The sequence below is a fragment of the Rufibacter roseolus genome, assembly GCF_017916365.1.
Classification (GTDB): domain Bacteria; phylum Bacteroidota; class Bacteroidia; order Cytophagales; family Hymenobacteraceae; genus Nibribacter; species Nibribacter roseolus.
On record NZ_JAFMSU010000001.1, the window covers coordinates 692059 to 1153431 of the forward strand.

At 52.0% G+C, this 461373-nt stretch carries 373 protein-coding genes, 2 tRNA genes and 1 pseudogene (1 of these 376 only partly in view); 183 read left to right on the top strand and 193 right to left on the bottom strand.

Annotation, left to right across the window (positions count from 1 at the left end; all coding sequences use genetic code 11):
• Positions 1–68: 68 nt before the first annotated feature.
• Entirely contained in the window at positions 69–1067 is a 999-nt protein-coding gene (gene dusB / locus J3P35_RS02925) for a tRNA dihydrouridine synthase DusB (protein WP_210462873.1), read from the bottom strand.
• Positions 1068–1123: 56 nt separating this feature from the next.
• Here dusB and J3P35_RS02930 point away from each other — a divergent pair, with 56 nt between their 5' ends.
• The 4 genes from J3P35_RS02930 (at position 1124) to J3P35_RS02945 (ending at position 5173) form a co-directional block, all read left to right on the top strand.
• Positions 1124–2068, top strand: a complete 945-nt coding sequence (locus tag J3P35_RS02930) for a CPBP family intramembrane glutamic endopeptidase (protein ID WP_210462875.1) — start codon at positions 1124–1126, stop codon at positions 2066–2068.
• A 79-nt stretch (positions 2069–2147) separates the two neighbouring features.
• Positions 2148–2978 carry a phosphatidate cytidylyltransferase gene (locus J3P35_RS02935; RefSeq protein WP_210462877.1) on the top strand — a complete coding sequence of 277 codons (831 nt, stop codon included), beginning with the start codon at positions 2148–2150 and terminating at the stop codon, positions 2976–2978.
• 120 nt (positions 2979–3098) lie between these two features.
• On the top strand, positions 3099–4373 hold the full coding sequence (locus J3P35_RS02940; protein WP_210464048.1) for a Glu/Leu/Phe/Val family dehydrogenase: 1275 nt from the start codon (positions 3099–3101) through the stop codon (positions 4371–4373).
• 113 nt (positions 4374–4486) lie between these two features.
• Positions 4487–5173: a phosphatidylserine decarboxylase family protein gene (locus J3P35_RS02945; protein ID WP_210462879.1), complete on the top strand. Its 687-nt coding sequence runs from the start codon at positions 4487–4489 to the stop codon at positions 5171–5173.
• A 160-nt stretch (positions 5174–5333) separates the two neighbouring features.
• On the opposite strand, the gene J3P35_RS02950 is transcribed toward J3P35_RS02945, so the two are convergent.
• Both J3P35_RS02950 and ribD read right to left on the bottom strand, forming a co-directional pair.
• On the bottom strand, positions 5334–5816 hold the full coding sequence (locus J3P35_RS02950) for a GAF domain-containing protein (RefSeq protein WP_210462881.1): 483 nt from the start codon (positions 5814–5816) through the stop codon (positions 5334–5336).
• 191 nt (positions 5817–6007) lie between these two features.
• Complete coding sequence (gene ribD, locus J3P35_RS02955; protein WP_210462883.1) at positions 6008–7045, bottom strand: bifunctional diaminohydroxyphosphoribosylaminopyrimidine deaminase/5-amino-6-(5-phosphoribosylamino)uracil reductase RibD; 1038 nt, start codon at positions 7043–7045, stop codon at positions 6008–6010.
• A gap of 79 nt (positions 7046–7124) precedes the next feature.
• Between ribD and prmC the strand changes: the two genes are divergently transcribed.
• The 7 genes from prmC (at position 7125) to rfbA (ending at position 14220) form a co-directional block, all read left to right on the top strand.
• Positions 7125–7982, top strand: a complete 858-nt coding sequence (gene prmC, locus J3P35_RS02960) for a peptide chain release factor N(5)-glutamine methyltransferase (protein WP_210462885.1) — start codon at positions 7125–7127, stop codon at positions 7980–7982.
• Positions 7983–8124: 142 nt separating this feature from the next.
• A complete protein-coding gene (locus J3P35_RS02965; RefSeq protein WP_210462887.1) occupies positions 8125–8724 on the top strand; it encodes an acyltransferase in 600 nt (199 codons plus the stop codon).
• Between the two features lie 2 nt (positions 8725–8726).
• Positions 8727–10016, top strand: coding sequence for a nucleotide sugar dehydrogenase (locus J3P35_RS02970; RefSeq protein ID WP_210462888.1), 1290 nt, complete (start codon positions 8727–8729; stop codon positions 10014–10016).
• 9 nt (positions 10017–10025) lie between these two features.
• Complete coding sequence (gene galE / locus J3P35_RS02975) at positions 10026–11057, top strand: UDP-glucose 4-epimerase GalE (protein ID WP_210462889.1); 1032 nt, start codon at positions 10026–10028, stop codon at positions 11055–11057.
• A 1-nt stretch (position 11058) separates the two neighbouring features.
• Positions 11059–12105, top strand: coding sequence for a dTDP-glucose 4,6-dehydratase (rfbB, locus tag J3P35_RS02980; protein WP_210462890.1), 1047 nt, complete (start codon positions 11059–11061; stop codon positions 12103–12105).
• A gap of 227 nt (positions 12106–12332) precedes the next feature.
• Entirely contained in the window at positions 12333–13340 is a 1008-nt protein-coding gene (locus J3P35_RS02985) for an SDR family oxidoreductase (protein WP_210462891.1), read from the top strand.
• A gap of 4 nt (positions 13341–13344) precedes the next feature.
• Positions 13345–14220, top strand: coding sequence for a glucose-1-phosphate thymidylyltransferase RfbA (gene rfbA / locus J3P35_RS02990; RefSeq protein WP_210462892.1), 876 nt, complete (start codon positions 13345–13347; stop codon positions 14218–14220).
• A gap of 96 nt (positions 14221–14316) precedes the next feature.
• Here rfbA and chrA read toward each other — a convergent pair whose 3' ends face one another.
• The gene (gene chrA / locus J3P35_RS02995) at positions 14317–15492 is read right to left on the bottom strand and encodes a chromate efflux transporter (RefSeq protein ID WP_210462893.1); all 1176 of its coding nucleotides are present in this window, start codon (positions 15490–15492) and stop codon (positions 14317–14319) included.
• A 101-nt stretch (positions 15493–15593) separates the two neighbouring features.
• Positions 15594–16565 (bottom strand): isopenicillin N synthase family dioxygenase, encoded by a 972-nt coding sequence (locus J3P35_RS03000; protein WP_210462894.1) that lies wholly within the window; start codon positions 16563–16565, stop codon positions 15594–15596.
• Positions 16566–16668: 103 nt separating this feature from the next.
• On the opposite strand from J3P35_RS03000, the gene J3P35_RS03005 reads away from it, so the two are divergent.
• The 8 genes from J3P35_RS03005 (at position 16669) to J3P35_RS03040 (ending at position 25550) form a co-directional block, all read left to right on the top strand.
• Complete coding sequence (locus tag J3P35_RS03005) at positions 16669–17544, top strand: hypothetical protein (RefSeq protein WP_210462895.1); 876 nt, start codon at positions 16669–16671, stop codon at positions 17542–17544.
• A gap of 558 nt (positions 17545–18102) precedes the next feature.
• Complete coding sequence (locus tag J3P35_RS03010) at positions 18103–18822, top strand: ABC transporter ATP-binding protein (RefSeq protein ID WP_210462896.1); 720 nt, start codon at positions 18103–18105, stop codon at positions 18820–18822.
• An 11-nt stretch (positions 18823–18833) separates the two neighbouring features.
• Positions 18834–20078 carry an ABC transporter permease gene (locus J3P35_RS03015; protein ID WP_210462897.1) on the top strand — a complete coding sequence of 415 codons (1245 nt, stop codon included), beginning with the start codon at positions 18834–18836 and terminating at the stop codon, positions 20076–20078.
• Between the two features lie 159 nt (positions 20079–20237).
• Entirely contained in the window at positions 20238–21488 is a 1251-nt protein-coding gene (locus J3P35_RS03020; protein WP_210462898.1) for an ABC transporter permease, read from the top strand.
• 115 nt (positions 21489–21603) lie between these two features.
• Positions 21604–22719: an efflux RND transporter periplasmic adaptor subunit gene (locus J3P35_RS03025; protein WP_210462899.1), complete on the top strand. Its 1116-nt coding sequence runs from the start codon at positions 21604–21606 to the stop codon at positions 22717–22719.
• A 70-nt stretch (positions 22720–22789) separates the two neighbouring features.
• Positions 22790–23275 (top strand): hypothetical protein, encoded by a 486-nt coding sequence (locus J3P35_RS03030; RefSeq protein ID WP_210462900.1) that lies wholly within the window; start codon positions 22790–22792, stop codon positions 23273–23275.
• A gap of 134 nt (positions 23276–23409) precedes the next feature.
• On the top strand, positions 23410–24516 hold the full coding sequence (locus tag J3P35_RS03035) for a DUF3616 domain-containing protein (RefSeq protein ID WP_210462901.1): 1107 nt from the start codon (positions 23410–23412) through the stop codon (positions 24514–24516).
• 143 nt (positions 24517–24659) lie between these two features.
• Positions 24660–25550 (top strand): carboxypeptidase-like regulatory domain-containing protein, encoded by an 891-nt coding sequence (locus J3P35_RS03040; protein WP_210462902.1) that lies wholly within the window; start codon positions 24660–24662, stop codon positions 25548–25550.
• Positions 25551–25851: 301 nt separating this feature from the next.
• Here the strand turns inward: J3P35_RS03040 and J3P35_RS03045 are convergent, their stop codons facing one another.
• Positions 25852–28752, bottom strand: coding sequence for a glycoside hydrolase family 3 N-terminal domain-containing protein (locus J3P35_RS03045; protein WP_210464050.1), 2901 nt, complete (start codon positions 28750–28752; stop codon positions 25852–25854).
• A 337-nt stretch (positions 28753–29089) separates the two neighbouring features.
• Complete coding sequence (locus J3P35_RS03050) at positions 29090–30145, bottom strand: S66 peptidase family protein (protein ID WP_210462903.1); 1056 nt, start codon at positions 30143–30145, stop codon at positions 29090–29092.
• Between the two features lie 406 nt (positions 30146–30551).
• On the opposite strand from J3P35_RS03050, the gene J3P35_RS03055 reads away from it, so the two are divergent.
• On the top strand, positions 30552–31925 hold the full coding sequence (locus J3P35_RS03055) for a D-alanyl-D-alanine carboxypeptidase/D-alanyl-D-alanine-endopeptidase (RefSeq protein ID WP_210462904.1): 1374 nt from the start codon (positions 30552–30554) through the stop codon (positions 31923–31925).
• Between the two features lie 616 nt (positions 31926–32541).
• Here the strand turns inward: J3P35_RS03055 and J3P35_RS03060 are convergent.
• Positions 32542–33738, bottom strand: a complete 1197-nt coding sequence (locus J3P35_RS03060) for a C40 family peptidase (protein ID WP_210462905.1) — start codon at positions 33736–33738, stop codon at positions 32542–32544.
• 391 nt (positions 33739–34129) lie between these two features.
• Between J3P35_RS03060 and J3P35_RS03065 the strand changes: the two genes are divergently transcribed.
• The 3 genes from J3P35_RS03065 (at position 34130) to J3P35_RS03075 (ending at position 37725) form a co-directional block, all read left to right on the top strand.
• Entirely contained in the window at positions 34130–34723 is a 594-nt protein-coding gene (locus tag J3P35_RS03065; protein ID WP_210462906.1) for a hypothetical protein, read from the top strand.
• An 89-nt stretch (positions 34724–34812) separates the two neighbouring features.
• Positions 34813–35292 (top strand): GNAT family N-acetyltransferase, encoded by a 480-nt coding sequence (locus J3P35_RS03070; RefSeq protein WP_210462907.1) that lies wholly within the window; start codon positions 34813–34815, stop codon positions 35290–35292.
• A gap of 30 nt (positions 35293–35322) precedes the next feature.
• Positions 35323–37725, top strand: a complete 2403-nt coding sequence (locus tag J3P35_RS03075) for a TonB-dependent receptor plug domain-containing protein (protein ID WP_210462908.1) — start codon at positions 35323–35325, stop codon at positions 37723–37725.
• An 830-nt stretch (positions 37726–38555) separates the two neighbouring features.
• On the opposite strand, the gene J3P35_RS03080 is transcribed toward J3P35_RS03075, so the two are convergent.
• Complete coding sequence (locus tag J3P35_RS03080; RefSeq protein ID WP_210462909.1) at positions 38556–39863, bottom strand: M20/M25/M40 family metallo-hydrolase; 1308 nt, start codon at positions 39861–39863, stop codon at positions 38556–38558.
• 708 nt (positions 39864–40571) lie between these two features.
• Between J3P35_RS03080 and J3P35_RS03085 the strand changes: the two genes are divergently transcribed.
• Positions 40572–40952 (top strand): hypothetical protein, encoded by a 381-nt coding sequence (locus tag J3P35_RS03085; protein WP_210462910.1) that lies wholly within the window; start codon positions 40572–40574, stop codon positions 40950–40952.
• Between the two features lie 94 nt (positions 40953–41046).
• On the opposite strand, the gene J3P35_RS03090 is transcribed toward J3P35_RS03085, so the two are convergent.
• The gene (locus J3P35_RS03090; RefSeq protein ID WP_210462911.1) at positions 41047–42414 is read right to left on the bottom strand and encodes a DEAD/DEAH box helicase; all 1368 of its coding nucleotides are present in this window, start codon (positions 42412–42414) and stop codon (positions 41047–41049) included.
• Between the two features lie 260 nt (positions 42415–42674).
• Here J3P35_RS03090 and J3P35_RS03095 point away from each other — a divergent pair, with 260 nt between their 5' ends.
• Positions 42675–43199, top strand: coding sequence for a hypothetical protein (locus tag J3P35_RS03095; RefSeq protein WP_246849921.1), 525 nt, complete (start codon positions 42675–42677; stop codon positions 43197–43199).
• Between the two features lie 95 nt (positions 43200–43294).
• Here the strand turns inward: J3P35_RS03095 and J3P35_RS03100 are convergent, their stop codons facing one another.
• The 3 genes from J3P35_RS03100 to J3P35_RS03110 form a co-directional block, all read right to left on the bottom strand.
• Positions 43295–43471 (bottom strand): hypothetical protein, encoded by a 177-nt coding sequence (locus J3P35_RS03100; protein WP_210462912.1) that lies wholly within the window; start codon positions 43469–43471, stop codon positions 43295–43297.
• 120 nt (positions 43472–43591) lie between these two features.
• Positions 43592–45034, bottom strand: coding sequence for an HTTM domain-containing protein (locus J3P35_RS03105; RefSeq protein WP_246849923.1), 1443 nt, complete (start codon positions 45032–45034; stop codon positions 43592–43594).
• Positions 45035–45198: 164 nt separating this feature from the next.
• Positions 45199–45597: a hypothetical protein gene (locus J3P35_RS03110; RefSeq protein ID WP_210462914.1), complete on the bottom strand. Its 399-nt coding sequence runs from the start codon at positions 45595–45597 to the stop codon at positions 45199–45201.
• 140 nt (positions 45598–45737) lie between these two features.
• Here J3P35_RS03110 and J3P35_RS03115 point away from each other — a divergent pair, with 140 nt between their 5' ends.
• Positions 45738–46181: a thiol-disulfide oxidoreductase DCC family protein gene (locus tag J3P35_RS03115; protein WP_317195347.1), complete on the top strand. Its 444-nt coding sequence runs from the start codon at positions 45738–45740 to the stop codon at positions 46179–46181.
• A gap of 731 nt (positions 46182–46912) precedes the next feature.
• Here J3P35_RS03115 and carB read toward each other — a convergent pair.
• The 7 genes from carB to J3P35_RS03150 all read right to left on the bottom strand — a co-directional run bounded on the left by carB (position 46913) and on the right by J3P35_RS03150 (position 59541).
• Entirely contained in the window at positions 46913–49726 is a 2814-nt protein-coding gene (gene carB, locus J3P35_RS03120) for a carbamoyl-phosphate synthase large subunit (RefSeq protein WP_210462915.1), read from the bottom strand.
• Between the two features lie 423 nt (positions 49727–50149).
• The gene (locus J3P35_RS03125) at positions 50150–53089 is read right to left on the bottom strand and encodes an ATP-dependent DNA helicase (RefSeq protein ID WP_210462916.1); all 2940 of its coding nucleotides are present in this window, start codon (positions 53087–53089) and stop codon (positions 50150–50152) included.
• A 197-nt stretch (positions 53090–53286) separates the two neighbouring features.
• The gene (locus tag J3P35_RS03130; RefSeq protein WP_210462917.1) at positions 53287–54405 is read right to left on the bottom strand and encodes an alkene reductase; all 1119 of its coding nucleotides are present in this window, start codon (positions 54403–54405) and stop codon (positions 53287–53289) included.
• A 54-nt stretch (positions 54406–54459) separates the two neighbouring features.
• Positions 54460–54918, bottom strand: coding sequence for a MarR family winged helix-turn-helix transcriptional regulator (locus tag J3P35_RS03135; RefSeq protein WP_210462918.1), 459 nt, complete (start codon positions 54916–54918; stop codon positions 54460–54462).
• A 393-nt stretch (positions 54919–55311) separates the two neighbouring features.
• Entirely contained in the window at positions 55312–55545 is a 234-nt protein-coding gene (locus tag J3P35_RS03140; RefSeq protein ID WP_210462919.1) for a hypothetical protein, read from the bottom strand.
• 274 nt (positions 55546–55819) lie between these two features.
• The gene (locus J3P35_RS03145; protein ID WP_210462920.1) at positions 55820–57763 is read right to left on the bottom strand and encodes an LTA synthase family protein; all 1944 of its coding nucleotides are present in this window, start codon (positions 57761–57763) and stop codon (positions 55820–55822) included.
• Positions 57764–58356: 593 nt separating this feature from the next.
• Complete coding sequence (locus J3P35_RS03150; RefSeq protein ID WP_210462921.1) at positions 58357–59541, bottom strand: alpha/beta hydrolase; 1185 nt, start codon at positions 59539–59541, stop codon at positions 58357–58359.
• A 162-nt stretch (positions 59542–59703) separates the two neighbouring features.
• Between J3P35_RS03150 and J3P35_RS03155 the strand changes: the two genes are divergently transcribed.
• Positions 59704–59776, top strand: a tRNA-Gly gene (locus J3P35_RS03155).
• A 133-nt stretch (positions 59777–59909) separates the two neighbouring features.
• Positions 59910–60749: a hypothetical protein gene (locus tag J3P35_RS03160; RefSeq protein WP_210462922.1), complete on the top strand. Its 840-nt coding sequence runs from the start codon at positions 59910–59912 to the stop codon at positions 60747–60749.
• A 140-nt stretch (positions 60750–60889) separates the two neighbouring features.
• On the opposite strand, the gene J3P35_RS03165 is transcribed toward J3P35_RS03160, so the two are convergent.
• Positions 60890–61486, bottom strand: a complete 597-nt coding sequence (locus tag J3P35_RS03165; protein ID WP_210462923.1) for an RNA polymerase sigma-70 factor — start codon at positions 61484–61486, stop codon at positions 60890–60892.
• Between the two features lie 232 nt (positions 61487–61718).
• Here J3P35_RS03165 and J3P35_RS03170 point away from each other — a divergent pair, with 232 nt between their 5' ends.
• The 8 genes from J3P35_RS03170 to bglX all read left to right on the top strand — a co-directional run bounded on the left by J3P35_RS03170 (position 61719) and on the right by bglX (position 77286).
• Entirely contained in the window at positions 61719–62756 is a 1038-nt protein-coding gene (locus tag J3P35_RS03170) for a FecR family protein (protein ID WP_210462924.1), read from the top strand.
• 138 nt (positions 62757–62894) lie between these two features.
• Positions 62895–66176 (top strand): TonB-dependent receptor, encoded by a 3282-nt coding sequence (locus J3P35_RS03175; RefSeq protein WP_246849925.1) that lies wholly within the window; start codon positions 62895–62897, stop codon positions 66174–66176.
• Positions 66177–66186: 10 nt separating this feature from the next.
• A complete protein-coding gene (locus J3P35_RS03180; protein ID WP_210462925.1) occupies positions 66187–67671 on the top strand; it encodes a RagB/SusD family nutrient uptake outer membrane protein in 1485 nt (494 codons plus the stop codon).
• Positions 67672–67851: 180 nt separating this feature from the next.
• The gene (locus J3P35_RS03185) at positions 67852–69579 is read left to right on the top strand and encodes a SusE domain-containing protein (protein ID WP_210462926.1); all 1728 of its coding nucleotides are present in this window, start codon (positions 67852–67854) and stop codon (positions 69577–69579) included.
• 250 nt (positions 69580–69829) lie between these two features.
• Entirely contained in the window at positions 69830–71296 is a 1467-nt protein-coding gene (locus tag J3P35_RS03190; protein ID WP_210462927.1) for a glycoside hydrolase family 30 protein, read from the top strand.
• 304 nt (positions 71297–71600) lie between these two features.
• On the top strand, positions 71601–73031 hold the full coding sequence (locus J3P35_RS03195) for a glycoside hydrolase family 30 protein (protein ID WP_210462928.1): 1431 nt from the start codon (positions 71601–71603) through the stop codon (positions 73029–73031).
• A 144-nt stretch (positions 73032–73175) separates the two neighbouring features.
• The gene (locus J3P35_RS03200; protein WP_210462929.1) at positions 73176–74654 is read left to right on the top strand and encodes a glycoside hydrolase family 30 protein; all 1479 of its coding nucleotides are present in this window, start codon (positions 73176–73178) and stop codon (positions 74652–74654) included.
• A gap of 391 nt (positions 74655–75045) precedes the next feature.
• Positions 75046–77286, top strand: a complete 2241-nt coding sequence (bglX, locus tag J3P35_RS03205) for a beta-glucosidase BglX (protein WP_210462930.1) — start codon at positions 75046–75048, stop codon at positions 77284–77286.
• Positions 77287–77368: 82 nt separating this feature from the next.
• Here the strand turns inward: bglX and J3P35_RS03210 are convergent, their stop codons facing one another.
• The 4 genes from J3P35_RS03210 to J3P35_RS03225 form a co-directional block, all read right to left on the bottom strand.
• On the bottom strand, positions 77369–78184 hold the full coding sequence (locus tag J3P35_RS03210; RefSeq protein ID WP_210462931.1) for a hypothetical protein: 816 nt from the start codon (positions 78182–78184) through the stop codon (positions 77369–77371).
• Positions 78185–78713: 529 nt separating this feature from the next.
• The gene (locus J3P35_RS03215) at positions 78714–79523 is read right to left on the bottom strand and encodes a helix-turn-helix domain-containing protein (protein ID WP_210462932.1); all 810 of its coding nucleotides are present in this window, start codon (positions 79521–79523) and stop codon (positions 78714–78716) included.
• A 284-nt stretch (positions 79524–79807) separates the two neighbouring features.
• Positions 79808–80722 (bottom strand): pirin family protein, encoded by a 915-nt coding sequence (locus tag J3P35_RS03220; RefSeq protein WP_210462933.1) that lies wholly within the window; start codon positions 80720–80722, stop codon positions 79808–79810.
• A gap of 16 nt (positions 80723–80738) precedes the next feature.
• Positions 80739–81326, bottom strand: a complete 588-nt coding sequence (locus J3P35_RS03225) for a carboxymuconolactone decarboxylase family protein (RefSeq protein WP_210462934.1) — start codon at positions 81324–81326, stop codon at positions 80739–80741.
• A gap of 219 nt (positions 81327–81545) precedes the next feature.
• On the opposite strand from J3P35_RS03225, the gene J3P35_RS03230 reads away from it, so the two are divergent.
• Positions 81546–82583 carry an LLM class flavin-dependent oxidoreductase gene (locus tag J3P35_RS03230; protein ID WP_210462935.1) on the top strand — a complete coding sequence of 346 codons (1038 nt, stop codon included), beginning with the start codon at positions 81546–81548 and terminating at the stop codon, positions 82581–82583.
• 102 nt (positions 82584–82685) lie between these two features.
• On the opposite strand, the gene J3P35_RS03235 is transcribed toward J3P35_RS03230, so the two are convergent.
• From J3P35_RS03235 to J3P35_RS03290, 12 genes are all read right to left on the bottom strand, one after another.
• A complete protein-coding gene (locus J3P35_RS03235) occupies positions 82686–83939 on the bottom strand; it encodes a serine hydrolase domain-containing protein (RefSeq protein WP_317195348.1) in 1254 nt (417 codons plus the stop codon).
• Positions 83940–84015: 76 nt separating this feature from the next.
• The gene (locus J3P35_RS03240; RefSeq protein WP_210462936.1) at positions 84016–85563 is read right to left on the bottom strand and encodes a glucuronyl esterase domain-containing protein; all 1548 of its coding nucleotides are present in this window, start codon (positions 85561–85563) and stop codon (positions 84016–84018) included.
• A gap of 246 nt (positions 85564–85809) precedes the next feature.
• Positions 85810–86193 (bottom strand): DoxX family protein, encoded by a 384-nt coding sequence (locus J3P35_RS03245; RefSeq protein WP_210462937.1) that lies wholly within the window; start codon positions 86191–86193, stop codon positions 85810–85812.
• Positions 86194–86348: 155 nt separating this feature from the next.
• Positions 86349–86861: an SRPBCC family protein gene (locus J3P35_RS03250; protein ID WP_210462938.1), complete on the bottom strand. Its 513-nt coding sequence runs from the start codon at positions 86859–86861 to the stop codon at positions 86349–86351.
• The gene (locus J3P35_RS03255; RefSeq protein WP_210462939.1) at positions 86858–87184 is read right to left on the bottom strand and encodes an ArsR/SmtB family transcription factor; all 327 of its coding nucleotides are present in this window, start codon (positions 87182–87184) and stop codon (positions 86858–86860) included. The genes J3P35_RS03250 and J3P35_RS03255 overlap by 4 nt, the downstream gene beginning before the upstream one ends.
• Positions 87185–87440: 256 nt before the next feature.
• Positions 87441–88016 carry a GNAT family N-acetyltransferase gene (locus tag J3P35_RS03260; RefSeq protein WP_246849928.1) on the bottom strand — a complete coding sequence of 192 codons (576 nt, stop codon included), beginning with the start codon at positions 88014–88016 and terminating at the stop codon, positions 87441–87443.
• Positions 88017–88160: 144 nt separating this feature from the next.
• Entirely contained in the window at positions 88161–89435 is a 1275-nt protein-coding gene (locus J3P35_RS03265) for a serine hydrolase domain-containing protein (RefSeq protein WP_210462940.1), read from the bottom strand.
• A gap of 267 nt (positions 89436–89702) precedes the next feature.
• Positions 89703–90188 carry a hypothetical protein gene (locus J3P35_RS03270; RefSeq protein ID WP_210462941.1) on the bottom strand — a complete coding sequence of 162 codons (486 nt, stop codon included), beginning with the start codon at positions 90186–90188 and terminating at the stop codon, positions 89703–89705.
• Between the two features lie 33 nt (positions 90189–90221).
• Entirely contained in the window at positions 90222–90680 is a 459-nt protein-coding gene (locus J3P35_RS03275; protein ID WP_210462942.1) for a hypothetical protein, read from the bottom strand.
• A gap of 113 nt (positions 90681–90793) precedes the next feature.
• Entirely contained in the window at positions 90794–90985 is a 192-nt protein-coding gene (locus J3P35_RS03280) for a hypothetical protein (RefSeq protein WP_210462943.1), read from the bottom strand.
• Between the two features lie 92 nt (positions 90986–91077).
• Positions 91078–91491 carry a hypothetical protein gene (locus J3P35_RS03285; protein ID WP_210462944.1) on the bottom strand — a complete coding sequence of 138 codons (414 nt, stop codon included), beginning with the start codon at positions 91489–91491 and terminating at the stop codon, positions 91078–91080.
• 94 nt (positions 91492–91585) lie between these two features.
• Positions 91586–92179 carry a hypothetical protein gene (locus J3P35_RS03290; protein ID WP_210462945.1) on the bottom strand — a complete coding sequence of 198 codons (594 nt, stop codon included), beginning with the start codon at positions 92177–92179 and terminating at the stop codon, positions 91586–91588.
• A 241-nt stretch (positions 92180–92420) separates the two neighbouring features.
• On the opposite strand from J3P35_RS03290, the gene J3P35_RS03295 reads away from it, so the two are divergent.
• The 5 genes from J3P35_RS03295 to J3P35_RS03315 all read left to right on the top strand — a co-directional run bounded on the left by J3P35_RS03295 (position 92421) and on the right by J3P35_RS03315 (position 98033).
• Complete coding sequence (locus tag J3P35_RS03295) at positions 92421–93173, top strand: FkbM family methyltransferase (RefSeq protein WP_210462946.1); 753 nt, start codon at positions 92421–92423, stop codon at positions 93171–93173.
• Positions 93173–93469, top strand: coding sequence for a DUF4834 family protein (locus J3P35_RS03300; protein ID WP_210462947.1), 297 nt, complete (start codon positions 93173–93175; stop codon positions 93467–93469). Before J3P35_RS03295 ends, J3P35_RS03300 begins: the two co-directional genes overlap by 1 nt.
• 59 nt (positions 93470–93528) lie before the next feature.
• Positions 93529–95955, top strand: coding sequence for a YfhO family protein (locus J3P35_RS03305; RefSeq protein ID WP_210462948.1), 2427 nt, complete (start codon positions 93529–93531; stop codon positions 95953–95955).
• 95 nt (positions 95956–96050) lie between these two features.
• Complete coding sequence (locus J3P35_RS03310; RefSeq protein ID WP_210462949.1) at positions 96051–96971, top strand: 1-aminocyclopropane-1-carboxylate deaminase/D-cysteine desulfhydrase; 921 nt, start codon at positions 96051–96053, stop codon at positions 96969–96971.
• 423 nt (positions 96972–97394) lie between these two features.
• Positions 97395–98033 carry a DUF4230 domain-containing protein gene (locus J3P35_RS03315; RefSeq protein ID WP_210462950.1) on the top strand — a complete coding sequence of 213 codons (639 nt, stop codon included), beginning with the start codon at positions 97395–97397 and terminating at the stop codon, positions 98031–98033.
• A 448-nt stretch (positions 98034–98481) separates the two neighbouring features.
• Here the strand turns inward: J3P35_RS03315 and J3P35_RS03320 are convergent, their stop codons facing one another.
• On the bottom strand, positions 98482–98964 hold the full coding sequence (locus J3P35_RS03320; RefSeq protein ID WP_210462951.1) for a regulatory protein RecX: 483 nt from the start codon (positions 98962–98964) through the stop codon (positions 98482–98484).
• A 115-nt stretch (positions 98965–99079) separates the two neighbouring features.
• On the opposite strand from J3P35_RS03320, the gene J3P35_RS03325 reads away from it, so the two are divergent.
• The 3 genes from J3P35_RS03325 to gloA2 all read left to right on the top strand — a co-directional run bounded on the left by J3P35_RS03325 (position 99080) and on the right by gloA2 (position 103267).
• Positions 99080–99997: a DMT family transporter gene (locus J3P35_RS03325; protein ID WP_246849930.1), complete on the top strand. Its 918-nt coding sequence runs from the start codon at positions 99080–99082 to the stop codon at positions 99995–99997.
• A gap of 189 nt (positions 99998–100186) precedes the next feature.
• Complete coding sequence (locus tag J3P35_RS03330; RefSeq protein ID WP_246849931.1) at positions 100187–102826, top strand: DUF5686 and carboxypeptidase regulatory-like domain-containing protein; 2640 nt, start codon at positions 100187–100189, stop codon at positions 102824–102826.
• Positions 102827–102877: 51 nt separating this feature from the next.
• Entirely contained in the window at positions 102878–103267 is a 390-nt protein-coding gene (gene gloA2, locus J3P35_RS03335) for an SMU1112c/YaeR family gloxylase I-like metalloprotein (protein WP_210462952.1), read from the top strand.
• A 101-nt stretch (positions 103268–103368) separates the two neighbouring features.
• Here the strand turns inward: gloA2 and J3P35_RS03340 are convergent, their stop codons facing one another.
• From J3P35_RS03340 to J3P35_RS03355, 4 genes are all read right to left on the bottom strand, one after another.
• Positions 103369–103779, bottom strand: coding sequence for a hypothetical protein (locus J3P35_RS03340; protein ID WP_210462953.1), 411 nt, complete (start codon positions 103777–103779; stop codon positions 103369–103371).
• Between the two features lie 181 nt (positions 103780–103960).
• A complete protein-coding gene (locus J3P35_RS03345; RefSeq protein WP_210462954.1) occupies positions 103961–105475 on the bottom strand; it encodes a RagB/SusD family nutrient uptake outer membrane protein in 1515 nt (504 codons plus the stop codon).
• Positions 105476–105487: 12 nt separating this feature from the next.
• The gene (locus tag J3P35_RS03350) at positions 105488–108559 is read right to left on the bottom strand and encodes a SusC/RagA family TonB-linked outer membrane protein (protein WP_210462955.1); all 3072 of its coding nucleotides are present in this window, start codon (positions 108557–108559) and stop codon (positions 105488–105490) included.
• A 755-nt stretch (positions 108560–109314) separates the two neighbouring features.
• Positions 109315–109539: a hypothetical protein gene (locus J3P35_RS03355; protein ID WP_210462956.1), complete on the bottom strand. Its 225-nt coding sequence runs from the start codon at positions 109537–109539 to the stop codon at positions 109315–109317.
• 1142 nt (positions 109540–110681) lie between these two features.
• Here J3P35_RS03355 and J3P35_RS03360 point away from each other — a divergent pair.
• From J3P35_RS03360 to J3P35_RS03375, 4 genes are all read left to right on the top strand, one after another.
• A complete protein-coding gene (locus J3P35_RS03360) occupies positions 110682–113861 on the top strand; it encodes a SusC/RagA family TonB-linked outer membrane protein (protein ID WP_246849933.1) in 3180 nt (1059 codons plus the stop codon).
• 11 nt (positions 113862–113872) lie between these two features.
• The gene (locus J3P35_RS03365; RefSeq protein ID WP_210462957.1) at positions 113873–115384 is read left to right on the top strand and encodes a RagB/SusD family nutrient uptake outer membrane protein; all 1512 of its coding nucleotides are present in this window, start codon (positions 113873–113875) and stop codon (positions 115382–115384) included.
• A 21-nt stretch (positions 115385–115405) separates the two neighbouring features.
• Positions 115406–116851, top strand: coding sequence for a PKD domain-containing protein (locus tag J3P35_RS03370; RefSeq protein WP_210462958.1), 1446 nt, complete (start codon positions 115406–115408; stop codon positions 116849–116851).
• Positions 116852–117014: 163 nt separating this feature from the next.
• Positions 117015–117866 (top strand): glycoside hydrolase family 16 protein, encoded by an 852-nt coding sequence (locus tag J3P35_RS03375; RefSeq protein ID WP_246849934.1) that lies wholly within the window; start codon positions 117015–117017, stop codon positions 117864–117866.
• A 322-nt stretch (positions 117867–118188) separates the two neighbouring features.
• Here the strand turns inward: J3P35_RS03375 and J3P35_RS03380 are convergent, their stop codons facing one another.
• The 3 genes from J3P35_RS03380 to J3P35_RS03390 all read right to left on the bottom strand — a co-directional run bounded on the left by J3P35_RS03380 (position 118189) and on the right by J3P35_RS03390 (position 121254).
• Positions 118189–119517, bottom strand: coding sequence for a glycoside hydrolase family 2 TIM barrel-domain containing protein (locus J3P35_RS03380; protein WP_317195349.1), 1329 nt, complete (start codon positions 119515–119517; stop codon positions 118189–118191).
• Positions 119518–119806: 289 nt separating this feature from the next.
• Positions 119807–120262, bottom strand: coding sequence for a hypothetical protein (locus J3P35_RS03385; RefSeq protein ID WP_210462959.1), 456 nt, complete (start codon positions 120260–120262; stop codon positions 119807–119809).
• Between the two features lie 86 nt (positions 120263–120348).
• Complete coding sequence (locus J3P35_RS03390) at positions 120349–121254, bottom strand: EamA family transporter (RefSeq protein ID WP_317195350.1); 906 nt, start codon at positions 121252–121254, stop codon at positions 120349–120351.
• A 245-nt stretch (positions 121255–121499) separates the two neighbouring features.
• Here J3P35_RS03390 and J3P35_RS03395 point away from each other — a divergent pair, with 245 nt between their 5' ends.
• Positions 121500–123971 (top strand): bifunctional UDP-N-acetylmuramoyl-tripeptide:D-alanyl-D-alanine ligase/alanine racemase, encoded by a 2472-nt coding sequence (locus tag J3P35_RS03395; RefSeq protein WP_210462960.1) that lies wholly within the window; start codon positions 121500–121502, stop codon positions 123969–123971.
• A 35-nt stretch (positions 123972–124006) separates the two neighbouring features.
• Positions 124007–124381: a carboxypeptidase-like regulatory domain-containing protein gene (locus tag J3P35_RS03400; protein ID WP_210462961.1), complete on the top strand. Its 375-nt coding sequence runs from the start codon at positions 124007–124009 to the stop codon at positions 124379–124381.
• 220 nt (positions 124382–124601) lie between these two features.
• Here the strand turns inward: J3P35_RS03400 and J3P35_RS03405 are convergent, their stop codons facing one another.
• Complete coding sequence (locus J3P35_RS03405; protein WP_210462962.1) at positions 124602–125351, bottom strand: Bax inhibitor-1/YccA family protein; 750 nt, start codon at positions 125349–125351, stop codon at positions 124602–124604.
• A gap of 165 nt (positions 125352–125516) precedes the next feature.
• On the opposite strand from J3P35_RS03405, the gene J3P35_RS03410 reads away from it, so the two are divergent.
• The 5 genes from J3P35_RS03410 (at position 125517) to infB (ending at position 133584) form a co-directional block, all read left to right on the top strand.
• On the top strand, positions 125517–125750 hold the full coding sequence (locus J3P35_RS03410) for a FeoA family protein (protein WP_223808749.1): 234 nt from the start codon (positions 125517–125519) through the stop codon (positions 125748–125750).
• A 3-nt stretch (positions 125751–125753) separates the two neighbouring features.
• Complete coding sequence (gene feoB / locus J3P35_RS03415) at positions 125754–127913, top strand: ferrous iron transport protein B (RefSeq protein WP_210462963.1); 2160 nt, start codon at positions 125754–125756, stop codon at positions 127911–127913.
• A 454-nt stretch (positions 127914–128367) separates the two neighbouring features.
• Complete coding sequence (locus tag J3P35_RS03420) at positions 128368–128841, top strand: ribosome maturation factor RimP (RefSeq protein ID WP_210462964.1); 474 nt, start codon at positions 128368–128370, stop codon at positions 128839–128841.
• Positions 128842–128848: 7 nt separating this feature from the next.
• Positions 128849–130105, top strand: a complete 1257-nt coding sequence (nusA, locus tag J3P35_RS03425; RefSeq protein WP_210462965.1) for a transcription termination factor NusA — start codon at positions 128849–128851, stop codon at positions 130103–130105.
• Between the two features lie 170 nt (positions 130106–130275).
• Positions 130276–133584 (top strand): translation initiation factor IF-2, encoded by a 3309-nt coding sequence (infB, locus tag J3P35_RS03430; protein WP_210462966.1) that lies wholly within the window; start codon positions 130276–130278, stop codon positions 133582–133584.
• A gap of 277 nt (positions 133585–133861) precedes the next feature.
• Here infB and J3P35_RS03435 read toward each other — a convergent pair whose 3' ends face one another.
• On the bottom strand, positions 133862–134284 hold the full coding sequence (locus J3P35_RS03435; protein WP_210462967.1) for a hypothetical protein: 423 nt from the start codon (positions 134282–134284) through the stop codon (positions 133862–133864).
• Between the two features lie 238 nt (positions 134285–134522).
• Here J3P35_RS03435 and J3P35_RS03440 point away from each other — a divergent pair, with 238 nt between their 5' ends.
• From J3P35_RS03440 to J3P35_RS03470, 7 genes are all read left to right on the top strand, one after another.
• Positions 134523–135305 (top strand): enoyl-CoA hydratase/isomerase family protein, encoded by a 783-nt coding sequence (locus J3P35_RS03440; protein WP_210462968.1) that lies wholly within the window; start codon positions 134523–134525, stop codon positions 135303–135305.
• A gap of 155 nt (positions 135306–135460) precedes the next feature.
• Complete coding sequence (locus tag J3P35_RS03445; RefSeq protein ID WP_210462969.1) at positions 135461–136972, top strand: lipopolysaccharide biosynthesis protein; 1512 nt, start codon at positions 135461–135463, stop codon at positions 136970–136972.
• A 23-nt stretch (positions 136973–136995) separates the two neighbouring features.
• Positions 136996–137442, top strand: coding sequence for a dUTP diphosphatase (dut, locus tag J3P35_RS03450; protein WP_210462970.1), 447 nt, complete (start codon positions 136996–136998; stop codon positions 137440–137442).
• Positions 137443–137603: 161 nt separating this feature from the next.
• Positions 137604–138611, top strand: coding sequence for a sugar phosphate nucleotidyltransferase (locus J3P35_RS03455; RefSeq protein ID WP_210462971.1), 1008 nt, complete (start codon positions 137604–137606; stop codon positions 138609–138611).
• A gap of 17 nt (positions 138612–138628) precedes the next feature.
• Positions 138629–140383 (top strand): tetratricopeptide repeat protein, encoded by a 1755-nt coding sequence (locus J3P35_RS03460; RefSeq protein WP_210462972.1) that lies wholly within the window; start codon positions 138629–138631, stop codon positions 140381–140383.
• On the top strand, positions 140376–141137 hold the full coding sequence (locus J3P35_RS03465; protein ID WP_210462973.1) for a DUF4292 domain-containing protein: 762 nt from the start codon (positions 140376–140378) through the stop codon (positions 141135–141137). The genes J3P35_RS03460 and J3P35_RS03465 overlap by 8 nt, the downstream gene beginning before the upstream one ends.
• Positions 141124–142524, top strand: coding sequence for a murein hydrolase activator EnvC family protein (locus J3P35_RS03470; RefSeq protein WP_210462974.1), 1401 nt, complete (start codon positions 141124–141126; stop codon positions 142522–142524). The genes J3P35_RS03465 and J3P35_RS03470 overlap by 14 nt, the downstream gene beginning before the upstream one ends.
• Before the next feature lie 320 nt (positions 142525–142844).
• Here J3P35_RS03470 and J3P35_RS03475 read toward each other — a convergent pair whose 3' ends face one another.
• The 4 genes from J3P35_RS03475 to J3P35_RS03490 all read right to left on the bottom strand — a co-directional run bounded on the left by J3P35_RS03475 (position 142845) and on the right by J3P35_RS03490 (position 146010).
• Positions 142845–143564: an SAM-dependent methyltransferase gene (locus tag J3P35_RS03475; protein WP_210462975.1), complete on the bottom strand. Its 720-nt coding sequence runs from the start codon at positions 143562–143564 to the stop codon at positions 142845–142847.
• A gap of 270 nt (positions 143565–143834) precedes the next feature.
• Entirely contained in the window at positions 143835–144602 is a 768-nt protein-coding gene (locus J3P35_RS03480) for an alpha/beta fold hydrolase (RefSeq protein ID WP_210462976.1), read from the bottom strand.
• 42 nt (positions 144603–144644) lie between these two features.
• Positions 144645–145223, bottom strand: coding sequence for a hypothetical protein (locus J3P35_RS03485; RefSeq protein WP_210462977.1), 579 nt, complete (start codon positions 145221–145223; stop codon positions 144645–144647).
• Between the two features lie 70 nt (positions 145224–145293).
• Positions 145294–146010 (bottom strand): pyridoxine 5'-phosphate synthase, encoded by a 717-nt coding sequence (locus tag J3P35_RS03490; protein ID WP_210462978.1) that lies wholly within the window; start codon positions 146008–146010, stop codon positions 145294–145296.
• Positions 146011–146134: 124 nt separating this feature from the next.
• Between J3P35_RS03490 and J3P35_RS03495 the strand changes: the two genes are divergently transcribed.
• From J3P35_RS03495 to J3P35_RS03555, 13 genes are all read left to right on the top strand, one after another.
• Complete coding sequence (locus tag J3P35_RS03495; protein WP_149089796.1) at positions 146135–146596, top strand: GatB/YqeY domain-containing protein; 462 nt, start codon at positions 146135–146137, stop codon at positions 146594–146596.
• Between the two features lie 12 nt (positions 146597–146608).
• On the top strand, positions 146609–147118 hold the full coding sequence (locus J3P35_RS03500) for a CvpA family protein (protein WP_210462979.1): 510 nt from the start codon (positions 146609–146611) through the stop codon (positions 147116–147118).
• A 185-nt stretch (positions 147119–147303) separates the two neighbouring features.
• Positions 147304–147876, top strand: coding sequence for an anthranilate synthase component II (locus tag J3P35_RS03505; RefSeq protein WP_210462980.1), 573 nt, complete (start codon positions 147304–147306; stop codon positions 147874–147876).
• Positions 147877–147914: 38 nt separating this feature from the next.
• The gene (locus tag J3P35_RS03510; RefSeq protein ID WP_210462981.1) at positions 147915–148685 is read left to right on the top strand and encodes an alpha/beta fold hydrolase; all 771 of its coding nucleotides are present in this window, start codon (positions 147915–147917) and stop codon (positions 148683–148685) included.
• Positions 148675–149340, top strand: a complete 666-nt coding sequence (locus tag J3P35_RS03515; protein WP_210462982.1) for a CBS domain-containing protein — start codon at positions 148675–148677, stop codon at positions 149338–149340. Before J3P35_RS03510 ends, J3P35_RS03515 begins: the two co-directional genes overlap by 11 nt.
• A 78-nt stretch (positions 149341–149418) precedes the next feature.
• On the top strand, positions 149419–150297 hold the full coding sequence (locus J3P35_RS03520; protein WP_210462983.1) for an NAD kinase: 879 nt from the start codon (positions 149419–149421) through the stop codon (positions 150295–150297).
• A gap of 121 nt (positions 150298–150418) precedes the next feature.
• On the top strand, positions 150419–151393 hold the full coding sequence (locus J3P35_RS03525) for a DUF6089 family protein (RefSeq protein ID WP_246849935.1): 975 nt from the start codon (positions 150419–150421) through the stop codon (positions 151391–151393).
• A gap of 97 nt (positions 151394–151490) precedes the next feature.
• Positions 151491–152195 carry a type IX secretion system protein PorG gene (porG, locus tag J3P35_RS03530; RefSeq protein ID WP_210462984.1) on the top strand — a complete coding sequence of 235 codons (705 nt, stop codon included), beginning with the start codon at positions 151491–151493 and terminating at the stop codon, positions 152193–152195.
• Positions 152196–152267: 72 nt separating this feature from the next.
• Positions 152268–153020, top strand: a complete 753-nt coding sequence (locus tag J3P35_RS03535; RefSeq protein WP_210462985.1) for an isoprenyl transferase — start codon at positions 152268–152270, stop codon at positions 153018–153020.
• On the top strand, positions 153020–155596 hold the full coding sequence (locus J3P35_RS03540; protein ID WP_210462986.1) for a BamA/OMP85 family outer membrane protein: 2577 nt from the start codon (positions 153020–153022) through the stop codon (positions 155594–155596). Before J3P35_RS03535 ends, J3P35_RS03540 begins: the two co-directional genes overlap by 1 nt.
• Before the next feature lie 29 nt (positions 155597–155625).
• On the top strand, positions 155626–156315 hold the full coding sequence (locus J3P35_RS03545) for an OmpH family outer membrane protein (RefSeq protein WP_210462987.1): 690 nt from the start codon (positions 155626–155628) through the stop codon (positions 156313–156315).
• A gap of 19 nt (positions 156316–156334) precedes the next feature.
• On the top strand, positions 156335–156946 hold the full coding sequence (locus tag J3P35_RS03550) for an OmpH family outer membrane protein (RefSeq protein ID WP_210462988.1): 612 nt from the start codon (positions 156335–156337) through the stop codon (positions 156944–156946).
• A gap of 93 nt (positions 156947–157039) precedes the next feature.
• Complete coding sequence (locus tag J3P35_RS03555; protein ID WP_210462989.1) at positions 157040–158110, top strand: RluA family pseudouridine synthase; 1071 nt, start codon at positions 157040–157042, stop codon at positions 158108–158110.
• 431 nt (positions 158111–158541) lie between these two features.
• Here the strand turns inward: J3P35_RS03555 and J3P35_RS03560 are convergent, their stop codons facing one another.
• From J3P35_RS03560 to J3P35_RS03585, 6 genes are all read right to left on the bottom strand, one after another.
• Entirely contained in the window at positions 158542–159855 is a 1314-nt protein-coding gene (locus J3P35_RS03560; protein WP_210462990.1) for a tetratricopeptide repeat protein, read from the bottom strand.
• Positions 159856–160081: 226 nt separating this feature from the next.
• Positions 160082–161029 (bottom strand): PstS family phosphate ABC transporter substrate-binding protein, encoded by a 948-nt coding sequence (locus J3P35_RS03565; RefSeq protein WP_210462991.1) that lies wholly within the window; start codon positions 161027–161029, stop codon positions 160082–160084.
• A 382-nt stretch (positions 161030–161411) separates the two neighbouring features.
• Positions 161412–162236: an energy transducer TonB gene (locus J3P35_RS03570; RefSeq protein WP_210462992.1), complete on the bottom strand. Its 825-nt coding sequence runs from the start codon at positions 162234–162236 to the stop codon at positions 161412–161414.
• Positions 162236–162775 (bottom strand): ExbD/TolR family protein, encoded by a 540-nt coding sequence (locus J3P35_RS03575; protein WP_210462993.1) that lies wholly within the window; start codon positions 162773–162775, stop codon positions 162236–162238. The genes J3P35_RS03570 and J3P35_RS03575 overlap by 1 nt, the downstream gene beginning before the upstream one ends.
• Positions 162776–162790: 15 nt before the next feature.
• Positions 162791–163396: an ExbD/TolR family protein gene (locus J3P35_RS03580; protein ID WP_210462994.1), complete on the bottom strand. Its 606-nt coding sequence runs from the start codon at positions 163394–163396 to the stop codon at positions 162791–162793.
• Between the two features lie 27 nt (positions 163397–163423).
• Complete coding sequence (locus J3P35_RS03585) at positions 163424–164275, bottom strand: MotA/TolQ/ExbB proton channel family protein (protein ID WP_210462995.1); 852 nt, start codon at positions 164273–164275, stop codon at positions 163424–163426.
• Here J3P35_RS03585 and J3P35_RS03590 point away from each other — a divergent pair.
• Positions 164199–164384, top strand: a complete 186-nt coding sequence (locus tag J3P35_RS03590) for a hypothetical protein (RefSeq protein ID WP_210464170.1) — start codon at positions 164199–164201, stop codon at positions 164382–164384. The two genes, J3P35_RS03585 and J3P35_RS03590, sit on opposite strands and share 77 nt — an antisense overlap.
• A gap of 127 nt (positions 164385–164511) precedes the next feature.
• Here the strand turns inward: J3P35_RS03590 and mazG are convergent, their stop codons facing one another.
• The gene (gene mazG, locus J3P35_RS03595; RefSeq protein ID WP_210462996.1) at positions 164512–165348 is read right to left on the bottom strand and encodes a nucleoside triphosphate pyrophosphohydrolase; all 837 of its coding nucleotides are present in this window, start codon (positions 165346–165348) and stop codon (positions 164512–164514) included.
• Positions 165349–166036: 688 nt separating this feature from the next.
• Here mazG and glmM point away from each other — a divergent pair.
• The 3 genes from glmM to J3P35_RS03610 all read left to right on the top strand — a co-directional run bounded on the left by glmM (position 166037) and on the right by J3P35_RS03610 (position 169882).
• Positions 166037–167428 (top strand): phosphoglucosamine mutase, encoded by a 1392-nt coding sequence (glmM, locus tag J3P35_RS03600; RefSeq protein ID WP_210462997.1) that lies wholly within the window; start codon positions 166037–166039, stop codon positions 167426–167428.
• A 94-nt stretch (positions 167429–167522) separates the two neighbouring features.
• Positions 167523–168665 (top strand): cysteine desulfurase family protein, encoded by a 1143-nt coding sequence (locus J3P35_RS03605; protein WP_210462998.1) that lies wholly within the window; start codon positions 167523–167525, stop codon positions 168663–168665.
• A 254-nt stretch (positions 168666–168919) separates the two neighbouring features.
• On the top strand, positions 168920–169882 hold the full coding sequence (locus J3P35_RS03610) for an L-threonylcarbamoyladenylate synthase (RefSeq protein WP_210462999.1): 963 nt from the start codon (positions 168920–168922) through the stop codon (positions 169880–169882).
• A gap of 100 nt (positions 169883–169982) precedes the next feature.
• Here J3P35_RS03610 and J3P35_RS03615 read toward each other — a convergent pair whose 3' ends face one another.
• From J3P35_RS03615 to J3P35_RS03630, 4 genes are all read right to left on the bottom strand, one after another.
• The gene (locus J3P35_RS03615) at positions 169983–172181 is read right to left on the bottom strand and encodes a S9 family peptidase (protein ID WP_246849937.1); all 2199 of its coding nucleotides are present in this window, start codon (positions 172179–172181) and stop codon (positions 169983–169985) included.
• Positions 172182–172342: 161 nt separating this feature from the next.
• On the bottom strand, positions 172343–173785 hold the full coding sequence (locus tag J3P35_RS03620; protein WP_210463000.1) for an aldehyde dehydrogenase: 1443 nt from the start codon (positions 173783–173785) through the stop codon (positions 172343–172345).
• Positions 173786–173838: 53 nt separating this feature from the next.
• Entirely contained in the window at positions 173839–174282 is a 444-nt protein-coding gene (locus J3P35_RS03625) for a hypothetical protein (protein WP_210463001.1), read from the bottom strand.
• Between the two features lie 26 nt (positions 174283–174308).
• Positions 174309–175097 carry an SDR family oxidoreductase gene (locus tag J3P35_RS03630; RefSeq protein WP_210463002.1) on the bottom strand — a complete coding sequence of 263 codons (789 nt, stop codon included), beginning with the start codon at positions 175095–175097 and terminating at the stop codon, positions 174309–174311.
• Between the two features lie 166 nt (positions 175098–175263).
• Here J3P35_RS03630 and J3P35_RS03635 point away from each other — a divergent pair, with 166 nt between their 5' ends.
• Positions 175264–175791 (top strand): 3-hydroxyanthranilate 3,4-dioxygenase, encoded by a 528-nt coding sequence (locus J3P35_RS03635; RefSeq protein ID WP_210463003.1) that lies wholly within the window; start codon positions 175264–175266, stop codon positions 175789–175791.
• A gap of 94 nt (positions 175792–175885) precedes the next feature.
• Positions 175886–176527 (top strand): hypothetical protein, encoded by a 642-nt coding sequence (locus tag J3P35_RS03640; protein ID WP_210463004.1) that lies wholly within the window; start codon positions 175886–175888, stop codon positions 176525–176527.
• 137 nt (positions 176528–176664) lie between these two features.
• Here J3P35_RS03640 and J3P35_RS03645 read toward each other — a convergent pair whose 3' ends face one another.
• From J3P35_RS03645 to J3P35_RS03655, 3 genes are all read right to left on the bottom strand, one after another.
• Entirely contained in the window at positions 176665–177384 is a 720-nt protein-coding gene (locus tag J3P35_RS03645) for a YebC/PmpR family DNA-binding transcriptional regulator (RefSeq protein WP_210463005.1), read from the bottom strand.
• A gap of 65 nt (positions 177385–177449) precedes the next feature.
• Complete coding sequence (locus tag J3P35_RS03650) at positions 177450–178310, bottom strand: SDR family oxidoreductase (protein WP_210463006.1); 861 nt, start codon at positions 178308–178310, stop codon at positions 177450–177452.
• Between the two features lie 259 nt (positions 178311–178569).
• Positions 178570–178953, bottom strand: a complete 384-nt coding sequence (locus J3P35_RS03655; protein ID WP_210463007.1) for a RidA family protein — start codon at positions 178951–178953, stop codon at positions 178570–178572.
• A gap of 217 nt (positions 178954–179170) precedes the next feature.
• On the opposite strand from J3P35_RS03655, the gene J3P35_RS03660 reads away from it, so the two are divergent.
• The 4 genes from J3P35_RS03660 to J3P35_RS03675 all read left to right on the top strand — a co-directional run bounded on the left by J3P35_RS03660 (position 179171) and on the right by J3P35_RS03675 (position 183980).
• Positions 179171–180226, top strand: coding sequence for an amidohydrolase family protein (locus tag J3P35_RS03660; RefSeq protein WP_210463008.1), 1056 nt, complete (start codon positions 179171–179173; stop codon positions 180224–180226).
• 85 nt (positions 180227–180311) lie between these two features.
• Complete coding sequence (gene kynU, locus J3P35_RS03665) at positions 180312–181583, top strand: kynureninase (protein WP_210463009.1); 1272 nt, start codon at positions 180312–180314, stop codon at positions 181581–181583.
• A 439-nt stretch (positions 181584–182022) separates the two neighbouring features.
• On the top strand, positions 182023–183333 hold the full coding sequence (locus J3P35_RS03670; RefSeq protein ID WP_210463010.1) for a cation:proton antiporter: 1311 nt from the start codon (positions 182023–182025) through the stop codon (positions 183331–183333).
• Positions 183334–183353: 20 nt separating this feature from the next.
• Positions 183354–183980: an alpha-ketoglutarate-dependent dioxygenase AlkB family protein gene (locus tag J3P35_RS03675; protein WP_210463011.1), complete on the top strand. Its 627-nt coding sequence runs from the start codon at positions 183354–183356 to the stop codon at positions 183978–183980.
• A 73-nt stretch (positions 183981–184053) separates the two neighbouring features.
• Here J3P35_RS03675 and J3P35_RS03680 read toward each other — a convergent pair whose 3' ends face one another.
• Entirely contained in the window at positions 184054–184557 is a 504-nt protein-coding gene (locus J3P35_RS03680; RefSeq protein WP_210463012.1) for a methylated-DNA--[protein]-cysteine S-methyltransferase, read from the bottom strand.
• 106 nt (positions 184558–184663) lie between these two features.
• On the opposite strand from J3P35_RS03680, the gene J3P35_RS03685 reads away from it, so the two are divergent.
• Both J3P35_RS03685 and J3P35_RS03690 read left to right on the top strand, forming a co-directional pair.
• Positions 184664–186013 carry an FAD-dependent oxidoreductase gene (locus J3P35_RS03685; protein ID WP_210463013.1) on the top strand — a complete coding sequence of 450 codons (1350 nt, stop codon included), beginning with the start codon at positions 184664–184666 and terminating at the stop codon, positions 186011–186013.
• Between the two features lie 124 nt (positions 186014–186137).
• Positions 186138–189050: a CHASE domain-containing protein gene (locus J3P35_RS03690; protein WP_210463014.1), complete on the top strand. Its 2913-nt coding sequence runs from the start codon at positions 186138–186140 to the stop codon at positions 189048–189050.
• A 162-nt stretch (positions 189051–189212) separates the two neighbouring features.
• Here the strand turns inward: J3P35_RS03690 and J3P35_RS03695 are convergent, their stop codons facing one another.
• From J3P35_RS03695 to asnS, 9 genes are all read right to left on the bottom strand, one after another.
• Positions 189213–189788, bottom strand: coding sequence for a DUF4252 domain-containing protein (locus tag J3P35_RS03695; RefSeq protein WP_210463015.1), 576 nt, complete (start codon positions 189786–189788; stop codon positions 189213–189215).
• 83 nt (positions 189789–189871) lie between these two features.
• On the bottom strand, positions 189872–190351 hold the full coding sequence (locus tag J3P35_RS03700) for a GNAT family N-acetyltransferase (protein WP_210463016.1): 480 nt from the start codon (positions 190349–190351) through the stop codon (positions 189872–189874).
• A 327-nt stretch (positions 190352–190678) separates the two neighbouring features.
• The gene (locus tag J3P35_RS03705; protein WP_210463017.1) at positions 190679–191473 is read right to left on the bottom strand and encodes a LytR/AlgR family response regulator transcription factor; all 795 of its coding nucleotides are present in this window, start codon (positions 191471–191473) and stop codon (positions 190679–190681) included.
• An 80-nt stretch (positions 191474–191553) separates the two neighbouring features.
• Positions 191554–192609, bottom strand: coding sequence for a sensor histidine kinase (locus tag J3P35_RS03710; protein ID WP_210463018.1), 1056 nt, complete (start codon positions 192607–192609; stop codon positions 191554–191556).
• A gap of 68 nt (positions 192610–192677) precedes the next feature.
• Positions 192678–193310, bottom strand: a complete 633-nt coding sequence (locus J3P35_RS03715; protein WP_210463019.1) for a tetratricopeptide repeat protein — start codon at positions 193308–193310, stop codon at positions 192678–192680.
• A 97-nt stretch (positions 193311–193407) separates the two neighbouring features.
• Entirely contained in the window at positions 193408–195579 is a 2172-nt protein-coding gene (locus J3P35_RS03720; protein ID WP_210463020.1) for a TonB-dependent receptor, read from the bottom strand.
• A gap of 320 nt (positions 195580–195899) precedes the next feature.
• Positions 195900–196745: a hypothetical protein gene (locus J3P35_RS03725; RefSeq protein ID WP_210463021.1), complete on the bottom strand. Its 846-nt coding sequence runs from the start codon at positions 196743–196745 to the stop codon at positions 195900–195902.
• Positions 196746–197362: 617 nt separating this feature from the next.
• Positions 197363–197914, bottom strand: coding sequence for a hypothetical protein (locus tag J3P35_RS03730; protein ID WP_210463022.1), 552 nt, complete (start codon positions 197912–197914; stop codon positions 197363–197365).
• A 655-nt stretch (positions 197915–198569) separates the two neighbouring features.
• Positions 198570–199958, bottom strand: coding sequence for an asparagine--tRNA ligase (asnS, locus tag J3P35_RS03735; RefSeq protein ID WP_210463023.1), 1389 nt, complete (start codon positions 199956–199958; stop codon positions 198570–198572).
• A 233-nt stretch (positions 199959–200191) separates the two neighbouring features.
• Here asnS and rpoN point away from each other — a divergent pair, with 233 nt between their 5' ends.
• The 10 genes from rpoN to J3P35_RS03785 all read left to right on the top strand — a co-directional run bounded on the left by rpoN (position 200192) and on the right by J3P35_RS03785 (position 209591).
• Positions 200192–201670 (top strand): RNA polymerase factor sigma-54, encoded by a 1479-nt coding sequence (gene rpoN, locus J3P35_RS03740; protein WP_210463024.1) that lies wholly within the window; start codon positions 200192–200194, stop codon positions 201668–201670.
• 152 nt (positions 201671–201822) lie between these two features.
• Complete coding sequence (locus J3P35_RS03745) at positions 201823–202443, top strand: hypothetical protein (RefSeq protein WP_210463025.1); 621 nt, start codon at positions 201823–201825, stop codon at positions 202441–202443.
• A gap of 285 nt (positions 202444–202728) precedes the next feature.
• Complete coding sequence (locus tag J3P35_RS03750; RefSeq protein WP_210463026.1) at positions 202729–203325, top strand: hypothetical protein; 597 nt, start codon at positions 202729–202731, stop codon at positions 203323–203325.
• A 117-nt stretch (positions 203326–203442) separates the two neighbouring features.
• The gene (locus J3P35_RS03755; RefSeq protein WP_210463027.1) at positions 203443–204999 is read left to right on the top strand and encodes a M28 family metallopeptidase; all 1557 of its coding nucleotides are present in this window, start codon (positions 203443–203445) and stop codon (positions 204997–204999) included.
• A 157-nt stretch (positions 205000–205156) separates the two neighbouring features.
• Positions 205157–206806, top strand: coding sequence for a beta-N-acetylhexosaminidase (locus J3P35_RS03760; RefSeq protein WP_210463028.1), 1650 nt, complete (start codon positions 205157–205159; stop codon positions 206804–206806).
• Between the two features lie 144 nt (positions 206807–206950).
• Complete coding sequence (locus tag J3P35_RS03765) at positions 206951–207136, top strand: hypothetical protein (RefSeq protein ID WP_210463029.1); 186 nt, start codon at positions 206951–206953, stop codon at positions 207134–207136.
• A 6-nt stretch (positions 207137–207142) separates the two neighbouring features.
• On the top strand, positions 207143–207613 hold the full coding sequence (locus J3P35_RS03770) for a hypothetical protein (RefSeq protein WP_210463030.1): 471 nt from the start codon (positions 207143–207145) through the stop codon (positions 207611–207613).
• 288 nt (positions 207614–207901) lie between these two features.
• Positions 207902–208477, top strand: coding sequence for a DUF4142 domain-containing protein (locus J3P35_RS03775; RefSeq protein ID WP_210463031.1), 576 nt, complete (start codon positions 207902–207904; stop codon positions 208475–208477).
• 83 nt (positions 208478–208560) lie between these two features.
• Positions 208561–209226: a DUF4142 domain-containing protein gene (locus J3P35_RS03780; RefSeq protein WP_210463032.1), complete on the top strand. Its 666-nt coding sequence runs from the start codon at positions 208561–208563 to the stop codon at positions 209224–209226.
• A gap of 116 nt (positions 209227–209342) precedes the next feature.
• Positions 209343–209591, top strand: a complete 249-nt coding sequence (locus J3P35_RS03785; protein WP_210463033.1) for a hypothetical protein — start codon at positions 209343–209345, stop codon at positions 209589–209591.
• 122 nt (positions 209592–209713) lie between these two features.
• Here J3P35_RS03785 and J3P35_RS03790 read toward each other — a convergent pair whose 3' ends face one another.
• Complete coding sequence (locus J3P35_RS03790) at positions 209714–210169, bottom strand: hypothetical protein (RefSeq protein WP_210463034.1); 456 nt, start codon at positions 210167–210169, stop codon at positions 209714–209716.
• On the opposite strand from J3P35_RS03790, the gene J3P35_RS03795 reads away from it, so the two are divergent.
• The 3 genes from J3P35_RS03795 to J3P35_RS03805 all read left to right on the top strand — a co-directional run bounded on the left by J3P35_RS03795 (position 210147) and on the right by J3P35_RS03805 (position 211994).
• Complete coding sequence (locus J3P35_RS03795) at positions 210147–210584, top strand: DUF4142 domain-containing protein (RefSeq protein ID WP_210463035.1); 438 nt, start codon at positions 210147–210149, stop codon at positions 210582–210584. The genes J3P35_RS03790 and J3P35_RS03795 overlap by 23 nt on opposite strands.
• 246 nt (positions 210585–210830) lie before the next feature.
• Positions 210831–211562, top strand: coding sequence for a DUF4142 domain-containing protein (locus tag J3P35_RS03800; RefSeq protein WP_210463036.1), 732 nt, complete (start codon positions 210831–210833; stop codon positions 211560–211562).
• A 198-nt stretch (positions 211563–211760) separates the two neighbouring features.
• Positions 211761–211994, top strand: a complete 234-nt coding sequence (locus J3P35_RS03805; RefSeq protein WP_210463037.1) for a hypothetical protein — start codon at positions 211761–211763, stop codon at positions 211992–211994.
• 136 nt (positions 211995–212130) lie between these two features.
• On the opposite strand, the gene uvrA is transcribed toward J3P35_RS03805, so the two are convergent.
• The 9 genes from uvrA to J3P35_RS03850 form a co-directional block, all read right to left on the bottom strand.
• Entirely contained in the window at positions 212131–215169 is a 3039-nt protein-coding gene (gene uvrA / locus J3P35_RS03810; protein ID WP_210463038.1) for an excinuclease ABC subunit UvrA, read from the bottom strand.
• A gap of 157 nt (positions 215170–215326) precedes the next feature.
• Positions 215327–215962, bottom strand: a complete 636-nt coding sequence (locus tag J3P35_RS03815) for a hypothetical protein (protein ID WP_210463039.1) — start codon at positions 215960–215962, stop codon at positions 215327–215329.
• 412 nt (positions 215963–216374) lie between these two features.
• Positions 216375–217490 (bottom strand): alanine racemase, encoded by a 1116-nt coding sequence (locus J3P35_RS03820; protein ID WP_210463040.1) that lies wholly within the window; start codon positions 217488–217490, stop codon positions 216375–216377.
• A gap of 38 nt (positions 217491–217528) precedes the next feature.
• Entirely contained in the window at positions 217529–220252 is a 2724-nt protein-coding gene (locus J3P35_RS03825) for a PKD domain-containing protein (RefSeq protein ID WP_210463041.1), read from the bottom strand.
• Between the two features lie 209 nt (positions 220253–220461).
• Entirely contained in the window at positions 220462–221583 is a 1122-nt protein-coding gene (locus J3P35_RS03830) for a family 16 glycoside hydrolase (protein WP_210463042.1), read from the bottom strand.
• Between the two features lie 93 nt (positions 221584–221676).
• A complete protein-coding gene (locus J3P35_RS03835) occupies positions 221677–222558 on the bottom strand; it encodes a helix-turn-helix domain-containing protein (protein WP_210463043.1) in 882 nt (293 codons plus the stop codon).
• Positions 222559–222727: 169 nt separating this feature from the next.
• Complete coding sequence (locus J3P35_RS03840) at positions 222728–223462, bottom strand: hypothetical protein (protein ID WP_210463044.1); 735 nt, start codon at positions 223460–223462, stop codon at positions 222728–222730.
• 184 nt (positions 223463–223646) lie between these two features.
• Positions 223647–224510 carry an LOG family protein gene (locus tag J3P35_RS03845; RefSeq protein ID WP_210463045.1) on the bottom strand — a complete coding sequence of 288 codons (864 nt, stop codon included), beginning with the start codon at positions 224508–224510 and terminating at the stop codon, positions 223647–223649.
• A 108-nt stretch (positions 224511–224618) separates the two neighbouring features.
• Complete coding sequence (locus J3P35_RS03850) at positions 224619–225875, bottom strand: ABC transporter permease (RefSeq protein ID WP_210463046.1); 1257 nt, start codon at positions 225873–225875, stop codon at positions 224619–224621.
• 223 nt (positions 225876–226098) lie between these two features.
• Between J3P35_RS03850 and queA the strand changes: the two genes are divergently transcribed.
• The 4 genes from queA to J3P35_RS03870 all read left to right on the top strand — a co-directional run bounded on the left by queA (position 226099) and on the right by J3P35_RS03870 (position 231815).
• Entirely contained in the window at positions 226099–227145 is a 1047-nt protein-coding gene (queA, locus tag J3P35_RS03855) for a tRNA preQ1(34) S-adenosylmethionine ribosyltransferase-isomerase QueA (protein WP_210463047.1), read from the top strand.
• Positions 227146–227590: 445 nt separating this feature from the next.
• The gene (locus tag J3P35_RS03860; RefSeq protein WP_210463048.1) at positions 227591–230119 is read left to right on the top strand and encodes a sensor histidine kinase; all 2529 of its coding nucleotides are present in this window, start codon (positions 227591–227593) and stop codon (positions 230117–230119) included.
• Between the two features lie 115 nt (positions 230120–230234).
• Entirely contained in the window at positions 230235–230978 is a 744-nt protein-coding gene (locus J3P35_RS03865) for a 2-C-methyl-D-erythritol 4-phosphate cytidylyltransferase (RefSeq protein WP_246849939.1), read from the top strand.
• Between the two features lie 96 nt (positions 230979–231074).
• Positions 231075–231815 carry a DUF4184 family protein gene (locus J3P35_RS03870; RefSeq protein ID WP_210463049.1) on the top strand — a complete coding sequence of 247 codons (741 nt, stop codon included), beginning with the start codon at positions 231075–231077 and terminating at the stop codon, positions 231813–231815.
• Between the two features lie 104 nt (positions 231816–231919).
• Here J3P35_RS03870 and J3P35_RS03875 read toward each other — a convergent pair whose 3' ends face one another.
• From J3P35_RS03875 to J3P35_RS03890, 4 genes are all read right to left on the bottom strand, one after another.
• Entirely contained in the window at positions 231920–232651 is a 732-nt protein-coding gene (locus J3P35_RS03875; protein WP_210463050.1) for an ABC transporter ATP-binding protein, read from the bottom strand.
• A gap of 87 nt (positions 232652–232738) precedes the next feature.
• Complete coding sequence (locus J3P35_RS03880) at positions 232739–232960, bottom strand: DUF2795 domain-containing protein (protein WP_022821757.1); 222 nt, start codon at positions 232958–232960, stop codon at positions 232739–232741.
• 168 nt (positions 232961–233128) lie between these two features.
• Entirely contained in the window at positions 233129–233917 is a 789-nt protein-coding gene (locus J3P35_RS03885; protein ID WP_210463051.1) for an outer membrane beta-barrel protein, read from the bottom strand.
• Positions 233918–233966: 49 nt separating this feature from the next.
• A complete protein-coding gene (locus J3P35_RS03890) occupies positions 233967–235283 on the bottom strand; it encodes a DUF349 domain-containing protein (RefSeq protein WP_210463052.1) in 1317 nt (438 codons plus the stop codon).
• Positions 235284–235533: 250 nt separating this feature from the next.
• Here J3P35_RS03890 and ettA point away from each other — a divergent pair, with 250 nt between their 5' ends.
• A complete protein-coding gene (gene ettA / locus J3P35_RS03895; RefSeq protein ID WP_210463053.1) occupies positions 235534–237201 on the top strand; it encodes an energy-dependent translational throttle protein EttA in 1668 nt (555 codons plus the stop codon).
• Positions 237202–238017: 816 nt separating this feature from the next.
• On the opposite strand, the gene J3P35_RS21925 is transcribed toward ettA, so the two are convergent.
• Positions 238018–238317: a hypothetical protein gene (locus J3P35_RS21925; RefSeq protein WP_246849941.1), complete on the bottom strand. Its 300-nt coding sequence runs from the start codon at positions 238315–238317 to the stop codon at positions 238018–238020.
• A 6-nt stretch (positions 238318–238323) separates the two neighbouring features.
• Positions 238324–238536 carry a transposase gene (locus tag J3P35_RS21930; RefSeq protein ID WP_246849943.1) on the bottom strand — a complete coding sequence of 71 codons (213 nt, stop codon included), beginning with the start codon at positions 238534–238536 and terminating at the stop codon, positions 238324–238326.
• A 223-nt stretch (positions 238537–238759) separates the two neighbouring features.
• Here J3P35_RS21930 and J3P35_RS03905 point away from each other — a divergent pair, with 223 nt between their 5' ends.
• The 3 genes from J3P35_RS03905 (at position 238760) to J3P35_RS03915 (ending at position 240600) form a co-directional block, all read left to right on the top strand.
• Positions 238760–239221 carry a hypothetical protein gene (locus tag J3P35_RS03905; RefSeq protein ID WP_210463054.1) on the top strand — a complete coding sequence of 154 codons (462 nt, stop codon included), beginning with the start codon at positions 238760–238762 and terminating at the stop codon, positions 239219–239221.
• A gap of 4 nt (positions 239222–239225) precedes the next feature.
• Complete coding sequence (locus J3P35_RS03910; RefSeq protein ID WP_210463055.1) at positions 239226–239426, top strand: helix-turn-helix transcriptional regulator; 201 nt, start codon at positions 239226–239228, stop codon at positions 239424–239426.
• A gap of 115 nt (positions 239427–239541) precedes the next feature.
• A complete protein-coding gene (locus J3P35_RS03915) occupies positions 239542–240600 on the top strand; it encodes a proline iminopeptidase-family hydrolase (RefSeq protein WP_210463056.1) in 1059 nt (352 codons plus the stop codon).
• Between the two features lie 186 nt (positions 240601–240786).
• On the opposite strand, the gene fabF is transcribed toward J3P35_RS03915, so the two are convergent.
• Positions 240787–242031, bottom strand: a complete 1245-nt coding sequence (fabF, locus tag J3P35_RS03920) for a beta-ketoacyl-ACP synthase II (RefSeq protein ID WP_210463057.1) — start codon at positions 242029–242031, stop codon at positions 240787–240789.
• Between the two features lie 231 nt (positions 242032–242262).
• Between fabF and J3P35_RS03925 the strand changes: the two genes are divergently transcribed.
• Positions 242263–243168, top strand: coding sequence for an alpha/beta hydrolase family protein (locus J3P35_RS03925; protein WP_246849945.1), 906 nt, complete (start codon positions 242263–242265; stop codon positions 243166–243168).
• A 101-nt stretch (positions 243169–243269) separates the two neighbouring features.
• Positions 243270–243326 (top strand): hypothetical protein, encoded by a 57-nt coding sequence (locus tag J3P35_RS22255; RefSeq protein ID WP_394371268.1) that lies wholly within the window; start codon positions 243270–243272, stop codon positions 243324–243326.
• Between the two features lie 137 nt (positions 243327–243463).
• Here J3P35_RS22255 and J3P35_RS03930 read toward each other — a convergent pair whose 3' ends face one another.
• From J3P35_RS03930 to J3P35_RS03940, 3 genes are all read right to left on the bottom strand, one after another.
• Complete coding sequence (locus J3P35_RS03930; protein ID WP_210463058.1) at positions 243464–244168, bottom strand: YceI family protein; 705 nt, start codon at positions 244166–244168, stop codon at positions 243464–243466.
• 162 nt (positions 244169–244330) lie between these two features.
• Positions 244331–244753, bottom strand: a complete 423-nt coding sequence (locus J3P35_RS03935) for a hypothetical protein (RefSeq protein WP_210463059.1) — start codon at positions 244751–244753, stop codon at positions 244331–244333.
• 68 nt (positions 244754–244821) lie between these two features.
• Positions 244822–247422, bottom strand: a complete 2601-nt coding sequence (locus J3P35_RS03940) for a M1 family metallopeptidase (RefSeq protein ID WP_210463060.1) — start codon at positions 247420–247422, stop codon at positions 244822–244824.
• Positions 247423–247600: 178 nt separating this feature from the next.
• Between J3P35_RS03940 and yjjX the strand changes: the two genes are divergently transcribed.
• From yjjX to J3P35_RS03965, 5 genes are read left to right on the top strand one after another with little or no spacing between them, the layout of a single operon-like run.
• A complete protein-coding gene (gene yjjX, locus J3P35_RS03945; protein WP_210463061.1) occupies positions 247601–248185 on the top strand; it encodes an inosine/xanthosine triphosphatase in 585 nt (194 codons plus the stop codon).
• Positions 248186–248226: 41 nt separating this feature from the next.
• Positions 248227–248958 (top strand): 5-oxoprolinase subunit PxpB, encoded by a 732-nt coding sequence (pxpB, locus tag J3P35_RS03950; RefSeq protein WP_210463062.1) that lies wholly within the window; start codon positions 248227–248229, stop codon positions 248956–248958.
• Positions 248948–249949 carry a 5-oxoprolinase subunit C family protein gene (locus J3P35_RS03955; RefSeq protein ID WP_210463063.1) on the top strand — a complete coding sequence of 334 codons (1002 nt, stop codon included), beginning with the start codon at positions 248948–248950 and terminating at the stop codon, positions 249947–249949. The genes pxpB and J3P35_RS03955 overlap by 11 nt, the downstream gene beginning before the upstream one ends.
• Entirely contained in the window at positions 249946–250710 is a 765-nt protein-coding gene (locus tag J3P35_RS03960; protein WP_210463064.1) for a LamB/YcsF family protein, read from the top strand. Before J3P35_RS03955 ends, J3P35_RS03960 begins: the two co-directional genes overlap by 4 nt.
• A 10-nt stretch (positions 250711–250720) precedes the next feature.
• Entirely contained in the window at positions 250721–251905 is a 1185-nt protein-coding gene (locus J3P35_RS03965) for an NRAMP family divalent metal transporter (RefSeq protein ID WP_210463065.1), read from the top strand.
• Between the two features lie 878 nt (positions 251906–252783).
• Here J3P35_RS03965 and J3P35_RS03970 read toward each other — a convergent pair.
• Entirely contained in the window at positions 252784–255981 is a 3198-nt protein-coding gene (locus tag J3P35_RS03970; RefSeq protein WP_210463066.1) for a VPS10 domain-containing protein, read from the bottom strand.
• Between the two features lie 694 nt (positions 255982–256675).
• Positions 256676–259660 carry a M16 family metallopeptidase gene (locus J3P35_RS03975; RefSeq protein ID WP_210463067.1) on the bottom strand — a complete coding sequence of 995 codons (2985 nt, stop codon included), beginning with the start codon at positions 259658–259660 and terminating at the stop codon, positions 256676–256678.
• 470 nt (positions 259661–260130) lie between these two features.
• On the opposite strand from J3P35_RS03975, the gene J3P35_RS03980 reads away from it, so the two are divergent.
• Both J3P35_RS03980 and J3P35_RS03985 read left to right on the top strand, forming a co-directional pair.
• The gene (locus J3P35_RS03980) at positions 260131–262926 is read left to right on the top strand and encodes a TonB-dependent receptor (RefSeq protein WP_210463068.1); all 2796 of its coding nucleotides are present in this window, start codon (positions 260131–260133) and stop codon (positions 262924–262926) included.
• Between the two features lie 264 nt (positions 262927–263190).
• Positions 263191–265311, top strand: coding sequence for a sensor histidine kinase (locus J3P35_RS03985; RefSeq protein WP_246849946.1), 2121 nt, complete (start codon positions 263191–263193; stop codon positions 265309–265311).
• A gap of 20 nt (positions 265312–265331) precedes the next feature.
• Here J3P35_RS03985 and J3P35_RS03990 read toward each other — a convergent pair whose 3' ends face one another.
• The 4 genes from J3P35_RS03990 to J3P35_RS04005 all read right to left on the bottom strand — a co-directional run bounded on the left by J3P35_RS03990 (position 265332) and on the right by J3P35_RS04005 (position 268055).
• Positions 265332–266102, bottom strand: a complete 771-nt coding sequence (locus J3P35_RS03990; protein WP_210463069.1) for a YqjF family protein — start codon at positions 266100–266102, stop codon at positions 265332–265334.
• 88 nt (positions 266103–266190) lie between these two features.
• Entirely contained in the window at positions 266191–267099 is a 909-nt protein-coding gene (locus J3P35_RS03995; protein ID WP_246849947.1) for a TIGR01777 family oxidoreductase, read from the bottom strand.
• Between the two features lie 2 nt (positions 267100–267101).
• Positions 267102–267470 carry a hypothetical protein gene (locus J3P35_RS04000; RefSeq protein WP_210463070.1) on the bottom strand — a complete coding sequence of 123 codons (369 nt, stop codon included), beginning with the start codon at positions 267468–267470 and terminating at the stop codon, positions 267102–267104.
• 78 nt (positions 267471–267548) lie between these two features.
• Complete coding sequence (locus J3P35_RS04005; protein WP_210463071.1) at positions 267549–268055, bottom strand: GbsR/MarR family transcriptional regulator; 507 nt, start codon at positions 268053–268055, stop codon at positions 267549–267551.
• A gap of 211 nt (positions 268056–268266) precedes the next feature.
• Here J3P35_RS04005 and J3P35_RS04010 point away from each other — a divergent pair, with 211 nt between their 5' ends.
• Both J3P35_RS04010 and J3P35_RS04015 read left to right on the top strand, forming a co-directional pair.
• Positions 268267–269145, top strand: a complete 879-nt coding sequence (locus J3P35_RS04010) for a c-type cytochrome (protein ID WP_210463072.1) — start codon at positions 268267–268269, stop codon at positions 269143–269145.
• 630 nt (positions 269146–269775) lie between these two features.
• Positions 269776–270570, top strand: a complete 795-nt coding sequence (locus tag J3P35_RS04015) for an SDR family NAD(P)-dependent oxidoreductase (protein WP_210463073.1) — start codon at positions 269776–269778, stop codon at positions 270568–270570.
• A gap of 99 nt (positions 270571–270669) precedes the next feature.
• Here J3P35_RS04015 and J3P35_RS04020 read toward each other — a convergent pair whose 3' ends face one another.
• The 4 genes from J3P35_RS04020 to J3P35_RS04035 form a co-directional block, all read right to left on the bottom strand.
• Positions 270670–271725 carry a hypothetical protein gene (locus J3P35_RS04020; protein ID WP_210463074.1) on the bottom strand — a complete coding sequence of 352 codons (1056 nt, stop codon included), beginning with the start codon at positions 271723–271725 and terminating at the stop codon, positions 270670–270672.
• A 108-nt stretch (positions 271726–271833) separates the two neighbouring features.
• Positions 271834–272373 carry a dihydrofolate reductase family protein gene (locus tag J3P35_RS04025; RefSeq protein WP_210463075.1) on the bottom strand — a complete coding sequence of 180 codons (540 nt, stop codon included), beginning with the start codon at positions 272371–272373 and terminating at the stop codon, positions 271834–271836.
• A 122-nt stretch (positions 272374–272495) separates the two neighbouring features.
• Positions 272496–272921, bottom strand: coding sequence for a hypothetical protein (locus tag J3P35_RS04030; protein ID WP_210463076.1), 426 nt, complete (start codon positions 272919–272921; stop codon positions 272496–272498).
• A 121-nt stretch (positions 272922–273042) separates the two neighbouring features.
• The gene (locus J3P35_RS04035; RefSeq protein WP_210463077.1) at positions 273043–273498 is read right to left on the bottom strand and encodes a DUF1801 domain-containing protein; all 456 of its coding nucleotides are present in this window, start codon (positions 273496–273498) and stop codon (positions 273043–273045) included.
• A 237-nt stretch (positions 273499–273735) separates the two neighbouring features.
• Here J3P35_RS04035 and J3P35_RS04040 point away from each other — a divergent pair, with 237 nt between their 5' ends.
• Entirely contained in the window at positions 273736–274656 is a 921-nt protein-coding gene (locus J3P35_RS04040) for a zinc-dependent peptidase (protein ID WP_210463078.1), read from the top strand.
• A 164-nt stretch (positions 274657–274820) separates the two neighbouring features.
• On the opposite strand, the gene J3P35_RS04045 is transcribed toward J3P35_RS04040, so the two are convergent.
• From J3P35_RS04045 to J3P35_RS04130, 18 genes are all read right to left on the bottom strand, one after another.
• On the bottom strand, positions 274821–275741 hold the full coding sequence (locus tag J3P35_RS04045) for a helix-turn-helix domain-containing protein (protein WP_210463079.1): 921 nt from the start codon (positions 275739–275741) through the stop codon (positions 274821–274823).
• Positions 275742–275807: 66 nt separating this feature from the next.
• Positions 275808–276818, bottom strand: coding sequence for an aldo/keto reductase (locus tag J3P35_RS04050; RefSeq protein ID WP_210463080.1), 1011 nt, complete (start codon positions 276816–276818; stop codon positions 275808–275810).
• 186 nt (positions 276819–277004) lie between these two features.
• The gene (locus tag J3P35_RS04055) at positions 277005–277382 is read right to left on the bottom strand and encodes an iron chaperone (RefSeq protein WP_210463081.1); all 378 of its coding nucleotides are present in this window, start codon (positions 277380–277382) and stop codon (positions 277005–277007) included.
• A gap of 140 nt (positions 277383–277522) precedes the next feature.
• The gene (locus J3P35_RS04060) at positions 277523–277873 is read right to left on the bottom strand and encodes a hypothetical protein (RefSeq protein ID WP_210463082.1); all 351 of its coding nucleotides are present in this window, start codon (positions 277871–277873) and stop codon (positions 277523–277525) included.
• Positions 277874–277885: 12 nt separating this feature from the next.
• Positions 277886–278110 (bottom strand): hypothetical protein, encoded by a 225-nt coding sequence (locus J3P35_RS04065; RefSeq protein ID WP_210463083.1) that lies wholly within the window; start codon positions 278108–278110, stop codon positions 277886–277888.
• Between the two features lie 68 nt (positions 278111–278178).
• Positions 278179–279996 (bottom strand): serine hydrolase, encoded by a 1818-nt coding sequence (locus tag J3P35_RS04070; protein ID WP_210463084.1) that lies wholly within the window; start codon positions 279994–279996, stop codon positions 278179–278181.
• 85 nt (positions 279997–280081) lie between these two features.
• Positions 280082–281443: a glycoside hydrolase family 140 protein gene (locus tag J3P35_RS04075; RefSeq protein WP_210463085.1), complete on the bottom strand. Its 1362-nt coding sequence runs from the start codon at positions 281441–281443 to the stop codon at positions 280082–280084.
• A 7-nt stretch (positions 281444–281450) separates the two neighbouring features.
• On the bottom strand, positions 281451–281807 hold the full coding sequence (locus J3P35_RS04080) for a YciI family protein (protein ID WP_210463086.1): 357 nt from the start codon (positions 281805–281807) through the stop codon (positions 281451–281453).
• A gap of 141 nt (positions 281808–281948) precedes the next feature.
• Positions 281949–283343 (bottom strand): MATE family efflux transporter, encoded by a 1395-nt coding sequence (locus tag J3P35_RS04085; protein ID WP_210463087.1) that lies wholly within the window; start codon positions 283341–283343, stop codon positions 281949–281951.
• A 156-nt stretch (positions 283344–283499) separates the two neighbouring features.
• Positions 283500–284003, bottom strand: a complete 504-nt coding sequence (locus J3P35_RS04090; RefSeq protein ID WP_210463088.1) for a VOC family protein — start codon at positions 284001–284003, stop codon at positions 283500–283502.
• Positions 284004–284204: 201 nt separating this feature from the next.
• On the bottom strand, positions 284205–285398 hold the full coding sequence (locus J3P35_RS04095) for a serine hydrolase domain-containing protein (RefSeq protein ID WP_210463089.1): 1194 nt from the start codon (positions 285396–285398) through the stop codon (positions 284205–284207).
• A gap of 421 nt (positions 285399–285819) precedes the next feature.
• A complete protein-coding gene (locus J3P35_RS04100) occupies positions 285820–286422 on the bottom strand; it encodes an NADPH-dependent F420 reductase (protein WP_210463090.1) in 603 nt (200 codons plus the stop codon).
• A gap of 108 nt (positions 286423–286530) precedes the next feature.
• Positions 286531–287421, bottom strand: a complete 891-nt coding sequence (locus J3P35_RS04105) for a pirin family protein (protein WP_210463091.1) — start codon at positions 287419–287421, stop codon at positions 286531–286533.
• Positions 287422–287672: 251 nt separating this feature from the next.
• On the bottom strand, positions 287673–288251 hold the full coding sequence (locus J3P35_RS04110; protein WP_210463092.1) for a Crp/Fnr family transcriptional regulator: 579 nt from the start codon (positions 288249–288251) through the stop codon (positions 287673–287675).
• A 782-nt stretch (positions 288252–289033) separates the two neighbouring features.
• On the bottom strand, positions 289034–289381 hold the full coding sequence (locus J3P35_RS04115) for a DUF7677 family protein (RefSeq protein ID WP_246849948.1): 348 nt from the start codon (positions 289379–289381) through the stop codon (positions 289034–289036).
• Between the two features lie 76 nt (positions 289382–289457).
• Positions 289458–289913, bottom strand: a complete 456-nt coding sequence (locus tag J3P35_RS04120; protein WP_210463093.1) for a hypothetical protein — start codon at positions 289911–289913, stop codon at positions 289458–289460.
• A 98-nt stretch (positions 289914–290011) separates the two neighbouring features.
• Positions 290012–290446, bottom strand: a complete 435-nt coding sequence (locus tag J3P35_RS04125) for a hypothetical protein (RefSeq protein ID WP_210463094.1) — start codon at positions 290444–290446, stop codon at positions 290012–290014.
• Between the two features lie 84 nt (positions 290447–290530).
• Positions 290531–291118, bottom strand: a complete 588-nt coding sequence (locus J3P35_RS04130) for a hypothetical protein (RefSeq protein WP_210463095.1) — start codon at positions 291116–291118, stop codon at positions 290531–290533.
• A 314-nt stretch (positions 291119–291432) separates the two neighbouring features.
• Between J3P35_RS04130 and J3P35_RS04135 the strand changes: the two genes are divergently transcribed.
• Positions 291433–292311, top strand: a complete 879-nt coding sequence (locus J3P35_RS04135) for a LytR/AlgR family response regulator transcription factor (RefSeq protein ID WP_210463096.1) — start codon at positions 291433–291435, stop codon at positions 292309–292311.
• An 87-nt stretch (positions 292312–292398) separates the two neighbouring features.
• Positions 292399–294084, top strand: coding sequence for a serine hydrolase domain-containing protein (locus tag J3P35_RS04140; RefSeq protein ID WP_210463097.1), 1686 nt, complete (start codon positions 292399–292401; stop codon positions 294082–294084).
• A 167-nt stretch (positions 294085–294251) separates the two neighbouring features.
• Here the strand turns inward: J3P35_RS04140 and J3P35_RS04145 are convergent, their stop codons facing one another.
• Entirely contained in the window at positions 294252–296300 is a 2049-nt protein-coding gene (locus tag J3P35_RS04145; RefSeq protein WP_210463098.1) for a S9 family peptidase, read from the bottom strand.
• Between the two features lie 566 nt (positions 296301–296866).
• Positions 296867–297979, bottom strand: coding sequence for a porin (locus J3P35_RS04150; RefSeq protein ID WP_210463099.1), 1113 nt, complete (start codon positions 297977–297979; stop codon positions 296867–296869).
• Between the two features lie 404 nt (positions 297980–298383).
• Between J3P35_RS04150 and J3P35_RS04155 the strand changes: the two genes are divergently transcribed.
• The 3 genes from J3P35_RS04155 to J3P35_RS04165 are packed head-to-tail and all read left to right on the top strand — an operon-like array spanning position 298384 to position 301301.
• A complete protein-coding gene (locus J3P35_RS04155; protein ID WP_210463100.1) occupies positions 298384–299949 on the top strand; it encodes a SulP family inorganic anion transporter in 1566 nt (521 codons plus the stop codon).
• A 25-nt stretch (positions 299950–299974) separates the two neighbouring features.
• A complete protein-coding gene (locus J3P35_RS04160) occupies positions 299975–300607 on the top strand; it encodes a carbonic anhydrase family protein (RefSeq protein WP_210463101.1) in 633 nt (210 codons plus the stop codon).
• 13 nt (positions 300608–300620) lie between these two features.
• Positions 300621–301301 carry a TetR/AcrR family transcriptional regulator gene (locus tag J3P35_RS04165; RefSeq protein WP_210463102.1) on the top strand — a complete coding sequence of 227 codons (681 nt, stop codon included), beginning with the start codon at positions 300621–300623 and terminating at the stop codon, positions 301299–301301.
• An 89-nt stretch (positions 301302–301390) separates the two neighbouring features.
• Here the strand turns inward: J3P35_RS04165 and J3P35_RS04170 are convergent, their stop codons facing one another.
• The 3 genes from J3P35_RS04170 to J3P35_RS04180 all read right to left on the bottom strand — a co-directional run bounded on the left by J3P35_RS04170 (position 301391) and on the right by J3P35_RS04180 (position 303806).
• On the bottom strand, positions 301391–301846 hold the full coding sequence (locus J3P35_RS04170) for a YhcH/YjgK/YiaL family protein (protein ID WP_210463103.1): 456 nt from the start codon (positions 301844–301846) through the stop codon (positions 301391–301393).
• 205 nt (positions 301847–302051) lie between these two features.
• Positions 302052–303014: a hypothetical protein gene (locus J3P35_RS04175; RefSeq protein ID WP_210463104.1), complete on the bottom strand. Its 963-nt coding sequence runs from the start codon at positions 303012–303014 to the stop codon at positions 302052–302054.
• A 150-nt stretch (positions 303015–303164) separates the two neighbouring features.
• Complete coding sequence (locus tag J3P35_RS04180; protein WP_210463105.1) at positions 303165–303806, bottom strand: helix-turn-helix domain-containing protein; 642 nt, start codon at positions 303804–303806, stop codon at positions 303165–303167.
• A gap of 418 nt (positions 303807–304224) precedes the next feature.
• Between J3P35_RS04180 and J3P35_RS04185 the strand changes: the two genes are divergently transcribed.
• On the top strand, positions 304225–306858 hold the full coding sequence (locus J3P35_RS04185) for a glycoside hydrolase family 3 C-terminal domain-containing protein (RefSeq protein WP_210463106.1): 2634 nt from the start codon (positions 304225–304227) through the stop codon (positions 306856–306858).
• A gap of 124 nt (positions 306859–306982) precedes the next feature.
• Here J3P35_RS04185 and J3P35_RS04190 read toward each other — a convergent pair whose 3' ends face one another.
• From J3P35_RS04190 to J3P35_RS04205, 4 genes are all read right to left on the bottom strand, one after another.
• Positions 306983–307663 (bottom strand): type 1 glutamine amidotransferase domain-containing protein, encoded by a 681-nt coding sequence (locus tag J3P35_RS04190; RefSeq protein ID WP_210463107.1) that lies wholly within the window; start codon positions 307661–307663, stop codon positions 306983–306985.
• A 27-nt stretch (positions 307664–307690) separates the two neighbouring features.
• Positions 307691–308386, bottom strand: coding sequence for a DsbA family oxidoreductase (locus J3P35_RS04195; RefSeq protein WP_210463108.1), 696 nt, complete (start codon positions 308384–308386; stop codon positions 307691–307693).
• A 398-nt stretch (positions 308387–308784) separates the two neighbouring features.
• Positions 308785–309819 carry a hypothetical protein gene (locus J3P35_RS04200; RefSeq protein ID WP_210463109.1) on the bottom strand — a complete coding sequence of 345 codons (1035 nt, stop codon included), beginning with the start codon at positions 309817–309819 and terminating at the stop codon, positions 308785–308787.
• 221 nt (positions 309820–310040) lie between these two features.
• A complete protein-coding gene (locus tag J3P35_RS04205) occupies positions 310041–311360 on the bottom strand; it encodes a gluconate:H+ symporter (RefSeq protein ID WP_210463110.1) in 1320 nt (439 codons plus the stop codon).
• Between the two features lie 340 nt (positions 311361–311700).
• Between J3P35_RS04205 and J3P35_RS04210 the strand changes: the two genes are divergently transcribed.
• On the top strand, positions 311701–313716 hold the full coding sequence (locus J3P35_RS04210; protein ID WP_210463111.1) for a cation:proton antiporter: 2016 nt from the start codon (positions 311701–311703) through the stop codon (positions 313714–313716).
• Positions 313717–313774: 58 nt separating this feature from the next.
• Here J3P35_RS04210 and J3P35_RS04215 read toward each other — a convergent pair whose 3' ends face one another.
• From J3P35_RS04215 to J3P35_RS04310, 20 genes are all read right to left on the bottom strand, one after another.
• Positions 313775–315193: an SDR family oxidoreductase gene (locus J3P35_RS04215; RefSeq protein ID WP_210463112.1), complete on the bottom strand. Its 1419-nt coding sequence runs from the start codon at positions 315191–315193 to the stop codon at positions 313775–313777.
• A gap of 119 nt (positions 315194–315312) precedes the next feature.
• A complete protein-coding gene (locus J3P35_RS04220) occupies positions 315313–315738 on the bottom strand; it encodes a hypothetical protein (RefSeq protein ID WP_210463113.1) in 426 nt (141 codons plus the stop codon).
• 79 nt (positions 315739–315817) lie between these two features.
• Positions 315818–316270, bottom strand: coding sequence for a hypothetical protein (locus J3P35_RS04225; RefSeq protein ID WP_210463114.1), 453 nt, complete (start codon positions 316268–316270; stop codon positions 315818–315820).
• 343 nt (positions 316271–316613) lie between these two features.
• A complete protein-coding gene (locus J3P35_RS04230) occupies positions 316614–319121 on the bottom strand; it encodes a glycoside hydrolase family 9 protein (protein ID WP_210463115.1) in 2508 nt (835 codons plus the stop codon).
• 70 nt (positions 319122–319191) lie between these two features.
• Positions 319192–320469, bottom strand: coding sequence for a serine hydrolase domain-containing protein (locus J3P35_RS04235; RefSeq protein ID WP_210463116.1), 1278 nt, complete (start codon positions 320467–320469; stop codon positions 319192–319194).
• A gap of 141 nt (positions 320470–320610) precedes the next feature.
• The gene (locus J3P35_RS04240) at positions 320611–321288 is read right to left on the bottom strand and encodes a hypothetical protein (RefSeq protein ID WP_210463117.1); all 678 of its coding nucleotides are present in this window, start codon (positions 321286–321288) and stop codon (positions 320611–320613) included.
• A 66-nt stretch (positions 321289–321354) separates the two neighbouring features.
• Positions 321355–321765, bottom strand: coding sequence for a DUF6924 domain-containing protein (locus J3P35_RS04245; RefSeq protein ID WP_210463118.1), 411 nt, complete (start codon positions 321763–321765; stop codon positions 321355–321357).
• A gap of 215 nt (positions 321766–321980) precedes the next feature.
• Positions 321981–322706: a hypothetical protein gene (locus J3P35_RS04250; RefSeq protein ID WP_210463119.1), complete on the bottom strand. Its 726-nt coding sequence runs from the start codon at positions 322704–322706 to the stop codon at positions 321981–321983.
• Positions 322707–322959: 253 nt separating this feature from the next.
• Positions 322960–324711: a metallophosphoesterase gene (locus J3P35_RS04255; protein WP_210463120.1), complete on the bottom strand. Its 1752-nt coding sequence runs from the start codon at positions 324709–324711 to the stop codon at positions 322960–322962.
• Positions 324712–325225: 514 nt separating this feature from the next.
• Positions 325226–327196, bottom strand: coding sequence for a glycoside hydrolase family 172 protein (locus tag J3P35_RS04260; RefSeq protein WP_210463121.1), 1971 nt, complete (start codon positions 327194–327196; stop codon positions 325226–325228).
• Positions 327197–327402: 206 nt separating this feature from the next.
• A complete protein-coding gene (locus J3P35_RS04265; RefSeq protein ID WP_210463122.1) occupies positions 327403–328131 on the bottom strand; it encodes a hypothetical protein in 729 nt (242 codons plus the stop codon).
• Between the two features lie 177 nt (positions 328132–328308).
• The gene (locus tag J3P35_RS04270) at positions 328309–329349 is read right to left on the bottom strand and encodes an alpha/beta fold hydrolase (protein WP_210463123.1); all 1041 of its coding nucleotides are present in this window, start codon (positions 329347–329349) and stop codon (positions 328309–328311) included.
• Between the two features lie 596 nt (positions 329350–329945).
• The gene (locus J3P35_RS04275; RefSeq protein ID WP_210463124.1) at positions 329946–331211 is read right to left on the bottom strand and encodes an erythromycin esterase family protein; all 1266 of its coding nucleotides are present in this window, start codon (positions 331209–331211) and stop codon (positions 329946–329948) included.
• 91 nt (positions 331212–331302) lie between these two features.
• Positions 331303–331731 (bottom strand): hypothetical protein, encoded by a 429-nt coding sequence (locus tag J3P35_RS04280; RefSeq protein WP_210463125.1) that lies wholly within the window; start codon positions 331729–331731, stop codon positions 331303–331305.
• A gap of 69 nt (positions 331732–331800) precedes the next feature.
• Positions 331801–332256, bottom strand: a complete 456-nt coding sequence (locus J3P35_RS04285; RefSeq protein WP_210463126.1) for an ankyrin repeat domain-containing protein — start codon at positions 332254–332256, stop codon at positions 331801–331803.
• 97 nt (positions 332257–332353) lie between these two features.
• Complete coding sequence (locus J3P35_RS04290) at positions 332354–332782, bottom strand: hypothetical protein (RefSeq protein WP_210463127.1); 429 nt, start codon at positions 332780–332782, stop codon at positions 332354–332356.
• Between the two features lie 803 nt (positions 332783–333585).
• On the bottom strand, positions 333586–334011 hold the full coding sequence (locus J3P35_RS04295; RefSeq protein ID WP_210463128.1) for a hypothetical protein: 426 nt from the start codon (positions 334009–334011) through the stop codon (positions 333586–333588).
• Positions 334012–334118: 107 nt separating this feature from the next.
• On the bottom strand, positions 334119–334607 hold the full coding sequence (locus J3P35_RS04300; RefSeq protein WP_210463129.1) for a phosphoribosylaminoimidazolesuccinocarboxamide synthase: 489 nt from the start codon (positions 334605–334607) through the stop codon (positions 334119–334121).
• 91 nt (positions 334608–334698) lie between these two features.
• Positions 334699–335157: a macro domain-containing protein gene (locus tag J3P35_RS04305; RefSeq protein ID WP_210463130.1), complete on the bottom strand. Its 459-nt coding sequence runs from the start codon at positions 335155–335157 to the stop codon at positions 334699–334701.
• Between the two features lie 92 nt (positions 335158–335249).
• Positions 335250–335765, bottom strand: a complete 516-nt coding sequence (locus tag J3P35_RS04310; protein WP_210463131.1) for a hypothetical protein — start codon at positions 335763–335765, stop codon at positions 335250–335252.
• 462 nt (positions 335766–336227) lie between these two features.
• Here J3P35_RS04310 and J3P35_RS04315 point away from each other — a divergent pair, with 462 nt between their 5' ends.
• A complete protein-coding gene (locus J3P35_RS04315; RefSeq protein WP_210463132.1) occupies positions 336228–338495 on the top strand; it encodes a TonB-dependent receptor in 2268 nt (755 codons plus the stop codon).
• 422 nt (positions 338496–338917) lie between these two features.
• Here the strand turns inward: J3P35_RS04315 and J3P35_RS04320 are convergent, their stop codons facing one another.
• The 4 genes and pseudogenes from J3P35_RS04320 to J3P35_RS04330 all read right to left on the bottom strand — a co-directional run bounded on the left by J3P35_RS04320 (position 338918) and on the right by J3P35_RS04330 (position 344624).
• The gene (locus J3P35_RS04320) at positions 338918–339592 is read right to left on the bottom strand and encodes a hypothetical protein (RefSeq protein WP_210463133.1); all 675 of its coding nucleotides are present in this window, start codon (positions 339590–339592) and stop codon (positions 338918–338920) included.
• 177 nt (positions 339593–339769) lie between these two features.
• Entirely contained in the window at positions 339770–341434 is a 1665-nt protein-coding gene (locus tag J3P35_RS22260) for a M16 family metallopeptidase (protein ID WP_394371269.1), read from the bottom strand.
• 126 nt (positions 341435–341560) lie between these two features.
• Positions 341561–342757, bottom strand: a pseudogene (locus J3P35_RS22265) (M16 family metallopeptidase); the annotation flags it as partial.
• A 301-nt stretch (positions 342758–343058) separates the two neighbouring features.
• A complete protein-coding gene (locus J3P35_RS04330) occupies positions 343059–344624 on the bottom strand; it encodes a serine hydrolase (protein WP_210463135.1) in 1566 nt (521 codons plus the stop codon).
• 192 nt (positions 344625–344816) lie between these two features.
• Here J3P35_RS04330 and ruvX point away from each other — a divergent pair, with 192 nt between their 5' ends.
• The 12 genes from ruvX (at position 344817) to J3P35_RS04390 (ending at position 356937) form a co-directional block, all read left to right on the top strand.
• Positions 344817–345236 carry a Holliday junction resolvase RuvX gene (gene ruvX / locus J3P35_RS04335; protein WP_210463136.1) on the top strand — a complete coding sequence of 140 codons (420 nt, stop codon included), beginning with the start codon at positions 344817–344819 and terminating at the stop codon, positions 345234–345236.
• Positions 345233–345799, top strand: a complete 567-nt coding sequence (gene def, locus J3P35_RS04340; protein WP_210463137.1) for a peptide deformylase — start codon at positions 345233–345235, stop codon at positions 345797–345799. The genes ruvX and def overlap by 4 nt, the downstream gene beginning before the upstream one ends.
• Before the next feature lie 973 nt (positions 345800–346772).
• Positions 346773–347189, top strand: a complete 417-nt coding sequence (locus J3P35_RS04345) for a hypothetical protein (RefSeq protein ID WP_210463138.1) — start codon at positions 346773–346775, stop codon at positions 347187–347189.
• A 149-nt stretch (positions 347190–347338) separates the two neighbouring features.
• On the top strand, positions 347339–348289 hold the full coding sequence (locus tag J3P35_RS04350) for a zinc dependent phospholipase C family protein (RefSeq protein ID WP_210463139.1): 951 nt from the start codon (positions 347339–347341) through the stop codon (positions 348287–348289).
• Between the two features lie 120 nt (positions 348290–348409).
• The gene (locus tag J3P35_RS04355; RefSeq protein WP_210463140.1) at positions 348410–349150 is read left to right on the top strand and encodes a hypothetical protein; all 741 of its coding nucleotides are present in this window, start codon (positions 348410–348412) and stop codon (positions 349148–349150) included.
• A gap of 131 nt (positions 349151–349281) precedes the next feature.
• Complete coding sequence (locus J3P35_RS04360) at positions 349282–350010, top strand: hypothetical protein (RefSeq protein ID WP_210463141.1); 729 nt, start codon at positions 349282–349284, stop codon at positions 350008–350010.
• A 138-nt stretch (positions 350011–350148) separates the two neighbouring features.
• Positions 350149–351801 carry a S41 family peptidase gene (locus tag J3P35_RS04365; RefSeq protein ID WP_210463142.1) on the top strand — a complete coding sequence of 551 codons (1653 nt, stop codon included), beginning with the start codon at positions 350149–350151 and terminating at the stop codon, positions 351799–351801.
• A gap of 291 nt (positions 351802–352092) precedes the next feature.
• Positions 352093–353292, top strand: a complete 1200-nt coding sequence (locus J3P35_RS04370) for a homogentisate 1,2-dioxygenase (protein ID WP_210463143.1) — start codon at positions 352093–352095, stop codon at positions 353290–353292.
• A 120-nt stretch (positions 353293–353412) separates the two neighbouring features.
• Positions 353413–353874 (top strand): hypothetical protein, encoded by a 462-nt coding sequence (locus tag J3P35_RS04375; protein ID WP_210463144.1) that lies wholly within the window; start codon positions 353413–353415, stop codon positions 353872–353874.
• A 343-nt stretch (positions 353875–354217) separates the two neighbouring features.
• Entirely contained in the window at positions 354218–354766 is a 549-nt protein-coding gene (locus J3P35_RS04380) for an REP-associated tyrosine transposase (protein ID WP_210463145.1), read from the top strand.
• A gap of 199 nt (positions 354767–354965) precedes the next feature.
• A complete protein-coding gene (locus J3P35_RS04385; protein WP_210463146.1) occupies positions 354966–355346 on the top strand; it encodes a co-chaperone GroES in 381 nt (126 codons plus the stop codon).
• Positions 355347–355644: 298 nt separating this feature from the next.
• Positions 355645–356937 (top strand): hypothetical protein, encoded by a 1293-nt coding sequence (locus tag J3P35_RS04390; RefSeq protein WP_210463147.1) that lies wholly within the window; start codon positions 355645–355647, stop codon positions 356935–356937.
• Positions 356938–357155: 218 nt separating this feature from the next.
• Here the strand turns inward: J3P35_RS04390 and J3P35_RS04395 are convergent, their stop codons facing one another.
• From J3P35_RS04395 to J3P35_RS04405, 3 genes are all read right to left on the bottom strand, one after another.
• Complete coding sequence (locus tag J3P35_RS04395) at positions 357156–357683, bottom strand: CopD family protein (protein WP_210464085.1); 528 nt, start codon at positions 357681–357683, stop codon at positions 357156–357158.
• Between the two features lie 150 nt (positions 357684–357833).
• Entirely contained in the window at positions 357834–358469 is a 636-nt protein-coding gene (locus tag J3P35_RS04400; RefSeq protein WP_210463148.1) for a hypothetical protein, read from the bottom strand.
• Between the two features lie 6 nt (positions 358470–358475).
• Positions 358476–359288, bottom strand: coding sequence for a metallophosphoesterase family protein (locus tag J3P35_RS04405; RefSeq protein WP_210463149.1), 813 nt, complete (start codon positions 359286–359288; stop codon positions 358476–358478).
• Between the two features lie 251 nt (positions 359289–359539).
• Here J3P35_RS04405 and J3P35_RS04410 point away from each other — a divergent pair, with 251 nt between their 5' ends.
• Both J3P35_RS04410 and J3P35_RS04415 read left to right on the top strand, forming a co-directional pair.
• Positions 359540–359953 carry a hypothetical protein gene (locus J3P35_RS04410; RefSeq protein WP_210463150.1) on the top strand — a complete coding sequence of 138 codons (414 nt, stop codon included), beginning with the start codon at positions 359540–359542 and terminating at the stop codon, positions 359951–359953.
• Between the two features lie 74 nt (positions 359954–360027).
• Positions 360028–362904, top strand: coding sequence for a FlgD immunoglobulin-like domain containing protein (locus J3P35_RS04415; RefSeq protein WP_210463151.1), 2877 nt, complete (start codon positions 360028–360030; stop codon positions 362902–362904).
• 163 nt (positions 362905–363067) lie between these two features.
• Here J3P35_RS04415 and hemB read toward each other — a convergent pair whose 3' ends face one another.
• Together hemB and rocD are read right to left on the bottom strand one after the other, a co-directional pair.
• Positions 363068–364048 (bottom strand): porphobilinogen synthase, encoded by a 981-nt coding sequence (hemB, locus tag J3P35_RS04420; RefSeq protein ID WP_210463152.1) that lies wholly within the window; start codon positions 364046–364048, stop codon positions 363068–363070.
• Positions 364049–364326: 278 nt separating this feature from the next.
• Positions 364327–365568, bottom strand: a complete 1242-nt coding sequence (gene rocD / locus J3P35_RS04425) for an ornithine--oxo-acid transaminase (protein WP_210463153.1) — start codon at positions 365566–365568, stop codon at positions 364327–364329.
• A 221-nt stretch (positions 365569–365789) separates the two neighbouring features.
• Between rocD and J3P35_RS04430 the strand changes: the two genes are divergently transcribed.
• From J3P35_RS04430 to J3P35_RS04470, 9 genes are all read left to right on the top strand, one after another.
• A complete protein-coding gene (locus tag J3P35_RS04430; protein WP_317195352.1) occupies positions 365790–366008 on the top strand; it encodes a DUF5522 domain-containing protein in 219 nt (72 codons plus the stop codon).
• Between the two features lie 110 nt (positions 366009–366118).
• The gene (rpmB, locus tag J3P35_RS04435) at positions 366119–366358 is read left to right on the top strand and encodes a 50S ribosomal protein L28 (protein ID WP_149089630.1); all 240 of its coding nucleotides are present in this window, start codon (positions 366119–366121) and stop codon (positions 366356–366358) included.
• A 45-nt stretch (positions 366359–366403) separates the two neighbouring features.
• On the top strand, positions 366404–367987 hold the full coding sequence (locus J3P35_RS04440) for an aminopeptidase P N-terminal domain-containing protein (RefSeq protein ID WP_317195353.1): 1584 nt from the start codon (positions 366404–366406) through the stop codon (positions 367985–367987).
• Between the two features lie 230 nt (positions 367988–368217).
• Positions 368218–368406 (top strand): 50S ribosomal protein L33, encoded by a 189-nt coding sequence (gene rpmG, locus J3P35_RS04445; RefSeq protein ID WP_062543030.1) that lies wholly within the window; start codon positions 368218–368220, stop codon positions 368404–368406.
• Positions 368407–368408: 2 nt separating this feature from the next.
• The gene (locus J3P35_RS04450) at positions 368409–368561 is read left to right on the top strand and encodes a DUF4295 domain-containing protein (RefSeq protein ID WP_210463155.1); all 153 of its coding nucleotides are present in this window, start codon (positions 368409–368411) and stop codon (positions 368559–368561) included.
• Between the two features lie 108 nt (positions 368562–368669).
• Complete coding sequence (gene ftsY, locus J3P35_RS04455; protein WP_210463156.1) at positions 368670–369629, top strand: signal recognition particle-docking protein FtsY; 960 nt, start codon at positions 368670–368672, stop codon at positions 369627–369629.
• A 330-nt stretch (positions 369630–369959) separates the two neighbouring features.
• Entirely contained in the window at positions 369960–371327 is a 1368-nt protein-coding gene (gene rimO, locus J3P35_RS04460; RefSeq protein WP_210463157.1) for a 30S ribosomal protein S12 methylthiotransferase RimO, read from the top strand.
• A gap of 363 nt (positions 371328–371690) precedes the next feature.
• Positions 371691–373247: a bacillithiol biosynthesis cysteine-adding enzyme BshC gene (bshC, locus tag J3P35_RS04465; protein WP_210463158.1), complete on the top strand. Its 1557-nt coding sequence runs from the start codon at positions 371691–371693 to the stop codon at positions 373245–373247.
• 2 nt (positions 373248–373249) lie between these two features.
• Positions 373250–373843 carry a 5-formyltetrahydrofolate cyclo-ligase gene (locus J3P35_RS04470; RefSeq protein ID WP_210463159.1) on the top strand — a complete coding sequence of 198 codons (594 nt, stop codon included), beginning with the start codon at positions 373250–373252 and terminating at the stop codon, positions 373841–373843.
• 13 nt (positions 373844–373856) lie between these two features.
• Here J3P35_RS04470 and J3P35_RS04475 read toward each other — a convergent pair whose 3' ends face one another.
• Positions 373857–375434: a T9SS type A sorting domain-containing protein gene (locus J3P35_RS04475; RefSeq protein ID WP_210463160.1), complete on the bottom strand. Its 1578-nt coding sequence runs from the start codon at positions 375432–375434 to the stop codon at positions 373857–373859.
• 186 nt (positions 375435–375620) lie between these two features.
• Between J3P35_RS04475 and J3P35_RS04480 the strand changes: the two genes are divergently transcribed.
• From J3P35_RS04480 to J3P35_RS04490, 3 genes are all read left to right on the top strand, one after another.
• Positions 375621–376220, top strand: a complete 600-nt coding sequence (locus J3P35_RS04480; protein WP_210463161.1) for a hypothetical protein — start codon at positions 375621–375623, stop codon at positions 376218–376220.
• A gap of 372 nt (positions 376221–376592) precedes the next feature.
• Positions 376593–379802, top strand: a complete 3210-nt coding sequence (locus J3P35_RS04485) for a SusC/RagA family TonB-linked outer membrane protein (protein ID WP_210463162.1) — start codon at positions 376593–376595, stop codon at positions 379800–379802.
• A gap of 11 nt (positions 379803–379813) precedes the next feature.
• Positions 379814–381229, top strand: coding sequence for a SusD/RagB family nutrient-binding outer membrane lipoprotein (locus J3P35_RS04490; protein ID WP_210463163.1), 1416 nt, complete (start codon positions 379814–379816; stop codon positions 381227–381229).
• A gap of 93 nt (positions 381230–381322) precedes the next feature.
• Here J3P35_RS04490 and J3P35_RS04495 read toward each other — a convergent pair whose 3' ends face one another.
• The 10 genes from J3P35_RS04495 to J3P35_RS04540 all read right to left on the bottom strand — a co-directional run bounded on the left by J3P35_RS04495 (position 381323) and on the right by J3P35_RS04540 (position 393185).
• Complete coding sequence (locus tag J3P35_RS04495) at positions 381323–381706, bottom strand: SRPBCC domain-containing protein (RefSeq protein WP_210463164.1); 384 nt, start codon at positions 381704–381706, stop codon at positions 381323–381325.
• Between the two features lie 57 nt (positions 381707–381763).
• Positions 381764–382351, bottom strand: coding sequence for a hypothetical protein (locus J3P35_RS04500; RefSeq protein WP_210463165.1), 588 nt, complete (start codon positions 382349–382351; stop codon positions 381764–381766).
• A gap of 480 nt (positions 382352–382831) precedes the next feature.
• Positions 382832–385342: a S9 family peptidase gene (locus tag J3P35_RS04505; RefSeq protein ID WP_210463166.1), complete on the bottom strand. Its 2511-nt coding sequence runs from the start codon at positions 385340–385342 to the stop codon at positions 382832–382834.
• An 842-nt stretch (positions 385343–386184) separates the two neighbouring features.
• Complete coding sequence (gene mnmD / locus J3P35_RS04510; protein ID WP_210463167.1) at positions 386185–386859, bottom strand: tRNA (5-methylaminomethyl-2-thiouridine)(34)-methyltransferase MnmD; 675 nt, start codon at positions 386857–386859, stop codon at positions 386185–386187.
• A 301-nt stretch (positions 386860–387160) separates the two neighbouring features.
• Positions 387161–387817, bottom strand: a complete 657-nt coding sequence (locus tag J3P35_RS04515; RefSeq protein ID WP_210463168.1) for a hypothetical protein — start codon at positions 387815–387817, stop codon at positions 387161–387163.
• Between the two features lie 271 nt (positions 387818–388088).
• Positions 388089–389054, bottom strand: a complete 966-nt coding sequence (locus tag J3P35_RS04520) for a YihY/virulence factor BrkB family protein (protein ID WP_210463169.1) — start codon at positions 389052–389054, stop codon at positions 388089–388091.
• A 326-nt stretch (positions 389055–389380) separates the two neighbouring features.
• A complete protein-coding gene (locus tag J3P35_RS04525) occupies positions 389381–390814 on the bottom strand; it encodes a DUF4403 family protein (RefSeq protein WP_210463170.1) in 1434 nt (477 codons plus the stop codon).
• 82 nt (positions 390815–390896) lie between these two features.
• Positions 390897–391226: a thioredoxin family protein gene (locus J3P35_RS04530; RefSeq protein ID WP_246849949.1), complete on the bottom strand. Its 330-nt coding sequence runs from the start codon at positions 391224–391226 to the stop codon at positions 390897–390899.
• Positions 391227–391312: 86 nt separating this feature from the next.
• Positions 391313–392044, bottom strand: a complete 732-nt coding sequence (locus tag J3P35_RS04535) for a DUF3891 family protein (protein ID WP_210463171.1) — start codon at positions 392042–392044, stop codon at positions 391313–391315.
• 178 nt (positions 392045–392222) lie between these two features.
• Complete coding sequence (locus J3P35_RS04540) at positions 392223–393185, bottom strand: NAD-dependent epimerase/dehydratase family protein (protein WP_210463172.1); 963 nt, start codon at positions 393183–393185, stop codon at positions 392223–392225.
• A 189-nt stretch (positions 393186–393374) separates the two neighbouring features.
• Between J3P35_RS04540 and J3P35_RS04545 the strand changes: the two genes are divergently transcribed.
• The 3 genes from J3P35_RS04545 to J3P35_RS04555 all read left to right on the top strand — a co-directional run bounded on the left by J3P35_RS04545 (position 393375) and on the right by J3P35_RS04555 (position 397635).
• The gene (locus J3P35_RS04545; protein WP_210463173.1) at positions 393375–394121 is read left to right on the top strand and encodes a serine aminopeptidase domain-containing protein; all 747 of its coding nucleotides are present in this window, start codon (positions 393375–393377) and stop codon (positions 394119–394121) included.
• A gap of 81 nt (positions 394122–394202) precedes the next feature.
• Complete coding sequence (gene kbl / locus J3P35_RS04550) at positions 394203–395396, top strand: glycine C-acetyltransferase (protein WP_210463174.1); 1194 nt, start codon at positions 394203–394205, stop codon at positions 395394–395396.
• Between the two features lie 1321 nt (positions 395397–396717).
• Complete coding sequence (locus tag J3P35_RS04555; protein WP_210463175.1) at positions 396718–397635, top strand: NYN domain-containing protein; 918 nt, start codon at positions 396718–396720, stop codon at positions 397633–397635.
• Positions 397636–397920: 285 nt separating this feature from the next.
• Here the strand turns inward: J3P35_RS04555 and J3P35_RS04560 are convergent, their stop codons facing one another.
• Complete coding sequence (locus tag J3P35_RS04560; protein ID WP_210463176.1) at positions 397921–399237, bottom strand: erythromycin esterase family protein; 1317 nt, start codon at positions 399235–399237, stop codon at positions 397921–397923.
• A gap of 238 nt (positions 399238–399475) precedes the next feature.
• Positions 399476–400153, bottom strand: a complete 678-nt coding sequence (locus tag J3P35_RS04565; protein WP_210463177.1) for a 3'-5' exonuclease — start codon at positions 400151–400153, stop codon at positions 399476–399478.
• Positions 400154–400290: 137 nt separating this feature from the next.
• Here J3P35_RS04565 and J3P35_RS04570 point away from each other — a divergent pair, with 137 nt between their 5' ends.
• A complete protein-coding gene (locus J3P35_RS04570; protein WP_210463178.1) occupies positions 400291–401736 on the top strand; it encodes a phytoene desaturase family protein in 1446 nt (481 codons plus the stop codon).
• Positions 401737–401863: 127 nt separating this feature from the next.
• Here the strand turns inward: J3P35_RS04570 and J3P35_RS04575 are convergent, their stop codons facing one another.
• From J3P35_RS04575 to folP, 4 genes are all read right to left on the bottom strand, one after another.
• Positions 401864–404632, bottom strand: coding sequence for a DEAD/DEAH box helicase family protein (locus J3P35_RS04575; protein ID WP_210463179.1), 2769 nt, complete (start codon positions 404630–404632; stop codon positions 401864–401866).
• An 11-nt stretch (positions 404633–404643) separates the two neighbouring features.
• Positions 404644–405570, bottom strand: a complete 927-nt coding sequence (locus tag J3P35_RS04580; RefSeq protein ID WP_210464089.1) for a serine hydrolase — start codon at positions 405568–405570, stop codon at positions 404644–404646.
• Between the two features lie 372 nt (positions 405571–405942).
• Positions 405943–406773 (bottom strand): diadenylate cyclase CdaA, encoded by an 831-nt coding sequence (cdaA, locus tag J3P35_RS04585; protein ID WP_210463180.1) that lies wholly within the window; start codon positions 406771–406773, stop codon positions 405943–405945.
• The gene (folP, locus tag J3P35_RS04590) at positions 406770–407648 is read right to left on the bottom strand and encodes a dihydropteroate synthase (protein WP_210463181.1); all 879 of its coding nucleotides are present in this window, start codon (positions 407646–407648) and stop codon (positions 406770–406772) included. The genes cdaA and folP overlap by 4 nt, the downstream gene beginning before the upstream one ends.
• 25 nt (positions 407649–407673) lie before the next feature.
• Between folP and J3P35_RS04595 the strand changes: the two genes are divergently transcribed.
• The 4 genes from J3P35_RS04595 to J3P35_RS04610 all read left to right on the top strand — a co-directional run bounded on the left by J3P35_RS04595 (position 407674) and on the right by J3P35_RS04610 (position 410977).
• Entirely contained in the window at positions 407674–408243 is a 570-nt protein-coding gene (locus J3P35_RS04595) for a DUF1599 domain-containing protein (RefSeq protein WP_210463182.1), read from the top strand.
• A complete protein-coding gene (locus J3P35_RS04600) occupies positions 408224–409339 on the top strand; it encodes a BT_3928 family protein (RefSeq protein ID WP_210463183.1) in 1116 nt (371 codons plus the stop codon). Before J3P35_RS04595 ends, J3P35_RS04600 begins: the two co-directional genes overlap by 20 nt.
• A 373-nt stretch (positions 409340–409712) precedes the next feature.
• The gene (locus J3P35_RS04605) at positions 409713–410300 is read left to right on the top strand and encodes a shikimate kinase (RefSeq protein ID WP_210463184.1); all 588 of its coding nucleotides are present in this window, start codon (positions 409713–409715) and stop codon (positions 410298–410300) included.
• A 65-nt stretch (positions 410301–410365) separates the two neighbouring features.
• Positions 410366–410977: a sterol desaturase family protein gene (locus tag J3P35_RS04610; protein ID WP_210463185.1), complete on the top strand. Its 612-nt coding sequence runs from the start codon at positions 410366–410368 to the stop codon at positions 410975–410977.
• Between the two features lie 76 nt (positions 410978–411053).
• Here the strand turns inward: J3P35_RS04610 and J3P35_RS04615 are convergent, their stop codons facing one another.
• Positions 411054–411242 (bottom strand): hypothetical protein, encoded by a 189-nt coding sequence (locus tag J3P35_RS04615; protein ID WP_210463186.1) that lies wholly within the window; start codon positions 411240–411242, stop codon positions 411054–411056.
• 503 nt (positions 411243–411745) lie between these two features.
• A complete protein-coding gene (locus J3P35_RS04620; RefSeq protein WP_210463187.1) occupies positions 411746–412921 on the bottom strand; it encodes a S8 family serine peptidase in 1176 nt (391 codons plus the stop codon).
• 1197 nt (positions 412922–414118) lie between these two features.
• Here J3P35_RS04620 and J3P35_RS04625 point away from each other — a divergent pair.
• The 3 genes from J3P35_RS04625 to J3P35_RS04635 all read left to right on the top strand — a co-directional run bounded on the left by J3P35_RS04625 (position 414119) and on the right by J3P35_RS04635 (position 422423).
• The gene (locus J3P35_RS04625) at positions 414119–417454 is read left to right on the top strand and encodes a YDG domain-containing protein (protein WP_210463188.1); all 3336 of its coding nucleotides are present in this window, start codon (positions 414119–414121) and stop codon (positions 417452–417454) included.
• A gap of 612 nt (positions 417455–418066) precedes the next feature.
• Positions 418067–420463 carry a YDG domain-containing protein gene (locus J3P35_RS04630; protein ID WP_210463189.1) on the top strand — a complete coding sequence of 799 codons (2397 nt, stop codon included), beginning with the start codon at positions 418067–418069 and terminating at the stop codon, positions 420461–420463.
• Positions 420464–420890: 427 nt separating this feature from the next.
• Positions 420891–422423: a SulP family inorganic anion transporter gene (locus J3P35_RS04635; RefSeq protein ID WP_210463190.1), complete on the top strand. Its 1533-nt coding sequence runs from the start codon at positions 420891–420893 to the stop codon at positions 422421–422423.
• Between the two features lie 423 nt (positions 422424–422846).
• On the opposite strand, the gene J3P35_RS04640 is transcribed toward J3P35_RS04635, so the two are convergent.
• From J3P35_RS04640 to J3P35_RS04660, 5 genes are all read right to left on the bottom strand, one after another.
• Positions 422847–424214, bottom strand: a complete 1368-nt coding sequence (locus J3P35_RS04640) for an MBL fold metallo-hydrolase RNA specificity domain-containing protein (RefSeq protein WP_210463191.1) — start codon at positions 424212–424214, stop codon at positions 422847–422849.
• A gap of 293 nt (positions 424215–424507) precedes the next feature.
• Entirely contained in the window at positions 424508–425530 is a 1023-nt protein-coding gene (locus J3P35_RS04645; protein ID WP_210463192.1) for a UDP-glucose--hexose-1-phosphate uridylyltransferase, read from the bottom strand.
• Between the two features lie 34 nt (positions 425531–425564).
• A complete protein-coding gene (locus J3P35_RS04650) occupies positions 425565–426731 on the bottom strand; it encodes a galactokinase (protein WP_210463193.1) in 1167 nt (388 codons plus the stop codon).
• Positions 426732–426820: 89 nt separating this feature from the next.
• The gene (locus tag J3P35_RS04655) at positions 426821–428458 is read right to left on the bottom strand and encodes a sodium/sugar symporter (RefSeq protein WP_210463194.1); all 1638 of its coding nucleotides are present in this window, start codon (positions 428456–428458) and stop codon (positions 426821–426823) included.
• Positions 428459–428561: 103 nt separating this feature from the next.
• Positions 428562–429605, bottom strand: a complete 1044-nt coding sequence (locus J3P35_RS04660) for a LacI family DNA-binding transcriptional regulator (protein ID WP_210463195.1) — start codon at positions 429603–429605, stop codon at positions 428562–428564.
• A 343-nt stretch (positions 429606–429948) separates the two neighbouring features.
• Here J3P35_RS04660 and J3P35_RS04665 point away from each other — a divergent pair, with 343 nt between their 5' ends.
• The 9 genes from J3P35_RS04665 (at position 429949) to J3P35_RS04705 (ending at position 444965) form a co-directional block, all read left to right on the top strand.
• Positions 429949–433068 carry a SusC/RagA family TonB-linked outer membrane protein gene (locus J3P35_RS04665; RefSeq protein ID WP_210463196.1) on the top strand — a complete coding sequence of 1040 codons (3120 nt, stop codon included), beginning with the start codon at positions 429949–429951 and terminating at the stop codon, positions 433066–433068.
• Between the two features lie 22 nt (positions 433069–433090).
• Complete coding sequence (locus J3P35_RS04670) at positions 433091–434623, top strand: RagB/SusD family nutrient uptake outer membrane protein (protein WP_210463197.1); 1533 nt, start codon at positions 433091–433093, stop codon at positions 434621–434623.
• Positions 434624–434702: 79 nt separating this feature from the next.
• A complete protein-coding gene (locus J3P35_RS04675; RefSeq protein WP_210463198.1) occupies positions 434703–436514 on the top strand; it encodes a T9SS type A sorting domain-containing protein in 1812 nt (603 codons plus the stop codon).
• 505 nt (positions 436515–437019) lie between these two features.
• Positions 437020–438243, top strand: a complete 1224-nt coding sequence (locus tag J3P35_RS04680; protein WP_210463199.1) for a sialidase family protein — start codon at positions 437020–437022, stop codon at positions 438241–438243.
• 67 nt (positions 438244–438310) lie between these two features.
• On the top strand, positions 438311–439378 hold the full coding sequence (locus J3P35_RS04685; protein WP_210463200.1) for a glycoside hydrolase family 43 protein: 1068 nt from the start codon (positions 438311–438313) through the stop codon (positions 439376–439378).
• A gap of 186 nt (positions 439379–439564) precedes the next feature.
• Positions 439565–440713, top strand: coding sequence for a glycoside hydrolase family 172 protein (locus J3P35_RS04690; RefSeq protein WP_210463201.1), 1149 nt, complete (start codon positions 439565–439567; stop codon positions 440711–440713).
• Between the two features lie 107 nt (positions 440714–440820).
• Positions 440821–441990 (top strand): cellulase family glycosylhydrolase, encoded by a 1170-nt coding sequence (locus J3P35_RS04695; RefSeq protein WP_210463202.1) that lies wholly within the window; start codon positions 440821–440823, stop codon positions 441988–441990.
• Positions 441991–442187: 197 nt separating this feature from the next.
• A complete protein-coding gene (locus J3P35_RS04700; protein WP_210463203.1) occupies positions 442188–443276 on the top strand; it encodes a glycoside hydrolase family 43 protein in 1089 nt (362 codons plus the stop codon).
• Between the two features lie 78 nt (positions 443277–443354).
• Positions 443355–444965: a family 43 glycosylhydrolase gene (locus J3P35_RS04705; RefSeq protein WP_210463204.1), complete on the top strand. Its 1611-nt coding sequence runs from the start codon at positions 443355–443357 to the stop codon at positions 444963–444965.
• Here J3P35_RS04705 and J3P35_RS04710 read toward each other — a convergent pair.
• Positions 444962–445315 (bottom strand): hypothetical protein, encoded by a 354-nt coding sequence (locus J3P35_RS04710; protein ID WP_210463205.1) that lies wholly within the window; start codon positions 445313–445315, stop codon positions 444962–444964. The two genes, J3P35_RS04705 and J3P35_RS04710, sit on opposite strands and share 4 nt — an antisense overlap.
• 312 nt (positions 445316–445627) lie before the next feature.
• Here J3P35_RS04710 and J3P35_RS04715 point away from each other — a divergent pair, with 312 nt between their 5' ends.
• On the top strand, positions 445628–446101 hold the full coding sequence (locus J3P35_RS04715) for a hypothetical protein (protein ID WP_210463206.1): 474 nt from the start codon (positions 445628–445630) through the stop codon (positions 446099–446101).
• A gap of 21 nt (positions 446102–446122) precedes the next feature.
• Positions 446123–446611, top strand: coding sequence for a DUF421 domain-containing protein (locus tag J3P35_RS04720; RefSeq protein ID WP_210463207.1), 489 nt, complete (start codon positions 446123–446125; stop codon positions 446609–446611).
• Between the two features lie 114 nt (positions 446612–446725).
• On the opposite strand, the gene J3P35_RS04725 is transcribed toward J3P35_RS04720, so the two are convergent.
• A complete protein-coding gene (locus J3P35_RS04725) occupies positions 446726–447454 on the bottom strand; it encodes an RDD family protein (protein ID WP_210463208.1) in 729 nt (242 codons plus the stop codon).
• A gap of 69 nt (positions 447455–447523) precedes the next feature.
• Here J3P35_RS04725 and J3P35_RS04730 point away from each other — a divergent pair, with 69 nt between their 5' ends.
• The 6 genes from J3P35_RS04730 (at position 447524) to J3P35_RS04755 (ending at position 453828) form a co-directional block, all read left to right on the top strand.
• Entirely contained in the window at positions 447524–448486 is a 963-nt protein-coding gene (locus J3P35_RS04730; protein WP_210463209.1) for a stage II sporulation protein M, read from the top strand.
• On the top strand, positions 448467–449345 hold the full coding sequence (locus J3P35_RS04735) for a hypothetical protein (RefSeq protein WP_210463210.1): 879 nt from the start codon (positions 448467–448469) through the stop codon (positions 449343–449345). The genes J3P35_RS04730 and J3P35_RS04735 overlap by 20 nt, the downstream gene beginning before the upstream one ends.
• Positions 449346–449398: 53 nt before the next feature.
• On the top strand, positions 449399–450085 hold the full coding sequence (locus J3P35_RS04740) for a DUF4129 domain-containing protein (protein ID WP_210463211.1): 687 nt from the start codon (positions 449399–449401) through the stop codon (positions 450083–450085).
• A complete protein-coding gene (locus tag J3P35_RS04745) occupies positions 450082–451278 on the top strand; it encodes a DUF4350 domain-containing protein (protein WP_210463212.1) in 1197 nt (398 codons plus the stop codon). The genes J3P35_RS04740 and J3P35_RS04745 overlap by 4 nt, the downstream gene beginning before the upstream one ends.
• Positions 451279–451287: 9 nt before the next feature.
• Positions 451288–452283, top strand: a complete 996-nt coding sequence (locus J3P35_RS04750) for an AAA family ATPase (protein ID WP_210463213.1) — start codon at positions 451288–451290, stop codon at positions 452281–452283.
• Between the two features lie 285 nt (positions 452284–452568).
• Complete coding sequence (locus J3P35_RS04755) at positions 452569–453828, top strand: DUF58 domain-containing protein (protein WP_317195354.1); 1260 nt, start codon at positions 452569–452571, stop codon at positions 453826–453828.
• Between the two features lie 83 nt (positions 453829–453911).
• Here J3P35_RS04755 and J3P35_RS04760 read toward each other — a convergent pair whose 3' ends face one another.
• From J3P35_RS04760 to J3P35_RS04785, 6 genes are all read right to left on the bottom strand, one after another.
• Positions 453912–454604: a helix-turn-helix domain-containing protein gene (locus J3P35_RS04760; RefSeq protein ID WP_210463214.1), complete on the bottom strand. Its 693-nt coding sequence runs from the start codon at positions 454602–454604 to the stop codon at positions 453912–453914.
• A gap of 274 nt (positions 454605–454878) precedes the next feature.
• Entirely contained in the window at positions 454879–455919 is a 1041-nt protein-coding gene (locus tag J3P35_RS04765; protein ID WP_210463215.1) for a threonine aldolase family protein, read from the bottom strand.
• Between the two features lie 156 nt (positions 455920–456075).
• On the bottom strand, positions 456076–457299 hold the full coding sequence (locus J3P35_RS04770; protein WP_210463216.1) for a PepSY-associated TM helix domain-containing protein: 1224 nt from the start codon (positions 457297–457299) through the stop codon (positions 456076–456078).
• A gap of 72 nt (positions 457300–457371) precedes the next feature.
• Positions 457372–458616, bottom strand: coding sequence for a DUF4374 domain-containing protein (locus tag J3P35_RS04775; RefSeq protein ID WP_210463217.1), 1245 nt, complete (start codon positions 458614–458616; stop codon positions 457372–457374).
• Positions 458617–458638: 22 nt separating this feature from the next.
• Complete coding sequence (locus J3P35_RS04780; RefSeq protein ID WP_210463218.1) at positions 458639–460969, bottom strand: TonB-dependent receptor; 2331 nt, start codon at positions 460967–460969, stop codon at positions 458639–458641.
• Between the two features lie 389 nt (positions 460970–461358).
• A tRNA-Asn gene (locus J3P35_RS04785) sits at positions 461359–461373 on the bottom strand (it continues 59 nt past the right edge of the window).

Sequence of the window (461373 nt, forward strand, 5' to 3'; positions counted from 1 at the left end):
CAAAAAGCGTTTCAGCGCCGATTCTCGTAAATCAGCCCTGAAACGCTTCTTATTATAATCTAAAAGCTTTACGCCTCAGCGTACTCCATGGAATTGGCAATCTCGTCCAGGATGGCGTAGATTTCCTGCGGGTCTTCGGTCTGCACCAGGCGCGTGCGGTAGCCTTTCACGTTAGGCAAGCCTCTGAAGTAGTTGGCGTAATGGCGGCGCATCTCAAAGATGCCCAGGCGCGGGCCTTTCCACTCCAGGCTCTTGTCAAAGTGCATTTTGCACATGTCAATGCGCTCCTGGATGGTAGGCGGGGCCAGTAATTCGCCGGTCTCCCGGAAATGCTTGATTTCCCTGAAAATCCAGGGGTACCCGATGGAGGCGCGGCCAATCATCACGCCATCCACGCCATAGGTGTTTTTGTATTCCACGGCTTTCTCTGGCGTGTCAATGTCGCCGTTCCCGAAGATGGGGATCTGGATGCGCGGGTTTTCTTTGATCTTGCGGATGAGGGTCCAGTCGGCCTCGCCTTTGTACATCTGCACGCGGGTGCGGCCGTGCACGGTCAGGGCTTTGATCCCGATGTCCTGCAGTCGCTCGGCTACTTCCTCCACGTTCTTGGTGGAATCGTCCCAGCCCAGGCGGGTCTTTACCGTCACCGGCAAGCCGAAGGGCTCAACTGCCTGCACGATGGCTGAGGTCATGGCCACCATTTTGGGAATATCGCGCAGCAGGGCCGCGCCGGCGCCTTTGCAGGCCACGTTTTTCACTGGACAGCCGTAGTTGATATCAATTAAATCCGGGCCTACCTGCGCAGAGATCACCGCCGATTCGCGCATAGAATCAATATCGGAACCGAAGATCTGGATTCCAATGGGTTGCTCGTAGTCAAAGATGTCCAGTTTCTGGCGGCTCTTGGCCGCGTCGCGGATAAGGCCCTCTGAGGAGATGAACTCCGTATACATTAAGTCGGCGCCATTGGCCTTGCACACTGCCCGGAAGGGTGGATCGCTGACGTCTTCCATAGGCGCCAGCAGCAGCGGGAAGTCCGGTAGTTCTATCTGACCGATTTTTACCACGTGAATGAGTTTAAATATTTCGCGTAAATTTACCTCATTAAAACCACACCGCCTATATGAAAGGTTTCATCTCGCCTACCCTGCATCCGTTAAAGTCACTTTTGTTGTTTATCGTGTTCGTGGTGGCGGGGCTGTTCATCGGGAATTTCCTGGCGGTGGTGCTGGTGAAAATGATCTGGGGCTACGGGGTGGTGCAGACCGCCGAGATGCTGGGTAAGCCTTCTGCCTACCCGGAGAGCCGCAGCGCGTTGGTGCTGTTCCAGGGCATGGTGCACTTTGTGGGATTCACAGTGGCCTCGCTCGCTTTCCTGCGGGTGAACGCCCATAGGCCCGGCGCTTTCCTTTCGCCTAGGGCGGTGGTGCCGTTTTACCTGCTTTTGGGCAGCGCCGTGCTGCTGCTGGTGATTCTGCCGGCTTCCTCCTGGGTGGTGCACTGGAACGCAACCGTAGATTTCCCGGCTTTTCTGGAGGGCTTTGAGCGCTGGGCCAAAGCCAAGGAAGATGCACTGCGGGAACTGACCCTGGAACTGACCAAGATCAACACCATTCCGCAGCTGATTTTGGGCATGGTGGTGTTTGCAGTGCTGCCCGCCATTGGAGAGGAACTGGCCTTCAGGGGCATTGTGCAGCAGGAATTGCAGCGCTGGTGGCGTAACCCGCACCTGGCCATCTGGGTGTCTGCCATTGTCTTCGGGATCATTCACCTGCAGTTCTACGGCGTGGTGCCGCGTATTATGCTGGGGCTGATCTTCGGGTATCTGTACTGGTGGTCTGGGAATATCTGGGTGCCTATCATCGGGCACTTTATGAACAATGGCTTTATGGTGCTCATGATGTTTCTGGCCCAGCGGCAGGCCGTAACCATGAACGTGGAGTCAACGGAGCCTAATTCCTGGCCATTGTCCTTGATTTCTCTGGGGCTCACCGCCATTCTATTGTACGGTTTGTACACCTCTTTCCGGCGCTTGCCGGCACCCCTAGAGGAGGAGCCTCATTTCTAAGCCCTTTTCCTGAAATCAGCCTTAAAACAGCCCCAGGCCAGCCTTTTGCTGCCTTATGCCGTATTACCAATCCTTTTAAATGGAAACAGAGAAAAAACAATTGAACAATCTGCAGCTGCGCCTCCTGGCCGGCGTGATTGGCGGGGCAGTCTTTATTGGCGCCATTTACTTTCATGAGTGGACGTTCTTCGGGCTGTTCCTGGCGCTCACGGTGCTGGGCCTGCTGGAGTTTTACCGCCTACTTTCTGATAAGGGGTTCCAGCCCAACAGAGTGATTGGGACCATTCTGGGTCTTGGGCTGTACGTGCTGGGCTTTCTGGTGGAGCGTGGTGATGTGGCCAGCGATTGGCTTTTTCTTTTGCCCCCGGTGATGCTGCTGGCGCTGGTAGCCGAGCTGTACCGCAAAAAAGAGCAGCCTTTCACCAATGTGGCCCTCACGTTGGTGGGGGTTTTTTACATTGCCGCTCCGTTTACGCTCTTGCACGTACTTGCTTTCCTGCCAGACAGATACAGCTGGCAGATTATCCTGGGCGTCATGTTTCTCATCTGGGCCTCAGACACGGGGGCCTACGCGGCGGGCAGAACCCTTGGGAAAAATAAATTATTTCCGCGTATTTCGCCCGGCAAAACCTGGGAGGGCTGGGTAGGCGGCGTGCTTTTGTCGCTTGGCGTGGCATGGATATTGTCGCTTTACTACCAGGACCTGGAACTAGAACATTGGCTGGGCGTGGCCGTGCTGGTGTCTGTCTTCGGGGCGCTGGGTGACCTGGTGGAGTCTATGCTGAAGAGAAGCCTGAACGTGAAAGACTCCGGCACCCTTATTCCTGGCCACGGCGGCATTCTGGATCGGTTTGACAGCCTAATACTGGTAATTCCGTTCCTGGTGGCTTTCCTGGAGCTTGTGCGGTAAAATTTCCTTATTTATAAAAGGCGCTTATTTTAGTTTAGTGTTATAAAATTGATAATTTTGCCGCCAATAAATTCCCCTGAATTGCAAAATTTATAATTTATGGCAGCATACAACAGCAAGATGGCTTATAAAGAACCAGCTCCTATAAAAGACAAAGAGAATCCCTTTGAGTCTATGATGTCCCGCTTCAACATTGCGGCGGAAGTGTTGGGTCTGGATGATGAGACGTATGAAGTTCTGAAATCCCCCACCCGGCAAGTGATTGTAAACCTTCCCGTGACCATGGACGATGGCAGCGTGCGGGTGTTTGAGGGTTTCAGGGTGGTGCACTCCAATATATTAGGTCCGTCTAAAGGCGGTATCCGCTATGACAAAGGTGTTTTCCTGGATGAGGTGAAGGCCCTGGCTGCCTGGATGACCTGGAAATGCGCCGTGGTGGATATTCCGTACGGCGGGGCCAAAGGCGGGATCGTGTGTGACCCTACCACCATGTCTGCTGGTGAGATTGAGCGTTTGACCCGCGCCTACACCGTAGCTTTGATTGACACCTTCGGTCCGGACCAAGATATTCCGGCCCCGGACATGGGTACCGGTCCGCGCGAGATGGCTTGGCTGATGGACGAATACTCCAAAACCAAAGGCATGACCGTGAACTCGGTGGTGACGGGTAAACCGTTGGTACTGGGCGGTTCTTTGGGCCGGGTAGAGGCAACCGGACGCGGGGTGATGGTATCTGCCATGGCCGCGATGGAAGTGCTGGGTATGGACCCAACGCAATCAACCGCTGCGGTGCAGGGCTTCGGGAACGTGGGTTCCTGGGCTGCGAAGCTGCTGGCTGAGCGCGGCGTGAAAATCCTGGGCGTGAGCGACGTGAGCGGTGCCTACTGGAACGAGAACGGCATCAATATAGAGGAAGCCATTGCCTACAAGAACGCGCACAACGGCCGTCTGGAAGGCTACGCCGGAGCAGAACCCATCAGCAACGATGAACTATTGACCTCAGCCGTGGATCTTTTGGTGCCTGCTGCCGTGGAAGATGTGATCACCGCCCGTAACGCTGACCAGATCCAGGCCAAACTGATTGTGGAAGGTGCCAACGGACCAACCTCGGCCAACGCCGATAAGATCATCAACGAGAAAGGCATTATGGTAGTGCCGGATATCCTGGCCAACTCTGGTGGGGTAACGGTGTCTTACTTTGAGTGGGTGCAGAACCGTTTGGGCTACAAATGGAGCCTGGACATGGTGACCGAGCGCTCTGACCGGATCATGACTGAGGCCTTCAACAAGGTGTACGCCACCTCCCAGAAATACGGGGTACCCATGCGGATTGCCGCCTATATTGTGGCCATTGACAAAGTAGCGCAGACGTATAAATTCCGCGGAGGCTTCTAAGTAGAAGCTTTCCGGCAACGTCTGGAAGTACATAATCTTGCCGCCTCCTGTCTTTTTTCTAGACAGGGGGCGGTTTTTTTTATATTTTTGCTTAATCAGCCAAAGAGTATCTAATGAAAATTCATAAAGAAGGACGAAAGATTCTGTTTTTTACCCTGTTAGGGATGTTGGTCGTGAACATGGCGCTTTACTACTTCAACAGCGAGCACTTAACTTTTAACAGGATCTTCTCTGGCGTTTCCTTTATCGTTTTCCTGCTCATTCTGCAGTTTTTCCGCAGCCCTTACCGCAACCTGCTCCTGCACGAGGACCTGGTGGTGGCGCCCGCCGATGGCAAAGTGGTGGTGATTGAGAATGTGGAGGAACCTGAGTATTTCAACGATGTGCGCAAGCAGATCTCCATCTTTATGTCGCCTATCAACGTGCACATCACGCGTAATCCGGTGTCTGGCATCGTGAAATACTTCAAATATCACCCTGGGCATTACCTGGTGGCCTGGCACCCAAAGTCCAGCACCAAGAACGAGCGCACCACGGTTGTGGTAGAATCTTTGGCTGGTCCTGAGGTGTTGTTCCGCCAGATTGCCGGCGCCATGGCCCGCCGCATTGTGTGGTACGTGACCGAGGGCGATGAGGTAAACCAGGGCGAAGAGTTCGGTTTCATCAAGTTCGGTTCCCGCGTAGATATCTTCGTGCCGGTAGACACCGAGGTGAAAGTAGAACTGGGCCAGAAAACCAAAGGTGGTCAGACCGTCATCGCGCAGCTGAAAACCAGCGCTTCCGGTTCTTTCTTCGGATAGTCGGTGTCACGTAGCAGGTATTAAGTAACAAGACTTTTTAATTTCTGATAAAACGAAGAAGCCTCATCTGGGAAAGATGAGGCTTCTTCGTTTTACAGGTGTTTCTTAGAAATCGGGCCTGAAATGGCGTACTACCTGATACGCGCTATCTTATAAAACCTTAGAACCAGTTCTCAGCCAGCTTCATCAGTTGCTCTAGGTATTTCTGGTCCACCTCATCGAAGTCATCCAGGCGGTCACTGTCTACGTCCAGCACCATCTTCACTTCGCCATCTTTGATTACGGGAACCACGATCTCGGACTTGGAAGCGCTGCTGCAGGCGATGTGGCCGGGGAAAGCCTCTACGTCCGGCACCAGGATGGTTTCGCGGCGGGTATAGCAGGCGCCGCACACGCCTTTGTGGAACGGAATGCGGGTGCACGCCACCGGTCCCTGGAATGGTCCAAGCACCAGTTGGTTTTCTTTCACCAGGTAAGCGCCCACCCAGAAAAAGTTGAAAGTCTCTTTCAGAGCCGCCATCACGTTGGAAAGGTTGGCGATCAGGTCAGTTTCCGGGGCTACCAAGGCTTCGATCTGCGGAAGCAGGGTTTTGTATTTCTCTTCTTTGGAGAGCGTGGTATCAATGAATAAGTCTTCGGCCATTTGAGTAAAGTGCTAATTGGTAAATGTGCTGCTGTGCTAATGATTTGTAAAGCACAACGTTTTCTTGAACGGCAAAGGTAACCTTAGGGGTTTCCTGACGCAAATGCTGCCGGTATGCTGCGGGAAAGGGTGCCGGAGGAACTTTCAGTTTTGGGCTGTTTTTGGCGAAACAAGACAAAAAGAGGCTGTTGCTAGGAAGGATGGTTGCGGTAGATTGTCAGTTCATCGTCTGCCACCATTCTCCGGGAGGCAAACTGAAGAGCCGGTAACCTTGGTGCCTTGATACCGTGCGCCAGGTTCTTCGGGCTTCTGAAAACCCTGATCTCATCCCATAGATTATTCTGCAGCAGCGCCTCCAGTAAGACCGTGCCGCCTTCTACCAAAATGGATTGTACGTTTCGCTGGTATAAATTGGTTAGCATCTGATTCAGGAAAGTGCCATCTGGGGACAGGGTAACGAATTCTGTTTGGGCGCTGCTCGCCTTCTCTTGTAAGGTGTAAATAACCGTGGGCTGGCTGTCATCCAGCAGTTGGTGCGTTTCGGGAATCTGTAATTGCTTGTCAATGGCGATTCTCAAGGGCGCTTGGCCGGGCCAGTGCCGGGTATTCAACTGTGGGTTGTCGTGGATTGCCGTGCGGGTGCCCACCATGATGGCTTGTTCTTCGGTGCGCCACTTATGCACCAGTTGCTTTGCCATAGGGCCGGAGATTTGGGTCGCCTGGTAATCAGGCAAGGCAATGAACCCGTCCGATGACTCGGCCCACTTCAGGACCAAGTAAGGGCGCTTTTTGGTCTGGAAGGTGAAGAACCGCCGGTTCAGCTCCAGGCCTTCCTGTTCCAGTACCCCGATATGGACTTTGCAGCCGGCATCCAGTAGTTTCTTGATCCCCCTGCCCGCCACCAGCGGGTTGGGGTCTGTGTTGCAGATTATGACATCGCGCACGCCATGCTCCAGGAGGAAATCAGCGCAGGGTGGGGTCTTGCCGTAATGGGAGCAAGGCTCCAGCGTGACGTACACACGGCTGTGGGGGAGCAGGCTTTTGTCCTGCACGCTGTTGATGGCGTTGACCTCGGCATGGAGGCCTCCGTACTGCTGATGCCAGCCCTCGCCTATGATCTTGTGTTTGTGGACTACCACGCAACCCACAATGGGATTAGGGCGTGCGTAGCCACTGCCTACGGCTGCCAAATCCAGCGCCCGCTGCATGTATTTTTCCTCTGTATGCATTACCTGTATTTACGCGCCCTTTGGTGATCCATGCCCGAATATCGGGTGTTTTTTCAGAAATTGCCTAAAACTGGCCTTTATGCAGACCCTTGAAGCTATTTTAGAGCACTTGGCTCACCAACTGGAAACGCTCTATGAAGCTCCGGAGGCCCGCACCATGGCCGAGTGGACCCTGCAGCATGTGCTGGGCGCGGGTAGGTTTGAGTTGTTGCGCCGGCGGAAAGAAGAGGCTCCCGAAGAGGTGCAAAAACAGGTGCATGGATATCTGGAGCGGCTGCTGCGGCATGAACCACTGCAGTATGTCTTAGGCGAAGCCTCTTTCTATGGCCGGGAGTTCAAGGTCACGCCATCAGTGCTCATTCCAAGGCCCGAAACAGAAGAGTTGGTGCAGCGGGTCATCAGAACCTATCAGCATAAGGCGGGAGTAAAGTTATTGGATATTGGCACCGGGAGCGGCTGTATTCCAATCACGCTGGCGGCTGAGCTGCAAAATGCCCAGGTCTGGGGTTTAGATGTTTCCTCGGAGGCGTTGAAGGTGGCAAGGGTTAATGCTCAGGAGTTAGGGCAATCGGTCACCTGGCTGCAGCAGGATATCCTGCAGGAGGTACCCGCTTTAGAACTGCAAAGCCTGGATGCCGTGATCAGTAATCCGCCGTACGTGCTGGAGGAGGAGAAAGGCCAAATGCGGCAGAACGTGCTGGCGTTTGAGCCGCACATGGCGCTGTTCGTTCCCAATGAAGATCCCTTGCTTTTTTACCGGCGCATTGCAGTAGTGGCGCAACAACTGCTGAAGAAGGGGGGCAAACTCTACTTTGAAATAAATGAGCGCTTCGCCGAAGAGACACTAGAAATGCTGAAAGAAATGGGCTATCAGGAAATCAGGGTTTGTAAGGATCTGCGGGGAAAAGATCGGGTATCTGAAGCAGTCTGGGAATGATTTTCTACTGAAAGCGTGATGAATACAACCACGTTACCGGGAATTATTATAAAAACCCCTACCTTTGCGGCTGCAAAAAAATGATATCCAAATAAGACGGTTATCCGTAAAGAGTCCGGCTCTTTGAACAAGCTCCAGTACCATGAACCAACCTGCTTCCGCGTACACCGCCCATGAAACCGCTGTCATTGACGAAGGCTGTACCATTGGGGAGGGGACCAAGATCTGGCATTTCTCGCACATCATGTCTGATTGTGTCATTGGAAAGCGCTGCAATATTGGGCAGAACGTGGTTATTTCTCCCGGAGTCGTCTTGGGGGAGAATGTCAAAATCCAAAATAACGTATCGGTTTACACCGGGGTGGTGTGCGAGGACGATGTCTTCCTAGGCCCTTCAATGGTATTTACCAACGTGCTCAACCCCAGAAGCGCCATTAACCGGCGGGGAGAGTATCAGAAGACCCTGGTACAGAAGGGTGCCAGTATCGGGGCCAACGCCACCGTGGTGTGCGGCCATACTATTGGGGCCTACGCCCTCATAGGCGCCGGAGCCGTGGTGACCAAGGATGTGCCGCCTTATGCGCTGGTCTACGGAAACCCCTCCAAGCAGCATGGGTGGGTCAGTGAGGCTGGGCACAAGCTGGCCTTTGATGGCATGAATGAAGCTATTTGCCCGGAAACAGGCGAGAAATATAAAATAGAGAATAATCAAGTAACTAAATCGTCCATTCAAATAGATTAACTGTGTACCAGCAACTCCTCAACAAAGAAGCCAAACTGGCTGTCATCGGATTAGGATATGTAGGACTTCCCATTGCCCTGGAGTTCGCCAAAAAAATCAGTGTTATCGGGTTTGACATCAATGCCAAGCGGGTAGAGTTGATGAAAAACAACGTGGATCCAAGCGGTGAGCTGGAGGCATCTGCGTTTGAAGGATGTGATATCACCTTCACCAATGACCTGGAAGTTTTAAGAGAAGCCCGGTTTTTCATTGTAGCCGTGCCCACCCCTATTGATAACCACGCTTTGCCAGATTTGAAGCCTCTCCTAGGTGCCTCCACCACGGTAGGTAAGGTTTTGAAACAAGGCGATTATGTGGTGTATGAGTCTACCGTATACCCAGGCTGCACTGAAGAAGACTGTATTCCAATTTTGGAGCGTGAGTCTGGCCTGAAATTCCCTGCTGATTTCAAAGTAGGTTACTCCCCGGAGCGCATCAACCCAGGCGACAAAGAGCACACGCTTACCAAGATTGTGAAGGTGGTATCTGGCTGTGACGCAGAGTCTCTGGACATCATTGCAAAAGTTTATGAGCTGGTGATTCAGGCTGGGGTGCACCGTGCATCTTCTATTAAAGTAGCCGAGGCTGCCAAGATCATCGAGAATACCCAGCGCGACGTGAACATCGCCTTGATGAACGAGCTGTCCATCATCTTTGACCGGATGAACATCAATACCTACGAAGTGTTGGAGGCCTCCGGCACCAAGTGGAACTTCCTGAAATTCTTCCCGGGTCTGGTAGGTGGCCACTGCATCGGCGTGGATCCTTACTACCTGACCTACAAAGCCAAAGCGCTGGGCTACGATTCCAAAATCATTCTGAGCGGCCGTACCATCAACGACGGCATGGGTGCTTATGTAGCCAGCAAAGCCATAAAAATGATGATCAAGGAAGGGAAAGCCATTTCCAAAGCCAAAGTGTTGGTGATGGGTGCTACCTTCAAAGAGAACGTGGAGGATATCCGTAACTCAAAGGTGGCCGATGTGATCAACGAACTGAAGAGCTTCGGGGTGCAGGTAGACGTGGTGGATCCGTATGCTTCTTCTGAAGAACTGGAGCATGAGTACGGTTTCGCCTTAACGGCTAACCCAAGTAATGACTATGATGCGGTGGTTGTGGCCGTAAACCATAAAGATTACCTGGAGCTGGACGAAAACTATTTCCAGAGCATCTCCGCCGATAGTCCTATTGTCATTGACCTGAAAGGGATTTATCGCGGAAAAATCAATACATTGCCTTACTGGAGCTTATAATCTATTCTTATGAGTAAAATTCTTGTTACCGGCGGAGCAGGCTACATTGGCTCCCACACCGTGGTAGAACTGGCACAGGCTGGTTATACGCCCATCATCGTTGATAATTTCAGCAATTCTGAGGAACGGGTGCTGGAGGGGCTTACCCAGATTCTGGGTAAGGAAGTACCCTGCTATAAAGTAGATTGCACCGATGCCGTTGCGTTACAGGAAGTTTTCTCAAAAGAAGGCGATATTACCGGCGTAATCCACTTCGCGGCTTATAAGGCGGTAGGAGAGTCGGTGAAGGAGCCTTTGAAGTACTACCACAACAACGTGGCCGGATTGGTAACCTTGTTGCAGGTGATGGAAGCCAATCAGGTAACTCAGTTGGTGTTCTCTTCTTCCTGCACGGTCTACGGTATTCCCGAGAAGCTACCGGTAACAGAGCAAACCCCTACGCAGAAAGCCAACTCGCCTTACGGCAATACCAAGAAGATTGACGAGGAGATTCTGCAGGATGTGGCCAATAGCGGCAGCTATGCTGTAAAGTCCATTGCCCTTCGGTACTTCAATCCGGTAGGCGCACATGAATCAGCGTTGATTGGGGAGTTGCCGCTGGGTATCCCAAGCAATCTGGTGCCTTTCATCACCCAGACTGCTGCCGGCATCCGGGAGAGTTTAACCGTGTTCGGGACCGACTACGATACGCCTGACGGAAGCAATATCCGTGATTACGTGCACGTAGTGGATTTGGCTAAAGCCCACGTGGCCGCCATCAAACGCTTGGAGAAACCAGATGCCGTACCCTACGAAGTGTTCAACATCGGTACCGGACAAGGCAGCAGCGTGCTGGAAGTGATTAAGGCTTTTGAAAAAGCTACCGGCCAAAAATTCAACTATAAAATTGGTCCTCGTCGCGCAGGTGACGTTCCTGCCATCTACGCCGATGTGACCAAAGCCACCCAGGAACTCGGCTTTAAAACGTCATTATCCCTGGAAGATAGCTTGGGCAGTTCCTGGGCCTGGCAGCAACAATTAATGAAGGTAACCTCTAAGTAAGATGAAAATACTAATCACAGGCGGGGCCGGTTTCATTGGTTCCCATGTAGTGCGGCTATTTGTGACCAAGTATCCAAACTACAAGATATTCAACCTGGATAAGCTTACCTATGCTGGGAATCTTCAGAACCTGACGGATATCGAGGATGCCCCTAACTACACCTTCATCAAAGGCGACATCACCGATCAGGAGTATATCAACGGTTTGTTCCAGGAACATCAGTTTGACGCCGTGATGCACCTGGCCGCCGAGTCGCACGTGGACCGGTCCATCACGGATCCTATGGCCTTTGTGCGCACCAACGTGAACGGAACCTGCAACCTGCTGCACGCTGCCAAAGAACTCTGGAAATCTGATTACTCTGGAAAGGTGTTCTACCACATCTCAACTGACGAGGTGTACGGTTCACTGGGCGAGGAAGGCATGTTCACTGAGGAGACCAAGTATGATCCACGTTCTCCGTATTCGGCCTCTAAAGCCAGTTCAGATCACTTCGTGCGGGCCTACCACCACACTTACGGCTTGCCGGTGAAGATCTCTAACTGTTCCAATAACTACGGACCCAATCACTTCCCTGAGAAGCTGATTCCGTTGGCCTTGAACAACATCAAGAACAACAGACCGGTGCCGGTATATGGCAAAGGCGAGAATATTAGAGATTGGTTGTACGTGATTGACCACGCCCGTGCCATTGACGATGTGTTTCACAAAGGCAAAGAAGGCGATACCTACAACATCGGGGGCGTGAACGAGTGGCGCAACATTGACCTCATTCACCTTCTGTGCGACATCATGGACCAGAAACTGAACCGTGAGCCAGGTACCTCCCGCAAACTCATCACCTTCGTCACCGACAGAGCAGGCCACGATTTACGCTACGCCATTGATTCTTCCAAGATCATGAATGAGCTGGGCTGGAAGCCATCCGTTACGTTTGAGGAAGGCCTGGAGAAAACGGTAGACTGGTACCTGCAAAACGAGGAGTGGTTGCAGAATGTGACCTCCGGAAGTTACCAGGAATACTACAACGAGCAATATGCCCGCTAAACCGCTAAATCAAAGTTAAAGATGCGTTTAGAGGCTGTTTTCCCGAAAACAGCCTCTAAACGCATCTTTGTTTATTCTGCTTACAAAGCAAAATAAAGGTTTCTTTTGAGAGAGATAACGCCATGTCAAAAGCATCAAATTGGGTAAAAAGGAACTGTGTTTTTAAGCCAGTTTTCTCAAAGTTGCCCTAAAACTCATTTTAATTTTTAATTCGTTATTAATTCCCCGTGTACGAGAATCCCTTTCATAACGGCTCTTTAGAGCAAACTTCCTTTCTAGTGACCGGCGGCGCCGGATTTATAGGTTCCAACTTAGTAGAGTACCTCCTAAAGTACAACGCCAAAAAAGTGCGGGTATTGGATGATTATTCCAACGGATTCCACAAAAACCTGAGGGCCTTCCAAGACAATGACCGTCTGGAAGTGCTGGAAGGCGATATCCGTAGCTTAGAAACCTGCATGAAAGCCTGTGAGGGAATGGACGTAGTGTTGCACCAAGCCGCTTTAGGCTCCGTGCCCAGGAGCGTGAAAGACCCGGTCACCTCTAATGAGGTGAACGTGGGTGGTTTCGTGAACATGCTCATGGCCGCCAAAGAGCAGAACGTAAAGCGCTTCGTTTACGCCGCTTCTTCCTCTACCTACGGTGACAGCAAGTCTTTGCCTAAAGTGGAAGACAAAATCGGTAAGCCCTTGTCTCCTTACGCGGTGACCAAATACGCCAATGAGTTGTATGCCGATGTATTCGGAAAGACTTATGGCATGGAGATTATCGGGCTACGGTATTTCAATATCTTCGGGCCGCGCCAAGACCCGAATGGGGCGTATGCGGCCGTGATTCCGCTGTTCATTGATGCGGTGCTTAACAACCGTGGGCCGAGAATGAACGGCGACGGGGAGCAAACCCGTGACTTCACCTTCGTGGAGAACTGCGTGGAAGCAAACATCCGTGCGGCGTTGGTGGAGAACCCTGAGGCGATCAACCAGGTCTACAACATCGCGGTAGGTGACCGGACTTCTTTGAATGACCTCTTCAACATCCTAAAAGAGGAAGCCGGCGTGGACGTGCAGGCGGAGTATGGCCCTGAGCGCGCCGGTGATATCCGCGACAGTTTGGCTGATATTTCCAAGGCGCAACGCTTATTGGGCTACAACCCACAAATCAGAATCCAGGAAGGTCTGCAAAGAACCCTGGCCTGGTTCCGTGACAACCAAGATTTTATATACAACCAGAAATAAGACCATGAAAGGAATCGTCTTAGCCGGAGGCTCAGGAACAAGGTTACACCCGCTCACGCTTGCCGTTAGCAAGCAGCTGATGCCGGTGTATGACAAACCCATGATCTATTACCCACTGTCCACGCTCATGCTGGCCGGTATCAAAGACATTCTCATCATTTCCACCCCGCACGACCTGCCCATGTTTGAGCGTCTGCTGGGCGATGGCAGCCAGATTGGATGTAATTTCAGCTACCAGGTACAGGAAGTGCCTAACGGATTGGCGCAAGCCTTTGTGTTAGGCGCTGACTTCATCGGGAATGACAAAGCGGCCTTGATCTTAGGAGACAACATCTTCTACGGTTCCGGCATGAGCAAACTTCTGCAGGCTAACAATGATCCCGATGGTGGTGTTGTGTATGCCTACCACGTGAATGATCCGGAACGCTACGGCGTGGTGGAGTTTGACGGGAACATGAAAGCCGTCTCTATTGAAGAGAAGCCGAAGCAGCCAAAATCAAGCTACGCGGTGCCAGGCCTTTACTTCTATGACAATGACGTGGTAGAAATTGCCAAGAATTTGGAGCCCAGCCCCCGCGGAGAGTACGAGATCACCGATGTGAACAAAGAATACCTGCGCCAGGGCAAACTAAAAGTAGGTATCCTGGACCGCGGCACGGCCTGGTTAGACACGGGTACCATCCAGTCCTTGATGCAGGCTGCTACGTTTGTGCAGGTGATTGAAGAGCGCCAAGGACTGAAAATCGGGTCTATTGAAGAAGTGGCCTACCGCATGGGCTTCATCTCTGCCGAGCAGTTGCAGCGCGTGGCCGAGCCTCTGCGCAAAAGCGGTTACGGCGATTACCTGTTGAGTGTCCTGAGAGAACAGAACAGCTTGTAAAAGCGATAAACATCAAACGGAAAGCCCTGTGAGATTGAGTTCTTCACAGGGCTTTCTATTTATAGGCTGTTTTTAGGGAATTGGGGCAGAAACTGACTAATTCGGAAAGATCAAACCAACTACCAAACCGGTCAAAATAAGGACAGGGGCTGGAATTCTGGTCCATTGCAGCAGCGCGAAGGTGAGTAGGACTAGCCCGAAGTTATAAGGAGTGTTCTCGATGGGATGGTAGAGCATAATGGCGGCCGCGCACACCATGCCACAGCCTACGGCGTTGATGCCCTCTAGCGAGGCCTGGATCACCCGGTACTTGCGGAGTTCCTCCCAAAAGCGAATCACGAAGAAGATCAGGAAGGTGCCTGGTAGGAAAATAGCGATGGTACACACCACACCACCCAGAATCTGCCCGCCCCAGCCGTATGGCCGCATGGCTAGGGTGCCGATGTAGGAACAGAAAGAGAAAACCGGGCCCGGCAAGGCCTGCACAAGCGCAAATCCAGACAAAAACTCTTTGGAGTTGAGATAACCCTTGAACTCCACAAACTCGGTGTACATCACGGGGATCAGCACCTGGCCACCGCCAAAGATAAGGCTGCCGTTCCGGTAGAAATTCTCAAACAGCAAGACCGCCCGCAGTTGCGTGAACCGGCCAAGCAAAGCCGCCGCAATCAAGACCCCCAAAAACAGGAGGAAATTGGCCCATTCTATCTTCATTGGCTGCTTCTTCAGCACCGGCTGCTTCTGGAACCTGAGTGCCGTCAGACTACCGCCTATCAGCAGCAGCACCGGAAATACCCAAGGGGACCTAAAGAAGAAGGCCAGAATGGCGGAAAACACCATAATCACAATCCCGCCTTTGGTGTAGACCACTTTAGAGCTGATCCGCCAGGCGGCAAAAGCTACGAAACCCACGGCCATGGGCTGGATGAACCGGGTGAAACCCAGGGGGGCGCCTTTGCCTTCCAGAAAAGAGATGATAAGGGCCGCGGCAATCATGATGATGGCAGCGGGCGCAATCCAGACCAAGAGCGTGAGGTAAGCAAGGTTAGGACCTCCCACTTTGAATCCGATGGCCGTGATGGTCTGGGTGGAGGAGGGGCCGGGCAGAATCTGGCACAGCGCGTTGAGCTCCAGCAGCTCTTTCTCGGTGATGTAGCGCCGTTTCTCCACCAGCAGGCGCAGCATCATGGCAATATGCGCCTGAGGTCCGCCAAACGCCGTGAGCGAGAGCGAAGCCACATCCTTCAGGAAAATATAATTACGAGGGCGCAATAGAACTTAGTGTTGAAAGCGTTTTTAGGCCTGTTTTATAAAAATAGACTTAAAAAACGAAAGGAGCCCCTAAAGGCTCCTTTCAAAGTCAAAAGAAGAGCTTATTTCTTCAGACCCAGCTCCACCAGGCGCTCGTTGAGGAATTCGCCGGCGGTGATGTCTGGGAATTGTTTCGGGTTCTGCTCGTCAATGCAGCCTTCCAGGCAGGTCAGGTCCATCTCTGAGCGTGGGTGCATGAAAAACGGAATAGAGAAGCGGGAAGTGTGCATCAGCTCGCGCGGCGGGTTCACTACGCGGTGGATGGTGGACTTCAGCTTGTTGTTGGTGTGGCGCGAGAGCATGTCGCCCACGTTCACAATGATCTGCTCAGGCAAGGCCGTGATCGGGATCCATTTCCCGTCGCGGCGAAGCACTTGCAAGCCATCAGCGGAGGCGCCCATCAATAGGGTGATCAGGTTGATGTCCCCGTGCTCGGCGGCACGAACGGCATCGGCTGGTACGGCATCCGGGTTCTCGATAGGGAAGTAGTGGATGGCGCGCAGGATGCTGTTACCGTTGTGCACTTTGGCATCGAAGTAATCCTCGGAAAGACCTAGATACAAGGCCAAGGCGCGCAGAACCTGCTTGCCAGCGGCTTCTAGACGGCTGTACGCCTCCAGGGCCACTTCCCGGAACTCGGTCACCTCTTCGGGCCACACGTTGTCTGGGTATTCTTCTTTGATAGGATCGTTGTCGGTTACTTCCTGGCCCACATGGTAGAACTCCTTCAGGTCGCCGGTGTTGCGGCCCTTGGCGTGCTCTTTCCCTTTACCCACGTAGCCGCGCTGACCCGCCAGACCCGGAATCTCGTATTTCTGTTTCACGTCATCTGGGAGGGCGAAGAATTTCTTGATAGCCGCATACAGGCGGTCGGTCAACTCATCGCTCAGGCCGTGGTTTTTCAAGGCGGCAAAGCCGATATTCTGGTGCGCATCACCCATTCCTTTCACGAAGGCCGCTTTGCGGGCCGGGTCGCCGGAGGTGAAATCGGCGAGGTCCAGCGATGGGATTTCCTCTAATAATTTATCGTTCATAAACCTGTCTTGACGTGTTTTGAAAAACTCATTTTAAATGCGGCACAAGTTACGAAATTTCTATCTTTGAAACATTCTGCGTATTTATACGAAAACCTAAACTATGAAAAAGAAACATTTGTCTTTTGTCGCGATAGCGGCCATGCTGCTGGCTTCTGCCTGTGATGGAAAACGTGCCTCTGATACTGAGGCAACTGTAACAGATACCACAGCTGTTGCTGACCATTCTGGCATGGCACATGACACCGCCGGGGTGCAGCACCAGGGCGCCATGGGCACGCCTATGGAAAAAGGAGGCCTGAAAGTATACTCCTACAGTAACTCCGTGGATTTCCCGAATGCCGACCTGGAACTGAACCAGCCCGAAAAGAACGGTAAAGTAACCGGTGACTCGGTGCAGTTCAACTACGAGGTGAAGAACTTCCAATTGAGCCAGCAAACCTCAGACGCGGGCACCCACGAGCACGCCAACTCCAAAGAAGGCCAGCACATCCACAACATTGTGGACAACGAGCCTTACACCGCGCACTACAAACCCACGTTCAAGAAAGCGATTAAGCCGGGTCAGCACGTGGTGTTGTCGTTCCTGTCACGCTCTTACCACGAGAGCATTAAGCATGACGAGGCCTATGACCTGCGCGTGATCAACGTAGGCAATGCCCCGGCCAGCGCAGCCAAGTTTGATGAGAAAGGCCAGCACCTGTTCTACAGCCGCCCCAAAGGCGAGTACAAAGGCGCTGATACCCGCAAAGTAATGCTTGATTTCTACCTGGTGAACACAGAACTGGCCAAAGACGGCAACAAGGTGCGCGCCACCATCAACGGCAATGAGTTCATCCTGGACCAGTGGCTGCCGTACCTGGTAGAAGGCCTGCCTATGGGCGAGAACACCTTCAAACTGGAACTGATCGATAACGCGGGTAAGGTGATCCCTGGCCCGTTCAACACGGTTGAACGCAAAATCACGCTGGCGCAGTAATCTGTTTCCGGCCCGTTTTCAGCAAAGCCGCTCCCAATAAGGAGCGGCTTTTTTGTTGTAAAATCGTAAATGTGGGTGTCAAACGTATAGAAAAGGCATGCCTTGTCTCTTTAATTTCTTCTCTCCTTTGTCCTCCTAAAAGGATCTTGTAGTCGAACTAGGAAAGCGTTGGAGAAGCGCTATGCCCGTTTGCCCACAAGATCTTTCCAGGATGACAGAAGAGAGGGTACTTTCAGGAGAGTGAGGGAATGACTCTCGGTCTGAGGGGCCAAATATGTTTTGGACCTGTTTTTAAGAAATCGGCCTAAAACAATTTGCTGCTGCAGATAGGGGAAAAGCCTGTGATATTTGTCTTGAAAGAGTTGTAATAAATAATTGGTGAATGCTACAAATAAGGTAAGTCACTTTCACAGAGGCTGTTTTGGGCAGGTTTAGAGAAAATCGTGCCCAAAACAGCAAATTTTTTTGTGCAGGCAACCACCGCCGGAAAACCTGCATCTTTAGGGTGACGCTTTTCGGCAGAGAGCATTTGTTTAGGGCATTTCACCAGCGTTGACCATGATACAGCTCCAGAACATCCATAAATACTACGCCATGGCGCAGAACAAGCTCCATGTGCTGAAAGGAATTGATCTGCACGTGCGGGAAGGGGAACTGGTCTCCATCATGGGTTCCTCAGGGTCTGGCAAATCCACGCTGCTCAACATCTTGGGTATTCTGGATGACTTTGACTCCGGCGACTACACCCTGGCGGGCACGCCCATCAAGAATCTCTCCCAAGCCAAAGCCGCCTACTATAGAAACAAGTTCCTGGGTTTCGTTTTTCAGAGCTTCAACCTACTTTCCTTTAAAAACGCCATGGAGAACGTGGCCTTGCCGCTCTATTACCAGAAAGTGGGCAGGAAGGAACGCAACAAACTGGCGCTGGAGTACCTGGACCGCGTGGGTCTGAAAGAGTGGGCCGAGCACTCGCCCAACGAGATGTCTGGGGGGCAGCGGCAGCGCGTGGCCATCGCCAGGGCCCTCATCAGCAAGCCCAAATTGATCCTCGCCGATGAGCCTACCGGCGCCCTGGACACCAACACTTCCTACGAGGTGATGGAGATTTTCAAGGAAGTGCACAAGCAAGGCATCACGGTGGTGATTGTGACCCACGAGAACGACATCGCAGACCAGACCGAACGGGTGATTCGCTTGAAAGACGGCCTCATCCTGGATGATGGTCTGGGGAATAAAACCGAGGAATTCCTGACGCCCGTTGCCTATACCCAAGCTTAACATCGCCGCGCATGTTTGACGTTGACAAATGGCAGGAGATTCTGGGTACCATCCGGAAAAACAAGCTCCGTACCTTTCTCACGGCCTTTGGCGTGTTCTGGGGCATTTTCATGCTGGTCATGCTGCTGGGCTTTGGACAGGGACTGCAGAACGGCGTGTTTAACCGCTTCGGGGATGGAGCCAAGAATGGGATATTCTTCTCCGGAGGCAAATCTTCTATGCCTTATGCTGGTCTGGGGCCGGGCCGCGAGATCAAACTCACGAACGAGGACCTGGCCACCATTGAGCGCGAAGTGCCGCAGGTGCAGATCATCTCGCCGCGCAACCGCCTGTGGGGCGAGTACACCATCAACTACAAAACCGAGAACGGCTCTTACCAGGTCTTCGGGTCTACGCCTGAGTTTCTGGAGGTCAACGGCGAGCGCCTGAAAGTGGGCCGCCTGCTCAACGAAAACGACATCAAAGAAAAACGGAAGGTCATTGTGCTGGGCGAGAAAGTGCGCGAGGTGCTGTTCAAAGACAAGACCGGCCTGGAAGAGTACGTGAACATCCAGGGCATCCACTTTAAGGTGGTGGGCATCTTCACGGTGCGTGGCAACAACGGCGGTCGCCGGGAGGAACGGGCTTATATCCCTTTCTCCACCCTGCAGACTACCTACAATCAGCCCAACCAGGTACAGTTGGTGGCCATGGTGGCACAGCCCGGCGTGAAGGCGGTGGTGATTGAAGAAAAGGTGAAAGCGCTATTGGCCCAGCGGCATAAATTCTCTCAGGAAGATGTCCAGGCCTTGGATATCAATAACGGCGAGAAGGAGTACGAGCAGGTTATGGGCCTGTTCAACGGCATCAACATGTTTGTGTGGGTGGTGGGCATCGGCACGCTCATCGCGGGCATTGTGGGCGTGAGTAACATCATGCTCATCATTGTGAAGGAACGCACCCGCGAGATCGGCGTGCGGAAAGCCTTAGGAGCCACGCCGGTGTCCATCGTGAGCATGATTTTGCAGGAATCGGTGGTGATTACGGCTTTCTCGGGCTATTTGGGTTTGCTGGCCGGCGTAGGTCTGCTGGACCTGATGCGCTATGCTCTGGAGAAATCCGGCGCTGATTTGCCGTTCTTCGCCAACCCCGGCGTGAACCTGGGGGTAGCGGTTTCCGCCACGGTGCTGCTGGTGCTGGCCGGGGCCATAGCCGGTCTCATGCCCGCCCTGAAAGCTGCCAGCATCAAACCCATTGAAGCGCTCAGAGCAGAGTAGTTTAAAATTAAGAATTAAGAATTAGGAATTGGTGCAGACAGGTGTCCCACACCTTCTTCACAAGGAACTCAGAAGCTGTTTGCGGACTGATTTCCGGAAAACAGGCTTAAAACGATTATTGACTCAGGACAATAGACTCAGGACTCAGAACTCCCACTTATGATTGATGTAGACAAATGGGCTGAGATTTACGCCACTGTCAAGAAGCACAAGCTGCGGACGGCGTTGACGGCGTTTGGCGTTTTCTGGGGCATCTTTATGTTGGTGCTCTTGCTGGGCGCGGGCAAAGGGCTGGAGCACGGCATCACCAATGACTTCAACATCGCCAAGAACGCCGTATTCGTCTGGACCCAGCGCACCAGCGTGCCGTACATGGGCCTCAAAGCCGGCAGGTTTGTGCACCTGACCAATGATGACGTGAAAGCCATTCAGGAGCAGCTGCCTGAGGTGGGCATCCTGTCACCCAGCAACGGATTGGATGGCACGTTCACCGTTAGCTACGCCAATAAAAACTCGTCCTTCAACGTGAGCGGCGATTACCCCGAGATGCTGTACGTGGATCCGCTCACCATCTCTACCGGGCGTTTCATCAACCGCATTGACATTGAGGAGAAACGCAAAGTGGCCGTGATTGGGCCGCGCGTGCAGGAGGTGCTGTTTAAGGAGGGTGTAGACCCTATTGGCAAATACATCAACATCAAGGGCAGTTACTTCCAGGTGGTAGGCAAGTTCACGCCGGTAGGCAAAGGCGAAGACATTGTGTACGCCTCCCAGACCATTTACATCCCCAATACCACGCTGCAGCAAACCTTCAACCAGCCCAACCGCATCGGGCACTTCAAGATCATCCCCGCACCGGGCGTGCCCGCCGAGGTAGTGGAGGAGAAGGTGAAAACCCTCTTGGCGCAGCGCCACCAGGTAGCGCCTACAGATCTGAAAGCCTTCGGCTCGGCCAATGTGGAGAAGGAGTTCAAAGACGTGCAGGGGCTGTTCGCGGGTATCTCGGGCTTTAGCTGGATCGTGAGCATCGGGACCATCATTGCGGGCATCATCGGGGTGGGCAACATCATGCTCATCGTGGTGAAGGAACGCACAAAGGAAATAGGTATCAGGAAGGCGCTGGGCGCCACGCCTTGGTCGGTGATCAGCTTGATTCTGCAGGAATCGGTGGTGATTACCAGTATCGCGGGCATCTCTGGACTTATTGTGGGAACGGGGCTAGTGGCTTTGATTAGTTACCTCATGGAGCGCTTTGAGGTGGATGCCGGCTTCTTCGCCAGCCCTGAGGTTGATCCGCAGGTGGCTTTGATGGCCGTGGTGCTGCTGATTGTGATGGGCGCCATTGCCGGCCTCATTCCCGCCACCAAAGCCGCCCGGGTGAACCCGGTAGAAGCCTTGAAGGATGAGTAAGTTCTGTTTTGAGCCCGATTTATAGAAAACGACACCAAAACACCTCTGCGGCACCACAAGGGCCGGGGATTTGAGATAGCACATCAGCACATTAACACATTAGCACATTAAACAAATGAAAAAGGTATTTCTAGGGTTGTTCATCGTCTTGTTTCTGGCCGGCAGCGTCTGGATCGGGTACTACTTCTACAAGAAATCGAACGCTGATCCGGTGGTGTATAAGACCGAGAAGCCGTTCTACACCAATATTGTGAAGAAGACGGTAGCTACGGGCTCCATTGTGCCGAGGAAGGAAATCCAGATAAAGCCGCAGGTGAGCGGCATTGTGGAGGAACTGTACGTGGAGGCGGGGCAGACGGTAAGGGCCGGGCAGACCATCGCCAAGATCAGGATTGTGCCCAACATGGTGAGCGTGAACAACGCCGAGACCAGCGTGCAGACGGCCCGCATCGCGTTTGAGCAGGCCAGACGGGAGTTGGCGCGCCAGAAGATGCTTTATGACCAGAAAGTAATCGCGGAGCAGGAATACAACAAGTTTGTGCTGGACTACAAGCTGCGCCGGGAGGACCTGACTGCGGCCGAGAACAACCGCCAACTGGTAAAATCAGGTACTTCACGGCGTACCGGGGGCTCCAACATCATCATCTCCACCGTGGACGGTATGGTGCTGGACGTGCCCGTGAAAGTGGGCGCCTCGGTGATTGAGCGCAACAACTTCAACGAGGGCACCACCATCGCGGCCGTAGCCGATATGAAGAGCCTCATCTTTGAGGGCAAGATTGACGAGTCTGAGGTGGGCAAGCTGCGCGAGGGCATGGATCTGAACCTCACCATCGGGGCCATAGAGAACAAGGTGTTCAAGGCCAAGCTGGAGTACATCGCCCCCAAGGGCGTGCTGGAGGAAGGGGCCGTGAAGTTCCAGGTGAAGGCCCAGGTGATGCTGCAGCCCGGCGATTTCCTGCGGGCCGGTTACAGCGCTAACGCTGACATCGTGCTGGACCAGAAACAGAACGTGCTGGCCATAAAGGAAGGTTTGCTGCAGTTCGGGAAGAAAGGCAAAGACAGCGTGTTTGTGGAGGTGGAAACCGGGCCTCAGCAGTTCAAGAAGAAACTGGTGAAAACCGGCCTGTCTGACGGCATCAACATACAGGTGGTAGACGGCCTCAAAGCCAGCGACAAAGTGAAAGTGGTGGAGGCGGCCTCGCCGGATGAGGAAAAGAAGGCCTCGTAGTGAATAAATGAAAGTAAGCGCAGCCGCAAGCAGGGTAGAAAACAGTGTATCAAACATCAAATTAAAACAGATGAAAAAGACAAAGTGGATTACCTCCGGGATGTTAAGCATGGTCTTCTCCCTATTGTTGCTCACGGCGCAGGCAGCCGGCATCAGCCCCACCGAGCTGAAGATGGACAAGATCCTGAACACCTATGCCACCAGGATGAAAGCGGCCTTCCTGGAGAAAAACGACGAGAAAACCATCGCCCTCATCAAAACCGCCTCTGATGAGGCCGGTGCCGAGATGCACAAACTCAAGCCCGAGCTGGAGAAGTGGGCCCAGGAACATAAAAACTTGAAAGGTGCCGAGAAAGAGGCCTTTGAGAAGCGGTTCCAGTCCAAGCCTTATTTCAAAACCATCTTTGAGGTGATGCTGGACCCCGCCGTAGCCAAACGCCTGCAAGCTAACCCAGCCCTGGACCAAGCCATCAAAGAAGGCAATAAAGCGTTCCCTAACTTCAAATCTGCTGAGGACAGCAACATAGAAGAAGCTTCTGGATTTGACGAAGGATAAAACCTTTGCCCACTTCTTCTCAAAGCGCGACAACTCTGCCCGGGGTTGTCGCGTTCTGTTTTAGCTTTGTTTCCCGGAAAAGAGCCGTAAAACCCTTCTCTGCCCCAAGGCATTCACCCCAACCAAAAACCAAAATGAAAAGCCCCGCCTTTACTGTTCAACTGCACTTTGAGTCTGAGCACAGCATCACCGCCACCGGCAAACACGTGCGCGACGGCCTCTCCGCCGTACTGCGCACCGGCGATTACCTCTGGATGAGCTGCGATGAGCAAACCACCCTGGAGCGCCTGAAACTCACCGGTGAACAGACCTTCGGCGAGCACGTGCACTTTGACCTGAGCCAGTACCTGGACCTGCCCGATGGCACCAATTCAGAGATTGACATTGAAGGTCTTGGCGAAGGCGGGGGATACCTTTGGCTGGTGGGCTCGCATAGCCTCAAGCGCAAGAAACCACGCAAGGAAGACTCTATAGAAAAGCAGATCAAAAGGCTGGCCAAGGTCTCATCTGATCCTAACCGGTACCTGCTGGCCCGCATCCCGTTGGTGCAGGACCCCGAAACCGGCGAGTACACCCTTGCCAAAAAGTGCACTGATCCCGAGGACCCCTCCAAAAAGCTTCGGGCCGCCCAACTGGTGGGTACTAAAACGGGAAACCAACTTATGGATGCCTTCCAGAATGACATCCACCTAAAGGATTTCCTGCCCATTCCGGGGAAAGACAACGGGTTTGACATTGAGGGCTTGGCCGTGCACGAAGACCGCATCTTTGTGGGTTTGCGCGGACCGGTGCTGCGTGGCTGGTCTATGGTGGTGGAGCTGCAGTTAAAGGATGGGGAAGAGAAAGGTACCCTGCAGCTCAAGGCCAACGCAGACGGCTCGCTATACAAAAAGCACTTCCTGCACATGGTAGGCAAAGGTGTGCGGGAACTGCGCGTCAAAGACAATGACCTCTACATTCTGGCGGGCCCCACCATGGACCTGGACGGCACCATTGCCGTGTACCGCTGGCCCAACGCCATGGTGCAGTCCCTAGAGGGTGAACAGATGGTGCACCGCAAAGAACTGGATCACCTCTTTGATGTGCCCCACGGCAGCGGCTCCCACTCGGGCCTGGACAAAGCCGAAGGCTTGGGCATCTTTGACGAGGAACACCTGCTGGTGGTCTTCGACAGCCCCAGAGACGAACGTAAAACAGACAAAAATGCTGTCACCGCCGATGTATACCGCATCAAGGACTAGTGAAATTTAAAGCTTGCCCTTAAATAAGTTGCCTGGCCTGGCGTTGAGAAAAAGATTACTCTCTTCAAATCAAACATGACCGTTTCGGGGCTGTTTTCTGTATAACAGCCCCGAAACAATTCACCTTCCCGTACCTGCGCCGCATGAAACACGTTTTCGCCCTGCTTTTGATGGTCCTGCTCTTGGCCGGCACCGGTTTTGGCCAGGTGAAAGGCACCGTCACCGACAAAGCCACAGGAAAGCCGGTGGCCTTCGCCAATATCTGGGTAGAGGACGAGAACCTGGGCACCACCTCCTCTGAGAAAGGCGAGTTCGGGTTTGCTTCTTCCGCGTTGCAGGGGAAAACGCTGGTCATTTCCTGTTTAGGCTATGAGCGGATGCGCCTCCTCATCTCGGGCGGAAATCTGAATATTAGCTTGGTGCCTTCGGCGGTGGCCCTCAATGAGGTAACGGTGAAGAAAAGCACCAAACGCAGCAAGCTCGTCATCAACAAACTGGATGATAACACTGAGTATTCTTTCGGGAGCAATGGCACGCCCTGGATTGTAGCCCAGTACATTCCTTACGAACCCAATTACGCCGCCACGCCTTTTCTGGACCAGATCTCGCTCGTGACCCTGAGTAACCTTAAAAATGCATCTTTCAAACTCCGCCTCCTGCGGGTAGGCGAGGACGGCGCCCCCGGCCCCGACCTCCTTTCCATACCCCTCATGGGCCTGGCCCCGAAAGGCATCAAGACCGTGATCCTGGATGTAAGCCAGCACGACCTGCAGATGCCGGCCAAGGGTTTCTTCATCGCGTTTGAGTGGCTCGTGATCAAGCAGAACCGCCACGAGGCCGTTGACCCCGAGACCGGCGCCAAAGAAGTACCCGCCAGAATCTCCTACGAGCCCAGCATCCGGTGCTACGGTCCTGACCAACGCAGCCCCAACGGCTGGATCTACCACCAGGGCAAATGGGTAAGCACCAGCCAACGCGAAGGCGACGCCATTAGCTTCGCCACCCCACAATTCCAGCTCACTTTGAGTAATTAAGGCCTGAACTAGAGTAACAGCAATTCCCTCCTGACTTCTTTATTTTTATTGTCATCCTGAAAGGATCTTGTGAGCGAACGGTAAAAGCGCATAATACATGGTTTTCTAGCTTGCCCACAAGATCTTTCCAAGATGACAAATAAGAAGGAGGATGGAGAGTGTCCTTTAAAAGATGTTTCTTTTCAGGCCTCTTTTCCTGAAAACAGGTCAGAAACATTTCCAAACTTAAAAACCTTACCAAACAGAAGAGCCGCCCCGGGTTACCAAGGCGGCTCTTCTGTTGATTATCTATGGACAGCGGTTAGTTGCGCTTGCTTTCCACGGTATCAGGTTTTGGTGGGGTGACGCGGGATTTGTCAATGGCGTCGTAGACAACTTGCATCACCTTGGTGCGGGTGTTCAGCTTGCTCAGAACCGAGCTCTCGCGGGTGGGGTGCACGCGGTTAGACAGGAACACATACACCAGTTGGTTCACCGGGTCTACCCAGGTGTAAATGCCCGTGAAGCCGGTGTGCCCGAAGCTCTCGGCCGGGGCGCTCCTGGCGGCGTTCCCGTTCTCGGTGCCCGGCTTGGACGGACGGTCAAACCCGAGGGCGCGGTAGTTGTCTGGGCAGAACTGGCATTTGCTGAACGTGCTCACCGTTTTGTTGGCGATGTAGCGCTTGCCGGCGTAGATCCCATCGTTGAGGTACAGTTGCATCACCTTGGCCAGGTCATTCGCGGTCCCGAACAAGCCTGCGTGGCCGCTGATGCCGCCCAGCATGGCAGCGCCTTCGTCATGCACCGTGCCGTGCAGCAACTGCTTCCGGAACAAGGTATCCACTTCGGTAGGCACAATGCGCGACAACGGGTAGTACTTGTAAGGGTTGAACGTTAATGTAGTAGCGCCCAGCGGCCCGTAGATGTTCTTTTTCAGGTAGGTCTCAAAGTCCTCGCCGGTGATGTTTTTCACTACCAGCGGCGCCAGAATGAAAGACAGGTCACTGTACACGTAGCCCGGCTTGTCATTCAGTGGTGACTTCTTGATCTGTTCGTAAATTTCCTCGGCGTAATCTTTCCGGATGAACAGGTTCTTGGCCACGCGGTACGGGAATTTATCAGAGGAGTCTGCTTTGAAGATGTTCGGCTTCAGCTCGCCGTTGGCCTTCACGGTCTCTCTCCAAAACGGAATCCAGGACTTCAGGCGGGCCTGGTGCGTGAGGATGTCGCGGTAGCGGAGGTTCTCTTTGTCTGAGCCTTTCATCAAAGGCAGGTACTCGCCCAGGGTTTTGTCCACATCAAACTTGCCCTCGCCGTTCAGTTTCATGTAAGCCGCCAACGATGTGGTGATCTTGGTTACCGAGGCCAGGTCATACAGGTCTGTGTTCTTCACCGGCATCTGGTTCTCGTAGGTATGATACCCGAACGACTTGGCGTAGATCACTTTCCCGTTCTTGGCTACTAGCACCTGAGCGCCAGGGGTGGCTTTGGCTCTAATGGCCTGGTTTACCAGCGTGTCAATCTGCGCGAAATCCTCTGACCGAAGGCCTACGGCTTCTGGTTGCGTATAGGCCAGCCGGAGGCCGGCATCGGTTTTCAGGCCATTGTTGATTTTGAAGTAATTAGACACGTTCACCGGCAACTTGCCTTTGGCGCCCACCCCCCCGAAAATAATCTGGGCGGCTACGTCCTGGGTTAAGGCATTCTCCTGGTAGGTGGCCAATACGCCGTGCGCTTTCTCAATGTCTTCAAAACGGTTGAGGCTGTACACGTTGCCAAATACGGTCACAATGGTCTGTTTGGAACGGATCAGGTCTTTCAGGAACAGGTTCATCTCGGCGGTAATTCCGAAGGTGTTATTGCCGGAGGCCTTCAGTTGCAGCTTATGGACACCTACCAGAATGGTGTTATAGTTTTTCAGCTTGTCTTTAAGCGCCTGCAGGTCAGCGATGGAGCTGGTGGGCGGCAAGAAGAAGTTGTCCACTTTCGCGTATTTGGCCAGGTTCCGCTGGAATTCAGTCTCTGTGCTGGTGCCCAGCGCCAGAGCGGCAATATTCAACGTGTCCAGCGTTTTGATAGGCAGGATGTTGTCTTTGTTGCGCAGCAGCGTAAGCGAAGCCTCAGTTAGCTGGCGGTTAATGAATTCGGCGGTGGGGTTATTCAGGTCCTGGATCAGGTTTTTGGTTTCAATGGGTTGCCACTTGTCCAGACCCGCCCACTGTTTAGCGGCCAGTACTTTCCGGCAACGGGCATCTACCTCGGCCTGGGTAATTTCCTTGTTCGCGATGGCTTTCTTCACCTCCTCAATGGTGGTTTTCACGTCCATGGTGTTCAGGAGAACATCGTTCCCAGCCAGTAAGGCCTTCACGTCCACAATGCCGGGGGCGTAAAACTTGGCCACGCCTTGCATGTTCAGGGCATCGGTGAAAACCAGGCCTTTAAAGCCCATCTCTTTCTTGAGCAGATCGCTCACAATGTTCTTGGAGAGGGTAGAGGCTACGTCTTTGGTGTTGTCCAGCACCGGAATGTTCATGTGCGCCACCATGAGGCTGCCCAGACCGTTTTTCATCAGCTCTCTGAAGGGGTACAATTCAGTAGAATCTAACCGAAGTTTAGAGAAGTGTAGCACCGGCAAGCCGTAGTGCGAGTCCACGTTGGTGTCGCCGTGGCCGGGGAAGTGCTTGGCGTTGGCCATCACTTTATTGTCCTGCATGCCTTTCACGTACGCCAGGGATTTGCGGGTCACGTTGTATTTGTCTTCGCCGAAGGAGCGGAACCCGATCACGGGGTTGTTGGCGTTGTTGTTCACATCCACTACCGGCGCGAAGTTCACATGGATGCCCAACCGGCGGCACTGGCGCGCAATCTCCGCGCCCATGTCATAGATCAGTTTCTCGTTTTCAATTCCGCCCAAGCTCATCTGGTACGGGAACGATACCGTGCTGTCCAGGCGCATGCCCAGGCCCCACTCGCCGTCAATGGAAATCATGAGCGGCACTTTGCTTTCACGCTGGTAGCGGTTGGTCATGTGCGCCTGCCGTACCGGTCCGCCCTGGAAGAAGATCAATCCGCCCACCTTATAGGTAGTCACCAACCGGCTGATAGAGTCTATGTGCACCTGGTTTTTGTTGGAGTACACCGGAATCATGATCAGCTGCGCAATGCGCTCCTCGGGCGTGAGGGTCTTGAACACGGAATCTACCCATTTCTGGTTTGCACCCATAAATGGCGGATCGGTTTTTGGATTAAACACTGGCACCGCAGGTTTCTTGGCCGCCGCTTTCTTGCTTGCCGTTACCTTTTTAGAAGCCGGGGCTTTCTTTTTAGCAGCAGCAGAGGCCTTTTTGGAAACGGTTTTGGTGGTTTTAGCGGATTTTTTGCCGCGGGTCTGGCCGTGCAGGGAAATGAACCCTACCGCAAACAGAAAAATGAAGACGAGGGGGAGAAAACGGAGGTTTTTCAAGGCAAAAAGCAAGGATAATGGAAGTACGTAGCGCGAAAGAGTGCAAATTACAGCATAATTCTGGAAAACAGGCTCATAAAGGAGCAAAGTTCCAGTTTTAAGCCACGGCGCTCTTTAATAACCTGATAGTTCCGGCGGTGGCGTCTATCTCGGCCTCGGCTCCTACTGGTACGGTAAATTTGTGGGTTATGTGACCTATCATGGCCCCGGAATACACCGGAATTTTCAAAGACTGTAGATGTTGCTCTAACACCTCTTCCAGCGTGAGCGACCCGTAGCTTCCTTTGCCGGGCTCGCAGTCTGAGCATTTGCCGAACACCACGCCTTTGACTTGGTCCAGCACCCCGGCCAGTTTCAATTGCGTGAGCATGCGGTCTACCCGGTACACAGCCTCGTTCGTGTCTTCCAGGAACAGGATAGCGTCTTTCCAGTTGGGCAAATAATCTGATCCTAGAATGGCGGTGAGCACCGTGAGATTGCCGCCCACCAGCTTGCCCTGCGCCGTGCCGGGGGTGATGGTGGTGATGCGGTCTTTGGTGATGGTGAGGTTATCGCCCAGTTCTTTGGGGTTCTCAAACAGCGCCGGACTGCCGTCTACCAGCACTTGCCGGAAAGAATCTACGGAGAACTTGTTCCAGGTGGCGGACCCCACCGGGCCATGGAACGTGATGAGGCCGGTTTTTGCGTTGATGGCCAAAAGCAGCGCCGTAATGTCTGAGTACCCGATGAGCGGTTTGGGGTTCTTCTGGATGGTCTTGTAGTCCAGCAAAGGCAGCAACCGGGCGCAGCCCCAACCTCCGTGGATGGCCAGAATACCTTGCACACTTTTGTCTGCGAACATGGCGTTCACATCCTCGGCCCGCGCCTGGTCTGTACCCGCCAGATACCCGAACCGGTCAAACACGTGCTTGCCCATTTTCACTTTCAGGCCCAGCGCTTCAATGGACTCTTTGGTGATCTGCACCACCTCCTTGCTGAACGCCGCGCCTGCCGGACAGATGAGGCCTACCGTGTCGCCGGGTTTGAGGCGGGGCGGCAGAATGGTTTTGGGGCCTTTCTCAGGAGCAGTAACTGAGTTGAAACCCAGCAAAGGAAGAGCCGCGGCGGCCACAGAAAGCGAAGCCAGCACCTCACGGCGAGATCGAAGTATCATACGTCAACAGGTTTAGCGGATAGAAGGGAAAACACCGCGTTAAAATAAAGAGATTGTTCCTGTTTCGCGTGTTTTGGGCCTGATTTTTCAAATTGAGGCTTAAAACGGAAAAGCAGTGTAGTACGCATATCGTCCCCCTTTGAAGGGGGTAGGGGGATGACCACTCGTGCTGAATATGGCATTCCAGATAAGTAGGGCCATCCCTTGTGGTTGCCCTTGCTCTGAGCGGAAGCTTTCCATAATTGATATGGCTTTGTCATCCTCCTACCCCCTTCAAAGGGGGACGGAATGCGTGAGATAATTTTAATAGGATGTCCTATCCAGAGTGCGAAGGCCACATTTTTCTGACGTAATTTTTGATGCTGTCAGAATCTTGGATTAACTATGGGTTCTAAACTGTTCCTGTATGTTCCTTCGTCTCCCGCGCCGCCCATTGCTCTCGTTTCCTTGCCTTTTTCTACTGTTTCTGCTGGGCTGTAGTACACCTAAACAGGCGCCGGTAGTCACGACGACCCCACCGCCGCCCCCACCGTACGGCCCCGAGGAAATCAAACGCCAGGTGCTGGCTTCTGAAATTGGGAAGAACCGGTTTGTGGGCTTCGCGCTGTATGACCCGGCCCTGGGGAAGATGGTGGTGGAGCATAACACTGATAAATACTTTGTGCCCGCCTCTAACACCAAGCTGTTCACCTTTTATGCCAGCTTGAAGATGCTGGGCGATTCCATTCCGGCACTCAAATATGTGGTGCACGGAGATTCGCTGATCTTCTGGGGTACCGGCGACCCCACTTTCACCCACATGGACCTGAAGAACACCCGCGCCTATGACTTCCTGAAGAACCGCAAAGAGAAGCTGTACTATCTGGAGGCCCCCTTCGCCAGTACGCCCTTCGCCACCAACTGGGGCTGGGACGATTATAACTATTACTACCAGCCCGAGCGCAGCGTTTTCCCCATTCACGGCAACATTGTGAAGTTTACCCGTAAAGGAGGCCCTACGCAACGCTACACTACCACGCCGGCCATCTTCAAGCCTACCATCAAAACCGATACCGCCCGTTATCCGCACAACGACACCTTTATGCGTGCTTGGCGCACGAATGAACTGACCTATTATCCTAAACACGCCTCGGCGGATTTCTCCGTGGAAGTGCCGTTCATCCCGTCTCCGGACATGACCGTGCGGCTCCTGGCCGATACCCTGAAAAGGAAAGTGACCTTGTTGAAGAAGCGTGCCCTGCCCCTGGGCGCCCAGACTTTCTATGGCCTGCCTTCAGACTCGGTGTACAAACGCATGCTGCAGGTGAGCGATAACCTGATGGCCGAACAGCTCATGGTCCTCTGCTCCGGCACCCTGTCAGACACGTTATCCATTGAGCGCGGCATCAAGCACGCCGTGAAAACCTACCTGGCAGACCTGCCCGATGCCCCCGTTTGGGTGGATGGCTCTGGTCTTTCCAGCATGAACCTGTTTACGCCGCGCAGTATTATCGCGCTGCTGCAGAAGCTCCAGCAGGAACGTCCCACTGAGCGACTGCTTCCGCTCATGGCCACCGGCGGCCGACCCGGCACTTTCCGGAACATCTACAAAGCCGAGCCTCCTTTTGTCTTCGGGAAATCCGGTACTCTGGCCCACGTGCACAACCAAAGCGGCTATATTATGACTAAAAGCGGAAAACTGCTGCTCTTCAGTTTCATGAACAATAACTTCAGCGTCTCTTCCGGTGATATTCGCAATGAAATGGTCCGGATCATGACGGAGGTGCATGAGAAGTATTGATAAGTAGCTCTCCTGTTGAAGCAAAGTCTGTTTTAAGGCTATTTTGGTAAAAACAGCCTTGAAACGGACTTTTTTCTAACTCCCTTGGTCCAAGCCTGTGACTTGGACCTATTCCCCTCTTTTCTGGTTCAAGTTTTCAACTTGGACCTACCATGGGCTGAAGTTTGCAACTTCAGTGAGGCGTCAGCCTCAAAATCACTTTGGAGATATTACTTCCTACTGTATGACTTAGAACTTTGGACTCAGGACTCTCCCTGAGAGGTTTGGTTACTTTTCTCCTTGATGAGAAAAGTAACCAAAAGAATCAAGAAGCCTCAAACTCGCTTACGCTCGGACAGTAAGGCTTCAGTTCAGTACCACCTGGCTAAGGCTATCTGTTCCATAGCTGACCTAGGCCTTTACTGCTTGAACGGTACCTACTTGCGGCAGGCCGTGCCTCGGCCTCACTGTAGGCCTTCGCCCCGGCCCGCCGCAGGTGAGCTGTCTTGTCTTGTGTGTCACTGCAATGCCTTAATGGTCCTGCGGACGGGAATTGGGTAAATACAAAGCGCCTCGTTTTTAGCCTGTTTTGTGAAAATCAGGTCAAAAACGAGGCGCTTGTTATATGGTCAACTGCTTACTGGAACAGCGAGGCGGTTCTTAGGTCAATAAGCGAGGCTTGCGGGGAGATGCGTTTGGCCCGTAGGAAACGGTTCAGTTCGGAGGCGTCGTGGTTAGGAGCGGCGGGGTCCATGCTGTTGATGCGCACGCGGCCTGCTGAGTGGATGAACTCGTTGTTTCCTATCCACATGCCCACATGCACCACGCGCTCAGGTTTGCCGTCTTTGGCCTGGCTCCCGAAGAAAAGCAGGTCGCCGGGGCGTAGGTTCTGGAAACCGTCTTTGGTGTCAACCAAATCGCCGGAGTGCACTTGCTGGGAGGCATCGCGGGGCAGGACCAGGCCGTTCATGAAGTACACCGTTTTGGTGAAGCCGCTGCAGTCTACGCCTTTGAAGGAAGTACCGCCCCAGAGGTAAGGCAAGCCCAGCAGACGTTTGGAGGTTTCCACCAGGTTCTGCTCCGTAGGCCGGCGCGTGGCCGCCCAGTCAGTGTATTTCTGGACCTCAGGGGCGGAGACGAAGGCCGAGCGTCCATCGGGGAAAGAGACTTCGTAGAAACCTTTGGTTTGCTTTTTCAGCACCATCATATCGCCGTACACCAGGTCAGAGACGGTGGCGCCCTGCGCGTTGGGCGTGGCGTAGGCAAAACCATATGGATTGGTGTACAGGAGTTTCTCGCCCTGCTGCCAGGCAGTGAAAGTGGCGTTGTCCATGAGCTTGATGGCGCTAGCATCTACCCAGGCCAGGTATTTGTCTGGGGTCTGCACCAGGTACCAGCCGCTTTTCTGTTTCCAGACGCGCAACGGGGTGCCCATGGTGGCTTGGGTGGCGAGTTCAGCGGGGTGTTTGGGTTCTGAGCGCAGGTTGGCCACGGACAAGGTGACTACCGCGAAGGTTTTGTCATTCAGCCCGGCTTCTGGCAGTACCTGGATGCTGTCCTGGAAAGAAAGGCCAGCCGCTTGCAGCCGCTCCAGCAAGGCGGTTTTGGCGGCAGGTAGGTTGGTCTCGCCGGTGAGCACCGGGCCATTGGTTTTCACATCAAAGAGCGCTACCCGCTTATCCGGGGCAAACTGCTGCCTGATGGCTTCCACGTGGGGCGCCAGTGTAGTGGCGGGTGCCTCCGTGGCTTTCGCCTGAACAGGATCAGGGAGGGGTTTGCTGCTGGTGCAGGCCGCCAGAAACCCGAGAAATAAAACAGGTATTATATTTTTCATGCAATGATTAAACCTTAAGCGGTTAAGTTAAGGGTTTGGCTATATATCTTGTAAGGTAATTATTAATTAATTTTAGAAAGTGCTATTAAAACAAGTTAAAGTGGGAAGCAGCTATCTGCCCCGCGTTTTCAGCAAGCTGTTTCTGTTGGGGCTCGGCCTTATGCTCCTGCTATTGGGTATGAGTGCCTGCTCATCCTTCTTAAACCCTAGGCAGTCGGCTCTTAATCAACCTTCAACTGCCAAGCTGGGTTCAACCGGTAAACCCACCGGGCCGGAAATCATAGGTGCGCTAAGGAATCTATCCTTAGAGGAACGGGAAACTTACCTGTTGCACCAACTTCTGAAGGAAGCGAATGGGCCAGACTTCCTCCGGAAAACCAAATGTGTTCCGTTGATAGCTGTAAGCCTCAAGGGAGATACGTTGAGGGGGTATTGCTTTCCGTTGCTGGACTATCTGGCGGTGGGCGGAAACAAAGACTTTGTCCGGGTACCGTTGCAACCCCAAAATGCCCAAACCGTGGCAGAGGCCTGGAGCTGTACCTTACCCACCCGTAAAATTGTAGACGCTATCTACGCCGCCGCCGATGTGAAACTGGAGCCGCACCCGCTTACCCAACACCGTGACAGCGTCACCACTTTTCTGGAGCATAACCAAATCATACAAGGGCAGTTGAAGGGTAAAAACAAGCAGGGCTTGCTCATTGCCGGGCATAAGAAAGATGTGGTGCTATCGCCGCGGTTGCTGCGGCTGGAGAAGAAAGACCGGGTGGCCATTTACGGGTGGCATAAGCCAGATGGCAAACCTATTCAGCCGCTGTACCTGGGGCACGTGGCCTGGTACACAGATTACAGCCACGGCATCAGGTTACTTTACAACCGATTTGAGGTGAATGGCCGCTATTACACCCTGCAGGAACTGCTGGCAGACCCCGTGCTAAGCCGCTTGGTCTGTGACGAAGATATCTGCGAGCCGGTGCAGTATTAGGCAGCCCTGTTTTAGGCAGTTTTTGAGAGAAACACCTCAGAATCGCAGGTGGGTTTCTGTATCTTTGGCGGCAAGAACAAACTATTACCATGAATTCCGCACCCGTTTTCCCCTCTGTTTCCATTATTGACTATACCCCTGTCCACGCCGCTAAATTCCGAGAGCTGAACCAAGCCTGGATTGAGCATTACTTTGAGATGGAAGAACTGGACCACAAATCCCTGGGTGATCCAGACGGCTACATCATCGCCAAGGGCGGCCACATTTTCATGGCCGAGTACAACGGCGAGATTGTGGGTACCTGCGCCCTGATCAAAGTAGATGACCAGACCTACGAGCTGGCCAAAATGGCCGTTACCGACAAGGCCCAGGGCCTGAAGATTGGCAAACGCCTGGGCGAGGCCGCTATCCAGAAAGCCCGCGAGTTGGGCGCCACTACGCTCATGCTGCTCTCTAACCGCAAACTGGAAACAGCCCTGCACCTGTACCACAAACTGGGTTTTGTGGAGGTGCCCGATGAACTGAAAGAATACAAACGCGCCGATATAAAGATGGAGCTCGCGCTCTGATTTTCCTTCTCCAACTTCTACTATCCCCATATGAAGTCATTTCTATCTCTGTTGCTGGTGGCGGTGCCTTTGGCGGCCTCGGCACAGACCGCCGTGGTGCAAGACCGGGCCAACCTGCAGCCTCTGGCTGGTGTGCGGGTCATTCCCACGCAAGGCGGTACCGCGCTCCTCACCGATGCCCGGGGCAAATTCAATACCCAAGGCTTCCTGGACACCGACAGCCTCCGCTTTGAGCGCGCTGATTACCAGACGCGCACCCTGGCCGTAAACCAACTGGCCGCGCTGAACTACCGCGTGAGCCTCACTGAGCGAAGCTATTCCCTGGACGAAGTGGTGGTATCGGCGAGTAAGTTTGAGGAGAAGCGCGCCGATGTGCCGCAGCAGATCCAGGTACTCAAGGCGCGGGAACTGGCCTTTCAAAGCAATCAAACCTCCGCCGATGTGCTGCAGCAAAGCGGCCAGGTGCTGGTGCAGAAAAGCCAGGCGGGCGGCGGCAGCCCCATCCTGCGTGGTTTTGAGGCGAACAAAGTCCTGATGGTGATTGACGGTGTGCGCCTGAACAATGCCATTTACCGCGGAGGCCACCTGCAGAACGTGATCACGGTAGATAATGCGGCTCTGGAGAAAGTGGAGGTGGTGTTCGGGCCTGGATCAGTGGTGTACGGGTCCGATGCCCTGGGCGGCGTGGTGCACTTCTACACTAAAAGCCCTGTGCTAGGCGACAGCGCCGGCACCCGCGTGACGGGCGGCGCCTTCACCCGCTACGCCACGGCCAACCAGGAGAAAACCGGCCACGTGGACTTTTCAGTAGGCGGACAGAAATGGGGCAGCTTCACCAGCTTCACGTACTCAGACTTCGGGGATCTGCGCCAGGGCAAGAACCGCAACCCGTTCTACGGCACCTGGGGGCTGCGCCCGTCCTACGCCCAATGGCAGGACGGCAAAGACGTGACAGTACCCAATGAGAACATCAACGTGCAGAAATTCACCGGCTACAAGCAGTACGATGCCCTGCAGAAAATCCTGTTCCAGCCCTCGGCGAACACCTCACATTTGTTAAATGTGCAGTTCTCCACCTCCTCAGACATTCCGCGCTACGACCGCCTCACCGAGGTAGATGGCCAGGGCGCCCTGAACCACGGCGACTGGTACTACGGTCCGCAGGAGCGCTGGCTCGCGGCCTATACCTTCGCTACCAAGGGCAGAGGCTGGCTGGAGAACCTGAGGGTGACGGCCGCTTACCAGAGCGTGGAGGAAAGTCGGCATAACCGCCGGTTCAAACGTACCACCCTGCAGAACCGCTTTGAGCACGTGGATGTCTACACCCTCAACGCCGATGCCAGCCGACTGCTGGGCAACCATGAACTGCGCTACGGCCTGGAAGGCACCTACAACGATGTCTTTTCCCGCGCCTACGGCTCTGACCTGACCACCGGCGAGCGCTCGCCCCTGGATACCCGTTACCCCAGCGGCGGCTCTGACATGCGCACGGCGGCCGCTTACTTCACGCACACCTGGGAGATCACCCCGCAATGGATTCTTTCTGATGGTATCCGGCTGAGCCGCGTGGAGCTGAACGCCAACTTCCAAGACAAAACCTTCTTCCCGTTTCCGTTTGACGAGGTCTCCCAAAAGAACACCGCCGTGAACGGCAACCTGGGTCTGGTGTACCAGCCGGGGCAGGACTGGCGCTTTGCCGCCGTGGCTTCCTCGGGCTTCCGGGCACCTAACGTAGATGACCTGGCAAAGGTGTTTGAGTCTGTAGCCGGGCAGCTGGTTGTGCCTAATCCTGATCTGAAGCCAGAATACACCTATAATGCTGAGCTGTCTATAGGCAAAACCATCGCGCAGAGCGTGCGGGTAGAGGGAACCGGTTTCTACACCTGGTACCGCGATGCCATCACCACGCAGCCGTTCCTGTTCCAGGGGCAGAGTGAGGTGGAATACAACGGTCAACTGAGCCGCGTGGTAGCCAGCGTGAACGCGAACAAAGCCTACGTGTACGGCTTCAGCGGCGCCATCAACGCTGATATTACCTCGGCTTTCCGGTTGGCTTCCACGCTCACCTACACCTATGGTCGCATCAAATCAGAAACCGGTGAAACCCCGCTGGACCACATTCCACCAGTCTTCGGGAAGACGAGTTTGTTCCTGACCTTGCCCAAGTTTCGCTCTGAGTTCTTTGTGCAATACAATGGCTGGAAAAACCTGGAAGACTACAACCCCGTGGGCGAGGACAACCTGCAGTACGCCACTCCGCAGGGCGTACCGGCCTGGTACACGCTCAACCTGCGCACCGCTTACCAGATCCACCCCAGAATACAGGTGCAGGCCGCCCTGGAAAACATCCTGGACAAGTTCTACCGCGTCTATGCCTCTGGGGTGAGTGCCCCCGGCCGCAATTTCATGCTCACGCTGCGCGGGAATTTTTAACGAAAAGGGTTGGCTTGAAAGCATCGGCTCCAGTTTTAGGGCTGTTTTCAGAAAAGTAAGCCAAAAGTGGAAGTCGGTGGTTTAGACCTCACAGGTTTTGAAAACCTGTGAGGTCTTTTGTTTTTAGAGGAGCCACTAGTAGGAACTTCGCACACTACGAGGTCATGTACGTCAGCTTTTTTCCAGCCTTCTTTCCTTGCCGGCACTATTCTCCCTCTTTGTCATCTTGGAAAGATCTTGTGAGCGAACGGTAGTAGCGTTTCAGCAAGGCTTGTCTAGTTCGCCCACAAGATCCTTTCAGGATGACAAAAAGATGGGTAGTTGTAAGTGAAATGTTGAAAGATGAAGCCCTGCTTTGGGCCTGATTTCTAAAAAACAGGTCCAAAGCAGGGCTTTATTCATTTATAAGAAAAAGCTTCTTAGAGAGACTTACCAGTAACAAAGTTGGACACAGGTTGCCCCTAGACTGATGAGAAAGATGCCCCAGTATAACAACTTCCAGATAGCACTTGTGGGGTACGCTTTGTCATTGTAATAAACAATCTTTAACTCCTGACCTTTGCGGAAGAGCGGAATACTAGAGCCTATTTCTAATCTCCTTTGTAGTTCCTGCTTTCCTGCTGAGTAAAACTGCACAATTGGGTAGTATAAATAGCTTACGCTGTTACCGCCGTAACCCCATTTCCCTTTCAGTTGGATGACTCTGCCTTTCGTATGAAATCCATACTTATTAGAGACGTAGTCATGGTAAACTAGATACATCCCAAGGCCAAGAAGAATGAGTGTAATCACTAAAAACAAAGCTTCCATCTCTATTAGCTTTAAGAAGATTACTGCACCTGCGTCTTGTCTACGCGCTTAGGCGTTTTCTTGCCCTGCACGAAGTCTTTGGCGCCCATGGCGATGGCTTTGATCATGTTGGTCATGTGGGCCATGTCCAGGCTTTCCACCTCGTCATTCACGGAGTGGTAGAGTTTGTCCTGGTCAATCTGCACCGAGGAGATGGTGTGGGCCGGAACGCCCAGGCGGGCCAGGGTGGCGTTGTCTGAGCGGTAGAACAGGTTCTGGCTGGGGTACGGGTCTGGGTGGAAGCTGTACGGCGTGCCTTTTACGGCCTGCTGTAGCAGCGTCCCGAAATCAGATTTCTCAAATCCGGTGATGTAGGCGCTGTTGGGTCCGAATTTGGAGCCTTTGCCTATCATCTCAATGTTGAACATGGCCACAATCTCATCGGGGTTCAATTGCTTGGAGAAGTACTGCGACCCAAATCCGCCGATTTCCTCGGCTGTGAAGGCCACAAAAATGAGGGTGCGCTCTGGTTTAGGCTGTTTCTGGAAGTGTCTGGCCAGGGTGATCACGGCGGTAGTACCGGAGGCATCGTCATCGGCACCGTTGGCGATAGAGTCGCCTTCCACGGGTTTCATGGTGCCTATGTGGTCATAGTGGCCCGAGAATACCACGTACTCATTCGCGCGTTTGCCCGGGATCATGCCTGCCACGTTGGCGAGCGGCATTTCGTCCACATCGTTCTTGATCTCAATGTTGAAAGAGGTGACCTCGGTGAGCGGCGAGAGCACGAAAATGAGTGTGTTGCCTTTGCCCAGTTCCATCACCGGTCGGGCCTGACGGAATGAGTTGGCATAGCGCTTGAACATTTCCTGGTGCTTGGGGTGTACCATCACCAGAACGTCCTTATCCATTTTGCGGGCAGTGTTTACCCCCTGTCTGAAATCATCGTTCTCGCCAATGAACACAGGCTTGGGGGCTTTCTCTTCCCATTCAAACTTGCGGTGCACCGTGCTGTAGAAGAACTCGTCGGGGTTCAGGCTCTGCTTGTTGAGGGTGACATCAGCTTTGCTGGGTTTCAGGGCGAACATCTTAAACTCCTGCTTGTAATCTGTGTTGCCGGTTAAAGGCTTCAACCCAATGCTCTTGAATTCAGCCGAGATAAAATCGGCGGCCTTGTCAATGCCCGGCGTGAAGGTCTGGCGGCCCATCATGTCATCGGCAGCCAGCGTGCTCACAAGGCGGGTGACGTCTTTCTGCTGAATGTTTTTCAGTTGGGTGGTTTTCTGCGCAAAGGCCCCGGCCAGCGGCAACAGGGAAAAGCAAAGGACAATGGTTTTCTTTAGGATCATAGCTTGGTGAAGGTAAGGTCAAGGGCAATGTGGGGTAAAGATACTTTCTTCTGTATAACTACCGCTATTAGTCTGCCATCGGGGTTTATTCTTACAGCTTCTTCTGGGGAGAACTGATTTGAGGCAAAAAAATCAATTGGCACCTGCCAACTGCCGCTCAGTGAAAAGCCGAAGAGCGTTTTAGGGCCATTTTTCAGGAAGAAGGCTTAAAAGGAAAACGGGAAACCGGCCCGGTGGTTTTGTGGTTTGGATAGGATTTGCGGAGTGCCGCAGGAAAGGGATATCTGGCCGAAGGATAGGGGGCGGGAAAGTCTGGAAAACCTAAGGTCTTCCCTTAGAAGAGAAAAAACTGCGGGCTTTCAGGGTAGGTATTAATACTTTGCCAAGAAGCGGGTGCTGGTGTTTTTAGGCGATTTTTACGTAGAAGATGAGGGAAAGTACTGGTGGTGTTGTAACCATATTGTGCTGTTTTTGAGGCGATTTCATGTAAAAAGGTAAAAATTTATATATATCCGGGGAGGAATACTCTGGCGCCTGGTTTCTATTTGGAGTTTGCCGGAGGATTTAAAATAATTGGAGAAAAGTCAGATGTGAACGCAACTATTCGGGCGCATTTGCGATAAAATGGATTCGCCGATACATGAAATCGGCGAGCCGAGGCAGGCTGCTTCGGGAAGAAAATGATCTATACATCTAACATTTAAAATTATGGAAAATCAATTTAACAACCAGCCAGGGGCTGCAGCACAGGATGCTACTTCTTACTCACAGGATTCCGGCCAAAACAGAACCGGCAGCCAACAAGGACAAGGAGGAATCTTAGGCAGCATTACCAGTGGTCTGAGCAACATTCAGGTACCACAGGCGGTTAAAAATTTAGGAACTACCGTGTCCAGCTCTTACAACGGCATGAGCACTACACAGAAAGTATTGGGCGGTGCTGCTCTGTTGGGCGCTTCTTACTGGGTAGCCAGCAAGCAAGGCTGGATTGGCCAGGGCCAAGCCAAAGTTGCCAAACTGGGCAAAAAACAAAAAGGCTCTAAAAACTCATATTCTCCTGGTCATAATGCCGGCGACTACAGCTCTTAAGGCGGTAGCGCTTAGTAGAACCTATTACCAGAAACAGAAAAGCCGTTCACTAATTAGTGAACGGCTTTTCTGTTTTATAGCTGGTTGGAAACGTTTATCTGCTGTTCCGTCCGCCGGGGGAGTTTCTGCCGCCGCCGCTGCGGTTGCCTCCCTGGCCCTGTTCTGTTCTGCCGCCGCTGTTCTGGCTACTGCCACTGCGCCGCTGTTCAGGGCGTCTGTTGCCGCCCTGGCCACCGCCTCTTGGGCCATGGCTCTGACCTCCGCCGCCGGCACTTTTGCGGGCTGCTTTATCGGTGCCTTTGCCACCGGCCAGGGGCAGTTTGGTATAGTCTACGTGGAAAGGCTGGTCTTCCTCTACCGGAATAGTCTGTTTGGTGAGTTTCTCAATATCACGCAGGTACGGGAGCTCGGTATCGTCGCAGAAAGAAAGTGCCATACCCTCGGCACCTGCCCGGCCCGTGCGGCCTATGCGGTGCACGTAGGTTTCTGGTTCGTTGGGCAGGTCTACGTTGATCACGTGCGTTAAATCATCCACGTCAATCCCGCGGGCCGCAATGTCAGTCGCCACCAAGGCTTTGAGCTCATGGTTTTTGAACTGCGTGAGCGCTTTTACGCGGGTGCTCTGGGCTTTGTCTCCGTGGATGGACTGCGCCGAGATGCCTACTTTGGAGAGTTCCTTGGCAATGCGGTCGGCACCGTGTTTGGTACGGGAGAAAACCAACGCTCGCTGGATCTCATCTCCTTTGAGCAGATGCTTCAACAAGGCCCGTTTGGTGGTTTTATCCACGAAATATACTTTCTGGGCGATTTTCTCAGCGGTGCTGGAAACCGGGGTCACCTCTACGTACACAGGCTCGCGCAGAATGCTGGCAGAAAGTTTCTGGATTTCCTGCGGCATGGTGGCCGAGAACAAAAGGGTCTGGCGGTGCGCCGGAATCTGCGCGATAACCTTGCGTACGTCATGGATAAAGCCCATGTCCAGCATACGGTCGGCCTCGTCAAGAATGAAGGTCTCAATGTGTTTCAGAGACAAAAGCCCCTGGTTCATGAGGTCCAGCAATCGGCCCGGAGTGGCCACCACAATGTCTACGCCGCGTTTGATCTGCTCTACCTGCGGTACCTGACCCACGCCGCCAAACACCACCGTGTGTTTGATCTTGGTGTACCGGCCGTAGGCGTTGATGCTGTCGCCAATCTGCAAAGCCAGTTCCCGGGTAGGGGTAAGGATGAGCGCCCTGATAGCCTTGGCCGGATGGGCCGGACCTGCCTCGTGCAGGCGCTGCAACAGCGGCAAGCTGAAGGCGGCGGTTTTCCCGGTCCCGGTCTGGGCACAGCCCAACAGGTCATCGCCATTTAAAACCGGCGGGATGGCTTGTTCCTGGATGGGAGTAGGGGTGGTGTATCCCTCTTCCTGCAGGGCCTGCAGCAGAGGTTCTATTAAATTGAGTTCTGAAAAAGTCATTCTGAATTGTAACGGCCGTAAGCTTTGGCCAGGCATGAAAAAAAGACGCGGCGAAATGGCGCCCGTCATTAGAAGACACAAAGATAGGTAAAAAGATTCAGTCTCAATTTTAGGCCTATTTTCAGGAAAAAGGCTTTGAAACAGATAACCGCTTGCAAGAGGCGCCATAGCGAAGGCAACCTTGGGGCCTGAAAATCGGTTTATACTAGTCCACGTGAGGGCGCTTGAGGAGAAAGGAACACGCTTAACCAGAGTAAACTATGGAACAAGACAACACTGCAAGAGGGCTTGACAATACCCCCAGGCGGACTAAGAAAACGAAGAAGGCGTCTAAGAAAAGATTAAACAAATGGCTGAGATCCGGACTTAGCGGACTGGCAGGCGCCATGGCCGTAACGGTACTGCACGAGACCGTGCGCCGCTTCTACCCCAACGCCCCCCGGATGGATATTCTGGGGATGCGGGCCATTGCCAAAGGCCTGCGCTACGCGGGCCAAACCCCACCCGATGACGATCAACTGCACACCTTGTCTTTACTAGGCGATATTGTCTCCAACGGCTTGTACTACAGCCTCAGTGGCGGTGGCAAAATGGCCCTTTGGCGCGGCACCATTCTGGGTGCGGCCGCCGGCGTAGGCGGGGTAATATTGCCTGGCCCGATGGGCTTAGGCGTAGCCCCCAGCGGAAGAACCAAAGAGACCCAGGCCCTCACCATCGGCTATTACCTGGTAGCCGGTGTAGTAGCCGGCGCCGTGGCCAAGTGGCTGCGGAAGGTGAAGGTGTAGAAGACCCAGGGATACATCATATAAAAAGGCGTTTAGAGGCTGTTTTCATTGAAACAGCCTCTAAACGCCTTTTGTATTTCTTACTTCCTAGGTCCTTACTTCTTACGGCCGGAACCGCTTTTCTTGCCGCCGCCGTCTTGTTTGTTCACAGTGGCCCAGGCGCGCTTCTCGGCTTCTTCTTCACTGATGCCACGTTTCTCGTAGCTTTCCTCAATGTGTTGGGCCTGCCTTTTCTGTTTGTCAGTGTAGGCGGATTTATCTCCTTGTGGCATAAGAAACTCCTTTCTGTTTAGGTTTAGACTTTCAGTTCTTATACGATTGTGTGCCGGAAAGAACGATGCTCTTTTCTACCGCAAAGAATCTGAGAAGGCTAAATCAATCTTAATATTGAGTCAAGGCTTGCAATTGCAGAGGACCTCGCGCTTAATGGGAGCGGTTTTGTAGTCTGGCAGGGTGAATTCCTTCATGTAGATCACATTCAGTTCATTGATCTGCTCAGGCTTGGGATGGGTCTCGTTCCAGCGGCGGATGAGGTAAAAACAGTAGTAAGGCCGCATGTACTCATTGGGCACGAACAGGTAGTTCTCTGAGTATTTGCGCCAGCGGTCGTTTTTGAATAGACTCATCACGGAGGCTGGTTTCACGGTATCGGGCTCTTTGCCTTGCTGGTTCAGGTCTACTTTGCGTTGGTTGTTGGTAAAACCTTCCAGAACATACCAGCCATCGTCTTTGAAAACATTGGGAGCGAACATGCTCCAGTTCTGGTCTAGCCGCGGCACCAACGCGGCCCATTGTATCTGGGCCGGTATCTGGAAATACGGTTTACCCAGGGTGCTCAGGTTCCACCACAAGGCCAGAATGAGCGCCACCAGCACCACGCCTTCGCGCAGGTACCTAAGCGGAAAGCTTTCTGCCCACCGGGGCGAGTTCCACTTCAACTGTACATCAATCTCCAAAGGAGAGCGCATGCCTTTGCCGGCCCGGGCCCAACGTTTATGCACCCGTTTATAACCAGAACGCAGGTAGCGGTCAACGGTATCCATCACCGGGGTGGGCAGCAACCCAATGACCGCCGAGATACTGATGAGGTAAAACAGGCCCACAAACAAAGACAAACTGATGCCTATGTGCAGACCTATGATGGTCCCAATGAACAGCATCCTGAACCAGGTGGTACGCCACGGAATGAGTAATACAAGCGGCAGCCATAACTCCATAAAGTAGGTAGCGTGCGTGAGGAACTTCATTAGCTCAGGGAATTGGTAGAGGATGCGGCCGCCCGGCATCAGGATCTGGTCCAGGCTGAGGGCATAGTAAAGAGCAGTACCATCAGTGGTCCAGTCGGGGCCGCTTTTGAGCAGGGCAGTGAACACGTATACCCAGGCAACCTGCAGCAGGTAGGCTCCGGTAGCCATGCTCAGGTAATGCGGTGTGGTCTCGGAGGTGAGGGAACGGCGCGCATCCACAGAGTAATGGCGGTGCCAGGGCAGGAACATCCCCCAGAATAGGAGCATCCGCAACAGACTGTCCCCTGACTGGGTGATCAACGGATTGCGGTTCTGGACCGAAAGCAGCAGAATCCAGGATACGAAAGTGGCCCAACGTGTGTGATAGCCCAGCAACAGGCAGATAGCGGCCGCGCCGGCTATGATAAACAGAACCAGCTCAAACTGCCACAGGCCGCTTAGGGCATGAAAAGAGAAGAAGTACTGGTTCCAGGCATTGGCATGGAGCACATGTAAGGGCAGCACCCCCATGTTGGAATAGTGCGCCTCCAGATCAGAAGCCCTGATGCCAATGTCCAGCAACAGTACACTGGCTACCCAGATCCGCATAAAAGAGAGTGCCCGGGTATCTGTATAGAATACACGATGCAGATACTGTATAAGTAGATGCATAGAGTCTGTGAATTGGTGGAAGGGAAAACAGAAAAGGCAAAACCCTGGGGTCTTGCCTTTCTGCAATACATTACGTTACAAAGAACGTTTATTGAAAACTACTAGCGGCTAGTAGTAGTGCCTGTGGTTGTGCCGGTTGTAGAACCAGTTGTGCCAGTAGTTCCAGTGGTGGTTCCGGTAGTAGTACCAGTTGTAGTTCCGGTGGTTGTGCCAGTAGTGGTACCAGTAGTTCCGGTAGTTGTGCCAGTAGTGGTACCAGTAGTTCCGGTTGTACCGGTAGTAGTTCCAGTAGTGGTGCCGGTGGTAGTACCAGTAGTAGTACCAGTGGTTCCAGAAGTTGTGCCAGTAGTGCCGGAGGTAGTTCCGGTAGTACCAGACTCAGTGCTCATATCTGTGGATGTAGTATCCGTGGTTGTCTCAGAAGCGCCTGAGCAAGAAGTTAGTGCCGAGGCTGCTACAAATGCGGCAACTGCGAACATGTTTACAAAAGTCTTTTTCATAGTTTTGACAGGTTAATGAATGGTTATTATTTGGTTTCCCTTTTCAAGTTCATCTTTTACGCACGCTTCTTAGAAAGGTGCCATGTTTTCATCAAAAATTATTCATAACGAGAGAAAATCTTTAACTGGCGTTGTATCTTGTGCGTACCACTTCAGGGATCACGCCACCAAACCAAGCCTTTATGCTGCCTTCCTCTCCAACTATCCTCTTTGACGGTGTCTGCAACCTTTGTAACGGATTTGTGCAGTTTGTGATCAATAATGATCCAAAAAGTTATTTCAAATTTGCCTCTTTGCAGTCTGACACAGGCCAGCAGGTATTAAAGGCTCATGGTTTACCAACGGAGCAATTCAAGAGTGTATTGTTGCTAGAAGACGGAAAAATCTATACCCGGTCTGCCGCGGCCCTGCGCATTGTGCGTCGTTTAAGCGGCGGATGGGCTGGTTTGTACGTGTTTGTCTTAATGCCGAAGTTTCTCCGTGACCCCTTGTATGATTGGGTTTCTAAGAACCGGTACCGTTGGTTCGGTCAGCAGGAGAGTTGTATGTTGCCTACGCCGGAGTTGAAAGCTCGTTTTCTTTGATTTTTTCTTGAGCTTTTGTTGATTGTAGTTGGTTTGCGCGGATAATTGCCTTTCTGTTTATTTTCTTGTGTTTGCGTAGTCCGCTTTCGCTGGCGTGGTGCCGCTGTTTACGCGGGTGCATAAATTTGATTGTTGCATGGCTGGGCTCCGTGCGCTCACGGCCGCGAGGCCCCGCCTTCCGGCCTCGCGCTGCGCCAGCTTCCTTTGCTCCTTTCAGTCGCAATGCCTCACGGCACCGAAACCTGACAAGGCGCTCCACCGAAAGGCTGGAATTGGGAATGCGCCGGCGGGAAGGCCACAGACCTCACAGGTTTTGAAAACCTATGAGGTCTCCTATTTATGACATGGTTCAAGTCTGTGACTTGGACCACCATGGCCGGCAGTTTGTAACTGCCGTGAGGCGCTAATCTCATAGGACCGTGTGCTGATCTGCTGGCGCGAGCCTCCGGCTCGTGTCCGGAGGCATTCCAGAAAAGCTTTTCTAAAAGTAGTGTGGAGTTTTGATCAACCAACACCACCTTTCTGTCTTTACTTAGCATCAAGATTTCTGAACTACGCTTACTAACCGTAAAGTCTTTTTTTAAAGGAGGAGAGGAGGAAGAGGTATCTGCTGACTTCCTATTTTAAGGCTCTTTCCTTAAAATTAGCCTTAAAACGCAAAAAGGCCGTCCCAACCGGGACAGCCTTTTCTTTATCAGTAAATGCGTGCTACGAGCTACGTGCTACCAGAATTACATACTCAAATACAAATTACGCTCTGAGTACACTTTGGTGAAATACTCGTCTTCCAGGTCATCAATAAAGTAGATGGCCTCGCCGGTTGACTTCATCTCTGGGCCTAGCTCCTTGTTTACTTCTGGGAACTTGCTGTGGGAGAATACCGGAACCTTGATGGCATAACCGTTTTTCACCGGGTTGAAGGTGAAATCGGTTACCTTTTTCTCGCCCAGCATCACTTTGGTGGCATAGTTCACATACGGCTCTTGGTAAGCTTTTGCAATGAATGGCACGGTACGGCTGGCGCGTGGGTTGGCTTCAATGATGTATACAATTCCGTTCTTGATGGCGAACTGAATGTTGATCAAGCCAACGGTATTCAGGGCCAGCGCGATTTTCTTCGTGTGCTCTTCAATCTGGCGGATCACGTCTTCGCCTAAGTCAAACGGAGGCAACACGGCGTACGAGTCACCAGAGTGGATACCGGCTGGTTCAATGTGCTCCATGATGCCCAGGATGTGCACGTTTTCACCGTCGCAGATGGCATCAGCCTCGGCCTCAATGGCGCGGTCCAGGAAGTGGTCCAGCAGAACTTTGTTGCCCGGATTGTCTTTCAGGATGTCCAGTACCTGCGCTTCCAGTTCCTTCTCGTTAATCACGATCTTCATGTTCTGGCCACCCAATACGTAGCTAGGGCGCACCAGCAGCGGGAATTTCAGGTCTTTGCACACTTCCAGCGCTTCCTCGGCAGACGTTACGCTCGCAAACGGAGGATACGGAATGTTGTTTTCTTTCAGCAGGGTAGAGAAAGCACCGCGGTCCTCGGCTAGGTCAAGGCTCTCATAGGTGGTACCCATGATCTTGATGCCGTAGCGGGTCAGTTTCTCAGCCAACTTCAACGCTGTCTGCCCACCCAACTGCACGATTACACCTTCCGGTTTCTCGTGCAGGATGATGTCGTAGATGTGCTCCCAGAACACCGGCTCAAAATACAGTTTGTCTGAGATGTCAGAGTCTGTAGAAACGGTCTCGGGGTTACAGTTGATCATGATGGTCTCGTAGCCACACTCGCTGGCGGCTAGTACGCCGTGCACGCAGGAGTAGTCGAACTCAATGCCCTGCCCGATACGGTTAGGACCTGAACCCAACACCACTACCTTTTTGCGATCAGAGACAACGCTTTCGTTCTCGCCGTCAAAGGTGCTATAGTAGTAAGGTGTCACGGCCTCAAACTCGGCGGCGCAGGTATCCACCATCTTGAACACGCGCTTGATACCCATGCTCGTGCGTTTCTCGTGCACTTCGCTCTCTTTGCAACGCAGCAGGTATGCCAGCTGTCTATCGGCAAAGCCTTTCACTTTAGCGCTGCGCATCAGATCCACCGGAATATTGTCGATGGTATATTTCAGAACTTCACGCTCGGTGAGCTCCAATTCCTCAATCTGCTGCAGGAACCAAGGGTCAATTTTGGTTACTTTCTGGATGGTGCTGGTGGCTACGCCAAATTTCATGGCGTCCTTGATGGTGAACAGACGGTCCCAGCTCGGGTTGGCCAGGCTGTCCATCAATTGGTCGTAGTTCGTTTTCTCCTTGCCATCGGCACCCAGGCCGTTCCGCTTAATTTCTAAGCTTTGGCAAGCCTTCTGCAGTGCCTCCTGGAAGGTACGTCCGATGCCCATTACCTCGCCCACAGACTTCATCTGCAGACCTAATTTCTTGTTCGCGCCTTTGAATTTGTCAAAGTTCCAGCGCGGTATTTTCACAATCACGTAGTCCAGCGCGGGCTCAAAGAACGCCGAGGTGGTTTTGGTGATAGAGTTTTTCAGTTCGTCTAAGTTATAACCAATCGCCAGTTTAGCGGCTACTTTGGCAATTGGATACCCGGTCGCTTTAGAAGCTAATGCTGAAGAGCGGCTCACGCGGGGATTAATCTCAATGGCAATGATGGTGTCATCCTCAGGGTTCACCGAGAATTGTACGTTACAGCCACCGGCAAACTGACCGATACCCGCCATCATTTTGATAGCCAAGTCGCGCATCTGTTGGTAGATGGTGTCTGGCAAAGTCATGGCCGGCGCTACCGTGATAGAGTCACCGGTGTGGATACCCATTGGGTCAAAGTTCTCAATGGAGCAGATAATGATTACGTTGCCGATGTTATCGCGCAACAACTCCAACTCGTACTCTTTCCAACCCAGGATGCTTTGCTCCACCAGTACCTCGTGGGTAGGGCTGGCGTGCAGACCGCGGGTGAGGGCGGCGTCAAATTCTTCGGGCGTGTTCACGAACCCACCACCGGTTCCACCCAGGGTGAACGACGGACGGATTACCAATGGAAAGCCGATTTCCTGGGCGATTTCCTTGCCTTCTAAGAAAGAGGTAGCGGTGTTGCCTTTGCAGACGTTCACGCCCAGCTCAATCATTAACAAGCGGAATTTCTCGCGGTCCTCGGTGGTCTCAATGGCTTTGATGTCTACGCCAATGATTTTTACCCCGTATTTTTTCCAAATACCAGCTTTCTCGCAGTCGATCGCCAGGTTCAACGCGGTTTGTCCACCCATCGTAGGGAGTACTGCGTCAATCTTGTGCTTCTCCAGAATCTCAATGATAGACTTCTTCTCCAGCGGTTTCAGGTACACGTTGTCCGCGGTGATAGAGTCGGTCATGATGGTGGCGGGATTTGAGTTGATGAGGGTAACCTCAATCCCCTCCTCGCGCAGGGAGCGGGCGGCTTGGGAGCCAGAGTAGTCGAATTCGCAGGCTTGCCCAATAACGATGGGACCGGAACCAATGATTAAGACTGACTTGATGGAATTATCTTTCGGCATTAGTAAAGCGGTATGTATAAATTGCCCAAAGTTAAGGCAGAAAGTTTAGAATTATGAAATAAACTGCCTCGGGCGGTTAAATTATTCGCTTCTGTGCTTAAACTGATTGATTGTCAGTGAGAAGGCAGAAACCGATTGTGAACAGCAGCAGGGTTGGGAAGAGTTCCTGAATATTAGAAAGGCAGAATAAAGACTAAGTCTGAGGCGTGTGGAAGGTGTTTTGCGTCTTACGTGCCATGCTTTAGAAGCCAGCGGTTTTTCATCCTGCTGGATGACGTCGTTGCAGTGCAACGACGCTACATATTGCCCTGTAGCGACGTTACACCGTAACGTCGTACGCATTCCATCGAAAATACCGAGTAGAGATGCGTTTTAGGTTCCATTTACAGAAAACAGGCCCAAAACGCGAAATGTATTCCAAGGTTAAAGCGATACGCCGCGGCGCTCCCACTCAGAGGCTAGTTCCAGCTTAGGCAAAAGCGTTTTCAATAGCCAACTTTCCATTTCCGCGCCGGCGTGGAAAGGCGTGATGTCTACGGGCAGTTCGTCTTTTAGGTGCTGCATGCGGGCGGTATGGTGTACCCGGGAATCCAGAATCACAAATGCGCCTTTGTCTTTCTCGCGCCGCACCAGTCGCCCGAAGCCTTGCCGGAGTTTGTGCTGACTGGCCGGGTAATAGAATTTGCTCCAGAAGTAACCGCCTTCCACCTCGCGGCGGTGTGCTACCAAGGGGTTACCCAAGGATGGATTAGGCAATCGGAAAACGATGACCTGCGAGAGCGTGACGCCCGGGAAATCCACGCCTGACCACATGCGGTCCAGACCCAGCAAAACGGAATGCTCTTCCTGCCGGAACCTTCTGATTTCCCACAGGCTGGTGCCTTCCTGCTTGAGCAGTTCAATGTCATAGGCGGGTAGACGCGGGTGCAGCCATCGGTAAGCATCTTCCATGTCGCGGCGACTGGTGAAGAGGACCAGGGTTCTGCCGTTCAAAGCCACAATGCACTTGAGCAGCGTTTCCATGGAGGTCTGCAGCCAAGCCTGTTTCTGGTCTTGCGCCATCTTGTGCTCATAGCAGGGGATGAACGCGGGGACCACTGCGTGGACCTTTTCCTGCTGCTCATAGTTGAACGGCGAGAGGTAACGCACTTCCTGTTCAAACGGCTCCTGGCGGCCCAGTTGATTTCTAAAGTACTGCGTGTTGCCGCCTACATACAGCGTGGCCGAGGTAAACAACAGGCTGGGGTAGATGTTCTGCAGTTTGTCCATCTCGTCCTGCAGGTAGTACGGCATCTTGCTCACCGACCAGTTCTGGCCGCTTTTCTCCAGCACATGAATCCACTTGCGGGCCGGGAAATCGCTGGTGATTTTCATTAGCGAATCGGCGAACTCAGCGGCCTTTTCTCTGTAGGTCTCCAGGCGGCTGTAGGTCTTGTCCTCGGGCTTTTTCAGGAGCTTGAGGATGCGGTCTATCTTGCCGGCCACAAACTGAACGGCCGTCAAGAGTTCCTGCAGGGCTTGTTCAATATCGGCGCTGAATTCTCTTTTGGTCCAGCGGCCGTTTTCTACCAACGCGACTTCCTCCTGCCAGCGCTGTTCGCCTTGGATAGGCAGGGCCTGAATCAACTCGCCGCTGGTTCTGATGGTGGCGCAGTCGCGGTGGATAGAGTCAATTTCAGCCAGCACCAGTTGGGCGGTTTCGGTGTCTGCCTGGTGGGCTACCTTTCCGGCCACAATATCCAGGAAACCTTTGCGGTAGTCTTTGCCCAACAACGGGCGAAGCAGCCGGGCTTCCATGACGGCTAGGCTGAAGTTCATGCTGAGGGCACTCCGGGCGAAATCGGGGAACTGATCGGCTTCATCAATGATGCAGTGCTTGATTAAGTCCGTGAGTTTGGGCGGCAGTTGCAGCAGCTTGTGGTGGTTCGTGACAATGATATCGGCGGCGTAGGCCTGCTCCATGTGGCGGGCGTACGTGCACTTGGCGGGCTCCAGGCACAGCTTGGGCACGCAGACCTCCTGGGCGTTCGCCTCCGACAGCAATCGGTAGGTATCCGGTAAAATGGCCCTGATGTTGTGCGGAATCTCTTCCACCTCGCCCTGGGTATGATGTACGCGCAGCACCAGGTAGAGCCAACTCAGCCCTTCCCGAATGGTGCCTTTCTCCTGCACCACCAACTCGTCATACAAATCCAGCAGCGCCGAGATGCACAGGTAGTTGTTCTTGCCTTTCACGATGGCGGGCCGCAGGTGCGCGTGTAAACCACCCTTGAAGCGCAGGCGCGGGATCTCGCCCTGCATCACCTGTTCCTGCAGGTTTTTGGTCGCCGTGGCCACCACCACCTTGCGGCCAGGGTTCAAGCGCAGCAACTCAGCAGCGGCCATGAGGTAGCCCATGGTTTTCCCGGTGCCAGTGCCGGCCTCGGCCACAAACGTGCCTTTATCTGTGAGGGCTTTGTTGCAGAATTTGGAATACTGCATCTGAGCGTAGCGCTCGGGCAGGCCGTGTTTCTTGTACCAGGCGTGCAGGGCATCGTGGATGAGCTGGTCAGACGGCTGGGCGATGTCTACGCGGGGTTTTACCGTGGGGGCATCGGGTACGGTGGGGAGCCAGGAGGTGAGCAGTTCCCGCAGGTGAAAGGGTAAAACCGGCACTTGGGTGGTGGCAGGCGGCGTAAGCCAATGCAGATCCAGCGGCTCCAAGGTCTCGATGTGCTCGGCGGCATGCAGCAAGGTGCGCCAGGCGGTGCCCATGAAGATGGCGCCTAAGTCCAGCACCTGTTGAAGCAACTGCATGAATAGCGTAGGTTCGCCGGGTTCATCTTCCGGGGTGCTGGGGATTTTCTGCAGCAGCACCTCCAGTAGTTTGAAAAGCTGCGTATGCAGGGCGGCTAAAGCCACGTGCATAGGTTGAGAAGCGGGCTTCTTCTGGGCGGCGGTGGAAAGCGCCACCAAATCGCCCATTTCCATCAAGTTCAAGTGCGGGAGGAAGAATGAGGAAAGCACGGCCAAGTCAGCACAGACGGGCGGCGAGGCAATTCCTGCCAAAATGTAATGCTTCAGCCAGGTTTGCTCGTGCCGTTCGTGGAAGAAGAACACGTGCGTGAAAGTACTCAGATATGCCTGTACCTCGGCTTTCTGCTCCTGCCAGGTAAGGGCGTTCTTTGCCTGCTCTTTGCTGATTTTAGACTGTTTCTGGACGCTACGGCCAAACTCCGCCTCGGGGTTGATAAACCATTCCTTCAGTACGGCATTCCCTTTCTGCAACGACAGCACGCCCACCTGCAATAGCCCATGTTTGGAACCATAAGGGCCGGTGGCAAATAAATGCAAGATGGCAAAGGATGGGGAATCAGCTTTCATCAGGACCTCGTTCACTCGTCTAAGCAGAACCACAAAGGTACTCTATGCTAAGGAATTTGCCGCAAAATAGTGCTGGATGCTAAGCAGTTTAGGAGGGTTTGTTTTGAGGGTGTTTTGGGGAATGAAGGCCTGAAACGAAAAAAGCCGCACCATTTGTGCGGCCCTTTTCTATATATGCAGTTGTGTGTTCCTTATGATTACACGGCAGAAACTTCGGCTAGGGTAGGATAGTCAGTGTAGCCTATTTCTGCAGTGTTGCTGTAGAACGTGTTGTAGTCCGGGGCGTTCAGCTCGGCATTCTCCGCGAAACGCTCTACCAGGTCTGGGTTCGCAATGAACGGTCTGCCATAGGCTACCAAATCAGCGAAGCCGTCTTCTAACACTTTGTTGCCGGTTTCCTGCGTAAAGCCGCCGTTGATAATCAAGGTGCCGTTGTACAACGGACGGAAGTGCTTGGCAATCTCCTTAATAGCGTATGGCAACTCGGCTACTTTAGGAGATGCCTCAGTCAGGTGCAGATACGCCAGGTTGTAGTCATTCAAACGCTTCACGATGTACTCAAACGTAGGCGCGGTTTCCTCGTCCACGGTGATCCCGAACTGCTCGTGCATAGATGGGTTCAGGCGAACGCCCACGCGGCTCAGGTCAATGACTTCTTTCACGGCATCCAGCACCTCAAAGAAGAAGCGGGCGCGGTTCTCCACAGATCCGCCGTATTCATCGGTGCGCTGGTTAGAGCAGCGGCTGAAGAACTGGTGGAACAGGTATCCGTTGGAAGAGTGAATCTCCACGCCGTCAAAACCAGCTTCTACGGCATTGACAGCGGCTTTCTTGAAGTCTTCCACAATGCCTTTAATCTCAGCTACTTCCAAAGCGCGTGGCGTCACGGTTGGTTTGAAGCCTTCGGCGGTGAACGCCTGGTCGTTGGGGTTGATGGCCGAAGGAGCCACCGGCAATTCCCCATTGTGGAAATCTGGGTGCGACATACGGCCCACGTGCCATAGCTGCGCGTAGATTTTTCCGCCTTTCTCGTGCACGGCCTTGGTCACCAGTTTCCAGCCTTCTACCTGCGCAGCAGAGTAAATACCCGGGATGTTGATGTAACCCACACCCTGCGGGCTTACCGGCGTACCTTCTGAGATAATAAGACCGGCACTGGCGCGCTGGGCGTAGTACTCGGCGTTCAGCTCGGTGGGTACATTCTCAGGGTTATTAGACCGGCTGCGGGTCATGGGGGCCATCACTAAACGGTTGTTCAGTTGCAAAGCGCCTTTCTGATAAGGCTGTAACAGCGGTTGGTTTTCTATTTGGCTCATAATCTATTTTGTGTAAACATAAGTTGTATATACAACTATATGGGTAAAAAAATATTAACCTTCTCGTTCTCTTAATTTGTCCATCAGTTCGCCAATCTGTACGGCTTCTTCTGGGGTAATCTGGCTGTATTTCTCTTCCAGGTTCTGCATAATAGTGTCGGTCTGCTTCAGCAGCTCCAGGCCTTTCTCGGTAATCACGATGTCTACCTTGCGCCGGTTATCGGCGCACTGGCAGCGGGTCACCAAGCCTTTCTCCAACAGTTTGTCTACCAGACGGGTGGCATTAGAGTCACGGTCCAGCATGCGTTCCTGAATCAGGCCCAATGTGGCCGGATTGGGGTACTGTCCGCGCAGAATGCCCAATACGTTGTTCTGCTGCAATGACAACCCATATTGCTTCAACTGGCAGGAAAACGCTTTCTGCAGCCAGTTGCCCGTGAACATCACGTTCACCACCATGCGGCGGTAAGGGCTGCCAAATGTCTTCTGCTTCAATTCGTCCTCTAATTTCATGGGCTTTCTGCCGTTCATGCGGCAAATCTAAATCTTATTATTGTATATACAATATTTGTAGTGGCTTTGTTCCGCTGAGCCCAGGTTTCTTCCAGGAAATCACCGTTTCTGAGGTGTTTTACGGGAATAAGCCATAAAACGGTTTACCCCGGTACAATGACCCATTTTCACCTGTAAATTCAGGTTCTGCAACACCGTAGAAGGGCATCTGCCGCCGGAACGGAATTAGCTTTAGCTGACCGGACAAAAAGCGAGGTTGGAGATGGTCCAAGCGTTTTTAAATCAGTTCTCTAATTTCGGACCATAAACAGAAATCACCTGGGCCTCCCCGGCGCAGGCTTGCAGTTTCTGGAAGACTGCGCCGGGGAGGCTATAGGTAGGTTGGGTGGAGAACTAAGTCCGGCTAGGGGCAGGCTGGGGTAGGTAACCGGTAGTGGCCGGAGATTCTACTGTGCTGTCAGGGTCAGCATCCTCGGTGATGTCCGTGGCGGCGTCATCCCGGTCTTTGGCTTCCTGGTCGGCAGGCTTTTTGGCTTCGCAGGCGCCCAGCAAGAAAAGGCCGGAGAAAGCAACCAGGATTCCTGCTTTCCGGAGAGTGGTGCCCACGGAGGTGATTTCTTTTTTCATAGTGCTTGTAGGTAAGGTTGATTAATCCTCCTCTACGGAAAACATTGGCTTATCGCCAGAAACCAGAACTCCATTTTAGCAATGACTGCGCAAGAAGGTGCCGGAGTATCGTTTTTGCAGCGTCACTACCCACTGCAGCGCTCGAGTAAAGCCTTGAAATCTGGCGTCGCCCAGGTGACCAGATACAACTTGGCCCCGTGCTGTGCCACCACGGGCAGGAAGCCGTTGATGCCCTAAGCCTGCACCTGCGCAAACCCGTCCAAACAGCTAACCATTATTTCGCAGTTAGCTTGTTCTCCAGCATGCGGTTGTTGTATTGCTGAATAAAGGCCTTGAGCTTGTTTTCCATGGCTACTCTGATGAGCGGCTCATTGTCTTTGAGGTTCTCCTTCAGGAATTTGTCTTCCCGGTAATTGAACAGCCCCAAGGTCTGGGTGCCGTCGAACTGCAGGAAGTAGTCACCCTCGGTCCATTGGTAGCCGCCCTGGTAGCTGATGGCGAAATTGCCTTCTGCTGGGTTTAGCATATTTTTCCCGAAGGAGAAGTACGGCTGGTCGTAGCCCAGGTAACCCAGCACGGTGGGCATGATGTCTAGTTGCTGCACCACGCGGTCTTGCTCCACGCCCTTGAAGGAGGCATCGCCCGGGGCGTAGAAAATGATGGGTACAGCAAAGTTGCCCCAGGCCGTCTGGTACTCGGGGTAGTAGGTGAAGGTGGCCGAGTGGTCGGCGGTGATTACGAAGAGCGTATTCTTAAACCACGGCGCCTGGCTGGCCTTCTGGAAGAACTTGCGCAGGGCCATGTCTGAGTAACCTATGCACTCAAAGATTTCATACGGTCCTTTTTTGAACTTGCCTTTGTAGCGGTCCGGTACTTTGTAGGGGTGGTGCGACGAGGTGGTGAACACCGCGCTCATGAATGGTTCCTTGAAAGTGTTCAGCTTGCCGGCCATGAACTGCAGAAACTCCTCGTCCCAGATGCCCCACATGCCATCAAAATCCTCAGGCTTGCCGTACTCCGTCATGCCGAAGTAGTCCTGCACGCCAATGAGGTTCATAAACGCATCAAAGCCCATGGAACCGTTGGGCGCCCCGTGGAAAAAAGACGTATAGTACCCTTTCTGCCGAAGCGTGCGCGGCAGGCTAGGCAGATTGTTGCTCACGTACTGCGTCAAGACAAACGGTTCCTGAATACTGGGAATACTGGTAAGCACGCTGGGCAGTGCATCAATGGACTTTCGGCCGTTGGCAAACGAGTTCCAGTACACCTTGCTCTGGCCCATGAGTGAATCCAGGAAAGGTGTGAAACCGGTATACTTGCCGTTCTCCAGATGCTTGTTATAACCGCCTACGGCTTCCTTCCCGAAACTCTCCAGCACAATCAACACCACGTTTTTCGGCTTGAATTGGGCCGAGTCTGCAGGCTGGTGCACGGGCGAGTAAAGCTGGGCTACTTGCTGATCGGGGAAATACGCCACTTTCTGGTAGCTGGTCTTGTTGATGGTTCTGATGATGGAGAACGGCGTGTTGAGCACGATGTACATTTCCTGCGGCCGCTTCACGTACTCGCCGGCGTTGCTCAACGTGATAGGCCGCGTGCTGTGCCGGAAACCGCCGCGCATAGCCGCAATGCTCAACCCAATGGTAAGCACCAGCATGACGGTGTGCCACGGATAATAAAACCACGGGTTGTAGGTAGGCGCTTTCTCCAGTCTGATACGGTTGTAGAGCCAAACCATCAGTGCCAACAACGCTACCCAGATCAGGGCTATATACCAAAAATCGACGAGGAAACTGGAAGCGAAGCCACCCCAGTCCTCATTCGCGAACTCCTTCACCACGCTGCCGGTAGTCCGCCGCAGGGTAAACCGATAATAGATGAAATCCACGGAGTTAAGCGCCAGCCCGATGCCGTTGAACACCAGGAAGACCCATTTCACCACCTTCCGGTACAACAGGTGGTGCCTGAACCGGAACGGCAGAATCATGAGCGCAATGAACAGCAGATTGGTATACAGAACCGCCGCCAGGTCAAACTTGAGCCCACCCCACATGAGGTACAACAGATCAGAGAATGACGTTTCCGCGAAAAAGCCCTTATTGAAAAAGAAGAAGAGAAGCCGACAGACCGTGTACAGCAGCATGGCCACGCCTAGCGCCAGCAGCATGGCCACATGCACGCTCCGTCGCAACGCCCTCGGCTGAAAAGATTTTATCATGTCCTAAAGAAAGAACCGCAAAATTACTGAACCCGAAGCAGATATAGAAACCAGGAGCAAGTCATGGGAATAAGTTGCGTTTCTGGGGTAGTTTCGGGAAAGAAGGGTGAAAATAGAAACTTTACTTTTGAGGCTGGCGCCTCACGGCTTTGCAAACTGCCGATCATTTTGGGTCCAAGTCACAGACTTGAACCATGTCATAGTATTTAGAAGACCTCACAGGTTTTCAAAACCTGTGAGGTCTGAGGCGTTCCTGCCGGCGCATTCCCTTTTCCAGCCTTTCGGTTGAGCGCCTTGTCAGGTTCCGGTGCCGTGAGGCATTGCAACCGTAAGGGAGCAAAGGAAGCTGGCGCAGCGCGAGGCCGGAAGGCGGGGCCTCGCGGCCGTGAGTGCACGGAGCCCAGCGATAAAACAACCCAGCTTATGCACCCGCGTAAACAGCGGCGCCACGCCAGCGAAAGCGGACTACGCAAACACAAGAGACCGTCATAAAAGCATAAACCCCGTCAACGCACTACCAACTGAACAAAAAAACAGCCTTGAAACGTCACTCCGTTTCAAGGCTGTTTTCAAAAAAGGAAACCAAAAACGCTTTACTTCTCAAAAGCCTTCCTTAAATCAGCCACCGCCATTTCCTGGGCGTACTTGGCTTCGCGCAGCACCGGGGCCATCCCGAAGAACTCATGGGTCACGCCGTTGAAAACCTTATGGTTCACGGTTACTCCGGTGGAATCCAGTCTTTGGGCTAGCTGCTGGCCTTCGGTCTGGAGTGGGTCCAGTTGGGCGTTGATGATGGTGGTAGGGGGTAGGCCTTTAAGGTTGGCGCCCACCAGGTTGATCCAGGGGTTCTTGCCATCATTAGGGGAGCGCAGGTACTGTTTGAAGAACCATTCCATCATGGGTTTGTCCAGGGGTTTGGCCGAGGCGTATTTCTGGTAAGAAGTTGAGTTGGTGTTATAGCTGGCAATGGGGTAAACCAATACCTGATGTACCGGCATCTGCACTTTCTGGTCGCGGGCCATCATGCTCACGGCGGCCGCCAGGTTTCCCCCGGCGCTTTCGCCCACTACGGCTACTCTTTTAGGGTCGCCTTTGAGGGAAGCGGCATTTTTCAGGGCCCATTTGTAGGCTGAGAAAGAGTCGTTATGGGCGGTGGGAAATTTGTTTTCGGGCGCTTGACGGTACGCCACAGAGATCACCACCGCTTCGGCCTGCTCAGCCAGCCCTTTAGCCGAGGCGTCATACGTGTCCAGATCGGCGATGACCCAGCCGCCACCATGGTAATAGACAATCACCGGGTAAGGGGCGGTGCCTGTTCTGGGGGTGTACACCCGGGCATGGATCTGGCCACCCGTTACCGGAATCGTTTTCCCTACGGTATCTACCTTAGAAGGCGGTATAGGCATGTTATTCTCCTTCATCAGGTCCATGACGGCGGTGGTAGGGGTGGGATTCTGCCGGGCTTGCTTGGCGGTGAGTTGCGGAATAGGCTTGGCGTTGTAGCTGGCCAGTTTCTCTATCACTGCCTGCATAGGGCCCGTGATGGTGTCTGCCCAGGCCGGTTTGGTGCCGGTGGGCTTCAGGCTGGATGCTGCCTGGTTGGAGGTGTCTGCATCAGCATCGAGGTCAACGGCGGTGGTGTCAATGGCTCCTTCGCGGCTGACACTCTCGGTTTCCGCCACGGGGCGTTTGCTCTCGCAGGATATGGCTAAAAAGCAGCAAGCCGCTGCCAAAATAAATCCGCCTTGGCGGGCGGAGGCTAAAATTTTCTTTTTCATAGTGTTGAGATGGTTGTAATAAACAGAAAACGTATTTATCTACATACGAGGCTGCGGTGAATACGGATTATTTCTGGCCCTAACCAGAGAAAAGGCGGGGAGAACCAAGGTGGCCCAATTCTTGCGTCTAAAAGAAAACTGGCTATCTTTGTTAAGTAGCAAGCGAGAGTAGCTCAGTTGGTAGAGCATCAGCTTCCCAAGCTGAGGGCCACGGGTTCGAATCCCGTTTCTCGCTCTAAATCATTCAAGTATCTTCTTTCCGGTTCCTTAAGATGGGTAAGTGTAGAGTTCTCAATTTCCCCCGCTATTACCAAGTTCTAGCATTTGTCCTTTTAGTATCGGTGGCCAGTTGTACGGCACCCCGTTCCGTGATCCAGTCTGGCAGGGTTACCCCGCACGGGGAGTTCAAGGTGGGGGCCAACTTTGGGGGGAACATCGCCTCAGAACCCATTAGTCAGCTTAAAGACGTGGGCGAAGATGCCATCAAGGCGCTCGCGAACCGTGATTCTGTGTACTATGACGGGCTGGTGAAATCGGCTACGAAGGCTGCTATTGCCTATACCTTGGACCCGGTAGGACCCAACTTTGATTTCTATGTGCGCTACGGGGTGCTCCCCCGCGTGGATGTGGGCTATAAATATGCCTCGGGGGTACACGTGCTGGATGCCATGTATCAGTTCATGGGGCCGTTGGCTGGTTCTGCCAAGAGCGCCGAAAGATGGTATGGCAGCGTAGGCTTTCAGTACGCCGGGCAGAAATCAGACGTCCTGTCCAAGATTTTCCTGGACAAGCTTTCTCCCATCCTGCAGTTTGAAGCTTCCAGAAGAGATGTGCTGGTGCCGTTGGTGTTCAGCCGGTCGTTCGGGGTAGATGAAGAGTTCGGGAACATCTCCTTCGGGGTGGCTTACAACCACACCTTCGTGGAATACGGTTTGGTGCCCGGCAGACTCTATGAAAAAGTGGGCGATGGTAAAGCCGTGCAGCTAGAAGGCCTCACCAGAAAGGGAAACTTCCCGTCTTACGGCCTGTTCGTGAATGCCAAGATAGGTGCTAAACGCATTTTCCTGCTGCCCGCACTCTCTATGTTCTACCAGAATTACGGCACCTTTGAACTCCTGAAAGGCGAGCAGGTAGATTACTCCGGTATCACCATTGTACCTTCTATAGGTCTGCAGATTGGGCTGGGTCAAGGCAAAGCAGGAAGATAATTACCTGATTTAGAGGTTGTTTTTCTCAAATCGGGCGCTAAACAAAAATGCATTGTAAACGAAGAAGCCCTGGGCTGATGTCTTTCATCTGCCCAGGGCTTCTCTTTTTAGCTTGTTTTTCAGGAAGTCCTGTAAAAGCTTTAGCGTAGCAAGTAAGCAACCATCAACAGGAAGCTATAGACAATGTCATAGCTCTTGAACTTCTCGCGCAGCATTTTCAGGGCCTTGTTGATGTGGTTCTCTATGTTGCTGTTGCTGGTGTTCAAAGCGGAGGCGATCTCGGTGTTGCTCAGGCCCTCGGTGCGGCTCATGACAAACACTTGGCGCCTCACCGGCGGCATAGAGGCGCAGGCCTCTTCAAACAATTGCACCAGCTCCTTGTGCTCCAGGGTGGTTTGGGTGGAGTTTTCAGAAATTGCCCCATAATCGGCCAGGTACTGGCCAAAGGCGAACTCGTACACCCGGTGGCGGGCTTTGTTGTACACCAGGTTCTTGGCGGTGGTGAACAGGTACCCGTCAAGGTTCTGGGCAGGGTCCAGGGAACTGCGGCGTTCCCACACTTTCAGGAAAACTTCCTGCACTATCTCTTCGGCATCTTCGCGGTTCCTAACCAGTTTCATGGCAAAGGCAAAAAGCTTGGGTTCCAGTTTCCGGTACAGACGCTCAAAGGCCGCCACGTTGCCCGTGGTTAAGGCCTCAATGTCTTCCCCGAAACTTTCCCTGCTTTCTGTTTGCATGGTTTCTTGGTTAAAGTACCTGTCTTTCATGCTACTACAATCTCTCTCTTCCAAACTCCTCAGATCTCCTTTTGAAGTAGTCAATTTCAAAAACCTAAAATACTCAGGATAAATGTAGACCATTTTATAGAAAAAACAAAAACCGAAACTTTTGTTAAAAATATTTGAAAACGGAGGTGGTGCAAGCCCAGGGTTAAGTGTAGTAAGGAAAAGCGCTAATCTTTTATAACCCATGGATCAACACTTACTAGACCGTTTTTACAAGGGGGCATGTACCCCTGATGAGGTGAAGGCGGTATTGGAGTGGTTTAAGAATCAGAAACTTACCCCTGAGCAGGAGCTTGAAATGAAGGAGCTGTGGGCGCAGGCGGGACACCACCAGTCTGAGCCGGCTTACGCACATGACGCAGATAAAACCTGGCGCAGTTTAGAGGCCCTTATTCAAAAAGACACCCAAAACCAGGAGCCCGAAGCCAAGGTGCTGCCCCTGCAGCCAAACGCCTGGACCAAATGGATGCGCGTAGCCGCCGCCATTCTGCTGCCCCTGGGCTTGATCTGGTTTGTGGCCTCGCAATACTTTCAAAAGGAGATGGTCGTTGGGAAAATGATGGCCGTGCAAACTGCCCCCGGCGAGTGGAAAACCGTGCAACTGGAAGACGGGTCCTCGGTGGTGATGCGGCCGGGCAGCAAGGTGCGCTACCTGGTGCCTTTTGCCCAGAACAGAAGAGACATCTCGCTGGAGGGCGAGGCTTTCTTCCAGGTGGCCAAAGACAAAAACCGCCCCTTTGTGGTAAAGTCAGGCACTATCTATACCCAGGCCCTGGGTACCTCCTTCAATATCAGATACCAGTCTAAAGACACCGCTATCTCTGTGGCGCTGGCTACCGGTGTGGTGAAAATCAGCAAAGGAGAGACCGGAGAGGAAACCACCTTGGCCAAATTGGTGCCGGGGCAGCAACTGGTGTTCAACCGCAGAAACCAGAGACATGCCGTGGATACCTATAAAGCAGAGGAAGTGCTGGGCTGGAAAGACGGGGTGCTTTATTTCAAAAAAGCCAGCTTAGAAGAAGTGGTAAATAAAATAGAAAACTGGTACGGCGTGCAAGTTGAAGTGCAAGGCATGGGGCCAGCCAGTAAAGAAACGTGGAGCTACACCGGTGAATACAGACAGCAAAGCCTGCCCCAGGTACTGGAAGGCATTGGCTTTGTGAAGAACTTTACTTACCAGGTGAACCAGAACCAAGTGCAGATAACCTTCAAAAGACCATGAGCTTATGAGAAGATGACTTGTTCTTTTAACAGGTAAGCCACTGGGTGGCCTACCTGTCAACTACCTCCGGAAACCAGATGTTGGCGCATCCAGATCCATGAGGCAATTCAAACACTAAATACTAAACACTCTCAATATATGGAAAAAAACGTTTACGGCGTCCTGAAAGGAATGTCCTGGAAAGCTTTGGCGGTATTTGTGCTGCACCTGGCTTTCTTCTCATCTGGTTTTGCCGCACCCGGCAAGGCACCGGTGAGCACTATTCAAAAAACCAAAATCACTCTCTCCATCACTAACGGCACCCTGCAGGAATTCTTCCGGAAGGTAGAGGCCGAGACCCTGTTCAAGTTCACGTTTGATGAGAACGAAGTGCCTAGCCGGTCTAAGGTATCGGTGCAGGCCAAGAATGAACCCTTGGATAAAGTCCTGGAGAAAGTAGCGGCTACCACCAACCTGGAGTTCAAACAGGTGAATAACAACATTCATGTGCGCACCAGAAATACCAGAGCAGCGCAACCAAAAGCTTCTGTGGCTCCGGTGGTACAGGACGGTTTCCGGGTTTCTGGTAAAGTGACCGATGAGAACGGCACCGGATTGCCCGGCGTTACCGTTTCCGTGAAAGGGACCACCAATGCCACTTCCACCGACGTGAACGGAGGCTTCTCTTTGAACGTCCCAAACGGAACCGGCACCCTGGTGCTCTCTTACATCGGGTACATGACCCAGGAAGTAGCCATTGAAAGCCGTTCTACCATCAACGTAGCCCTGGCTCCAGATACCAAATCCTTGCAAGAGGTAGTGGTGATTGGGTATGGTACGCAGAAAAAAGAAGACATTACCGGTTCTGTATCAGTTATTGACAACGAAGCCTTTGACGCCCGCCCTAACACCCAGGTGGGGAACCTGATCCAGGGTAAAACCGCCGGTGTGCAGGTATTGACCAACTCTGGAAAGCCATCAGCGGGTTTCAACATCCGCATCCGGGGTACCAGCTCTATTACCGCCAACAGTGATCCTTTGTACGTGGTAGACGGCGTGCCTTCTACAGACACCAGAAGCCTGAACCCCGCCGATATTGAAAGCATCTCTATCTTGAAAGACGCTTCTTCTGCCGCTATTTACGGTGCGCAGGGTGCCAACGGGGTAGTGTTGATTACCACCAAACGCGGTAGAACCGAAAAACCTACCTTTGAATTCAGCACCTATACTGGGGTTTCCCAGGTTTGGAACACGCTGGACGTTTTGAACGCCGAGCAGTACCGTGACCTGATGACTGAGCTGGGCCAGAACACAGACTGGAGCCGCTACCAGGAGAATACTGACTGGCAGAAAGAAGTTTTCCAGAACGGAAGTTCTTTGAACTACCAGTTAGCCGTTTCCGGGAAGACCGACAAAACCAACTACTACATCTCTGGCGGTTGGATGAAGCAGAACGGCGCCGTGCGTAGCTCTACCATGGACCGCGCCAGCTTTAAAGTGAACCTAGAGCAGAAGCTTTCCAACTGGTTAACCGTGGGGACCAACATGGGCTACACCCGCTACCATGACGTAGACGTAGCCGATAACCAGTCTGTAAACCAGGGCGGGGTAATCCTGGGCGTATTGTCAACCCCGCCAGTAATTGGAATATACAACGCTAACGGAACCTTCACCAGCAACCCGTTCCAGGACTGGGAAAACCCTATCTCCAGCACCGACGGTTCTGACCGCAACTACCGTAACCAACGCTTATTAGGCAACGTGTACGGCGAAGTGCAATTGCTGAAAGGCCTTAAATACCGCGCCAACTTTGGTATTGACTACATCAGCGCCATCAACGACTACTTCCTGGATCCGTTCAGAACCAGCTATGGCCGCGCCAGAAAAGGGATTGGCCGTAACAGCACCAACCTCACCAACTACTGGATTCTGGACAACACCCTTTCTTACGCCAAAACCGTGGGTCAGCATAACTTCAGCGCCATGGTGGGTTCTGTGCAGCAGAAATTTGATTGGGAAAACAGCAGCATTGAGCGCACTGAGTTCTCTGGAACCGCGGTGACTACCCCAGGCGCTGGTGCCGTAATTCAGTCAGCTACTGCTGACAAATCTGAGAAAGCTAATACCTCCTTCATTAGCCGAGTTACCTATGATTTTGCCAATAAATACCTGGTGACTGCCAATTTCAGAGCAGATGCTTCCTCTGTGTTCGGTCCGGAAGTGCGTTGGGGCTACTTCCCATCAGCGTCTTTGGGCTGGAGAGTCTCAGAAGAGACCTTCTTTCCTAAAACCAACGTGGTGAACGATGTTAAACTGAGAGTAGGTTGGGGATTGGTTGGAAATGACACTGGTTTAGGGGCATATGCATTTAGACCGCTCGTAGGATATGGTGCTAATTATCCAATTGGTGGCACTGCCCAACCTGGTAGCTATCCTGCATCTATTGGGAATTACCAATTGGGCTGGGAAGCATCAGAGCAAACCAACGTGGGCTTGGATGTCGCTTTCCTGAATTCCCGTATTGCGTTAACCATTGATGCTTACCTAAAGAAAACCACAGATCTCTTACTTCCAGTGGAAGTGCCAAGATCAACCGGTTATAACGGCGGTGATGCCAACGTGGGCCGACTGGATAACAAAGGTCTTGAATTTCTGGTGAGCTCACAGAACCTGGTGGGTGATTTCTCTTGGACCACTGACCTGAACTTGTCATTCAACAGAAACAAAGTAATAAACGTTTTAGGCCAGAGCTTCCCCGGTGGAGGAGTGGCTGGTAGAGGTGACGTAGGCTTGTCAAGAGAAGGTTCTCCGCTGGCCCTATTCTACGGATATCGGTGGGGTGGGGTAGACCCAACTACTGGTATGGCGTACTACATCAACAAAAACGGTGAAAGCACTTTCACGCCTTCACCAGATGATCGCACTATAATTGGTAACCCCAACGCAGACTTCATCTACGGGGTAACTAACACCTTCTCCTACAAAAACTTTGGTTTGAGCATCTTCTTGCAAGGCTCGCAGGGCAACGACATCTTCAACGCTACCCGCATTGAAATGGAAGGTATGTCTGACCCGAAAAACCAAGGCATCGCTGTTCTGAATCGTTGGAGAAAAGACGGAGACATTACGGATATCCCGAGAGCGGTTTGGGCCAATACAGACAATTCACGCATCTCTTCCCGCTTTGTGGAAGACGGTTCCTACGTGCGTTTAAAAACCCTTACCCTCAGCTACAATTTGCCTACTACGCTGTTGTCTAAGATCAAAATGAACAACCTGCGCCTCTATGCCACCGGCGAGAACCTGTTCACCATCACAAACTATTCAGGGTTTGACCCAGAGGTTAACGCCTTTGGTGGCAGCAACAGAGCGCAGGGTATTGATTTTGGTACTTATCCGCAGACACGCAACTTAATCTTAGGCCTGAATCTTTCCTTCTAATCAAGCAGATATGAAACTGAATAGAATAGCAATATATACACTGGCCGGCGCTCTCTTGATGGGAGCCCCAGCCTGCGATGATTTCCTGGAACTAGCACCAATTTCTCAGGCAACTGTAGATAACGCCTATAAAACCGCTAGCGATGCTGAGGCGGCACTAACCGGCGTTTATGAGTCGTTTCAGGCAGAGTACTACATCTGGGATAACTTGGTGTTCAGCGAGATTCTCTCTGATAACTATTATGCCGGGGGTGACAACGCCGAGATCTTTGCCGTTGACAACGTAGCCATCACGCCTACCAACAGCCGTCTGTGGAACAACTGGAGCCAGATCTACAACGCCATTGCCAAAGCCAACGTGGTGTTGCAGAAGGTACCTCAGATCACAGACCCGCAGTTATCAGAAACCCGCAAAAACCAAATCTTAGGCGAGGCTGCTTTCCTGCGCGCATACCATTACTTCCAACTGGTGAAAATGTGGGGCGGTGTTCCGTTGGTGTTAGAGCCAGTAACTTCGCTTGATCCAGCTACGACTCAAAAGCCCCGCGCCACCGAGGTTGAGGTCTACAACCAGATTGTGGCCGACCTGACCTTTGCCTTGGAAAACAGACTGCCTGATACCTACGGAGAGAATGCCAGCGTGAACAAAGCCCGTGCTACCCGTGGTGCCGCCAACGCCTTGTTAGCGAAAGCCTGGGCCCAACGCCCAGACCGCGACTACAACAAAGTGCTGCAGTACGCCGATGCCGTGATCAACAGCCCGGCCAATTACCAGCTGCTGAGCAACTTCAACGATCTGTTTGACGGTGCCCATTACAACAATGCCGAGTCTATCATGGAGGTGCAGTTCATTGGCGGAAACGAAGCCAACTGGGGTCCTCAGATGCTGCTCCCACCGTCTTTGAGCGGCGACACCTGGCGTAAATTCATGACCCCGTCGCATGACCTGGTGAATGCCTACAACTCTGAGAACGACAACGTCCGGAGAAACACCACCATCTTGTTTGAGAATGCGCCTTGGTCAGATGAGTTCTGGTCAGTGAGCACCGGCGGAAGCGTGCCATTCGCATACCGCTGGAAAAGCGCCAACGGCTGGGCTAGCACCAACCGCCAGTACCTCTTCAGACTGGCAGATATCATGCTCCTGAAAGCCGAAGCCCTGAACGAACTGGGCCGCCTGGAAGAAGCCAGAACCGTGCTGAACGCCGTGCGCAGAAGAGTAAACCTGGGCGCGAATACCTCCACTACCAAAGAGGATATGAGAATGGCCATCCTGAAAGAGCGCCGTCTGGAGCTGGCCCAGGAAGGTCACCGTTGGGATGATCTGCGCCGTTACGGCGTGGCTGCCCAGGTGATGAACAGCCTCAATGAGATTGACCTGCGCACCAATACCCGCAAGGAGTACAACGTAGCGCCCCATGAGCTGTTCCTGCCTATCCCTCAGTCAGAAATCAACCGTAACCCGCAGTTGACGCAAACCTCGGGTTATAACTAATCCTTCGGCCGCAAGGCACCCGTCTCAGAACCTTTCCCCCGGGGTTCTGTTTCAGGGCTGATTTTAGAAAAACAGTCCTGAAATAACTGGTCCCGCAAATACTTTGCGGGGCCAGGAAGGAAGGTTGCAGGTGTTTGCCAAAGATCCTCTTCAAGAATTCATGTCTAAAAAATAGTCATCATGAAAAAGATAAACGTGTTTTTCCAGCTCCTGGCCCTGCTGTTTGTGGTGGGCGCCTGCGAGGAGCAAGATAATATTGAGCCGGTGGGCAACTGGGAGCTGAGTGCCCCGGTGCTGGCTAACCCGGCAGAAAATGCCACCATCACCCTGGATCAGGCCAGCCCTAACGCCACTACCCGTTTTGAGTGGGCTCCGGCAATGTCCAGCAAGAACTATGGCGTCACCTACAGATTGGTTATTGACTCTGCCGCCAACGCAGATTTCAGCACGCCTATCCTGAGCATGCCTACCGGCAACGGCGGGAAAAACCTGTTCATCACGCCTACCGCGGTGCAGATTGACCAAGCCTTGTCCATGGCTGGTTATGACGCCAACGCCGTGGCCCAGTTGAAATGGGCCGTGGTTGCCCAGTCATTGAGCAAGGAAACCGTGTCTGCAGGCAAGCCTATCTCCATCAAACGTTTCGTAAACGAGACGCACCCAGACCGCCTGTACATCTCCGGTACGGCCACTGAGAAAGGCGCTGATGTAAGCCAGGCCATTCAGATGCGCCCATTGAAAGACGCCAACGGAAACCGGACCAACGTATTTGAAGTGTACACCCGTTTAACCGAAGGCGGTACTTTCAGATTCTATAGCCAGCAGAACGCCACCTCTGTGGTGTACGGCGCGGGCACAGACGGTGTGCTTCGTAAAAAGGGAGCTCCTATTGCTGCTCCGGGTGCCGGGACTTACCGCATTACCGTAGACCTGAACACAAACAAAATCAGCTTCCTGAAGATTGACAGATGGAGCGTGATTGGCGGTGCATTTGCCGGCGGTTGGAATACCGAGGAGCCGCTCGCGTACCAGGGCAACGGGGTTTGGAAAGCCTCTCTGGACGTTGAGAAAACCGAGGGCTTCATTTTTAGAGCCAACGGTGACTGGGGTTACCTCATGAAACGTGTGAAAGGCACCAGCAACCAACTGGTAATGGAGTCTCAGGCCCCAGCCGGTACGTTTGAAGACATCCCGGCTACGGCTACTGGTCGTCATATCGTGACCTTGAACCTGTCTGGTGAGCAATACACTTACTCTCTGCAGAAAGACACCTCGGTACCACCTCCGGCCACTATCCCGGATAAACTCTTCTTATTGCAAGGCAACACGGTGGTGGCTGAATTCACCAAAGACGGTAACACGTTCAAATCAAACGTGTTCCTGGCGCTGGAGGCAAGCAAAGAATACAGACTGAACTCTGCCAATGACGGTTCTGGTACTTCTTTCACCACTACCGCCAAAATAGGCGAGACCACCACTCCAAACGCAGATGCGGTATCTATGCCGGTTGATTTCGGGACTGGTAATGCAGGGATCGTGGTTTCCCGTGACCAGGCTTACCAACTCACCCTGAACTTCCAGACCGGTAAGCTTACCTGGAAGTACTACAACATCAAACTTTTCCACTGGGATGATGCCGGCGGAGGCTGGGATGCCCGTAATGAGTACCTCATGACCTACAAGCACCCTTATACCTTTGAAGGTACATTCGCACTAAAGGCCAACTATGACCTGAAGTTCAACTCCCCTTGGGATGTGCAGTTCGGGACCAACAGCACGGCGCTGACCGGAACCATGACCAACGGAGGTCCTAACTACAAAGGCATCACGCAGGCTGGTAATTACAAAACCACCATCACCGTCACTAACGATTACAAAACCGCCGAGTATTCGTTTGTGAAACAATAATCAGAACGGGCGCTTCGGCTTCAGGAGAAGGAAGAAGCGCCCGTTTTCTTTCAAAAAAGGTGCAGGTATACCTTGCGTAGTTTTAGGGCCGATTTCTTGAAAAGAGACCTGAAACACCTGAAGCCTGCCAACAAAAAAGCTGTTCGCGAAGCTCGCCCAGTTAGGTGTTAGCCAAGCGCAGCCGTGTGTTTCATGAGACAGGTTCAAGCAGACCTCTTGTAAGCTAAACCTGTCTGTTCAAAGCGTAACCATGGGAAGTCCTTTCTTTAAAAAAATATCTAAACTGAGTGCGCTAGCATTACTGGTTGGTTCCTTGACCAGCTGCGGCGGTGACTCTGACCCAACTCCGTCCCCCCCGCCACCCCCGGGCGGTAACGGTTCCAGCCAGGTAGCTTTCTGGCTCACCAACCCAGACAAATCGGTGCTGTTCAAGAAGCAGAACGTGACCCTGAACTTCAAAGCCGAATCCAACAATAACCTCACCATAGATATAGACACTACCCAGACCTACCAGACCGTGGATGGCTTTGGGTACACCTTAACCACTGGTAGCGCCTACGTGCTCAACCAGATGGCCGCCACCAGCCGCGCCGATCTGTTGAAAGAATTATTTGCGGTGGACAACGAAGAGGGTACCATTGGGGTGAGTTACCTGCGCCTGAACGTAGGTGCCTCTGACCTGAGCCCCACCGTGTACTCGTACCAGGATGTGATGGGTACAGCCTTCAGCCTGGCACCGGACCAAGCCTATTACATTCCGGTGCTCAAGGAGATTCTCGCCATCAACCCGAACATCAAACTACTGGCCTCGCCGTGGAGTCCTCCGGCCTGGATGAAAACGAACAACAGCCCCAAAGGCGGTTCCCTGAAAGCGGAGTACTACGATGATTACGCCGACTACCTGGTGAATTACATCCAGGGCATGAAAGCGGCCGGCATCACCATTGACGCCATCACCATTCAGAACGAACCCCTGCACGACGGCAACAACCCCAGCATGTACATGTCGGCGCAGGATCAGGCGAACTTCGTGAAGAACAACATCGGGCCGGCGTTGCGCGCCGCGAACCTGGCGACCAAGATCATCCTATATGATCATAACCTGGATCGCGTGGACTACCCCATCAGCATCATGGACGATCCGGCGGCAAAGCAGTATGTAGATGGATCGGCCTTTCACCTGTACGCCGGGAACATTGCCGGTATGACCACCGTGCACAATGCCCACCCAGACAAGAACGTGTACTTCACCGAGCAATGGGTAGGCGCCCCGGGCGATTTCTCCGCAGACCTGAAATGGCACATGACCAACGTGGTTATCGGGAGTATGCGCAACTGGAGCAAGAACGCCCTGGAGTGGAACCTAACCGCTGACCAGAACAACCAACCATTCACTCCTGGCGGCTGTAACACCTGTCTTCCTGCCGTAACGGTAAACGGAAACACTGCTACCCGCAACGTAGCCTACTACATCATCGCGCACGCGTCTAAGTTTGTACGGCCCGAATCGGTACGGGTGAAATCTACGCTTCTGAATGCCCAGAACACTGAGATGTTCAGCACTCTGCAGCACGTAGCGTTCAAGAACCCGGCAGGTAAAAAGGTGTTGCTGGTCCTGAACGAAACCGGTTCTAATCAGACCTTCAACATCCGGTACCGCGGCCAGATTGTCTCCTCTACTCTGAGAGGCGGCGCCACGGGTACCTACGTGTGGTAATTCTTATTCTGTTTCGGGGCTGATTTGCTTAAAGCAGCCCCGAAACAGATTTCTGTCCTGCAGTGAAGCAGTACGTTTTACATTTTGAATTCAGACCCAGCTAGAAGTAAGATTCTAAAGCGATTCTCCACCCCTTTGTCATCCTGAAAGGATCTTGTGAACGAACCAGGTAGGCCTTTCTTAGACGCTATTACAGTTTGCCCACAAGATCTTTCCAAGATGACAAAAAGAGGAGGGCGGTTGTGGTCGAAACCTTAGCTGCAAGGCTAACTCTACTGAGCCAACATCATTTTAATACCTTTTCATGATTCATTCCCTCAAAAAACAGTGGGTACACACCCTGCTCATCGGTGGGCTTTGCCTAGGCGGTGCGGTGGGCTGTACCTCTAACAAAGGCTTTTTCTCTAAGAACGAGGCCGATCTTTGGCTGACCAATCCTGATAAATCTTCGCTGTTCCAGAAGCAGGCGCAGCCGTTGGCGTTTACAGATGCGGCGGCTACTTCAGCAGTCATTGACATTGATGACCAGCAGACATTCCAGACCATCGATGGTTTCGGATACACGTTAACCGGCGGCAGCGCGTACCACCTGCACAAAATGACTCCGGCGGCAAGAGCAGCTATCCTGAAAGAACTCTTCGCGACGGACGGAAACAATATTGGCGTGAGTTACCTGCGCGTGAGCATAGGCGCGTCTGATCTGGATGAGAAGGTGTTCTCCTACAATGACCTGCCCGAGGGCCAGACCGATCCCAACCTGGAGAAGTTCAGCCTGGCGCCGGACCGTGAGTTCCTGCTTCCGGTTTTGAAGGAGATTCTGGCTATTAACCCCAAAATCATGATCTTGGGCTCGCCATGGTCACCGCCCACCTGGATGAAGACGAACAACAACTCCAAAGGCGGTTCCCTGAAGCCGGAGTGGTACGATGCTTACGCCAAATACTTCGTGAAATACGTGCAGGAAATGGCCAAAGAAGGCATCACCATCGATGCCATCACGGTGCAGAACGAGCCTTTGCACCCGGGCAACAATCCTAGTTTGTTGATGCTGGCGCCCGACCAAGCGGTGTTCGTGAAGAACCATTTAGGGCCTGCTTTTCAGAAAGCGAACGTGAAAACCAAGATCATTATTTACGACCACAACCTGGATCGTCCGGATTACCCTATCACTATTCTGAACGATCCGGAGGCGAAGAAATACATTGACGGCTCAGCGTTTCACCTGTACGGCGGCAAGATTGAGGCGATGTCTGAGGTGCACAATGCCCATCCAGACAAGAACGTGTACTTCACCGAGCAGTGGATTGGAGCACCCGGCAAGTTCCCCGGCGACCTGAAATGGCACGTGCGTGAACTCATCATAGGCGCTCCCCGCAACTGGTCCCGCAACGTATTGGAATGGAACCTGGCCGCCGATCCGCAGCAGAAGCCCCACACACCCGGCGGTTGCACCGAGTGCTTAGGCGCCCTGACCATCGACGGCGACAAGGTGATCAGGAACCCAGCCTACTACATCATCGCGCACGCATCAAAGTTTGTGCGTCCGGGCTCGGTGAGAATTGCCTCTAACATCCCTGCCAGCCTTCCGAACGTCGCTTTCAAAACCCCGAAAGGCGAGCGCGTGGTCATTGTGCTGAACGATGGCGAGGCCTCCCAGACCTTCAACATCCGGCACAAAGGCAAAACCGTAGCGGCTACGTTAGCGGCAGGCGCGGTAGGCACGTACGTGTGGTAATATTCAAGTAGGAGGGAGGAGAAGCTTGCAGGGTTCTGTTTTTAAGCCGATTTTCTAAAAATGTGCTCAAAACGGTTTTATTTTGCTAACCCAAAATTCTCTACTCACTCATTCTCTCAATCAATCCATCACTCATTCCAAAAGATGAAGAAAATACAATCCCTCGCTTCTCTCACTTTGCTGGCAGCGGGCCTCGCGTTTTCCTGCTCGCAGGTGAAAACGAGCCAAAGCAAAACCGGCAACAATAACTTTCAGGTAGAAAACCGCTCGGTAACGGTGTACACCACCGCCAAGGACACCGAGCACCGCCTGTCGCAGACCGGAACCATGCGGTTCCAAGATTTCGGGCAGCCGCTGGAGACGCAGGTATGCGTGTTCGTGGACCCCAGCAAGACCTTCCAGACGATGGTGGGAATTGGGGGCGCCATCACCGATGCCACTGCCGAGACCTTCGCGAAAATGCCGAAGGACAAGCAGCAGGAAATCATGAAAGCCTACTATGATCCCACCAGCGGCATCGGGTACACGCTGGGCAGAACCACTATCCACAGCAGTGACTTCTCCAGCGGCTCGTACACCTACGTGGAGGACAACGACAAAGAACTGAAGACCTTCAGCGTGAAGCACGATGAGCAGTACCGTATTCCGTTCATCAAGCAGGCTATTCAGGCCGCGGGCGGAAAACTGACCATGTACGTGAGCCCCTGGAGCCCTCCGGCCTGGATGAAAGACACCAAAACCATGCTGCGCGGCGGGAAACTGTTGCCTGAGTATCGTCAGAACTGGGCGAACTACTACATCAAGTTCATCAACTCGTATGAGCAGGCGGGCATTCCAATCTGGGGCCTGAGCGTGCAGAACGAACCAATGGCGAAGCAAACCTGGGAATCCTGCATCTTCACCGGCGAGGAAGAGCGCGATTTCATCAAGGAGTATCTAGGACCAACGCTGCACAAAAGCGGCATGAAAGACAAAAAACTCATTGCCTGGGACCACAACCGCGACCTCATCTACCAACGCGCCAGCACCGTCCTGAACGACCCAGAGGCTGCTAAATACGTGTGGGGCATCGGCTACCACTGGTACGAGACCTGGACCGGCTCTGACATGCTGTTTGACAACCTGCGCAAAGTGAAAGAAACCTTCCCCGAGACCAACCTCATCTTCACCGAGGGCTGCATTGAGAAGTTCGATTTCAACCGCATTAACGACTGGGCTTTGGGCGAGCGCTACGGCTACTCCATGGTGAACGACTTCAACGCCGGTACCGCTGCCTGGACCGACTGGAACATGGTGCTGGACGAGAAAGGCGGCCCTAACCACGTAGGTAACTTCTGCTTCGCACCTATCCACGCCGATACCCGCAATGGCAAAGTGCTCTACACCAACAGCTATTACTACCTGGGCCATTTTTCCAAGTTCGTGAAGCCGGGTGCCAAGCGCATCATCAGCTCGTCTAACCGCGATGCCCTGCAAACCACCGCCTTCCTGAACCCAGACGGAAAGGTTGCCGTGATCGTGCTCAACACCACAGACAAGCCGCTGGACTACAAACTCTGGATCAACGGCAAAGCCGCCGATGCCAAGAGCCTGCCGCACTCCATCGCCACGCTGGTGCTGTAATTAATTATTTCAGGATTTACTTTTTTGGGACAGACGCAGGTGCAAACTTGCGTCTGCCTTTTTTAGGGCCATTTTTAAGAAAACAGGTTGAAAGCGGAAGGTGATGATCTTCACTTACTCTTGCTGAATGTCCCCTTTGAAGGGGGTAGGGGGATGACAAGGCCGCGTCAGGAACCAATAGCTTTTACTAAAAGCAGTTGCGCACCTCATATAAGGGCAACCACAAGGGATTGCCCCTGTATTATGCTCGGGAATGCGAGGGACCAGCACGAGTAATCATCGCCCTACCCCCTTCAAAGGGGGACGGAATGCTTAATCGGCTAAAACAACCAATTTTTCTACTTATACAATCAAGCTTTCTAAAGAACTCCAAAGCATATAACCTTAACCAATGAAACTTAAACTCTCTTCTCTGGCCCTGGCGGTGTTGCTCAGCTCCGGCGCCATGGCGCAGAAGAAACCCGCCAAGGTGAACACTGCCAACCTTGACCAACGGGTGAACGACCTGCTCCAGAAAATGACGCTGGAGGAAAAGGTAGGCCAGCTGAACCAATACACCGGCGATCAGGATGCCACCGGGCCCATCACCGCTTCGGGTGATAAAGTAGTCGATGTAAAGCAGGGCAAGATCGGCTCCATGCTGAACGTGCGCGGCGTGAAATTTACCCGCGCCCTGCAGGATGCAGCTATGCAGTCCAGGCTCAAGATTCCGCTGTTGTTTGGGCAGGATGTGATCCATGGCTACCGCGTGACCTTTCCTATTCCTCTAGCCGAGGCTGCCAGCTGGGACCTGAAAGCCATTGAGCAAGGCTCCCGCATTGCCGCTGCCGAGGCCGCCGCCTCTGGCCTCCATTGGACGTTTGCGCCTATGGTGGACATCGGACGTGACCCGCGTTGGGGCCGCGTGATGGAAGGCGCCGGCGAAGACCCCTACCTGGGTTCACTTATCGCCAGAGCCCGCGTGAAAGGTTTCCAGGGCGAAGGGTTGGGCAGCGTGGATGCCGTGATGGCCTGCGCGAAGCACTTCGCGGCGTACGGTGCCGCCATTGGGGGCCGGGATTACAACAGCGTGGAATTGAGCCCACGCACCTTGCATGAAATCTATCTTCCCCCGTTCAAAGCCGCTCTGGATGCCGGCGTGGCTACATTTATGAACTCGTTCAATGATATCAACGGGATTCCGGCCACCGGCAGCAGCTACCTGCAACGCGACATCCTGAAAGGCCAGTGGAAGTTCCAGGGCTTCGTGGTGAGCGACTGGGGTTCTATCGGCGAGATGATCGCCCACGGCTTCGTACAGGACAACAAGCACGCCGCCGAGGTGGCCCTGAATGCTGGCAGCGACATGGACATGGAAAGCCGCAGCTACATCAGCAGCCTGCCGCAACTGGTGCGCGAAGGCAAAGTAAAGGAAGAACTCATCAACGATGCCGTTCGCCGCATCCTCCGCAAGAAGTTTGAGCTAGGCCTGTTCGATGACCCGTACCGCTTCAGCGACGAGAAGCGCGAGAAGAAAACCCTGAACAAACCAGAGCACCTGGAAGCCGCCCGCGACGTGGCACGCAAAAGCATTGTGCTCCTGAAAAACGAAGGCCAGGTGTTGCCGCTTTCCAAAGACCTGAAGAATGTAGCGCTCATCGGCCCATTGGTGAAAGCCGAGAAAGACATGCAGGGCTTCTGGTCTATTGACTGGGGCAAGGAAGACAAGCTGGTGTCGCTATACGAAGGTTTGCAGAACCAAGCCGGAAAAACCAAATTGCTATACGCCAAAGGCTGCGAAGTGCAGGATACTTCCAGAGCCGGTTTCGCGGAAGCTTTAGCCGTAGCAAGGCAAGCCGATGTAATAGTAATGGCCGTAGGAGAGCAGGCCAATATGAGCGGTGAGGCCAAGAGCCGCGCCAACATCCACCTGCCCGGCGTACAGGAAGAACTCATCAAAGCCATTCAGGCTACGGGCAAACCGGTGGTGGTACTCATCATGGCCGGTCGTCCGCTGGTGTTTGACTGGACCGCCAAACACGTGCCTACCATCGCCTACACCTGGTGGCTGGGCAGCCAGGCCGGAAACGCCATCGCTGATGTGCTGTATGGCAAATACAACCCGTCCGGGAAACTGCCTATGACGTTCCCGCGCTCCGAAGGCCAGATTCCGATTTACTACAACTACTACAACACCGGTCGCCCGAGCCAGAACGACCAGGATACGAACTACCGCTCCGGCTACATAGACATGGTGAAAAGCCCGCAATACGCCTTCGGGCATGGGTTGAGCTACACCACGTTTACCTACAGCAACCTGGTGTTGAGCAAACCGGCCATGGGAAAAGGCGAAACCATCACAGCCTCGTTCACGCTCACCAACTCCGGCAAAGTAGCTGGCGAGGAAGTGGCCCAACTTTACCTGCGCGATGTAGTGGCCCAGCCCGTTCGTCCGGTGAAAGAACTGAAGGGTTTTGAGAAAGTAGCCCTGAAACCCGGCGAAAGCAAAACCATCACCTTCACTATTGATGCTGAGAAGTTGTCCTTCTACAACGACAACCTGGAGTGGATCACCCAACCCGGTCAGTTCCAACTCATGATTGGCACGGCATCGGACAACATTAAGCTGCAGCAAACTTTTGAGCTGAAGTAAAACTGCGCCCATCAAAAGAAAATCCCTGCCGCTTCTATCTCCTTTGATAGAGGCGGCAGGGATTTTTTATGTGGCAAGGTTATTATCTACCCCTCCAAACCAGATCTGTAAGGGCGATGATGTAAGAGTCGCCGGTGCGGGTGATGGTGTAGGAGGTAGGATAGTAGGCCGGGGTATCATGGATGAGTAATTGCCGAACCGGGCTTTCCACGGAGGTGCCTGGGGCCAGGCTCTGCAGATACGCCAGGGTGATCATGGGCTCCAGGAAAGTGACTTTGTCTTTGTTGGAACCATAGATGAAGGTCTTGCTGAAACCGGCAGGCGAGAACTCCGGAGAAGTAATGTCACTCCAGTGCAGACCCATGTGCGGAACGGCAAACGGAACCGGCCCGAAGGTATACACATCAGGGAAGACGCCTCTGGCCAGTAAGTCATACCCGCCTGGGTCAATCCCACCCATAATCCGGTGGATCTGCCCTTCGGTGATCATGTAAAAGTGGAAATCAAAATGCGGAAGGGTATACACGCCTTCTGGTTCATGTCCTTCTGGGTTCCAGCCTATCATAATGGTCTTGTATCCGGTGGCATGCAACGGGCCCGGTAACGGCAAGGCAATCTCCTGTACCTCATGCGGCAGGTTCTCCAGCGCATCCGCTGACAACTCTATCCCGATGGCGGTTGGTTTGCCCTGCACCCGCTCTACCCATACGCGGGCCGTGCCTCCCCATAAGTCCATGGTTCGTCCATAGATGATGTTAGATGAACTGCCTTTCCGGTCTTTGGATAGCATGCCACTGGGTTGTACATCCTCAGGGCTTTCGCAGCTGATCAGGAAGAATAACAGGAAGAGGAAAGATGCCATTGGGCGGCAGATTCCCAGAAGTATTGAATTTTTCATCAAGTTGGTTAATTAGGTGAGTGTAAAGCTGAACAGAACATCAGACGCCGTGCCCAGGTAGCGGCACGGTTAAGAAGGAGTAGAGAATAGGAAAGGGCTCTTCTGACGGAGAAGAGGAGGAGATGCTTACTGTTTTAAAGCAGAGGGGGACGCTCTGGCAGGTAGTAAGGTTGTGTGCGTACTGAGGCAGATAGAACAGAAGGCAGGCCCCAGCCGTAACTGAATAAAGCAGTTCCTTATTCAGTTACGGCTGCAAGCCCGGGCAAAGGGCCGCAGCAAATGCATGATCCCAGTGTGTGACTGCAGGTAAATACCTTCGGCAGGCACAGAACAACTTCAATGGATACTTTGCGGTGCCTTTGCTGAGGGCGATTCAACAAGGCATGGCGCCAAAGGTAATCTTGGAGAGTGTCAGAGTCTTGTAAAAATCCGACATTATGTTTACTGCCTGTTTTTATGATTCTGGCAGGAAAACAGTTTTGACCAGAACCGGGGCACTTCACAGAAAAGGGGCAGAATAGGAGTGTGCTTAAAAGGTGAGAAAGTTCTCCTGTTCTGCCAGGTAAACCGAAGGAAGCTCGCCGGTGATTTGTTTAAAGTCGCGGTTGAAGTGGGCCTGGTCTGCGTAGCCGCCCAGGTAGGAAAGCTGCGCCAGGCTGAGGGAAGGGTTCAAGGAGATGAGCTGCAGGACTTTGTTCAGGCGCGAGATGCGCATGTAGGTTTTGGGGCTAAGGCCCAGCTTGTTCTTGAATTCCCGCTCCAGTTGCCGCATCCCAATGCAGACCTCGTGGCTCAGGCACTCAACTGAGGTACCACCTTCCTGGCAGCGGATGAGGTTGGCGGCCAGCTGCACAAAGGACGGAGGCGCATCTGTGACCGGTATCTGCTTCAGGAAATAGGCGTCGGCGGCGTTTACCCGTTCCTCAAAGGTTTTGAGTTGCTTTAGCTTACGGCAGAAGGAAGAAAAGGAGGCGCCCAGCACTTCTTCCAGGTTGGCCGGGCAGTTGAGCAGCGTAGCGGCCGCTACCCCGAAGACCGCGTGCAAGGCCTCGGGCTTGAAACAGATCCCGAAAGTCTCCACCTCGTTCCTGAACTGCAGCACGTAAGGCACGGTCCAGAAACCAAAGAAAGAGAAAGCGTTGCTGGAAGGCTGTGGAGGTTTTCCCTTCAGGGTGCCACGCGCTTTGGGCAGGTGCAAGACCAATTCAATATACCCTGAGGGAAGTACTTTCTGCCTGAGCGTCGCCATGGATTTACCCCTGAACGTGCCCGACCAATACTGGGCAATAAAAGGCTGTAGGGCGGCCGTAGCGTTATGCCGTTGTATTTCTACCTCCATGCTCCTTCCTTAAATGACTTCAGTTGCCTGTTGAATCATCCATCGGGGGCAAACATCGGCTTGCCGCAAACTACCTGAAAGTAGTGTTGCCGGGAGCGCTTGACTCTTCTCTTTCAGGCTGGGAATTGGTCCAGTGGAATATCTTCACATGCGTAAACACCTAGAGTCAAGGGGGATAGTTCAACTAAAGTACACGTTTCAAGGCTATTTTCATAAAACGGCCTTAAAACGTGCTATTTTTCTTCAGAAGGATTTCAAAGGAGGATTCTGTTTTTGGCCTGTTTTCAGGAAAGTGCCTCCGGAGCGGGGCTGCCGGCGGGTTTGGATTTGTCCTCGGGTAGCGGGATGAACTCGGCGTTATCGGTGGGCGGGAGCAGAATGCGACCTTCTTTCCAATCTGCTTTGGCCTGCTCAATGCGGTCTTTCCGGCTAGACACGAAATTCCACCAGATAAACCTTTCGCCCAGGGGCTCGCCGCCCAGCAGCATGAGCGTGGTGGGTTCTTTGGCCAGCATAATAGGATCTACACCCTTGGTGAAGACCAGCATCTGACCCACGGTGTAGGTGCGGCCGGAGACCTCCAGACTGCCTTTGGCGATGTAGATACCCCGCTCTGCATGTTCTTTCGGCAACCCGAAACGCGCGCCTTGGTCCAGGACCACGTGCAGGTAAAAGAGCGGAGAGTGCGTCTTAACCCCATTCCGCAGCCCGAAAGCATCACCGGCGATTAAGCGCATCCATACGCCGGTATCGGTGAAGATAGGCAGTTGCTCTGGTTTGTAGTTGTCAAAGGCGGGCGCGGCTTCTTCGTCTTTCTCGGGCAGGGCCACCCAGGTCTGGATCATTTCCAGTTGACCGCCGGCCAGAGTAGCGGGGTCCTCAAAGCGCTCAGAATGCGCGATGCCGCTGCCGGCCGTCATCCAGTTTACCTCGCCGGGCCTGATGATCTGCTCCACGCCCAGGCTGTCGCGGTGGGTAACCTGGCCGCCAAACAGGTAGCTCACGGTAGACAGGCCAATATGCGGGTGCGGCAAGACGTCAAGGTTCTGCACCAGCGGGGGCTGCAAATCCACGGGGCCGGCATGGTCCATGAAGATGAAGGGTCCCACCATCCGGCGGAGCCGAAAGGGAAGGATGCGGCGTACGTCCATGCCCGGCGCCAGGGAGGCTTTGCGGGCTTCAATTACAATGTCCAGCATAATCTATGGTATGGGTTCACTTCTGGCTTTTCCTGTTCATCATCCAGACAATGGCTTTGCGCAAAAACAAGGGCGGGTACTTGTAGCCTTTCTTCGCCAGGCGGATGCCCATTTCAGGGTAAGCTTCTTTTGCGGCCACGTTCGTGCCCAAGCCGTCTACGTAGCGGTTGTACATGCAGAAAGCGGCGGCAATGAGTACGGTGTCGTGGATTTCCTCGTCTGAGGCACCCCTGGCTTTGGCCTGCTCTATGTCTTCGGGCCGGACCGCTTTCCCGCTCTGCTGTACCTTTCCGGCAATGACCAGCAGCGCCTTCATCTTCTCCGAGATAGGGGCGGTGTCTTTGTTCTCAACCGCGCAGCGCACGGTCTCGCCGGTGTCTCTGAAATGCACGTTGGCCGCCGCCGCATGCGATTGGTGGCAGTACTCGCAGTTGTTCAGCTTAGAAACGTAGGCCGCAATGAGCTCCCGCTCCGCCGAGGTGAGGGTAGACGGACCGTGCAGGAGCGTGTGCGCCAGGTTAGACAAAGCCTTGCCCGTAGGGCCTTTGTAAAAGAGCAGTTCCACAATGCCGGGTTGGTTTACGCCCGTTTTAATGTAGGTCATAGGTTTTATGTTTTTGGTTCAGTCTGTTCTTAAAGGGCTGAAGAATTTCCTACGGGGCTGTATTTGTATTCTGCGTGCTTTCTGTTTTGGGGGCGGTTTCATGAATATAGCCTTAAATCAGCATCTTACCAACAGGTACTTACCCCAAGGATAGCGGGTGCAGCGCTGTTCCCGGTGCTTTTTTCTTTCCCTTATTCCAAAGACATCGTAACATTGGCTATGGAAATAGGCATCACCACCTTCGTAGAGAATACCCCAGACCCCGCTACCGGCAAATTGCTGGCGCCGCACGAGCGCATGCGTAACCTCATGGAAGAGATTGAACTCGCCGATCAGGTGGGGTTGGATGTCTTCTCCATCGGTGAACACCATCGCCCCGATTTTATAGTCTCCTCGCCCGCCGTGGTGTTGGCTGCGGCCGCGGTGAAGACCAAGAGCATCAAGCTGTCCAGCGCCGTCACGGTGCTCAGCTCTGATGACCCGGTGCGGGTCTTCCAGGATTTCGCGCACGTGGACCTGCTCTCAGAGGGTCGCGCGGAGATAATTGCCGGCCGGGGTTCGTTTATTGAGTCTTTTCCGCTTTTTGGGTATGATCTGCAGGATTACAACACGCTGTTCTCTGAGAAACTGGACCTGCTCATCAAGCTGAACAAAAGCGAAAAGGTCACCTGGTCTGGCAAGCACCGGGCGGCTATAGATGATCTGGGCGTATACCCCAGGCCTTACCAGCAGGAATTGCCCATTTGGGTGGCGGTGGGCGGTACCCCAGAATCGGTGATACGGGCGGCCAGCCACGGTTTGCCCATGGCGCTGGCCATCATTGGTGGCATGCCAGAGCGCTTTGTGCCGTTCACTGATCTGTATAAGAAAGCCTACCTGCAGTCTGGTTACAACGTGGACAAATTACAGCTTGCCATTAACTCCCACGGCTACCTCGCGGATGATTCCCAGAAAGCCGCCGATGAGTTCTACGGTCCCTACGCCTACGTCATGGGCAAGATTGGCCGGGAGCGCGGCTGGTCTGGCATGACCCGCGAGCAATACGACCTCATGCGCGGCCCTGGCGGTTCTTTGCTGGTGGGCAGCCCGCAACAAGTCATAGACAAGATTCTCTGGGAGCACGAACTGTTTGGCAACACCCGTTTCCTGCTGCACATCAGCGTGGGTACCCTGCCGCATGCACAGGTAATGCACGCCATTGAATTATTGGGGACAGTGGTGGCGCCGGCGGTGAAGAAGGCGATTAAGGATGTGTAGAGACCAGGCACCGCCTTGTCTCTCACGTATTGCTGATCTCTCGGTATCTGATTCTTTGACGAGTTACTGATCGCACGCGTTTTCAATCCAGAATCCTAGCCCTTACCTTCTCCGGCCGCGAACCGCCAGTTTCTGCTCTTTATGCGCGATACTGTCCGGGTGGGCGGGGTACAGGAATTTGCGGAGGTCCTGCAGGTAGCTGAAACTGCCGTTGGGCAGGTTGCTGAGCACAATAAGGGCACTGTGCTCTTTGGGGTTGCGCAGGAAGTAGGTAGAGAAGCCGTGCCACAGACCGCCGTGGTAGACGGCGGTGTCCCCATTATCTAGCGGACGGATGCGCCAGCCGAAGCCGTAGTCCTCGGTTTGATTTTTCTTTTTGTGCAGAATGCCACCGGTAAACGCTTCTGCCAGGGTCTCGTGCTTCACCAGTTTCTGGGTGTACAGCGCCTGGTCCCATTTGTAGAGGTCTTCTACGGTGGAATACACGCCTTTGTCGCCCAGCACGGTGTCCAGGTAATCGGTGGTGCGTTTCTGCCGGAAACGGGTGTGGCCGGTGGCAATTTTGCCGGTGAGGGTGAGCAGATCCGGGCTGTAGGTGAAGGTGTGCTTCATTTCCAGCGGGTCAAAGATGCGCTCGCGCAGGAACTCAGCGAAGGGCTTCTCAGATACTTTCTCTACAATGGAGGCCAACAGGCTGTAGCCGGTATTACTGTAATCAAAATGGGTGTTGGGCGGATAGTACGGCTGAGGGCGGTGCGTCACCATCAGTTGAATCACATCCTCATTGGTGAGGTTCTTGTTGCGGTTAGGCCACAGTTTATCGCTGAAATAGGTGTAGTTAGACAAACCGCTCTGGTGCGTGAGCAACTGCCGGATGGTGATGCCGTGGTAGGGAAAATCGGGGAGGTACTGCTGTACGCTGTCTTCGTAGTTGAGCTCGCCCTCTTCTTTGAGCATCATGATGGCCATGGCCGTGAACTGCTTGGACACCGAGGCTAGCTGAAAAGCGGTCTCCACGGTAAGCGAGTCTTTCTTGAAAAAATCGGCGAGGCCGAAGGCGTTTTTGTAGATGACCTTGTCATACTTGGTCACCAGCACCGTACCGTTAAAGCCCCGTTTTTTGTGAAAGTGCCTGAAAACGGAATCCAGTTTCACGGTCAGTTTCTGGATGCTATCGGCCGTAAACGAGGCCGGGACGGCCACCTGCAGCTTTTCTTCCTCATCGCCACCCCACAGTTTTTGCTTCTTCCCCGATTTCTGACAACCAAGGAGGGTTAAGCAGCAGACAAAGGCTGTAAGACAGCCCAAAAACAGCGATTTTGCTCTGAGAAAGGTCATACCAGAAACTACCAACACAAATACCAGCTTTAAAGATAAGACAACTTAAGAAAATTTTCCCCAAAAAGCGCCAGCCTAGGCCGCAGAAATCTGGTTAACGGCTTGCGCCCACGGCGGCCTTTTGTTTCAGCATCTTATCGGCCCAGGGAATAAAGTACTTGATGTTGGGGGCATCGGTGTGGCCGCCGTCATGCTGGCGCCAGGCCAGTTCACCGTCCAGCAGGCTCACGTTCACGGCCGGCATTCTGGCCATTTTATAGTCATAGCCTACGCCCAGGTCTCGGGCGCCTAATAATTTATAGACCGGTCCGGCGGCCACGGTGGCCATGTAACTGCCCTGCTGGTCCAGCCATTTGGCATCGCCTTGCTCCGGAATACCGTAGCTGATGAAAGTAGGCCTTGGGGCGCAGAGCGCGATGAGCTGGTGCGCATCTACCGGCAGGTCATTGGCGGTCTTGCTCCCGAAGGCAGCCTCTGAGGCGCCGTATTTGAGAAAGTTGCCGGCCATCCAGTGGTACTCGCCGCTACTGGTGAGGCTTTCCACGGCCTCGCCGAAGTTGCGGCGGTGCAGCTTGGCCCCACCCTCGCCGGAAGAGCCTATGAGGCCCACAGCAAAGCGCTGGTCAAAGGCCTGCGCCACCAAAGCCGCCTTCCCGAAGCGTGACACACCTTCTATGCCCACCCGTTTGGCATCTACCGCCGGGTCAGTCTCCAGGTAATCCAGCCCTCGAGAGGCACCCCAGGCCCAGGCCCGCAGGGCGCCCCAGTCATCCGGTTTGCGTGGCTGGCCTTTGTTCACCAACCCAATGATGCCCTTGGTGAGGCCCGCCCCATTATCGGCCTGGATGCTGCCGGGTTCAATCAGCACGTAACCCCAACCGGCTGCCAGCAACTGTTGCGCGGTAGGCGGATCACCAGCGGGCGGCGGACCAAATGTAGGCGTCTGGGAGGCGATGGGGTTATAGGCAGGATATTGCTCAAATACCGTCTTCAGCGATGGGTCCTGTTTTATCAGCAGTTCCTTCATGGCGGCATTGATCTTCTCCAGGCTTTCTTTGGGCGGTTGCGTCGGGGCCGGCAGAGCGCTACGGCTGAACATCATCAAAACCGGCACGGGCCCTTTGGCGTTGGCGGGCGTGACCACGGTCATGGCAATGTTCACCTCCAGCGCCGGATACTGGGAATTGTCTACTTGGCCCACCAGTTGCTTTGCGTGCACCGGAATCCAGCCCACCATCTCCCGCTCCGAGATCAGGGTCTTCCAGGTTACTTTGGGCACGTTTTTAGGAATTCGACCAAAAATCTCCCGCTCAAAATCCTCCACAATCTCGGGCCGACGCTGGTTCCACCACATGGCTGGCGTAGTCACCTTTTTGCCGTTCTTGAGGGTGAGCAGCTCGGGCAAGTTAGGGTAGGGATTGGCCTTGGCTTCATCGTAGTTGGCCGCATTAGGTGCCTTCTCATCTCCGCTGGGGCCCGGCCGAAGTACCTTGATGCCCAGCTGCTTCATCATGTGCTGGTGGTCCTGCTCGGCAGTGAAGTTTACCGGGGCAGGATAGTTAGCGGCTGTTCCGGTGGACACCTGTTGCGCCGAGGCAGAGGAAACAGTGAAGGCAAGCAGGAGATAGAATAGCTTTTTCATAAGGACCTATTGGTGCCTTAAGATAATTATTAAAATAACCCGGATGGTAGAAGAAGTTGTCTACCATTCGGGTTATTTTTATCTCAAAGGTTTGAACATCCTTTAGGCTAATCAGGAAAGATTTATAAGGTTTCCTTTTCGCCTCGGGGTTGGTGGAAGGGTATACTTCACCCAAATCTTCAAACTACGTCTTTATGCGCAATGACTCACAAACAAGGGTATCGGTTCTCTGCCTGTTGAAACTCTTTACGCTTGGTTGATCAAGGGGATGTATCTTTTCCTGTTCTCAAAAATGATCCAGAGCAGAATCAACCAGATCACGATGGCGATGGGCAGGCCGCTGGTGTCCACGAAAAGGTGGGTGAGCAGAATGCCTACCATCACGGGGAAAACCACCAAGGCGCCCAAAGCCCTTGTTCTGGGGAACATGATAAGTATTCCACCTAAGACTTCGGCGAAGCCCACTAAAGGAATAAGCCAGGAAATTTCTGCCAAGGCTGCCGTATCTTTTACAAGTGGTTCTGGCAGACCTTCGGGAACGGGCATGTAATTGAAGAATTTGTTTAAGCCCCCGTTGATGAGTAATAACCCGAGTAGGATGCAGAGCCCGGTTAAGATCTTTTGCTTCATAGTTGTTAAGTTTTATTTGTTTGGCTAATTGGTCTGTTGGTTATTTCTATTTTGATGAGTGAAGTTTCTGTAGAAAGCACCCAAGGCATATCCTGGGGAGAGGTTGCTATTGTACCTCCGGCAGAAGTAGAGGCTCTTGTTTTGTAGTTGGTTTCCTATCCTCTTTTGGGCAGAACTGAGCGGAAGTATTGGTCCAGGTTTTCTAAACCGGCGGCAAATCCTTCTTTGAAGCCCATTTGAACAATGGTTTCCAGATCTTCCAATGTTTTAAAGGTTAAAAGGATATTGACCAGGGTGTCTTCGCCATCTGCTTTAAAGGCATTCTCCCATCTTACTTGCGGCATGGAACTGTCTCTCACGACATGTTCATCACAGAAGGCATCTGAGCCGGAGAAAGAGATTTGGGGCTTTATTACGTCAAAGTCAAACAGGCACCAGTGTTTTTCTCCTTCGGGGCTCAGCATATAGTAGTGCCAGCGGCCCCCTTCGGTAAAGTCCATGGATTTAGTAACAGCTTTGTAAGGTTTGGGTGCCCACCATTGGTCCAGGATGGCAGCTTCTGTCCAGGCGGCCCACACCAAATCAAGAGGCGCCTCAAATGATCTTTCTACCTTGATCTGGTTGTTTTCCTTGTCTACCAGAAAGTTGAATAAAATAGCCTTGTTCATTTCTTATCTGATTTAAGTTGCTTTAATACATCATCAAGTTGATCAAACCGCTTGGCCAGTAGCTGCTTGAACTGCTCCAGCCATTTCTCAATTTCGTTCATTTTGCTGGCGTTCAGGTGATAGTGAATTTCCCTGCCTTTCTGCTCCTGTTTCAAGATCTCACACTCCGTCAAAACCTGGATGTGCTTAGAGATGGCTTGTCTGCTACTGTTGAAGTGCTCGGCAATGGCGTTAGGGGTCATGGCGCTAACGGCCAGCAGCAGAATAATGGCCCTCCGGGTGGGGTCGGCTATGGCTTGAAATACATCTCTTCTCGTCTCCATCTATTTTTTATTTGCTACCATATGGTTGCGAATATACATGCAATTATTTGGTTGCGCAAGTTTTTTCTTTATTTTTTTAAGGCTTAGAGGTTGAGGTGCTTACTGCGTTTAGATTTTACAGTGGCGTTGAAGTTGGGTATATGGCTTATGACGTATTTCCTTGTGCGCCAAGAAACCTTGCTTAAGGGCCGAAAGCCTTTGTTCCTAGGGTATCCATCCCAAACTCCGGGGCATTGTTGTGGCGGGGCTCTTCTGATTAACCGAACTCTTTAGGGTATTCTACTATCCCGCTAATCCCTTTGAGTGCGTTCTCAGTTAATTCTATAACCATACAATTTTCCCTGGGCGCCTCAAACGGGAGCTCAATCCCGAAGGTGTCTGTTGGTTTGTATCCGAATCTGGGGTAGTAGGTTGCGTGTCCGATAAGAATTACTGACTTGTATCCCAGTTCTTTTGCTTTCTGGTGAGCATGTTCAATCAGCATTCCCCCAATTCCTTCCCTTTGGAACTCAGGAAGGACGGAGACAGGGGCGAGGGCTAACGACTCAAATTCGTTCAGGCCGTTTTTTATCTTCAGTTTTGTCAGTAAAATATGCCCGACTATTCTGTTTCCGATCTGCGCCACCAAGGACAACTCGGGAATGAAGGCGCTTGACTTTCTTAGACGTTCCACCAGGAACTGCTCTGTATGGTCACTCAATGGCTCAGCCTCAAAGGCTTTTCCTACTAAGTCAAACACCGTTTTAAAATCATCTGGCTTCTCCTGGCGTATCGTTATTTCCATCAGATTCAGATCATTTTGTTTTCTATGCAGCGCAACTTGTTTGGACATGCTTTTTACACATGGCTAGCTAAAGGTCTATGATAGAAAAATTCATGGATAGAAAGGCTGGATTACAAGATTAGTGCAGATCAGGTCTTCCCGGGTTGCTTTGAACACGTTTTTAGGAAATCGGCCAAAAAGCTACCGGTTCTATTAGTCTTTTATCTTTATCCCTTTGCGTCCGTCTACCAGCATGGTGTCAATTTCACCGGCGCTGTTTCTGGTAAACTCAACGTCTGACCAATAGGTGCGCTGAATGAACCTGGTGCCGGGTTTTGTGGCATCGGCCACCGGAATCAAAGCACCCCAGGAGCAGGACAGGTTGCCATTCTGATAGCTAACTTCCATGGTGAAATCTTTGAGATAAAAATCAGGGCCGAATTGGTATTTGCCCACCAATTGTGATGCTTGCTCAGGGGCTATGGCTTTTTTGGTGAGGATTGTTTGAGTGACAGGCTTTTTCAATGCCAACGCCGCCAATTGCAGACCCAGGGTAGCCGGTAGAGAAATGTAGTTGTTTGAAAGGACAATAACCGTCAACTGGTCATCGGGGTAAATGGCAAAGTAAGAAGAGAAACCCGGAGACCGGCCATTCATCTGGACTCTTTTCCTGTCTAAATGATCCCTGATAAACCAGCCGTATCCTACATTGTCGCCATAATCAATGAAAATCTTCTGCCATGATTCTTTTGATAAAAACTGATTCTCAGAGATGGCAGTAGCGAATTTGTATAGGTCTTCTGTGTTAGAGTAAATGGAGCCATGTCCAGTTTTGGAGGTCCAGTTGATCTGGTAGGCATTCTCTACCTCGTAATGGCCCACCGCGGAATACCCATTGGCCAGGTTAGAAACAATCTCCTTTTCACCGGTAGAATGACCCGTATTGGTCATTTTCAGAGGATTGAAGATGCTTTCCTTTAAATAGGTGCCAAAGAGTTTTCCGGTGATTTTTTCAATAATGGCGGCTAAAACAATGTAGTCAGTGCGCCCGTGGTTGTACTTGCTGCCGGGTGCAAACAGGAGTGAATCTTCTTCTACGTAATGAATCAGTTGTTCTGGGGAATGCTGGAATTTGGTAATACTGTCATAATCCACTTTTTGGTTCTCGCCAATAGCCGGAATACCAGATCTCTGGCTTAACAGATGGTGTAAGGTGAGGCGCTTTCCCTGCTTGTAATTGGGAAAGTACTTGGCCACAGGATCATCTAAGGACAGCTTTTTCTCCTCGGCTAATTTCATGATAGCCGCCGATGTAAAAATCATGGAAGCAGATGCCAGGAAGAACTTTGTTTGCGAGGTATTGGGCAGGTTGTAAGACCTGTTCATCTGGCCATAGGCTTTGGAGAACAAGACCTTCCCTTTCTGGACGACCAATACACTGCCGCTATAATTATTGGTCTGCACATAAGGCATAATCAAAGCATCCATTTCTTTGCTTTGCGCCCTTGCTGAGAAAGTAAAAGCCAAAACCAAACCAAGTGAAAGAAGGATTCTTGCCATTGTGTAGTTCTGTGAAAAGGTTTTTTCAATGATGACGCTGCTTTTAACTTTAGGCGGGTTGCATGGAGCATAGCTTGTAATCGCATGGTTTATCGCTAACCTGATTACAAGAAGTGGGAAGAACAAATGGTAAGAGACAGCTTGATTAGATTAGCAAAACCTGTTTCTAGTTGCTACTTATTATTAAAGTCAGTACTAAAAGGGACTTAAACACATGTAATCAAAGTCATAATTGTCCTTTAAGTAAATTTTCCCAGGCTCCATATAGCTTAAGTTAAAGAAAGAAATTCTTTTTCCTTCTTTGTCATCCAGGAGTTTTATATCAGTCATGCTATAAAGGGGGATGCCACTCTTGGCCTCCTCAGAATCGAGTTTTATAGCCCAGACTACTTTCTGATTCTTATCCAGTTTTATAAGAATTGGAGGAGAAGTGTCTTTTACCTTGCTACTTGCATTCGTATTTGATATTGCCAATTGCCCATCAGGAATTTCTAAGTATGTGTTAATCTTTATAGTGCTTAGTTTGATTTTGACCTTTTGTCCCTGAATAAGTATTGCTGATATCCCACATCCGCCTTTACTTTTAACAGGAGTATTAAAAAGCTTGTAAAAAGGATATCCTATTAAAGCAATGATGATTGCTAGACCCAACAAGCCAACAATCATTGTTTTTCTTAGCATCTGCTGTTTTGCTTGTTATTAACAGTTCTGTTTTTATCTCTCTATAGAGATAGGCCAGGTTTTTCTATAACCAGTTACCCGAGGGATGAATGTGTAATTGCCAGGGTTCTTAAGCTTAAATCTCCAAGCAAACCTAATGTTTGCTGACTCCGTGGTGAATTCTGTTTGGGTTGGGTCACACCTTTCTCCAATGTTCATAAAGATGGTATCGGCATTTTGAGTTAGTACCCCATCAAGCGGGCAATAGACAGGATGTGACTTGATAAAGGATACTTCTGTTGAATCTGAATCTAATTGGGTAACCTGAAGTAAGTAAGCTTTTTCAGTGCTGTTAATTTGTACCCCATTTAATTCTTCTTTAGAAGCAGTAGAATAATGAAAAGTAGAAGATAACTTATTTTGAGAGCATCCTGAACATACGCCAAAAGAAAGTATACATAAAATGGTTCTGAAAAGGGTGTGGAGATTCAACATGTAAGAAGGTAATTTCATAGTATGCTCACATAGCCCCAGATTTACAATAGCCTAAGCTGTTGCCGTCTTCCTAGAAACGAGCTAAAAACGTATTTCTGAACTAAGACTGCACGAATCGTCTTTAATCTAATTCAGAGAAACAGCTTTTCTCCTGGCTTTGAGGATTTGATTTTGTTGATGATTTCCTCGCCATGTTCAATCGAACGGCAAGGAATGATTATTTTGTTTGGTGCATTCTTTATGTCATTGATGACAGCCAGATTGCCTGCCATCATCGTTTCAATTTTTAGTGCCCCAATAATTTTTGGCCTTATTAGTTGCATGAGGTTTAGTTTAAGAATTAGGCCTAACGGTTCAGCTAAAAATTATTCAGCTATTCTTATTAGCGGTAATGTTGGACTCTTGTAAAGCGCTATCACTTTATTCTACTGTCTAATAAATCGTATTTTCCATTGACGAAAGCATTTAAGATCTCAATAACATCTTCTTTTGTCTGACCAGTCACATCAGTAAAATATTCAGGGTTGTCAGTCTCAATTATTCCAAATAATCTCTTTACTCTCTTAGGTCTTTTGTAAGAAACGTAAAATTCTCTAAGACTTGAAGTTCCGACACCGCTAACGACTACCCCGTGCTTTGTAGTTTTATCTTCAAATTCTAATGAGGGAGAATAGTGTATATCTGATTTATTTGCTTTCCCCATTCTGTAAATAATTTCGTTCCAAGGAATTTGCTCAAATCTGCTGATTATATTCTTACTCTCAATATCGCCTAATTCTATAACATCAGGTTTAAAAGGGTCGCAGAAGCTGTGTCTAAGGATTTTCATTTCTATGACTTAACTGAGTGTAACGGACTTGTGTAAACGACGGCGAAGGCTGTCGGCCATTTCTAACGTTTACTCATTATTAGCTGTTGTTTTTTTATATTTTTTCAACCAGTTGCTTTGGTAATAATTTTTCTAATATGAATTTCTGTTTGCTCTCAATTACTAGAAACTTCCAGTCTGTTTCTCCCTCCTTAGAAATAGCGTAGGCCTGTTTTTGAGCATTTATTTCAAAAAAGCCAGTTTCTTCATTATACTTTACATTGTCAGAGCCGAATGTTTTTTCAAATGAAAGTTTGATCAGATTCATTCTCAACTTCCGCTCTGTTTCCGTTTCTTCCTTTTGGTCTTTACCCTTGAATTTCATATTTATTGGGCTAGAGTACTTGATCAGAGAATAATACTTGCCTTCGACCTGTTCCTTTTCTGAAATGTCAATAATCTGCGGCCCTTTTAATTTGAATTCAATTTCTGGATTATTGAAAGTCCTTTCCAGCAGCAAAACCATTTGTTCTTTAGGAACTATCTCATAGAATTCTTGTGGAACGAAGTCGGTTGATTTTTTGAACTCTTGGTTGACGATGTAGTTGTTGTATTCTAAGAATTTTGATTCTATGTCTTTTTTATAATTCTGACTGAAAGCAAGAGTAGAAATAGTTAACAGAATGATTGTAAAAAGTTTTGTTTTCATGTATACGATTTTGGTTTCAGATAACAGCTACTGCTGGATAAAGAGAATACCTGTGGTTATCATCCATTTATTTTGCTCAGAATATACCTTTCAATCCCAAAACTTAGCAATAACCAAATTGGACTGCCGAATATACTATATAGTCTTCTAGTATCATCACCCATTTCCTGCCTCCTTTTCCCAAAACAGCCCCAAAACCCACCCCTTTGTTTTCTCCCCCCAGATTGCAGAACTTTACCGCGTGAAACTTCTCCGCAAATTATTGGTCAAGGCGCTCGGGTTTGAGGGCTATCTCAGGCTGGTCAGCCGGATGTACATCATCATGGTGGGCTCGGGCCGGGGCCGTGAAAAGTACCCAGAGCTGTTCTTCCTGAAGAAAATCATCCGTCCGGGGTTTACGTGTGTAGACATCGGCGCGAATCTGGGCTATTATTCCACTTTCCTGTCAAGACTGGCGGGGCCTAAGGGCAAAGTGCTGGCCGTGGAGCCGGTGCCGCTGTTTGGCCTTATCTGGCGAGACAACGTGAAAGCCAGTGGCGTGGAGAACCTCACCTTGTTGCCCTATGCCTTGGGTGGCGAGAACACCACTATTGAGATGGGTACGCCCGTAAGAGACGGGCTGGTGCATCACGGTATGACCAAAATCGCGAGCTCGGCGCAGGAGCAGTACGCCCAGACCTATGAGGTGGAAATGCGCGTGCCAGATGAGCTGTTCGCCGACCTTGACCGGCTAGACTTTATCAAATGCGACGTAGAAGGGTATGAACACCAGGTATTTGCCCACCTGCAGGAAACTATAAAGAAGTTCAGGCCGTTGATTCAGACAGAGCTGAATGGCGCCCAGAACCGCCGGGCCGTGGTAGAGACTATGGCCGGTTTAGGTTACGGCGTGTACACGTTAACAGACAAACAGACGTTATCTCCGTGTAGCCCGCAAGAGATAGACCAATACCAGGGCGGCGACTTTTACTTTAAACCAAACCCATACGCCTAGTGAAATTCTTTTTGATCATGCTGGCGGTGATGTTTTTGATGCGGTACCTTATGCCGTACATCATCCGCTTTCTTCTTAAAACGTTTGTCCAGAAGCAGATGCGCAAGGCTCAGGAGTACGGGGCATTTCAGGGACAGCCCCATCAGCAACCACATTACCAGCAGGCGCAGGGCCAGACCAGAAGCCAATCAACGGGCGGCGGGGGCAAAGTGCGGGTAGAGTACGTGCCCGAAGACCGGCGACCGCGCAAAGACTTCCCCGGCGGCGAGTACGTAGATTATGAAGAAGTGAAATAAACTGAGTATCTTTCAAGCCCGATGCCCCGCATCGGGCTTTTTTATTGCAATTAAACCTCATGGCCACTTCTAAAATCGATTTCAACCGCCACGTGCTGCCGCACCTGCTGGTGCTTTTGTTTTTCCTGCTGCTGGTAGTAGCGTATTTCTCACCCATTTTCTTTGACGGCAAAAGCCTCATGCAGCACGATGTGGTGCAGTTTCAGGGCGGTGCCAAAGAGATAGCCGATTTCCGGGAGAAAACCGGAGAAGAAGCTCTCTGGACCAACTCCATGTTCAGCGGTATGCCGGCGTACCTCATCAGCGTGCAGTTCTCTGGAGACTTGTTCCAGTACGTGCACTCGCTTTTCACCGCCGGCTTGCCGCTGGTGGCCTCCAACATCTTCATCACGCTGGTGTGCGCCTACGTCATGTTCGTCATCTTTGGCCTGCGGCCGATGCTGGCGGCGGTAGGAGCCGTGGCTTACGCGTTCGTGTCTTACAACTTCGCCATTCTGGAGGCCGGGCACAACACCAAATCGCTGGCTATTGCCTATCTGCCGCTAGTACTGGGTGGGCTCTGGTACGCGTATCGTAAAAACCTATGGCTAGGGGCTGCGTTGTTTGCCTTCGGGTTGACCATGCACATCCGCACAAACCACTTGCAGATCACTTATTACCTGCTCTTCATCGTGCTTATTTTTGGTATTGTGGAGCTGGTGAGTTGGGCCAAGGAAGGCCGTATCGCTGATTTCTTCAAGCGTACCTTGATCCTGGCCATCGGGGCAGCCCTGGCCGCGGGCGTGAGTTTTGGGCGTATCTACACCACCGCCGAGTACGGTAAATACTCCATCCGGGGCGCTTCTGAACTGACCCAGGGTAAAGACGCTTCTGAAATGGGCTCGGGCCTGGACCGCGAGTATGCTTTCCAGTGGAGCTATGGCGTGGGCGAGACCATGACTTTATTAGTGCCTAACTTCTACGGCGGGGCCTCGCAAGGACCGTTGGAGAAAGACTCCGAGACCTACAAACAACTGGCCCAGGGCGGCGTGCCCGAGGCGCAATTGCAGAACGCCACCATGCCTTTCTACTGGGGAGATCAGTCGTTCGTGGGCGGTCCGGTGTACATGGGGGCCATTATCTGCTTCCTGTTTGTGCTGGGCTTGCTGGTGACGCCGCGTCGCCTCTGGATCTGGCTTTTGAGCGCCACCATTCTGTCCTTCGTGCTGAGCTGGGGTAAGAACTTTGAGGCCTTCAACTACTTCATGTTTGACTACTTTCCGGGCTACAACAAGTTTAGGGCGGTGAGCATGGCGCTGGTGATTGCCCAGGTAACCATGGTGCTGCTGGCCATTCTGGCTTTGTGCCGCGTGCTGCAGAACGAGCCCATTGAGAACCTCCAGAAGAAACTGATGATCGCGCTGGCCGCCACTGGTGGCGTGTGTTTACTCCTGGTGCTCCTGAGCGGAACCTTTGATTACGTAGGCGCCGTAGACGAGCAGCTGGCCCAGTACCAGTACCCGCTGGAGGCTATCCGGGCAGACCGGGCTTCCATGCTCCGCGGTGATGCCTTGCGCTCGCTTATATTCATTGTGCTGGCTGCCGGAACGCTCTACCTCTACACCAAACGCAAAGTGACCTCTTTCATGGCCACCGCCGTGATTGGTTTGCTCATTCTTGTAGACCTCTGGACCGTAGACAAGCGCTACCTCAACAACGACGATTTCCAGCAGGATTACAGCAAAACCTACTTCCAGCCAACCCCCGCCGATTTAGCCATCCTGCAGGATAAAGATCTGAGTTACCGCGTATTCAATGTGCCTAATGCCTTCGGCGATGCCCGTACCTCTTACTTCCATAAGTCTATTGGCGGTTACCACGGCGCGAAACTGCGCCGCTACCAGGATGTCATTGAACAGCACATCGCCCAAGGGAACGTGCAGGTCCTGAACATGCTGAACGCCAAATACGCTATCACCGGCCAGGAGCAACAGCCGGTACAGATCATTCCAGGTTACCTGGGCAACGCCTGGTACGTGGATGAGGTACGCGCCGTAAACTCCCCAGACGAGGAACTGGCGGCTCTCAAAGGCATTGACGCGAAGCACGAAGCCATTGTGGATATCTCCAAATTCCCGAACGTGAAGCCGCAGAACTATACCACTGCCGGTTCCATCATCAAACTGATTGAGTACCAGCCTAACTTCCTGAAGTACACGGCCGTGGTAGCGCAGCCTAGCGTGGTGGTCTTCTCTGAGATCTACTACAAAGACGGCTGGCAAGCGTACCTGGACGGTAAACCGGTAGACCATTTCCGGGCTAACTACATCCTGCGCGCCATGAACCTGCCGGCCGGTAAACACGTGGTGGAATTCAAGTTTGAGCCGAAGGAATACAGCCTGGGCAACACCGTGGCGCTCATTTCCTCGCTGCTGCTGTTCGCCGGCCTGATTGGGGCCGTGGTGTACGGTCTGCGTAGAAGACCTGCTACTCCAGTCACTGTTTAACTATTGACAGAGGCAGCGCCCGTTTCCGGTTTGTTTTCCCAAAAACAGGCCGGAAACGGGCGCTGCTGTATTTTACCGCTTTAAAGACTTGCCGCATGCCAGTTCTCCTGCAACCGCTCTCAGATCCGCTGCTCACCCATAAAGGAGTAGAACTGGCCGTGCTGCGCGAGGATCTGCTGCACCCCCGCATTCCCGGGAACAAGTGGCGTAAACTCAAATACAACCTTCAGGCGGCGCAGGAAGGAGGCTGCGAAACGCTGGTCACCTTCGGAGGGGCCTTCTCCAACCACATCGCTGCCGTTGCCGCCGCCGGAAAAGAGTTCGGGTTCTCCGCCATCGGCTACATTAGAGGCGAGGAGACCTTACCGCTCAACCCAACACTGGCATTTGCCACGGGCTGCGGCATGCAACTCCGGTATCTCAGCCGCTCAGATTATCGCCTCCGCCAAGACACCCGTTTCCAGGCCGAAATCCTGAAATCAGCCCCCAAACCCTATCTGCTCCCCGAGGGCGGCACGAACCTGCTGGCTGTGAAAGGCTGCACCGAGATTGTCACGGAACTTACCGCACCCTGGGATATGCTCTGCGTAGCGGCGGGCACCGGTGGCACCCTGGCCGGGATAGTAGCCGGCGCGGCGGGTAAAGGAAAGATCATCGGGTTCCCCGCCCTGAAAGGAGGGGAGTTCCTGCGGGATGAGGTAACGGAGCTGGTGCAGGCCTATACCGGACGGACGTACCATAATTGGGAACTGCAAACGGGCTATCATTTCGGCGGCTACGCCAAACACACCCCGGAACTGCTGGCTTTCATCCAAACCTTCCACCAGCGGCACGATATTCTGCTAGACCCGGTATACACGGGCAAAATGCTGTTCGGTGTATTTGACCTGATCAGACAAGATTACTTTCCAGGAGGCACTAGACTGATAGCGGTGCATACCGGCGGGCAGCAAGGCTGGGCCGGCTACGCACAACGATACGGGTTGGCGTGGCCCACAGCGGACATCATCAAATAATACCAACCTGTGCTTTCGCCGGCGCGAGCGTCCCGCTCGTGTCCGCACACATACCAGGGAGTAAAAGCCGCATACTCACTCTTTTGTCATCCTAAAAGGATCTTGGGGCAAACTGTAGTAGCGTTTACTACCCGGCCTTTCTAGTTCGCCCACAAGATCTTTCCAAGATGACAGGAAGGGGGGAAGGCTTTGGTAGGCTAAAGAGCTTGATCTCAGGAAAGCAAATAGGAACCTTCAGGTATGCGTGCGGACACGAGCGGGACACTCGCCCCAGCGATGGATTGCTAGAATAGAAACGCCTTAATAGAGTCTGCCAAATTGAGTCTTCATTTGGGGCCTAGTTTCTTGAAAACAGGCCAAAAACGAGCAGAGTAACTTTCGGTGCGGTTTTCGCATATAGACACATACACCTATTTTCATTCCATGCGACTCCTTTTTGTTCTTCGTAAGCTCATTCCCTGGCTCTTGCTCTTGATTGTGGCCGGTTTGGCTTGGCGATTCCTGCTGATGCCCGTGAAGAATTTTCTTAACCCCACCGATGAGCCTGCGGTGGAGGTGACACATAACACTGTCTTGACCAAGATTGAGGCGATGGGTAAACTGGAGTTGGTGCGCTACAACTTCAAAGACGTGGTGGAATACAAAAAGGAAGTGTCTCGGTTCTTGCCCGATTCCAAGGTGGCCCTCATTGTGGGCGGCGAGGCCGTTGGCTGTATTGACCTGCAGAAATTGCAGGAAAGTGACCTGCAGTTCATCGGGGATTCTGTCCTGCACGTGAGTTTGCCCGCGCCAGAGATCTGCTACTATCGCGTTGACCACACCCAGTCCAAGGTGTTTGGGAAGGAGAATACCTACTTCCAGGATGCTGACCTGGTAGACGAGGGTTACAAGTACGCCGAGGAAAACGTAAAACAGGCGGCTCTGAGCAGTGGCATCCTCCAACAGACTTCTGTCAACGCTGAGAAAATCCTGAAACCGATGCTGGAGAACATGACCGGCCGCCGTGTCTACCTCATGCCGCGGCAGATTATCACTCCTCCGGCTATGCCGAAGAAAAGGTGATTTTTAGGATTTGAAGATGTGGAAATGTAGAAATGTGCTAATGAGGAAATGTGCTGATGTGCTAATTTCTTTATGGGAGAATGTGGTTGTTTGTCTTTCTTTTGAAGGTCTGGCGTGACTAGTACTGGTAATGGCGTTTCAAAGATGTATGGGCAATCCCTTGTGGTTGCCCATATATGTTGTTGGTGATAACACCAACAACGGTATAACGGTATAGCTTTCATAGCTCGTTGTTAGCCTGTTAACACCCCGCCCTTAGGGCACCCCTCCTAAACTAGGAGGGGATTTAATGTGGGTTAACGGTATGGCGCTTGATCAAAAGACCTCGCAGCTTCCGGAGGTCCTGTGAGCGTCTGTGCCAGTAGCCGCTAAATCAAAACACATTAACACATCAGCACATTAAGAAATTAGCACATTATCACATCAGCACATTCTCAAATCTCCAAATCTACAAACCCAACTCCCGCCACGCATCCTGGATGAGGTCTAGCTCATAGCCTTTGCTTTGGAGGAAGTACTGGATTTTCTGTCGGCGGGCCATGGGGTTGCCTTCCCCTTCGGTTTTGTTCTTTTTCTCCAGTAGGTGCAACAGGTTTTCCCAGTAAACATCGGGGTCAATTTCCTGGAGGCCTTTGCGGATGCAGTATTCTGAGAGGCCTTTGGCTTTGAGGCCCAGCTGGATTTTGCGGCGGCCCCAGCGTTTGAGGCCGTACTTGCCGCGCACGAAGGCCTGGGCGTAGCGCTCCTCGTCCAGCAGTTTTTCCTGGGTCAGGAGGATGACAAGTTCATCGGCTTCGTCCAGGTCCAGGCCGTAGTCCAGCAGCTTGGCGCGTACCTCATTTTGGGTCCGTTCCTGGTAGGCACAGTAAGCCGCAATCTTGGGCAGGGCTTCTTTTTTAGTGTAGACTTTCTTCTTTTTGGGCTGGAACACAGGTCTGGTTTTTAGCTGAAACTACCGCTGCCGGTATATTCTATAAACCAAAAGTAGGCAAAAACAGTTTGCCCGGCTGGCGTTTAAAGTCCCGAAATTCAAAAAGAGATGCAAAATGCTTGGAGTAAAAGCCCGACCTTTGCAGCCTCAAATTTTACCGCTTACCGCCATGACCAAAGGGGTTCAGTACATGCTGCTTTCCACGTTCTTTTTCGCGCTGATGAACGTGTGCGTCAAGTTTTTGTCGCATTTGCCGCCCATGGAAGTGGTGCTGTTCCGGTCGGTGATTTCGCTTATTCTTAGTTATGGCATGATCAGGCAGGCCGGGGTTTCGCCGTGGGGCAACCGCAAGCCGGTGCTGGTGCTGCGCGGACTGGCGGGCGGCTTTTCGCTGCTCATGTTCTACACCACCATCCAGAACATCCCGCTGGCGGGCGCGGTGACCATCCAGTACCTGGCGCCCATTTTCACGGCTTTGCTGGGCGTGTTCATTGCCAAGGAGAAAGTGGCGCCGTGGCAGTGGGTGTGCTTCCTAATCTCCTTCTCGGGGGTGCTGGTGATTGAGGGCGTGGATACCCGCATTTCTCTGTATTATCTGCTCATCGGCATCGGGAGCGCGTTTCTGTCGGGGGTGGCGTATAATTCCGTGCGGAAGCTGAGCGAGACCGAGCATCCGCTGGTCATTGTGTTTTATTTCCCGCTGGTGTCTTTGCCTTTATCTCTGGTGTTCTGCCTGTTTGACTGGGTGCCGCCGCAGGGCAATGACTGGCTGTGGCTGTGCTTGACGGGCATTCTCACGCAGTTGGGGCAGTACTTCATGACGCGGTCTTACCAGGTGGAGAAGCTGGCGCGGGTGGCTAACCTCAACTATATCGGCATTCTGTACGCGCTGGCGCTGGGGATGGTGTTCTTCGGGGAGACGTTCCATTTGTACGCGTATCTGGGCATTGCTTTGGTGCTGCTGGGCGTGCTTCTGAACATGCAGTACAGCCGAAAACTGCGTAAACTGGAGGCGGCGCAGGCAACTTCCTGATCGTTTTGGGCATCTTTTCTATAAAACAGGCCTAAAACGGCCGATGGCTTTTGTTTCCTAACGCATCTTCTCTTTACCTTTAAAACCTACTAACCTGTTTCTCAGAGGGAAGTGTAATATTAAGGTTTTTGAATACCTGCTGATATAGAAACCAAGGCCAGTTTCGTTAAACAGCCAAACCCTTTGCTCATGCTTTCTTTATACCCGTGCTTTTCCCCCAGGATGTCTCGTAAGCTTGCCTCTGTGCTGGGCCTTTGGTCCCTGCTGGCAGGAGTAGCCACCGCCGGTGTGCTGAAAGGGAAAGTGACCGATGAGAAAGGAGTGGGGCTGGCCTTCGCGACGGTGTACCTGCAGGGCTCCACCGTGGGTTCCACCACCAATGAGCAAGGGGATTACCAGTTCAACGTAGACCCGGGCAAGCATACGGTGGTGTTCCAGTATGTGGGCTACAAAAGCCAGACCCGGGCCATAGAGGTACCGGAGGAGGAAAAGCCCACGCCGCTGGTGCTCAATGTGCAATTGCTCCCCGATGTCTACAACCTCAATGAGGTGCGGGTGAGTCTCAGCGGCAAGAACCCGGCGTACGGCATCATGGAACAGGCCATTGCCAAACGAGAATACCATTTAAAGGAGGTGCAGGCCTTCACCGCCCAAGTGTACGTGAAGGGTTTGCAGCGCCTCATCAACATGCCCAAACGGCTGCTGGGCATCATCAAAGTGCCGGCCGGCCTTAAGCCGGGCATCCTGTACCTGTCAGAATCAGTGTCTGAGATGAGTTTCATGCAGCCGGGCAAGTACCGTGAGCGCATGATTTCCTCCAAAGTGAGCGGTAGCAGCCGGGCCTTTAGCTATAACCAAGCCTCGGAGTTTAACGTCAATTTTTACCAGAACCTCCTCAAAGCGCAGGGGGTGAACGAGCGGGGTTTTGTGTCGCCGCTGGCCAACAACGCCATGTTCTTCTACAAGTATGAGTACGTGGGTAGCAGCCAGGACAACGGGTACCTTATACACCGCATCAAGGTAATCCCAAAGCGGAAGACGGATCCGGTGTGCACGGGCTACGTGTACATTGTGGACGGCTCCTGGCGCCTGCACAGCCTTAACCTGTACGTGACCAAAGATCAGCAGATTGAGTTTGTAGATACTTTGCGCATCACGCAGCAGTTTACGCCGGCGCCAGGCAACGTTTGGGTTTTGCAATCGCAGAAATTCACGTTTGATGTGGAAGGCTACGGCTTTAAGGGCAATGGCTATTTTATGGCCGTTTACAGTAAATACCGCGTAAAACCGGCACCCTTTGTGAAACAGGCCCCGGCTCCTGCGCCAGTTGCCCCTGCCGCGCCAGCCCCGGTGGTGAGTCCGCCGGTGGTGGCCGCGCTCCCCGCGCCCAAACTCAGCCGTAAGGAACGCAAAGCCCTTCGGGATAACCCGCCCACCAACGGCGTACCAGATGCCGAGTACTTCAAAAAGAAAGAGGTTTTGCTCATTGAGAAAGACGCCAACACCAGAGACAGCGCTTATTGGAATGAGGTACGCCCCGTGCCCTTGACCCAGGAGGAGATAGTGGACTACCATACCAAAGACAGCCTGCAGGTCATCAAAGAATCAAAGCCCTACAAAGACTCCATAGACCGGAAGAACAACAAATTCAGCGCCTCTGATCTGCTGCTCTCGGGTTACTCTTACCAGAATTCGTTTGAACGCACCTCTTTCAGTATTGAGCCGGTTACGCGCATCTGGCAGTACAATACCGTGGAAGGCCTGGTGGCTAACCTGGGCATCGAGTACACCAAACGCTATGAAGACCGGCGTCGCTACACCATCGCGCCTACCCTGCGCTATGGGTTCAGCAACAGAGAGGTGCAGGCCAAGCTGTCCGGGTCCTTCATGTATGACATGGTCCGGCGGCGCTCGGTGGGCTTTGAGGGAGGCAAGTTCGTGAGTCAGTTCAACCCCGAAGAACCTACGCCCTTCGTAAATACTGTGTACACGCTGCTGTTGAAGAAGAACTACGAGAAGCTTTACCAGCGGCAATATCTGCGCCTGTGGCACAACCGCGAGTTGGTAAACGGGCTGTCGGCGACGTTCCAGGTGGGGTATGCCCAGCGCGAGATGATGTTCAATACCACTGATTACGCCGTGCGCGACCGCGCTTCACGGGTGTTTTCGTCAAATGAGCCCCAAAACGCCGAGGTCGCTTCCACCGCTTTCCCGCGGCACCAGGCCCTCACCGTGGCCCTCACGTTGACTTATCGCCCGGGCGCGGAATACATCTCGCACCCAGACCGCAAGATCAACCTGGGCTCCAAATGGCCGCTCTTCACCCTGAACTACCGCAAGGGCATCTCCGGGGTACTGGGCAGCGATGTGGACTATGACTTTGTTTCCCTGGGTGTGAGCGATGACCTGGCTTTGGGTTTGCTGGGCACCAGTTCCTACTCGGTGAGCGCGGGTACTTTCTGGCGCAAGAACCAGCTGTATTTCATGGATTTCAGGCACTTCTCCGGGAACCGCACCATCTTATCCGGTGATTTCAGCGGTTTTCAGTTGCTGGATTACTACCGCTACAGCACCCAGAAAACTTACATAGAAGGTCACTACAGCCACCATTTCAATGGCTTTATCCTGAACAAGCTCCCACTCATCCGCAAGCTGAAGTGGCAGGAAGTGGGCAGCGTAAATTACCTCCACACCGCGGCCGCCGGGCATTATCTGGAGCTGGGCGTAGGTTTGGAGCACCTGTTCAAAGTCTTCAGGATGGATTTTGTGACCGGTTTCCAGGAACGCCAGAAAGTAAGCTCCGGTATCCGGATCGGCTACGGCTTTTAGGCCATAGGCTTCCTGCCGGCAGAAGTCCGAACCCATGCGTACCTTTGCTCCATGATTCAGTTAAAGAGCATCCACCACATTGCCGTCATCTGCACAGACTACCCGGTTTCCAGGAGGTTTTACACGCAGGTATTGGGCCTTACGCTGCAGCAGGAGATTAACCGTGCCGAGCGCGATTCCTACAAGGCAGACCTGGCGCTGAACGGGCAGTACATCATTGAGCTGTTCTCTTTCCCCAACGTGCCCGCCCGCCTGTCTTTCCCCGAGGCTGCCGGCTTGCGGCACCTGGCTTTTGAGGTGGAAGACGTTGCAGCTGCCCGGCAGGAACTGATGAACCAAAGCGTGGAAGTGCAGGAAATACGGGTGGATGAACACACCGGCAAGCGCTTCTGCTTCTTCTCTGACCCTGATGGTTTACCGCTGGAACTCTACGAACGGTAGAACGCCTATTTAAGTGCTGTTTTTGGAAAATTGGCTGAAAAACAGAAAGCAGGGAAATCTTTGTTAGAGGTGCTGGTTAGGCCTTCCACTGGTAATGAAAGCTACTGCAAGACGGCAAGGGAAACCCTGACTTCCTTCTGGGCCAGGTTGAGGTCAGAGATTCTGGGGTAAGGGGTAATCTCACGCAAAGTCAACTGGTATTTTTTGGTGCCCAGTGAAAACTTTACCATCTCGCCCAGGTAGAGGATTTGCGAAACACTTGTTTCGGTTGAGTCTTCCAATTGTACCTGTGCAAGGGCCATGCCGGCCCAGATGCACAAGACATCTTTAGGGCAGCGGGTGTCTTCCACTTTCTGGAGCGTTAAGGTAAGGTCTTGCGCAGACAAGGGCACTTGCAAGGAAAGTGTGTAGGTGGTCCAGGACGGCGTATGAGTAAGCGGTTTGGTAAGAACGGGCGTTAAGGTGGGAGTCTCTGGGCGGGTGCGCGCGCATCCCATCAGAAGGAGTGCCATTATAAGAATAAGACCGCTTTTCTGTTTCATGGCTTCTTTTTATAAAGGGAGGCATTTTCACCTGCGTACTATAAAGAGCCTGAAACAGAGCCAATAGTTGCTTTGCGTTTTAGAAAAGGTTTACAAAAAAAGCCCACCAGATTTCTGGTGGGCTTTTTCTTTTGCAGGGTTTAGGAAATAATTAGTACCCAGGGTTTTGCTCTAAACCTGCCGTACGTACGTCTTCGCCCGGGATAGGCAGCACGTTGTGCTTGCCTTCTTTGTAACCCAACGGACCTAGCTCCTGGGCAGCAAGGCCCCAGCGTACCAGGTCTACGTAGCGGAAACCTTCAAAAGCAAGTTCCATGAAGCGTTCGTTTACAATGGCGGTAAACAGGGCGGTGCCGCTGGCGGTTACCGGCGTCAATTCTGACCGCTGTCTCACCATGTTCAGGTATTCGCGTGCTTTGCCTTCGTTGCCGGCGCGGTAATGGGCCTCGGCAGCCATCAATAACACGTCTGCGTAGCGGATCATGCGCCAGTTGGTACCGTAGTTCAGCTCAGATACCGGACCACCGGTCTGGCTGCTGAAAGTGCCGTATCTTCTCTGGAAATAGCCCTCGTAGTCATAAGCGGTGGGGTTGGTCCAGTTACCGCCCATGGCTTTCAGCTCGGTTTCAGACATCACAGTGGCTTGTTTCCTTTCCACATCGCCGGCGGCCACGAAAGCCTGGTAAAGCTTGGCTTTAGGAGAGTTGAAGCCCCAGCCCCCGATCAGGGAATCTGACGGAGCCTTGGTGTAGAAGTCGCTTCTTGGGCCCATCAACTGAAGGTGGATGTTGCTTTCTGGCTGCGCCCCCCAAGGGAAGTTCCCCCAGTCATAGCTTTGGGTTTTGGTGTAGGAGATCTCAAACAGAGACTCTTTGCCAAACTCGCCGGCCTCAGAGAATGCCTTGCCCACCGATGACTCTAACTCAAATTGGTTTGAAGCGATAACGGCTTCAAACTGGGTGGCGGCATCTGCCCATTTCTGCTGGTAGAGCATGGCTTTGCCAAGCAACGCCTGGGCTGCTCCCTTGGAGGCTCTGAACCGGTCTGCGCCGGTCAATGCGCTTTTCTGGGGAAGGTCTACCATGGCTTCTTGCAAGTCCTTCTCAATCTGAGCGTAAACGGCAGTTTTGGCGGCTCTGCCGGTGCTGCTCCATTGTTCAATAGGAATGTCGCCGGTTACCAACGGCACGTCGCCCCACAGAGACACCAGTTCAAAGTAGTTGTAAGCCCGCAGGAACTTGGCCTCAGCAATCAGCCTTTTGCGTAGTTCCGTTTCCGGCTGCACGTTGTTGATGACTTTGTTGGCCCGGTAGATGGCACCGTAGGTCAGTCTCCATCCCCATTTCACGGCGTCATTCTCGCTGTCAAAGTTGAAGTCGTCCAGGGTCTGGTAGGCAGGCTGGTCACCAGGTCCGCTACCGGCGGCGTTGCTTTCATCAGACGGCATGGTCTTCACCATGTAGATACTGCTCCAGGCGGTGTTGTAGTGCGCCTGCATGATGTCATAGATGGCGGTAGTGGCCTGGAGCGCGTCTGCGTCTGTTTTGTAGAATTCCTGCTCAGAAAGCTTGCCGGGTACCTCCTGGTCTAAGAAGTCTTTACAGCCAGAAGTCATGGCCATAAGGGCTAAACCGAATGCTGCAATCTTGATATAATTCTTCTTCATGGATTCTGTTGCTTAGAAATTTAAGTTTAAACCAAACATCGCTAATCTTGGCACTGGGTAAGTACCGCGGTCAATGCCTAAGCTGTTGGCGTTGTTGCTGCCTGCCTCTGGGTCCAGGCCAGGGTAGTCTGTGAAGGTGAAGTAGTTATCCAAAGACACATAAACGCGGGCGTTTCTCATTTTGAATCTTTCGGTTACTGCATTTGGCAGGGTATAGCCCAACTGTAACTGACGAACGCGGGCGTAAGAGCCATCAAATACCATCAGGTCACTGTTGTAAACGTAGGCGTTGGTAGTGCTTGCTCTAAAGCCGGTGTTGGTGCTGCCTTCTCCGGTCCAGCGGTCTTCATAGAAGAAAGCCGGTTTGTTGGCGGTAGGGCGGTCTGTACGGCTAAAGCCCAGGATCACATCATTGCCAATCTGACCCTGAACGAAGGCCAGCAGGTCAAAACCTTTATAAGCCAGGTTCACGCGGGCACCGAAGATCAGGTCTGGGTGGGGGTTACCGATCATAGCGTAGTCGGCAGGGGAAATCTGCTTGTCACCGTTGGTGTCAAGCACAATCGGATCACCTGGTTTAGGGCTGTAACCGGTGATTTGGGTTCTGGCCAGGTACTCGCTGATCTGCTCTTCATTCTGGAAGATACCATCGGTTTTATAGCCTCTCAGGTACCAGATTGGGAAGCCTTCTTTGAAAACGGTAGCAGACCAACCGGTTCCCACGCTGGCGCCAGGAATCTCGTTTACGTTAGGGTCCAGGTAGGTTACTTTGTTCTTGATGGCGGTGAGGTTTCCGGATAACTCATACTGGAAGGCTTCTGCAGCATCATTGCGGTAACCTAGCTCAAATTCCCATCCTTTGTTCTGTACGTTACCGCCGTTCACGAACGGAAGCGCAGCGCCCACAAAGCCTGGTGCAACCCCTGGCGTAATCAGGTCGATGGTCTTTTTGTCGAAATAATCGGCGGTGAAGGTCAGGCGGTTGTTGAACATGCCTAAATCAATACCGAAGTCCAATTGCTCACTGGTTTCCCAAGTAAGGTCTGGATTAGCTAGGGTAGTAGGAGCGGCCCCCACCAGGTAGTCGCCTGAACCATCTGGATAACGTCCCACAACTCCTACGGCAGCTAACCAATCTCCTATGCGGGAGCTTGAAAGGGAACCGTTCTGGCCCCAGCTGGCGCGCAGTTTCAGGTGGTTAATTTTGGTTTCTGGGAAGAAGTCTTCGTTAGAAACAACCCAGCCCAAAGAGATGGAGGGGAAAGTACCCCAGGCGTTCTCAGGCGAAAACAGAGAAGATCCGTCTCTTCTTACGGTAGCGTTCAACAGGTATTTGCCAGCGTAGTCATAAGAAAGTCTGCCGTAATAAGAGGCCAGGGTGCTCACATTGGCGTTGCTGCCTATGCGGTCCAAGGCGTCTGGGGTTGTGTCTGCGTAAGAGAACTTATCTTCCTCTTTGAAAAGGCCAGAGTAGCTTCCGCCAATGTAATTCCACATGCGTTTCACCGCAGAGGTACCAGCCAGGAAGGTGAAGCCGTGGTTATTAATCTGCTTGGTGTATGTAGCGAAGTTCTCCCACTGCAGGTTAAACCAGTTGTTCTGGGAGTCTGAGCCGTTTGCGATGGAGTTCAGGTTTTCGCTGGAGAACCAGAAAGTAGGGGTCCAGTTGTGTTGTCTCTGGAAAGCCCCGTCAATCCCGAAACGGGAAGTGAACTTCAATCCTTGGATGGGCTCCACGTCTGCGTACACGTTACCTACCACTTTGTTCTGGGTAGTCTGGCCTCTGGCCAAGGCAATTCTGGCCAATGGGTTACCGTACTCTCCTCTAATGAAGTTAGAGATACCGTAGTAGTTACCGTTTTCATCGCGCACCAATGGCTGGCCAGCCTGGATGGCAGCGGTTACGTGGGCAGGTAGCGCCCCGGTGTAGATAACCGGAGTCAAAGGGTCCATGGACAGGGCACTGCTGATCAAACCTCCAAACTCATCGTTTTCTGCTAGACCTCTGCGTCTGAAGTTGGAGTAAGAGAATCTTTCCCCAATGTTCAGCCAGGACTTGATTTTATGGTCTGAGTTGATGCGAACGGTATAACGGTCAAATTTGGCTTTGTCACCGCCCACAATACCCTCCTGGGTGAAGAAGTTACCGCCTACCAGGAAGCTGGATTTCTCTGATCCCCCGCTGAAGCTGATGGAGTGGTGTTGTTGAGGCGCCGTCTGGAATAATTCATCAAACCAGTTAGTGCCGGCTCCGGCGGCAGTGGCTTCGGCAACCGTTGGTCTGCCCGGGCTGTTAGATTCCTCCAGGTACTGCTGGTACTGCTGGGGGTTCATCATGTCCATCATTCTACCCACAGACTGTCTGCCGTACTGGAATGCGTAGCTGATCTCTGAGGTGTTGACTTTGCCGGTTTTAGTGGTGATGATTACTACTCCGTTGGCGCCTTCAGCCCCGTAGATGGCCGCTGAGGCCGCGTCTTTCAATACTTCAATAGAAGCGATCTCTGAAGGATCCAGGAATTCAATGCCCCCGGCTCTTACGCCATCAACAATATAAAGAGGCTCTGAACCAGAGTTTGAACCAGTTCCTCTTACCCGTACGCGCATCCCGCTGCCCGGAGAGCCTGACGCAGGTAATACTGTAACACCGGCAGTGCGGCCCTGTAAGGCTTGCTCTACCCGGCTGGAAGATACCGTGGCAATCTCCTCTGCTTTCACTGAGGAAATGGCTCCGGTCACTAAGCTTTTTTGCTGGGTTCCGTAACCAACAACCACTACTTCTTCCAATGCTTGTTGGTCTTCCTGCATTGCAGCGTCAATTGAAGTTCTTCCATTGATAGCAATTTCCTGGTTCACGAACCCAATGTAGCTTATCACCAAGGTGGAGGCATTTGAAGGAGCCTGTAACTGATATCTGCCCTCCACGTCGGTTGTGGTACCGGCTGTAGTACCTTTTACTACCACGCTAACGCCTGGTAGAGGCTCACCACCACGGGCGGAGGTTACCCTACCCGTAATTGTGGTTTGAGCAAACGCCACGCTACTTATAAACAGTAGCAAAAAGGTTAGTAGTTTGTTCTTCATAAATACAGTTTCGTTAAAAATATCCGATTTTAATGGTCTAATATAATATAATAGCAAAATAATGCTCAAATATTAATTACATCACTAATACATCAAGCGTGGTATTTCTCTGCGTTAGCACTACATCAAAAAGCTGAAAAAAGCCCTAAAATGCTTAGTAAGGCAGTTTTTCAATTCATTAGGGTTTGAAATAAATTTTCATTAAAAATTGTGTCTTTTTTAAGTGTTTTTTTGACGAATCTTCATTTTTAAGCTAAAAACCCACCTTTTGTTAACATCTTGTCCCACTTTTTAGCCTATGATGTATTGGGCTATTTCCTTTGCTAGGGATGCTTCAGGCTAGCTTTTGGGTTGAAGTTGAGTTGTGGATCCTGGCAGAAGGATGCCGCTGAGGTTTAATGCCGGAGAAAGGAAAGAGCGCTTTAAGTGCCCGATGAATTTCAGGGTTAGGGAAGGGAGAAAATCCTAGAGGGAAATGCTGAAGAGAGATAGGTTGTTTTAAGCCCGTTTTCTGAGAAGCGATTCCATAACGAAAGGAAGGAGACTGCAAGGTTGGATTGCTTATAACCACAGCAAACGCCAAAACTGACATGCTCCAATTGTGCTTGTGAAAGATGTATTTTATCTGCGTTTATTTCTTTCTGTTTTGAGGCTGTTTTTGCAAGATCGGACCCAAGGCATTGAAGTGAAAGGGGGTATAAAACGAAACCCGCAGCTTTCGCCACGGGCTCGCTCCCTTCAGAAAGATACAATTGTTATAAGGCTGCCACCGATACTTTGGCGGTTTTCTTGGCTGGGTTGGGATTCGCGGTATTGGGGAAAGGCAGGACCTCGGTCAGAATCAGGCGGTAGGTTTTGCTGCCCAGGGTGGCGTTGACTGTATCCGCAGTGCGGAAGCCCCGGTTGTCTGGCGCCGTGAGCGGTTCTCCCAGGTATAGAACCTTGGTGGCACTGTTGCCTTGAGCATCCTGCAGTTGCACATACGTGATGGCTGATCCCGCCTTGATACAGTTGGCATTGATGGGGCAGCGGCTTTCATCTACCTTTTGCAGGTTCCGGGTGAGGTCGCCGGCGGCTACGGGCTTCTAAAGGTGTTTCTTAGTGCTTAGCTTGTTTTTTGTAAACCCGCTGCATTATGTCTTCTCCTGACATTGCCTGATATTATGTTGCTCTTCTTTGTTCCACGATGACCCGAACTCCAGTACAGCAAGTCCAAAATTTCCCAAGGCTGCAGGAAAGCATAGATGGGAAAAGGGAATCCTACCACAGAGGCAGCTATCCAAGTAAAAATAGCTATCCCTATATGTAATGGGTCTCACTAAAGGAATGTCATTTTTACAACTAGAAAAAGGAGTAGTGTGAATAAAAATAATGCTTTTGATTTCACTTTTAGCAAAAACGTTACTTAAAGGGCTGTGAAGCTCTTTTTGTCTGCTTGATGTACCCTTGATGTATTCTTGATGTACTCTATAAAACAGCCTGATGTAGTTGTGACGTACTGCTAATTAGGCTAAACATTTGCCAATTTTATATATTTGGGTTCTAAAACAGGATTTTTTTTAACAAAACCGAATTTAGAGAACAAAATACTTTTTTCTCTTCTCTTGTGCAGGAGTAGCATTTATTTAGCTCAATGCAATGCTCTGTGATGCCTACAATTATTGTGATAAGCTCAGGCAAGTGAAAGTGGAGCAGAAAAATGCTTCTTCAAGAGGAGAAAATGGGATGGTAAAAATGCATTTCTCAAAATAAACCTTATTTGAATAGATCATCAATTAAGAGAAGTACATAAAATACGTCCTAGATATATAGTTTTCATAATTTTCAGCTTGTGATTACAATGCAAAGAGTAGTATCTTTGAAATTGTATTAAACCGTAATTGCATCTTTTTTCAATTAAAATACAGTTAATGATGAGTTTACATTCTATAAACCCTTAAACAGATGCCTATTGGAATTTGAAATGATCTGAAAAAATGCTGTTAATATATCTAAGTTCGAAGCCTTATCTACTAACCTTTCTATGAAACAGGAATCTTGAACTTCAGGTTGAGAAAATCTACAAGCTAGAACTCGTGTCCTAAAAATTGATAATGCAGATACAAAACCTTAAATACAATACATGAAAAAAATACTACTACTAGCTTTTAGCTGCAGTATGGTAGTCGGATACCATAGTGCAGAAGTACACGCTGGAGCATTGAAAGATTCTCCGTTATTACCAAAGGCAAGTGCCAAGTCTGCTAAAAAAGCAAAGGCGAATGCCGTAGATGTAAATGTAACAGGCAAGGTTACCTCAGAAACTGGAGAGCCACTGATTGGCGTATCTGTAGTGCTGAAAGGTACAGCCACGGGAACTTCCACAGATATTTCCGGAAACTATTCTATTGCTGTGCCTGATAACGGAGGAACGTTGGTTTTTTCCTACATCGGTTTTGTTTCCAAGGAAGTACCGGTTGGTAGCAACAATGTGATGAACGTCACCCTTGTTTCAGACGCCAGAGCTCTGGAAGAAGTAGTGGTGGTAGGGTATGGTACTCAAAAGAAAAGCGTTGTTACCGGAGCAATCTCAAGTGTAAAAGCTGCTGATTTGGAGGGTTTACCTGTTACAAGGGTAGAGCAGGCCTTGCAAGGCAGAACGTCTGGTTTAACAATCACGTCCAACTCTGGCCAGCCAGGGGAAGGGGCAACCGTGCGGGTAAGAGGAACCACTACCATTGGTAACAGCAATCCGCTTTACATTGTGGATGGTGTTCAGGTTGGTGGCGGTATTGAATACCTGAACCAAGCCGATATTGAATCAATCGAGGTTTTAAAGGATGCGGCTTCGGCGGCTATCTACGGTGCCCGGGCAGCCAATGGGGTAATCATTGTTACCACCAAGAAAGGGAAATCCGGCAAGATGTCAATTAACTATAATGGTTATGTGGGTACCCAGGCTCCCTGGCGTAAGCTGGATCTGCTAAATGCCCGTGAATATGCCGTTATTGCCAATGAGGGCAGTGTAGCCAGCGGCGGCGGCATCATTTTCCAGAATCCTGAATCTTTAGGAGAAGGTACTAACTGGCAAGAGGAAGTTTTCAGTGACAATGCCAGTATTCAGCAGCATGACATCAGCATGTCTGGAGGAAGCGAAAAGTCTACCTTCTACACATCTTTTGGTTATTTCAAACAAGAAGGGATTGTAGCACCTTCTAACTCACAATTTGAGCGGTTTACAGCACGGGTTAATGCTTCGCATAAACTAACCGACGCCTTGACTTTTGGTACCAATATTGGGTATACCCGCATTGGTTCAGTAGGTGTTGCTACTAACACTGAGTATGGCTCTCCTCTAAACCGGGCCATCAACTTAGACCCAATCACACCTCTTGTAGAAACGGATCCATCCATCATCAACTGTGCCACTTGCCCTTACACGCAACAGCCCGTGGTGAGAGATGCTCAAGGAAGACCTTACGGAATTTCTAACTACGTCTTCTCTGAGATTGTAAACCCTATTGCTGCCTTGGCTGTGGCCCAAGCCAGAGGATGGTCTGATAAAATCGTGGCAAATGCCTTTGGTGAATTGGAACTGTTCAAAGGGTTCAAACTAAGATCAAGCATTGGTACTGACTTAGCTTTCTGGGGAGATAGAAGCTTTTCACCGGTTTTCTACCTGAATGCTACCAACAGCAACGTACTCAATGATTATACCCGCAACAACAACCGTGGCTTGTTCTGGTTATGGGAAAATACGGCCTCATATAACCGTGTCTTCGACAAACATGACCTTACCCTATTAGCCGGAACAACCGCCCAGCGGAACTATGGCGAAACCCAGGGAGGTACCAGATCTGGCTTGCCAATTGATAATCTGGATGATGCCTCATTGGCATTCCCGGTTCCTCAGGCAAACCAACAATACTATGGGGGAGAATATCAGGAAACGTTGGCTTCTCTCTTTGGTCGCGTTATCTATAATTTCGATGAGAAATACCTGTTCACCGGTATCCTGCGCCGGGACGGATCTTCACGGTTTGGCCCTAACAACAAGTACGGTTACTTCCCATCTGTTTCAGTAGGCTGGGTAGCTTCACGTGAAGACTTCTTCCCTGACAACAATGTTGTTAATTTCCTGAAATTCAGAGGTTCTTACGGAGTAAACGGGAATAACCAAATTGGTGATTTCAGGTATTTGTCCACAGTAGGAGGTGGCAGAAACTACACGCTGGGCACTAGCACCAATGCTACTTTGGTAAATGGGGTAAGCCCGAATGCTATTTCAAACCCAGATTTACGGTGGGAGGAAACATCTCAGTCTGATATAGGGTTTGACGCGGTGTTATTCAACAATATCAACTTAACCGTTGATCTATACAAGAAGAAGACTACCGGTATGCTCTTAGACATTGCTGTTCCTTGGTATGTTGGGAATAACGGCCCGGTGGGTAACATCGCTGATATGGAGAACAGAGGTTTTGAAGTGGAATTAGGCTATGGCAAAACCATCAATGACTTCAGCTTCAATGTGAGCGGTAATGCTTCTTACTTAGAAAATGAAGTAACCAGCCTGGGCTCAGAAAAGAAATTCCTGAATGGTCAGACCTTTGGCCCTGCGGGGGAACAAATCACCCGCACCGAAGTTGGTCGTCCGGTAGGCTTTATCTATGGGTTCAAGACTGACGGTTTATTCCAGACTCAGGAAGAAGTGAACTCCTACGTGAACAGCACCGGAGCCTTGTTACAGCCAAATGCTAAGCCCGGTGATTTACGCAAAGTAGATGTGGACGGAAACGGCATTATTGATAACGACGACCGGACCATGATCGGGAACCCAACTCCAGACTGGACCTTCGGTTTCACCGCATCGGCTAAATACAAAGGCTTCGACATACTGGTGTTCGGGCAAGGTGTTTCAGGGAACGATGTATTCAAAACCCTAAGACGCCCAGACCTGAACGGGGCCAACTGGACCACTGAGGCATTAGGTCGCTGGACAGGAGAAGGAACCTCCAACAGTTTCCCCCGGATAGTACAAGGAGACCCAAGCCAGAACTTTAATCGTAGCTCTGATTTCTATGTGGAAGATGCCTCTTATTTCAGGGTGAAGACGTTGCAAATTGGCTATTCTCTGCCAGAGTCACTTATCAGCAGAGTGCACATGAACAAACTGCGCTTATTTGTTACCGGTAATAACTTGTTAACCTTTACAAAGTACACCGGCTTTGACCCAGAGATTGGTGGAGGAAGCTATGGGGTTGACCGTGGTATCTATCCGCAAGCCCGGTCTCTGATGTTTGGTTTAAATGTGGGTTTTTAATTTTATAAAACATGAAACTTAACAAATCAATATATACATCCTTATTCTTGGCAGGGCTGGTAGCCTTCAGCTCCTGTGACAAAGAATTCCTGGAGTTAACTCCAAGGGGAACAGAGTTAGAAGGTAATTTCTACCAGAACGAAACTCAGGTGATGCAGGGCTTGGTAGCCGTGTATGATGTAATGCAGTGGGGTAACAGCGGTGGCTATACCATGAAGCAACCCTTGCTTACCGTTGCCTCTGACGAAGCCCACGCGGGGGGAGGCAGTGCCACAGACCAGGTGAGCTGGGTGGCCTGGGATAATTTCACAGTAGATCCTTTCATCAGCCCCTCTACTGGCTTATGGCAAAAGAACTTTACCGGGGTTTATCGGGCTAACCTGATATTAACTAAAATTGAAGAAGCACCTGCGTTAAGTCAAGCTTTTAAAACCAGAGCTATTGCTGAGGCAAAAACTCTGCGCGCTTATTTCTATTTTGATCTGGTTCGCTTTTTTGGACGGGTTCCGTTGATCACGGGCGCCATTCCTACCAGTGATTTATATTCACAGAAACAAGCTACACCGGCAGAAATCTATGCTCAGATAGAGAAAGACCTGAAGGAAGCCCGTGTTGATTTGCCAAGTTCTGTTCCTGCAACTGAAAAAGGTAGGTTAACGAAATATGCCGCTACTGCCCTCTTAGGCAAAGCCATCATGCACCAGAATGATAATGGCCGTATGGCTGAAGCTGCCGCCCTTTTTAAAGAAGTGAACACGGCAAGCAATTATCAGCTGTTGCAGAACTATGGTGATATCTTCAAACCAGACAACCAATTTAATGCGGAGTCCATCTTAGAGATTCCTCATTCTACTAAAGGTGTTTGGGGTGACTGGGGTTGGGTGAACGGAGGAGAAGGCAACGTAGCCCCTCAGTTTGTTGGCCCAGAAAATTACAATGGACCTTTATATTCTGGAGGTTGGGGTTTTGCTCCTATCTCGTTGGATTTGGTTGCGGCCATGACAAATGCGGACATGACAAGAGATCCGCGTTTTGAACACACTATCATTGATGGTAAAGCTTTGAAAGCACAGGGAGCCTCTTACAATCCACGGTATCAGAATACTGATTATTTCATTAAGAAATATGCCCCGTATGCAAGTGCTAAGTCTCCTGTAGGTACGCCGGAATTAAACTGGCCAATCAATGAGATTGAAATCCGTTTGGCAGATACTTATTTGCTGGAGGCAGAAGCATTGGTTCGCAGTGGCGGAGATGCAACCAGAGCCAAAATGCTTTTAGATGCCGTGCGTGCCCGTGTTGGTTTGCCGTCTGTACCGGCTACGTTGGATAACATCTACCGTGAACGTCAACTGGAATTAGCCACTGAAGGGCACCGCTTCTTTGATTTGGTACGCACCGGTAGAGCAGCCGCTGTTTTGGGGCCACTTGGGTTCAAAGCCAACAGAAACGAGTTTTTGCCTATTCCACAGCAGGAGATTGATATTACTAACAGTACTATCACGCAAAACCCAGGCTATTAATTGTATTTAAATATACTAACCATGAAATCAATATTTAAAACATACAAGGTTTGTTTATACCTGGCATTAACACTGTTAGGAGGCTCTTTTACAGCCTGTACCCCTGAGGATTTTGAAGGAGAGTTGGCGGCTGCGCCTACCTCTGAGCAGGTAATGTTTTCTGCGACACCTACAGCCAGCAATCCCAACATCATAACTTTCAAAAACGAGACCCCCGGGACTCTGAAAGCTATATGGGATTTTGGAAATGGGGCTACAGGAGTAGGTAACGATGCATCTGGTTCTTATCCGGTGGCAGGTACCTATAATGTGAAGCTTACCGTGTTCACAAGTGGTGGTTTTGCAACCAAAACCCAGGCGGTAACCATTGCTAGGACGAATGTCTCTATGTTGAATCGGGAAGATTACAACATGTTAACCGGCGGTGCGGCAAATGCTACTGGCAAAACCTGGGTGATTGACAAAACGCTGGCTGGGCACATGGGAGTGGGGCCAATTGGGGCAGGTACGCCAGAATGGTGGCAGGCCGGAGCCAATGAGAAAGCATCTGAAGGACTTTACGACGACGAAATGACGTTTAACCTGAATGGATTCGCTTACACCTACAAAAACAATGGCTCTACTTTCGTGAACGGCTCAAACGGCAGTGGCCTGGGTGGTGCAAACCAAAGTTCTGACTACACTACGCCTTACACGCCGCCTACTAACATGACCTGGAGTATTGTAGAAGAAGGTGGTAAAAAGTACCTGACCTTCTCAGGTGGAGGCTTCCTGGGCTATTATACCGGTGCTACCCGCTATGAGATTCTGAAGTTAACCGAAAACGAACTCTATGTAAAAGGCAACGATGCGTCAAACGCAGCCAATGCCTGGTGGTTGCGCCTGGTGCCAAAAGGATACACCCGGCCAGTGCAGGAAAAGCCATACAAGATCGAAGACATCAAGGATAACTTTGATGAACCAGGGAATGTAGTTTGGAAAACCGAAGCGCTGACCCTGAACGAGAGCTACGACAATCCGGCACCGTCTGCAGCATCAGGAAATGCTTCGCCAAAGGTGGCATTGTACGTGAAACAAGATGGCCAGCCCTTTGAGTTTGCCAACATGTTCGCTGATTTTACCTACAAGTTTGATTTAACAACACGCCACGTATTCAAGCTGAAAGTATTTATCCCAAGCTATAATGACTTCACCAAAGCTGCTGGTGAGTCTTGGGCAGATCCGCATTTATTGAAGCAAGTTTCAGTAAAACTTCAGGATGGTACCTCCGCACAGCCTTGGGGAAATCAAGTTGAGATCAAACAACCGGTAACGCAACTGGATAAATGGGTAGAGTTAACGTTTGATTTTGGTGCAGCCAATATCATCAGCCGCAAAGACCTGGACCGCATTGTGATTCAGGTGGGTGGAGAAGGTAACTTTATCCCGGGTGTGTTCTTCCTGGATGATTTCAGATTAGAGAAGTAAAATCTTTTTAGAATGCCAGGTTCAGTTTCTGCACCTGGCATTTTTTTGTCTTTTTATTTTTGGATGGGTAACATCCTGCGTTTTCTGGTGGTTGTATATGGAAACTACAATCCCCCAAAGTGAAGTCATTATGTTTATACTTAAAACAAGAAAATTCTTTCAAATGCCTCTTAGTTCAATTGGCTATTTCTGTTTTGCCTGGGCTATGGCAGCCTGTGGCGGCGAGAAGGATATCCCCAGACCAGTCATCACGCAGCCTACCGGGCCAGTAGACAAGAATTGGAGCTTTGAAACCACTCCGGTCTGGGCCGATGAGTTTGATTATTCTGGCAAGCCAAACAGTGCTAAATGGGGCTACGATATTGGCGGTAACGGTTGGGGTAACAATGAACTGCAGTATTACTCTGATAACATCAGCAATGCCAGTGTAGCCGATGGCAAACTGACCATAACTGCCCGAAAGGAAAGTGTAGGAGGGAAAGAGTACTCCTCGGCTCGTTTGGTAACCAAAGATAAAGGCGACTGGACTTACGGCCGTTTCGAAATCAAAGCGAAGTTACCCACCGGCAAGGGAACCTGGCCGGCTATCTGGATGCTGCCAACGGACTGGTCTTACGGGAACTGGCCGAAATCCGGGGAAATTGATATCATGGAGCACGTAGGGTATGACCAGGACCGCGTACACGTAACCGTTCATACAGAAGCTTATAACCACGGTATTGGAACCCAGAAAGGCGCCAGTAAGGTGGTGCCAAATGCAAGTACCGAATATCACTTATACAGAATTGATTGGACACCGTTTGCCATACGGGGCTATATTGATAACCAAATGATGTATGAATTTATCAATGAAGGCAAAGGATACGCCGCCTGGCCATTTGATAAACGCTTCCATTTGCTACTGAATATTGCCGTAGGTGGTAACTGGGGAGGTGCCCAGGGAGTGGATGCATCGGTTTACCCACAGACGATGGAGATAGATTATGTCCGGGTTTATAAAATGGTGGAAAAATAGACCTGTGTACAGGAAGCTTTTGTTAGATAGCACAAAAGTTGCCCTGTATTCCTTCATAAACCAATAAATAAGGGGACGTTCCTTCTGTTAAAAGAAAGGAACGTCCCCTTATTTATTGCTGAGTATTCCTTTTCAAACGGCACCGTTTTATGCTCCATTTTGTAAAAACAGGGCTGAAGCGTAGCACATATATGAAACCTTAGATTCAGCCTAAAACAAAACGCCCGCAGGTATCCTCCTGCGGGCGTTTTGTTTTAGGCTGTTTTCATGAAAGTACCCTTAAAACAGCGGGTTAGATGGGTTTTTCTGGAAGTCTAACTGGCTACTTCTTCACAAAGAAAGGGATGTTAGCCGTGGCTACGTTGTTCTTGCCGTCATAAGCGTACACGAATAGGCGGTAGGCACCTTCTTTTTCTGGGGCTTTCACTTGAGCCTGTCCTTTGCCTTGGTCTTGCACAATGCCGGGGATTGCACCCGGGCGGCTTTCAGCGTCGCCGCCTTCTTTGAGGTCTGTGCTTTCAGAGAGGAGTTCCCAGCGGTAGGTGAGCGCATCACGGTCTGGATCCGTTACCTCGGTCTGGATGAGGTAGCTTTGGTTAGGCTTCAGGTAGATGTTATCAGTGGCTTTTTTGCCGTCAAGGTGTACGTAGGTAAGGTGCGGAGCACGATTTTGGGGCCATTTCCCTGACCAGAGATGGTGCATCACATCCACAACTTCAGATTCTTCTCCCTGTTCCGTGAAAAGACCATACCAGGTGGGGGTCCTTTCCTGTTTCTGTCCCCACAGGAAAACATAGGAGCCAAGGCAGCGCTCAGTGTCTTTCCCCATGGTGGCCTCATAGCGGCTGCGGTAAACGGCGGCTTTCTCAGAACTGGTTTCTTCTACTGAGGCTTTCCAGGGAGTCTGCGGGCCTTCCCAGTGGCCGGTGGGTCCCCATTCGGTGATCATGTAAGCGCCTTCCCAGCCATACTCCCGGACCCGGCCCGGAATAGAAGGTAAATCACCGTAGGCATTGATGGATAAAAGGTCTATTTCAGGAGCCTGCGCCTTGATGTAGTCTACTTCCTTCTTGTTGAGGCCCGCCAGCATGGTACTGGCCGGATGGTTAGGGTCTACCTCATGGATCATCTTGGCAATGTCATTCACCGCATCCCACACCTTAGGGTTGGAATAGCTTAAGTTCAACTCATTCCCGATACCCCATACCAGCAAGGCCGGGTGGTCTTTGTACTTCATGACCTCTTCACGGAGTTTGGCCAGTTGTTTGGCTACGGCCTCCGCGTTGTTGTAGTCAAACCCGTGCCGCTCGCGCGCCACATCCAACCCCATGGTCACAGTTAAGCCATGCTTGTGGGCCTCATCCAGAATTTGCTGGGCATTATGGGTGCTCCAGGTCCGGATGGAGTTGCCACCGTAGGCGGCTAGTTGGTCCAGGTAACGGCCGCCGCCCGCTCCTTTGATAAAGTAGGGCTTCCCTCCGCGGTATAGTTGAAACCGACCGTTCTTTTTCCTTACTTCTACTTTTACAGCCTTCTGCGAAGCCGCAGGAGTTTGGACTGTGGCGGAAGTTGGGGCGACATTCTGGGCACATGAGAGGGGGAAAGCAGCAACAGAAAGGAAAAGCAGGCTTTTGAAAAGAGGTAGCTTCACGAGAAAAGTATAGTTTTAGCGGCTGGATATAGCTTGTATGCCTCTAAAATACTTGAAATTTACGTCAATACCCGTAAATGCCTCCCATAAACTTTTACTAAGGAGACAAGCCACGCTAATGCTTTGCTACCCTCATGATTTGCCCCTGTGAAGCAGAAAGCCGGTTTGCTGCTTTAGCGCCGTTTTAGGAAAAATGCTCTGTAAAAGGAAGGCCTTTTCTCCTGCAAAGTAAACCACTATTCTATCAGAAACTTAAATTTCTGGTGCCTCCCCACGCAGGTGACATTACTTACAATGCTGTCACCGATAGTTTGGCGGTTTTCTCAGCCGGGTTGGGGTCTGCCGTGTTGGGGAAAGGCAGAACTTCGGTTAAAATCAGGCGGTAAGTTTTGCTGCCCAGAGTGGCGTTGAGCGTATCCGCGGTGCGAAAGCCGCGGTTATCTGGCGCCGTGAGCGGGTCTCCCAGGTATAGAACTTTGGTGGTACTGTTGCCCTGGGCATCCTGCAACTGCACATACGTGATGGCTGATCCCGCTCTTACGCAGTTGGCATTGATGGGGCAGCGGCTCTCGTCTACCTTCTGCAGGTTCAGGGTGAGGTCACCGGCGGCCACGGGCTTTTGCAGCTTCAGCGTAAGGTTGGCTCCCTGGGTGAAGACGGCTCCCTCGGTAGAGGTCAGGTTTTCTGTTTGGGCGCAGCCCGTGATCAGAAGGCTTACCAATGTGAAATACCAAGTGCTTTTCATAGGTCTGTTCAATGGGAAAGGCTCCGTTGCCTTATCTATAGACAAGAGCCAAAAACAGGGCCAAAGGTTGCATGGCTTTCTCCTGGTCAGGCAGAGACTGGCACTTCTTTTTTCTTCCCGATGGGCAGGTTGTACAAAATCACCGAGGCGAAGATCACCAGGTAAGCCAATATCTTCTGCTGGCTCGTGACCTCCCCAAAATACAGGAACGCCATGGTGAAGTTGATGATGGGGTTGAGGTACATGAGCACGCCCACCGTGGCAGATTTCAGTTCCTTAAGCGCGTACAGGTTCAAAAACAAAGGCAATACTGTGAAAAGCCAGCTTAGCAGCACAATCTGCCCCACAAAATGGCCCGTGATAGGCTGCGCCTCCTGCCCCACAAACCACGGATAGGTGGGCCCGATGAACGTGAATGCCAGCAGTAATTGCAGCGTGAGTAGCACAATTTTGTCGTAATCCTTGAGCAGACGCTGGGTAATGAGGTAGAAGGCGTAAGAGAAGGCAATGAGCAGACTGAACAACAGGTTGTAAATAGAATCTGTACCCACCAGAAGGCAGCTCATAAGGCTCAGTCCCACGGAAACCCACTGGTGAACCCGCAGGTGCTCATGCAGAATCAAAAAGCCTAGCGTGGCGGTGAGAATAGGGCAGAGCAGATAGGAGAAAGAGCCCGTCTGGATGTCTACGTGATTTACCACGTAGATGAAGGCCAGCCAATTGATGGTGAGCAGCGCCCCGCCCAGCAACGTGTACAGAACGAATCTCCGCTTTTCTATTGGGCCATTTTCCTTGAACCTGGTGAAAGTCTGGCGCCACTGCTCGCGGCGGGTAGTGCCGGAGATGAGCAACAGCGTTAGCACCGAGACCAGGATGCGGAAGTAAAGGATTTGGCTGCTGGGGAACCCGGATAAAGCTTTAAGCGGAAATGGGATAAATCCCCAAATAAGAAAGGCGCTGACGGCAGCTATGTGATAACGGTTTAATTTCACGGTAATTTTTTTCAGGAGCACAAAGGTAGCCGTTGCCCCGCTTACTGCCTAATAAGCACCTATTTCTGACCAAAAACACCCTTGTGTTTCGCCAAAAAGAACGTCTGAGCCGGGTTGTTGCCGTTTTTGCGCCCTTTTTCAGAAAACGCCCTTAAAATGGATTCTTTGCGCGGCAGGAAGCGGGCGGAAGAGAGTGTTTGGCGGTATTCCTTCTGTTGTATATTTGGATAACAGATAACCGCATCATGTTTACTTTCAAAGAAATTGCCCAGGTGGTGGGCGGCATGTTGGTGCAGTGTAACGGCACCTATCCCGTGCAGCACCTGCTCACCGATAGCCGGAAAATAGCCAATGCCGTATCCTCGGTGTTCTTCGCCATCAGGGGAGAATTCCACGACGGGCACCAGTACCTGCCCGAGCTGTATGCCGCTGGCGTAAGGCAGTTTGTGGTGGAGGATGCCTCGGGGCTCATGGATCTGTCTACTTTCCCGGAGGCTAACGTGCTGCTGGTGAGCAACAGCGTGCACGCCTTGCAGCGGCTGGCGGCCTACCATCGGCGCAAATTTAATATACCTGTCATCGGGATCACGGGCAGCAACGGCAAAACCATTGTCAAGGAGTGGCTGGCGCAGCTGTTGAGCGTTTCTGAGCGGGTGGTGAAAAGCCCCCGTAGTTACAATTCGCAGATCGGGGTGCCGCTCTCGGTGTGGCAGATCAACGAGAGCCATACCATAGGCGTGTTTGAGGCCGGTATTTCCCTCCCAGGAGAAATGGAACACCTGGCCAGCGTGCTGCAGCCCACTATCGGTATGTTCACCAATCTGGGCCCGGCGCACGATGAAGGCTTTTCCTCCTCGGATCAGAAACTGCAGGAGAAACTCAAACTTTTCGCCCATGTAGAGAAGCTTGTCTTCTGTGCCGATCAGCCCTTCGTCTATGAGGCTATTCAAGAGGCCGGTCTGCCAACTTTTGCCTGGAGCACCCACGAGCATCCGGCGGCGCAGGTGCAGCTGAAAGTGCTGGAGATGCACCACGGCAAAACCAAAGTCCGGTTCCGCTACGATGGCAAAGGCCAGGACCTCACACTGCCTTTCTCTGACGAAGCCTCGCTAGAAAATGCGCTCCACTGCCTGGCGGTGCTTCTGTACGTGGGCGTGAAGCCTGAGGAACTGGCGGGTCAATTTGAGCGCCTGCACCCCGTGGCCATGCGCCTGGAGCGCAAGGAGGCCATCAACGGCTGCTACGTCATTGACGATACTTATAATAACGATTTAGCCGGTCTACGCATCGCCTTGGATGTGCTGGGGCAGCAGGCCCGCCGCGGCCGCAAAACGCTCATTGTCTCTGATCTGCTGGAGGCCGGGGTGGAGGAGCATGCGCTTTACCAGCAGGTGGCACAGGAAATCAAAACCCGCGGCGTGGACCGCGTCATCGGCATTGGGGACATCATTACCCGTCACCAGGACCTGTTTCCCGTCGGCAGCGAGTTCTACCTGGGCACTGATTCCTTCCTGGGGCAGCTCCGCTCCGAGACCTTCCGGCAGGAGACTATTCTGGTGAAAGGCGCGCGCGTGTTCCAGTTTGAAAAGATTGTAGCCGCCCTGCAGCAGCAGATTCACGGTACCAAGCTGGAGGTGAACCTGGATGCGCTGGTGCACAACCTTAACTTCTACCGCGCCAAACTGCCGGCTCAGGTCAAGATCATGGTCATGGTAAAAGCCTTCGCCTACGGCGCGGGCGCCTACGAGATCGCCAATCTGCTACAGTTCCACCGCGTGGATTACCTGGCCGTGGCGTACGCCGATGAAGGCATTGCCCTGCGGGAGCACGGCATCACGTTGCCCATCATGGTCATGAACCCTAGCCCCGACAGTTTCTTGAAAATGCAGCAGTACAGCCTGGAACCCGAGATCTACTCCCCGGACCTGCTACACCGATTTCTGGACTATTTCCCCAAAAACAGCCGCAAAACACCCCGCATCCACCTCAAGCTGGACACTGGCATGCACCGCCTAGGCTTTGACCCCGCAGAGTTGGAGGAAGCCTTGGAAGTGCTGGACCAGATGCCGCACGTGCGCGTGCAGAGCGTGTTCAGCCACCTGGCTGGCGCCGATGAAGCCTTGTACAATGATTTCTCCCGCGAGCAGATTTTCAGGTTCCGGCAGATGGCCGCCACTGTGGAAAAGGGGCTAGGCTACGCTGTTACGAAACACATCCTCAACTCCGCCGGCATCGTGCGTTTTGGGGAGGAGGCCGCTTTTGATATGGTGCGCCTGGGCATCGGGTTGTACGGCGTGGAGTCCGCGGGCCAGGAGCAAAGCAGTCTGCAGACCGTGGGGCAGCTCAAGACCACCGTTTCGCAGGTGAAATCCATCAAAGCCGGCGAAACCGTGGGCTACAGCCGCCGGGGCATCGCCGAAGCCGATAAACAGACCGCCACCATCGCCATCGGCTACGCCGACGGATACGACCGCCGCTTCGGAAACGGTGTGGGCGAGGTGCTCATCAACGGGCAGCGTGCGCCTATCATCGGGAACGTGTGCATGGACATGTGCATGGTAGACGTCACCGGCCTAGACGTGCGCGCCGGCGATGAAGTGTTGATTTTTGGTGCGGAATTGCCGCTCACAGAACTGTCTGCCCGCATCGGGACTATCCCTTATGAACTTTTGACTAACGTGAGCACGCGGGTGAAGCGGGTGTTTTTCAATGAATAGCCGTTGAGGATGTGATTATGCATCAGGCGAAAATTATGATTCTGGCTTTAATGATTGTAACTACTGTTTGTAGCTGCAGTCATAATGTAACTCGTGCCAAAAAAGACAATTCTATTATGGAAATAAAGAGAATTGGAGTGATGGATACTTTAATAGTGAATGTATCCGGCAAATTGCTTTCACTATATGGGAAATTTGGATTGCCAGGTGCTAAAGTGAAATTTATTAATAAAGAAAACTCCTTTTCTAAAATCTGTAATGAAGATGGTGGTTTTGAATTTCGGCATATACCTTCAGGAAAGTATCAAATAACAAGTTCCTATATTGGTTATTATAGTTTGACAGATTCAGTGGAGTTTAAGACCGGAGATATAGTTGAAATAAAGGTTAGGCTCTGGGCCGACTATTAAAACAAAAACGCCACTGATATCTCAGTGGCGTTTTCTATGTTAAAGGGTTAGTCTTTCTTTATGCAGTTAGGCACCTTTTTGCCTTCCTTGTCTTTCATGCCGGCCTGTTCATAGCCTTTCCAGCATGGGTCTTCTTTCTTCTGGTCTTTCTTTGTCTTCGGCATAATTGTACAAAGTTGATATACAGGTATGTACGGCCGTGAAAGACGCGGGTTGTGTATTAGTTGCGGCTGTTCAATTTAGAAAGCAGTCGCAGGATCTCAATGTACAGCCAGATCAGGGTGACAGCCAACCCGAAGGCAGCGTACCACTCCATGTTCTTGGGGGCGCCATAGGTCACGCCTTGCTCAATGGTGTCAAAATCCAGGATCAGGTTCATGGCCGCGATGATCACCACCAGAACACTGAAGATAATACCAGCCGTGCCGGTGCTATGGATCAGGGCCATCTCCACCCCGAAGAACTGCAGCACAAAAGAGATCATGTAGTAGCAGAAAATCCCGAAGGTGGCCGTAATGATAATAGACTTAAAACGCTCAGTCGCTCTGATGACACCAGTGCTGTACAGCAGCAGCATACCCCCGAACACGGTAAAGGTGAGTAGCATGGCCTGGTTCGCGATGCCAGGAAACTTCATTTCCAGAATACCGGAGACGCCACCCAGGAACAATCCCTGCAGCGCGCAGTAGATGGGGGCAATGTAAGCCGCCCAGTGTTTTTTGAAGACAATCAGGAAGGCCAGCCCTACGCCCACCAGCGGAATGGACACCAGGAACGGCAGGGGAACGCCCATCACGGAGAACAGATCCCAGGAGAAAACAGCGAACGCCAGTACAATGCCCAGCAGCAGCGCCGATTTTGCAATGGTGCCGTTCAGGGTCATGACCGGACCTTCAACGGCTTGCGGAACTGCCGCCTGCATAAACGCTTCTTCTTTTAATGCGGGGTTGTTAGAAGAGAAAAGTGACATGTTTTTAGCTTGTTTTCACGAAAAGTAGACAAAAATCAGTAGAAATACAAGCTAAAATCGGGCCGATAAAGGCCTGAAGCGCAAAACATCCGCTTCTTTTTGGATTCAAAAGGAACACCTTGTACCTTGCGGCTGTTTATAACAAGTCTAAATAAGAGAAGCAAGGTGCAAAGAGAGCAAAAGAGTGTGCGGGATTTGAAGATTGGGGAGAAGGGGGTGATCTGTTGCTTAACCGACCCCGAAATGTCTTTGAAACTGCTGGAGATGGGCTGTATTCCCGGCGAGGAGGTAAAACTCAACAGCCGTGCCCCCCTTGGCGACCCCATTACCATCATTGTGAACGATTACACCCTTTCCTTGCGTTTAGACGAAGCTGCTACCATCAAGTTAAAGGCTTAGTCTATGTCTGAAGTTCTTGCGCCGGCCCCCGCCTCCGTTCCGCATACCACTGTTCCCACCGCCCGTAAGGTGGCCAAGATTGCCCTGATCGGTAATCCCAACTCCGGGAAATCTTCGTTGTTCAACCATTTAACCGGTCTGAACCAGAAGGTGGGCAACTTCCCGGGCGTTACCGTTGACAAGAAAACCGGTATCAGCCAGCTTACCCCAAACCTCAAGGCGCAGGTCATTGACTTGCCAGGTACCTATAGCCTCTACCCCAAGTCGCTGGATGAGAAGGTGATCATTGACCTGCTCCACGACAAAAAAGCCGCCTCTTACCCGGATGTGCTCATCATCACCGCCGATGCCTCTAACCTGAAGCGTAACCTGTTGCTCTTCACCCAGCTCGCCGACCTGAAGATTCCGGCGGTGCTGGCCCTGAACATGATGGACGTGGCCGAGAAGCACGGTGTGAAGATTGATGTGGCCGAGTTGCAGGCAGAACTGGGTGTGCCGGTGATTCCGGTGAACGCCCGTACCGGCAGCGGTCTGGCGGCTCTCAAGATTCTGCTCTCGCAAGAATTGGAGGCGCCTAAAACCACTTTCTTCCCAATTCCAGATGACTTGCTGGTGATGGTGCGCCAGATCCGCTACTACTTTGAGCTCAGCAATGATTACTTGGCCTGGCACTACGCCCACCAATACCACAAACTGTCTTTCCTCTCCGATGATGACAAAGAGTACATAGGCGAGCTGGTGAAGAAATACGGCTTTCATTCCAACGCGCTGCAGGCTAGTGAGACGGTAGACCGATACACCCGCATCAACGGTCTGCTGCTGGATGCCATGCGCGTGACCAAAGCCGAGAACAACGAGCAGTTCAGCAACAAACTGGACCAGGTGCTCACGCACAAAATCTTTGGCTACCTCATTTTCTTTGGGGTGCTGTTCATGATCTTCCAGGCCATCTTCGCGTGGGCCGCTTACCCCATGGATTTGATTGACTCCGGGGTGGCTACCCTCAATGCCTGGATCCATACCCAAGCCGATGGTCCTTTGGTAGATTTGCTCACCGATGGCATCTTGGCCGGATTGGGCGGCGTGCTCATCTTCATTCCCCAGATTGCCCTGCTGTTCGCCTTCATCGCGGTGTTGGAGGAAACTGGTTACATGGCCCGCGTGACTTTCCTGATGGACAAAATCATGCGCAAATTCGGGCTGAACGGGAAAAGCGTGGTTCCGCTCATCTCGGGCGTGGCCTGCGCGGTGCCGGCGATCATGGCCACCCGCACCATTGACAACTGGAAAGACCGCATGATCACCATCTTTGTGACGCCGCTCATGAGCTGCTCGGCGCGTCTGCCCATTTACACGGTGATGATCGCACTGGTAGTGCCAGAGAAGTATTTCCTGGGCTTCATGAGCCTGCAGGGATTGGTCTTGATGGGCTTGTACCTGATCGGGTTTGTGGCGGCCATTCTTTCGGCGGCTTTATTGAAATGGGTGCTCAAAACGAAAGAGCGCAGCTACTTCATCATGGAGTTCCCTACCTACAAAATGCCGCGCTGGAAAAACGTGGGCCTCACCATTGTAGAGAAAGTAAAAGCGTTTGTGTTTCAGGCAGGTAAGGTGATTCTGGCCATCTCGGTGGTGCTTTGGGTCCTGTCTTCCTACGGTCCTGGCAATGCCATTGTGCAGGCCGAAAAACAGGCTTCCACCGAACTCACCACTATGAATTTGAGCGAAGCTGATGCCGAGGCGCACATCGCCGGGCAGAAGCTGGAGGCGTCTTATGCCGGGCAGTTCGGGAAGTTCATAGAGCCGGCCATCCGTCCGCTGGGCTATGACTGGAAAGTTGGCATTGCGTTGCTCACTTCCTTTGCGGCGCGCGAGGTGTTTGTGGGCACCATCTCCACCATCTACAGCGTGGGTGACTCAGAGAACATCTCTACCGTGAAAGAAAAACTGATGGCCGAGAAAGACGAGTTTGGACAGCCGTTCTTCACGCCGGCCCGTGCCTTCTCGCTGCTCATTTTCTACGTCTTTGCTATGCAGTGTATGAGCACCATTGCGGTGGTGTATCGGGAGACGAAAGGCTGGAAATGGCCTATCCTGCAAATGCTGTATATGACCGGTCTGGCGTATGCCTCGGCCTTCCTGGTGTTCCGGTTGTTCTCCTGAGTTTCTTGCGTTTTGGGACCTCTTTCTTGAAAACAGACCCAAAGCGGTATGTACTTTGAAAAAAGGCAATCTCTTCAGGGTTGCCTTTTTTCAAAGTACATGTTTCCTGGGCCTTGCCTCAGATATGATTCTGCACCAGGGGGGCAACAGAATTTATTTGCGTCTGCGCTTTGGGGCTGTTTCCCTGAAAAGGGCCATAAAACCATCTTTATCCATTTTGAACTATATAGGCATGTTCTTGGTTAATTCCTAGGTGAGCAGCCTCGGTTTTCTGGTCAACAGAAGACTGAAAAAAAGCGGTTCTTCCCGGCGCTGATTTTCTTTTACATGATCTTAAAGCGTACATAATGCCCTGTTGCTTGTGTTTCAGTGGATTTGTTTGTACATTTGTGCGATTAAAGTGAATTGGAGGGGACGAGAGAGTCCCCCTTTTTATTTGTTATCCAGATTGCGAATGGCCCTAGAGGAAAAAACGATTGAGGAATTTGCGCAGGCAGCTTTGCCAGAGCCGGACCTGTTCATTGTGAGCGTGAAGGTCTCTGATACGCCCGTGCGGCCCAAGGTGACCATCCTCGCCGACGGTGACCAAGGCATCAGCATTGACCAGTGCGCGCAGATCAGCCGCCGGGTGTCTAAGCGCATTGAAGAGGCCATGGGTGAGGAATTCAGCTACGTGATAGAGGTGTCCTCTCCGGGCGTGGATTTTCCGCTTACCACAGAACGGCACTATAGAAAAAATATTGGCCGCACCGTGAAGCTGACCTTTGCGGGTGGCGTAGAGAAAACCGGTGAGATCAGGGATGTGCTGGAAGACGGCATCCTGCTGGCCGAGGAAGTGAAACAGAAACATAAGAAAGCGTTGCTGGAGCCCGTGCACGTGGCCTTCAGTGATATTGTGAAAGCGCAGATTGTAATCTCTTTTAAATAAGAAAGACATGGATAGTTCAGTATTGATCGAGTCGTTTGCGGAGTTCGCTAAATTCAAGAACATTGACCGCCCTACCATGATGCGGATCTTGGAAGACGTGTTCCGCACCATGATCCGGAAGAAATGGTCTACTGATGAGAATTTTGACATCATCCTGAACGTAGAGAAAGGCGATCTTGAAATTTGGCGTAACCGCGAGATTGTGGACGATAACTCAGAGGACATCTGGGATGATGATAAGATAAGCCTTTCTGAGGCCCGCAAGATTGAGCCTGACTTTGAGGTGGGCGAAGAAGTTTCTGAGCTGATCAAGCTGGAGGACTTCGGTCGCCGCGCCGTATTGACTGCCCGCCAGACCCTTATCCAACGGGTGAAAGACCTGGAGAAAGACCTGCTGTACCAGAAATACAAAGACCAGGTAGGGGAGATCATCTCCGGCGAGGTCTACCAGGTATGGAACCGCGAGGTGTTGATCCTTGACTCTGAGGACAATGAACTCTTGATTCCTAAGTCTGAGCAGATCCCCAAAGACCGTTACCGCAAAGGTGACGTGGTGCGGGCGGTGGTTCAGCGCGTGGAGATCATCAACGGTAACCCAAAAATCATTCTTTCCCGTACTTCTCCGCAGTTCCTGGAGCGTCTGTTTGAAGGCGAAGTGCCTGAGATTTTTGACGGCCTCATCACCATCAAGAAGATTGTGCGGGAGCCAGGCGAGCGTGCCAAGGTAGCCGTGGAGTCTTACGATGACCGCATTGACCCGGTAGGTGCCTGCGTGGGCATGAAAGGTTCGCGTATCCATACCATCGTGCGTGAGCTGGAGAACGAGAACATTGACGTGATCAACTACACAGACAACATGGAGCTGTACATCCAGCGGGCCTTGAGCCCTGCCAAGATCAGCAGCATCAAAATAAACGAAGAAACCGGACGCGCCTCTGTGTTCCTGAAACCAGACCAGGTTTCCCTAGCCATTGGTAAAGGCGGGCAGAACATCAAACTCGCCAGCAAACTGGTGGGTCTAGAGATTGACGTGTTCCGTGAAACCGAAGGGTTTGAAGAAGATATTAACCTGGAAGAATTCTCTGACGAGATTGAAAGCTGGGTAATTGACGAGCTGAAGCGTATTGGTCTGGACACAGCCCGCAGCGTGATGGCCGTCAGCAAGGAAGATCTGGTGCGCAGAACGGAGCTTGAAGAAGAGACCGTGGAAGACCTGCTCAACATCATCCGCCAAGAGTTTGATTCAGAAGAAAGCAACAACTAGTGGTGCGCTTTATGTGCCGGGTTATTTGACCTTACTGGAGGGTGGGTGCCATTTTTGGCCTATTTTCCGGGAAACAGGGCAAAAACGCGAAGTCGTCATGGCCACCCATCCTTTTTAATGAGTAAGAAACAAGTAACTACTAAAAGTAAATTATAACAGCATATTTGAACATGTCAGAAGAAAGATCGATGAGGCTTAAGCAGGTAGCAACCACCTTAAACATCAGCCTTGCCACGGTAGTAGAATTCCTGGGCAAGAAAGGGGTTGAGATCGAGAATAAACCTACTTCAAAAATTACCCCGGAGCAGTTCAATATGCTGTCGAAAGAATTTGCTTCCTCCATGCAGGCCAAGGCCGAGGCAGCAGAACTGAACATCGGGAAAAAGCCGGCTGAGCATGAGCACCGGCCTGAGCCTAAAAAGCAGCACGAGCCTGAGCCGGAGATGTTTATCAAATCCAATCAGGTGAGAACGCAGCCCGCAGAGCAGCCAAGACCGGCCGCTCCGGCGCCGCAGGCTCCCGCGCAAGCACCAGCCCCTGCTCCGGCCACAGCCGCCGCAGGGGGTTCTGCTTTGCCAGGAATCAAGATCCTGGGCAAGATTGACCTGGATGCCAAAGGCAGACCAATCCCCAAACCAGCACCAGTTGCGGCCCCAGCACCTGCTCCGGCCCCGGTAGCGCAGGCTCCGGCACCAGCTGCCGCCGCGCCAGCCAGACCAGCAGAAACACCAGCCGTAACCGAAAGGCCGGCCGCTCCGGCGCCAACCCCTGCACCAGCGCCAGCTCCTACTCCGGTAGCTGAGGCCCCTAAGCCCGCTGCAGTGGCACCTGCTGCTCCGGCAGCACAAGCCCCGGTTGAAGCCAAAGCCCCGGAAGCTCCGGCTGCAGTTGAAAGACCTGCTGCTCCAGCGCCAACTACAACACCGGCTCCAGTAGCCGAAACGCCAAGACCGGCTGCGCCTGCACCTGCACCACAGGAAGCAAGACCAGAAACTCCGGCAGCTACTCCAACGCCAGCTCCCGCTTCCACGCCGGTAGCAGCAACTCTTGCACCTGCCGCAGCAGACAAGCCTGCTGAGCCAAGCGCACCAGAGGCACCACAGTCTACCATCAAAGCACAGGCAGACCAGCTGAAAGGCTTGACCGTACTTGGTAAGATTGAGCTTCCGGTAAGCGGAGGCCGTGGCAAAGGCGGTAAACCAGTGGCGTCATCAGATGAGCGCCGCCGCGGAAACCAGCCGGGTGCCCCAGGTCAGCAAGGCCAGGGTGGCGGAGACAAGAAGAAACGCAAACGCATTGAAGTACCTAAAACCGGTGCACAAGGTGGTGGCAACAATGCCCCGCAACAGCAAGGACATCGCGCCGGTGACAGAGCAACCAGTACCCGTCCGTTGGGAACAGGCCAGGCGGCTAACCGCCAGGGCAACGCCGGCGGACCAGGTCAGGGACAACGTCCGGGTGGCGGTGGAGGATACCAAGGGAATCGCCCAGCGGGCGGAGGCCCAGGTCAGCGCCCAGGAGGCGGTGGCGGTAATCGTCCGGCCCCGGCTGCTCCACGTGCTGAACTGACAGATAAAGAAATCCAGGATCAGATCAAGGCTACTCTGGCCCGTCTGAGCGGTGGTAAAGGCGGTAACCAAGGAAACCGTGCCAAGTACCGCCGTGAAAAACGCTCTGCCGTGGCAGATGCCGCCGATGAGCGCAGAATGCAGGAGCAGCTGGAATCTAAGATTCTACGCGTAACTGAGTTCGTGTCTGCGAATGACCTGGCGGCCTTGATGGACGTGAGCGTGAACGAGGTGATCAAGACCTGTATGAACCTGGGTATGTTCGTATCCATCAACCAGCGCCTTGATGCTGAAGCTATCACCATCATCGCTGATGAGTTTGGCTACGAGATCCAGTTCGCTACCACCGAGGACGAAGAAAACCTAGGAGCCGAGGAGGAAGATGCAGAAGAAGATCTGCAGCCGCGCGCGCCAATTGTGACCATTATGGGTCACGTTGACCACGGTAAAACCTCTTTGCTGGATTATATCAGAAGAACCAAAGTAACCGCCGGTGAGGCAGGGGGTATTACCCAGCACATTGGCGCCTACCAGGTAACCACCGATGCCGGAAAAGACATCACGTTCCTGGATACGCCGGGTCACGAGGCCTTTACCGCCATGCGTGCCCGTGGTGCCAAAGTAACCGACGTGGTAATCATTGTGGTAGCTGCTGACGACAGCGTGATGCCGCAAACGAAAGAGGCCTTGAACCACGCGCAGGCGGCCGGTTCACCTATCGTGATTGCCATTAACAAAGTGGATAAACCAACCGCTAACCCAGACAAGATCCGTGAGGAATTGGCCCAGTTGAACGTACTGGTAGAAGAGTGGGGCGGTAAATACCAAAGCCAGGAGATCTCGGCCAAGACTGGACAAGGTATTGACGAACTGTTGGAGAAAGTATTGCTGGAAGCTGAGTTATTAGAACTAAGAGCCAACCCAGACCGCCGTGCCGTAGGTACTGTGATTGAAGCTGCCCTGGATAAAGGCCGCGGATACGTGGCCACCGTATTGGTACAAACCGGTACTCTTAAAATTGGGGACATTCTGGTAGCTGGTTCGCACTACGGCCGCGTGAAAGCGATGACGGACGTTTTAGGACGTCGTCATAAAGCTGCGGGTCCATCCATGCCTATCCAGGTGTTGGGTATTGACGGAGCGCCGCAGGCCGGTGACAAGTTTGTGGTAATGGAAACTGAGCGTGAAGCCCGTGAGATTGCCGTAAGCCGTCAGCAATTGCAGCGTGAGCAGAATATGCGCACGAAGAAACACATCACCCTGGATGAGATCGGTCGCCGTCTGGCCATCGGTACTTTCAAGGAGTTGAATGTGATTGTGCGTGGTGACGTGGATGGTTCAGTAGAGGCCCTTTCTGACTCATTATTGAAACTGTCTACCGAAGAGGTGCAGGTGAACATCCTGTCCAAAGGGGTGGGCCAGATCTCCGAGTCAGACGTTCTGTTGGCTTCCGCCTCAGATGCGATCATCATTGGTTTCCAGGTTCGTCCGTCGGCCAATGCCCGCAAGCTGGCAGAGCAGGAGCAGATAGACATCCGCCTGTACTCTATCATCTACAACGCCATCAATGAGGTGAAAGACGCCATGGAAGGTATGTTGGCGCCAACCGTACAGGAAGTGGTAGTTGCCAATGTAGAGGTACGCGAGGTGTTCAAGATCACCAAGGTGGGCACTATTGCAGGTTGTATGGTTACCGATGGTACCATCACCCGGAACTCGAAGATACGTCTGGTGCGCGATGGTATCGTGGTTCACTCCGGCGAGATCCTGGCCCTGAAACGCTTCAAAGACGATGCGGCCGAGGTACGTCAAGGGTACGAGTGCGGTATCAGTATCAAGAACTTCAACGATCTGCAGCAAGGCGACATCATTGAAGCCTACGAAGAGCGCGAAGTTAAACGGACGCTGTAATCCACGGATAAGTCACAAGTTGATTTCAGATAAAGAGAGCCCCACCCAAAAGGTGGGGCTTTTTGTTTCTGCCCTGTTTTCTGATTGTTTTTTGGAAAGTAAAGTGATTGTGGTTCGTAGGGGAATTTGCGTAGGCAAAGCCTTCAGCAGGTCCTACGAGTGCCTCTGCCAATCATAGGAACTCACGTTTTAGCCCTGACTTCAGCAAAATGCCTTTAAAAAAAGAAAGCCCCTTCCACACAGGTGAAAGGGGCTTTTGATATGGGTGGTGAACCGGTTAAAAGAACAGGAACTTGCGGTTACGCTTGTTCAGGCTCTGCTGATACATTTTCCCGTTGGGGTTGTCCTTGTCAATAAGCCTTTTAGATTTCCGCTGCTTTACCTTCTTCGCCTTGTTTTTATAGGTTCCTATAGAAAAGGCACCCTTGCCAGTGTCATACTTGTTGTCTGGCATGGAGTAACGCGGTCCGGAGTACATACCGCCGCTGGTCTTGGCAGAGGCTACTGCTTTCTGCCGGTCCAGGAGCATCTCCCGGTCCACGTTGCTGGAGCCAGACTGGCCCTTCTTGATGCCTTCAGGACCGCGCCGACTGGCTTCGCGCTTTGATTTTCTGGGCTTCTGGGCCGAGGCTTGCGTAGCATTAGCGCCTAGGAGTACCAGCGCCATGGCAAACACAACGTATCTAAAAAATGTGGTCATATAGCGTAGATGCGAAGAGAGGTGGAAATATGCCGTGTAACGCGAAGGGCGCAAAAACTGTTCCAGATATTCACACTTAAGTTAAGCACAAATATTATACTTTCCTAAGCGTTATAACTGAAAAAGTAGGCATTAAGAGTATTTTTAATGGGTGGTGGGCAAGCACCGTAATCTGTGTGGATTTCTTTATATTTGCGCCTCTTATTTAGAGGAGAAACATACGTTTAGAAGATAGAACATGGTCCAATACAACAACCTTCTGCTGGAGAACAAAGGCGGCATTTTGTTTATCACGGTCAACAGGCCCAACAAGATGAATGCCCTCAACATTGAGACGGTAAAGGAGATCAACAACGCCATGCAGGAAGTGTATGATGACCCAGAGGTGCGGGGCGTGATCCTTACGGGAAGCGGGGAGAAGGCGTTTGTGGCCGGGGCCGATATCTCTGAGATTGCTGAGTTGAACGAGGTGAACGGTCGCCGTTTCGCGGAGCGGGGGCAGGATGTCTTTTCCATGATTGAAGAGAGCCCTAAGCCTGTGATTGCCGCGGTGAATGGTTTCGCCTTGGGCGGAGGCTGTGAACTGGCAATGGCTTGCCACATCAGGGTAGCCAGCGAGAACGCCCGTTTTGGGCAGCCTGAGGTGAACCTGGGTATTATCCCGGGCTACGGTGGCACGCAGCGCCTGACCCAGTTGGTAGGCAAAGGCAAAGCCATGGAGCTCATGATGACCGGTGACATGATCTCGGCCGCCGAGGCCAAAGAAGTGGGGCTGGTGAATCATGTGACTACCCCCGAAGGGTTGATGGACAAGTGCCTGGAGATCATGCAGAAGATTGTGGCCAAAGCGCCGCTGGCAGTGGGCATGATTGTGGACTGCGTGAATGCCTGGTACGATAAAGAAGAAAACGGCTACCAAACCGAGGCCAATTCCTTCAGCCGGTGCTGCGGATCAGAAGACTTCAAAGAAGGCACCTCGGCGTTTCTGGAGAAGCGCAAGCCTGCGTTCAAAGGCGAATAAATTTTCCCGCACGCGTTAAAGCTAACTTATCATTGAATTCTGCCTACTCCCGTTCTGGGTCTGTTTTACAGAAAACAGACTCAGAACGGGAGTAGGTGTACATAAGGAAAAATGAACGCGCTTTATCAACCTCATTTTCCTGCCATTCCCCAGATATGAGTATTGCTAAAAAACTGGTAGGGCAAACAGCGGCGTACGGTCTCAGCAGCATTGTGGGCCGGGCCCTGAATTATTTGCTGGTGCCCTTGTACACGGGCGTGTTCGCGCCCGCCGAGTACGGGGTAGTCACCAAGTTGTACGCCATAGTGGCTTTCCTCAACATTGTGTATACCTACGGCATGGAGACGGCCTTCTTCAGGTATGCAAACAAACCCGGCGTAGATCGGCGGGAACTCTACCACAAGGTCCAGACGCTGATCCTTACTTCTAGTCTGCTGTTTACGGCGGTTCTTGTGCTGTTTTCCTCATCCATCGCGGCGGAGTTGGGTTACCCGGGCCGGGAAAAGTACATCATCTGGCTGGCTATCACCATGGCCGTAGATGCTATCTCAGCTATTCCGTTCGCCCGCCTGCGGTTGGAAAACCAAGCGGTGCGCTTTGCCATTATCAGGCTCTCTAATATCTTTCTGGTCATTGCCGGCAACCTGTTCTTCCTTATTTTTTGCCGCCAAGTGTACGAAGGCAAATATTTGGTGGGGTTGCGCCCTTTCATTGACACCATTTATGACCCCAACTTGGGGGTGGGCTACATTTTCCTGGTGAACATGGTGGCTAACCTGCTCTTCATTCCCATGCTCTGGCGCGAGTTTGTTGATTTCCGTTTCAGGCTCAGTTTTAAGGAAATGTCCCCAATGCTGGTATACGCTTTCCCTATCCTGGTGATGGGGCTGGCCGGTGCCACAAACGAAATGCTCTCCCGCCTCATGCTGGAGGACTGGTTGCCTGAAGGGTTTTATAAAGGCGTGACAAACGAGGATGCCCTCGGAATCTTCGGGGCCAATTACAAGCTGGCCATCATGATGAGCCTCATGATTCAGGCGTTCCGGTATTCGGCAGAGCCGTTCTTTTTCTCGCAGTCGCAGGAAAAGAACTCGCCGGCTACTTTTGCGGTAGTCATGCGGTGGTTTGTGATTGTATGCGCCCTGGCCTACCTGGGCATCAGCGCCAACCTGGACCTTTTCCAGTATTTCCTGGGGCAGAAAGCGTACCGCACAGGTATGGAGGTGGTGCCGGTGCTGTTGCTGGCCTACTTGTTCAACGGCGTCTACTACAACCTCACGGTCTGGTTCAAACTCACCGATAAAACTCATTACGGCACCTATATCACCATCTTCGGGGCCATTGTTACCGTAGTGGCGAATTTCATGCTGATTCCAGTTTTGGGCTATATGGGCAGCGCCATTGCGGCGTTCCTTTGCTACTTCACCATGTCAGTGGTATGCTATGCCATCGGGCAGAAGTATTTCCCGGTGCCGTATCCCATTAAGGCCATCTTTGGGTACCTGTTATTGGCCTCAGGCCTTATTTGGCTGGCGTACGCGTGGGGCATTGAGAACTTCTGGCTCCGGCAGGCCTACCACTTGGCTTTGTGCGCCGTGTTCCTGGCCGTGGTGTGGGTGGTGGAGAAGCCCCTGCAGCGAAATGCCCCCGTAACAGCCGTTAAATAGATAAATTCGTATATTAGCTTTCTATGAGTACCACTCTTCCCGTTAAAGTCATCAACCTGGGTAAGCATCCGCTGCCCGCATACGCCACGGAGCATTCTGCCGGGCTGGACCTGCATGCCAACCTGAACGCTCCCGTAACGCTTAAACCCTTGCAGCGCACGCTTATCCCCACGGGGCTTTCCATTGAGCTGCCCGAGGGGCACGAGGCCCAGATCAGACCCCGCAGCGGGCTGGCCTTCAAGCACGGCATCTCCATTGTGAACAGCCCCGGCACCATTGACGCCGATTACCGCGGTGAGATCAAAGTGCTGCTGGTAAATCTCTCCGATGTAGATTTTGTGGTGGAAGACGGCGAGCGCATCGCGCAGATGGTAGTGGCCCGGTATGAGCGCGTGGCCTGGCAAGCCGTGGAGGAACTCTCTGACACAGAGCGCGGCGTCGGCGGCTACGGCAGCACCGGAAAGCACTAGAAGACAACCCGATTTTTTTGAATTCAGGCTACCTGCTGGATTGGATGTCTTCGGTTTTTGCTATATTTTAGAAGAAATAGCCAGAAAACGAAAATTTGTATATCCAAAACCCAAAAAGCCCGTAGGTAGGCCTTACCTAAGCAACCTATATAAAAGAAACTATGAGAATTATTGTACCAATGGCCGGCATGGGCAAACGTATGCGCCCGCACACCCTTACTGTTCCTAAACCCCTTATTCCAATCGCGGGTAAGCCTATTGTGCAGCGCCTGGTGGAAGACATTGCCAAGGTGTGTCAGGAGCCTATTGAAGAAGTAGCCTTCATTATTGGTAGGTTTGGGGCTGAAGTAGAGGCGAAGTTATTGAAGATAGCGGAGTCTGTTGGCGCCGTAGGTACAATCCATTATCAGGATCAGCCGCTGGGAACCGCCCACGCCATCCTGTGCGCCCAGAGCGCGCTTAAAGGCAATGTGGTAGTGGCTTTCGCCGATACCCTTTTCAAAGCCGACTTCAAACTGGATACCTCTGCCGAGGGCACCATCTGGGTACAGAAAGTAGAAGACCCGCGTCCGTTTGGCGTAGTGAAACTGAACGAGCAAGGCCACATCACCGAGTTTGTGGAAAAACCTCAGGAGTTCGTTTCTGACCTGGCCATCATCGGGATCTATTATTTCAAAGATGGCGAGTACCTGCGCAGCGAGTTGCAGTACTTGCTGGACAACGACATCAAAGACAAAGGCGAGTACCAGATCACCAACGCGCTGGAGAACATGAAGAGCAAAGGCTCAGTGTTCATCCCTGGCCAGATCTCTGAGTGGCTGGACTGCGGAAACAAAGACTCTACCGTGTTCACAAACCAGCGTTACCTTGAGTACATCCAAGACGAAGAAGGCCTGGTGTCTGGAACTGCGCAAGTGAACAACAGTGTTATTATTCCGCCGGTATATTTAGGGGAAAACGTAGTACTAAACAATTCTGTGGTAGGTCCGCACGTTTCAATTGGAAACAACACCCAGGTAAGCGGGTCGGTGATCAGCAACAGCATTGTGCAGGAAAACAGCAAGGTAAACCACGCCCATATAGCTAACTCAATGGTGGGTAATTACGTTGTGTATGAAGGGATTCCGGCTGACCTGAGCTTAGGCGACTACAATACCCTGCGTGGCTAGACAGGAGATTTAATTTTATGCTGAAAAGAGGACTCACGATAGTGGCTGCTTTGTGCGGGTTGGTAGTGGCGTGTGAGAACAGCTACGCCCAGTCTGAGCGCAAGAAGGAGAGGAACGCAGCCCCTCAGGCAACAACGCCCCCTCTGGTTCTTAGCCAACAAGAGCAGCAGCTAAGTGAGTCCTATTTTCTTGAAGGCATGAAGTTCTTCGTGCTGGAAGAGTATAACAAAGCCCTTGACCGTTTCCAGCGGGCGTATGCCATCAGCCCTAACAACGCGGCGGTCAACTACAAACTGGCAGAAACAGGTCTGCTGCTAGGCAACGTAAGGGGCGCCCTGCCCTTTGCCAAAGCTGCCCTGGAACTGGAACCCAAGAACCCCTATTACCATCTCCTGCTGGCCCAGATCTACACGAATCAACAGGAGTACGACGATGCCATCAAAGTCTATGCCCGCCTCACGCAGGAACTCCCGCACACCGAGCAGTACCTTTTCAATCTAACGGACCTGTACCTAGCCAAAAACCGGCTGGACGATGCTTTGCGCACCTTAGGTCAGATTGAGGAGAAATACGGGCTTATTGAGGAAATCTCCTTTAAAAAGCAGCAAATCTACCTGAAGCAGAACAACCTGGCCAAGGCCCTGCAGGAGGGTGAGAACCTGATCTCCTCCAAGCCCGAGGAAGTACGCTACCTGTTGGCCCAAGCCGAGATTCTGGCTGCGAACAAGAAAATAGGCGAGGCGATCAACATGGCCCAGAAAGCCCTGGCGGTTGCCCCAGACAATGCCTACGGCCGCCTGATGCTGGCCGATCTGCTGCAACAGCAAGGCAAAACCACCGAAGCCGATGCCCAACTGGAGCTTGCCTTCGGAAATCCTTCCCTGGACATCGACTCCAAGGTGAAAATCCTGGTAGACTATATCCGGCGACTGCCCAATGACAAAGTAGCGGCCCAGGCCATCAAACTGGCGGAACTCACCACCAAAGCGCACCCGCGCGAAGCCAAAGCCCATGCCGTAGCCGGCGATGTTTTCGTGAATGCCGGCCGTAAACTGCCTGCCCGCGACAGCTACGTGAAAGCGGTAGCCTTAGACCCGGGACATTACAAAATCTGGCAGCAGATTGTGTTGCTGGACGGCGAGATGAACCAGAACGACTCCTTGGTAGTCCATTCTGAACGGGCGCTGGAGTTTTTCCCTAATCAGCCCATGTTCTGGTTCTACAACGGCACGGCCTACCTCATCAACAAGAATTACGCTAAAGCCGCCAAATCACTGGAATACGGCCGCCGCCTAGCTGGCAATAACCGGGATCTGCAGCTGCAGTTCAACCTGCAGTTAGGCGATGCCTACCACTCACTGGAGCAGTACGCGCTCTCAGACCAGGCCTATGAAGCCGCATTGGCTATAGAGCCCAACAATCCGCACGCGCTTAATAATTACAGTTACTTCCTTTCTGTGAGAGGGCAGAACCTGCCCAAGGCGAAAGCGCTGGCCAGTACGCTGGTGGCGCAGTACCCAGACAATCCTACGTACTTAGACACCTACGCCTGGGTCTTGTACAAGATGAAGGATTACCAGGAAGCGAAACGGTTACTGGAAAAAGCCGTAGCTGTCTCTTCAGATGCCACCATTATTGAACACTACGGCGATGTGCTCTACCAATTGGGCCAGCGCGATCTGGCCCTGAAACAGTGGGTACGCGCAAACCAGGTGGGCGGCGCCTCAGAGGGCATCAGCAAGAAGATTAAAGACAAAAGACTTTATGAATAAGAGTAACTATATCTACGCCTTAGGGTTGAGTTTGCTGGTACTGGTAGGATGTAACAAGAAAGCCGCTCCTGGTGCCTCCGGGGCCGTGGCTCCCGAGAATATCAATAAGGTAAACGTAGTCAATACAGATTACACCTTCTTCAGCGCAAAAGGCAAGGTGCAGAGTGAGAGCACCAAAATCAACGCGAACCTCACGCTGCGCATGAAGAAAAACGAGGTGATCTGGGCTTCGGTGCAGGCCTTGGGTTTTGAGGCTGCCCGCCTCAAAGTAACGCCAGACTCTGTGTATGTAGTAAATAGGCTCAAAGACGAGTACTTTGTAGGGTCTTACAACATGCTGCGCGAGCGCTACAACGTAGACGTTGATTTTAAAACCTTGCAAGACCTGTTAATTGGAAATTTTGTGGCCGCCGAAAACGGGCGGGAAAAGCTGGAGCAGGAGGGACCGGTGCAGCACCTGCGCACCCTGCGCACGAACCTGCAGATTGACCAGTTTGTGGATACCACCAAGTTCAAGCTCAAACGCACCGAGGTACGCAACCTGCAGACCAAAGATTACATGACCGTGGATTACCAGGATTTTGAGGATCTGAATGGTAAACCATTTGCCATGGCCGTGCTGCTTTCCATCCAGCAGCCCGAGGGAAATGCCTCTAAGACAACGGTGGTAGCCGTGAAGCACAGACAGGTTTCCACGTCTGAGACTTCCCTGGATTTCCCTTTTTCCGTACCTTCGAACTATGAACGTAAATAGGGCGGGGCTACTTTATCTTTTTTTATTCTTTTTCTTGATCGGGTTGAATTCTGCTGAGGCTCAGCAGAAAAAGACTACCCGTTCCTCTTCCAAAACGTCCTCAAAGAAAGCGCCGGTAAAAAGCAAAGCCCAGCTGGAGCGCGAGAAAAACGCCAACCTGAAAAGGATTCAGGAAGCAAACCGTATTCTGCAGGAAACGGCTCAGAAGAAACAAGCCTCTCTGGGTCAACTGAACGTGATCAAAGAGAAGATCACCGTGCAGACAGGCGTCATCAAAAACATTTCCTCAGAAATAGTCTACCTCAACCGCGACCTGCGCACCACCGAGGAAAAAGTGGCCGATGCCCAAACCGATCTGGAGCGTCTTAAAAAAGAATATGCCCGCCTCATCTATGCGGCTTCCAAAACGGCTAACAGCTACAACAAACTCATGTTCCTGTTCGCGTCAGATTCTTTCAACCAGATGATGCGCCGCATGAGCTATCTACGTCAGTATACCGAGGCGCGCAAAAAGCAGGCGGCCGCCATTGAGGAAGTGCAGCAGAACCTGAACCAGCAACTGAACACCCTTACCACCCAAAAGAAGCAGAAGAGAAGCCTGCTTAGCGTGCAGCTGAACGAAAACAAGAACCTGCTCTCTATGCATGACCAGCAGGACCAGGTAATCCAGCAACTGAGTCTGCAGGAGCAGTCTTTAAAGCAGGAGGTGGAACAGCGCCAGAAAGCGGTGCAGCAGTTGAACAGACTCATCGCCAACATTGTGCGGGAAGAGATTGCCCGTGCCGCCCGTGCCGCGGAAGCTGCTGCCAGAGCCAAGGCTGCCCGTGAAGCCGCTGCTGCGGCCAGAGCTGCCGCTGCGGCAGGCAAACCTGCTCCAAGTGAACCAGCTGCTACCGCCAGTGCCCCTGCCAAGACCAGAGCCTCTGTCTCCCGTACCGACCGCGTAACCCTTACCCCGGAGGCTGCTGCCTTATCCTCCAACTTCGCAGGAAACAAAGGCCGCTTCTCGTGGCCAGTGGAACGGGGGTTTATCTCCCAGCGTTTCGGGCGGCAGGCGCACCCGGTATTGAAAGGCGTAGTGGTGGAGAACCGCGGCATTGATATCCAGACCGGCGCCAACGAGCGGGTAAGAGCCATCTTCGGGGGTAAAGTGCTGGCGGTGCAGACCATCCCGGGCATGAACAACATTGTGATGGTGCAGCACGGCGAGTATTTCACCGTCTATGCCAAACTCCGCACCGTGAGCGTCTCGGAAGGTCAGGAAATCAGCACCAAACAAACCATCGGGACGGTCTACACCGATGCCGAAGGCACCTCTGAACTCCAGTTCCAGATCTGGAAAAACCAAACCAACCTCAACCCGCAAGGCTGGCTCATGCCTAAATAAAAGGTGTTTAGGGCCGATTTTTGTAAAATCCGGCCCTAAACACCTTTCCGCGCAATTTAATAATATGTAGGGGCAATCCCTTGTGGTTGCCCTCTTCGGTTTCCAACGTAATCTCGATTGTTGGTTAAAACACCAACAACGGCGGAGAATTTGGGGAGGGCAGACTATAAGCCAAGATATTGCCTATTGGATATCATCTGCTGGCCCTTAGCCCAATACTTTATTTTACTATCCGCTCTCAGAAGGAAACTTCCTCCCTAATTCCTTATCTACTGTTTTAAGCCTGTTTGTCCCCAAGCGTCCCTAAAACACCTCAAGCATCAGCGTCTGTAAATGAGAAAGACGGCAGGTTGTTTGTGTAGGTCAGGTACTTTGCCTTTCCAGTCGGCTACGCGCAGGGTCTTGATGAACTCGTTGGAGCCGGTGATGTTGGCCGCGATGCAGAGTTTGGTGTCTTTGCTCAGGTGCTGCAGCAGATCGTCAATCATCTGCTTGTTGCGATAGGGCGTCTCCATGAAAATCTGCGTCTGGTCTTTCTGTACCATTTCCTTCTCCAGCCCTTTCAAAGCCTGAATGCGGTCGCGCTTCTCAATAGGCAGGTAGCCGTGGAAAGCGAACGACTGACCGTTGAACCCTGAGGCCATCAAACCCATCAGAATCGCCGAGGGTCCTACCAGCGGCACTACTTTCACGCCGTGCTGGTGCGCCAATCGCGCCAACTCAGCCCCCGGGTCTGCCACGCCGGGACAACCTGCCTCGGAGATCACACCGGCATCCTGCCCGGCAAGAAGCGGTTTCAAAGCTGCAGTCAGCTCCGCATCCGTAGAATTCTTGTCGATGACGGTGATCTGCAGTTCCTCTATGGTTTGGGTGGGCGCGATGGACTTGATGTAGCGACGCGCAGTGCGGGCATTCTCCACCAGAAAGTATTTGAGCTGGGCAGTGACCTCGGCTACTTGCCGGCAAATAACTGCCGATGCCGTGTCCTCAGCCAGCACGGTAGGAATCAGGAAAAGAGTGCCTTTGGCGGGAGTGCTCATGTTTCTTCGGTGTTTTATCTAAAAGTGGCTCAAAACAGGCGAAGGGTCTTATTCCTCTTTTATCATCTGAATTATTCCTTTTGCCATTCTGATTAATTCTCTTGTCATCTGGGTTATTTCCCTTTGTCCTCCTGCTTCTTTCCCTTTGTCCTCCTGCTTCTTCCTCTTTTGTCATCCTGGAAGGATCTTGTGAGCGAACTAGATAGACCTTGGCTCAGGCACTATTATCGTTTTGAGTTCAGAATTCTCAAAATGGCCTGAAAGTAAGCTCTAGCTCTGCAGGAATTCCATGGTCAGGCGGTAGAACTCCTGGGGCTGCTCGGCGTGGAGCCAGTGGCCGGCATTCTCAATGGTCTGGATGGTAGCGTTGGGGAACAGGCTCTGGATCTGAGGCAAATCCTGCTCCGGTTTGATGTAGCGGGAGTTGCCGCCGCGCAAAAACAGGGTGGGTTTGGTGAAAGGCGTCTCGGATTCAATGTTGCCCAGGATCTTGTCCAGGTTCTGCTCAATGGCATCCAGGTTCAGCCGCCAGCCGAAGGTGTTGTCTTCTTTGCGGTACAGGTTCTTGAGCAGGAACATGCGGGTCCCGAAATCGTCTACCTTCTGCGCCAGCTGGTCATCAGCTTCCTGGCGGTTCTGGATGGCGTTCAAATCAATGGACCGGAAACCGGCGATGATGTCATCGTGGTGCGGCGGGTAGGCTTTGGGTGCGATATCAGCGACCAGCAATTTCGAGAGTCTTTCCGGGTGCTGCAGCGCAAAGTTCATGGCCACTTTGCCGCCCATGGAGTGCCCGATGATGAAAGCATTCTGCAGTTGGTGCTGGTCAAAGAACTCCACCAGGTCATCGGTCATAAGCTGGTAGCTAAACTCTGGGGTGTGCGGCGACCGGCCGTGGTTGCGCAGGTCCACCAAGTACACTTTATAAGTTTTGGAGAACTCCCGACCCAGCGTCTGCCAGTTATCCAGGGTACCGAAGAGTCCGTGCAGAATAAGAAGGGGTTGGCCTTCGCCTGATACTTTATAATTTAATTCCATGTTCTGGAGAGGTAAGGTGCGAGGTTGGGTTTCTGGCCTGTTTTACAGAAAACAGACCCATTTCGTTTTGGTTTGGTACGGCAAGCGCGGCCAAAACGCCTTGAGTTGCTCTAGATCAATAAGCAGCGAAGTGATTTTTACCTGTTGCCCACTGGTGAGGGTAATGACCAAGTACCGGTAAGAACTCCAGAAGAAGCGCTTGCTAGGGCAATTGACCTCGGTGATCTCTCTGATGTGCTGTTGATTGAGCAGGTACCGGCCGCCGGGCTGCAGGAGCAAAGCGCTGTTAGTCTCCTTCTCCAGTTCCAGGGCATTTTCCCGCTCGTGGCGCCAGTACTGGAAATGCACCAGCAGCGTGGGCAGCGCGAACAGGAAAAGCACAGTGCCCAACCCCACGGCGATGGCGGTTTCCATCGGTGTCACGTTGGGGTCGCGCAGGAGCGTGCCCAGCATGGTACCGCCCAGCCAGAAACTGAGCAATGACCAGAACACCATCTTGAACTGGCGCATGGGCGAGAGATAGTACACGCGCTGCTGTTTCCTGAATAGCCAGGAAAAGAACCGCACGCCGTAATTCGCCGCTATCGCCAGGGCCGCTATCTTCAGCAGCAACCCTAACATAGACTTGGTGTACTAGACTTCGTTTTGAAGCTGTTTTCTGGAAATAGGGCCGTAAACGGGGAATGTGGCATTAGTAGTTGAGTTGGCGCAGGTACAGTTGAATGGTGTTCTCCAGGCCGTAGTACAAGGCATCGCAGATGAGCGCGTGACCGATGGAGACCTCGTCCAGGTTGGGCAGTTGTTCTCTGAGGTAGCGCAGGTTATCTAGGTCTAGGTCATGGCCAGCGTTCAGTCCCAGGCCCACCTGCTGGGCCACGCGGGCAGCCTCGGCGTAGGGTTTCACAGCGGCCTCGCGGCCGGAGTGGTACTGGTGAGCGTAGGCCTCGGTGTAGAGTTCTATGCGGTCGGTGCCGGTGAAGGCGGCGCCTTCTACCTGCGCGTTCACGGGGTCTACGAAGATGGAGGTCCGGATGCCTTCGGCTTTGAACTGCCTGATAACGTCAATGAGAAAATCCTTGTGCTTGAGCGTGTCCCAACCGGCGTTGGAGGTGATGGCATTGGGGGCATCGGGCACCAGGGTCACCTGCTCGGGCTTCACGGCCAGCACCAGTTTGATGAAATCGGGGGTGGGGTTGCCTTCTATGTTGAACTCGGTGGTCACAACGGCTTTCAGGTCGTATACATCCTGGAACCGGATGTGCCGCTCATCGGGCCTTGGGTGCACCGTGATGCCCTGCGCCCCGAAGCGCTCACAGTCCAGCGCGGTTTGCACTACATTTGGCCGGTTGCCGCCGCGCGCGTTCCGTAGCGTGGCTATTTTATTTATATTTACGCTCAGTTTCGTCATGTTGGTCTTACGTTAGCGTTCCTTTCTTTGGATGGGGCAAAGATAAAAGAAACTTGGCGTGCCGTATCTAAATGATTTCCCAACGGGTGCCATGGCACCAGACACTATTTATACCTATAAAACTATGAGCCTGAAAGAAAAAGTTGAAGCCGGCATCAAGCAAGCCATGTTGGCCAAAGATAAGACCCGTCTGCAAGCCCTGCGCGCCATCAAATCCCAGATTCTGCTGGCCGAGACCGAGAAAGGCGGGGTGCAGGCCCTTACCCCAGACACCGAACTGAAACTTTTGACCAAAGCCGCCAAGCAGCGCCGCGAGTCCGCCGATGTGTACCGCGCCCAGAACCGTACCGACCTGGAGGAGGTGGAAATGGCTGAGCTGGCCGTGATTGAGGAATTCCTGCCCCAGCAACTGGATGAGGGAGACCTGCGCGAGCGTCTGTTGGAAATCATCCAGCGTGTAGGCGCCTTGGGACCTTCTGATATGGGCAAAGTAATGGGTGTGGCTTCCCGTGAGTTGGCCGGCCAAGCCGATGGCCGCGCGATCTCCAATGCTGTGAACGCGCTGCTGAACAACACCAACGCCTAAGAAGAACCCCGCGTGAGTACATTTGACCTTTTCCTGTTGCTTCCGGTAGCCTACGGCGCTTTCAAAGGTTTTTTCAAGGGACTGGTGCTGGAGATTGCGTCTTTGGCGACTCTGATCATCCTTACTGTTTTCGGGATGAAGCTTGTGGGCGTGTTAACGCCGCCCATCCATGAGTGGCTGGGCGACAACGCCGGGTTCCTGCCCTTTCTGCCGTACCTGGTGGTGTTCATCGGGATTGGGTATGCGGTAAGGGCCATTGGCATGGTCATCAAGAAAGCCGTGCACCTCACACCGCTCGGTCTCATGGACAATGTTATCGGAGCTCTCATCGGGGCCTTGAAGTGGGGTTTCTGTATATGCCTTCTGGTATACTTTGCCCACGCCACCGGGCTGGACCTTACGTTTCAATCTGTGCGGGACTCTGAGGTGTACCCCTATTACCTGGATGCCGCGCCCAGCGCCTGGTCCTTCGTGCAGTGGATCATCCCGTTCGGGCGCGAGGCGCTGGAGTCTTTCGGTTAAAAACCAGCTTTCCCGTTTTTAGGGCAGCTTTGCTAAAAACACCGTTGAAACGGGGGCAATATTTTATAAAAGCACCCGGTAATCGGATAAATTGAATTGTTTTTCGTTCCTGTTTTAGACCTGTTTTATAGATAACGGGCCTAAAACAGGAACATCTTTTTTCATTTCCCTGCGTTTTCTTCTCTGTGCTGCTGCTTTTAGACAACTTTGATTCTTTCACCTATAACCTCTATGATTATTTCCGGCAGTTGGGCGTGGTGGTAGAGGTGCGCCGCAACGATGTGCCGCTTGAGGAACTCAAGGCTATGCCGCTGGAGGGGATTGTGCTGTCACCGGGGCCGGGTACGCCTGAGCGGGCCGGCGTAATGCCCGCTGTCATAGACTATTACCATGATCGGTTGCCCATGCTGGGGATTTGTTTGGGGCACCAAGCGCTGGGGCAGTTCTTCGGGGCCAAAGTGGTGAAAGGCTTGCGGCCGATGCACGGGAAGATCTCGGAAATATACTGCGAGCCGGACCCCATCTTTGCGGGGCTTCCTTTCAGGATACCGGTGGTACGCTACCATTCGCTGGTGGTGCAAGAGTCTCCGGCAGACCTGGTGCCGCTGGCGCAAACCGCTGAGGGCGAGCTTATGGCGTTCAGGCACGCGCACTTACCTTTATATGCTTTGCAATTCCACCCAGAGGCCGCCCTTACCCAACACGGACTGGAAATGCTCAGAAATTGGGTGAATATTGCTAATATTACATCCCTATAATTGTTTCTACTTACTATCAATACAAGCGATTTTCTCACATGGACTTGGAAATCAAGAAGGAAGGCGGGTTTGAGTACATAGACGAAGGCGAAGGCGAAGTGCTTTTGCTCTTGCACGGGCTGTTTGGCGCGTTGAGTAACTGGCAGGGGGTGGTTTCTTATTTCCATAAGAACTACCGCGTGGTTATTCCGCTCATGCCGCTGTACGAGATGCCTTTGCCGCAGGCCAGCGTTCCCGGCTTGGTGGAGTTCGTAGAGGATTTCATCTCCTACAAAAAACTGACTGACCTTACTTTGCTGGGAAACTCGCTAGGCGGCCACGTGGCCCTTGAGTTTGCCCTTAAACGCCCCGAGCATGTGAAACGCTTGGTGCTCACCGGTAGCTCAGGCTTGTTTGAGGATTCCATGGGTGGTTCGTTCCCTAAGCGCGGTAACTATGAGTTTGTGAAGGAGCGCATAGAGTACACGTTCTATGACCCGGCCGTGGCTACCCCGGAGCTGGTAGATGAGGTTTTTGACATCACCAACAGCAATCCCAAAGTGCTTCGGATCATCTCCATCGCCAAATCGGCGCAGCGCAATAACCTGGGCAAGGACTTGGGTGGGATCAAGGCGCCTACCTTGCTTATCTGGGGTCTCAATGACACCATCACGCCGCCTATGGTGGCCCATGAATTTAACAGATTGATCCAGAAATCAGAGCTTCGTTTTATAGACCATTGCTGCCACGCACCTATGATGGAACATCCGGAGGCCTTTAACAGTATCTTAGAGGAATTCCTGTTAAAGACTGCTGCCTATGATAGCTGAAGAATTGATAAACCAGATGGTTCCGCCCCTCAAACTCTCCGACACCGGTGAGAAAGCGGTACGTTGGATGGATGAGTTCCGGCTGAACCAACTGCCTGTGGTGAAGAACCGGAAGTACCTGGGTCTGGTCACCGAAGAAAACGTCCTAGAGGCCAAGAACCCCGAGGCGGTTTTAGAGAACATTCCATTTGATTTTGAGCACGTGCACGTGCAACAGAATCAGCACTTTTACAACGTGATGGAATTGGCCATCAAGAACAAAGTGCAGGTGGTGCCGGTGCTGGATGACCTGCAGGAGTACCTGGGGGTTATCACGGTGAGTGACACCATTTCGGCGTTCGGGCAGATGTCCGCTATCCAGGGGCAGGGCGGTATTCTGGTGCTCTGCATGGCAGAACGAGATTACTCTTTGAGTGAGATCAGTCGTCTGGTAGAGTCTAACAACGCCAAAATTCTGAGCGCCAACGTCTCGCCAGACGAGGTGGATATCTTCAAGATAAAGCTCACTCTAAAGATAAATACCGGCGACCTTACCCGTATTGTTGCTACCCTGGAGCGGTTTGGATATAAGATTACCGCGCAGTTCCAGGATACTTCCAGCGCCCCGCAAGACCAGGACAGGCTGGACATGCTTTTACGGTATTTGAATATTTAAATTTCCTATATAAGCAAACACCCTATATATTTGTCTTGATATTGAATGTGTTGCAATATCTTTTGATCTGAGTACACCATGAAAATAGCAATAGTCGGGAAGCCAGTAAAAGAGGAAGTGATTCCTTTTGTGCGCCGGCTAATGGATATTCTGGTGCAGCAGGGCATTGAACTTACGGTGGCAGATCATTTTGTGGAGTCGTTGGCTCCCTTCACTTCTGTGCCCAGCCAAGCTGATGTTTTTACCCGTGATACCAGTCTGCAGGACGTGACTTACATGCTCAGTCTGGGCGGTGACGGGACCTTGCTGGATGCGGTTACCTACGTAGGGGCTTTGCAAATTCCTATTATGGGCATTAATATGGGAAGGTTGGGTTTTCTGGCCTCAGTCCCTTATGCTCAGTTGGAAATGGCCCTGGATGCCTTGCTCAAAGGGCATTTTACCCTGGAAGATAGGTCTCTCATTCACCTGGACAGTGATCAGGAGGTATTTGAGGGCAAGAACTTTGGGTTGAATGAGTTCTCGATCTTGAAGCGGGATACGTCCTCCATGATCGCCGTGCATACGTACATCGACGGGGAATATTTAAATTCTTATTGGGCAGACGGCCTGATAGTGGCAACTCCAACCGGTTCCACCGGATACTCGCTTTCCTGTGGAGGTCCTGTGATGATGCCGCAGACAAACAATTTTGTAATCTCTCCCGTATGCCCTCATAACTTGAACGTACGGCCTTTGGTGGTCTCAGACAAAAGTGTAATTTCTTTTGAGATTGAGGGCAGAAGCACCCGGTATCTGGTTTCTCTGGATTCTAGGTCCAAACCAGTGGATGCTTCCATCCAGTTAGCGGTACGGAGAGAGGACTTCAATGCAAGGCTGGTGAAGTTAAATCAAGTCAATTTTCTGACTACTCTTAGAACCAAGATGCACTGGGGGCTTGATCAAAGGAATGGTTAAATAAAATTAAAATATAAAAAAATCCTATATACCTGTTTGAGGTATAAAAAAAAGGTATAATTTTGTTCGTTGCGAAGCAATCATTGTTTTGCAAATTAAATAGTAAACCGGTAATAAGTTGATGAAATCAGTAACAGTTGATGGCATGAAGAAATTTTTCTCTACTTCTTTAATTTTATTTGTTCTCTTTATAGCTGCTCTTCCGGAGGCGGAAGCCCAGCGTTTTAGTAGAAGAAATCTTTACAATAGTGTAGGGGTTAGCTTAAACGCCATGAATTATTTTGGCGATGTTACCCCTGAGTCTGATTTTACCAGCTTACGCCTTAGCTCTACCCGTCCAAGCATTTCGGTGAACTTTACCCGCAAATTCACTCCCAGAATCTATGGCCGCGCTGCTCTTTCCTGGGGTAGAATCACCGGTGATGATAGCAAAAGCGCTGATTTCTCAGAACCAGAGAACGAGCCAAGATTCAAGCGTAACCTTAGCTTCAGAAATGACATAAAGGAGTTGAGCGTGCAAGGTATTGTTGACCTGTTTGAGAACCGCAGAACCTTCATGCGCCGTCCTGACTTTACACCATATGCCTTCCTGGGAGTAGCTGTGTTCCACCACAACCCTAAAGCTTATTATGACGGAACAGATCCACGTCTGCCTGCTGGTTGGTATGAACTGCAGCCTTTGGGCACTGAAGGTCAGTACGCCAATGGAGAAGGTTATCCAGAGCCATACAAAAAGATTCAATTTGCTATTCCTTTTGGTTTAGGGGTGAAATACAAGCTTGCCAGATACTGGGATCTTGGCTTTGAGATCACCTGGCGCAAAACCTTCACTGACTACCTGGATGACGTAAGTACCGTTTACGCTGATAAGAGTGACCTGAGTACTGCGGCCGCTATCTTGTCTGACAGAAGTGCCGATAACTCCAGAGCCAGCCAGTACCCAATCATTACTGAGAATGGTTATAGAAGAATAAATGGATATGGTGCTAAAGGTGACCAAAGAGGTGACGTGTCTGATGACGACTGGTACATCACTACCGGATTTTCTTTAAATTATATTCTGACTCCTGCACGAAGAGGACCGAAATTCCGTTAATACGGAAACACCTTCTGATTTTGAGTAAATGATTTTAAAAACAGTACGCACACTCCTTGTTTGCACCTTGGTACAAATAGGGAGTGTTTTTTTTGCCTTGCCTGCAACAGCGCAGCAACAGACGGGACAGCCCAGAACTACCAGTGAGCTAGGGATAGGTATAGGCGGAGTTGTCTATAAAGGTGATATAGCGCCCAGATATCGCTTAAAGAGTAACCGGCCGGCGCTTAACATTTTCTACAAGAAAGATATTACCAATGCCGTAGCCTGGAAAGTAGGTTTGCTCCTTGGTAAGATAAAGGCTAAGGATGAGGATTTTACAGATAACCCTTCTTTCCTGGCCAGGGAACTGCCTCTGTCTATGTACAGGCAAGCAACTGTGACTACCAGTATTCTTGAGCTGAGTGGCGGGATTGACTATAAGTTTCTGGACTACTATGATTTCAGGCGGCCTATCAGGTGGACTCCTTACTTCACTATAAGCGTAGCCGGTATAGTATACAACAACAAAACAATAGCCCAGAACCCTGCCATTATATATCCAACAGATACAGACAAGCAGCAGGCGTATAGAACCGGTTTCGCTTTGGCTGTTCCGGTGGGGGCAGGGGTGAAGTATGCCCTTTCTGAGCGTTGGAACCTTGGGTTTGAAGCTGGCGTGAGGGTTCTCTTCACAGATGCCTTTGATAATCTCACCGATCAGAATGAGCAGGTCATGAACCCTAACAGCAGAGACTTGTATTTCTACAATGGGGTTAGTATCTCATACACCTTCTATAAGATCAACTGCCCCGTTAAGTAAAAGAAGACAGGGGTGTGGATAATAAGTAAAAAGTGCTAAGCTTTTCCTAAATTGCATTGAAATTTCTTTTTAATGAGCCTGAAGGAAAAGATAGACATAGGCAATTTGCCCCAACATATTGCCGTTATCATGGATGGAAACGGTAGATGGGCAAAGAAAAAGGGGAACCTTAGGATTTTTGGCCATCAAAATGCCATCACTGCCGTGCGCGAAACGGTGGAGGCGGCGGCAGAACTGGGAGTTCACTATTTAACGCTCTACGCATTCTCCACAGAAAACTGGTCAAGGCCTAAATATGAAGTAGAAGCCCTGATGCAGTTGTTGGTGAGCACCATCCGCAAGGAAACCGAGACCTTGAATAAAAACAATATCCGGCTGCAGTCTATTGGCGATTTGGCAGCCTTGCCTCAGGCTTGCCGCAAGCAGTTAGAAGAGGCAATCCAGATTACCAGCCAAAACACCCGGATGACCCTGGTCTTAGCCTTGAGCTACAGCGGCCGTTGGGAGTTGGTAAATGCCATGCAGAGGATGGCTTCTTTGGTTAAAGCCGGGGAACTGGAACCTGAGGCTATCAATGAGCGCACAGTACAGGATTATCTGAATACCTCTGGTATGCCAGACCCGGAGCTTTTAATCAGAACCAGCGGGGAGCAGAGAATTAGTAACTTTTTGCTTTGGCAGCTTGCCTATACAGAATTGTATATTACAGATCTTCTCTGGCCAGATTTCAGGAAAGAGCATCTTTATGAAGCCATACTTGCTTTTCAGCAGCGCGAACGCCGCTTTGGGAAGACAAGCGAACAATTACAAAAAGCACATTCTTAATGAGTAAGTATTTTTGGCTGTTATGCCTTTTAGTAATGTCTGGTGTAACTGCTAATGCGCAGATCAGACTAGGGGTTGGCAGCAGCAATGCCGCTACCATTGATTACGCAAATCCCCGGAAATATAAGATTGGCGGCATCACGGTGAGTGGGGCCAAGTTCCTTGACCCTACTACGTTGATTTCTCTTACCGGGTTAAGGATAGGGGATGAGATTGATGTGCCGGGTGATGCTATCAGCAGAGCGATCCAAAAGCTTTGGGACCAGGGAATCCTGGGCGGGGTAGATGTGCGCGCCACTAAAATTGAGGGAGACAATATTTTCCTTGACTTCTTCCTGACTGAGCGCCCCCGGTTATCCCGTTTTGATTTTTCCGGTGCTACCAAATCCCAGGCTGAGGATCTGCAGAAATCAATTTCCTTGAACAAGGGCAGGGTAGTGACAGACGCACTGTTGAACTCTACCCGCACCACGGTGCAGAAGTTCTTCCAGGACAAAGGATACCTGAATGCCCAGGTGGTAATCAGACAAACCCCAGACTCAGTTATCGCGAACAGCGTGGCGCTTGAGATAAGAGTAGATAAAGGAGAGAAGGTACGTATTGGGGAGCTGGACATTGAGAGAATCAACGCCGCTACCGGTGAGAGCAGAAAAGAAGGTTTAGGAGGCTTTATCTCGGGTATCTGGAGTGACGAGGACGAAATGTTCAGTGAGTCACAACTGAAGCGGAAGCTGAAGAAGACCAAGGAAAAGAAATTCTACAAGATTTTCACCGGCGCCAAATTCAACAAAACCGAGTTTGAAGCGGATAAGAAGCTCCTGCTTGACTTCTATAACTCAGAAGGTTTCCGTGATGCAGCCATCGTATCAGATTCTATTTACAAGATCAGCGATGACCGCATAGGCATCAAGATTGTGGTGGATGAAGGCCGCAGGTATTATTACCGCAACATTACCTGGAGCGGAAACTACCTATACGATGACGCCATGCTGGCCAGGGTACTGGGGCTGAACAAAGGTGATGTTTACAACAGAGAAGAACTGGACAAGCGCCTGAACTACAATCCTAACGGAAACGACATCACCTCTTTGTACATGGATGACGGTTACCTGTTCTTCCAGATTGAGCCGGTAGAGGTTGCCGTAGAAGGAGATTCCATTGACATTGAGATGCGTCTGAGCGAAGGTTCTCAAGCCACTATCAACAGTATTTCAGTAACTGGTAACACCAAAACCAGTGACCATGTGATTCTTCGGGAATTGCGTACGTTGCCTGGCCAGAACTTCAGCAGATCTGCCTTGATTCGTTCGCAGCGTGAACTTTCCAACCTTGGTTATTTTGACCCAGAGAAAATTGGAATGGAGCCAGTTCCAAATCCTGAGAACGGAACGGTAGATATCCGCTACACCGTTGAGGAACGGCCTAATGACCAGATTACACTTTCTGGTGGTTGGGGTGGTGGCCTTGGTGCGGTAGGTACCGTGGGCTTGGTGTTGAACAACTTCTCTTTGCGCAAAGCTACAGACTGGAAGCAGTGGAGACCGGTTCCGTCCGGAGACGGGCAGCGTCTGGCTTTGAACATTCAGGCAAATGGTAAGCGTTACCAGTCTTACTCACTTTCCTTCACTGAGCCTTGGTTAGGCGGCCGCCGTCCTAACTCTCTAACGGTAAGTTTGAGCAAATCCATCCAGCGCTATACACAACAGGATGAGTTTGGCCAGGCAGAGAATGCTTTCATTGATATCTCGGGGGCAAGCGTGAACTTGGGTAGAAGATTGCGTTGGCCAGATGACTATTTCACCTTAAGTAATTCAATTTCTTACTTCAGGTATAATATGAGCAACGGCTCTACCATCTTCAGAGGGTACGCCGAGGCAGACCAGATCAGAGATGCGAATAACATCTCGTTTATCACGTCTTTCGCCCGCTCAAGTATTGACAACCCAACTTATACCCGTTCCGGTTCTTCCATTGGCCTGAACGTGACATTCACTCCGCCTTACTCTTTGTTTAGGAGCAGCGTGAATAACTTCCAGTGGATTGAGTTCCACAAATGGATGTTTGATGCCTCTTGGTTCCATTCATTAAGCGGCGATGGCAAACTAGTACTGAATACCCGTGCTCACTTTGGCTTCATCGGGACGTACAGTTCTAAAGGAGTAATAGGGCCGTTTGAGCGCTTCAAGCTGGGTGGCTCTGGTTTAGGCGGTGGTTCATTCATTGTGGCCACAGATTACATTGGCTTGAGAGGTTATGAAGATGAAAGTATCACACCTAATGCGGCCGGTGGTATCGCCTTTAACAAATACGTAGCAGAACTGCGCTACCCGGTTTCATTGAACCCAGCAGCAACGGTGTTTGTCCTTGGATTTGCTGAAGCTGGTAATAACTTTGGTACTTACCGTGAATACGATCCTTTCAAACTATATCGTTCTGTAGGGGTAGGCGCCAGGGTGTTTATGGCGGCCTTCGGTTTGCTAGGCTTTGACTACGGTTGGGGACTTGACACCGTGCCAGGGCGCCCAGGTGCTAACGGCGGTCAATTCCACTTTATCATAGGTCAGCAAATCAGATAATTGGAACAGAATTTGTTAAGATAGAAGTAATGAAGAAGTTAAAGTGCTTTTTGGTGATGGGTTTGTTCCTTCTGTTTGGGAAGGAGGTAAATGCGCAGCGCTTTGGCTATATTGATTCTGGTTTTATCTTGCAGAAAATGCCCGCTTACGCCAATGCCCAGGCCGAGGTGGAAAAGCTATCTCAGTCTTGGCAGAAGGAAATAGAGGGTATGCGGGCGGAACTTGAAAAGCTCCAAAAGAGTTATCAGGCTGAGGAGATTCTTTTAACGCCTGACATGAAAGTGAAGCGGCAAGAGGAGATCAACCGCAAGGAAACAGAACTTCGGGAATTCCAACGGAAGATGTTCGGTTTTGAGGGCTCTTTGTTTAAAAGACGTCAGGAACTGATAAAACCAGCGCAGGACCAGTTGTTTGAAGCGGTGGAGAAAATTGTGAGGCAACGCGGCCTCAACTTCATGTTTGACAAGTCTGGTGATATGGTGATGCTGTACACAGATCCCCGGCATGATTACACCGAATTTGTGCTGGAGGAGCTGGGTCTGGCATCTAAAGAGCAGAATACCGCAGGGGCTCGCCCGGCAGATGCTTTGAAAGATGATCCGGCCGATGTACCGCCACTGCCGGAAGGGGCTGTTACCACAGAGAATCCTACCAACTCAAACAAGAAAGCTACGCCTTCCCGCAAAGCAACAACCCCAGTTAAAAAGAAAAACAATTAAACAAACTAAGTAACTTACAATGAACAAATTGAAATCTCTGTTAGTAGCCGCTTTTCTATTGGTAAGTGTGGCTTCTTTTGCACAGACAGGAACAGTTAAAATTGGCTATACCAATGCTAACTACATCATTAGCCAGCTGCCTGAAAGCCGCCAGATTGAGTCTGATCTGAAAGCCCATAGCGGTCAATTGGAGAAAGAGCTTCAGAACAAGTACAAAGATTATCAGACTAAAGTAGAAGCTTATAAAAAAGGTGCCCCTACCATGACCGATGTGGTAAGAGCAGACAGAGAAAAAGAGCTTACTACCCTACAGGCTTCTATTGAAGAATTCCAGCGTAACGCAGATGCTTCTTTGCAGAAAAAAGAGCAAGCTGCTTTAGAGCCAGTGATGAACAAAATCCAAAAGTCAATTGACAAAGTGGCTAAAGAAAACGGTTACACCCACATCTTTACCGCCGAGGCTTTGTTGTACGGACCAGAGGATGGAAACAGCTTCACTGACCTAGTGTTGAAAGATCTTGGTGTAACGCCAGCTCCTAAAGGTTCTCCAGCTGCTTCTGCTGCTACCCCAGGTGCTTCTTCTCCTAAGCCTGCCGTGAACAACGCTGCTCCCGTGAAAAAGAAAAAATAAGGTTAATCCTTTCTAATACTCAAGAGCCGGTGACGATTATCGTTACCGGCTCTTTATTTTTGTGCTATATTTTAGAAAACAGGCTTAAAACGCATGCAACTACCTGACGCCCCAGAAGACGAGATTGAAGATTTGGCCTCCGCCGATTCGGATGAGTTATATGAGCATCACCGGATACAGGTAGACAAAGGCCAGGCCCTGTTACGGGTAGACAAGTTCCTGATGGACCGTTTGCCTAACGTAACCCGTAACAAATTGCAGGATGCCATCAAAGCAGAGTCTGTACGCGTGAACGGAAAACCCACCAAGGCCAGCTATAAAGTAAAGCCTTTGGATGTGATTACCGTTACGCTGGCCAACCCTCCCCGCGACACAGATGTGGTGCCGGAGAATATTCCGCTCAACATTGTGTACGAAGACGAGGAGCTGATGATGATCAACAAGCCCGCCGGTATGGTGGTGCACCCCGCGTATAACAATTGGTCTGGTACGTTGGTGAACGGATTGGTGTATTACCTGCAGAATCTTCCCACCTCCAGAAACGGGGACATCAGGCCTGGCTTAGTCCACCGGATTGACAAAGATACCTCCGGCTTACTGGTAATTGCGAAGTCAGAGTTTGCCATGACCTACCTGGCCAAGCAGTTCTTTGACCATACAATTGAAAGAACTTATTATGCCATTGTCTGGGGCGTTCCCGCCCAAGCAAAGGGTACAATTGTAGGGCACATCGGGCGCAGTGTAAAGGATAGGAAAGTAATGGCCGTTTACCCCGAGGGCGATTTCGGGAAGCCCGCCGTTACGCATTACCAGGTCTTGGAAAGCTTTACTTACTGCAGTCTTATCAAATGCAACCTAGAGACCGGCCGCACGCACCAGATTAGGGCCCATATGAAGTACCTAGGGCACCCGCTGTTCAATGATGCCACCTATGGAGGGGATAAGATTCTGAAAGGGCAGCAAACGGGTTCGTACAAGGCCTTTGTGCAGAATACCTTTGATCTGTTACCAAGGCAGGCCCTGCATGCCAAATCATTGGGCTTTATTCACCCAACAACCCAGCAATTTGTTTTCTTCGAATCAGAATTACCTTCAGATTTCGTGGCAGCTTTAGAGAGATGGAGACAATACGGGGAAGTGCTTCAGAACCGAATTCAAAGTTAGGAACAGGCTTTTATACCAATCGCCTTTTATGTGGCTTATTAAAGCCTTTTGGCTACGAATTTAACTTATGTGGATAGAGGAAGTAAGACGCCGTTTTATGTCTGTTTTTGGGAAAAGAGGGATAAAACAGGGGAGAAAGAAGTTGCCAGAGTAGCACCAAAATGGTCTTAAAATAGGTTTGTCTATTTTAGTGGAAGCAACTCCATCTCATCTATTTAGCTTCCTATAAGATAATAGAGTCTTTACTTGCGGAAAGTATTAGTAATTGATTTCTCCGGAGCAAGTAGGTATTGGTTAGCTGTATTAGGTGCAATAATTCCTAATGATCTAATCTCTTTTCTATAGAAGCAGCAATTATGAGGCAGTCATCATTGACATAAAAAAAGCGCCTCTCGTAGTAAGAGGCGCTTTTTTTATGTTGTTAAAGAAGATTACTTCATGGCTTTCAATCCATTCAAACCATTGGTGGCATCTGCATTTGCCGGATCCAATGTTTTCACTTCTTGCCAGTGCTTCATGGCATTGGCTTTATCTTTTTTCAGATAATAGTAGTAGCCAAGATAGTTGTTAGCAGTGATTAGGTCTTTCTTGTACTTCTCTTTGTCGCCGGAAGTCAGCTTGATGAATTCCTCGTAGTGCGGTTTGGCCAGACCTGCTTTTGTTTCAGGGTCTAAGCTATAGTTTACACGGGCTCTCCAAAAGTGACCGTACGCATAGGTAGGGTTCTTTGTGGTAATAATGGTGTATACACTATCCGCGGTTTTGAAGTCATCATTCAACTCATGGGCATAGCCGTAGTAGAACAGATCTGTGTTGTTGGGAGGCGTGGTCGCGAACTTTGATTTGTAGGCCTGAATCGCTTTAGGATAATTCTTAAGAGCCAGGTATTGCTTGGCTAAAAGATCATCGTAGAGCGGGTTTTTAGGATCAAGTTGTTTCGCTTTCTCAATGACAGCAACTGCCTCCTGTGGTTTCTTGTTCTCTACCAGAATGTTGGCATAGTACTCGTAGTCAGAAGGAATGCGCTTAGACTCATCATACTTATTGAAGTAAGCGGTAATGGCTTCTAAGGCTTTGTCATACTGTTTGGTGTCATAGTAGTTGTATGCCAACAAACGGTTCATGGCAATGTTGTTAGGATCGCTCTTCAGAACAGATTGGATCTCTGTCATGGCATTAGCGTAATCCTTGGTCAGGTAAAGGATAGAAGCATACTTGGCACGGGTCTCTGGTGTGTTCTCAGCCATTGACACGTACTTCTTGATATACTCAGAGCTTTTCGCATACTGCTCGGCACGGTAGTACAACTCGGCTAACTCAAGGTAGGTAGGAGCATAGTTTGGATCTGCGGCTACGGCAGCATCCAAGGCTTCTTTGGCTTGGGTAAAGTTACGAGACTGTACGTACAGCTGTCCTTTGCGTAAATGGGCTTTGGCAAATTTGCCGTCTGCAGCTAGGGCTTTATCATAGCTGGCCATCGCCTTACCGCCATCTACGGTTTTGTTGTGCAGGTAAGCATCACCAAGCAACACAAACGCATTTGCGTTTTTAGTGTCTTTGCTGGTGGCCTCTTCCAGAAGTTTTATAGCCGGAGACAAATCCTTCACGCCTGATGTCACATACGCTTCACCAATCATGATTTTGACGTTGTTGTCTTTTGATTTGCTCAAGGCCAACGCTTTGTCAAAAAACTGCTGCGCTTCTGCTAGTTTGTTCTGCTCAAGGGCTGCTTTCCCTTGTTTCACCAAGCCGGCAGCAGAATTATCTTGTACAGCGTAAGAAGCGAATACCAATTGATCCTGGGGGGATTGTATTGATGTTAGTTGTTTTTCAATCTTACCAGAACGCAGCCCATCATTATGTGCTGAGGCTCCAGCGGCAGTGAAGAAAGCAGCCGCCAAAACTCCATACGTCTTCCAGTTCTTAATCATTTGTCTTGGTTGTTAGTGTTAGTGAAACTCTGGTTAATTATTACTGTCTAAACCCTACTATCCGAACTGGCATAGAGGCTGGGACTAAGCCCGATTTTAAAATTATTCTTTGGCCCCGATCTCCTGATATGAAGGATGCAAAACCTGTGCCAAGTCCTGCGCGGGCCTCTTTGCTTACTATAAAAACCTCTCTGCGTAGTGGATAAGTTCCTTGGGCCAAATATCCTTGGTAAGGTTGGATGAAATCATCTTCAGAGGTGGGGTTCTCGTTTCTGCTGATACCCACTACATTCACTTTTTTGAGAAAAGAGATAGCTGTGCTGTCGCGGCGGTCACTGATCCAGTTCACGCCTATGACGCCAATTGCATTTCTGTTCTGTGCTACATAGTCCACCAGGTTAGCATTGGAGGTAGATGCGTAGGTATTTGGCGGCAGAGGCTGCTTCAAGTTGATAGAGTCCAGGATGAAGCGGGCCGTGCTTGAGTTACTGTTGTCAAACACAATGGTGATCTTGCCATCCTGGGCCTTGGGATCCAGTTGGCGCCAGGAGGTTGTCTTGCCCGTGAATATGCTTCTAACCTGTTGTAAGGTAAGCGTAGTGTCTGTGTTTTCCTTGTTTATGATGAGCGCTATCCCGTCTACTGCAATCTTGTTCATCCGAGGCGTAAGCTTGAGCTTCTCAAACTCTGCCTTCTCACGGTCGTTCAACTGACGGGCCATGATGGCAAACCTGATGGTATCAGTAAGAAGGTCATGCACTACCTGGGCTTCCGGCTTATACACGGCTTGTACTTTAGCATATTTGTACAAGCCCTGGAACGTCTGGATCTGCGAGTCTATGATAGGTGCATAAGATTCATCTGCGCTTATCTTGATACTTCCTGACGTTGGGGTGTCTGTATTCTTGTTCCCAGACTGACCGCACGAGAAAGTAGCAAGGGCCACACCTGCAGTGAATAGAAAAGTTAAAAGATTAATCTTCTTCATTTCGTCTGGTTTTTTTGAAGTACTGTTGGTACGCTCTCACAAATCTAATCAAACCGTAGAAAAGGAGGAGCCCTCCTAGTATATATTTATAATCCCTTGGGAAGGGGATTTGCCTTTCGGTAGAAAATAAAACGTACAAGCCAAAGCCAAAGTATAGAAGCACCATAAGCAGAGACACATATTTCATGATGCCTCCGTAGGCGCTTCCCCGGTCTTCTTGCTGGGGTCTTCTGGAATAATTCATGTTGCTGCTTTTGGGCTTATTTCAAGTATAATACGTGATTTTGGGCATGTTGGTAAAAAAGAACTCCGAAGACAAAACCATTCTTTTAAGAAGGTCTGTCTCCGGAGTTTTTTTTAAAGTACCAGTGAAGGTATTTGGTTACTTGATCACGATGCGGTAAGGAACTGTATATTTTACAGACACTTTACGGCCGTTCTGCTCTCCTGGGCTCCACTTAGGCATGCCCTTGATCACGCGTACGGCTTCTTCATCCAGACCATAACCAAGGCCTTTTAGAACTTCAATGTTGGTGATTTCCCCGGTTGGGCCTACTACGAAAGAGAGTACCACGTTACCTTCTGCACCAGCACGCTGGGCGGCTGATGGGATACGGAATTTCTCACCCATGTATTTCATCATGGCTGCCATCCCGCCTGGGAACTCAGGCATTTTCTCTACCGCAATGTAAACCTTGTCTTCAAAGACTTCCTGTACCGGACCGGTTGGGCCTGTACCGTTCTCAATCCCTTCAAGGGTTGGTGGCGCAGTTGGGTCACCTTTCACGGTTTCAGTACCGGCGTCTGTCTTTTGAAGTTCCTTTACATCCGGAATCTCCTCTTTCTGTACTTCTTCGTCTTTCTTCACTACCGGAGGAGTGAATTTAACGGTTGAACGTACGGGTGGTGGTGGTGGTGGGGCATCTGGTGGTGGTGGCGGTGGTGGCACTACCTTCTCAACGGAAGGCGGCGCAGCTAGGTCCACTACTTTTACTACCGGTGCCTTAGTCACTGCATCCTCGTCTTTGAACATTGACTGAATCAAAGGAATACTCAAAAAGAGTACGAACAGGATAATGGCAATGACAATTGCCCGGTTTACGTGCTTCGTGTAAAGCTTACGAAGCATGTACGCACCATACTCTTTGTTACGGCCTTCAAAGACCATATCATCAAGAGAGGCGGTTGCTAAACGTTGATTATCCATTATTGCGCTCCTCCTCCTTTTTCTGCGTTTCTAAGCAAAGTGGCATCTGCGTTGTCCAATTCCACTACGGCGTACTTCTGGGTGTTGGTGATACTCATCTCATCCAAGATATCCACAAGATTCTTGTAAGAAGAGGTCTCATCAGCTTTAATTAGCACTACCAGATTAGGATTGGCGCGGGTTGCATCCAGAACTACTTGTCTGATACCTTTACCAGACCAGTTGCTCTCCTCAACTTGCGGGATGATGTTCATGTTTGGCTGGTGAAGACCGCGGTAATAGAAGATTCTATTATCGCCGCCAAGGAGAACGGTGAAGGCGTTAGACGCTTTCAATTCATTCTGCTCTTGTCTGTCTTTGGGTTTCACCGGCATGTTGATCTCCATGATCTGCGGCTTGGCCAGGGTAGTGGTCATAACGAAGAATGTGAGCAACAGGAAGCCTAGGTCTACCATTGGGGTCATGTCCACCTTGGTAGAGCCTTTCTTGGCCCGTTTCTTACCACCTTCGTCGCCGCCTTGCTGTTGTATTTCTGCCATGTCGTTTCCCTTTCGTTATTTGATAACAGGTTTAACTTCCATATCTGTTACAAGGTTGAAACGGTTCACGTTCTTCTCCTGCAAGATCTCAATCACACGACCAGCAACTGGGTAACCTGCTTTTTGGTCTCCTTTGATGGCTACAATAGACTGGGGATTAGAATAACGGGCCAATTGAACCCAGTCACCTAACTCATTTCTGGTAGAATCAATAGGAATACCTGGCTGGTTCACCTTTTTCTGATCTTCGGGTTTCAGAGCCAGATAAGATTTAAGCTGAGAGATGGGAACTCCAAATGAAGACAGAGAAGCAAAAACCTCTTTCTCTGGTTGGGTGAAGCCTACTCCGTATTTCTCACTTATTTTATCTATCAGTCTCAGTTTAGTGTTTTTGTCATCTACTCCAAAGAAAACCCGCTCATCGTTACCAATACTGATGGTGATCACGTTGGCGTCCGGGGCTTTGATTTCTGTTGTCGCAGAAGGCGTATCCACTACCAGCGCTTCCTCTGGTGCGAACTTCGAAATAAGCATGAAGAACGTTACCAGAAGGAATGCCAAGTCCACCATGGGCGTCATGTCCAGGGATGGAGAGGTTCTATGTACTTTTACTTTAGGCATTTTTTCCTTCTAAGCGAGAAGTTCTAATTAGATTCTGTTGTTTTCAGTGTGCTGCGCAGCATACGTCTGGATAATGCTGTAAGAAGCCTCATCAATGCTGTAAGTCAACTCATCAATTTTGCTGGTGAAGAAGTTGTAAGCAACGATGGCGATAGCAGAACCAGTGATACCAAGGGCTGTGTTGATCAAAGCCTCAGAGATACCGTTTGCCAGCTGGGTAGCGTCTGGTGCACCACTTGCAGTTGCAAGAGCCGCGAACGCTTTAATCATACCCAATACCGTTCCAATAAGACCTACCAGAGTAGAGATAGAGGCGATGGTAGAGATGATTACCAGGTTTTTCTCCAGGATTGGCAACTCAAGAGCGGTAGCTTCTTCAATTTCCTTCTGGATAGCCAGGATACGCTGATCTTTGGTCATACCGTGCTCGTTGTGCATTTCTTGGTATTTCAGCAAACCGGCTTTCACCACGTTTCCTACTGAACCTTTCTGTTGGTCACAGATAGCGATAGCGCCATTGATATCGTTGGCGTTCATTTTCTGACGCACGCTTCTCACGAAAGACTCCAGGCCTTTACCGCCTTTTGCTTTGTTGATTGTTAAGAAACGCTCAATTGAGAAAGTGATTACCAGAATGTTAATCGCAATCAGGATTGGCACGATGAATCCACCTTTGTACACCTGGCCCAGCATGTTGCCTGGAAGTGGGTGATTGGCGTTGTCGCCGCCTTCAAAGTTAGCTCCGTTACCAAGGATAAACAGATAAATACAAACAGCAGCAATGATGGCTACCGGAATTACGATGCTTGCGAACATTGAGCCTGCTTTGCCTTCTTGTTTTGCTGGTTTTGCAGTTGCAGGTGCACTCTTTTTTTCCATTGTTTCTAAAAATTTAGGTTTAGTTGTTTGTGTTACTGTGTTAGTTGTTGATAATGAATTGGTTGTTAAAAAGTTTAATGCTCTTTATACGTTAATAATTCCCTTTTAACTGCTAAATCAGCGAGAGAGTTACTTCTGTTTGGGAGCAACCTAAATACAAGCCTAGGGATTTAAACGCAATTTATCAAATAATACCTGAAAATTTATTGCAAAAGTACAATCTATTTAAGGTATTCTTAAGTATTTGGTTTCTCTCCCGGGTTGGCTTTTTGTTTTGCTTCGTTCCAATATACATCCATTTCGGCCAGCGTCATCTCACTTAGTTTTTTCCCTTGCGTAGCGGCCGCTTTCTCAAGGTACTGGAACCGGTGAATGAACTTCTGGTTGGTTTTGGCCAGGGCTTCTTCTGGGTTAAGGTCCAGGAAACGGGCAAAGTTGATCAGGGAAAAAAAGACGTCACCCAGTTCATCGGTGGCTTTGGCCTTGTCTTCTTCGCTGAGTTGCGGTTTGTCAAACTCAGCCTTGAACTCAGCCATTTCTTCCTCTACCTTCTCCCAAACTTTGGAAGGTTTATCCCAATCAAATCCAACACCGCGGGCCTTCTCCTGGATGCGCATGGCTTTCACCATGGACGGAAGCGAGGAAGGAACGCCCGACAAAACAGATTTATTGCCTTCTTTCAGTTTTAAACTCTCCCAGTTCTTCTTTACCTCTTCCTCTGTATCTGCCTTGGTGTCACCGTAGATATGGGGGTGCCGGAAAACCAATTTGTCGCATTGGGCGTTGAGCACCGCCGCGATGTCAAAGGCCCCTTGTTCAGAAGCGATCTTCGCATAGAAAACCAGGTGCAGTAGTACGTCGCCTAACTCTTTCTTGATTTCCGGGAGGTCCTGGGTGAGAATGGCCTCAGAGAGCTCGTAGGTTTCCTCAATGGTGAGGTGCCGCAGGCTTTCCATGGTTTGTTTCCTGTCCCAGGGGCATTTTTCACGTAAATCATCTAAAATATCCAGCAGGCGGTTAAAAGCATCTAACTGGGCTTGGCGGGGGTAAGCGGGTACTACCGGGGTTTCCATTTAACAAAGATAAACGTATTGTTAACAATTCATGAGCTATGCGGGATTTCTTAATGAAACAATAACACAACAAACCATAAACTTTACCGGTGAGGGTGAATCAACCGAACTTGCTTTGGGGCTAAAATCAGGATTTCGGCCTTGAAACAGGTTACGTTCTCTCCAAGACCTGGTCCCGGGCAAGAACGATTTATTTACTACCATGATGCATGTTTCATAAGGATTCCATAACCGGTGAAGAAAAAAAGTAAAGTTTTTTCTTCGGGCGTTGCTCACAGGCGTTTAAAGCCGCCAACTGCCATAAAAAGTGGGTGTATTTGAGAGAACGCCTAAAACTGAGTTAGGTTTTTAGAATTTGCACTAAAACGCTGTTTGCTTTTAAAAGATATCTGCTTGCCTAAAAAGAGGCCGTCTTGGTTGCTGTTTGTCATCTAATTCTGAGAAAGTAGGCTCAAAACGCAAGATTCTTAAGAGAAAAACCTTTTTTGGTGTTGAGTTAAACAAGCGGCTATTTACCTCTATTGTTTACTAATGAGTGCTTTAATAGAAGGTTTTGCTTCCCTCATATTTCTCCTTGCCAAGCCAGATGCAAGCGCCAGCAAGGTAGCCGGGCTGGGACCTTTGTTACCTTTCCTTGCGTTGAATCATTTCTATTTTACTACTTTTGCGTGTTCAAAATTTGGAATCAGTGGCACTTATAAAATCAATTTCAGGAATAAGAGGAACAATTGGAGGTCAGGTAGGAGACGCCCTTACACCGGTTGATGTAGTGAAATTTGCGGCGGCTTTTGGTACCTGGGTACTGCAGACCACCAACAATGATACAATAATAATTGGGCGTGACGCCCGCCTTTCTGGCGAAATGGTGAACCGCTTGGTGGCCGCTACGCTGCAGGGATTAGGCATTAACGTCATTGATCTGGGCTTGTCTACCACCCCAACGGTGGAGATGGCAGTGCCTGCCAAGAATGCCGGCGGCGGAATCATTCTTACTGCCAGCCATAACCCAAAGCAATGGAACGCCCTGAAACTCCTGAACCAGAAAGGTGAGTTCATTAACGATGCCGAAGGTAAGTTGGTGTTGGAATTGGCCGAGCAGGAAGCGTTTGAGTTTGCCGAGGTAACCAAGCTAGGCGGATACTCCCAGGACGACCAATTTCTGCAGGAGCATATCAAAACCATTCTTGATTTGCCGCTGGTAGATGTAGAGGCGATCAGAGCTAAAAACTTCAGCGTGGTGGTAGATGCCGTGAACTCCAGCGGAGGATTTGCCGTGCCTATGCTGTTAGAGGCTTTAGGGGTGCAGCAGATTGAGAAACTGCACTGCGAGCCCACCGGGCACTTTGCCCATAACCCAGAGCCGCTCCCGGAGAACTTGGGCGAGATTGCCCGTCTCATGGAGAAAGGCAAGTTTGATCTGGGTATTGTGGTTGATCCAGACGTTGACCGTTTAGCCTTGGTGAACGAAGACGGCAGCATGTTTGGCGAGGAATATACCCTGGTAGCCGTTTCTGATTACGTTCTGCAAAACCAGGTAGGAAACACTGTCTCCAATTTGTCTTCTACCCGCGCCCTGCGCGATGTCACTGAGAAAGCCGGAGGCCACTACTTTGCCGCAGCCGTAGGCGAGGTGAATGTGGTGAACATGATGAAAGCCCAGAACGCCATCATTGGGGGAGAGGGTAACGGAGGGATTATCTACCCAGAACTGCACTACGGTCGCGATGCCTTAGTAGGGATTGCCTTGTTTTTAAGTCATTTGGCTAAAACTGGCCTCACTATGACCCAACTGCGTGCCACCTACCCTAACTATTACATCTCTAAAAACAAGATAGAGCTCACCAAAGACATTGATGTAGACGCGGTGCTAGGCAAAGTGCAGAAGCATTACGCCAAGCAACCCATCAACACCATTGACGGCGTTAAGATTGAGTTCAACAAAGAGTGGGTGCACCTGCGTAAATCTAACACGGAGCCTATCATCCGGATTTACGCCGAGTCTGACAGCCTCTCCACCGCTGACCATCTGGCCAATAAAATCATTGGCGATATCAAAGAGATTATCTCTGTTAAATCGTAGTTGAATATAAATACATAGCTTTTATTTTTTCTAAGAAGGCTTCCTATGAACCGGACCTGTTTCACCTGTTGTTGTTGTAAAAAGTAAGTTCCCCATGCGTGTATATTTAGATAATGCGGCTACCACGCCCATAGACAAAGAAGTTTTTGATGTAATGGCTCCCTTCATGCTGGAGCACTACGGAAATCCATCGTCCATACACGCACACGGGAGACAGGTGCGGGCCGCCATTGAAGGCGCCCGAAAGACAGTAGCCGGTTTGATCAACGCGTCGCCGTCTGAGATTTTCTTTACCTCCGGAGGTACCGAGGCCGATAACCTGGCTATTATCTGTTCTATCCGCAGTCTGGGGATCAACCATGCCATCTCTTCGCCGCTGGAGCACCACGCGGTGCTGCACTCGCTGGAGGCGCTGGAGAAAACCGGTGAGGTGGAGTTGACCATGCTCAAGGTAGACGGCAACGGTGTGCTGGACCTGGAGCATCTGGAGCAGACGCTGGCTTCACAGCCCCGCACGTTGGTGTCCATCATGCACGCTAACAATGAACTGGGTAACCTCAACGACATCCAGGCCATTTCCCAAATCTGCAAGAAGTATGACGCCATCTTCCACTCAGATACGGTGCAGACCATGGGTCATTACCGCCACGATGTGCAGGCCCTGGGCTTGAATTTTCTGGTGGGCTCGGGCCATAAATTCCACGGACCAAAAGGCGTAGGCTTTATCTATGTAGATTCTGGAGTGAAGATCAATCCGTTGATCCAGGGTGGATCGCAGGAGCGCAACATGCGCGGCGGCACCGAGAACGTGTACGGCATCATCGGGCTGGCCAAAGCCCTGGAGATCGCGTATCGCGACATGGACCAGCACCACCGGCACATCCAAAACCTGAAAGACCGTATGATTGTGAAGCTGCGCGAGCAGATTGAAGACGTGCAGTTCAACGGTCTTTCCGCCGATGGAGATAAAAGTCTTTACACGGTCCTGAATGTGAGTCTGCCGGTATCTGAGATGAACGAGATGCTTCTCTTCAACCTGGACATCAACAAGATCTCCGCCTCGGGCGGAAGTGCCTGCACCAGCGGGGTTGACCTGGGTTCGCACGTGCTGCGGGCCATCGGTTCTGATATGGAGCGCGGCAACGTGCGGTTCTCGTTCAGCAAGTACAACACCATTGAAGAGATTGACTACGCCGTGGCTACCCTGGCCAAACTGTACCAGAAAGAAACGGTGTAATCACCAAGGAGACTTCCCTTATAAAGCAAAACGCCTCACCCATAAAGTGAGGCGTTTCTTTTTGGGTCGATTTTTTGGAAACAGGCTCAAAACACGGTGAAGGTTTTCCGATTAACAGGAAGGAAGGCCAGCCAAAAGGAAGAAAGCTGTTTAGCGGCCATTTTCAGAAAAACAGGCACTTAACAGAAAGATAAAAGGGGAGTAGCTGAATTTCAGCCGGTATCGTAGTAGCTTTGCAGGATTATTGTACAGACATGGCAGACATCGGCAGAGATTTACAGCGAGCCGCTTCTTATCTTACCCAAGGCGAATTGGTCGCCATCCCCACCGAAACCGTTTACGGGCTCGCCGCCAACGCCTTTGACGAGGCCGCGGTGGTGAAAATCTTCGAGGCCAAGAACCGGCCCGCCTTCGATCCGCTCATCGTGCACACGCATTCGGTTTCAGAGATAAGCAACATTGTCCGCGAGGTTCCGGATGCCGCTTTTATGCTAGCAGAACGGTTCTGGCCCGGCCCTTTAACGCTCATCTTGCCTAAAGCCGAGCAGGTTCCGCTTTTGGTGACGTCTGATCATGATTCCGTAGGCGTACGTATCCCCAACCATCCACTCACGCTAGAGCTGCTGCGGCAGTTGCCCTTCCCAGTGGCGGCGCCCAGCGCCAATCCGTTCGGGTACGTGAGCCCCACCACCGCCCAGCACGTGCAGGACCAACTGGGAGACCGCATTCCTTATATTCTGGATGGAGGTGACTGCGCCGTAGGGATAGAATCTACCATCATCCGGCTCAATGGAAACGAGGTGGAAGTGCTTCGGTTAGGCGGGCTGGCCTTGGAGGAACTGGAAGAAGTAGTGCAAATCTCAAAGGCGAAGGTAAAAACCTCGTCGTCCAACCCCGCTGCACCCGGGATGCTCAGTAGCCATTACTCGCCCCGCAAAAAGGTGCTTTTAGGTTCAATTGCCGAAAACCTGCTAAAAACAGATCCTACCCGCGTAGGGGTGATTTCCCTACAGCAAATTTTTTCCGAGGTTCCACGTGAACAGCAAATCCTACTATCCGCTTCCGGCGATCTAAGCGAAGCCGCTCGTAGCCTTTTCTCCGCCCTGCGCATCTTGGACGCCCAACCCGTTGACGTGATTCTGGCAGAGCCCATGCCCGAGCAAGGCCTGGGCCGCGCCATCAATGACCGGCTGCAACGCGCCAGTTTCAGAGGATAAAGGTGGGGCATTTAGAGCCCGTTTTTTCAAAAATAGGCTTAAAACAAAAAACGCCAGCCCTTCAAAAGGCTGGCGTTTTCTATTCTAAGGTAAATTCAGACTACAAATTCCGCAGCACGAACTCGGTCATTTTAGTGAACAAGTGGATGCTGGTGTTGCCGCCGCTAATGCCATGGTTCCGGTTAGGGTAGTAGGCGCTCTCGAACGGGATGTTGGCTTTCACCAGGGCATTTACCATCTCAATGGAGTTCTGGAAATGCACATTGTCATCGCCGGTGCCATGGATGAGCAGGTACTTGCCGCGCAGCTTGTTGGCGTGGGTGATAGGGGAGTTGTCATCGTAGCCTTTGGCGTTGTCCTGCGGCAATTTCAGGAAGCGCTCGGTGTAGATGGAGTCATAGAAACGCCAGTTGATCACCGGAGCCACCGCGATGGCCGCTTTGAACACATCGGCGCCTTTGGTGATGGCCAGCGAGCTCATGTAGCCCCCGAAGCTCCAGCCCCAGATGCCTATGCGGCTCTTGTCCACATAGGGCAGGTTGCCTAAATGCTTCGCGCCTTCAATTTGGTCAATGACTTCATAGTGGCCCAGGTTGCCGTATGTCATTTTCTTGAACTCCGCGCCGCGTCCGCCGGTACCCCGGTTATCAATCACCGCGATGATGTAGCCCTGTTTGGTGAGGTAGCTATGCCATAAATAGTTGCGGCCTCTCCAGCTGTCTACCACTTCCTGGCTGCCCGGACCACTGTACTGGAACATGAGCACCGGGTACTTTTTGTTCGGGTCAAAATCAGCGGGTTTGATGGTGTAGCCGTTCAGAGTCACGTTCTCCGAGGTCTTGAACTGGAAGAACTCGGGCTTGGGCAGGTTATAAGTAGCCAGGGTGTTCTTCAGGTTCTCGTTGCTCTCCAGGACTTTGATCTGCTTTCCGTCTGAGGTGTGCAGGCTCACCACTTGCGGCGTGGTGATGGTGGAGTAGTAGTCCAGGTAGTATTTGAAGTCGCGGCTCAGGTTGATGGTGTGCGTGCCTTTGGCCGGCGTGAGGCTTTTCTTGTTCTTGCCGTTCAGCGAGATGCTGTACAAGTGACGCTCCAACGGCGATGCTTCGGTAGAGGTGAAGTACACCAGGCCGTTTTTCTCGTCCACGCCGTAGAAGCTACTCACTTCCCACTTGCCTTTGGTGATTTGGCGCACTTGTTTGCCGTTCATGTCATATAAGTACAGGTGGTTGAAGCCATCTTTCTCTGAGCTGTGCACAAACTGCTTGCCGTTGGCCAGATAAGTCAGGTCATCGGTGATATCGATGTAGGATTTGTCGGTCTCTTTCAGGACCACTTTGCTCTGGCCAGTCTGCGTGTTGGCGTGCAGAATCTCCAGGGTGTTCTGCAAACGGTTCATTCTCCGGATGGAAAGCAAATTAGGCGTGTTGGTCCAGTTGATGCGCGGGATGTATTGGTCGGCCTCAGCACCGGTTTCCATCTTGGTGGTTTTGCCGGAGCCCAAGTCGAAGGTGTAGATAGCCACGGTAGCGTTTTTCTCACCAGCCTTCGGGTACTTGAATTTATAGTCCTGCGGATACAGCGGGCCCCACATCTGCATGTTGTACTCGGGCACCTGGCTCTCATCGAACTTGTAGAACGCGATCTGGTTTCCCTGCGGCGACCAGAAGAAGGCCTGCGCGAAGCCGAATTCCTCCTCGTACACCCAATCGGTGCCGCCGTTGATGATGAAGTTCCACTTACCGTCATTGGTGATCTGGCGCTCCTGCATGGTGGCCAGGTCCACGTAGAACAGGTTGTTGTCCCGCATGAAAGCCACGTACTTGTTGTCCGGCGAGAAGGTGGCGTAAGACTGTTTGCCGCCCTGGCTCAGTTTCTGGAGTTTTTTGCTCGCGCGGTCATACACGTAAAAGTGGCCTTTGCTGCTGCGGCGATAGATGGGCTCATGCTCGGTCTCGAACAGGATTTTGGTTTCATCCGTGCTGAAGCTGTAGTCATCGTACTCCAGCGTCTTGCCGTTCACCTTGATGTCCTCACCTTCAATGATGGTACTCACCGGCTGACCGGTGGTCACGTCTACCTGCACCACATCCACGGCCTGGTTTTTCTGGTCGGCTACCTGCGATGAGTAGAACTGGCCGTTGCGCATCCAGTTCACGCCGTACACCGATTTGGCCTGGAAAGTGCCTTTTCTGAAAATGTCGTCTAAATCAAAATCACGTTTTTGTTGGGCCTGCGCGCTCATGGTCAGCACCAGGCAGGAAGCCGCCACAAACCAGCGGTTCATTCTATGTCTCATGGGGTTTGTTAGAAAGTTCGTAGCCTTAAAAGTAGGCATTTATTGGGAATGAGCGATTGAGAGATTGACTGAATGAGAGAATTAGAAGATTAAATCCTGCCACTTTTGTATTCACTCCATCACTAATTATTCATTCAATCTCTCAATCACTCAATCATTCATTAAATTTTAATGCACACGTTCTGCGGATCGGTGAAGAAGCGCAGCGCCTCCCAGCCGCCTTCCCGGCCCACACCGCTCTGTTTCATACCGCCAAACGGAGTTCGCAGATCCCGCAAGAGCCACGTGTTCACCCACACGATGCCCGCTTGCAGTTGGTGCGCTACTCGGTGGGCGCGGGTAAGGTCCTGGGTCCAGACGGAAGCGGCTAAGCCGTATTGCGTGTAGTTGGCGTAGGTGAGCGCCTCTTCCTCAGAGTCAAACGGCAGGAGGGTGACCACCGGCCCGAAGATTTCCTCGGTGTTGGTGCGGCAGGTGTGGGGAAGGTTCTCAAAGACGGTGGGCTGCAGGAAATAGCCGTTCGCGCAGCGACCCTCCGGATGCACCCGTTCTCCGCCGAGTAGCAGGGTGCCGCCTTCTTCTTTAGCTAGGGCGATGTATTGCTGCACTTTCTGCAAATGCGACTCCGAAACTAGGGCCCCCATTCTGGAGCCTTCTTTCATAGGGTCGCCTATGGTCAGGTTTTTGACCTTTTCCAGAAAAGCGGCCTTGAAACGGTCATACAGCGGACGCTCCACCAGAATGCGCGAGCCGCAGAGGCAAATCTGCCCCTGGTTGGAGAAAGCGGCCTGTACGGCGGTGTTCACAGTGCGCTCAAAGTCGCAATCCGCGAAGATGACGGTAGCGTTCTTGCCACCCAGTTCCAGGGAGAGCTTCTTGAACATCGGGGCTGCCGTGCGGGCGATGGTTTTGCCGGTTTGGGTGCCGCCAGTGAACGAGATGGCTTTGACCTCAGGATGTTCGCACATGGCCGCGCCTACTTTGGGGCCCGTGCCGTGCACGATGTTCAACACGCCCGCGGGCAGGCCTGCCTCCAGGCAAAGCTCCGCCAGCAGGAAAGCCGTGTACGGCGTAATCTCTGAAGGTTTGGCTACTACGCAGTTTCCGGCAGCCAGGGCCGGGGCGATCTTCCAGGTGAACAGGTAAAGCGGAAGGTTCCACGGGGAAATGCAGGCCACCACACCCAATGGTTTGCGCACGGTGTAGTTCACGGCCACGCCTTCCATGGTGTGGGCCTCGGAGGCGAAATGCTGCACGCCCGTCCCGAAGAAGTACATATTGCTGCTAGCCCTGGGGATGTCTACGGTTCTGGAGAGCGTCAAAGGTTTGCCGTTGTCGGTGGTCTCGGCCTCAGCCAGGCGCTCCAGGTTCTGGTCAATCAGTTCGGAGAGCTTTATGAGAAAACGGCCCCGTTTCTCGGCAGGAAGCGAAGACCAGGCTGGGAATGCCGCCTGCGCCGCCTCTACCGCTGCCTGTACATCGCGTTCATCAGAATCCGGGATCTGCGAGTACACCTCGCCGGTGGCCGGGTTGATGTTGGGCAGGTATGCCTCCGAGACAGGAGCGACGAAGGTGCCGTTGATGTAGTTCTGGAGGTGTAGCATACAGCTTTTGGTTATTTAAAAGCGCAGGAACGGGATGGTCTCTAAGGCAGAGCTCAGTTCATATAGTTGGTTACACTCCAAACGAGGTACACCAGAATCGCTGAAAGGACCAGGCCGCCCAATACATTTATGGCTAACAGTTTATGGTGCCAGTCTTTCAGAAACCATACCATTCCGGCGAAGCTCAGGCAGAACACTGAGATCAGGAGCCCGCCCAACTCAAAGAAGAAGGGCAGCGCCAAAGCGGGGATCACCAGGAAACCCAGCGCCAGGTAGATGCACAGCTTGAGGTTCTGGTTCCCGAGCAAAGGCTTAAGTAACTCTGAAATGGACAGCAACAGAAACGGCAGAAACAGTAGTGCCATGAAGAAGATAAGCAATACCGCCATTCCTCCTTCTTTTAGTAGAAGAATGGTTAATACGATAGAGGTGAGCGAAAACCCAACGGCCTGGTACAGGCTTAAGTAGAAGTTGAGTCTCTTTTGTTTCGCAGACATGGGGGAGAAATCTTCGTTTGTTTGGGTTACAGGTTGCCTAACCGTCCGCCGTCTACGGGCACGTTGATGCCGTTGATGTAGCCCGCAGCAGGCGAGGCCAGAAACGCAGCGGCGGCGGCTATCTCAGCAGGCTCCGCAAAGCGGTTAGCCGGAATGCCCGCCAGCATTTCCTTCTCGATCTCTTCTCTTCGGAGGCCGGTTTTCTGCATGCGGGTTTCAATGAGCGAGTGATGGCGAGCGGTAAGCGTGGCCCCGGGAAGCACGTTGTTCACGGTAATGCCAAAGGGCGCGAGCTCAAAGGAGAGCGTCTTCGCCCAATTGGCCACGGCGCCCCTAATGGTGTTAGACACGCCTAAACCTTTGATAGGCTGCTTCACTGAGGTAGAGATAATGTTGATGATGCGGCCGTACTTCGCCTCCTGCATGTACGGCACTACCGCCTGTACCAGCACATGGTTAGATAACAGGTGTGCCGCGAAGGCATTCTCAAACTCCTCCAATGCCGCATCCAAAGCCGGTCCGCCCGCCGGTCCGCCGGTGTTGTTCACCAAAATATGCGCTTGCCCTAGTTTTGCTAAATGAGCCCCTAAACGCTCCTGCACCTCCCGCGGCCGTCCCAAATCTGCTACCACGTACTGGTGCTCTTGTCCGGCCTCGGTGGAAAGTTCTTTGAGGGTTTCCTGCAGGCGTTCCTCGTTTCGGGCCACCAGCGTGACCGTGGCACCCATGAGCGCCAACTCCAGCGCTACCGCTTTACCAATTCCTTGCGTACTGCCGCAGACCACGGCGTGCTTGTGCTGTAAATTTAAATCCATAGAGGTAAATGTACAGATTATTATGGAGCAGCGGAACGGGTGTTTTAAGGCCGCTTTTTAGAAATTGGCTTCAAAGCGGCGTCTATCTTTTATGCGGCAGGTTTCGTACCTTGGAGCAGTCTGGGGCATGAACCTAAGACGCATTATTTACCCAAACACTAATGCCATGGCCTTACAATCTGCCTTCAACTTCAAGAAATGGATAGAAGAACACCGCCACCTGCTTAAGCCGCCGGTGGGCAACCAACAGGTGTACAAAGACAACAAAGACTTTATTGTGATGGTGGTAGGCGGACCCAACTCGCGGAAGGATTACCACATCAACAACGGCGAGGAGTTCTTCTTCCAGCTGGAAGGCGATATCGTGCTCAAGGTCATTGACAACGGCGAGTTCAAAGACATCCACATCAACGAGGGCGATATTTTCCTGCTGCCGCCCAACGTGCCGCACTCCCCGCGCCGAGGCCCCAACACCGTGGGCCTCGTAATGGAACGCTACCGCAACGAAAGCGAGATGGACGGTTTCCAGTGGTACTGTGAGAACTGCAACACCAAACTTTACGAGGAGTTTATCCCGGTATCGGACATCGTGGGGCAGTTGCCCGTGGTGATGAACGCCTTCTGGGAATCTGAGGAGAAACGGACCTGCTCAAACTGCGGCGAGGTGTTGGCCAAACCGGCTCCGGTGCAGTAAGTGGTCAATAAAGTAATAGAGACTTCAACCTCTTTTGTCATCCTGAAAGGATCTTGTGAGCGAACTGTGGGGCCTTAGTCTTAATTTATACCTTATGATGCTTCTTGGAAAAATTCAGGACGAAAAGTACATAAACGATATGTACGAGAATGAATATCTATATTTTAACAGTTTAAAATATTTCAGAAGTGATTCCAAGGATATAACTGGAAGATTAGATCCAAGAGAATTAAATACTAAGAACTTACAATTAAAAAATCTTCTAATTAAAAAAGGAGATGTAGAAATAGAACTGAGTGAGGCTTTGTCTAATTTCAGCGGCCAATATATGGAACACCCTGATGATTCTACGGTCAGTTGTTGTTCACTTTTTACAATTGACATTGATCTTAATGGTGTTTTATCAAATGTAAGTGACAAAGCTTTAGAGATGGGTAATAAAATGTTGCTCATTTTTGATTGCTTAGCCTTTTTTAAGATTCTTGATGAATCAATAGTAAAGTGTGGCTATGAATATAAAAGGAGGCCAGTAATATATTATGATCCCAAAACTTATAATGGAGATTTGACTTTACATCATAAAGATCTGGCTTTTAAGTTTCAAGAAGAATACAGGATTCTAATAGAGTCGAAAGAAAATCAACCGATAAAAATTCCTCTTCCTGGATTAAGGAACATAAGTGTAGTCATTGATTCAATGGCTGCTAAGACCCTAGAATTAAAACAAAAACAATAATATCATTACATGACTCTACTAGGATATTGCTAAATGAACTACCTGACAACACAAAGGCCCGCCTTCTCCAGAGAAAGCGGGCCTTTGCTATAACTGCCGTTTCAGCGCCGATTTTCAGAAATCAGCCTGTAAACAGATTATTCTTCTTTCATGTTGTGGTACACGGCCTGTACGTCATCGTCTTCTTCCAGACGGTCTATGAGTTTTTCCATGTCTTCCTGCTGCTCCGGGGAAAGTTCTTTGAGAACGGTAGGATAGCGCTGCAACTCAGAGGTTTTCACGTGAATGCCGCGCTCTTCCAGGGCTTTCTGCATGGCCCCGAAGTCTCCGAAAGAGGTTTGGATGATGATCTCGTTTTCCTCTTCGTCTTTGTCAATGCTCTCCAGCCCGAAGTCAATCAAATCCAGTTCCAGTTCTTCCATGTCCAGGCCTTCAGCGTTCAAATGGAACACGCCTTTGCGTTCGAAGATGAAATCGAATTGGCCGGTGCGGCCCAGCTCACCGCCGGTGCGGTTGAAGTGCATGCGCACGTTGGCCACGGTGCGGTTCACGTTGTCGGTGGCGGTTTCTACCAGAACGGCCACGCCGTGCGGACCGTAGCCCTCATATACCACTTCTGAGTAATCGCTTTCTTCTTTGCCTTGGGCCCGTTTAATGGCGGCTTCCACGCGGTCTTTGGGCATGTTCACCCCTTTGGCGTTCTGGATGCACACCCGCAGACGAGCGTTGGTGTCTGGGTCGGGTCCGCCGGATTTCACGGCCATCACAATCTCTTTCCCTATGCGGGTGAACTGCTTGGACATCATGTCCCAGCGTTTCATCTTCCGGGCTTTCCGGAACTCAAATGCTCTTCCCATGCGGTTAGTCTAAAACAAAGTACAGACAAATATCGGGAAAAACGGCGGATAGCCCAAGCGGGTTGCTACACATGTTCGGCTAAATAATCTTCCAGCTTCAGCTTGCCTTTGATAGGGGCCACGCAGTCTCTTTTAGTGACTTCCACAAAGAAGGCGGCCTTCTCGTAGAGCGATCGGTTCACCAGCCGCACCATGGGCAGAAACGAGTTCACCACCCAGTACGGCACCTTAGGAATGGCCTTGTTTCCCTTCCCCACGGCCTTGCCCACCAGTTGCACCAGCTCCAGACGCGAATAGGTAACAGGACCTCCCAGTTCTATCACTTTCTCCGGCGAGGTGAGCGCCTGCACACAGGCCTCGGCCACTTCCTGCTCATGGATGGGGTTGGTGATGCGCTCGCCGTCGCCAATGGAGGCCAGGCGTCCCTTGCGGGCCATGGGCAGCAGATCCAGGAAAGCCGAGAAGAGCGCCGGCGGTTTAATGATGGTAGAGGCAATGCCGCTTTGCTGCAGCGCTTGGGCGAAGTCTTCGTGCGCCCTGAAGTAGGCTACGTGCGGGTGCTTCTCGCCGCTGAAGGCACCCACGTAGATGAATTTCTGCAATCGTCCGTGGGCCTGCGCCAGCTGCAGCACATTCAGGTTGCCTTGGAAATCCACCTCGTGGAAGGAGGTGCGGCTGCTGTCTGAGAGGCTTAGGCTCTTGCCCAGCGCCGAGATAATGAAATCCACGCCCTGCACCATCGCTGGCGAAAGGGTTTCAGGATCAGTGGGGTCGCAGATGATCACTTCGTCTACCGAGGGTTGCAGTTGCTCGGCCTTCAGGGGCGTGCGGGCGGTGGCGCGGACCTTGTATGGCTGCTGTTTCAGCACTTCCAGGATACTGGAACCTAGGCTTCCGGTGCTTCCTAAAACAAGGACTGTTTGCATAGACAGGGCGTGTAAAGAGGTGGGGGAATGTACTCTTGTCCTCTAAACTAGCTATCTTTTGAATTTATTGCAAAAGAAGCTAGTCCAAAAATGAATTTTGGCAACAAGCTTAGCAGTCTCTTGGCGATGGATGGTTCGCTAAATACCTAGGCCAAGCCATAGGTGAAGGATGGAAAAACTGCCTATAGTAAACCGTAAACCTGAGCGAAAAAACAAACCTGTTTCAGGGCTGATTTTCTGAAAACGGCTGGAAAACGCCTTAGCCAATGTAGGCAGTAGCTTCGATTTCCACCAGCAGCGCCGGGTCAATGAGGGCTTTGACCTCCACCATGCTGGTGACCGGCCTGATGTCCTTGAAAAACTCGCCGTGCGCGCGGCCCACCTCTTCCCACCGGCTAATATCGGTCACAAACATGCGCGTGCGTACCACATCCTGGAGCGAGGCACCGGCTTCCTGCAAGACCCGTTCAATCTTCTGCAGAATGTAAACCGTTTGGGCGTACATATCATCAAGACCAATGACCTGCCCGTTCTCTACGGCGGTGGTGCCGGCGACTTCAATCAAGGGGCCCACCCGTACGGCTCGCGAGTAAGCCACGCTGCTTTCCCAGGGCGCCCCTGAGGAGAATAATTGACGTGCCATGTGCGTATTTAGTTAAGTGAAAGGATGCCGTAAGTTTATCTAACCTGCCGCACTTGTGCCAGTGAATGTTGTATTTGCCGGAAATAATTTGCGATGCGTTTGGGGCTTGTTTTGCCAAAAACAGGGTGAAAACAAAGCCTGCGTAACGGGAGCCGAGACTATGTGAAAGAGATTTCGTAAGTTGAGCAACAGTTCCTTTTTGTTTGTTCTGCCAGCCATGTCCTACCAGCCGCTTAAAATAGACATCCACACCCATATTCTGCCGGAGCGTTGGCCCGATCTGCGGGAGCGGTACGGCTATGGCGGTTTCATCAGGCTGGAGCACCACAAACCCTGCTGCGCCCGCATGATGCTGGACGACCGGTTCTTCCGCGAGATCCAGGAAAACAGCTGGGATCCTGCCGCCCGCATGCGCGAGTGCGACCAGCATGGCGTGCACGTGCAGGTTTTGAGCACGGTGCCGGTCATGTTCAGCTATTGGGCCAAGCCCGAGCACACCTGGGATCTCTCCAAAATCCTCAACGACCACATTGCCGGCGTAGTCGCCCGGTACCCAACCCGGTTTGTGGGCCTGGGCACCCTGCCCATGCAGGACACCGATCTGGCCATCAAAGAACTGGAGCGCTGCGTGAAGGAGCTTGGTTTGGCCGGTGTGCAGATAGGCTCCAACGTGAACGACATTAACCTGGACGATGCCTCGCTGTTTCCCATTTTTGAGGCCGCCGCCGATCTGGGCGCCGCTGTGTTCGTGCACCCCTGGGACATGATGGGCGAGAAGAAGATGCGCAAGTATTGGCTGCCTTGGCTCGTGAGCATGCCCGCCGAGACCTCCCGCGCCATCTGTTCGCTTATCTTCGGGGGCGTGCTGGAACGGTTGCCTAACCTCAGGCTGGCTTTCGCCCACGGCGGAGGCTCTTTCCCCTTCACCTTAGGCCGAATCCAGCACGGTTTTGACGTACGCCCCGATCTTTGCGCCGTGGATAACCCAGTGGCCCCGGAAAATTACGTGGGCAAGTTCTGGATTGACTCGCTGGTGCACTGCCCCAATACCCTGGATTTTGTGGTGAAGCAATTTGGGGCGGATAGAGTGGCTCTGGGCAGCGATTATCCTTTCCCGCTGGGTGAGCAGGAGCCGGGCAAACTCATTGAGTCAATGTCTTATTCTGCGGAGGTGAAAGAACTGCTATTGGGGGGCGCGGCCCTGCAATGGCTGGACCTGGAGAAAGAGCGTTTCCTGGTGCAGAAGCTGGCCCAAAGCAAACAAACCCCCTGATTTTCTGTTGGTGTAGAAAGTAACCGCGATGGGGCGGTTTGCACCGGCTTCTTCTTAAATTTGTTCTTCAACGTATTCGCATTTCATGTCTTTTCAAAATACCCTTGCCTTTGCCCAATCGCTTGACCAGGCAGACCCGCTCAGATCGTACAGAGACCAGTTTCATATTCCAAAGTTCAACGGGGAAGACACGGTCTATCTCTGCGGCAACTCTTTGGGTTTGCAGCCCAAAGCCGCCCGGGCCGCTTTGGAGGAAGAAATGACCAAGTGGGCCGAGCTAGGCGTGGAAGGGCATTTCACCAGTGATACGCCTTGGTTTACCTACCACGCGGCCTTGGCCGAACCAACCGCCCGGCTGGTGGGCGCCTCCCCGCAGGAAGTGGTGGTCATGAACCAACTCACCGTGAACCTGCACCTCTTGCTGGTGTCTTTCTATCGGCCGCAAGGCCAGCGCTACAAAATATTGACTGAGGCCGGAGCTTTTCCTTCGGACCAGTATGCGCTGGAGAGCCAGGTGAAATTCCACGGGTTTAATCCAGATGAAGCCATTATTGAAGTTGCGCCCAGAGCCGGCGAGCATACCCTGCGCACCGAAGACATCTTGGCGGTCATCCGGGAGAAAGGCAGCGAGATAGCGCTGGTGATGATGGGCGGGGTGAACTACTACACCGGGCAGGTGTTTGACATGGCGGCCATCAGCCGCGAGGCCCATGCTGCGGGTGCTATTTGCGGCTTTGACCTGGCCCATGCCGCCGGAAACGTGCCGCTGCAACTGCATGGCTGGAACGTGGACTTTGCCGTGTGGTGTACCTATAAATACCTGAACTCGGGCCCGGGCGGAACCTCAGGGGTGTTTGTGCACGAGCGCCACGCCAAGAACCCAGACCTGCCGCGGTTTGCCGGTTGGTGGGGCCATGACCAGAGTGTGCGCTTCCAGATGAAGAAAGGTTTTATTCCTATGCCGGGCGCCGAAGGCTGGCAAGTCTCCAACAGCCAGATTCTACCTATGGCGGTGCACAAAGCCTCCCTAGAGATGTTTGACCAGGCCGGCATGCAAAACCTGCGCTCCAAAAGCGAGAAGCTCACCGGTTACCTTGAATTCCTGATAGAGGAACTGCAGCAACCCAAAGAAGCCCTGGAGGTCATCACTCCCAAAGAACCCTCGGCGAGGGGTTGCCAGTTGTCATTGCTGGTGCACCAGAACGGCCGTGCGCTGTTTGAGACCTTAATGGCCAACGGCTTTATCCTGGACTGGCGCGAGCCCAACGTCATCCGGGTAGCGCCTACGCCGCTCTACAACACCTTTGAAGATGTGTTCCGGTTCGGGCAGTTTCTGGCGGCACACTTCAGGAAATAGAGCTCTTTGCAATTAGCGGTCCTTTACCCACCCTACCGTTCTAAGGAGGGGCTTTCCCAATAGAATGTTTGGGAAAGTCTTAGCCTTTATTGTTACAGTATTTGGTATTCCCTCCTGGGAGGGGTAGGTTGATTTTCAACGGCAGGAAGAGATGACAATGGATTAAAGAGCCAACCAATCCGCATCTTCCACGTGCCTTTCCTCAGGCTGTTTGTTTTATAGGTAGTTGTCGCAAAACGGCCTCTAAACGCAAAAGCCTGCGGGAAGGCACTTTTCTTTTATGGATAGTTTCTGACATATAAGGACTTGGCGGAGCTGGCGGTCGCACGTTTTTTTGCGCTTTTTCAGAAAATAGGGTAGAAACATGCGCTTCGTTTCCGTATGAAGTAAGTATTTATACGAGGAGCAGGATCCAACCTGCCAGAAACCGAAGCGGCCCATGGACATTTACCTGATTTCTTTTGTGGTGGTTGGCGTTGCCGCGCTGGCCATGGCCTGGTTGCCCACCTGGTTCAAGGAAGTGCCTGTTTCCTACGCCATGCTGTTTGTCTGCGTGGGTTTCCTGCTCTACAAACTGCCCATCGGGTTGCCAGAGCCAGATCCTCTGCGCAAGAATGATTTTGCGCTGCGTCTCTCTGAGCTGTGCGTCATCATCACGCTCATGGGCACGGGCATCAAGATCAACCGGCGGTTCTCTTTGTTCAAATGGCAGGTACCGCTGCGGCTGGTGAGCTGGACCATGCTTTTGTGCATAGGTAGCCTGGCCTGGTTGGCCTGGCAGTTCCTGGGATTTTCGGTGGCCTCGGCGGTACTGCTGGCCGCGGCTTTGGCGCCCACCGACCCCGTGCTGGCCTCTGATGTGCAGGTGGGCCCGCCCAGTGATGAGGTGGAAGACGCTACCAGGTTCGCGCTCACCGCCGAGGCCGGCCTTAACGACGGCATGGCTTTCCCGTTCACCTGGCTGGCCATCACGTTGGCTTTGCACGGGCTGGCGCCCGAAGCCTGGCTTGTGGACTGGCTTTCCTATGACCTGCTGTACCGCATTGTGGTGGGCGTGGGAACAGGCTACTTACTGGGCAAACTCTTGACGTTTCTACTGTTCAAACTTCCTAAGAAAAGCCGCTTTCCTGAGACCAAGGACGGTTTTGTGGCCATCTCCACTACGTTGCTGGTCTACGGCCTTACCGAGATGGTGCACGGCTACGGGTTCATTGCGGTGTTTATAACTGGGCTAACCCTTAAGCACTTCGAGGAAGACAATAATTACCACCGGGAAATGCATGATTTCACCGATCAGATTGAACGGATCCTGGTGGTGATCGTGCTCATTTTGCTGGGCGGCAGTATCAGTCGGGGCCTGTTGGATGCGCTTACCTGGCAGGGCGCGCTGGTGAGCATCGGGTTTCTGCTGGTGATTCGGCCCCTGGCCGGATACATCGGTTTATGGGGTGTTCCGGTGAAAACAAGGGAAAAGTGGGCCATCAGCTTTTTCGGGATCAGGGGCATCGGATCGGTTTTCTACCTGGCCTTCGCGCTGGGCAAAGCCGATTTCGCGAACCCTGAGGAAATCTGGGCGGTGGCGGGTTTCACTATCCTGCTCTCGGTCTTCCTGCACGGCATACTGGCCACCCCCATCATGCGCTACCTGGACAAAGTCCGGACCCCTAGCGATTTTATTGACCCCGACAAAGCAGCCCTTGAGGCTTCAGATGACCGCAAAGGTGAGTCCGTTGATAAGCCCCAAGAATAATTTAGGTGTATCTTTCCTGCATGCCGCACCTCTCCCCAGAATTTCAGCAGCAATTTGCCGCCTGTAGGTTGCCCTTGCCCCATGCCGAGGTTTACCTTCTTCCAGATTTCATTTCTCCGGAAAAACAACCAGACTTGCAACAGGCGCTGACGCAGGAAGCGGCCTGGCGGCAGGAGAAGATCAGGATGTTTGGCAAGCAGGTAGACCAACCCCGTCTCACCGCCTGGTACGCCGATGCCGGCAAAGCCTACACCTACTCGGGCCTCACCTGGGAGCCGTTGCCCTGGCTGCCAGAACTATCAGATTTAAGAAAAGACCTGGAAAAAACCACGGGCGCCGCTTTCAACAGCGTGTTGATGAACCTTTACCGCCACGGGCAGGACAGCATGGGCTGGCACGCCGATGACGAACCCGAACTGGGAAAGAACCCCATCATCGCCTCCATCAGCCTGGGCCAGGAGCGCACCTTCTCCTTCCGGCACCGCCAACAGAAAGACCTTAAACACCAACTGATCTTACCCTCCGGCAGTCTGCTGTTGATGGCCGGCCCTACCCAACACTTCTGGCACCACCAGCTCCCCAAAACCACCAAACCCCTGCAGCCCAGAATCAATCTCACGTTCAGGTTTATTTACTCTAATGAGTGATTGAGTGAATGAGAGGATGAGTGAATGATAAAAAAGTACATTTTCTCAATCACTCAATCATTCATTCTCTCATTCAAAAGAGAGCCGTCTGATAAGTGCCGGTCATTTTGGCTTCGTGGTCCAGGAGCCATTGTTTGCGCCAGAGACCGCCGGCGTAACCGGTGAGTTGGCCTTGCGCGCCTATTACGCGGTGGCAGGGCACCAGAATCATCCAGGGGTTTGCGCCGTTGGCTACGCCCACCGCCCGAACGGCACCGGCGTTGCCCATGCGTTTGGCCAGGCCCAGGTAATGATCGGTTTTGCCCATCGGGATTTGTTGGAGCGCTTGCCAGACCTGTTGCTGAAAGGGAGTGCCCTGGGTATACAGCGGCAGGTCAAAGGTGTGGCGCTTGCCCGCGAAATATTCTTCCAGTTGCGTGGCGGCCTCCTTTAGGCAGGTGGGTATAACCGGGCTGTCCGTTTCGGGGCCGTTTTCCAGAAAGCAAGCCCTAAACAGCTGATTTTCCGTAGAGGTAAGCTGAATGGTGCCTACCGGCGAAGAAACATGGAGCACAAAGAGCGGCGAAGGGGCAGACATGGCAAGGCTTGTTTACAAAATTTAACCTAAGTTTACCTCTTCTTTCCGTAGAAAGCACCTTTTCAGGGCCAGTTTCTGCGCAGGAGACCACACGTAACCAAAATTGATGGAGAAAACCACCCAACTCAGCGTCATGGGCGGGGGCCTGGTAGGCTGCCTGCTGTCTTTGTATCTTGCCAAACAAGGATACCGGGTGGATGTGTATGAACGGCGGCCAGACCTGCGCCGCACCGATATCGGTGGTGGGCGCTCCATCAACCTGGCCCTGAGTGACCGCGGCTGGCGAGCATTGGAAACCATCGGCATCGCCGAGGATATCCGCAAGGTGGCCATCCCCATGTACCAGCGCGTCATGCATGACAAGAACGGGAACCTCTCTTTTCAGCCATACGGGCAGGAGGGACAGGCCATCTACTCGGTTTCCCGGGGCGGCTTGAACCAGGCGCTGCTGGACCTCGCCGAGGCGGAGCCCACTATCTCGCTGCACTTCCAGCAACAGGTCATGGAGGTGGAAGTGGCCACCAATAAAGTAACAATGCTGGACACGGTCTCGGGGCAGGAGCACCACATTTCGCCAGACGTGATTTTCGCCGCCGATGGTGCCTATTCCATGGTACGGTTGTCTCTGCAGAAAACAGACCGGTTCAACTACGAGCAAAGTTACCTGGACTACGGCTACAAAGAACTCACCATTCCGCCTGCGGCTGATGGGGGCTGGCAACTGGAGAAAAACGCCCTGCACATCTGGCCCCGCGGGCAGTACATGATGATTGCGCTGCCTAACGTGGACGGTTCCTTTACCTGCACCATGTTTTTCCCCTACGAGGGCGATCCCTCCTTTAAATCACTGCAGACCCCGGAACAACTGACAAGCTTCTTCCAGGAAGTTTTCCCCGATGCCACTGCCCTCATGCCTGATCTGGCGCAGGAATTCTTCGAGAACCCCATCGGGTCGCTGGTTACCATCAAATGCCTGCCCTGGCGCCACAGCGGCAAGATCCTGCTGCTAGGCGATGCCGCCCACGCCATCGTGCCGTTCTATGGGCAGGGCATGAACGCCGGGTTTGAAGACTGCACCGTGCTGCGCGGCCTGCTGGAGCAGCACCAAGACGATTGGGAAACCATTTTCCAGACGTTCCAGGACGTGCGCAAGCCCAACACAGATGCCATCGCCGATCTGGCTGTCTATAACTTTATTGAGATGCGGGACAAAGTCGCCGATCCGCGTTTTTTGCTCCAGAAGAAAATAGAGGCTAAAATTACGGCCCAATACCCAGATTCTTGGCTGCCTTTGTATTCCATGGTTACCTTTTCCCCGGATTTACCGTATGCCGAGGCACTGGCCAACGGTCAGCGGCAGGAAGAGATCATGCGCGTATTAATGGAACATATCCAGAAAGAGGAAGACTACAACAAACCAGAGGTGCAGGAGTATCTGCAGGCGCAACTGGCTTAGCTTTCCTTTGTTTTCGGTCTGTTTTCTGGAAAAGGCCCCTTAAATACACCATAGAAAAGTCTTTGCCTGTCAAACAAAAAACACCTTCTATACATTAAGAGAAGGTGATGCGAACTGATTGTACATGATATTTTCCCGTCTAAAAGATTATTACCTGGCCATAGGGTCCTTTGTATTGGTGTTGGGAATCACCTTGTATGCCTACTATGTGTCCAAATCTAATGACGAGGCGGAGGATGCCCGGCAGTTTGAGATCAAGAAGGTGCAGATCAAAGCCACGCTGGAGCGCCGTATGGGTTATTACCTGCAGATCCTGAAGGGCGTGAACGGTTTGTTTGCGGCCTCAGACACCGTTACCCGTGCCGATTTCCAGGGATATCTGAGCTCGCTGGAGATTCTGAGAAACTACCCCGGGGTGCAGGGCATTGGGTTTGCGGCCATGGCCACGCCAGAGCAGGCGCCAACCCTGGAAAACCGCGTACGCGCCGAGGGATTCCCTAACTTTAAGATTTACCCCGAGGGACCCCGTACTGAGTACTCTTCCATTATCTTCATTGAGCCCATGAACAGGGCAAACAATCGGGCTTTGGGCTTTGACATGTTCAATGACCCTACCCGCCGCGAAGCCATGGAAGCCGCCCGTGATTCTAACCGGCCGGCCATGACCGGTAAAGTGCGCCTGGTGCAGGAAAGCGGGAAAAATGTGCAGCCTGGCCTACTCATTTACATGCCGGTCTACTATGGCGGCAAAGACCCGGTGGACCTTATGGAGCGCAGAAACAAGCTGCGGGGGTTTGTCTATGCGCCTTTCCGGGCCGGAGACCTTTTCTCCAACACCCTGGGCGACGCCCTGGAGAACATCAGCCTTTCCATCTATGACGGCAAAAAGATGAAAGAAGAGGCGCTCCTTTTCCGGAACGCCACTGAGTTGGACGTTTCAGCCGGTAATGACAGCCTCCTGACAGACACAGACACCATTAGGTTTGCCGGCCGCATCTGGACCCTGCGCTACAAAGCGAACAAAGCCTTTGCCGAGGCCTCGGGCATAGACCAGCATGACCTCATCTTGTTAGGCGGCAGCATCATCAGTTTGCTTATTTTCTTTGTGATCTGGTCGCTGCAGCGTTACCTGCAGTCAAACCAGTTAACCGAGCTGATCACCAAGAATACCACCGCCGGTTTGTTCATGCTGGATGACCGGGGTTACTGCACCTTTCAGAACCCATCTGCCGAGAAGTTGCTGGGGTATGACCTGGCAGAACTCAAGCGCCGACCCTTGTATGAAATAGTGCACCGCGACCATGAGGCCAGGAACCTGGCGCCCGAGCTGGTATCCCAGAAGTCTTTCACCTTTGAGGATTCCTTTATCTGCCATGACGGCAACCCTATTCCGGTGGTTTGCTCTACCCGTTATGTGAAGCAGGGCGGCCAGGTGGTAGGGCATATCCTGGAGGTGCGCGACGTCACGGAGGAGAAAAAAGCCCAGCAGGCCCTGTTGGAGAGCGAGGCCCGTTTCCGTAACATGGCAGACAGCGCCCCGGTAATGATCTGGATCACCGATGAGCACCACAACTGCACCTACGTGAACCGGCAATGGCTCAAGTTCACCGGCTCAAAATTTGAAGACAACCTGGGCAAGGGCTGGCTGCAATTTATTCACCCAGAGGACAGCCCATACATGTCCCAAACTTACCAGCAGGCACTGGCGGCAAAAGATGAGTTCAAGGTGGAATACCGCCTGCGCCGCCGCGATGAGGCCTACCGTGGGGTGGTGACCATGGGTATTCCAAGGTTCAGCACCGAGGGCGGGGAGTTCCTGGGTTATATCGGCTCGGCTATTGACATCAGTGACCGTATCAAAATGGAGAAGAAACTGAAGCAGAGCGCCGATATGCTGCAGCAGATCTTCATGCAGGTGCCGGCCATTGTGGGGCTGGTGCGCACCAAAGACCTGAGATACACCCTGGTCAATTCTTACCTGAGTAACCTATATGACAGCAAGGCCAAAGTAGGGGAAGTAGCCACAGATTCTCTGCCGGAGTCTCAGCATGAACAATTCAGGGCCGTTATCAAGCACATCGCGGAGACCGGTGAGCCGTTTGTGGGCCAGGAAGTGCCGGTTTACTTCAGTGATACGCCGGAAGGCCGGCAGAACGTGGGGTATTTCAACATTGTCTACGAGCCCATCAAAAACAGCCGCGGAGAAGTGGAATCGGTGCTCACGTTTGCGGTGGAGGTGACAGAGCAGGTGAGAAGCCGCGAGCAGCTCTCCACCATCAACGATGAGCTGAACCTCAAAAACCAGGAGCTGATCAGGATCAACAATGACCTGGATAACTTCGTGTACACGGCCTCGCATGACCTGCGGTCGCCGCTGGCCAACCTGGAAGGTCTCACCTCGGCCTTGCTGGAAACCGTGGAAGGCAAGGAGGAAAGCGAGGAGCACCTGCTGCTGCACATGGTGGCCTCTTCCATCTCTAAACTGAAAGGCACCATCCATGACCTCACCGAGATCACCAAGGTGCAGAAAGACCTGGACTCGCAGGCAGAGGAGCTTTCTTTTGCCGAAGTGCTGGCCGGGGTGGAGGAAGACATCGCGCCCATGATCCAAGCGTCTGGGGGCCAGTTGCAAACCACTTTCCAGGTGAAACACCTGCGGTATGCCCGTAAAAACCTGCGCAGCATCCTTTACAACCTGGTGTCTAACGCTGTCAAATACCGCGACCCGGCCCGCAAACTCACGGTGAACATCAATACTTATCGGCAGGATGGGTATGTGGTACTGAGCGTGGCAGACAACGGGCTGGGAATAAGGGAAGACCAGCAGGAAAAGCTGTTCACCATGTTCCGTAGGTTCCACTCGCACGTAGAGGGCACCGGTATAGGGTTGTACATTGTGAAACGGATCATTGAGAACAACGGCGGCCGCATTGAGGTGGAAAGTGAGCCGGGCAAAGGCACCACCTTTACCGTTTACTTCCGCGAAGAGACTATCACCCCATCTCCCGCGCTCCTGACTTCTGATAGGGAAGTTTAAAAGAAAGGATACCCAAAAAAAGAGCATCGGAAAGAAGGAGAAGATTCCTTTATTCCAATGCTCTTTTCTTTGTTGCCGGGTCTGTCAATTTGCAGATGCCATAGCCACGCCGTATCCTGGCAGATTTCCTAAAAGAAGGTTTAAATCAAAGGTCTGAGGAAATCAGCCTAACAGTGGAATCAACAGATCTGGGTCTATTTTCTGCAGCATCTGCTCTACCTGCTGACGGGTGAAGCGGCCGTTAACCTGGAGCATCAGGAAGGAGTTGCCGTACTTGCGGTAGCCCACTATTTCCTGCACCTGCTCATTAGACTGCCTCATCCTGAACTGCAAAGTGCCCGGGGCCTCATCCAGCAAAGGAATGGCGGCGTAGTTGTCCCGTTGCAGTACCTGGTCCAGTTCCTGGGTAAGGCCCTGCTGCAGCAAGCGCTGCGATTTTCTGTTGGTGGGCGTAAAGGACAGGACGCGCACCGAGGAGATGTTGGTCAAAGCCGCCCGTAGGGTAGTATCGGTGATTTCCTTCGCCAGGTATTTAGAGACCAAGCCTACGGGCACAGTGGTGCCTTTGAAGCCGGCTTCATTGCGGTATTTCTGGTAAAACTCGGCCGTAGACTGCGCCGGCGGCAGTTTGCTGGTACTGCTGCAGGCTTGCAGGAGACAAAAAGCGGCCAGCACCCAGAAGGGCAGAATCCTGGCTGCAAGTGATTTTTTGAAATTATAAGCTGATGAATAATGCATATGCGATTTCAGTTTTTGCCCTCTTTTACGGAAAAGAGAGCAAAAACGCTCGCTGTCGTTATCATCCACCTAACCCCGAAAGCTTATACCTCCTCGGCTCTCTGCGTTTGCTTCTGGTAAATGTTGGGGGTGTGCAGTTGCATAAACCGCTCTGGGTGGGGCAGCGGCTCAAACCCGAACTGGGTGTAGAGCTCATGCGCATCCTCGGTGGCCAGCATCCAGCGGCGGAGGCCCTGCAACTCAGGGTGCGCCCTGAACGCCTTCAGCATCCATTTAGAAAGCCCGTTGCCCCGGTATTCCTCCAGCACAAAGACATCGCAGAGATAGGCGAACGTGGTATAGTCAGTGACCAGACGGGCGAAAGCGGCTTGTTTTCCCTCGTAATAGACGCCCACGCAGAGGGAGTGGTCGATGGCTCTTTTCACCACCTGTTTGGGAATGCCTTTAGACCAATAGGCCTGGCTTAGAAACCCGTGGATAGCGTCTAGCTGAAGTAAATCTTTGTCAAAACTTAGGAAGAAGCCGTTTTTGTTGGCCTCGGGTAAAGGAGTAGAAAAAGGCATGGCAGCTTAGTTATAGGTTTGCTGTCTGTTTCAGGGATGGAACCTGACGGTGATGAAATTTAAGTTATAGAATAACTTGACAAAATGCAAATTATAAAATCAATGTTGATAAGTTGTAGCGCTTGGTAGATAGTGAAAACCCTCAGCAGTAAGTTGTTATGGTTTTTAGATGCAGGCTGATTGTAGATAGCAAAATCAGCACGGTAGCAACTGTGTTTTGCAGAGGCGGGAGGAAGAGAATCGGGATAAGGAATATAAGGCAGTAGGGGCAGCAGAAGGGGTGAGTGCCGTTTTCGGCCCAGGATTATCAAAATAGGCTGGAAACGGCTACTGGTCCAGCCAGGCCCTGAAGGCCGCTACCCGCTCCCTGCTGACCAGAACCTCTTCCTGGGCATGGTGGCGCAAGACTACTTTCAGGCGGCTGTTGGTGTAATGGACAATATCCTGGATGGCTTTGAGCTGTACCAGGTAGCCACGGTTTACCCTAAAGAAGCATTGCGGGTCTACCAATTGCTCCAGCTGTTCCACGGTGTAGTCCAGGGCGAAGCGGCGGTTATCCATGGTCTGCAGGAAAGTAGCCTTCTCAAAACTGAAAAAGAAGTCAATCTCCTCTACCGGAATAGCCCTGAGGTGTTCGCCCACTTTCAAAACAAAGCGGTTTTTGTAGGTAGCCGCCGAGGGGCTTTGCAGTTGTTGCAAAGCCAGCTGCAGGAGCTGCAGTTGGGTAGTCTCCTGGGTGGGGGTTGCAGCAGGTGAGGCCGAGGTCAGGCGTTGGAGTTTTCTTAGTGCCAGAACCAGTTCCTCGTTATCAATGGGCTTTAGCAGGTAATCTATGCTGTTGGCCTTGAAAGCTCTAAGAGCGTACGCATCATATGCGGTGGTGAAGATGATGGGGCAGGTGACGTCCACCTGGTCAAATATCTCAAAGCTCAGGCCATCGGCTAGCTGAATGTCAAAGAAGGCCAGATCAGGGGCGGGCTGCTCCCGGAAATAGGCTACCGCCTCCTGCACCGAGGCCAGTTGGGCCACCACCTGCACGGGCAGCTCTGTTTGCGTTTGCAGTAGTCTGGCCAACCGGTCGGCGGCAAGGGGTTCGTCTTCAATGATCAGCGCTCGGCGCATGTGCAAGGTTGGTTCGTGATTGTTTTTAACCTGATTTCTGCAAAATAGCCCCCAAACGGGGATTTAGGGACAGAGCTGCTTTAAGTTTCCCGTTCCTGAAAAGACAAGAGCGGCAGGCGCACCGTGAAAGTAGCATCGGTAGAGACAATCTCTGGTTTACGGTGGGTCAGCATCTGGTACCGGGCCTGGATGTTGGCCAAGCCCAAGCCGCTGGGAGGCTCATGCTGCGGTTTAGGCTGGCGGTTGTTCTCCACTATGAGCCAGTTTTGGGCAATGGAGATGCTGATGCGCAACGGTTCCCTGGCCCACAGCCGGTTGTGTTTGATAGCGTTCTCCAGCAGCATCTGCAAGGCCAGCGGCGGCAGATGGAAACCAGCAGGGAAAGAAGTTGGAAACTGCACGTCCAGACCCTCGGCGTGCCTGATCTGCTGCAGAAAAACGTAGCGGCGGGTAAAATGCAGTTCCTCTTCCAGCGGCACTACCTCTTTGTGCTGCGAGTCCAGCACGTACCTGTACACCTCAGATAGCTGCTTGATGAACTTCACGGCCAGATCAGGCTGCGGATGCACCAGGCTGGTGAGGGCATTGAGGCTGTTGAACAGAAAATGCGGGTTCACCTGGTTTTTGAGCGCCTCGTACTGAGACAGCGCATGCTCTTTCTTCAGGCGTTCTGTGTCAATAGCAGATTGCCGCCAGTGGCGCAGAAAGGAAACGGCGTGCAAAGAGAGCGTAATGAAAAAAGTCACCAGCATCTGGGTGAGCATGGTACTACGCAGGCCCGGGGTCAGGAGCAAGGCGGGCGCATGGCCCCGCACCCCTACAAAGTACGCCCAGTTCACCAGAAAAATGGCCACCGCCGAATACAAGGTAGTGGCCAGCGAGGTGACCCCAAACCGCCGCACCGGATGGTCTACCCATGACACCACCTGATTAAGGGCGTTGCCCAGATAGCCGTTCCCCAGCCACAAGCTGGAACACAAAACAAAAGCGTACCCAAAGTTGTGGACCACCCAACTCCTGTCTGTAAGGCAGGAGGCACACTGCAACAGCACATTCACCAGGGCCAACCCAGAAAAGATGAGTATCCACCTAAGAATGGACTTGAGTTGCAGGCGTGGGACAGCGAAATGGGACATGGCTGGAAGTTAGTCATTTTTAAGAATACCCGTGCCCACCCAAGAGCGGCAGGAGCGGGTTCCTGGGTTTACTCGCACTTGCTGAGGAGCGCCAGAGCCCGGCTCTGCCCCCAGCTGGGAAGCAGCGGGTTGGCGGGCTGGTACACCGAGAACTTTGCCACGGCCGTGGTCAGGAAGGGTTTAGCTACCTCTTTGCCGCCGCCAATCATCTGGGGCATGTTAAAATACTGCTGGCCCAGCAAGAAATAAGTGCGAGGGTTCTCAGGATTCAGGGTTTTGGCTTTCTCCAGCGCAGTCAAGGCCAGGCCAGAGTACTTCATCCCGCGGCTCATGGGGGAAATTGAGATGCGGGCCTGGTGCAGAAATCCCTGTAAGGCAAACAACTCAGATTCCTGCGGCTTCAGTTTCAGGCTTTTGTCCAGGTAGGTTTGCGCTTTGTCCAGCACGGCATCGCGCTGATGGTCTTCTTTGAGCATGAAACTCAGTATGACGTGGGCGTAGGCCGCATAATAGGCGGGCAGCCATTCCTCCGGCTCGGCCTCGGCAATACGGCTCATCTTGTTGGCCAGGGCTTGCACCTCCTCAGGGGTTTGGGAGGCTTTGAGATCGGTGAGCGCTTCGCCCAGGGCAGCCTGGAAGTGGCCTTGGGCCTGCACCAGCATCGTGATGAAGAAGAGCGGGAAGAAGAGTAGTTTTTTCATGGCTTTGATTTGAATGGTTTCTGTTTTAAGGTTGATTTTCTGAAAAGAGGGCAAAAACAAGAATCGGTGAACAGCTTCTGGCAATGAGAGGGCAGGGTTACCTGGCGCTTTCCTCTTTCCCGTCATTGACCGAGATGAGGAGGGCCAGCAGCGCGAAACGCTTGGCACCGGGTACTATGGGCTGCACGGCGAACTGGCCCTGGGCATCGGGGGTGGTGCTGTAGCGGTACCCGAACACGTTGTTGAAGCCCAGCAGGTTGGTGCAGGAGGCGTGCAGAATGGTGGAGTGCCCTTTGATGCTGGTGAGAAAGCTGGCGTTCAGACTCAGATCAAGGTAGTTTTTGGTGGTGTTTTGCTGAAAACCCTCCTGATTGGGATTGTGGTAAGGACGGCCGCTGGTGTAGCTGAAGGTGGTGCCCACGTAAGTTTTGATCGGGTTTACCATCTGCTTGTACACCAGGCTGAGGTTATGGGTAGAGGCGAAGCTGGGGCGGGCTTCCTTCGGAAACCCTTTGTACAGGCGCCTGGTGTCCAGCAGGGAGTAGGAAACCCAGTAGTCGCCGTGCCTGATGCTCTTTTGGTCGCGCCAGAAAACCTCCACTCCTCGGGCGTAACCGTGGCCGTGGCTGTTGAACTCGGTGGCGTTCTGCAACTGGAGCGCATTGTACCGCACCAGGTTCTGGTAGCGTTTATAGTAGCCTTCTACCCTGAGTGTTCTCTTGTCTGCCGTACGCTGGTAGTTAAGGATATAATGGGTGGCCCGCTCAAACCTGAGCGACTGGTGGTGTTTGAGGTAATCGTTCTCCGGGGTTTGGTAGAAGTGGCCGTAGGCAAAAGAGACTTGTCCATCGCGGTGCAACTGGTAAGCCACCGCCAGCCTGGGCGACAGGGCCTGTTGATTTAGGAAAGAGGACCTTTCCAGGCGTAGGCCGGGCCGGGCCACCAGCTTCTGGCCCAGGTACACATCCGCCTCGGCAAAAGCCGCCAGGTTCTGGTCATCCACTAGGCCGTGCCGGGGTTGGGCCGCAGGCGTTTCTGCGTAAAGCTGCCGGTAGTTTTTCTGTTGGGTTTCCAGACCTGTCCGTAGGGTGACGGCATGCCCCAGGTCCCGTATCATCAAGGCCTTTGCGTTCCAGGTGTGGGTACCGGTATTTACCCGGGCCTCGCCCGCGGCGATGTCCTCCTGGTTGTAAGTATAGGTGAAACCGGTTTGCATGGTCCATTTCTCCCGGATGACCTCTTCATAGGTGGTGTTCAGGAACAGGTTTTGGTTCTGCAGGTCCACCGCAATTGCTTTTGTGGGATGGTCCAGGTCTGACTGTTTCAATGCCAGGTGCGATGTGGTGTAGGTGCCGTAGAATTTGAGCATCCCCGTTTTAGAGGTCTTCTGCCGGAAAACCACACTACCGGCCCTGGACTCTGGCATGTGCAGCCAGTTCTGCCGCTGGGGCACCAGGGCCATGTAGGGTCTGAGGTTGTTGTACTCGCCGGAAACGGCCAGGGAGGTGTTCGTCCAGCGTTTGGTGCGGGAAAAGCTGGCGCCCACGCTCATGAGCGAAATGCCGGTTTGCGACTCTTCGGCCAGGTCCTGGCTCTGGAGCAGTAGCGCCGAGGAAAGCGCCTGCCCGTACTCGGCTGAGTATCCGCCGGAGCTGAAAGCCATGCCAGTGAATAGAAAAGGCGAGAACCTGCCCCGTGAAGGCACATCCGGTACGCTGGCGTTATAAGGACTTGCTACCGGCAAACCATCAATAAAGGTTCTGGTCTCGTAGCTGTCGCCGCCCCGCACAAACAGCTTTCCCTCTTCGCCCACCTTCTGGGTGCCGGGCAAGGTGTTGATGGCTCCCATGATATCGGCGGTGGCGCCGGCTGTGGTGACAATGTCTCTGGAGGTGAGCAGGGCACTCCGTTTCTCATCGCTGGCCTCAAACGCCCCTGCCGAGATCTGCACCATCTGTAGCTGGCGGTAATCTGGCTTCAGGGTGAACCTAAGGGAGGATTGCGTTTTGGTCAGGTCTATTTCGCGCTCCAGGGTAGAGAAACCCAGGAAACTGATCACCAGCGTCTGAGGGCCCGTTTGCTTGGAGGTGAATTTGAAATGCCCGGTTTCATCGGTGGAGGCGCCGTCATAAAGACCCTTCAGGTACACGTTGGCCCCAATCACCGGCTGCCCGGCTTCGTCTTGTACCTGGCCTTGCAGAAGGCTTTGCGCCCCGGTGACCCCGGAGGTGAGCAGCAGAAGGAAAGAAAGAAGAGTAAAGGTTTTCATGGCGGTCTCGGTTAGGTTCTGGACAAATATGAACCACCGGAAACCTGCCTGAAATTAAAAGGAGATGAACTGTAAACAGAGGAAGATGAAACGTAAAGGAGGAAGGATAGACTGCAGCGCCCGAAAATGAAAACAAGCGGCCAAAGTTTACAGGAATGCCATATAGGGGGCACCAGTTCTCTGGTGCCCCTCAGTTCTAAGCAGCCGCTTGCCATCAGCTTAATGTAAAAAAGCGTTGGATATAGGGGCGTTTTCTGTAGGTTTTTCGTACTTCCTTCCCAAACCATCTACTCGCCTGGAACTGAATTAGGAAAAGTTAATCAAGAGGCTACCGTTAAGTGGGCTTCTACTTCTTTTATGACATGTTCTTTAGGGGCAGAAGACGCAGGCACGGCCTCTTTTCTGGGTTTGTTGAAGGTAAGCGTCAACAAATCATTCATTGCTGTCTGCTGTTCCATGTATTTGAGGAGGGAGTAGATAAAGAAGATGATGCCCAGCATCTCCAGCACTTCTTCCACGGAGGTGAACATTTTGTAGACAAGGCTTATTCGGCTGCCTTTGTCTGCCATGAAATCACCGCCAATCATCTCCATGCCTACGGCTCCGGCAATGAAGATGGCCCCGGCCCCTATAAACCTCAGGAGCGTGGTTCTGGGCAGTGACAGCACAAACTTAACCAGGTACAGGCCTACCAGCATGAAGAAGAGGAGGTAAGGCACAAACCAGGCAAAATTCAGGTATCCCAGGTTGTCTTGCTGCAGTGATTGTTTAAGAAAGCCCCTGGTAGGTTTCACCAGTAGTTCGTGCAGGGAAAATAACTCATCAGCAGACAGCCAGGCAAACATGCAGCCCATGAGGTACCACTTTCTGTGGTGTCTGGGTTTTGCACTGTTCTTTACGTGCCTGGAGATGGTGAACAGCAGGATTGCGCTGACCAGTAAGTTGATGGCTGAAAAGTAGGTGGGGATATTTCTTTCCCCATCCATCGCAAACATGCCTGTCACGTAATATTGAAAGGAATAGGAAGCGGTGATAGACGGATCAACATAAGTCCTGAGGTAATACTCTACGGCAATGGCACTTGCATCCAATACCATCAAAACAATCAGAACCCTCATGAGATACCATAAGGCAGATGCAGGCTTTAAAGTGTAACGATTTTCCATATAATAATTGATTATAAACTCTTTTAGAAGATGCGGTGGCGTGGGCCTGGCAATCTGGTTGAGCGTATGCCAATAATAGTTATAATTAATAATAAAATAAAACAATAATAACAATAAATATTATTTTACTAGGGTTTTTATACTATGCGGTTTATACCAATTTGTATGTTGTTAGTGTTTGACGATGCCTGGACATGAAGGGAGAAGTGGGTTTTTAGCGTCAGGTAATGGTTGATTAAGGAAAGGGTTATTGTATTGAGAACAGATTGCTGTTTATAACAGAACCTGGCCCGTCATTTTCCTGGGTTTGGCTTCTGAAAGAAATAGAGCCAGTGAGAAAACTGTGCTTCTAGAGTTGCGGACCGGCTGGAAACTGTTACAAGTAAATCCGTTAAAGGTCTCAGCAGTTAGGAACCAGAGTTGAGGCAGATTCGGCGTGATAGAAACTCTTGTAAATTGCGGCAATACGTTTCAGGCCCCTTTTGCGGAAAACACCCTGTAAATAGCCCTCTTCCGACGTGCAAACCATAACGGTAAACAAAGTAAAACAGCAAGAGCCCGCCAAAGCGGGCTCTTGCTGTTTTACTTTTCAACTTACAGTAAAGTTGAAAGTGTTGTTATTCGTTAGACGCGATCTTGCGGTTAGCTTCTTTCTCTTTGGCGGCCATTTTACGGGCAGCTTCCTTTTCTTTCAAGGCTTGGGCGCGTTGCTTGGCAGCTTCTTTTCTGGCTTCTTCTTTCTCTTTCATCGCCAGTTTTGCCTGGCGCTGTTTTTCTTTGGCTGCCGCTGCTTTCTCCTTCAAAGCCTCTTCGCGTTCTTCTTCTTTCTGCTTCAGGGCTTCCTCTCTTTCTTTCATAGCCACTCTTCTTGCCTCTTCCTTCTGGGCGTAAGCTTCATCCATTGCCTCGTACTTAGCGTCTATCTGGGCTTCGCGCGCAATTTGCTTCTGTTTGGCTAATTCTTTGCGCTCTTTCGCTTTTTGCTTGGCCAGTTCGGCACGCTCTTTTTCTTTTTGTTTCATTTGAGCTGCCCGCTCTTTGCTCTTCTGAGCAGCACTTTGGGCTTGAGCTGAACCTAACGCTAAGGCAAATACAAACAGGAGGAGAGTAAGGTGTTTCATCATAGTTTTTGTGTTTGGGAGATAGTCTTTGTTGTCGTTGCAAATCAAAATAATTTATGGAGTAAATCCTAATATTCACAGGTGAAATTCCTTTTGTAAGGTTTGGTTATAATAAAACTAAGTTGTATGCCTTTCAAAACGGGCGTTTGTTCATCTATTTTCCTTTGTTCAGAAAGCAGTGAAACAGTTTTTAAGTTGAAACTGACGGATTTTGGGCATTACGGACAAGTAGAGGAGAAGGATACTAATATATAGGATTTTTAATATAGTGGTTTTGTTGATTAAGCCACTTGCTGATATTAAACTTGCCTTTTTGTGCTAGAATAAATACTAAAAGGATGGCTCTGCACCCTTGTGGTTATACCTGCCAGGAGGGGTTTGGCTCCAGGAATACCCAATTTCCTGTAATTAGAACCTAAAGTATTTCCTCAATGGATGGGTGCTGGCGTTAAAGTGTTAGAAGCTTTTACGGGACTTGAGGAGGAGAGATACACTGCTTCGTTTTAATTGTCTGTAACCCCTTCTCTGCGCTTCTCCTTGTTCTTCAAAGCTCTGGCAGCCATAGTACTAAAGATTGAAATAACAAACGCGGGAAACTGGTTTAGAAGCCCTTTTCAGTAAAACAGGCTTAAAACAAAACCGGCCTACCGTCATGCAGACGGTAGGCCGGTCCATAGCCTTCACGGCTTGGGGTAAGATCTTATTAGAATTCGGCGCTCTTAGGGAAACGAGGGAAAGGAATTACGTCTCTGATGTTGCCCATGCCGGTCACAAACAGCAGCAGACGCTCAAAGCCCAACCCGAATCCGCTGTGCGGCACGGTCCCGAAGCGGCGGGTATCCAGGAACCACCACATCTCTTTTTCGGGTACGCCCATCTCCCGCATGCGGGTCACCAGCTTCTCGTAACTTTCCTCGCGCTGCGATCCGCCAATAATCTCGCCGATACCTGGGAACAACACGTCCATGGCGCGCACGGTTTTGCCGTCCTCGTTGAGTTTCATGTAGAAAGACTTGATGTCTTTGGGGTAGTTCGTCAAAATCACCGGTTTCTTGAAGTGTTTCTCCACCAGGTAGCGCTCGTGTTCGCTTTGCAGGTCGGTGCCCCAGTCTACCTTGTATTCAAACTTCTGCTTGGCAGTTTTCAAGACCTCAATGGCCTCGGTGTAGGTCAGGCGCTGGAAGTCGTTCTCCACCACAAAGTTCAGGCGGGGGAGCAGTTCCTTGTCGTACATGTCGTTCAGGAACTGGAGATCGTCCATGCAGTTGTCCAGGGCGTAGCGAACCAAATACTTCAGGAAGTCCTCGGCCAATTCCATGTTGTCTTCCAGTTCATAGAAGGCCATCTCGGGCTCAATCATCCAGAACTCGGCCAGGTGACGGCTGGTGTTGGAGTTCTCGGCCCGGAACGTAGGTCCGAAGGTGTAGATCTCAGACAAAGCCATGGCCGTCACCTCGCCCTCTAATTGGCCAGACACGGTGAGGTTGGTTGATTTCCCGAAGAAGTCTTCAGAGAAATCCACTTCGCCGGTCTCCGTTTTGGGCGGATTCACCGGATCAAGCGTAGTCACCCGGAACATCTCGCCGGCACCCTCAGCGTCTGAAGCCGTGATAATGGGCGTATGGATGTAAAAGAAGCCTTTCTGGTTGAAGTACTGGTGCACGGCAAACGCCATGGCGTGGCGCACGCGCAGCACTGCGCCAAACGTGTTGGTACGCGGGCGCAGGTGGGCAATCTCGCGCAGGAACTCCAAAGAGTGGCCTTTTTTCTGCAGCGGGTAGGTCTCAGGGTCGGCGGTGCCCAGTACTTCCACGGTGCGGGCTTGGATCTCCACGGTCTGGCCTTTGCCCTGGCTCTGCACCAAAGTGCCCACCACAGAGACACTGGCGCCGGTAGTCACCTCTTTCAGGCTCTCCTCAGAGAACACCGTCATGTCAGCCACCACCTGGATATTGTTTATGGTAGAGCCGTCGTTCACGGCAATAAACGTCACGTACTTGTTGCCGCGCTTGGTGCGCACCCAACCTTTTACCAACACCTCCTGGCCACTGGGCTCCGTCTGGAGGACTTCCTTTACTTTGGTTCTTTTCATGTTAATTGTAGTATCACGTAGCATGTATCAAGTAGCACGTATTTGACCGTTGCAAAAGTAGGTATCCAATTGCAAATAAATCTTACCTAAAGGAAGAGTCTTGCTACCCGATACCTGATACTTGATACCTCGCGCTATAACGCGAACTTCAAAATTAACCTTTTTTGCAATCCAGTAGTAAAAAACCATAACTTTGGGCTAGTCCGCACTTGTGTGGTTGATGCCGTTTTCATATGCAGAGACTTGACTTAAAACAGCTTTTATCCCAGAAATTATCGCCGCAGCAGATCCAGTTCATCAAATTGCTGCAGGTGCCTACCGCTGAGCTGGAGGCCCGCATCAAAGAGGAACTGGAGGTGAATCCCGCCCTGGAGGAAGGAGACGCCGCCGATGAGCCTACCGCAGACGATGATTCAAGTAGTGATGCCGATGACGATTTCGACAACACCGAGGATGATTTTGCCGAAGAGGAAGTCCGCCGCGACGACGATGATGTTGACCTGGGCGATTATATCAATGATGACGAGGTAGCCGGCTACAAAATGCAGGGCGACGGCCCCGGCGACGAGGAAGACCGCGAAATGCCCATCGCCTTTACCGGCTCGCTCACCGATGCCCTCCTAGACCAACTGGGTTTCCTGAACCTTGACACCAAGCAGCTGGCCATTGGCGAGCAACTCATCGGGTCCATTGACCAGGACGGATACATCCGGCGCGAACTGCAGGCTATCTCCAATGACCTGGCTTTCTCGCAGAACATAGACGCCAGCCCTGAGGAGATTGAGGACGTGCTGCGCCGCATCCAGGCCTTCGATCCGCCCGGCATTGCCGCCCGTGACCTGCAGGAATGCCTCTTGCTGCAACTGGAGCGCCGCGACCCAGATGACATCACCGAGGTGGCCGAGCAGATCATCCATGACTGCTTTGACGAATTCACCAAGAAGCACTACGCCAAGATTCAGCAGCGGTTGGAGTTGGAAGACTACGAGCTCAAGGCCGCCATTGACCTCATTCTGAAGCTGAACCCCAAACCGGGCGGAACCGGCGGCGCCACGCGCGTGCAGTACGTCATCCCGGATTTCATCATCACCAATGAAGATGGCCAGTTGCAGCTTTCGCTCAATGCCCGTAATGCTCCAGATCTGCGCATTTCCCGCTCCTACGCTGATATGTTTGATGCCTATGAGAAAGGCTCCAAGAAAGACAAGAAGCTGAAGGAGACGGTAACCTTTGTGAAGCAGAAGCTGGATGCCGCCAAATGGTTCATTGATGCCATCAAGCAGCGCCAGAACACCCTGCTACGCACCATGGAGGCCATCCTGCGCCGCCAGTACGATTATTTCCTGGAGGGCGATGAAAGCAAATTACGGCCCATGATCCTGAAAGACATCGCCGAGGATATTGGCATGGACATTTCTACCGTGAGCCGCGTAGCCAACAGCAAAAGCGTGCAGACTGAGTTCGGGATTATTCCGTTGAAGTTCTTCTTCTCAGAGGGTATCGCTACCGATGCCGGTGAAGACGCCAGTAGCCGCGAGGTGAAAGCCATCCTGAAAGACATCATTGAGGCCGAGAACAAGCGCAAACCTCTCTCAGACGATAAAATTGAGAAGATGCTCAATGAGAAAGGCTACAACATAGCCCGCCGCACAGTGGCCAAGTACCGCGAGCAACTGAACATACCGGTAGCCCGCCTGCGCAAGGAACTTTGACCCGCGCAGCGGGTGAATTAAGGATGAGGAATTAAGAATTTGAAATAGAGATGATTTTTATGCCTAACCCATTGCGCTGCCTGCTTCAGTGAGTAGTTCGGTATCTGTCGCACCAATTCCTAATTCTCCATTCCTAATTCTTAATTACCAAAGTGAATCCCCGCCTCGCAACGGTGCTTTCAGTGCTTTTTCACCCGTTGTTACTTCCCACGTACCTGTTCAGTCTGCTGCTGTACTACCTGCCGGCCGAGGTATTCTCGTATCCGCCGGAGGGGAGGCGCCTGATTGTGCTGTTGGTGTTCATCCTTACTTTCCTGCTGCCGGTACTGGGGACAATGCTTCTGCAACAGGCGGGCCTGGTCACCTCTGTCACTTTAGACGCCCGCACCGACCGCCGCTGGCCGCTTTTGATATCCGCTACCTGCTATACCGTGCTCACGGTGGTGTTCTACCGCATCTCTTTCTTTGACAGTCTGTTTTACCTCATGATGGGCGTAATCACGGCCTCGGTGTACCTCACGTTGGTCATCAACCAGTTCTGGAAGATCAGCGCGCATGGTATTGGGTTAGGCGGCACGCTGGGGATTCTGGTGCTGCTGCACGCGTGGCTCCCCGAGGCTTACCTGCTGTTGCCCGTAGCATTGGGGTGCGCGATCTGTGGCGCCGTCTTGTCGGCCCGGTTGGCATTGGGTGCCCATAACACCAAACAGGTGTACACCGGCTTCGCGCTGGGATTTTTGCTGGGTGTCTGCCTCTGGGGTACTCCGTTTTAGGCCCCTTTTCAGGAAATTAGATTGAAAACAGTTAAACCATTCAGGCGAGAGTGGAGGAGGGGTGCCGTGGCAGAAATCAGAAATGAATTTTTTAAATCTGATTTATCACAGTTTTTAAATGGCACGCTTTTAGCCTGATTTCTCTAAAGTAGCCCCAAAACGCTACTGCATTTATAACCTATGTCTCCGGGAAGAGTCAAACCCAACTTCTCTGCAGGTTAGGGCTTGGTTGTGATTAACCCGGGTTTTCCGGATATTGTAGAAGAATTATCCTTTTTCCAGCTCATGCGTCTCAAGTCTTTCGCCCTTTTCGCTTTCCTCGGCTTTTTATTGTCCATTTCTGCTGAGGGGATCGCGCAAGCCGGGAAAACAGAAACCCAGGTGATTCAGCGCTTCATGCGGTACCTGGCCGGGCAAAACGGTACGCACAACCGGGTAGACAAGAACATGCTGCCCTGGCACCTGTCTGAAGTGTATCTCAATGACTCGCTGTGGGCTAAGGTCAACATCTCTGATGCCAGCCGCGTGGCGGCCCGGCAGGGACTGCACGGCGCCGGTCCCCAACTCAAAATGGACTTCCGCTTGACCAAACCGGAGTTCGAGCTAATCAAAAAACGAATCAGGCAACAGAACCGGACCGAGTGGACTGCAGAGGATTACCCGCAGAACATCATGGTCTTGCAGGAACTGGGCCTAGCGCCCGCCTCTTATTATGCTTATTCCTACCCGGTGGTGGTGCTGTCCAAGAATCTGGTGCTGGTGAAAAGGTATTTCCGCGCCGATAAGGTCTTCAACCGCTGGTCTTGCCTGGAAGCCTACCGCATCACCAAGAACGGGCAATTCAAACTGGAGAACTGCTACCTGCACACTACCGGCCGGTAGAGCCAGGCGGGCTATGCTATTCAGAAATAGGTTTTTATGCTGTGGGGTTGGTTTAATCATCTGGCCTTTTCTATATTTACCCGCAGACCTACAAACCTCCCTACAAACCCCTTTCTAATGAACAAAGCTTTTAATCTATTTTTAGGCGCCGCTTTCCTGGCGATGCCTGCTTTTGCCCAACAGGTAGAGCCGCTGGATGCGGCCGTGGTAGAGAAAATCCGGCAGGAGGGACTGAAGAACTCCCAGGTGATGGACATCGCCTTCTACCTCACCGATGTGAACGGCCCGCGCCTCTCGGGTTCTACCGGCCTGGCCAAAGCCAACCAGTGGACGAAAGACAAACTGACTTCCTGGGGCCTGAAGAACGCCGTGATTGAGCCTTGGGGCACGTTCGGCAAAGGCTGGGAGGTGGAGAAATCCTACCTGGCGCTTACCAAACCGTATTATCAGCCCATGATCGGGTCGCCCAAAGCCTGGACGCCCAGCACCAACGGATCGGTGAAAGCGCAGGTGATGTTGGTGAAAGCCGCCAAAGAAGAAGACCTGGCCCAGTACGCCGGCAGGCTGAAAGGCAAAGTGGTGATGATGGAGGTGACCAACCCTATCAAAACCACCTTCACCGCCGATGCCAGCCGCTACACCGATGACCAACTCCAGAAAATGGCCGAGCCCGTGCAGCCCACCGCCGGCCGCACGCCCATGACCGATGAGCAGAGAGCCGCCATGCAGGCCCGCCGGGCGTTAGTAGCCAAAATGAGCGAGATGTTCCTGCAGGAAGGTGCCGTGGCCATGTTCAGCGGCCGCAGCGGTTCGCACGGTACGTTCTTCACCAGCAACGGTGCCTCTTACGCCATGGATGCCAAGCCTGTATTGCCTGAGTTTGAGATGGCCCAGGAAGATTTGGCCCGCATGAGCCGCCTTTTGGCCGCCGGTATTCCCGTGGAAGTGGAACTGGAAAGCAAAACCCGTTTCCTCACCGATGACCAGCAAGGCTACAACGTAATCGCGGAGATTCCGGGTACCGACAAGAAACTGAAGTCTGAGATTGTGATGCTGGGCGGCCACATTGACTCCTGGCATGCCGCCACCGGCGCTACTGATAACGCCGCCGGCGTGGCCGTAATGATGGAGGCTGTGCGCATCATCAAAGCCCTGAACCTGCAGCCTAAGCGAACCATCCGCATCGCGCTGTGGGGCGGCGAGGAGCAAGGTCTGCATGGTTCCCGCGGATATGCTAAGAAACACCTGGGTGATCCCGCTACCATGAAACTGTTGCCGGAACACGCCAAGATTGCCGCTTACTATAACCTGGACAACGGCTCGGGCAAGATCAGAGGCATCTACACCCAGGGCAACGAGGCCGTGGCGCCGTTGTTCACTGAGTGGCTGAAACCGTTCCATGACCTGGGCGCCACCACCGTGACCAACCGCAACACCGGCGGTACCGACCACCTTTCCTTTGATGGCTTGGGCCTGCCAGGCTTCCAGTTCATCCAGGACGGTTTGGAGTACAACACCCGTACGCACCACACCAACATGGATACCTATGACCGTCTCCAGGCCGAGGACCTGAAGCAAGCCTCCGTGATTGTGGCTTCTTTCGTGTACCAGTCGGCTACCCGCAAAGACAAGTTGCCGCGCAAGGCACTTCCGGCGGTGAAGCCGCAGTCATAATCTGCCTTTAATTTAAGTAAAAACAGATCGGCCTTTCTCTGGTTCTCCGGAGAAAGGCCGATCTGTTTATATGCAGTGTGGAAATAAACCTTATTTTTAATCATCTGTTTGTCTGTGCTTCTGTACTATAAAATTAACGCTAACCTGCCGTGAACAAATGAAGAAACGCTGGCTGTCGTTCTTGCTGGGCTTGTTTGCCGTGGTGTCCTTCCGCTGTCAGGCGCAGGCGCCGCTGGCCAACAACATTGTGCCCCGGCCGATTACCTTCAATGCCACCGGCGAAAAGCCCGTGACCATAGACCGGCATACCGTCATCCTCGCTGATGCCCCCTACAAAGCCCAGGCCGAGTACCTGCAGGGCCTGCTTCTGGACCAGTGTGATTTGGGCCTGGCCATCTCTACACCAGACGCCAAGCCAAGTCGGCACACTAAAATCCAGCTCATGCATGACACCATTGAGGCTAACCGGCCCGAGATGTACTGGCTGGAATCGGGTGGGCCGGTGATCAGGATAAAGGCCCGGGACGTGGCGGGTATGGTGCACGGCATCCAGACCTTGCTACAGTTGTTGCCACTGCAGAAAGTAAAGCAGGTGGCGTTCCCTACGGTGGAGATCAAGGACTACCCGCGCTTCGCTTACCGGGGCATGCACCTGGATGTGAGCCGCCATATCTTCCCGCTTGATTTCCTCAAGAAGTACATAGACTACCTGGCCTTCCATAAATTCAACAACTTCCACTGGCACCTCACCGATGACCAGGGCTGGCGCCTGGAGATCAAAAGCTATCCCAAACTGACCCAGGTAGGCGCCTGGCGCAATTCCACGCTCATCGGGCATTTCAAGGATGTGCCGGCGCGCTATGACTCCTCGCGCTACGGCGGCTTCTACACCCAGGACCAGGTGCGGGAAATCATAGCGTACGCGGCCATCAGGGGTATCAACGTAATTCCGGAGATCGATATTCCCGGGCACAGTCGCGCGATTATAGCCGCTTATCCGGAATTTAGCACCAAACCAGACTCGGCTTGGCAAGTGGCCAATACGTGGGGCATGTACAACCGGCAGAACAACGTGCTGGCACCCAATCCGGAAACTTTCAGGTTTCTGGAGACCATGTTCCAGGAGGTGGCAGATTTGTTCCCCTCGCCTTATATCCACATTGGCGGGGATGAGTGCAGCAAGATCTGGTGGAAGGCCAGTCCTAGTACGCAGGTGTTCATGAAGGCCAACGGGCTCAAAGACGAGAAAGAATTGCAGACCTATTTCATAGAGCAGGTATCGGGTTATCTGGCCAAAAAGAACAAGAAAGTCATTGGCTGGCACGAGATCCTGGAAGGGGACCTAGACACCACGGCGGTGGTCATGAACTGGGGCGGGTCGGCGGAGGGCATCGCGGCGGCCAAAAGGCGCCACCCGGTGATCATGACGCCAGGCAACCCGCTGTACTTTGACAACTACCAGTCTAGGAATCCGCAGGACAGCCTGGCCATTCACGGGTACAATCCGCTGGAGGCGGTTTTCCAGTACAACCCTTTGCCGGCCGAGTTGCAGCAGTTGAGGCTGGATAAATACATTCTAGGCGCGCAGGGCAACGTCTGGACCGAGTACATGGCCTCGCCGGCCAAGGTGGAGTACATGGTGTTCCCGCGCATGACCGCCCTGAGCGAGGTGCTCTGGACCGACCCCAAACTGAAGGACTTCACCGACTTCAAACGGCGGCTGAAAACGGCCATCCTGCCCCGGTACGCTTTCTGGAAAAGCGCCTATTTCAGTGACTTTGAACGCTGGACCCTGGCTGATAAATAAAAGCCGGGAAATGCTTCTTTTTCGCTTGAAAAAGGCACTATTCTGTTTGAGGCACAGTTTCATTAAAGTAGCGCATAAACAGGTAAAGACTTGAGTACTGGGTACATCTTTGTATCTTTACCCCCTTACTTTTTGCTTTTACCCATGGCTTTACGTCCATCTGATTTGTTGCTGAATTTCATGCTTACCGTCTCGTTCCTCATCCTGATGTGGCGCCTGGACGACCCAAATATCTTTGTGACCCTAGCCGCATTTGTGGGGTTCATGATGTTTGTGGTGCTTAAGATCATCATGGTGCTGCGCAATCGGAAAAGCAAATCTTCTAAATAGCTTTTTATGGAATCTTACTTCTTGAACCTATCACCCTCTAACCACAACGGGTCTGCGCTTTCCAAGCTGTACTTGTTCATGGCGGTGGTGTTTTTTATATTAGGCGGGCTGGGCGTGTACCGGCATTACACCGCTGAGGAGGAAGTAGCCTTGGGCGTTTACTTCCTGCCTCTGCTGCAAGTGGCCCTGGCCTTTTCGTATCTGGTAGTGGCCTGGCGCCGGCGCAAAGCCACCGGTACCAGCTATGTGCAGGTAACTGAGGAGCACCTGGAGCTGAAACTGTCTTTAACCCAGGCTGCCATCACGCTGCCTTGGGACACCATTAGCTTGCTGCGGGTACAGTCAGATAAACTGCTGTACCGCTTAACCTCAGGCCAGACCGGGCAGATTGAGCTGGACTCCGTGCCGGAGGAATACGAGGAGGCCGTACGGGATGCCATCCGTCAGGCCGGTAAACGCAAAGGTGTGAGTCTGTAATTTAGACCGGTTATCGTTCTTTCTTTGGGAGGGCGTTCTGGGGCTGTTTTCATAGAAGCAGTCCCAGAACGCCCTTCTGGTTTTAATACCTAATAACTGCATCATGGGCGGAAGGGGGTAGAGGCGGGCAGGCTCTTCTTTAAGCACAAATTCTGGTAGCCCCAGAATCAGTGCCAGAGAGAAAGAGCCAGTTTGGGAATGGTAGAGTGCAATGTCAACCCTGTACAACTTACTCCGTAAAAAGACTGTGCGGAATCTATCCGCTTGCCATCAGTACAAGATCTAACTATGAAAAACGCTCTGCTCTACCTGCTGTTTGCGGCCTGTGTTTCCTCGGTCTCTGGTTGTGGTGGTTCCTCGTCTGAGGCTACTTCGGTAGACGCGGCGGGAAAACACAATGAGGACCTGCTGGAAAGCACGGGCAAAGATGAGAAAAGCGGCTGGTTTGTAGCGGAGGCAACCAGTGGCAATCTGTTTGAAGTGGAAATGGGCCGCCTGGCCAGCAGCAAGGCCACCGATCCGCGGGTGCGGCAATTGGGGCAGCTGATGATGGATCACCACACCCTGACCAATACCCAGCTAAAGCAGATTGCGGACCTCAAGAACCTGATAGTGCCCACCAGTCTGAGCGATGACCATCAGAAAGCGTTCAATGACCTTATGAGCAATTCAGGGGCTGCTTTTGACAAAGCTTACCTGGAGGCGTTGGTGAAAGACCACAAGGAAGCCATTGAAAGGTACGAGGAGATGTCTGAGGAAGGAACCGACATGGAGCTGAAAGGCTTCGCCGGAAAAAGCCTGCCCACCTTGCGCGCGCATCTCTCACAGGTAGAGCAGCTGGAAGATGAGCTGGAACCGAAATAGGGTTCTGGAAACCAGACGCGGATGAAGAGAAGATCCGTCTAGGGCAGATTGGCCTGGGACGGTTCCAATAAACAGAAGGAAGTATGAAAAAGATATTTTATGGAGTGGCTGCGCTTGCCCTGGTGGCAGGATCGGCTTGCAGCAGGGTAGATGCCAACACGTCTAATTCAGTACCCACTTCAGATGCTTACGAGGCAACTGTCACCTCTTCCAATGCTGCGTCCGGTACCGTGGGTACCTCGGCAGATGCCTACGTAGCCCCGGGCACCACCAGCACCGTGGCCGGTACCGGCACCATGCGCTACGGCACCCGCAACATCACAGAGGCTACCTTCCTCACCGAGGCGGCCAGCAGCAGCATGATGGAAGTGCAGTTAGGGAAATTAGCTTTGGAGCGCAGCGCCAACTCTGAGGTGAAACGATTGGCCCAGACTCTGGTAGATCATCATACCAAAGGAAGCCAGGAACTCACCACTATTGCCTCGGGCATGAACCTCACGCTTCCTACCGCCCTTTTGCCCGAGCACCAGAAACTAGTGGATGAACTCTCTAAACTGACCGGTTCTGAGTTTGACCGCAAATACATAGACAAGATAGAAGACGCGCACGAGAGCGACATCGCGCTGTTTGACGTGGTCAGCAACGCGGCGCCTACTACCACCGTGAAAGCCTTCGCCATCAGAACCCTGCCCATGCTGCGCATCCATGAGCACGAGGCCGATGAACTGGAAAAGAAAATCCTGAAATAACCTCTCCCCCTTACAACAGAAAAGCCTGCCAACTGCAGGCTTTTCTGTTGTAAGGGGGAGAGCACGGATTTTAGCCCCGTTTTCCTGAAAATACCTGTAAAACAGTTTGCAAGAATATGACAAAGATGATAAAGCGAATGGGCTCCTGCGGCGCTTTGGCCCTGTTTCTATTGATGATGGCGGGCTGCAGCAGCGAACAGAAAGGTACCCAGCCCACCACAGACTCAGACGTGAACGCCCAAGGAGCGGCAGAAAGCCCCACCGCAGCCACCAGTAGCGCCGGCAGCAGCGGCATGGGCGGAGCAGCCTCTACTCACGCCATCGCCTCAGATACCCTGTCTTCAGATTCTTCAGACCAGCAATAAGGGGCCTGTGACCCCGTATAAATAGCCATAACTCTGCTGAAATACAGTATTTGTTCAGGTATTAATGCTTTAACTGCCTCATTTTGAGCGCGTATACAGGGCAGAACGAATTTGAACGAAAATTAGAGAGCTATGAGAAAAGTCATGTCAATGTTGATGGCCGGGGCTATGCTTACGGGCACCGCTTGTTCCAGCACGAATACGGGAACCGATACTAACACCTCTACTGGTACCTCAAGTGCCTCCTCAACAGATGCCAGAGCGGGTTCTGCATCCGGTACTATGTCAGGTTCTGGTACAATGTCCGGCTCAAGTACTATGTCTGGTTCCGGCGGAACGACTACTTCCGGAACTACTACCTCAGGTACTACCACCGGAACCACCAGCGGATCTACGGGCACCACCAGCGGCACCACTACTGGAACAACTTCAGGCAGCACTACTTCAGGTACAACCGGAACTACATCTGGCACTACCGGCACCACCAGTGGCACCACTGGTACAACCGGGGGAACAGCCGCAGGCGCAGCCGGAACTGCAGGAGCCACCATGGACATGACCAACATGACAGATGCCATGTTCATGATGACCGCAGCCAGCAGCAACATGTTTGAGATTCAGGCCGGTAAACTGGCCGTGCAGTCTGCCACCGATCCTGAGGTGAAAAGATTTGCCCAGATGATGATAGACCACCACACCAAAGCAAGCCAGGAGCAGATGAGCCTGGCCTCGCAAATGAAGATCACCCTGCCTAAAACCCTGATGCCCGTGCACCAAGCCATGTTGGACAAACTGAAAGGGAAGACCGGCAAAGGATTTGAAGAAGATTACATGGATGCCATGGAAACTGCCCATAAAATGGACATCGCCATGTTCCAGATGAAGAGCACCAATGCAGAAACGCCCACTGTGAAGGCCCTTGCCGCCAAAACATTGCCTATGCTTAAGTCGCACCAGGGAATGGCTACCAAACTGGAAGACCGGGTAGACTAACCTTGTTGTACTGCATTCCTGGTTTTTTAAGTGCCTGCGTTCAGGGGCTGTTTCTACAAAAACGCCTTCCAAACGCAGGCACTTTTTGCTGCATCATTCCGCCAAAGCAGGCAGAGGATTATTTGCCTAAACCTGTAGACCACAAATCTTTGAATAGCAGCGGTTGGCAAAGAAATTTAACCACCTGCAGACCACTGCGTATAAAAACCATTCTTAAAAACTGTTCTACGCGATCATTTTAAAACTATGAAAAACACCATGCCCCTCTTTGTGGCCGCCATTCTGCTAACTGGTGCTGCCTGCAATACCTATACGGCCAGCACAGACCCAGACAATTACGGTACCGGCTACGCTCTTTCAAACGAACAAGTGGGAACCCACCCGGGTAGCAGCGGCCTGGCCGAAGCCCATAACAATGCCACCCTTGACAATCCGGCTACGGGGGTAAACTCAGACAGCATGGCCGCAAACCAGGATCAGGACCAGCTATTCCTGATGGCCGCCGCCAGCGGAGGCTTGCTGGAGGTGCAGGCGGGTAAACTGGCCACCACCAGAGGAGAAGACCCCAGCGTAAAGCAATTTGGGCAACGCATGATCACCGACCACACCAAAGCCAATACCGAGCTAAAAGCTCTGGCCGCCAAAAAAGGAATCACACTGCCACCTACGCTCTTGCCAGAGCACAAGCAGCACCTGGACATGCTCTCGCAACAGGGCAATGCAGATTTTGACAAAATGTACATGCAGCACATGGTGGAAGACCATGACAAAGACATCAAGGTTTTTGAGCAGCAAGCCACCAGCGGCAAAGACCCAGACCTGAAAGCCTTCGCGGCGAAGACCCTGCCTGTCCTGCGTGAGCACCGTAAATTGGCCCAGCCAGTTTATGAGAAAGTGGGCCGGGGCGGGTCTCCTGACGGGGCCACCGCCAGCGGAGCTGCCACCAGCGGCACTGCCAAGAAAGCCGGCGCTGAGTAAAAGGCAAATTCTGGCATTTTATGGGCCCGCATTCCTTTGTAAGGTGTGCGGGCTCACTGCTTTAGGGCCATTTAAAGGAAATCAGCCGCTAAACAAGAACCAGCAGAAAAGAAGGCGAAAGCGTTTGAAAGCAAGAAAAATGCAGGTTGTTTTTTGAAGGTCCTATTCTGTACCTTTGCGCCAAACTTTCTGAAAACGATGAAATCTATCATGCCTTTCTTTGCGGCTTGTGCTTTGCTGGCCGGTTCCGCTTGTTCTACTTATACTTCTTCCACAGACCCTATTGACCTGGGTTCTGGTACCACCACCGAGGAAGTAACCACTGCCGCTCCCGCCCAGGAAACGCACGAAGTTGCCGCTCCCGTGAAAGCCGACAGTGCCACCGTAGCCAAGCCAGACTCAGCAGCCCATTCAGAAGAAGCTGCCCACTAAGAAGTAGTTTTATTGGTGGCGCTGTTTCAGCGTCATTTTACGGGAATGACCTTTAAAACAGAAAAGCCTTGCTCACGGAGCAAGGCTTTTCTGTTGTTGCTTTTAGGGCCTTTTTTCTCAAATCAGATCCTAAACGTTATTCGGTTTTCTTTTTCCGGCCGGGCTTTTTCTTTTCCGTCGCGGCAGCCGGTGCAGCATCGGCCTCGGTGGTTTCCTTTTTCTTGCGGCCCCGGGTCTTCTTCTCTTTCACTTCTTCCACCGGTGCTTCGTCTTCTGGTTCTGGCTCATCCGCGACAAAGACTGGCGCGTCTACGTAGTGGCTAGTGCTCAGTTCCTCTTTCAGGAACCGGGCGGTGTAGCCTAAGTTCAGCTCGGCTACATGCTCCGGAGTACCCTGGGCCACAATCATGCCGCCCTTCGCGCCGCCTTCCGCCCCGATGTCGATCACGTGGTCAGCGACCTTAATCAGGTCCATGTTGTGCTCGATGATGAGGACCGAGTTGCCTTTGTCCACCAGTTTGTTCAACACGTCGGACAAGTGCTGGATGTCCTGGAAGTGCAGACCGGTGGTAGGTTCATCCAGGATGTAGAGCGTACGGCCAGTATCTTTTTTGGAAAGCTCCGTGGCCAGTTTCACGCGCTGCGCCTCACCACCCGATAAGGTAGTCGCCTGCTGACCTAACGTAATATAGCCAAGGCCCACCTGGTTCAGGGTCTGGATCTTGCGCAGGATACGCGGTTGGTGTTCAAAGAACTCCACGGCGGCCTCCACGGTCATGTCCAGCACATCGGTGATAGATTTGCCTTTGAAGCGCACTTCCAACGTCTCGCGGTTGTAGCGTTTGCCTTTGCAGGTTTCGCAGGGCACGTACACATCAGGCATGAAGTTCATCTCGATGGTCCGCATACCCGCGCCTTCACACGTTTCGCACCGACCGCCTTTCACGTTGAACGAGAACCGACCTGCCTGGTAACCTCTGATCTTCGCCTCGGGCATGGACGCGAACAAACTGCGGATCTCGGTGAACACGCCGGTATAGGTAGCCGGGTTAGAGCGCGGCGTCCGCCCGATGGGGCTTTGGTCCACTTCAATCACCTTGTCTATGTGCTCCAGTCCTTCTATGGCTTTGAACGGAAGCGGCTCGCGCTTGGCGTTGAAGAAGTACTTGTTGAGAATAGGGTAGAGCGTGTCATGGATCAAAGACGATTTTCCGCTGCCCGATACCCCCGTAACGCAGATCAGTTTACCCAACGGCAACTCCAGCGTTACGTCTTTCAGGTTGTGGCCAGTAGCGCCACGCAGGATCAGGCTCTTGCCGTTGCCTTCGCGTTTTTGCTTCCGTACCGGAATTCCTCTTCTATAACTCAGGTAATCCGACGTAGTCGTGCCGCTCTCCATCATCTCCTTCGGGGTACCAGCGGTCACCACCTGTCCGCCGTGCACGCCCGCACCTGGTCCTATATCCACCACGTAATCGGCGGCCAGGATCATGTCTTTGTCGTGCTCCACCACTACCACCGAGTTGCCCAGGTCGCGCAAGTCTTGCAAAGCCTTAATCAGTTTCTCGTTGTCGCGCTGGTGCAGGCCAATGCTGGGTTCATCCATGATGTACAACACACCCACTAACTGCGTCCCGATCTGCGTGGCCAAACGAATCCGCTGGCTTTCGCCGCCGGATAAAGTGCGTACGGAGCGGTGCAGGTGCAGGTATTCCAATCCCACGTCTACCAGGAAGCCAATCCGCTTGCGGATCTCTTTCAGCAGTTCGCGGGCAATAAGGTTCTGGCGCTCGTTCAGACGTTCCTCCAGATTGGCTACCCAACCCGCCAGCTCCGCGATGTCCATTTCAGACAGTTCACCGATGTGCTTGTTGTCCAGCTTGAAGTGCAGCGATTCCTTTTTCAGGCGGTAGCCGTTACACTCAGGGCAGGTGCTTTGCTGCGTGTATTCCTGCACCCAGTTGCGGACGTTGTCAGAGTCAGACTCCAGCTGTTTCTTCAGGAAGTTGAGCACACCCTCAAACACGAACGGCTCTTTCTTGCCTTTCGGGTCTTCTTCTTCAAAACCGTGCAGTAAATGGTTCCAGGCCTCCTCGGGAATATCCTTAATAGGAACCGTTAAGGCTGTTTTGTGGCGCTTGAGTAAAGCGGTGATCTGAGAGAAAATCCAGATGTCGCGGTACTCGCCCAGCGGCGCAATCCCGCCGCGGCTGATGCTCACGCTCTTGTCTGGTACAATGGATTCTTCAGTCAGTTCCTCAATCTCGCCCAAACCGTTACACACCGGGCAAGCCCCGTACGGTGAGTTGAACGAGAAGGTGTTAGGCGCCGGGTCATCATAGGCGATGCCGGTGGCAGGGTCCATTAAATGGCGGGAGTAGAACTGCGTTTCGTTCGTATCAGCGTCCATGGCCAGGGCGGTGCCTTTGCCGTGCTGCAGCGCATTCTGGATGGAAGTAGACAGACGGTAACGGTCCTCGGTGGCCGGCACCAGCTTGTCAATCACAATCTCTATGTCGTGGATCTTGTAGCGGTCTACCTGCATCTTGGGCGTCAGTTCCACCAACTCCCCATCGATGCGGGCGCGCAGGAAGCCCATCTTCCGGATCTGTTCAAACAACTCGCGGTAATGGCCTTTCCGGCCTTTTACCACCGGGGCCAGGATGATGGTGCGCTTGCCGCTGAAGTGCTCCATGATGTGCTGCACAATCTGGTCATCAGACTGCTTCATCATCTTCTCGCCGGTCACGTAGCTGAAGGCCTCGGCTGTACGGGCGTACAGCAGACGCAAGAAGTCATAGATCTCGGTGATAGTGCCCACCGTGGAGCGTGGGTTGCGAGAGGTGGTTTTCTGCTCAATGGAGATCACCGGCGAAAGCCCCTCAATCTTGTCTACGTTGGGACGTTCCAGTCCGCCTAGGAAAGAGCGGGCGTAGGCCGAGAAGGTCTCCATGTAACGGCGCTGCCCCTCGGCGTAAATGGTGTCAAACGCGAGCGAGGATTTCCCACTGCCGCTGATGCCTGTGAAAACCACTAGCTCATTGCGCGGTATCTTAAGGCTGATGTTCTTGAGGTTGTGTTCCCGGGCGCCGTAGACCTCAATGAAAGGCACATCTACGGTGGAGGAAGTATTTTTTTTGGCTACGGGTGTAGCGGTTGATTCTTTTGGCGTCATCCGATCGGTTTCGGTTTAAAGAGCAAAGGTAGGCATTCCCGCGCTACAATGGCAGCGGGCAATCCATCTCTTCTTAACCGAATTTGGAAGGGAATAGTTTATTGAGGGAGAGGAGTTTTTGTGAGGGCGTTTTGGGGAAAGAGGCGGGGAATGGAAGCTAATTATTGATTGTTGGAGAAGATGGAGGGTATGGGAAAGTAGAAAACTCTGGATCGTTTAAGAGAGGCACTAAAACACTGTCTTCATTAAGGGACACCTTAACATTCTTTAAACCAGTATTGTGGATTAATCTATCAATGTATTGCAGGCTGTATTTAGTAGCAGGATCGTATTCATAGTTATAAGATTGCTGAATCTTCTTTGTGCTGCCTGTTTGTGTCACCAGAACAAAAAATGGTTCACCATGATGGTTAGATTCTGTTGAGTGGGATTTCCGCAAGGGCAAATTCTTTCTTCGCTTAATAAATTTGAGGAGAGTACTGTCTTGGCCTATTCCATTTATGAACCCTGAAGTTTGCTTAATCTCTGGTTTAGCTTCAAGGTTTGGGTGGTATGTTTTGAAGTAGGCAGAAACAGAGTCATTGATTAAATTTATATAGGTGTAACTATAGATACTTAAGCCTTTGTTTTGGGTATTTGCTGAGTCGGCATAGCCAAACTTAATAAGGGTGAGGGTGTGTGCTTCTTTTGCCTTAATGTCTTCATGTTTTTCCTGGCCACAGCTAAATAGCCCTAGACAAGAGAAAATGCCCAAAGGATAAAGAATGGAGAAGTTTATTTTTAAGAAGTGCATTTGCTTTGGGATTTAGTTGGCCATTTTAAGGCAGATGCGCTTTGGACCTGTTTTCCATAAAACAGCCTATAAACAGGTAATTGGTTAGGTAATCGCTGGTGGCACAGACGCTCGCAGGTCTGGAAGACGCTGCGAGGTCTTCTGAGCAGGCGTTTTTACTATTGGCCTCCGAAGCTAAGCTGTTAATCAAAAGACCTCGTAGCGTGCGAAGCTCCTGCGAGCGTCTGTGCCAGTGCCGTTCCCAGCCTGTCTTTTCTAAAATCAAAGCAAAGCTTATGCTGGTACGAGCTTGCAGACCGCGCTTTTCTATTTACAGGTGGTACTAATCTGATCAGGAATGCGTGCGGACACGAGCCAGAGGCTCGCGCCAGCGAAGAATCTTGGAAATCTTTTGAATCCTGAAAATCCTGCTTCAGACAATTACCCCGCTCAAATGCTCCAGCCGCTCGCCTTGCAACGTGAGATAACCCCTCGCTACATCCGCCGTCAGGCAGGAGTGCACCGGCAGCACGCCCACTAAACCCCCGACTTGAAAATGAGAGAACAGCTCCGGCGTGGTTCTGACTACGCCGTGTTCCTGGGAAAGCGAAATGACCGCGGTACCAGGCAGAGGCGCTCCCCAGTCGGTCTCCGTTAAAGGCACTACCAACCCAAAAATGGTGCGGCCATCTGGCAGGGGAAGCATGTCTTTGGAGAAGTGCACGGAGCCGCCGTAGAGAATGACCTCGTTGCGGTCTGGGTGCAGGGCGACTACGGGGCAGGCCATGGCCACGGCAATGTCTTCCAGTTGGCAGGAACCAATCTGGTTTTGGGTAAGATCATAGAACACATAGTTTCCGGGGCGGATTTCATCCATGCCGCTGAAGTCTTCCATGGCGCTGCAACTGGGCGTATCCCCGATGGAGAGTTGCAGGTGAGGCCAGGCGGCTAGGTACTGCTCTTTGAGGGCGCGCATTTTCTCTAGGGTTTGCTGGTGCACCGCGGCAATGGCCTCTACGCCTCGGGCTTTGTAGGAATGGCCGGAATGGGCCAAGAAACCCAGGAAAGTGTGCTGCGGGGTTTGGGCCAGTTCCTGTAAAACAGTGTCCAAAACGGCGGTGTCTTCGGTCTTGATGCCGGTGCGGCCGTAGCCGGTGTCTGCCTTGATCCAAATATTTACAGGCGTAGGCAAATGCTCGCGCAGAAAGACCACGTCATCGGCGGAGGTGATGGTCAGGTTTAAGGTGATCTGCTGCGCCAGTTCTGTTATCTGCGGCAACTGACGGCGGTTCAGCGGAAAGGCAATGGTGATGTCCTGCCAGCCGTGCCGGGCGAAGTACTGCGCCATTTTCACCGAGGAAACGGTGATGGCCGTCACGCCTTCTTCCCGGAACCACTCGCCTACCTGCCAGCTCTGGTGCGTCTTGAAATGCGGCCGCAACCGCACGTTCTGCCGTTTCGCTTTCTCGGCCATGCGGCGGATGTTGGCGCGGGCAATGGTTTCATTCAGCAGAAGGGTAGGCTCGGAGATCTGGTCAAGGAAGGACATGGCAGCGGTTACAGGGTTGAATGGCAAAGATAAGCCATTTACCGCACTACCTCTACCCAACCCCGGTACGCCCGGCCGTCTTGGCTGTGGCGCAGATGGTAGTAGTAAACACCTTCCGTCAATCCTTCAGCGGTCCAGTTGTTCCGGTACTCCGGGATGTGATGGATGCGTTTTCCCCATCGGTCAAAGATGGTAAGGTCCCATTTGTCTTCATTTGAGCCGCTATCTGCCCGGAGCAAACCTAAGATAAAGAAGGTGTCGTTTTGCCCATCACCGTTGGGCGTGATGATGTTGGGGATGAAGAGGCCGCCCACGCAGTCTTTGAACCGGACGGTGATGACATCGGTTTGGCTGCAGTGCTGCAAGGAGGCCTTGACACGGTAGGTGCCTGGCTGGGTCACGTCTAAGGTGGCTTGGGTGGAGCCGTCCTGCCAGAGATACGTCACATTGGGAAGCACCTGGCCAATGGTGAGGGTGTCACCGAAGCAAAGGGTGGTGTCGCGGCCCAACTCAATGGCCGGTGGCGTGAGGTAATGCACCCGGATCTCGTCTCTGGTGGTGCAGTTGAACTCGTTGGTAACGTCTACCCAGTAAGTGCCGGGGCCGGAAACCAGGAACGAGGGCCCGGTAGAGCCATCCTGCCAGCGGTAAGTAGCATTGGCGCGGGCCGCATTCAGCGACAAGGTCTGGCCATCGCAGAGGGTAGTATTCCGGCCCAGGTTCACCACGGGCAGCGGGTTGAACAAAACGTTCACTTCATCGCGGGAGGTACAGCCGTTGATGGTCACTTCCTGCCAAAACGTGCCGGAAACGGTGGGAGAAAAAGTAGCACCTGTGGAACCGTCCTGCCAGCGGTAGGTAGCGCCCGTCTGCGCGGCACCTAGTACCAACGGCTCCCCGGCACAAAGCACCCGATCTGGCCCTAAGTTCACCACCGGCAAAGGTTTGTAGCTTATTTCAACCGCATCAGTAGAGACGCAGCCCTGGGCGTTGGTGAGCGTGACTTCATAGCGGCCCGCCTGCGTGACGGTGAACGTAGGATTGGTGGAGCCATCCTGCCAGCGGTAGGTAACGCCGGGAGCCGTGGCATTCAGCACCAGCGTTTCGCCGGCGCAGAGGCTGCGGTCGGGGCCTAGTTCCAGCGGCGGCGCGGGCAGTTGGCTAATGGTAATCTCGTCTCGGACGGTGCAGCCGTCTACCGTTACCTCTACCCAGTAAGTGCCGGGCTGCGTGACGGTGAGGGTGGCCTGCGTACTGCCGTTGCTCCAACGGTAGGTGGCGTTGGGCAGGGTAGCGTCCAGCACCGTGCCAGTGCCCGGGCAGAGGCTGCGGTCAGGACCCAGGTTTACTTCCGGTAAAGGTTTGATCACGAACTGAATGGTGTACTCCTCCAGCGTGTTAACAAAGGTACGGGTGAGTTTGACGGTATAGGTGCCGGGGGCGGAAAACCGGTGTTTGGGCGAGGGCAAAGTAGAGGTGTTGGCGGCACCGGACGCCGGGTCCCCGAAGTTCCAGAGGATAGAGGTAGGCTGCGGCTCCCAAGGCGCTACTTCCAGAGAGAACTGCGCTTCTTCCCCGAAGCAGCTATTAGAGAACTTCAACTGGCCATCGTACTGAAAGAAGCTTTGGATAAAGACGGGCAGGCCGCACATGCTCTTTTTCCCTCCCAGGTTTATGCCCCGGTCTAAATAGTTACAAGCCGCCCCAAGCAGGTTGGGTGCCTGCACCACGCCCAAGTGCTGGCTTTCGGGCCGGGCTACGTACAGCTTGCCATCCGGGCCCAACTGCAGGCTGCCGCCCACGTACGGCGTGGCAACATCCTGCCCGATCTTCGCAATTTCCACGGCCGAGGCAGCAATGGCGGCGGCGTCTCCGGCTTTCAGGTTTACCTGCATTAGTTGCACGTTGCTGCTGGTGGTGATGTACAGCAAAGACGCGCTTGGGGAGAACTCCACACCGTACCCGCTCCTGATGCCGTTGATCTTGATGGGATTGGAAACCTGGCCGGTTGCGGCGTTGAAATCATACACTTCCGCGCCCACCACGGTGGAGGCAACAGCCAGCTTTTTCCCGTCTGGAGACAGCTTCATGCACCCAATAGCCGATGTGCCGGCGGTTTCCTCCCTGTGGACGGTACCTACTTTGCTGATCACCGGGGTTGAACTTACCCCATTTGCGTCAATGAGGTAGGCTCTGAAGGAATTATTGCCGTACTCATGGGCGAGGACCCAATAAGCCTGTTTGTTCTGGTGACGTACCGCCGTCACCATCTCAGAGACCGGCGCGTGCAGGGCCACGTTCTTTTGCACGATGTCCCCCAATCCCGCTTCCCGGGACATATCTACTACCGAGTAACGCAGGCCGTTGCTGCGGGCGTTGCAGTCATTGGTGAAGACATAAAACTGCATGGGGTTGGTGGGGGAAGGCACCGCCACCGCCGCCTGAGCCGAAGAACCGTTCCCAAACAGGCCAGTGCCATTGGGCATAGGCCGGTGCTGGCGGTTCCATACGTTGATGCCATCGGTGTAGAAAAGCAGTTTTCCCTCGTCATCAGACATGGTGGCGCAACCCTCAAAGGCTTGCATGGCGCCATCCAAAAGAGGGGTAGGTGCTCCGGCCCTGAAATCAAGGCCGGCGCCACTTCCAAAATACCAGATGGCGCTTTGTCTCTGGGCAATTACAATGGAGCTTGCCTGCAGGCAAAGCAAGGCAGTGCACAGCAGGGCCCAGACCCTGCGAGGAGTGACGTAGAAGTTCAACAATAAGTAGGAGGCTAGGGTGACTTAGGGCCAGGCAAATTACTTTTTTAGAAGTAAAGTTGTATTTCCCTCCCCTAAAAAATATGCACCGGCATTGTCCTATGTGAAAAGTGCCTCCTGATTGGCTTTCCTTTTTTCTATAGGTAATTTGTTAAACCAAGCGTCTGTTTCGGGGCTGTTTGCTGCAAAACAGCCCCGAAACAGAATAGCCGCTAAGGATTTATTAGCTTGATCCCCGCCATCCTGTCTAGCCGGCCCATCAGGCCCCAGCCGTTGGCCTCGGAAGAAAGCGCTATCAATATGGTGTTGTTGCCTTGGCGCAAAGGCAGGAAAAGCGAATTGGTCTGGAGCGTTTTGTCAATGTCGCCCCGGAACATGAGGCCTTTTGCCCGGAAGCTATTGTCTCCATAGAACAGTGGCTGGCCGTTGAGGAAAACCTGGGCTTTGTTGCTGTACTCAAAGAAGAATTGCCGCAGTTGTGGTCGGTCAGAGGCCAATTCCAGTTTTACCCACACGTAACTTTCTGGTGTCTCCGTCATCGGCTCTGCCGAGGTTTTCTGCCGGTGGGCCGCGATGTTCAATAAGCCGGAAGCCTCCGTGGGCAGGTTCTCCCAGGTAAGGGCTTTGCGGTCAGGCAAGACAAAGAGGGAAGGATGGTGCTGGGGGATGGCCAAAGCCTGGGAAACCTGCCAGTGCATGATGGCGGCAGGAGCATCGGGAGTTTTGGCTTCCAAGGGCGCGGAAACCTGGGGCAGAGGCGAGAACCGGAAATTGCTGAAGTAAGCGCCGTCCAGGGCTTTTAATCCGATCCTGGTTTTAGGCTGGTTTTTGATTTTCAGGTCAGAAACGGTAAGTGAAGGCTGGTCTGCATGGTTCAGGTAAACGGCTGCGGTACTGCCTTGTATCACCACTTTCAGGTGGGTCCATTCACCGGAGGCGAAGGTGGCAGTTGCCTGATGCTCCGGGTATAAAGCCCAGGAGTTGCTTTGGTGGTAAACGGGGGCGTATTGCAGGGCATCGGGTTGGCCAGCCTTGTGCAGGCGCACATAAATTTCCTCATAGGTGCCTTTCCCGTCATGGTGGAAAACGAGGCCGGCAAAGCCGCGGGCATCGTCATCCGCGATGTCTACTTCCAGAACTCCGTTCTGCAGCTGCTCTTCGCCCAGCAGGGCCACGCCTTTCTGGATGTACAGGCTTTCTTGGCCTTTGAAGTGGGTCATGCCGGCATTGCCGCTGGGGAGTTGCCAGTCTGAGGAGGTAAAGTCTTTTTTTGGGGCGGTGAGGACTGGTAAAGAGCACAACCACAGCGCCAGAAACGCACATTGCTTTTTCATGCTACTGCCTTTTAATGGAGCATCATCTTTAGGATGAAGCAAAGGTCTATAGCAGCCGGCCAGGGCGACAGGTCGTTTTTTAGGGTGTTATGGTCATTTTGCCAACTCCTGGGCGCGGAAGGCTTTGGGCGTGACGCCGCAGCCAGACCGGAAGAAGCGGTTGAAGTTGGCGGTGTCTGAGAAATGGAGGTCATAGGCAATCTCAGAAACCGTTTTAGCGGTGTACAGCAACTGCCGTTTGGCCTCCAGCAGCAGGCGGCCTTTGATGAGCGCCGAGGCCGAGGTGCCGAAGTAGCGCTGGGTAAGGTTGTTGAGGTGCGCGGGGGTGATGTGCAGCAGATCGGCGTAGTCCTGTACCTGGTGCTTCTGCCAGAAGTGAGCCTCCAGCAGTTTCCGGAAAGAGTAAATGGCGTGGTTGCCCTCGGTGTCGGCCTCGGTTTGGTGCTGCTGGGCGTATAGCCGGTTCAGGTGCACCAACATCTGGTACAGCAGCGCGCGCAGCATGTGCGGACTGTCATTCTGCAGATGCCTGAACTCCCGCTCAATGGCTTCCACGGTTTGGATCAGCTTCTTGAACTCAACCGGCGGGGTGTGGAGCGCTCCGGACAACGTCTGGTTGTTAAAAAACTGAAAACGGTGCAGAAACAGCGGATCGTTGAAGAAAGTGGCGGTGAAATCCTCTTCAAAAAACAGCGTGTAGCCTTTTACCGGACTCCTGGCCTGCCACTGCCGCACCTGCCCCGGCGAGGTGAAGATGATCTTGCCGGGCTGCAGGTCATGCGCGGCGTTGTCCAGGCAGAAAGTGCCGCTGCCTTCTTCAATAAACATGATGTCATAGAAGGCAAGGGTGTGCGGGGTGCTGTCCAGAACAAAGTTCTCCAGCGTCTCTACCCTGCCCACATCCAGGAGCAACTCCGGACCATATTTGTTCCGGAGGAAATGGTAGTGCGGGATATTTTGGGTAGGGCGGGGCATGTGTCAGATGAACGGAGGAGAAAGATACAAATGGCTTTTTGTTCCGTGCAAGACTTACAAACGAATCGGTAGGTTTTCGGCTTGTTTTGAGAAAAATGATCTAAAAACAGATTGGCAGAAAGTTAACTCTGGACAAGAATTGGTTACGCAGCTTATTTTCTATATCAAGTTATGAAATCCAGAGCATCTTAGAATCCTTGATTACCCAGTTCTCATGTTGTTTCTCAATGGTGATAATTTCCCCTCTGCCGCAAGTTCCTCCGCATACGAACTCATAATAGAGCCAGCCTTTGTCTTTCGCCCTGTTTAAAACCACCGTTGAGAATTTATAATGACCAATGGAGCAACTTGGGCTCTGAGAACTAAACGCAGATTCTGGTTCTATCTTAAACGTGCAAGCCTGGAAGTCACGGTAATTTAGCTGGGCTTTTACCAACTGTAGACTATCTGGGGTATATTTCTGCCAAGCACTGGAATCTATCTGGAGTGAGGTCCACAACTCCTTATCCATTTCAGATGGAAGGCTTTTCAACACCATTTTAAAATCTATAAGTTGGCTGTCTAGATAGGCAGTGCACCATTTTTTAGGGTTGTTAAAAGTTGATTTTTGATGTTGGCTAAAAAGGTGGTGTATTCTGTTCAACTCAGCATAAATGGCGCTGGAATCTTTGAGGTCGTACAAAGGTGAAGTTTTCCATAGAGAATCTATGTTCAAGGATTTGTTTAAGTAAAGCTGATAACCTCGGGTCTCTACTAACTCAATGAGTACATCATTGTAGACTTTAAGCAAAGGATTGTCTTTTTTATAATGGCATGCCACCCGCTCATAAGGGGGTGGCATTTTGTTTGGCCCACAGCCCGCCAGAAGTAGCAAAGTGAGTACAAGGAGGAGAGGTTTTGTCATGCTGGGTCAGGTTTAAACTAGAAGTATCTGCCTTTTCAGATGCTTAATCCTGCAGAATTGCACAAACAGCTTTCATCTATTTATCCATCCTCGTTCTTTCTTAATGGCCCAAAAACAAAAGAGCCCCGATGGGTTTCGGGGCTCTTTTGGGGAAACAGGCCAAAAAGGCCAAAGTATTTGCTTCTTAGAAGTTTGGAGACAACAGGTATTTGCTGTAGAAATCGTCAATGACTTTGACGGCATCGGTGGCGTTGTCTACCAGGTGCACCAGGTCCAAGTCTTCTGGGCTGATGTTGCTTTCCTGGGTGAGCATCACGTCCTTGATCCAGTCAAACATGCCCTGCCAGTATTTCTTGCCCACCAGTACAATGGGGAACTTGCCAATCTTTTTGGTCTGGATAAGGGTGATGGCCTCAAAAAGCTCGTCCAGCGTCCCGAAACCGCCAGGCATGCCAATGAAGCCCTGCGCATATTTCACAAACATCACCTTGCGCACAAAGAAGTAGTCAAAGTTGATGAGCTTATCCGGGTCAATATAGATGTTGTTGAACTGTTCAAACGGCAGCTGGATGTTGAGACCCACAGAGCGGCCGCCTTCTGAGTGCGCGCCCTTGTTGCCTGCTTCCATGATACCCGGTCCGCCGCCCGTGATCACGCCGTAACCGTGGCGCACCAGCTTGGCGGCAATCTCCTCGGCCATGATGTAGTACGGGTTCTCGGGTTTAGTTCTCGCTGAGCCGAAGATGGAGACACACGGGCCAATTTTGGCCATTTTCTCAAAACCCTCCACAAACTCAGACATCACTTTGAAGATCTGCCAGGAGTCGGCAATTTTGATTTCGTTCCAGTCTTTGTCAGTGAACGCTTCCCTGATGCGCTTGTCATCCTCGCTGATCACCGGGGCCTCGCGCTTGGCTATTTTTTTGGCTTCCTGCAGAGAATTAACCTTGTGGTCATTGGCATCTGGCTTAATGATGGTGGTGCCGCTGCCTACGTTAGCGGTTTCATCGTGCAGTTTGGTTTTGCTGGATTTTCTCAACTTCGTCATATGTCAATCATGTATAAAGCCTCTTTTACGCAAAATGCGCCAAAAACAGGCGTGATAGTTTAAAATAAATGTGGAACTGGTGCCGGGTAAACGGTAGGTCTGGAACTGCTATTTAGACCTGATGGCAATGACGGGGTCCAGATGGGAAGCAATGACCGCCGGAATAATGCCTGAAAGTACGCCAATCACGACCGATACGCCCAATCCCAGGATTATGTTGCCGGGCGTAAGGATAATCTCCAACGAGCCCATGGGGATAAAGGTTACCAGCGAGACCAGCAGGATGCCTACCCCACCGCCTATAAGGCTCAGGAACACAGACTCAAACAGGAACTGGAACAGGATAAAGAAATTTTTCGCGCCCAGGGATTTCTGGATCCCGATGATGTTGGTACGCTCTTTCACCGAGACGAACATGATGTTGGCGATCCCGAAACCACCCACCAGGATGGAGAAACCGCCTATAACCCAGCCGGCAAAGCCAATGATGGAGAACATCTCGCCAATGGCATCGGCCATCATCTCTGAGCGGTTTATGGCAAAATTATCTTCCTGGTAAGGCTTGAGCCCCCGTATGGTGCGCATCTTGCCCTTTATCTCATACTCCAGGTTCTGCAGGTTCATGTCATCTACCCGGCCTTTGACCATGAGCGTGGGTTGTACGCCCCTGGGCCCGCCGGCAAACAACTTCCCGAAAGCCCCGAAAGGCACGTAGGAGTTTTTGTCATTGGTGGGCATGCCCTCAAAAAGGCCGGCTCCCTGTTTTTCCATCACCCCTATGACCGTGAACTTCTGGCCGCTGATTCTGATGTCGCCGCCAAGGGCAGTGCCGAAGGGGAAGAGGCTTTGCGCCACCTCGTCTCCAATCACGATCACGTTGCGCGATCCGTCAACTTCCTGCTGGGTGAAGAACCGGCCCTCGGCAATGGGTACTTCGGCTACTTTGTTGAAGTCCAGGGTCACTCCTTGCAGCATAATACCGGCCATGCTGTTGTTGCGGTGCTTGAAGGTGTTGCCTCCCCGTCTGGCCACCAGGGCCACGGCATCGGCATTCTCCAGGTTCTCATGCATGTACCTGAACTCGCGCGTGTTGGGGGAGGGGCGCTGCATGAATTTCCACCACGGTATGTCAGAGCCGTCTTTGAAGATCCAGGGAAACTTCTCTACGTACACAATGCGCTCGCCCACAAAACTCATGCTCTCCCGTATGCTGCGCTCCAAAGAGTCTACAATGGTGAACACCGAGATGATGGCGAAGATGCCTATGGTCACGCCCAGCAACGAAAGAATAGTACGCAAGAGGTTAGACCGCAGGGCCTGCCACGCGAACCTAAAACTTTCATATACCAGCCGTAAGTATAACATTTGTAGAGGTGAGAGGAGAAGTAGCCTGTCCCAGAAATAGTTATGGGTGCAACAAACTTATTAGTAGCGAAAAGGGTTATTTTCTTACACCCCTTCGCTTGCCTTTCCGGCAGATTCCCAGGGAGCCCCTTACTTAAATTTGGCGGAAAGTAAAAGAAATTAGCGCAAACTGCCTACCTTTGCCCTCTATTTTCCAAAATATTTTAATACCGTAATATTAAAAATGAAGTTATCAGAGTTTAAATTTGACCTGCCCAACGACCTGATGGCTACCCATCCGGCCCCAAACCGTGATGAAGCCAGAATGATGGTGATCCACCGTGACAGCGGCAAGATTGAGCATAAAGTTTTCAAAGACATCATTGGTTATTTTGACGACGGCGATGTCATGGTGACGAACAACACCAAGGTGTTTCCGGCCCGTTTGTACGGAAACAAGGAGAAAACCGGCGCCAAGATTGAAGTGTTCCTGTTGCGCGAGTTGGACAAGCGTATTCACCTGTGGGATGTGCTGGTAGACCCGGCGCGTAAAATACGGGTGGGCAACAAACTCTACTTCGGGGACAGTGACCTGGTAGCCGAGGTGATTGACAACACCACTTCGCGCGGCCGTACCATCAAGTTCCTGTATGACGGACCGGACGAGGAGTTCTACAAAGTGGTGCACAGCCTGGGCGAAACCCCGCTTCCTAAATACATCAAACGCGAGCCAGAGCCCGAGGACGAAGAGCGTTACCAGACCGTGTACGCCGAGGTAACCGGTGCGGTAGCCGCCCCAACCGCTGGTCTGCACTTCACCAGAGAAGTATTGAAACGCCTTGAACTGAAAGGTGTGGACGTGGCTCCGGTAACCCTGCACGTAGGTTTGGGTACTTTCCGTCAGGTAGACGTAGAGGACCTCACCAAACACAAGATGGACTCTGAGCAGTTCTTCGTGACCGAGGAAACCGCCAAAATCGTGAACAAGGCCCTGGATGCGAAGAAACGCGTGTGCTCCGTAGGAACCACCACCATGCGTGCCTTGGAGTCATCAGTGTCTGCCAACAGCCGCCTGAAACCCAACGAAGGCTGGACCGATAAATTCGTGTTCCCTCCGTATGACTTCAAGATCGCCAACAGCCTTATCACCAACTTCCACATGCCAGAGTCTACCCTCTTGATGATGGCCGCGGCTTTTGGCGGATACGAGCTGATCATGGAAGCTTACCAGACTGCTATCAAAGAGAAGTATAAGTTCTTCAGCTACGGAGACGTAATGCTGATTCTATAAGACCCCTTGCCTTTCTGGAAAGCCCTGCCGGTATCTATTGCCGGCAGGGCTTTTTGTTTTTGGCCTGTTTCATGGAAACAAGGCCAAAACGCTGCGGCTCTTCTTTCTATATAAATCAGTCCTTTGATTATCTAATTTAGGCTTGCCTATAGTTGGTCCAAAGAATTGGCTTATCTTTAATCTGCTAATAAGAAGGAGAGCGCCTGAAGTGATATTGGCCCTCCTAGAAACAACCTTCATTTCTCAGTTAGTGTAGCTGAGCGATAAGAATTTCCGGGTGGCGTCACCAAAAGGAAAGTTGTGAGATAAATGGTTTGTGGTTCTCACTTTTTATGTACGTTCAATGCAGGAGGAAACTCAAAAGGATATTGCAGCCTTAACGCAGAAGGTTGCGCAAATAGGGAAGGGTACACATGATCTGCCCGCCGCAAACCAGGAAAAAGCCATGAACCAGATACAGGGCTCTCCGCAGGAACCAGCTAGCTATAAAGAGCAACTGGCGCTACTACAGCAGGAGTTGCAGGCAACCCGCCAGGAACTGGAGAAAGCCAAGGACCATGCCAGGCAAGTAGCCTCGGAGCAGATCAACATTGGCCTCCTCAAAGAAGTAAGCACTTACAAAAGAACCATGGAGCTGGAGCGCCTGGGTAAAAAGGTGCTGGAGAAAAACGCCCTTCCCGGCAGCACCCTTGCGTCTACTGTGTCTTTTTACCTCAAAGAGGTGGAGAAGCTGCACAAGGGTATGTTCTGTTCCTGCATGCGCCTGAAAGACGGCAAGCTTTACCCCATTGCGGCGCCCAGCCTGCCAGAAAGCTTCTGCAATGAAATCAAGGGCATCCGGATTGGGGAAAACGCCGGTTCCTGCGGTACGGCGGCTTTCCTGGGGCAGAAGGTAATCGCCAAGGATGTGAAAACAGATCCGCGCTGGAAAGACCATTATCCCGCGCTGCTCAAATATGGCCTGGAGGCTTGCTGGTCTTTTCCCTTGATTGGGTCAAACCAGAAAATTCTGGGTACCATGGCCATCTACTACCAGGAGGTAAAAGCGCCCACACCGGAGGAAGAAGAGACACTGGAGAGTATCCGAAGCCTTCTGCAACTGATCCTGGAAAACAAACTCTCAGAGATTGAGCTTAGAGAAAGCAATGACCGCTATTACTACGCTACCCTGGCCACCAATGACGCCATCTGGGATTTTGACATTGTCAATTATAAAATCAACTGGGGGTCGGGCTTTGAGAAGCTGTTTGGGTTCAAGGTGAAAGAGTTTGGGCCTGAGCTGGATGTTTGGGCGGCGCAGGTGCACCCAGATGACCTGGCGCGGGTGAATGAATCTTTAGAGAAGGTCATTGCCAGTACCGACCAGAATTTCTGGCGCGAAGAGTACCGGTTTAAGAAAGCCAACGGTGAATACGCCCACGTGGTAGACCAGGGTACGGTACTCAGGGATGCCCAAGGCCGCTCAGTGAGAATTGTAGGGGCTATGCTGGATGTCACAGAGCAGAAAGAGACCGAGGAGAAACTGCGCAAACTTTCTGTAGTGGCCCGCGAGACCGTCAATGGGGTTTTGATCATGGACCCAAATCTTAACATCCAGTGGGTGAACGCCGCTTTTACCCGCATGATGGGATACACCCTGGAAGAAATGGCCAGCAAAACCCCCGGCACGCTCATGAACGGCCTTGAGACCGACGTAGAGACCCTGGAGTTTATTGACAGCCAATTAAGAGAGTTGCAGCCCCTGCAGTGCGAAATCATCCAATACACCAAGAGCAAGGAAAAGCGCTGGATCAAATTGCAGGTGCAACCTTTGCTGGATGAGAAAGGGCAGGTAGAAAACGTTTTTGCGCTCCTCACAGACATTACGCAGCAGAAGGCAGAGGAACAGCAGCTCCGTTTGCTGGAATCAGTCATCACCAACGCCAAAGATGCCATCATCATCAGCGAGGTGTCTCTTGGGGTTCCGCAGAAGTTGCGGTCCATCTTCTACAACGATGCTTTTTATAAGATGACGGGCTATACCAAGGAAGAAGTGCTGGGGAAAGACCCTTCCTTCCTGAACGGTATCGCCACAGACCAGGACACCCTGCAACTGTTGATGGACCGCATGCAAGCCTATCTGTCCAGCGAGGTAGAGCTGGAAAGCTACCGCAAAGACGGAACCACCTTCTGGACCCAGTTGCTATTGATTCCCATGTTCAACCGCAAGCAGAAGCTGACCCACTGGATCTCTATCCTGCGCGATATCACCAACCGCAAAAACTACGAACAAGAGCGCGAAGTGCTCATAGCGGAGCTGACCCAGAACAACGCTGACCTGAAGCAATTCACCTTCATTACCTCGCATAACCTGCGCGCGCCACTGGCCAATCTCACCGGCATTGCCAACCTCATAGACACAGAATCCATCCCCGAGGGCAGGAACAAGCTGCTCATCCAGAAATTCAAGGAGTCTACGGTGCAGTTGAATACCATCATAGATGATTTGTTGGAAGTGTTGGTGATCAAAGACAATCCGCATACAAACAAAGAGCAGGTGAACCTGGCCCAGGCTTTTGAGAAGGTGGTGATGTCTGTAGACGGGCTCCTGGACAAGAAAGACATCCAGCTCACCACAGATTTCTCCCAGGTGCCTGAAGTTTACTACAACGCCGGGTACCTGCACAGCATTCTATTGAACCTGCTCACCAACGCCGTGAAGTACCGCTCTCCCAATAGGCCGTTGCACATTGAGGTTAAAGCCGAGAAGGCGGCGGACGGTTGCGAGAAGCTGTACTTCTCAGACAACGGGCTGGGCATAGACCTGAAACGCTACGGCGAGCGCATCTTTGGGCTATACCAGCGTTTCCACCACCACAAAGACAGCAAAGGCATGGGGCTCTACATTGCGCATTCCCAGGCCAAAGCCATGGGCGGCAACCTCAGGGTCACCAGCGAGGTGGACCAGGGCACTACCTTCATCCTGGAGTTCTAAACGATCTGTTGGGCAGCCAAGGGCAGTATTGATTTTCCCAGAGGAGGGACCTGTGGCAAGACCCGTTCCGTTTTAAAGCTGATTTACCAGAAACAGCCTCTAAACAGAACTGGCCTTGCCTCATCTGAATGCGTATCTTGCGCCCACCATGCTCTCACCAGATTTGAAGAAGTACGCGATCATTGTGGCCGGCGGCTCTGGCTCCAGAATGCAGGCGGCCATGCCCAAACAATTCCTTCCTGTTGCCGGCGAACCGGTGCTCATGCACACGCTTCGGCGGTTCCAAGCCTTTGACCCCGAGATGCCCCTGGTGCTGGTGCTGCCAGAGACCGAAATCCCCACCTGGTGCCGCTTGTGTACAGAACACCAGTTCACCATGAAGCACCAGGTTGTAACAGGCGGCAATAGCCGGTTTCAATCAGTGAAGAATGGGTTGGCGGCGCTGGACGGGGAAGAGGATGGCGTGGTGGCAGTGCATGACGGTGTGCGGCCCTTTATTGACAATGCCATCTTAAACGCAGCCTATTCCACGGCCGCCCAGAAAGGAACCGCCGTGGTGGCGGTAAGCCTGAAAGAATCTATCAGAAGGGTGCGGGGCGGCACCTCCAAAGCCTTGGACCGTACCGCTTACCGGTTGGTGCAGACGCCGCAGTGTTTCCGGTTACCCTTGCTGCGCCGCGCCTACGCCCAACCAGAAATCCCGCTCTTCACCGATGATGCCTCGGTGGTAGAGCGTTTCGGACATAAGATAGAGCTGGTGGAAGGGAGCTTTCGCAACATCAAACTTACCACCCCGGAAGACCTGATATTAGCCGAGGCTTTTCTGCTGCAGGAGGCAAATGGTGCGCAAGCAGGGTAATAAGTAATATGCTTTTCCTTTCTGGGGTATTTTTATGAAAATGGGCCTGAAAGACTGAAGTGGCTTTAATTGTTAAAAAGGAAACCTGCTTTTAGAATGCCTTTTACTTTCTCCCATCCTGCCATTGTTTTGCCGTTGACAATGCTTCCTCGCCGATGGTTTTCCTTAACGGGGTTGGTAGTTGGCAGCATCGCTCCCGATTGTGAGTATTTCCTGAGAATGAAAGTGAGCAGTAATTACAGCCACACCATAGGAGGGCTGTTTTGGTTTAACCTGCCCCTCAGCCTTGTGCTTGCTTTCTTGTTTCACCACTTGGTGAGGAATAGTTTGTTTGACAACCTTCCGCCGGTTCTCCAAAACCGACTCTCAGCATACAAAGAATTCAGCTGGAATACTTACTTCAAAGGTAATTGGCTAATGGTATGTATCTCCATACTTGTAGGGGCAGCCTCACACCTTTTGTGGGATAGCTTCACGCATGAATATGGCTATTTCGTAAGCGTGCTGCCGGTTTTGGCTGAAAAGGTAAACATCTCCGGCGCAAGTTTGCCCGTCTTCAAAATACTTCAACACACAAGCACTCTGATAGGAGCAATTGTAATTGCTGTCGCCTTATACAAACTCCCCATCTATAAGATGAAGAGCCATCGCCCAAGCATTAGGTATTGGGCAACCTTGTTCATCATAGCTGTGGTGATTGTACTGCTTAGGCTTTTAAGTGGGTTAGAACTCAGAATGTATGGCCACTTAATCGCAACAGCAATTGCGGGGCTCATGCTTTCTTTGGTTTTTACGCCATTGTGCGTCAGGGGAATTTTTAGAAGCGGCAGAGTGTAAACGTCATTTCAGCCCTAGCCCAACCTATTCTCATGAAGGATATAGGTTAAGTATCCCTCTACAGATAACGGCAGGGGAATTCCTGAAGAACTAGCTGTAAAGTTCTAGCGCTGTACTGTGGTGCTGGCTTTCTCCTCCAAAAACCGTTGCTGCGCAAGTACTGCCTCGGGAGAGATCCTTTCCAGGGTAGGATGGGGTTGGGAGATGTTGAGCAGATAGCCTTCCATGGGCAAGAGATTCAGCAGGTCATGGGTGATGCAGAGCACCGTTTTCTGTTCTTCCCGTACCCAGGCGTCCATTAAATCAAAGACCCTTTTCTTATGGTAGACATCCAGTTGCTGGGTGGGTTCATCCAGTAGGGCAATGGGTGCGTCCTGTAGCATGAGTTGCGCGAGCCAGACCAGTTGCTGCTCTCCCCCGGATAGATCTGTGAAGGTGCGCTGGCTGAGGTGCGAAATGTGGAGGCGGTCCAGCATGGCCTCAGCACGGAGGTAGTCAGCGGCGGTGTAATGCTCCAGCAGGCGCTTCTGCCGGAACAAGCCCATGACCACCAGTTCGCGCACTTTGATAGGGAAAGCTACCTGGTTCTTCTGCGGCAGATAGGAAAGGGATCGGGCGAGGGCTCCGGCGCGTCTAGGCAAGGGTTTACCCTGTACCAGAATCTGGCCTTGGTACGGCACCTGGCCGGTAAGGGTCTTCAGGAGGGTGGATTTGCCGCTGCCGTTGTGGCCAATGATTGCGACAAATGCTGGTTCTGGCACAAAAAAAGAAAGGTTGCGGAGAAGTACGCGCTCGTCGTATCCCGCAACCAGTTCTTTTATTTCTAAGACGCTCAAGGCAATTAAAAATTAGGAGTTAAGAATTAGGAATCAAAAAAGGCAGAAAAGCAATTCCTAATTCTTAATTACCAATTCCTAATTATTCTAGTATTCGTCTTCGTTGAACATGAAGTCCTCTTTGGTAGGATAGTCCGGCCAAACTTCTTCAATGCTCTCGTATGGTTGACCATCGTCTTCCAAAGCCTGCAAGTTCTCTACCACCTCCATAGGGGCACCGGAGCGGATAGAATAGTCAATTAATTCATCTTTGGTAGCTGGCCAAGGCGCATCTTCCAAGTAAGAGGCAAGTTCAAGTGTCCAATACATAATAAATTCGCTTTTAAAGTATAGCTATACAAACAAGTTGCAGAGATAACAGGGCTGCAAAAATAAGATTTTGATTGACAATTCAAATATTTCTTCTTATTGCCTAGGCCTGTAATTGCTAAAACACAACGGGCAATTTTGCAAAATGTTTAGTTCAGTGATTATTTTTTACTCGTGGCGGGCGTTGCTAATGCCATCACCGGTGTTGAAAAGGTAATTGATGCCAATCTGCAAACCCCCTACCATGTTTTGGCGCAGTACATAATAGTCGGTGTCGCGGCTCAGGTCTTCAATGTGCTCTTCCTTGCGGATGTTCACAAAGTTGTAGCCGTAGCGCAGGTTGGCGGTTAAAATAAGGTTGGTGCTCAGGCTGTATTCGGCGCCGAGGCCTAACAGAATACCCAGGTCGTATTTGTTGAACTCACCCACATTAGAGTTGCTGCCCTCACTTCTTTCGGTACTGGCCAATAGGTAATTTCCTTGCGGTACAGAAAAGGAGCGATCTTTAATGGTGTAAGAGGCCGTGCGGGAAAAAGTGTTTCTTTCGGTGCCTTTCTGCAGGATACCCAGCTGCGGGCCCACCTGGAAATTGAAGCGCACCGTGCCGCCGGTGGTGTATTTGAAAAGCAGCGGAATATTCCAATAAACCAGGTCAATGTCCTTTTCGCCGGCTTTGTTGCCGGAGTTGTCTACCAGGTCAAATTTCTCGCCCTGGTGTGAGCGGTAGATCTCTGCCTGCAGGTTATGGTTCTCGTTGAATTTGTAGCCAACTACTGCGCCAATGGGGGCCCATTTGGTGGTGAAGCGGTGTTTGTAGTTCACATCCTCGTATTGCTCATCATTGATGATCCAGGTGTTCTGGAACTGCGTGGTGAGCCCCAGGTAAGGGCCTTTGATGTTTTGGGCCTGGCTAAGGAGAGGAAGAAATAGGAAAAGTAGTAGAAAGTATTTTTTCATAGGTAAGCCGTTAGAATTTTAGGACTATTTCTAACGGCTTACGAATGAGTTAGGCAATTTTGTTGCTTTGTACGCCAGACTTTTTGCGCAAAAGCTCTATTAATTCGTTTTTAGTACGGATTTTCCGGTTGAAGTTTTTGATTTTCCCTTCCAACATAGAACGGAAAGCCTCGTTCCCCGGATTTGGATTTAACCGGCCCAGGTTGGTTTCCAGCACTTCCAGCTCCTGCTTGTCATACTTGATGAAATCGCGCAGGGCGTTGATGCGCGCGTGCAGTTGGTCGTTCTCTGAGTTCTTGCCCTCTGGTAACGGGCGCTTGCGCATGAAGTGCTCCAGGCTGCTCAGTTCAAATATCTTGTCGCAGGCTACCAGAAAGCTTTCCCACACAATGTCAGACTCCTCCTGTTTCACCGGACCAATTTTTTTCCAGGCGGCCTGCAGTTCCTTGGCTTTAGGTACGGCTTGCTGCACGGGCTCTTCTAAGAGCGCCTCTGCCTGGGCAACCAAAGAGCGTTTCTTCTCCAGGTTGTCTTCCATGTACTTGTCCTTAGACTCAGTTTTCTGGCTGTTGATGTGCTTTTTAAGGCGCTCAAAGAAGTGGTTGTTCGCCGCCCTGAAACTGTTCCAGAGGTCATTGGACATCTTACGGGGTAGGGTGCCGCCTATCTCTTTCCACTGGTTCTGCAGGTCTTTGAGCTTCTTGCTGGTTTCTTCCCACTCCTCAGAGTTCTTGAGGGCCTCAGACTGAGAGATCAGTGCCTTGTACTTGTCTACCGTACGGGAGAGCATGTCCTTCTTGTCCTGGAAGAACTCCTTCTTGCGGGTGAAGAAAACCTCCACGGCCGTCTTGAAGCGCTCCTCCAATTCTTCGGTAAGGGTTTTGTCTACCGGTCCGGTCTTGATCCAGTTCTGGCGCAGTTCCTTCAGCTTGTCAGTGGTCTCCTGCCAGTCAATGCTGGTTTGCAGGGCCTCGGCCTGTTGAATGAGCGTGATCTTGGTGGTCAGGTTCTTGTCGCGGTTGCGGGCAATGGCTTCCTTTATCTCTTCCTCGGCGGCAGAGAGGCGGTGGTGCAAAGACTCAAAATCCCCGATGGCATCATACTTCTCAATCTGTTCCTTCAGGTGCAGCACCTTCATGAGAAAAGAACCCTTATTCTCAGAGGTGGCAATCTTCTCCAGCAGGCCTTCCACCTTCTGTCTGAAGTTCTCAAAACGGTTTGCGAAGTATTGCAATGATTCTTCGGGGACCTCCTTCACCTCGCCAACCTGGCGCGCAGGAAAATGCATAAATGGCTTCAACCACACCTGGTTACCCTCAATGTAGCCGTACTTATGGGCCTCCTCAGACAAATCTTTGGTTTCCATCAACTGGATATTAACTGAAAAAATTAAAGTCTATTTTGGTACAAGTTTATGAATAAACGCCAATTTTCATAACTCGGCCGAGCCAAAATTTACGATATTTGTACCCATTGGCAGAAAATAACCGCAACCTGACGTTTGTTTTCATACTGATTTTAGAGAACAAGGTTATGGGTTTCGTTTTAGGGTGGTTTTTACCAAAACGTCGCCCAAACGCTTCTGCCGTAAACGGACCAGAATCTAAATACTATTCATGAGCAACGAAACCATCATCTTCTCCATGGCGGGGGTGAATAAAATTTACCCGCCGCAGAAACAAGTTCTCAAGAACATCTATCTCTCTTTTTTCTACGGCGCCAAAATTGGCGTGTTGGGTCTCAATGGCTCCGGTAAATCCTCCCTCCTGAAGGTGATTGCCGGCGTAGACAAGCAGTTCCAGGGCGAGGTGGCTTTCTCGCCCGGTTACTCTGTGGGGTACCTGGAGCAGGAGCCGCAGTTGGACCCCACCAAAACCGTGATGGAGATTGTGCAGGAGGGCGCCGCTGAGACCGTGGCCCTTTTGAAAGAATACGACGAGATCAACGAGGCCTTCGCCGATGAGAACGCTGATTTTGACAAACTGATGGCTCGCCAGGGTGAGGTGCAGGAACGCCTGGACCACCTGGGTGCCTGGGACCTGGACAGCAAACTGGAGCGCGCCATGGACGCCCTGCGCACCCCTCCGGGAGACGCCATTGTAGGCAACCTCTCCGGGGGTGAGAAACGCCGCGTAGCCCTGTGCCGCCTGTTGTTGCAAGAGCCCGATGTTCTCCTGTTAGATGAGCCTACCAACCACCTGGACGCCGAGTCTGTGCTGTGGCTGGAGCAACACCTGCAGCAATACAAAGGCACCGTGATTGCGGTAACCCACGACCGTTACTTCCTGGACAAAGTAGCCGGCTGGATTCTGGAACTGGACCGCGGCGAAGGTATTCCGTGGAAAGGAAATTACACCAGCTGGCTGGAGCAGAAAGCCGAGCGTCTGGCCAAAGAAGAGAAAACCGAAAGCAAGCGCCAGAAGACCTTACAGCGCGAATTGGAGTGGGCCCGCATGAGCCCGAAAGCCCGTCAGGCTAAATCCAAAGCCCGTTTAGGCAACTACGAGAAAATGGCCTCTGAGGAAGCCAAAGAGAAAGAGCAGAAACTGGAGCTTTTCATCCCAGACGGCCCTCGTTTGGGGAACGTGGTGATTGAGGCCGAGGGTCTGACCAAAGCCTTCGGGGACAAGCTGCTGTTTGAGGATCTCACGTTCAACCTGCCGCCAGCCGGAATCGTGGGCATCATCGGGCCGAACGGCGCGGGTAAGTCTACCTTGTTCCGCCTCATCACTGGCCGCGAAGCCGCCGATGCCGGAACTATCACCGTGGGCCCAACCGTGGAAGTTGCCTACGTAGACCAGCAACACGAAAGCCTGGACCCGAACAAATCTGTGTTTGAGACCATCTCTGGCGGTACTGAGACCATGCTGCTGGCCGGGCGCCAGGTAAACGCCCGCGCCTACGTGAGCAAGTTCAACTTCACCGGCGGTGACCAGGAGAAAAAAGTAGGCGTGCTTTCCGGTGGAGAGCGTAACCGCGTGCACCTGGCCATGACCCTGAAGCAAGGTGCCAACCTGCTTTTATTAGATGAGCCTACGAACGACCTCGACGTAAACGCCATCCGGGCCCTGGAAGACGCGCTGGAGAACTTCGCCGGTTGCGCCGTAGTCATCAGCCACGACCGCTGGTTCCTGGATAGAATTGCCACCCACATCCTAGCCTTCGAGGGCGACTCACAGGTGGTTTGGTTTGAAGGAAACTTCTCAGACTACGAAGAAGCCAAGAAGAAACGCCTGGGCGACGTAGAGCCGAAGCGCATCCGCTACAAAAAGCTGATGAACTAAGTAGGTTTTAGGCCTAATTTTATAAAAAGAGCCCGGAAACGCAAGTTTCCGGGCTCTTTTGGTTATGGGCTACTCTGGCAGTGTTTAGATTGTTGGTGATTGGGCAAGCTAAGTTGGGAATATGTGCTCCATAGTTTTTGTACTAATCTCAATAGAGTTTATAAGCCTGATAATTGCTTGATATTGAGGCTTGTAATTATGGATAAGCACTGTATAAGAAGTTGGTAAAATAAGGGACTCTAATCGGGCAAACCACATATTTGTCCCTATATTTGATTTAACTAATCGTGTTAATATGAGGTGAACAAGAAGGCTAAAAGAAAAAGCACCGGAGAAGCTCCGGTGCCTAATGAAAATGGCAATTCCAAGTGGATGATTGCAGTCTTTGCACTTGGAACCCTTGACAGTATTCTAACCCACCTAGACAGTATTTTCACTAAACTGCTACAGTGGTTCAATTAATGAATGGGTGTCCCTTTGGGGCACCTTTTTCATTTATACCTCGCAAGTATAACTTATAAACTTGAAAATACATTCGATATTATTCTAAAAAATCCCCCTTTTTGAAGCTTTGTTGTTACTATTCTCTAGGCTCTCTTAAAAAAGAACTTGGCAAGAATCACAGGGGAGTTCTATACCCCTTGAGTTGCTAATGTGCTTGTTGGTGATAACACCAACAAGGGAGAAAGATGAGGATACCTTTATTGATCCTTTTACTGCAACAGGCGAATTACTGATATTTTGTTAAATCAACCACCAAGAAATTTTATCGTCGCCGTTGTTGGTGTTATCACCAACAACCTAAACTGCGGTTCTCTACTCAAGATAGTGCGTTAGAAAACCAAAATCATCTTTGTTCTCCAGATAAAACCTGGACGAGGAATAATAGTAGACTTCTGGTGTCTCCGCCAACCTCCACTTCTCCTGCACCGGATTAAGGTGAATGTACTGAAGTTTCTGCTCCGTCATAGCAACAGATTGGCAAATCACAGACAAAGGATTCCGCTCCCAGAATTGGAATTGCCTGTCCTTCGCATCTACTCTGAACCGCTCCAAGACCGTAGGATGATTTCTTTCCAAATCAAACTTCAACTGCTGTCCTGTGAACTTCAGCAAGTCGCGTTAAACGTTTTCCCTTAGGTGTGGTTCTTCCATCTTCCAGAGCAGGTGAACGTGGTTGGGCATAATTACAAAACCATAAACTTTTACCCGCTTCTCCCTTACCAGAAACCGAAGGCTGTCTAAGATGGTATTCTTGTATTTGTCAGGTTTCAGTAGGTGTTTCCACTCCAGAATGGTGGCTGTGAAGAAGGTGATATGCCGTTGCTCATCCATAGATAGTTTGTTGTATTGAAGCGGTAATTAGATTGTTGGTGATAACACCAACAATGGAGGGGTGTTTACTAGGCTAAAGATCAAATAGACGGGCATTTACTTTATTAAGCGTTTTCTGCCTGAGATTGCCTATTCTCTAAAAACTTTCTGATTACCTATTGCCTAAATGTAAAGTATGCTTTACATTTAGGCTGTTCATTAAACATTAAATAACCTATCCTCTATGAATTTACTACTGCCCCACCGGTTCAAAAAAGTTGGAGTCTACATGGCTATCCTTGGCATTACCCTTTGGGTTTTGATGCAAAGAGGTGTGGTCCACAGGTTTCTTACCTTTTTATTAGGAGAGGACCTGTACAACCTGGATGTTCCTGTTTTCTACATGGTGAATGTTGGGTTGACCTCCGGTGGTTTCTTTGTCTTTCTGATGGGTGTTTACTGCATTGCTTTTTCCAAAGAGCGGGTAGAAGATGAAATGATTCAAAAGATCAGGGTAGATAGTTTTCAATTCGCTGCTTTACTCCAGTTACCGCTCATTGTCTGCGGCCTGTTCTCATTCTTGCTTCCAGGGCATACCAATATTGAATCAGAGATCATCATTCTGGTATTGGTCTCCTCCTTGATGGTGTTCTGGTTTGGCTTCATTGGTAGGTTTAATTACATGCTGCACGTGAAGCTGAAGTGACCTGATGAAGAACTTTATAAAGGAGGAAAGAGTCAGGAAGCAACTAACCCAGGCGCAGTTGGCAGAATTGGTGCAGGTTTCCCGGCAGACCATCATCTCCATTGAAACAAATAAATACTTACCTTCAACAGTGCTGGCACTTAAGTTAGCGAAAGCGCTCCAACAGAGGGTAGAAGACCTGTTTGAATTAGAGGATTCTGATTGAGCTGAAAAGGGCTGCAGTTCACCGTTCACAACATCTTGTCTTCTTTTCGCCTAAGATCACAGGGATAACCAGCACATTCATCATCCAAACAAACACATCAAGAAACAGCCAACCTATGAACAAACTTTTACAAGGCACCTGCCTGTTGCTTTTTGCCTTTTTGGTTTCCTGCTCAAATCAGAAAAACACCGCAGAAACCGCGACGCCCACAAATGAATACTTCGCGCTACCGGAAAAAGGCGTGCAGGATGGCGGGGTGCAGATGGTGCCTATCCAGACAGGTAAGGGCACTTTCAAGGTCTGGACCAAACGCGTGGGCAACAACCCCAAGATCAAGTTGCTCTTGCTTAACGGCGGCCCCGGGGCCACGCACGAGTACTTTGAATGCCTGGAGAATTTCCTGCCAGCTGAGGGTATTGAGTTCATATATTATGACCAGCTGGGCTGCGGCAACTCAGACAACCCAAAAGACACCGCCATGTGGGACCTTCCCCGCTACGTGGAAGAGGTGGAGCAGGTACGCAAAACGTTGAACCTGGGTCCCGACAATTTCTACTTGCTGGGCCATTCCTGGGGCGGTATTCTGGCCATGGAGTACGCCCTTAAATACCAGCAGAACATGAAAGGCCTCATTATCTCCAACATGATGGCCAGTGCCATTGACTACGGCAAGTACGCAGATGAAGTCCTGGCCAAGCAGATGGACCCGCAGGTACTGGCTCAGGTGCGCGACATTGAGGCCCGCAAAGATTTCCAGAACCCCAAGTACATGGAGTTGCTCATGCCTAACTTCTACGCCAAGAACGTGTTGCGTCTACCCTTGGAAGAATGGCCTGAGCCCGTGAACCGGTCCTTCGCCAAAATGAACCAGTCGTTCTACGTGACCATGCAAGGCCCCAGCGAGTTCGGGATCTCGGGCAAACTGGAGAAGTGGGACCGCAAAGCCGATCTGAAGAACCTCACCGTGCCTACCTTATCTGTGGGTGCCGAGTTTGACACCATGGACCCCAAACACATGGAATGGATGGCTGCCCAAGTGCAAAACGGTTCTTACCTATATTGCCCCAAAGGCAGCCACATGGCCTTCTACGACGACCAGCAAACCTACATGAAAGGCCTCATCTCGTTTATGAAAGGCGTGAACGAAGGTCAGAAAGAAGTGAAACTGCAATAACTACTGTTTGCCGTTGTTTGTATTCTGCCACTCGCCGTTGTTGGTGTTATCACCACCAACCATAAACCACGGCTCTCTGCCACAAAAAAGCTGCTAAGGTTTTAAGCCCCATTTCATGAAAAGAGCCCGGAAACACACTGCTTCCGGGCTCTTTTCATGAAAACGCTGTAAAAACAGAAACAGGCCTTACGCGGTAAACTTCTTGAAGATTGCCGTGGCAATGTGCCCGCCAAACCCAAAGGTGTTACTCATGGCGTAGTTCACTTCCTTAGAAACGGCTTTGCCCAAGGTCAAATCAAACTTCGCGCTGAGTTCTGGTTCTGGTTCGGTCACGTTGATGGTAGGCGGAATGATATTTTCCTGTACGGCCTTGATGCACGCAATGGCCTCAATGGCGCCGGCAGCTCCCAGCAAATGCCCCGTCATGGATTTGGTAGCGCTCAAATGAAGGTGCGTATTGGCCCCGAACACCCGCTCCACGGCAATCACCTCGCTGGCATCCCCAATGGGGGTAGAGGTAGCGTGGCAGTTGAGGTAATCAATGTCTTCCGGCAAAAGGTTTGCTTCTGCCAATGCTTCCATCATGCCCAGGTACGCGCCTTCGCCCTCAGGATGGGTACCTGTAAGGTGGTACGCATCAGCGGCCATACCGCCGCCCACCACCTCTGCCAGAATGGTCGCATTGCGTTGCACGGCGCTGTCGTAGCTTTCCAGGATGATGGCTCCGGCACCTTCGCCCATCACAAAACCGTCTCGTTTTACATCAAACGGCCTGGAAGCAGTGGCCGGGTCATCGTTGTGCGTGGATAAAGCCTTGAGTGCCCCGAAGCCACCCATACCGGACTCGTTGATGGAAGCCTCGGAGCCACCGGTGATGATCATATCGGCTTTGCCCCACTTGATGTAGTTGAAGGCCTCCAGAATGGCGGTGTTGGAACTCGCGCAGGCCGATACCGTGGCGAAGTTCACGCCGCGCAGGCCGTACTTCATGGAGATCACGCCCGCCGCGATGTCCACAATCATCTTCGGCACAAAGTACGGGTTGAACCTAGGCGTGCCGTCGCCGGCGGCGAACTCCATAAGCTGGTCCTGGAATGTCATGATGCCGCCGTGGCCGGTGCCCCAGATCACCCCAATGCGGTTGCGGTTGAGTTCTTCGAAGTTGATGTTGGCCATCTGCACGGCCTCGGCCACCGAGATGAGCGCGTACTGGGTATAGAGGTCATTTTTGCGGGCCTCGTTCTTCGGCATGAAGTCCAGCGGATTGAAGTTCTTCAGCTCGCAGGCGAAGCGGGTCTTGAACTTGGACGCATCGAAGCGGGTGATGGGAGCCGCGCCGCTCACGCCGTTCACCAAAGACTGCCAGTATTCTGGGACTGTATTGCCGATGGGCGTTAAAGCACCCATGCCGGTTACTACTACTCTTTTCATTTCTTGTACTTGAAAATTCTGATGCAAAGGTTGCCGGTGCCTTCCTGTTTATCTCCCTGACCTTAAGTCGGTACCAGGCTTCTTCTTGTTTTCCGCAACTGTGCTTCCACCTTTAGCGGCGAAAGTGGCGGCAAGATACTTGTTCAAAATTTAAAAGCCTCTCGTACCTTCATTCTTCGTAAGAAGGCCCACCATTTATGGCCTGTTTTTAGAAAAGTCTGCCCAAACCATATGAAGTACTTTCTGTCCGCGCTGCTGCTGTGTTTTCTCTTCTGTGCCACACCACTCCACGCCCAAACGCAACAACCTAAGCTTGTCACTTGGCAAGACCTCATGCAACTGCCCACGCCCGCTGCCGGCACGCGCATCGCCTACGGCCCCGACTCGCTGCAGTTCGGAGAGCTGCGGGTGCCCGAAGGAAAAGGACCGTTTCCGGTGGTAGTGATTATCCATGGAGGATGCTGGCTTTCGCAGTATAATTACGAGTACATGAACCACGTGAGCGCTGCCCTCACCAAGGCTGGCTTTGCCACCTGGAACATTGAGTTCAGAAGGGTAGGCAACCCCGGCGGTGGATATCCGGGCACTTTCCTGGATGTCGCCAAGGCGGTAGACCACGTGCGGGAACTGGCCAAAAAGTATCCGGTCTCCGGCAAAGAAGTGGTGGTGATGGGCCACTCCGCCGGCGGGCATCTGGCACTCTGGGCTGCCGGCCGTAAAGGCCTGCCGCGCAAGAGCCCGCTGTACACCAGAAATCCGCTGAAAGTGAAAGGCGTGGTCTCCCTGGCGGGTATCCCAGATCTGGCCACGTACAGCACCGAGAAAGGAAGCTGCAACACCGCCGTGGAAAAACTCATGGGTGGTTTGCCCTCGGCGGTACCCCAGCGCTACGCCGAAGCAACCCCCTCGCCGGCTCTAGCCTTGAAAACGCCCATAAGAATGGTGCAAGGGGCCCGCGACCCCATTGTACCGGTAAGCCAGGCGCAGAATTTTGTAAACCATTCCTCTTCCAATAAGAATAAGGCGCAGTTGGTGCTGTTACCGGAAGCCGGGCATTTTGACTTGGTTTCCCCTGTCTCTCCGGTATGGCCTACAATTGAAAAGGCCGTGAGAGATTTATTGATGAAGCGGAAGTAGTGAGGCTATAGATAGGGAATGCCGTTTCTGAGGCTTTCGCCTCTCTGATTTGCAAACTTCAGGTCATGGTAGGTCCAAGTCGCAGACTTGAACCAGTATTCATTTTTGTCCTCCTGAAAGGATCTTGGTGGCGAACGGCAATGGCGCTAACCAAGTGACTTTCCAGCTTACCCAAAAGATCCTTTCAGGAGGACAAAGCAAAATGTACTGACATCCCTTTCCCACCTGTTTTTACCAAAAGAGCCCGAAAACGATGAAACGCTTTCGGGCTCTTTATTTTAAAGGAAGTACTGGCTTATTGGGCAGAGGCGGTGGCGTTGCCGGCCGGCTTTCTTGCCTCCAAGTCCAGTTCAATGTTCACGGTCTCTGAGATGAACTTGTCACCCAGGGTTTTGTCGTTGCCGTAGTTCATCTGCCACTGCCGGCGGTCAATGTTGAAGTTGGCCTCAGCCTCCATCGCGTTCTCGTCCAGTTCTATGCGGGCCGGGAAGGTGATGTTCTTGGTCACGCCCTTGAGGGTGAAGTTGCCGCTCACACTGAAGTTGGCGCCCTGCACCAGTGAAGTGTCTTTCCCGTCTGATTTGAACGGCTCCACCTTGGTGATCTCAAACTTAGCGGTCCCGAACTTATCGGCGTCAAAGAAATCGCCGCTCAGCAAGTGGGGCTTCAGTTTGGTCTGGAACATTTCTCCCTGTTCTTTCAAGGACAGAGATTTTATGTTGATGATGAACTCGCCTCCGGTTACCTGGTTGCCAGATATGGATACGGAGCCGGAATTAAGGCGGAAAGTGCCAGGGTGGTTTTTGCCCACACCGTTACCGGTAAACTGCACCATGGAGGCAGCGGTATCTACCACAAAAGTCTGACCGGTGGCATCGGCAGCTGTTTTTTCTTCGGTGATGGTTGCTTTGTCGCCTTTGGGTGCTTCGTTGCAGGAAGCCAGAGCCAAGCCGGCCATCAAAGCCAATCCAGCGGTTTTAAGCGAAAATAAGGTTTTCATAGTTCTTAGGTTTAGGGGAGTATGTAGTTACATAAAGTAGTCTTTGAACGCTGGAAGTCCGTATTTGTTCTCTCCGCCGGGAGACCTATGCAGGTCTAATGCATGAGACGTACAAGGGAGTCGGCCATTGCAGGTTTTTCCGCCTGGTTGTACCTGCATTATTTATTTGTACCTAATTACAATTGAACTACCGGCACTTTTGGGGTCGTAGGTTGCCCGGATTGTGCCCCACGCAAAGTTCCTGTCAGTTCCAAGTTCCTTGTTAAGCCAATCATTGTAAAACTCGGCCTTCTCTTTTTCCCTTTGTTCACCCCAAGTTTCCCATCCGGTATCCATGTCAAAAGGAGAATCTTTGATTATAAACGAAATGGATTTTAAGGTCTTTTCATGGTAGAAGAATGTCATGTTGAAATATATGCCAGACACATCTACGTTTCTGATGGTGTAATGAATCCACCCGTTACCCCAATCCTGTTCTTCTTGTACTGCACTAAGCTTTAAGGCTTTTATTTCGCTAAGCTCCGCCGTCGGGAAAATGTTTTTGCCAGAGTAGAAGGTAAGTTTGCCTGTATTTTTATCTATCATTTTTGGCACAACTAAGTGGCGTAGCCCACCAGAAGAATCCCTCGTCAACTTCAGATTTTATGCATTGATTACTTCACCGGCTGCACCAGTTTTTCTGCTCTGAACACCCCATCGGCGGCTTGCAGGATCTTCGCTTTCAGTTTAGGGTTGTAATTGGGGTGTGCCTGCAGGAACGTGCGGATGGTCGCGGCCGCGGCAGGACTCTGGTAACTCCCGAAGGTAGCCGAAAGCCATGAGGCCGGGAAGAAGATATCACCGGTGACCTGGATTTCCTCCAGCAGGTCCAGGCTCTCTTTGAGGTACTTCTCTGAGGTAGCGGCTCGCAGTGGATGGTGCAGGTAATTCAAGGCACCCAAAACCCAGGATTCCACCTCGCGGTTCTGTTCCTGTTTGAGGGAAGCGAAAAAAGCATCGCGCTCTTCCACTTTGCCCGAAAGGACGGGCAGCATGAACTGCAGGCGCTTCCTGCGGTCTGGGTTGGGGATGCGGCCCATCTGTCGGGCCAGGATCTGCGGGCTGTTCTGGTAATCGCGCACGGCTAGGGCCAAGGCCAGCGAGGTGTAATCATCCTCGGTGAGTTTGATGCCGGCGGGCGCCTCTTGTTTGTCCCATATCTGGAACAGCCGGTTCTGGGCGGCTGCACTCAAGGCAATGCTCTGGTAAGTTTTGAAGAACAGCTTTTTCACGTTGCCGGTGGTGGCTTTTTCCATGGCGGTCCAGAGTTCCTGTTCCAGTTGCGGGGCCAGGGCCGGTCTTTGGGCCGCCGGCAGGAAACGCCAGAAGATATCGCTCAGTTGGCCGGTCATCAGCTTCACATTGAGTTCCTCGGGTTCTTTAGACAATCCGCCGCGGTAGAAATCCAGGAGCTGCTGCGCCGATACCCCGCGCCCGTTCTGCATGTTCTCGTACAAATTAATATACGCCGAGGCTCTGGCCACGGGGCTTTTCAGGTTGTACAAACCGCCCAGCATCTGCGCATCCACCGGGAACACGCCGTAGCCCTGACCCGTCACATCAAACAGCACAAAGCTGGGTTTTTCCTTGCCCACGGCTTCTTTCAGCGTCACCTCGGCCCCGTTCATGTTCACCGTCATTTCCTGAATACGGTCTGGATACACCAGCGCGATCTCAAAGAACTGCGGCCAGAACCGCGCCGAGCCATCTTCACCTTTCTGCCGGATGGTGAGGCTGGAGATCTTGTTGCCTTCGGTCTGGAGCGTGTAGTCAAACTGCGGGCGGCCGGGCTCATTCACCCACACCTGGTTCCAGGCCTGCAGATCGGCGGAGGTGAGATCGTCCAGGATCTGGATGAGGTCGGGCCAGGTGGCGTTACCGTAGGCGTATTTCTTGAGGTACTGCTGCAAGCCTTTCCGGAACGCTTCCTCGCCCATGAGCCTTTCCAGTTGGCGCATCATCACGGGGGCTTTGTGGTAAATGATGTTGCCGTACATAGAGCCCGCATCCTGCAGGTTATCCAGTTGCTGCCGGATAGGGTTGGCACCAGCGGTGCGGTCCACACCGTAAGCGGCGGGCAGGTGGTCCACCACAAACTTGAGGTCGTAGTTGGAGGTAGGCATGGCCACCTGCGTGATCTTGTCGGCCATGAAATTGGCGAACACCTCCTTCATCCAGACATCGTTGAACCACTCCATAGTCACCAGATCGCCAAACCACATATGCGCCGTCTCATGCGAGATAAGGCTGGAGCGCGAGATTTTCTGGTCCTGCGTGGCGCCCTCGTCCAGGAAGAGCGTGGAGGCCTTGTACTGGATAGCCCCTACGTGCTCCATGCCGCCGTACTGGAAATCGGGGATGGAGACGAAGTCAAACTTCTGGAACGGGTACTTGATGCCGGTGTAGGTTTCCATGAACTGCAGCGCATCGCGGTGGATCTGGAAGATGGGTGCCAGGCTCTGGTCCAGCTTTTCTTTATCCGTCTCGCGGTGCAGGAAGTGCATGGTACGGTTGTTGCTCATTTGTGCCACGTGGTCAAACTTACCCGCGGCAAAAGAGAAAAGGTAGGTAGGGATGAGGTCTGAGTTTTGATAATGGTACGTTTTCTGCCCGGCGTTCAGCACAGAGTCCTGCAGGGGGGCGTTGGCTAGGGCTTTCCAGTCCTGCGGCACCGATAGCGTGAGCTTGAAGGTGGCTTTAAGGCTGGGCTGGTCAAAACAGGGGAAAACGGTGCGGGCGCGGTCGGGGACCAGCAGGGTGTAAAGGAAATCCTCGTGCCGGTTCAAAGACAGATTACCCGCCGTAAACTCAATCTCTACTTTATTATCGCCTTTTCTCAGGTACTGCGGCGCAATGACCAGGTGCTCCTGGGTGTGTTCCACCGGAATGGTTTTCCCGTTCACCTTCACTTGTCTGAGGTGGTCCGGGGTTTCCTTAAAGTCGAGCTGCAGGGGCTGGCTTTTGTCTTTGAGTTGGAAAGTGATAGTCTCCGAGGCCTGGACCGGCGCTTCCTTCCGGGCCGGGATGGCCAGGTGCAGGTCATACGCGATCTTGCTCAGCTGCGAGATCCGGTAATCGGCGAGGGGCTTGGAGACGCCGGGTACCACCGGTACAGAACTGCCGGAGGGGGAGACGCGCGACGCACAGGACGTGGCCGCGGCAAAGGAGACTAAGAGAAGGCCTTTGGTGAGGGCCAGAAGGTGCTTGTTTTTCATTCTGAGTAAAGTTACAAATTATCGGATGGTAATGGCCGATTTTGGAGGTATTTGCATTGAATCTATAAATGTTTTTGTCCCTATTTTTTAAAAAAATACTCCAAAAAAATAATTGAGATTAAGAACGCATTAAAATATAAGAATTTTACTTTACTTCGTAGCCGAGAAAACCTTTAAGATGAATAAAGTAGTACAAAAAGTAGTGGTGGCCTCCACCAACCCTGTCAAAGTAAGTGCGGCGCTCAATGGCTTGCAAGCCATGTTCCCGCAGTATGAATTTGAAGCGGAGCCTATCTCCGTGCCCTCCGGCGTATCTGATCAGCCCATGACAGATACAGAGACCCTCACCGGCGCCTTTAACCGCGTGAGCAATGCATTTGAGGCCCAGCCTACGGCCGATTTCTGGGTAGGCATTGAAGGCGGCGTGCAAACGCTGCACACAGACCTGGCCGCTTTCGCCTGGATTGTGGTCCGTTCCAAAAAACTGGTAGGCAAAGCCCGTACCGGCATGTTCTTTTTACCACCCGCCGTTGCCGAACTGGTGCAGCAAGGCGTGGAACTCGGCGAGGCCGATGACCGCGTGTTTGGCCACACCAACTCCAAGCAGAAAGGCGGTGCCATTGGGTTGCTTACCCAGAACGTGGTAGACCGCGCAGAACTGTATGAGCAGGCGGTGAAACTGGCTTTGGTGCCGTTCAAAAACGAGGAGCTTTATTTGCAGCGTCAGGAGGCCAGCGTTAGCCTGAAACCAGAGCATTTCTAACCCGTTTTCCTGAAAACAAGCTAGAAACAGAAACCGGATCTATGCCCCTGCCCACCTCCTCGGTTAAAATCTACCCTCTTGGCGATACGGCCGTTGTGCTGCAGCTGGGAGATGAGATAGCCGTAGAGACCCATGGGCAAGTAAAGGCCGTGGTCCGGTTTCTGAATCAGCATTCCTTTCCCGGGCTTATTGAGTATGTGCCCGCTTTCACCACCGTCACCATCTATTATGATCCCTGGCTTGTAAGCGAGTGGGGAAAATCTGACCCGTACGCCGCAGTGGAAGAGAACCTCCGGCAGATGCTGGCGGAGCTGGAAACCGGTTCGGAAACAGAGCCGGCCTCCGTGAAGGAGATTCCGGTGGTCTACGGTGGGGAATACGGACCAGACCTGGCGTTTGTGGCGCAGCATACAGGCTTAAGCATGGCGGAAGTCATTGCGCGGCACACCCAGCCAGAATACCTGGTGTACATGATCGGTTTTGCACCCGGTTTTCCGTATTTAGGAGGCATGGACCCTAAGATTGCCGCACCCCGCAAAGAAGTGCCCCGCCAAGTCATTCCGGCTGGTTCGGTTGGCATTGCCGGTGTGCAGACGGGCGTGTACCCCATGGAAACACCGGGTGGCTGGCAGTTGATCGGGCGTACGCCCCTCAATTTGTTTGACCCGAACCGGGCGGAGCCCAGCTTGCTGCAGATGGGAGATGTGGTAAGATTTGTGTCGATCTCTGAGCAGGAGTACAACGCCTTGAAGGAGGAAGCAGATGGGGATTAAGGTAGAGAAACCCGGCTTGCTTACCACCGTGCAGGATCTAGGCCGGTACGGTTTCCAGAAACAGGGCATGGTAGTAAGCGGTGCCATGGATTCCTTCGCCCTCCGTTTAGCCATCCTTTTAGCAGGAAACCCCGAAAACGCCGCCGCGCTGGAAATCACTTTGTCCGGACCCAGTTTGCGGTTCCAGGAAGACAGCCTCATTGCCCTCGCCGGTGCCAACCTTTCGCCCAAACTGAACGGCACACCCGTTCCCAACCATCGGCCGGTTTTTGTCAGGAAAGATACTTTGCTGGAATTCGGTGCGCCCGTGCAGGGCTGCCGAACTTACCTGGCTGTAACCGGAGGCATTGACGTGCCCTTGGTTATGGGCAGCGCGTCTACCTATGCGCGGGCAGGTGTGGGTGGTTGGAATGGTCGGGCTCTGCAAAAAGATGATGTCTTGCTGGTTAATCTCCCAACTTCTGAGCAACTACAACATTGGCAAGAGAAATGCCCTGCCGGGGAGCCGTTCTTGGTGTCTAGCTGGGGCCTCTCCCGAGATTTACTACCCGCCTATAGTGAGAACCCAACCGTTCGGGTATTGCCCGGACCGGAATTTGCCTTGTTTTCTGAAAATGCTCAGGAAACGTTCTGGAACTCGGAGTTCAAGGTTTCTCCGGCCGCAGACCGTATGGGTTACCGGGTGGAGGGACCAGTTTTATCTTTGAAAGAGCCGGTGGAATTGCTTTCCAGCGCCGTTACTTTTGGCACGGTGCAGGTGACTCCCAGCGGAAATCCTATTATCTTGATGGCCGAACACCAGACCACCGGTGGGTATCCGCGCATCGGGCAAATCATTTCCGCGGATTTGCCGCTGCTGGCGCAGGTGCGACCAGGCGCTAAACTCCGGTTCCGGCAGGTTTCCCTCACCGAGGCCCACCAGCTGTATTACCGGCGAGAGCAAACCCTGGAACACCTGAAAAGAGTCCTCCACCTTCAATCCAAAAGATGAAGCAAACCTTTACTGTTGATTTAAACTGTGATTTAGGCGAGAGTTTCGGGGCGTACCGCCTGGGCAACGATGAAGCCATTCTGCCGCTGGTGACCTCGGCCAACATTGCCTGCGGATTCCACGCCGGCGATCCCGGAGTCATGAAAAAGACCGTGCGGCTGGCGCTGCAACAGGGCGTGGCGCTGGGGGCGCATCCCGGTTTTCAGGACCTGGCCGGTTTCGGCCGACGCGACATGGCCGTTTCCCCTGAGGAGGCTCATGACCTGGTAGTGTACCAGATTGGCGCGCTCACGGGATTCATCAAAGCGGAAGGTGGGGTATTGCATCACGTAAAGCCGCATGGCGCGCTGTACAACATGGCCTCCGTGAACGCGCCTTTAGCCGAAGCCATTGCCGAGGCCGTCTACAAAGTAAGTCCTGAGGTGGTGCTGTACGGTTTGGCCGGTAGCGACCTGGTCAAAGCCGGAGAGAAACTAGGCCTGAAAACCGCCCATGAAGTCTTCGCGGACCGCACCTACCAGCAGGACGGCACCCTAACCTCCCGCCGCTTGCCCAACGCTCTCATCACAAATCAACAGGAAGCCGTACAGCAGGTGGTGCGCATGGTGAAGGAAGGAAAAGTACTGTCACAGCAGGGCGTAGACGTCTCTATCAAAGCCGATACCGTCTGCATCCACGGCGATGGAGCGCACGCGGTGGAATTTGCCCAACTTCTCCGGGAAGAACTGACCCGCCAAGACATCACCCTTCAAGCGTTTTAGGCCCGTTTTTATGAAACAACCCAGAAACTGGAGTGTGCTCCTGGGCGCGGCTTTCCTGATGGCGACCTCGGCCGTAGGGCCGGGCTTCCTGACCCAAACCACCGTCTTCACACAGAGCCTGGGCGCCAGCTTCGGGTTTGTGATCCTGCTTTCCATTATCCTGGATATTGGCGTGCAGCTCAACGTCTGGCGCGTCATTGCCATCTCCGAGAAGCGGGCGCAGGACGTAGCCAACGCGGTACTGCCGGGCTTGGGTGGTTTCATTGCGCTGCTGATTGTTCTGGGCGGACTGGCCTTCAACATCGGGAACGTGGGCGGCGCGGGGCTGGGCGTTAACGTGCTCACCGGCATCTCCGTGGAAACCGGCGCGATTATCTCCGCGGCGTTCGCCATCATGATTTTCCTGGTGCGCGAGGCCGGTAAAATCATGGACCGCTTCGCGCAGATTCTGGGTTTGGTCATGATCGGACTCATTGTGTACGTCGCCTGGATTTCCTCGCCTCCTTTGGCCGAGGCGGCATTCAGGACGTTTGCCCCGGAGCAGATCAGTTTCACCGCCATCATCACGCTGGTGGGCGGTACGGTGGGCGGTTACATCACCTTCGCGGGTGGGCATCGCCTGTTGGATGCGGGCGTGAAAGGCAAGGATGCGCTGGGGCAGGTGACTACCAGTGCCGTATCGGGTATCTCGCTGGCTTCCCTTATTCGGGTTTTCCTGTTTCTGGCCACCTTGGGCGTGCTGCAGCAAGGCAAAGTCCTGAACCCCGAGAATCCGTCGGCATCGGTGTTTGAGCTGGCCGCCGGCACACTGGGCTACAAGCTGTTCGGGGTCATGATGCTGGCCGCAGCCATTACTTCGGTGGTGGGCTCAGCGTACACGTCGGTTTCCTTTATCAAGTCCTTCAGCCCGCGCATTGCCCGTAATGAGAACTGGGTCATCATTGCGTTCATTGTGGTCTCCACCATCATTTTCGTCTCCATCGGGAAGCCGGTGAAACTGCTGGTGTGGGCGGGCCTGGTGAACGGTTTCGTGCTGCCTGTTACCCTGGGCACTATGCTGGTGGCGGCGCACAAGAAAAGCCTGATGGGCAGTTACCGGCACCCGCGCCTCCTCACGCTGTTCGGGTTGCTGGTGGTCTTGATCATGAGCTGGATGGCGGGTGATACTTTGGTACAACAAATCAAGAGTTGGTAGGAGAGGAGAGTTTCAGTTTTCAGCCTTGTTTCTGAAAATGAGGCTTAAATCGAGATGGTTTAGAGTATTTTTAAATGAAAATGCTTGCCTTGAGGGGCAAGCATTTTCATTTTAGATCATTGTGACCTGCGGTTCAGAAATCTAAAGCCAGGTATTGTTTCACGCATTCCGTCCCCCTTTGAAGGGGGTAGGGGGATGACAAGGACGCGTCAAGAACCGCCTGCCTTTGCAGCAAAGAGGCAGAGTGTATCAGTGCAGATTCTCCCCTTGAGGGGAGATAAAGAGGGGTGTTTACAAAAGAGGGTACGCATTGTTGGGGCAATCAAAACCATGAAAGGTAGATGATACTCCTACCACACAGATGGCAATTGGGAACGCCATGATCAGCAGGTGTAAACACCCCTCTTCGCTCCCCTCAAGGGGAGAATCCTTCTTGTTGCCGTTGTTGGTGTTATCACCAACAACCAAGACTGCGGTAGCAAGAGCAAGGGCAACCACAAAGGATTGCCCCTACATATCAGTAATGCGTGACCTTGCACGAGTAATCATCCCCCTACCCCCTTCAAAGGGGGACGGAATGCGTGAAACCTCCGGAGATAATAAGGCGGTGTTGCTACGGCAAATTACTTTGTCTCCCCATCCTGCTAATCCGCCATTGTTGGTGATATCACCAACAATCAAAACTGCCTTCCTGTATGTCATTCAACATAACCAGTAGAGCTTAGTGACTGCTTTTCCAGTTCGCCCACAAGATCCTTCCAGGATGACAAAAGGAGGAATGAAGGCAAGCAATAAAATAGCTTGGCAAGAACAGGGATAGACCAAGTTCTTGCCAAGCTTAACTATAGCACTGTTTGTGATTAATGCACCGTTCAGAACTACAGCACCGTGATTTTCTGCAGTTGCGCCTGCTGGCAGAGTTGGTTGAACGCGGCGATGTCTTTCTGCACCAGCTCCGTCATCTGGCCTTTGTACTTCTGCCACTCGGTTTGCAGTTCCTTCAGGCGTTCCTGCTGGCCCTGAGTCACGTACGGGATGCTCACGTCCAGTTCGCCTTTCAGGAAGAGGTAGTTGGCGCTGAGTTTGTTCACATAGTTGATCACGTCATCGGTGGCCTGTGATTTGTTCTGCACCAGCTCGTCCTCCCAGGCATCCATCTTCTTGATGAGCGCCTTGCCCTCGCTTTGTATCTTCTGGTAGCCGGGTTTGCCGTCCAGCAGCGTGAGCAGGGAGGAGACTTGTCCTTTGGCTTTGCGCATCTGCTGCACCGCCAGGTGGATGTCTTTCACGTCCTGCTCTACCGCCGCCAATGTGGTCTGCTGTTGCTGGTATTCTGCCTCGGTGGCTTTAAGTCTGGGGTCTGCCAATACTTTGAAGGATACCGTTTTCTCCTGGCTATGCATTTTGAGGCGAGCCTGGTAGGTGCCCGGTGCCACTTTGCGGCCCTGGTAATTACCCTCAATGAAAACCGGAGGCACCCCGGGCAGGGTGGCATGGCGCAGGTCCCAAACGGTGCGGTTCAGGCCGGCTTTGGTGTGCAGGGTAGGTTCTTCGTCCGGGCCGCCTAAGTAGCCCACATACGTCTTATCGGGTTGGTTGCTGTAGCTTCTGATTACCTTGCCTTGGCTGTCCAGGATCTCCAGGGACAAGGTGCTGTCTTTCTGGAAACCGCTCGGAACCTGGTAGTAGAGGACCACGCCGCTGGCGGGGTTGGTGCCGAAGAAACTGGCCTTGCCATAGTTGCTGGTTTCTTCCTCGGGTTCCTGGTCCAAAGCGCTGGCCCCGAATACGCGGTAGGCATCCTCGGGCTGGAACAGGTGAAGCGCCTGCGCCGATGGCTTTTTGTCAATCTCACGCAGCATGTTCAGGTCGTCCAGAATCCAGAAGGAGCGGCCCTGGGTAGCGGCGATGAGGTCGTTCTTGTGCACTTTCAGGTCGGAGATGGGCGTGAGGGGGAGGTTGCCCTGGAAGCTGGTCCATTCCTTGCCGCCATCATGTGAGATGTACAGGCCAGTCTCGGTGCCGGCAAACAGCAGGTCTTTGCGCTGGCTGTCTTCGCGCACTACTTTGGTGAAGGCCCCGTACGGAATGCCCTTGGAGATATTTTTCCAGGTTTTGCCGTAGTCGGTGGTCTTGTAAATGGCCGGGGTGAAGTCGTTGAACTTGTAGCGGGTGGTAGCGATGTAGGCGGTGCCTTTCTCGTGCGGAGACACCTCAATGCTGTTGATGAGGCATTCTTCCAAGCCTTTAGGTGTCACGTTTTTCCAGTTCTTGCCACCATCGCGGGTAATGTGCACCAAGCCGTCATCTGAGCCGGTCCAGAGCAGGCCATTCTCCAGCGGAGATTCCATCACGTAGGAGATGGTACCGTAGTTCTCGCCACCGGCGCCTTCGTTGGTGTAGGGCGTGCCGCTCCAGCCCATTTTCGTTTCGTCATGGCGGGTCAAGTCAGGAGAGACCACTTCCCAGGTTTTACCTAGATCAGAGGTCTTGAACAGCTTGTTGGCCGCGTGGTAGAAAGTGCCTTTCTCGTGCGATGAGTGGATGATGGGCGCGTTCCAGTTGAAGCGGTATTTCATGTCCTTCGGCTGGAGGGCCATGTACTGGATGGGCGCGATCATGATGGGCTTGCCTTCCTTCAGCTCGGTGTCCAGCACCTCGATGGTACCCTGGTAGCTGCCGCCCAGCACGTAACGCGGGTTGTTAGGATCAAAGGCAATGAACGCGCTCTCGCCGCCGGCGCTGGAGGTCCAGTCGCGGTCGCCTATGCTGCCCCCGGATAAGTTTCGGCTCGCGATCTTCACCGAGGAGTTGTCCTGCTGACCGGCGTAGATGTTGTAAGGGAACTGGTTGTCTGCGCTGATGCGGTAGAACTGGGCCGTGGGCATGTTGTTCTGGGTAGACCAGATTTTGCCGCCGTTGAAGGTAACCGCCGCGCCGCCGTCGTTGGCGATGACCATGTTCTGGCTGTTTTTGGGGTTGAACCAGAGGCCGTGGTAGTCACCGTGCGTGCCGCGCAGCTGGCTCCAGGTCTTACCGCCATCGGTGGATTTCAGGCCGGGGCCGTTGAGCACGTACATGGTGTTTTCCTGCAGCGGATCGGCGAAGACTTCAATGTAGTACCAGGCGCGCTGGGTAAGCCGGTGGTCTTTGCTCACACGGTTCCAGTGTTGCCCGCCGTCGTTGCTCACGAATAGGCCGCCCTGCTCTTTTTGGGTATCGCTCTCCACCAAAGCAAACACTTTATCAGAATTCGCCCTAGAAACGGAAACGCCAATCTTGCCTAACTCCGCAGGCAGGCCGTTCTGGATCTTGTTCCAGGTCTCGCCGCCGTCCACTGATTTGTACAGGCCGCTGCCTTTGCCGCCGCTGCGCACCTCCCACGGCAACCGGCGGTGGTCCCACATGGAGGCGTACAGAATGCGCGGATTGTTCAAGTCCATGCTCAGATCGGCGGCGCCGGAGTTCTCGTCCACGAACAGGGTTTTCTTCCAGGTCTTGCCACCATCAACTGATTTATACACCCCGCGCTCGGTATTGGGACCGTGCAAAGCGCCCTGCGCCGCCACGTACACGATATCAGGATTGGTGGGGTGGATACTGATGCCGGAGATGTGGCGCGTCTGGTCCAGGCCCAGGTGCGTCCAGGTTTTACCGCCGTCCACCGATTTGTACACGCCATCGCCATAAGACGTCATCACACCCCGAGGCGCGTGCTCGCCCATGCCCACGTACACCACATTGGGATCAGACTCGGAGACCGATACCGCGCCCACCGAGCTGGTTTTGAAGTAGCCGTCTGAGATGTTGAACCAGCTCTGGCCGGCGTCCTCTGTTTTCCAGAGACCACCGCCCGTGGTGCCCATGAAATACACCAACGGGTTGTTCACCACGCCCGAGGCCGTCACCGATCGTCCGCCCCTGAATGGTCCGATGTTGCGCCACTTTACCGTTTTAAAGTAATCATGGGGAGTGATATCTTGTGTTTTGGCAGCTTTGGGTTTCTGTTTCTGTTGGGCCTGCGCCCAGGGCGAGGCCGCCGCTAGAAGCAATGCGAGGTAGACTGTTTTCCGCATGGAAGAAGGGAATGTTAAGGAATGATGCCCTTAAATATAACCGCCCTTTGGTGAATAACCGGCAGCAGCGGACAAAAATCATCTGGGGTAAAGTTTCCGGCGGGAGGCTGTTGAAAGGTTTGCTGGAGGTTGATGGATGAAGGATGGCCAGTTGAGGGAGACCCCGTTCTAGCTTGTCGTGGCTAAAGCGTTTTCAGCCTGTTTACAGGGAAATGGCCTTGAAATGGGAAGAAGTTAGACTTCGTTTTTAGCGTGTTTTCTGAGAATTATCATGAAACCCTATTCTTGCTCTGGAGTAAAGCTTTTGCTTAAAGAATCAGCAAAGCGGGTTTGAGGCTTTCGCCTCACGGAAGTTGCAAACTTCCGGCCATTTTGGGTCCAAGTTAAAAACTTGAACCAGGTTTTATAGTGAGTGAAGCGGCACTGCTTCTCTGCTTGTTTAATGAGAATTCCCCTGCTCTGCTTCTTTGGTGAGGGTTCCCCTCCTGGGAGGAGTAGGGGTGAGTTAACATTGCATGCTGTCGTTCGCGGAACCATGGCTGTATGTAAAACCGAAGGGAAACAGAGAAGCCCATCTGGTGAGGATGGGCTTCTTTGTAAAGTTTACCTAGGCGTTTTGAGCCTGATTTTCCAAAATCGGCTCCAAAAAAGACGTGTCTAAAGCAGGTGCATCTGCCGGAGGGCAAACACCGGCTTAGAAAACGCGGCCTTCTTTTCGGGCTTTACGGCCTTTGGGTGGTTCTATCTTTTTGGGCTCAGCGGTGGCGGCCGGGGTATCGGCTTTGGCCATGAGTGGGGCACCGTCTGTGTCAAGTTCCACCACTTCGTAGCCCAGTTTCTCCAGGCCCGGTTTAATGGCGGCCTTGTCGCCCACCAGCATGATGCTCATTTTCTCTACGGGCAGGTACTTTTTGGCCAGGGCGTTGATCTCCTCTTTGGTAATGGTTTTCAGGATCTGGTTCTGCTTGTCCACGTAGTCGGCGTCCAGGTTGTAGCGGAGCATGTTGTTGAGGAAAGACGCTTTCTGGAACGAGGTCTCGTACTTGCGAGCATCAGACTGCCCGATGGCGCTGCGCATGAAAGCTAATTCCTCGTCAGTGATACCTTCTTCCCGGAAACGCTTGATCTCTTTCATGAACTCTACCACCGAGCTGTCTGAGACGTTGGTGCGGACGCCGGCAGCAGCGGTGAACGGACCGGGGGCCTCGGTGCCGGAGAAGTAAGACCAGGCGCCGTAGGTGTAGCCTTTGTTCTCGCGCAAGTTCAGGTTGATGCGGCTGTTGAAGGCCTCGCCCAGCACGAAGTTCATGAGCGTGGCTTTGTAGTAATCGCCGGTGGCGTCATAGGGAAGGGCCATGTACCCGATCCGGATCTCAGACTGCGCGGCTTTGTCTTTGTCTACCACGTAGATTTTAGTTTTGTCTATGTTGGCCACCTTCGGCTCTGCCGGAATGTTCACGGGCTTGGCGTCCCACTTATTCAGGAAGGCCAGCTTGGGCATGATCTGGGCTTTCTCCACGTCGCCTACAATCACCAGGTTGGTCACGCTGGGCGAGAAGTAGTTCGCGTAGAATTTCTTCACATCGTCCAGGTTGATGCTTTCCACGGTGGCGGTGGTGCCCATAACCGGTACGGCTTTGATGTTACCTTCGCCGTAAAGCATTTTGTTGAAGACGTTGTTGGCCACCACGGTAGGCTGCGTGCTCTGGTTTTTAATGGCCTCCAGCCGCTGCTTTTTGAGGCGATCAAAGTCTGCGGGATCAAACCGGGGGTGCAGCATGCGCTCTTCCAGCAGGGCCAGGGTGGCATCCAGGTTCTTGGTCTGGCTCTGTACCTGCACGGTCATGGTCTCGGTGCCGCTCCCGAAGTTGATGGAGCTACCCAGTTTCTGCAGTTGGGAAGAGATTTCCTCAGCAGTGTATTTCTCCGAGGACTCGTTCAGCATGGAGGCAGTGAGGGAAGCGATCCCGGCTTTAGAGGGGTCATGGGCCTCCAGTTTGTGGCCGCCCATGAGGGTAAACAGCAGGGTTACGGTGGGTACCTCGTCATTCTTGGCGCCTATCACCTTGATACCGTTGGTCAGGTTGTCTTTCCAGAAAGGCGGTACTTTGATCACGGGGTTGGCGCCGGCGGCCGGACGTTTGCTGCGGTCAAAGGTGTCTTTGGCTTTCACATATTTGAGGCCGGCGTATTGGTCCGCGGGCGCCCGGTAGCCATTGGGGTCTACTTTGAAGTTATCGGCGCGAGCCACCATCTCTGGTTTGCCTTTGGGTACCACGCTCAGGATCACCGCCGGCTTGCCTTTGATGTACTTGTTGTACACGCGCAGCACATCTTCTTTGGTCACGGCGCGGTGCGCTTTCAAATGGTTGGTGAGGTAATTGGGGTTTCCCGTGAAGGTCTGGTAAGAAGCCAGGGTAGAAGTCTTGCCGGCCACGCTGGACATGCTGTTGATAATGCCGGCCTCGTACCCAGACTTAAAGCGTTCCAGGTCATCGGCGGTGACGCCTCTTTGCTCAAACTCTATAAAGGCATTGCGCAGTTCTTTCTCCATATCAGCTAGGGAGTGCCCGGGAATGGGGAGGGCGGTTAAGGTGAACTCGCCGGCCAGTTCTGAGCAGGGATGACCCGCGTTGGCCTGCACTACTTTCTGGGCTTTGGTCAGGTTCTTATAGAGGATGGAGTTCTTGCCTCCGCCAATGATCTCAGCGAGCACGTCAAGCGGCACCTCATCTGGGTGGTAGTTGGGCACCGTTGGGAAGGTCATCTGCACCATGGGGAAGCGGATGTTGTCCTCGTAGGAAATGTAGCGGTCCTGGGTGAGCACCGGGGCCGGCAGTTTCATGTTCTTCACCTCTGGTCCCCGGGGAATGGAGCCGAAGTATTTCTCGGCGAGTTTCACCACCTGCTGCGGCGTTACGTCTCCACCCACGGTGAGCGTGGCATTGTTGGGGCCGTACCAGCGAAGGAAGAAGTTCTTGAGGTCATTCACGTCTACCCGGTTCAAATCCTCTATGTACCCGATGGTGGTCCAGGAATAGGGGTGACCATAGGGGTAGAGCGCCTGGCCGACTCTTTCATAAACCCTTCCGTAAGGCTGATTGTCTACGCGCTGGCCACGCTCGTTCTTCACGGTCTCGCGCTGCACTTCAAATTTGCGCTGGGTCACGGCATCCAGCAGGAAACCCATGCGGTCGGCTTCCAGCCACAAGGCAGTTTCTAACTGGTTGGAAGGCACCGTCTCAAAATAGTTTGTTCTGTCGCGGTTGGTGGTGCCGTTGAGGTCGCCGCCCGCCTGGGAGACAATCTTGAAGTGCTCCTCATCGCCCACGTTATCTGATCCCTGGAACATCATGTGCTCAAAGAAGTGCGCGAACCCGGATTTGCCTACTTCCTCGCGGGCCGAGCCCACGTGGTAGGTCACATCCACGTGCACAATGGGATCTGAGTGGTCTTCGTGCACCACCACGGTGAGGCCGTTGGGCAGCAGGTATTTCTCATAGGGGATCACCAGTTCACCATCTTTGCGGGTCACCTTTTCCACCAATCTGGTCTGGCCTGTACTCTTTTGGTTAACCATAGAACTGGGTTTTTTGGCCGGAGAAGCCTTCTTAGGGGTCTGTGCCTGGGCAGACAGCGTCGCAACCAAACACAATACCACGATGCTCTTGTTAGACATACGCGTGAGGGGTTAGTGAAAGGATAGGTTTAAGTAATATTAAGGAAAATTTTTGTGTTTTTCTAACAAATGCTGCTTTCAATTCTGGTATTGGGCTGGAGAAGGAAAAAATTTCTGCCAGAGGCTGAGACTTTTTGCCCAGGGTGTGCCACTTACCGCCGAAACCCCTGAAAAGCCGGAGAGTAGAAACAAGGCCAACTGCAGGACGGGCCAAGGGAATGTGGCTTTAGGAAAGGGTCTTGTTTTGAGGCTGTTTTCAGGAAAACGGGCCTGAAACGGAATTTCTCCTGTCTGCATGGCCGCTTTTCCGAGAAATAGACTTAATCAAATGTTAAACAATGTTAAACTATGTTAAATGTGAAAGGGGCTTTCCTGCGCTTCAGCTTTCTTTTACTAACATTATAGTAAATAACATCTCGGCCAGATTTCTCCATCGTCTTAAGCTATTGTTCACTCCTTTACTCCACCGCATGAAGTCACTTTTACCTGCTGTTCTGCTCTTCTTCTTTGTCTGTTTGGCCACGGGTGCTATTGCCCAGGGCCAGAAAGGCGAGGTGAAAGGGAAACTCTGGGATGCTACCCACAAAGAAGCCTTGTCTTATGCCACCATTGCCGTCTACACCGCCCAGGATACCACGCTGGTGACCTTCAGAGTGAGCGATGACAAAGGGAATTTCAAGGTGCCCGGCCTGGCGCTGAACCAGCAGTTGCGAATCGTGATCACCATGACGGGTTTCAAAGTGTTCCGGAAGGAGTTCAGGTTGTCTCCCGAGGACCGGGAACTGGACCTGGGGCAGATAGAAATGACGCAGGCCGACAACCTGCTGGGTGAGGTGGTCATCGAGTCAGAGGCGCCGCCCATTGTGGTGCGCAAAGACACGCTGGAGTTCAACGCCAACTCGTTCAAAACGCTGCCCACGGCGCTGCTGGAAGACCTCCTGAAGAAACTGCCCGGCGTGACGGTGGACAACTCCGGCAACATCGCGGTGAACGGAAAGTCGGTGAACAAGATATTGGTAGACGGGAAGGAGTTTTTCGGGAACGACCCCAAGGTGGCCTCGCGCAACCTGCCCGCCGATATGATTGAAAAGGTACAGGTGGTGAACGACCCCGATGCCTTGCGCAAAGACCCCGATCTGCCGGTGAACGAGATTCCGCAGGTCATCAACCTCAAGCTGAAGAAAGGCATTAAGCAGGGCGCGTTTGGGAAAGTGTATGCGGGCACGGGCTCAGACCGGCGGTACGAGAGTGGCGGTATCCTCAACGTTTTCAGGGATACTACGCAGATCAGCTTGCTGGGCTACTCCAATAACCTCAACAAGCCGGCTTTCGGTTTTGAGGACATTTCCAGAATAGGGGGTTTCAGCCGCAGCGGCATGAACACCATCATGGTACGCAGTGACGGCGGTTTTGCCGTGAACGGGATTTCCTTCGGGGGTACCGAGGACGGGATTCAGCGGTCTTCCGGCGCGGGCGGGAACTTCAACACTTTGCTCAAAGGCGATGTGAAACTAAACCTGCAGTACTTCTTCGGGGGCATTGACGCAGACCTGAACCAGTTGGTGAACTCGGCGCAGAGTCTGGATACCGATACCATCACCTCGCGCCGCACCAGAAACCAGGACACTGAGACCCGCAACCACCGCCTGGGTGGCCGCCTGGACTGGAAAATTGACTCGGTAACCAACCTCAGTTTCTCACCCAGCGTGGTGCTGGCCAGGAGTGCGTCAAACCAGGGGCTTTTCACCAACACCTTCAGGGGCGGCTCTGAACTGCTCAATACCAGCGATAACCAGCAGCTGCTGGAGAATACCACCACCACTTTCTCGGGGAACCTCTCCTTTGACCGCAGCTCCCGCAAAAAGAAAGGCCGGCAGTTCAACTTCTACGGTACCTACAACTTCAATGACGGCGACCAGGACCAGTTCTACCAGGTAGAAAGCTACTATTACGGCACCAATCCTTACTCAGAAAACTTAGACCAGCTCCGCGACAACGTGGTAGCCAACACCGGCGTGAACACCTCCTTTTCCTACACAGAGCCATTCAGTAAAACATTGAGCGGGGTAGTACGGGTGAACTCTGAGTTTTTCAAAGACCGGAACCTGGTGAACACCTATGACCTGAGTGCGGAGGGCCAGGGCTATTCCGTGCTGCTGCCTGAGCTGTCTGACGAGGTGGAAAGAAGCGGCTGGCGCAATTACCTTACCACCAGTCTTAAGTGGAAGATCAAGGACCTGACGGTGCAGCCGGGCGTGCGGTTTACCTTGCTCAACATCGATAATTCCTTCCAGAAGCTGCAGCCCATTAAACAGGAGTATTTCTATGCGTTTCCGTCGCTTACGGTGAACTGGAAGGAATTCAACTTCAGCTACAACGTGAACGTGAAGGAGCCCTCCGCCGCCGATCTGCAGCCCGTCACCGACCAATCAAACCCCTTGTTCATCCAGTACGGGAACCCCGGTTTGGCGCCCACTATCTCCAACTCTTTGAACCTGCACTTCAGGAAGTTTGACACCAAGCGGTCCATCAACTACTGGGCTTACCTATCGGGGAGTATCAGCCGCGATGCCGTGACCCGCGCCCGGACCCTGGACGAGGCCACCGGCCAGCAGACCACCCGCCCCGTGAACACAGACGGCAACTGGCAACTGAACGCGAACGCCGATGTCTCCAAAGACTGGAAGTTCGATGGCAAGAAACAGTTCTCCCTCACGGCCTCCATGTGGATGAACTACGTGAAAACGCTCATCATCCTGAACAACATCCGCAGCTACGGGCAGAACATTTCCTTCAACCCCAGCCTGAATGCCCGCATGAACCTCAATGACAAGTTTGAGTTCAATGAGTCGCTTACGCTGGGTCGCCGCCGCAGCGTGTATGAAGACGATGCCTTCCAGGACATCAGCTTTTTCACCAGAACCTCCCGCACCGGCGTGGTGGTGCGCGTGCCCAAACGCATTGTGTGGGAAGCCAACTTTGACTATACCTACAACTCCAACGTGGCGCCCGGCATCCGGAGAGACGTTAGCCGCCTCAACGCCGGGGTCACGTTCCTGTTCATGAAAAACGACCGCGCCCAGCTGAAACTGTCGGTGTATGATTTACTGGACCAGAACATCAGCGCGTACCGCAGCATCAGGGAGAATTTCATTGAAGACTTCCAGACGCAGGTGCTCACCCGCTACGTGCTGCTCACGTTCACCTACAACATCCGCAATTTCGGGGGCAAGGTAGGCGGCACCAACACCTTCTTCCGGTTCTAGCATCGGTCTGCTCGCTGAAAGATTATTTCGTTTTATCCTGAGCAACTTGTAACTATTTATAGCTTATTTCTGTAAAAAGAGCCCTAAAACACTGGGGCTCCTTTTACTTTTCCGGGACGGTAGTCATCTGTGCCGGAAACCAGAGAGCCTTTCTGGTGCTTTGTCCGTATTGCTATTAAAGCCTGTCAATAGGTACCCGCCATTTTTGCGAAAAACCTTTGGGGCGATGAGAATAGAACTATATTTGCCCATATCTCCCAGTTTATGCCAGACGCTTTCCAAGATGCCATGATTCCAGACGCGTTAACCATTTTTCAAGGCGGAGGAGAAATGGGCGCCCTCATGCGGGCGTATAACTGGGACGCGCATCCGCTAGGAAACCCAGACAGCTGGCCCCAGAGCCTCAGGACAAACATCCGGCTGCTGCTCAACTCTGAGTTCCCCATGTTTATCTGGTGGTCTAAAGACCTGTACGCCTTCCACAATGATGCCTATCTGCCCGCCCTGGGCAAGAAACACCCTGCGGCGCTAGGTACCGCGGCCAGGGATATCTGGGCCGAAATCTGGACCGATGTAGGCGGCATTGCCGAAAACATTCTGGCGGGCGGCGAGCCTTTCTATGCCAAAGGCCTGCGGCTGTACCTGGGCCGCAAAGGCTTCATGGAAGAAACCTACTGGACGTTTTCCTACAGCCCGGCCTTTGACGATGCCGGGAATGTGGCGGGCGTGTTTTGCGCCTGTTTTGAGGAAACCAGCACCATTCTGGGGCAACGGCGGCTCAAGTGCCTCAAAGACATTGCCGACTCTCTGTCACAGATCCAGACCCTGGAACAAGCCTGCCAGACCACCTGTGATCTGCTGGCCCAGAACGAGAGCGACATTCCCTTCAGTCAGATCTACCTCCTGAACCGGTCCGAGACCGAGGCCAGGCTGTTAGGCCAATCTGGGCAAGTGGTGCCGCAGGTGTCGCCGTCTGTGAAGCTGCTGGCCCACGAGGCCCACAATGAATGGCCCCTGGCAGAGGTGCGGGATTCCCGCAAAGCCCTGGTGCTGGATGACCTTTCTGGGTACGTGGTGCCGACGCAAAGCTCGGCTACGCAGGCGGTGGCCAGGAAAGCGGTTATCCTTCCAATCTACCTGCCCGGGCAAGACAGTCTCCTGGGCTTCTTCGTGTCGGGCATCAGCCCTATGCTGGAGTACGATACAGAATACCAGAATTTCCATGAGCTGCTCACAAGCCAGATTGCCTCTTCTATTGCCAGCGTAAGGGCCCGCGAGGAAGCCATCCGTCAGCAGAATGAACTCAGTGAGCTGTTTCAGCAGGCCCCGGTGGCCATCTGTATCCTGCGGGGCCCCGAGCACGTGGTGGAGCTGGCCAACCCTGGTATCTGCGAGCTCTGGGGCAAAAGACACGCCGACGTGATAGGCAAACCTATCTTGGATGCCTTGCCCGAGGTACGTAACCAAGGCATCAAGGAACTGCTGGACGGGGTGTTCCGCACAGGAGTTCCCTACTCAAACAATGAGCTGGAGGTGATGCTGGAGCGAAACGGCATTTTGGAGCCCATGTACTTCAGCTTTGTCTACCATCCTATGCGTGACCGGAAAGGCACCATTGTTGGGGTGATCGCCATCGCCATAGGTATCAAAGACCAGGTGGAGGCTCGCCGGGAGATTGAAACCATGAACACCGAGCTGCGGGCCATCAACGCAGACCTGGACAACTTCGTGTACTCCGCGTCACATGACCTAAAGGCGCCTATCTCCAATATAGAGGGCCTGATGGAAACCCTGGTGGAGTACCTGCCCGCCGAGATCCGACAGGAAGAAGTGGTGCAGCGGGTGCTCAGTCTCATGGATGCCTCCGTGACCCGCTTCAAACGCGCCGTGGCCGATTTAACCGAGGTGGCCAAGATCCAGCGGGAAGCTGGTGAAGACATCGCCTCCCTTGAATTGCCCGAAGTGGTTGCCGACGTGCTGCTGGACTTTGAAAACACCATCAACGCCACGGGTGCCCAGTTTGAAACCCAGTATGCGCCCGGCTCCACGGTCAACTTCTCAGCCAAGAACGTGCGCAGCATTGTGTATAACCTGGTGAGCAATGCCCTTAAATACCGGTCGCCTGACCGCACACCTCAGGTCAAGATCAAAACCGAGGAGGTGCCTGGGTATTTGGTGCTGTCTGTCTCAGACAACGGCCTGGGCCTCAAAAGCACCGACCATAAGAAGATCTTCACCATGTTCAAGCGCCTGCACGACCACGTGGAGGGCACCGGCGTAGGGCTCTACATTGTCAAACGCATTGTGGAAAACGCCGGCGGCACCATAGAGGTGGAAAGCGAGAAAGACAAGGGCTCTACCTTCAGGGTGTTCTTTAAACGGTAAGCAATCTGGCAGTTCAGGATCTATTTGTGGAAAACAGCCTGTAAACGGATGCAGGTTGATTTTCTGCGGCTTTTCTGATGCCTCAGAACGCCGCCTTCTTTGATCAGGATCTCGGAGCCTTCCGCCAGGAAAACCGATCGGTGAGTGGCCGTGTTCAGGAAATCGAAGTCTGGGCCGTACAGCGCCTTGAAGTCTACGGAAAGATGGTACTCCTGCACAGGGTAAATCTCCCAACGTGGGTGCGCTACCTCGTAGGCTGAGGTAGTGTGGTTATCCCGTCTGGTAAATCCCCAGTAATGTTCCGTGATGAATTCTTCCTCGCTGCCGGGCGCAATGGGCAGGGGAGTAGATTGGGCTGATACTGCCAGGCTGTACCAATCCCGCTGTTTCCAGCGGTACTCTATGGCCAGGGTATCTTCCCGCAGAACCCAGGAATGCTGCATGGGCATGGTCACGTAGTGTTCTTTGTACAGCGTGTTGGCTACCCACGTGATGGCTTGTTTAGGCACGATTTCCTTGATAAAGCCTACGCCCCGTTTGTATACGCCCTCCTCCAGGTACTTCACGTAAAAGCGCAGGTTCACCTCCTCAAACTCGGTATGGAACGGGATTTTGATTCCTTTGATTCTGGTGTTCAGGAACATGAAGCCAATCAGGCTCACGTAGCAGGTGCTGTTCCAGAGATCCAGCTGGGTATGGGGCGGTAGGTATTTCTGGAGTACTTGGGCATCTACGGCGTAATTCACCATGATCAGCTTGCGCCACTCGGCGGTAAGAAAAGTCTTTTTCATGAAGGAAGAAGTGAAGGATACCACTGGCTGAACCCGGAACCGACTGTATGTTTTTTCCCTGTTTTTCAGCAAACAACCCTGAATCAGGCTACACGCACAAGGGTACCGCTTTCTCAATGGTGGGTACCTTGAAGACGTAGCCCGCCTGCAGCAACCGGGTGGGCAGCACCCAGCGGCTTTTCAGGAGCAGTTCGGTTTCCGTGCCCAGTACCAGGGCGCCTATCTCCAGCATCCACTTGGTGGCCCGCAGCCCGAAGGGCGCGCGCAGGACCTGCCGTACGGTTCGCATGAAGTGGTGGTTGGGAACGGGGTGCGGGGAGGAAAGATTGAAGACACCTTCCAGTTCTGGGTTCTGCATAAGGAATTCAATACTCCCGATCACGTCTTTGGCATGGATCCAGCTGAAACACTGCAGACCGTTACCCTGCCGGCCACCCAACCCGAACCGGGCCAGGTTCAAATAATAAGGCATGACCCCACCGGCTTTGTCCAGAACGATGGCAATGCGTAAGGCTATTTTGCGGGTGTTTTGTGTTTTCTGGGCAAAAAACACACTTTCCCACTGCTGGCAGACCTCCACGGAGAATCCTTGGCCCAGATCGCCGGTGAGTTCATCCTGGGGCCGGTCCAAGGCGTGCCGGTAAATGGTGGCGGAAGCTGCGTTGATCCAGAGTTGGGGAGGGTTCTCCACCTGCCGCAAAGCCTCTCCTAAGACCAGCGTCGCGTTCACGCGGGAAGAGATGATCTCGCGTTTGTTCTTCTCATGGTAGCGGCAGTTCACGCTTTTGCCGGTGAGATTGATAAGGACTTCGGCACCCTGCAGGTGCTGGACCCATTCCCCTAGGGTAGTGGCATCCCAGTATACCTGCTGGGCGCCCTGTTGCTTTTGGGAAGGTTTTCTGGTCAGCACAATGACTTCATCGCCGCGGGCGGTAAAATGTTGGGTGAGCAGTTGACCCAGGAAGCCGCTGCCTCCGGCCAGGATGATCTTTGCCATGGCTATCTCGCGTTAGGTTGCAGTTGGCTTTGGGCACGGGCCCGGAGTTTGAAGAAAATGGTGAGGTTGAGGAAGTGCATGCCGCCCAGGATAAGGATGATCCAGCCCAATTTATAGCTCAGCACTTCCACCACTGCCTGCACAGAGGCAATGCTGCCCACTTCTTTGAGGGCCAGCGTCATGTACCCGATGTTGATGAGGTAAAAGCCCACCACCAGCAGTTTGTTCACAGAATCGGCGAGCGGGTTGTTGCCTTGGAAAATGTCTACCAGAAAGATGCGGCCGTTGTTGAACAAGACCCGGGCCACCCACACGGTGAGCGCGATACTGGTGAGCAGGTAGATGGTGTAGGTGAGGATAAAGTAGTTCATAGAATTAACGGTTAAAGGTGGATGATAAATATTGAACTTTCAGAAAAAATTGAAACATAAAGAGTAAAAAAATAGCCGTTACTTGAACAGCTTGAAAATTGAGCCGAAAAACCAGTTCTCCTCTGCTTTGAGCATGGTCTCCAGGGTCTTGTCCACGTTAGAGGCCAGTTTGTTAATATCGGTCACCGACGTTTTGAAGGTCTGGTACTCCGGGTCCTGCTCATCGCCCTGCACTTCCTGCAGCTGGCCCAAGAGTTTCAAGATGGGTTCCAGCTCGCGGCGTTTGCGTTCTTTGGCTACCTGGCGGGCAATGGTCCAGACGTCTTTCTCGGCGTAGAAGTACTCTTTGCGCTCGCCGCTGCGGTGCTGTTTCTCCACCAAACCCCAGTTGATGAGGTCACGCAGGGTCATATTGGCGTTGCCGCGCGAAATCTGCAGCTGTTCCATGACCTGCTCGGTGGTGAGCGCCTCCGGGGAAATAAGCAGCAGCGCGTGTACCTGGGCCATGGTGCGGTTGATGCCCCATTCAGAGCCCAACTTGCCCCACGCCTCTATGAACTTTTGCTTCGCCTCTGCTAATTCCATGGCTCAAAGATAGAGAAGTTTTTAAACTTTCAATATTTATTGAAATATACTTTCCGCTGAATAAAAAGTTGTGTCCGGGCGAGGATATTTCAACCCAACTGAAGGAAAAAATCTTGTCCGGGCGTAGGGGAAGCGCTCAGGTTATTGGTCTCTGGTAGAAAGTGGATTGCGCATTCTCTTCATTCTCAACCTACTAGACCCTAGACCCGGTATGTTTAAGAAAATCCTGAAATGGACTGGACTGGTCCTCGGCTCCCTTATTGTGTTGCTCGGCCTCTTTTACCTCTACGTGTCTATTAACATAGGGCAGCGCATAGAGAAGAAGTATTCCTTCGCCCCTGAGAAGTTGGAGATAAACCAGGACAGTGCTCTTTTGACCAAAGGGGCGCACCTTACGGCCATCAAAGGTTGTAAAGACTGTCACGGGGCAGATTTGAGCGGACAGGTGATGGTAGACGACAAGGCACTGGGGAGGTTGGTGTCTGCTAACCTCACCAAAGGCAAGGGAGGCTTGCCCGCCAATTACAGCACCACCGACTGGGTGCGCGCCCTCAGGCATGGGGTAGATGCCAACGGGCAGGCGCTGCTGTTCATGCCCTCTCATGAAACCACCCTGCTCTCGGCGCAGGACATGGCCGCCATCATTGCCTACTGCCAAAACCTAGCTCCCGTGCACAAACAATTGCCTCCCTCAGATTTAGGGCCGGTGGTGAAAGTAATGACCTACCTGGATAAAATGCCCCTGCTCGCGGTAGAGAAAATTGACCATGACCTGCCCATGGTGATGCAGGTTGATACCCTGGAAGGCGTGGCCATGGGCAAATACCTGGCGGTATCCTGCAGCGGTTGCCACGGCGCCAACCTGAAGGGCGGCGACCCGGTAGCGCCCGGCTATCCGCCGGTGGCCAACATTACCAGTACCGGACACGTGGGCAAGTGGTCCAAGGCGCAGTTCATCCAGACCCTGCGCACCGGTAAAACCCCTGAGGGCAAGGTCCTGAAAAACGAAAACATGCCCTGGAAGATGACCGCCCAATACACAGACAAAGAGCTGTCTTCTATTTACCAATACTGCCAATCATTGAAGTAACCGCCTTGCAGTTCTCATAAAGCCATGGAACTGTGACAAAACCTAAATCCCAGGGAGAGCGGCATACAGCAAAGTCCCGTATTGGGCTCCTTTTACAGAAAGAGGCCGAAAACGGGAAATGCTTTTTAGGGGTTTCCGGATGATGAGGCCTGTAAAACTGCAGCGTTTAGAGCTTGTTTTCAGAAAAAAAGCCCAGGAAGATCCCGGGCTCTTATTTAGAATGTGAAAGCCGTACAGGAACGAACGGCATCTCACAATGAACAAACTCTTTTGTGCCTGGAAGGCATACTGGAAACGTAGCCTCAGACGGTTTATTGGGTGGGTATCTCCAGGGAAATTATTTTTATTTAAAGCCAGGTCTTCTCATCAGGCCACGGCCGATTTAGACCTCAAAAGAGGGAAACAGGCCAGAAACAGTTAGCAGGTTCAAGTGGAAAACAGGCGCAGGAAAGGAGTCTCGTAACTAAAACACAAAAGCTTCGCCGATGAAGCCAGAGGCGGAACGGCTTGTCACAGCCGGGAAGGATTTTGGGCGACAGGTGATTGATTACCATTCGTTTAAATTGCCCTTTTGGGTAAACCAGCCAAAATCGTCTTCGTTTAAAAAAGCTCACCTAAACCGGTAATGACATGGCTAACAACACGCAGTACGCCCTGATCACGGGCGGCACCGAAGGCATTGGGTATGAGCTCGCCAAGATCTTCGCCCAGAACGGCTACAACCTTATTCTGGTGGCCCGCGACCAAACCGAACTGGACCAGCGCGCCGCCGAGCTGCGGCAGAACCACGGCGTGGAGGTAGTCACCCTGGCCAAAGACCTGTTCCTGCGCCAGGCTCCCTTTGAGGTCTATGAAGAAGTGAAAGCCCGCGGCCTGCAGGTAGACGTGCTGGTGAACAACGCCGGCCAGGGCCAGTACGGCGAGTTTGTAGACACCGACATCAACCGGGAACTGGACATCGTGCAACTGAACATTGGGGCTTACCTTACTTTCACCAAACTGTACCTGAAGGAGATGGTGGCCCGCAACGAGGGCAAGATTCTGATGGTAAGCTCCATTGGGGGCGAGATGCCGGGGCCTTTGCAGTCGGTGTACCATGCCACCAAAGCTTTTGTGACCTCGTTCTCTGAGGCGGTGCAGGATGAGATCAAGGAAACGAACGTCACCCTCACCAAACTGCTGCCCGGCCCCACTGATACCGAGTTCTTCCACAAAGCCGATATGGAGGAATCAAAAATGGTGAAAGAGCAGGACCTGGATGACCCCGCCAAGGTGGCCAAAGACGGTTATGAGGCGCTCATGGCCGGTAAACTGGAGGTGATCTCGGGCATGCGCAGCAAGATGATGGTAGGCGCCACCAAACTCATGCCCGACAACATGGTAGCCGCCACTATGCACAAAATGTCCAAGCCCAGCGAAGAATAAGTACTTATATTTAATCGCAACCCCTAAAAAACGCCCTGGTCTGTTCACACAAGCCAGGGCGTTTTTCAGTTTTGAATTGTTAGGATTGGGTAAAAGGCATTATAAAGCGTCTTTGTAGGAGAGGAAATCTTTCTCGTCTTTGACAAACACCCCCGAGAGGGTAGTCACATACACCTTGTGGTCATAGAGCGATACCGAGGTGATCTTGTTTCCCTTCAGACCGTCGTTCTTCAGTTCCAGCATGTTGATAGAGGTAGGCTTTATCCTGATCTGGAACATCTGGTCATTGAAGGTGCCCAGGAGCAGGGTGTCGTGCAGGCTGGCGTAGGAGAGCAGTTTCAGGGTTTCTATATCGGCTTTGAAGGTCCAGTTTTTCCCGTCTGGGGAGGCGTGCAGGCCATCGTTGAACAGACCGTAGACTTGTTGCTTGTAGGGGAACACGCGCTGCAGGCCGGTGTCGCGGAGTTTCTGCAGGTTGCCGTCTGGGGAGAGCAGGTAAGTGGCTTCGCCGTTGGCCACGTAGAAGCCCTCCGGGTGGTTGCCCACATACTGGGTAGGCACGTGGTATGGATGAATAGGCACTACCCTGGTGTCCAGCACCTTTACTTCGTCATACAAACCGGTGCTGCTGGGCGTCACCTGCAATTTGGCCAGCAGAATCTTCATACCGTCCGTAGCTCGGTAAGGTACGGCCAGCACATTGTCAGATGAGAGGCTCATGCATTCGCCCGTGGCAGCGCTTACAAAGTCAAAAGCCTGAAACCCGGGGTCTATCCTGGTCATGAGAATACCCTTGCCCGACTGGATAGACGGATAATGGATAGGATAGACCACAATGGTGCTCTGGTCATAAGCCAGCGCTGTGAGGGTAGCGGAAATAGGGTACTTGAACTGAATGGGATTATTTACCCGCTCCAGCAGGCTGCGGCTTATCACGCTCTTGCCTTTTTCCTGCGTGAGGCGGCTGAAATTGTTCAGTCCCATGAGGTACAGGCTGCTGCCGGCTGCGTAACTGTTGGTCTGGATGCGGGCATCAAAGAGAAAGCGGTCGTCTTCCTGCCAGATCACCGCAGGGGTAACCGGCGTCACGGCTTCTTCCTTTTCCTGGCAACTGGCCAGAAGCAAGCCTAGGCCTAAAATCAAAATCTTTTTCATGGGGTCATGTCTCCGGTGGCGCAAAACAAAAGGAAATTCCTTTTCTAGAAGACAACCCAAAGCCCTTTTTCCCTGAAAGAAAGCAAATTTTTTCTGCCCGTGATGACCCTATCTGCTGGGCTTTACGCAGTCATACCACAATTGCACCAGCCCCGAGGGAAACGTACTGCTCCTGGTGAGCACCAGGTCCTGCTCCGGCCGGCCGTCCTGGAACAGCCTGATACCGCTACCGAGCAAATGCGGTATCACGGAGACAATGAGTTTATCTATGAGGTTTTCTTTGAGCAGGGCAGCCACCACCTGCCCGCCACCGTCGCAGTAGATGTTTTTGCCGGGCTGCTGTTGCAGGGAGGTGATAAGGTCTTTAAGGTCTCCGCCGTAGAATTCCACGTTCTTGTCTTGGCCGGTTCTGCTTCTGGAGAGCACATAGCACTTCTTGTCTTTGTGCGGAAACTCGGGCATACCCATGGCAAGGACTTTGTCATAGGTCCTTCGGCCCCAGATCAACGTATCTACCGTGGTCTGGAAGGCCGCGTAACCGTAGTCCTCACCAGGCCGCTCCACCTGGTTCAGGAAATCAATGTTGTCATCTTCCTTTGCAATGTATCCGTCCAGGCTCATCGCAATAAAAAGCACTACTTGTCTCATGCGCGTTTGTGGGTTGGTATTTGGTTGAGGGAAAACAAAAAGATGCTCCCATCGGACTAGTGTAAACGACGGAGAGGCCGTCGGCCGAAGCTGATGTTTACACATTGTTGTGAAAAGGCTTTTTATACCGTTCCTATCAATATACCTAAGTTCTTATCCAGATGAGCATTTAGGAAGTCTGCGTATTCTTTAGAACCATATTTTAAAATTCTATTGCTCCACCATCTAAAGTCTTCATTTTTCTTCCATTCTGGATGCTCAAATGATATACTTAAGAATTCTTTATCTAAGTTCTCTATCCGTCTCTTGAATTCCTGATGGTCAATAAATTGGTTAAGCTGTGGATCTACAAGAAAGGTTTCGATTGGCTCTCTAACAAGTTCTAAATCATGCTCCAATTCAGGTTGAATACTCTGATACCCGTTTTTTATTTGCTCTACTAAATTTGCCCACTCTTCTATCGCTGAATAGGGCGTTTCAGGGTATTCTGCTCCCATCCTTTTTGAAAGAGCTATGAAAGTCTCACCGTATTCTCTTTCATATTTCATAATTAAGCTTTTTCACAACTCTCTTAGAGACGGAATAAAAGTTCAACTTATTTTTTGGGGTGAAAGCAGTCCGCCATTTTAAAGCCGATTTCCAGAAAACAGCCCTCAAACGCCAGCGATTCTACTTATTGAAGGCGGATTTGTAGAGGGTAATCCAGTCCTGGGGCGGCATTTTGCTGGCCAGTTCTCCCAGGAGCTCCAACGGAATCTGATCTGGTTTTTTGAACCGGATGCAGCTTTTGCCCATGTCCAGCTTCGTTTTGCTGTGTTTGGGGTACTCATGGGTAAACCAGGCCAGCAGTTCCGGATCGGCGTACAGGCCCATGTGGTAGACCGCAATGAAGTTCTTCTGCGACGCGATGCTCAGGAAGGGCAGGGGCAGTTTGGGGTCGCAGTGATAACCCGCCGGGTACAGCGTGTGCGGCACCACGTACCCGATCATACCGTAGCTCATCTCCTCCTGGAAACCGGCGGGTAGGTTCTGGAGCAGGGTTTGGCGCAAGGCTTCCATGGCCGGTTGGCGGTCCTGGGGCAGGGCATCTATGTAATCCTGGGGGCTGAGCGCAGTAACGGGCATATCAATGAGGGTTTAATGAAAGGGTTCAGGAATGGCGGTGGAATAGACCAAAGTAAAAATAAAAAGCGGGCTGCCCAAAATAACGGAGGCATTTAACACTGGCCTGTTTGGGGGCTGTTTTCCCCAAAACGGCCTCTAAACTCCATTGCAGGTTGGCGGTGGGAATAGGCAGGAAAGAAGCCTAACTTTACTGGCTAAGGAAGCATCTTTCCTGCCCGTTACACGTTGGTAAGCCCTATGGGAATTCTCGCATTCATTGTATTTGTAGTTGTTATCTGTACCATCTTCTTTAGGTGGGCCACCCGCAAGAACCGCCGGCGCAAGAAAGTGCTGGCGCAGGAGTTTCCGGCGGAGTGGCGCAAGATCCTCACCGACCGGGTTGGCTTTTACCACACCCTCAAGACCGATGCGGAGAAAGAGCGTTTTGAGAAGATGATGCAGCTGTTTCTTTCTGAGAAGCGGATCACCGGCATTGAGGTCTCCATTGACGACACCACCCGCGTGTTGGTGGCCGCCAGCGCCATTATCCCCATCTTCGGAATTCAGGATTGGGAGTACCAGAACCTGGGCGAGGTGTTAGTGTTCCCCGGCAGCCTGGAGCGGTTCAAAGACGAAGACAGCGAGGCCGTGTCTGAGGTGCTGGGCCGCGTGAATCCTTTCCAGAACGACCATTACGTGACCCTTTCCAAACCCGCCCTGGAACGCGGCTTCAATGACATGGCCGATCGCCAGAACGTGGGCATCCATGAGTTTGCGCACATGCTGGACCAGGCCGATGGCGAGATCAACGGAACTCCCAGCGCCTACCTGCCCGATGAGTTGATTCAGCCGTGGCAACAATTGGTAGACCGCAAAATAAAGGAGATCAAGAAAGGAGAATCAGACATCAACCCGTACGCAGCTACCAATAAGGCGGAGTTCTTTGCCGTGTCAACGGAGTATTTCTTTGAAAAACCGGGCCAGATGGCCGAGAAGCACCCGCGGCTGTACGCCATGCTCACCCGCATCTTCAAGCAGAACCCCAAACGCCGGTTCGGGATCAATTTCCGGGAACTGCTTAACCCGTACGGCAAGCGCCTGGGCCGCAACGAACCCTGCCCCTGCCGCAGCGGGCAGAAATACAAGAACTGCTGTCTGCTCAAAAAAACAGCGGCTTGACAGGCTGCCGGTTTAGGGCCGTTTTCTGAAAAACGGCTTCAAAACGCTGGCCCAGCTGGCGCCCTGGAAGCCTTGCAGAAATCTGCCAAGGCTTTCTCTTTCCGCGTCAGGTTTATAATCTGGTCGTTACCCAGGGAGTCCAGAAACGGCGTTTTAAGCACGTTTTAATTAAACGAGTGCCTGAACTCCAGCGGCGACACGTTGGTCTTGCTCTTGAACAGCTTGCTGAACGACTGCGGGTATTCAAAGCCCAGCCCGTACGCAATCTCGCTCACCGATAAGGACGTGGTGCTCAGGGTTTCCTTGGCTTTCTCAATCAGTTTGTTCTGGATGTGCTGTTGGGTGCTTTGGCCCGTGAGGCTGCGCAGCATGTCACTGAGGTAATTGGGCGAGAGGTTCAGCTTCTCGGAGACATACTGCACGGTGGGCAACCCCGTTTCTGGCCCTTGGCCGCTCTGGAAGTACTCGTTCAACACCGCCTCCAGCTTCACTAAGAGGTCATGGTGGGTGTTTTTGCGGGTGATGAACTGGCGGTTATAAAACCGGTTCGCGTACGTGAGCAGCACCTCCATGTGCGACACAATCACATCCTGGCTGAAGCTATCAATGGCCGAGGTGTATTCCTGCGCAATGTTGTTCTTGATGTTCTCCAGCACTGCCTCCTCTTTTTCTGAGAGGTGCAGCGCCTCGTTCACCGCGTACGAAAAGAACCCGTACTCCTTGATTTTCTTGCTTATAGGATAGTTCCGGATAAAATCGGGGTGGAAAATAAGCCACCAACCAGAGAGCGAGATTTCAGCAGAGGCATCGGTGGAGATCACCTGGCCGGGCGAGAAGAACGTCATCACGCCTTCGTCAAAGTCATAGTAGTTCTGTCCGTATTTCAGCTTGCCCTGGAAGTCCTTCTTGATGCAGATGGAGTAGAAACTGTAGACGAAACTGCCCAATATTGCCCCGCAAGTCTCCCGTAGATCGCTCAGGTTTATAAGGCTCACCAGCGGGTGCTCGGGCTGGGGAATGCCCAGCAACCGGTGCAGTTCAGAAATGGATTGGATGGTATACGGGCTACTGTTTTGCTTTTTCATACGCCACGAAATTAGGTAGAAAAGGTACGGGAAGTTTCTGGAAAAGCTTCCCGTACCGCCTTGCATTTAGATGTTGATCATGCTCATGGACACGGCATCGTAACGAGCGCCGGTGGAAGTGCCCAGCGGCACGATTTCCTCCAGGCGGGCCAGGTCCTGGGGCGTTAAGGTAAGGTGCGTGGCCGCGATGTTCTCCTCCAGGTATTTCACCCGTTTAGTACCCGGAATAGGCACATAGCCTTTGGCCAGAATCCAGGCCAGCGCCAGTTGGGCAGAAGTGATCCCCTTTTCATCCGCGAGGGTTTTGATGGCGTGCACCAGTTCTATGTTCCTGTAAAACTGCTCGCCCTGAAACCGGGGAATGCTTCTCCTGAAATCATCCTGGGGGAAATCATCCGGGCTTTTGATGTCGCCGGAGATAAACCCGCGGCCCAGCGGCGAGTACGGCACAAACCCGATGCCCAGCTCTTTCAAGGTGTCCAGAATGCCGGCTTCTTCTACTTCCCGCTCAAACAACGAGTACTCCGTTTGTACAGCGGTTACCGGATGCACGGCGTGCGCTTTCCGGATGGTCTCGGAGGAAACCTCGGAAAGCCCGATGTAGCCTACCTTGCCCTCCTTCACCAGCCCGGCCATGGCGCCTACGGTGTCCTCAATGGGTGTGTTGGGGTCCAGGCGGTGCAGGTAGTACAGGTCAATGTAGTCGGTGCCCAGGTTCTGGAGGGAGCGTTCCAGCGCTTTCCGCACGTAGTCGGGTCGGCCGTTGATCTGCCAGGTCATCTGTTCCTGGTCGTCAATCTCAAACCCGAACTTGGTCGCGAGGATGTACTTCTCCCTGTTGCCTTTGATGGCTCTGGAAATCAGCCGTTCGTTTTCCAATGGGCCGTACAGATCGGCGGTGTCCAAGAAGTTGCCGCCCAGTTCCAATGACCGGTGAATGGTTTTGATGGCCTCCGTTTCATCGGCGGCGCCGTAAATATCGGCTCCGGCAATTTTGCTCATGCCCATGCAGCCCAGCCCTAAAACCGGAACCACCAGGCCTTGGCTTCCTAACTCTGTTTTTCGCAAACTTTCCATGTTTCTAGCTTTAAATGGTTGTCTTCTTTGAGTAGGGCAAAGGTGAGAAAACGCACCGCGGCGAAAGTAGCCCAATCTCTTGTTGTTGTATCCAAAAGCGGGATTGCGGCAGAAGCAGTGTCAGGGAAGGCTGTGGGCGAGGTGTCAGGAGCTGCTTTTAAAGCGAAAGCGTTGTTTGCGGCCGGTTTATTTAGACTTCTTCTGGTCTGCTTTCTTCTCCGCGATTTCTCTCTTCCTGAATTCCACAATGCTGGTGATCAGCTCCAGCGGCAGTGGTTTGTGCAGGGGAAGTTGTAGGGTGCCTTTGCCGGTTTTGTACCCCGCAAACGCTTCTTTGAAGGCAGGGTTTTCTACCGGGGCTGGGTAAAGCCCAATGTGGTGCTTGAATGCGGCGAAGTACACCAGAGGCCTGTTCGCGAGCTTGAACGTGGGAATGGCGTAACTAATGGTCTCCTCGGCCTCCGGCACTACCTCTTTCACCCTTGCCCTGATCTGCTCCAGTAACTTCTGTGTGTCTTCCGGAAAACCAGCGATGTAGTGGTCAATGGTGGTAAGGGTGGTCATAGCAATTGGCTTCAGGTTTCATCTTTTGCGCTAAGCACAAGTTAAGGATGCTTTCTTAAAAAGCCTCGCTTTCAAAAACCTGTTTCCGGGCTGCTTTAAACAAAACAGCCCGGAAACAGGCAGGCGCTGCCCCGGGCGGCTTATTGTTTTTTGTAGCCCATGGAGAGGCCCAGATCACCGGTGACCTTCAGGTTCACGGCGGCCGTGTCATTAGACGCATTGGTGATGACCACGGCGGTGTTTTTGTCCACTTTCACACTGGCCCGTTGGTTGGGCTTTACATTCTGGGTAGAATGCTTGCCTCCGTTGATAGGTGCCTGGTGAATAGAAAGGTTGGTGTTGGAGGCGTTCTGCAAATTAACAGAAAAGCCACCGTGTTCATTGTTGCCTAAGACAAAGCTGTTGTTGGGCTTGATGTAGGTGGTGGAGTTGAGGGCCGTGCAGGACGCTAGGCCCAGAAGCGCGATTAGCGTGACATAGATGGTTTTCATACAGTAGGTGGTTTATAGGTGGTTTTTAGATTTTAAGGAGTAAACCGCAAGCAAGTCTTTCACCCCGAAGGAAGCCTGGTGCACGATTTTGCCTTTGTCCGCCAGCAGAAGGGTGCCCGAGAAACGCTGCTGTACAGCTTGCTTCTGGGTGATCTTCCGGATACGTACCGTGTCTACCTGGGCAAAACACAGGTGCGCAGACAACGTGAGAAGCAACGTGAGGCGAATTCGGGCCATGGATTTTTGAGTGGCTTGTCCTTTGGTGAGTGATTTTTGGAAGAGCGGGCAATTAGCCAAGTGGAGATTTATGGTTCTTTCTTCAGTCGGCTTAGTAGCTCTTTGGCTTGGGCATCAGAAGGGTCCAGTTCCAGGGCTTTGGTGTAGGAGCGGATGGCGTTGGGTTTATCGTTCATTTTGACAAAATAGTCCCCGAAACGGGTCTGCACCATTGCGGAGGTGGGGTGCTGTTCCAGCGCTACTTCCAGAATCGCTTTGGCGGCGGCCAAGGCTGGTTTGGGCTTGTTTAGCAGCTCATAGGCCAGATACGTGAGCTGGGAGTCATTCATCTTCAGCTGCCGGAAACCCTCTTTGGCTTCGGTAAACCGGTTTGCTCGCAGGAGTTCGCTCGGGGTAAATTCATCGTCCCGCATCCGGGGCATGGGTTTGTTTTGCCAAGCGGTTTGCAGGGAAGAAACCTTGCCTTGGGCATCTCGGCGCACGAATCCTTTGATATTGAAATCAGTGAAGACGACGGTGTCTTTGGCGACGGGAAAGGTGTAAATGTCCGGCCCGTCGTTGACGTTTTCTACCAGGTAATTTTTCTCTCTTCGCAGGTACACCACTTCATCGGGGCCGCGGCGATAGCGGCCGGTGAATTGGTCCAGCTCAGCGGTACTTAAAGCAAGGGGCGTGATGGCCTCGGGGAGGAAGTTGTGCCAGCCATACGTCTTCGCCACGGCTCTTCTAATCTCTTTGCCCAATCCGTTCACGTCATCGCCGGAGTTCAGCATGATGGCCACGCCGTAACCTTCAGTGAGGTTGGCGATTCCGTAGGCCAGAAACCCGGCGTTGACTCCGGTGAACTCAAAATAAATGCCTTTGTCTTCCTGGTTGTCGGTGCGCTGCAGCAGAAACGGACCGAGGCCCATCTGTTCTTTGTAGAACCCTTCAGACACCGTCACCTGCGGCGTGAACATCTGTTGGGCCAGGGCCTGCTGCAGAACCTTCCCCTTGCCGCGGTAGGCGTTCTGGAGGTCAATAAAGAACCTGGCCAGATCTGTAGGAGTGGTGTGCAAGCCGGCGGCGGCTTGTTGGGGATACACGTACGGCATGCCCTTAAACCAAGGCGCCGACGAATACGCCCAGGCAGCTTTGGTAGCAAATTGTGGGGGCAGCGGCTGTTCAAAGGTGGAGTTCTGCATGCCTAGTGGGTCAAACACCGTCTTTTTCACCAAAGGAGCGAAGTCCATCTGTGACACTTCCATTAAGGCCAACTGCGCAATCATGCTTCCCCCGCCAGAGTAGCGAAATTCCCTGGCTGGTTCACTGTTCACTACCACGGGTCTGCTCTCGGCCACGGGGGTGCCGCTCAGAATATCCACCACGGTGGGCAACAGTTTCTTGTCCGGGGTGAAGCCGAAGTAAGAAGATTGGGTAGTGCCGGCGGTATGGCTCAGCAGCATTTTGAGCGTGATCGGGGTCTTCCGGGTGAAGTCGTTTTCCGGGATTTTCCAGGAGGTGAGATACTGGTTGATGGGCGTGTCTAGTTCCATCTTGCCTTCCTGGACCAACCGCAGGGCTGCCGCCGCTAAGACCAGCTTACTGATGGAGCCCGCCGAGAACATGGTTTGGGTAGTAACCGGTGTTTTTTTTACAGTATCGGCGAGGCCGTAGCCTTTCGCCCAGGCTACTTTGAAGTCTTTGATCACCGCAATGCTGAGGCCAGGCACGCGGTAGTGCTTCATCCGTTCATGGATGTTCCACCCCGGGAAGCCGTTGACCGGCACAAACGGAATCAGGTTATTCTCAACCTGCCGGATCTCTTTTGCAGCAGGAGTCGATTGGGCGTGTAATCCCCAACAGTAGCAGAACAGAAACGCCAGCGTTAAAAGCTTTTTGTCCATGATGTAACCTCAGAAAACGGTACTCTAGAAGCGTACTTGGCGGGGGAGGTTCAGACAAAAAGCGTCTGTCAGGGAGCATGGTACCCTACCGGGGGAGTTGGTAGGGCGAGTTTACCGGCAGAAGTACTAAAACAAAGTCGCTTCCTCTGCCTGCAGACCAGGGGGTAAAGGTGGGCTGATCGGTGCGGTTGTATTCTCCTATCTTCTTCCACTGCCCGTCTCTAGGGTTAAACCAGAAAGCTTCCCATTTGTTTTCTGCCAGTTTGGAAAGATCCAGCTTCAAAGCTTTGCCCATGGGCGTGTAGGCCAGCAGGAAATCCTTTTGCTCACCCATGGCCACTACCTGATGGGCTTCCCCTACGGGATTGTCATTCAGAATAAGCGCTTGGTCGTTGCGCAGTTGCTGCCACGGGAAAGAAGAGAACAGTTTTTTCAGGTGCATGAGGTGGGTGGCCCCGGGAAGGTCTAAAGACGCTCTCCAGCTGGTTCTAGCCCAGCTGACGGGGCTTCGGTTGGCCTGGTACATCTGCCAGATGCCGTGCGCGCCGTAGGTGTAGCCCGCCGCCCCAGAAAGCATGGTCCAATACGCGGAGGAACGAACGTCTGAGGCGTCCATCCAGCCAAACTCCTCGGGTTTGAACCGATCGGGGTGGTCTTCGTAGCGCGGTTCGCCGTTGATCACGGGGCGGGCAGGGGTTATTTTCCGGCTGTCTCGCACATACTTGAAATCATGGCTTTGCCGGCTGTGCCCCGCCTGGAACATGTCCAGGTCCAGCCAGTCTTCATTGAAGAAATCAACGGCTTTCTTCTCGCCGCTGGGGTGGAAGGTGATGAGGTGCTGCTGGTCCACGCTTCTGATGCCCTGGGCCATGGCCCGGATGATCTGCTTGTCTTCCTCGTTTTCGGGCCAGCGGTCGCCGCCCAGAATCCAGATGAGGTTGGGCTGTTTTGCGTATCTTTTTGCCAAAAGTTGGCCAAACTGCCTTGCATTATCGGGCGTGAAAATCTCAGGGCCTACGCCCCAGGCTTTGTGAAATTTATCACCCCAGGTAGGCAGCAAGCCAATGTAAAGGCCCAGCTTCTCAGCCCGCCTGAGCACGTAATCTACATGGGCAAAATATTGTTCATTCAGCTGAGTGGGGTCCTGGTTGAGCAGGGGAAGGTGCCCGTAGGCGTTGGGCGTTTTCAAGCCATCCAACTCTGCCAGCACTACTGTTTGGATGACGGTAAAGCCTTTGCCCGCCCTATCTTTAAGGTAAAGGTCTGCCTCCTCGCGGTTCAGCCGATGGAGTAGTTCCCAGGCCGTGTCGCCCAGCCAGAAGAACGGTTGACCGATTTGGGTTTCCAGGTACCGCTTGTCTGCGCTGACTTTCAGAGGAGGCGTTTTCTGCCCGAAACTGAAAAATGAGCTTAAAACAAGAAGTGAAAGGAACAGAATACGTCGCATGGGAGCCTTACAGTTTTCCGGGTTCGGCAATCTCGCGCACTTCTACGCTGGTGTTTTCGCCTTGTAAAAGCGGGCATTCCTCTGCCAGTGCACAGGCAGCTTCCAGATCGGGGGCATACACCAGAAGGTACCCGTCCAGTGATTGCTGCTGCGCTGTGTAAGGGCCCTCGGTTACCTGGTGGTTGGGTTTGAGCACTCTGCCTTCCGGAGAGAAATGGTTTCCGCCGGGCGCCAGCACGTCCTGGTTTGACAGTTTGCTTATCCAGGTACTCCATTGCGCCAGATAGATCTGCAGTAGCTCGGGGGAAGGCTGCGCTTCTTCTGAGGTGATGTTCCTTCTGAAAAGTAAGGCAAATTCTTTCATGCAGCTTTTGGGTTCTATGGATACTGTGTCCCGAATATCAGAAATATACACGAACGTACAAGGCGCGTAACCCTTCTTTGGGCAAGCATTTCAGGGCGGTTTTCTGAAAATCAGCTTTAAAACAGGAGCATCTCCAATCCCTTAGATCTTGACCGCTTTCCAGCGGCCTTTCCTGAAAATCCACCAACTGATAAGCGCGTGCGAAGAGTGGCTGCAGGCAATGGTGACAAAGATACCGGTGACGCCAAAGCCCAGGTAAACCGCCAGCAGGTAGGCAAGGGGAATCTCAATGATCCAGAGCACCAGAATGTTGATGAACGCCGGTGTTCTGGTATCGCCGGCGCCATTGAAGGCCTGCACCATCACCATGCCCAACCCAAAAAAGATGTACCCCAGAGTGATGATCTTTAGGCCGTCTGAGGCAATAGAAATCACCTCGGGCTCCTGGGTGAAAAGGCTGGCCACGTGGTCTCCGAAGAAAAAGAACGCGGCCGTGGCCAGTCCCAGGAACACCATGTTGTAGCGGGCGGTGAGCCACACAGAGAGCTCGGCCCGCCGTACCTTGTTGGCTCCCAGGTTCTGCCCTACCAGGGTGGTCGCCGCCGAGGAAAGTCCCCAGGCGGGTAGCAGCGTGAACATGATTACCCTGAACGCAATGGTGTACCCCGCCAAGGCATTGTTACCAAACTCAGAGACAATCCGGGTCAGGAAAATCCAGCTGGCAGACTCAATCATAAACTGGCCCATTCCGCCCACAGAAACCTTCAGGATCTGTTTCATGACCTCATACGAAAGCACCATGTTCTCACGAACTACTTTGAGCAGGTGCTTTCCGTTGAGCAGGTGGTACAACTGGTACAAAACGCCAATACCGCGGCTGATGGAGGTAGCCCAGGCGGCCCCCTCCAACCCCATGGCGGGCAAAGGGCCCACCCCAAAGATGAAGAGCGGCGCCAGCACAATGTTGATGCCATTGGCGAGCCAGAGCGTGCGCATGGGCAAATGCGGCAGACCGGCTCCCCTGAAAGCCCCGTTGATCAGGAATAGCAGGATGATGATGAGGTTGCTCCCGAAGATGATGCGCGTATAGCCGATGCCTTTGGTAAGCACCTCCTGGTCGGCTCCCATGAGCTGAAGGATATCAGGGGCAAAGAAAAAAGTGACCAGGCTGGTAAGAATAGCCAGGATGCCCCCGGTGATCAGGATCTGGTAAGTGGCGGTACCCGCCTGCCGGTAGTTTTTCTCACCCACCCGCCGGGCCACCATGGCGGTACCGGCCATGCTCAGCCCCATGCCCACCGAGTAGACAATCATGAGAATAGACTCTGTGAGGCCCACTGTGGCCAGGGCGTATGCGCCAAGCCTACCCACCAGAAAGATATCCACCACCGCAAACAAAGACTCCATAAGCATCTCCAGGATCATGGGCGTGGCCAGCAGCAGAATGGACTTTTTCAGGTTTAGGCGGGTATAGTCCTGCTCTTTGCCTTTCACGGCATCCCAGATCAACCGGATCAGTTCTTGGCGCGGGTTCATGAGGTGGATAATGTTTACGGGCAATGGTGAAGGTGCCTAGGCTTCGCCAATTATCAATGGCAATTTCCTTGCGGTAGGCACAAAAGTACCTTAGGGGCATAACGCTTTAAACCGCATTATGCCCCTAAGGTTATAGGAGGGCCAAATATAGAAAGATTAAGCGGTTACCTCATCCCCGAATGCCTGCTGGAGGGTGGCAATGTCAATCTTCTCCATCTGCAGCATGGCCTGCATCACGCGGGTGGTGCGCTCGGCGTCGGGGCTGTGCATGAGCTGGCCCAGGGCGGTGGGCACAATCTGCCAAGATATTCCAAATTTATCTTTCAGCCAGCCGCAGCGCTGGGTAGAGCCCCCTTCAGAGAGTTTTTCCCAGAACTCATCCACTTCTTCCTGGGTGTCGCAGTTCACGAAGAGCGAGATGGCCGGGGTGAATTCATAGGTAGGGCCGCCGTTGAGGGCCATGAATTCCTGCCCGTTCAGGATAAAGGTCCCGGTCATGACCTTTCCCTTGGGGCCGGGGCCCGCCTCGCCGTAGCGGGAGACAAATTTGATCCTGGAGTTCCTGAAGACGGAGGTGTAAAAAATCATCGCCTCCTCGGCATTGTCATCGAACCACAGGAACGGTACTATTTTCTGCTGATACGATTGTTGCTCTTTCATAACGTTGTGTTTTGGGTTGGTGCCAGGGCATATTTAAAGGTGAAAAATTTATTTAAGGGGCGAAATGCGTCATAAGCTATTGGTTAGGGGTCTCCTGGTTTTTTGTTGTTTTACAGCTGTTTTACAACAATCAGGGCTAAAACACCCGGCGGGTGGAGGATTCCGGAAATCGTGGTTTTTGGGGTAGAGTCATACCCATGGTTATTTCTTCTGCGCCGATTGGTTGTAGGGGATGTAATTCTCCCAGTACCAGGGCGTGAACGTGTCTGCCAGGGCTACTTCCAGCAGTTCTTTGAAGATACTCTCGGCGTTGTCGCTGTTGCTCATAAGCACAATGCCCGCGCCGCGCGCCGGAAACAGGATGGAGTAGTGCTGGAAACCATCGCCGTGACCTTCTTTGAAGGCCCCCGTGCCGTACTTTGACTGCAGTAAAACCCAGCCCAAACCGTAGCCCAGGTTAATGCCGTCGTTGGCGGCAGATTCCTCCAGACGGCGGGGGCCAAACTGCTGCACAGACCTGATGCGTATCTGCGGTGTAAACATGGCTTTGGTGCTGGCTTTGGAAAGCAGGCGGTTCTGGAGCACGGCCTGGGTGAACAGGGTGTAGTCCTGCAGGGTGGTTTCCAGGGTGCTGGCCGCCCGCGCCTCGTTGTCTTTGTCTTTTTGGTAAGGGGTGCCGTTAGCCGAATGCCCCAGGCAATAGTCCTGCTCAAACCGGGGTTGCCAGGTGTAGGATGAATTGACCATGCCCACCGGCCCGAATATCCTCTGCTGCATCATTTCCTCCAGGGGTTGGCCCAGCATTTTCTCCAGCACCGTCTGCAGGTACACCAAACCCTCGCCGGAGTAACTGTACCGCAGACCCGGCTTGAATTTGGCCCTCAGTTTTTCATCGGGCTCGTCCCAGCGCCAGTTAGGGAACCCCGTGGTATGGCTCAAACACATGCGGGCGGTGATCTGGCGGTACAGCGTGTCTTGTTTCAGATCTTGGTAATGGTCCTGCCATTTGGTGGCGGGCGCGTAGTCATAGATGGGTTTGGGCAGGTAGCTTTGCAGGGGTTTGTCCAGGTCCAGCTTTCCTTCTTCCACCAGTTGCATCACCAGTACCGCAAACACTGCTTTGCTCAGAGAGGCTCCGTAGATATTGGTGGTGGCTTTGATGGGTTCTTTTGTAGTGGCGTTCTTGTACCCGAAGGTTTTCTGGTATACCGGTTTGTTCTGGTTGAACACCGCCACCGCCAGGCCCGTGACCCTGGCCGCCTGCATCAGTTCCTGGATTTTGCTGTCCAGCGCCGCCGCCGTGATCTTGCTCCCGTCTAGCCGGGTAAGGGTTTGCCCCAGCGCCGGAAAAGCGACACTCAGCACACAGTATACTATCAGGAAAGGCTTTTTCATGGTTGGAGAAGGTTTACTGACCAGGGTGCTTTCTCTTAGACTGCCATAATTCTGTTGGGTCCATCAGGCGATGACATTCTCAGGCCCTACCAGTTGACTGTGGACCGGATTCCCGCTTTTTTTGTCATTTTGCTGTTTTCTGGTCGCTGAGGTACCTTTTTGTGTGATGCCATTTCCCGTGGTACTACTCATGGAAACCCCTTCCTGGTGAGCAGCGGAAGCGGTAGAAGTAACCTTGGAATAGCGCTTTATATAATGAATATAGGTTTATAATGTTGATTTTCAAAATTTTAAGTTGCTGAAGTGCCAGCGCTTGCCGTCTCTAAAAAGCCAAAGAGGTCGGAACTTGGTGGTTCCGGCCTCTTTTTCTGAAAGTAGTGTCTTATGATTGCAGGTTCCAAAAACAGGGCATTCCCTTACCTTATTCTGGCAGCTTAATCAAATTAAGGCCGGGAAGGGAGCCGCCGGGGAACTGCTGCAGTTTGGCCGAGTCCTGGAGGGTGCCCAGATCCACCCCGGCAAAGCCCAGGCGCTTGATAATCTCCAATACCGTTTGCTTCGCTTCCTTGTCATCTCCGGAATAAAACACCACCCGGTTCCCGCCCGCCTCCCGCGGATCTGAAGCCAGCAGTGAGAACAGCAGGGTGTTAAAGGCCTTCACCACTGTGGCACCGGGTAACAGCTCCGCCACCACCTGGCTGGAGGGTTTGCCGTTCAAGGGGGCGGCAAGCATGCCGGGCAGCACGGGATTGGTGGCGTCTATTACAAGTTTGCCCTCCCAGGACGGAACCGGTGAAACGGCTTCCTCCAGATGCTGCCAGGGCACGGATAGAAACACAATGCCGGCCTCGGCAGCCTCCAGGGTAGTACCGGCTTTGATGTCGTGCCCGATCTCGGCTACCGCCTCCCGCAGAGATTCCGGGCCGCGGCTGTTGCTCAGGAGGGTCTCATACCCGGCTCTGGCGGTGTGCTGCGCGAAGGCCAACCCAATTTTTCCCGCGCCTAAGATTCCTATTTTCGTCATGGTAGAATTGGTTTTGAGAGTTGACCAAATGAGTCCTTCTGAAGTAAGAACTTACAGTAAGAGGCCGGTTTTTAGGCTGATTTTCCAGAAACAGGCCGAAAAGACGGGTTACGCTACTGGGTTGGCTTTGGAGTAGGAAATCTGCCCGTACTGGCCGTTGAAGAAGTCGCGGTAAGCCTGGGCGATCTCGGCTTTACTGTTCATCACGAAAGGTCCCTCGGCCACGATGGGCTCTCCATAATGCTCTCCCCCGAACAGCACCAGGTCCAGGGCGGCGTGGGATTCATTGGTCACTTCCAGTACGCCTTCGGCTCGGTCAAACTCCACAAACTCACCGGCCTGGTGCTTGTTGTTATTCAGAACCGCGTCGTTTTCCAGCAGGAAGGCGGCGTACTCCACGCCCGGAGCGGTGTCCAGGGAAAACTGCTGGCCTGCTTCCAGGTGCAGGTGGTACAGGAACTGCGCGGAATAGCTGGGGATAGGCGAGGTGAGCTCCTCATAACTGCCGGCGATGACCTTGATCCAGCCTTTGCCCTCGGCCAGGGGTTTCTGTGGCACCTCCTGCGCCTGTACTGCCAGGTACGCAGGAGCCTCGGCTTTGTGCTGGGCGGGCAGGTTGATCCAGAACTGCAGGGCGTGGGTAAGACCAGTGGCCTCGGCGGGATCTGGGTTCAGGTTCTCATCATGGATCACGCCGTTGCCTGCTTTCATCCACTGGATACCGCCACTGGTGACCTTCGCATGGTGCCCGGCGCTGTCAAAATGCTCGGCTTCGCCGTGCAGCAGGTACGTGAGCGTGGCAATGCCGCGGTGCGGGTGGGCGCCGGTGCCGGTTTCCATGCGGGGAGCATCGGCGTCGTGTCGCTTGGGTGCGATGTGGTCCAGGAACACAAAAGGACCTACCGCCTGGGCGTACCGGTTGGGCAGCATGCGGTAAATGGCTAAATCACCAATATCGGCGCGTTGGCCGCGGGTGGAGAAACTTACTGTCTTTTTCATGTCTGTATCGTTGATGGAAGGTGATTTCCCGGGCTCTTTTTCGCCGGCGGGAACGATACAAAAGTGCAGCAAAACCTCACCGCCGCACGATGATGTAAGCTAAGAAAAAGCGTTGACAAATGTCAACAGGACAGCACGGAACCAGTAGCACGTAGCAGGAGGTATGTTCCCTGGCTCTTTTTGAATGTTTTCGCTAAAACAAGCCTAAAACGGGATGAAGTTGCTGCTTGGGACAACAGGAGCAGGCCACGTTACAAAGCCTGCTTGCGGATGCGGCTCAAGGTTTCTTTGGTGATGCCCAGGTACGAGGCGATGAGGTGTTGCGGAAAGCGCTGCACAAACTCAGGGTGACACTCCACAAACTCGGCGTACCGTTTCTCCGCCGAAAAGCTGATAGCGGCGTTGATCCGGCGCTGGGTAGCCATGGAGTGGCGGTCATCCATTTGCCGGGCCATTTGCAGAAGGGCGGGCACCTGCTCATACAACTGCAACAAATCTGCTTTCTCCACCACCAGCAGTTGGGTGTCTTCCCAGGCATCTATGTTGTACAAAGAGGGCGTGAGCATGAGATAACTTTCCCGGTCGCCCACCCACCAGTTTTCTAAGGCAAACTGCACTACGTGCTCCGCGCCCTTCTCATCTACGCTGTACTGCCGCATGGCCCCGCTCACCACAAACCCCATGTACCGGCAAATATCGCCCTCCTGTAACAGGTACTGCTTCTTCCGCAACTTCTTCGGGTGGAAAGCTTGTTGAACCAAGGCCTGCTGCTCCTCCGTGAGCGTGGCTTGGGTATACTGGGCGATATAGGTGAAGAGGGCGGAGTGCATAAGAAGTATTCTGGATTACTTGGTCTGACGTTGAAAGACTTTGCAGAGTAGCGGCTTATACCTTCTAACGTTTCGCATGATATTAAAAGTAACTAGCAATAGGTAAAAGCTTTCAACCGGCGTTTCACCCGCTATTGCTGAAGCTATTGTTATACCAGCTGTTTTTATTGATATCTACCGAAGTTTTGATGTAAAACACTGTCCCGGTTTACTTTTACTCTTTGCTTAATTACCAAAAAAACGTCATTCACGACAACTGTGTCTTTGGTCAAGTCTAGGTCCGTATGAGTACCTCCTAACCTATATATTTCATTAGGGTCATATTTGACGTTCAATGTTTTATTGTCCACCCATTTCTCAACTACTATTTCAGGCGGCAAATTGTAAGCAGTCAGTTCGTTGTCATAGTCTTTCTCTTTGAGGAGAGATTTATATGACCTGGTTCCTCTTGCTCCTACATCAAGGGTATAAAATACAACCGCAGCGGTACTGTCTGGGGAATACAATTTCCCGTCTATTTCCACTGCCCTGTTTCTAATATAATGAGGGCTCCAATAATACCGGCAAGCTCTGAATATCAGAGTCCCTAAGGTCATCAGGATTAGAAAAGTAATTAATGAAGTCTTATGTTTTGCCACTGAGTTGCTTGTCTTATAAGTGGCCATAACATCCCTCGTGTATGAGTATGAGGCATGCAAGACCCTTGGCTGAAGGCTGACGTTTGGCTGTTGTTGGTAGTAGTTTCTCTTTTTTATTCTTTCTATTCAAATTCAACCGCACTTTCAAATCAAGTCTTGTAAGGGTGGTGGATTGTGTAGAGTTACTTCCCAATCTTCAAACGGAGGCTCAACCTTATAAGATGAATCACAATAAGAGCGGATATACTGAGTTGCTCTTTTTTCAGCATATTTGGCATTCAAGACAATCCCATTCTCGTCCAACTTGATAACGTTGGCGTAAATGGCAAAGGCTTGCTCAATGGCACTTGGTTCTTCTCCATATAGTTTAAGGTAGTTTATCCCCTTGAGCATATAATGGCTTCCGCTTGCCAGGAAGTAAGCAAATGTTCTTAAAGCGCCACTGAAGGAATGGCTTAATCTCATTTTCTGAAAATCATACTTATTATCCAAATTACCACCAATGATTAATATAAACGATGGCGACGGCCTAGTTGGGGTTTAGCTGTTGCTGGCGTAACGTTGTTTTTCAATCTTCTTTAATTCTTAAATAATATTTACCTCCCATACCTATTGAAAACCCAATTTCTTCTTTGAAGAACTTATTTACTTGCTTATCAATGTCCGGATATGATATTGTTTTTTGATTTGTCCGTACTTTAAGGTAGTTGAACTTCAATCTGGGGGAAGTCGACATACTGTGTCCCACCAATGCGCAGGTGTTGCTTTTTACTTTGTAATATCCAATCATTGAAGCAGTATCAATTTTTATTTGAATAGCATTAGCGTCAACCTGTTCATCGTTGATGAGCAAACTAATAAATTCTTTTTTTGATAATTGCCCGAGGGAGTCATAGTTAAATTTTAGCTCCATTTCGATTTCATTTGTAGTGTCGTTACAAATATACCCGTGAGAGTATGGGTCACAGGATTGCAGCGTCAGGATTGGGACGATTAGAGAAATTAAACCTTTCAGGTTATTCATTTGATATTTTATCAATTCACGCCAACGGACTAAGCTAAACGACGGACGAGGCCGTCGGCCGAAGCATGGCGTTTAAGTGTTGTTACCAGTTTGTTTTTTTAATATAAGTAAACCTCTTTCCCATTTCCTTCATTTATCAATTGCTTATAAATATCAGAAGGCAAAACTCTTGGCCGAATTTCTTTTGAGCCTTTTTGATTGTAAAAATAATGACTGACTGTGTTTACAATAATTGTCCCCTTTTCGCAAGTTGTCCAAGCGTCAAAAGAAGCATCAAATCCGCTTAGGTCATTAAATATCAAAAAATTATCTTTTGGCATTTCTGATCTTTTTCCTTTTACCAGAACTACGCCACGTTCACCAAGCTTCCAATAGATAATCGCTGTTAAATAGCTGTCATCACATTCATTAAGCTTATAGTAATGGAATTCTTCTTCAGGTTTTAAGAAAAGCCAAGCTACTAGTCCAAAACCAATCATTATCAGAAAAAAGGATGCCAGTCTTTTCTTTTTGGAATCTTGTTTCTGCGCCATTCAGGATTTTTTAATTCAAATTACTGGTAACGGCTAGTATAAACGAAGGCGAGGCCGTCGGCCGATGCTGGCGTTTATACAGTGTTAGCCATTGTTATTTTTTTGCAATGTTTGTAGCTCCCAGGTTTCCCCTTGCTCACTTATGTATTTAACCAAACCCAAGCTTTCACTCCAATAGAATTTTGTGATACCTATCCGCGAATCCAAAACGTATGCTCTATCCTTTGTAAAAACATAGCTGTCTGAAACTTGCTTGTTAATGCTGCTTAGATAGGTTTCTTCTTTTATGGTTTTTTTGTTAAAATATTCGAGTTGGAATACCCTCAGGATAAGTTCATTAGTTTCCCCTTTAGGTCTCTTTTCTAAGTTTAAAAGATTCATGGTATTACTCCATTTGCCGTCATGGTAAACCTGATAGTCGATTCTAACAGATTCAGATAAGTAATAGCTGACGAACCAGTTGCATTCTCTACTATCCTTGGGTTTTGTGCAATCTTTTCTGACAATTCTAAGGCTGTCGATGTTATTCTTATCTGATTTGAATACAAAAATGTCGTCTACGTCGTAAGGCTTAACCCAGCTCAGTTCATCCTTTTTAAAATAAAGTTTCTGGCAGCACGATTGAACCGCAATGGTGATTAACAAGAAGCCAAATAGTTTGAGTTGGTTCATATTATTAATTATGGCTAACTACTGGGTAAAAGGAACTGTTCCGGTTATTGACGCTTTGTTTGTGCGCAAACCTCCGTTTACACGCCCGTCGTTGGTTGGATAATCGGAACTGTCCTAACGAATATACTATATAGTATCAATAGTATGTCTGGTATTCAAAGAATGACCTTACTATTTTCACAAAGAGTCAGAGACCTTCATAAACTGTGAATGGTTGTTTCTTGATTATCATTAAATTCCCTACCCTTAAACTCTACATAAAAAATATCTACTCACGGTATCCAGTCCTCTAAATACTTACGCCTTTTTTCCAGATGTCACAACTCATGAAGCCAATGGTCTCGGAATCTCTACCCGCCAAGCCGTTACCGGTCTACCGTGACAAATGGATTCAGGCAGTGGGTATTCCCTTGATTACGCTTTTTGTGCAGTACCTCACCTATAACTACATCAGGCTGACCTGGATGCTGGTCTATGAACTGGTGAGCGATGCAGCCAAGATTTGGGTGGTGTGGCAGGTGTTCAAGGTGCTGCTGCGGAGGCTGGACCAGAAACTGCCCTGGAGCCGCGGGTTCCTGCCGAGGCTGCTGGTGCAGGTGGGAATCTCCTGCGTGGTGTGTTTGGCGGTGCTCACGGGGCTGGTGTGGCTGGACTACGCGCTGGTGCGGCCGTACCCACTGGAGCACTTCTTCAGCCTGGACCTGGTCCTGGCGCTCATCTTCATTCTGTTCATCAACGCCATTTACATCGGGCTCTATTACTATGACGCCCTGCAAGCCAAACCGCTACTCGCCCCAACGCCCGCGCCAGACATGCCATCGGGCCCGGCTGCCCCGGAAGTGTTCCTGGTGAAGTTGGGCAAGCGCGAGGTGCTGCTGCCGTACCAGGAAATTCTCTGCGTGTATTCAGAAGACAAGGAAACGTTTCTGCTCACCACGGCGGGCAAGCTGTACCCGCTGGACAGCTCCCTGGAGAAGGTAATGACCCAGCTCACGGCTCCGCTCTTTTTCAGGGTGAACCGCAAGTACATTCTTTCCTTGCAGGCCGTGGCCATGGTGCAGCCCGAGGACAACGGCAAGCTGGCTGTCTCCCTGAAGCCGTTCCCTCGCCTGCCTGAGCAGCTCACCATCAGCCGAGACCGGGCTCCCGCCTTCCGGCAATGGCTCAAAGCCCACCATTCGTCGCTGAAATAGCTACGGTTGGGTAGAATTCTGGCCTGTAAGAGTGTATTTTGAGGCTGTAGAGGCTTGTTTTGGAGCGCAAACCAAAATTTTTCTGTTATGCGCTTCTCTCTTCTTTTCGCCGTGTTTTTTGTTTCCTGCTCCCTGAGTTGGGGACAGACCCAGACGCTTTCCCCTCAGGTAAGCCGCAAGATAGACTCGGTCTTTGCCGCCTGGAACAAGGGCAACTCGCCGGGAGCCGTGGTGGGCGTGGTGCACAAAGGCCAACTGGTCTACCAAAAGGCCTTCGGCTACGCCGATGTACAGAAACGACATCCCCTCACCGTGCAGCACCAGTTCTGGGTAGCCAGCGTGGCCAAACAGTTCACCGCCGCCTGCGTGGCCCTGCTGGCCGAAGAAGGCAAACTCCACCTGCAGGATGACGTCCGGAAATATCTGCCTGAGCTGCCCGCGTTCAAAGACACCGTGCGCATAGAGCACCTGCTGTACCACACCAGCGGCTTGCGCGATGGCTTCACCCTCATTGGTCTCACCCTCAAAGGCGAAAAGCACTACACCAATGCCCGGGTGTTGGAGATGCTGTACCGCCAGCAGGAACTCAATTTTTCCCCGGGCACCCGGCATGAATACAACAACGGCGGCTACGTGCTGCTGGCGCAACTGGTGGAACGCGTCTCGGGCCAGTCTTTCGCTGCGTTTGCGCAAGAGCGCATTTTTAAGCCGCTGGGCATGACGCACTCCCATTTCTACGGGAAGATTTCAAAGGCCATTCCGCAACTGGCGCAGGGCTACGGCGTCACGTACAAAAACAACCAGACCCGCTACAAGCCCGTGCACTTCAAAGCTAACACGGTGGGCTCCTCGGGGTTGGTGACTACGCTGGAAGACCTGGTGAAATGGGACCAGAACTTCTACCGGAACCAAATGGGCCAGAAAAACCAGGCATTGGTGCAGCTCCTGACCACGTCAGGCCGCCTGCGCAACGGCGAACCCATTCCGTATGCACTGGGATTGGAGGTAGACATCTACAAAGGCGTGCCCACCATCACCCACACCGGCAGTGATCCAGGCTATATGGCCGAGCTGGTCCGTTTTCCCGAGCATGAACTGAGCATCATCTGCCTCGCCAACACAAATGACCTGTATAGCCTCACGCAGCGACTCCAGCAGATAGGAGAGTGGTTTTTGCCTCCCACGGGGGCTGCTGCCTCCATCGGGCAGTTGCCGCAGGCGCCTTCGCCCGCCCCTCTGGAAAGCCTGCCCGGTATTTACCTGAACCTGGAGAACCTCTCAGATGCCCGCTACGTGACCCTCCAGGGAGAGAAACTGCAGGCGGCCACCTCGCCCAAGGGCTTCCAGGAAACCCTGAAACCCAATAGCCCGGGTGTGTTCTCCAACGAGTGGCTGCCCAGCCGTTTCTATGCCTTCAGCGGTTTGCCGGAAACCTCCATGATCTCGCTGGAATACAGAAGCTGGGCTACCCGCCAGAGCTTAGAGAAAGTAGACTCGGCGCAATACACTCCGCAGGAGCTACAGCAGTTCACGGGCACCTATTACTCACCGGAGTTGAAGAAAAACTTCAGGATCACCGCCCGCAAAGGCCAACTGCGGCTCAGTTTGTTCCGCCTGGTGCACCTCCCGTTTCTGTCGGTTGCGGGCCACCGGTTCCTATTTGACCTGCAGGGAAACAACTGCCTGGAGTTCCAGGTAGGGAAAGACGGCCGGGTGGAAGGGTTTACGTTCAATAGAGAAGCAGTGACCCGGTTGCGGTTTGTGAAGAAGTAAATGGAAGGACTCAGTTTTGGTGCTGAATTTCAGAAAACAGGCTAAAAAAGGGAAAATGAAAGAGCCCGGCTCCAACTTCCATCAACAGGATCTTTCCCTGACCAAGTGGGAAAGCCTGCCAATGGAGAATGAAGCCGGGCTCATCTAAAAGTAATAACCTACCTACTCTATTTCTCTGCGGTGCTGGGCGAAGAAAGCGCTACAGTTTTCACGTCAACGGTGATCTCTTTCAAGCGCGTGGCTACCGCCGGAGACATGGATTCCTGGTAGCGGCCACCCAGGTGCTTGGCCAGGAACTTCTCGGCGGCGGCCAGCATTGCCATGTTGTTCACCGGCCGGGCAAAGCCGTGGCCTTCATCTGGGGCCACCAGGTACTCTACCGGGAAGCCGCGTGTGCGGAGGGCCACCACAATCTGGTCAGACTCGGCTTTGTTCACCCGCGGGTCATTGGCGCCCTGCACTACCAGCAACGGAGCCTTGATTTTATCCGCGGAGTTCAGCGGCGATTGCCGCATGAGCTGTTCTTTTCCCTGGGGAGTGCTGGCATCGCCCATGCGGTGCGCGAACATCTTTCTTATAGATTCCCAGTAGGGCGGAATGGTGTTGAGGAGGGTGATCAGGTTGGAGGGGCCTACAATGGAGACCCCGGCGGCGTACAGATCCGGGGTAAAGGCCAGCCCGGCCAGGGTTGCGTAGCCACCGTATGATACGCCCATGATGCCCACCCGTTTGGGGTCAACAACGCCCTGCGCAATGAGGTGTTTCACGCCCCAGGTGATATCATCCTGCATTTTCTGGCCCCACTGGTTGTTGCCCTCGTTCAGGAATTTCTTTCCGAAACCGGTAGAGCCCCGGAAGTTGGGCGACAAAACCGCGTAGCCCCGGTTGGCCAGGAACTGGTGGTAGCTGTTGTAGCCCCACATATCACGCGCCCAGGGGCCGCCGTGCGGCACTACTATTAGGGGCAGGTTTTTCCCGGTAGAATTTTTAGGCAGGGTGAGGTACGCGGGAATCTCCAAACCGTCAGATGATTTGTACCGGATGGCCTGCATGGGCGCCAGATCTTTGACCGGCAACTTGGGCCGAGGCCGGTACTGGAAGGTCAGTTGCTGGGTTTTGCGGTCCAGCAGGTACACTTCCTCGGGGTTCACATCGCTGACGATATGCACCATCCAGTACTGCTCATCCAGGGTAGCCGAGCCGGGGAAAACCATTCTATCGGCGTACTTTTTTTCTATCGGGCTGAAGTTCTTTTCATAGGATTGGTCTTTCCAGTAGCGGCGCATCTTGTCATCCTGGTAACTGATGAAGATGGGCTCGTGGGTGACCTCGGAAATACGCACCTGGCCTACATCTACCTGGTTTTTGGGGTCGGTTTCCACCAGTTCCTCTTTCATGGTCATGGGGTCAAACAACACCAGTTGCTGCAGGTTGCGGTTGCCGGCATCGGTTCTGAGGTAGAAGCGCTTATTGTCTTTGTGGAACCCTATGGGAAAACTGGTCTCAAAGACGGTGGCGCTGTAAATGGACTTCATGCTCTGGTCATCCACGCGCAGGATCTCGGTGGAGCCGTCTGGCGCCGAGCGGGTAGCCAGCCGCAGCTTGTCGTTCCAATCAAAGGTCCAGCCGGTGATGCGGTCGGGGTTCTGCCGCACCAGGGTCTTCTCGCCGGTGGTAATATCCAGGCGGTACAGGTCATGCCAGGCTTTGTCGCGGTCGTTCAGGCCAATGTACACAATGTTAGGCTCTGAGCGCGACATGTGGTGGATCATCACGCGAGCGTTGGGCACATTGGTGAGGGCGCGGGTGGGGGGCAGCGCCTGTCCGGCAGCCGGGGCCTGACTGGGTTGCACCGCATACAGCTGGAAGTTCTCATTGCCGCCTTTGTCCTGGATATAGAGCAGGTTTTTACCGTCTCTGGACCAGGCATAGGCATTGATGGGGCGGGTAGTGTCGGCGGTCATGGGTTTACCGGCCGTGAAAGGCTCTTCGCGCTTCTTCACCCAGATGTTGCGGGTGCCTTTGTAGGGTTTGATGAAGGCGATGTAGGAGCCGTCTGGGGAGAGTTGGGCGTTGATGATCTCAGGGTCCCCGAAGAAGAGTTCCCGGTCAATGAGCGCGGGCAACTGGCTCTTCTGTTGGGTCTTCTGCGCGGCCAGTTCAAGGTAGAACAGCAACGGAATCAAGGCCAGAAACAAGCGGATACGTTTTTGCATGATTTTTCTGATTTGAGGAGAAAAACACGTTTCAAGCAGCAATACCTTTCATAAAGGAACCGAAGAGCTGAAAAGGGCAGGTGGCGCACAGATTAGTCTACCGCCAGCGCGGGACCTGCAATCTCCATCTTATGCTGGAGAAAAATTTGGGCAATCTGTTCCGGGATAGGCCCTGCCTTCGGCTAAATCAGGAGCAGGTTGTCCTAGGGAGGTGAGGGAGAACAGCGGAGTGGCGGCCAGGAGGGTGCGTAAAAACCTGCTTCTTTTCATGGCTGATCAAGGGAAAAAGCGGTAGGTCCTCAGTACGCGGGGTAGGAGGCGTTTGGGCTATCTGGCAAAATGAAAAGATAGCGGCGAGTGGCTACCTAAGTTAACAATTGTTTATCCTAAATGAAATTTCCGGCGGCCTAATCTAAGGCGATTGCGCACTGGTTTAACGTTTTTAGGCCGATTTCCTGGAATCAGGCCTAAAACAGAAGAGATAGTTGAGAATCTCTCCCGGGATTGGCTGCTTTCTCTTTCACTAGTTTACCCGGTCATCTGGCGCGGAGAAGTCCTCCACGGTTCTACTCCCCAAACCTAACCGCCAGCGAACCCGCTACAAACACGTTCTCATCCGTCAAACCATCGTTCTGCCGGAAGAGCGGATCCCGGCTGTGGAACCATCGGCCTTCCAGCCGGGCGGCAAGGTGGGGAATGGGCGTGTAGTCTAAGTTCAGGGAGAAACCACTGGTTCTGAAACCGCCCGGCGTTTGGGTGGGAATGATGATGCCGGTTTTGTCCTGGTAGTACTCGGCCCGGAGCGCGGTAGCCCATTTCTGGGTGAAAGCATAATGGCCAATCAGTACCGGACCGAGCCACACGTCATAGCGGGAGCTGTTTTTGGCTTGTTGTTGCCAACCCAGGTCAAAACCAGCCAGCAATCCAAACTTTGGGGTCAGTTGGAACTTGCCGTAAAGGTTGTGGAAGTAGCGCATGCGTCGGGTAGAGTCGGGTGTATCTGTGCCCAGGAAAGTACTCCAGTTGAGGGTGGTGTTCTCATTGGGCCGGTACGTGACCTGCGTTCCCCAAGAGAGAAGCGAATTGCCTTCAACGCGTTCTATCCGCTGCCAGCCGTTACATACCAGCGCCACCAGGTCCAGTTTGGCGTGTGGGCTGTAGGTGAGTTTGGCGCCGGCCAAATAGTACGGTGAGTTCTCGGCTACCAGCGAGCGGGTGAGCGTCCAGTTATCCAGGGAAATGGCGCTTTCAAAGCCCAGGTGCGAGGAGAAAATACCGGCATCCAGCCAAAGCGTGTTTTTGGGGTTCAGGGAGAGGCTGGCATTGGCTTCAAAGATGTTCTTTAAAACGCCCGGTTCTGCGGCGTAATTGTCATTGGCGTAGGTTCCCGTATGCAGCGCCAGGTTGGCCCGGTACTTCGCGTGCGTTACTGCCACCTTCACCAGCCCCAGGTTCAGGTTCACCTCGTGGTGCCGGTTGTGGTTGTAGAGAAAGGGCTGCCTGAAGTTCTCCCGGGGCTTGTTGAAATCATAGGCATAGAAGACATCCACGAATCCGGAGAATGAAACCTCGGGCGGTGTAAGCCAGGTGCTGTCTGTCTGCGCAAATGCCGGCTGCCCCAGCAGGAGACTGAGCCCTAATGCAAGCCATTGGAATACCAGCAAGGGTTTTGTCTTCATGTTTTTGGGGAGGGAAAGGGTTGGGTACGGTTGGGTCAAAGTGGAGGGCCTAAAACTAATGCTACGGGAACAGCAGCAAGATGATGTGTGACTTTGCAGAAGGTTTGAATCATGGCCGTTTTTCGGGAAATAGCCTTAAAATGTATCTCTGGTTTTTAACCCGAGTTCAGTCGTTTTATGCTGAACCACAAGAAGATTTTAATGGCTCGCCTCTGCTCCGGTAGCAATTAGTGATTCTGCTTTGGCCATGATGTTCGTTTTGGTGGCCAGGGGGCATTCCACTTCACCAAAGGCTGAACTTTCCTTGGAAATCTGAGGTATATAGTTTTACTTTGATAAGCTATAGTAATACTTTTAATATACATTAAAGTACTTTTAATAAACATTAAAACGTTATTAAAGACATGCTAAGCTTCAAAGAAATCAAAAGCGATTTTCCTGCCGGGGTGGTCGTTTTCCTGGTAGCGGTTCCCTTGTGCCTGGGTATTGCCATGGCTTCCGGGGCTCCTTTGTTTGCCGGTATTATCTCCGGGATCATTGGTGGGGTGGTAGTCAGTCTGATCAGCGGTTCGCAGTTGGGGGTAAGTGGGCCGGCGGCTGGTTTGGCCGTGATCGTGCTTAACGCCATTGACCAACTGGGTAGTTTTGAAGTTTTCCTGTCGGCGGTTTTCCTGGCCGGGCTCATACAATTGGCCTTGGGGTTTCTTAAAGCGGGAAACATTGGGTATTATTTCCCAACCTCGGTGATCAAAGGAATGCTGGCCGGTATTGGGGTGATCATCATCCTGAAGCAGTTGCCGCATGCCTTTGGGTATGACCGTAATTATGAGGGCAACGTGCACTTTGTGCAACCCGACGGACAGAACACCTTTTCTGAGCTAATCCATATGCTCAATTTTGTGTCGCTGGGCGCGGTGATCATTAGTGTGATTTCGTTAGGTATCCTGATTTTCTGGGACCAGGTGCTTTCCAAAAAGGGTAGAATCTTCCAGTTCATCCAGGGGCCGTTGGTAGTGGTGGTGCTGGGCATCGGGCTGAATCTTTTATTCCAGAACTATTATCCGCAGTTGGCGCTGCGTGACAACCACCTAGTTTCACTCCCTGTCGCAGATAGCATTTCAGGGTTCTTTGGACAATTCACCCGGCCAGATTTCAGCCGGATCTTCAGCTATGAAGTCATTTTCATGGCGGGTACGCTGGCGGTGGTAGCCAGTTTAGAGACGCTTCTCTGCCTGGAGGCTACCGATAAACTAGACCCTTTCAAGAGAATAAGCCCTGCTAACCAGGAACTCAAGGCCCAGGGCGTGGGCAACATGGTAGCCGGACTGGTGGGCGGTCTGCCCCTGACCCAGGTAATTGTGCGGAGCTCTGCCAACATCCAGTCTGGGGGAAGAACCAAGCTGGCCGCCTTCACCCACGGAGTGCTGATTTTGATCTGTGTGATCTCTATCCCGGGCGTGCTAAACATGATTCCGCTGGCCAGTTTAGCGGCTATTTTGCTCACTGTAGGGTATAAACTGGCTAAACCGGCCTTGTTCAAAAGTATGTACCGCTCCGGTTGGATGCAGTTCTTGCCCTTCATTGTCACCATCATTGCTATTGTCTTCACAGACCTGCTCACCGGTATTGGCATTGGCATGGCGGTAGCGGTGCTCTTCCTCCTGAAGAACAGCTACGAAGTGTCTCACCTATTGCATGCTGAAAAAACACCGGAAGGCAAAGAGCAATACCACCTGGTGCTGGCAGAGGAAGTGACCTTTCTGAACAAAGGCAACATCATGCAGGCCCTGCGCAAGATTCCAGACGGGGCAGACCTGGTGATTGATTATTCCAAATCTGCCGTAATAGACCATGACGTGAAGGAGTTGATCCAGGACTTCAAAGAAAACGCCCACCTGAAAAACATCCATCTCACGTTTAAAGAGGCAGGAGAGCGGCAACGCGCAAGTGGCGCCAAAATAAGTTTGTAATTTCCATAAACCAATAACCATAAACATGACAACATACACCAAAGAGCTTCAGCAAAAACTATCACCCGCAGATGCCATTGAAATTCTGAAAGAAGGAAATAACCGCTTTGTAAACAGTAAGCGAGAAGACCGTAATCTTTTGCAGCAGGTAAAGGAAACCGCCGAGGGCCAGAATCCCTTCGCTATCATTCTGAGCTGCATAGATTCGCGCACATCCTCAGAGCTTATTTTTGATCTGGGTATTGGCGATGTTTTCAACGCCAGAATTGCCGGAAACATAGTGAACGATGACATCTTGGGCAGTATGGAATTTGCCTGCAAAGTGGCCGGTTCAAAACTTATTGTGGTGTTAGGGCACACCAGCTGCGGAGCCATCAAAGGTGCCTGCGACCACGTAGAATTGGGTAACCTCACCGGTTTGGTGAACAAGATTGCCCCATCTGTAGAGGCTATTGATTACCAGGGTGAGAAAAGCTCTAAAAACAAGGAGTTTGTTGAATTAGTAGCGCAGGAAAATGTGAGACGCGCGGTGCAGCTCATCAAAGAAAAAAGCCCGATTTTGAATGAAATGATTAAAAATGGCGAAATTGGCATCGTAGGTGGCATGTACGATGTAAAATCTGGCGCGGTAGAGTTCTACAGCGCAGAAGTCGCCTAGGGAAACTCACACCATGAAGAATCTGCTGGCTAATATCAAGATAACAGTAGAGGAGAAAGTATACCTCAAAGACCCGGAAAGCTCTGAAAAAGGCCGGATGATCATTGAACATGGCATCAAGCTGATGGAAGAGCTGGGTCTGGAGGCTTTTACGTTCAAGAAACTGGCCGAGCGGGCAGGTATTACGGAGGCCACCATTTACCGGTACTTTGAAAGCAAGTACAACCTGTTGGTCTACCTGATCTCATGGTACTGGGGCTGGCTGGAGTACCGTCTGGTGTTTGCCACCTCAAATGTAGCCTCTCCGGAAGAAAGACTGCGGATCGCCATCCGGATTCTGTCTGGCCGTATTGAGAACGACATGGATTTCGCCCACATTGATGAGGTCACGCTTCAGAAGATTGTGATCGCTGAGTCGGCTAAAGTGTATCTCACCAAAGAGGTGGATGAGAACAACCGGGAAGGTTTCTTCCTGAGCTACAAAAGGCTGAACAAGCGTATCTCCAGCATCATTCTGGAAATCAGCCCCGAGTATCCATACCCGGCGTCGTTGGTGTCTACGGTCTCGGAGAGCGCCCATCGGCAGGTTTTCTTTGCCAAGCACTTGCCCTCGCTCACCAACCTGGACCCTGGGCAGCATGACCAGCTGGTAGACTTTCTAACAGAGCTTGTCTTGAAAACCATCCAAAAATAACCAAAACGGTGACTTCCTGAGGTACCAGATGTTGGTTCTTCAACTTAAAAAAAGCCCCTCTTGCAATCAGCAAGAGGGGCTTTGTCATTCTACTGCTTCTCTACGGCAATCTTCAAAACTACTTTCCTGATCACCTCCTGCGTAGCCATGGGGGCGTGCACGTCATTGGGGTAGAAGATGGTGAAGAAGCCCTCCGGAACATCGAACCAACTGCTGGGCTTCACCGGGAAGAAGTAAACGTCGCGCTCCGCGGAATAAGGTTCTATGGAGTCTCCGCAGGCGGAGAGATCCTGCCAGCCCATATGGTCCACGCCCGAGACAATGTATTGGATGTCTATGTACTTGCGGTGCGCTTCCATTTTCGCATCCTCAGGGGCTACGCCGGGGCCTTCCGAGATAATGGCAAACAGGTCATCGCCGGCCAGGTCGTGTTTGCCGGTGGGTAAATTCTGAACATCGGCCTCTTGCAGAAACGCAAAGGCTTGCCTGAAAAGTGGGTGTAAGGCGTAGTAGCGAGAAGCGTGTTGTAGTTGGTCTAAAACCATGTTTCTGTTGTATAAGGTAAGCTCCCCGCGACTTATCCAAAACTGAACGAGTTTGTTTTAAAAGCAAATCCGTTCATGGTTCTGGATTGCTCCTGGGGAGTGCGCTGGTAATTTGCACGAATTTACCTTAAGGGTCAACAAGAGAAACCCGGTTTAGGGCTGTTTTCAGGAAAACAGCCCTAAACCAGTTGAGCCACTCAATACCTTAATTCAGCACCGCAAACCTCATCTGTTTCAGGTCCAGCAACAGCGTGTGGCCCAGGAAGAGTTTGTTGCCCGTCATGCCGCCCATGCCGGAGAAGCGCATGAGCATGGTATTCATAAAGCCCATCCCTGCAAGGTACGTGGCTTTTCTGAGCGGCAGCTGCACCGGCCCAAAGGCCACAGTAGCGTTGGTAGTAGTGGTGTAGGCAGTGAGCGTCTTCCCCCAGGAATTCACCTGCGCGGTGTCTTGGGTTTGGCCCGGCTGGGCAAAGCTTTCAAAGGTAGCTTTGTCTGTGAGCAGTTCATAGGTGCTGGAGCCGGAATCAAACAGGAGTTCGGTTTCGTCGCCGTTGATGCGGGAGGGCAACAGAATGCGGCGGCTGTCAAAGGTGAAGGGCTGGAGAGAGGAGGGGGCAACGTTGTCTGGCAGTTGGTCAGACAAGGTGAGCGTCATGCGCTGGTAATCCAGCTCAACAATGTGGCCTTCCAGGAAATCGGTGCCCAAGGTGCCAATAACCTCTATGGAACTGGGGTCATTCCAGTGAATAACCGAGTCGCCGTAGGCCAGAACCGTTACCTCCTGCGCCGTGACAGGAAGCAACCCTACCGTGAACGCCATCTCTTTTAGCTGTAACCGGTCATCGGCTTGGCCAAACGTAAGCGCATAACCTTTCTTCTGAATGGCCTCCATCTTGCCTTTGTAAAATAGAGTAGAGGGGGCGCCGGTGTCAAATTGCAGGTAGAACGTCTTGGGGCAACCCGCCAGCGTGACGGGCACCAGCAGGTACGCATACGGGTCTTGGCCGCTGGCCGCCCAGGTAATTGGGATAGAGACAGACTGGGGCACTACCTTAAGTTGGTTGGCCGTCGGTTTAAATTTGGCTTTGAAGTAGAAGCAGCCGCCCACCGAGCCAAGCACCAAAAGAAACAGAAATGTAAGCCCAATGCGTTTTAGTGATTTCATAACAGTGTAAGTGAATTGACACTGCAAGACTAGGCACAAAAGGGGCAGGGGCTTACGTCATTATCCCGCCAAAAGGACGCCAATTCATCAAAAAAGGGCTTTTGGCGTAAGAAAGGCGGGTGTAAGACCGGGATAAAAGTAAGTTGGAATCTATGACAGAAAGAGATTGCCCCACTTGGCGAAAACCTGCTGGTGCCCCTTGCGCAGTTGAAGAGCCGCCCTCGTAATCATGCCAATGTTCAGGAAGTAGAAAAAGAAGAATGTTCCCATGATCAGGAACGAAGGTCTGGCTTGAAAGTAATAGGCACTGATCATCTGTGTCAGAAAAGCCAGCAGCAGCCCCAGGTGCATGCCAATGCACCACATGATCTGGAAGTTGATGATACGGGCGCCAACCTCCTGCCCAGACCGCCCTTTCTGTTTTTTCCAGAGCCACAAAGGCACCAAAAATCCAAGGTACGGCAACAGCAGAAACGCAAAAGAGGCCAGATTGATTTGCTGTAGGTTGGCGGCGGGGGCTGCTTCAGAAGAAGCTGTAGCTGTTGGTGGCTGGGATTGCTCTGCCGCAGGTGTAGAGGCCAGGGCGACAGTGGGAGGGGGCGGGCCAGCCAGTTCTTTCAACGGAATGTCCAAGGCTTGGGCAAGGGCTTTCAAAGTGTAGCCTCTGGGAATGCTTTCTTCCCGCTCAATGCGCTGGATGGTCCGGAGGCTGATCTGGGAAAGCTCGGCCAGTTCTTCCTGCGACAAGCCTTTGCGCTTTCGTTCCCCTACAATTTTATGCGCCAGGGTCATAGGTTCGCTGCTGCTTTTTGTCCCGGCATACCCTCGTCTTCGGCTTATGCCAAAAGAAAGAACCGGTTACACGAAGGTACTTCTTTTACGTGAATGGTTACAGGGCATTGAAGATGCCAAAACCCCAGAAAGCGCAGGTCCATTTGCCAGGACCTGATCAGCATAGAACCGGGCTCAACCAGAAGAATCTGGCAGCGGCGTTCCAGGGGTGTTTTCCCCAAAACAGGGTTTAAACGGACTTGGTTTTTTGCCTCTGTAACCTGTTCCTTCAGATCAGGAACATTCAATTTTTGTTACCTGTTTAGCTGATTCACGCCTTGCTATCCGGCAATACCCTTCTCTTTTAGGCGGAAGTTTTTGAAAAAATCACCATCTTAGGGGTTAATCAACCTTTTCTGGCTTAATTCTCCCTTGTTTCATGAAAAAAGCGGTCCTTTTTGTCTTACTTAGTGCCATCGTTGGCATAATGGCCTTCACCCTGGCGAAAAAAGAAGAAAAATATGCTTATCCGTTCCAGAATCCTTCGCTCACCATTGAGGCCCGGGTAAATGACCTGGTTTCTCGCCTTACCCTAGAAGAAAAGGTAGCGCAGATGCTGAACGCCGCCCCGGCCATCGACCGCCTGGGGATTCCCTCTTATGACTGGTGGAACGAGGTGCTGCACGGTGTGGCCCGTACGCCCTACAAAGTGACGGTGTATCCGCAGGCCATCGGGATGGCCGCTACCTTTGACACCACTTCCCTGCAGCGCATGGCCGATTTCTCCGCGCTGGAAGGCCGCGCCATCTACAACAAAGCCATCAAAGAAGGCAAAAGCGGGCAGCGCTACGTAGGGTTGACGTACTGGACGCCCAACATCAACATCTTCCGGGACCCGCGCTGGGGCCGTGGACAGGAAACCTACGGCGAGGACCCGTTCCTGACGGCCATGCTGGGCCGGGCGTTTGTGCGCGGGCTGCAGGGCGATGACCCTAAATACCTCAAAGCGGCGGCCTGCGCGAAGCACTACGCCGTGCACAGCGGCCCCGAGCCCGAGCGCCACGTCTTCAACGCCACCGCCACGCCCTATGACCTCTGGGATACCTATCTGCCCGCCTTCCAGGAACTGGTGGTGAACGCCAAGGTGGCTGGTGTCATGTGCGCCTACAACGCCTACAAAGGACAGCCCTGCTGTGGCTCAGACGAGCTCATGAACGACATCCTGCGCAACCAGTGGCAGTTCACCGGCTACGTCACCTCCGACTGCTGGGCCATCGATGATTTCTTCAAGAACCACAAAACCCACCCGGATGCGGCCTCGGCTAGTGCGGACGCTGTGATGCACGGCACTGACATTGACTGCGGCACCGATGCCTACAAAGCCCTGGTGCAGGCCGTGAAAGACGGCAAGATCACCGAGCGCATGATTGATGTATCGGTGAAGCGTTTGTTCACCATCCGGTTCCGGTTAGGCATGTTTGACCCGGCCGCCATGGTAAAATACGCCCAGACCTCGCCCGATGTCCTGGAAAGCGCTCCGCACAAAGCCCATTCCCTCAAAATGGCGCAGCAGTCCATGGTGCTCCTGAAAAACGACAAGAACACTTTGCCGCTTAAAAAGAACCTGAAGAAAATTGCCGTGATCGGCCCCAACGCGGATAATCCGATTGCGGTGCTGGGGAACTACAACGGAATCCCGTCTGAGATTGTGACCGCTCTGCAGGGCATCAAAAACAAGGTAGGCACCGGTACGCAGGTGGTCTATGAGCGTGCTTCCACCTTCACCAAAGACACGCTGCTGGTGTACACCGAGATCAAATCCCAGTTGAGTTTTGAAGGCAAGCCCGGCGTGAAAGCCGAGTACTTCAACAACATGGAGCTGAAAGGTCAGCCGGTAGCCACCCGCCAGGAAGCCGAGATCAACAACTTCTGGCAAGAAGGCGAGACCGTGGTGGGCAACATGAAAGCCTATAACTTCTCGGCCCGCTACACCACAGACTTCACTGCCAAAACCACCGGCTCCATCACCTTTGAGGTAGAGGGCGATGACGGCTATAGACTGCTGGTTGACGGCAAAGAGCAACTCAACGCCTGGACCCGCAACCGCTGGGGCGCGAAAAGCTACAAACTGGCTACCCAGCAAGGCAAAACTTACCGCCTGGTGCTGGAATACAACCAGGACGGCGGCAAAGCCTCGGTACAGCTGCGCGCCGGTAACTTCGCCAAGTCAGACTTCAAAGCGCTGGCCAACCGCGTGAAAGACGCCGATGTCCTCATCTACGTGGGCGGTATCTCGCCGCAACTGGAAGGCGAAGAGATGAAAGTGAACGAGCCCGGCTTCAACGGCGGTGACCGTACGTCTATCCTTTTGCCCAAAGTACAGACCGATCTGATGAAAGAACTGAAAGCCACGGGCAAACCAGTAGTGTTCGTGATGATGACTGGTAGCGCCATCGCTATTCCGTGGGAGGCTCAGAACATCCCGGCCATTGTGAACGCCTGGTACGCCGGGCAGAGTGCAGGTACGGCTATCGCCGATGTGCTGTTCGGGGACTACAATCCGGCGGGTCGCTTGCCGGTGACGTTCTACAGAAGCGATGCAGATCTGCCAGGCTTTGGCGACTACTCCATGGAGAACCGCACCTACCGCTACTTCAAAGGGCAACCGCTGTATGGTTTCGGGCACGGCCTGAGCTACACCACCTTCACCTATGACAAGCTGGACCTGCCCAAAGACAGCAAAGTGAACAGCCCGGTAAAGGTGAGCGTGCGCGTGACCAACTCCGGCAAGATGGACGGAGATGAAGTGGTGCAGCTTTACCTCACTCGCCAGGAAAACGGCTTCAGAACGCCTCTCAAAGCCCTGAAAGGTTTCCAGCGGATTTCATTGAAACGTGGCGAAAGCAAGGAGGTCACCTTTGAGCTTCGGCCGCAGGACCTGGCTCTGATTGCCTCAGATGGTACTGCCAAACACGTGCCGGGTAATGTGCAGATCAGCGTGGGCGGAGGCCAACCCGATGCAGCTACCAAAAAGAGCAAGAAGACCGTGGAAGGAACTCTCGCTTTGAAGTAAGATATAATACCTAAAAAGAAGAGGCCTTCTCCAAACGTGTTGGAGAAGGCCTCTTCTTTTTAAACTTCCAAGCTCGGCCGGAAACCTGCCTGTAAGGGTTTGCCGGCTTAAAGCCGTTTAGGGGCTATTTTCTTAGAAGTTGCAGCAAACGGTGGGCGGCTTCCTCAGACGAGGCCGGGTTCTGGCCGGTGATCAGTAGGCCATCCTGCACCACGTGTACGCCCCAGTCACTTGTTTTGGAGTAGCGGCCGCCTTTGTTTTTGAGCTCATCTTCCAACAGGTAAGGCACCACCTGGGTGAGGCCCACGGCTTCTTCCTCGGTGTTGGCGAAACCGGTCACGTCCTTGTCTTTTACCAGCGGCTGGCCGTTCTCGTCTTTCACGTTGAGCAGCACCGCCGGGGCGTGGCACACGGCGGCTACCGGCTTCTTGCTCTTCCAGAAGTCCTCAATCAACTGCACAGACTCGGGGCTCTCGTACAGGTCCCACAGCGGACCATGGCCGCCGGGGTAGAACACCGCGTCAAAATCCTGGGCCGATACTTCTGTTACTTTCCTGGTGTTGGCCAGCAGCATTTGCAAAGCTTCATCTCCTTTGAACCGCTTGGTCGCCTCAGTCTGGTTCTCGGGAGCGTCGCTTTTGGGGTCAATGGGAGGCTGTCCGCCTTTGGGAGAAACCAGGGTGATGTCGGCGCCAGCGTCTTTGAATACGTAATACGGAGCGGCAAATTCCTCAATCCAGAAACCGGTTTTCTCTCCGGTGTTGCCCAACTCACTGTGCGAGGTTAATACAAATAGTACTTTCATTTCGTTTTCCTTAAAATGGCTTAAAAACTACTCGCAGATGCCGTCCGGGGTGCAGAAACCCGCACCCTCGCCGGAAATCATCTGCGGCTTTTCCTCTTCCCACACCTTGTCCAGGACTTCCCGGAACAGCTCTGAGAGTTGCGCGCCCGAGACGGCGTACTTGTCATTGAAGACGTAGAAAGGCACGCCTCTTACGCCCACCTGCTGCGCCTCGTACATGTCCTGCTGTACTTCCTGAGCGTAGGTGTCGCTTTGCAGTACTTCCCTGATCTCGTCTCCGTTCAGGCCCACTTCTTCGCCCAGCTGCACCAAAGTATCCAGATCGCCCACGTTTCTGCCCTGGGTGTAGTAAGCAGCGAACAGCCTTTCTTTCATCTCGTCCTGCTTGCCGTGCTTTTTGGCCAGGTGCAGGAGGCGGTGCGCATTAAAGGTGTTGTTGATAATGGCCTTGTCGAAGTCATAGTCCAGGCCCACTTCTTTGGCCATCTGGGCCATGTAGTCGTTCATTTTCTTGCCCTCGGCGGCGTTGGAGCCTTTCCGCTTGCCCAGGTACTCATGCACCGATTGCCCGGGCACAAACTTCAGATCGGGGTCCAGTTGGAAACTGCGCCACACCACCTCTACCTTGCCTTTGCCCGGAAAATCTTTCAGCGCCTTTTCAAACCTGCGTTTGCCTATGTAACAGAAAGGGCAAACCACATCTGACCATATCTCTACTTTCATCTTTCTCTTCTTTTCTGGTGAAAACACTGGTCCCGGCTTAGGAAACACAATTCGTTGTCCGCGCCGAGGCCCAGGCTGTTGCATCAAATTTTATACTAAGAACCTGCCCAAATGTTCCTAAAGCCTTATGACGGAGTCCACGACCGCTATAGGGACCAGTTGGTTCTGCGCAGAGAAAGGCCTTAAAAGCAGCTAATGGCGCTTTTTAGGTGAGAAAGGGCAGGAGAAAGCTCAGGTATCTTTCAGGAAACCAGAGGACTGCCAAAAGGGCACATGGCTGTGAACCGCGCAGAAGATGGTCGGTTTTGTCAGGCGAAAAAGCCGGGAATCAGCAGCAGAGCGCTGTCTAGGAAACGGTCCAGGGGAGTTTGCCTGCGGAGCAGGGCTACGGGATCTGCTTATTTTATCTGGTATTCATCCACGCCGTGGCAACCCAGCCGGAAAGAAAAGCCCAATTCCAGCATGACGCCGGTGGCTTCTTTGAGGTTAAAGAAAACCGGTCTGATGCCCGCGTGCACATTCAGGTAATTGACATAAACAGACGGCGCGCCATAGTAATAGTAAGCTTTGGGTTTGCCTACCTGGAAGAAGTAATGGCCTACCAGCCCGGGGCTGAAGCCCTGGAGTTGGGTCCAGTCTTTATCGTTGTTTCCTTCTTTGGCGGTGACGTTCTGGATGGCGTAGTTCAGCTCCAGTTGTACCAGGAACTCCTTTCTTTCCTTCGCCATCAAGGCCTTGTTCAAGCCTACGCCCAGGAGGAGGGTAGGTGGAGCGGTGTTCTGTTCCCGGTCTGAGGCAATGGGGTAGTCCTGCTTAAGTTTGTTTCCGTAGAAACTCATCAATAACCCTCCGCCAATACCGTTCTTGCCCCTGTAGAGAATCTCTGTCTTCATACCGCCGCCCGGGCTCAGGTAATCGCCGGCCTTGCCTATAAAGGCATTGGCCATGCCCCCGAAGACAATATCCAGGCGCTGCCCCGATTTATGAATGTAGGCAAAGTCTTCGTACTTCGTCTCGTTGTACCTGATGGCCTCCTGGTACCCGTTACCGCCGCTCAGATTGCCATAGGTGGGGTATCGGAGTTTTAAATAGTAGATGGAGGCTTGCTTCTGACCATTCACTTCCTGCGGAATGAACCCGGGCAGCTTGGCCGAAGTGGCCTGTAAACTGTCTAAGATATCCCGTTCAGAAACCCCGTGGATGGCTTCCAGCGTAGGCACGCCTTCTTGGTCAATCTCGAAGATGAATTCAAGCTCTTTGTCCTCCAGCTTTTTGCGCTGCTCTTTGGTGAACCTGATTTTAAAGTATTTCAGCGCCAGGGCATTGAGGCCGCCCTTGGGCTCAGCCTGCACGGAAGCTGTATTTTGGCTGAACGCAGAAAAGGAAAGCAGCACCAGAAGCGCAGCAAAGGCGCCGGGAAGAAGATGTCTCATTTGGGGTGTAAAAAGCAAAAAGCGGCTACGCAGGAGAGGGCAATTCTTCCTCAGCGCAGGTAAGGTTTACCAAAGATAGTGGAACCCTGGGTTCCTGGCAACGCACAGCCATGCATCTCCAGCGGCAGCCATCTGAAAGCAAAAAGACGAGGCTGTTCCTGCTCCCGTTTCAGGCCCAAATTCAAGAATTCAGGTCTGAAACGGACTTCCTCCACGGGCAGTTAAATCACAAAAGCGTTCAAGGCCAGCACGCCCAGCAGACCAATGACCGAGACCAGGGTTTCCATGATAGACCAAGTGGCTATGGTGTCTGGAATGCTGAGGCTGAAGTATTCTTTGAACATCCAGAAGCCGGGGTCGTTCACGTGCGAGAACATGAGGCTGCCCGCGCCGGTGGCCAGGACCATGAGCTCGGGGCTGACGCCGGTGGCCGCGATAACGGGTAAGGTGATGCCCGCCGTGGTAATGGCCGCCACGGTGGCCGATCCCAGGCAAACCCGCAAAAGCGCCGCCACGCTCCAGGCCAGCACCAAAGGTGAAAGTGCCATGTCTTTGACCAGCGCCGTGATGTAATCGCCTACGCCGCTGTCTACCAATACCTGCTTGAGAGCGCCGCCGCCCCCAATGATGAGCATGATCATGGCCACGCTGCTCACTGAGCCCGAGAGCACCGCCATGATATCATCCATCTTACGGCCCCGGTTCAGGCCCAGCGTGTAGATGGCCAGGAAAACGGAGAGGAGCAGGGCAATGGCGGGATCGCCCACAAAGTCCAGGGCTTGGCGCAGAACGGAGGCATCTGGTAGCACCGCGTTGGCCAGCGTAGCCAGCGCCATGAGCAGCACCGGGAAAACGGCCGTAAAGAAACTCACCCCGAAACCCGGCATCTCTTCATCGGTGAAGATTCTGGGAGGTGCCAAACCGGCGGGCGGCGCGGCTTTGAACTTTGAAAGAAAGCGGGTGAAAATAGGTCCGGCCAGGATGATGGCAGGCACCGCGATGATGAGGCCGTAGATCAGCGTGAGCCCCATATCGGCTTTGTAGATGACGGCAATGGAGGTGGGGCCAGGATGCGGGGGCAGATACCCGTGGGTCACGGACAGCGCCGCCGCCATGGGAATGCCTACAAATAATAACGGCAACCCCGTAGAGGCCGCAATACTGAACACCAGCGGAATAAGCAGGATGAAGCCGGCATTGTAGAACATGGGCAACCCTACCACAAACCCGGTCAGAATCATGGCCCATTGGATGTACCGCACTCCAAACTTTTTGATAAGACTCAAAGAAACGCGCTGTGCCGCGCCGCTGTCAGAAATCAGGCTGCCCAGCATGGACCCGAAACCAATGATCAAGGCGATGGAGCCCAGCGTGCTACCGATCCCGGTCTGCACCGAGGTGATGGCGTCTTTCACGGGCATCCCCTCGGCAATGCCTAAACCCAGGGCTACCAGAATTAGGGCCAGAAAGGCATTGAGCCGGAAGACAATCATCAGAACGAGCAAGGCAAGCACGGCAAGGGCAATCAGCAGGAGGGGCATAGGCCAGGGGCGGTTTGGTTTTAAGGCGTTTTCAGGAAAAAAGGCGGTAAACGTACGCAGAGAAAAGCGTTGAGCCAGGGAGCCTGTAGAAGGCAGAATTGGCTTCTTAAATGTAGAAAAGTTTCGGGTACCCGCCGCATGGAGTTTGGGCGTGTTGCACCGGAGAAGTGTTCGCGGGATCGGTTTTTACCTTGTTTTCTGAAAATGTACGGATAATGCAGGGTAGCAGGGCAGTTGCCAGAACTAGTTCCTGCAGATCAAGTAAGGGCATGAGAAGGGCAGGAACATCCGTGGAGATGGGCCGTACCTAGTTGTAATTTATTCCTTGAGCTATACCAGAATGGTCTTATTGTCCTTGTCGCTGTTCAAACTTCCCCTGCAGGACCCGGTTTTGGTGTTTGCGGTCATCCTATTGGTGATCCTGTTTTCGCCCATGCTGTTCAACAAAATGGGGGTTCCGGGTATCCTGGGCCTCATCTTGTCTGGGGTGCTGCTGGGCCCGCACGGGTTGGGCGTGCTGGAGCGTGACGAAAGCGTGGTGCTGTTCAGTACCATCGGGTTGCTGTACATCATGTTCCTGGCCGGTCTGGAGATGGACATGGACGATTTCCGGGAAAACAAGAACAAGAGCATCGTCTTCGGGACGCTCACCTTCATTATCCCGCTGATTCTGGGATTTCTGGGCGCCCGCTTTGTGCTGGGCTATAGTCCGCTCTCGGCGTTTCTGCTGGCCAGTATGTTCTCCACGCATACGCTGGTGGCTTACCCCATCATCGGGCGGTTGGGCATCACGCAGCACCGAACCATGACACTTATCCTGGGCGGTACCATCATCACCGATGCGGCTGTTCTCATCATTCTGGCGGTGGTCACCAACCTGCAGAAGCCAGATCTGTCGCCTTTGTTCTGGGTGCAGTTTGCGGCGCAGCAGGCCCTGTTTGTGTTTATGGTGCTGTGGGGCGTGCCCCGCATCAGCCGCTGGTTTTTCAGGGCACTGGAGGGCGAAGGCAACGCGCAGTACCTGTTTGTGCTGGCCGTGGTGTTTCTGTCTGGGTTCATGGCGCATCTGGCCGGGGCCGAGCCGATCATTGGGGCGTTTTTGGCGGGTCTGGCTTTGAATCAGCTTATTCCCAGGGCCTCGCCGTTGATGCACCGCACCGAGTTTGTGGGCAATACGCTGTTCATCCCGTTTTTCCTCATCAGCGTGGGCATGCTGGTAGACGTGCGGGTCTTGCTGGAAGGTCCCGAGGCCTTGTTTGTGGCGGTGGTGATCATTGTCATCTCGTTCGCGGGTAAGTGGCTGGCGGCTTTCCTGACCCAGAAGATCTATGGGTTCGATCCGGATGAGCGCAGGCTGATTTTTGGCATGAGTAGTGCCCATGCGGCGGCTACCATTGCGGTAGTGCTTATTGGGTATAACCTCAAGATTCTGGACGTAAGGGCTCTGAACGGCACCATCCTGCTCATTCTGGTTTCCTGCCTCGTCAGTAGTATCGTGGCCGAGAAAGCCGGGCGGAAGATTGCCATCGCCATGGCCGACAAAGTACCCGAAGGCACCGAGGGCGACGAGCGCATTCTGATTCCGGTGGAAAACATGGAGCACCTGAAGCGCTTGCTGGATTTCTCTTTGCTCATCAAGAACCCCATTGCCCCGGAGCCGCTGATGCCGCTGGTGGTGGTCTCAGAGCACCATAACCCCGAGGATAAGATTAAACTGCACCAGCGCGATGTAACCTCCGTGATCCATGAAGTGACGGAGGACCCTGACCTGATACGGCCAGTGTACCGGGTGGATATCAACGTGGGCAACGGCATCATCAGGGCGGTGCGGGAGCTCCGGATCACCGAGGTGGTGATGGCCTGGAACGGCAAGCTCAGTGCCCGCGAGTGGTTTTGGGGCAGTATCCTGAATCGGGTGGTGAACCACACTACCGTGCAGACCATCTTCTGTAAATTCTGCGACCCTTTAAATACCATCCAGACCATTATTGTGGTGGTGCCCCGTAACTCTGAGCGGGAGGCCGGGTTCCCGTTCTGGGTGAACACCATCCTGCAACTCGCCAAAGGAGCCGGCGCCAGAATCAGGATCTTGGGCGCGAAAGGGACCTTACAGACGCTGGAGAACTTTGTGCAGGACCAGGACCGCTACACCGTGAACATCAGCTATGAGCTGTATGAGAACTGGGACAATTTCCCAACGCTGGCCAAGGAGGTCACCCAGAATGATCTGTTCACGGTGGTGCTGGGCAGGCCGCACACCGTTTCGTACCGCCCAGAGTTCAACGTGGTGCCCCGCTACCTTTCCCGCTATTTCCAGGACGTGAGCTACGCCATTCTGTACCCAGAGCAGAAGTAAGCCCGAGTGGTTTTTGGCTTGTTTTTCCGGAATCCGGATTAAAACGCGGGAGGCTTGTTCAGGCGGCAATCCGTTTGAGCATGTTGCTGAAAATAAAGGCGTGAAACGGCAGCACTGAGTACCAGTACAACCGGCCCCACAAGCCCAGCGGCCGGAACGTGGCGGTCTGGTAAAGCGTCTGCCCGATGATCTTGAACTCCAGCCAGGCCTCGCCGGGCAGCTTCATCTCGGCGTAGAGCAGGAGGCGTTTCTCCTCGCGGTCGGCGTAGAGCACGCGCCAGAAATCCAGCGACTCGCCGGCATGGATCATGGTGCTGTTCTTCCGGCCACGCCTCAGACCCACCCCTCCGAATAGCTTGTCAATAAACCCGCGCAGTTGCCAGAGCCAGTTGGCATAATACCAGCCGTTCTCACCCCCAATAGACCAGATCTTGTGCACCGATTTGTCTACCTGGGTTACTTCGGCCTCGCGTTTATCAGTGAAGCACCCGAAGGTAGGCACGGTGAGCAGCTTGGAGATTCCCTCGTTGAGTACGTTGCTGGACAAAGCGTCTTTCCAGCTGGCAATCACGCCCTCGTTCTGGATGCGGTCAAAAGCCAGTTTGATGGCGGTGTCATAGGGTAGCAGTGTGATCTTCAAAAATTCCTGGAGCCGGTTGTCCTGGCAGATGACTTCCACGCGCATGCTCTGCACCAGGTTGGTGGCCAGTGTGTACGAGGTGGAAGTGACAAAATACAGCCAGTACGAGGAGAGTTTAGGCGTCATAACCGGCACGGTGAGAATGGTGCGCTTGAGCCCACGGACCTTCGCAAAACCCAGCAGCATTTCTTTGTACGTGAGCACATCGGGGCCGCCAATGTCAAAGCTCTGGTCATACAACTCTTCTTGGCCTAACACGCCTTTGAGGTACTCAATCACGTTTCGGATGGCGATGGGCTGCGATTTGGTGTTGAGCCATTTGGGTGCGATCATGATAGGCAGTTTCTCTACCAGGTCGCGCATGATCTCAAAAGAGGCGCTACCCGAGCCCAGGATGATGCCGGCCCGCAGCGTAGTCAGGTGATACCTGCCCGAGGCCAGGATTCCCTCTACTTTTTTCCTTGATTGCAGGTGCTTGGATAAGTGCTGGTCATTGGTGATGCCACCCAGGTAGATGACCTGTTTTGCGCTTGTTTTCTGGATTCTGTCCCTGAAATGAAGGGCTGTGGTGCGCTCCAGCTTCTCAAAGTCCTCGCCCTCCGCCGCCATGGAGTGAATAAGGTAATAGGCCGCCTCAATGTCATCTGGGATCACCGCCAGTGAGGCCTGGTCCAGGAAGTCTACTTCAATGACCTGTAGCTTTTCTGAGCTGTATTTGCCTTCGTCGAACCGGTTCCGGTCCCGCACACAGCACACCACTTCATGACCGTCTTTCAACAGCGCCGGCAGCAGGCTCTGCCCGATGTATCCCGTGGTGCCGGTAAGTAGGATTTTCATGGCGGTGGCTGAATCAGAAAATGTCCTGCTTTGTAACAGCCTGGTTCCGGATTTGTTCTGGGGTGTGGTATCAGAAGGACTAAGCTATGGTAGATGGGCCGGTAGAAGGAGGCATAAACTTAAAAGGTGACTTTAAGGCCCAAAGTTGGTACCGACCTGTTCATCAGGGTTCCCTGTTGGGGTAGGGGAATTGGCGTATAACTGAACTCGGGAGACATTGCCTTCCTTTTGTTGTTTCCGGCCGAGATAAAGGAAATGCCTCCGCCAATCAGGGAGACAAGCCCAGTAGTGGCCAGTATGCCCCCAAATAAAATATCACCATCCCCATCTCCGGAGCTACCAAAAAGGGAGGCGCTACTTGTGGCGATTACTACCCCTGTGGTCATCAATCCTAAACCAATTCCGGAGAGGGCCCAGCCGCCAGACCTGTGTGATTTACTTTTTTGTAAATAATATTCCTGAGCAGGCGTCCTTCCCTTTTGACCTTGACCGTAGGATGTAGTAGTCAGAAAGAGAAGTGCCAGAGAAAAGATGGTGAGTTTCATGGTTGCTATTTCAAGTGCCTACTCTTCCAAAATGCAGTTTTCGGCTTCTCTGTTGTATGTTTTCTCGGAGGTGGGACCTTCAAAAAGCAACCTTTAAGCCCACTGTAGGGACCACTTTGGTCATCAAACCGCCCTGTTGCGGTAGGGGAACCTGTTCATAACCAACCGCCATAGACCTTGCCCTTCTTTTGTTTTGCCCAGCCGAGATAAAAGAGATGGTACCTATCACTACTCCTGCTACCCCAGCTACTGCCATTATTCCCGAAGTAGCGCCATTGTTGGATTTTTGCGTTCCTAATGAAGTGATACTGGTAGCTGCATCACCCCAAGCCAAAGCAAAGCTGAGCCCCATGAGTGCAACCCCGGTTGGGGTAAGAATCCAGCCTCTCACCATGTTCGCTTCCCTTTTCTCTAAATAATACGCTTTCGTGTATTTGGAGGCTCCTTTGGTAGGCGTAGGAGTGACAGGGGGTTGGCTGTAAGCAGTGGTGGCCAGGATCAGGAAGGCTAAGGCAAGTACAATCTTTTTCATAAGAATCGGGTTTAGTGCCTACTCTTTCAATAGGCAGTTTTCGGCTTCTCTGTCAATGCCTGTGCGATATGGTATAAGTCAGAGGGAAATACCGGGGCAGAAAACAGCTTTCAAAAAGGATATAGCCGGTTCTTACCCGTTTGGCGGACCTATTAGGGGGAGGGGGAATTGATCACTGAATATACTTATTTGCCTTGTAAGTAGCTGTAAGATAGGTGTTATTGTTGTGAAAATACTTACGACTAGGTATATGCTTTCCGCCCGGTTTCTGGAAAACGGTTCCAAAACAGCAAAGCCCGGAGATAGGTCTCCAGGCTTTGCTGCAGTAGGTAAGATGGTAAGGTTACTTGCTCAACAGATGATCGGCCGCCAGAATCAGGAACATGTAGTCTGAGGAGCCGCCGCCAATCACGTACTCGGTTTGCTGCCAGAGGTACGGCCAGTGCAGCAGTTCGGGGAAGTCCGGGCGAATCAAGGCAGTGCCGGAGCCTACGCCGCCGGGGATGTAAGACCATTCATCGCGGTTATTTCCGTAGGCGGTAGTCAACGATTTGGCACCCACGCCTGAGGCAAAGGATGATACGTTAGAACCCGGGTGCACGCCTAGTACGAAATTCATGGCGTGCAGCATGTAGGTCTTGGGGAAGATGGTAGGGTAGGAGGCGTGTAGGAAATACTGCTGTACCCCGAAGTTCTGGATGCCCCATCCAGCGCCCCAGATATCGGGCTCATACGGCATGCCGTACGGGGTTTTCTTCTCCTGCTCTTCCACTACTTTCTTGTGGCTGGCCACGGCGGCTAGTACGGCAGCTTTGTATTTCTTGTCTTTGATGAGTGGCAAGGTGCGGCCAATGACCCAACCCGTGCGGCCAATGTTCCTTGTGATATCCTGGGTGTTATCCACTAGCCAGTTGGCGTACTTCTTGTCCTTGGTGGACAGCAGCAGCTCTGCGGCGGCGTTCACGCGCTGCATCTTGTCCTTCTCCTTCGTGCGGTCCCACAGTTCCTGGGCAATCTGCAGGCAGTGGGTTGACAGAGAATCATTGTAGCCTTTCAAGGCGCGGGAAGCTACGGCCAGGCAGGAAGCCACCTGCAGTTCGCGGCCGGGGTTTTCCTCCGTGAACACCCAACGGTCATCCGGAGCACCTTTCTGCCCGATCTCTGGAAGCGGGTTAGGGGCTTTGGCTTGGTCAAACACCACTTCATCGGTTTGGGTGGAAGCTTCTCCCAACAGGGTGTACTGGCGCAGAGACGGCTCAATGATGCCGCGGTACAACCGGCCCAGATTGCGGTAACCGGCCACGATGGAAAGTGCGCCGTGCTCTACCTGTTGCAGGATGTCGTTCTTGCCGTCGGGGCGGTGCAGCTCCGCAATTTTCAGTTTCTGGTCAATGCTGGTGTTGTCGTACTTTACCTTGAATTCCTCGAAAGCGAGCGATAAAATCCGGATCTCATCCGCGAGGGATTCCACGCGCATGTCATAGTCTCCGGCATCGTGCCAGCCGCCTACGGCCAGGTTGGGTACGTGCTCGCCGGGTGCATATTTGGTCAAGGTGCTGGGACCGGAGATGTAGCCGTCAAAGTGGTTGTGGTTGAGAGGCGCCATGCGGGCATCGTCCAGGTGGCAGGCGTCGTGCCAGACTTTGTAGCGGTCGTTCACGCGCATGTGGCACATCTGCACCGGCAAAAACGTCTCAATCACCGACTGCCACACGTGCCGCTTGTACACCTGGTCGCTGATCTGGAACGGACTGGTCTCATAGGTGCCGTACTGCACTTTGTACATGCCCGGCTGCTCCACCTTGGTGAAATCGAACTGCAGGTAATGGTAGCGCAGGAACTTGCCCCACTCTTTGGGCTGCGCTTCCAGCACTTTCTCCAATCCGCCGGTTTCCTTGATGCGGTACAAGGTCACGGGGTGGCGCTGCGTTTCGGTTTTGTCCAGCTCAATAACGGCCACTTTCTGCTGCTTGGGATGATAGCCCACCTGCGAGACCTGCACCACCGGCTCAGACTTCCAGCCAACGATGGCATTAGGCGACACAAGCCATTCAATAGCCCCTTTGGTAGCGCCTTTCTTCATCAGCGACCGCACCACAAACCAGCCGTTGTTGTGCTGCGCCCGGCCGTCAATGAGTTGCAGGCCTTCGCCGGAAACATTCTGGATGGTGAGTGTCTGCCGCGGGTCTTCGGGCACGATGGTCAGTTTCTGTCCTGAGGCCAGCGGCATGGTCTGGTACTCTTTGGAAGCATCATAGAAGCCGGGGCCGTTCAGTTGCCGCGGGAAGATGCCGAACTGCTGGTCCATGTAGTAGCTCTTCCCGAACAGGATGCCCGGAAACAGCTCGAAATTGAAACCTACCTTTCCAATCCAGGCCTCAGGCAGGGGCTGGTCTAGGTCCACGATAATCCGGAAGTTCTTGCCCTCGGGCCGCACCTTCACCTCGTAAGCGAAATTCAGGTCGGGGTAGATGATGGGGTTGAAGCCTTTGCGGTTTTTGTCCGGGTCTGGGTACTGCATGCGCACGCTGATGGTCTGCGTGGCTTTGTCTACCACCCGCGGACCTACCTTGGGCACCGGTTGCCATTGACCAGGCGTGGGCTCCAGGCGAAGATCACCATTAGTGCCAATGCGCAGGCCGTTCTGGATGATACCCACGCCGCCCTGGTGGCTTTCGGGATAGAAGTCGTGGGCCAGCATCACGTTGAGGCCGGGCATCTCCAGGTATTCCAGTTCGTTCAGTCTTAAGCCGCCGCTGGTGTTGGCTTGGGCCAGCGCATGGGGAGTCTGCAGGGCCAGCACCACCACGGCCGTCAGGCAGGAGGCCCTTCTGAGTAGTCTTTTGATCATTGAATATAGAATAGAAGGAAGGTCTGTCAGAATAAAGATAATATCCCTTTAACTGGTTGAAAGCTGTGGTTTAAGGCTGATTTTGCTTAAACGGGCCATAAACGGCATCGCGGAAGCGCTTGTGCACCTGGCCTTCAAAGGGAAATACCTGCACAAACAGAACGGCGGTAAGGTCATTCACTGGGTCTACCCAGAACAAGGTGCTGGCCGCGCCATCCCAGAAGAACTCACCTACGGCGCCATTATTTTCCTCTTTGGTTACCGGCGGATGCAAACGTACCGCGAAGTCAATCCCGAAACCCACCCGGCCTTTGCTGGGCAGCCACATGCGCTGCGTAACACTGTCAGACAGCTGGTTTGTGGCCATCAGTTTAACGGTCTCCGGTTTCAGGATTCTGGCTTTACCCAGGGTGCCCTTGTTCACCAGCATACGGGCGAACTTCATGTAATCATCCAGGGTGGAGGTGAGGCCCCAGCCGCCCGGCGTCAAGGCAAATTCTTTGGTGTTGAAAAGATTGTCTATGTCAGGAACACGGGTGAGCTGGCCATTTTCGCTTTTGCGGTAGGTAGCGGCAAACCTGCTTTTGTCACTTTCCGGCACCACGTAGCGGGTGTTGGTCATGCCCAGCGGCGTAAAAATGTTTTCCTGCAGGTATTGGGCAAATGGTTTACCCGAGAGGCGCTCCACCAGATAGGCCTGCACATCTACCGATGGACCGTAATTCCACTGCTCTCCGGGCTGAAACAGGAGCGGCAAACTGGCCAGTTTTTTCACCATCTGCTCCAGCGTGTTGTTGGGGTTGGAAAGTTCCGCCTTCTGCACCAATTCGCTTAGACCGGGCAGGTCGGTGGTGGTTGCGAACCCTGCGGTGTGGCGGGTAATGTCCCGGACAGTGATGGGGCGTTTGAGCGGCTCCAGGATCAGGTTGCCCGAGGCATCCACGCCCTTGTACACTTTCATATTGGCAAACTCCGGGGCGTATTTTGAGAGCGGGTCATCCAATTGAAAAGCGCCTTTCTCATAGAGTTTCATGAGGGCAACCCCGGTCACCGGCTTGGTCATGGAATAGATGCGCACAATGGTGTTCCGGTCCATCGGGGCCTTGGCTTCGCGGTCAGCAAACCCGAAGGCATTATGGTAGACCTCTTGGTTTTTCTCAAAGATCAACGCCGATGCGCCCGCCACTCTGCCTGAATCCACAAAGCTTTTCAAGGCAGCATCTAGGCGGGCCTTCACCGTTTTGGTTATAACAGCAGGTGCCTTTTTGTCTTTTTTACCTGTAGGTGGCAGTTTGAAGGAGAAGGCAGCAAGGGAAATGAACAAGAAGGCGTAGAGGATTTTATTCATTAGTTTATTTTTTAAGCTTCGGTTTTAAGGCTGTTTTGGGAAAATGACTCAAAAAAGGAAGGTGATGTTGATAGAATTTGAGAATCAATAAATTTACTAATCTCTTCTTAAAACTTGCAAAACAGCTGAGCTATGTTGCGGTTATATATTATAACTTTTGCCAGGCCTAGGCTTTTTTCTAAGTACAAGCACAATTTTGCTAAGCAGCAACAATCCAAAAATCAGCCACAGAATAGGATAAAGTAGAATAATAAAGTCGTAATGGTGTCTTCCTTTTATACTGAAGCTTTCAACTTTCTCTAACTTGGCCGTCCTGCTTACTGGTGCTAAATTCTTTCCTTTTATATAGTATTTTATTTCAAAATCTTCAGCATTGGCATTGGGGTATTTAAACCAGTTTGTGATTTCAATTTGTTGTCCCGGGCAAATAGCTACTTTATAGGTTGGTAAGAGGCTTTCTGGAACAATTTCACCAATTGAATTAAACTGTACTTTTTGCATGTCAGCAATCCTTGTTAGGGTATTACTGAGATAGCTTCGCTTTCCATTGTCAACTTCAATGATTTGGACAGATAAACTATCTATAATGAAGCATTTATAGGCAATAATGTAAGTAGCACTACCTATAGTTTGATTTTCTGAGTTTAGAAAATGATCTGATTCTATTGAGATATAATCTGATAGCTTTAGCCTGTTATTTTCTTCTGCCCCTTTTTGTTCAATGGTAGATTCCCAAGCACCCCTTGACGTAATGAGATAGATAAGGCCTACTGATGTTATAATAAGTAGAAGAAGTATTTTATCCTTGAGGATTTCCATTTATTCTAAATGAGGACTAACGGCCTTATGCATGAGGCCTGTAAGTTGTTAGCAAAAGTTATTTTCTTACCTAAACCCTCTGAATACACCGTCAGAATCTACTGAACTTTTGAATTCCTCAAAGTTCATATTTGAGATAGATAGATTATTTTCAATGCTATACATCTCCGATGGAATCACACGGAGCGTGTCTCCTGGATTATCTTTCAGGTCGATGCACAAAACTGGGTGCTCCATATGGGCTATTGTTGTGCTGTCTACAATGAATATGAAAAAGTGCTTATAATTTTTGGCGATACCTGTAAGTAACTCCTCACTTTCTAATCCACCGAATTTCTTTTCGCTTAGGAAGTAAACTGCTGCTTTAAAACCGTCCTTTGGGGTAGGTTCGGCTATCCAATTACAAATCTTTTCCCATTTACCATCATCTGAAAAGTCTGTTCTTAAAACCAGAACATCTTTGGTGTCAGGAAGCATTCTTTCAGAAATGAGGGTTTGGGTATTAGAAGACATTCCAGTAGGTCTATCAATTCTTTTGTTGGTTTCGGTATTTGGAATGCATGAGAAGGCGAAATGACAACATAGCAGTATGAGTACCCTTTTTATCATTATAATTTTTTGCTGACGGCCTCGTGCATGAGGCGTGCAAGGCCGTCGGCCGTAGCATGCCTCATGCACTTTGTTATAGCCTGTTATTTTTCTCTTTCCCAATAAAGCTCCAAGAGCTCAAATGCAGAATTTGGCACCTTGTCTCTCACTTCCCTCATCCTGCCTTCCAAAGTTGAGTACATTATTTGCTTAAGCACATCAAACGTGCTGTTGTGGATTGCGCTGAACCTATTCTGAGCCATTGATTTGGTGATAGCTTCCTTCAATTCGGCTTTATCACAAGCTAGATTCTCTATGAAATGGATTCCTGCTTTGATTGTAGGTGAAGTTTTGAAAGCCTCCAGGTTCTTGTCAAGGAACGGAAGTCCATAGATTTTAAAGTCTTTGAAGATTTCCTCTACAACCTTTGTCGTGCTGTTCACTTTCCCGTTGTGGAAGTAGTAAGCTTCTTCAATTGGTATGACTCCTGTACCTTTCTTGAGAACAAGCAGATCAATATGTGGGTTAATCAGGCTAGAGTTATAACTGTTTGAGTAGATATACTTAGGATTCAGCCTAGAGGCTATGGAGCAGGAAAAGTTCCGATTGCTGAGAGAGAAGCTAATATGTAAAGTCTCATGGATCTCTAGGCCTCCAGCAGTTCTTATCCTTTCAAAAATGTAGCAGCTGCTTTTGTAAGCCATGAATGGAAAGTCGGGCAAAATTTTTTTAGCAATGGTGATCAGTATGCTTTTTATTCCACCTTTCTTCAATTCAGGAGAAGTGTCCTCCTGGGACGTGATAGCCTTTATCTTTTCAAACCAGTTCAATGCTTCTTTTTGCTAATTGGCTATAACTCTACCAGCTAAACGGAATTATTCGTATAGTCCGCCTTATACCCGGGATAATCTTACCTGTAAATCCGAATATACTAGATAGCTACCACGTTATAAAACAGGTAGTCATTAAAAAGGCTATCTCAGGCAACAAACAAAACGAGCCCATGAACTACTGTTTCTGGGCTCGTTTTCTGAAAAGACAGCTAAAACGCATTTTGCTTCTTAACCTTAGTGGAGGCTCAAATCAATCTATCACCACAAACTTATATTTCTTGTGCTGGCCGTCTTCAGATAAGCTAAGGATATACACGCCACTAGGTAGGTTCCTGGTGTCTATCTCACCGGTGCCGGTAAACTGGAAAGTGGAAAGGATATGCCCGCTGATATCTGAAACATAGGCCTCTGTGGTTTCAGCGCTGTTTGATTTGACTGTGATAACAGCACCCCGTCTGGCAGGGCTGGGGTACACTTCCAGCAGAGGGGTTTGGATGCTTTCGGCAGCGCTGGTGATGCCGGCAATGAGCCCGGTATTTACCTTGAACACATCCGTAAGGCATTTCTTGCCATCAGTTACCTTGTAGGTGGTAGCATACTGGGGGTTGACGATAATGCTGCGGGTAGTGGCGCCGGTAGACCATCTGTAGGTGCCTATCCAGGAGGCGGAGAGTTTGGTGGCGGTACCTGGCGAGATATTCCTGGTAAGGGTCTTGTTCACATCATGCATGATGGTGAATTTGTCGAAGACGGTGCCGTCTTTGCGCAGCATTCTGCCATCCAGCCGGTTGGCTTCAATCTCCAGGTAGAGCATTCCGCCGTCATTTATCGCAAACGGCAAAGCATTGTGCGGATAACCATACTGTACGCCGCCAGATGCGCCCGAGGAACCTACCACGGCATACACGGTTCCGCGGTTCTTTTTGCCCGAGGCGGTGATGTAAGGGCAGGAGTTAAGGCTGCCGTCATACCTGGCGCTGGAACTGCTTTTGGCGTGGGTGAGCAGGTTGAAACTAGCCTCTGTTCCGTAGTAGTTGTTCAGCAAATAGGAGCGCTCATAATTATGGCTGTGGCCGGTAAGCACCAGGTCCACCCCGTAGCGCTCTATAATCCGGATGAAGTTTCCCCTCAGCTTTTTCAGTTCTTCATCCACGTCTGAGTTGTGGCTACCCTTTGAGAAGGGCGGATGGTGCCAGTACACAATAACCCACTTTTTGCGGTGGGCCTGCAGGTCTTTTTTCAACCACTGTACCTGCACCCCCAACGTGTCATAGAGCTTGGTGTAATCGGCGGCTTCTCTCCCGTAAGAGTCCAGGCTGATAAAGTGCGTGTTGCCCCAATCAAAAGAGTAAAAGGCCTTGGTGCCCGAGGCCACGCCTCCGCACTCCCCGGCGGTGGGCATGGAAAAATTATTGTAGTAACCGCCCCTGTCCCGGGCAGTGATGGGCGAGATGGATTCGTATTCGTGGTTGCCTATAGCCGGGAACAGGACATGGTTTTTGAGGATGTTTCCTCCAAAAGGGGCGAAAAACTGCCTCTTGTAGTCGCCGTCGCTGCCGCCGGGATAAGCGTTGTCTCCCAGGATAAGTAAAAGTTCTGCTGGGTTTGCGCCCACGTAATTGAGGTAGGAGTTTAAGGTGCCGGAGCGGTTCCCGTTCTCGTTTTCCCCGCAATCTCCCAAAACCGCAATCCTGATTTTCCTGACGGTATTGTCTCCTGGGGCCGTTCTGAAATAATTGCTTCTGGCGCTCTGCAGTACCTGCTTAGAGCTGCCAAACCGGTAGAAGTATTTGGTGTCTGCGGTCAAGCCTTTGATTCTAACCTCATGCCTGGTGGTAAGGACATGATTTGTGGCAGAGAGGGTGTAGGTGCCGAAGGTGGTGCCTACCTGTATCTTTGAATCTGTGGGGATGTCTGTTCTCCAGCGCAAGGTCACCGCTGTTTTGTTGCCCATTTGCAGGTACGGGCCGCGGGTGAGGTAAGCCGTGGCGGTACTCTCCATTACTTCCTGTTCCCGGGTGGGTTCTGGCGCTAGAAAGATTGCAGGGGTAACCTCAACGGGTTTGTACCCCAGCTTGTCATATCCTGGCAAATTGCCGTTAGGAACAAAAAAAATGGCACCCCTGCGGGCGCCTTTAGCTGAATTGGTTTTCCTGTTTTTCCAGTTTGCCTCTGAAGAAGTAAGCCCCATGAAGGTCATTACTTTTAAACTAAATAGCAGCAAGCTGTAAAAAGTAGGGGATGTCATCATGTAAATAGGGAAGGTTTTTTCAGACAACAAGAGCCTTTGGCTCAGCTAGGTGCGGCAGGGTGAACTTTCCTCAAGGGGGGAGCAGGCAGGTTTGCCTGTTATGAGAAAAACGAGGAGTTTTGGGGTATACGGTTCAATTTTGAGCACGATTACCCCTAACCTGAGGTAAACTGAGTAGGTGCAAACCGTATCCACCTTTCTGTAACAGGCTTTTGTATGCTTTGTTTTAGATATCCTTAGGTTTTATGTAAAGGCAATTTCTGCTCTACGGCTTCTTTTCCTCTATTTTCTCAAAAAGGAAGCTGAAAACGCGCACCGAGGCGTTGTCTTCGGGTCTTTTGCGCAGGGTGATGGTTTTCAGGTCATCGGTGATCTCAATTTCCCCGGCATAGACGGTTTTGCCTCCTTCTTTGGGCATCTCCACATCCGTAGGAATCCAGCCGGAGATCTGGGAAGACCGCTGCCACAAACTGAACGGACTTGCCTGCTCCGTTTTGCCGTGCTCCACATAGACCTTGTACCGGCCATTGTCCAGGCCCTGCAACGAGACCTGCACCACCGGAACCGCGTCAATGTCAATCTTGGCGGTCCAGGAATCAGAAGGCTTCAGTCCGAACACGATGGAGGGTTCCTGGTAGTCGGCGGTAGCCAGCCAGTAAAGGGAATACACCATGCCCTGGGGCGTTAATTTATGCCGCTCCGGAAGCTTGGTGATTTGATCGTCAATCCTGATCTCGGAGTTCTCAAACTGAGGTTGATCGGCGTAGAACAAGCCGACCGAGGTGTAATCTGTTTTGACGTTGGTTTTGGCCTCGGGCTGGTGCTCTATCGTGAGCCGGAGCGAATCAGAGAAGTTCAGCTTATCTGAAAGGTAAAAACGGTAACCGCCCGTGCGCGAGGTCATCAGGTCATAGGCCAAAGCTCCGTGAATAGGCAAGCTAAACCCTTTGTCCCATTTGTCGGTGACCGCATACCAGCCGCCGTTGAAGTAGTCTTCAGAGCCGGTGCCGTGCAGTTTCAATTTGCCGTCAATAAAGGCGCGGTCATCGCCCTCAAAATAATAGGTGCTGCCTTCTTCCAGGCCCTGCGTTTGCAGGATGGTGCCAATGTAATGGCCCCGGCCTCTCACATTTGCAATCAGATGCGGCACCGCCTGTGGTATGTTGTACTGCCTTCTGGCCTGCGCGTACAACTTGCCCTCTGTGGCCGGATTTCTCTTGTCCTCTGTGTAATAAATGATGCCCGAGATAAGGATTTCTTCCGGGTCATCGGCCATCCCTTTGTCGTACTTCAATTGCAGGTCCGCTGATCCGTCCACGGGCATGGGCAGGTACGAGTACAGCTTGTTTTGGTCTGAGCCCAGCAGCATGGATTGCATGGCCGGCTTCCCAAACGCAAACCCGAAGAAATTGTGCAAGGGTACCTCCAGCGCGTTCTTCTGTTCATTGTCCCAACGGGCGGTCAGCAGCACTTTGTGGTAGGCTTGCAGCAGGTCGCTTCCGGCGCCAAGTTCAATCCCCACTATGCGCCCGCCTTGCTGCAGGCTGAAGAGAGATGCCTCGGAGCCCTTCCGCAGCACCACATTTACCTTTTGGGACTTTACTTTATTTCCGTACAACTGGAGGGGGGAGGCTTCCTTGCCCCAGGCATTGGCTATTTTCTCCAGATCGTCTTTGTGCTGATTAAGAAGAGCCGTTGAGAAGGAGCCCATTTTCTCCTTCTTCTCCAGGCTGCGGTACTGCAGTTGATGAAAACGCAGGTTCTTGCCCGTGTAAATGATCTTCAGTGATTTCTCGTAGGGGATGGGCAGATAACAATAGAATCCTCCCAGTTGGCTGCCAGAGAGCGGGGCTACAAACGGGAATTGCTTTCCGTTGAAAAGGTTAATGAACGGAATGCTGATCCTGGGTTTCTTCTCGCCGTCAAAGTAGAACTTCACGGTGTCTGCCTCGGGGGTAGGCGTCCAGATGCGGTTCACCACGCCGGGGCCTTTCAGATCGGCCAGGACCAGTCCCCCGGGTTCTTTTCTGATGGCCGAGTATTTCCCCGAGAAGCCATCATCATTGCCGCCGGTCCGGTCATAGCTGGATAGCTGCTCCATCCCGCCCGAGCGGTACAAAGGAAGCCGGGAGACATCTGCGAGGTTGAGCAACTCCCGGCGGTAGTTGTCATTCTGCGCAGACGCATTCAAAAAAGCACCAAAGAAAAGGACGGTAATCAATAGTTGTTTCATCATATACGGGTTAGGTAAATGGTTATTGATGTATGCTTTCCTGAACAAGGCTTCCTTCGGCGGTGCATGTAAGCCGAATAATTATGGCGCGGGTTTTAAGGCTGTTTTTTCAATAATTGTAGTTTACGGTTCTGGGTAAAATGGGGCTGCTGGCCGAGGCTGGCGTTTACAGCTTATGGAGCGCCAGCAACTGATTACCTGAGCCTGGTTTATTGTTTAGAGACTTCAACACTTGCCACCGTTTGCCAATTGGCAATAACCTGGTCATAAAAGGGTTCCTCATCAGATCCGCCCTTCCAGATCACATACATCAGGCTATTATCTTTGCCGGCGTAACTTCTGGCAGTCTGCAGTAACTCTGTTGAGATGTCTGATAATACTTTGTCTAAGTTGAAGTTGAAAGTCACGCGATATTTGTCTGAAGAATCAATGATAATATCCGGGACCTGAAGGTTCGCCTCAAAGGGGTAGGAGCTGCCCACTACTACACTATCTCGTCCGCCTTTGGTATTGATAAATGTCCCTCTCAGGTTAAAAGCCATTTCAGATTTGTCTGACTTACGGGCGAACAGCTTTACCTTCACATTTTTGTAAGCACCTGTGGGCAATTGAATTACTCCTGTTAAAGCATCTGCATTGAAGATATTGATGTTCTTTCCAACAAAGATGGTAGTATCAAGTAGGTGACTGGTTTTCCCCTCAAATGCAATTTTCTCCACATAAACAGTTGCAGCCGACCACTCAACAGCCACAGAACCCAAAGGCTTGATGGATTTAGTGTCTGTCTTCTTGACGCCAGAACCTGAGGCTTTTGCGAAATAAGATACAGTCCCATTGCCATCTGGCTTTTTTACAAGGATGTCTTCTTCCTTACAAGATGTTAGTATGGACAAGACCAGCAATATGATAAGGCCAAGTTGAGCGGATATAGGTTTCACTGTTGTTTTTAAATCTATTAATTATAGTTAAATGTATGAAGAAGCTTTTGTAGCGTCATCTTCCTCTTCTTAGATTTTAATTATGGTCATCTTCATTGTTTTAGTAGACATAACAGTTTGGCTGGAGAGCGTTTTAAGGCTTTTTAGATGATGTTGAAGCCAGTTCTTTTTATTATGCTAGAGGTTTAAATACTTCTTTACTGCTTTGTACTGCGCGTCTACCACGGCCTGGTTATGCCCGTGTGCAGCTCCAGGCACCAGCACGTACTCTTTTTTCGGAGCCTTCACTTTCACGAAATACGCTTTGGTAAGTTCTTTAGGGGTGAGAATATCTTCCTCGCCCTGAATGAAGTACACCGGAATCTTATAGCGTAGGCCATCTTCCATGAAATTCACCCCGGCCATCATAGACTTTATCCCCATTTTTTTATGGCCGGCAGAGTAAAGGAAAGAATAATCGTCGCCATTGTACCTGTCTTTGGCGTCCTTTTCATTGTCATAGGCGCTTGCCAGTTTCCACCAGGAGGCAGGGGCTGGGTTGGAGTTCTGCCTTTCGTACTTTTTGATGACGCGCATCAGCTGTCCTTCTTTCCTGGCATCCTCATATGGGGGTGGGCCCAAGGCCTTCAGCTTATCTAGAGACTCCTGGTCTTTGGCGTTCTGCGCCATTTCAGATACTCTGCTGTAGGCGTGCGCAAACCCTTCATAGAAATTTACAACCTGGGAGTGGCCTATGTAGGCAGAGAAAAGGTCTGGGCGGGCAAGGGCCATCTTTGCGCCCAGCACAGAGCCCCAGGAGGTCCCTACAAGGGCTATTTTCCGTTTGCCTAAGTGTCTGGTCAGGTACTCAGTGAGCTCAATTCCATCGGCGGTCATTTGCTCTAAGGTCAGAGGATTCTCCATCCAGTAGTCCTCGGTGACGGTATCAGGGGCATTGCGGCCGAAGGTTCTTCCCGCTCCCCGTTGATCCCAGTACACCAGCACGAAGTCCTTTTTCCAGTAGCCGTAGATGGCATCATCATACTGGCTCATGGTACTGCCGGGCCCACCGTGCAGAAACAGGATAGCGGGTTTGGACTGGTCGTCCCCGCTGATGGTCACCCACTGCTCAATACCGCCAATTGTCACAAACTTTTCCTCCTTGATAGGTTTTGCTTGCGCGGCTAACCTGCCTAGAACTAAGGAAAGAAATAGAATCAGTAAAAATGTATGCTTCATATCTTGGTAAGATTCGGAAAAGATAATTATGGATAAAGAGCAATAGGATGTTTACACAATGCTATCAGAAGCCTTTTTTAATTGTTTGTTTTAAATTTTAAGATAATGGAGAATGCCCCAATGCTAAATAATGAAGAAGTAAAATAAAATGTAAGACTTTCCAGTATGTCAGGTGACTCAAGATGGCCGTAATAATCGTCGTAACCATAGATGGCTCCCAAGGCTAAATCTGTAAACAACAGGCCTCCAAGCATTGAGAGGCTTACGATAAGCAAACTAAAGATTAATTTTTCAGCGATTGTTAGCTTGTCGGTAGGAATGAGATAGATTATTGTGGTGATAAAGAATATTGAAAAGTATAATAGGTAAGGTGGATATTGGTAATGCAAATAAGTAAACGGGGACTTTACTAGAAATGTAGTAGCCACCAAAGTTGTTGTAATAATCAAAAACCTATATTTATTTACTATTTCAATCAAGTTTGACTGCATCCAAAAAATTAATTTCTTATTAAAATTTCTGCCAACGTTCTAGGCTAAACGACGGGTGAGGCCGTCGGCCGTAGCATGGCTTATGCACAATGTTGAGTGAAGATTTTATTTTAGTTTCTCAACCGGTGTCATGTCGCGTATATAGAATATGCCATCAAAAACATCTGACCAGTTTCCGGTGCTGTACATTTGCCTGCTTTTCATCTTGAATGTTTCGCTATAGTTTGGCTGGAGCGCCCTGAATTTCTTCCAGTCTATGAAACCGTAGCTTACGCTATCGTCTATCCAAGTCTCAAACCCATCTTTGAAAGGTTTGCCTACCGGCATCACTTTGGTTCCGGAATTATTGGCATATTGCCCGTCTCGTGAATTGAATCCAATTACATAGGTGGTTGCAGAGTTGCGGCTGTTTTTGTTGAAGATGGTACCCATCCAGTTGATGGAAGCATCCCTTTTTGCTTTCAGAGCCGTATCTGCGTTCTTCATGATATGGGAGTTGGCTGCCCATACTATTATTTTCCCATTTGGGTATTTGCTATCCGCAAGCCATTGAAGGTTTCTGGCCATTTGCGCATCCCTGATATTATAACTGGAAACGGACTTTTCATAAACGTAGAGCTGATTTGCGAACTCCCTTGCATTTTCAAGTGCCAGATAGGTGAAATCTTTGGAATATTGCTGGCCAAGCTGAGCCAATACAGTATCGATAGTCAAAGCAAGCCCTATCATCCACTCCCTACTCTCTTTATCCTTTCCAACCCAGTTCTTGAGTCTTTCTATGTTGGGGAGAAATTCATTATGGTATCGGTTCGTCTTGGTGAACGTATGTCTATTTCTCCGCAGATAGAAATCTATGCTGTCTTTTAAGTTAGAATTACTGAAATGATAGCCGATTTGGCTGTCAAACCCGGAAACCTCCAGGGGAGTTTTCGTCTGGTAGGTAGTGGGGATATAAGAGTAGAATAACTCGCTGCATTGTTTATTGGAGGGCCATACGCCATGCAGGTTCTTCCTGAAAAAATCTTTAATAGCACCGCTATTCTTTGTCACGTTCCCCCAACCAGCATTAAGAGCAAAGAAGTCAGCCTCAAATGCCAACACATTGAACCCTTTCTTTTCGTGAAGGTACTTGATGAGCCTACTTTTGGCTAGCATAGTCGCACCGTCACCGTGGCTCTGTTCCCCGAGCATCACAATTCTTGAAGTACCTATAGCGGCGCCAATTGCCTCTAGGTCTGAATAATCTGTGGAATCAGGTGAGATATTTTTTATTGAGACTAAGTGATTCTGAACATACTCTTCGGCTTTTTTTTGCCCGAAGCCTTTCAATGATATGGAAAGCAAAAATGAAACTAAAAGGATTCTAATCATATATTTAAATTTTCACTCAACGTGCTGGTATAGCAGATGGCAAGGTTTTAGCCGAAGCATGACTGCTATACTTTATTGGCAAGTTTTGTTTTTAATCGCCTAAACAGATGATTTTTTCATTGGTTTTGTTAGCAATGTCAATCATACTAACCCACTTCTCTAATTTCTGGATAACGTCTTTTCTTGTTAGTACTTTGAAAATGTCCATTTTTTCAGGTTGTAATTGAGTCCCAGTATAAACTGACCACTGTATTTCTTTTTGTGCTTTAACCCTTTCTAATTCACCGACTAATAGTTGACGCAACTTGAGTAAGCTTCCATTAGAAAATTCAGAATCAGCATATAAGTCAATCATTTCTCCTGTTTCCTTTACCAGCTTTTCAAAAAGTGGATACAAGTGCCAATAATCAGCGTCTCCGCCTTCAAAGCTAATTGATTGCTCTTTACTGTTTTTAGGAGCTTTGCCATTTACAGTAATGGTAATGTCTAAAGCCATTTCTATACTTTCAATTTTTGCCAACGGCCGCGTGTATGCAAAGCCCGCAGCGAAGCAAGGGTTTTGCATACACGCGGCCGTTGGCTGACGAAATTATTTATTCAGTCTACTTTCTATAAGCGAAATAACTTCAGGATTCTTGCTTTCCTTAGCGGCAGTAAGAACGGTGTTGCCATCACCATCAGTAGCATTAACGTCTGCGCCACTTGCTAATAGCAACTCTACAACTTCTTTATTCCCTTTGGATGCCGCATACATTAAGGCTGTGGTATTAAATCCGTCTTTCCAGTCTATTTGTGCTTGATTAGCAATTAAAAGCTTCACAATCTCAATATTGGAATTGTTAACTGCAGTAATCAACGGGTTTACCTTCATCCAAGGTCCTGCCTGCTTAATATAGTTTGGGTCAGCCTTTTTCTTGAGAAGCGCTTCAACCTTGGCTTTGTCATTCTTTTGGACAGCTGCATATAGTTGCTCATCCTTACTTTGAGCAATCGTTAGAAATGACGTACTTAAAGTCAGTACAATTAGGAGTAATAATTTTTTCATTTTATAGTTTTTTTGACAGCCAACGGCCTAGTATAAAAGACGGCTGAGGCCTTTGGCCGAAAGCTGGCATATATGCAGTGTTAGGTGCTGATATTTTTTAATTTATTGCTTCACAAATGCTTTTAAGATAAAAATAATGAAAAGTCCCTTCCTGCACACTAACATCAATTAGAGCAGATGGGGTCTTTAAGCTTTTAAGCATCTTATTTTTACTCTTTTTACTTATTACTCCTTGTTCATAGAAATTGACAATTAAATCAGAATACTTTTGAGGCAATTCAATATCTACTAAAACACGAGGCACTACATAATAATATTTTTCTTTTGTATCCCTTAGTTTTATGGTTTCCTGTACATCTTCAGGCCTTCCTTCGAAATGAAGTTTTATCAAACGGCCAATTAGCTCTTTATTAGTAGTTATTTCTCCTTCTTTTACTCTTTCTGCTAATTCCAAGTATGCAGGTTCAGAAATTAGTTCGTGGAGCTTAAAAGTTTCTAATATTCTTGCTATAGGATTATTCTCCATTGTTTGAGAATATGATATAAGGATTCCTTTACAAATTAAAAAGCAGATAATTAATAACCTCATATATGTAATTTATTTGCACCCAACGGTTAGGCTAAACGACGGCGGAGGCCGCCGGCCGATGCTGGCGTTTAGCTGTTGTTGTGCTAAGTATTTCTTATCTACTTGTCAAATTGAAAATTAAGTCCTAGCATGACCAAAACGAATATATAAATAACAAAAAGGATAAAATCTATAATTGTCACATCTCTTTCCTCAAACAAATCTGTTCTGCTTTTGCTGGGGCATACTAATTCCTCACCTTGGATTTTTAAGCTTACAATTCTTAATACTTGAAAGAGTGAGAGTAGAATAACTGTATTCCTCAATCCAGTTGCAGCATGTACTTTTACCCCCTCCAGCAAAGGGTCACTAATCAAATTCAGATAGAAGTAGTAGTGGAATAAGCCAATTATAAACCAAATTGCATAAACAGATAAATTCCTAAGCGACCTATAGTTCACAAAGTATAGGAACAACTGAGTCCCATATGGATACCAAAACAAAATGTCCTTCTTCTCTTCAACTAATTCCGAGCCTGCATAAAGAAAGTACAGTACAAGCGATATAATAAGATAAAGTCCGAAAGTAACTTTATCCCAAGTACTTAGTTCTTGAAAGTATATTAATGGTCGCTTCAAGTTTTTTAATATTTAGCACAACGTCTAGTATAAAAAGCGTTGCATTCCCAAAGGGATGCATTGATTTTTATACCTTGTTAGCAGAAGGTATTTTTCCTTTTTATGTTTATTATTAATAATCATTTATAAATCATTTATTTTATTTGTTTCCAACTTGTAAGGCCAATGATTTTCTTCATAAACCTGCAAAGAAAAACGCTTTAGCTCAGTTCGGAATGGTGCAATTATTTCTTTGTAGTTTCCGCTAATCAATATAAGCGTGGATTCTTTAGAACTCTCAATATTAAGGTCGTCCTTTTCAATAATTGTTAGGGTGATTATTTCCCCATTTCTTTTAAAGTCAAAAAAATATGCTGCTGGTTCGAGCCAGAAAATTATTCGTTTGAGTTCATTGTCCTTTAATTTGGTAACTACTTCATAAAGTTCTTCAATCGGATCATTTAAAACGTCTGAAGCTGCAAAGTCCAAATGAAAATCAGCAAAACGGAAATCAATAGGTAACCAACCATATTCGGGCGGCCCTAATTTAATTGAAATAGAATTTTCCATTTTTTGATTTTTTGTTGGTCTGCAATTACTGCTAACGTTTAGTATAAACGGCGGCGGAGGCCGTCGGCCGAGGCTGGCGTTTATGCCTTGTTAGCGGGCGTTTTTCTTTACACAAGTAGATTTTCTTCTTTCATTATTTGAATAGCTTTTTCTGTCTCCTCTTTACCGTTGGACAAAGAGCCTGGAAGCATGATAAGCCTTTTCTTAATCTTGTTTTCCTCATTCAAGAAATTCACTTCAAAGTAGGAACGTGTCAATCCAGGTACAGCTTTCTTGAGCTTTATATTTTGTATTCTATTCCTGTCGATTATCGGTTCTGCTGAATTATTCAGACTCCTGCTTACATTGACCAACAAGTATATACCAAGTAGAACTTGTAATACAGCAACAGTGGTTTGCCCGTCTTGGTAACTGTCGAAGGCAAGGTAGAGCAGAAATGCTGCAATCAACCCGTAAATAAGTAGAATCCGAGTGATGCTATTTCCTACGGTCACTTTTGCTACGCTGCCTGCAACTCCGTCCCTTGAAAGAACTATCTTATCGGGGAAGATGTGGCAATATCCTGTTTTAGTTTTAAATATTTTTTCTGGATTCATATCTATAAATGACCGCTAACGTGCTGGGCTAAACGGCGGCGGAGGCCGTCGGCCGAGGCTGGCGTTTAGGTGTTGTTACCCGTAGTAATTTTTATTCTTTTGCAAATTCAACGAAGGTGTGGTCTTCTCCTTCTAGTTCTTCTTCAATGATTGCTGATATTATTTTCCAGTCGCCACCAGCAAGTCCAGCCCCTATAGCTGGGTAGGCTATTTTAAGGCCTGAGAATTTTCCTTTTATATGGCTGAATGCTGAGCGAACCGCATCATAGTCCGCTTTCACGCCAGTTCCTTTCCAGTCGAACTGTGTATAGGCATTTACAACAATAAGCGTCTTTCCGTTTACACTTAATTCCGCGCTACTGATTGTTCCAAGTTTGGATTTGTCGCCTTTCTTGGTTCCCAAGTCCGCTTTGTACGCTTCAGGGAATTTTTCCTTTATTGTTTTCGCTATTCCAGCGCCCATTACGCATTGGCAGTTGCAACCATGGATGATTAAGTCGAATTCGTTATTCAAAGCTTTTTTCACTAAATCACCTTTGATTGTTTTCATATTATCTATTACGGGTAACGGCTAGTATAAACGACGGCGAAGGCCGTCGGCCGAGATGACGTTTATACCTTGTTGGCAGTTGGTATTCTTTTTTAATTTACCCGCACTAACGTTAAAACATGTCCGACCTCGTTCCCATTCTTTTCTTCAACTAAGCTTTTTATAAGGAAGGTGTGAGCCAACCTGTTCCTATCGTAGGTGTAAAAAGTCGAGAGGTAAAGTTTTCCTTCCTTATTCTCAAGTTTGATTGTAAAAGTATCACTGCCGTCTTTGTAAATCTTCCCAGTCGGAGGTTCTGTACAGTTTTGGCTTTCTTGAATAATAAATGAATCTTTTTTCCAGAAAGTCCAGCCTACCTTGTCACAACAAATGTAAGCGGCTCTGTAAAGATTATTTTCAAAGAGCCTGATGGTGTCATTCTTAAAAAAAGCGCTGTCTTTGTTACAAGTCAGCCATTCATTGCTTCCTACTGAAATGGATTTTTTTGACTCCTGTTCTATGCTTGACTTAAATAATTTGAATACACTAGCCTTTGTCAGGCTCTTCTGTTGACCTGATGCTGTGCCAAAAGTTAAGGCAATGATGAAAAGGGTTGATATTAATTTCATTTTTTTCTACTTACTGCCAACTACTGTGTAAACGGAGCTGTTCCGGTTATTGACACCTTGAACAGAACCAAACTTCCGTTTATCCGACCAACGGTAGCTTGATAAACGGAACCGGGCCACCGAATATACTATATAGTTACCGTCCTATAAAGTGCATGCTCAGCTATATTATTGTTCAACAAGCCGGACAACGCACAAGGCGGCTCGGCTAAGCTTGATTGTTTCAGTTGCGTTCGCCTAAGGGAGGCCAAGAAGCAAATCAGGGCGTGCCAAACAACTGATGTAAAAAGCGGGAGGATTTTCCTAGGTTTGTACCGCCGGTTCTAACCAGATTCCGTAAGCAAATCCGGCAGCGGAAAGGCTGGAAACAAACCTTGTTTTAAGCCCGGTTTCCTGAAAATAGCATTAAAAGGAAAGCCATTGATGCCGCCCCTTCGTCTGCTTGTCTTTGAATTCCATCCCATGAAATACCTTTTCGCTTTCGTTTTCCTCTTTTCTTTTTTTACGGCCTGGGCCCAAGTAACCGTAGACGGGCGCGTGCTGGATGCGCGTTCGCAGCAGCCGTTGGAAGGTGCCTTGGTGAGCGAGGCCGTTACCGGTACGCAGGTCCTTACTGATGCCGCCGGCCAGTTCAGGATTGTGCTGGCTTCGCGTTTTGATACTTTGCTGGTGCAGCGCGTGACCAGTCACCAATTGCAGAAACTGGTGGTGCCGCTAAGCGGAAAGCCGTTGGTCATTCTGCTGGAGCCATTGGCCGTGAATCTGCAGGAGGTGGTAGTGAGAGGCTATGAAACCCGGAGGCCGTTACAGGAAACCGCCGGCGCCATCGGGTTGCTGTCTACCCGCGATCTGGAGCGTTTTTCCCAGACCACGTTGGTGCCCGCGCTTAATACCTTGCCCGGCGTGCGCATGGAAGAACGGGCTACGGCCAGTTACCGCATCTCCATCAGGGGAAGTTCGCTGCGGGCGCCGTACGGAGTGCGTAACGTGAAAATCTACCTGAACGAAGTGCCCCTGGTGGAAGCGAACGGTACCATTCCGCTGAACATGCTGGACCCGGGCCTCATCGGGAACATAGAAGTCATCAAAGGTCCGGCCGGAAGTGTGTACGGCGCCGGTACGGGCGGGACCATTCTGCTGGAAACGGCTAAGCCCATAGAAAGCAGTGTCATGGCCGGCGGACAAGTAGGTTCTTACGGCCTGCGCCGGGGATTTGCCGCCGCCAGCGTGGCCTCCGAGAAATCTAATCTGCTCCTGCGCTTTGACCGCCAAACCCTGGACGGTTACCGCGAGCAGAGTGCTATGGACCGCAAGAACGTCCTCCTTTCAGGGCAGTTTTTCCCAAATCAGAAGCAAACCTTCTCTTTCCACGCCCTGTACTCAGACCTGTTCTATGAACTGCCCGGCGCCCTTACCCGGGAACAGTTTGAAGCCAACCCTAGGGCGGCACGGCAGCTGAACAAAGACCAGAACGCTTCTTTGAACGTGGAAGGCCTGAACCTTGGCTTTGTGCACAACTACCAGTTCAACGACCACTGGAGCAACACCACGTCCCTATTCGGCGTGTTCAGTTTCCTGAACCACCCTTTCGTGACCGATTATGAACGCAACCTGAACCAGAGCTTCGGGGCGAGAACCCGTACCACGTACCGCACCCAGGTAGCCAGCCTGCCTACCCGCTTCACCCTGGGAGCCGAGGGGCAGCGCCGTTTTGTGAATGCCCGCCAGTACGTGAACAAAGGCGGTACGCCCGGTCTTCTGAACTTTGACGATGAAGTGACCGTGAAAGAAGGCTTTGTCTTCGGGCAGGCCGAGGTGGATTTGCCGGCTAGTTTCCTGCTCACGCTGGGCGCCAGCCTGAACTCGTTGCGCTATGACCTGGTCCGCGTATCAGACGCCAGCACTAACCCCGAGGGGTATAAACAAAACCGCAGTATTGATGCGCAGTTCTCGCCCAGGGTTGGTTTGGTGAAAGTAATCTCGCCCACGTTATCAGCGCACGCCTCAGTGAGCGCTGGGTTCTCGCCGCCTACTGAGGCCGAGGTCCGTCCCTCAGATGCCAGTATCAATCTTTCTCTGCAGCCCGAGCGTGGCACTAACTATGAAGCTGGGGTAAGAGGAAGCCTGTTCAATCAGCGGTTCACGTATGATGTGGTTGCTTTCCATTTCAAGCTGAAGGAAACCATTGTGAGTCGCACCACCCCCTCGGGCGTAGCCGTGTTCGCGAACGCCGGCACCACCCGGCAGCAGGGGGTAGAAGTGGCCGCCGGTTATGCCTTTGTGCAGGCACCCAAAGCGGCGCTCAGTTTACTGCGGCTTTGGGGAACCTACACTTACAACCGATTCCGGTTCCTGGACTACCAGCAGAACGAGAACAATTTCTCAGGCAACCGCCTCACCGGCACCGCCCCGCACGTGGCTGTGGCCGGTCTGGACGTGGAAAGCCGATTAGGCCTTTACCTCAACGTCACCGCCAACTACTCAGATGAAATCCCGCTGAACGATGCCAATACGGTGTACGCCCCAGACTACTTCATTCTAGGTGCCCGCACCGGTTTCCGGCGCACCTTCGCCCAAACCTGGCACCTGGACCTGTACGGCGGCATAGACAACGCCACTGACCGCGATTACAGCCTGGGCAATGACCTGAACGCCTTTGGGAACCGCTACTTCCAGGCCGCACCGGGCCGCAACTTCTATACGGGCCTGCAACTGCGGAAGAGCTTTTAAGGTGTTTCCTGAAAAACAGCCTTAAAACGGAATAGGCTTCTCTTGTAGTAAGTCACTCACTGAGATCAAAGTAAACCTTCGCTGGCGCGAGCCTCTGGCTCGTGTCCGCACGCATTTTAAAACACCGTTTTGTCATCCTGAAAGGATCTTGGGAACAAGCGGTAGTAGCGTTTCTTCAACGCCTTTTCAGTTCGCCCACAAGATCTTTCCAAGATGACAAACAGGAGGAGTGCTGTCAATTAGAATGGAGGGGAATGCCTGAACTCTGAAACCAGGAAGCAGAAGAGGATCAGGAATGCGTGCGGACACGAGCGGGACGCTCGCGCCAGCGGTTGGGTTTTTAGCCTGTTTTCCTAAAATCGGCTGCGAAACGCGGCTTGGAAATTTGCGGGAGAAAGTCGTGGAATAGAAACGGCTGCTCTTTAGAGCTCAAGACCCTCAGAAACGCGGGTGTAGGTTTCCCTTTGGCTGAAGCCGCCTTGCTTTAGGAACTTCCGGAGGTCCTTCTGGGAAGGATTGGCCAGGAATACCTTGCCGGTTTCGCGGAGGGGGATGATTGCCTCCAGTTTTGCCACGTCCACGGAGTCATCCAGGTACTGTAGCCGGATGCGCTTGCGGCCCTGACGGCTTAGGCAGAAAACCTTCCAGCGGTTGGGCGCTATCTGTTGGTTCAGGAAATACATTCCTTTGAAAGACCGCAGCTGGTGGGTGGCATCCTGCGCGAACAGCGTATCCAGGATGGTGACCTGCAGGTAAAGCGAATCTGGGGTGCTCCGCACGATGGGCAATCCCTCAGGGAAATCGCTGCGGTAGAGCCGGCCGTTTTCCACTTTGTACGGAATGGAATCTTGTTTAAGCTCCTGCACCGCGGTAGGAGACAGAAACTGCATTTTCTGGACCAGCGCCGAGGACGTGAGCAGGAGGGTGGTGCTGTCCTGCGCGTTGAAGTACTGCCCCCAAAGCGCCTCCGGGAAGGCGGGTTCTTCCGTGCCGGTCAGGGGTTGCGGCCGCTCAAATTGCAAAGCGGGGTCTGAGGAGCAGGCGTTGAGCCCGACCAACAGCATAACAACGGCGCAGAAAAGGAGAAGTCTGGGCATGGCAGCGCATCTTTAAGTACTCTCTTTAATTCTGAAAAGTGCGTTAAGTAACCCGCTTGTTATCAGTTATATATTGTATTTACGATGTAAAATAAAAAAAGGCGTTCCCGGGGTCTTTCCCCGAAAACGCCTTTAAAACAGGTCTCCCTTTTAGGGGCTAACCCACCAAATATCAATCTAGAAAACGCGACCTTCTGCGCGGGCTTTGCGGCCTTTTTTCACAGGTTCTGCTTTCTTCACTTCAGGGGTAGCCGGGGCAGCAGCGGCATTGGCCATTACCGGAGCACCGTCTGGGTCCAGTTCCACTACATCGTAGCCCAGTTTCTCCAGACCTGGTTTGATAGCGGCTTTGTCGCCCACCAGCATGATGCTCATGTTATCAACCGGCAGGTACTTTTTGGCCAGCGCGTTGATCTCCTCTTTGGTGATGTTCTGCAGGATCTCGTTCTGCTTGGTCACGTAGTCAGGAGAAAGGTTGTAGCGCAGGATGTTGTTCAGGAAGGCCGCTTTCTGGAACGCAGTCTCGTAACGGCGGGCGTCAGACTGCCCAATGGCGTTCTTCATGAAGGCTAGCTCGGCATCAGTGATTCCTTCTTCTCTGAAGCGCTTGATCTCTTTCATGAACTCCACCACAGAGGCGTCAGAAGCGTTGGAACGCACGCCAGCCGATGCAGTGAATGGACCAGCCTCTTCGGTACCGGAGAAGCCGGAGCGGGCGCCGTAGGTGTAGCCTTTATCTTCGCGCAGGTTCAGGTTGATGCGGCTATTGAAAGCCCCACCCAACACGTAGTTCATCAGGTTGGCTTTGTAATACTCGCCGGTGGCATCATAAGGAAGCGCCATGTAGCCTATTCTGATCTCAGACTGGGCGGCCTTCTCTTTGTCCACGATGAAGATCTTGGTCTTGTCAATGCTGGCGGCTTTGAAGTCAGACGGCATGGTCACCTGCTTAGGCGTCCACTTGTTCAGGAACGCCAGTTTAGGCATCACTTGCTTCTGGTCTACATCACCTACCACTACCAGGTTGGTCACACTTGGTGAGAAGTAGTTTGCGTAGAATTTCTTCACGTCATCCAGGGTGATGCTTTCCACGGTCTGTACAGTACCCACTACCGGAATCGCGCGGATGTTGCCTTCGCCGTACAGCATTTTGTTGTACACGTTGTCGGCTACCACGGTAGGCTGGGTGCTCTGGTTTCTGATGGCTTCCAGACGCTGTTTCTTGATGCGGTCAAACTCAGCCGCGTCAAAACGAGGATGGAACATGCGCTCTTCCAACAGGGCCAACGTGGCATCCAGGTTTTTCACCTGAGAAGACACAGATACGGTCATGCTTTCCGCGCCGCTACCGAAACCAATGGAGGAACCCAGTTTCTCCAGCTCAGTGCTGATCTGCTCAGCAGTGAATTTCAGGGAGGACTCGTTCAGCATAGAAGCAGTTAAAGAAGCGATACCGGCTTTAGACGGATCATTTGCCTCCAGTTTGTGGCCGCCCTGCAGGGTGAACAACATGGTCACGGTAGGTACTTCGTCAGACTTGGCCCCGATTACTTTGATGCCGTTGGCCAAACTTTCTTTCCAGAACGGCGGCACGGTGATGGCCGGAACGGCACCCGCGGCCGGACGCTTGCTGCGGTCAAAAGTATCTTTGGCTTTCACGTACTTGAGGCCAGAGTACTGGTCAGCCGGAGCTTTGTAGCCGGTTGGGTCTACTTTGAAGTTGTCGGCTTTGGCAATCAACTCAGACTTGCCTTTGGGCACTACGCTCAGGATCACGGCTTTCTTGCCTTTGATATATTGTTTGTACACGCGCAGTACATCGTCTTTGGTCACCGCGTTCACCGCTTGTCTTTCCTTTACAAGGTGGTTCGCGTTGCCGGTCATGAACTGGTTGGCCGCCAGGGTAGAGGTCTTGCCAGATACGCTGGACATGCGGTTGATCACGCTAGCCTCGTAAGAAGCTTTGTAACGGGCGATGTCCTCATCGGTCACGCCTTTTTTCTCGAACTCCGCAATGGCGTCGCGCAATTGTTTCTCGGCATCAGCCAGATTCTGGTTAGGCAGCACGCGGGCAGAAAGCGTGAATTCACCGGCTAACTCAGAAGTGGAATGGTACGCACCGGCCTGGTTGGCTTTCTGCGTTTTCACCATGTTCTGGTAAATAATGGACGTTCTGCCACCACCAATGATATCAGAAAGTACATCCAGGGCAGGCTCATCCGGGTGATTGGCCGGCACGGTTGGCAAGGTCATCTGCACCAGCGGGAAACGCACGTTGTCCTCGTAGGAGATGTAACGGTCCTGGGCCAATACCGGGGCAGGCAGCTTTTGGTTCTTAACCTCTGGTCCGCGCTGGATGGAGCCGAAGTATTTCTCGGCCAATTTCACCACCTGGGCCGGGGTTACGTCACCGCCCACGGTTAAGGTAGCGTTGTTTGGTCCGTACCAGCGCAGGAAGAAGTTCTTCAGGTCATTTACGTTCACCCGGTTCAGGTCTTCGATGTACCCGATGGTGGTCCAGGAGTAAGGGTGACCGTACGGATATAAAGCGGCGCTCATTTTCTCGTAAGACAAGCCGTAAGGGGCGTTGTCTACGCGCTGTCCGCGCTCGTTTTTCACGGTCTCGCGCTGTACCTCAAATTTCTGCTGAGTTACGGCATCCAACAGGAAGCCCATGCGGTCAGCCTCTAACCACAAAGCAGTTTCTAACTGGTTAGAAGGAACGGTTTCAAAGTAATTGGTTCTATCGCGGTTAGTGGTTCCGTTCAGGGTTCCGCCGGCTTCAGAGACAATCTTGAAGTGCTCCTCATCGGCTACGTTGTCCGATCCCTGGAACATCATGTGCTCAAAGAAGTGCGCGAAACCAGACTTACCAACCTCTTCGCGGCCGGAGCCTACGTGGTAGGTCACGTCCACGTGCACGATGGGGTCAGAGTGATCTTCGTGCACGATCACGGTAAGGCCGTTGGCCAACTGGTATTTCTCGTAAGGGATCACCAGTTCGCCGCTCTTGCGGGTAACAGTCTCTAACTTACGAGTACCACCCTGCTGGGCTTTAGTGGTGGTAGTAGAGGCTTTCTTGGCTGGCGTAGCTTTAGTCTGGGCCTGGGCCTGCGTTAACATGGCGGCAGCCAGCAAGATTGCCAGAGTGCTCTTCTTTGACATGCGAATAGTTTGTTTGGGTTGGGTAAAAGGATGACTCTGCTTATAATAATATGGAATTATTCCCACTTATCACAAAAGAGAGCGAGTTTGTAAACAAATGATAGTTAATGATTTAAGTTGAGGTAGATGGGCTTTAAGGCCCGGACCTACCGCAGGGGGTATTTTCTTAGTCGAGGGGAGGGACGGATTATTACAGTTCTCCCTGTTATTTGCCTCTTTTTCTGAATTCGGCCCTTAAACAGGAAACCTGGCTGTAGGTAGGCGCAGGCTTCCTGTTTAAGGGCCGAATTTCTTGAATCACCTACTTTTTGCGGCTGAACTCCAGCTCCGAGAAATGTAAATCTGGGTTGTTGGCGTCTAAGCGCAACTCAGAAATAGAACCATCAGGGCCAGGAAGGAACCGGGCTTTGGTAGGCGTGAGTAGCGCGAAGTTGTTTTTCCAGGCCAGGTTGAAGATGTCAGGTTGGTGAAGGGAAAGCTCGCCGCCCAGGGCTGGAGCCGATGCCAGGCTTAACACCAGTTTTCCGTTCTGTACTGTCACGGTGGCATCCCCGTACAGAGGGCTGTAGTAGGTCCCGGCGTAGTCGCTGAGGCTGCGGGTGAGTCTGGCTTTGGCGGTTTTCGTTTTCGGAGCTTTGGCCTCGGTAGCTTTTTCTGCTTCTCTGGCTTTGGCGGCCATGTCCAGGCTGAACTGGCTCCAGTCGCGGCCGTTGGTGATGCCCAGGAACTGGTCAATGGTATAGCTGGCAATGGGCGACATGATGCTGCTCATGCTGTTGGTCAGGATCACGATGCCCAGCTTTTCCTCGGGTATCAATGTGGTCCAGCTGTTCATGCCTTCGTGGCCGCCGCTGTGGGCTATTATTTTCCTGCCCTGGTAGTCATTGAGCATCCAACCCAGACCAGCTCCCCTGAAATGCACAGAAGGGTTGATTTTCTCCATCTCCTTCGGCACTACGGTAGGGTTGTGCATGGTCCACATGGTATGTGAGGCGTTTTCAGAGAACAGGCGCTGGCCTTTATAGGTACCGCGGTTCAGTTGTAGTTTGAGCCATTTGGCATCTTCCAGCACGCTGGTGAAGATACCGGCGGCGGGGTTCCAGTTGTCCCAGGCGGTGAGCACGGTAGGCACGGGTTTTCCGTTTTCAGAATTAGGATTGCCGTGCGGGGTGGTCACGTTCTCCAAGCCTTTCAACTGATGTACCGAGGTGTAAGAACGGGTCATGCCCAGTGGCTTGAAGATGCGCTCCTGGATGAACTGCTCCCAGGGTTTTCCGCTGATGGCCTCAATCACTTCGCCCGCGGCGATGAACATGAGATTGGAGTAGCCATATCCGGCCCGGAAAGGGTAAGCGGGCTTGAGGTATCTGGCACGCTCCAGGATCTCTTTGCGGCTGAAAGTGGTGTTGTACCAGAGCAGATCGCCGGAGAAGGTCTGCAGGCCCACGCGGTGGCTTAGTAGATCCCTGACGTTGAGGTTCTGCGTCACGTACGGATCATAGAGTTGCAGGTACGGCAGGTATTTGGTCACGGGGTCATCCCAGCTGAGCTTGCCTTCGTCTACCAGCATGGCCAGCGCGGCGGCGGTGTAGGCCTTGGTGTTGGAGGCAATCCCGAAGATGGTGTTGGCATCCACGGCGCCGCCTTTCTGCTGGTCGCGTACGCCATAGCCTTTGGCAAACACCACCGAGTCGTTTTTCACGATAGCAATAGCCATGCCCGGTACGTTCCAGTCTTTAAGGGCTTTCTGGTAATAGGCATCTAGTTTCTGGAGATCGGCTTGGGCAAAAACAGGGTAGGAGAGGCACCACAGGAAGAGTGCCAAGAAAGTGAGCCGGAGAGACCGGCCGGAAAAAAGAAGCGACATGGGTGAGAGATTCGATTTAACTCCCAAGATACACAAAAGACCGTTTGGTTGAAACTGGCCCGCAGCCGGAGAAGTCGGGTTTTCAGAATAATGCGCTACCTTTGCCCTCATTCCGGGGCCGATAACCATGCAAAGCAGAATGCCTGCGCTGTTTCCAGGCCCATTTCCGGAAAACAACGTAAAAACCGATACATGGGGCGCATACTGGCCATAGATTACGGCGTGAAGCGGGTGGGGCTGGCGGTCACAGATCCGCTGCAGATCATCGCCTCGGGGCTGGACACGGTGCATGCGAAGGACCTGCATACCTTTCTGGCGCAGTACTGCCAGAAAGAGGAGGTGGAGGCCTTTGTGGTGGGCATGCCCAAGCACCTGGACAGTTCAGACACCAATAACACCCAGCACGTGGTGGGCTTCGTGCGGAAACTGAAGAAACAATTCCCCGACAAACAAGTAATCACCCATGATGAACGCTTTACCTCCAGAATGGCGTTCCAGACCATGATAGATGCCGGCCTGGGCAAGAAAGCCCGCGCCAACAAAGAGACCGTGGACAAGATCAGCGCCACCATTATTTTACAGAGTTACCTAGAGAGCAGACAATATCTATGATCTACCCTATTGTTGCCTACGGCGATCCGGTGCTGCGCACCAGAGCCAAAGACATTCCCTTAGATTCCCCTGAGCTGGAAAAGCTTATTGAAGACATGTTTGAGACCATGTACCACGCCCACGGCGTAGGTCTGGCCGCCCCGCAGATAGGCAAAAGCATCCGTCTGTTCGTGATTGATTCTAACCCTTTCATGGACGAGGATGAAAAAGAGCAGGGCGTGAAAAAGGCGTTCATCAACCCCACCATCCTGGAGGAGTCCGGCGAGGAGTGGGGCTTTGACGAAGGCTGCCTCAGCATCCCTGGCATCCGGGAGGAAGTGTGGCGCCAGGAGCGCATCAAGATCCGCTACTATGACCTGGAAGGCAAAGAGTACATTGAGGAGTTTGATGACGTGACCGCCCGCGTGATTCAGCACGAATACGATCACATTGAAGGCATCCTCTTCACGGACCATCTTTCAGCTTTGAAGAAGCGCCTGCTCAAAGGCAAACTCACCAAGATCACCAAAGGCGACGTAGACGCCGATTACCGCATGAAGTTTGCTGGGTTGAGTAAGCGGTAATTAACTGTTTTGTAGTTTCTTTAAACCTCACAGGTCTGGCAGACCTGGGAGGTTTTTAGTTTTAAGATCTCTCTTCTGGTTCAAGCTTTCAACTTGGACCTACCGTGGGTTGCAGTTTGCAACTGCAGTGAGTCGTGAGCCTCAAAGGTACTTTCTGGGTCTTTACCCCCAACTACCTTCTTACTCTACCTCCGGCGCTTGTTTCTCCGTTTGGAGGTTTGTCACTTTTCTCCTTGATGAGAAAAGTAACCAAAAGAATCAAGAAGAAAAGAAACTCGCTGACGCTCAAACAGTCTTTTCTTCATTCTCTGTGACACCCCGCTGCCGCTATTTATTGCATAGTGAACTTACGCCATTGCAATTTGAGAAGCCACTGCCTGGGCTCGTCGGAGGTTGGGTTACGCACGCGCCCAACCTCCGCCTCGCTGCATGTGCCTGCCTTTGCTCTAGAGCCGCTGCAATACCTTCATCGTCCTTCGGACGGGAGGATAACACTAGAATTGCCTGTTATTATCTGTTTGGAAATGTAGAGACCATGCACCGCCTTGCCTCCCTACGGATCCACCGCAATTTATGGCAACTACTGGAAATAGCTGGCAACTATCAGCAGCTACAGGAAAGGGCACCCATCAGAGGTGCCCCTACAATCCCTGTTCTGCGTAGAGTTAGCATAGCACTCTACGCAGCCACTGTGCCGCCAATCTCCAGATTGGCCCTGCAGTACCGGTGCTTACCTCCAAGCAACTCTTATTTTGCCTTTGCACTTGCATCTATGGGGACTTTCCAACCTTACTCAGATACATGACGCTTCTCACGCTTTCTTTTCTCAGTAAAATGATGTAACTTACTTACAGGTAGTTATAATTAGGAAAGTAGTATGAAGCAGCTCTTTCTATTTCCGTTATTTGTATTGCTCTCTCTCACCTGTGCGGGGCAAAGTCTGAACCTTGAGCAGCTTCTAAAGCTGCAGGGCATGGGTAAACAGGAGATCGGTGGTTTCCTGCAGGGCAAAGGCTGGGTGTCTAAATCAGACGTGAGTCCCAGTGAGGGCAAGATGGGCAAGGCTGTTTGGGCCTATAATCCCGAGGGGGAAGGCGCCGATGCCTGGTGTATCCTTTATTACAGTGACACCAGCCCCAACCGGATTCTTTACAACACCCAGGGCGGACCTACCTTTGACAAAATCAGGAAGAACGTGAAGCAGCGCGATATGGCCGTGCTGGAGGCCGGGGAGCAGGTAGAAGGCCTTGACTTCGTGGACGCCTACACAGATTACGCCGATGAGCAGATAGTGGCGCGCCTCTATGATTACAAGCAGATCAACTACTACGGCATTAAGATATTCAAGAAAGAAGATTACCTGCAGGCTAAGAAAAGCGCCAAACTCTGATTGGTTTTAGCCCTGTTCACTTTAAAACCGGCGCTAAACGTCCGGTCTTGGTCTGATTACAAATTTACCATTCTGCTTTGGGTCTGTTTTCAGGAAAAGAAGCCTGAAAGACAGGCCCTTTCTTTTGCCCTGAACTCGTATATTACTGCATGCGAAATCGGTTTCTGCTTCTGGTGCTTTTGCTTGGCTTGCAACGGGTTGCCCTGGCCTGGGGCTTCTACGCGCACCAGCGCATCAACCAGCAGGCCGTGTACACCCTTCCGACTGAGATGATCGGGTTTTACAAGCAGCACCTGCCGTACTTGGTGGAACAGGCCGTAGCCCCGGACAAGAGACGGTATACCGTGCCGGAGGAAGGTGCCCGCCATTTTATTGACCTGGATGTGTACGGAGACAGCGCTGCCTACAAACTGCCCCGCCGCTGGGATGATGCCGTGCAGAAATTTGGCCCGGATACCCTGCAGCGGCACGGCATTGTGCCGTGGCACATCGGGTTGGTGCAGTACCAGCTCACCCAAGCTTTTCAGGAGCATGATGTCCCGCGTCTATTGCGGCTTTCGGCGGAGTTGGGCCACTACGTAGCTGATGCCTGCGTGCCTCTCCACACCACCCACAACTACAACGGTCAGTTCACCAATCAAAGGGGTATCCATGGGCTATGGGAAAGCCGTCTGCCGGAACTTTGGGCCCCGGAATATGATTTCTTCATAGGGCCGCCGCAGCACCTGGCTAATCCCGGCCGCATGGCGTGGGAGATTGTCGCCCGGTCCAACGCTGCCCTGGATTCGGTCTTCTCCGTGGAGAAACAACTGACCAAAACCTTCTCTGAGGACAAGAAATACAGCCTGGAGGAGCGCGGCGCCTCCACAGTCAAAGTCTATTCCCGCGCGTTCAGCCAGGCTTACCACCGGGGCCTGCACGGTCAGGTTGAGCGGCAGATGCGGCTGGCTATCCACCTGGTGGCCAGTTACTGGTACACCGCCTGGGTAAACGCGGGTCAGCCCGACCTTAGGCAATTGGCGCCGCTTACGCCTGAGCAAAAGCAGCAACTGGAGCAGAACAAAATTGAGTACCAGACCGGCGAGCACGAGGCACGGTAAACAGGAGTTGGTGCGTTTTACCCCTGTCTTATGGAAAACAGGCCCGGAACGCATCTTGTGGAAAAGAGAAACAGACGCAGAGAAACAGAAGCAGCGCATCTTATGACAGGAGGCCCGCACATGGATAAGAGCTATAGAGTTGACGTATTCCTGATTGCCCTAGGGTTGGCCACCCTGGTGGTGCAGCGGTTCTTCTTGAACCCAGACACCGATGCCGGGAACTGGCCGGGCTTCAGGTCCACCAAAGTGGAGGCCTCAGCGCCCATCCGCGCGCAGGTGGTGCCAGAGTCGGAGTACACCATCACTTTCCCAGCGGGCTCCAAGTACCAGGGCCTCACGCCTCCGGAAGGCATCACGCCCAATCCTTTCCTGGAGGTGCAGCGGATTGTGAACGACAATGGGGAAGTAAGGGACTACGCCGGCAAAGACACCGATATGCGGCAGCTGCTGCTGGCCCACGCCGGCAAGGATTACCTGTTTGTGTTGCAGCAACAGGCCGCCAACGAGATGCTGCGCCATGAGCTTTTCCACCATTACTACAGTGATCCCACGCAGCCTAATATGTTAGAGGCCATAGGTTTTTACACGAATCAGTTGCTGGAGGCCAAGTCTGAGGATGCTAAACTGATCTATATGTGCCTGCGGGCGCTTAAACAATACTGGCCTGAGGAGCAGCTAGCTCAGGCTGCCCTTTCCACCGCCACCCGGGTACAGGCCCGCGGAAAGCAGGCTGCGGCAGATACAACCACCACCAATGGGTACCATCGGCAGGTCTACGCCCGCGAGCTGAAGAAGATGGCCAGCCGCCTGAAAAGCCCCGGCAAAGTGGATAAGCCTGTGGACAAGCGGGTGGATAGCTAAGTGGATAAGACGTGAATAAATATTCTACCCTAATCCTTTTTGAGGGCTCACCTAAAGCATTACTTTAGGAGTGAGAGGAAGGATATAGTTGCTGGTGCCTGACTTTAAAACTTTGGTTTATAATTCATTTCATGATTCATTCCTTTCGTAGCCGTGCCGTGCTGGCAGTGGCTTGTATTAGTATCTTAAGCCTTACCTCGTGCGAGAAAATGCTCCGCGACATGGCCACCAAAACCACCACAGGGGAGAAAAAGCAAACCGCAGACTCTGTGGCGGCCGCCAACGCCCAGGCCTCTACTGCCGCTTCGGCCAGGGCCAAAGAACCCGAGTACGAGATCACCTATCCCAAAGGATCTAAATACGCAGGCCTCACCCCACCCAAAGGAGTCAAGGAAAATCCGTTTGAGGAGATTGCCCGTATCTCTGAGGCGCATGCCGGCGAAGCCAACTGGGCCGACAAGCACGCCGATATAAAAGGCGTGTTGCTGCAAAACCTGCAGAAAGATTACCTGTTTGTCTTGCAGCAGCAGGCCGCCAACGAGATGCTGCGGCATGAACTGTTCCCGCACTATTACCAGGACATGGGCAATACCCGCGTGCTGCTCACCATTGCTTATTATACAGAGCAGTTGGTGGAAGCCAAATCTGAGGATTCAGAGCTGATCTACAAGTGTCTGCGGGCGCTCAAAGGCCACTGGTCTGATAAGCAGATTGCCGAGGTCGCCTTGGGTACGGCCAAAAGAGTGCAGGCCCGCCCCATCCTGTCGCCCGCAGATACCACCACCCGCAACGGTAACTACCGCCAGGTGTACGCCCGTGAGCTCAGGAAAATGGCGCAGAAACTATCTGCAAACGCATAAGCCCGGTGAAGGCAACTTTACTGAGTTGTATTTTGTATTATGAAGGAAGATTTGTTTTTGACTGAAGTGGGCAACTGATAAGTAGTCAATATCTTATAAGATGAGTCTTCTTTTGTGTTAATATGATTAGTATAATATATGACTGAGAAAACAGAGCCTAAGAAAATAGAGAATTCCTTGTTTCAGGTACGCTTGCCGCTCTTCCTGGGCCTGGCCATGGCCGTGGGTATCTTGGTGGGCGCCACCTTGTTCCAGCCCAGCTCCAACAATCCGCAGGGTACCGCCCGGGGCTATCTTAAGTTCCGGGAGATCCTGAGCTACATTGACCGTGAGTACGTGGACACGGTGAACACTGAGCATCTCTCTGAGTACGCCATCAACAAGATGCTGGAGAAGCTGGACCCGCATTCTTCCTACATTCCGTCCAAAGACCTCACCCTGGCCCATTCTTACCTGGAGAGCGATTTTGACGGCATTGGGGTGGAGTTCAACATCTTCCGGGATACGCTGTACGTGATTGCGCCTTTGAGCGGAGGACCTTCTGAGCAGGTGGGCATCCAGGCGGGTGACAAAATCCTGAAGGTGAACGGCGAGAACATTGCCGGTGTGAATATCTCTAATGAGGTGGTGTTCAAAAAGCTACGGGGCCCAAGAGGCTCCAAGGTGAATTTGACGGTACTGCGTCCGCATGAGACCAAACCGGTGCAGTTCACAGTAACGCGCCGCAAAATTCCGTCCGTATCCGTGGATGCGGGGTACATGGTAGATAACAAGACCGGTTACATCAAAGTGAGTCGTTTCTCTAACGGTACTTATGAGGAATTCAAATCCAAGCTGACCGCTTTGAAGAAACAAGGCTTGCAGCGCCTCATCCTGGATTTGCGTGATAACCCCGGCGGCTACCTGGACCACGCTACCCGCATGGCCGATGAGTTCATCGCCGGGAACAAGAAACTGGTGTACACAGACGGCAAAGGCTCTAAGTACGATGCCAACTACTACGCTAAGGTGAAAGGTGATTTTGAACAGGGCGAACTGATTGTCCTGATCAACGAGGGCAGCGCCTCTGCTTCCGAGATTCTGGCCGGTGCCTTGCAGGACCATGACCGCGCCCTGATCGTGGGTCGCCGTTCCTTCGGGAAAGGTTTGGTGCAGGTGCCTATTCCCCTTTCTGACGGCGCGGAGCTTCGCCTGACCATCTCCCGCTACTACACGCCAAGCGGCCGTTCCATCCAGAAACCGTATGACCCAGAGTCTGCCGAGGATTACGAGATGGACATTGCCAACCGCTACAAGCACGGCGAGTTCTTCAGCCAGGACAGCATAAAGTTCAATGATTCGCTCAAGTACAAGACCAGCCATGGACGCATTGTCTACGGCGGCGGAGGTATTATGCCAGACGTGTTCGTACCGCGTGACACCACTGACAACACCAACCTGCTAACCGAGCTATACCGCAAGAACGTGCTGCGCGAGTATGCCCTTAATTACTTCCGTGATCATCGGCAGCAGCTGGAGAATACTTCTTTGGCCAGCTTCCAAGAGTCGTTCCAGATCTCGGAGACCATGATGCAGGGGCTCCTGAAAGAAGCCAAGCGCGCTTCCATAAAGGTGGATAGTAAGGAGCTGAAAAGGTCTGAGAAAACCATCCGCAACAACCTCAAGGCCTTTATTGCCCGCAGCCGTTACGAAGCCGAAGGTTTCTACCCGGTCCTCAACGAGATCGATCCTGATTTTCAGCGGGCCCTGGGGCTTTTTGACCAGGCCAAGCACATCAGCTTAGGGAAGTAAAACTCCCGGGCAGAATAGATTGAAAGCGCAGCAGGATTTCCTGTTGCGCTTTTTGCTTTATGGGAGAGGAAGTGATAACTTATTCGCTCTAAAGCCGAGGTCGAACTCCGGAAGGAAGGCAGACCTGGCCGCAGCCTTGCAGGATATTTCTGTTTCAAAGCCGGTTTAGCCAAAACAGGCCTTAAATGCAGAAGACCTTTAGACTGGGTGAATAATTCATCGCTTTGGAAACCGCATTGCGTACGTGTTTAAAGACATTCAATCCATCACTCCTTCACTCATTGAAAAGGTATGGCCTATTATCATCGGTTAGGAAACATTCCGCGCAAGCGGCACACGCAGTTCAGGCAACCAGACGGTAGTCTTTACCATGAGCAGTTGGTGGGGACATTGGGTTTCTCGGGCGTTTCCTCGCTGCTCTACCACCAGCACGCGCCCACCAGGATCACCAAAATTGGGGAGCCGGTGCCCTACGGACCGGTGAAGTCAGATGTGCCGCTGGCGCCTTACCACATTAAACCGTTTAAAAGTGAATCTACTGGCGAGGACTACCTGGGCGCCCGCAAGACACTCCTGATGAACAAGGACTGCACCATCTCCATCTGCCTTCCGCGCGAGCGCGAGATGACGTACTTCTATAAGAATGCCCTGGCAGATGAGATTGTCTTCATCCACGAAGGCTCCGGGGAACTGCGGTCGCAGATGGGCCGCCTTGAAGTGGAAGCCGGCGATTACGTGGTCATTCCCAGAACCATCATCCACCAGTGGAAATGGAACGAAGGACCGGTGCGTCTGCTCATCACCGAGAGTTTCAGCCCGGTAGAAACCGTGCGGCGCTACCGCAACCACTTCGGGCAATTGCTTGAGCACAGCCCCTACTGCGAGCGCGACATCCGGCCGCCCCATGAACTTTTGGTAGAAAACGAACCCGGCGATTACCTGGTTCAGATCAAGAAGGAAGGTTTCCTGCACCAGTACCACTATGATTTCTCACCGCTGGATGTGGTGGGCTGGGACGGCTATTTCTACCCTTACGCGTTCTCCATCCACGATTTTGAGCCCATCACCGGTCGTATTCACCAGCCACCGCCCGTGCACCAGACCTTTGAAACGCAAGGCTTTGTGGTGTGCTCCTTCGTGCCCAGGTTGTTCGATTATCATCCATTGGCCATCCCGGCGCCTTACAACCACTCCAACGTAGACTCAGACGAGATCCTGTACTACGTGGCCGGTAACTTCATGTCGCGCAAAGGCATAGACATCGCCTCGTTCACCATCCACCCCAGCGGCCTGCCGCACGGTCCGCATCCCGGCACCGTGGAGGCCAGCATCGGCAAAAAAGAGACCCATGAACTGGCCGTCATGATTGACACCTTCAAACCGCTCTATCTCACCATGGATGCCCTGGACCTGCTGGACCAGAACTACCCCATGAGCTGGAACCCAGACGTAACCCCGCAGGCGCCCCGCCCCGCAGATATGATGGAGTAGGGTTTTAAGAGTGTTTTGAGGAAATCTGGCTGGAAGGGAATTTGAAGCCGGAAACCCTCTGCAAAGAGGGGCTGTTCCGCTTTTTTATTACATTTATTTCAAGTAGTTAAACAATTGAGAGTGTATAATTTTATCAAAATTACTGCATGGTATCAGATTGTAGGCGGGCTTTTCTCTCTTATATATTCTAGTGCATTTTTTATTGAGTCAGATTTATCACGGGAGGGAGAAGTGGCTTGCTTTATATTCATGATACTTTATGCTTTAGTTTTTTTTGCAGGAATAGCGCTTTTAAATGAAATTCCCCATGCACTAATGTTCACTTATGTCATGCAGGGGCTCCAAATAATTGGTTTCTCAACCTCGGTACTAAGGCTTGAATTTAACTCAGGAGTTCTGCTTTCTCTTTCAATACTTGAACCTTGGAAAATTATATGGGAGTTCGAGTTTTTAGCAGCTAAATGTAGTTTTGCTTTTTCTAATTCCTTACCCGCGCAGTTATCAATAAACCTTGTTCCTCTATTTATCATTCTGAAACTTTATCGAAGTAGGTTTCAAATAATGCGGTTTACTAATGGTTAGCACTTTGTTTTGATTAATTAATGGATGGCCTGGTTTGATTTTTTCATAGGGGTACTGTTACTGGTAATTGGCATAACTTCTTTCTATTACCTATAAGGAGAGAAGAAAAATGGATATAAAGATGAGTATGGTCATGGGATAGGGATGTATATTGTTTCTATTGGGATGATACTATATGGCTCATTTGAAGTGCTAAGGACCTTGTATGCTTTGATATAAACTCAATCTTGAGCAAAATGCCTGGAATGGAGAAGGACTTAGATCGAATATCTCTCCCGCAAGTTTAGCGACAGCGTAACTTGTGGGTGGCCATTGGGGTAAGTTTATAAACTTACCTTGTTCTATGAGCCGCAGCTACAAAATCAGAGACCAACATAAGCTGTATTTTGTCTCCTTTGCTACCGTGCACTGGATTGATGTGTTCACCCGCCGTGACTACAAAGACATATTTGTTGAGAGCTTGAAGTACTGCATTATACACAAAGGCTTGGAAGTGTATGCCTGGTGCCTTATGTCTAATCACGTACATCTTATCATTGGCTCAACTGGAGAGAAGCTAGAAGATATCTTACGAGATCTGAAGCGGCACACTTCTAAAGAATTGACCAAAGCCATTGAGGAAAATATCCAGGAAAGTAGAAGAGAATGGATGCTTTGGATGTTTGAGCGGGAGGGAAGACGAAATCCAAACAATACAAAGTACCAGTTCTGGCAGCAGGCAAACCATCCTGTTGAGTTAAGCAGCAATGAAATGCTGGAGCAGAGACTGGCCTATCTTCACAACAACCCGGTAGTGGCAGGCTGGGTGGAGGAGCCGGAGTATTATCTCTACAGTAGTGCCCGCGATTATGCTGGAGTGAAAGGTTTGGTAGAGGTGATTTTGATAGAGTAGGACGGAAGTTGATAAACTTCCGCCATGGTTACCCACAAGTTACGCTGTCGCTAAACTTGCGGGAGGTGCGAGTTTTCCGCCCATTTCCCAAAAAACACCGCCAAAAAGAAACTCCTTTCTATCCCTACCTTTCCCCAGTAGCGTAATACCTTTCTGGTGTTTTATCTTTGCAGCCCATTTACTTGTAACGTTTACCGCTATGCGCAAAGACTCACCCGCCAATAAACTGCAGAAGTTGATTGTAGTAGGAGACCGCTTACTCATTAAACCCAAGAGCACGAAGGAGCAGACCAAAAGCGGATTATTTCTGCCGCCCGGTGTGCAGGAGAAAGAGAAGGTGCAGGAAGGCTACGTGATGCGCGTAGGGCCCGGTTACCCCATTCCCGCCGACTACGGCCTGGATGATGAGATCTGGAACCAGGACGAGAAGGAGCAGGTGCGCTACCTGCCGCTGCAGGCCCGCGAAGGCGATTTGGCCATTTACCTGCAGCGCGATGCCGTGGAAATCAATTACATGGGCGATAAATATTTCATTGTGCCGCAGTCATCGGTGCTGCTGTTGGAGCGCGAAGAAGAATAGTCCAAGCCAAAAGAATCATGAATTCCGTTTCGGGCCTGTTTTATCTCAAATAAGCCTAAAACTATTTCTGGAAGTGTTCGCTTTTGAATGATTGTTGTTCGGAAGCGAACATTTTTGTTTTAAGTGTTCAATGCAATTGATTGTAAATCAATAATATATACTCTTGGCATGGCGCTTGTCAAAGAAAGTAACAGGAACATTTTCTCAATTGCATGCAACCACCCAAAACGGGGGTTGTCTTTAGATAAAATAGAAAGGGTTCAAGGTACTTGTAAGACATTAACTAAAAAGTCATTCCATGCGTCCATTTCTGCTTTCCTCCTTCATTGTCTTCGGCTGTCTTAATTTGGTGGCGCCGGTCTATGCCCAAACTTCAGAGGGCGGGCAGAAAACCACTACGGCCAGCCGTGAGGAGGTGCGGGTCATCAACGGCACGTTTAGCACCAAAGGCGACAAAGGGGAAACAGTCTACATCACCACCGATGACAACGGGCTGCGCCTGAAGTTGGTGACCAGTGGAAACGTGACGGTAGCCGAGGATGAGCATTCCATCACCGGCTTGAGCCAGGGCGGGCGTTTTGAGTTCGCGCGGCAGGAGAAATCTGGGCCGGAGCACAAGGTAGTGCTGGAGAACAATGGCGGCACCCTGGAAGGCAAATACTGGGTTGACGGCGAACCTCAGGACTACGCCACCGCCGGACAGGTCTGGCTGGCGAAGTACCTGTCCGAGATGGTGTCCAAAACCGGTCTGGGCGCCGAGGCCCGTGCCGCGCGGCTGTACCAGGAAGGTGGCGCCCAAAAATTGCTGACCTACACCGCAGGGATGGAAGCCGGCTCCGGCCGCACCAAAATGTACAAGTACCTCCTCCGCAGGGAAGACCTGAAACCGGGCGATATGCGCTTGCTGTTGGAGCAGGTGGCCCAGGGGAAAACCTCAGACTACGAAGCTGCTTCCATCCTCACCAAGCTTCCCCAGAACTTTCTGCAGAATTCTGAGACCGCCGAGGCTTACGCCGCTGCCAGTGCTACCATCGGATCAGATTACGAGAAGTCTCGCGTGTTAAGGCATCTTTTGCAGCAGGAGAAACTCTCTGAGAAAGCCCTTGACAAAACCGCCGAGGCCATTGGCACCATTGGCTCTGACTACGAGAAGGTGAAGGTGCTGCACGCGCTTGCCAGTCGGCCCCAGCTCTCAGAAAAGCAGTTTGAGTTGTCTATGCGGGCTTTGCAGAACATTTCCTCAGACTACGAGCGCACCAAGGGACTGCAGCCGCTCATGCGCCATGAGCAGCAAGTGGTCAGGTACTTTGACAGGGTGCTGCCGCTTATCAACAGCATCGGATCTGACTATGAGAAAGCCAAGGCGTACAGCAGCCTGTTGGGCAACTCGCGGCTGAGCACAAACCAGTACCTGCCTCTGCTCAAAGCCAGCCAAAGCATAAGCTCAGACTACGAAAAGGCCAAGCTGCTCCGCAAGATGGCCCTGCAGCTCCCCAAAGACGACAAGAAAATAAAAGAAGCGTATTCCCAGGCGGCCAGAACCGTGGGTTCTAAATATGAATACGAAAAGGTAATGGCGGCTTACCAGTAAGCCGCTGTCATGTTGGTTGTTTGTAGTGAGCCGGCCCCTTTGGGGCCGTTTCCTTTTTTAGGCGGGTCTGTTTCAGGCCTGTTTTTCAGGAAAGAGGTGAAACCCCCAAAGTACTGGTGCCAGAAGCAAAAAGGTGATGAGTTAAACGGCTGTTGCAGCTTGCCCCCAAGGTCCTTTCAGGATGACAGTATAGGTAAGATGCCAGAAGGAGAGAACGCTCAGGCCTTCCTGAGTTTGCGGTACACCATGATGGCCACCATCAGCAGAACCGATAACCCGATGAAACCCAGCACGCCCCAGGTAGCGTCCAGGCCATTTTTCAAAACCACCAGAAACACAATGCTCACCAGGAAAAGCGTGGCTACCTCGTTCCAGATGCGCAGGGCGGTGGAGGTTTGCTTTATCTCGCCGCGCTGGTGCTGTTTGAAGATGCGGTGGCAGTACAGGTGGTAAGCCAGCAACCCAGCCACAAAACCCAGTTTAATCCACAGCCAGGTTGGGATGGGGTCATAGTAGTGCAAGAGACTCAGGCCCATGATCACGGTGAGTACCGCCGAGGGCCAGGTGATGCCGTACCACAGCCGTTTCTGCATGAGCGCAAACTGCGTCTGCAGAATGCTTTTCTCGGGCTCCGGTTTAGGGGCCGTTTCGGCGTAATAGACAAATAACCGCACAATGTAGAACAGGCCCGCAAACCAGGTGACCACAAAGATGATGTGCAGCGATTTCAGGTAATTATAATCCATAACAATATCCGCGAGCGGCATGGCTTTGAAGAGAGCCGCTGCAAAAATGAGGGTTTGTGCCGGAGAAACCAACGCCCACCAGAATAGAACTGTTTCCCTTAAACTTTGTTTCTGCCCCGATTTCTGGAAAACAGCCCCGAAACGGACTCTCTACAAGGAAAGGCGCACGCCTATGGCCAGGTTAAGGATATCCGGCACGGAGATGCCTTTGTTCCGGTACTTGTCCACGATCATGACGTCGCTGGTCCCGATCTCGCCGTAGAGTTCGCCGTAGTGGGGCCGCTTTTTGCCGCCAAACTCCCGGCCCAGCGAGGAACCCACAAAGGGCAGGATACGCGTGGCGGTGGGCCAGATGTAGTACCCCTCGGGGTAGTGCTTGGGGAAGAAGGTCTCAAACTGTTCGCCAATGGTCATACTGATGCCTGCGCCCGCCTTGATCCAGCTGATCTGGAAACCCTTGAACAGTGGCTTGGGATGGCTCTGGTAGTAGACCCGGGTGGTAAAGGTGTGGGTGGTGTTCTTGAACCCGTAGTTGGGCGTGAACCCATACATGAGCTCGGCGTTGGTGCGGTCATGTTTCCCGAAATCGTAGCCCACGCCCGCAGCCAGGATACCTATAAGGCCGGCGTGCTGCATCACCACATAGTCTGGGGCGTACCATTTGTTTTTAGGGCGGTCTACCTTATCAGAGGCAATTGGGGAGGCGTTATCAGAGGTGTCCTGCGCGGTGGCAGTAAGGGAGAGCGTGAGGCAGAAAAGCAGGCAAAAAGCGGAAAGGTTTCTCATACAGAATCAGAAATCAATTTTTTCGTAGGTGGCCTGGTTTCCAATCACTGTCACCATCACATAGCTCCGCTTTAAAGACGCGGCGGTAGTCACGTAGGGAATACCGTCCTGGTACAGCTCAGAGGCGCGGTAGTTGTGTGTGTGGCCGTGCAAAGAAAGGCGCACGTTGTATTTGCGCATGAGGTTCACGTAAGTCTGTTCCTGGGCCGGGTTGGCTTCGCTGTTGTCAGGGATGATGTGCGAAATCACGAATTTGTTCACAATGGTCTGGGGAGTCTGCAGTTCCCGTTCCAGCCAGTTCACGTCGGGCACGCTCGCGTCAAACTCCAGGAAGTTGGTATTGAGCAGGATGAATTTGTTTGGCCCGAAGGTGAAGGAGTGGTTCAGGGGGCCATACATTTCCTTGTAAAGCTTGTCGCCGTCGCCCAGGCAGTCATGGTTCCCGATCACGGTAACGTACGGCATCTTCAGTTTGGCCAGCACGCGGTGCATGCGCTCATACTCATCAGTGAAGGCGTAGTTTGTTAAGTCACCGGCGTGGATTACAAAGGCAATGTCGCGGGAGTTCATGTCTTTCACCATGTCCTCGGTCTCGGCAAAGTAGCCTTGGGTATCACCGGTCAACGCGAAGCGCAGCGGGGTCTCTGGGTTGTACTGGCTTTCCAGGGCTTTGATGCGGGCTACGTTCTGGGCGGTAAGGTTTTTGAACTCAAGGTTACCTGCGTACGGGTGGTACTCAAACATATCGCAGGCCGATAGAAGGAAGAGAAAAGCCAGTGCCAGCCACTTGCAGGGCGGCGGCAGAAAGTATGTTTTCATGGATTTGACGCTATAGAATAGATAGAACGGTATTTTTCTCCTATACCCATTACTGGGGGCAAGGTTGCTGCTTTTGCGGCTTATACGTAAATAAGCGCCCTCGGAGGTTCTGTCTTTAGATATTTATAGTAAGATGTTTAAAACCTGATCTTTGTAATTATATTTGTTTTATGCGTAGAACCTGTTCCGGAATGAGAATCCTGCTTCTTTTGCCAACTTTATTCCTGTTGGTGGGTTTTGCATGTAAAAGATTGCCAGAGACAGAACAAGACACCCAGACAGAGATGCCCAGGTCATCGTCCAAGCTTAGTTCCATCACAGAAAAGCCCCCGGTTTCTGACCAGAAACCTGTGGCGCCCGGGCGTGCCCGCGCGGTGCTGGAGGTGGTGAGGATCTTGCCTGAGCTGGAGCCCGCCGGCAAAGGACCCTGCAGCCAGGCGCCCTGCAAGGCCGAGGTGCGCATTACGCAGGTGCTGGGCTACGGATCTGGTTTCAACAAATCACTGGGGCAGGGACAGCAGATGCTGGCTTACTTCCCCATGACGGTGCAGCCCGGCAAAGGCAGACCGGGCGTAACCGCCGGAAAGAAAATCAAAGCCGAACTGAAAAGCTCTCTTAACGAGAAAGACCCTTTGGTGATCCAGTCCTATGCCTTGTCAGAATGAGTTTTTTATAGCCGCTTTTTCGCCTAAGTATCATAAATCCACAGTACTTCAGACCACAACCACATAAATTTTTCATGGAACGTTTATCCCCGCAGCGTCAATTCTGGATGTCAGGCGCTTTGCTTCTTTTCTTTGGGGCATTACTTTACCTTGCTGCTTCCCCAGCCTTTATGGGTGGCCGGGAAACGCATTTCTCGGCCCAGGGCCTGAAAGAGGCTGGGCGGGTGGCACGCGCAGAGCGCCTGCACAAGAAAGGCGCCATCGGCAGCGAAGAAGACCCAGATGCCCGGCAGGCGTATGAGGTGTCAAGGTTAAGGGACCCGGCTACCGGCAAAATCCCCGAAGGCATCAGAGAACTGGAGCTGGCTTATTCCAACAGAATCCTCACGGCAGAGCAGGTCCTGTTCCAGGCGAATCCTTATGCCCGCATGGCCACTTTCACCTGGGACAGACGCGGTCCTTACAACATTGGCGGCCGTACCCGCGCCCTGGCTATTGATGTGGCCAATGAGAACAACATCCTGGCGGGTGGCGTGTCTGGCGGCATGTGGCGCAGCAGCAACGGCGGTAATTCCTGGGTAAAGGTTACCAATCCCAACATGCTGCACAGTGTTACCACCATTTCGCAGGACAAAAGAGCCGGCAAGCGCAATGTCTGGTATTACGGTACGGGTGAGCTGATTGGTAACTCCGCTAATGCGCCCGGCGCCTCCTACTACGGAAACGGGATCTTCAAATCCATTGACAACGGCGTGACCTGGAACCCGCTGCCCAGCACCCAGACCGATGATTACACCTCGTTTACCAGCGTTTTCCAGTATAACTACCGCGTAGCCACCAATCCGGCCAACGCCACCCAGGACGAGGTATTTGCGGCCACGGCGGGCTCTATCCGGCGCTCGGTCAACGGCGGAACCACCTGGGACTATGTTCTGGGTTTCGGGGCTGATACCGAGGATTTCAACACCAGTCCTTTCTTCACCGATATCGCGATTGGGAATAACGGCGCCATGTACGCGACCTTGAGCCAGTATGCCAACGGCGGTCGCACCTCCACCAAGAAAGGCATTTACCGCTCCACCAACGGCACCACCTGGACCGACATTACCCCCGCTGATTTCCCGGAGACCTATGAGCGCATTGTGATGGACATTTCGCAGTCTAACGAGAATATAGTCTACTTCTTTGTTTATACCACGGAGAACGCCGGCAGCGAAGCCAACCTTTGGAAATACCAGTATGGGTCTGGAAACGGCAGTGGCACAGGCGGCACCTGGACTGATCTAAGCGCAAACCTGCCAATGCTGGGCGGTAAGTCCGGGGACCTGGACCTGCAGGGCGGGTACAACATGGTGGTAAGGTCCAAACCCACCGATCCTAACCTGGTGGTGTTGGGTGGTACCAACCTTTACCGCTCTACCAGTGGCTTTACCAACACTACCGCCACTACTAAGATTGGAGGTTACATTGCCTCAAATGCCACTTATGAGCAATACCCCAACCATCACCCAGACCAGCACGAGGTAGTCTTCTACAAGAGCAGCCCCAACACCATGATCTCTGCGCATGACGGCGGGCTTTCCAGAACGAACAATGTGCTGGCGGGCTCGGTGGCGTGGGAGTCTCTGAACCGGGGCTACCAGACCACGCAGTTCTACACCGTGGCTTTTGACCTGAACACCACCGATGATTTTGTGGTGGGCGGTATGCAAGACAACGGCTGCTGGGCCGTGGACAACATTGAAGAGCAGACCAACTGGGTAGAACAACTGGGCGGAGATGGGGCCTTTACGGCGGTCACTACGCATTCCATCCTGGTGTCTTCCCAGAACGGCACGGTGTACCGCTTTGCTTTCAATAACAACGGAGACTATACCGGCTACGCACGCATTGACCCGCCTAAAGCCGGCGGTTACCTGTTTGTGAACCCGTACACCATTGACCCTAACAATGAGTACCACATGTTCCTGCCGGCCGGAGACACCCTGTGGCGGAACAAGAACATCTCGCAGATTCCGGCCAACAGCACCGGAAACCAGTCTAACCTGGGCTGGGAAGTGGTAACCAGGCTGACTTCTTCTGAGGAGATTTCTGCGGTATCGGTGAGTAAGTCGCCGGCCAACGTGGTGTACTTCGGGACCCGGTCCGGGAAACTCTACAAGTTCAATGATGCATCTGCTACTTCCCCTACCCGTACCACCGTTACCGGAACCAGCTTCCCATCGGGGGCGAACATAGGCTGTATTGCCATTGACCCGCGCGATGCGAACAAAGCGATTGTGGTGTTCACGAACTACAAAGTGGAAAGCCTCTTCTCCACCACCAACGGTGGAACTTCCTGGACGGCTATCTCGGGGAACCTGGAGGAGAACGGAGATGAGGAAGGAAATGGTCCGTCAACCAGATGGCTCACCATCCTGCCTAACCCTGATGGCACCACCAAATACCTGGTGGGTACCAGCACCGGCTTGTATTCCACGGCTACTCTTAGCGGCAGAAACACCAACTGGATAAGGGAGGGTGCCAGCTCTATTGGCCAGGTGCCGGTAGACATGGTGCTCAGCCGTACCACCGATGACCTGGTGCTGGTAGGTACCCACGGAAACGGGGTGTACAGCCGCCGCTACTCAGGGCCGCTCGCCTCACCGGAAGAAATAGCCAATGCCGCGCAGTTCGGACTGAAGCAGAACTACCCTAACCCTTTCCGCTCAGGATCGGTGACTACCATTCCTTTCTCTCTGGAGAAATCAGCCAACGTGAAGCTGACGGTATATGACCTGAGCGGCAGAACGGTGGCCACCCTGGTGAACGGCAGAAAGCAGGCCGGAACGCACCAGGTTAACTGGGACGGCAGGGCTGGCAGCGGCGGAATTGTTGCCTCAGGCAATTATCTGTACCAGCTTACCATTGATGGCAAGCAGTACACCAAACGCCTGACCTTCCTCCGGTAAAACACCCACCGCTTTAAAACAGAAGAAGCTGCCCGAGAGTACTCCGGCAGCTTCTTCTGTTTTAAGGGTAATTTTTAACCAAGGATTACAAAATAGAAAGGGAGCCTCTCAAGGCTCCCTTTCTATTTTAAGGCTGTTTCTGGTAAAACAGGGCATAAATGAATTAGCGCTTCACGTACTGGGCAAACTCCTTCGCGAAGTAAGTGAGGATGATGTCTGCGCCGGCGCGTTTCATGCTCAACAGCGTTTCCAGCATGATCTTCTCTCCGTCCAGCCAGCCGTTCTGGGCCGCGGCTTTCACCATGGCGTACTCGCCGCTCACGTTGTAGGCCGCGATGGGCAGGTTAGAGTTATCTCGGAGCGATTTGATTACGTCCAGGTAGGAGAGGGCGGGCTTCACCATGAGGTAATCGGCGCCTTCCAGGGTGTCCAGTTCGGCCTCGATGAGGGCCTCGCGGCTGTTGGCAGGGTTCATCTGGTAGGTTTTCTTGTCGCCGTGCTTGGGGGCAGATTCAAGGGCATCGCGGAACGGACCGTAGAAGCCGCTAGCGTACTTGGCAGTGTAGCTCATGATAGACACGTTATAGAAGGCGTGCTTGTCCAGGAGCTGGCGGATGTGCGCCACGCGGCCGTCCATCATGTCTGACGGAGCCACGATATCGGCGCCGGCCTGGGCCTGCGCCAAAGCCATCTGGCCTAGAACTTCCAGAGAGGCATCGTTGATGATCTCGCCGTTGTCCACAATGCCGTCGTGGCCGTCGGTGCTGTAAGGGTCCATGGCTACATCGGTTGCCAGCACGATGCCGGGGAACTGACGCTTCAACTCAGAGATGGTCTTCAGGAAAAGACCCTCAGGGTTCTTGCTCTCCTGCGCAAAGCGGTCTTTCTTGTCCTCGGAGATGTTGGGGAACGGCGCGAAGGCTTTGAGGCCCAGTTCCACACACTGGCCTACCTCGTCTACCAGGCGGTCCAGGCTGAAACGGGAGATGCCGGGCATGGACGGAATGGCTTGCTGCACATTCTGGCCTTCGGTGACAAATATGGGGAAAATAAGATCGTGTAAAGTGAGGTGATTTTCCTGTACCAGATTACGGATGACATCTGATTTACGGTTCCGGCGGGGCCGGCGGGTTAAATGGTTCATAGCAGCGGTTAGGGTTAAGCAAGCGGGTTCTTATCCTGAACGGGCCTGCTGCTGATACAACAAAAGCGTCCGGCGAAAAGTGTAGACAGGACCAAAATTTTCTGCCCACCTTCTCCGGCGCGGCGCAAAGGTACGGCGCATGATTGTCAGATGCTATGTTTTCCACAACCTTGCAATTGACTCATGTTTAAGGGTTACTTTCCTGAAAACAGACCAAAAGCAAAAGGCTGCCCAAACGCGAAGTCCAGGCAGCCTTTCTGTGAGGGAGTGCTAGTGTTCTAGAACTCCGCCAGCGTTTTCTCAATGATATCGCAGCAGGCGTTCAATTGCTCCTCAGTGATCACCAGGGGTGGCGCAAAGCGGATGATGTCGCCGTGGGTGGGTTTAGCCAAAAGGCCGTTCTCCATCAGTTTCACGCAGACATCCCAGGCGGTGCGGCCATCTGGAGTGGGTTGGATGATAACGGCGTTAAGCAAACCACGGCCGCGCACCAGGCTCACCAGTTCAGGATGGCGGGCTTTGAGTTCGTTCATCCGTGCACGGAAGATCTCACCCAGGCGCATGGCGTTTTCGGTGAGGTTCTCGTCCCGGATCACGTCCAAGGCGGCCACGGCTACGGCGCAGGCCAGCGGGTTACCTCCGAAGGTAGAGCCGTGCTCGCCGGGTTGGATGCAGAGCATGATGCGGTCATCGGCGAGCGCCACAGAAACTGGCAGCACGCCACCCGAAAGGGCTTTGCCCAGGATCAGGATATCGGCTTTGACGCCATCGTAATTAGAGGCCAGCATCTTGCCGGTACGGCCAATGCCTGTCTGGATCTCATCAATGATCAGGAGTACGTTGTATTTCTCGCATAGGGCTTTGGCGCCGCTCAGGTAACCGTCTGAAGGAACCACTACGCCAGCCTCGCCCTGGATGGGCTCTACCATGAAAGCACAGATATGGGCGTTTTCCTGCAATGCTCTTTCCAATGCCTCCAGGTTGTCATACGGCAGCACTTTGTAACCCGGCATGTACGGTCCGAAGCCTACGGTGCTGCTGGGATCAGTGGAGAAGGAGATGATACCGGTGGTGCGCCCGTGGAAGTTGTGCTCCACTACCAGAATCTCGGCCTCGTGCGGCGGAATGCCTTTTTCTTTGTACCCCCACTTGCGGGCCAGTTTAAGGGCGGTTTCCACAGCCTCGGCGCCGGAATTCATGAGCAAGGCTTTGTCGTAGCCAAACAGCTCGGTCAGGTATTTCTCGGCGGGGCCCAGTTTATCATTGTAGAAAGCGCGCGAGGTGAGCGTGAGTTGCTGGGCCTGCTCGGTAAGGGCGCCGATAATGCGCGGGTGGCAGTGGCCCTGGTTCACGGCGCTGTACGCCGAAAGGAAATCATAGTACCGGTTGCCTTCCACATCCCAGAGATAAACCCCCTCGCCGCGGCTAAGCACCACCGGCAGCGGATGATAGTTGTGGGCTCCGTATTTGTCTTCTAAGGCAATGGCCTCTTGGCTGGAGGTAACTGTGGAAGTATTCATGTGTTGTAGGTTTAAGGTGATTGAAAAGAAGGCGGTGCTTCCCCGTTTCAATAAATACGCAGGAACCGCTTGCAGAGATAAATGTAAAGAAAAGTCTTGAAAGGCTAACGAACGTGCGTAGCTTCTAGAAGAACTGAGCGTATCTCAGGCTTTTTTATCCCGTTTTCTTGAAAACTGCTCCTAAACGACATTTCAAATGAGGTGGGCTTTCATGCGACCCCATGGCCTTGTATCTTTGCGGCATGAAGCCCAAACCGCTGCCGCTGGAACCCGGCGACTTTTACTTCAACGAGCAGGGGCTCATAGTTTTCACGGAGCAGTACCACCGCCGGCGCGGCTATTGCTGCCAGAGCGGCTGCAAACATTGTCCTTACGGATTCACCAAAAAGGGGAATTCTGGGCCGGCAGATGGAAGCAAAAAGGACGCTGAGGCTAGTTAAAACACTTTTGAAGAACACATTAAAGAAAAAAGTTGCGCGCAAGGGTTGACATTGCACAACTTTTTGCGGATATTTGCATCCCTTTTGTAATAAACGATACTAACGATACAATGGCACGAGTTTGTGATTTAACCGGTAAAAGAGTGCAGGTGGGTAACCGCGTTTCGCACGCCAACAATAAAACAAAACGCAAGTTTTACCCGAACTTGCAGAAAAAGCGCTTCTACATCCCAGAAGAGGATGCTTGGGTGACTTTGAAAGTTTCTACTTCTGCGCTCCGCACTATCTCTAAGAACGGTATTTCTGCTGTTCTGAAGAAAGCCAAAGAAGACGGTTACATCGTTTACTAAGCTTCTGCCATGAAGGCTCTGCGACACCTTTGTTTTACATTGCTTGTGTCGCTGCCGATAGGGGTGACTGCGCAATCAACCGGCCCGGACAAACCTGCGGATTTCCTGGATAAAGAATTTCACCGGCAACGGAGAGAGGCCCTGCGGCAAAAGCTGCCGGCCCACTCCGTTGCCGTTTTGTTTTCCAACCCCTTGAGGAACCGAGCCAACGATGTGGACTTCAACTTCCACCAGGACCCTGATTTTTACTACCTCACCGGGTACCGCGAGCCTAATGCCGTTCTGCTGCTGTTCTCTGACCAGCACATGATCAATGGCGTGGCCACCCAAGAAGTGCTGTTTGCGCAGCCACGTAACCCGCAGCGGGAGTCCTGGACCGGCAAGCGCCTGGGCGAGGAGGGCGTGAAGCAGCATTTAGGCCTGACGCACGCGCTGCCTGCCACCGCCTTCGCCACCTTCAAGCTGGACACGGCGGCTTTTGACCAGATCCTGTTTCTGAGCCTACCCACGGACCTCCGGAACGAGCCCGGCGACAAAGCCGATTTGTACGATTTGGTGGCGCAGTTCCGCCAGAAGATAGGCGTCTCTCCCTCGCAGGATTTCGCCCATCAGGAACTATACCAGCTCATCAAACAATACGATGTCCAGTCTGGTGACAAAGTAAAGCAGGAGGTGCAGCGCCAAATGGGAGCCAATCCAAGCCTGAACAACAACGCGTTCCTGAAGAGTTACCTGGCCGCCAAAGATGCACCTGCCCGGGCCGCCCTGGTTGCGAACATGCCCAAGGAGAAGTTTGATTTGTCTAGTTTGGAAACTGCTCTGGCCCAGATGCGGGAAACCAAAGCTCCCGAGGAGATGAAGCTGCTCCGGAAGGCCATTGCCATGTCTGCCATTGGGCAGTTGGAGGTGATGAAAGCCATGCAGCCCAACATGTCAGAGACCGAGGTGCAGGGCATCCATGAGTTCGTCTATAAAAAATACGGGTCTGAATACGAGGGCTATCCGTCCATTGTAGGCGCGGGCAGCAACGGTTGCATTCTGCACTACATTGAAAACGAAAAGCCCAAACTGGGCAACGAGCTGGTCTTAATGGACCTTGGCGCGGAGTACCACGGCTACACCGCTGATGTGACCCGTACCATTCCGGCCAACGGCAAGTTCACCGCGGCGCAGAAGCAGATCTATGAGCTGGTGTATGCTGCCCAGGAAGCTGGGTTCAAGGAATGCAAAGTAGGCAATATGTTCAGCGCACCCAACGTAGCCGCGCAGGCGGTTCTGGCCGAGGGGCTGATCAAATTGGGCATCATCCAGAAAGCCGAAGAAGCGCGCCGCTACACCATGCACGGCGTATCGCATTACCTGGGCCTGGACGTGCACGACCGCGGCACCTATGGTCCTTTTAAGCCTAACACCGTGATCACCGTGGAGCCTGGCATCTACATCCCCGAAGGCAGTCCCTGCGACAAGAAGTGGTGGGGGATAGGCGTGAGGATTGAGGACGACGTGCTTATCACGGAGAATGGCTGGGAGAACCTGTCAGTGGCCGCGCCTCGCACGGTGAAAGACATTGAGGCCACTATGGCTAAGCCTAGTCCGCTGGATAACTTCAAACTGCCTGAGTTAAAGTAAGGGCGTCGCCTGCTGGCGACAAGTGCCAAACCGCGAAGGGGTTTTGAGGCTATTTTGTGGAAAACAGGCCCAAAAGGAACTAAAGCGCGTCACCTGAACTTAGCAGAGTGAAAAAGAACAGGCTTTGGGGCGCAAACTGCGTGATACCCAAAGTAAAAAAGTAGAAAAGCATTTGTAAATACAGGACTGGCCTCGTATATTTGCAGTCCTAAATAAAAATCAACTTCGCGATGGCAAAGAAAGCTAAAGGCAATAGAGTTCAGGTGATTTTGGAGTGCACTGAGCAGAAAAACTCCGGCGTACCTGGCATGTCTCGGTATATCACTACCAAAAACAGAAAGAACACTCCTGAGCGTTTGGAGATGAAGAAGTTCAATCCGTTCATGAAGAAAGTTACCGTACATAAAGAAATTAAATAACCATGGCTAAGAAAGTAGTAGCAACCCTGAAAACTTCTACCGGTAAAGACTGGGCGAAGGTGATCAAAGCCGTTAAGTCTCCTAAGACTGGTGCTTATACCTTCAGAGAAGAAATGGTGCCTGTAGATCAAGTACAGGACGCCCTGAAAAAATAATTGCCGATATCGCATTGATGATATACCTGTAAAAGTCCCTCCATACCAGGGACTTTTTTGGTATATTCTAATTTCTAATTTTCACCTCCAATAGTTCCCTAGACCGCTATGGCACTTTTCGGTTTCTTCAGCAAAGACAAAAAAGAATCTCTGGACAAAGGTCTGGAGAAAACCAAAACCAGTTTCTTTGACCAGCTCAGCAAAGCCGTAGTAGGCAAGTCTAAGGTGGACGAAGAAGTATTGGATGAGCTGGAGACCGTGCTGGTACATGCTGATGTAGGGATTGGAACCACCGTCAAGATCATTGACCGTATTGAGAAACGCGTAGCGCGGGACAAATACGTGGGCACCTCAGACCTGGACCGCATCCTGCGCGAAGAGATTGCGGACCTCATGGAAGAGAACAAAGGAGGCGTCGCCGCCGACTTCACCCTTCCAGATACTGGCGGCAATCCCTACGTGATTATGGTGGTGGGCGTGAACGGCGTGGGCAAGACTACTACCATTGGTAAGTTGGCCTCGCAGTTCCACAAAGCCGGTAAGAAAGTAGTGCTGGGCGCTGGCGATACCTTCCGTGCCGCTGCTGTTGACCAACTCAAGATCTGGGGCGACCGCGTAGGCATACCCGTGATTGACCACGGCATGAACACCGACCCGGCCTCTGTGGCGTATGACGCCGTGAAGAAAGGTGTGGAGATGAACGCCGATGTGGTGATTATTGACACCGCCGGACGTCTGCATACCAAAGTGGGCTTGATGAACGAACTCTCCAAGATCAAGCGCGTGATGCAGAAGGTGATTGAGGATGCGCCGCAGGAGGTATTGCTGGTATTGGACGGCAGCACCGGCCAGAACGCCGTAATCCAGGCCCGCGAGTTCACCAAAGCCACCGAAGTAACAGCCCTGGCCGTAACCAAACTGGACGGAACAGCCAAAGGCGGCGTGATCATCGGCATCTCAGACGAGTTCAAAATTCCGGTGAAATACATCGGGGTAGGCGAGCGTGTGGAAGACTTGCAGGTGTTTGACAAGCGTGAGTTCGTAGATTCGTTGTTCTCCAAGAAATAGTAAATCTGTTTTGGGCTTGTTGTGCGAAAAGCAGGCCCAGAATGGATGAATCTTTACTGCTTTTAAATTCTTCCTGCTTCAAGTTTTCAACTTGTGAGACATAGAAGCAGAAAAGTCTGGAATACCTACCTTGAGGCTGCCGCCTCACTGAAGTTTCAAACTTCAGATCAAAATAGGTCAAAGTTGAAAGCTTGAACCAGAGAAAATATATCAGATAGATATTGTAGTTAGGCTATTTAGAGGCTCATTCTAATAAAATAGGCGCAAAGTAAACCAAATGACCCGTTTTGGTTGTTGCCCACCATAACAAAGATTCCCTAAGACAGGCACGTGAAAGTAAGATCGCTTAAACAAGACAAATACAACGTTATCACGCTGGGTTGCTCCAAGAACCTGGTAGACTCTGAGGTGCTCATGGGCCAGTTGCGCGCCAATGACCGCGAGGTGGTGCACGACTCAGAGAAAGATGACGCCAACATCATTATCGTGAATACCTGCGGCTTCATTGACAATGCCAAGCAGGAATCCATAGACACCATTCTGCGCTACGCCGATGCCAAAGAAGCAGGCGCCATTGATAAACTCTACGTGACCGGTTGCCTTTCGCAGCGCTACAAAGACTCCCTGGAGGCCGAGATTCCGCAGGTAGATGCCTATTTCGGGACGTTGGAGTTGCCGCAGCTCCTGAAAACCCTGGAAGCCGATTACAAGCACGAACTCATCGGGGAGCGTCTGCTTACCACGCCTAAGCACTACGCTTACTTCAAGATCGCCGAGGGCTGTAACCGTCCGTGCTCGTTCTGCGCCATCCCGTTGATGCGCGGCAAGCACGTAGATCGTCCTATTGACAGCCTGGTGAAAGAAGCCACCCGTCTGGCTAACATGGGCACCAAAGAATTGATTTTGATCGCGCAGGATTTAACTTACTATGGTCTGCAGCACTACGGTGAGCGCAAACTGGCCGAGCTGTTACAACGCCTGTCAGACGTGAACGGCATTGAGTGGATCAGGATGCAGTACGCCTATCCAAGCCAGTTCCCGATGGATGCGCTGGATGTGATGGTAGAGCGCGAGAACATCTGCAAGTACCTGGACATGCCGCTGCAGCACATCTCAGACAACATGCTCAAGACCATGCGCCGCGGTATCTCCAAGCGCCGTACCCTGGAACTGGTTGACACCATCCGCCAGCGCGTACCGGACATTGCCTTGAGAACCACGTTGATCGCCGGTCACCCCGGTGAGACGCAGCAGGACTTTGAGGAAATGTACCGTTGGGTAGAGGAAACCCGTTTTGACCGTTTGGGCATCTTTACCTACAGCCATGAAGAAAACACCCACTCGCACACCTTAGTAGACAATGTGCCCGATGAGGTGAAACAAGAGCGCGCCGATGCCATCATGGAACTGCAGCAAGGCATTTCCATGGAGATGAACGAGGAGAAAGTAGGCAACACCTATAAAGTATTGTTTGACCGTAAAGAGAGCGGTTACTTCGTGGGCCGCACCCAGTACGATTCTCCGGAGGTAGACAATGAAGTGTTGGTACCCGCCGATAGCACCTACGTGCGCCTGGGAGACTTCGCCCAAGTAAAAATCACCGATTCTTCAGACTTTGACCTGTACGGCGAGGTGGTTACAAATAACTACGCACCGGCAGAGAAAGAAGCTTCCGCGCATTTACCGTCTGTTTCTTAAGAAATACCTCTAAAAGGAGGCAGCAGACCTCACAGGTTTTCAAAACCTGTGAGGTCTTTTTGTTTTATAGCATTAGGCACAGACGCTCGCAGGACCTCCGGACGCTGCGAGGTCTTTTGAGCAAACGATTTGGCGTTGGCAGACTAAAACTCCCCTCCTGATTTAGAAGGGGTACCCAAAGGACGGGATGGTGAATTTGTTTTTACCCTCATTCCAAAAAATCCGCCCCAAAACGCGGTTAGATCCCGCAGTTTCCTGCAAGACACCATCCCCCAGGAACTCAGGGCCGTACTACGGGTATTATTCTGAAAATAGATTTTACCTTTGCACGGCGTGCGCGCTTAACGCTGGCATGCCCTTACTATGAAAGTTTCCTGTATTGACTATAGCGCCACCGGTGCCTTTTCCTCGCTTGTGCTGGACTATCTGCGGAAGGATGCCAAACTCCGGCCGTTTTACGCCCATTTTCCTGAAATCAGCTCGTTTCCGGCCCTTATCCAGGAGCGGGATTTCCCGGCGGAGCGGCGGCAGGTGCTGGTGGAGGAACTGAACAGGCAATACCAGGGCGTGGAAGTGACAGAGGCGGTGCAGGCCAATATTGCGGCGCTCGCCGATGCCCGGACTTTTACCATTACCACGGGGCACCAATTGAACCTGTTCACCGGACCGCTGTATTTCATCTACAAGATTGTCACGGCCATCAACGCCGCGCGTGAACTGCAGAAAGCCTACCCAGACCAGAAGTTTGTGCCCGTGTACTGGATGGCCACCGAGGACCACGACTTCGCCGAGGTGAACCATTTCACGCTTTTCGGGAAGCAGTATGCCTGGGAGAGTGATGCCAAAGGTGCCGTGGGCCGTTTCTCCACCGATGGTCTGAATGAGCTGCTGGACGAGATGCCGGAGAGCTATCCGTTGTTTGAGCAGGCCTACACCGGCAGCGCTACCCTAGCCGAGGCCATGCGCCAGATCGTGAACGGTTTGTTTGGGGATTACGGTGTGGTGTGCGTAGACGGAGATAGCCGCACCCTGAAGCAGGCGTTCAGCCCCATCGCGCAGCGCGAACTCACCGAGCAGGTAGGATATAAAGCCGTCACCAAAACCAACGCGGCGCTGGAGCAGCACTACAAACCACAGGTGATGGTGCGCGAGATCAACCTGTTTTACCTTGACCAGAACCTGCGTGAGCGCATTGTGCAGGAAGATGGCCTCTACAAAGTCCTGAACACCGACCTGGCTTTCACCCGCGAGCAGATTCTGGCCTTAACCCAGGAGCAGCCCGAGAAATTCAGCCCTAACGTAGTGTTGCGGCCCCTTTACCAGGAGTTGGTGCTGCCCAATCTGGCGTACATTGGGGGTGGGGCCGAGGTGGCATACTGGTTCCAGTTGAAAGGCACGTTTGAAGCCTATGGCGTGCCTTATCCGGCGGTGATGCTGCGCAACTCTGCCATGTATATCACCAAGCCCAATGCCCAGCGCATGGAGAAACTGGGTTTCACCGTGACGGAGATGTTCCGGGAGTTGCCTGAGCTAAAGAAACGCCTGGCCGAGCTGCTGAACCAGGAGGAGGTAAGTCTGCAACAACAGCGCGATGCCGTGGAAGAAGCCTTCCGGCAGATAGAGGAGCTGGCCCAATCCATTGACCCTACTTTGGTGAAGGCCGTGGGTGCCGAAACCCAGAAAGCACTGAACAGCTTCCAGATGTTGGAGAAAAAGCTGAACAAAGCCGTGGAAAATAAAAACGATACGGCCTATAACCAATTGGCCAACCTCAAGGAGAAGCTTTTCCCTACGGGTGTGCTGCAGGAGCGCGTAGACAACCTGCTCACCTACCAGACCAACAACCCCAACTTCATCCAGGAGCTGGTGGCCGCCTTTGAGCCGTTTTCCTACTGTTTTACCGTACTTCAGGAAGAATAGCCATGGCCCTGAAAGCTGATCTTAGAAAGGAGTATTCCCAGCGGCGCATGCAGTTCACGGCCGAAGAAGTAGAAGTCTGCAGCGCGCGCATCGCGGAGCGTTTTCTGGCCGAATTTGCGCCTAAGCCGGGGCAGACAGTGCATACTTTCCTGCCTATCAGGCATCAGCAGGAAATCAATACCTGGCACATTGTGCGGCAGCTGTGGCAACACAATGTACAGGTGGCGGTGCCCGTGGCCAACTCGAAGGACTTTTCCATGGCCCACTTCCTCATCACCCCCGATACCCAGCTGCAGGAAGGCAAGTGGGGCATTCCGGAGCCGGTAAACGCCCTGCCCATCCCCGAGTCTGAGATTGACATCGTGTTGGTTCCTTTGCTGGCGTTTGACCTTCAAGGCCACCGCGTGGGCTACGGCAAAGGTTACTATGACCGTTTTCTAGCCCTTTTGCCGCAAATGAGCCAAAAACTGGGCCTCTCCCTGGAGTCTCCCGTGGAGATTATTGATGATGTAAGTGCCACGGACCTTACCCTGGATGCCGTCATCACCCCCGGTCAGGTGTGGACCTTCAAGTCGTCAGACTCCCAGGACCAATAATCCTCCTACTACCTTACTCTTTCTGTACAACTACTTTCCTGGAGACCTGGAAGGCAGGCGTTACTATCTGCAATAGATACATGCCCGCAGCCAGATGATGGGTGGCTACCCTAATTTTGGTGCTTCCGCTGCCAAGGTTCTGCGTCGTTTCCCAGAGTTTATCGCCTTGCAGGTTCACCAGGGTAACGGTGGCCCTCATGGGCGCTGGTACCTCAATGGTAAGCAGCGTGCTTTTCTGCGCCGGCATAGGTGCCACGCTTACCTGGTGACCCTCCGGCAGGTTGTCGCCGGCGCCCAGCGGATCATGGTAAGTCATCTTGAAGATGGTGCCGCTTTGGTCATCAGAGACCAGCAGGTTGCCTTGTAAGTCAATGGCTACATCCACAGGTCGGGCCCAAGCGCTGGTGGAGTCCTCGTTCAGGATGTGGTCTATAAGGGAAACCTGCAGGCCGGGTTTCTGGGTGGCTGCGTTCCATGGGAAATAAATCACTTTGTAGCCGGTTTTCTTCGTGCGGTTCCAGGAGCCGTGCAGGGCAATGATGGCGCCGTTGTTGTACGGGGCAGCCAATCCGGTTCCCTGAGTGAAGATGAAACCCAGCGGGGCGGAGTGGGCGGCTATCCCTTTGGAGATCCGGTCCATGTTGTCGCAGTTGACGGTGCTGTTTTTGTTCAGCTCATAATCCGGAGCGAAGGGCATGTTGTCCGGGCCTTCCGCAAAGGTGGGGTTACAGAAAGGCCAGCCGTAGTTTCCGCCGTCACGCACTTTGGTGAATTCCTCCGGCGGGTTGTTGTCTACGTAGCTGGGGATGATCTTGCCATAGTTGCCGGTGGCATCATTGAAGGGGTAACGGATCTGGTCGCGGTTGTTCACGGTCACCCAGAGTTCATCAGTGCCCGGGATAAAAGCCAGCCCCTCAGCGTTGCGGAGGCCCTGGGCGAAAAGCCGTCGGTTTTTCCCCTGGGCATCATACACGTAAATGGCTCCCCTGATGGGATCGCTCTGGGTATCTGAAAGGCAGGCGTTGCAGGTAGAGGCAATAGACACGTACAAGTTGTGGTTCCGGTCCAGGGCGATGTTCTTCAGTTCGTGGCCGTAGTTGCCGTTCAGCTCAGGAAGGCTCGCATCTGGCAGGTTGTCTACAATGACCTCGCGGTTTCGCCCCGGTAAATCCCCGTTTTGGTAAGTATAGCGGCTTACCTTGTTCTTCTCCGATACATACAGATAGGTGGTACCGTTGATCTCGTGGAAAACCAAGTCATGGGGTCGGGCGAGCCCGCTCACGAAGTCAGTTACCTGGGGATCGCCGGTGGCATTGGGTCGCACCAGCTTCACCCGACCTTGTCCCGGTACCGATACCAGCAAATCACCGTTGGGCGCAATGGCCATGAACCGGGCGCCGGAGATTCGGGTGTAGACGGCCAGAGAGAAGTTCCTGGGCAAGGAAACAAAGCGGTCTGTGTTGAAAGGCGAGCTGCGCATGCCCTGGGGCACCGTTACTTTTACCCGTTCTGTGGCACCGGGCGGATTGGTCTGGGCCCAGCCGCAAGTAGCCCATAGCAAGAGTAGCAATAGCATGTAGCAGTTTCTCATAACTTCCTCTTTTACTGATGCCTTATATAACGATTAACCGCAAAAAACAGCGAAAGGAAATTTGGGAATACTAAGACAAAGCAGATCACGGGGCTAAATTGTATTAGTGTTTTTCTATATATTTTCGTGTTTATGCAACGAATCTGATGATAGGTGAATCTTACTTGTGCGCCTGCTGCAAATCCTATGAAAAAATCATTCTACTCCCTTGTTCTCCTTTTATTGCTCCTGCCTGGCCTCAGCCAGGGCCAGAGCCTCTCTGTGGCAACAGATTCCGGTCGGTCTATCGCTTCTGTTGATTCTGGCTCTGGGAGAACCACTACCATCCTGCGCCTCTCTCGGCCAAGTGAGTCTTTGTTGGCTTACGGCGCCGGAAAAGGCACTTTTACTCCATCTTTTGATCGGAGAATCTCCCTCAGGCAAGAGGTGAAAGAAAAGAAGGAAAGTAAAGTGGTTATGTTCCTGGTAGGCGAGGCCGTGGTAGGTTTGGTGAGTTCCATCGGGTTTGCCAAAAACGGGGCCTATTGGTCGGCGGCAGGCTTGCACGTGATGTCACTGGCTGCCTTCAACGGGGGAAAAGCCCCGGAAAATGACGAAACGGGCTGGGCTACCTTCGGGATGATGAATGCCTTGGCAGCGCACCATTACTTTGTGAAACCAACCTCAGGGGCACCTGTTTTCTGGCGCAATTTCATAGGTGTCAATGCTGTGCTGCTAACCTCCCATTTGATGGACAAAGTCATCAGCAGAAAAAAGGCCAAAGCTCCTACGAACTTCCAGGACTGAGTTCCTTAGACCTATATTATTGAAAGTGTAGAGAACCTTTCCTGATTCTTAAGAAAAGGAAAAAATAAGCCTGCCTTTTAAGCTCGATTTCTGAAAATCAGGCTTAAAAGGCAGGCTTATTTTTTGAACCATATTCATCTGGGTAAGGCTTGTTGAAATCATCCACAGCATTATGATTTTAATTTTTTTATAAAAAGAGGAGATCGTTTCCTTCTTTTATTATAAAAGCCTCAGTGCCTTTTAAAAAAGTATAGATTTTTTGGTCATACTTTAGGAGATATTTGATTTTATATATATTATCCATTCTTAATTCCAGAGGCACCAACAAACCTTTCATAAACTTTATTCTCACCTACTAAACCAAACTAAAACATGAAGAGAACACTACTTCTTTTACTGGCGCTACTCTCCTCGCTGGGCATGGTCTATGCGCAGCAGCGGGAAATAAGCGGCAAAGTAACCGCCTCAGACGACGGTAGCGGCCTGCCCGGCGTCAGTGTGGTGGTCAAAGGCACCACCAACGGAACCTCCACCGATGCCAATGGGGATTTCAGAATCAGGGTAGCGGATGACAACGCTGTACTGGTGCTTAGCTACCTGGGCTACCTCACTCGCGAAGTACCGGTATCGGGGCAATCTTCGTTCAATATTTCTCTGTCTCCTGATGCCAAGGCCTTGGATGAAGTGGTGGTAACCGCTTTAGGCATCCAGCGCAGTGAGCGCTCCTTAGGTTATTCTACCCAGGAGGTGAAAGGAGAAAACCTGACCTATACCAAGGAGCAGAACGTGTTGGGTTCTCTGGCCGGGAAAGTGGCCGGGGTGCAGGTAGTGGGTTCCTCCGGATCAAGCATGGGTGGTACCCAGAAAATCAAAATCAGAGGTGTGAACTCTATCCAAGGCACCGGTGAGCCGTTGATTGTGGTAGACGGAACTCCTATCTCAAACGCCAACTTTGCCGGCAGTGACCGTGCAGACTACGGTAACCTGGGCCAGGACATCAATCCAGAGGATATTGAGTCTATCAACGTGTTAAAAGGTCCGCCGGCTTCGGCATTGTACGGCATCAGAGGACAATACGGCGTGTTGATGATTACTACCAAGAAAGGTAAGAAAGGAGCTAAAAAGGTAGCGGTGCAGTTGAATTCCGCTTTCTCGGTGGAGAAGGCTGGTAATTTCATGCCATTGCAGAACCTGTACGGCGGCGGATCCAGCCAAACCTGGAGAACCCTGCCCAACGGCGATAAATACGTGGACATGAGCATTGACGAAAGCTGGGGACCCAAGATGGACGGCACCCTGGTGCGCCAGGTGTTCAGCTTTTACCCACAGGATCCGGAGTATAGGCAACTGACCCCATTTGTAGCCCACCCAGATAATATTGAGGATTTCTATGAAACCGGGTCCAATCTTAATAACGGCGTGAGTGTTTCCGGCGGAAACGAGAATACTTCCTTCCGGTTAAGTTTCAACGATACCAGAATTCAGGGTGTGGAGCCAAACACCTGGCTTAGAAGAAACAACCTGGGTTTAAGCGCTGCTTTGGACTTAACCAAAAAAGTGACGCTCTCCACCAACATCAACTACGCCACCAACAGCGCCCAGCGTCCTTCGCAGGGGTCTGAGTGGGGAGCCCGGTACATGGTGCAGTGGTTCCAGCGCAACATTGACATGGAGCGTATGAAAAACTACCGTTATCCGGATGGATCCATTCTGCAGTGGAACCTGAGCCGGCCTAACACTACTACCGGCGAGATCACTAACCTGCGGGGCCTGTACTGGGATAACCCGTATTTTGATGCGTATGAGAACACCAGTAATGACAGCAGAGACCGGTTCTTTGGAGACGTAGGTTTGTCCTGGCAGGTATTGCCTTCTCTGAAGCTGAGCGGTTTTGTGCGGTCAGATATGTTCACCCAGAACATTGAGACGCGTGTCGCATTCGGAGGCAGAAGAATTCCCGGTTACTCTGTGGGCAAGTACCAGAACCGCGAGAACAACTATGAGTTCTTGGCCCAATACACCAAAGAGTGGGGTGATTTCTCGCTGAACGCAAACGTAGGTACCAACATCTTTGATCGGAAGTACACCTACGTATCACAAGCCACCGTGGGCGGACTTTCCAGCCCGAACTACTACAACATTGCGGCTTCCATTGACCGTCCGGCTGTTTCCTCTTACCTTTTGGAAAAACAGATCAGAAGCGGGTTCGGGATGCTGTCTTTGGGTTACAAAGACACCTACTTCCTGGATGCCTCTATCAGAAACGATAATTCCTCGGCCTTACCGGAGAAGAACAACTCGTACTGGTATCCTTCGGTTTCCGGATCTATGGTGTTCAGTGAGTTGATCGGCTGGAACCCGCTTTCCTTTGGTAAGGTGCGGTTGAGCTACGCCCAGGCCGGCGCTGACCTGGATGTGTTCAGAACCTCTTACAACTACGGGGTAGGCGGCATCTATGGCTCCACTAACACCTTGTTTATTCCAGACAACCTGAATAACCCAGACATTAAGCCCTCTTTCGCACATTCTTATGAAGCTGGTATGGACCTCAAGTTCCTGCAAGGCAGATTGGGCATGGCGTTCACGTATTATGTGCAACGGAATAAAAACCAGATCCTGAACCTGGACGTGTCTGGCACCAGCGGTTACGGTTCTACCGTGATCAACGCCGGCTTGATTGAAAACAAAGGGATTGAGCTTTCCTTAACCGCCACCCCTTTACAGTCAGATAAATTCACCTGGGATGCTACGTTTAACCTGAACCGCAACCGGAGCATGGTGAAAGAGCTTTACCCTGGCACCAATGTCTATACCTATGACAACACCACTTACTCTGGCGTTACCTCTTACCTGAACTCGTACGTGGGTAAGTCTTTCGGTAGCCTGATTGGCAAAGCATATCAGCGTGATGAGGCCACCGGTAAAATCTTGCTGGGCGCTAATAACCTACCCCTGTACACCGAGAGCACCCATGACTTCGGCAGTGTGCTGCCTGATTTAACGGGTGGTTTCCAAAACTCCTTCAAAATCTGGAAAGTGGAATTGGGCGCCATGATTGACTACCAGATTGGCGGACAGTTCTTCAGCCGCTCCAGAATGCTGGCCGTGAAAACAGGGATGGCCCCGGAAACCGCTGCCCTCAACGAGAACGGCAAAAACGTGCGTGACGTCGTGTCTGAAGGCGGAGGGGTGAAAGTAAACGGGATTTATGGTCCGGGTGTGAAGATCAACGGCGTAGACGTGAGCGGTCAGGAATTCAACGGCTTTGTAGACGCCCGTGCCTACTATAGAACCACCTTGGGTACCCACGTGTACGAAGAATGGATTTACGATGCCTCTTACGTGAAACTGAGAGAACTGCGCCTGGGCTATACTTTTGAGAAAGCTATGCTCAGCAAACTGCCTTTTGAGAGAGTAGGCATCGCTTTTATCTCCCGTAACGTGGCGCAGTTGTGGCAGAAAGCACCTAAAGGCTTGGATCCGTCAGAACTCTCTACCGGTGGCCAGTCTATCAGCTGGTATGAGTCTGGTCAGTCTAACACGGTGCGTTCCTATGGAGTTAATCTCAACATCACCTTTTAAGAAGAAACAGCATGAAGAAGATTTATATAGTACTGCTCTCTTGTTTTCTTTTGGGGAGCTGCAATGACTTTGGAGACATGAACGTGAATCCAAACCTGCCCGTAGTGGCTTCCAATACCCAGCTGATTGCCAACGCGGCACTTTCCCTGCCAGGACTGAGCGCGTCTCCGCAGGGAGAATACTATGCCCAGTACCTGTCAGAGACCCAGTACCCCAACCTGTCTCTCTACACCCAGGTAAGCTCCAGTTTCTATGGCCTCTACCAAGGCCCGTTGATGAACCTGGAATCTGTGCTAAAGTCCCAGAACCTGGATGTGAAAGAAGGACCTATCGTGAACCAACTGGCGGTGGCCAAAATCCTGAAAGCCTATTTCATGTGGCACATCACAGACAGATGGGGAGACGTGCCGTACTCAGAGGCCCTGCAAGGCAAAGAAAACCTTACGCCTAAATACGATACCCAAGAATCTATCTACAACAACCTGTTCTTGCTTTTAGATGAGGCTGACAAAAGCATAGTAGCCGGGAACATCACCAATGACATCATTTATGGCGGTGATATGACCAAGTGGAAAAAACTGGGTAACTCCATCAGGTTACTCATGGCCTTGCGTCTATCTAAGGTGAACCCAACCAAAGGGAGCGAGGAGTTCAATAAGGCTTTGACCGCTGGCATCATGACGTCTAACAATGATAACCTGGTGTTCAAGCACCTGCCAGATGCAAACAACCAAAATTACTGGTACGGGCAGGTCTTCACTCAGAACAGGAAATGGTGGGCTTTGAGCAATACCTTGGTAGACAAAATGAAGCCGGTAGAAGACCCAAGGCTGGCGGTTTACGGTGATAAAAACTCGGCCGGTCAGTACGTAGGGCAGGAGTTCGGGAAAACGGAGAACCTAAGCACCACGGCGGTATCCTTGCTGGGAACTGCTATCTGGAAACAGGATGCCAGCATTCACCTGGTGACGTACGCCCAACTGTTGTTTGCCAAAGCCGAAGCCGCTAAACTAGGCTGGATTGCCGGTGGCGACACCGAAGCTAAAACCAACTATGACCTGGCCATCCGGAATTCGGTGATTCAGTGGACCGTTAGCCCAACTTTTTCCGAAGCATCTGCCATTGCCGCAGCCAATGCTTTGTTAACCAAACCAGATGTGCAGTATGACCCCGCAACGGCGTTGGAGCAGATTGCCGAGCAACGTTGGGTGCATTTGTACATGCACGGGTTTGAGGCCTGGGCCGAGTGGAGAAGGACCGGCTACCCCAATGAGCTGATCAGCCCCGGCGGAACGGCCATCCCTACAAGACAAGGCTATGCCACCACTGAGCTGTTCACGAACGAAGCTAACTACAAGGAGGCAGTACAGCGCCAATTTGGGGGCACTGATGGCCTGTACGGCAAAGTTTGGTGGGACAAAGACTAACCCCACGTAAAAGCACAAAAGAAAAAGGCCGGTAGTTTACCGACCTTTTTTGTGAAATCAGGTCAAAAAAAGGAAACGCTGTTAGGGAGTTAATTACTGCTCCTCAAAGAAATTGAGCAAAGCGCCAGCGTAGGCATCGTTCCAGCCTTCCACCAGTTCATCATAGGCCTCGTCTGGGATGTTGGTCTGCTTTACCTCCATGGAGCAGCCCTGCTTGTGCGGGTGCAGTTTGATGGTCACGATGGAATCCTCGGGCTCGCCTTCAAAATACCATTGCTGCACCAGTTTCTTGTTTTCCTCAAACTCCAGGTTCTTGCCCACAATGCTGCCTTCCCAGAGCGAGAACTCCGATCCGGGTTCCGTGGACATCTCGGCGGTTTCGCCGGTCCAGATCTCCAGCGTAATGGGGTTGGTGAGGGCTATATACACTTCTTCCGGCGTGGCCGGCAGCAGGTAATATTTCTTGAAGTCTTTCATAGAATAAACAGTTGCGCGAAGGTAAAAGCTACGGCAGGTTCCTGGTGCTGCCGCCGGTTACTTTATTTCAGTGATATCTCCCTGCGGCGAAATCTTGAAGCGTTTGCGGGTGACGGTGAGCTTTCTGGTGTTGGGCACCTCGTTGTACGCTGCATCAAATTGCCACCGGGTGGTGCTGTCCAGGTGCTCAATGGTGAAGTCCTTCTGGATGGTGAATTGCTCGCTGTGTTTAAAGCCGGGCTCCTCGCCGCAGGGGTTGAATTTCAAATCCTGTTCATCTAGCTGGGTTCCCTCCTGGTTATAAGTCCTGATCCTGGGCACGGTTTCATCTGACGGGAAGAGCACCAGGAGGGCAGTCACGTCTTGGTTGATTGGCAACCGGCGGTAAGGAATCTCGTGCGGTTTAAGGTAACTGCCGGCCACCGTGGTGTCTAACCTGGCCCCGAAGGTGTATTCAAAAGAGCAGGTCGCCTTGAAAGGCAAAGTCAGCGCGGGTAGTTCCCCGGCGAAGCTGGTAAAAGAAACGCTAGGCGAAGCCGCTACCGCATCGGCAGACGGATTGGTCTCATATTGAACGGCATTTTCTCTGGAGCAGGAAGTAAACAGGCAAAGCAAAGTCAGCAAACCGAGGAGCAGTTTTTTCATAGATGCTTTATACGGAAAACAGTATATAAAAGGATTAGTGGCTAGTGGCATGTAGATATGAAACCCGTTTTTGCCTCCTTTTCCTGAAAAAAGCCCTGAAATATAGCGCCAGTTAAGAGTTGATTGATGGTCTTAGCCAACCATAACCAAAGATCCGATTAGGCCTATTGTCCCCTTTGAAGGCCTGGGATGACTACTTATGCAGAGAATGGCGTTCCTAAAATGTAGGGGCAATCCCTTGTGGTTGCCCTTGCGCATGGAGGGTAAATGCTCTTGGCAGAAGTTATCGGTTCTTCAAGCGGCCTTGTCATCCCCCTACCCCCTTCAAAGGGGGACGAAGAAGTGAACCACTCGTTATAGAAGCTGGGTTGAGAACTTTCGTGGAGATGGAAGAAAGCAGCTGATTTTCCTAAAGCCAGTGAAATAAAAAAAGCCGCAGTCTAAACAGGCTGCGGCTTTTGGTGCTAAGGTAATGAAGGGTTATTCTTCGTCTTCAGGTTGAGCGGTTCTGTTGGCTGAAGGTCTCTTGTTGTTCTGCTCGGCCTCTCTGTTCATTTCCATGATGTCTACCGGCTGAGAGAAGTCACCAAGGAGGTATTTAGAGAAGTAATCAGCGGTCATCCAGAAGGAGTACTCCGTCATGTCGCCGTAGCCATGGCGCTGACCCGGCATGATCACAAAATCAAAGCGTTTGTTGGCTTTGATGAGGGCATCGGCCATTCTGATGCTGTTGGCAGGGTGCACGTTGTTGTCCACATCGCCGTGGGTAAGCAGCAGGTGACCTTTCAGATTCTTGGCTAACTCCGGGTTCTTGTCGATGGTGTACTGGAAGGTGGTGTCGCCTTTGGCGGTAATCACTTCTTTCACGCCGTGGTGCTTCTCAGACCACCAGCGGTTATAGATGTTGTTCTCGTGGTTCCCGGCACCCGATACGGCCACCTTGAAGAAGTCTGGGTACACTAACATGGCGGCAGTAGACATGAACCCGCCACCAGAGTGACCGGTGATGCCCACGCGGTTGATATCAATGAATTTGTGTCTATCTGCCAGTTGCTCAACGGCGGCTTTCTTGTCAGCGAGACCGTAGTCACGCAGATTGCCGTAGCCGAAGGTGTGGTACCACTTGGAGCGGGCCGGGTGCCCACCACGGTTACCCACGGTAATCACAATGAAACCCATCTGCGCCAAACGGTCCATGCGGTCCATGCTGCGGCCGAAAGCTTTGTTCACGGCTTCGGTCTGCGGGCCTGGGTAGATGTACTCAATGATAGGGTACTTCTTGGTAGAGTCGAAGTCAAAAGGCTTGTACATTACTCCGTACAGATCGGTCACGCCGTCATCAGCCTTCACGATGAAAGGCTCAGGGAACTTGTAAGAGGTAGTCATGAGGCGAGACAGATCGGCTTTCTCCAGGTCCATCACTTTTTTGCCGTTGCTATCATACAGCGCAGAAACTGGTACGGTGTTCACGCGAGAGGCATTGTTCACGAAGAACTTGCGGCTGTCGTTCATGCTCACCTGGTGGTCAAAGTTGCCGCCGTTCAACAGTTTCAGGCCAGAGCCGTCAAAGTTCACGCGGTACAGGTGCAGGTAATACGGGTCTTCCTTGGCTTCGCGGCCGTTGGCGGTGAAATACAGGACGCGGGCCTTGTCATCAATACCCACGATCTCCTCGCAGTGGTAAGCGCCGGAAGTGATCTGGTTTTTCAGTTTGCCGTTGCCGTCATAAAGGTAGAAATGGCCCCAGCCATCGCGCTCAGACCAATGGATCAACTCACTTCCGCCGTTCACCAGTCCTACGCGGCTTACCTCTACATAAGTGTTGAAACGCTCGTCAATCAAAGGCTTTACGGTGCCCGATGGAACATCTAGAGAAAGCACGTCAATCTTCTTCAGGTCGCGGCTGGTGCGGGTGAAATAGACCTTGTTGTTGGTGCCGTGCCACAGGTTGGCGCGGAACTCGTCATCACGGGAGCTTTGCTTGGCGGGCGCTGGCCACACCGAAATCTCCTGGTCTTTGAAAGCCGCGGTATTGATTTTCTTGGCGGTTTTATCTGCGAAGTTGAACAACAGTAATTCTCTGATTGGCGCCTCTTTCTCGCCGGGCATCTGGTATTTGTAGGTTTCCAGCGCAGGGCGGCCGGTGGCGGTGTTGTGCAGTACCCAGAGGTCTTTCACCTTGCGGGCATCGGTGCGTGTCATAAGGAAGTACTTAGAATCCGGCGACCACATGATGAAAGCGGGCTTGCGGTTCTTTTTGTTCTTCTCGCGCTCCACGTTGGTTTCGCCCTGAGAGTCGCCGTAAGAGTAGTTTTCCACGCCATCGGTGGTGAACTTGGTTTCTACAATGGTAGAGTCCTTCTCATTTTTGAGGGCTTTCTCGTAGTTAGCGCGGTCCATCCAGTACAGGTTGTGCTCTTTGGCGAACACCACAAACTTCTGGTCTGGGGAGATGGAGGCCCACATAGGCTTACGTTTAGGCTTGTTGTAGTCCTTCAACTCGGTGAGTTTGCGGGTGGCCAGGTTGTACTGGAAGTAGAAGGTTTTCTTCTCCAGTGAGTCAGCGGCCTTTTTATCTAGGCGGTCTTTCTTTACCTGGTCAATGGTGCTCTTCACCTCAAACTGCACGTTCTTTTCGTCCTCGGTGAACTTGAGGTTCTCAATGGGCAGGTGCTGCGCATCGAACGGGTCACGTACGATAGTAGTGATGGCTGCAGCCAACTGGTCTGTGTTGAAGATGGCCTGCTTTGATTTGGTGGCCGGATCCACGATGTACCAGTTCTTGCCGTTGGAGGTCTCATACTGATACCAGAACCGATCGGTTTGCTTCAGCCAGTGCGGATCCAGGCTGGTGGTAAAAATAAGCTTCTCCAGCTTTTTTGGCGAGAAGCGGGAAGCCAGCTGGTAGTTGGCTTTCTGGGGTTGCCCCGTTTGGGCGAAAAGCCCCAGACTAGCCCCTAAGAAGAGGGCCAGCGTGTAAACAATTCTCATGTAAAGGGTTTTGTAGGTGTTTGGAAGCTTGAAGATACGAAACGGTCTTTGAATTTTTGGGCTGCCATTAGGTGCCAGTTAGTTAAAGTCATTTTAAATGCTTTTTCTTGGAAAGGGAAGCAGGGGTGTCTATCCTTCTAACCTCTCTTTCTCTGGTTCACGTCTGAGACTTGAACCTACCATGGCCTGCAGTTTGCAACTGCAGTGAGGCGTGAGCCTCAAAACCACTTTGGAGATATTACTTCCTACTTCCTTCCTTGCCAAGCCTCAAGGCTGCAGCCGCGGCCTGCGAGCGTTTGTCACTTTTCTCCTTGATGAGAAAAGTAACCAAAAGAATCAAGAAGCCTCAAACTCGCTGACGCTCGGACAGTGAGGCTTCAATCCAGTACCACCTTGCTAAAGCAATTTGTTGCATCGTTACCTTACGCCACTGCAATTTGAGAAGCCACTGCCTGCGCTCGTCGGAGGTTGGGTTACGCATGCGCCCAACCTCCGCCTCCCTGCATGTGCCTGCCTTGGCTCTAGAGCCGCTGCAATGCCTTTATCGTCCTCCGGACGGGAGAATAACACTAGAATTGCCTGTTATTATCTGTTTGGGAATGTAGAGACAAGGCATGCCTTGTCTCCCACGGGGCCACCTCAATAGCCAATTGCTACCAGAAATAACTGGCAACTGCTGTCAAGGGCACCCACAAGAGGTGCCCCTAGATTCCTTACCGTTCTCCTGCCAACCCACTTGCCGTTGTTCGTGTTATCACCAACAACCATGCGGCTCAGCTACCTACTTTAGGCTGCCAAGAATTGATGTTTGAAGCTCGATTTCAGAAAATCAGCCCCAGAACTTAGTTGGCTTTCACGCCGCGGGTCATTTCTCTTTTGCCGGGAGGGCCGGGGAGGGCTTCTACGGTGAAGCCGGCGGCTTTGAGGCTGCGTTTGAAGCTGCCTTTGGCGCAGTAGGTGACCAGGGTGCTGCCGGGCTTGAGGCAGTCGTGCATTTTCTGGAAGATGGCGTCGGTCCAGAGGTGGGGCTGCTTCTCCGGGGCGAAGGCATCGAAATAGATGAGGTCGTAGCTTTCCGGAGCGGGGGAGAAGGCTTCCAGATCGGTTTCCAGTTTGCGGAGGGTGAACTGTGGGGTAATGGTTACCGGCTGCTCCCAGGGGGTATTGTGCAGGGGCACGAAGAAATCCAGCAGCTCGGGGTTGAGGATGAATTTATCAAACTGCAGTTGGGCCACTACCTCGGGGGTAAGCGGGTATTTCTCCAGGGTGTCATACTCCACGGTAGCCTTGGTGGCCATGGTGTGTTGCAGCGTGAGCAAGGCGTTAAGACCTGTCCCGAACCCAACTTCCAGCAGTCGCACGGTAGACTGGCGTTCCAGGGTGGCCTCTAAACCCATTTTGATGAACACGTGCAAAGACTCCTGCAGTGCCCCGTGCACCGAGTGGTAATGCTCGTTCAGTTCCGGCACAAAAAGGGTGGTAGAGCCGTCTTTGGTTTGTCTTACTTCCAGGTTCATGAAGCAAATTACGGATTAGCAAGCAGGAATGCAGCGGAAATTAAGAATTAGAGGGTTTTAAGGCCGCTTTTGGTAAAACAACCTTAAAACAGAAAGACAGAAAGTGCACATAGATATCCTACGACTGCAGTTGGCCTAGACAGTTGTTTAACTGCTGTTTTTCAGAAAATAGGCGCAAAGCAAAGATTATACTCTCCTTGAAAGAAGGATGAATTAAGACTTTTGATGTTCTAAAAGGAAAACACACCAACCTGGAAATGCCCGGATCAGAAATTCCTGATTCTTAATTCCCCATTCCTAATTAATCAATGTAGCCTTCGTACTGAATGCTGCTCACTTTGCCTTTGGAGAGATGGAACCTGAGCCAGGAGTTGCGTTCCCAGTCGCAGACTTCCACCACGTTCTTGGTTTCTTTGATGAAGAGTTTGTAGCCCATGAGTTTTTGTAGCAGTTCCTGGCGGGTACAGCCTACCTTGATGCCGTTCTTCAGGGGTAGGTTAGGGCTCTTGATATCGGCGTAAGAAAGCATGAAACGCTTGGTGTACATAGGGTAGTACAGTTCCACGGTACTGGAGTCAAAGTTGAGCTGGAAGAGCGTGTCTATGTAGCGGGCGTTATGCTGGTTATGAATGGTGTCTTTCAGGACCTCAAACTTGGTGCGCACCTGGGCAGCGTACTGCTGCAGCACGGGCTCCTCAACGGGCAGGAAAGGGTTGGAGATAAATGCGGTGGCCTTGATGACCTCCGGATGCTCCTGTTCCAGCAGTTCTATGCGTTGATAGAACGCCTCCATACTGGCGGTGTTGTTGAAATTGGGGGCATAGGTGCTTTTGGGAGCTGTGGTCCTGGGCCTAGCTGCTGCCCTTGCCACCCGCGGCGTATCTGGTTCCTGGTTGCCCTGGCAGCCAGCTTGCACCCCTAGTGGGATTAAACACAAAAGCAAAATCAGCCGCCACATACCCAGGTTAGAAATGATAAGAAACTTAGTCAGAATTGTATTCTAATATACAAAAAACGATTTGCAAAGCTACACAGAAGCGCAAAAAAATAATCCTGCTTTCATGACCACTATACTCTTGGATACCCCTAAGCGTTGCGGGTTTTTTGGTATTTTTTCAAAGTCGGCCCATGTCATCCCGGCCGAAGGATGACCAGCGTATTGAGGTACCCACTTTATACTGGTATTACACCGTTTAAGAGCCGATTTTTCTTCTACAGCCCCTAAACAACTAGGTTCTGAAACGCCCCTGTGAAGGTGGCCGGCCGGAGTTCTGCGCCTCGGGGGTTTCATCAAAGGGAATTTCCCGCACTTCAATCCTGACGGAGTTATGGTTGGGGGTAACAGGTTGTCCGAAGTTATCGGCGTATTCCTGAGTGATCTCGGCCCCGAAGAAGATAATGAGCGAGGAGTAGTATACCCAGGAGAGCAGTACCACCAAGGAGCCCGCCGCGCCATAAGAGCTGTTGAAGTCGCTTCGGCCCAGATACCAGCCAATGAGGTATTTGCCTACCAGGAACAGGACTGCGGTGATAATGGCACCCACCCAGACATCACGCCAGCGGATGTGGGCATCTGGCAGGTATTTATAAATGAGGGCGAAAAGCAGCGAGATAAGCCCCAGTGACACCACCACATCCAGAATGTAGATGAAAACCACGGCTATGCCAGGTAGCAGTTTCTGCATGTAGTCGGTGAGAATGCCAATCATGGCGCTCACCACCAAACTCACCAGCAGCAGAAAAGCAACGCTCAGGATCATGCCCAAAGACAGGATGCGGTCTATGACCAGTTTCAGGATGCCGTTCTTGGCTTTGGTCTGCAGGTTCCACACTTGGTTCAATGACTCCTGCAGCGTCACGAAAATAGTGGTACCGGCAAAGATCAGCGTGCCTATGCCTATCCAGGTGCCCAGCGGACTGCTGCCCTCCATGTGCAGTTTGGAGATCATGTTCTGGATCTCTGTGGCGGCCTCTGACCCTACAATCCCTTTGATCTGGTTGTAAAGCTGACCGCTCACCGCCTCTTCCCCAAAGAAGTAGCCTGCCGACCGCACCACGATAAACAGAAGGGGCGGGAGGGAGAAGATGGTGTTGTAGGAGAGTGCCGCCGCCAGCCGCAGCGAGTTGTTCTTCATGAACTCAGAGGCGGAGTTCTTAACAAGATCAAGGATGCTTTTTGCGGTATATTTAGCCATTCAGTTCAGAATCAGGGATGAAATATCTGAAACTACGGCAACAAGCGCCTAATTGTTGATTTTTTGAAGGAATGAGCGATTTTGGGAATGAATGATGTATTGAATGAATGAGAGATTGAGTGATTGGAAATGGAAAGATGATTGATGGTGCTACCGGAGTAATCCAAGGTTGGCAGGTGCCACTTGTTTACTGGTAATTTGTTTTGGGCCTGTTTTTAGGAAATCATGCTCAATTCATCCTCCATTCAGACATCATTCAATCACTCATTGAAACCATCCCCCATTCAGACATTCACTCAATCTCTCAATCTCAATCTCTCAATCACTCATTGAAATGAAAGCGTGAGCTGCCCCGAGGCCAGGAAGTGCGTCTGCACGCCGGTGGGGGTCACGTACAGGGTATCCGGCTCCAGGGTGAAATCGGCGCCGCGGAGCAGGAATCTTTCCTGCAGTTGATTTTCCTTCAGGCCAGCTTGGAGGGCCTGGCGCAGGTTGGCTAGTTGGGATTTGACCGGGAACTCCATCTGCTTTTCCAGTTGGGCTTTGAACTTGTTCTGCAGGAGCCATTGGGCGGTGTTCACCAGTTTGTCCCTGGTCTGCAGGGTGTATTCCAGGTTCTGTACCTTTATGCTTTGGGTGGCGGGGTCATAGAACGGCGTAGCCTGCAGCCATACCTTGCCCTGGAACTTCTTCGTGAGGAAAGATGCCTTGGTCTGGCCGCTCACGTCCAAAGCCAGCAGCAATTGGGTGCCTTTCCCGCTGATGGCCACGTCATGGATGGTGAGCTGGTGTTTGCCCTCTTCAAAGCTGAACTTCTGGTTTTTCACTTCTTTCTCCAGTATCTGGTTGAGGTAAGCAAAAGAAACATCGCTGGCTATGTTGAGTTGGGCCACCTGGGGCAGCGTGCGGGTGGGAGTATAGTTAGGCAGCGCCACTAAAGTCTGGCTTGGTTTCTGGCCCGATAAAACCTTTAGGAAAGCATCTATGCCTACCTGCAGGCTTAGTTTGTTTTGCTGAAGCTCCAGCGGGGTGAGGCGCACGGCTTTGGGTTCCACGGAGAGCCAGGTGTTGTACTGGGCGTTCAAAAGTAACGGATCCTGCAGTTGGCGCCAGGCCTGGGCCAGGTAAGTGGGCAGGGGCACGCGCTTCTGTAGTTCCTGGTCCAGCAGCTGGAGCATAGGAGCGAGCTGGGCCTTGAGCTTGGGTTCTATGAATGGAGCCAGGTTCAACCGAAGCGGTCCTAAAGAAAGCGTGGGTTTGCGGGCGCCCCAGGCGAAATCTCCGCTGGTGTAGCTTTTCAGGTTGTAGTCGGGGAGGAGCTGCAGGCGGCTGTCGGTGCGTACGGTCACCTCAAATTCGGTCTCCTCAGTTTTCTGGATGTTTTTGCACAGCTCGCAGGCGTTCCACTGCCATCGGCCTTTGGCCCAGATCCTGAGCGGAACCTCCATAGACAGCTTGCTGAACTCAGAGCGCAGTTTCATGGGTCCGGCCTTGGTCACTTTCACCATAAGGTCATCGTCCTGCAGGTTATCGTCCTGGTAAATAACGCCGGTGAGTTCCTGGTTCAGAATACCTTCCAAGGCCGAGACTGGGATGGTGATGGGCAAGGTGATAGTGGAGAGCCGGGGTTCTGGCAGAGGCGGGGGAGAAACCTGGGCCTCGGGGGCCGGCACGTTAAGCGACGCTGACTTCTGGCAGGCGGGCAGTACGCAGACGCACAGCAGAACAATAAATAAAAAATGAAAAGAGCGCCCTCGCATGCCGTCTAAAATGTTGATGCCTTGGTAATAAGCCGATGTTGTTTTACGGCTGTTTTGGCAAAAGTAAGCATAAACCGCGTGATTATTGGGCCATCAGGAGCTGGTCAAGGAACTCGCGGACGTCTTCTTTAGAGGAAAGCAGGGCGCAGTTGCGCAGGGTGCCTTTGTGGTAAATGGCAAAGAAAGGCGTGCCGGTAAGTTTCACCTCCTTGCTGGAAACCGGGTTCTCAGAGGCGTCCATCTGCAGAAAGGTGATATCGCTGTACATGGGGTTCTCTGAGAATTCCTTGAAAGAGGGAGCCAGGGCTTTGCAGATAAGACAGTCTTTGTCTATGAATTTGACAATGACCCGGTCTTTCTCAAAGATAAGGGAGCGCAGTTCGTTATCGGAAGATATATGGATGGCCATCATGTAAAATGCATTCGTTAAACTATCGGTAACGTGGAAAACAGCCCTGAGTTGAGAGAAAATGCTGTTCTAGCCGCCCCAAAGGCCTGTTAGGGTTCTTTTTGCAGGAGCCATTCTTTTCTGGCAACAGGAGTTTGCCACAGTGCCTTGTCCAGTTCCTGGTCTGAGGAGAACTGCAGTTGGGTAAGGCAGCGGGCCTCCACGCACAGGTTCACCTGCTTCTCCCTGAAAGGCCACGGCGTTACCCGTACGGTGCCGTTCTTCAGCAGCGCCACCTCGTATTTCACCTGGTCCGGGCCGTTACTTACCTCCAGGGCGCGCTCCATTTCGGGCAGCTCATTGCGGCACAGAATAAGGGAAAGGCGGTCGCACCACTGCATGAAATCATAGGCATATTGCGCCTGGGCTTTCTTTACCTTGAGGCCCTGCCGCCATTTCTTCTGGCAGAGGAGCTGTTCATCCAGGAAAGCATCCCACTCTTTTTTCTGGCCGCGCAGTTCCTCGTATAGGAAAGACAGGTGCATGCTGGTGAGCAGGCTGCGCCACCGGCCCTGGAACCGGGCTTCTTTCATGACCTGCTGCGCCTGCTCCAGGCAAAAGGGCAGTTGCGTGAAGTTGGCGGGCGCGCCGGCCGGGGTGAGGGCGTAGCGGCCCGTGAGGTCCTGCTGACCGTCATCGTGCTGGGCGATGGCCGCCAGCGTCTGCATAAAATAAAGCGGCCGCTTCTCCGGTAGCCAGGCAAAACCTATCTCGGCGGCCAAAAGGGCGTGGGCCTGCTGGTAGATAATCTCCCAGCCTCTCTCATGGGGGTTAACAATCATAGCTTTATGGGTGGCCGGTTGCTACAGCCGGAAGCCGGAAAGTTGTACGGCGCAAAAGAGAGAGAGTGGGGCCGTTTAGGGCCAGTTTTCTGAAAAAGAGGGCAGAAACCAAAAATCCCTGCCAGTTTTCAGGTCGGCAGGGATTTTTGGGTAAGCTGGAGGCCAAAGCGGCTAAGGCTTAGTTGTTGATGCGTTTAAGGTGCAGGAGCATGTCATCGGTCATGGTGTGCAGGTCGTACTGCGGTTTCCAGCCCCAATCCTGGCGGGCGGCCAAGTCATCAATGCTCTGCGGCCAGGAATCTGCTATCTGTTGGCGCATGTCTGGCTCGTAGGTGATGGTAAAGTCTGGGTAGTGGCGCTGGATGCTGGATGCAATCTCCTGAGGGGTGAAGCTCATGGCTGCCAGGTTGTATGAGGATCGCACTTTCACCTGCTCGGCGGGCGCGTGCATGAGGTCCAGGGTGGCCTTGAGGGCGTCTGGCATGTACATCATGGGCAGGCGGGTGTGCTCGCTCAGGAAACACTTGTAGGTGTTGGTAGCCAAAGCCTGATGGTAGATATCCACGGCGTAGTCAGTGGTGCCGCCGCCGGGCAGGGCTTTGTAGCCGATGAGGCCGGGGTAACGCAGGCTGCGCACATCCAGACCGTATTTGTTGAAGTAGTACTCGCACCAACGCTCGCCGGCCTGCTTGCTGATGCCGTACACCGTGTTGGGATCCATGATGGTGTCCTGCGGCGTGTTCTGCCGCGGCGTATTGGGCCCGAACACCGCGATGGACGAAGGCCAGTACACTTTCTCCACTTTCTGCTCCAGCGCGAAGTCCAGCACATTGAAGAGGCCGTCCATATTCAGGCGCCAGGCAAACTTGGGGTTCTTCTCGCCCGTCGCTGATAAGATGGCCGCCAAGTGGTAAATCTGCTTGAACTTGTAGCGCGAGGCCAGCTCAGTAAGGTGCTGCGGGGTGAGCACGTCCACAATCTCAAAAGGCCCGGTCTCGCGCAGATCGGCTTGCTTGGGGTATTGGATATCGGCGGCTACTACGTTGGCATCGCCGTATAACTTTCTCAATTCAAGGGTGAGTTCAGAGCCTAGCTGGCCGCAGGCGCCTATCACTAAAATGGCATTTTTCTGTTTTGACATGCAAGTGCTGAATAGGAAAACAAATGTACGTTATTCAAGTGGCTCCAAAAAATAGGGAGAGTGGACAGGTTTTGTATCTTTGGTGAGTAAACGAGAAGGGCACCTGGCAAACTCCCTTACTTTTTCTGACACAACTCTCTTTGCATGCGGTTACGGCTCCTTCTTTTTTCTGTTTTAGGCTTCTGTGCAATGGGTTGCGCGCCACACAGTGCGGAAACCAAATGGAAGGAGAATCCTGGCACGGTAGAAGCCCCAGTAGCTGTCCACACCCAAACGCTGGACCTGTTGGATGCCTCCCGAAACAGAGCTGTGCCGGTGGTGCTGTATTCGGGCCGTTTTTTGCAAAAGGACGCCAAAACAAAGCAGAAGCTGGCGGTGCTCAACCATGGGTATGGCGGTAAAAACACGGCTTATTCCTTTATCGCTAATTACCTGGTCTCCCAGGGATATCTGGTGGCCAGTATTCAGCATGAACTTCCCTCAGATGCGCCCATGCCCCTCAGCGGTCCGGTGTATGAAACCAGGCTGCCCCATTGGCAGCGCGGGGTGCAGAGCATCAGGTTTGTGGTGCAAGAACTGGAAAGAAGAGCGCCGGACTTGAATAAAGGTGAGTTGCTGTTGGTGGGCCATTCCAACGGCGGAGACATGGCCATGCTGTTTGCGCAGGAGTATCCAGAACAGGTGCGGGAAGTCATCTCACTGGATAACCGTCGGGTGCGTTTGCCCAGAACCCGCCAACCCCGCATCCTCACGTTGCGTTCCAGTGACCAGCCCGCTGATGCCGGGGTGTTGCCCACGGCTGTTGAGCAAGAAAAGTTTGGAATCAGAGTTATACAGCTGGAAAATACGCTCCATAATGACCTATGGGACGGAGCCACCGCCAACCAAAAGCAGCAGATAATCCAATATATTGCGCAGTTTCTGCGGACCAACTGAACAGAAAACCCATTTTGAGGCTGTTTTTCAGGAAACAGGCCAGAAACAACATAAAACCAGTAGCAAGTTTATCTAACCGATATGTACGAAACCTTAAAACCAGATCTGGAGCAGCAGTTAGCCGAGATCAAAGCCAATGGCCTGTATAAAAAAGAGCGCGTGATCACCACCCCGCAGCACGCCGAGATCAAAACCCAGCAGACCGGCGAGGTGCTGAACTTCTGCGCAAACAACTACCTGGGGCTTTCCTCGCATCCGGCGGTGCTGGAGGCAGCCAAACGCACCCTGGACACCCACGGCTACGGCATGAGCTCCGTGCGTTTCATCTGCGGAACCCAGGACATCCACAAGCAGCTGGAGCAGAAACTGGCCGAGTTCCTGGGCACCGAGGACACCATCCTCTACGCGGCGGCCTTTGACGCGAACGGCGGTGTGTTTGAGCCATTGTTTGATGAGCAGTCTGCCATCATCTCCGATGCCCTGAACCACGCCTCCATCATTGACGGCATCAGGCTGTGCAAGGCGCAGCGCTACCGCTACGAGCACAACAACATGGCCGATCTGGAAGCCAAGCTGCAGGAATCCCAAGGCGCCAAGCACCGCATCATTGTCACTGACGGTTCTTTCTCCATGGACGGCACTATCGCGCAACTGGACAAAATCTGCGACCTGGCAGACCAGTACAAAGCCCTAGTGTTGGTAGATGAGTCGCACTCCAGCGGCTTCATTGGCAAGACCGGCCGCGGCACGCATGAGTACCACAACGTGATGGGCCGCGTAGACATCATCACCGGTACGCTGGGCAAAGCTCTGGGCGGCGCCATGGGCGGCTTCACCTCGGGCCGCAAAGAGATCATTGACATGCTCCGCCAGCGCTCGCGCCCGTACCTGTTCTCCAACTCGCTGGCCCCGTCCATTGTGGGTGGTTCCCTGGCCGTTCTGGAACTGCTGAGCTCTACCACTGAGCTGCGTGACCGTCTGGAGTGGAACACCAAGTACTTCCGGGAGAACATGACCGCCGCCGGATTTGATATTCGTCCGGGTGTGCATCCTATTGTGCCGGTGATGCTCTACGAAGCCACTTTGGCCCAGGAGTTTGCCGCCCGCATGCTGGAGAAAGGCATCTACGTGATTGGATTCTACTTTCCGGTGGTAGCCAAAGGAGCGGCCCGCATAAGAGTACAGTTATCCGCGGAACATACTCAGGAGCAGATAGATCGCGCCATTCAGGCCTTCACCGAGGTGGGTAGAGAACTGGGTGTCCTGAAAGGGTAATTCTTAAGATATCAAGAGAAGACGAGACAAAACCGGCTGGCCAATTTCAGATTGGTCGGCCGGTTTTGTTTTTGGCGTGACCACTTTCTGGTAGCTAAAAATGATAAGGTGAGAGGAATTTAAAATTATATAACTAAATAATTAGTTGTTAAACTAAGTTAACAGTTTTACTGGCGCTTGTACAGAAGAAAATTACCCAATCCTGGGTGATGTCAGGAAGTATATTTTTTTAAATATATTTATAAAAGCCAAGTCGGCTGGCAGAGATATGGAGGTTCTGTAAATCAAATAAACCAATAGAATTCCTGATTTATTTAATCCATAATTAAATCCCAAACTATGGTGAAATCTAGAGTTCTATTAAAATCTCTCCTGCCCGTATTGCTGCTGTATTTTTATGCAAACGATTGCGTAAGCTGGCCGCAAGGAAAACCCATATGCCTGTTATTCAGGGATGGACAATCTGTGGATCTGGTAAAAAGCTAAACGCAGAAGGAATTGAAAGCCGGGGTGATGGTCAAATCCATAGAGGGTTTGGAAATCTAGAATGTGTATTTGTTGCGGGGTATGAGACCCGTGAAGGCTCTTCCTTTCAAAGACTAGGCAAGCCTGCAAAAGGTTGAGTTATACGCCTGGGGCATGAGCCCTGCAGCCGGTAAAAACGAGGCTTCCAATCCAGCAGAACCAAACCTCAAGTCCGGCGACTGTTTTGTCTTTGATGCCATATGGAAAGGAGAGCAAATTTGCTTTGCCCTGAGGGTAAAATAGAGAGATTCTGTAAATAGAAATATTCTGCTGCATAACAGTAAAAGTGTCTTTTTGTTTTTAAATTATTTTATCAGAAATACCCCTAAAACGTCTCTGTTGGTATGTACTATGCTACCAGCGGAGGCGTTTATTATTATATGGAATTTAGGTTGTCAGCAAAGAGATCATTCCCTACTTTTGCTTTGTAATTCCTTAAAGGAGATGCTCTTTCATTTAGGAGAAAGCAATAGTGTACGGCTTCCGGACGAAGGAGCGCCAGTACCGGTAATTGGTAACTGCTGTAGAAGCAGATGATAAAATGAATCAGAAAGTGGTCCCCCAGACTAAAATTCAATGAAGGTATTTTTAAGATATAGCAGATTTTTCCCCCTCAGTTCCCAAAAAGAATCCAAAGCGAACTATTTCCTGCTCCCCCTCCCCAAAAAACACCTCTGGCTTTTGCCGCTTTCGCCCGTTTATTCCCCCAGCACCTTATAGAATTGGCAATAGGTTGAGACAACAAACACAAAAAATTAAATAGATAAATAAAAAGACAGACAAAAACTAAAACCACATGCAGGAAAAACTAGTGAGGATTGGCGTCTTCTATGACGGCAATTACTTCTTGCAGGTCAGTAATTACTATGCCTACGGCCATCAGCGCAAACGCAGGATTAGTATTTCTGGCCTCCATGAATTTATCAGGGAACAAGTGGCCGAGGAAGAGGACGTGGACCCACGTTTCTGTAGAATCGTAGACGCCCACTATTTCCGGGGCCGGCTCAATGCCTATGAGGCCAGCCAACGCGGCGACACCCTGTACTGGGACCGTGTGTTTGATGACATCCTTATGTCTGAGGGCGTGACTACCCATTACCTGCCGGTGCGGACAACGCCGGAGGGGTACAAGCAGGAACGCGGCATAGACGTATGGCTGGCGCTGGAAGCCTTTGAACAGGCTTTCTACAAACGGTTCGATGTACTGGTGCTCATCTCCTCAGACGGGGATTACGTGCCCATGGTACGCAAGGTGAACACCCTGGGAACCCGCGTGATGGCGCTTACCTGGGAGTTTGAGTACACCACAGACAACGGCCAGCGGATGACAACCCGCCCGTCGCAGGATCTGTTGGCCGAGGTAACCTATCCCATGGCGATGCACGGCATTATTGACCAGCGCATTGCCCGCAACGATGCCACCATCCAGCGGTTGTTCGTACAGCCAGACCAGAAGCGGAGCACCGCCTCCCATGGCCACGACGAGGACTATGGAGACTCTATCGGAAACATTAGCGGGCACGGCGAAGGAGAGATCATGAGCCTCAAAAACGGGTACGGTTTCATCAAGTTCCCGCCCAACAACCTGTTCTTCCACTTCACCAACGTGGTGGACACAGATTTCAATGAGCTGCACGTAGGCGACCGCGTGGAGTTCGAGATTGAGAAAGATGATGAAGGCAACGACGTGGCCAAAAGCGTCAAACTTCTCTAGCAGCCTGACTAACTGCCATAGAAGAACCATTCATGGGCGGCCTGACTAGCCCCCGTTGGATAAAAAAGCTCAAACGGCCTGACTAGCCTTTTTGGGTATGAGTGTTCAATACAGCCTGACTAGCTGTTTTTGAAAGATTGAAGAGAGGCGTGACAAAGTCTTTTTAAGACAAAACAACAAAGACAAAAATACTAAAGGGGGAGCCGGACAGCTCCCCCTTTTTCATTGGAAACAGGTACGTTTCCTCGTCGGGTGATGGTTTGGGGCTGATTTCTGAAAACGGGCCTAAAGCGGGTTAAGGGCGGTGGTCTGGTCTATGAACAGGAAAGCGTCATAGCGGCGGGGCAGGACCGTGGGCACGTAATTGCCTGCCTCCGATGCCGGGTTATACACCACGCCAATAGCCCTATGGCCGCGCCGCTGGAGCGCTTCGGGGATGTCCTGCAGCTCGCGCATGAGCAGGAGTTTGTCCTCGGCGCTATACCGGTGCAGGATATCTTCCCAGCTGTTGTTCATGGCGGCCGGCACGTTCATGACCCTGGTAGCGGCACCCCACATAGAAGACGCCACTACCTGCCCCTGGTAAGACCCGAAGCCCACCAAATACACTCCCTGGGCGGCGTGCTGCTCCCGTATCAATTGCCCTATGTTCACCATGCCACTGGTAGCCATGTCTGTGAAGCGTGCATCACCTACGTGCGTGTTATGGGCCCAGATAACGATCTTAGCTCCGTTTCCCCTATGGGCTACCAGACGGTTCACGGTCTCCTGCATGTGGCGGTCGCGCACGTTCCAGGAACCTGTGCTGCTCCGGATCATCTGGGTGTAGTACCGTTCCGCGTTCACGGCTACCAGGGCGTTCTGCTCGGCGTTAAAGGCGGCCTCATGGTTGGCGGGCTGCCTGGACCGGTAGGCCTGTACTGCCTCCAGCAGGGCCTGCATTTGCTGCGCACAGGAGGTGCCCTGCGCGGTGGCCTGGGCATACAGTTGCTCATCCCGGTTGTAAGGCTCCAGGCAGATCTGGGCATTACGGGCCAGTTGGGCAATGGCGGGGTCTGCCGTCTCCATATAAGCGCGTACCTCCTCCAGTGATTCCCACATGCTGTAGACGTCCATGCCGTAGAAACCCACCTTCTGGTTCTGGGCTAATGATTGGTTGTTTTGCCAGAGCCACTCAGAGAAGGTGGCTACCTCTTGGTTCGCCCACATCCAGGTAGGCCACCGCTGAAAGGCCTGCACTGCCTGCTGTGCGGTGCCGCCCGTCTGTCCCTGGATGTACTGGTTCAAAGAATAGGCGGCCGGCCAATCACCCTCCACTGCAATGAGGTTAAATCCCTTCTCCTGAATAAGTCTTTTGGTGATGTTGGCTCGCCAGGTGTAGAATTCAGAGGTACCATGGGAGGCTTCCCCAATCAATACGTACTGGCTGTTACCTATCTCATTGATCAGGATGTCCAGGTCACCTACGTCCTCCAGCGGGTAAACCCCTTTGGTGAGGAAACCCTGTTCCTGCTCTATCTGGTCTAGTGTGTCATTGTCTGAGGAGCAGGAGTAGAGCCATCCGCTTAACAGAAAGACCCACACCAGCCGTAATTTTCCCATGTTCAATTTCCGCATAAGCTAATCTGAGTTTGATTTAGAGGAATGGAATAGTCATAAAAGGTGGACTTAGTGCTATTCCCAGAATATGCTAAACGGAAGGGCAGGATCTTGGTGCGTTGAATTTGTACGGGTTTTTAGGGAGGCAAATACCAAAAATAATGAAAGCTACTAGGTGTTAGATGTATTGGTATTGTTAAATTCCTGTCGCCCGATGGTGCTGAAGGCCGCAGCCTATCCGTCAATCTTTGCTGTTGATAGTAGTGTCCTGTACGGATGCATTGGGAGCGGGTAAAAGTTCGGCCAGCGGCGGAAGCCAATAAGGGGTGCCGTACTTGGGGTTAAGCACCAGTTTGTTGCGCATATTGTCCAGGGGGCTTTCCTCATGCAGACGATGGAGGAGCTGCCAGGTGGCCGTGGCGTCTGGCAGGGCGCGGTGCCACCTGGTGAGCGGGATGCCATAGGCCTTGCACATATCGGGCAGGCTGCGCGGAGAGGGCTGCCGCAAACGACACACCGACAGCGTGTCTATAAACGGATGCTGCACCGGGCCAAGTTTAAGCCGACGGTAAGTGCTGTACAGGAACCCCAAGTCAAAAGGGGCGTTGTGCGCCACCACCGTGCTGTCGCCGATGAACTCTTTGAGGATGCTGAAGGCGGTGCGCTCGTCCATGGCATTGGCCAGATCTTCCTGTGTGATGCCCGTGAGTTCCGTGATCTTCCTGAGGAGCTCGCCTTTCAGTTGCACCAGCGTATGGAACCGACCGGTGATCTTGCCGTAGGCGCTTTTCACGGCCGCTATCTCAATCACCCGACCTTTGCTCCCGCTTACGCCGGTGGTTTCAAAATCAAGGGCGGTCACGTTGCTGAGGATGGGCGTGAGGTCCGGAAAAAGCGGCAGAAAGGGAGCGTCAGGCATGGAAAAAATGAGTAGCTTGTAGCACGTATACGCAAGAACCTTGTTCTGTTTTTATCCTTGTTTTCATAAATCAGGCTAAAAACAAAGCGCAAACCAAGTTGTTGCAGGAGATACCATAACCCTTAAAAAGAGCAAGCGTGAGCACTACTCAATATGACGCAGTGGTAGTTGGTTCTGGTCCTAACGGTTTGTCTGCGGCCATAGTGCTGCAGCAGGCGGGGCTGGAGGTGCTGTTGATAGAAGGCAAAGACAAGTTGGGCGGCGGTCTGCGGTCCCAGGAACTGACCCTGTCCGGTTTTGTGCACGATGTGTGCTCGGCCATCCACCCGTTGGCGGCTGGTTCCCCTTTCTTCAAGACGCTGCCGCTGCAGGAGCACGGGCTTGAGTTTGTGTACCCCGAGGTCTCGGCGGCGCACCCCTTTGACGGAGGAAGGGCCGCGGCGTTGCACCTGTCTTTAGAGGAAACCGCTCAAGCGCTGGGAACAGACCGGAAATCATATCTCAATCTGATGCAGCCGCTGGTCAAGAGCTGGCCCGCCCTGGCGAAAGATGTGTTAGGCCCGCTGCGCATTCCCAACCACCCCATCGACATGGCCGCCTTCGGGCTGAATGCCCTGACTTCTGCCACTTTTCTGGCCAACCGCTTCAAAACCCAGGAGGCCCGAGGCCTGTGGGCGGGTATGGCCGCGCACTCTATCCAACCTTTGTCTAACCTTACTACCTCGGCCATCGGGTTAGTGCTCATGGCGGTGGGACATTTGCAGGGCTGGCCGGTGCCTAAAGGCGGCTCGCAACAGATAGCCAACGCGCTGGCTTCTTACTTTGTGAGTCTGGGCGGGAAGATTGAAACCGGAAACTACGTGACCTCTCTAAAGCAACTGCCTTTCCATAAAGCCCTGCTGCTGGACGTAACGCCTAAACAACTCCTGGACATCGCCGGTGAGAAACTGTCACCTTTTTACCGAGGCCAACTGCAGCGCTACCGCTACGGCATGGGCGTGTTCAAAATAGACTGGGCTTTGGACGGGCCTATCCCGTTCACCGCACCCGAGTGTCGCCAAGCCGGGACCATCCACCTGGGAAATACGCTGGAAGAGATTGCGACCTCGGAAAGGGAATCTGCGAGCGGGAAGCATCCCGAGAAACCATTTGTGCTCCTGGCCCAGCAAAGTCTCTTTGACCACACCCGGGCGCCGCAGGGCAAACACACAGCTTGGGCGTACTGCCACGTGCCCAACGGTTCTACCATTGACATGACCGATGCTATTGAACGGCAGGTGGAGCGTTTTGCGCCCGGTTTTAGAGATTTGATCCTGGCGCGGCACACCATGAACACCGCTCAGATGCAGGCGCATAATCCCAACTACATAGGTGGGGACATCAACGGTGGCATTATTGACCTGGGGCAGCTGTACACCCGGCCGGTAGTGACCTTGTCTCCGTACCAGACCTCGGCCAAAGGCATTTATATCTGTTCTTCCTCCACGCCGCCGGGCGGAGGGGTGCACGGCATGTGCGGTTTTCACGCCGCCCGCCGGGCCCTTAAGGATGTGTTCCGCTTACCGGCACCAATTTTATCTTAAAAATATTTGCCACAGGATAGGGGTAGCGCCGAATATAGCGGTCTTACTATCTCATGAAGGGAAAAAGCTCACCTGAAGCACTTAGTGTGGATGGTGGGCTTTGTTCTTTTCAGGGCGTTATAACTGCTCATCGCCATTTGTTTACCTGCTCGGTTTTGTCTTCAAACTCTGAGGCAAGAGAGTGCAGGCGGGCTTTTAGCAATAGCTTGCGTCCTTCCAGATTACGGGTGAAAACCAGTTCGCAATGTCCTACCAGATTCCTCCACTGATTTTCCAGAAATTCTGCCAGTGTTTTGTTTTTCCCGATCACCTCCGGCACGGAATGATAATCTTTCTGCAGCAGAAACTTCATAAAAGAGTTCTTCCGGATGATGACATACCGCGGATTACCCACTGGGCCAATCATCTCCCGCAGGGCTTTGATGAAATAAGAGCGCTCAAAGGTGGTGCCGCCATTTAGGTGGCAGTAGATGTTGCCATGTGCGTCTACAGAAGAGACCACGTTGAGCTTGGCTACCTCCGTCTGTAACACTCCTGCTTTTGCCAATGATTGCAGGAGGGCTTCGCCAATTTGTCTGAAGTCTTCTGAAATATCGCGGTACTTGACATATAGCCGAGCTGTGGTATACAGCTGCCTTCCAAAAAAGAGCATGCCAATGACACCTATGAAAGCCAGGTAAAAGAACAGGTCGGTGGTGGTGCGAATATGGCGGGCGGAACGACCTAAACCCTGGAGGGCACCGTTGCCAAACGCCAGGATCATGCTGATCAGCTCTGCCAAGAGATAGGCAATGGTGCGGTTGTAAAACAGGGATTTAGAAGCCTGGTAACTGCGACGGGTCTCAGGAAATGGAACCTTGATCTCTTCCACCAGGGACAAACCTTTGGCTAGGGCCTGCTGCCAGCGTTCCTGCAACTGGTGCCGTTGAGTGGCAAAGGCAAGCATCTGATCATTACTGGAATTGATCTGGTCTGCGGTAAGAGAGCCGGTCGGTAAATTAAGCCGGCCCAGCTCGTTTTCCAGCGTTATTTCCTCTTTGAGAGAGACTCCTACAAAAGACTTAAAGCGGCGGCGCAGCATCTCCATGTCATTTCCGCCTTGGGCGTCTGTGGCATCCAGACAGGCAAGATGCCAGATATTGCCCGTCTTTGCAGTGTTACCCGCCTGTACTCTAATAGCACGTCCGCGCATTTGGTTGGAAGAAACAAAGGAGCCCACCGAGGTAGCCAATACCAACGTGTTGATGCAGGGAGCGTCCCATCCTTCGCCCAGCAAAGATTTGGTGCCAATCAATACCTCAATCTCACCGGCCTGAAATACCTGGGTGACTAAATGTACCAGGGCGTGTTTCAGTTGTTCCGTGAATTGGATCTGCAGATAGCTGGCGTCGTAGGCGAGAGGGATGGCAGCTATGGTAAGAATACCTGCCGTCAAGGCAAACCGCTCAAGGGCAGGGAAGGCAGCCCGCGGCAGAATCACCACGGAGCCCGTCAGGACGGCCAACTTAATGGTTTTCCCCTGGCTTCTTCGTAACTGCTCAAAGATGGGCAAAGCACCCATTTTGGTCAGGGGCAGCTGGTGCCCGGCCGGATGTAGATATTCTTTCCTGATGAAGTCTGTGAGCACCACCAGCCTGAGGTTTTTGCCTAACGTCTGGTGTTCAAAAGAAACAATCTGCTCTACACTTTTGAGCTTGCTCAAGCTGGTGCCCAGGAAAGATTGTATTCTGTGGCTGTGCCTGAAGCTAATCTGCCTTTTCTCCAGCGCACTGTAGCGCTTTAGTTTGTTTTTCAGGTGCTCCTGATGCTCCTCAAAACCAAGGAAAGTTGCAGGGGCAAGGAACAGATAAAATTGGAGCACTTCTTCCATCCACTCATAATTGAGCTCCGGAATCTTGAAATCAGGATCACCTATGACTTCCAGATGGACCGGTGAGATTTGTCTCCCGATGCCGTTCAGAAAGATGAGCGTGGCCGAGTAACACTTGAGATTGGTGTAGATCCACTCAAGCTGTTCTAAGGGCTGCGCGTAACTGGGGTGCTGTTCCAGCGCCTGCGCCAGCGTGGGGTCCTGCTTCAGTTCTTCAAAGAGTTGCAGGATTTTGCTTCTGAACTCTACAATTTTCTTTGACTCCTCCAGGGTGGGCGTGGAGAGATAGACATAGTCCTGGTGCGGGCACAGGTCCTGCTCCACCACCAGTTCCGGAACAAAAATCTCCGCGTCAACCGGCCCATTCAGTTCTGTGTACCGTTGCCATTCCAGAGGCGTTACATCATAGGGAGGTGTGGCGGTAAGTCCTACAACCGTGGGGCGGAGCTTCTTTTTCACCTGAATGAGCGTTTTCCACCATTCATTTTTGAGGTGATGGGCTTCGTCTGCCACAACGGTCTGCACCCCCTGTTGCCGGAGCAATTTAACGATGTCTTCCAGATTTGCGTTGGAGCGGGCAGCCGCCTTCACCTGAGTCTCTTCTGCTTCTGATGTCTCCTCTGCTTCCTCTGAGACAGAAAGATTATTACAGGCCGCGTGCAGGGCTTGGTAGGTGATCACCGTGACAAAGGCCGGCTGCCTGATGTCGCGGGAGATCCAGTCTGGTTTATGAGTTGTTTTCAGAAAAAGGTCGCAGAAACGCTGAATCCACTGGTTCCGGATGGCCAGCGAGGGGGCCAGAATCAAAGTAGGCTTGTTGAGCCGCAGCATCACTTCCAGCCCCAGGATTGTTTTCCCTGAACCCGGTGGCGCGATCACATGCAGATGCCCGTTCTCTAGGTGGCTATCCAGTTCATTCAGCACCCGCTCCTGGTACTTGCGCCAAGGGTATAAGAACTGAATTCCCGAAGGAAATTCTTTAAGGATGGTTTCTTCTCGCTCCGTAAAACCAAGTATTTCCTCCATAGGTGCCTCTTTTAATATTTCTCCACGCCTTGGGCCGGGCTCCAGTCAGACTTGGGCTCGAAGTGCTGCCATAAAACCTTGGAAACAGCTCTTATCAAAGCATACCCGGCATTGTTGTATTCCCAACTCTCGTCTTGCTGGTTTTTGGTGATGATGCAGAACACGTAGTCGCCGTGCGGGGCGTTGACCAGCACCACCTCGGAACGGGAACGGTTCACTGCCCCGGATTTTGAGGCTGTGTGCACAAAAGGTGGTATCTGCGAAAGTGCCTCCCCGTCAAAATAAATGCGGCCCAGGTTCCGGTACATGCGCTCGCTGGCCGCGGGGCTCACGGCTTTTCCGTCTCGGATCATGGTCACTAGCGTAGCCATCTCGCGCGGCGTGGTCTGGCCCCAGCCGTACTTCTCCCAATTAGGCCGGCGGCCCGGAGTGCGAGAGTTCATGCGGGTGTAGGTGAAGCCGTTTTTCTCCAGCCAAGCGTTAATGGCTACCCCGCCGCCCGCTAACTGCTGCAACCACAAACTGCCCGTGTTGTCTGAAGTGGTGATGCTAAGCATCTGGATTTTGCTCAGGGCCACGGTAGAACTATCCTTAAAATTACCCACAATGTCTTCGCCGGCATAATAGAGGGAGTCGCGGTAGCGGAGTGTGGCTTTAGGATCAATCTCACCGTGCTCTATCTTGTCAAACATGGCCACCATAATAGGCACCTTAATCATGCTGGCAGTAGGGAAAAGCGTATCGGCGTTAATGGCCACGGTCTTGCCGGTCTTCAGGTGCCGCACGTAAATACCCACCTCGCCCTGGAAGTCTTGGGTAAGCGCCTGTAGTTTCTGGGTGAGCTGTTTGTCGGTTTTTTCTTTAGCTGTTTTCTGCCCGGAAACCGGAAAAGTGAAGGAAAACAGGAAAAGGAGTACGAGGAGTGAAGGGAGGCGCATGGTCATGTGGTTGAAGCCCAAAAGATAGGCAATTCCAGTAAGCCAACCGCTTTTCTGTTCACAGGCTGTTAAGCGCTTTGGGGCTATTTTCTGTAAAATGGGCCTCAAATGTGTTTTCTTGGTTTAAATTAGTTGAGGGAGGAGAGCTGTAGGTGCAGACGCTCGCAGGACCTCTGGACGCTGCGAGGTCTTTTGAGCAGACGGTATAGCGTAGGCAAACAGAAACTCCCCTCCTGATTCAGGAGGGGTGCCCACAGGGCGGGGTGGTGAAAGGACAATTGCTGGATTACACTCGCGCCAGACGTGCCTGGGGCAGACTAGATGGATAGGGTTTTGCGGGAAAGCAATTAACAATCAACAACCAGCAATCAGCTAAGCGGCAGCTACTTTCTCCACCACCTTCGGTTCGATGTCAAACAGGAAGTGGTTGAGTTTGGAGCGCAGGTCGGCGGCGGAGAGGTTGCGGTAGACTTCGCCGTTGCGGACCAGGGCAATCTGGCCGGTTTCCTCCGAGACCACCAGCACCACGCTGTCGGTGACTTCTGACAGGCCGATGGCGGCGCGGTGACGGAGACCCATGGAGGCGGGTACATCGTTGCTCTCAGTAACAGGCAGAATGCAGCGGGCGGCTTTGATGCGGTTGCCTTGGATGATGACGGCTCCATCGTGCAACGGGCTGTTTTTGTTGAAGATGGAAATGAGCAGACGCTTGCTCACGATGGCGTCAATGGCGTCACCAGACTCGGCGAAGTAACGCAACTCAGAGCTGCGGGCAAACACGATCAAGGCCCCGGTGTTCTTGCCGGCCAGGGATTTGGCTGCTTCAATAAACGGCGTGATGGAAAGTTTATCCGTGGGCTCGGTGCGGCGCCAGGGGAATCCTTTGAACAGGCGCTCATTGTTGAACGCGGTGGTCTTGCCTATCATCAAGAGAAACCGCCTGATCTCGGGCTGAAATACGATAATCGCGGCTAAAACGCCCACGCCCATGAACTGCCCCAGAATGATGGTGAGCAGCTCCATGCCGGCGGCTTTCACCACCAGGTACAGCAAGTAGATAGATAATAGGCCTAAGAAGATCTTGAGGGCCACGCTTCCGGTCAGGAGTTTGTAGAGTTGGTACAGCAATACCGTCACCAGCAGCACATCAATAATGTCCAGCCACTCTATGTCTAAAAACCCTATGGAAAACAATGAAATCACGCCGTCAACATCTTTTTTACAATTTCAATAGTATGTACCGCCTCCTTCACGTCATGCACCCGCAGAATGTCTGCCCCGTTCAGTAACGCCACGGTATTAGCGACAATTGTGCCTGTGAGGGCCTCCTCCGGACCCACGTGCAGCGGTTTGTAGGTCATGGACTTGCGGGAAAGCCCCACCAGCAGCGGTAACTCAAACAACTCCAGTTCTTTGAGCCGGCGCAGCAACTGGTAGTTCTGGTCCACATTTTTCGCGAAACCAAAACCGGGGTCCAGCAGAATGTCTTTCACCCCGGCGGCCCTCAACGCTGCCACCTGCTGGGCCAGGAAAGAGGTGATCTCTTCCAGCAGACCCTGTTCATAGTGGTTCTGCGAAGCCATATTCTGCGGCGTGCCGCGCATGTGCATGAGAATGTACGGAACCTGTAACCGGCCCGCTGTGGGGAACATGTCCGCGTCCAGCGTGCCCCCGGAGACATCATTGATGATGTGCGCCCCGTGCCGTACTGCCTCTTCCGCCACCCGGGCCCTGAAGGTGTCAATGGACAACAGCGCCTCAGGGAAAGCTTTGGAGAGCGCCTCTATAATGGGTACTACGCGATTTAGCTCTTCCTGTTCCGAAACCTCAGGGGCGCTGGGCCGGGTGGAGTAGCCGCCTACGTCCAGAAAGGTAGCGCCGTCCTGGAGCATCTTCTCGGCCTGGGCCAGGGCCTGCTCGGTTCCCTGCAGGCGGCTGCCGGCGTAAAAAGAATCAGGGGTGGAGTTGAGGATGCCCATTACCGTGGGCTGCTGCAACAAGACCAATCTACCAGCGCAGTTGAGGGTGATTTTTTTGCAAAAAAGTGTATCTTTCGCGTTCAATTGGCCTATTTCCATTTCCTATAAAAGTAAAACGAAAAACTTGATTCACCAAACCGCCCAAGAGTACAACCGCGTGGTAGAAGCATGCCAGCGCCTGTTTTTACAGAAAACCCAGGACTACGGCACCGCTTGGCGAATCCTGCGTCTGCCTTCCATCACAGACCAGATTTTCATCAAGGCGCAGCGCATCAGGTCTATCCAGGAGAAGGGCACGCAGAAGATCCAGGACGATATCGCCTCTGAGTTTGTGGCTATTGTGAACTACTGCGTCATCGCCCTTATGCAGGAGCAGCTGCTGGCGCAGGGCGAGACCGAGCAGGCCTTGCCGGTGGAGCGGGTGCGGGAGTTGTACCAGGAGGAGATCAGGAAGACGCAGGCGCTGCAGGAAGACAAGAACCATGACTACGGCGAGGCCTGGCGCAGCATGCGCGTAGAGTCTATGACCGATCTGATTCTGATGAAGATCTACCGCACCAAACAGATAGAAGACAATGCCGGCCAAACGCTGGTGTCTGAAGGGGTGGAGGCCAATTACCGTGATATGCTCAACTATGCTGTGTTTTGCCTTATCAAACTAAATTATCCTGACCATGGTACTCCGTCTGCTTAGTAGGTTCGCTTGGATAGTGGTGGGCGGGTTGTTCATCTTCTCGGGCCTGATCAAACTGAATGATCCGGTGGGCACCGCCATCAAACTGGAGGAATATTTTGAGGTGTTCTCCACAGATTTCTCCTCGGTGTTTCTCTCGTTCAAACCGTTTGCGCTGTACTTATCCATTTTCCTGAGTACCCTGGAAGTGGTGCTGGGCGTGGCCCTGCTGGTACGCTGGCGCCTGAAGACAGTGTTGTGGCTGCTCTTCTTCCTCATTGTGTTCTTCACCTTCCTCACGTTCTACTCGGCTTACTTCAACAAGGTGACCGATTGCGGCTGTTTCGGGGATGCCATCAAGCTCACACCGTGGCAGTCGTTCACGAAGGATATCATCTTGCTGGTGCTCATCCTAGTGCTGTTATTCACCCAACGCCATCTGCTGTCTTTAGGCCAGATGAACCGCGGCGTGACGGGTGCCATTGTGCTAGTGGCCTTGATCTTCTCGGTGACCATTAGCGTGTATGCGTACCAACACGAGCCGTTCCTGGATTTTAGGGCTTACCGAGTAGGGGCCAATATCCCCAAGCTCATGAAACCATCGGCGCCGCTGCGGTACCAGTACGTAATGGAGAAAGCCGGCGTAGAGTCCATATTCCAGAGTTACCCCACCGATACTACCTACAAATTCAAGAAGATGGTGCCCCTTAACCCTGAGGATGGTCCCAAGATTACCGATTTCAACATCTGGAACGACCAGGGTGATTTCACGAAGGAGATGTTCCTGGGTAACCGCCTGCTTATTCTGGTGAAAGACGTGAGCAAAGCCGACCAGGAAAGTTTCAAGGAGATCAACGCCCTGCTAGCCGGCCTGGAGAAAAACCAATCGCCTAAAGTAGTGCCGGTGGTTATAACTTCCAGCAGCAGCCAGGAGTTTGACGTGTTCCGCCACGAGGTGAACCTATCTGCGCCTTACTTCTTCGCCGATGCCACCGTGCTGAAAACCATGATCCGCTCCAACCCAGGCCTGCTGCTTTTCAAGAACGGCATTGTGGTAGGCAAGTGGCACTACAATGATATCCCAGACCTGCCGGAGGTGCAGAACCTGGTAAAATAGCTGTTGTCTGCACCGATGTATTTGCCCTGTTATAGACACAGCGTTTCTGACCAGTTTTTACTTATAATGGCTCGAAAACGTAGGTTGCAATGGCGAATGGTAGTGAGCAACCCAATTGGGGAATGACGGTTTTCCCCTGATGCTTGTGCCTGTCTGGTTTAGATCGGATTGCTGCTATTTTGATTATTCAGCCTTTGTCAATCTTCGTATACATCTGAATAGGACGATGGTGCGGCATGCCTTTCCTCAATTGTTGGACCTTATCACAGGCTATTGCGTACATGCTGTTTGCAAGCTGTTTTTGAGAAAGTAGCCCCTAAACGAACCGGTATATCTCTGGTTTGATGACCCCTTGAATATTGTGCCTGATTTCATGTCTCCCACCCGAGTGCTTCCCCAACTGAACGAACTATCTTCCAAAGTCTTCCTTGTAGGTATGCCCGGCTGCGGCAAATCAACGGTAGGAAAGGAACTAGCGCAGCGGCTGCAATACACTTTTCTGGACCTGGACACTGTGATTGAAGAGCAGGAGGGATGCACGGTGCCGCAGGTGTTTGAGCAGCGCGGGCAGGAGTACTTCCGGCAGGCCGAGGCCCGGGCCCTGCGCTTGGCTGCCGCCCGACCCGAGCACCTGGTGCTGGCTACCGGTGGCGGTGCGCCCTGTTTCTGTGAGAACATGGCTTTTATGGTTTCTCAAGGCACCACGGTTTATTTGAAACTCACCCCCACCGAGTTAATGGACCGTTTAAGACCTTCTGACCTGCAGAGCCGGCCCTTGCTGCGGGATAAATCCCCCGATGAGCTGCTGAGGTATCTCTCTGATACACTGCATCAACGAGAACCGTTTTACCAACAGGCATTCTGCCAGGTTGCCGCCGGTGCCTCATCTGTGTCTGCTATTGCGCAGGAAATAGTACAGTGTCTTCCTGGTGCCACAGATCAGGTTAGTGGCTGTATCTAGATAATTTTAGTTATTTTTGTGCGTTTCCTGGCAAGAAACGTTTCGTTTAATTTTTCCTGTTTACTATGAAACCGAATCACAAAGGATCTGCAACTCTGTTCAAGAATCCAGTACTGGAGCGGCTCACCCATACGCACATTGCGCTTCCTATCTCAATTTTTTTGGTGATTGCTACTGGTCTGCTGGTGTACGGCTTTAGGTACGGCTTCCTGGATGTGCTCTCAGCGGTAGGTTTGTTTGTGGCCGGCTGGCTTATTTTCTCCTTAGTGGAGTACATGGCGCACCGCTACATTTTCCACATGGCGCCCACCAATGAGTTCAAGAAGAACATCCAGTACACGTTTCACGGAAACCACCACGACTACCCTAAAGACAAAACCAGGCTGGCCATGCCACCCATCGTGAGTCTGTTTATTGCCTCGTTTTTCTTTTTCGTGTTCAAACTGATCTTCGGGTCGCTGGTGTTTGGCCTGGTGGCCGGGTTCCTGTTTGGGTACGCGCTTTACCTTTTCGTGCACTACGCGGTGCATGCCTACGCGCCTCCCAAGAACTTCTTGAAACAACTCTGGATTCACCACAGCATCCACCACTACAAGGATCCTGAGCGGGCTTACGGCGTGTCCTCTCCTCTCTGGGATTGGATCATGGGCACCATGCCAGAGCAGCGTAAAAGATAATGTATATCTACATAAAAAGAGAAGGCCACCTTTACAGGTGGCCTTCTCTTTTTAGCGTTGTTGGAGCAAGTGAACACTAGAGCCGGTTTCTTCCTCCGCCCCGTAATTTACGGAGTAGCCACATGATCAGAGCAATCACGATAACGATAATGATCACCGCTGTCCACATACCGGCCTGGAAAATATCCCCGATAACATCACAGCTGGAAAGCGTCATGGACATGATCAGCATGAACGCGAAAAAGTATGCTTGTAAATTTCTCATATCAGTAAGTTTAGGTCATTGATTAAAGGCTTGGTTTACACCATTGAACCATTTGTATTCTGATTACTCTGTTTTATACAAAAAGGTTAAACTCTGGTTTTCCCATTCTGCCATTTATACAGCCTTGTCGCTCTGTATTTTCCTGATATGCAAGGTTTGATGAATACTGTCCAAGTATAGATATAGATAGTCTGTTGTGAGAAGCTAGGTCTGATAAGAAGTATGTTTTTTGTTATGGGGTTAAGTGGAAACCTTTGAAGTGGAAGAGCTAGGATAGCCTTGTCAAACCTAAGTAAGACTAACCAACATGGAGCTAATTTGCTTCTTTGGTTTAGAACTGTTTTGGGTAAAACAGGCTTCAAACAGTTTTCTGACCAGAGAAGCGATGGGTGTTATACCGCTGGATCTCTGCCGGCTTGGATCATTGATGAGCCAAGTTCCTCTAAACAAGAAAGGCCCGTCTTGTAGACGAGCCTTTCTTGTTTAGAGCATTAGTGATGCTACTATCTCAATGCAATTGGATCTGGTTTACCATCGGGGTCATTGGTCACCAAGCCTTGAGAATTAACTCTTCCGCCAGTTAAGGCCAAGATGCCGGCTACGTGCGGAGCTGCATAAGAAGTACCGTTGCCGTTCACGTATCCGCTGCCTTTCCAGGTAGTTTTGATGTTGGTGCCCGGCGCTGCATATTTCACAGAAGCCCCGAAGTTAGAGGAAGGGTTGAACTTGCCGTAAGAGTCCATATTGGATACTACGTAGACGTTAGTTGCTACCACGCGGGCCGGAGAATCAACCTTGCAGTCAATGGAGCTGTTACCGGATGCCACTACTACAAACATACCTTTGGCAGCTACTTTCTTCACCAGGTCATCCAGCATGGTGGAAGCGGCCACGCGCAAGCTCATGTTCACTACATCGCCAGCTTTACCAAAGGTGTAGGCATGGTTCAACGCCGAGTAAATACGGGTAAGGGTCCCGTAACCGGTGTTGTCAAAAACGCGCAGCGCTACGATGGTAGCATTTGCCGCTACGCCTACCACGCCTGTTGTGTTATTTTTAGCGCCAATAATTCCCGCAACCGCTGTGCCGTGGCCGTAACCGTCTTCCCAAGAAGTAACTCCAGAGATAAAGGATTTGCTACGGGTCTTGTCTACGTTCAAATCTGGGTGAGTAGACTGTACGCCTGAGTCAATGACCCAAACCGTTTTGCCGGTACCATCGCCGTATCCTACCCGGGCGACGCCCCAGGGAATAGATTGGGTAGTGGCGGTGGTGGAGGTAGTAGTTTCAGCAGAAAGGGTAGCTACTGCATTCTCTAACTGAACCGTCTGCTCCTGCTCTACATACGCAATGTTCTCATCTTGCCTTAACTGTTGCACCTGGTCTTTGCTGAGGTTACCGGTAAACCCATTAGATGCACCATCAAACACTTCGCCTACACGATCCTGGTTTATGCCTAATCTTGAAAATAAACGGTTTCTTAATTCTTGTTTAGAAGCGGCAGTGCCATTCTTCATTACAACAATGTATTTACCTTCTACCACTTTGGAGGCAGCGGCAGGAGGAGTTGGCACAGTGGCCGTTTCTTCTAAAAGCTCGTCTTTCTGGCAGCCCGCCATAGAGAATACAGAGGCCAACGCGAAGAAAGAGACAGCTTTTTTGAAATTAGTTGATCGCATAGTCAATCTTTTTGAGTTAAAGACAAAGTGCAACGTAACCAATTGTTACGCTTCTTCGTAACCGCCGACCCTTGTTTATGGTTCAAACAATTCTCAATATTTAAGATGGTAATGAAATTTTTAGTAGTTGTTAGATTGGAAATGTTATATACATTGTTTATTGTAGTCAATTAAAAAGCTTGCTGCTAGAGCTAAACTAGCTGATTTGTATATAGTTTAGTGAAAGTTATTCTTTATAGATATGCTTTAAATAATAGTTTCTAAGATGTCAAAAAGCAATAAAGCATGTCACTGAAAAACTGCATCTACAGTAGCTTTTATATATTAATAAAGTGTTATGCATGAGGGAACATGTGAGTGTGCTAGGATATGTGGAGAAAAAATCACTCAATAGTTTTTTATTCCTTCTATGATTTATTTCAATTGTTTGAGGAATTGCTCAGAATGGGAAAGATAATATGAATATTGTAGTATTTATATATTTTTATAATATCTGAAAGGTAACTATGTAGTTGTAGAATCTTGCTTGTTTAGTTAGCTCATGATTACAAAATGCTTTGGTTATCCTGCTCTATCTCTCCTCTAATTACAGCAGCATTATACTAACCTCCTGTTTCTAAGTAGTATCATGGCTTATTGACCGCGTTCTTAGACGAACAGAAATATAATTTAAAACAATAGGAAAGTGTCAGTAGTATTTTGAATTATATCTTTCAATAGACTATATGGAAGAGGAAATAATCAATAAGTTAAAGAAAAATAGCCCAATTTATTATGTATGCATAATAAATTTTATGATTAATCCTTGAAGATTATGGCTATTATTTTATGGTTTTACTCATAATCTCTGAAAAGGTTATATAAATAATTAAATTAAAATTATAAAATATGGTAGAAAATTAGAGGTGAGTTAGGCCTTTCTGCATTATATGTACTTACATATGTTTTGGCGCTCTAAAATATGGTTATCATTCAATAAAATTAGCTTTTTTGCTTTGTTAGCTGAATAAAAATATCATTTAAAAGGAGGCAGTTGATATTAAATTTAAGCATACTCATAGTTTGTTATATAGGTTTATTGAAATTGTTATATTCATAAAAATGGTGAATTGATAGATAGTATTGCCAAATTTGTAGCACTTGTTAAAAGAACTAACTAAGTAATACAATAATCAATCAATATCTAGTAACCCTTTTATGAAAAAATTGTACTCGTTTGGTAAGGTTACTCTAACAAATATGCTCCAGCAGTCTTTGCATAGGAAGCAATTGGTAGGAGTGAAAACAATTGAAACGTCTGGTGAAGTTTCTCAGTCATTTCAATCCTCATTGTTGACCAAGATTTGTTTAGTGGTGATCCTAATTGCAGGGTTTTCATCTGTGAGTACCAATGAGGTGGTAGCTCAAACTTTGTCTGTTAATGCTAGTTCTTACTGTCCAGGTAGTCAAGTTACCGTTTCAGTTAAAAGTAATAAGAATGGTAAAACAGTATTCAGAATTGGTGTTTATAATGGCAATACTTCAACAGCTACATTGTTAGAGGAGCTTGGTAGCATAACTACTAGTAATGGTACTACCCAAGTTGACAGTATCTTTAAGTTTACTGCTCTTTCTAACGGAAGCCCAAGGTATATAGGGTCGATTCCTGGCCAAGGGCAGAATATAGATTTGTTTTCAAGTAGCTTTACAGTTGGTCTTCCTGAAACTCCAGTAATCAATGTTTTAAATAATCAACCAACAACAATTGTGTACGGAGGGGCTAATCCTACTTTTTCAGTAACTCCTCCAACGGGATTGCAAGTTAGGTGGTATAGTGCTGCTACCAACGGTACACTGCTTTCTTCCTCTACTACTTTAACACCCACTGAGAGAAATGCAGGTGTTTACACCTATTATGCAGAACTTTATAATTCAAGTGGCTGTGCAAGTGTTTCTAGAACTCCTGTAACTCTTACCATCAATAAGAAAGACCTTACTATTACAGGTGTTTCAGCAGTAAGCAGAGAATACAATGGTGCTACTACTGCTGCTTTGACTGGGACCGCTACATTAAACGGCGTGGTGGCTGGTGAAAACTTAACTTTAAGTGCTACGGGAGTTACAGCAGCCTTTGGTTCAAAAACTGTTGGAACTAATAAAGTAGTAACTGTAACAGGTTACACTGTTTCCGGAACAACTGCTGCAAGCTACAACCTTATTCAACCGGCAGGCTTAACTGCAACTATCTCTGCTAAGACACTTACTATTGCTTCTCCTATTGCAAATGGAAAAGTTTATGACGGAACTAGTGCTGCCACCATTTCAGGTACGTTGACTGGCGTTATCTCACCGGATGTAGTTACTTGGAACAATGTTGGTACTTTTGCCACAGCAAATGCTGGAAATGGAATTGCGGTGACTTCTACAGGGGGCTTATCTGGTGCCGATAAGGATAACTATACATTAACGGCTCCTACCGGGTTAACTGCCAACATTACTAGAAGATCACTTGTTGTAACTGCTGTGGGCCAGAACAAAGTATACGATGGTACTACAAGTGCTACCGTTACCCTTTCTTCTGATAAATTAGGAGCAGATGATGTGGTGCCTGCTTATACGTCTGCAGCATTCGTGGATAAAAATGTGGGTACCAGATCAATCAATGTGAGTGGAATCTCAATTAGCGGTACAAGTATTAACAACTACACGCTGTCTAATACTACTGCAACTACTTCAGCGAACATCACCCAGAAAGTGCTAGTTGTTTCAGCTACAGGGCAGAATAAAGTGTACGACGGTAATACGGCTGCAGTAGTTACTCTGGCAACAGACAAGCTTGCTGCAGATAATGTTGTGCCTGCTTATAGTTCCGCTGTTTTTGCCATGAAAAATGTAGGAACCAGATCTATTGCTGTTGGCGGAATTTCGCTCAGTGGTACTGATGCAGGTAACTATAGCTTTAACACTACGGCAACTGCTTCAGCGAACATCACCCAAAGAGCACTTGTTATTTCTGCAACTGGTCAAAACAAAGTCTATGATGGAACCACTGCGGCTACAGTTACTCTATCCTCTAATAAGGTGAGCGCAGATGACGTGACCCTATCTTATGCAACTGCAACATTTGTTGAGAAAAATATAGGAACTAGAGCAATCAATGTAACTGGTATCTCGATCACGGGTGCGGATATAGCGAACTATACTTTTAACACTACCGCAACTGCTTCGGCTAACATAACTCAGAAAGTGCTTGTTATTTCAGCAACTGCGCAGGAGAAGGTGTACGATGGTACAACTTCCGCCACCGTCACTCTGTCCACAAATAAATTAGCTAACGATGTGGTGACTACGGCATTTACTAGTGCCAGTTTTGCTACTAAGGTTGTTGCTGCTAATAAGACAGTAACGGTAAGTGGGATCACAATAGCCGGTGCAGATGCTCCAAATTATTCCTTCAATCCAACAGCCACCACAGTTTCTGTTATTACTCCTAGGTCTTTGAACGTTACTGCAACTAGCCAAGATAAAGTCTACGATGGAAACAATACAGCTCCTGTTACTTTGTCAACAGACAAAATTTCTGGAGATGTTGTAACAGCTGTATATGCAACGGCTACTTTCGCTGATAAAAATGTAGGGGTAAACAAAGTTGTAAAGGTAGAAGAAGTTAGAATTGAAGGAGCAGATGCTGGAAACTATATCCTTTCAAATATTATTGCGCCTCCTTCCGCTGCTATTACACCTAAATTAATAACTGGTACCTTTACAGCAAACGATAAAGCTTGGGATGGTACTACCAATGCAACAGTAGCATCTCGTCAATTAGTAGGTGCGGTTCCTGGAGATGTAGTTAGTCTTACAGGAGGTGTCGCAAAGTTTGAATCTTCACAAGTGGGTACTTGGCCAGTAACTTTAACCGGGTATGGCATGTCTGGTACCGATGCAGGAAATTACAGCTTAACCTCTGTAGCGCCAACTTCGGCTAAAATAACCGAGCAAATTCTGCCAGTTTCATTGATTTCTTTTGAAGGAAAGCAAAAAGCGTCGGCAATTGATTTGTCATGGACAACTGCCGCTGAGAAAGACAATGACTATTTCCAGATTGAGCGTAGCCAAGATGGTAAAACTTTCACTAGCGTAGGAAAGGTGAAAGGAAACGGGAATAGCAATGTGTTGAGGAATTACAACTTCTCAGATGCTTCTGCGCAGGCCGGCGTGAACTACTACCGCTTGAAACAAGTTGACTTTGACGGTAAGTTTGAGTACTCAAAGGTGATTGCAGTGAAGGCAGAAGCTAAGGCAGGTGTTCAGGCGTCATTAGAAGTTTATCCGAACCCAACTGCAAGCAAAGTTTATGTTACCTCTTCTCAAGTAAGTGGTGCCGCAATTGTAACTGTGTTCCATGGCAACGGCAGAGTAGTGCTACAGCAAAATGTTCAAGTAGAAGTTGGGCAGCCTTTGAGCCTTGATCTCACTAACTTTGCTTCAGGTGTGTATTACCTGCAAGTGCAGACTGCTACAGGAAAAGTAACTTCTCGTGTAGTAAAGCAATAAGTAACCTTTTATTTAGATAAGTAAGCGCAGGCCACCTCTACAGAGGTGGCCTGCGCTTTTTGCAGTTATGCCAGTTTAACTATTACCCTTTTTCTTAGGCCTGCATTTTACAGGTGCAGGTTTCTATAACTTGTAATACCTAGCGATACCCATAGTGGGCATAGGAAGGTTCTGTTTTTAAGTGCTCCATTCTGTACAGCCTAAAACTTAAACATTGATTATTGCGTTAATGGTCCCTTTTTCCTTAAACAACATGCTCAAAGCCTATAAAAAAATCATATAAACTTTTAAAGAATAAATTTAATAAATGTTAAATTATTAAGTGCTGCTCCTTTCGTTTGTAGGTTGGAAAAAATCTATTGATTATAACTAAGATTGGATAAATATAGACGCTAGTCGTCTCTGGATTGGTAAAATGTCAATAATTAATTGTTAAAAATATGAAAATTTTAACAATATAAATATAAATATTCTAATGCCTTGCTGGGACGCAAACGATCACAAGAAAAAGTGACTCTATGGGAATGCTGAATTTTTTTTGAAAGATTTATGTACTTAATTCAAGTTAATATTGGATTGGTAAAATTTTTTTAAAATAAATATGCCTTTTTTATGGAAAATTTGTACTCAGGTAAAAGGGATAGGCTAAGGTTAAAAAGTTGCCATAATCTAGAGGTCGCCAAATTGATCCAAGAAACTCCAACTCCCCCTATTGCAGGGAGATTGGTCGACTTAGGACCTGGAAATGTCAAAAGGATCTATCTTATTTTTATATTTGTTACTGGGTTTTTCTTCATCTCAGTCTATGAAGCTCAAGCTGCTACTGGAATTAGGCTTATTAATCCGCCTAACCCTGCTGTTTATTGTGCCAATTCAAACATCACAGTAGGCCTGACAAGTGATAAAGGGGGTAGGACATCCTTTTATCTGTACATTGTTGATGGTCCTGGCCCCTCTGCAAAGGTATTAGAACAGCTAGGTGTTAATCAAGACCTTCGTGCCCACAATGACCCTAATGTGGAGGTTACTTTTACATTTACTGTAACAAATGCATCAACTGGTACTAATAGATACCTGCGGGCTGTCCCGCAGCAGGGTGCTGAAAAAGGGAGGTTGTTTCATTCTACATTGGCCTTTACTGTTAATGGCGCCCCAGTGAGTGGGGGCAATAAAACTGTTGTTTATGGAGAGCCAACCCCGGCTTTAACGGCAACTGTTTACCCAGGACAAACAGTTGATTGGTATGCAACCTCAAATGCTACGACTCCTATTGCTTCGGGGGTAGGAACTTCTGGAGTAGAATCTTTTACTCCTACACAAAAAGCAGTGGGAACATATACTTACTATGCACAAGCTCGGGGAGTTACTTATACTGCTTGTCCAAATAACGGCAGAACTCCTATAACTCTTACCATTACGCCTAAAGCGCTTACCCTTGCCGGTGCCGCTGCGCAAAACAAGGTGTATGATAAAACAAATGCGGCAGTTATTACTGGCACCTTGACTGGTATTCTGGGTGAGGATCAGGTCTCTTTTAATGGCATTGGCACATTTTCTAGTGTAAATGTCGGGAATAATATTCCGGTCACCTCCGTAAGTACCCTTGCAGGTACTGGGGCCAGTAACTATGTACTTGTCCAGCCTACAGGGCTTAGGGCTAATATTACACCCAGAGACCTTACGGTAACAGCTATTGGGCATAACAAGATATATGATGGTACAACAGTTGCAACGGTAGGATTTAAAACAGATTCCATTAGTGGGGATAATATTGGGGCTACCTATGTTTCAGCAACCTTTGTAGATAAAAATGTGGGACCTCGGGAAATCAACGTAAACGGCATTTCTATAACAGGAACTGATGCAGGTAATTACAAGCTTGTTAATGCAACAGCAGTAACAGCGGCTAACATTTTACTGAGGCCGGTAGAGGTTTCAAGCGTTTCTATAGAAAGCAGGGTTTATGATGGTACTACCATTGCAAAACTACTAGGCAAGCCTACCTTAGTTAATATTGTTTCCATCAACGGAGTGGAAGAAAAAGTTACGGTCAATAATTCTTTTGCGGATGCAACCTTTGAGGATAAAAATGTTGGCATTGATAAGTTGGTATTAGTGACCGGGTATACCATTGAGGGAGCAGATGCATCCAATTATAGAATTGTTCAGCCAATTGGGTTAAAGGCTTCTATTACTCCTAAGGAAATTACAGGTGCTTTTACGGCAGAGAATAAGAAGTTTGACGGTACTACTGATGCCATTGTCTCAGACCGTATCCTGGTTGGCCACATTGTGGCGGATGCTGTTTCTTTGAAAGGGGGAGTGGCTACGTTTGCCAGCTCAGAGCCTGGCACTTGGACAGTAACTCTTGTTGGGGCTGCTTTGGATGGGGTTGATAAAATAAATTATACATTAGGGGAAGTGGCAACTGCTACGGCTACCATTACCCCCGTTGATCCGCTGCCTGTCACCCTGCTATCCTTTGAAGGAAAGCAAAAAGAATCAATTGTTTATCTGTCTTGGGCAACAGCCTCTGAAAAAGACAATGACTACTTCCAGGTAGAGCGAAGCCAAGATGGAAAGACTTTCGGAACTATCGGAAAGGTGGACGGAAACGGTACAACCAACGAGAAGCAGGAATACAGTTTCACTGATGCTGCTGCGCCGGCAGGTACTGTCTACTACCGCCTGAAACAAGTTGACTTTGACGGTAAGTTTGAATACTCTAAAGTGATTGCGGTGAAAGCAGACGGAAAAGCTTCTGCCCAGGCCTCTCTACAAGCCTACCCTAACCCAACTCTGGGCAAAGTTTACGTTGCCTCTACAGAAGGAAGCGGACCGGCTACGGTGACCCTGTTCCATAGCAGCGGGCGGGCTGTTTCCCAACGGCAGGTGCAGCTAGAAACCGGTAAGCCCATTGCTGATTTAACAGGCCAAGTCCCTGGCATCTACTATCTGCAGGTGCAGACTAATACAGGTAAATCTATAATTAGAGTAGTGAAGCAGTAGGTATTTCTTCTTAAATATAGGAAAGGCCACCTCTGTAGGGGTGGCCTTTTTTCTTTATACCGGTCGGCTTAACTCACAGTTTTTATGAAATAGAGGATAAAAGATTAGGCAACTGTCAAAAAGTGTTTACCTGTTTTCGGGGCAAATTCTTAAAATTCAGCCCAAAGCGTTCTTTTTATATTACTTCATATGCCTGTTGTCCATGGTGACATCTACAGAGAAGGTGGGGCCCGCGAAATAGTAGTACTTTTGTGCCGTGATAGGGTAGGCCTTTATAGTGCTCCTTCCTATGTTTTTATGGAAAGAAAGCTTTTCCTATTAGTGCAGTAGATGTGGTGCTACCATTATCCTAAGCCGATCACAAAACATATTTATCTCAAGGTGCAAGCATAGTCACGCCCTAGTTTCCCCCATCCAGAGTTCCAGAATGAAGCTTTACTTACGCCTATTTGATTTCAGCCAGAAAGAAAATTACAGAAAAGAAATTTTAGCCGGGCTTACGGTGGCCATGACCATGATCCCCGAGTCGCTATCCTTTGCGATTCTGGCAGGCTTTCCGCCGTTGGTTGGTTTGTACGCGGCCTTTATCATGGGTCTGGTGACAGCGGTGTTGGGTGGCAGGCCGGGCATGATCTCAGGCGGAGCCGGGGCTACCGCGGTGGTGCTTATTGCCTTGATGCAGTCGCACGGGCTGGAGTACGTGTTCGCGGCGGTGGCCTTAGCCGGTGTTCTGCAGATCCTGGTGGGCGTGTTTAAACTGGGCAAGTTCATCCGGTTGGTGCCGCAGCCGGTGATGTACGGGTTTGTGAATGGTTTGGCGGTCATTATTTTCATGTCGCAGGTGGCGCAGTTCAAGACGGTAGTGAACGGGGAGGAGGTCTGGCTGTCAGGGAATGCCTTGTTCATCATGGCCGGATTGGTGGCTTTGACCATTGCCATTATTCTCTTGCTGCCCAGATTAACCAAAGCCGTGCCGCCGTCATTAATGGCCATTCTGGTGGTATTTGGGGTGGTCATGAGCTTGGGCATTGAGACCAGGTTGGTGAAGGATATCGCCTCGGTGAGCGGGAGTTTGCCGCCGTTCCATATTCCGCAGATTCCACTTTCCCTGGAAACCCTCCAGATTGTTTTCCCTTACGCGCTCATCATGGCGGGCGTAGGCCTTACCGAGAGCCTGCTGACCTTGAACCTGGTGGACGAGATCACCGGCACCCGCGGAAACGGCAATCGTGAGTGCGTGGCGCAAGGCAGCGCGAACCTTCTGAACGGCTTTTTTTTTGGCATGGGTGGCTGTGCCATGATCGCGCAGACGCTGGTGAACCTCTCGGCGGGAGCCAGGGCGCGGCTGGCGGGCATTGTTGCGGCGCTTACTATTCTGGTCATTATTCTGGTGGGAGCTCCGTTTATTGAGCGGGTACCCATGGCGGCGTTGGTGGGTGTGATGGTGATGGTATCCATCGGTACCTTTGAGTGGGCCAGCTTCCGGATTATTAACAAAATGCCCCGGGCTGATGTATTCGTAGGGGTCCTGGTGGCGGGTATCACCATTTGGCTACACAACCTGGCTTTGGCCGTGCTTATTGGCGTCATCATCTCGGCGCTGGTATTTGCCTGGGAGAGCGCCAAGCGTATCAGGGCCAGAAAGTACTTGGACGAGAACGGCACGAAGTACTATGAACTATACGGTCCGCTGTTCTTCGGATCGGTGGCGGCATTCACCGAGAAGTTTGACGTGGCCAATGACCCTCAGGAAGTAATTATTGACTTCAAGGACAGCCGGGTGGCGGATATGTCTGGCATAGAGGCCTTGAACAAACTCACCGAGCGCTACCATAAAGCCGGCAAGAAACTGCACCTGCGCCATCTCAGCCCAGATTGCCGCCAACTGCTTCAGAACGCCGGTGTCGTGATTGACGTGAATATTCTGGAAGACCCGCATTATGGCATCGTCACAGATTGAGTACCTCCCGTTTTAAATCTGTTTTGAGGAAAACAAGCTAGAATCGCGCCTCCTTTGGTACGGAGAATTCCGCTGGCGCGAGTTTACAACTCGTGTCCGCAGGCGTTGCAAGTATCAAGCTTCGCTCTGTTTTGTCATCCTGAAAGGATCTTGTGGACCAACTGTAGCGATGTTGCTTCAAACCCTTTCTAGTCCGCCCACAAGCTCTGTCTAGGATGACAAGAGGGGGATTGGAAATGAACCAGATTGCCGGGACTTTGAAGTGTTGGGAACAAAAGGTTTTCTGAAATGAGTGGGGCACGAGCTGCAAGCTCGCGGCAGTGGGTTGAAGCATAGGTGCGTACCATAGCACAAAAGCGTTTCGGGGCTGTTTTAAGCAAAACAGCCCCGAAACGCTTTTCCACATGATAACAAGCAAAGGAACTACACCACGTATGATAACCGGAACTCCGGAATCTCAATGTTCCCGTAGCCCAGCTCCGATAGATCTTCCTTTAGTTGGTTCATCACAGATTTCTCACCGTGCACCAAAAAGATGCGCTGAATTTTCTCTTTATCCTGGCAGTGGAGGAACTTGGCGATGTCACCGTAATCGGCGTGAGCGCTGTACTCCTTCATGATCATCATCTCAGCTTTCACTTCCACCTCATCGCCCATGATGTAGACTTTCTCGGCGCCGTTCATCAGTTTGCCGCCCAGCGTGGAAGGCTCACAGTAACCAGTGATGAGCACGGCACTGTTGGGATCGGAGAGGTTGGTTTTGAGGTGGTGTTGAATGCGGCCGGCCTCCATCATGCCTGAGGAGGAGATGATTACGCACGGCTCGTCAATCTTGTTCAACTCTTTGGAATCGTCTACCTCGGTGATGTAGGTAAGCTGCGGAAACCCGAACGGATCTGGGTCGTCTTTGAGGTATTCCTGCATGGTGTCGCGGAAGTACTGCGGATTGTCGCGCATGATATCGGTGGCGTACACCGAGAGCGGACTGTCTACAAACACTTTCACATCGGGTAGGCGACCTTCTTCGGCCAGGTAGTTCAAAGAGTAAATGAGTTCCTGCGTACGCCCTATGCTGAAGGCCGGGATGAGGAGTTTGCCCTGGCGCTCCACGCAGACTTCCTGTACAATCTTCTGCAGGCGCTCCTCGGTGTTCTCCAGGCTGTCATGCACGCGGTTGCCGTAGGTAGACTCACAGATGATGATCTCAGCCTGCGGAAACGCCTGAGGTGGGTTCAGAATCCGGTTGGCAAACCGCCCGATGTCGCCGCTGAAGCAGAGGGTGCGCTCTTTGCCATCGTCCTGCAATCTGAGGTTGATGGCGGCGCTGCCCAGCACGTGACCGGTATCAGTGAAGAGCAGCTCAATGTCCTCGTCAATCTGGTAAGGTTCGTCATAGGGCACGGTCACGAACTGCTGCAGGGCCTGCTCGGCGTCTTCCTCAGTATAGAGCGGTGTCGTGTTACCGTTTCCGTTGCTGCCCTGAATACGGGCGCTGTCCATGAGCAAAAGCTTGCAGAGTTCCAGGGTGGGCGGCGTGGCATAAATAGGACCGGTATAGCCCTCGCGCACGAGCAGCGGAATCAATCCGGAGTGGTCTATATGGGCGTGCGAGAGGATGAGGCAGGTGAGGTTCTCAGGCTCGAAGTCAAAGGAGCGGTTCCGTTCCTCGGTCTTGTCGCCCATGCCCTGGGTCAGGCCGCAATCCAGCAAAATGCGTTTGCCATTCTCTAAAGTAACCAGGTGCTTGCTGCCGGTCACGGTCTGGGCCGCCCCGTAAAAAGATATCGTCATAGGAGTAAGTCTGAATAGGTGGGGATTGTACGGGCGGTAGCCTATTCAGATGCGTGAAAAACCGTTTTGGGCCTGTTTTCTTTCAAATGAGCCAAAAACGACTTTGTGCTACCCTGCGCCAGGAAGCCATTATGCTTATACCAAGCTAAAAGACCTCGTAGCGTCCGGAGGACCTGCGAGCGTCTGTGCCAACTACCTCTCTTTAAATGAAAAGATCTCACAGGTTTTTGAAACCTGTGAGATCTTCGTCTTATGTTTTCGGGCTGATTTCTTTTAAACAGCCTAGAAATAGCCTACAGCAGGGTCCTGAGTCTTTCGGCGGCGCTCTCGGGGGTGATGTCGCGCTGGGGCTCGGCCATGAGCTCGTAGCCGACCATGAACTTCTTCACCGAGGCCGAGCGCAGCAGCGGCGGGTAGAAGTGCATGTGCAGGTGCCAGCCGGGGTAGTCCCTGCCGTCGGTCGGCGCCTGGTGGAGGCCGGCCGAGTACGGGAACGAGGTCTGGAACAGCCGGTCGTACACTGAGGAGAGGCGCTTCATGATGTCGGCGTAGGCGAGCTTCTCTTCCTCGGTGATCTCACCCAAGTGCCCGAAGTGCCTTCTGGGGATGACGATGGTCTCGAAGGGCCACACCGCCCAGAAGGGCACCAGCGCCACGAAGTACCCGTTCTCCGCCACGATGCGGGTGTTCTCCTCCAGTTCCAAGGCGAGGTAGTCAGAGAGGAGGCTGCGGCCATTCTCTGAAAAGTAGCGCTCCTGCTGCACGGTCTCCTTCGCCGGGTCGCCGGGCACGGAGCTCTGCGCCCAGATCTGCCCGTGCGGGTGGGGGTTGCTGCTGCCCATCACGCTTCCCTTGTTCTCGAAGATCTGCACGTAGCTGATCTCCTCCATGGCGCCCAGCTCCAGGTACTGCGCCTGCCACAGGTCCACGACTTTTTTGATCTCGGTCGTCTCCATGTCCGAGAGGGTCAGGTCGTGGCGGGGCGAGAAGCAGATGACCTTGCAGATGCCCCGCTCGCTCTCCGCCCGCAGCAGGCCCTTGGAAAAGGAGCCAGCGGGCGTCTCGGCCTGCAGGGCGGCGAAGTCGTTCGTGAAGACGAAGGTGGAGGGGTAGTCTGGGTTGGTCTCGCCGTTGGCGCGCACGTTGCCCGGGCACAGGTAGCAGGTGGGGTCGTAGGCGGGGCGGGTGTCCTGCTCGGTAGACTCCTGCTGGCCCTGCCAGGGGCGCTTGGAGCGGTGCGGCGAGACCAGCACCCACTCCCCCAAAAGCGGGTTGAAGCGGCGGTGCGAGTGCTCGGTGATATCAAATGAATTCATAGTCTATTCTGTATTGGAATGGGAAACGTAGGGCCTAGCGCTTGGAGAAATCAATCGGGACCAGGCTGCTGCCGTCCACAATCTCGGCCACGTAAGTCTTTAGCGTGATGTTGTACTGTTGTTGGTAAGCCTCGGTCATCTGGCGGGTGAACTCATCCAAATTATCCAGTCTCACCAGGTTGATGGTGCAGCCCCCAAAACCACCGCCCATCATACGGGCACCCAGCACCGCGTCAGATTCCCGGGCGCGGTCGGCCAGGAAGTCCAGTTCGGGGCAGCTTACTTCATAGTCATGTTGCAGGCCCTGGTGCGAGGCGAACATTTTCTGCCCGAAAGCCACCAGGTCGCCGCGCTCCAGGTCCTCGCAGGCGTCTTCCACGCGCAGGTTTTCCTGCACCACGTACCGGCAACGTTTGTAGACGATGGGGTCAAATTCATCCTGGTGGCGTTCCAGCATCTGCTCGGTCACGTCACGCAGGCTGCGTACCTGTGGGTATAGTTTCTGAAGCAGGGCCACGCCGGTCTCACACTCCTGGCGGCGGGTGTTGTACTCAGAAGACGCTAAAGAGTGCTTCACCTGCGTGTCGCAGAGCACAATGCGGTAATCATCAATGTTGAAGGGGTAGTACTGGTATTCCAGGGAACGGCAGTCCAGCTTCACCACGTGGTTCCGCTTCCCGAACATGCTGGCGAACTGGTCCATGATGCCGCACATCACCAGCGCGTACTCGTGCTCGGCCTTCTGCGCCATCTTCACCATGTCAAAGCGCTCTATGCCGTACGCGTAAAGGTAGTTGAGGGCGTACGCCAGGCCGCACTCCACCGCCGCGGAGGAGGAAAGCCCCGCCCCGATGGGAATGTTGCCCCCGAACACCAGGTCAAAGCCCTTTACCTCGTAGTTGGCCTTCTGCAACTGCGCCACCACGCCCAACAGGTAGTTGGCCCAGCCTATATCCGTGCGCTGCACGTTGGTCAGGTCAAACTCGCCACTTTCTTCCAGGTCAAAGGCGTACGCCCGCATGGTCTGGGTACCGTTAGGCGCCAATGCAAAGTAAATTTCCTTGTTAATGGCGGCGGGCAGCACAAAGCCCTCGTTGTAGTCAGTATGCTCTCCAATCAGATTTACCCGGCCCGGGGAGCGGGCTACTACCGGTTCCGATTTGTATAGTTTCTTGAATTTGGCAACAATGTCTTCAACCATAATATCTGTATTAAGCCTAAAGGCATAGCACTTTGAAATGCTATGCCTTTAGAGGTAAACGTAAACAACTTTCTTTTGATGGATTTCTTCTACCAGAATATGATGTAAAGGGCGGCCAGAATTCCACAGATGATGATAGAGCCTACGGCAAACGAGGTAGAAGTCCTGAACATAGAGGAATCAATCTCCAGTCCTTTGGGGTTGTGCTTGCTCTTAGGATCAAGCAAGGTGATGATGATCATCAGGAGCACGCAGACCACGAATACAATCCCCATCCGGTCCAAGAACGGAATCTCAGGGAACTGGAATTTCAGAAAGGTTGACAACGGAATGGTCAATACCGCCGCGGTCAAGGCTGCCGGAGAAGTGGTACGCTTCCAGAAGAAGCCCAGCGCAAAGATGGCAAACACACCCGGCGAGATGAAGCCGGTGTATTCCTGGATGTACTGGAACGCCTGGTCCAGGTTACGCAGTACCGGGGCTACCACAATAGCAATGATGAAAGACGCCACCACGGTCAGTTTCCCAAAGGTCACCAATCTTGTTTCTGAGGCGTTTTTGTTAAAGTACTTGCGGTAGATGTCCAGGGTGAAAATGGTGGAGATACTGTTGGCTTTACCAGCCAGGGAGGCCACAATAGCCGCGGTTAATGCCGCAAAAGAAAGACCTTTCAGACCAACCGGCAACAGGTTCAGAAGCACCGGATAAGCGTGGTCGGGCTTCACGTGGCCCAGTTCGTTCGCCATCTCGGCCTGGAACATACCGTTCTTGTGCAGTACGTAAGCAGCAATACCCGGCAACACCACAATAATAGGCATCATCAGTTTCAGGAAAGCGGCGAAGAGGAGACCACTGCGGGCAGTTTTCAAATCAGCACCCAAAGCACGCTGGGTAATGTACTGGTTACAGCCCCAGTAGTTCAGGTTCACAATCCACATACCGCCAATGAGTACGGAAAGACCGGGTAGGTCCATGTAGGCGTCGCGGGTACCGCCTTCACCGTTCGGGATCATGATCTCGTTCTCAGAAAGGATCATGCTGAAGTGGTCGCCGGCTTGCTGGCGCAGGTGCACCAGACCGTCCCAGGCGCCGGAGCCGCCCAATTGCTGAGATACCAGGTCAAGGGCCAGGTAGGTGGTGGCCAGACCGCCCAACACCAGTACAAACACCTGAATTACGTCTGTGTAGCCAATCACTTTCATACCGCCCAGGGTAATGAAAATAGCGAAGATGGCGCAGCCGTACATACAGTAATAGAAGTCTATGCCCGTAATGGTCTCAATGGCCAGAGCCCCCAGATACAGGATAGAGGAAAGGTTTACAAACACGTACACCAAAAGCCAGAAAGCCGCCATAATGGTACTCACCGCATCGTTGTACCGGTGCGAGAGGAACTGCGGCATGGTGTAGATCTTGTTCTTCAGGTAGATTGGGATGAAGAACACGGCTACCACAATAAGGGTGGCGGCAGCCATCCACTCATACGTGGAAATGGCAAGGCCCATAGCGAAACCTGAGCCCGACATCCCGATGAACTGCTCGGCAGAGATGTTGGACGCGATAAGGGAAGCCCCAATGGCCCACCAGGTCAGCGACCCCTCGGCCAGGAAGTACTCTTTGGAGTCCATGTGGTCGGCTTTCTTCTGCCGGTAAATCCAGTAGCCGTACCCCGATACAATAAAGAAGTAGGTTAGGAAGACAATGTAGTCAATGGTTTGTAAGCCCATAAAGAGGAGAGTGAATCAGTTGTTTGTTAGTTGAAAATGATATACCGTTTGGTGAAGTTATCTTTTTAATGATAATCTTATATAATCGCAATATAAGATTTTTCTATTCTGTCCGGCGCCGGCTGTTTTTTTTGCGCAGAGAAGACTGGCGTACAACCAAAACCGGGTCAAGGATTATTTTCTGCGGAAGGTCCACCAGGGCAGGTTCTTCCTGGCGCAGGTTCATGAATATATTGGCCGCTTCCTGGCCCATGAGGGCGGTTTGCTGGTCAACGGTGGTTAAGCCCGGGGTGATGTAGGCGCTGAAAGCCTCGTTCGCAAACCCTACCAGGCCAATCTGGCCGGGCTTGCTCCAGGGGGTTTCTTTGATGGCCTGCAGGGCGCCCAGGGCAGTAAAATCCTCTACCGCAAAAATGGCATCGGGTCTTTTGGTCAGGTTGAGCAAAGCCTCGGTGCATTTGCGGCCCGAGTCTATGGAGACCTTCCCGTAGGTGATCAGGTCGCCGTCCACTTTATAGTTATGGGCTTTGAGCGCATCTACGTATCCGCGCAGCCGCTCATGGAAAATCTGGATATGCTGCGGGCCGGAGATGTGGGCAATGCGTTGGTAACCCTGCTGGATGAGGTGCTCAGTGGCCATGTAGGCGCCCTTGTAATCATCTATGACCACGGCTGGTACATCCAGTTCATCTATGGCCCGGTCAAACAGGATGAGCGGGATTTTGCGGTTTTTCACCTCCTGAAAATGGTCGTACCGGGTGGTCTCTTTGGCAATGGAGGCAATGATGCCGTCTACGTTAGACTGCAGCAAGGTCTGTATCCCCTGCGCCTCATCTTCATAAGACTCATTTGTCTGGAACAGCAGAACGCTGTACCCCTGGCTTTTGGCCACTTTCTCAATCCCGTGGATAACGGACCCGAAGAAGCTGATTTCTGCACTGGGAATGATCACCCCAATTACGTAGGTCTTGCCCGAGCGAAGGGAGGATGCGGCGCGGTTTTGCCGGTAATTGAGTTTCTGGGCCGCTTTTCTTACAATCTCTTTGGTGGCAGAACTGATAGAAGGATGGTCGTTAAGGGCACGGGAAACCGTCGCTGCTGTTGTGTTCAGTTCCTTCGCAATATCATGAATGGTGGTTCTGCTCATGTTACGTAATCGATTACGTAAATATATCTTAAAATTTATTAATTTCGCAAATAGGTATTTTTGACTCTGTATTTTACATAATCTTAATAAAGCGTCATTTTAACACCTGTATTTTGTCTTTATTCTTTAAAAAATAAGCCATAAATAATAAATATTATAAGAAAACGAGAGAGTTAGAGGGGTGTGATTAGGAAATTAAATTGCCAATTTGTAAATATGCGACGTAATCGATTACGTTAATTTGCGAAATCGTTAATTGATGCCCGCTCACCTGTTTGTTTAAGAATCTTATAGGTCTTAAAATCTGAAGTGGATCGCTTTTACAACTCTTAACTCTTCTTACATGAAAAAAAAGTTACGCAATGAAATGTCCTTGGGCAATGGACTCTACCATCTGGGGAGGTGTAAAATAGGCCACTGGCTCCTGATGCTGATGGTCTGCCTGATGGTTAATTCCCTGGCCTATGAAGCGCAGGCGCAGGGCAGAACGGTTTCCGGAAAAGTGGTTGGTGCCCAGGGCGAAGGTTTGGCCGGGGTAACGGTATTGGTGAAAGGAACCAGCAACGGTGCCTCTACAGATGCCAACGGTAATTTCACAATCTCCCTGGCCAGCGGCCAGGAGAACGGCACCCTGGTGGTTTCCTATATTGGCTTCACCTCGCAGGAAGTGCCTATTGCAGGGCAGTCTTCTATCAACATCACCCTGCAGCCAGATGAGCAGACCCTCAATGAGGTGGTAGTGATTGGTTACCAGACCGTACGCAAAAGTGACCTGACCGGCGCGGTTTCGGTGGTGAGCCCAGAGGCCGCCAGCAGAGTGAGCGCCAACTCGGTGGCAGAGTCTATCCAGGGCTTAACGCCCGGGGTAACGGTAAGAACCGAAGGGGTGCCCGGCGCCAACGCCAGAATTGAGATCAGGGGAACCGCCAGTTTCCTGAACACCGACCCACTGTATGTGATTGACGGAATGATCGCCGACGCGAACACTACCATCAACAACAATGACATCGCCTCTATCCAGGTATTGAAAGATGCTTCTGCCGCGGCCATTTACGGGGCGCGTGCCGCCAACGGCGTGGTGATCATCACTACAAAGCAAGGAAAAGAAGGGCCGGCAAAAGTTAGCTTCTCCGCCAAATACGGGGTGCAGCAGATCCCTAAGCGCTGGGATGTGATGAATGCGAGCGAGTTTGCCGCCATGCAGCGCATGCAGTACCAGAACTCAAACAGAACCCCGCTGCCAAGTGTGGCCGAGGGTACTTTCAACCCAGCCATCAACACAGACTGGCAGGATGAAAGCCTTCAGAACGGAAGCCTGCAGGATTACAACGTTTCTTTGTCTGGCGGTACGGCTACAAGTAACTACCTTATCTCAGGTAGCTATTTCAGGAACGAAGGATTTGTGAAAGCCACTTCCTTTGACAGAGGTAGCTTACGGGTGAATACCAGCAGCCAGAAAGGCCGGGTTACCTTTGGCGAGAACATGGTGCTGACCAACTCCATCGCAAAGTCTCCGGGCGAAGGCAACCCCATCTATGACATGGCCATTATGCTGCCGGTTATCCCGGTGCAGGATCCTTCCTACATTACCCCGTCTAACCCGGACGGTTACGGCATTGGATCTACCAGCGCTGTGACCTATGCTTTTAACCCGGTGGCGGTGCGCAATTACCGCAACTACAGAACAGAGTTCGCCAAGTTGGTGGGTAACGCCTATATAGACGTGAAGCTGGTGGACTGGCTCAGCTATAAATTCAACGTGGGTTTAGAGGTGAGCTTTGACCATTTGCAGCGCATCAGAAAAACAGGGGTGTACCAATTTAACGCCACTTCTTACCCAAGTGAGATCACTGAAGACAGATCAAGATACCTCAGCACGCTGTTTGAGCACACCCTCAATTTCAACAAAACCTTCGGGGATCACTCCATCAACGGGGTGGTAGGGATTAGCCAGCAACAGGCAGAGAGACAGTATACAGCCGGCGGCAGAACCAACCTGCTGTATGCCAACGGTCAGTATTATACCACTATTGGCGCGGCCACGGGAACGGCCTCTGCCGGCGGCGGTCTGGGTGATGACTACAAGATATTTGGTTATCTGGGCCGGGTGAACTACTCATTCAAAGACCGCTACCTGCTTACCTTAACCGGCCGGGTAGATGAGGATTCCCGTTTCGGGGCGAACTACAGAAGAGGTTTCTTCCCGTCAGTGGCCGCCAGTTGGAGAATCAGCGAAGAGAACTTCTTCAACGCTCCCTGGGTGTCTGACCTGAAACTGAATGCTTCTTACGGTAAACTAGGGATTGTGGTGCCAAACCTGGGTTCCTGGCCTTACACCGCTTACATCAACAACAGCCCCCGGGCTATTTTCGGGACAGACCAGACGCCTTACATCGGGGCTTACGCCGCCCGTCTGGCCAACCCAGACCTTCACTGGGAAGAAAGGGTGCAGCAGAACCTTGGTATAGACGCCAGCTTCCTCAACAACAGAGTCTCTTTGGAGTTCAACGTCTATAACTCATTGTCAAAAGACGCTATTCTGGACCTGGACGTACCTGGCTACCTGGGTAACCTGCAAGGCAACCCGTTCATCAACACCGCTTCTATCAGAAACAAAGGTTTTGAGATTGCCGCCACTTACAGAAGCAGCACCACTAGTGACTTCAGATGGGATGTTTCGGCCAACGCCACAACCATCAAAAACAAAGTAGAGGAAGTGGGCCAAGGGGTTTCCTTTATCCAGACCGGTAATGCCCGCTCAGCGGTAGGCCGTCCGGTTGGAGAGTGGTACGTGATCAGAACCGACGGGATTTTCCAAAACCAGGACGAAATCAACCGCCACGTTAGTGCCGAAGGTACCGTGATCCAGCCTTATGCCAAGCCAGGTGACATCAGATTCATTGATAAGAACGGTGACGGGCAGATCAACAACGACGACAGAGATTTCGCAGGTTCTCCCTGGCCTTCTCTGCAAGCCGGTGGGCAGTTCAACGCTTCTTACAAGCAGTTCAGCCTGAACGTGCAGTTGGTGGGGGTGTTTGACTACACCATCTACAATGATGTGAGAAGAGCGCTGGACATCTACCAGAACACCAACTTCCGCTCAGACCTGAGCCCTTGGTCACCAACCAACACCAATACCAGTGATCCAAGAATAGGGTTGGAGACAGATGACCAGGGTATCATCTCCAACAACCGGGCAGAAAGCGACCGCTGGTTAGAAGAAGCTTCTTACCTGCGTTTCAGAAATGTTGAGTTGGGTTATGAGTTGCCGGCAAGTCTGCTCACCAAAGCCAGAATCTCAAACGCCCGCCTTTTTGTGAGCGGTCAGAACCTGTTTACCATCACCAACTATTCAGGGCTTGATCCTGACGTGACTGGTGGTATCCGGGAAAGAGGGTTGGATAATGGACACTGGCCATCGCCAAGGGTTATCTCTGTGGGTATTCAGGCCGGGTTTTAATTAAGTGTAAATAGAAAGGCATATGAAAAAGTTTCTAACATATTCATTGATGGCAGCTGGCTTGGCCATGTTCAGTTGCGATAAGGATTTAGATATAGAGAATCCGAACCAACTGGCCGTGGAAGCTTATTGGAAAACCCCGAACGATGCTCTGCTGGGGGTGAACGCCACCTACAGTACCCTGCACCGGGGCATGTCCCGCTTCCTGCCCTGGTACTACATAGGCAGGTCAGATGAAGGCAGAAGCCTTAGCCCGGCCTCGCACCTGGTGAACAACTTTGACCAGTTCCTGGTAACGGATTACAACCTGGGCGATACCTACGGGCCACTTTGGCGGGATAGTTACATTGGCGTGAATCGGGCAAACCAGGTGATTAACAATGTGCCCAATATTGAGATGGATGAGACCCTGAAGCAGCGCTACATTGGCGAGGCCAAATTCCTGCGGGGGATGTTCTACTTCCACCTGGCTACCATCTACGGCAACGTTCCATTGATCACCAAGGTGTCTGTGGTGGGTGACTTGCCGCCCACTGCAACCCAGGCAGAGGTGTTTGCCCAGATAGAGCGGGATCTGACAGATGCAGCCGCAGTACTGCCCGCCACCTACGGCTCTGCCGACCTGGGCCGGGCTACCAAAGGAGCTGCTTACGCGTTGCTGGCCAAGGTGTACATGCAGCAGCATAAGTACGCAGAAGCCGTGGCTCCGCTGAAATGGTTGGTAGAAGATGAGGGCAGAAATATCTATGACCTCATGCCTAACTACCGCGACAACTTCCTGGTTACCTCTGAGAACAACAAAGAGTCTGTGTTTGAGTGGCAGTTTGCCCTGAACCCCGCAGAAAACCATGACGATGACACAGACCCGCGGGCCGATAACCTGAACTATGGCCAGTCTTTGGCTAAGTTCATGTCTCCTCCGGGCGTGGGTTGGTCAGACGTGGAGGCCCGCAGATGGGTAGTGGATGAGTTTAATGAAAGAACCACCACCGGTGCCCGTGATCCGCGTTTGGCAGCCTCGTTCCTCTTTGACTACACAGATGAAAGAGGTCCGGCCTTTACCATGGTGTACGGCCAGACTTTCGCGCAACGCTACGGTGCCAACAATGACCGGGTATGGTTCCGCAAATTCCTCAATGACAACTGGAAAAACACCGAGGAATACAACTCACCTAACAACTGGCGCTACATCCGCTACGCAGATGTGTTGCTCATGTATGCCGAGGTGCTGAACGAGACCGGTAATACTGCCAAGGCTTATCAATATGTAGACCGGGTACGCCAGCGCGCAGGTTTGGCAAGACTGTCAGACGTGAAGCCTAACCTCACAAAGGAGCAGTTCCTGGAGCAAATCAAGCATGAGCGGCTTCTAGAGTTGTCTGGTGAAGGGCAGCGGTGGCATGATCTGGTAAGATGGGGAGATCTCACCTCTCCAACTACCAAACAGAGAGACCCAGCCTTCAACTCCTTCACGCCTGGGCAGGATGAGTTCTTGCCTATCCCTCAGTTGGAGCTGGACCTTAATCCCAATCTAAATCAGAACCCCGGTTATTGATCTTTGAAGTAAAGCCGTGGAGCTGCCCAAGCTCCACGGCCTTTTTTTACCCGTTTTCTGAAACCATCAACCAAAACATATGAAAAAATATCTACCGTTTTTGCTTTGTCTGGGATTGTTAAGTCAGCAGGAAGAGGCTTCCGCCCAGAGCTTTACCATGAAAAACCTGAACTTCCCGGTGCAGCACGGTGACGTGTCGGCGGTGGACATTGACCGCGATGGAGACATGGACCTGCTCATCATGGGCGAGGTCTCCGGCACGGAGCGTTTCGTGCAATTGTTTATCAATGACGGCGCCGGAAACTTCACCAAAACAGCTTCTCCTTTTCTGGCAGGGGCGTTTGCTTCCATTGACTGGGGCGATGTAGACAATGACGGCAGGCTGGACCTGCTGCAGTCGGGTTTTGGGGCTACGCCGTTTACAGCCTTGTTCAAGTCAAACGCCGCCGGCGTGTTCACCCAGGTAGCCAACTCCGGTATTCAGCAGGTAACTCCCGGCACCGGCTTCGCCGATCTGAATAACGACGGCTATACAGATATCTATGCTTTCGGGAACGCGAACAACACGGCCAATGATGCCACCCGGGCCAAAATCTACTTCAATAACAAGTCTGGCGGCTTCACCGAGTCGGCGCAGTTCAATGATTTCAAGTTCATTGACCCCGAGATTTCGACCGTGGACTTTGACAAAGACGGTGACCTGGATCTGTTCGTGAATGGTTTTGAGGTGGTGAGCAATAGCCGCTTTTCCAAGATGTTCGTGAACACCAACGGTACGTTTGCCGTGCGTGACCTGGGCCTCATCCAGAAAGGATTCGGGGGCGCCGTTTGGGGCGACTATGATGCCGATGGTGACCTGGACCTGCTCCTGAACGGAGACGGCGGCGCCAACGGGGAACCTTCCAGTGATATCTACCGCCTGTACAAAAACACCGCCGGCGCTTTCGCCCAGGCTACCACTTTCTCTACCTACCGGCAGATTGCCGTGGGTGACGGCGGCCGCTTCGCCGACTGGGACAATGACGGCGACCTGGACGTGATTGTCACCGGTTGGGATGACACCGCCAAAAGACAGGCCACGGCCATTTTCCTGAACAACGCAGGTACCTTCACAGCCATGGCCAACAATGACCGGTTGCCGGGTGTGTCAGAAAGCTCCATTGAGGTAGCTGATATTGACGGCGACAGCGACCTGGACCTGATGCTCACCGGCTTCTCGGGCAACAACTTCAACGGAGCCAACAGCGCCTACAATGACAAGGTATCGGTGATTGTGGTGAACCCCGCTACTACGGTGAATACCGCGCCTGCCATGCCGGCCACGCTGCAAGCCACCATGGGTACCGGCGGCGCCGTTACCTTAAGCTGGAGCGCCGCCACTGACGCCACCACCTCTGCTAACTCTCTTTCCTACAACATTTTCCTGCAAGACGCTGCCGGCAAAGTGTACATCCACCCCATGGCAGACACCACCACCGGTAAACTGATGGTGCAGAAAATGGGCAACATACAGCTCAACACCTCCTGGACCATCAAAGACCTGCCGCAGGGCAGATACCGCTACGGAGTGCAGGCCATAGACAACAGCTTCATGGGGTCACCTTTCATGAAGACCAGTTTCACCATCACCAACGGCGTGCTCACCGGCATCGCTGACCAGAAACTGGACCTGAACATGGAGGTGTATCCTAACCCTGCTCCGGGCAGAATCAATGTGAAGCTGGAGAAAGGCAAAAAGTACAACCTGAAAGTGTCTACCCTGGACGGCCGTACCGTGAAAACCCTCAGCGCCATGAACAGCGTGCAGTTGGCTTTGGCGCCGGGTGTCTACATTCTGCAGGTAAATGACAACAAAGGCGGCGTAGAGAACCGCAAGATTGTAGTCCAATAAACCAGAACCAACCGGAAAGTCGCAGAAGCCGTTTTGGGGTTGTTTTGCAGAAATCGGCCCCCAAACGGCTTGCCAGAAATTGTGGATGGGTCCTGTGGCAAATGGTGACCGTGCAAGGGCCGTGTTGCTGTTTGTCACAGGATTTTCCTGAGAAGGTGTTTTAAGGCAATTTTACCTAAAATGGCCTTAAAACGGTTCTGGCTTCTTTCCGGGCTGGTACTGCAGGTGGCCTTTGTCTCGCCTCCTTTTCAGGTGATGGTGGGCCAAGCTTTTATGGTTGTATGAAGCTTTGTGTGTTTGTATCCACTAGATGATTGTCTATATGAGACGCGGGGTTGTAAAAGCGAAAAAGAGAAAGCAGGTCCTAACGTTGCTGGTCCTGCTGGTCATTTTGTTTCTGGAATCAATGGTGTAGCGGCTTGGTTTTCTGAACCGAGCGGAAGGAGGGGGATTAATCTCACCGGGTTTGGCAAATCGCCTGAGCCTGGTGCTTACTACCTGAATAATGGAATTACTTAAAACGAAGGTCTGGTGTCTGCTGCTGGGGGTGTTGTTCACCTTTTCCTGCAAAAGCGGGGATGATGACCCTAATCCCGGACCGGGACCGGGCCCCACCCCAGGAGTACACGCAGATGATTTTCCGGCGGTAGACAACAGCACTACTTCCTTAAACATCACCTGGAACGCCACGGGCACCAAGTTGTCGCATGACGTGTATTTTGCGGAGTACGGCAGGGTGCGTCGTGTGAAAGGAGACACGCTGCTGCTGACGTATCATTATGGTACGCCCGGAAACGAGTGGGACAACATCGCCATCAGGAGGAGTATTGACGATGGCGCCACCTGGTCTGCCCCCGAAACACTCATGGCCGACAACAACCCCAGCTACTACGGTTTCTCCAATCCAGACATACTGGTGCTCAAAGACGGCCGGGTGATCCTGGCCTACACCGGCCGCGGCAACCCAGATGACAATGCCCACGCCAACATCCAGATCAGGATCAGCAATGACCGGGGCTGGACCTTTGGGCCGCCCGTGATTGTGGCTACCGGCCGGTCCTGGGAACCGTCTATGGTGCAGTTACCTGATGGCGAGATTGAGATTTTCTATTCCAGCGAGGCCCGTTGGTGGGCTGGCCCAGGGTCTACCGCGCAAGAGCAGGAGATCCTGATGGTGCGGTCCACGGACAACGGCGCCACCTGGAAACTACCCAGGCAAGTGGCCTACACCCCCGGTATGCGCGACGGCATGCCGGTTCCGGTGGTCTTGAACAACGGCAAAGGCATTGTCTTCCCCATTGAATCTGTGAAGAACTCCAAATCACCCTGGATTGTGTGGTCCTCGCTGGAGGCCCGCTTCAACTACCAGGGGCCCAGCACCACCGCCAACAGCCGACGCTGGCTGGCCACTTCGCAGAATATCTGGGGCGGGGCTCCGTACCTCATCCAGTTACCGTCTGGCGAGACCATTCTCTCCTGCCAGGATGCCGGTGGCCGCTCTGTAGGCGCCGACTGGAAAAAGAATACCATGCTGGTGTTGGTGGGCAACAGCTCGGCCATGAACTTTACCAACATTACCTACCCCTGGCCCAACCTGCCCAATAATGAGGGCGCCTATTACTCGTCTATGTTCCTGAAAGACGCCAACACCATCTGGTTAATTACTACCCGGAATTTCAGTGACGGGCACAGTGAGGTCTACCTAAAAGAAGGACACATAGGGCCTTGAGGCGCTTAGGAATCAACAGGGTAGGAGAGCGTTATAAAAGAATTATTTACTGAGTTATTTACAATTTATGCATCATTACAAACGGCTGCTGTATGGTATTACCCTTTTTCTGGCGCTTGGCGCAAGCTGCAAAAAGGAAGCGGATGAAGTACAGAAACCAGTCACCCCCGGAACCAATACATCCAACACCTTTACCAATCCCTTGCTGCCCAGCGGACCAGATCCGTGGGTGTACCAGCAGAACGACACCTATTATTACACCCATACCCTGGGCAACCGCATTGGCTTGATCAAGACCAAGACCATCTCGCAACTGGGCAAAGAGGCCTTTACCACCGTATTCGCGCCTGGGGTCTCAGAGCCATATTCCCAGAACCTTTGGGCTCCCGAGATCCACTTTTTGCAAGGCAAGTGGTACATCTATTTCGCCGCTGATAACGGGAATGATGTGAATCACCGCATGTACGTGCTGGAGAATGCTGCCGCAGACCCTACCACCGGCACCTGGACCATGAAAGGCAAACTGACCCCTACTACAGACCGATGGGCCATTGACGGATCAGTGTTTGAGCACGGCGGTCAGCTGTACTTCATCTGGTCTGGTTGGGTGGGCAACAATGACCCGGGCATCCAGCAGATTTACATTGCTAAGATGAGCAACCCCTGGACACTGGAGGGAGACCGCGTCATGATCACCAGGCCTACCTTCAATTGGGAGATGAACGGCCTGGTGAATGAAGGCCCCGAGGTGATCAAGAATGCGGCTGGAAAAGTTTTCATGGTGTACTCGGCCAGTGGCTGTTGGACCGATAGTTACTCCCTGGGCCGCCTTACCCTGCGTGACAACGGCAATCCCATGAACCCTGATGACTGGATTAAGTCACCCGCGCCTGTGTTTGCTACCAAGGCTGAGAGCAACGCCTTCGGGCCGGGCCACAACGGGTTCTTCAAGTCGCCGGACGGCACCGAGGACTGGATCATTTACCACGCCAACTCTTTCAGTAACCAGGGCTGCGGCAACACCAGAAGCCCGCGCATCCAGAAGTTCACCTGGAACGCGGACGGTACGCCCAACTTCGGCGAGCCGGTGAAAATCAATACGCCGCTTCCCCGGCCATCTGGTGAAGTGAAATAACCTTTGCCTGAAAAGAGCCGAAGCAATTATAGTGGACCTGGTTTATGGCCTGTTTTTAGAAGAACAGGCCATAAACGCTGGCTTCTTTATCGGCAAAGGCCAGGGACTGTCCTGGGATAATCCCGCAAGGTTGACCAAGGCTTTCCTGACCCAAATACCGTTGGACTTAAACCAAAATAGAATTTGATGAGACCTTTACTTTCATTGTTCGCTATTCTCTGCCTGGCCACGGGCGCTTTCGCGCAACGGTCCGGAAACTTCAATGGCCTGGAGATGAACCTAGGCAACCTTTACCGTACCTCCAACGCTGAGACCCGCTCCATCAGCCCGGAGAACTTCACCGGAGAGAAAGGCAAAGGCGGCATGGCGCCCTTAGACAAAGGCGTGCACGGCCGCCAGGCGCGCGAACTGGGCGTGGGCTGGAAAGTAAACCCGTTTATCTGGATTGAAGGGGGCAAAACCGTTACTCTGGCCGAGATTGACGGCTCCGGGGCCATCCAGCACATCTGGATGACCCCCACCGGCAACTGGCGGTACTCTATTCTAAGGGTATACTGGGACGACGAGAAAGAGCCTTCCATTGAGGTGCCCGTGGGCGATTTCTTCGGGATGGGTTGGGGCGAGTATGCGCCGCTGAACTCTCTGGCCGTGACCGTGAACCCTGGCAGCGCTTTCAACTCATACTGGGTGATGCCGTTCAGGAAGAAGTGCCGCATCACCATGGAGAACACCCATTCTGAGCGTATGAACCTGTTCTACCAGATAGACTACACTCTCACCGATATCCCCAATGATGCCGCGTATTTCCACGCGCAGTTCCGGCGCAACAATCCCACCAAAGGTTCTTTGTATACCCTGGTAGACGGTATCAAAGGCAAGGGCCAGTACGTGGGCACCTACATGGCTTGGGGCGTGAACAACAACGGCTGGTGGGGCGAGGGCGAGATCAAGTTCTACATGGACGGCGACAGAGATTTCCCTACCATCAACGGCACCGGCACAGAGGACTACTTCTGCGGCTCCTACAACTTCGAGAACAAGAAAACCCGGCAATACGAGCCGTACTCCACCGCCTACGCCGGGTTGCACCAGGTTATCCGTCCTGATGGGCTGTACAACGCGCAGCAACGGTTTGGCATGTACCGCTGGCACATCGTAGACCCGGTGCGGTTCAGCAAAGATTTGCGCATCACCATCCAGGACCTGGGTTGGCGCAGCGAAGACCGGTACCTTCCGCAGCAGTCAGATATCAGCTCAGTGGTGTATTGGTACCAGACTGAACCGCACGCGCCGTTCCCCAAACTGCCGTCTAAAAACGAGTTGGAAGTAAACTGACAAGCAATCTGTTTAAAGCCTGATTTCTTGAAAACATCCTTCAAGCGGGAAAAGCCCAAGAAGTCTTGCCAAAGAAATGAAACTACGCACTTAACTGAAACTGAACTATGAAATGGAAGTACTACCTGCTGGCCCTGGTTTGCGGCTTGTTAACCCAGAGTTGCGGCAGAAAAGATGCCACCACCCAGGAAACCGCCGTAAAACCCAGAACCGTCTGGAGTGTAGACAAAGCCAAAGCCTGGTACAAAGACAAGGGCTTCATCATCGGGCCTAATTTCTCGCCCAGCACCGCCATTAACCAACTGGAGATGTGGCAGGCCGAAAGTTTTGACACCGCCACCATTAACCGCGAGCTGGGCTGGGCGGAGGACCTGGGCATGAACACGGCGCGGGTGTACCTGCATGACCTGTTGTACCAGCAAGACTCAGCCGGTTTTCTGCAGCGGGTGGACACGTTTCTGGACATCGCGCAGCGGCACAACATCAAGCCTATTTTGGTGATCTTTGACTCCGTGTGGGACCCTAACCCCAAACTGGGGAAACAGCGAGAGCCCCGGCCCCACGTGCATAACTCAGGCTGGGTGCAAAGCCCCGGATCTGCCGGTCTGCAGGATTCTACCCAGCACCCGCGCCTGGAGCGCTACGTGAAAGGCGTGATCCGAAGGTTCGCCAACGATGACCGCATCCTGGCCTGGGACATCTGGAACGAGCCAGACAACCTGAACCAGGGCTCGGCTTACGGCAAGCAGGAACTGCCCAACAAACTGGACTACGTGTTGCCTTTGCTGAAGAAAAGCTTTGTCTGGGCCCGCGCCGCCAATCCGGTGCAGCCGGTGACCTCGGCGGTCTGGAAAGGGAACTGGTCAAGGGAAGACTCGCTCACGGCCATCGAGAAAGTGATGCTGGATGAGTCTGACATCATCACCTTCCATAACTATGACAGTGCCCAATACCTGGAGCAGCGCATCAACTGGCTCAAGCGCTACGGCAAGCCCATGATCTGCACAGAGTACATGGCCCGGCCCAACGGCAGCACCTTCCAGAGCTCTCTGCCCGTGGCCAAAAAGCACAACGTAGGCATGGTGAACTGGGGATTTGTGGCGGGTAAAAGCCAGACCATTTATCCTTGGGACAGTTGGGACAAAAACTACACCGCTGAGCCCAAAATCTGGTTCCACGATATCCTGCGGCCAGACGGCACGCCGTACAGCCAAGCCGAGGTAGACCTGATCAAAAGCATGACCGGCGTGAGAGAAAAGGCCGTGGCCGCGCAGTGATTTGGTAAAGAGCTGCTCCTGAATAATTGATGATACAACCCAAACTGCTTTCAAAGTGCGGGTACTGTTTTGGGCCTGTTTTAAGAAAAAAGGCGGCAAAAGGGAATCGTGAGAAAGAGAGGGTAGCTGCCAGATGGCGGCGGGTTTTAAAATGAATAATCCCGGCCCGGGCCGGAGGAAGGCGCTATAATAGAAGTATGAATCCCCATTTAAAGAAGTTAGTCTTTTTAGTTGCTTGTGGTGGGTGGCTGCTGGGTTGTAAGTCCAGTGCCACCCTGCCTGCGCCTGTGGCTACAGGTGACCGGGAGACCGCATCCGCGCTTTATTTCACCAACCCCATCATGGACGGCGCCGATCCCTGGGTACTGAAGAAAGACAGCGTGTACTATTCCTGCGGCTCCGGCAACGGCTCTATCTATGTCTCGCAATCTACGAAACTGACCGAATTGGGCAAGCGGGTGCCCGTATGGAAAGCCCCCGCCAGCGGCTGGAATGCGCATAACATCTGGGCCCCCGAGATCCACTACCTACAGGGCAAATGGTACATCTACTACGCCGCCGGGAAAGACCCGGGAGGGCCGTTCATCCACCAGCGCTCTGGCGTGCTGGAGTCTACTACTGATAGTCCATTTGGGCCGTACGCAGACAAAGGCATGCTCTACACCGGCGACAGCCTGCAGAACCCGTCCTCGGTAAGGTGGGCCATTGACGTGTCGCCGTTCTATCTCAATGGGCAGTTGTACGCGGTATGGTCGGGCTGGGAAAAGAATGCCTTGACGGATAGAACCAAGCAGCATCTCTACATCGCCCGGATGAGCAATCCCTGGACCATTGCCTCTAACCGGGCCAAGATCTCTTCGCCCACTGAGCCCTGGGAAACCGGTGGGGAACTGGACCTCAACGAGGGGCCTGAGCTGCTGAAGAAAAAAGAGAAAGCCTTTTTGATTTACTCCTGCCGCGAATCGTGGCTCAAGGAATACCGGTTGGGGCAGTTGACCCTCAAAGACACCTTAGCCGATCCTATGGTGGCGAGTAACTGGACCAAGTCAAGCGCGCCCGTGTTTCAGGCTACCGCCAACGTACTGGGGGTGGGACACTGCAGTTTCACCACCTCGCCGGACAACACCGAGGACTGGATTTTCTATCACGCCAAGAAATCAGAAAAACCTGGCTGGCAGCGCGACATCCGGATGCAGAAATTTACCTGGACGGCAGACGGCTATCCGGTTTTCGGGGAGCCGGTGCCCTCCGGGGTTCCTATACCGGTGCCCTCGGGGCAGAAATAGAACTATCTGAATTGAATTGGTTAACCGTTTACAAACCCAGGGCCGGAACCAACCGGCAGACTGGCATTTCCTTTACCTATGAAAAAATACTTCCTCTCCATCTCAGCCGTAGTGCTGGGGCTATTGGCTTCCTCCTGTCAAAAGAACCAGGGCACTACCTCCCCAGAGACCTCAGCCGCGCCCGTGACCTCCACCCAGGCGGTGACCTACAGCAATCCCGTGCTGCCCGGCGACTACGCCGACCCTTCGGTAGTGCGCGTGGGCGATGATTACTGGGCCACGGCCACCTCTTCTGAGTGGGCACCATTGTACCCTATCCTGCGCTCCAAAAACCTGGTAGACTGGGAGACTGTGGGTCACGTATTCCCCAATAAGCTGCCAGACTGGGCTGAGGCGCATTTCTGGGCCCCCGAGATCACCTATGACAAAGGCAAATTCTACATCTACTACACGGCCAAGAAGAAAGGCGGCAACCTCTGCGTAGGCGTGGCCAGCGCCACCAAAGCCACCGGCCCTTACACCGATCTCGGTCCGCTGGTGTGCCAGGAAGTGGGTTCCATTGACGGTTTCCCCATTAGAGATGAGAAAGGCGACCTGTACCTTATCTGGAAAGAAGACGCCAACAGCGTAGGCAAGCCTACACCGCTCTGGGGCCAGCGCATGAACGAGGAAAGAACCGCGCTCACCGGCGAGAAGTTTGAGCTCTTCCGGAACGAGAAAGGAACCTGGGAAGGCGGTCTGGTGGAAGGCCCGGCCCTCATCAAACGCAACGGCTACTATTACATGTTTTACGCCGGTGATGCCTGCTGCGGACGCGCCTGCACCTACGGCGTGGGCGTGGCCCGGGCGAAGGATATACGCGGCCCTTGGGAGAAATATGCGGGTAACCCCATCATGAAGAAAAACGAAACCTGGACCTGCCCGGGGCACGGCACCGTAGTCTCTGATGGCAAAGGCCGCGACTTTTTCCTGTATCACGCCTACAGCGCCAACAGCACCGTGTACCCGGGCCGCCAAGGCTTGCTGGACGAAATCACATGGGGTACGGATGGCTGGCCATCGTTCAAGAACGGTTCCCCTGCCTTAACCGCTACCGCGCCGTACAACACCAACGCCAAAGAGGAACTGGACATCCAGGAAGAGTTCACGACCAGCACCCTGGCACCCTCCTGGCAATGGTTTGTGGAGCAGACGCCCAAGTTCACGGTGCAGCCGGGTAACGGCGGTCGCTTGCTGCTGCAGGCTACCCCTGAGAAAGTAGGCAGTGTGTTATCAAAGCGCACCATAGAGGCAGACTATACCGCCACCACTGCCGTAAACCAGAAACAATTGGGCCAGGGAGTAGCCGCCGGCTTGGCCGCCATCGGGGACCCGCAGAACGCCATCGGGGTATCGGTGCGGAACGGGGAAATCACGCTATGGACGGTGAAAGAGAATAAAGAAACGGTGCACTCTAAAGTAGCGGCGCCAAAAGGAGATCTGCTGCAATTCAAACTCACCGCCGCCAAAGGTGACCAACTGCAATTCGCCTGGAGTACCGACGGCACCACCTGGAATCCTCTGAACGAAGGCAACCCCCTAAACGGCGATTTCCTGCCACCTTGGGACCGGGGCGTGCGCATAGGCCTTACCGCCAAAGGACCGGTGGGTTCCTCCGCCGTATATGAATGGTACCGGTTGGTGCATTAACTGATGAATTGAAACAATAGCTTATTCTTATTGTCTAAGGGTTTTGGGGCTGTTTTCCAGGAAACAGCTCCGAAACCCTTTTTAATTTGAAGCTGATTGCGGCGGGAAAATTGGCATTGTAGAAGCAATCCCTTGTGGTTGCCCTTGCGCCGGCTACCGCAATACAGGTTGTTGGTGATAACACCAACAACGGCAACAACAGATGATATAGAGCCAACTTCAGGCATGTATTCCGTCCCCCTTCGAAGGGGGTAGGGGAATGATTTCATTGCAAATAATGGCATTCCCAAAGTAGGGGCAATCCCTTGTGGTTGCCCTTCACGTTTGCTGCCACCAAAGGGCAACCACAAGGGATTGCCCCTACAGTTTCGGTTTTCTAGCCGTTTTCCAAAGAATAGGCCCAAAACGTTTCCTTTCTATATTCTTGTCATCCTGCCATTGTTGGTGTTATCACCAACAACCTGTACTGCGGTAGCCTGCGAAAAGGCACATACCGCAGATTTTCCAACTTCCCCACACCTGTCGTTTAGAGGCCCTTTTTCAAAAATTAACCCCTGAACGGCTTGCCTAAGGGTATAAATTCCAGGAAGCGGAGACCTAAAAGCAACCTAAAGTCTGGTTCAGGGTACTACCTAGAGTTGAGGTTTCACACTTGCCAGAATATGGAAAAGGATATAACACTGGCCGAGGATTACTATGCCTTCCAGCGCAAGGAATGGCTGGTGGCCCGGATATTTTGGATTGCCATGTCTTTGGTGCTGGCGGCCGCTGCGCTGGGGCTTTTCGGGAAGGGATTCCTCAGTGACCGGACGGTGACCTCCCATAGGGTTAGGTTTGAGTTCAACAAGTTCATGCGGGTAGAGAAAGGCACCGAGCTCCGGATTCATGTAACTCCCGGCGGGCAGAATGCGCAAGTCAGTTTCAACAATGACTACATCAATAAAGTACGGATTGACCAGATTATCCCTGAGCCGATCTCCGTGGAGGTGAAGGACCACCGGCTGGTATACACCTTCAGTCTGGTACAGAATGGGTTTATCACCTTTTTCCTGGTGCCTTACAAAACAGGTTCCCAGCCCTTGGATGTTAACGTGGGCAATGCGCGCATGGCGGTCAACCAATTCGTCTATTTCTAAAGTTCAACCAAAACTGCTGCTATGGAATCCATCATTTTACGGGCCCTTACTGTGTATATCCTGGTCTTCGTTATCCTGCGCATGGCGGGCAAGCGAACCTTGGGCGAGATGACTGCTTTTGACCTGGTCTTGCTATTGATCATCAGTGAGGCCGTGCAGAATGCCCTGGTAGATGACGATAAATCCATCACCGGCAGCATGCTGGTGATTCTGACCATGGTGTTCGCTGATATCATGGTCTCGCTGGCTACCAACCGGTTCAGGTTCCTGGACAGCGTCATCAACGGGATTCCGCTTATCATTCTGGAGAACGGCAAGCCGCTGCTGGATCGCATGAACAAGGCCCGGCTGCAGGAAGACGATATTCTGGAGGCCGCCCGCAAAACCCAGGGCCTGGAGAACATGGACCAGATCAAATACGCCGTGCTGGAAAAGGACGGCTCTATCAGCATCATCCCTTTCCACTTGAATGAAAACGGCATCAAGCCCAACATCATCAAAGAATCCTAGCCAAAGCAAATTGTAAAGCCCTGCCGAGGCTCAAAACCAAGAGCGGTGTTTCAGGCCTGATTCTGGGAAAACAGACCTGAAACACCGCTCTTATTTATTTGTAAGGAAAATAATTTACGCCTCCATATCTGCGGTGAGGTGGTGGTAGTCTTTGATGACGGTTTTGAGGAACTCGCGGTCGGTCATGGTAGGGTTCACGCCCATGACTTCTTTGGCGCGTTCCGCGATGCGGTTGAGCAGGGCCTCGTTCTTGTGCTCAATGGCTTTGGCCAGCAGTTTGCGCACCAGCGCCATGTCTTTGTCTGAGAGCATGGCCACCTCGGGGAACACAATGGTGTAGTTTTCCTCCAACTGCACCTGAAACAGGTTCTTTTTCTGCACGGCGGTGGTTCTGATCACGCTGGTACCCGCCGCCACATCGCCCAGGCGCTGACCCTTGCCGGTGATGGCGATGGTAGCAATGGCCACAATGCCGTAGAAAAAGATATCAATGGGCCGCAGAAGCCAGCGCAGCAGGTAATCCCCGATGCTGGGCGACTGTCCGCTCAGTTTGATCACCTTGATGTCTCGGGCTCTTTTTCCAAGGCTCTGGCCGTTCATGAAAATCTCGCAGAGCAGGTCGTAAAAGGTATAAGGTAGCATGGCCAGAACGGCCGCTACAATGTAAGTTGCCTGGGGTACCTCGGCGGGAGCTAATACCAGGATAAAAACCAGAGCGCAGATGGTAAACCAGCCCATGCCCACCAACGCGTCAATGATATAGGCCAGGATTCTGTCACCCACGCTTGCGATCTCATACTCTACCTCCACATTCTGCGTGGTCCTGATTTTGATGGTTTCCATTTACTTGGTCAGCTGCTTTATTAACTTGCCTAAGTTAGATATATTTGGAAGGAAACAAAAAGACCAGGCATGCGCGAGGCCGCTTTCATCAAACAGAATTCAGCTAAATGGAAACGGTACGCCACCGAGCCCACGTCTAACCCAGATGAGCTCGCCGACCGCTTTATTGAGCTCACCGATGACCTGGCCTTCGCCCGTACCTTCTACCCGGATTCTGACAACACAGACTACCTCAACAGCCTCACCGGCAAGGTGCATCAGGCCATTTACCGGAACAAGAAAGAGAAAGGCAACCGCTTTGTGCTGTTCTGGAAACAGGAGTTGCCTTTGCTCATGGCGCAGTACCACCGGCAGTTGTTCTATGCGTTCCTCATTTTTGCGGCGGCCGTTTTCATTGGGGCGATTTCTGCGGCGTATGATGACACCTTTGTGCGCCTTATCTTGGGTGATCAGTACGTGAACCAGACCGTAGACAACATCCGGAAGGGTGATCCCATGGCGGTCTACAAGCAGGCCGATGAAACCATCATGTTCCTGACCATTACCTATAACAACATCAAGGTGGCGTTCATCGCCTTTGCCATGGGTGTTTTACTTTCTGCGGGTACTTTCTGGATTTTGCTCAAAAACGGCATCATGCTGGGCGCCTTCCAGTACTTTTTCTACAAGCAGGGGCTGTTGCTCAGCTCCATGCTCACCATCTGGATTCATGGTACCCTGGAGATCTCTGCCATCATCATTGCCGGGTGCGCCGGTTTTGTCATGGGCAACAGCTTGCTCTTTCCCAAGACTTTCTCCCGGTTGGAATCTTTCCGGCGCGGGGCTAAAGACGGGATGAAGATTGTGGTGGGGCTGGTGCCTATTTTTATCATGGCCGGTTTCCTGGAAGGTTTTGTGACCCGCCATACCCAGATGCCCCTGTTCGCCAGTTTGCTCATTATTGGGGGCTCGGCGGCATTGATCGTTTTTTACTTTCTCTTATATCCTTACTGGCTGCAAGCTAAGTTACCTAATGAAAGACCAGTTGATTGAGTTCAGGCTAGAGCGTGATTTAAGCCAGAAACTGAATGCCACCATTGCGTTTCTGCGGCAGAACTTCAGGCCGCTTTTCAAGTGCATTATTCTGTTTGTGGTGCCCTTTGCGCTGCTGGCGGGAATCTTCTCGGGTATCTACCAAAGTACCCAACTGGAAGAGCTTTCAGGGGCGGTGGAGTATGGGTCCATGGGGGCGTACACGTTTGCCCAGACCGTGAACTCGGCGCATTACTGGGTGAGCCTGTTTTTCTCGCTGGTGAGTTTTGTGCTCTTGAGCCTCACCATCTATTCTTACATGCTGCAGTATATGCAGCACCGGGGCCAGGTTGATTCTGCCCAGGTGTGGGAAGGAATTAAAAGCAACTTTATTCCGGTGCTGTACTCCAGCGTGGGCGTGATGCTGATAGGCATTCTGGCCACCTTGCTGCTGGTGCTGCCGGGTATCTACGTGGCGGTGGCGCTGTGTATGTTCGTGCTGGTGATGCTGCACGAAGAAGTAGGTTTCCTGGATGCCGTGGAGCGCTGTTTTTACCTGGTCAAAGGCTATTGGTGGCCCAGTTTCGGGTTTCTGCTGTTGCTGGCCTTGCTGCAGGGTGTCATCGGGTTTGTGGCCTCGGTGCCGGCCATGGCGCTGTATATCCTGCGTATTCTGCACTTGCCGGCCGGCGAGAGTGATGTGTTGCTGGTGATCGCCACTTCCTTCACCACCTTTATCAGTTTACTGCTGTATGCGCTTAGCCTCACCGGTGTGGCTTTCCTGTATTTTGACCTGGTGGAGAAGAAAGAAGGCGTGGGGCTGCTGGAGCAGGTAAACCAGATTGGTGCCCAGCGGGAGACATCTTTAGACCTGTTATAATCCTGCCTGTGCGCTTTCCCCGGCTTCTATTCTTCCTGCTTTTTCTGTGCTGTATGCTCAGCGGTAACACCTCCGTTGCAGGGCCGTCTCAAACGCCGGCCCCGGCGGCTGTTGCGCCATTGCAGCTGCGCTACCCCGATGCCAAAAAACTGCAGGAACTCCGCGAGAACAAAGACTTTCAGTATCAGCAGGACATCCGGCCAGATATGTCTTTCTGGGAGCGTTTCTGGCGGCGCGTAGGCGATTTCCTGAACAGTCTCCTGGGCAAAACCTCTTACAACGGCTTCTGGAAGTACGTGCTCTACGCCATTGCCATTGCCACCACCGTGTTTGTCATTTTGAAGCTGTTCCAGGTAGATTTCTCGGGCCTGTTCGGCAGAAAGCCGGCGGCGGCTGCCCTATCCTATGAGACCTACCGCGAGAACATCCACGAGATAGATTTTGCGGCCCTGCTGGAGGAGGCCGAGGCCCAGGGTGATTACCGCCGCGCCATCCGGTTGTACTACCTGCGCACTTTGAAAACCCTCACCGATGGTGGCTTTATTGACTGGCGGCCGGGTAAAACCAACTGGAGCTATGTACATGAGCTGCAGAACTCGCCTTTGCAGAAGCCATTTGAACGCGTGACCCAGCTGTTTGAGTACGTGTGGTACGGCGGCTCAGCGGTAGACGAGCAGAAGTTTTTGGCCGTAAGAAACTCGTTCCAGCAGTTTAACCAGTCTTTAGTAAAAACGGCATGAAAAACTACCGTTTATACGCGCTGGCCCTGGGGCTGCTTTTCGCCGTTTTTGTAGTGGTGGAATACTATCGGCCTAAACCCATTGACTGGAACCAGACCTTCTCCAACAAAGACAAGATTCCGTACGGCGCCTATGTGCTTTTTGAGCTCTTGCCAGACCTTTTCCCTGGTCAGTCTGTTACCTCCGTCCGGTTACCGGTGGTGAACCAGGTAGAGGAAAACAGCATACTTAGGGAAGATAGCACGGCAGCACCGGTGAATTATCTGTTTGTCAATGGGGCTACGCAATTAGACAAGCTGGAGCTAAAAACGCTGCTCCAGTTTGTGGCGCAGGGCAGCAACGTTTTCATCAGCTCCCACCATTTCTCCCGACCGCTACAAGACACCTTGGGCTTTAAACTGGAGTTCGCGCCCAAACATGATTCCCTGGGACTGGTTTTCACGCACCCGCAGCTTTCGAAGAACAAACCGGTGCAGTATGCCTGGGACAAGGTGAACCGCACCATCACCCTGAACGCAAACCACGCAGCCACCGTGCTGGGCAAGAACACGGCCGGCGGCGTCAACTTTGTGCAGATCCGGTTTGGGAAGGGAAGCTTTTACCTCAGTTCGGTGCCATTAGCCTTTACCAATTACCACGTCATCCATCCGGTGCAGAGTAAGTACGCGGCGCAGGCGCTGTCGCATTTGCCGGTGAGGCCCGTGTGGTGGGACGAGTACCAGAAGCAGGGCGCCGAGGGCGATGACTCGGTGTTCAGGGTGCTGCTGAGCCATGAAGCTTTGGCCTGGGCGTATTACCTTGCCTTAGGGGGTCTGCTGCTTTTTGTGTTGTTTGAAAGCAAACGCACGCAGCGCATCATTCCCGTGGTGGAGAAACCCAGGAACACCACGCTGGAATTTGTGCGCGTCATCGGGAACCTGTACTTCAACTACCGAGACCATAAAGTCATTGCCGAGAAGAAAATCAATTACTTTCTGGAGTACCTGCGCCTGCATTACTTTGAATCTACCCGGGTGCTGGACCAGGAACTGCAGACCCGCATTGCCCATAAGTCTGGGATTGCCACCTCAGAAGTAAGCGAGCTTTTTCGGCTTATCAACTACGTGCGCGCCACTGATACCCTGGAAGATCATAACCTGTGGCAGTTGAACAAACAATTAGAAAGCTTTTACCGGCAAGCTAACAGCCGATAACGAATAAACATGGAACCACTAGAAGAAGCCGCGTTAGGGCTGGCACCACAAACAGATTTCTCTGACCTGCAGCAGGCCGTAGGGCAAATAAAGGAAGAACTCCGCAAGCGGATCATCGGGCAGGAAGCCTTTATTGATCTCCTGCTGGTCGCTATCCTGGCGGATGGGCACGTGCTCATTGAAGGCGTGCCGGGCATTGCCAAAACCTTGACTGCCAAATTGCTGGCCCGCACCATTGACGTGGGTTTTAACCGCATCCAGTTCACCCCAGACCTGATGCCCTCTGACGTGCTGGGAACCTCGGTTTTCCACCCTGGTACGGCTACTTTCCAGTTCAAGCAGGGCCCTATTTTCTCCAACATCGTGCTGATTGACGAGATCAACCGAGCCCCGGCCAAAACGCAGTCTTCCTTGTTTGAGGTAATGGAAGAGCAGCAGATCACGCATGACGGGACTCAGTACGCCATGGCCGATCCGTTTATTGTGCTGGCTACCCAGAACCCCATTGAGCAGGAGGGTACCTACCGACTGCCCGAGGCCCAGCTGGACCGTTTTATGTTCAAGATTCTGGTGCAGTACCCGTCTCTGGCCGAGGAGGTAGCCATTTTGGGTGTGCACCACAACCGTCCGGCTCTGCAGCAGACCCTGGACGAGATCCGGCCCGTACTCACCGCTGAGAAGGTGTCCATGCTTAGAAAGCAGGTACGCGAGGTGCACGTAGATACCAAAGTGCTGGAGTACATTGCCCAACTGGTGGTGCAGACCCGCGCAAACAAGTCACTGTACCTGGGCGCCTCGCCGCGGGCATCGCTGGCCCTGCTCAACAGCGCCAAAGCGCTGGCCGCCATCAGGAACCGCTCCTTCGTAATTCCCGAGGACGTGCAGGAACTGGCCCCATCTGTCCTGCGCCACCGCATCCTGCTCTCCCCTGAACGCGAGATGGAAGGCGCCACCCCAGACGATGTCATCAAACAGATCATTCAGAAGACCGAGGTTCCCCGGTAACAGGCTTGCCGGTTTTGCTGTAGCTTTTGCTTCGTCTTCTATTTTAAACTTAGATAAGGGGCCACGCATTCCGTCCCCCTTCGAAGGGGGTAGGGGGATGACAAAGGCCGTTCAAATAGCAAAATACCATTTCTACAAAGCATCCACCAAAAACCTGTTTTAAACCCGTTTTCCTCAAATCAACCCTAAAACGCTCAACCCCTGAAAGCACTCATCTCCTTTTTTAACCGCCTGTATTTCACCAGGTACTTCTTCTACGCCTTCTCAGCGGCAGTAGGGTTGTTTGTGCTGGCTTTCTTTTTCCCGGCCTTTTTGTTCCTGGTGAAGATCCTGTTTGGGGTGCTGGTGCTGTTTGTGCTGGTAGACATGGCCGCGCTGTTTCGCCATCAGGAGGGGATTTCGGCGTCACGCAGTATGCAGGAGAAGCTTTCCAACGGGAGCGAGAACCCGGTGTACCTGTACGTGGAGAACCGCTATGGTTTTCCGGTACGGCTGGAGGTGATTGAGGAGCTGCCGTTCCAGTTCCAGAAGCGTGATGCGAGTTTCCTGGTGCAGGTGCCGCCCGGCGAGACGCACGTGATTGAGTACCTGCTGCGGCCGGTGCAGCGCGGCGTTTATTCCTTTGGGGCCACCAACGTGTTTGTGAACGGGCCCTTGCAGTTGGTGCGCCGCCGGTACCAATTCGGGCAGGGACAGGAAGTGCCGGTGTACCCCTCGTTCCTGCAACTGCGGCAGTATGAGTTGTTGGCGGCCTCGCAGCACCTCACGGCCATGGGTATCAAGAAGGTGCGGAAAGTAGGCCACAGCGCCGAGTTTGAGCAGATCAGGTCGTACGTGGCCGGCGATGACCAACGCACCATCAACTGGAAGGCCTCGGCCCGTAAGGCGGAGCTGATGGTGAACCATTACCAGGATGAGAAATCGCAGCAGGTGTATTGTCTTATTGACAAGGGCCGCGTGATGGAAATGCCGTTTGCCGGTTTAAGCCTGCTGGACTACGCCATCAACGCCACGCTGGTACTCTCCAACGTAGCCTTGCGCAAGGAAGACAAAGCCGGACTCATCACGTTCTCAGACCAGATCGGGTCAATGCTGCCTGCTGAGCGCCGGGCCTCGCAGTTGCAGAAAATCCTGGAGTTGCTCTACAGCCAAACGACTAAATTCCAGGAAACAGATTTCCAGCGCCTGTACGTCACCGTAAGGTCCAAGATAAAACAGCGGAGCCTGCTGCTGCTCTTTACCAACTTTGAGACGCTGAACGGCGCCAAGCGCCAGCTGCCGTACCTGCGCAAACTGGCCAAGCACCACCTGGTACTAGTGATCTTCTTTGAGAACACCGAGACCCGTGCCCTGCTGGAGAAACCCGCCGACAGCACCGAGGAGATCTACCTGAAAGCCGTTGCTGAGAAGTTTGCCTATGAGAAGCGCCAGATTGTAAAGGAATTCACGGCCCACGGCATCCACTCCGTCTTAACGCCACCAGACAAGCTCACCGTCAACACCATCAACAAATACCTGGAGTTCAAGTCCCGTGGGCTGCTGTAGGGTAGGGGCAAATTCCTCTTTTGGGCGCCTTATTAGAAAATCGGCCCAGAAAAAGGAATCGTCACTAGCCCTGCCAAAAGCACCTAGATCAGGTCAAAGGCACGGGCGTACTGCGAGATTTCGAAAAAGGAATGGGTATTTAGTTTTGTCTTGATGTTGCGGCGGTGGGTGTTCACGGTCTTCTCTGAGATGTACATTTCCTGCGAGATCTCCTGCGAGCTTTTGCCCAGGGCTACCAACCGCAGTACTTCCCGCTCGCGCGGACCCAACAGGGCGAACCTCTGGTAGTGTTGGCGCAGGAAAGCGTTCTCTTCCAGCACCCGGTTTATCTTGGCCGTGACGTGGTTCATAGGATTTACCGCAATGGCAATGGTGATGGAGAGCAGCGGCAAGTCTTCCTCGTCACGCATGAAGATCTTAACCGAGCTCAGGTGAAGCATCCAGTCTTCCTGGTCATGGAAGCGCACCTGCTGGAAAAAGGAGAGGACCTCGTCCGGGTCATTGCGGCTAAGCAGCCCCTGAATGAGTTTAGGGATATAATCGGCAGACTCTATGGGGTTGAAGAACCGGGAGTGAAATTCCGCACCCATCTGCTGCAGCTCTTCCAGGGTAGTCCCAATCTGTCGGAGCCCCCTGAGGGACATATACTCCACCGCCAGGTCTTTCTGGATGTTGTGGATGACGACCACGCCGGGCAACAAATCGGCGAAAGCCGCTATCTCAGATATTTTTTCCTCAATCTTTTGCCGAAGGCATACAGGGGGAGATGCTTTCATTGGTCTGTGGGCTAGGGGATGTCTATTGTAAAAATAGATTTTTTGGTGAATTTATATCCATCTTACCCGGCAGAGACTTGAAATAAATACCTCTAAAGTTAAAAAACAGTATTTAATCTGGAGAAAAGGACGGTGAAAGTACCAGGAAGGCTTAAAAACTGAAGAGCCACTTCCAAGTATTATCTTGTAGGTGGCTCTTCTGGATAAATCAATGTGCCCACCAACCTAAGGACAAGCGGCGGGTTCGGTGAGTTACTGGGGGAAGTAGGAGTATTTACTTTGCTGCCGCAGAAAGGCTTTTTACCTCCTGTAAGAACTGGTCTACCTGCTCTTCGGGGGTCGCCCAGGAGGTGATTAATCTAATGGCCGAGACTTCTCCGGGCATTTTCCGCCAGACAAAAAAGCCGTAGTTTTTAGAAAGTTGGGCAATAAACGCATCTGGCAGGATGGGGAATATCTGGTTTGTCTCTGACTGGGTCAGGAAAGAGTAGCCGAGTTCCTGCAGTTGCCGGGCTATTTTTTGGGCCATGGCGTTAGCGTGGCCCGCCAGGTGGAACATGAGGTTGTCGCGCAGCAGCTCCGCGAACTGAATTCCGAATAATCGGCCCTTGGCCAGCAATGCGCCGCGCTGTTTGATGTAGTATTTGAAGTCCTTGCGCAGGCTGGCATTACAGATCACAATGGCTTCGCCGATCAACCCTCCGCTTTTGGTGGCACCCAGGTAAAAGATATCGGTGAGGGCGGCTACGTCTGCCAGCGTGAGGTCATTGTTCTCCGCCGACAAAGCCATGGCCAGGCGGGCGCCATCCATGAACAAAAGTAGGTTGTTCTCCTGGCAGAAGGCGTACAGATTGGTTAATTCGTGTTTTTTATAGATGGTGCCAATCTCAGTGGAATTGGAGATGTAGACGATCCGGGGCTTGACGGTATGGTACTCAGGAAACTTATTGAGCAAGGGCCTGATGAGGTCTGGGCTTAATTTTCCGTCTGGGGTGGGCACGGTTTCAATCTTATGCCCGGTAGCTTCAATGGCGCCCGCCTCATGGTTGTTGATGTGCCCCGTCTCGGCGGCAATCACAGACTCATAGGTTTTAAGGAAAGCACTCAGCACAATAAGGTTCGCCAGCGTGCCACCGGCCACCAAATGCACATCCAGATCGGGTTGTTTGCACAGAGCCTTGATGGCGACCACAGACTCCAGGGAGAAGGCATCGTTCCCGTAGCCGGCCTGCTGTTGCGTATTGGTCTCGGTTAGTCTTTGTAGGATATTAGGGTGACAACCCTCGCTGTAGTCATTGGTGAAACTATAAAGCATGGTGGTTTTGCTATCTGGAAATTGGGGATTGGACAAAGATACAGCAGCGCACCACAAGTTTACCGGTTCCTAGCCCCTAAACTTAAAAAGAGAAAGCAGGCGGAAAGCCTGCTTTGGAAAGTGAAGAAGTCTGAGAATGGGGCTGTCCGATAGTATCTATGCCGTTGCCACACCGGAATTTTTAGGTCTGGTGCTTTCTGCGTTTCTGGCAAGATTGGCCTTCTTCTTGGTTTTCTTCTTTTTGTTCCACCACACCAGAAACCCGGTAATAGGCAAACTGGCACAGATGAGGCTGATGGAAAACGCCAGGATTTTGCCCGGCAAGCCCCAGACCGCCCCAATGTGGATGTCATAGTTGAGCATGGTCAATTTGTCTGCGGTATTTGCCTCTGTATAACGGTCGCCCTGCACCCGGTAAAGCGCCACCGTGTACTGGTCATAGTAATACTCGTTGCGGTTGTACCAGGAACCTTGGTTCTGGTAGGCGATGATTTCAAGGGCATCGTCCTTGTCTTCCAGAATAGGCGTCATGTAAAAGCCCTGTGCGTCTGGTTCTACGGCGATGGTTTTGTACCAGGCCCGGTCCAGCGCCGATACCGTATTATTGGCCAACAAACCCGCTTTAGTAGTGTCTGAATGCGGATGATGGTGCCCCGGCATCTCTTTTCCGCCTGAGGTCACGTAGTACAGGCCTTCTTCAAACCACTTAAAGCTCCAGACCAAGCCGGTAACCCCCAGCACAAAGGCCAGGATCAGAGTGTAAAAACCCAGGACGTTGTGCAGGTCATAGTTCACCCTTTTGAAACTGCCGCTCCATTTGATTTTGAAGCTTTTGTCGCGGTTAGATTTGTTCCAGCGTTTGGGCCACCACATCACCAATCCGGTAATCAGCAGCACCAGGAAAATGAGCGTACAAACTCCCACAATCGGTCGGCCAATTTCATAGGGTAGCCAAAGGGCCCGGTGCCCATTAATGATGAAGCGGAAGAAATCGAACTCACCCTCTCCCAATGATTGCTGTTTCTTTAAGAATTGGCCGGTATAAGGATTGAGAAAAACAGCCGTAAAATGCCCCTTCTTCTGAAAACCCACTGCGGCAGCGCCTTCGCGGTTGCTATAGGTCAGGCCGGTGGGCTTTGCATTAGGCATGTACGCCAATGCAGTATCCAGTAACTGGCTGGGCGGTACAAAGGCTTTTTCCTGGGCCTCCACAAACCGCCAGGGCTCCAGGGCATCTTTAATCTCCTGCTGAAAAGCGTAAAAACAACCCGTGAGGCTCACGATAAACACCACAATGCCTGATACCAGACCTAGCCAAAGGTGGAGCCAGTCGTTGAGGCGTCTTAGCGGACTTGGGTTGTTTGACTTTTTACTTTTCATGATGTACGCTGGGGAATGGGTAAAGAATACCACCAGCCTCAGATGAATAGGCCAAGGCTGGTGGTAGGTATGTTATTTCAGTCTGGCAATTCCGCCTAAGAAAGAGCCTTCAATCACCGCTCCTTTGGTGGCGGTGGCGGTAGCAATATCGGTCTGGTAGATGTTTACCACCCCATTGGTGGAAATGGCAGTGTATACTTTTCCTTCATCCAGCAAGGCCGCGAAGCTTCTGCCTCCGTTGCCGGTGAACTGAGGCGCATTGGCTACCAGAGTGATGGTTTTAGCTGATAAGTCCACAATGGCCAATCGCAGGTTCTTGTCAGACCATCTGTCTGCCAGGGTAGGAGCTACGGTGGTGATGGCCGCAAACAACTTGTTATTGCCTATGTAGATCGCGTGGGCAATCTTGCCGCCGTTAGGGGCGGTATCTGTGTTGAAGAAGTAGTTTTGGTCAAATTCTGTAGAACCAGCCGCAATACGCAGGATGCCGGCGGGCTTGGTTGATTGGCTGTAGCCGTTATTGTAGCTGCTGTTGGAAACAGTATATAAATCGCCGTTCTCGGTTTTGAAGATACCTGACTGGGTATTGAATGCCCCCGCTGGACCTGTACGGGTGTCTTTGATCACTTTCTGTAGCCCGAAGCCCGGATAGCTATAGATGGCCACGTAGCAGGTATCGGTGTTAGCGGTAGCGTAGGTGGTATGGTTCACCGGATAGAAGGTCTGGAACAGTTGGTTGCCTCTTACTCTCATGCCGGTATGGAACAGCCAATCTCTGTTGCTGGGGTGAATGCTGTTCATGGGAACATCGGCTCTGCTGGTGATGGCGTTGGAAGCAACGTTCACCGTGTAGAATTTGGCATTAAGGCCAGCCGTTGGCGAAGCAGGTAAGGATACGCCCACCATAGTAGTACCGGTTCCGTCTGGATCTATGAAGTCATTGTTGGCCAGTTCAAAGGTAAGACCAGTTTTGGTGGTCAGTTGGTTAGAGGAATTGAGTGTAATGGCATTCACATCAGTTACGCCTAACCCGCCAATGCTATAGAAAGTGCCTCCCCCGAACGCGTAATCACGGTAGCCAGACTGCAACAGGCCGTTTCCGGTCAGAGAAATGGTGCCGCTCATGAGGTTGCTGGTCTGCACCACGTAATTGGTGGTGGAGGTGGAAGTGGTAACTCCTACTCCCAGGGCATACACTTTGTCTGTTCCAGTACCCGGCGTAGGATCGTCGTTCTCGTTATCGCTACAGGAAAAGGAGGTAAAGACCACTCCTGCAAAAAGGCTTATTCTGGCTAGTTGTTTGATCACTGATTTCATTTAGGTAGTTATTGGTTGGTGATTATTTGCTGATAAAGTATCTGGCCCTTAAGAAGAAGGAGCGACCCGGCTTCTGGAGCAGGTAATTATCAAAGAGTTTGCTGTCGGTCAGGTTCCGGGCCTCCAGGGAGAGGCCATATTTGCCGCCATGCAGCGTGTAGTTGATCATGGCATTGTGGGCTACCTGGCGCGGAATCACATCCTGGTTGTTAGATCCCAGGTGCTCCGGCGTGAAGTAGTATTCCTCCACGTAATTGAGGTTGTAATTGAGGGTAAGCACGTTGTTTTTTGTGCCCAGATCAGTGAAAGAATACCCTATCTCTGCGTTCCCAAACAGGTAAGGCATGTTAGGGATGCGGTAACCGTAGCCCAGGTTCCTGTAGACGGTGGTACCTGTGAGATTGGTGCTGGTCAGGAATTCCTCTCTGTCCACAATGCTTTGGTAGGTGAAGTTCAATCCCATTTGGAGCCTGTTTTTCCAGGAATACCGGAAATCGCCTTCCACTCCGTTGGTCACCACGTTCCCCATGTTGATGTACTGCCGGTCAATAGGCTGGGCTTGCCTTTGGTCCAACCGGATGTAATCATCTGAATTTCGGTAGATATAATTGGCCTCCAGGGCGAATTGGTGATCTGGGTGGGGTTTGAAGGAATACATGGCCCCTGCGTTCACGTTGTCGCTGTTCTCAGGCTTCAGGGCAGAGTTTCTCCGGACAAACAGACCGTCTCCCAGCAATTCAATCGCCTCAGGCAGGCGGTAGGTATGCTCATAAGAGGCTTTCAACTGAAGTTGGGGCAGGATGAAACCGCCCAGCGCTGTTCCATAGCCGATGTTATTGGTTTTGGTCTGGATGGGCTGATAGTTTGGCTCACCCGTTCCGTCAGAGACCTGCTCAAAGGAACTGGCATCTAAAAGGTAGAGCTTAGAAAAGGCCGTAGCGGTAAAACGTTTCTTGTTCAGCTGCCAGGCAAGGCCCATTACCTGTTTGTTCAGGGCTTGTGGGTACCGGAAAGTCACGTTTTGCGGATCTTCCACGTCACTTGATTTCCGCCCGAAGTCAGACAAGACATAGTTGAAAGAAAGGGAGTGGTCAGGAAAAAGCGCGTAGCTGAGGTTGGCGGTTACCAGGCCTTCACTGTCTCGGTTCTTCAGCTGCGTCCGGACAAACTCAGCCGTGCTGGTTACTTTCGTTTCCCGGTTCCAGTTGTATTGCAGGCGGGTGGTGTCTACAAACCGGTTGTGCGTTATATTGTAGGCGCTGTACAGACTCAGGTCCAGGCCGTTCACAAAGAGATTCGCTTTACGGTACTTCACCGTCGGGATCACAGAGGAAGAGCGGGTAGTTCTGGCGCCAAAGACCTGTTCCATGGTCACGCCTGTCTGGATCTCCTTGTCATTGCCTGAGGCAATCAGTCCTACCAGGAAAAGGTCGGCATACTTCTTTCCGGTGAGGCCGCCTTCCAACTGAAGAGTCCCCGATTTATAGGCATCATGGAAACGCTCTACTTCTCTCGTTGCTTCTTTTTGGCCGGTGGTAAGGTTGATAGGCTGCACATCCACCTTATAGTTATTGTCTGAGTAGTTGTAGAAAGCGTTTGCCCGGAAAGTTAGCCCGCTTTTGAGATTGGTGAAGGCACCGTTCACAGCGGCTTTGTGGGTATTGAAAGACCCGAAGCCGTAAGAGAAATCCAGAAAGTTAGGGTTGGCCCGCGTCACGATGTTCACCGCACCGCCCAAAGCGTCTGCTCCCAGATGAATAGGAAGTACGCCCTTGTAGACTTCTATCCGTTCGGCCATGGTCACCGGCAGATTGTTAAGCGTCAGGGAAGAGCCGAAGTTATCCATAGGGATGCCGTCCAGGAAGAATTTGACCTGTTTTCCGGAAAAGCCATTCAAAGAGAAACTGAAGTTAGAGCCCACGCCCCCTTCCTCCCGGATGCGGATGCCGGTAGTTCTGTTCAGGGCCTGGTTCAGATCAGCGGAGGTGCTGTACAGCTTCCTGGTATCCAGCACGGTCACGTTGAATCCTTCTTCTTTGATAGCGGTATTCTGCGTTTTTCCGGTTACCAGTACCTCATCCACGTTCAGGCTTCCAGATAGCGCAATCGTGCCCAGGTTGGTGGTGTGGCCAGGTGAAATGTGAATCCTGCTCGTTTTTGAGGAATAGCCCACAAACGAAACTACCAGGTCATAATCACCCTCAGGAGCAGAGAGAGAAAAAAAACCGTCAGCATTGGTCTGAACCGCAGCCTCGGTGCCTTTGATAAACACGTTGGCGAACTCAATGGCCTTGCTTCCGGTGTCGGTTACCTTCCCTGAGACTGTTCCGGTGTTTTGGGCATATCCAGCCAAATAACAGGTGAGAAGTAAGAAGAATAGGGCAAAGAGCCCTTTGGAAAAAGGAATGGTAAGCTTTATATATGGCAGTGAGGGAAGTACTCTCATATTGCTCATCAAGTCGATAGCTCAATAATTAGACTAATTCTAAATAATGACACAATATTAGGCCATACAACTTAGAATCCCAAGTTATTTAGAATGATTCTACAGTAAATAGAAGATGAGCATAGACCAACTGCAGAAAGGCAGAGGAAGATGGCTTGAATAGTTAGTTAATGGAATACACCATCATAGGCATCACTCCGGTACTCAAGCCATAGGAGTGATAAAGAAGTGTGTGAACTATGTGCAAACAAAAAAGCCACTTACAAGTTTTATCTCGTAAGTGGCTTTCTTTTAAGCTCCCCCTCTTGGGC

Excerpts from the sequence above, each read along its gene's own strand:
- J3P35_RS03455 (WP_210462971.1), top strand. The coding sequence starts at position 137,604 with ATGAGAATTATTGTACCAATGGCCGGCATGGGCAAACGTATGCGCCCG.
- J3P35_RS04565 (WP_210463177.1), bottom strand. The coding sequence starts at position 400,153 with ATGCCTGACGCTCCCTTTCTGCCGCTTTTTCCGGACCTCACGCCCATC.
- J3P35_RS04680 (WP_210463199.1), top strand. The coding sequence starts at position 437,020 with ATGGAATTACTTAAAACGAAGGTCTGGTGTCTGCTGCTGGGGGTGTTG.
- J3P35_RS04205 (WP_210463110.1), bottom strand. The coding sequence starts at position 311,360 with ATGCCCCTCCTGCTGATTGCCCTTGCCGTGCTTGCCTTGCTCGTTCTG.
- J3P35_RS03230 (WP_210462935.1), top strand. The coding sequence starts at position 81,546 with ATGGAAATAGGCATCACCACCTTCGTAGAGAATACCCCAGACCCCGCT.
- J3P35_RS03980 (WP_210463068.1), top strand. The coding sequence starts at position 260,131 with ATGAAGTCACTTTTACCTGCTGTTCTGCTCTTCTTCTTTGTCTGTTTG.
- J3P35_RS04120 (WP_210463093.1), bottom strand. The coding sequence starts at position 289,913 with ATGAATAACCTGAAAGGTTTAATTTCTCTAATCGTCCCAATCCTGACG.
- J3P35_RS03030 (WP_210462900.1), top strand. The coding sequence starts at position 22,790 with ATGAAAAAGACAAAGTGGATTACCTCCGGGATGTTAAGCATGGTCTTC.
- hemB (WP_210463152.1), bottom strand. The coding sequence starts at position 364,048 with ATGAACCATTTAACCCGCCGGCCCCGCCGGAACCGTAAATCAGATGTC.
- queA (WP_210463047.1), top strand. The coding sequence starts at position 226,099 with ATGAAGTTATCAGAGTTTAAATTTGACCTGCCCAACGACCTGATGGCT.
- J3P35_RS04075 (WP_210463085.1), bottom strand. The coding sequence starts at position 281,443 with ATGCGACGTATTCTGTTCCTTTCACTTCTTGTTTTAAGCTCATTTTTC.
- J3P35_RS03640 (WP_210463004.1), top strand. The coding sequence starts at position 175,886 with ATGATGCTTCTTGGAAAAATTCAGGACGAAAAGTACATAAACGATATG.
- J3P35_RS04180 (WP_210463105.1), bottom strand. The coding sequence starts at position 303,806 with ATGACCCTGGCGCATAAAATTGTAGGGGAACGAAAGCGCAAAGGCTTG.
- J3P35_RS03570 (WP_210462992.1), bottom strand. The coding sequence starts at position 162,236 with ATGGATAATCAACGTTTAGCAACCGCCTCTCTTGATGATATGGTCTTT.
- J3P35_RS03655 (WP_210463007.1), bottom strand. The coding sequence starts at position 178,953 with ATGGCACGTCAATTATTCTCCTCAGGGGCGCCCTGGGAAAGCAGCGTG.
- J3P35_RS03025 (WP_210462899.1), top strand. The coding sequence starts at position 21,604 with ATGAAAAAGGTATTTCTAGGGTTGTTCATCGTCTTGTTTCTGGCCGGC.
- J3P35_RS03515 (WP_210462982.1), top strand. The coding sequence starts at position 148,675 with ATGATAGCTGAAGAATTGATAAACCAGATGGTTCCGCCCCTCAAACTC.
- J3P35_RS03970 (WP_210463066.1), bottom strand. The coding sequence starts at position 255,981 with ATGCGGAAAACAGTCTACCTCGCATTGCTTCTAGCGGCGGCCTCGCCC.
- J3P35_RS04505 (WP_210463166.1), bottom strand. The coding sequence starts at position 385,342 with ATGAGAATTGTTTACACGCTGGCCCTCTTCTTAGGGGCTAGTCTGGGG.
- J3P35_RS04395 (WP_210464085.1), bottom strand. The coding sequence starts at position 357,683 with ATGGATTATAATTACCTGAAATCGCTGCACATCATCTTTGTGGTCACC.
- J3P35_RS04670 (WP_210463197.1), top strand. The coding sequence starts at position 433,091 with ATGAAAAAGTTTCTAACATATTCATTGATGGCAGCTGGCTTGGCCATG.
- J3P35_RS03020 (WP_210462898.1), top strand. The coding sequence starts at position 20,238 with ATGATTGATGTAGACAAATGGGCTGAGATTTACGCCACTGTCAAGAAG.
- J3P35_RS03350 (WP_210462955.1), bottom strand. The coding sequence starts at position 108,559 with ATGAAGAACAAACTACTAACCTTTTTGCTACTGTTTATAAGTAGCGTG.
- J3P35_RS03820 (WP_210463040.1), bottom strand. The coding sequence starts at position 217,490 with ATGTCCTTCCTTGACCAGATCTCCGAGCCTACCCTTCTGCTGAATGAA.
- J3P35_RS03225 (WP_210462934.1), bottom strand. The coding sequence starts at position 81,326 with ATGACCTACATTAAAACGGGCGTAAACCAACCCGGCATTGTGGAACTG.
- J3P35_RS03610 (WP_210462999.1), top strand. The coding sequence starts at position 168,920 with ATGGCAGACATCGGCAGAGATTTACAGCGAGCCGCTTCTTATCTTACC.
- J3P35_RS04225 (WP_210463114.1), bottom strand. The coding sequence starts at position 316,270 with ATGAAAAAGATTGTACTTGCCTTAGCCTTCCTGATCCTGGCCACCACT.
- J3P35_RS03200 (WP_210462929.1), top strand. The coding sequence starts at position 73,176 with ATGAAGAAAATACAATCCCTCGCTTCTCTCACTTTGCTGGCAGCGGGC.
- J3P35_RS04640 (WP_210463191.1), bottom strand. The coding sequence starts at position 424,214 with ATGACGATATCTTTTTACGGGGCGGCCCAGACCGTGACCGGCAGCAAG.
- galE (WP_210462889.1), top strand. The coding sequence starts at position 10,026 with ATGAGTAAAATTCTTGTTACCGGCGGAGCAGGCTACATTGGCTCCCAC.
- J3P35_RS04500 (WP_210463165.1), bottom strand. The coding sequence starts at position 382,351 with ATGAAAAAACTGCTCCTCGGTTTGCTGACTTTGCTTTGCCTGTTTACT.
- J3P35_RS04020 (WP_210463074.1), bottom strand. The coding sequence starts at position 271,725 with ATGAAAAAGATTTTGATTTTAGGCCTAGGCTTGCTTCTGGCCAGTTGC.
- J3P35_RS04005 (WP_210463071.1), bottom strand. The coding sequence starts at position 268,055 with ATGGAATTAGCAGAGGCGAAGCAAAAGTTCATAGAGGCGTGGGGCAAG.
- J3P35_RS03310 (WP_210462949.1), top strand. The coding sequence starts at position 96,051 with ATGCCAGTTCTCCTGCAACCGCTCTCAGATCCGCTGCTCACCCATAAA.
- J3P35_RS04520 (WP_210463169.1), bottom strand. The coding sequence starts at position 389,054 with ATGGCTAAATATACCGCAAAAAGCATCCTTGATCTTGTTAAGAACTCC.
- J3P35_RS03925 (WP_246849945.1), top strand. The coding sequence starts at position 242,263 with ATGAAGTACTTTCTGTCCGCGCTGCTGCTGTGTTTTCTCTTCTGTGCC.
- J3P35_RS04705 (WP_210463204.1), top strand. The coding sequence starts at position 443,355 with ATGAAAAAATACTTCCTCTCCATCTCAGCCGTAGTGCTGGGGCTATTG.
- J3P35_RS03615 (WP_246849937.1), bottom strand. The coding sequence starts at position 172,181 with ATGAGACATAGAATGAACCGCTGGTTTGTGGCGGCTTCCTGCCTGGTG.
- J3P35_RS03405 (WP_210462962.1), bottom strand. The coding sequence starts at position 125,351 with ATGTCACTTTTCTCTTCTAACAACCCCGCATTAAAAGAAGAAGCGTTT.
- ftsY (WP_210463156.1), top strand. The coding sequence starts at position 368,670 with ATGGCACTTTTCGGTTTCTTCAGCAAAGACAAAAAAGAATCTCTGGAC.
- J3P35_RS04745 (WP_210463212.1), top strand. The coding sequence starts at position 450,082 with ATGAAAAACTACCGTTTATACGCGCTGGCCCTGGGGCTGCTTTTCGCC.
- J3P35_RS03340 (WP_210462953.1), bottom strand. The coding sequence starts at position 103,779 with ATGGCACTCCTTCTGATGGGATGCGCGCGCACCCGCCCAGAGACTCCC.
- J3P35_RS03475 (WP_210462975.1), bottom strand. The coding sequence starts at position 143,564 with ATGAGCACTCCCGCCAAAGGCACTCTTTTCCTGATTCCTACCGTGCTG.
- J3P35_RS03440 (WP_210462968.1), top strand. The coding sequence starts at position 134,523 with ATGGTCCAATACAACAACCTTCTGCTGGAGAACAAAGGCGGCATTTTG.
- J3P35_RS03275 (WP_210462942.1), bottom strand. The coding sequence starts at position 90,680 with ATGAAATTACCTTCTTACATGTTGAATCTCCACACCCTTTTCAGAACC.
- J3P35_RS03070 (WP_210462907.1), top strand. The coding sequence starts at position 34,813 with ATGAATTCCGCACCCGTTTTCCCCTCTGTTTCCATTATTGACTATACC.
- J3P35_RS03190 (WP_210462927.1), top strand. The coding sequence starts at position 69,830 with ATGGGAAGTCCTTTCTTTAAAAAAATATCTAAACTGAGTGCGCTAGCA.
- J3P35_RS04255 (WP_210463120.1), bottom strand. The coding sequence starts at position 324,711 with ATGGAGAGTACCGCCACGGCTTACCTCACCCGCGGCCCGTACCTGCAA.
- J3P35_RS04575 (WP_210463179.1), bottom strand. The coding sequence starts at position 404,632 with ATGGAGGAAATACTTGGTTTTACGGAGCGAGAAGAAACCATCCTTAAA.
- J3P35_RS03885 (WP_210463051.1), bottom strand. The coding sequence starts at position 233,917 with ATGAAAAAATACTTTCTACTACTTTTCCTATTTCTTCCTCTCCTTAGC.
- J3P35_RS03565 (WP_210462991.1), bottom strand. The coding sequence starts at position 161,029 with ATGAAGAAGATTAATCTTTTAACTTTTCTATTCACTGCAGGTGTGGCC.
- J3P35_RS03860 (WP_210463048.1), top strand. The coding sequence starts at position 227,591 with ATGAACCAGATACAGGGCTCTCCGCAGGAACCAGCTAGCTATAAAGAG.
- kynU (WP_210463009.1), top strand. The coding sequence starts at position 180,312 with ATGTCTTTTCAAAATACCCTTGCCTTTGCCCAATCGCTTGACCAGGCA.
- J3P35_RS04750 (WP_210463213.1), top strand. The coding sequence starts at position 451,288 with ATGGAACCACTAGAAGAAGCCGCGTTAGGGCTGGCACCACAAACAGAT.
- J3P35_RS03250 (WP_210462938.1), bottom strand. The coding sequence starts at position 86,861 with ATGAACAAGGCTATTTTATTCAACTTTCTGGTAGACAAGGAAAACAAC.
- J3P35_RS03650 (WP_210463006.1), bottom strand. The coding sequence starts at position 178,310 with ATGCAAACAGTCCTTGTTTTAGGAAGCACCGGAAGCCTAGGTTCCAGT.
- J3P35_RS04290 (WP_210463127.1), bottom strand. The coding sequence starts at position 332,782 with ATGGAGAATAATCCTATAGCAAGAATATTAGAAACTTTTAAGCTCCAC.
- J3P35_RS03935 (WP_210463059.1), bottom strand. The coding sequence starts at position 244,753 with ATGATAGATAAAAATACAGGCAAACTTACCTTCTACTCTGGCAAAAAC.
- J3P35_RS03005 (WP_210462895.1), top strand. The coding sequence starts at position 16,669 with ATGAAAAAGAAACATTTGTCTTTTGTCGCGATAGCGGCCATGCTGCTG.
- J3P35_RS03850 (WP_210463046.1), bottom strand. The coding sequence starts at position 225,875 with ATGTTATACTTACGGCTGGTATATGAAAGTTTTAGGTTCGCGTGGCAG.
- J3P35_RS04345 (WP_210463138.1), top strand. The coding sequence starts at position 346,773 with ATGGGTAAACAGGAGATCGGTGGTTTCCTGCAGGGCAAAGGCTGGGTG.
- J3P35_RS04015 (WP_210463073.1), top strand. The coding sequence starts at position 269,776 with ATGGCTAACAACACGCAGTACGCCCTGATCACGGGCGGCACCGAAGGC.
- J3P35_RS04535 (WP_210463171.1), bottom strand. The coding sequence starts at position 392,044 with ATGATTGTTAACCCCCATGAGAGAGGCTGGGAGATTATCTACCAGCAG.
- J3P35_RS03555 (WP_210462989.1), top strand. The coding sequence starts at position 157,040 with ATGCAACTACCTGACGCCCCAGAAGACGAGATTGAAGATTTGGCCTCC.
- J3P35_RS04545 (WP_210463173.1), top strand. The coding sequence starts at position 393,375 with ATGGGTTGCGCGCCACACAGTGCGGAAACCAAATGGAAGGAGAATCCT.
- rpoN (WP_210463024.1), top strand. The coding sequence starts at position 200,192 with ATGCAGAGACTTGACTTAAAACAGCTTTTATCCCAGAAATTATCGCCG.
- J3P35_RS03510 (WP_210462981.1), top strand. The coding sequence starts at position 147,915 with ATGGACTTGGAAATCAAGAAGGAAGGCGGGTTTGAGTACATAGACGAA.
- pxpB (WP_210463062.1), top strand. The coding sequence starts at position 248,227 with ATGCCCCTGCCCACCTCCTCGGTTAAAATCTACCCTCTTGGCGATACG.
- J3P35_RS03485 (WP_210462977.1), bottom strand. The coding sequence starts at position 145,223 with ATGTTAGGGTTGCTGCTGAAGATAGCGGCCCTGGCGATAGCGGCGAAT.
- J3P35_RS04765 (WP_210463215.1), bottom strand. The coding sequence starts at position 455,919 with ATGCTTTATAGTTTCACCAATGACTACAGCGAGGGTTGTCACCCTAAT.
- J3P35_RS03325 (WP_246849930.1), top strand. The coding sequence starts at position 99,080 with ATGCTTGGAGTAAAAGCCCGACCTTTGCAGCCTCAAATTTTACCGCTT.
- J3P35_RS03965 (WP_210463065.1), top strand. The coding sequence starts at position 250,721 with ATGAAACAACCCAGAAACTGGAGTGTGCTCCTGGGCGCGGCTTTCCTG.
- J3P35_RS03090 (WP_210462911.1), bottom strand. The coding sequence starts at position 42,414 with ATGACTTTTTCAGAACTCAATTTAATAGAACCTCTGCTGCAGGCCCTG.
- prmC (WP_210462885.1), top strand. The coding sequence starts at position 7,125 with ATGCAGACCCTTGAAGCTATTTTAGAGCACTTGGCTCACCAACTGGAA.
- J3P35_RS04665 (WP_210463196.1), top strand. The coding sequence starts at position 429,949 with ATGAAAAAAAAGTTACGCAATGAAATGTCCTTGGGCAATGGACTCTAC.
- J3P35_RS03465 (WP_210462973.1), top strand. The coding sequence starts at position 140,376 with ATGAATAAGAGTAACTATATCTACGCCTTAGGGTTGAGTTTGCTGGTA.
- J3P35_RS03660 (WP_210463008.1), top strand. The coding sequence starts at position 179,171 with ATGTCCTACCAGCCGCTTAAAATAGACATCCACACCCATATTCTGCCG.
- J3P35_RS03830 (WP_210463042.1), bottom strand. The coding sequence starts at position 221,583 with ATGAAAAAGCAATGTGCGTTTCTGGCGCTGTGGTTGTGCTCTTTACCA.
- J3P35_RS04350 (WP_210463139.1), top strand. The coding sequence starts at position 347,339 with ATGCGAAATCGGTTTCTGCTTCTGGTGCTTTTGCTTGGCTTGCAACGG.
- J3P35_RS03715 (WP_210463019.1), bottom strand. The coding sequence starts at position 193,310 with ATGAAAAAACTACTCTTCTTCCCGCTCTTCTTCATCACGATGCTGGTG.
- J3P35_RS04210 (WP_210463111.1), top strand. The coding sequence starts at position 311,701 with ATGGTCTTATTGTCCTTGTCGCTGTTCAAACTTCCCCTGCAGGACCCG.
- J3P35_RS04025 (WP_210463075.1), bottom strand. The coding sequence starts at position 272,373 with ATGAGACAAGTAGTGCTTTTTATTGCGATGAGCCTGGACGGATACATT.
- J3P35_RS03550 (WP_210462988.1), top strand. The coding sequence starts at position 156,335 with ATGAACAAATTGAAATCTCTGTTAGTAGCCGCTTTTCTATTGGTAAGT.
- J3P35_RS04560 (WP_210463176.1), bottom strand. The coding sequence starts at position 399,237 with ATGGGAAAATTACGGCTGGTGTGGGTCTTTCTGTTAAGCGGATGGCTC.
- J3P35_RS03195 (WP_210462928.1), top strand. The coding sequence starts at position 71,601 with ATGATTCATTCCCTCAAAAAACAGTGGGTACACACCCTGCTCATCGGT.
- J3P35_RS03170 (WP_210462924.1), top strand. The coding sequence starts at position 61,719 with ATGGATCAACACTTACTAGACCGTTTTTACAAGGGGGCATGTACCCCT.
- nusA (WP_210462965.1), top strand. The coding sequence starts at position 128,849 with ATGGATAGTTCAGTATTGATCGAGTCGTTTGCGGAGTTCGCTAAATTC.
- J3P35_RS04695 (WP_210463202.1), top strand. The coding sequence starts at position 440,821 with ATGAAATGGAAGTACTACCTGCTGGCCCTGGTTTGCGGCTTGTTAACC.
- J3P35_RS02950 (WP_210462881.1), bottom strand. The coding sequence starts at position 5,816 with ATGGCCGAAGACTTATTCATTGATACCACGCTCTCCAAAGAAGAGAAA.
- J3P35_RS03305 (WP_210462948.1), top strand. The coding sequence starts at position 93,529 with ATGGCCACTTCTAAAATCGATTTCAACCGCCACGTGCTGCCGCACCTG.
- J3P35_RS03495 (WP_149089796.1), top strand. The coding sequence starts at position 146,135 with ATGAGCCTGAAAGAAAAAGTTGAAGCCGGCATCAAGCAAGCCATGTTG.
- J3P35_RS04310 (WP_210463131.1), bottom strand. The coding sequence starts at position 335,765 with ATGAAATTAATATCAACCCTTTTCATCATTGCCTTAACTTTTGGCACA.
- J3P35_RS03265 (WP_210462940.1), bottom strand. The coding sequence starts at position 89,435 with ATGGATGCTTTGATTATGCCTTATGTGCAGACCAATAATTATAGCGGC.
- bshC (WP_210463158.1), top strand. The coding sequence starts at position 371,691 with ATGAAAGTTTCCTGTATTGACTATAGCGCCACCGGTGCCTTTTCCTCG.
- J3P35_RS04625 (WP_210463188.1), top strand. The coding sequence starts at position 414,119 with ATGAAAAAATTGTACTCGTTTGGTAAGGTTACTCTAACAAATATGCTC.
- J3P35_RS04415 (WP_210463151.1), top strand. The coding sequence starts at position 360,028 with ATGGAACGTTTATCCCCGCAGCGTCAATTCTGGATGTCAGGCGCTTTG.
- J3P35_RS03055 (WP_210462904.1), top strand. The coding sequence starts at position 30,552 with ATGTTCCTTCGTCTCCCGCGCCGCCCATTGCTCTCGTTTCCTTGCCTT.
- J3P35_RS03435 (WP_210462967.1), bottom strand. The coding sequence starts at position 134,284 with ATGACCACATTTTTTAGATACGTTGTGTTTGCCATGGCGCTGGTACTC.
- J3P35_RS03545 (WP_210462987.1), top strand. The coding sequence starts at position 155,626 with ATGAAGAAGTTAAAGTGCTTTTTGGTGATGGGTTTGTTCCTTCTGTTT.
- J3P35_RS03720 (WP_210463020.1), bottom strand. The coding sequence starts at position 195,579 with ATGAAAACCTTTACTCTTCTTTCTTTCCTTCTGCTGCTCACCTCCGGG.
- J3P35_RS03385 (WP_210462959.1), bottom strand. The coding sequence starts at position 120,262 with ATGAAAAGCACTTGGTATTTCACATTGGTAAGCCTTCTGATCACGGGC.
- J3P35_RS03670 (WP_210463010.1), top strand. The coding sequence starts at position 182,023 with ATGGACATTTACCTGATTTCTTTTGTGGTGGTTGGCGTTGCCGCGCTG.
- J3P35_RS04760 (WP_210463214.1), bottom strand. The coding sequence starts at position 454,604 with ATGAAAGCATCTCCCCCTGTATGCCTTCGGCAAAAGATTGAGGAAAAA.
- J3P35_RS02935 (WP_210462877.1), top strand. The coding sequence starts at position 2,148 with ATGGAAACAGAGAAAAAACAATTGAACAATCTGCAGCTGCGCCTCCTG.
- J3P35_RS03420 (WP_210462964.1), top strand. The coding sequence starts at position 128,368 with ATGGCCCTAGAGGAAAAAACGATTGAGGAATTTGCGCAGGCAGCTTTG.
- J3P35_RS03625 (WP_210463001.1), bottom strand. The coding sequence starts at position 174,282 with ATGTCTGCGAAACAAAAGAGACTCAACTTCTACTTAAGCCTGTACCAG.
- J3P35_RS03395 (WP_210462960.1), top strand. The coding sequence starts at position 121,500 with ATGTTTACTTTCAAAGAAATTGCCCAGGTGGTGGGCGGCATGTTGGTG.
- J3P35_RS04600 (WP_210463183.1), top strand. The coding sequence starts at position 408,224 with ATGGTACTCCGTCTGCTTAGTAGGTTCGCTTGGATAGTGGTGGGCGGG.
- J3P35_RS03220 (WP_210462933.1), bottom strand. The coding sequence starts at position 80,722 with ATGCTGGACATTGTAATTGAAGCCCGCAAAGCCTCCCTGGCGCCGGGC.
- J3P35_RS21930 (WP_246849943.1), bottom strand. The coding sequence starts at position 238,536 with ATGGATGAGCAACGGCATATCACCTTCTTCACAGCCACCATTCTGGAG.
- J3P35_RS03760 (WP_210463028.1), top strand. The coding sequence starts at position 205,157 with ATGAAGAAACGCTGGCTGTCGTTCTTGCTGGGCTTGTTTGCCGTGGTG.
- J3P35_RS03575 (WP_210462993.1), bottom strand. The coding sequence starts at position 162,775 with ATGGCAGAAATACAACAGCAAGGCGGCGACGAAGGTGGTAAGAAACGG.
- J3P35_RS04190 (WP_210463107.1), bottom strand. The coding sequence starts at position 307,663 with ATGAAAGTACTATTTGTATTAACCTCGCACAGTGAGTTGGGCAACACC.
- J3P35_RS03940 (WP_210463060.1), bottom strand. The coding sequence starts at position 247,422 with ATGAAAAACAAGCACCTTCTGGCCCTCACCAAAGGCCTTCTCTTAGTC.
- J3P35_RS04525 (WP_210463170.1), bottom strand. The coding sequence starts at position 390,814 with ATGCGAGGGCGCTCTTTTCATTTTTTATTTATTGTTCTGCTGTGCGTC.
- J3P35_RS03015 (WP_210462897.1), top strand. The coding sequence starts at position 18,834 with ATGTTTGACGTTGACAAATGGCAGGAGATTCTGGGTACCATCCGGAAA.
- J3P35_RS03690 (WP_210463014.1), top strand. The coding sequence starts at position 186,138 with ATGATATTTTCCCGTCTAAAAGATTATTACCTGGCCATAGGGTCCTTT.
- J3P35_RS03995 (WP_246849947.1), bottom strand. The coding sequence starts at position 267,099 with ATGGCAAAGATCATCCTGGCCGGAGGCAGCGGCTTCCTGGGTCAACTG.
- J3P35_RS03135 (WP_210462918.1), bottom strand. The coding sequence starts at position 54,918 with ATGAAATTAGAGGACGAATTGAAGCAGAAGACATTTGGCAGCCCTTAC.
- J3P35_RS03345 (WP_210462954.1), bottom strand. The coding sequence starts at position 105,475 with ATGAAGAAGAATTATATCAAGATTGCAGCATTCGGTTTAGCCCTTATG.
- J3P35_RS03540 (WP_210462986.1), top strand. The coding sequence starts at position 153,020 with ATGAGTAAGTATTTTTGGCTGTTATGCCTTTTAGTAATGTCTGGTGTA.
- J3P35_RS03075 (WP_210462908.1), top strand. The coding sequence starts at position 35,323 with ATGAAGTCATTTCTATCTCTGTTGCTGGTGGCGGTGCCTTTGGCGGCC.
- J3P35_RS03675 (WP_210463011.1), top strand. The coding sequence starts at position 183,354 with ATGCCGCACCTCTCCCCAGAATTTCAGCAGCAATTTGCCGCCTGTAGG.
- J3P35_RS03535 (WP_210462985.1), top strand. The coding sequence starts at position 152,268 with ATGAGCCTGAAGGAAAAGATAGACATAGGCAATTTGCCCCAACATATT.
- J3P35_RS04470 (WP_210463159.1), top strand. The coding sequence starts at position 373,250 with ATGGCCCTGAAAGCTGATCTTAGAAAGGAGTATTCCCAGCGGCGCATG.
- J3P35_RS04160 (WP_210463101.1), top strand. The coding sequence starts at position 299,975 with ATGACAACATACACCAAAGAGCTTCAGCAAAAACTATCACCCGCAGAT.
- J3P35_RS03375 (WP_246849934.1), top strand. The coding sequence starts at position 117,015 with ATGCCTCTTAGTTCAATTGGCTATTTCTGTTTTGCCTGGGCTATGGCA.
- J3P35_RS04170 (WP_210463103.1), bottom strand. The coding sequence starts at position 301,846 with ATGGTTTTAGACCAACTACAACACGCTTCTCGCTACTACGCCTTACAC.
- J3P35_RS03045 (WP_210464050.1), bottom strand. The coding sequence starts at position 28,752 with ATGGGTGCAAACCAGAAATGGGTAGATTCCGTGTTCAAGACCCTCACG.
- J3P35_RS03775 (WP_210463031.1), top strand. The coding sequence starts at position 207,902 with ATGAAAAACGCTCTGCTCTACCTGCTGTTTGCGGCCTGTGTTTCCTCG.
- J3P35_RS03040 (WP_210462902.1), top strand. The coding sequence starts at position 24,660 with ATGAAACACGTTTTCGCCCTGCTTTTGATGGTCCTGCTCTTGGCCGGC.
- J3P35_RS04630 (WP_210463189.1), top strand. The coding sequence starts at position 418,067 with ATGGAAAATTTGTACTCAGGTAAAAGGGATAGGCTAAGGTTAAAAAGT.
- J3P35_RS04195 (WP_210463108.1), bottom strand. The coding sequence starts at position 308,386 with ATGAAAGTAGAGATATGGTCAGATGTGGTTTGCCCTTTCTGTTACATA.
- J3P35_RS03360 (WP_246849933.1), top strand. The coding sequence starts at position 110,682 with ATGAAAAAAATACTACTACTAGCTTTTAGCTGCAGTATGGTAGTCGGA.
- J3P35_RS03605 (WP_210462998.1), top strand. The coding sequence starts at position 167,523 with ATGCGTGTATATTTAGATAATGCGGCTACCACGCCCATAGACAAAGAA.
- J3P35_RS03815 (WP_210463039.1), bottom strand. The coding sequence starts at position 215,962 with ATGCACTTCTTAAAAATAAACTTCTCCATTCTTTATCCTTTGGGCATT.
- J3P35_RS03060 (WP_210462905.1), bottom strand. The coding sequence starts at position 33,738 with ATGAAAAATATAATACCTGTTTTATTTCTCGGGTTTCTGGCGGCCTGC.
- J3P35_RS04010 (WP_210463072.1), top strand. The coding sequence starts at position 268,267 with ATGTTTAAGAAAATCCTGAAATGGACTGGACTGGTCCTCGGCTCCCTT.
- J3P35_RS04360 (WP_210463141.1), top strand. The coding sequence starts at position 349,282 with ATGATTCATTCCTTTCGTAGCCGTGCCGTGCTGGCAGTGGCTTGTATT.
- J3P35_RS04330 (WP_210463135.1), bottom strand. The coding sequence starts at position 344,624 with ATGTCGCTTCTTTTTTCCGGCCGGTCTCTCCGGCTCACTTTCTTGGCA.
- ruvX (WP_210463136.1), top strand. The coding sequence starts at position 344,817 with ATGGGGCGCATACTGGCCATAGATTACGGCGTGAAGCGGGTGGGGCTG.
- J3P35_RS04660 (WP_210463195.1), bottom strand. The coding sequence starts at position 429,605 with ATGAGCAGAACCACCATTCATGATATTGCGAAGGAACTGAACACAACA.
- J3P35_RS04055 (WP_210463081.1), bottom strand. The coding sequence starts at position 277,382 with ATGACCACCCTTACCACCATTGACCACTACATCGCTGGTTTTCCGGAA.
- J3P35_RS03645 (WP_210463005.1), bottom strand. The coding sequence starts at position 177,384 with ATGGGAAGAGCATTTGAGTTCCGGAAAGCCCGGAAGATGAAACGCTGG.
- J3P35_RS03990 (WP_210463069.1), bottom strand. The coding sequence starts at position 266,102 with ATGAAAAAGACTTTTCTTACCGCCGAGTGGCGCAAGCTGATCATGGTG.
- J3P35_RS04720 (WP_210463207.1), top strand. The coding sequence starts at position 446,123 with ATGGAATCCATCATTTTACGGGCCCTTACTGTGTATATCCTGGTCTTC.
- J3P35_RS03175 (WP_246849925.1), top strand. The coding sequence starts at position 62,895 with ATGGAAAAAAACGTTTACGGCGTCCTGAAAGGAATGTCCTGGAAAGCT.
- def (WP_210463137.1), top strand. The coding sequence starts at position 345,233 with ATGATCTACCCTATTGTTGCCTACGGCGATCCGGTGCTGCGCACCAGA.
- J3P35_RS03845 (WP_210463045.1), bottom strand. The coding sequence starts at position 224,510 with ATGACGAAGTTGAGAAAATCCAGCAAAACCAAACTGCACGATGAAACC.
- J3P35_RS04650 (WP_210463193.1), bottom strand. The coding sequence starts at position 426,731 with ATGGTTGAAGACATTGTTGCCAAATTCAAGAAACTATACAAATCGGAA.
- J3P35_RS03780 (WP_210463032.1), top strand. The coding sequence starts at position 208,561 with ATGAAAAAGATATTTTATGGAGTGGCTGCGCTTGCCCTGGTGGCAGGA.
- J3P35_RS03695 (WP_210463015.1), bottom strand. The coding sequence starts at position 189,788 with ATGCATTATTCATCAGCTTATAATTTCAAAAAATCACTTGCAGCCAGG.
- J3P35_RS04370 (WP_210463143.1), top strand. The coding sequence starts at position 352,093 with ATGGCCTATTATCATCGGTTAGGAAACATTCCGCGCAAGCGGCACACG.
- J3P35_RS03125 (WP_210462916.1), bottom strand. The coding sequence starts at position 53,089 with ATGAAAGCTGATTCCCCATCCTTTGCCATCTTGCATTTATTTGCCACC.
- J3P35_RS04260 (WP_210463121.1), bottom strand. The coding sequence starts at position 327,196 with ATGATGAAACAACTATTGATTACCGTCCTTTTCTTTGGTGCTTTTTTG.
- J3P35_RS03620 (WP_210463000.1), bottom strand. The coding sequence starts at position 173,785 with ATGCTACACCTCCAGAACTACATCAACGGCACCTTCGTCGCTCCTGTC.
- J3P35_RS03400 (WP_210462961.1), top strand. The coding sequence starts at position 124,007 with ATGATTCTGGCTTTAATGATTGTAACTACTGTTTGTAGCTGCAGTCAT.
- J3P35_RS03590 (WP_210464170.1), top strand. The coding sequence starts at position 164,199 with ATGCTTGCGAACATTGAGCCTGCTTTGCCTTCTTGTTTTGCTGGTTTT.
- J3P35_RS03035 (WP_210462901.1), top strand. The coding sequence starts at position 23,410 with ATGAAAAGCCCCGCCTTTACTGTTCAACTGCACTTTGAGTCTGAGCAC.
- J3P35_RS04685 (WP_210463200.1), top strand. The coding sequence starts at position 438,311 with ATGCATCATTACAAACGGCTGCTGTATGGTATTACCCTTTTTCTGGCG.
- J3P35_RS04240 (WP_210463117.1), bottom strand. The coding sequence starts at position 321,288 with ATGGAAATCCTCAAGGATAAAATACTTCTTCTACTTATTATAACATCA.
- J3P35_RS04770 (WP_210463216.1), bottom strand. The coding sequence starts at position 457,299 with ATGAAAAGTAAAAAGTCAAACAACCCAAGTCCGCTAAGACGCCTCAAC.
- J3P35_RS04690 (WP_210463201.1), top strand. The coding sequence starts at position 439,565 with ATGAGACCTTTACTTTCATTGTTCGCTATTCTCTGCCTGGCCACGGGC.
- J3P35_RS04515 (WP_210463168.1), bottom strand. The coding sequence starts at position 387,817 with ATGTGGCGGCTGATTTTGCTTTTGTGTTTAATCCCACTAGGGGTGCAA.
- J3P35_RS02965 (WP_210462887.1), top strand. The coding sequence starts at position 8,125 with ATGAACCAACCTGCTTCCGCGTACACCGCCCATGAAACCGCTGTCATT.
- J3P35_RS04100 (WP_210463090.1), bottom strand. The coding sequence starts at position 286,422 with ATGACGAAAATAGGAATCTTAGGCGCGGGAAAAATTGGGTTGGCCTTC.
- J3P35_RS04130 (WP_210463095.1), bottom strand. The coding sequence starts at position 291,118 with ATGAACCAACTCAAACTATTTGGCTTCTTGTTAATCACCATTGCGGTT.
- J3P35_RS03585 (WP_210462995.1), bottom strand. The coding sequence starts at position 164,275 with ATGGAAAAAAAGAGTGCACCTGCAACTGCAAAACCAGCAAAACAAGAA.
- rpmB (WP_149089630.1), top strand. The coding sequence starts at position 366,119 with ATGGCACGAGTTTGTGATTTAACCGGTAAAAGAGTGCAGGTGGGTAAC.
- J3P35_RS03315 (WP_210462950.1), top strand. The coding sequence starts at position 97,395 with ATGCGACTCCTTTTTGTTCTTCGTAAGCTCATTCCCTGGCTCTTGCTC.
- J3P35_RS04065 (WP_210463083.1), bottom strand. The coding sequence starts at position 278,110 with ATGGCCCGAATTCGCCTCACGTTGCTTCTCACGTTGTCTGCGCACCTG.
- carB (WP_210462915.1), bottom strand. The coding sequence starts at position 49,726 with ATGCCGAAAGATAATTCCATCAAGTCAGTCTTAATCATTGGTTCCGGT.
- J3P35_RS03185 (WP_210462926.1), top strand. The coding sequence starts at position 67,852 with ATGAAAAAGATAAACGTGTTTTTCCAGCTCCTGGCCCTGCTGTTTGTG.
- J3P35_RS03955 (WP_210463063.1), top strand. The coding sequence starts at position 248,948 with ATGGGGATTAAGGTAGAGAAACCCGGCTTGCTTACCACCGTGCAGGAT.
- bglX (WP_210462930.1), top strand. The coding sequence starts at position 75,046 with ATGAAACTTAAACTCTCTTCTCTGGCCCTGGCGGTGTTGCTCAGCTCC.
- J3P35_RS03255 (WP_210462939.1), bottom strand. The coding sequence starts at position 87,184 with ATGGAGACGAGAAGAGATGTATTTCAAGCCATAGCCGACCCCACCCGG.
- J3P35_RS04140 (WP_210463097.1), top strand. The coding sequence starts at position 292,399 with ATGCGCTTCTCTCTTCTTTTCGCCGTGTTTTTTGTTTCCTGCTCCCTG.
- J3P35_RS03910 (WP_210463055.1), top strand. The coding sequence starts at position 239,226 with ATGAAGAACTTTATAAAGGAGGAAAGAGTCAGGAAGCAACTAACCCAG.
- J3P35_RS04215 (WP_210463112.1), bottom strand. The coding sequence starts at position 315,193 with ATGAAAATCCTACTTACCGGCACCACGGGATACATCGGGCAGAGCCTG.
- J3P35_RS03150 (WP_210462921.1), bottom strand. The coding sequence starts at position 59,541 with ATGAAAAAGAAAATTTTAGCCTCCGCCCGCCAAGGCGGATTTATTTTG.
- J3P35_RS04135 (WP_210463096.1), top strand. The coding sequence starts at position 291,433 with ATGTCACAACTCATGAAGCCAATGGTCTCGGAATCTCTACCCGCCAAG.
- folP (WP_210463181.1), bottom strand. The coding sequence starts at position 407,648 with ATGGAAATAGGCCAATTGAACGCGAAAGATACACTTTTTTGCAAAAAA.
- rfbB (WP_210462890.1), top strand. The coding sequence starts at position 11,059 with ATGAAAATACTAATCACAGGCGGGGCCGGTTTCATTGGTTCCCATGTA.
- J3P35_RS03870 (WP_210463049.1), top strand. The coding sequence starts at position 231,075 with ATGCCTTTTACTTTCTCCCATCCTGCCATTGTTTTGCCGTTGACAATG.
- J3P35_RS03050 (WP_210462903.1), bottom strand. The coding sequence starts at position 30,145 with ATGATACTTCGATCTCGCCGTGAGGTGCTGGCTTCGCTTTCTGTGGCC.
- J3P35_RS04580 (WP_210464089.1), bottom strand. The coding sequence starts at position 405,570 with ATGCGCCTCCCTTCACTCCTCGTACTCCTTTTCCTGTTTTCCTTCACT.
- J3P35_RS04675 (WP_210463198.1), top strand. The coding sequence starts at position 434,703 with ATGAAAAAATATCTACCGTTTTTGCTTTGTCTGGGATTGTTAAGTCAG.
- J3P35_RS03805 (WP_210463037.1), top strand. The coding sequence starts at position 211,761 with ATGAAATCTATCATGCCTTTCTTTGCGGCTTGTGCTTTGCTGGCCGGT.
- J3P35_RS03790 (WP_210463034.1), bottom strand. The coding sequence starts at position 210,169 with ATGGCATCTGTCATGTTGGTCATGTCCATGGTGGCTCCTGCAGTTCCG.
- J3P35_RS04645 (WP_210463192.1), bottom strand. The coding sequence starts at position 425,530 with ATGAATTCATTTGATATCACCGAGCACTCGCACCGCCGCTTCAACCCG.
- J3P35_RS03010 (WP_210462896.1), top strand. The coding sequence starts at position 18,103 with ATGATACAGCTCCAGAACATCCATAAATACTACGCCATGGCGCAGAAC.
- J3P35_RS04270 (WP_210463123.1), bottom strand. The coding sequence starts at position 329,349 with ATGAAGCATACATTTTTACTGATTCTATTTCTTTCCTTAGTTCTAGGC.
- J3P35_RS03105 (WP_246849923.1), bottom strand. The coding sequence starts at position 45,034 with ATGCGGATCTGGGTAGCCAGTGTACTGTTGCTGGACATTGGCATCAGG.
- J3P35_RS03770 (WP_210463030.1), top strand. The coding sequence starts at position 207,143 with ATGGAATCTTACTTCTTGAACCTATCACCCTCTAACCACAACGGGTCT.
- J3P35_RS03165 (WP_210462923.1), bottom strand. The coding sequence starts at position 61,486 with ATGCAAACAGAAAGCAGGGAAAGTTTCGGGGAAGACATTGAGGCCTTA.
- J3P35_RS03130 (WP_210462917.1), bottom strand. The coding sequence starts at position 54,405 with ATGAGCCAAATAGAAAACCAACCGCTGTTACAGCCTTATCAGAAAGGC.
- J3P35_RS03685 (WP_210463013.1), top strand. The coding sequence starts at position 184,664 with ATGGAGAAAACCACCCAACTCAGCGTCATGGGCGGGGGCCTGGTAGGC.
- J3P35_RS04285 (WP_210463126.1), bottom strand. The coding sequence starts at position 332,256 with ATGAAAAAATTATTACTCCTAATTGTACTGACTTTAAGTACGTCATTT.
- J3P35_RS04000 (WP_210463070.1), bottom strand. The coding sequence starts at position 267,470 with ATGAACTACTTTATCCTCACCTACACCATCTACCTGCTCACCAGTATC.
- J3P35_RS03330 (WP_246849931.1), top strand. The coding sequence starts at position 100,187 with ATGCTTTCTTTATACCCGTGCTTTTCCCCCAGGATGTCTCGTAAGCTT.
- J3P35_RS04490 (WP_210463163.1), top strand. The coding sequence starts at position 379,814 with ATGAAGAAGATTTATATAGTACTGCTCTCTTGTTTTCTTTTGGGGAGC.
- J3P35_RS04730 (WP_210463209.1), top strand. The coding sequence starts at position 447,524 with ATGCGCGAGGCCGCTTTCATCAAACAGAATTCAGCTAAATGGAAACGG.
- J3P35_RS04725 (WP_210463208.1), bottom strand. The coding sequence starts at position 447,454 with ATGGAAACCATCAAAATCAGGACCACGCAGAATGTGGAGGTAGAGTAT.
- J3P35_RS03795 (WP_210463035.1), top strand. The coding sequence starts at position 210,147 with ATGACCAACATGACAGATGCCATGTTCATGATGACCGCAGCCAGCAGC.
- J3P35_RS04275 (WP_210463124.1), bottom strand. The coding sequence starts at position 331,211 with ATGATTAGAATCCTTTTAGTTTCATTTTTGCTTTCCATATCATTGAAA.
- J3P35_RS04380 (WP_210463145.1), top strand. The coding sequence starts at position 354,218 with ATGAGCCGCAGCTACAAAATCAGAGACCAACATAAGCTGTATTTTGTC.
- J3P35_RS04365 (WP_210463142.1), top strand. The coding sequence starts at position 350,149 with ATGACTGAGAAAACAGAGCCTAAGAAAATAGAGAATTCCTTGTTTCAG.
- J3P35_RS04040 (WP_210463078.1), top strand. The coding sequence starts at position 273,736 with ATGGGAATTCTCGCATTCATTGTATTTGTAGTTGTTATCTGTACCATC.
- kbl (WP_210463174.1), top strand. The coding sequence starts at position 394,203 with ATGTACGAAACCTTAAAACCAGATCTGGAGCAGCAGTTAGCCGAGATC.
- J3P35_RS03750 (WP_210463026.1), top strand. The coding sequence starts at position 202,729 with ATGCGTCTCAAGTCTTTCGCCCTTTTCGCTTTCCTCGGCTTTTTATTG.
- J3P35_RS04735 (WP_210463210.1), top strand. The coding sequence starts at position 448,467 with ATGAAAGACCAGTTGATTGAGTTCAGGCTAGAGCGTGATTTAAGCCAG.
- J3P35_RS03210 (WP_210462931.1), bottom strand. The coding sequence starts at position 78,184 with ATGAAAAATTCAATACTTCTGGGAATCTGCCGCCCAATGGCATCTTTC.
- J3P35_RS04155 (WP_210463100.1), top strand. The coding sequence starts at position 298,384 with ATGCTAAGCTTCAAAGAAATCAAAAGCGATTTTCCTGCCGGGGTGGTC.
- rfbA (WP_210462892.1), top strand. The coding sequence starts at position 13,345 with ATGAAAGGAATCGTCTTAGCCGGAGGCTCAGGAACAAGGTTACACCCG.
- J3P35_RS03680 (WP_210463012.1), bottom strand. The coding sequence starts at position 184,557 with ATGTCTGCCCCTTCGCCGCTCTTTGTGCTCCATGTTTCTTCGCCGGTA.
- J3P35_RS03700 (WP_210463016.1), bottom strand. The coding sequence starts at position 190,351 with ATGCCTTTTTCTACTCCTTTACCCGAGGCCAACAAAAACGGCTTCTTC.
- J3P35_RS02930 (WP_210462875.1), top strand. The coding sequence starts at position 1,124 with ATGAAAGGTTTCATCTCGCCTACCCTGCATCCGTTAAAGTCACTTTTG.
- J3P35_RS03490 (WP_210462978.1), bottom strand. The coding sequence starts at position 146,010 with ATGACGAAACTGAGCGTAAATATAAATAAAATAGCCACGCTACGGAAC.
- J3P35_RS04030 (WP_210463076.1), bottom strand. The coding sequence starts at position 272,921 with ATGAAATATGAAAGAGAATACGGTGAGACTTTCATAGCTCTTTCAAAA.
- J3P35_RS04390 (WP_210463147.1), top strand. The coding sequence starts at position 355,645 with ATGCGTCCATTTCTGCTTTCCTCCTTCATTGTCTTCGGCTGTCTTAAT.
- J3P35_RS03370 (WP_210462958.1), top strand. The coding sequence starts at position 115,406 with ATGAAATCAATATTTAAAACATACAAGGTTTGTTTATACCTGGCATTA.
- fabF (WP_210463057.1), bottom strand. The coding sequence starts at position 242,031 with ATGAAAAGAGTAGTAGTAACCGGCATGGGTGCTTTAACGCCCATCGGC.
- J3P35_RS04495 (WP_210463164.1), bottom strand. The coding sequence starts at position 381,706 with ATGAAAGACTTCAAGAAATATTACCTGCTGCCGGCCACGCCGGAAGAA.
- J3P35_RS04450 (WP_210463155.1), top strand. The coding sequence starts at position 368,409 with ATGGCTAAGAAAGTAGTAGCAACCCTGAAAACTTCTACCGGTAAAGAC.
- J3P35_RS03890 (WP_210463052.1), bottom strand. The coding sequence starts at position 235,283 with ATGGAAACCAAAGATTTGTCTGAGGAGGCCCATAAGTACGGCTACATT.
- asnS (WP_210463023.1), bottom strand. The coding sequence starts at position 199,958 with ATGAAAAGAACCAAAGTAAAGGAAGTCCTCCAGACGGAGCCCAGTGGC.
- rpmG (WP_062543030.1), top strand. The coding sequence starts at position 368,218 with ATGGCAAAGAAAGCTAAAGGCAATAGAGTTCAGGTGATTTTGGAGTGC.
- J3P35_RS04405 (WP_210463149.1), bottom strand. The coding sequence starts at position 359,288 with ATGAAAACATACTTTCTGCCGCCGCCCTGCAAGTGGCTGGCACTGGCT.
- J3P35_RS04080 (WP_210463086.1), bottom strand. The coding sequence starts at position 281,807 with ATGAAAGAATTTGCCTTACTTTTCAGAAGGAACATCACCTCAGAAGAA.
- J3P35_RS04555 (WP_210463175.1), top strand. The coding sequence starts at position 396,718 with ATGCAGGAAAAACTAGTGAGGATTGGCGTCTTCTATGACGGCAATTAC.
- J3P35_RS04150 (WP_210463099.1), bottom strand. The coding sequence starts at position 297,979 with ATGAAGACAAAACCCTTGCTGGTATTCCAATGGCTTGCATTAGGGCTC.
- J3P35_RS04245 (WP_210463118.1), bottom strand. The coding sequence starts at position 321,765 with ATGCTTCCTGACACCAAAGATGTTCTGGTTTTAAGAACAGACTTTTCA.
- J3P35_RS04530 (WP_246849949.1), bottom strand. The coding sequence starts at position 391,226 with ATGATGGCCATCCATATATCTTCCGATAACGAACTGCGCTCCCTTATC.
- J3P35_RS04095 (WP_210463089.1), bottom strand. The coding sequence starts at position 285,398 with ATGAAAAAGCCTTTCCTGATAGTATACTGTGTGCTGAGTGTCGCTTTT.
- J3P35_RS03110 (WP_210462914.1), bottom strand. The coding sequence starts at position 45,597 with ATGAAAAAGACTTTTGTAAACATGTTCGCAGTTGCCGCATTTGTAGCA.
- J3P35_RS03960 (WP_210463064.1), top strand. The coding sequence starts at position 249,946 with ATGAAGCAAACCTTTACTGTTGATTTAAACTGTGATTTAGGCGAGAGT.
- J3P35_RS04300 (WP_210463129.1), bottom strand. The coding sequence starts at position 334,607 with ATGAATCCAGAAAAAATATTTAAAACTAAAACAGGATATTGCCACATC.
- J3P35_RS03460 (WP_210462972.1), top strand. The coding sequence starts at position 138,629 with ATGCTGAAAAGAGGACTCACGATAGTGGCTGCTTTGTGCGGGTTGGTA.
- J3P35_RS04185 (WP_210463106.1), top strand. The coding sequence starts at position 304,225 with ATGAAAAAAGCGGTCCTTTTTGTCTTACTTAGTGCCATCGTTGGCATA.
- J3P35_RS03180 (WP_210462925.1), top strand. The coding sequence starts at position 66,187 with ATGAAACTGAATAGAATAGCAATATATACACTGGCCGGCGCTCTCTTG.
- ribD (WP_210462883.1), bottom strand. The coding sequence starts at position 7,045 with ATGCATACAGAGGAAAAATACATGCAGCGGGCGCTGGATTTGGCAGCC.
- J3P35_RS04315 (WP_210463132.1), top strand. The coding sequence starts at position 336,228 with ATGAAATACCTTTTCGCTTTCGTTTTCCTCTTTTCTTTTTTTACGGCC.
- J3P35_RS03630 (WP_210463002.1), bottom strand. The coding sequence starts at position 175,097 with ATGGATTTAAATTTACAGCACAAGCACGCCGTGGTCTGCGGCAGTACG.
- gloA2 (WP_210462952.1), top strand. The coding sequence starts at position 102,878 with ATGATTCAGTTAAAGAGCATCCACCACATTGCCGTCATCTGCACAGAC.
- J3P35_RS03930 (WP_210463058.1), bottom strand. The coding sequence starts at position 244,168 with ATGAAAACCTTATTTTCGCTTAAAACCGCTGGATTGGCTTTGATGGCC.
- J3P35_RS04125 (WP_210463094.1), bottom strand. The coding sequence starts at position 290,446 with ATGGCGCAGAAACAAGATTCCAAAAAGAAAAGACTGGCATCCTTTTTT.
- J3P35_RS03725 (WP_210463021.1), bottom strand. The coding sequence starts at position 196,745 with ATGGAAAATCGTTACACTTTAAAGCCTGCATCTGCCTTATGGTATCTC.
- J3P35_RS04740 (WP_210463211.1), top strand. The coding sequence starts at position 449,399 with ATGCTCAGCGGTAACACCTCCGTTGCAGGGCCGTCTCAAACGCCGGCC.
- J3P35_RS03800 (WP_210463036.1), top strand. The coding sequence starts at position 210,831 with ATGAAAAACACCATGCCCCTCTTTGTGGCCGCCATTCTGCTAACTGGT.
- J3P35_RS04700 (WP_210463203.1), top strand. The coding sequence starts at position 442,188 with ATGAATCCCCATTTAAAGAAGTTAGTCTTTTTAGTTGCTTGTGGTGGG.
- J3P35_RS03215 (WP_210462932.1), bottom strand. The coding sequence starts at position 79,523 with ATGGAGGTAGAAATACAACGGCATAACGCTACGGCCGCCCTACAGCCT.
- J3P35_RS03755 (WP_210463027.1), top strand. The coding sequence starts at position 203,443 with ATGAACAAAGCTTTTAATCTATTTTTAGGCGCCGCTTTCCTGGCGATG.
- J3P35_RS03765 (WP_210463029.1), top strand. The coding sequence starts at position 206,951 with ATGGCTTTACGTCCATCTGATTTGTTGCTGAATTTCATGCTTACCGTC.
- J3P35_RS03905 (WP_210463054.1), top strand. The coding sequence starts at position 238,760 with ATGAATTTACTACTGCCCCACCGGTTCAAAAAAGTTGGAGTCTACATG.
- J3P35_RS04430 (WP_317195352.1), top strand. The coding sequence starts at position 365,790 with ATGGCCTTGTATCTTTGCGGCATGAAGCCCAAACCGCTGCCGCTGGAA.
- J3P35_RS04715 (WP_210463206.1), top strand. The coding sequence starts at position 445,628 with ATGGAAAAGGATATAACACTGGCCGAGGATTACTATGCCTTCCAGCGC.
- J3P35_RS03245 (WP_210462937.1), bottom strand. The coding sequence starts at position 86,193 with ATGAAGCAAAAGATCTTAACCGGGCTCTGCATCCTACTCGGGTTATTA.
- J3P35_RS04035 (WP_210463077.1), bottom strand. The coding sequence starts at position 273,498 with ATGCCCGTTACTGCGCTCAGCCCCCAGGATTACATAGATGCCCTGCCC.
- yjjX (WP_210463061.1), top strand. The coding sequence starts at position 247,601 with ATGAATAAAGTAGTACAAAAAGTAGTGGTGGCCTCCACCAACCCTGTC.
- J3P35_RS04305 (WP_210463130.1), bottom strand. The coding sequence starts at position 335,157 with ATGAAAACAATCAAAGGTGATTTAGTGAAAAAAGCTTTGAATAACGAA.
- J3P35_RS04615 (WP_210463186.1), bottom strand. The coding sequence starts at position 411,242 with ATGAGAAATTTACAAGCATACTTTTTCGCGTTCATGCTGATCATGTCC.
- ettA (WP_210463053.1), top strand. The coding sequence starts at position 235,534 with ATGAGCAACGAAACCATCATCTTCTCCATGGCGGGGGTGAATAAAATT.
- J3P35_RS04090 (WP_210463088.1), bottom strand. The coding sequence starts at position 284,003 with ATGAAAGAGCAACAATCGTATCAGCAGAAAATAGTACCGTTCCTGTGG.
- J3P35_RS04385 (WP_210463146.1), top strand. The coding sequence starts at position 354,966 with ATGCGCAAAGACTCACCCGCCAATAAACTGCAGAAGTTGATTGTAGTA.
- J3P35_RS04200 (WP_210463109.1), bottom strand. The coding sequence starts at position 309,819 with ATGAGACATCTTCTTCCCGGCGCCTTTGCTGCGCTTCTGGTGCTGCTT.
- J3P35_RS04355 (WP_210463140.1), top strand. The coding sequence starts at position 348,410 with ATGGATAAGAGCTATAGAGTTGACGTATTCCTGATTGCCCTAGGGTTG.
- J3P35_RS03840 (WP_210463044.1), bottom strand. The coding sequence starts at position 223,462 with ATGACAAAACCTCTCCTCCTTGTACTCACTTTGCTACTTCTGGCGGGC.
- J3P35_RS04060 (WP_210463082.1), bottom strand. The coding sequence starts at position 277,873 with ATGAAAACCATCTATGTCACGCTAATCGCGCTTCTGGGCCTAGCGTCC.
- J3P35_RS03470 (WP_210462974.1), top strand. The coding sequence starts at position 141,124 with ATGAACGTAAATAGGGCGGGGCTACTTTATCTTTTTTTATTCTTTTTC.
- J3P35_RS04145 (WP_210463098.1), bottom strand. The coding sequence starts at position 296,300 with ATGCAAAAACGTATCCGCTTGTTTCTGGCCTTGATTCCGTTGCTGTTC.
- infB (WP_210462966.1), top strand. The coding sequence starts at position 130,276 with ATGTCAGAAGAAAGATCGATGAGGCTTAAGCAGGTAGCAACCACCTTA.
- J3P35_RS03140 (WP_210462919.1), bottom strand. The coding sequence starts at position 55,545 with ATGAAAAAAGAAATCACCTCCGTGGGCACCACTCTCCGGAAAGCAGGA.
- J3P35_RS04485 (WP_210463162.1), top strand. The coding sequence starts at position 376,593 with ATGAAGAGAACACTACTTCTTTTACTGGCGCTACTCTCCTCGCTGGGC.
- J3P35_RS04775 (WP_210463217.1), bottom strand. The coding sequence starts at position 458,616 with ATGAAATCAGTGATCAAACAACTAGCCAGAATAAGCCTTTTTGCAGGA.
- J3P35_RS03445 (WP_210462969.1), top strand. The coding sequence starts at position 135,461 with ATGAGTATTGCTAAAAAACTGGTAGGGCAAACAGCGGCGTACGGTCTC.
- J3P35_RS04050 (WP_210463080.1), bottom strand. The coding sequence starts at position 276,818 with ATGGAAAGTTTGCGAAAAACAGAGTTAGGAAGCCAAGGCCTGGTGGTT.
- J3P35_RS03785 (WP_210463033.1), top strand. The coding sequence starts at position 209,343 with ATGACAAAGATGATAAAGCGAATGGGCTCCTGCGGCGCTTTGGCCCTG.
- J3P35_RS04165 (WP_210463102.1), top strand. The coding sequence starts at position 300,621 with ATGAAGAATCTGCTGGCTAATATCAAGATAACAGTAGAGGAGAAAGTA.
- J3P35_RS03100 (WP_210462912.1), bottom strand. The coding sequence starts at position 43,471 with ATGCCACAAGGAGATAAATCCGCCTACACTGACAAACAGAAAAGGCAG.
- J3P35_RS03580 (WP_210462994.1), bottom strand. The coding sequence starts at position 163,396 with ATGCCTAAAGTAAAAGTACATAGAACCTCTCCATCCCTGGACATGACG.
- J3P35_RS03975 (WP_210463067.1), bottom strand. The coding sequence starts at position 259,660 with ATGTCTAACAAGAGCATCGTGGTATTGTGTTTGGTTGCGACGCTGTCT.
- J3P35_RS04635 (WP_210463190.1), top strand. The coding sequence starts at position 420,891 with ATGAAGCTTTACTTACGCCTATTTGATTTCAGCCAGAAAGAAAATTAC.
- J3P35_RS03290 (WP_210462945.1), bottom strand. The coding sequence starts at position 92,179 with ATGAAAACAAAACTTTTTACAATCATTCTGTTAACTATTTCTACTCTT.
- J3P35_RS03280 (WP_210462943.1), bottom strand. The coding sequence starts at position 90,985 with ATGCAACTAATAAGGCCAAAAATTATTGGGGCACTAAAAATTGAAACG.
- J3P35_RS04480 (WP_210463161.1), top strand. The coding sequence starts at position 375,621 with ATGAAAAAATCATTCTACTCCCTTGTTCTCCTTTTATTGCTCCTGCCT.
- J3P35_RS04605 (WP_210463184.1), top strand. The coding sequence starts at position 409,713 with ATGTCTCCCACCCGAGTGCTTCCCCAACTGAACGAACTATCTTCCAAA.
- J3P35_RS03240 (WP_210462936.1), bottom strand. The coding sequence starts at position 85,563 with ATGAAAAAGCTATTCTATCTCCTGCTTGCCTTCACTGTTTCCTCTGCC.
- J3P35_RS03710 (WP_210463018.1), bottom strand. The coding sequence starts at position 192,609 with ATGTCCCATTTCGCTGTCCCACGCCTGCAACTCAAGTCCATTCTTAGG.
- J3P35_RS03145 (WP_210462920.1), bottom strand. The coding sequence starts at position 57,763 with ATGATAAAATCTTTTCAGCCGAGGGCGTTGCGACGGAGCGTGCATGTG.
- J3P35_RS04085 (WP_210463087.1), bottom strand. The coding sequence starts at position 283,343 with ATGAACCCGCGCCAAGAACTGATCCGGTTGATCTGGGATGCCGTGAAA.
- J3P35_RS03085 (WP_210462910.1), top strand. The coding sequence starts at position 40,572 with ATGGAAAATCAATTTAACAACCAGCCAGGGGCTGCAGCACAGGATGCT.
- J3P35_RS04320 (WP_210463133.1), bottom strand. The coding sequence starts at position 339,592 with ATGCCCAGACTTCTCCTTTTCTGCGCCGTTGTTATGCTGTTGGTCGGG.
- J3P35_RS03835 (WP_210463043.1), bottom strand. The coding sequence starts at position 222,558 with ATGCCCCGCCCTACCCAAAATATCCCGCACTACCATTTCCTCCGGAAC.
- J3P35_RS04610 (WP_210463185.1), top strand. The coding sequence starts at position 410,366 with ATGAAACCGAATCACAAAGGATCTGCAACTCTGTTCAAGAATCCAGTA.
- J3P35_RS04295 (WP_210463128.1), bottom strand. The coding sequence starts at position 334,011 with ATGGAAAATTCTATTTCAATTAAATTAGGGCCGCCCGAATATGGTTGG.
- uvrA (WP_210463038.1), bottom strand. The coding sequence starts at position 215,169 with ATGACGCCAAAAGAATCAACCGCTACACCCGTAGCCAAAAAAAATACT.
- J3P35_RS04475 (WP_210463160.1), bottom strand. The coding sequence starts at position 375,434 with ATGAGAAACTGCTACATGCTATTGCTACTCTTGCTATGGGCTACTTGC.
- J3P35_RS04400 (WP_210463148.1), bottom strand. The coding sequence starts at position 358,469 with ATGAGAAACCTTTCCGCTTTTTGCCTGCTTTTCTGCCTCACGCTCTCC.
- J3P35_RS03915 (WP_210463056.1), top strand. The coding sequence starts at position 239,542 with ATGAACAAACTTTTACAAGGCACCTGCCTGTTGCTTTTTGCCTTTTTG.
- J3P35_RS03365 (WP_210462957.1), top strand. The coding sequence starts at position 113,873 with ATGAAACTTAACAAATCAATATATACATCCTTATTCTTGGCAGGGCTG.
- J3P35_RS03080 (WP_210462909.1), bottom strand. The coding sequence starts at position 39,863 with ATGATCCTAAAGAAAACCATTGTCCTTTGCTTTTCCCTGTTGCCGCTG.
- mnmD (WP_210463167.1), bottom strand. The coding sequence starts at position 386,859 with ATGAACCTGGAAGTAAGACAAACCAAAGACGGCTCTACCACCCTTTTT.
- J3P35_RS03525 (WP_246849935.1), top strand. The coding sequence starts at position 150,419 with ATGAAATCAGTAACAGTTGATGGCATGAAGAAATTTTTCTCTACTTCT.
- J3P35_RS03480 (WP_210462976.1), bottom strand. The coding sequence starts at position 144,602 with ATGGAATTAAATTATAAAGTATCAGGCGAAGGCCAACCCCTTCTTATT.
- J3P35_RS04105 (WP_210463091.1), bottom strand. The coding sequence starts at position 287,421 with ATGAAAAAGACAGTAAGTTTCTCCACCCGCGGCCAACGCGCCGATATT.
- mazG (WP_210462996.1), bottom strand. The coding sequence starts at position 165,348 with ATGGAAACCCCGGTAGTACCCGCTTACCCCCGCCAAGCCCAGTTAGAT.
- J3P35_RS04110 (WP_210463092.1), bottom strand. The coding sequence starts at position 288,251 with ATGCACTCCGCCCTCTTCACCTATATCGCCCAGTATACCCAAGCCACG.
- J3P35_RS03705 (WP_210463017.1), bottom strand. The coding sequence starts at position 191,473 with ATGCGCCGAGCGCTGATCATTGAAGACGAACCCCTTGCCGCCGACCGG.
- J3P35_RS03880 (WP_022821757.1), bottom strand. The coding sequence starts at position 232,960 with ATGTATTGGACACTTGAACTTGCCTCTTACTTGGAAGATGCGCCTTGG.
- J3P35_RS03985 (WP_246849946.1), top strand. The coding sequence starts at position 263,191 with ATGCCAGACGCTTTCCAAGATGCCATGATTCCAGACGCGTTAACCATT.
- J3P35_RS04540 (WP_210463172.1), bottom strand. The coding sequence starts at position 393,185 with ATGTCAAAACAGAAAAATGCCATTTTAGTGATAGGCGCCTGCGGCCAG.
- J3P35_RS04235 (WP_210463116.1), bottom strand. The coding sequence starts at position 320,469 with ATGAATAAAATCCTCTACGCCTTCTTGTTCATTTCCCTTGCTGCCTTC.
- J3P35_RS04175 (WP_210463104.1), bottom strand. The coding sequence starts at position 303,014 with ATGAAATCACTAAAACGCATTGGGCTTACATTTCTGTTTCTTTTGGTG.
- J3P35_RS03260 (WP_246849928.1), bottom strand. The coding sequence starts at position 88,016 with ATGTCCAAACAAGTTGCGCTGCATAGAAAACAAAATGATCTGAATCTG.
- feoB (WP_210462963.1), top strand. The coding sequence starts at position 125,754 with ATGTCTGAAGTTCTTGCGCCGGCCCCCGCCTCCGTTCCGCATACCACT.
- J3P35_RS03095 (WP_246849921.1), top strand. The coding sequence starts at position 42,675 with ATGGAACAAGACAACACTGCAAGAGGGCTTGACAATACCCCCAGGCGG.
- J3P35_RS03000 (WP_210462894.1), bottom strand. The coding sequence starts at position 16,565 with ATGAACGATAAATTATTAGAGGAAATCCCATCGCTGGACCTCGCCGAT.
- J3P35_RS04655 (WP_210463194.1), bottom strand. The coding sequence starts at position 428,458 with ATGGGCTTACAAACCATTGACTACATTGTCTTCCTAACCTACTTCTTT.
- J3P35_RS04230 (WP_210463115.1), bottom strand. The coding sequence starts at position 319,121 with ATGATCAAAAGACTACTCAGAAGGGCCTCCTGCCTGACGGCCGTGGTG.
- dut (WP_210462970.1), top strand. The coding sequence starts at position 136,996 with ATGAGTACCACTCTTCCCGTTAAAGTCATCAACCTGGGTAAGCATCCG.
- J3P35_RS04220 (WP_210463113.1), bottom strand. The coding sequence starts at position 315,738 with ATGAAACTCACCATCTTTTCTCTGGCACTTCTCTTTCTGACTACTACA.
- J3P35_RS02940 (WP_210464048.1), top strand. The coding sequence starts at position 3,099 with ATGGCTTATAAAGAACCAGCTCCTATAAAAGACAAAGAGAATCCCTTT.
- J3P35_RS04620 (WP_210463187.1), bottom strand. The coding sequence starts at position 412,921 with ATGCGATCAACTAATTTCAAAAAAGCTGTCTCTTTCTTCGCGTTGGCC.
- J3P35_RS02945 (WP_210462879.1), top strand. The coding sequence starts at position 4,487 with ATGAAAATTCATAAAGAAGGACGAAAGATTCTGTTTTTTACCCTGTTA.
- J3P35_RS04045 (WP_210463079.1), bottom strand. The coding sequence starts at position 275,741 with ATGAAAAAGCAAAACAGTAGCCCGTATACCATCCAATCCATTTCTGAA.
- J3P35_RS04070 (WP_210463084.1), bottom strand. The coding sequence starts at position 279,996 with ATGGACAAAAAGCTTTTAACGCTGGCGTTTCTGTTCTGCTACTGTTGG.
- rocD (WP_210463153.1), bottom strand. The coding sequence starts at position 365,568 with ATGAATACTTCCACAGTTACCTCCAGCCAAGAGGCCATTGCCTTAGAA.
- J3P35_RS03285 (WP_210462944.1), bottom strand. The coding sequence starts at position 91,491 with ATGAAAATCCTTAGACACAGCTTCTGCGACCCTTTTAAACCTGATGTT.
- J3P35_RS03270 (WP_210462941.1), bottom strand. The coding sequence starts at position 90,188 with ATGCTAAGAAAAACAATGATTGTTGGCTTGTTGGGTCTAGCAATCATC.
- J3P35_RS03520 (WP_210462983.1), top strand. The coding sequence starts at position 149,419 with ATGAAAATAGCAATAGTCGGGAAGCCAGTAAAAGAGGAAGTGATTCCT.
- J3P35_RS03635 (WP_210463003.1), top strand. The coding sequence starts at position 175,264 with ATGGCCTTACAATCTGCCTTCAACTTCAAGAAATGGATAGAAGAACAC.